Genomic DNA, 461,373 nt, shown 5'->3' on the forward strand with positions numbered 1-461,373 from the left:
AGACCAGGCCTTGTAACTGCAGAATCAATGTCAGCTTACTTAGCATATAAACCAAAGGTTGGAATGCCAGAGGCTAAGAGAACCGTTATATCAAATATTCATAGAGGTGGAACAACTGCCGTTGAAGCTGGAGCTCACATTGCAGAGTTAATAAAAACAATGTTAGATAAAAAAGCTTCAGGAATAGATCTTAAATTATAAGTTTGGAGGGAATTAAGCATGAAAAATGATTTAATACGTCCTAATGTTTTAAGCGTTAAGATAATATCAAATGTTAGTCCAGAAATGGCTAAAAAATTAGAATTAGGGCCACATCACAAGAGTTTAGGATTAATCACATCTGACTGTGATGATGTAACTTATACAGCTTTAGATGAGGCTACAAAGGCAGCAGAGGTTGATGTAGTTTATGCTAGATCAATGTATGCAGGAGCTGGAAATGCTTCAACAAAGTTAGCTGGAGAAGTAATTGGTATCCTTGCTGGACCAAGTCCTGCTGAGGTTAGAAGTGGATTAAATGCTGCTATAGATTTCATAGATAGCGGAGTTGGATTTATAAGTGCAAATGAAGATGATTCAATTTGTTATTATGCTCAATGTGTATCAAGAACTGGATCATATCTTTCAAAAACAGCCGGAATAAGAGAAGGGGAAGCATTAGCTTACCTAGTAGCTCCTCCATTAGAAGCAATGTATGCTTTAGATGCAGCATTAAAGGCTGCAGATGTTGAAATGTGTGAGTTCTTTGCACCTCCAACAGAAACAAACTTTGCAGGAGCCTTACTTACAGGGTCACAATCAGCATGTAAAGCAGCATGTGATGCCTTTGCAGAGGCAGTACAATCAGTAGCTAGTAACCCAATGGGATTCTAATAGGCTAAAAATATGGGAAAAGCTTTAGGATTAATAGAATTTATAGGATATGTACCAGCCTTATGTGCTGCAGATACAGCCTTAAAAGCTGCAAGTGTTGATTTGATTGGAATAGAGAAGGTTACTGGAGGAATCGTAACTGTAAAGATTACAGGAGATGTTGATGCTGTACAAGCTGCAGTGGAGTCTGCTGAAAACTATGCAAGTAGAATTGGATGTTTTAGAAGTGTTCATGTGATTCCAAGACTTGATGATGAGGTGGAGGCTCTTTTAATAAATAACAAGGATTTAGAAAAAGAGGAAATCGAAGAAGAAATTCAAGAAGAGATTCAAGAGGGCTATGAAGAAATAAAAGAAGATACGGTGAAATCTATTTTAGAAGATACAGAATCTGAAGAAGAAAGTCCACAAGAAGATGTTGTTGAATGTATTGAAAATGTTATAGAGGAAAATCAAGAAGAGAATATTTCTAAAATAGAAGAAATAGAAGCTTGTGAAATCTCTGAAAATGAAGAAACATCAAAGGAAGCTTCAGAGGAAGTTACTGAGACAGATGAAATTATAGAAGAAAAGGAAAATGCTTCAGAGAACAAGGCTATAGAGCCTTTAGATAAAGAAGTGAATTCCATAGATATAAAAGAAATATCTAAAATGAGTGTTAAGGAATTAAAAAAGAAAATAAAATCCTTAAATATTAACATAAGTTCTAACAAGCTTAAATCTCTAAAGAAAAAAGATTTAGTAGATATACTACTAAAATATGATGAAGAAGGTGAAAGTTAATGGAATTTTTAGATAAAGACTTAGTTTCCATTCAGGAAACTAGGGGACTTATAAGGAAGGCTAAGGAAGCACAAAGCAAGTTAGCACTTATGAGTCAGCAAGATATAGATAGAATTGTCAAAGCAATTTCAGAGGCTGCTTATGAGAATGCTGAAAAGCTTGCTAAAATGGCAAATGAAGAAACAGGCTTTGGAAAATGGCAAGACAAGGTGTTAAAAAATGTCTTCGCAGCAAAGAGTGTTTATGATTCAATAAAAGACATTAAAACAGTTGGAATAGTAGATGAAGATGTTGAGAAGAGAGTTTTCAAGGTAATGATACCAGTAGGAGTTGTTGGAGGTCTTATCCCATCAACAAACCCAACATCAACAGCTATCTACAAAGCTATGATATCAATAAAAGCTAGAAATGCAATTGTTTTATCACCGCATCCAAGTGCAAAGAAATGTATTATTGAGACAGCTAAGATAATAGCAGCTGCCGCTGAGAGAGCAGGATGCCCTGAAGGAGCTATAGGATGTATAACAGTACCTTCAATAGAGGGAACTAATGAATTAATGAAAAATAAAGATACTTCATTAATATTAGCAACTGGTGGAGAAGCAATGGTTAGAGCAGCTTATTCATCAGGAACACCAGCTATAGGTGTTGGACCAGGAAATGGACCAGCCTTCATAGATAAGAGTGCAGATGTTAAGTTAGCAGTTAAGAGAATATTAGATTCTAAGACTTTTGATAATGGAACAATATGTGCTTCAGAGCAATCAGTAATAGTTGAAAAAGCTATGGAAGCAGAAGTTGTTAGAGAATTAAAAGAACAAGGAGCTTACTTCTTAACTGATGAACAAGCAAAGCAACTTTCTAAATTTGTAATGAGAGCAAATGGAACTATGAACCCACAAATAGTTGGGAAAACTCCACAAGATATAGCTAAATTAGCTGGTCTAGAAGGAATTCCTTCATGGGCAAGAGTTTTAGTTCCAAGAGAGTGCCATGTTGGACACAAGTATCCATTCTCAAGAGAAAAGTTAACAACAATTTTAACTTTCTTTGTAGAAGAGGATGTAGATGCTGTATTAAATAAATGTAAAGAAATATTACTAAATGAGGGAGCTGGACATACATTCTGTATGCATGCAAATAATGAAGATCTTGTTAAAAGATTTGCATTAGAAATGCCAGTTTCAAGAATGGTAGTAAATTCACCAGCAGCTCTTGCTGGAATAGGAGCTACAAATAACCTAGTACCTGCCTTAACATTAGGATGCGGTGCAATTGGAGGAAGTTCTACATCAAATAACATAGGACCATTAGATTTAATGAATACAAGAAATGTAGCTTATGGAGTTAGAGAACTTGAAGATATTAGAGAGTTAGCTACTGATGCTACAAGAGAAGTTGCTACAAGCCTAGAATTAGGTGAGGAGAAGGAAGAATTAATAAACTACTTAGTTAAGAAGATTATTGAAGAGCTTAAGTAAGTTGATTTTAAGAGAAACTACAAGACTTACTTAATAAAAGTCAAATTAGTTTGATATGTTTTAGTTTTAACTTAGAAATTAAGTTTAAGACTAAGGCAATATTAAAAGTCTAGAGAAAAAATCTTTAGACTCATATATAAATGTAAAGTTAAAACAATTCAAGTCAAAAAATACAAAATACTAAAAATACTTGATCAAAAAAAGGTCAATGTGAAATTTTAACCAAAAAAGTTTAAAATTAAATTAAAAACAAAATTAAAAGAATTAAGAAGGATATTTTGAGGAGGAATTTATTATGGCAAACGGAAATGCATTAGGAATGATCGAAACTAAAGGATTAGTAGCAGCAATAGAGGCTGCTGACGCAATGGTTAAAGCTGCAAATGTTCAATTAGTAGGAAAAGAACAAGTTGGTGGAGGACTAGTAACTGTTATGGTTAGAGGAGACGTTGGAGCTGTTAAAGCTGCTACTGACGCTGGAGCTGCTGCTGCAGAAAGAGTTGGAGAATTACTTTCAGTACATGTAATCCCAAGACCACACTTCGAAGTTGATGCTATATTACCAAAAGCAGCAAGAGTTGAATAATAGAAAGTTGTAATTAGGGGTTACATAAATAAGACTTAATTCAGAGGGAGTAAAAGATCCCTCTGAATTTTAAAAAAATTTTTATGTAATCCCTTTTATACATCTAATAGGGGATGTGATAAAATGGCTGTTTTGACAGAAGGTGAGGTAAGAAAAAGATTAAGCAGAGAAGACCTGAAAGCCTTAAAGGAGTTTAAGGTTGTTAAGGGAGAGATAATAACTCCATCTGCCAAATCTTATTTAGCTGAACATAATATAAATTTAGTTTATGTTAATTCTGAAGAGGAAAAATTAAATAAAGAAACAGAACCTAAAGAGATAATTAGAGAAGTCGTTAAAGAAAAAGAATACAAATATGAAACTGTTTTTGGAGCAAAGTTAGATGAAAAGCCAGAGCATATGACACATCTAACTGGAAATCTTCTTGTATTTAAAGATCATAAGAGAATAATATTCAGAGGAAAGATAGATTCTCTTGAAGCAAGAATCATAGAAACTCAAGTTATTTGTCATAAGCAGGGAATGAATAAGCTTGTGGATGACCTTCAAGAAATATTAGCTTTTACAGGTAGAATATTAAGATGTGAGGTTTTAAGTGAACCTTTAGAAGGATTTTATCTTCAAGGAATGACAGAAAAGGAGCTTAGAGAAAAATCACATAACCCTAAGAAATACTTTGGTATAGGACATGAAATGCCAACTTATGAGATGGGTGAAGTAGTGGCTGAATTAAATGTTTTAAGAACCTTAACAAGAGAAACAGAGATTTCAGCTTATGAAGCTTTTAAGGGTCAATATGGACAAGTTGAAAGAGAAGATTTAATTAGAGCTTTAAATAGACTATCCTCAGTATTTTGGATTATGATCTTTAAAGTTAGAACAGGAAAGTACGAGAAATAGGAGGAAGCTATGGACAATCTATTACATGATATTATAGAAGAAGTAGTTAGAAGAGTTAAGGATGAGGCTTTTATAGAAGTTGAGGCTTCAGGTAGACATGTCCATTTAAAGCCAGAGCATGTAAAAATACTTTTTGGAGAGGGACATGAGTTAACTAAGGTAAAAGATTTATCTCAACCAGGTCAGTACGTTTGTAAAGAGAGAGTTACTATATCAGGACCGAGAGGAAATATAGAAAATGTTGTGGTTTTAGGACCACCTAGAGATGAAACACAAGTAGAGATCTCATTTACAGATGCTTTAAACTTAGGAGTTATACCTCCAGTCAAATTAAGTGGAGATTTAGAAGATACTGCAGGAATAACAATTTCAACAGATAGAGCTTCTATTGCTTTAAGTAAAGGATTAATGGTTGCTAAGAGACACATACATATGACACCAGAGGATGCAAAGAAATTTGGAGTTTATAACAATGAAATTGTTAGAGCCAAGGTTTTAGGAAAAAGACCTCTAATATTTGATGATGTTGTTGTAAGAGTTAGTGACAAGTATAGAACCTTTATGCATATTGACTATGATGAAGCTAATGCTTGTGGATTTTCAAAAGGAACTTACGCTTTAATAGTTGGAAAAGATGATAAATAATAAATATCTATAGAACTCACTAGAGTAGGTAGAGATTATTTAAAAATAAAGAGTTTATTTAAACTTAATAGATATTAAAACTATATGTAAGAAAAGTTAAATCAAACCTCTAAATGGAAGGGAGGTAAAAATTAATATGGATTATGAAAAGCTGATTGAATTTTTAGTGGATGAAATATACAAAAGAATTCAAGAGGAAAATAAGGAAGGCAATTCTTTAGAAAAGAAAAAGTCTATTGTGGTAATTGGAGAGAGCAATGTTGATTTTTATAGAAAGGCTTTAAGAGAATTTGATATCAATCCATTAACATCAGAATGCAAGGACTGTGATATTTTACTTATATCAAAGCTTTGTATTAAAGGTCTTAGCAATATTGCCCAAGGAACATGTACAACAAAGTCAGAAAATTTTGCTTTAGAAATGCTTTTAAAAGGTAAGAAAGTTTATATTCTTGAGGAGGGTATAGAGTACAGAAAGTACAAAAATACAGCTCCAAAAGTTTTATATAATAAATATATTAAGTTTGAAGAGGAACTTCTAGCCTATGGTATAGAAGTTATTGATGACTTAAACAAGATTTTAATAGGAAACAAAGAAGAAAGGCTTGCTTCTTGTAACGAGATCAAGTGTAAAATAAATGAAAATGTTTGCCTGTGTGAAGAAAAAAAGCAATTTGAAGGAGAAAAGAACTTAGAAACTTCTATTGTTGAAGATAAGTTCACAATAAATCTTTCAAATAAAAGGTTAGTATCAGAAAGTGATCTAAGAAAGCCTCACATAAGTGGAGTAAGAACTTTAATAGTTAGTAAAAAGGCTATAATTACTCCGTTAGCAAAGGACTATATACGCATAAATAATTTGAACGTTGTGCTTTCTTAGAGTAACTTAAGTTTTTTAAATATGGATGACTTTTAGGATCATAAAGGGAAAGTATCTAATAGAAGATTAACCTATAAATAATGAATATATGCCAACACTTAAAACTGTAGGATTAAAATTATGTCCATTTTTTTATTTTATATAAACAGAGATAGAGACATAAGTAAGATTTTTCATAGAAGGCTTTCTTAAAGGGTTTTTAGAGTTATCCATATTTGAAAATAAAGAAACTTACTACGCACTATGTTTGTAGGAGTACACGTTGTGTAACTTCAAATTGCCAAATCCAAGATTTGGAGTTTCACTTAGGAAAGTATCAATAGAAGAATTAGGAGTGAGAGTATTATGGAACTAGGAAAAGTAGTAGGAAATGTGTGGGCAACTAGAAAAGACGAAAAACTAAATGGACAAAAGTTTTTAATAGTTAAAATCCTTATAAGTAAACATAAGGAGAAGGAAGGCTTATTTGTAGCCGTTGATAATGTTGGTGCTGGTACCGGAGACACTGTTCTTATAACTAAGGGTGGTGCTGCAAGACAATCAATTGGAAATAGAGAAGTTCCTATAGATGCTGCAATAGTTGGTATTGTTGATTCTATAGACCTAGAAGATTAATAGACTTTTAAGCAAGTTTTAGCTTGGTGTTGATTTTTAGATAAATTTTGGCATCTACTTAATTTAAAGTTCTATTTAAAAGTTTAGGATCTGGAACTTACATATTAGGGAAAAGCAAAAGGGTGCTTAAGTTTGGAGGGTTTCATATGAATAAAAGCATTGGAGCTTTAGAGTTTAGAAGTATCAGCAAGGGCATTGAGGTCTCAAATGAAGTTGTTAAAAAGTCTTTTGTAGAGGTCTCTTACCTTAAGAGCATATGTCCAGGAAAATTCTTTTTGATTGTTAATGGAGATGCTGGAGAGGTTAAGGAGGCCATAGAGTTTGGAGAAAGTCTTGGAGAAAAATATCTAGTTGGGAGTTTTATTATAAACTCTATTCATGATGATATAATAAAGGCCCTTAAGGGAAAATATTCTCAAAAAAATATAGAAGATAAATCAATTGGAATAATGGAAACAGGAAAAGTTTCATCAGGTATATTAGCTTTAGATAAGACCTTAAAAAGCAGTGATGTTAACTTAGTTAAACTTCAGTTAGCTTTTGGGATTGGAGGAAAGCTTGTATATATAGTTTCAGGAGATTTAAGCAGTGTAGAAAATGGAATGAGGGAAGGACAAGCTATTTTACAGGATAAGGATATTATAAATGTTTCAATAATTCCTTTTGTACATAGTGAAATAGCAAAGAACTTAATTAAATAAATTAAAATAATTTAAATATTATTGAGTAGACTCAATTTATTTATGATTAATCACTTGAGATGTATGAACTTGGACTTAAAGTGAAAGACATAAAATAATTTTGAGAATAAGGGGGAAGAGAAATGAGTAGTATTAACCAAGTTATAATCTATATAATGGTTATTTGTATGGCTTTAGGAGCTATAGACAAATGTTTTGGAAACAAGTTTGGAATAGGTGAAAAGTTTGAAGAAGGTATTATGGCTATGGGAGCACTAGCTTTAGCCATGGTTGGAGTTATCTGTTTAGCACCAGTACTTGCTAATGTTCTAGGGCCAATAGTAACACCAGCATTTAATGCTTTAGGAGCAGACCCAGCAATGTTTGCAGGTTCAATTCTTGCAAATGATATGGGAGGAGCACCTCTTGCAGCAAGCTTAGCACAAGACCCACAAGCAGGTATGTTCAGTGGATTAATCGTAGGAGCTATGATGGGAGCCACTGTAGTATTTACAATACCAGTATCATTAGGAATCATAGAAAAGAAAGATCATAAATTCTTAGCAACAGGAATTTTAGCTGGGATAATAACTATACCAATAGGAGCTTTCGTTGGAGGTTTAGTTGCAGGTTTCCCAGTAATGATGGTTCTTAAAAACTTAGTTCCAATCATAATATTTGCAATTCTAATAGCTATAGGATTAATGAAAGCTGAAAAGGCTATGATTAAAGGATTTACTTACTTTGGAAAAGGAGTTGTTATAATCATAACTTTAGCTTTAGCAGCTGCTATTATAGAAGCTTTAACAGGAATAGTAATAATTCCAGGAATGAATCCAATAAGCGAAGGTATAGGAATAGTTGGAGACATTGCTATAGTTTTAGCTGGAGCATTCCCACTAGTTTATATAATAACTAAAGTATTCAAGAAACCTTTAATGGCTCTTGGAAAAGTATTAGGAATGAATGAAATAGCTGCAGCAGGTATGGTTGCCAGCTTAGCAAACAATATTCCAATGTTTGGTATGTTAAAAGACATGGATGACAGAGGAAAGATTATAAACATTGCTTTTGCAGTATCAGCTTCTTTCGTATTTGGTGATCACTTAGGATTTACAGCTGGATTTAATGCAGATATGATATTCCCTATGATAGTTGCTAAATTAGTTGGTGGTATCACAGCAGTTATCCTTGCAATGTTTATAGCAAACAAAACTTTAGGAAAAGTAAAAGTAAAGGAGACTAAATAGTTATGGAAAACATAAGTAAAGATTTATTAGAAAAACTAGTAAGACAAATAATTGAAGAAAAGCTTGCTGGAGCTTGTAATAATGATTCAGTTGACTTTATAAGAAATAAAGATAAAAGTGGAATAATGTCAGTGAAGCTTCCAACAGTTAAGGTTGATGAGTCAAACAGAATGGATACAGGAAAATCAGGAGATGTAGTTTATACTAAAGACTTATTTACATTAGAAGAAAGCCCAAGATTAGGTGCTGGAATCATGGAAATGAAGGAAACTACTTTTGACTGGACTTTAAACTATGATGAAATTGACTATGTTATAGAAGGTCATCTAGACATAATAATAGATGGAAGAAAGGTTTCAGCAGATGCTGGAGAACTTATCTTAATTCCAAAAGGATCAAAGATTCAATTCTCAGTTCCAGATTATGCTAGATTTATATATGTAACTTACCCAGCAGATTGGGCAAGCCAAGCATAATAAGTTTTTAAGCAGGGACAAAATAAGAGGAAAATTATATAGATGTTTTAAAGCTACAATAATGAGAGAAACTAATTTTAGAAGTTTAAATCTATAACAGGCGAGAAGATTTAAAAATAAATAGATTGAAGTAAAAAATATAGAGCTTACTTTTAATAAAAGTAGGTTCTATTTTTGTATTAGATTAGTTAGAATTTTTAAAATAGCATGTAATTCAATTTAAAAAGGTGTAGAGACTACCTTTTTATTAAAGTAGTCTCAAATTAGGTTAGGTAAATATTAAGATTTTATTTGATGTAGAGTTTGGCAAATATGTTGTGAGAAGTTTTTTTTGCATAATTCATGAAGAAACAGACAAATTAGTACATTATCAAAAAACTCCCCTACTATGATATTTATATGCTTGAATTCTTAAGTGTATTACTAAAATTTGTAAATTTTATTGAGTTTTTATAAAAAAGTATTTTAGAATAAAGTACTATCGTACTTTTGCTAATATGGTATAAAGATTATTATGGGAACCAGGCAGTCTTTTATAGAATTCTTTACTTTTTTAGAGGATATATATACTTTGGAGAGAATATATTTATAATATTATTAGTTATAGTTATATTTATATTTAGAATATAGCTTGAAAGTGAGACTGTTAAATATTTTTAAGGGGAGGATTTTAGATTTGAATGAGGAGAGAGGATTAAATAAGAGAAATGGAGTAGTGGTATTTTTTCCAGCCCTAATTATGTTTCTTCTATCTGCTTTCTTATCACTGGATTTAGCCCAATTAGGCACATTAGATTTAAAGGGACTTTTAATAGCAAGCTTAATAATCATCTTTCCAATATTATTTTTCCTTCAAGGGATTATGATAAGTAAGAAACATATGGGAATAGTTTTTCCATACATAGTTTCAGCTGTTAGTTTTATAGTTGTTGCTTTAATATTTTTTAATTCTTCAGCCATAGGGTATATTGTTTTTTATACCATATGTGAGGCTTTAGGGTATTTTTCAAACAAGATTATTAGATGGATTAAGAGTTAGGCTATAGAAATAACTAATTAATATTATTTTTTATTTCAGTAAACGTATTATCTAAATAATCACAGAAACAACTATGGTTTAATATGGAAATGAAAGCTATTATTCAATGAAGGTCTATTACAGAACGTGACAGAACATGACAGAAGATGAATTTCATATATATAATAAAAAAAGATGTTTATTTAGAGTTAGGAGGGAGATAACTCTAAATAAGATTTTATAAATATAATTTAATAGAATAAGCAAAGGAGAAACAGATGAAGAAGGTTTTTATTGGAATTTTAGTTGTTTTGATGATATTCTTCGCAGGATTTCTACTTTTTGGTAGGGAAGAAAAAAGCTTAACAGCTGATGTTGCTAGAACAATTGATTATGGACTTTTGGTCAATTATGAAAATGAACTTATTCTTGTAAACACTTCTGGAGCTGATATATTTGATAGGAGTGGAAAGAAAAATACAGTAGATTGTATTAAAGAAGGAGACAAGATAGAGGTTATTTATGACGGGGATATTGAAGAAGGCTGGCCTGCTAAAATTAATAAGGTTTATAAAGTTAAACTTTTAGAAACGCATTAAGAGTTTAGAAAAGTTTTTATAAAGAAATAATATCAATTAAAGGTAAAAAGTTAAGTATAATTTTATGTAATAAGGTAGTCCTTAAGAAAGAATACTGAAATTAAGAAAACTTTATAAAGAAAATTTTCTTAATTAGAGTAAATAAGCTTAGATTGACTACCTTTTTATTATTAATAGTTTTCATTATTTAACTCTAAGCAAAATAGAGCTGAGGAGCTTATTTCATTAAAACCATTCTTAAGATAAAATTTACATGAAGGAAACCCTTTAACTGTATTTAATAAAATAGAATCTATATCATAAGTTAGTAATTTCTCAGAGGTTAGCTTTAAAAATTCACTTCCATTACCTAGATTTTGTTTATCTGGAGATATGCATAAATCCTCAATTCTAAAATAATCACCATCTATTGCAGGAATTATGCTTCCTAAAATTATTCCAATAGCAATGTTATCTTCATAGAGTAACCATCCAAAATTCATGTTTCCTAAAAGAAATCTTTTTATGTAACTGCATATTGAATCTATTTCACGATTTTCATTCCAAGGTTCTTTAGAGTAGGCTTCAATATATATTTTTGCACCTACCATGACAGTATTATTTGATATATCAACTATAGTTTTCATAATTATCACCAGCCACAATTAAATTCTCCTTTCATTATATACCAATAAAAGTAAAAAATACAAAATTTATTATATAGATTTACTCTATTTTTTTATATTAAAAATAAGTACTGTTTTAAGTTTGTGTTTCTAGCTAGACTTACTGTTATATCTAAAAAGCAACAATAGTTTAAAACATGATCAAAAAGTTAAATTTTCAAATAAGCTTTAAAATGAAAATGCTAGATAGTTTTAAACTATCTAGCATTTTTCAAGTTCATTCAAATAGGTATTGCCAAGGTAAATGCATTTTAATACACCTTTATCAACCTTGAGAAAATATTTGACTTTATAACCCGCTTATTAATATATTCAAATTCAAAAATAATATTCATAAGAGAAATAAAGTTAACAAATTAATTATATAAAATCCAAATTATAAATGGACAATACATAAATAGTAGGGCAAGTCTTTGCCATAAGCCTTCTAAGGATAAAAATGTGTTTTGAAACTTAGGTTTTTCTCCTAGAGCAAAGAATGCAAAGGAGATTAAGCTTAGCATAAAGAATATAATACTGGAAATTCCTAAAAGTGTTTCCTTAGATTCAAACTGCAAAAGAGCAAGAACTAAGGGGGCAAATTGAAGTGATATAAATCCTAAGGCAGAACCTATACCGTGAATATTAGAAGAAAGAGTTATCTCTTCCTTATTTTCATTTAAGGTGAAAAGACCTGATATAATTTCATCTCCAATACCATATAGAAAAAATAAAAATAAAAGAGCAAGGGCTAGGGAGTGTTCAAGGGAGTTGTAGTATGAAAATAATACGTACCCAAAGTAGATCATTACAAAACCTGATATAACCATCCAGAGGTTATAAAGCCAACCTAAGGGGTTTTTTTTAGTGCCTAGCATGCTCATTACTGCCTTTTTATGACTATATCTCTTATAGGGAATAGCTATTATAAATGGAAATAATAAATCCATAAGTAACACAATAAATATTAAAGTCATATAAGAATCACCTCTTAATGTAAATCATGAAAAATCATGTAAATTATGTACCCTTTCATTGTAACATTAATATTAAGAAATGGAAGAAGAGCGGAAAATTTATTTTCAATGGTGTATAATTTAAGTAAACTTTTTCATAGTAATTTAAATTAAGAGGTGTATATGATAGAAGGATATAAAATACTTTCAGTTGAAGAAAATCTTCACTTAAAGGATAGGGTTTTAAAATATGTAGAGAATTGTGGATGGGGAGTTAAACCATTTTTTCAGGAACAATTAGAGCTTGGAATTTCATTAAAGGGAAAAGTACCACAGAGTTTTGTAATGCTTAAGGGTGAAGAGATAATTGGTTTTTATCAATTTATTAAGAATGAACCAATTAGGAATATTGAGCTTACTCCTTGGATTGCAACTTTGTTTATTGATGAGAAGCATAGGGGACAGAGATTAAGTGAAAAGTTAATAAGTCATGGAAGAAGATATGCTCATAAATTGGGTTATAATAAGGTTTATATAAGTACAGATCATATTCAGCTTTATGAAAAAATGGGATTTCGTGAAATTGGACTTGATATAGATAAGTGGGGAAGTCCTACAAAGCTTTATGAAATTGAGTCTTTAGAGAGTTAGTATTAATATAGATAAAATGATTAGGTGAATAAAAAAGACAATTAAAAATTGATATTGGTTATATAGAAATTTACTGAAATAGATTAAAAAGAGATTTAAGAAACTCTCAGATTAAGATAAATTAATTTAATAAAAAGTATTAGAGAACAAATAAGATTTAAATAACTATTTAGGATGAAATTAAGAGGAGAGAGAAAGATGATATTAAAGGAATTAAGCAAAAATGTATATTATATGCAAAATGATTCTCATAGTGATAGACCCACTTTAGGATATGTTAAAGGGGATAAGTTTTCAATTATGATTGATACTGGAAACTCACCTGCTCATTTAGAGCTTTTCTATGAAGGATTAAAGGAAAGAGGACTTGAAAAGCCAGAGATTGCAGTAATAACTCATTGGCATTGGGATCATACATATGCTATTTGTGCTTTTGATGGACAAGTGATAGCTAATAAACTAACTAATAAAAAGCTAGAGAATATGAAAGCTTGGGAATGGACAGAAGAGGCTATGAAGGAACGTCTTGAAAGTGGAGAGGAAATAGAGTTTTGTGATGAACATATTCGTATAGAGTATCCAGATAGAAGTAAGATAAAGGTGGAAACTGCTGATATTATATATGATAAGAAATTAAGCCTAGATTTAGGAAATATTAATTGTGACATGGAGCTAGTTGGAGGGCCTCATGAAGAGGATTCATCTATAGTTTATATAAAAGAAGATAAGGTTCTTTTTGTGGGAGATGCAGACTGCATAGACTTCTATGGAAAGAAGGAAAAGTATGATAAGGATAAATTAGAAGCTTACATAAATAAGGTTAAGGAAATTGACTTTGAAACATATGTACATGGTCATTGTGCACCTATGGGAAGAGAGGAAGCCATAAACTGGTTAGAAGACTTCCTTAACGAGTAATTTAAGTTTATTTATACCTAATATTGATTTTAGGAGTGGATATATGGTTATTAGGGAGTATAGAGGTGAAGATGAGAAGGGATGGGTATGTTGTAGAATGCTTTCTTTTTTGAACACTTCATATTTTGATGATATAAGAAGAGAAAAAGAGCTTTATAAAAATTCATCTCTTTCTATAGTAGCTGAGAAGGATGGAAAGATAATAGGAATTCTTGACATTGAATATGAGAGAAAAGAAGGAGAGCTTTGTTATCTAAAAGGTGAATTAGGTGGAGTAATTTGGAACATAGCTGTTTTGCCAGAGTATAGAAATCTTTCTGTTGCAACTAAAATGCTTGATTATGCAAAGATGAGATTGATGGAACTTGGAATAAGGCGATTTGAAGCATGGACACAAGAGGATGAAGAAGCAAATAATTGGTATATAAAGCAAGGGTTCGAGAGAAAGTTAGAATATTTAAATGCTTTTGTAAAAGGAAATAGTACAGATAAGATTATTAAGAAGTTTATAAATCTTAATGATTGTGGAGAGATATTTGGAATTAGAGCTTTTAATTTTGAAGCACCTATAGAAAGAAAGGAAGAATTAAAAGAGCTTTGCTATAGGTTACATGAAGTAAGACTATATGAATTGAAATTAACTTAGTATAAGTAGAAGGGCAGGATTCAATCTTGCCCTCTTTTTTTGAGAATTACAGAATTATTAGGGGACAATTTAATTAACTTATTAAAAATAGTTATTTTAAATTAGTATTAATTTTTAGATAGAAATGTAAGTTAGATTTGAAAAGATAGATGAAATCAATAATCAACTAAAATATAGGCCATTAAGAGTTTAGTTAAAGAAAAATAAAGAATTCTTGCCTTTAAGTTAACTCAAAGGTTTATAATTTTATTAAAAGAAGATTTAGGAATAAAAATTAATAAGAATTAATAAGTAAAAACCAAAATATAATAAAGTGGTTTAAAAATAAGGAGGTACAAAAATGAAAGTATTATTAGTTAATGGAAGTCCAAATAGGAAAGGATGCACTTATACAGCATTGCAAGAGGTTAGTAAAACTTTAGAGGAGAATGGGATAGATACTGAGATATTTCAATTAGGAAATAAACCTATAGGTGGATGTATAGGCTGTGGTGTATGTAAAAAAACAGGAGAATGCTTTATGAAGGATATTGTAAATGACTTTGTGGAAAAGGCTAAGGATGCAGATGGATTTGTATTTGGTTCTCCAGTTTATTATGCATCAGCATCAGGTTCAATAACTTCTTTTTTAGATAGAGTATTTTATAGTGGAGGTAAACATCTAGCATTTAAACCAGGAGCAGTTGTATGTAGTGCTAGACGTGCTGGAACAACCTCAACTTTAGATCAATTAAGCAAGTATCTTACAATATCTAATATGCCAGTTGTAAGTTCTCAATATTGGAATATGGTCCATGGATATACCCCAGAGGATGTAAGGAATGACCTAGAAGGTATGCAAACAATGAGAGTCTTAGGTAGAAATATGGCATGGTTAATGAAGTGCATAGAATTAGGTAAGGATAATAACATTCTTAAACCAGAATTAGAAGAGAGAGTACTTACTAATTTTATTAGGTAATAGATGAAGTAATAAGGTTTTATGGGAAGTGACTTAAACACAAAGTTTAGTAAAGGGTATTAAATTAGCAGGTGCTATATTTGATTATAATTATCCTAAGGAAAATGGACAATTATATTTATTCTTTCCAATCAGAAGATTGTAATATTAAGAAAGTTAGTAGAAAATAGCTTAAATAAAAAAGGTCTATATGTATGTTTTTAGCATATAGGCTTTTGTGTATTATAAGGAAAAACTTCATAAAATTACCTACCTCTTAATTATAACATAAAAGAAAATTTGTTAACAGTCTGTTTATCTATGATTTGAGGTGTTATAATATTATTAATAAATAAATAATTTAGTTATTTATTTATTATTAAAAGGAGGTTTTTGTTATGAAATTATTAAATTTATATTATTTATTTTCTTTATCAATTTTTATTGTTCCTATTTTAATAGGAGTTGCTTATTATATTCTGACAAAAGATCTTCCTGAAAATGATTTTGGCATAAATTACGATGAATTTTAGACATAAATTTTAAATTCTAGATGTTAAAGAGCTGTATCATTAAAAACTTAGAATAAAGCTTATAAGGGTATTATTTTCATCTCAATTTGTAAGTTTTATTATTTTAAGTTTGATACAGTTCTTTATTTTTTGCTATATATACAAAATGATACAAATAGTTCAATCTTAGTTAATTTTATAATGTGATTTAGGTGTGATAAAATATAAATATGCAAAGTAAATGATTACACTTATAAACTTTTAAGAGTATTATATAAGAGGGACACAGGATAAAAAGTATTTAAGAAAATTTTTCTTGAGTATTAGAAAGTTACAAGAAATGAGGGAGAATCTATGAGTTATGAAATAATCAGTGGGAAATATGAAACAGGAACAGTGGAAGAACAAATGGGTTTTGCTCAGCTTTTTGGAGAAGAAAGTGTGCAAAAGAAGTTTGATTTGTATTTTCATTGGTATAATATTATTCATGAAATTGGACATGTATTAGTTGATATTAATAATGTAGACATGGATGGTGTTAATGAGGAGCTTTTTGCTAATTCCTTTGCTGTTGCATATTGGAAAAAAGTTGATAAAAAAAATAACTTAAATAGGGTAAAAGAGATGATATACCACATAATTAAGGATATACCAAGTCCATTGACTAAGGAAAGTAACTTTAAGGAGTTCTTCAATAAAATATGGGGAACTGAAATAATGAATAGTGTCATGATGTATGGTTATTTTCAATTATGTTGTGTTTTGGAAGCCTTTAATTTAGATAAAAACTTAAGTGAGGTACTTCAGGAGGTAGGATATAAAGAGGTCTCTTTAAGTAAGATGAAGCCATATTCTTATGATGTTAATTCTGAAAATACTGAAAAAGTATTAGAGAATTGTTTGGATAACCTAAAAGCTTGTGGAGTTACTAATCTTTCAAAGATAACTCTAAAACTTGTGGACAATCCAGAAATGCAGTGTTGTAATGTAGTATAATAGAATAAATAAAACTTCAAAGTTGGACTAGAAAGTGAGGAGTTTAAAATGGAATCAAAGGAAATGAGATTAGCTAAAAAAGCAAAGAAACTTATAGATGATTTTGAAAAGATGGAGTCAGTTCTTTTAGATGGAGAATTGCCAGAACAAGAAATAGAAATTAGAGATGATGGAGCTACATTAGTTCTTAAAAATATAATGCCTGGATATAGTGGAGAAGCAATATTTAAGTTAACACATATATCTGATGTTTTAAAGGCATATATTGATGATATGGATAATGAGGACAAGGAAATGGTTAAAGGCTATGAACTTGAAAACTCAAATTGGTGTGATAATGATCTTGGAGATATTTATAGAGAGGCAGCAATAGAGCATTTAGAGAAACTTAATGTTGTACAAGATAGGGTTCAGCACGCATATAAGGAATTAAAGAAGATAGAAGAGAAAGCTAGAGAGCTTGAAGGACTATAGGATCATTAAATTTGAGTAAGGTTATTATTGATAAAAGAAGGTTGTCTAAATATGCAACCTTCTTTTATTTTAAATAATAAAGGAATATGTTTAATATAAATAGGATATTAGAAGGGGATGAGAAACTTGAAAGGATTAGTTCTAGAAAGAGGAGAAGAATATTATACAGATTTAGAGAAGGTATTTTTAGCTATTAATAATATTCATACTGAGTTTAATTGGCTTATTACAGACTGCTGTGCTTATCCAAAGGATGAAAGGATTAATGAGCTGTTATCAAGAGAATATTGTTTTTTATCAGGAAGTGAGTTGGATGAGATAGTTAAGTCAGAAGATTTTCAACTTATTTGGGGTGTATTAAGTGGATTTAAGAAAGGGATATCCTTAAAAGAGGTTATGAAATATGATCTTCCTTATGCAGAGGGTAATGGGGAGCTTTGGAAAAATCCAGTTAGTATTCAACATCCACTTGCAGAGGTGGAAATAATATCTTGGGATGGAGAGAAGACACTTATAATAAGTAGGAATGAGAAAATAGTAAGTGATTTTAGAAAGAGCTTTTTATTAAGTGAGGATTTAAAAAATTATAATGAAAGACTAGAAAAGAATACTTAAAATGGAGTTGGACTTTTAGAAAAATTAATACTTTAAATTTTTAATGAAGGGAGAATATTATGATTACTTTACTTAATCCAGCTAGCTTAATTCTTGGTTTAATTGCTTGGATAATTCCTGTTATTAGCATTATACAACATAAAAAGCATAATAATAGAAATTGGGGCTTACTATCTATTATGAGCATGATTGCATGTGCTACCTCATTATTTTTTCAAATTTTCTATGTAAATTATTTGGTGAAAATTGAAGACTGGACTGCTATTATGGATACAATTGGTGCCGTGGTATTTGCAGGAGGAACTCTTTTAGTGATTACTATAGTATTAAATGTAATTACAATATTTATATATGGTAATAGACCAGTAAAGTAGGAAATAGCTTTTTACTTTATAGGTTAGACTAATTAATTTAAAACTACAAAACATTTAAATTACTTTTTAATATTATATAAATAAATGTCAGCAAGTTTTTGCTGACATTTTAATTTCTATAATCTCTAAAACAAGTTGGAATTTAACTAATTCTCATAAAATTAAGGATTACTTCTTTTTTGCTACATAAAAAACTTTGTATGTTCTATCTTCTATAGGAAACATTCTAAAGTTCTTATATCTGCCAATTATTTTAAATCCAGCATTCACAAGATATTCATCCATTTTTTCTACTGAATATGCTCTTTGAACATGTTTTTCTAAATCATCATTACCAAAATCAAAAAGTGTTGTACCTATTTGAGTTGTTCTATCATATTCTAATATTTGTTCAAAATGAATACCATCAAACTCTCTCTTAATTACTCCAAAGTGCTTATCTTCATATAAATAAGGTGTATTGATATCAAAGATGAAAAAGCCATTCGAATTTAGGTGATAATAAATATTATTCATAGTGTCTTTCATATCTTCATCAGCAATTACATAATTAATAGCATCAAAGGTACATGTAATCATATCAAATTTCTTATTTAAATTAAAATTCCTCATATCTGATACTGCAAATTCAATTCCTGCTGTTGTTTCATTTGCTACATTAATCATATCCTCTGAAATATCGATTCCACTAACTTCAAAGTTCATATTTTTTAACTCCTTTGCAAGGATTCCTGTACCGCAACCAACATCTAATATAGAACTTACATTTAAATTGAATGTGCTAATTACATTTATAATTAAATCTACATATCTAATACTATCCTTACCCCAATCTTTTTTATAAAATTTATATAACTTCTCATATGCTTTCATTTAAAATCCCCCTTTTATTTCACATTATAATAAACTTGTTATAAACCTCATTTGTAAATTTCTATTTATATATTAATCAAATAAAAAATGATACAAAATTCAATATAATTGTTTATTAATGTATATTTTATTATACATAATTTATGGGTAATAATTCCAAATGACATAGAAATTTTATTATATCCAAAGAAATATAGTCTGTCTTATCTTAAAATCTTTAACCATAATATAGTTGTAAGATACATTACTTTGTAATATTAAATTGATATAGCATAGATAGTCTAAAGATGGAACCCAATTAAGCTAATGATTTTTTTTGTATGAAATTACAAAAATAAAGTTTTTTTAGATTTTTATAGCTGAAAGTCAAAGTTAAAAGTATTTATATAGTGAAGAGAAGTTTAATGTATAAATTTTTTAGGTGTTATTTTGGGAGGGGAAATTATGCAGTTTACTTATTTAGGATTTAATCCAAAAAAGGCTTTAGAAATGGGATTAGATTCAATTGATTTAGGAATACTAAGATATTTTGTAAATTTTATAAGGACAGGAGTTATGCTTGAAAGAGAAATTGAGGGTGACTTTGTTTATTGAGTAAAGTATGAAAAATGTTTAGAAAGTGTACCAATCTTAGGGATTAAAATTAAGGATGTTTTGAGAAGAAGGCTAAAGAAATTAGTAGATGCTGATGTGTTAATTTTTTAGTTGCTTAAAAGTGGAGGAACCTATACCTTTTATGGCATAGGAAAGAGATATGAGGAACTTAGTGTTGAAAATAAACAGATGAAAGAAAAGAATTAAGCAACACATAGGGAGTATTATGGAAAAAAGCAGCCTACTGAAAAGTAAAGAGGAGTCGGCTCATATAAATAACCCTGTCCTACTGAAAAGCTGAACCAAAAGATTAATCTATTAAAAAATAATAATATATATACTTTTGTAATTGAGTACTTAAATAAGAAAACAGGCAAGAACTTTAAACGTGATAGGGAAAAAACAGAGAACTTAATGTGAACTCTGAATTTTAGTCCGAATTTTTATACTTAGATTTTAGTAGATTAATAGAAGAGAAAAAGAGGATAATGCTATTTAAATTAATGGAAGAGAATTAAAGTATAGTGAAAGTGAGTTTAAGAAGCTAAATAAGGTATTCCATTTATTTTAGCCAAAATAGATAGAATACCTTACTTTCATAGGTTTATGTTTATAATAGACGCTATAATAATATTGAAAGTATAGATGATGCTAAAATCAATATTGAGAATACTATTGAGATATTCTTCCCTGCTTTAGCGAATTTGTCATCAATGTTTTTAGAGGCAATAAAGTAGGCTATGCCAAATAAAATTAAAGATGTAAGCGCATAAGGAAAGACGATTCCTAAGGAATTAAAGATATGTTCTCCTAAATATTTTCCATTAAAGTAGGTAAATGAAAACATAACTGAAAATAGGGAGATTAATAAAGTAAGACTTCCTATTCCCAATTTTTTTGTATGTATTACATTTTTCATAGTTTATCCCTCCAATCAAAAACATCTTATTATAAATAATTTTAACTCTACTGGAATATAATTTCAATATATTACAAAATTATGAATTGATTATATAAAAAGGGGTTGAGAATATAATGAGTTTATCTATGAAACGAAACCTCTGGATAATTGGTGGGGTTTTATTAATCTTTTTTATTCAAATAACAATAATAGTTCCATATGTAAATATCCTATTGGCAGTACTTTGTTTTATTAAGGCTTATAAGGTTAATGAGGAAATTAAAGAGAGTGAAGAGGAAATATAAGAGGTGTAAATTAATGTTTTATTTGTTTAGTCGGTAATAGGTACAATTTGCTTAGGTAGAAAGAAGATATATGAAAAACAATATTAATTTAAAATATAGCTAAAAATTAAAGCAATGCAGTAAGGAGAGCTGAAATTAATATTAAGGAAATTACTACTTGGGATAAAATTTTTCCTGCTTTTGCAAACTTGTCCTCACTATATTTAGAACTAAGAATAATAGCTATAACTAATAGTATTAAAGATGTAAGTTCATAAGGAAAAGATATTTCTAAGGTGTTAAATATATATTGTCCTAGGTATTTACCATTTATATAGGTAAAGGAAAACATAATTGCAAATATAGAAATTAGAAATGAAAAACTTCCTAATCCCCATTTCTTTGTATTTAGAGTATCTTTCATTATTTCCTCCAATAAATAATATATTATTATATATGAATTATATATTTCTTAGTTAATAATATTAGTGATTGTAAAAAAAATACATAAAATCATGTAAAATTTGTTTGATTTTAGGAGGGGAAATATTAAATTGAGGGATAAATTTAAAAAATTATATAAAAAATTTTTGTTTTTTTAGAATCAAGGAAAAGACTAGTTTCTCTTATGATTCTGAGTAATTTAGGATAATTTTGGTTAAAATTTTTTAGAAAAGTTGTGAGTTGGGAGAAACTTAGATTGCATGAGAGATTAGAGGTGTTTCCAAAAAAAACAAATAACTAATTGATTATGACTATATAGGTATATGAGTATTTATTATAACATTTTGGACTGATGTATAATGTCAGTATAAAACAAGAGGGATATGAAAAAAGGATGTGAAAAATATGTTATCTAGTAAGAAAATAGTAGATGATTATATTAAAAAAATAGATTGGAGAGTCAATGAAAACTCCAATTCACCATACAGCTTTGGAAGTCTTAATAAGCACATAATAGCTGAAGTTTCTAAGGATTATTGGCTTAATGAGGTTTATAAAGAGAAGAGAATAATAGATGCTTATAGAAATGGAGATATGCATATTCATGATTTAGGAGGATTAACTCTTTACTGCTGCGGATATTCATTAAGAAATATAATACTTATGGGAGTACAAGGAATCCCTAATATTCCAACTAGTAGCCCAGCAAAACATTTTGATGCCATATTAAACCAAATAGCAAACCTAGTTACAATATATCAAAATGAGATTATGGGAGCAGTTGCCTTTAACTCCTTTGATACATTACTAGCACCGTATATAAAAAGTGATAATTTAACTTATGAAGAAGTTAAGCAAAATCTACAAAACTTCATATTTAGTATAAATAGTAATAGTAGAGCAGGAGCAGAACCAGCTTTCACTAATATAACATTTGACCTTTTCCCACCAAAGGATTTAGAAAATGATCCTGCTTTAATTGGAGGGGAAATTCAAGAGTTCACATATAAGGAATGTCAAAAGGAAATGGACATGTTAAATAGAGCCTTCTATGAACTTATGAATGAAGGGGATTATGATGGAAGACCATTTTCTTATCCAATACCAACTTACAATATAAACAGTAACTTTGACTTTGATAATCCAAATAATGATATGTTATTTGAGATGACAGGAAAGTTTGGTTATCCTTACTTTGCAAACTTTGTGAATTCAGATATGGATCAAAGTGATGTAAGATCAATGTGTTGTAGATTAAACCTTGATTTAAGAGAGCTTAGAAAAAGAAACGGTGGTCTTTTTGGAAGTGGAGATAGCACAGGAAGTATAGGTGTTGTTACAATAAACTTACCAAGAGTAGCATACAAGCATAAAAATAATGAGAAAGAGTTTTTCAGTGCTTTAAGAGAAATCTTAGTTATAGCAAAGGATAGCTTAGAGAAGAAGAGAAAATGGCTTAATGAGAATATCATAAATAAAGATATGTTACCAGCTTTCTCAACTTATGTAGGAACACTTAAAAATCACTTTAGTACTATAGGAATAGTTGGATTAAATGAGATGTGTGAAAACTTTAATGGAAAGAACATATTAACTGAAGAGGGAATGGAATTCTCAATGAAGGTTTGTAACTTCATAAGAGAAGAGTTAATAAACTTCCAAGAGGAAACAGGAAATCTTTATAACTTTGAGGCTACTCCAGCAGAATCAACATGTTACAGGTTAGCTAAGAAGGATGTAGAGGATTTTGAGGACATTATAGTTAGAGGAGGAAGAGAGTACCCATACTATACAAACTCATGTCATATGCCACCTAGTGAGGTTAAAAACTTAAAGCAATTATTTGATCATCAAGATAAGCTTCAAGTATTATTCACAGGAGGAACTGTTGTCCATATTTACTGTGATGGAGCCATAAGTGGAGAGAAGGCAAAACACATAGTAAAGACAGTTTGTAAGCAATATAGAACACCTTATGTAAGCATTTCTCCTTTAAATAGATATTGTGAAGAGCATGGATACGTAAAGGAAAAAGTAGAAGAATGCCCTATATGTGGCAAAAAATTAGATTTATATCAAAGAATAACAGGCTACTTAAGAAAAGTTGAATTCTTCAATGATGGTAAAAAATCAGAGTTTAAGGATAGAAATCAGTTAAGCCTATGATTATAAAAACAAAGGGCATCGTTCATGAGAGAGTGGAGGATGCTCCCTTTATAGGCGCACTAATAAGTGCGGTAGATTGTAATTTAAACTGCAAAGGGTGCTTTAATCAGCATCTAAAGGAATTACCAAACATAGAGAAGGATTCAGAAGAAATATTGGATGAAGTAACAAAGGACCCTTTTAATGAAGGAATCATACTTGCAGGTCTTGAATGGTCACTTCAACCTAAGGAACTAAGAGCCATGGTTAATTCAGCAAGAAAGAGAAAGCTTAAGGTTATAGTTTATTCTGGACTTAGTGAAGAGAAGTTTAAAGAAAAGTTTCCAGATATATATAATCTAAAGGGAGATATGTACTTTAAGTTTGGAAGGTATGATGAAAAGTTAAAGGTAAGTAACAATATCCAATATGATGTTAAGCTAGCCACTTCAAACCAAAAGATAATAAGAAGATAGAGTATGAAAAAGAGTCTATATACATGAATTAAGTATATAGGCTTTTTTATTTGTAATAATATTGTAATTTATCATATTATAATACTGAAAAAAGTAAGAAATAAGTGTAGATTACTTTGACTAAAAGGAGGCAAAGAAGTGAGAAAATATTTCATAATATTTATAGTGGTTGTGCTCTGTATTATTATAATAGGGTGCAATGGCAAGAAGGTAAGAGAAGTATCTTATGAGGGAGAAAATTTACATTGGGAGTCCATAATGAAATTTGATGAAGATGATAAGTTTATGGTAAATATCAAGTATATAGGTGAGGAAGAATTACCTTTAGAGGTTACTTTTAATATTGAATATTTATCTGGTAATACTAGTGGAGGAGTTTTAGAATATGGTGAGTTATCTGAAAAATTAGGAGGTTTTACTTTAGAAGATGATTATGATAAGAACTTATATGGAGATATATCAAAATATAAAAATAAAGATAAGTTAAATGTGATTATGAAATGGAATAACCAAGAAGAAATTATTGAATTAAGTAAAAGAGAATAAAATATGTATGATTAAAAACAAATTAAATGTAAATAATTACAAAAAGTATTATTTGAATACTTTAAGTGAGATATACTGTATATAACAATTTAAAATAGAAACAAGCTAAAAGGTATTTGGTTGGAGGTGTTAAAATGGAGGGGAAAAATCCTGGGGGAATTAAATTTATTGGTTGGTTTCAAATATTTGGTGCTTTGGCAGTGCTACTTACATTAAATGTTGAGCAAGATGTTGCATTTAATGTGAGATTTGCAGTACCTTTTATGTCAGAAAGATTAGTGCAAATATTATTAATTGTAATTTCCGCAGTAATAGCTTATGGATATTTAAAGCAAAGAAAATGGGGATATTGGAGTATGTTAGTCTATTCTATAGCCTTTTTCTTTATAAGTTTATTTCAAGCAATTAATTATGTCAGTCAACCATTTATAGGAAACACAATTTATTCTGCTTTTGTTGCTATGTACACATTCTTGAATTCAAAACATTTCAATAATTCAGTACTATTAAAAAGCAATCAATAAATTAAAAAAATAGAGGTTAATATTTATAGAGAAATTTGCATGTGGTTGTGGGGGGAGAAGTTTTATGCTTGAGTTTTCATTATATTTTGGACCTGGGTACTTTGTAGCTTATTTCTTAGTAATGAAGTTATGCAAGAGTTGTTCTTTTCTTGATTATATTAATGAAAAACCTATAAGAGCGTATATAAATATAGCTATTATTTTTACTGTATTCATATTAACCAGTGGGACTTTAGATACTTTAATTAAATCTAACAATATTGAAAATTTATTTTCAGGATTAAGAATTGGAGCTTTAATTGCTCTATTAAAAGGAATAAAAATTACTAAACTAGCTTGAAAAAAATTAGAGTTATTTGATGTGAAATTTTAAAACGATATAGAGAATAGAATATGTATGGATAAATATAATAACTTTAAATTAATATATTTATTCATACATTATTTTTATATTGATTATAAGTTTCTTTAATTCTTTAGCGTTTAGATTTTTTACTTACCTTACTTTTAGAACTATTATTTGTCTTATTATCAGTTGGCTTTTTAAATAAATTAAAAAGAGAGGTAATAAAAGCTGCTAAAAAACATAGTATTGATAATATGTTAAGTATCTTAGTGTGTGATGAAGTAGTATATAACGTACTAAAAATGCTTAATATGAAGCATACAAATATCAAAGTACATGTAAATATCTTTTTTTTCCTAAATTCAAATATGTATGATAATCTTTCCTTCATAAGTGCCTCCTAATTATTCTTTAAATCTTTCAAATAATAGCAAAGAGAATATATTGAGCCTGCTAAAAATAAAACTCCAGATAAAAAGCTTAATATTTTTGAAAATGTAAGTCTATAGTTAAACACTTTTATAAAGCTAGTTATAGAGCATACAAAGCTAAATATAACAAAATACATTCCTACTTTTTTATATTTGAATAAGTATTTAATTTTTTTCATAAGTATCTCCTAAATGTTTTTGGGTAAATTTTCATAATATTATATTAACATAAATTAATGATCTATTCTTAATTTTTCTTTTTTTAAATAACAATTATATATGTAAAACTTCTTATATTTTTTATAGAACTAATGGGTAAAGTTTAGAAGTTTTTATTACTAATAAGAAGTGTGACATTACTTAAAAACTATCTTTCAAATATGTAATCTAAGTGTAATCTACTTAAATATGAGATTTAAGTTTAAGAATATATAATTAAATCAAGGGTTGAGGGAAAACAACCAAAAGAGAAATAAAGAGATACAAAAGGAGAGATTAGTTATGAAAAAAGCAATGGATTTAGTGAGAGTTTTAGCTAAGGTAACATTTTTAGGATATGATGAAAAAGAAGATTTAAAGTAAGAAAAAAGATAATGAGTTATAAAATAGAATTAGAAAAGGTAAATATTATGTATATGTTAGAATGAAAAGATTTAAAGCAGAGTAAGCTTTAAATCTTTTTTTATTATTAATTATGGAAAAATATGCTATTATGAGTGTAATATAAAATTAAAAGAACTTTTAATGATAAAGTAAGCAAGTATTTTTATGTAAAAACAGTATTTATTATTTTTTAAGCTTTAAGGGGGAATGAGAAAGATGAATTTTAAGATCGTTGGAAGTGGAGGATGTGTTTCACTGCCTAAGCCATTATGCAATTGTGAGGTTTGTAAAGAGGCAAGGAGTAAGGGAAAGCCTTATTCAAGATGTGGGTGTAGTTTGTTTTTAGAAGATATAAACCTTTTGGTTGATACACCAGAAGATATTGCTTATGGAATAAATTATTGTGGCATAAATGAGATTGAGAGAGTTTTATTTAGTCATGTTGATCCAGATCATACTTTAGGAATGAGGGTTTTTGAACACCTTAGACTTAATTGGCTAGATATATCTTGTGGTAAGAATTGTGAAAATCCAATAGAAGTTTTTGCATTAGACAATGTTATGAAAAGTATAAATTCAATAGGCTTTGAGTATGGTTCGTATTTAGACTACTATGAGAATGTGAGAAATCTTATTAATAGGAAAAGTGTAAATGATAAAGTGTTTATTCATGGGGTAGAGATAAGTTTTCTAAAAGTAAATCATGCAACAGTATTTGTTTTTGAAAAAGAAAGAAAGAAACTAATATATGCACCTTGTGATGTTAAGCCATTTCCAGAAAGTAAATTGTTTCTTGATGCAGATTGTTTAGTCATAGGTAACACAATAGTAGGAGATGTATTAAAAGATGGTTTCTTATTAAAAGAAGATAATCCTTTAAGGGATGAGTTATTTACCATGAATGAAATTGAGGATTTAAAAAGTAAATATAATATTAAAAGAGTAATCATAACTCATCTAGAAGAGGATTGGGGTAAATCTTATGATGACTATGTTCAACTTGAAAAAGAGCTAGATGGCATAGAGTTTGCATATGATGGAATGAAAATAGAAGTGTAATAATTCTATTAAGTAATAAAATGGGTATTTGTAGAGTGAGAAAGTATGAGTGAAAAAATAAAGATAATTAATGAATTTTGGGAAGATTTTTTATTGAAAACAAATAGAAGTAAAGATACTAAATATATAGAGTACTTTCATTTTGAATTAACTGAAAAATGGGCAAATGAATTACTTAGATTAGTACTTATAGGACAAAAAAAAGCAACATCTAGTAGCTTGTTGGCGTATCAAATTGAAGGAGAAAGAATACCGCAGGTCGGTGATTTAAGCGTTGTTACAGATTGGGAAGGTATTCCTAAATGTGTGATAGAGACTACAAATGTGATGATTATTCCTTTTAAAGATATTACTTTTGATATATGCAAAAGAGAAGGAGAAGATAAAAATTTAGAGTCATGGATCGAAGGGCATACTAAAATCTTTTCTAGCGAAGGAAGTATGTTAGGTTATAACTTTACAGAGGACATGCCAGTTGTATTTGAAGATTTTAAAATGGTGTTTAGTAAGTAAAATTTATGGACAAACTTATATTTATTATTGCTTTCTGCATAACATTGTTTGTATTGAGTGACGTTTTTATGATGAAGATATTATTTAATATTGGAATTACAGTACTTATAGTCTCAATAATCTTTGTAATAATATATACCAACGCAGGAAATCGTTTTGAAAGAAAAGAATGAACTGTGTGAATTTGAAAAGGAGATTAGAATGGTTTTACTAGTAATTGATACACAAAAATTAATAACAAATGAGGAACTATATGAATTTGATACCTTTGTATATAATGTTAAAAAAATAATAAGTAATGCTAGGAAAAATAATATTGAAGTAATATATGTACGTCATGATGATGGAGAGGGAAGTGAGTTAACAGAAGGAACTGACGGATTTGAAATATATGAAGAGTTTAAACCAATTAATGGAGAAAAAGTATTTGATAAGAAGGTTAATAGTGCCTTTAAAGGTACAGGATTGTTAGAATACTTAAGAGATAAAGGTGAAAAGAAAATAATCATTGTAGGACTTCAAACTGACTATTGTATTGATGCTACTATAAAATGCGGGTTTGAACATGGATTTAATATTATAGTGCCAGCATATGCGAATACAACAGTTAATAGTAAATTTATGACAGCGGAAAAAAGTTATAAATATTATAATAAATTTATGTGGAATGGTAGATATGCAGAGTGTATTTCGGTGGATGAAACAATTAGAAAAATGTATTAGTTAAAATTCAAGAACTAGTGGAAAAAGTATGAATTTTTTACTTGGATTTTAAGTGGCGAAGAAGTTTACTTTGCTATGATATAGAAAACCAAGAATAAATACAAATAGGAGAGGGTTTTATGATACGATATGCAACTAGAGAAGAACTAGAAAGAGTTAATGAACTTAGAAAAATTGTAAATGAAGTACATTGTAATGGGCGTCCAGATATTTTTAAAGATGGATTTTGCAAAGAGTTACAAGATTTTATTTATACTTTATGGGAAAGTGATAATTCAGATGTGATTGTAGCTCTTAGAGATAATTAAATATGTGGATTTGCATGTGTAGACTATGTTGAAAAATCAGAATCACCATATAATTTAGCAAGGAGATTTTATCATATAAATGAATTTGGTGTAGATGAAAAGTATAGACGACAAGGAGTAGCAACTGAGTTGTTTGACTTTATTAAGAAAGAAGCTACTGCTAAAAAGTTTGATAAAATAGAATTAGATATGTGGGAATTTAATGATGATGCATTAAAGTTTTATGAGTCAGTTGGCTTAGTAACATATAGAAGGTTTATGGAGTTTAAAAATAAGTAGCAATTGTATTGAAGTTAAGGCCAGTTATGAACACTATAAATATATTATTAGGTGAATTGATAAATGAGTTTCAGGTGATGAAGCTCTTTTTTATAAGAGTATATTGGTTTTATATTACATTAATTTAATTATATGGTACAATGGGTGAAATGGTATTTTTTATTCAAAAAGGGAAATAGGAATCTTTAAATTTGTTACATAGATAAGGATATAGATAATCAGTATTAATACGTTTATGGTAACAAGGGGAGGAGAGAGTATGAATTACAATAAGCTTAATAAAGAACATTGGGATGCTGCAGCTATAATACATAATGAGTCGCCTAAAGGATATTATGACATTAACGGATTTATTAAAGGAAAATCATCTCTAAAAAAAATTCATATTGATGAAATTGGTGATGTTAGAGGAAAAAAGATCTTACATTTATTATGTCATATAGGATTAGATACACTTTCATTAGCTAGATTAGGTGCTGAGGTTGTTGGGGTGGATATTTCATCAAAATCAATAGAGGTTGCAAATCAGATTGCTAAGGAAAGTAATTTATCTGCGACTTTTATTTGTAGCGATGTTTATAATATTAGAGAAATATTAGATGAAAAATTTGATATGGTCTTTGCTTCACATGGAGTTATTTGTTGGCTATATGATATAGATAAATTTATGAAAATAGTAGAAGGGTATTTAAAACCCAATGGTATTTTTTATTTGATGGATGGGCATCCAGTTAGTATGATGATGACAGATGAATTGGATGGAAAGACTCTAAGTGTGGCTAAATCATATTTTAGAGAGGGTAATGAACCAGTATATTGTGAACCTAGTGAAGACTATGCAAATAAAGATGTGATAGTAGAGGTTCCAAGTTATGAATGGCAATATACATTAAGTGATATAATCAATGCAGTGTGTTCAACAAATCTAAAATTAGAGTATCTTCATGAATTTCCATTTTGTGATGATCAGTATTTTATGAATATGAAACAAGATAGTGAAGGTTGGTGGAGATTTTCTGAAGGGGATACTATACCATTGATATTTTCTTTAAAAGCTACAAATCTTGAATAAATTTTATGTATAGATTTTTTATTAAAAGTAAGATTATTCATTAAACTAATTGATAAATAGGAATTTGTAGGGGAAAAGATATGAAAAATAAAAATATAAGTTATGTAGGATTAGGGCTATGCTTAGGTGTTGCTTTTAGTTTAGTGTTTGATAATTTAGCTATTGGAGTAGGATTAGATAGTGGAAAAAATAAAAATAAATAAAAGTAAATTCCAATTTATATTAACAGGTTAAATTAAAATAGAGCAAAGATATGTACTTTGCTCTATTTTTGATTGAATTTAGGTTAAGATTTTCAATGTGACTTTATGCAAAATAGACTACTTTGCATCTTAAATAATAATACATGGCATAGACATCTCTTTTTTATGTTTTGAATAAGATAAATATGGTTCATTTATATTAATTTGGTGTGTTTAGTAAGCTCTTAATTAAATCTTTAGAGTGTAGTATATCTGAATCTTTATTTACGACCTCTAATATTATTTTTCCATTATATTCAGGCAATAAATTGCTAAATATGTATTGAAAATCTATATCTCCTTGTCCTAGGGGTAAGTGCTCATGAACTACATCAAAATGTCTGTCTGAAATGTGAAGAATTTTGGGTGTTTTGACATTAATCATTTCTTGTAGATGATTCATATTATCTATATGAGCAATATCCAATAAGAACTCTAAATCATTATTTTGGATAAATATTTCTTTAATTTCATCAGTAGTTGTAAAGATTGGATCTAGCTTGCTATTGTTTTCTAAGAATAGAGTAATCCCACTTGGAGTAAGTATATTTAAAGCATACTTAATATTTTTATCTAACTTGTCTAATGTTTCTTCGTTTATTTCTTCATTTTCACATATTGGATGAACTATTAACTCCTTATGATTTAGTTTATTTAGAATATCTAATAATTTAGGTATGTGTTCTTTAAATTCATTTATGTTTAAAACTGCATGAATAATTGTGGTAAAGTTATGCTTGTTTATAGTATCAATAAAGTCCTTATCATCTTCATGCAAACACATACCTCTATTGTCATACCATAGTTGCATGAAGTCAAAGTTACTTTCTTTTGCAAACTTAACTTCATCTTCATATCTATTAAAAAAGCGTGCTAAGCAACCTAACTGTATCATGATTAACATCTCCAATCTCATTTTTGTCTATATATTATAACTTTTTCTTCATAAGGATAGCCCATAAAAAGTTTTGCTATATACTTTAGGATCATTAGATTCTTTCATTTTTCTAAATTTTATTATTTGAAATAGGACAATATGAATACTGGCTATTTTAGAGTTTATAATATTATTTTCTATTTAATAAGAAAATTCCCTTTATTTATGTGGTGGATTTTTAGTTAATTGTTTATTTGATAGTCAAGAATTAAATACATAGAAAAATAGACTTTTAAATTGGGTTAGTACCATTATTTAATAATTATAAAGTGAAATGCAAAAAATACACTGAGGTGATTTGGGTGTTTAAAAATAAAGGGGCTTTTATACTTTTCATAGGTTTTATAATGATTTCAATTTTGATGAATACCTATGTTAGTGGGAAAACTATTTATAAATCCAATTATAGGAGTAATTCAGATCCTCCAGTAGTATTAGCAGCAATACCTAAAGAGTATATATACTTATATGCTTTAGATTCTGATGAAGGAAAAGGCGTATATCAGGAGATACTTCTTGATGTTAAAGGAAAACAGAAGATTTTCAATTGGATTGTTGACTCTGGTTTGTCTTTTAGACCTGAATTAATATTAAGTGACATTAATAATGATAATAAAAAAGAGTTAATAGTTATAACAACTAAATGGACAGGAACAGGGGTTCATGTTGAAGAAGTACACATATTTAATAGTGATACTTTAGAAGAGATTAAGGTTCAAAATCCTCTTGATATTATAGCTAAAAATGTTAAAACAAAAGTAAATAAAGCTAAGGATAGGGTTGATATTAGTATTAACATCAATGGTAAAGAGACTAATATTGGTGGTAAACATATTAATATGCTTTATAATGAATCTTTATTTAAAAAGCATTGGGGTAATGATCTTTATTTTGGTAATAACATAAGTTATGAACTTACTAATGGAAAGCTAAAAGCTACTATAGGTGGTCAGGTTTCTTTCATATCATATGTTGGAGAAGTAAAAGTAGAGTATAAATTTGAAAATAATATGTTAGTAGCTGATAAAATAGACTTTGAAATATATGATGAATTTAAAAATTAAGTTAGGTTTGAAGGTATGTGAAGCAGTTTCAATTTTTTAATTTTATTAATCATCTAATTTTATATTTCATTAAAAGATATTTAATTATGAAAAAAGTAATGGATTTAATGAAAGTATTAGTCAAGGTAACATTTTAGGATATGATAAGAAGAAGATTTAAAATAAGACAAAAGATGATGAGGTATAAAAAATAGAATTAGAAAAGGTAAATGTTATGTATATGTTAGAGTGAAAAAGATTTAAAGCAGAGTAGGCTTTAAATCTTTTTTTCTTTGAAATTGAGAATTGGTTATGCTTAGTTTTTGATTCAAGAAAACTTTAATTTATTAAAATATGAAATAGATATTACTTTTTACTTATTAAACCATTCAGTTGGGGATTGATTAAAGTAATGAGCATTAAATTCTACAAATTTATAATCTTGTATCCCGTAAAGCTTAAAAGGTTCATTTGATAAATAAGCTTCTAATTTTTCTATAGACTCTGATTTAATAACAAAGATACCTCCACTCATATCTGACTTAAGACCAGACATTAATATCATTCCTTCATCCATTGCTTTTTGAGTATAAGCCATATGTTTTTTCATAATATTTTCATTAATCTTCTCTGAATTTTTTAGTATACCTTCAACAATAAAATATTTCATTTGTTATCCTCCTAAACTAAATATCATAACTATATTATAAACCAATAATGAATAATAGATAGTATTTAATAATATTTACTATATTTACTATATTGTTTAATAGGTGCTTACTAAAATATTTCTTATATATTTCTATCATAATAATTTATGGATAGTTAATTTAGATGACATAAAAGAAATATTACCTTTCAAATATGTAATTTTGTTGTAATCAACTTAAATATGAGATTTTTACTTATGAATATATAATTAAATCAAGGGTTGAGGGAAACAACCAAAAAGAGAAATTAAGAGATAAAAAAGGAGAGATTTGATTATGAAAAAAGCAATGGATTTAGTAAGAGTATTAGTTAAAGTAGCATTTTTAGGATATGACGAAAAGGAAGATTTAAGATAATAAAAAACTGGACAAGCTTATAAAAGAGTTGAAATTTAAGTAGATAAATAAGAGAGTTAAATTTAAAGAATTAAGAAGGAGATAGTAAGTTATGAAAAAGGTAATGGATTTAATGAGAGTATTAGTTAAGGTAACATTCTTAGGATATGACGAAAAAGAAGATTTAAGATAATAGAAAAAATAAGTGGACAAGCTAATAAAAAGTTAGAATTTAAGTGGATAAATAAATAAGAAAGTTGAAATTAAAGAGTTAATAAGGAGAGAAGTTATTATGAAAAAAGCAATTGATTTAGTGAGAGTTTTAGCTAAGGTAGCATTTTTAGGATATGATGAAAAAGAGGATTTAAAATAATAAAAACAAATAGACAATATAAATAGGATTAGAAAAGAGAATTATTATGTATATGTTAGAATGAAAAAGGTTTAGAGCAGAGTAAGCTTTAAATCTTTTTTATATTTTATCATAAATGAGGATGATTTATATTAGTGAAAAGATAGTTAACTTAATAGCTTCAATAATATTTACAATAATATATGCCAATACAGGGAATCGCTTTGAAAGAAAAAATTAAAATTACTTCTAGAAAAATTAGAAATATTTTTAGTAATAGATAAGACTAGAGAAGGATTTGTTTTATAAATTCTCCTCTAGTCTTAAATTTTGTTGCGTCTTATTAATTAGTGTGATTTTTTTAGTATAGTGTGATATTTTATTATTATTTATTAATTAGTAAGTAATAAGGTGTTAAGTCTTGATATTCTATATTTCCGTTAGCTTCATAAACAATGCTTAAATGTCCATTTTTAAATGATAGACAAGAATATCCACCACCTAATTTGTTACCATCTTTAGGATAAGGAATACATATTTCCTGAACTCCTTTAGATAAATCATCAAAATCAATCATATAAACAGCAATATTGTCTCTTATATATTCACCTTTAGTGTTTTTAGGTGCTGAAATTAAGCCGATTCTATGGCCATTTGAGGTAGTAGCCTTAATAAATGAACCTTGGCATCCAGATCCCTTACCAGTTAAAATTTTACCATTTAAAGGTTCGTATATTTCCCAAGTGTTTCCTAAATCATGAGAGATGTATGCTGCTCTATAACCAGAGTAATCATATCTTGTACTCATAATTAAAGCTCCATCTAATTCTATAACCATATTTTCAGAAGTATTTGAATTAGGAACTTTGTTTCCCATTGTCCATGTTTCACCATTATCCTTTGAATAGATAATTAATGAATAATAGTTATTTTCATTATTTTCTCTTAATGAAATTTGTGCTGGCATAACTATTGTTCCATCAGCCATTACAACACCTGAGCCAACACCTCCTAGCCATCCAATTGTATTACTTGGTTGATTTTTTACTTTTGAGGAGTTAGTAGTTAAATCTATTTTATTAGACCAAGTTAATCCATTATCATCAGAATAAATCATTTGAACAGACCAATCACTTCTTAGGGAAGTAGTAGTCATTGCCCAGTTTCCATTTGTATTCCATGAACCTGCAATTAATATTATTCTACCTGTATTTGTAATAACTGTTGTGGAGTCCATTACACGAGAGTAGGTAGAGTTAATACGATTATTTTTCATTGCTATTTGATAACTCCATGTCTTCCCAAAATCAGTACTACGTGCAGAAGCTATGTCTATATAAGCATGGTCATCAGGACCATTATAACGAATATCTGAAAAGGTTAAAATTGTACCATCATTTAATAATTGTATATTGGGAATTCTAAAATACTTTGAATCCCATATGTTATTATTCTTGTCAAATAGCTTTATTGGTTCTGGCTTATGGCTTATATCTAGATTCTTTTCAAATGTATTATTTTTGTTACACATAAATATAATCTCCTCCATAAAATTCAAATTTACCCATTCATTTAAAAGTTATTTTTGATATAAATAGGCATGGAAACCTAATTATTAAAAACTTCTCTATTTTGAAAAATATAGAATTTTTTCAAATAAATTATAACAGTATTTGGATTTCTTTACTATGCAATAATGTAAATATAATTATTTTTAGAGTTTTTCATAAAAATAATAGCTTTTGAGAGGAGAAATCAAGAGTTTAGAAAGAGTATAAAATAGGAAATATTTTTAAATATGTGGTATTAAACAAAGGACTTATATTTTTTGATATAATTAAAAGGTAAGACTTAGAATTAGTATAAACTGTGAGGAAGAAAATGAAAGTAAGAGTACCGATTTATTTTAATGATTTTAAATGTATAGCGTCAGAGTGTGAAGATACTTGTTGTGCTGGATGGGGAATTGTTATTGATGATGAAACCCATGACTATTATGAGAATGTTGAGGGTGAATTTGGAGAAATCTTAAGAAGTAAGATAGTTAAAGATGATGATGGAGATAATGTTTTTCTTCTGAATAATGGAAATTGTTCTTTCTTAAATAAGGACAAGATGTGTGATATTTATATTAATCTTGGAGAAGAGCATCTTTGTCACACTTGTAAGCAATTTCCAAGATATACTGAAGAGTTTTTGGACTTAAGAGAAATAGGCATATCTCTATCCTGTCCAGAGGCTGCAAGAATTATTTTAAGAAAGCCTGAAAATAATACTTTTCAGTTAAGCGAAGAGGAGATTTGTGAGGATAATAGAGAAGAGAATGATTTTAATGAGGGCGAAAATTACTTTGACGAAGGTATTGATGAAGAGGTTCTTTCAGACTTTTTAGGGTGTAGGGATGTTGTATTTAACATTATGGAACATGCTGATTTAGATTTAGGAACAAAAGCAGCACTAACACTTAAATTTGTTAAAGAAGTTCAAAATAAAATAGATTTAGGTAACATGGATGAAATAGAAGATGTTATTGAAGAATATAAAGAAGAGAAGTTCTTAAATAAACTTATAAAGGATTTAGATAATTACAAAAGAAAAGAAAGTGCAAAATACACTAACCTATATGAATATTTTAATGTATATAAAAGCATAAAGCATATAAATTCTAATGATCCACTGGGATTAGATAATGGATTAAAGTATTTAGAGGGAAGAGAAGAGTTCTATGTTGAGAAACATAGAGAGTTTAATGAGTATTATAAAGAGAACTTATACAAGTTTAAGAACATATTAGTTTATTTCATATTTAGATACTTCATGAAAGCTATCTTTGACTATGATATGTCTGCAAAAATAAAGTTAGCTATAATCAGTACATTAATGATTAAGGAGCTATCTGTAATAAGATTTATAGATAAAGGTGAGTTTACTGAAGAGGATATGGTTGAAGTTAGCCGTATTTATTCTAAGGATATAGAGCATTCAGATGAGAATATAGAAGATCTACAAGAAATATTTGAAACTAAGGATATCTTTGAAGTTGATGAAATAATAACTATATTAATGAATGACTTTTAAAATAACCAAAAAATAAATAGTTTAAATTAAAAAGCTCCATTGAATAATATAAAATTTCAAATGGAGTTTTTTTAGTTTTAGATTTAGGTTCTGTTTCAAATAAGTGTTCATATTTAGTTATGTAGAACAATTGAAGTATATTATAGTGTAATCTATAATGTTAATATTACCATTTATTGTGATTTGGAGATGAAAAAATGAATAATATAAATCTTAATTTGGAAAGATTAATGAACAGTGCAATTGAATACCTTTCTATTGCATTAAATACTACAGGACATAATAATAAGTCTGTTCTTCTTCATAGTATTAGAGTTGGTTTCTATTTATATGAGTTAGGGTATAGTGAAGATATTGTTTTAGCAGGTTTATTACATGACATTTTAGAGGACACTGAAACTTCAGAAAGTGATTTACAGGATAACTTTGGGACAAAGATAACCAATATAGTATCTTCAAACTCCTTTAATACTTTAATTGATGATAAAACCGAACAATTTAAGGATATGTTTAATAGGTGTGCGACTTATGGAAAAGAAGCATTAATTGTAAAAGCGGTGGATATTCTTGATAATAGTAATTATATTCAATTTGTAAGCAATATAGAGACAAGAGAGTGGCTCTTATTTAAGATGAAGAGTTTTATAAATATATCAAAAGACTTAATAGAGAAAGAATATATATGGAATAAATTAAATGAAAAATATAATAGCCTATTAGCTGAAGTAAGTTAACAATTTTTTCAACATATAAATGAATATATTTTGGGGAAGTAAATATAAAATAATTTATATTTATTAATAATTACTATTTTAAAATAAGATTTTAAGGTCTATAATAGAGATAGAGAGAATTTATTTTACAAGGAGGGAAAATTATGGACATTAAAGAAAAAGTATTAGAAGTATTAACTAACTCCGAAGAACCATTAAAAGGTGGAGAAATTGCTGAAAAAGCAGGAATAGACAAAAAAGATGTGGATAAAGCAATAAAAGATTTAAAGAAAGAAGAAAAAATAAGCTCACCAAAGAGATGTTTTTATTCAGTTAATAAATAATAGGCTTTCTTTTAAGTGTATTTTGATTTCTAGTTAGCAGTATATATCTGCCCAATGTATACAAATTATTACTCGACAAGTAAATTAAAAGCTATCTAAAAATCAAAGTTCTACAGTAAAAATTAAAGAACCTTTTTTAAGCAGTTATAAGACAAAATTTTAGTTTTGTTTTGTAACTGCTTTATTTTTAGTTTATTTTAAATAAAGAGTATTTAGAAGAAATAAATTTGTTTTATATTTTTTTGAGATTATTTGTTATTTGCCTTCATTTTGTAATTTTTCATTAGTAAAATATTTTGTATAAGGAAGATTAATTGAGTATTTAAAGTAATATTTTTTAGTTAGGAAGAATTTCGAGGAAAATTATGCCTAGAGAAAGTGACCAAGACATAAAAATTACTTATGACAGATTAATAGATTGAACATTAGAGAGGTACGGAAGAGAGAACTTTAATGCTTAGAAAAATACATAGCTTGTATAGAAAAGACTTAAAGAACAATTAGAAAAAAATAGAGGGTAATATGGAGGTGATAATATGAATTCTGTTAGAGAAGAAATATTTCAATTAGAAAATGATTTATTAAAGGCTGATGTGAGAAAATCAGCAGAAAAAATAAATGAAATAGTAGCAGATGATTTTGTTGAATTCTGTAGCTCGGGAAGTGAATATCACTATAAAAATGGAGATATATTTCAAGCTGAGGATGATTATAAAAACTTAGATTGGGAGATTTTCAACTTTGAAGTAAGAGAATTATCAGAAGATTGCGTGTTAGCCACTTATAAGGTAGTAAAACATGATGAAATTGATGAAAGAAAGAGATATTTTCTTCGTAGCTCCATATGGAAAGAAGAGAATGGAAAATGGAAGATATTTTTTAATCAGGGAACTTTACTGCCTAATGAGAGAATAAGGAACTAGATTTAGAGATAAAAGTATAAGGTAAAGAATGAGGAGTTTTAGTTAGAGAAAGGATTAGGGCACGTTCTTTAATTAAGAAGTAACATATGGATGATAATAATAAGAACAAGAAGATGACACCCTTTGGTTTCATAATTTGTGTTATATTTCTTATGAGTTTTATACTAAGTGGATTATATGGTGCAATGCATGGAGAAGCTCATTATAGTATTAAAACTCATTCCATGATTGATTCAGCCACAGCTAGAGCCGGTGGTGTTATAGGAATAATATTTGGAGCATTAGGGTTTATAGTAGTGACAATTTTGTTTATACATAGTAGAAAAAGATAATTAAATAAAATAAGGTTTAATTATGGACAAGGGTCTGTATCAAAACTTAAATAATAAAACTTATAAATATTACTAGCTTAAATTCTAAAGAGAAGCTAGAAGAGTTTCTTCATACTATTTATAAGTTTTATTTTAAGTGGTCTTGATATATACCCTTGTTTTGTGTTTTTTAAGATTTCATTTTAACTGAGTTATTTTTAAATAAGCTAACTAATCCAAAGATAAGAAGTGCTAAGGATAAAAACATTATTAAAAGTGCATTTTTAAAAAGTAGCAGAGAGAAAAGTATAAAGATGGCACATAGAGTTTCAAAGCTTTTATTTATATTTCTTTTCATAAAATCTCCTTTATTACATATTATTAAGAGTATTGGTTATGTTTTAAATCAGTGTTGGTTTAAGAAAAAAATGTTCCTTATAAAATTTATGTCAAATTAATTGAAAATATAGTAAATTTATAAAATAAATGGTAATATGTACGTATCAGCTCTTAGATGAATCAGGATGGTTATTGAATTTAATAAGTTACTTAATTTATCTTTTTTATCTGAGAGTATTATAAGACCTTGTAAAGAAATAATAGGGAGAGAGAATTAAGGGGGAATTATGAAACATAAAAAGGAAGTATTTATAGCAGCGCTTATAATAGTGTTTTTAATTGCTATAGGGCCAAGTGTTAAGCGGCAGGTAGGAATTATTATAAGTAAAGGAAATATTGAGAAAAGTTATTCTGAGGACTCATTATATGATATCTATATAACAGATAGTAATGGATTAATGCTTCTTCAAATTGAGGATATTGAGAAAGATAATATTCAATACTCAAAGATAGATAATATCAATGTAAAGTATGCTTCGGCTAATCTTTTCTTTATTGAGAAGGATTCAGAGGGGAAAATATATGTTCCTTATTCAAGGGATATAGAAAATTATGAAAGAGCAAATAGACTTTTAATTTTTAATAAGGGTAAGCTAGAGGATGAAATAGAGTTTGATGATATAAGAGATCCACAGACCATAATAAGTGATGGTGAAAATAATAGGATTTTTCTTGAGCAGAATGTTACTATTCAACCAGAGGATTCTCCAGGGTTAAAGCTTAAAGTAATTGATAGTAATAGTAAAGAGACAATTAATGAACTTTATTTAAAGGGATATATTAGGGATTATTATGTTGGAGAGGAAGAGATAATTCTAAGCTTAGAAGGTGCTAATAAGTTAGGATTTAAAGATGCACAAGACAGAAGTTTATATGCCATAAATAGAAAGACATTAGAGGGAAGAGTAGTTAGTAAAGAGGCCATAGGTAATGTGGTTAATGCCCTATGTCAGGATTCTAAGGGGAACAATGTAATCTTTAGTAATTTAACCTTTAAAGAAAATGGAGATTTAGATAAAAATGAAGTTATTCTTATGGATAATCAAGGAGAAATCAAAGAGAGAAAAGAGGTCCCTTATGACATGAATAGCAACTTCTATGGAAATGAGAAGTATGAGTATATATTAAATGGAAAAGTTCATAATGAAAATAATGGATTCCTTCTTTTTAATAAGGAGACACTTGAGTTTGAAAAGTTAGTTGATGATGTAAAGAATATAAGCTATATAGAAAATCTTGATGGCTATGTGTTTGTGTTAACTAAGGATTCAAAGTTATTTATATATGATGAAAATACCCTAGAGCAAAAGGGAAGCATAGAGTTAGGCAGTGAGGCTTCACATAGAATGAAGGTTGTTAAAAGAAAGTAAGGGGAGGATCTATTATGGAGAAGGTAGTAAGGGAAAAATCTAATATTGAAATAAACATGGATAGAGTAATATTCATGGGATTAATAATAGAGTTTATTTGTACAGCATTTATATTCTTTAATTTCACAACACTATATGAGAATTTAAATTTAATAATAGATTGCTTAATGATTTTAAATTTAATTATATTCATACTCAGCATTATTTACTTTAAATATAATAAGAAGTTGGCTTTAAGATACACCATATTAAGTTTGATATTCTTTTTCTTCTCTGATAAGGCAAGATATAGCTTAATATTAGTTCTTATTTTAATAATGCGAGGGAAAGGAATGTATTAAAATTAAAGAAAAAATTCTATGGGAATATATTTATTGGATGGTTTTGAATTTTTTGAACTTTAATGTTACTAATTACTTTAGGAGTTGATCAAATTTTAATTATTAACATTAAGGTTTGTATTCTCTTTATGCCAGAGTTAGTGGTCAAAATTTTAGTAACTTTGTTTTCAATAATAATATTAGATGATTATTTAAATAAAATCAAAAGTGGGTACTGGATTATATCTATTTACTTAATTTTATTTTGTATGGTAAGCCTTTATGAGATAAAAAATTATTAAATAGTAGTTATTTTAAGAATAATATTCTATGTAAGGAAAGAAGTTAAGAGGAATTTTTATAATATATTGGTCAAGATACAGCTTGATATTAGTTAGTTAGGAAAATTTGATGTATTAAAGAAAGAATATATGCTTAAGTAACATATATTCTTTTTTGATATAACTAAAATTAATGTTAAAATTCTTTATAAATTTAAAAAATATACAATATATTATATAATTAGCTATAGGTTTGCTCGTTATTTTTTAATTTATTATAAGAGGTGAATAGTTTTGAAAGAAAAATTTAAAAGATGTTTAAGTGAATTTTTTGATGATGATAAAAGTGAAAAAGTAATTTTTATAGGATCTGGATTTTCTAAAAATTTAGGGTTACCAACTTGGGAAGAATTTGCATATATGCATTTAGATATTTTAAAAGATAATAATAAGATTAATTTCGAAACTTACGAATTATTAAAAAAAGAAAATTTTAGAACAGTAATATCTATGGCTAAACATAATATAAATAAGGATAATAATCTAAAGGAAAGAGCAAACAAAATGTATGAAGAGATTTTTAAAATTTCTTATAATGAAAATGAGTTTGATGCTATTGCTAATATTGATAAACTTTCAGAGGCATCTAATAAAGATTTTAAATCAATTGTTAATTTTAGGGAAAAAGTAAACAGAATAAAACGAATAAAAGCTGAAAATGAAATTTTTAAGCAGATTTATGATTTAAATATGATAAATGTAACAACAAATTATGATGACATATTGGATATTTTAGCTGAAGATAATAATGAGATTATTAGTAGTGATTCTAAAAGAAGTGTAAATAAAGTTTTTTATAGTGAAAAAGATTTTAAGTTAGTAGATAGTAATCCAAGTATAATAAAATCAGGACAAGTATTTCATATTCATGGAAGTATAAATGAAATTAGTACCATGATAGTTTCTAATGAAGATTATATTGTAAGATATTGGAGTGGAGAAAATGTATATAAAAATTTCTTAAAAAAAATATTTGAAGAATATAATGTTATTTTTTTAGGTTATAGTTTACAGGAGTTAGAAATTCTCAATTATTTATTTGAAGGTGAGAAAAATAAGTTAGATAAAACAGATAAACAGAGGATACTTATTCTTGATTCCTTTGATTATGAAATTGAGAAATTGGACTTTTTAAGCAGATATTATGAAGATAATTATTGTATTAAGCTTTGTACATATAGTAAATCGAAGATGGGATATAATGAAATTACTAATACTGTTAGATTGATTAAGGAAATAAAAAATGATATCGAAGAAAAAAAGGAAGGATATAAAAGATGTCTAGAACTGATAAAAATGATAAATTAAAAGCAAGTGACTTAACAGAATTATTAAAAAAGTTAACATTTTATAAGGATTTACAATCAGATTTTTTCAAAAAAATAAATGGAAATTTTGAATATTATGAGGATATATCAAAAAGCAATTATTTTAATTCTGAAAGTACCAATATACTTGCAATATTAAGGTATACAAATAGTATTTACAACAAGATAAATGAAATAAAAGATGAAGATATAGAAAATTTATATAATTTAAGCTTAGAAAGTAGCATGAATAATGTATCAATATATGAGTTTATTATATTTATAGCTAAATATAATAAGAAAATAAATAATTTTAGTCTTAAAGTCTTATTAGAAAAAACAAAAAACACTAGATTTATTGAGGTTTTAGTAGATACTTTTTTAAGAAGCTTTGAAGAATTTTCTATATTTAACTTTTTTAAAGAGAACGATAAAATAATATTGAAGTTAATAGTTAAGCAGATGTTTAAGGATAGATTTACTGAGTGTAGAGTTTTATACAATGATAGACTAATGAGATATTTATTAGAAACTAATAATTTAGAATTTATAGATAATTTTATTGAAGAATATGAAACTATTTATATAAAGAATGAAGGTGAAAATGAGAAATTTAAAATAAGTTTAAAAAATAAGGAGTTATTTATTAAATCTAAAATTAATGAAAGTACAAATTTTGTAATAAAATTTGTAGGTTTAAAAAATATATATGATCAGATAGATGATATAAAAGATATAATAGAGCCTACTGATAAAGATGATCTTAAAAAAATAGTTTCAAGTTTATTAAATTATTATTCATATTCATCAGTTTTTGATGATGATTACTTAATGAATGATAAAAAAATAGAAATTTTGTTTAATATTTCGAAATCACATAATATTGGCAATTATTTAATAGATAAATTATTTGAAAATGAAGTATATTTCCTTAAAAAGTTATCATTATACTTTTTGGTGAAAAATAATATGTTTGAATATTTAATTAGAAAAGTTAATGAGAAAAGCTTTGATTTAGAATATATGATTAGAAATAGTGAATTTTCAGGAGAGATAAAAGAGGTTTTTAGATTATTAAATAGTTATAACAATCTTGAGGAAATTAAAGAAGGAAATTTACTAGGTATGATAAACAAGGGAAAATATTTTGTTTATATTGATGAAGAAAAAGATGAAGAATATATAAAAGAATGGAGATATAAGAGATTTAAAGAATTAAGTAATTTTAAAACTATAAAAAAAGAGCTTGAAAGTTTAAAAATCAAAATGAAACATGATTATGAATTGACACCAATAATAGGAAAGTGTGAAGGGGGATGGGTAAAAAAGATAGCTTCAATTAACAGTGATGAATCTAAATCTATGAATTTAAATGATTGGGTTAGATATATGAATGAATATAAGGAGAAGAAGCATAAAGATTTTTTGATTGAATATGATTTGGAAGAGGATGTTAAATTATTTATTGAGTGTTTAAAAAGAAATGTAGATTTATTTATGAGTAATATAAATTTACTTAATAATATTAAAAATTATGAATGGATGTATTATATTTTTAATAATTTAAATAAAATAATTGAAAAGAATAGTAATGATTTTTCACTTTATTATGAGAATATTTTAATACTAATAGATAATTATTTAGAAAATTTAGATAATATATATGAAGAACCGAATAAACATTCTATAAGTAAAAAACACTTAGTAGGGAAAATATGTTCAGTGTTAACAACTATTTTAAATAAAATAGACATCAATAAGAAAGAAATTAAGCTTATATATAAAAGAATTATAGATAAATTAGAGATTAAAATTTCTAATGTAGATGATTTTAGAAAGATATTGGCTGGAAAAAATGATAATTTTACAAGCTTTATAAATTCAATCCATAGAGGTATTTTAGAGCTAGAAATAGTATTTTCATTTAAATTAAAGGATTTTAGTGAAGAAAAAGAATATATAGAGGAATTAATACTAAATAGAAAAGAGAAATCTCCGAAAGAGTTTTATATATTTTTAGGTGAAAAGTTGTATAGCTTTATAGCAATCGATAAAGATTTTACTGAAAATATTATAACAAATATGGAGAAAGATATTGATAAAGAGATGTTTTTAAGTGGTTTTGCATATTGCAGAGTTATTGATGAAGAAAGATATAATTTGTTGAAATCAACTATTTTACATGTTTTTGATAATGAAATTAATGATGAAAGTATGAGATCTAACATAATAGAATATTATATTTTAGCATTCTTATTAGGATATAGTGAATCAGATTTAGATATTATAAATAATAAATACAATTTAGATAGAAATACCATAGTTAGAATATTTAATCTTAAAAATTCGTGCAAAAAGTTAGATTCTAGTTATAATGAGAAAATTTATGAAGAAAAAATAATTGAGATTTGGGATAAATTATTGAGCCATAGATGGGAAGAGACAGAATTTCATTTAATAGAAGATACTATAATAGTTTTGATTAATTTTGATTCTATAAATGAAATAATAGTAAAAAATCTTAAAAAAGTTATTAAAAACATTCCAGCAAATTCAAGTCTTTCATATAGCGTCTGTAGATATTTAGAAAGAATCATTAGTTTGGATAATATAAAAGACATAATAGAAGTAATTAAATGTTATAAGTCTGATGGATGGGATAACTATATTATTGAATTATGTGAAAAAATTAAAAAAATATCAGAAGAATGTTTTAATGAGTTTAAAGAGGAGTGGATTATAATCAATAAAGAAGAATCACCGTTTAGGGATTATTTATTAGAAATAAAATAATTTCTATAATTGAATAGTATATATAAAGAGAGTTGGAGTGCATTAGTAATATTATAGATTAACTTAATAACTTTAAGTTAATGTTTTATAAAAATGTAATTCTGAAGGTTTTTTGAAATATAATAATATTCTTTGTTGGTTTAGGTTTTAAATAATACCTAAAATTCAAAGATGTTCAATAAAATTATTGTGAGATTATGGATAATAAAAAAACAGGAAGCTATATTACTTCCTGTTTTTTTCTATCCACTTAATTGCATAGTTAACCAAATCCCTTTGTTTCATGAATTTAATTGTTGCATTTCCAATTTTTATGGTGTTAACTTTATTGGTCTTTTCAAAGTCTTCACCTATTTTTTCAAAATCCTCACCATCTACATATAGGGTTCTGTATGTTACCCATTCTCTTTTACCATTTACCATCATTGCACTGCTGTTGGTTTCATAGTGCTTTGATGGGTATTCTGCTAGGGCATCTGCTAAATGGAGCGAGGTGTTTTTATCATATCCAACACCAATTAATAAGATATATCCATCTAAATCATATAGTTTATCTAGAGGAGAATCCTTACCAAATATGTTTTCTAAGTCATGGTTTTTTGTTAGATAGACAGCATTTTCTCCTAAGGCTGCTACAGATCTAACAGGGTGATTACTTCTTTCTGCATTAGGCCATTTTCTAAACATTTCGGCTACTTTTCCCATAGTGTTTGTTGGAGTTATATTTTTATCATAGGCAGGCCAATTATCTCTTATAGCTTGGTACCATTCTTCATCTTCTTCCCAATGAACTCCATAAGAAGGATCTAGGTTTTTCCAAGTTTGAGTTGGCATCATTAAGGTTCCATTGGCACCAACAGCCTCAATTAAGGATTCAATTACGATTTGTTCTCCACCACAAACAAAGCCTAAGCTACCAAGGGATGCATGAACCATTATGTTTTGACCTTCTTTTAGTCCTAATTTTTTAAAACCTTCAATTAAATCTTCCTTTAAAACAAGTTCTCTTTTAACATCTGTTTTCATAATATTTACCCCATTTTTATTATTTAATATAGCCAGTCTTATCATTTTCTGTGATTTCTCTAATTACTCTGCATGGATTACCAGCAGCTACCACATTAGGAGGGATATCTGATAGAACAACGCTTCCAGCTCCAATTACGCTATTGTCTCCAATGTTTACTCCTTGAACTATATGAACACCAGCACCTATCCATACATTATTGCCTATATTAACTGCTTTGGAATAGCATCCACCATTTTGTCTTTCTATTGGATCTATGGCATGGTTTGCACAATAGATTCCTACTCTTGGTCCGAATAAGACATTATTTCCTATATTTACAGGAGCACAATCTAATATAATACAATCAAAGTTTGCAAAGAAATTATCTCCAATTGAAATATTAAAACCATACTCACATCTAAAATTTGGTTCAAAATGAGAGTTTTTTCCACACTTGTTTAGAAGATTATTTAATATATTGTTTCTCTCTTCTTGATCAGTGCTTTCATTATATTTTTTAGTTAGTTTAGTTGCATAATCTCTTGCTTTAACACAATCTTCTGAGAGATCATTATACATCTCACCAGAATTTAAAATATCTTTTAATTCCATATTTTTTTCCTCCTAAAGTTACTCAATAAAATCTTTTATAAACCCATAGTAATAAAATTTTCTTTAGTACAATTATAGCATTAATGTGATTATAAACCAGAAGCATTCAGCTTAATAGATAACTAATTAGAGGAATAGGAACATAAATAAGCTTATTATTAGGTGATTTTTATAGAATATTGACTTTAGTCTCTTTTTTAGAAATAGAGATACTTTGTAATAGAGAACACTGGATATAAATATTATTTTTCAGGATATTTATTAATATTTTAATTATATATTAATAAAGTATGATTTTATTCAAAGAAAATTCAAAAAAAGTATTTATTTAACAGTAAAAATATGTTATTATTATAAAAAAGAACTAAGGAGGATTAAAATGAATAAAAAAAAAATAGCTAAAGTTATGTTAGGAATAATGTTACTAACAGGAGTTTTTTCTAAGAGTACTTTACCACAAGCAAAATCATTTTTAATGGCATTAGCTCCACATAGTAATTGGAGAGCTAAGGATGCAGCAGATTTAAAGGATGTTAAAGAGTGGTCAAATACTTGGTATGGATATGTTAAACTGGATAAAATTCAAGATTTAGATTCATATACAATGTCAGCGAGAGCAGTGGCAAATCCTAATGGCGATTTAGAATCTGCTGATAATGCGTATTCAGAACCTGTTACTGTAAGACAGGGAGCACCTGCAGCGGATGTTTATGAATATTATTGGAATAAAAGAATGCAAGTAGGTTCTACATATTACTTAGCTTTAAAAAATTTAAATTACACTCAGAATTATAGAAATGCAGTTGGAAGCTTTGGATGGTATTAATATAAAATACTTTATAATAGCTAAAAGTAGTTACTTTTAGCTATTATATTTTAAGATAGGAGAAATTAAATGATAGTAGATGACTTAATTAAAGTTTTTAAAAGTAAAAAGATATGGTTATTTATTTTATTTATGATTTTAATTAGTTTGTATGGAATATATTTATGGTTACCTAATTTAAATCCTTTTAAATTAAGTGATTTGAATATCAATGAACTAACAAGAAGTGGTGTTTTAAATCAATTTGCAATTTTTTCAGGAGCTACAATTTTGGTATATTCAAAAATTATTCCTATTGTAGCTCCTTTTGTTTATGGAGCAACTTTTTTAAGAGAGAGAAAAAGTGGATTTGATATATTTATTGACTGTAGAATGTCTGATTTAAAGTATAGAGTTTCTAGATTTCTTATAAATGGAATTGTAGGAGGGCTTTCTATAATTTTACCAATAGCAATAGTATTTTATTTTACTAATATTTTTATTGGTGGAAATATTAATGATACTAATCTTGCTCTTGGTGGAATAACTTATGACTTTATGATAAAGAATCCTTATGGGTATGTAGCTTTAGTAATATTAATTGAATTTTGTGTAGGCTTTGCATATTCAACTATAGCATTAGGAGTTTCTACATTAATTGATAATGAGATTATTGTATTATTATTCCCAGGAATTTTTTATTTTGTAAGTAGTTATATAACAGAGATTTTAAACTTTCCATTACCTCTAAAAACTAAGGTTGCTACAGATTTTGGGCTATTAGTAGATGGGGTAACTGTAGGACAAGTATTTTTACAACTTTTTGTTATAATATTGATATTTTCAATTGTATTCTTTTATTTTTCAAGAAAGGAATATAGGTATGAAAGATAATTCAATGATAGCTTTAATAAAATATAATTTAATCAAGTGTTATAAAAAGAATGTGATTATCCTAACATTTTTAGCAATTTTAATAGTTTGCAGAGTATATATGGATAGTGTTTCAGAGTATTTTGTTTTATCAGGAAAGGGAATAAATCAATGGGACTATTTCTTTAGAATATTTTCTAATGGATTTTTACTTACATGGTTAATTCTACCTATTATGTTTTTAGTAACAGCACCAATAGCTAATTTTCAAGAGAGTAATAAGTATCTTTTTGTTAGATGCAAAAGTAAGTTTAAAATTTTTATAGGAAATCAAATAACTAACTTATTAATTATAACTTTATACATAACAGCTATAGGAGCATGTGTGTTTGTATTAGGAATATATTATAGCAATTTTGGCAGTGAATGGAGTCAAGCTATATTAAATGAAAAAAATGTAGATGTTTTAAGTAAATATTTGTATTTTGCTAACTTCATAAAGGAATACACTCCAATTAAAGCTATGGCTATATCTATTTTTGAGTTTATAATAGCTAGTTATTTTCTGGTTTTAGTACGAGATGTTTTACTATACATATTTAAGAAAAGTATAATAGTTACTTCTATATGCTTTATTTACATAATAATCAATGCAAGAAGTATAGTGTTTTTGAAATTGATTTCTACAGGATATTTAGGCACTATTTGGTGTCATAAATTTACTTATAGCAATAATTTATCTTTAAATATATTAGATGGTATGAAGTTATTAACTGTTGGTCAAGAAAATATAGTGGCTATAAGTATAATATGTTTATTGTTTCTAATTGGCATTATTGCTTTTAGGAGGTGTGATGTTGAAAAAGTATAATATGTTTTTCCTAAATATAAAATATGAGAATTTAAGATTAATAACTTATTTTCTTTTTTTTTCAATTTTACTAGCTTTTTATGGAGCAACTTTCTTTCAAAGAAATTCAGAATATATAGCTTATTCTACTGGAGATTTATTTTTATTTTTAACAGGTGGAACAAAAGAGGGAAAAAACTTCTTTAGTTATATTAATTGGTTTGGACTAATTTTAATTGTTTACCTTCCTATGATATATGTACTTTCTAAGCAGTTTCAGGATAAGAAAATTTTTGTTTTTTATAGAGTAAACGAATATAAGAATTGGTATTACTCTAATGTTATATGGACATTTTTTAATGTATTAATATTTTTGATAACTATTTATACTATAACTTTTTTAGTATCTTTAATTTTTAAAGGTGCGAGTTACTGGACAAGTCCTAATGAATTTAATTCATTAGTCAAAGGTGTGAGTTTGAAGAGTATAATTTTAAAAACTTTTGTGCTTAATTTTTTATTTTTTAATGGATTAATATTACTAGCAAGTAATTTATCATTTTTAACAAGAAAGTTTAATGCATCTATTTTGGGAGTTCTTGTCCTATCATACGTAACTAGCTTAGGTAATAGTAAATATTTAATTGGAAATGCAGCTATGCTTATGAAGGAAGATATATTTATTAGTGGAAACAATTGCTTAACTTTTAATTTTGCTTTAATATATTTAAGCATATTTTTGGTTTTAAACTTAATAGGTGGACATTTTTTATATAGAAGAAATATAGAATTTTAAGATTGGGTGTGGATATTATGGAAAATTATATTATAGATTTTGAAAACTATAGAAAAGAAATAAAAGGGATGAATATTTTAGATAATATAAATCTTAAGATTAAAGAAGGGAAGATATATGGATTCATAGGAAGAAATGGATCAGGAAAATCAATGTTGTTTAAGGCTATATGTGGACTTATAAAACCTACAGCAGGATTTGTTAAGGTTAATGGAAAGGTAATAGGCAAAGATCAGGATTTTCCTGAAAATATTGGGATTTTAATTGAAAATCCAGGGTTTCTAGAACATATAAGTGGTTTTGATAATTTAAAATATTTAGCTAGTATTCAAAATAAAATCAATGATGAAGATATAAAGAGGGCTTTAGAGATAGTTGATTTAGATCCAAAGGATAAGAGAGCTATTAAAAAGTATTCATTAGGCATGAAGCAACGTCTTGGTATAGCACAAGCTATTATGGAAAAGCCAAGTCTAATAATATTAGATGAACCTATGAATGGGCTTGATAAACAAGGAGTTTCTGATATAAGAAATCTTATATTTGATTTGAAGAAAAAGGGTTCAACTATACTTTTAGCTAGTCATAATTCAGAGGATATAAAGCTTTTATGTGATAAGGTTTATGAGATTGATAGGGGAAGAATAGAATCAGAATTAATTGGTGGAGTTGAATAAATATGAAATTGAAAAATATTATTATAACAATGGTAGTTATTATTTTAATTATTCTTCCTAAGTTTTTAATAAAACCTATTAATACTGGAGTAGTTAAAAAGGAAGTAGATGTTGTTGCTAGTAAATCTGGAAGTCAATGGTTAGAAGAGATGAAAAGTAAGTTTTCTCCTATAGAGAAGATTTTTGAAAAGAATAATATTCATTTTCAAGTTAACAGTATTGAAACAGCAGTAGGTATAGTTTCTAGTGAAGTTAATGAGCCTTTAAGAGGGTTTAAATTTGGATTGTACTTTAATGTTGGTCTTAAAGATACAAAATTAGAAGATGATAAATCAGAACTGGCGAGAATAAATTTTGCTTTAAAAAAGGGAGAACAATTTAATATAAGCAAAACACCACTTTTAACTGATTTAATGAATGCAGTTTATGGGGTAGCTAGCTATGATTATTCATCTTTAGATAAGGAGTTAAATGAAGCTATTCCTAATATGGCGGTTATCAATGAGTATAAAACTTTCGAGAAGAAAGTTGGGGAATATAATGAGAAAATACAAATATTTAAAGATGAAAAAGATGAAATTCACTTTGAATGGACTGCTGAAAGACAATATGGAAATATTCCAGAAGAGGAAAAGTAATAATTCTTAGTATAGAGATGAATTGAAGGGAGTTTTAAATGGATATTGCTATTTGGATTGCAATAGGTGTTGCTATTTTTTGCAGTATTATAGCTACAAGCAGTAAAAATAAAAAGAGATAGGCTTAGATTTATTTAGAGGAAAGCTTAGAGATTTAAATATAAAAAGACTACATTTAAGCAAAAAGAACTTTAAGGATAAATAAGTATTTTATATTACTTATAACTTAAGGTAATATCAAGCTTTTATGAAGTCTTTTTATTTGGCTATGTTTTAATATAGTGTTGAAAGATAGTCTTATAAAAATTATAGGTGTGATTGTTCACATCTATAACGTTAAATATTCCAATATTATAAAGTAATAATCATAATATTGTAGTTTTATATAGACTATTAATTAATTATGTTAATATAACGCCTTTTTCTATTTTATTTCCTTTTAAAAATTCTTTTACCTCAAGAGGTTTTCCCCCTGGAAACTGTAATATTTCTATAACCAGAATACCGTTATTGGTGGCGACTGCAATTCCGTCATTATTTGCTTCTATAATATAACCAGGTGGTTTAATAATATTTGACTCTAATGACTTGGATTTGAATATTTTAATTGGAATATCTTTACAATAAGTATGAGCAGTTGGCCATGAGTTTATATTTTTATATGGCCAAGAACTTAATCCTCTTATTAAATTATGTATGTTAATACTACTATCATTCCAATTAATCTTTGCCATTTGCTTGTTTAACATCTGTACATAAGAACTTCCATCACTTGGTTGCTTTACTCCAGAAATTTTACCTGAGGCAATTCCATCTATTGTTTCCTCTAAGAGTTCAGCACCATTTGTTTTTAATAAATTGTATAATTCTCCTGCTGTCATAGATTCAGGTATGTCAAACTCACTTTTCATAAGCATATCACCTGTATCTATACCAGTATCCATTAGTATAGTTGTATTTCCAGTTCTTATTTCCCCATTTATTAAACTCCAATTTATTGGTGATGATCCTCTATACATTGGAAGTAGAGACGCATGTAGACAAATACATCCCAGTCTTGGTATATCAAGTATTTCCTTAGTTATAATTTGACCATATGCTACAACAATGATAAAATCAGGTTTTATTTCTTTTAATTTCTCAATAACTATAGAGTCTGTTCTTATTTTTTTAGGTTGAAAAATTGGAATTTGATTCAATAGTCCCACCTCTTTAACTGGTGAGATTGTTATCTTTTTTCCTCTTCCACTTGGTTTATCAGGTTGTGTTACAATCGCACTTACATTATATTTCTCTATCATTTTATTCAATGATGGAACTGCAAAATCAGGAGTTCCCATAAAAACTATTTTCATTATTCATACCTCCCTTTGATACTACAAAATATATTTTGTAGTCATTCATTAGTTACCCAATAATTTACCATTGTTCATTAGATTATAGTTTTTAGTAACACTTATTATAACATAATTAACAAAATATAACATACCATATGCATAGATTGGATTTCTATTTTTCAAATCTTTTATTGTGATATATAAATGGCTTATATTGTTTTGACCAATAAGATTCTTAGCCTTTAGTATCTCTTTGTTTTTATGGAATATTTGAAGTCATTTGAACCACTTAATAATATAATTACTTATATATTTTGTTGTAACACCATTAAAGCTATTCATCCATTTCTTTAAAGTGGTATGGATAACATTAATAGGTTGAATAGGATAAGATCCTTATTTATGTTTTCCTCTTTTTATAAGTTCATGTTTTAATGATAAATCTTTTGAAAGTACAATATAAGTTTTATGAATATTAGCACAAAGTACAGGGCCATTTACCATATGTCTAAAAGGATATAATCAGTTATCATGTGTCTATCAGATGTAAGTCTCATTTAAATACTAATTCTATAATTAAATTATTTTGTCCATCAATAACAGTAGTAATGCAAACTTGTTCTTTGTAGGTACCCCTTTTGTTAATATTACTTTAAAATAGAGATTTATTTAGGAATAGAGTTTTTTTCATAATAGATTCCTACGAATATTAGTGCAATGCCTAAAGATACACAGAAGCCTTTTATAAATTCAGGAAGTAAGTTGGTGCAGTTACCTAATAAGAAGATACAATTAAATAATAAGCCTAAGCTTATATAATTATTAAGTTTTTTCATAGTAAATTATCACTCCAAACATTTTAGTATATATTATACAAAGGGCTTCTATAATATGACATTCAGTGGTGGATTTATAGAGTATATTGAATTAATGGAGTATAATGGAATTAAAATAGGAGGTGTGAAATGGGATTTTGGATTTTTATGATGATTATGGACTTGCTAATTCCAATTACAATGATTGGGTTTGGGAAATATTTTAGTGAAAAAGCACCTAGAGAGATTAATAATACTTTTGGATATAGAACATCAATGTCTATGAAAAACAAGGATACTTGGGACTTTGCACATCATTATTTTGGTAAGTTGTGGGTTAAAATGGGGTATGTAGTATTAATTATTTCTATAATAGGTATGTTATTTTTACTTAAAAAGGATGAAAACACCATAGGGCTTTGGGGTGGTGTACTTTGTGCAGTACAGCTTGTCTTTATGATTTTGCCAATAATTTTTACAGAGAAAGCATTAAAGAAAAACTTTGATAAGTATGGAAATAAAGTATTGTAATTATCAATACACTTTAAAGGAGATAGGTTATGAAAAAGAAATATTGTTTAATTAGTTTGGCTACTGTATTAATTAGTTTAGGAACTTTAATTGGATGTGGAGATAAGACAACTCCTACAGATGAAAGTACTACTACAAGCAGCACAGAAAATAAGGAAGCTACTAATGCAGAAAGTAATAATAAGGAAGATAACAGTGCTTCTAAGGAAAATAATATTGAAAATAAAGATAGCTTAAATAAGGAGAATTCAGAAGATAAGGCAAATACTGCTAACAATGATAAAGACAGCAATTCATCAAAGAGTGATAAAGATAGCAAGGCAACAGAAAACTCTAATGAAAGTAAGAATACTAAGAGTAATGAGAATAAAGGAACTGATTCTAAAAAAGAAAAGTCAGCATTACCTAAAACAAAATCTGAGTATTTTAGTAAGATGCAAGAGGTGGACAATAAAGCAGATGAAATAGGTGAAAAGTGCAATAATAATCCTAATGTTACGCAAGCAGAGATGAATTCTGTAAGCTATGAACAATCTAAACTTTATGATGATGAACTAAATAAAATTTATAAATTCTTAAAGCAAAATCTAAGTACTGAAAAGTTTAAAGAGCTTGAAAAAAGTGAAGTGGAATGGATTAATCAAAAAGAGAAGAGAGTAGAGTCAATAAAGAAAGAATTTGAGGGTGGTTCAATGTTACCACTTCAAGTGAATTCTGCAGTTGCAGAGGAAAGCAAAAATAGATGTTATTATTTAATAAATAACTATATGGAATAGAAAAATACGCCTAGTTTTAAGTGCTTCCTAGTATTTATCATTTAATTTAGAGAACGTAGATGAGGTGGGGAAAATTGAATAAATCAAGAGTAGAAAAAATAAATTTTTATAGTGAGATATTATGCAAGGAAATGGCAGTTAATGTGTATTTACCTGAATGTTATAGTGAGGGCAAGGCGGTACCTGTATTGTATTTTTTTCATGGGAGAAGTGGAAATGAGGATATAATATTTCACATTAATATGAATGAAGTAGCTGATTCAATGATTGAATCTAAAGAAATAAATCCTATGATAATTGTATGTCCAAGAATTGAAAATAGTAGGGGATTAAATTCATCTTTAAAATATAAGGAAGTATTTGATTCTAAAGAGAAAAATAGAGTTATAAACTTAGGTATGTATGAAGATTATTTTATAAAAGAAGTTATACCTTTAATAGATAAGAACTTTAATACTATACAGGATAAAGAGGGAAAATACATAGGAGGAGCATCAGCCGGTGGATATATAGCTCTTCATAATGCTTTTAGACATAAAAATATGTTTTCAAAGGTGGGAGGACATATGCCAGCATTAGAATTAAAGCTTGAAGAGGAAGATAAGGCTTATTTTGAGAGTATGGATATATGGGAAAAATATGATCCAATATATATTGTAAAAAATAACGAGGTTTCTCCTAATATTAAAGTTTATCTTGATGCTGGACATAAGGATGAAGGAAGATTTTATGAAGGATGTTTAGCTTTATATGAAGTATTAAAAGAAAAAGGAATAGATGCTGAAAATCATGTATTTCCTGGAAATCATAGTGTTGAATATATAAAATCAAATATTGAAAAGTACTTAAAGTTTTATGGGGCTTAGTCAAGCAAATAATACTTTTATGGTAAGATTTTAAATAAATAAGTGAAAAATTATTGGGGTGTGAATTTATGAAAGACTTTATTTTAGTGGCTTTACCTTTAGTTGTTCTCTCAGTCGCTATTGCAATAGCTGTAAATGTTTCTAGTAAGAAGCATGCAAAGCTTAGCAAAGGGGACGATGGGACTGATGGTGGTAGTACAAGCTCTGTGGAAAAGAAAGAAACTGTAGAAGATAATAACATGGCAAATGGAATGAGCCTTGGAATGTGCTTTGGAGTAGCAATAGGTTCAATATTCATAAATAAATTTGGGTCAATAGCCATTGCATATGGAATATGTTTTGGTATGTTAGGTGGAATGATTGTAGGCCTAAATAAGAAGAAATAGAGTTTAAGTGAAAGTCAAAATTTTTAATTTGGTATCTTGAACTTATGCAATGGAACTTTAGTGAGATTGTATTCCTTTGATACAATACTAACTGCTCATTAAGAGGGGCTTACAGTTCTATTTTAGTATTAATAAAACTGATTAAAATAAGAATTAAGTCAGAATTTATTTTCTTAGGGATAAATTCATTCTTAAAGGAAATTGTAATACTGAATATGGATTTTATCCTTTCAATACTTTACTTGATAAAAGTGTTGAAGGGATTTTTTATGATTATAGACAGTTTAACTTTATGAGAATAAATAGGTTGTTTAGTAGAATATTTTATAGTTTTATATTAGAATTATAAAAAATAAGAAATGTTAAGGAGTTTAGAATATGCCAGGGAAACAACAAAATACAATTTTAATTGCAGATGATGATAATGATATTAGACAAATACTTGAAATATTATTCTCTGGAGAGGGGTATAATGTAATTGCTGCTAAAGATGGTGATGAAGCACTTGAAAAATTAGATGATACTGTAGATATTGTTATATTAGATGTAGATATGCCAGGAAAGTCTGGGTTTATCATAAGTACTGAGATTAGAAAAAAGTCATTTGTACCTATTTTATTTTTAACAGCTTATTCTCAAGACTCTGATAAGACAATAGGATATTCAGCTGGTGCAGATGATTATGTAACAAAGCCATTTTCTCATTCTGAATTGTTGCTTAAAGTAAAAGCATTACTTAGACGCTATCAAGTATATCAACCTCAAGTTAACATTAAATCATCTAAAATAGAGATTAAAGATTTGAGTGTTGATACAGAGACAGAGACTGTTATATGTGAGGGAAGGAATATATCTCTTACTCATACTGAATATAAAATTTTAGAATTATTGATTACTAATCGTAAAAAAATATTTTCAATTGATCACATTTATAACAGCATATGGCAAGAAGAAGTAGTTGGAGATAGTGCTGTCATGGTTCATATTAAGAATTTAAGAAAAAAGATAGAAAGTGATACAAGAAATCCAAAATATATTAAAACAGCTTGGGGAAAGGGATATTATATTGATTAATAGATATAAAATACCTAAATTGGGGTTAGAACTTATAGGTTACTTACTTACATCTGTTGTTATAGCAAGCTTTAGCTTTGCTTTTCTTTATTATACTGCTACTTCTTTTGCAGAAAAGTTAGTTGAAAATGGGTATTATAGTGCATACTCTATATCAGATCCAGGGTTTTTGAGTTGGTTAAAGCTAATTTGTATTTTAGCTACATTAATAATATTTTTCGTATTTTTTTTATTTTTTTTAGGTGAAAAAATATCTTACATTTTATATATAACTAAATCTATACAGATTTTAAAAAGTGGAAACTTAAACTTTAGAATAAATAGTGTAGGAGATAATGAACTTTCAGAGTTAGCTAATAATATTAATAGTTTTTCTGTTGCATTACAAAACCATATGGAAAATGAAGAGAAGCTAAAAAAAGAAAAAGAAGAGTTGATTAGATCCTTATCTCATGATATTAGAACACCGCTTACAGCTATTATATCTTATTCAGATTTTATAAAAAATAAAAATTATGATAGTAATGAGAAGCTTGAAAATTATATTGAAATAATACAAAACAAAGCCTATCAAATACAAGAGTTAACAAATTTACTTTTAAACACAGACACTGAAAATAATAATTCTCTTGAATCTTCTATTCTTGAAGGAAAGTTAATGTTTGAACAATTTATTAGTGAGTTTACTGATGCTTTAGAGGATAATGATTTTTGTGTGGAAATAGATAATCTTGGACTAATTAATTTTGAAATTAGAGTTAATGCTCAGGATATAGCTAGGATTTTTGATAATCTTTACTCAAATATTATAAAATATGCAAATAATAATGAAAAAGTAGATATTAAGATATTTGTTACAAATAATATTCTTACATTTATTCAAACAAATATTATTAAGGACAAAATAAATAAAAATGTTGAGAGTCATGGAATAGGACTTAAGAACATTAAAAAAATTGTAGAAGGCTATAATGGGAAAGTGGACTATAGTATAACAAATAAAATATATAAAATAGAGATAAAACTTCCTATATAATCTTTAGAATTCTTTAGAATTATATAACTAAAAAATACAGAAATTTTGGTTATTATAAAGATATAGAAAAACACATTATAAAGGAGGGGGAATTATGGCTCTTGGATATTTATTAATATTATTTATTGTCATGATGGTAGTAAGTATAGTAGGAATTTCTTTACTTTATCTTTTAAAAAATAAAAAGGCGAAAAATATAATATTTTATTGTTTAGCTGCATGGTCAATGTGTATTGCTTATCTTAACGCAACTAGCTTGCCAATAAACTTTTTAACTGAACAGCTAGTTGCATGGTCTTTTGGATTTTTATCAATAGTTGCAATTATTTTTAATATTAAAAAGCCTGAAAAGTCAAATATTGCATATATAATAGTAGTAGTTTCAATATTATTAGGACTATATACATTATTCTTTTCTTAGAATTTTTATTTATAATATACTTAAAACTTTAAAACCATATAGTAAGTTTAAAATTGATACTTTAAGATTTAATATTTTAAAGTATATTAATATTAAATATAAAGGTCAGGTATTTTAGGTATATATTAGTAATACTCAGCTTTATAAAGGCTATAAAAAAAGGATTGGTTTTCCAATCCTTTTTTTATTCAAATTTATTTAGCTTAAACGGGTTATTTATTAAATTAATTAATATCTTTAGGAAAAGTAGAGAAAACTATTGAACAAATGGGAAAAATGTATTTAATTATAAAGTAAGTAATGAAAAATAATACAGATAAAAGATGAATTAAGTTATTGAAAATAGAACTTAAGTGATACTTAAGAGTGATGTATATAAATATGCAATAAATGCAATTAAGTAAGAAGTAATTAATTTCGAGGACATATGATACAAAGATATATAGAATAATACTTGATTATAAATATAGAAAGCTCATATAAATAAGTTTCATATTAGAGTTATACATAAAAAAAGATAACATATAAGTTGGATATTAAATTTATATATAAGTTTTGATACATCCCTAATTATGCTTTAAAAGTAGAGAGAAATTTTCAAATGACTAATGGTAATAAAGGTATATAATAGAAGTAGGTATGAAGAAGAGTGTAAACGGAATATTATGAAAATAAATTTTGAAGGTGATAGATACTAAGGAAGAAAGGAGAGGGGAAAATGGACTGGCTTATTTCAAAGGATATGAGTAATTTAAGTAAGGAAGATTATTTAAGCATATTAGAGTTTTTGAAGAAGTATGCAGGAGAAGAATATAAGAATCCAGAAAATGAAGAGAGTGTTGAAGATAGGAATAAGTATATTAATTTAAGAGAAGAGGCAAAGAAAGCTTTAAATAAATTTAAGAGTATTGCAGAGTCCTTTGGAGTTTATGGCTTGGACTATGAAAAGGCAGGAGCATCAAAGTGGCTAGTAGTTTCAAGAGTAACAAGAGTTAGAAATTATCTTTGGATTGAGCTTAAAAATGCAGAAAAGTTGAATTTATCTACAAGTATATCCTTATTTGCAGATAAAATTGATGAGGGAAATAAGCTTAGATTTAGAATAATTCTAGAAACTAAGGATTTAAAAAGTGATGAAGTTGATTATATTAGACATTTTAGATTTCTAGATAAATTAGATGAGGATAATGGTGATCTTGAGTACTGGGATAATTATAGCCCTTATAGTTATTTGGAGCGAGGAAAAACAGAGGATATAAGCGCTTTAATACATGATGTAAAAGAGAGAAAAGAGTTAAAACTTCAAGTTGGAAAAAGCTTATATTATGAAGATGCTCAAAAAATGAGTAAAGAGGAAATAAGAGACTTCTTTGAAAATACAGTTAGGAAACTTAAGCCTTACTATGACTTAGCTGTTGAAGGAGAGTATTCTTTATCTTATGAAGAGGAAATGAGAGTTAGTGAGGGTAAAAGAGAGGATTATTTAGAGGAAAAGCCTTATATTCTTAAAGTTAAAAATCAAATTCTATATGGTCCTCCTGGAACAGGAAAAACCTTTAATACTATTAATAGAGCTCTAGAAATCATTGACTTTAAAAAGTATAAGAATCTAATAAATGATGAGCATAGAAGGGATGAAGCGGTTAAAATATTTAACAAGCTTTTAGAGTATGGACAAATAGAGTTTTGTACATTCCATCAATCCTATGGGTATGAGGACTTTGTGGAGGGCTTACGTAGTAATGAGAGTGGAACAGGGTTTGTTCCTAAAGATGGTATCTTTAAAAAACTTTGCAAAAGGGCATTAAATAGCAATAAGAATTACATACTTATTATAGATGAGATTAATAGAGGAAATATATCTAAAATCTTTGGGGAACTTATAACATTAATAGAGGATGATAAGAGACTTGGAGAGAAAAATGAGCTTAAGGTTACTCTTCCATATTCCAATGAGAGATTTGGAATACCAAAGAATTTGTACATATTAGGAACTATGAATACAGCAGATAGATCCATAGCTTTACTTGATACTGCCTTAAGAAGAAGATTTCAGTTCTTTGAATATATGCCTAAGGAAGAGCTTTTACCAGAGGATGTTGAAGGAATCAATGTGAGAGAGTTTTTAAGAGTTATTAATGAAAGAATTGAATATTTATTTGATAGAGAACATACTATTGGACATTCTTATTTTTTAAAGGAGAATCTTGATTTTGAAGAGTTAGTTTACATAATGAAAAATAAGGTTATTCCTTTAATACAAGAGTATTTCTATGGAGATTGGGAAAAGGTAGAATTAGTTCTTGGAGGAGCGTGTAAAGCAGGTAAATCTAACAGGTTTATAGAAAAGAAAAGCATTGATGTAAGGAAACTATTTAAGGGAATGAGAGTAGAGTCTTATGGAGAAGAGTATAAGTATTCTATAGTGGAGAATCCAGAAAAGGAATCCTTCTTTAATATTTATAAAGATGAGGAATAGAGATATGAGACATATAGTTGTTCAGGAGTGCTATGAATCACTTAGGATTGTAGATGATTTTATAAATATAAGAAGTAAGAAAGAAGATTTAAAGAGAACAAAAGAGTTTAAAGAAGAGGTAGAAGCAAGAGACTTAGGAGAAAAAGTTTCTAATAACTTTGATGTTTATTTAAAAGAGGATTTTCAGGAAGAGCCTTTAAAAGGTGAAGATGATTTTAGTAAGAGAAAAGAGTTTTTTCAAAAGGAAAAGGATTTAGAAGAGGATATTAAGGAAGAGATTAAAGAGGAGACTGTCTTGTATGAAGAGAGCTTTGAGAAGGAAAATGGCTTTCATGAATATGAAGAAGGAACTTTTTATGATGAGTATAACTATGAGAAGGTAATAAGTAAAAAAGAGTCTGATGAGCTTTATAACTATGTTCTTTCTGAAAAGCTAAATAAGGATAACATAATTTGGGGCAAGGATACCATAAGGTTTATAAACTATGTAGGATATATAAGACTTTCAACGGTTTCTATAGAAATACTACCCAAGATAAGTATAAATAAAAATAACCCTGATTTTGAAAGAAAATCCTTACTAAATATGCTTTCTAAATGTGGCATTTTGAAGATTAATTATTCAGAAATAAGTTCCTTAAGATTATATAAGCAAAGTTTAAATGAGATTTTGGCTTATTTATTTAGCAAAAAACTACAGAGAGAATTAAGCAAGGGTATTTATTTAGAGTATGTGAATATTGAAGAAAATAGAAATTCTTTAAAGGGAAGTCTTTTATTTAATGAACAGATTAAAAATATGGCTTCTTGTACACCAAAGGCTTTCTGTAAGTATGAGGAGTTTTCTAAGGATAATAAGTTAAATAGAATATTTAGCTATTTCATTAAAAGTCTTATTAGGGAGATAAAAAACAAGGAGACCTTAAAGCTTCTTAAATTTTCTCAAAGTATTTTAGGGGATGTGGATGAAAGAAACATTACTTTAAATGATGTGAAGAACTATAGATTCAACAGGCTTAATGAAAGGTTTGAAGAAGCTTTTACATTAGGTAAAATGCTGGTTTTAGGGGAATCATCTCTTGGAACTTTGGGAGATAGTAAGGCATATTCAATTCTATTTAAGATGAATGAAGTCTTTGAACTTTATATAGGAAAGCTTTTAGGAAAGTTAATTCAAGAGGAAACTCTTCATATGCAGCATTCAAAATATAAGCTTTTAATAAATGAGGAAACCAATAAAGGTGTATTTAAATTGATACCTGATATTGTTATTGAAAAGAATGGAGAGGAAAGCATAATCTTAGATACTAAGTGGAAGAGAATATCAAGCAGTTACAATAGGCATGGAGTTAAAAGAGAGGATCTTTACCAAATGTATGCTTATCTAACCAGATACAAAAATGTAAGCACAGTAATATTGCTTTATCCTTATAATGAGAAAATAGAGGGTGAAGAGGGGGAGTATTTGGAGTCTTGGTATTTAGATGAGGAAAAAAATAAGAAGGTTAGGGTTTATGCAGTGAACTTGGAAAGTGAGATGGACACTTTAGAGTCATTAGATAAAATAGTTAAAAAGTATATTTTAAAATAAAGTTTTAGGAGCTTTAAAATAACTTAGAACCTTTGCAAATAGAGTTTGTTTGCAGGTTTCATAGTAAGTTATTTTAAAGCTCTTTTTTAGGTAAGTGTTAATTTTTACTTTACCTCTATAGAGACTTTAATTACATAGTTATTTATATCTTTGATGGAAACTTCATCTATTAAGGTTTGTTCGTAGGCATTACCTACAATAGTTAGGTTATTTTTCTTTATGTATTCTATTAAGCGAGGGTACATATCAATGATTTTGTCATAGTATCCGTGAGAATATCCAACAACATATAGTCCTTTAGGTTTAACTAATCCTTTTTTGTCGTTGGGAGGTAATTTATCAACCTTGATGAAATAGTAACTGTACTCATTAAAAATATTGTTTTGAAGATTTTCCTTGCTCATAAGACTTCCTACAGGATATCCAGCATCTAGGCTATTTTCATTGCAGTACTTAATTATTTCACTATAATTTTCAAGATCATAGTCAAGAAGCTCTGTGCTTATATTAATTTCATCGCTTAAAATAAGATATTCTTCTGGTTGTTCTTCCATAAAGATTTCATCAGTATGCTTTTTACCTTCATTTATGATATTAATTTTATTTGATATTATGTTATTTATTCTATTTAAACGACTTATTTCATTAAGAATTTTTTGTGATTCTAACTCTAGAAATTCTATACTGTTAGTAATGTTTCTCTTATCAATAAACTCCTTTATATCTAAAAGCGGTACTCCTATATCTTTTAAAATACATATTACATTTAATAGCTCAAGCTGGTAGTGAGAGTAGTATCTATATCCATTAGGAAGAACCTTTTCAGGTTTAAATAATCCTATCTTATCATAGTGAAATAATGTTTTTTTGCTTATATCATATAGCTTTGCGATTTCTCCAGTTGTGAAATACATTTTATTTTCTTTATCCATAATAAAAACTCCTTGTTGACTATGCCCTTAGGTAATACTTTAGAATATTCTATGTCAAAAGAAATAAAAATTCAAGGAGTATTATATGAAAAACTATTTAGATAAAAAGATTAATTTTTTTACACTTATGAAATTGACCTTACCAACAGTTGTAATGATGATTTTTTTCTCATTATACACAATTATAGATGGAGTGTTTGTATCTAACTTTGTTGGAGCTAATGCATTATCTTCTTTAAATATAGTAATACCAATAGTATTATTTTTTTCAGGGGTTAGTGTTATGTTTGCTACAGGAGGAAGTGCTATTGTAGCTAAATATATGGGAGAAAAGAATATAAAAGAGGCTAGAGAAACTTTTTCACTTTTAATTGTTACTCTTTTGATAATTGGAACTGTTATAGCAATAGTATCTTTTATATTTATAAATGACATTATAAGAATATTAGGAGGAACTGATTTATTATTTAAGGACTGTTATGCATACTTAGCTATAATGCTATTATTCTCACCATTTGTAATGTTAAAAATGTATTTTGATTACTTCTTAGTAACAGCTGGAGTGCCTATGTTAGCTTTAGTATCTTCTATAATAGGAGGAATATTAAATATAATATTTGATTATATTTTTATAGCTGAATTAGGTATGGGAATATCAGGTGCAGCCATTGCAACAGGAATAGGATATGTTGTACCAGCTATTATAGGAATTTTCTACTTCTATAAAAAGAAGAATATACTTCATTTTGTAAAACCTAAGTTAGATTTTTCTCTAATAAAAGATAGCTGTATAAATGGATTATCAGAAATGGTTACTCAGTTAGCAGCAGCAGTAGCAACATTCTTATTTAATATAGTTATGATTAAGTTTTTAGGAGAGGATGGAGTAGCATCAATAACAATAGTTTTATATGCAGAGCTACTATTAAATTCAGCATATATAGGATTTACATCTGGAGTAGCTCCACGTATAAGTTATAGCTATGGAAGTAAAGATCAGGAGCAGTTAAAGAAGATAGTAAGATATAGTTATATAACCATAGGAATATTTGCAGTATTATCCTTTGTTATATCAAATCTTATTTCAGAAAATCTAATAGCTGCCTTTTCACCAAAGGGAAGCAGTATTTTTAATATAACTTTAGAAGGATTTACTATATTCTCAGTAGGATTTTTGATTAGTGGATTCAACATATTTACATCAGGTATGTTCACAGCATATTCTAATGGAAAGATATCTGCTATGTTATCATTTTTAAGAACATTGGTACTATTTATAGTAGGAATTATAGTTCTGCCATATATATTTGGAGTAACTGGAGTGTGGTTAGTAATTCCATTTGCTGAAGCAATAACATCTATATTTGGATTAATATGTGTACTGAAATATAGAACTGAGTATATGTATGGAAGTTCATCTTCAACAAATGAAAGACCCTTAAAGAGGATTACTTCATCAATTGAGGAGTAGTAAAAAATTCAACTATATATAAGGATTGATAAGGCTCTGTTTTAGAGGCGTTTTGATTTTTAACTAAAACTTCAGACCTAACTTAATTTTAAGTGAAAATCAAATATTATGAAATTTAATGAGTTTAACTAAGAATTTATAGCAATTACTATGAGAAATTTGCCAAGATAAAGAAGGACTGATAGTCAAAGAAATCTCTTTATTAAGGCAAATTTTTCTGCGTAATTGCTTAATTTTTAAAGTTTTTTAGGTGGGCTCTATATTATTAATAAGTTTTATTAATAATACATTACTATATATTAAATCCAAGTATTCATAAGAAAAAATGATAACTTCATTTCTAAGCTTTTCATTGGTGGTGAGTGGGCTGAGTAGCTACTTTATGATTTTAAAATCATCCTTGTCATATCTAATCTATCTAAGTTTATAGTATAAATAGCATTCAACTAAAACAGAGCTAAATAAAAAATAAGTGAAAAATATTTAAATATAAAGCAAAATATTTGATTAAATTATGACATTATATATAAAAAATAAGAAAAAAATTCTCCTTTTTTATATTTTTACCTTAATTTTTAAAAATATGAAATATAGGGTATAAGTTGTTTAGAGAGGGATAATGATATAATAATATCAATAAAGTGTTAATAATGTTTGAAAATAGACAAGGATAATTGGGGGTTGAGGGGGGAAGCTTTTTGAAAATAGAAAGATCATTGAAGACTTTTTTTGGTTTAATTTTGGCATTGATAATTTCTTTGACTATATTAGATTTTTTATGGTCTAGAAATATTGTAAGAAATATAACTGAGCAAGTATGTATAAACAATAGTGAGCAAACAGAGAGTTTAACAGAGAATACTTTTAAGGGACTTGAAGTGTTAGTACAGGATTTTGCAAGTGATCCTAAGATAATAGAATTGATAGAAGCCGATAATAACTACAGTGAGAAAGAAGAAGAAATTAAAAAAAGCATTAGACATGCTCAAGGATTACTAACAGCTACAAGTTTTGTAGAATCCATAGATGTTGTAGATAGTAGGGCGGATGAACTTTATAGTAGTAAGGGGGATTATGCTAAATTTAATATGGAAAGTAGACCCTGGTTTAAGGAGGCATATGAGGAGACTCTTAAGGGAAAGAATGTAATTATTACATCTATACATAAAGATTTATATAACAATAGAGAAACTGTATCTATAATATCATTTATAAAAAATGAAAAGGGGGATATTATAGGATGTGTTTTAGTAAATGCATATATGGATGCATTTACTGAATATATGGAAAAGCTTTATGAACAAAATGGAGGAGTAACAATATATGTTGAACTTCCAGATGGAGAGTATTATAACCATAAAGAGGGGATAAGAACTTTTGAAGAAATAAATGAAAATAATGAAGAGATTGTTGTTAAAAGAAAAAATTTAGTGTTTGATTTTGATAAGAAAAATACGCTTATTTATAAGGTGATGAATGATGTAAATAGATCTAATGAATTAATGCTTTTAATATTCATTTTATTTACTATTTTTTCCTTCGAAATAATTAAAAGAAAGGCTTTAAATCCTCTTTTAAATAATATCTCAAAGTTAAAAAAACTTTTAAAACAATTAAATGAATATGATGAAAAAGAGTTTGAAGATAAAAAGGGATTTAATCAGTTAGACTTTATTGTAAATGCCTTTGATTCAGCTATTAATGAGAAGGCAAGGGAATATATACTTTTTGATCCACTTACAAAGATTCCAAATAGAAAGGGATTAGAGGAGATTTTTCATAAAGAAGTTGAAAGAGAAAAAAGCTTTGCATTAATATTTATAGATTTAAATAAATTTAAAAATATTAATGATGTTTATGGACATTGGGTAGGAGATAGTTTTTTAAAGGTATTTGCGGAAAAGCTATCAAAGGCTATTGGTAAGAGGGGAACTTTGGCAAGAATATCAGGGGATGAATTTATAATTCTATATAAAAACTTTTTAAATAATAAAGAATTAGAAGGTTTTTATGAAAAAAATATATTAGGAACTTTTAAGGATAAGAAATTTCTTAATTACAATTTAGAAGTTTCCTTTTCTGCTGGAGTAGCTATTTATCCAAGGGATGGAAAAGACTTTAAAACTTTGATGAAAAAAAGTGATTATATGATGTACACAAACAAGAAAAAAGGAGTTTTTGATAAATTAGCATTCTTTGATTATAAAGTGTACAAGGAGATAGAAAGAAAAGATACTATATCTATGGAATTGAGTAAAGCTATAGATGAAAATGAGTTCTTTATGGTTTATCAACCTATTGTTGATAAAAATAAAAAGGTTAGAAAGTTAGAAGCTTTAATAAGGTGGAATAGCAAGAATCTTGGATTTGTACCACCTATGGAATTTATAAGTGTTGCAGAAAATAACAGAGATATAATAAAATTGGGGGATTGGATATTTAATACTGTATGTTTTGAGGTAAAAGAGCTTATTAAAAAGAATAAGGACCTTGTTGTAAATATTAACGTTTCATCAATTCAACTATTAGAAAAAGATTTTGCATACAAGGTTAAGGAAATAGTAGAAAAGAATGGTATAAGATGTGAAAATATATGTATAGAAATAACAGAATCTGTAATGATAGAGGAGGAAGAAGCCTCAATAAGAAATCTTAATTTACTAAAACTTTTAGGATTTAAATTGTCTTTAGATGATTTTGGTACAGGATATACTTCATTTTCATATTTAAAAAAATTTAAAGGTGGTTCATTAAAAATAGATAAGAGTATATTAGATGATGCCGATCAAAATGAATATGGGATTATTAATAGTATAAAGGACATAGGACATGAACTTAATTTTAAAATAGTTGTTGAGGGGGTTGAAACAAAAGAGCAGTTTGAATCTTTAGTTGAAATAGGTTGTGACTTATTTCAAGGATATTATTTTTCAAAACCTATTAGTTTAGATGAAGTGAAGAATTTTATTGGAGATAAAATAAATTGAATTTAGAAAAAAATTAGACAAACCTATATTTTATAAGCTTTAGATAAGGGACAGTAGATAGTTTTGTGGAAAAACAAGACTACCTACTGTTTTTTATATGAAAATAGTTGGTGGTTAACATTTAGTTAAATATTGTAAGTGTGTTTTAAGAGGGGTATATTTAACATATAGGTTAATTTAATAAATAAAATATTATGTAAAGTTAAGTGGTAAGGAGTGGTTATATGAATTTACAAGAGCTTATAAATGATGTGGATACTTTTGAGTTGAAGAGAGATTATTTTACTAAGTTAAAAGAGGGGAAAGAATGGTTTAAAGAAGAGTTTAAGTTAGATGATTTGGATAAGATGGATATAAAGAGATATATTGTACAGAAGGATAATTATCCAGAAACCTATGATAAGGCTTTCGTTTATGAATTAGAGAGAGGAAAAAAAGTTGGAGGAGGAATAGGCGGAGGAAATGCAAGTAAGTCTTATATTTATATGGATAGTACAGGGAAATATTGTATAGGTGCTGGAAAGAAGAAGAGATATGTAGAGGGTATTGAACTTGATAATGAATATAAGAAATTGATGAGCAATATTAAGAAGGCAATAGAGCTTGCTAAAGAGGATAAGTTTGATGAAATTGAAGAACTTAATATTCCAATTTTTAAGACTATGCTTTTAAAAATACTAGCTATATATATTCCAGATAAATTTTTAGATATATATTCTAAGGATAAACTTGTGGAACTTGGAAAGATAATTGGAGTCAAAGGAAATATAGATAATGTTTTTGAGTTAAATGCTATTATAACTAAAAGCTTAAAGAAGATTCCAGAGTTTAAGGATTTTGATAATGTAGAGCTTACAGGATATTTATATTCAAAAATTCCAGATCCAAATAAAAAACCTACTTATTGGTCTTTAGGACATAGTTATAGTGGACAAGATGTTTTAGAAAAGTTTAAGGAAAAATCAAAAGTCTGCATAGGATATATTAAGGAGAACTTAGAGGATGTTATTGGTGATAGCAAAGCTTTAGATGAATATTTATCCTCAATAGGGGCTAATGATAATGAAAGAAGGTCTTTAAAAAAGTTTAGCAATATAAAAACAGGAGATATTATATTTTTAAAATCTTCATTTACAAGAGGAGAAAAGGGTAAGACAACAGTTTACAGAGTTGACGCTGTAGCTAAGGTTTTAGAAGATGTAAGAGAAGGATATGATTTTGATGAAGAACTTGGTCATTGTATAAATGTTGAGTTTTTAGATTATAAACCTGTAGAAATTGAGGGAATAAACTATCTTAGACCTATAGAAAAAGTAGCCGACAAGAAACTTCTAGAAATGATTAATAGAGCTTTAAATGGAGAAAAAACTGAAGGTGATGCAGGAGAAGAAATAGAATACATAGGTTCTGATAAAAATGAAAGTTTAGATGAATCAACTAAGAACTTCATACTATATGGGCCTCCAGGAACAGGAAAAACTTATAATGTTATAAACAAGGCTCTTGAGATTATAGATAAGGATTTCTATAGTGAGATAAGTGATTCTAGAGAAAAGATATTAAATAGATATAAGCAGTTAGTTGAAAGTGGACAAATAGAGTTTTGTACTTTTCACCAAAGCTATGGATATGAGGAATTTGTTGAAGGTCTTAAGTCTGATGGAAATGGAAACTTTATAACTGAGGATGGAGTTTTGAAAAAAATAGCCTTAAGAGCTTCTTATGATGCTTTAAAGAGAGATTTAAAGAAGGAATCTCAAGGTGGAGAAGAGCTAGACTATGAAGAGAAAAAGAAGGTTGTTCTAGATAATATAAATAGGGAAGATGCTTTTAGAGATAATAAAAAATATGTTCTTATTATAGATGAGATAAATAGAGGAAACATATCTAAAGTCTTTGGAGAACTTATAACTCTTTTAGAAGAGGATAAGAGAATTGGAACAACAAATCATGTAACTGTAAGTCTTCCATATACTAAGGAACAGTTTGCCCTTCCAAGTAATCTTTATATAATTGGAACAATGAATACTTCAGATAAATCTATTGCTCAAATAGATGTTGCATTAAGAAGAAGGTTTAGCTTTGAAGAGATGATGCCTTCTTATGAAGATTTAGAAGAGATTGATGAAATAGACATTAGTAAACTTTTAGAGGAAATAAATAAGAGAGTTGAATTTTTACTTGATAGAGATCATTTAATAGGACATGCTTACTTTGTTAGAATAAATACTTTAGAAGAACTTATTGATACTATGACAAAGAAGATAATACCACTTCTTCAAGAGTATTTCTATGGAGATAATGAAAAAGTTGGTATGGTTCTAGGTGGAATTGATGATAAGGAAAACAATAAATGCATAGTTTATAAGGAAAGCATTAAAGCTGATGATTTATTCAAAGGGTTTAATAATATCTCTGATTTAGGAACAAAGGAAAACTTTGTTGTTAATAAAGAAATCACCAAGGATATGATTAAAAATATTTATGAGTAAAAAGTATATAACCTTAAGAGAGGGCTTTAATTACCTTTATATTGGAGAAGAAGAAAACAATGTAACAGAAAGAGAGTTTCAAAGTTTATCAAAATATATAGAAGAGAATTTAAGCACTCAATTAGTGGTCTTTGGATATAGAAAGTTAAAATTTATAAACTATGTAGGGATTATAGCCTTAGATAACTTAGTAATAGAAATATTGCCTAAAATATCTCTTTCAGGAGATTATTCTCAGGATAGAAGTATGCTTATATTTATGCTAAGTAAATGCAAAAAGCTTAACATAAGAGCTGAGGAGTTTATGGAAAGCAATAGTATAAACAAAACTCTTATAGATATTATAGGGGAGATATTTTATAGGGAGCTTTCAAAAGAACTTCAAAAAGGAACTTATAATGAATATGTTTCTGTGGAGAATTCCATAGGAAACATAAAGGGAAAGCTTTTAGTAACTAAACATTCTAAGGTGAACAGATTTAATAAAAGTAAAGCCTATTGTGCTTATGATGAATTTACAGAGGATAATTTCTTTAATAGGATTCTTAAAAGAGCTTTATATTTTCTTTTAAGAGAAATTAAAAATGAAAGATTAAAAAGTAACTTAAGGATTTTAGAGAGAAGTTTTGAAGATGTAAGTGATGAATTTATAGAGAAGCATAATCTTAATAGATATAAATTAAATAGAAGAAACGAAAGATTTAAAAATTCCTTTGAACTTGCCAAGATGATACTAAATGGAAGTATTGGAGACAACTCAAAAGGAAAAGACTTTGGATTTACATTATTATTTGAAATGAACTACCTTTATGAAGAATATATAGGTGTGGTTTTAAAAGAGATAATGTGTGAAGAGAAAGATGTAATTGTAAGTACTCAAGAAAAATCAAAACATCTTTTATATAATCAGAAAAGAAATAAAGAAGAAATATCCTTAAAGCCAGATATAGTTATATATAAGGAAGGAGTTCCTAAGATTATAATAGATACAAAGTGGAAAAGAGGAACAAGGAACGGAAAGGAAAATTATAGCCAAGCTGATGTGTATCAGATGTATGCATACATAACTAGCTATAAGGAATGTGAGAAGTGCGTGTTGCTTTATCCTAGGGAAGAAGAGAATAGTGATGTTCTTTGGAATATTAAGGGATATGATAATAAAGATATTTTAATGAGAAGTGTTGATTTGAGTAGTTATGAAAAGACTAAAGAAGGATTATTAAACTTTTAGAAATGGAAGACAGAAGTAAATGAATAAAAGAACTATGTAAAAGCTTATTATGATAATAATAGGGTTAAAGAGAAGAGTGTTAAAGCTTATGAAAACACAGAAAGAAGCTAGAAGAAAAAAGGCGCAAAATTTAATTTCCTATTTTGGTATTAATGAAAAATAGGATAGATATAAGGGGAAGGGTAAAATGGAGAATTTATGTATAAGAAGGTTTAAAAATGAAGATGCAGCAAAGGTATCAGAATTAGTAAGAAGAAACTCTTTAGAATTTAACATAAAGACTATTCTAAAGAGGAGATGGAGGAACTAGCAAAAACTTATAATGAAGATAAAGTTTTGTTTGTTAGTGGATATGCACATATGTATGTTGTTTGTGTAGAAGAAGAAGTTGTTGGAGTAGGTGCAATATCAAGCTTCTGGGGTAAAGAAGATGAGAGTATTCTATTAACTATATTTGTTAAACCAGAATTACATGGAAAAGGTATAGGTAGAAAAATAATAGAAACATTAGAAAATGATGAGTACTTTTTGAGAGCAAGAAGGATTGAGATACCTGCATCAATTACAGCATGTGAGTTCTATAGAAAGATGGGATATGAATATAAGGATGGAATTAGTGAATTAGATGAAGAGGGAAATTTGAGGTTAGAGAAATTTAGGTAAGATAAATTTAGAATGAGTTGATAAGTTAAATTAGAGCTTAACTCATTCTTTTTTTATAGTAATTTTGAATTTGTAAATATTAGTTAGATAGCTTTAGTAGAATATATGGAATTCAATACATTTTTAATCAATATATGTTAATATAACAAGGTAAGTAATTTAAGATTAAGGAGGTAAATAGTCTTTAAATTTTATATTTGAAGATTCATATATTAAATGAGAGTTTTTTTTAAGCGTTTAAAATTGAATTTTATAGAAAAAGAAAAGGAGAACAATATCAAGGTATTATCTCCTAATGATGATTTGCCTAAGGATGATATTTATATAAGGACTTTGTTAGAAGCTATAAAAAATAAAAAAGCGTTAAACATAGCATTATCAGGACCTTATGGTGCTGGTAAGAGTAGTGTGATTGAAAGCTTTAAGAAACACTACGAAGAATTTAAATGTATAAATATATCTTTAGCGAATTTCTTAGAGAAACAAAATAATGAGAGTATAGGAGCTGAAAAGGATAGTAAAAAAGATAAAATTGATAGTCTACAAGATCAATTGGAGAGAAGTATATTAAAACAACTATTTTATAAAGTAAATTATAGTAAGATACCTAATTCTAGATTTAAAAGAATCAATGAATTTACAATATTAAAAGTTTCTAAAATTTTATTGATAGCTATAATAGCAATGATTCCAATTATTTTATTTAATGTTAAATGGCTAAGTGAAAAATATGTTGAATGCAAAGAAATAATTTTAACATTTTTACAAAATCAATTTTCTATTAATCCTACTGAGATTCAATTTATTTTTATAATTGGTGGAGTATGTCTAATAAGTTTAATTTTCTTAGTTTTTTTAATTAAGTTTATTTTAAATAGTTTTAGTATAAAAAGTATAAAAGCTAGTAAAAGTGTTGAGTTAAATTTAGAAGCTCAAAGTGATATAAAGTCATTTGATAAATATATAGATGAAATAATGTATTTCTTTAAAAAAAATAAATACAATGTAGTATTCTTTGAAGACTTAGATAGATTCAATAATATAGAAATATTCACTAGGTTGAGGGAGCTAAATAATATAATTAATGAATCAGAAGAGATAAACACAAATAAGCTAATGATAAAAAGAAAAATTAAATTTGTTTATGCTATAAAAGATGATATATTTTCATGTTGTAATGAAAAAGATAAAAAAAATCAAAATGAGGATTTTAACTGTTGTAAAAATAGAACGAAATTTTTTGATTACATAATACCAGTAATACCTAAGATTGATTCTAATAACTCATTTGGGGAGTTAAAGAAGTTAATAGATGAATATAATGAGGATAAAATTGATGAAGATAAAATAAAAATAAGTAAGCAATTTATAAATGATGTATCAATATTTATAGATGATATGAGATTGTTAACCAATACTTTTAATGAGTTTTTAATCTATTATGAAAAAATAAAAATTGCAAAGACAGAAGAAATGTTTCAAAAATTATTTGCAATAATTCTTTATAAAAACTTATATCCTTCGGATTTTGCTAAACTTAAAAATAATGAAAGTTATATCAACAATGTTATTAATAAGAAAAGGGATATTATAGAAGAACGCTTGAATTCAATAGATAAATCAATAGAAAGAAAAAAGAAAGAAAAAATAAATACTGAAAAGGAATGTTTAAATTCTTTTGATGAATTAATAGAGGTTTATTCTAATGCTTGGAATAATAAAAAAATAATTAGTGTTGCATATAATAATAGTGATATAAATTTGGAAGATTTGACAATGGAACAAATAGAAAATATTGAAAAAATTGAAAAAATAGAAATTATTGAAGATGGGTATAGATATAATACTAGGAAGACAATAAATAATGAGGATTTTGCTACTGTATATGGAAGTAAGAGGAATTTTTTTGAAAGATTTAACACTATTAAAAATATTAATGGATTATCTTGTAAAGAGAGAATTGAAAATTTAGAAAATGAAATTAAAGAATTAAGTTATAAAAAAAATAGATTAAATTTAATGCCATTAAAATATTTATTAGAGGACAAGTTATTTTTAGAAAATTTTAAAATTGAATTATATAAAGATAATTTCGAAGGAAATGATATATTACTTTTATTTTTTAGAAGAGCTTATATAGATGAAAAATATAATGATTTAATATCTATTTTTATAGAAGGTAAAATAACAAAAGAAGAAAAATATTTTTTAAAAGAAGTTACATGTGATAAAAAATTAGATTTAGATTATTCTTTAAAGAATATAAAAGAAGTTATTGATGAAATAAGTTTAGATGATTTTAGAAATGAATGTGTTTTAAATTTGGATATATTAAAGTTCATTTTTGAAAATTTTGAAGACTATAAGATAAATGCTAGAAATATATTAGAACAGTTTAAAGAGTTAGATGATTTTAAGTTAAAGGTCCTGTACGCTTTAAGGGATCGTGATTTAAAAAGTTTTAATATATTTATTTTAAGATGTATTGAGTTAAATCCAAAAATATTTTATGAGTTATGTTTTAATGAAAAAATTGATGAAATAAGCAGAGAAAGAAATTTTAATAGTATATTAAAAGGCGTATGTGAAGAAACTCTTTTAGAAAATATTGCTTCAGATATAAAAAAATATTTACTTAGAAGAGTAGACTTTATAAATATGGATATAGTTAATGAAATACCTGAGAAAATAATTAATATAATTAATGCTTTAAATATAAAATTTGAAAGGTTAGAAAATTCTAAAAGTGAAAATGATAGAAGTAGTAAAGTCGTTGAGCATATCTATACTAAGAATTTATATTGTATAAATAAAAATATGTTAAGATTTTTATTCAATGAAAAATTTTATAATGATTTTAATGAAGAAATTTATAGAGGGAGTAACAACGAAAATAATTTAATTAGCTATTCAAATATAATGAATTCAGGGATGAAAAATATAATTGAATATATTAATAAAAATATTAATATATATTTAGAAAATGTTCTTTTGAGTGAAAATAATGTTTCTGAAGAAGGCGATAAGATAATTAGTTTAATAAATGCTTCGAGTGCAAAAGAGGAAAATATAATAAAATTAATAAAAAAAAGGAATTTTAAAATACAGTATATAGATAATGTGAATAATACTATATATTGGAAATATTTGATGGAAAACAGAGTTGTTGAATTTAATTGGAGAAATATAGTTAGTTATTATGGAAAATTAGATGATAAAAATTTAGATGATATTTTAATAGGTTTTCTTGATAATAAAAAAGTTGTTAAAAAATTATCTGAAGAAAAACTAGGTTACGAAGAAGATGAAACAAAGGGCGAAGAGTTAGTGACTGCTATAATTTTAAATATGAAGTTATCTGAAAATAGTTTATCATCTTTAGTTAAATCATTTGAAAGGCCTTTTATTGATTTAGATTTAGAAAGCATACCGGAAAATAGAATATCATTTTTAATAGATAAAAAAATGATTGGTCTATCAGAATCTATATATAATCAAATTAATAGAAAAAATGCAATTAAATTAATACTTAATTGTATAGATGATTATATAAAAGATGTAAATCTTTATGAGTTAGAAGAAGGAGAAATTGGTATAATATTAACATCAGATAAAATAACTACAGATAATAAAGTATCTATAATAAAAGAATTGGGCTTTGAAAATTTAGAACTTAATAAAAATTATAATATAATAGAAGAATTAATTTCTGATGTAGATGATGATGAATTTTTCAGATTAAAAGAATCAATAAAATTAGAAAAGATAAAGAAACTTATTAAGGATATGGACAACTTAGAAGTAAGTGAAATAAAAAATAAACTAAAAGATATAGATGATAAATATAAAGAGTTTTTAGGCTTTAATGGTTATTTTGAATTGGAATTAGATGATGTTATTATTGAATTTTTAGATGATTTGGAATCTAAGGGGGTAGTGTCATCTCATAAAGAAGTTAATGAGAAAATAAGAGTTTATAGAAAGAAAAAATAGTTTTAAAAGACAATAATAAAAAAGATAGAAGGTATAGACTTTCTATCTTTTTTATTAGTTTGTATTAATTATTTTCAACAAGAATTAACACGGAGCTCTCATCAGTTTTAAAATCTTTTAATAAATGTCTAATAGTTCTTATTATAGCATTTGCACTAAAATTAACTTCAGCATATAGACCTACTTTTTCTAATAAATGTGCTTTAAATACATCACTTTTATTTTTGCTAAAGTACATTCTTTTTTTGCCTCTTACTTTTTCAGCGGCGGAAATAAAAAGGTTTGGATCTAAGTCGATTAAGTAGTTACAAGTCTGTATATATAAATCCTTCCAATTGTTTACTTGAAATTTAGTATCTCCTATACATAGTTCAATTGGAGATTGGCCAGTAAAGATGTTATCTAAACCTAAATAGGTATTTTTTATGGTTGTGTTATTAGAGTTATCAATATCAGCATAACTATTATTATTAATTGGTGATATGGCAGTTTCAATTATTTCTTTTAAACCAGATTTAGGTAAAACAGTATCGAACTTATCAGCGACAGGATGATTAATCTTTATGCTATCTAGTACAGCTTGTACAAAATCTCTAAAGTCATTATTAATAGTGAAAAGTCTATTCATTGTTTCGCCTTCTAGTTCAGATTTTCTTTTAGCGGGAAATAATATTTCACTTTCTTCACAGTTATTTAAGTTTAGCTTTATAACACCTATGCCAAAGGCACTTGATAATCGGTTTATTTCTTGTATTAGTTCTAAATTTTTAACATCAATATCTACACCTACCAAGTATCCTTCATTAGCCCAACTTGAATTTGATACTGCTTGGAAGAACTGTTCTCTTAATGATTCTAAAGTAATAGTCTTTTTTAGTTCAAAAGAATACACTGTTGCTCTATTTATTGAAAAATTGCCACATAACTCTAAAACTTTCTCACTCAAATTTTCAACAGGAAGATTAAATCCAACTACATCTGGATGCAACCATTCATTTTTACCTTTATTACCTTTAGTCGATGATTCATGATATATTGTTTTGGAGTATACATTTAATTTTTTTGCTAAGTACCTTACAAGAAAAGGATGTATATCTCTTTCATTTAAATTCTTTAAACATATATTTTTAAAATCCATAGTCAAAACCTCACCTATATATTGTCTATATATAATTTTATCCTATATAAATAAAGAAGAAAATGGGAACATTACAAAAAGTATTATTTGGATAGTTATAAAAATCTTAGAGATTAAATTAAAAAGAGATAAAATTAGAGAATTTATTAGTTATAAAATAGTTTAATAATTACTAACTATTAAATGGAAATAAAATTGTTTTAATGCTAAAATAAAACAGTAAATACAAATATAGAAAGTGTTTATTGAGGTAAGTTTTTATTAGAATAATTGATATTTACTAGGTTAAATATATTTATATATTATTAAATTAGGAGCATTAGAATGAGCGTATTACAGGATATAAAGGAAAAAGTTATACATAATGAAATAGAAGCAGATGAAATAAATTATAAAGGCATCAATGAAGATAAATATCTTATTAAGAACAGACTTATTGTTAATTCACAAAGAGGAAATCTTTTAGCGGAACTTAAGCAAAGTCTAAGTGAGTGTAAGAGTTTTTATTTTAGTGTTGCCTTTATTAATTTTAGTGGGCTTCAACTTCTTTTAGATTCTTTTAAGGATTTAGAGGAAAGAGGAGTTAAAGGAAAGATAATAACTTCTACATATTTAAACTTTACTGAGCCAAAGGCTTTAGATAAGGTAAGAAGTTTTGAGAATATAGATTTAAAGATTTTTATTGCTGATAGTGAGAAGGGGTTTCACACTAAGGCGTACATATTTGAAAATGAGGATAATTTTAAGATTATAATTGGTTCATCTAACATAACTCAAAGGGCTTTAAAGAGCAATGTTGAGTGGAATGTTATGATTATTTCTAAGAAGGATACTGATTTTGTTAAGGAAGTACTAGAAGAATATGATGGCATATGGAATTCAACTGGATATGTTGATGATGAGTTTTTAGAGAAATACAATGAGTTTATTAAAAGCCTTAAAGTGAAACAGAGAGAAATAGCTGTTGATTTTAGTGAGTATCAAGTTATAAAGCCTAATTTCATGCAAAAAGAAGCTATGGAAAACCTTGAAAGATTAAGAAATACTGGAGAGGATAAGGCTTTAGTCATTGCAGCAACTGGAACAGGAAAGACTTATATGTCAGCCTTTGATGTTATGGCATTTAATCCTAAAAGGTTATTATTCTTAGTTCATAGGGAAGATATTTTAAGAAGTGCTGAGAGAACTTATAAAAGTTTATGTAAGAACAAAAATATAACCATGGGATTTTACACAGGGAATGCAAAGGAACAGGAAGCTGATTATTTATTTTCTACTATTCAAACTATGTCTAGAAATTTAGAAGAGTTTAAGAGGGATGATTTTGACTACATAGTTATAGATGAGGCGCATCATAGTACAAGCCCTACATATGAGAGAATATTAAATCATTTTACTACTAAGTTTTTACTTGGTATAACTGCAACTCCTGAGAGATGTGATACTGGAGATATTTTTCAGGTCTTTGATAACAATGTAGCTTTAGAGATTAGATTAAATGAGGCTTTGGAGCATGAACTTATTGTTCCATTTCATTACTTTGGAATAACTGATATAGATTCAGTTGACTATAGCAATGTTGATTTAGACAATATTTCAGAGATTTCTAAGAGGTTAATGATTAACTCAAGAGTTGATTTTATTATAGACAAGATGAATTTCTATGGCTTTGATGGAAGCAAGCAAAAAACAGTGGGATTTTGTATAACTAAGGAACATGCTTACTACATGGCAGAGAAGTTTAATGAAGCTGGAATTCCTAGTATAGCTTTAACTGGAGATCATTCCATAGATAAGAGAACAGAAGAGATAAAAAATCTTGAAAATGAGGAACATGAATTAAAGGTTATATTTACAGTTGATATATTTAATGAAGGTGTTGATATTCCTTCAATTAATCAGGTGCTAATGCTTAGACCTACTAATTCACCAATCATATTTATACAACAGCTTGGAAGAGGATTAAGAAAGCATAAAAGCAAAGAATTTTTAACTGTTTTAGATTTTATAGGAAATCATAACAAGGCCTTTTTAATAGCCTTAGCCTTAAAGGGTGGTAGATATTATGATAAGGATAGTTTAAAGGTTTCAGTTGCTACAGACTTTTCTGATATTCCAGGATGTTCAAATATTCAGATGGATAGAATTGCACAGGAGAGAATATTACAGCAGCTTAATACAGAGAATTTCAATAGCTTAAAGTATTTAAATGAAGAATATAATGAGTTTAAATCTTTACTAGGTGGAAAAATTCCATATCAGTTAATGGATTATGTTAAGTTTGATGGAGCTCCAGATCCACTTAAGTTTATTAACTATGGAAAGACTTATCAAGGATTTCTTAAGAAGGTAGAAAAAGCTTATGAAACTCCAGAGCTTTTAGATGAAAATTTTGCTAAAGTGTTAAAGGAATTATCAGATAAATTACCTTTAAAAAGACCTCATGAATTTGCAATAATAAAGGAATTAATAAATAAAAGTGAGTTAAGTGTGGATGAGGCTTCAAAGGGAATAAGAAAGTATATTCAATATGTAGATGAAGAGACAGTTAAACATGCTTTTAGAACATTAAACCAAGATTATTATGATTCAAGAGAAAAGAACAATTATATTAAGTTATTTGATCTAATTGGAGAGAAATTAATAAAACTATTAAGTTTTGAAAAGATATTGGCAGATAAAAAGTATAAGGAAATAATAGTGGATTTATTAAATTATGGACTTATAACTTATGAGAAGAGATTTGGTAGTGAAAACTTTGGAGTACCATTCTTTAAACTATATGAGCAATATCAAATGGTAGATGCTGCAATTCTATCTAATTATGAGAAAAAACATAGTTCCTTTAGAGGAAGTGGATTAATGGCAAATGGAAAAGAGTACTTCCTTTTTGTAGACTTGCATAAGGATGAAGATATAAAGGATAGCATTAACTATAAGGATGAATTCCTAAGTAGAACCTTGTTCCAATGGGAAACACCAAATAGTACAGCACAAACATCTGAAAGAGGAAAAAACATAATATTCAATAAGGAAAGAGGAATTAACCTACATCTTTTCGTTAGAAAGTATAAGGAGATAGATAGAAAGGTACAGCCTTATATCTATATAGGAAAAGGTGATGTAGTTAAGTATGAAGGGGAGAAACCAATAACAGTTGAGATAGAACTTCATAATAAGGTTCCAGAGAATTTATATGTGGAATTTACTAAGAAGATTTAATTAAATAAAAGTTAAGTTGATATTAACCTTTATTTAATGAGATTAGAACAAGCTTATTAATAAACATATAAATATACTATAAAAAGTTTATTTTTAATAAATATTATATAAATGTAGATTTTAGTTTGAAAGGAATGGAAATATGGACAATGTTATAAATTATATAATAGAGCAAAAGGAGTGGATATTTTCTGGAATAGGACTTACAGTTATAGGCGTTACTTATAAGATAATAAAGTATCTATTTATACATAAGAAAGAAAAAAATATAGATAATTTACAGAACAATGAGGGGATTTATAATGGTAAGATAAGTGGAAGAAATAATACTATAAATAATACTATAAATTTTACTTCTCCAATTAATGAGGTTAATAATTCTGTTGATATATTAAAAGAGGCAAATGGTCTTTACGAAAAAAAAAATTATAAGGAAGCGTTAAATCAATATAAAAATGTCTTGAAAAAAATTTCGAGTGAATCTGATCCAGATATTTATACATATACCAAAAATAGTATTGGTTGCACTTACATCAGACTATCAGAGGCAACTGATAAAGAAGAAAATCTTAATAAAGCCGAGCAAGCATTAATCGATGCGATAACAGTATATTCAGATAAAAATAATAAAAAATTTATTTCTGCTTTAAATAATCTTGGATTAACATATCTTAGGCTATCTGAAATAAGAGAAAAAGAAGAAAATTTACTAAAAGCATTAAGTATGTATTCTGATGCAATGAGTGTAGATATGACAGATATAACTTTATCTGAACATATTGCAAATAGTCACTCATTAGGGCTTGTATATTTAGGACTTTCCAAACTAGAGAACACTGAAGTTTATTTAAATAAAGCTATAGAGTGTTTTAAAACTAGTTTAGACTACTATACTATTACTAAATATCCAATTGAATATGCAGCAACATGTCATAATTTGGGTGTAGCATATTTGAGTTTGTCAGAAGTCAAAGATACTATAATAAATATAAGTAAATCTAAAAAATATCTTGAAAAGGCTTTGGAGTATTATACAATTGAAAGATGTCCTATTGAATTTTGTTCCACTAAAAATAATCTTGGAATTGCTTATCAAATAGCTTATGATATTGATGGCAAAGAATTTAATATATATATAGCTATAAATTCGTATTTAGAAGCATTAAAAATTATAACTATAGATAATGATCCAGTTAAGTATGGCTCAATACAAAATAATCTTGGAATAGCTTATGAAAAACTTTCTAGGTTGATAGATAAAGATAAAAATTTAAATAATGCTAAAGTTGCATATAACGAATCATTAAGAGTTAGAAGTATTATAAAGTATCCTTTAGATTATGCAATTTGTAATATAAACTTAGGTACATTATATCTAAGATTATATGAAGGTGATGATAAATATGAATATCTATTAGAATCAATAAATTCTAGCAAGGAAGCATTAAAAGTTTTTACAATAGATAAGTATTCTATTAGTTATGCACAAGCTAAACACAATCAAGGAGTGGCATATATGGAGTTATCTAAGTATGTAGCTGATAAAGAGTCTTGTTTAGAAGAATCTATTAAATGTTTAAATGAAGCTTTAAAAGTAAGAAGTATTAAACTATATCCATTAGATTTTGCTTCAACCCAAAATAGTATTGGAAATGCATATAATTATTTATCTAAGATTAAAGATTCAAGTACAAATATTAATAAAGCGATTGAAGCTCTTAAATTAGCTTTAAAAATTAGAACTATTGATGAAACACCTATTGATTATGCAACAACTGAAGCTAATCTTGGTGCAGCTTATTTTCAGTTGTCAGAAAGTAAGGATAAGAAAAATAATGTTTTGAAAGCTATTGAGTCATTTAATAATGCATTAAAAATACGTACTAAAGAAGGTTTGCCTATAGATTATGCTATTACTAAGCTAAACTTAGGTGCTGCATATTTTTCACTTTCTGAGGTTGATAACAGTAGTGAGAGTATAGAAAAGTCAAAAAAATGTTATATAGAGGCCTTAGAGATATTTAAATTATATAACTTTAAACATTATGAAAAACAAGTAACATATAATTTGAATCTTTGCATTAAACTAGAAAAAAAGATACATGTAGCAGTTGCTAAATAATTAATACATACTTAAGGAATGAGTATATAAAGTTACTTTGTTAAATATATTAACTGTTTTTTAATATATAATTACTAAGAGATAATAAGATTAGAATAATTCTGTTTTTTATATCTTAGTAATTTTTTTATTATAAACATTATTAATTATATAATAAAGATTTTGAATATATTTAAATGAAAGTTATATATTAACTTATAATTTAGCATTACATGATGATAGATTAATACAGTGAAAAATAAAAAAATACATTTTCCATAAACAAACATTATTGTTATAATATAATTATACAAATAGATACTAAATACTTTAAAGTTTGCTTAGATTTTAAAGTAATGGTAAATAAAAAGAAATGTAAGTTTAAATAGATTACAGGGGAGAGAGTTTTTTAATAATGACTTATCAAAGCGAACATGAATTAGAAGAATTATTAATTAATCAATTAGTTGAGCAAGGCTACACAAGAGTTACTATACCTGATGAATCAGCTTTAGAGGCAAACTTTAGGGATGTTTTATATGAGTTCAACAAAGATAAATTAGCAGGTGTAGCTTTTACAGATAAAGAATTTGAGAGAATACTTATTCATTTAAAGAAGAAGAGTATTTTTAATAGTGCTAAGCTTTTTAGGGACAAGTTCATTCTTGAGAGAGAGGATGGAACTAAGGTTTACATAGAGTTTTTTGATAGTAAGAATTGGCACAACAACATATTCCAAGTTACTAATCAGGTAACTATGGAAAGTAAGTATGTTAATAGATATGATGTTACCATACTTATTAATGGATTACCTATGGTTCAGATTGAGTTAAAGAGAAGGGGTAAGGACTTTAAGGAGGCCTTTAATCAAATAGAAAGATATAGAAGACATTCTTTTAAGGGTTTATATAGATATATCCAATGTTTCGTTATTAGTAATGGTATTGATACTAAGTACTATTCTAATAGTGATAAGGATATTAAGTTTGATTTTACTTTTTTCTGGAGTGATGAAAAGAATAAGAGAATAACTAACCTTAGAGAATTTGCTGAATCATTCTTAGATAGACATATGTTAAATAAGGTTATAGCTAAGTATATGATTATTAATGAGAGCGAAAAAAATCTTATGGTTATGAGACCTTATCAGATATATGCTGTTGAAGCTTTAATGAATAGAGCTAAGGAAACTAATAACAACGGATATATTTGGCATACTACAGGATCAGGAAAGACTTTAACTTCTTTTAAGGCAAGTCAGCTTTTAGCAGATGAAAAGAATGTTAAAAAGGTATTTTTCCTAATAGATAGAAAAGACTTAGATAGCCAAACTGTTGAGGAATTTAACAAGTTTGAAAAGGATTGTGTTGATACAACTGACAATGTTGGAACTTTAATAAAACAGATAGAGGATATAAACACAAGACTTATTGTAACGACAATACAAAAGTTAGCTAGACTTTTAAAATCAGAAAAATATGCACATAGAATGGATAAGTATAGAGATGAGAAAGTTGTATTCATAATAGATGAGTGCCATAGATCTCAATTTGGAGAGATGCATACAGCTATAAACAAGCATTTTACTAAAGCTCAATACTTTGGATTCACAGGAACACCAAGACTTCCAGAAAATAAGAGCCAAGATGGAAGAACTACAGCAGATATTTTTGATAAATGCTTACATCATTATTTAATTAAAGATGCCATTAATGATGGTAACGTGCTTGGATTTTCTGTTGAATATATAAAAACATTTGATGGACAGGTTAATGAGTATGATGATGAATTTATAAAGGCTATAGATAAAGAAGAAGTCTTTATGAATGATGAGCGTATAGAGAAAATTACTGCACACATAATAGAGAATCATGATAAAAAGACAGCAGGAAGAAAGTTCTGTTCACTTTTAACAGTTCAGAGCATTCCAATGCTTATAAAATATTATGATGCTTTTAAAGCTTTAGACCATGATTTAAAAATAGCAGCAGTTTATACATTCCAAGATAATGAGGATTTAAGTGGAAAAGATGAACATTCAAGGGATAGCCTTGAGAGAATCATAAGTGATTATAACAATATGTTTAAAGCGGAAGGATCAAACTTCTCAACTGATACTTTCCAAGAATATTTTAAGAACCTATCAACAAAGCTTAAAAATTCAGAGTTAGATATAGTTATAGTCGTAAATATGTTTTTAACAGGATTTGATAGTAAACCACTTAACACTCTTTATGTAGATAGAAACTTAAACTATCATGGACTTGTACAAGCATATTCAAGAACTAACAGAATATTAGATGCTACAAAACCTTATGGTAATGTAGTTTGTTATAGAAATTTAAAAAAGGAAACAGATGATGCTATATGCTTATTCTCACAAACTGATAGTACAGATGTAGTATTAATGGAAAGCTTTGACCATTATTTAAATCTGTTCCAAGAAAAGCTTAATAGATTATATGAGGTGGCACCAACAATAGATTCTATTGATTACATGCAAGATGAAGTTGAAAAGAAAGAGTTTGTAGAAGCTTTTAGAGAACTAACTAAACAATTAACTAAGCTTAAGACCTTCGTTGAATTTGAGTTTGATGAAGGAAAATTAGGAATATCATCTCAAAAATATGAAGACTATAAGAGTAAATACTTTACTATATATGAAGGAGTCAAAGGTAAACCTAAAACTTCTATATTAGTAGATATAGACTTTGGCATAGAGCTTATGCAAACAGATAAGATAAATGTTAACTATATACTAAACTTAATAAGAACTATAGATTTTGATACAAAAGAGAAAACTAAGAAGGATATAGAAAAAATCAAGAGATTATTAGATAATGCTGATAATGAGAACCTAAGACTTAAATCAGAATTAATTAGAGAATTCTTAGATAAAGTCGTACCAAGTGCAACAAAGGATGATTCTATAGATGAAATGTTTAATGATTTTGTAGAGTCAAAAAGAGTAGATGAAATAGAATATTTCTCAAATGAAGTTGAGTTAGATAAGCTTAAAGTTAAAGAATATGTTTCAGAATATGAATATTCAGGAAGAATTGATAGTTCTGAAATAAAGGATAACTTAAGTGGAGGTCTTTTAAAGAAGAAGAAACTTGCAGAAAAGATAAAAATGTTTATAGTTAATCATGTAAAGAAATTTAATTTTTAATATAGATATGTTTTAATTAGGTATGATTTTAGAGAGAGTCATACCTAATTAATTTTTCAAAGAGTAGTTTATATTAGCTATTGTAAATAATGAAGATATAGGTGTTAACTAAGATTGAATTATCCTTTTATATGAAACAAAAACTAATTTAAAATATAGTATTTATTAAGTATAATAGTATAAGAAAAAGTTATATGGAAAGCAGGGAAGACAGAATGAGTACATCAGAAATACAAAAGGAACAGCAAAGTAATTTGCAAAGTAATTTATTGAATATAGCAAATGATTTAAGAGGAAACATGGATGCTAGTGAGTTTAAAAACTACATACTAGGTCTTATATTCTATAGATATCTTTCAGAGAATGCAGAAAGTAGAGCCAACAAGCTTTTAGAAGAAGATGGCATGAAATATGAAGAAGCTTGGGAAGATGAAGAATACAGAGAAGCACTTCAAGAAGAGTTAATAAATGATGTAGGATACTTCATTGAGCCTAAGTTCTTATTTGGTAAACTTTTAGCAAAGATAGAAACTGGTGATTTTGATATAGAAATGCTAGAGGAAGCTATAAATAACATAACTGAATCTACATTAGGACAAGAAAGTGAAGAGGACTTTGACCATCTTTTTGATGATATGGATTTAAAATCAACTAAGCTTGGTAAAGATGTTAAGAGTAGGAGTGAGCTAATAGCTAAGGTTATGGGAAAAATAGCTCAAATAGATTTTAAATTTGATAATAGTGAAATAGATATACTTGGAGATGCTTATGAGTATCTTATAGGACAGTTTGCAGCTAATGCAGGTAAGAAAGCAGGAGAGTTCTATACACCTCAGCAGGTTTCTAAGATATTAGCTAAGATAGTTACAATGGGAAAAACTGACCTTAAAAATGTATATGACCCAACATGTGGATCAGGTTCACTACTACTTCGTGTTGCAAGAGAAGCAAAGGTTAGAATGTTCTATGGACAAGAGAAAACTTCAACAACATACAACCTAGCAAGAATGAACATGCTTCTTCATGGAGTTAAATATAGTGATTTCAATATTAAGAATGATGATACCCTAGAAAATCCACAACATGAAGATTTAAAATTTGAAGCAATAGTTGCTAACCCTCCATACTCAGCAAACTGGAGTGCAGATGCTAAGTTTTTAGATGATGAAAGATTTTCAGCTTATGGAAAACTAGCTCCAAAATCTAAGGCTGACTTTGCATTCATACAACATATGATACATCATTTAGATGATAATGGAACAATGGCAGTTGTACTTCCTCATGGAGTATTATTCAGAGGAGCAGCAGAGGGAGTTATAAGAAAATATCTTATAGAACAAAGAAATGTTTTAGATGCAGTAATTGGATTACCAGCAAACATATTCTTTGGAACATCAATCCCAACAGTAATACTTGTATTCAAAAAGAATAGAAAAAATACTGAAGATATAATGTTCATAGATGCATCAAATGAATTTGAAAAAGGTAAAAACCAAAATGTATTAAGAGATAGTGATGTAGAAAAGATAGTAGAAACATACAAAAATAGAGAAAATGTAGATAAATATGCGTATGTAGCTACTATGGAAGAAATAAAAGAAAATGACTATAACTTAAACATTCCAAGATATGTAGATACCTTTGAGGAAGAAGAAGAAATAGATATAATAGAAGTTCAAAATAATATAAAAGAACTTGATAAAGAAATAGAAGAACTAAAGAAAAGTCTAGAAGCAGACTTAAAAGAATTAGGTCTTTAGGGGGTACAGGGATGAGTAAGAATGTACCAAAGTTAAGATTTAAAGGGTTTGAAGATGAATGGAAAAAATATAAAGCTGATGATTTATTTATAAATATATCAGATAAAAAACATAATGGAGAATTAAATGTATTATCTGTAACGCAAGATAAAGGTGTATTATTAAGAGAAGAGTTGGAAATAGACATTAAGTTTGATGTTGAAAGTGTAAAAAATTATAAGAGAGTTAAAGCAGGAGATTTTATAATTAGCTTGAGATCTTTTCAAGGGGGATTTGAAATATCAAATCAAGAAGGCTTAATAAGTCCAGCATATACAGTTTTTAACTTTAAAGACTCAGAAAAATTTAATTCTAAATATTTTTCATATATTTTTAAGAGTAGCCGTTTTATAAAAAAATTAGCTGGGTTAATATATGGGGTAAGAGATGGAAAAGCTATTAGTTTTACAGATTTTAAAACAATGACATTTTTTTGCCCATCATTAGAAGAACAAGAAAAAATAGCAAATTTCTTAAGTAAAGTAGATAGTATAATAGAAAAACAAGAAAAGAAAGTAGAATATTGGAACTCTTATAAAAAAGGAATGATGCAGAAAATATTCTCACAAAAGATAAGATTTAAAGATGAGAACGGGAGAGATTATCCTGAGTGGGAAGAGAAAAAACTCGGAAGTGTATGTTCAATGTTTTCAGGTGGTACTCCTGCATCTAAAAATAAAATGTACTATGATGGAGATATTCCTTTTATAAGATCGGCTGAGATAAATTTATGTACAACTGAATTAAAACTATCAGAGCTTGGTTTGAAAAATTCATCTGCTAAAATGGTGGATAAGGGAGACTTATTATATGCTTTATATGGTGCTACTAGTGGTGAGGTTGGTATAGCTAGAATGAAAGGAGCAATAAATCAGGCTATTTTATGTATTAAAAGCAAAGAAATAATAAATTGCTATTTATTAAATTTATTACGATATAATAAAGAAAAAATAATAGAAACATATATTCAAGGAGGGCAGGGAAATTTATCAGCAGCTATTATTAAAGAGCTAAGTTTTAATTTTCCTTGTTTGGTTGAACAAAATAGAATTGCTAAGTTTTTATCTAATATAGATAATATAATAGAAAAAGAAAATCAAAAATTAGAAGAATTAAGAAAATGGAAAAAAGGATTATTACAACAGATGTTTGTGTAAATTTTCTTTTAATATAATCTCTTTGCTTATAAAATTATAGGTAGAGAGATTTTTATTTATCAATTAAAACTTATTAATAAAATTTAGGAGAGGTTATGAGTAAGATAAATGCAATTGAACAAGCTATTATGGGTTTAGGTGGTGGAGACTATCAAAAACTTATGGATAGTTATCTATATAAGAAATATAAATATGAAAATATAACAACATTAGGATCTCAGACGGGAACCAATAAGCCTACAAAAGGTATTCCAGATTCCTATGTTAAGCTTGAGAATGGTAAGTATATTTTTATAATGTATGGAACAGTTGAAAGTACTTCATATGAAAAGCTTAAAAAGGATATACTGTCATGTGTTGATAAAAATAAAGTAAATATTGAAATAGATAAAATAGAAGAAATTATATGTTGCCATACATCAACTAATATACATGTTGAACAAAAAGAAACATTAGAAAATTTAATACCAGAAGTAAAAATAACTTTAATTGATATTAGTACGGTTTCACATGATTTATTAGAAAGATTTCCTATAATAGCAAAGGATCATTTATCTATAGAAATTGATTCAGGACAATTTTTTGAGATAGATGATTTTATAGAAAAATATGATAAAAGTGACATAAATGCGTCTATAGGAATGGACTTAATAGGAAGAGTTGAAGAGTTAAATGATTTAGTTAGTAAAATTCAAAATAATAATATTATGCTTGTTATTGGAAAATCTGGTATAGGAAAAACAAGATTAGTTATAGAGGCTTGTAGGAAATATAGTGAAATTACTAATACAAAGGTATATTGTATTAAAAATAATAGTAATATGCTTTATGAAGACTTAAAGTACTATATTTCAGGTTCTGGTGAATATTTAATATTTGTAGATGATGCTAATCAAACTACAGAATTACAACATATAATAGATAAAGTCATAGATCCTCCAGTAAATTGTAAAGTTAAAGTTATAATGACCGTTAGGGAGTATGCTATAGATAGAGTAAGAGAAATTACTTCAAAAAAGGCAAGGTTAGAAGAGTTTAAAATAGATATTTTAAGTGATGAAGTTATAAAAGAAATACTTAAAAAAAATCTTGGAATTAAAAATGAAAAATATCTTGAACAAATTATAAAGATAGCAAAAGGAAATGCTAGATTAGCTATATTATCTGGAAAAATAGCTAAAGAAAAAGATATATATTCAATATATGATTCTGTTGATATATTTGAAAATTATTATGGAGACATAATAAAAAAAGAGTTTGGTGAAAAAAATAAGATAATTTCAGCTTTTATTATTGCATCATTTGGACCAATTAAATATAAAGAAAATACTGTTGCAACAAAACTATTGGAAGAATGTGATATATCAGAAAGTGAATTCAATTTAATATGCGAAGAATTACATGATAAAGAACTTATTGATATATATATGGATAAAGCAACGAAAATAAATGACCAAAATATAAGGGACTATTTATTTTATTATGTTCTAATAGAAAAGAAATATATTACTCTAGAGAAAATTATAGAATATGCTTTCTTTAGATATAAAAGAAAGATTGTTTATATGATTAATACGATTCTTCAACTTTTTAATGGAGATGGTGTTTTAGAATATTTTAAAGATGAAGTGACGAAAGCATGGAACAGAGTTAATGATGATAGAGAAAATTTAGAATATGCTAAAACATTTTATTGGTTTAATGAAGAAAAAACATTAATGTATATTCAAGAGAAAATTGATAATATGGAAAATGAAGATTTTTCATTAAAAGATTTTAATTTTGAAGATAAAAATAATAATAAAATAGACTCAGAAATAATAGAGCTTTTAGGTGCTTTTAAGCATTGTGAGAACTTTGAGGATGCACTATATTTAAGTTTAGAGTTATTCAATAAAAAGCCTAAAAATGTAATGGATTTTTATTTCTTATTTTCAGATAGGTTATGTTATGATAAACAATCTTTTAGCTTAAATTATGAGAAAGAATTAGAGATTATTAAATGTTTATGGGAAGCATCAGGAGAAGGTGAAAATATCAATTTAACTTTATTACTTTTAAATATAATTCCTACATATTTAAAATTTGATTTTACTAGACTTGAAGGAGTTAACCAAAGAACATTTAATCAAATAAGCATGAATTTAATTGCTTGTGATGGGTTAGAAAAATTAAGAGGAGAAATATGGATCATACTAGGAACTTTATATTTAAATCAAGATTATCAAAAAAATATAAATGAAATTTTATTAAAATATAAACCTTATTCTAATTTTGAAGATGAGATTGAAAATATATTTAAATTAGATTTTAAATATATAAAAGATTTTATATTTAGTAAGTTTATTAATTTAACTTTTAAACAAGCTAAAATATTAAAGTGTTTTGAAAAGCAAATAATTAGATTTAATCTTAAAGAAAACAAGGATTTATTTAATTACAATGAATGTAGAGAGTTTGTTATATATAATACATTAACAGGAAATAATTATGAAGATTATGAAACTATGATAAAAAATAGAAGTAATGAAATTTATAATTTAGTTAAAAATTATAATGAAGATGGTTTTATAGAGTTTTTTAGAAATTTAAGTAATCTTTCAATTAAAAATAGTCATGAAAGTTTCAAGCTAGGTGAAGGAATTAAAATATTATTTCAAAAAATTGAAGATAAAAAAGAATTAAGTATATTTGCTATAAAGGCCTATTTTAAATTTAAAGTAAAAAATTTATATTGTATAGATAACATAATAGCTATAGCATTTAAATATATGAAGTTAGAAGAAATAGAAGCATTGATAAATAGTTATAATTATGAAAATAAAGGATCTTTATTTTACAAGTATCTTATTAATATTCCAGAGAGATTAATAGAAGAAAGACATTGTAATTCTATAAAAAGTGTATGTTTAGAGTTTATAAGAAAAGAAAATTTTTTTATGCCTAATATAAGAGAGTTAAAAGTATTTTTAAAAATTGATTCTAACTTGATTACAGATATTTCAAGAATACTACTTGATAATAAGGTAAATAGAATTGATGTAGCTTATTTCTTAAAAAGTTATTTTGATCTTAATGATCAAGAAGAAATTGTAGAAATGTTCAATGGTAATCTTGATTTGTTAGAAAAATTATATATTTATGGATTTGGAAATGAATTTGATTATGAAGGGAATTTATTTATTTTCTTAATAAATAATGGTAGTAAGAACTTTTTAGAGGAGTTAATAATTAATATATTAGAATCTGATTGTGTTAATTATTATGGGGAAATATTTAAAAGGTTATGGAGCGAAAAGAGTTATAACGAGTTAGTAACTATAGCATTTAAAATAATAGTAGAATCTGAAAAGGAACATTATTATTGTGGTGTTGAACATACCTGGTTAGGAAATCTTTTTATAGATGATGATAATGAGGAAAGAAAAATAGATTGGATTAAAAATTATATTAATAATTTTTATGAAGATAAAGAAAAAATAAGATTAATTTTTAAGATTATTGTAGAAATATTTAGTAATAATTGTATAGAATTTATATTATATTTCCTTGAAAGAAATAAAGATATAGAAGATTTTAAAAATATAGAACTATTTTCTAGTTCGTATTCATGGTCTGGAAGTGAAGTTCCTTTAATAGAGAAGAAAATTGACTTTTTAAAAGAATTAAAAGGTTCTTTAAAAGTCGGCGTTATTAAGCATAAACATTATTTAAAGAAATTAATTGATGAAAAAGAAGAATATAAAAAAGATATATTGTTAAGAGAATATATTGAGTATAGTGATTTTTAACAATTAAATGATAAACATTAAAAGCTAAGAGTAAACTTATGGTTATTCTTAGCTTTTTTATTATGTATAATTTGATTTATTAGGTAATTTATGTATAATTAAAATGTGATTAATTTGATATAATGGAAGTATTTCTTAATTAAAAATAGGTTATTCAACTTATTTAAGGTTAGAAAATGGAGGAACATATGAAAAATTGTGATGTGAATAGAAATAAAGAAAATAATGTTGATATAGAAAAAAATTTACCTAACAATAAAAGTGGATTTTGTTTAGTTGAAGATATTTTTAAAAAAGGAAATGAATATTATGATAAAGAAGAATATGATGATGCAATAAAGAAGTATGAGGAAGTATTAAAACTAAAATGTGAAGATGAGTTAAAAGTGAAAATTTATGAAAATTTAGGTAACTTGTATTATAATAAAGGAGAATATGATGAGGCAATAAAAAAGTATGAAAAAGTATTAAATCTAGAAGGTAAAGAAGAAAAAAAATCAGAAATTTATAATAAAATAGGTAACTCATATTATTATAAAAAAGAATATGAAGAAGCAATAAAAAAGTATGAAGAAGCATTAAAGCTAAAATGTACAGGTGAGTTAAGAGCAATTATTTATAATAATAAAGGTAACTCATATTATTATAAAGGAAAATATGAAGAAGCAACAAAAGAATATGAAGAAGCGTTAAGGTTGGAAGATAATGAGGAAAAGAAAGCAGAAATTTATAATAATAAAGGTAACTCATATTATTATAAAGGAAAATATGAAGAAGCAATAAGAGAATATGAAGAAGCATTAAAGCTAAAATGTACAGATGAGTTAAAAGCAATTGTTTATAATAATAAAGGTAACTCATATTATTATAAAGGAGAATATGAGGAAGCAGTAGCAGAATATAAAGAGGCATTAAAGTTAGAAGATAAAGAGGAAAAGAGAGCTGAAATTTATAATTATATAAGTGATGCATACTTTAGTAAAGGAAAATATGAAGAAGCAATAAAAGAATATGAAGAAGCATTAAAGTTAAAATGTACAGATGAATTAAGAGTAGAAATTTATAATAAAATTGGTAACTCATATTACAGTAAAGGAGAATATGAGGAAGCAATAAAAAAATATGAAGAAGCATTAAATCTAAAATGTACAGATGAGTTAAGAGCAACGATTTATAATAATATTGGGAATTCATATCATAATAAGGGAGAATATGAAGAAGCAATAAAAGAATATGAAGAAGCATTAAAGTTAAAATGTACAGATGAATTAAGAGTAGAAATTTATAATAAAATTGGTAACTCATATTACAGTAAAGGAGAATATGAGGAAGCAATAAAAAAATATGAAGAAGCATTAAATCTAAAATGTACAGATGAGTTAAGAGCAACGATTTATAATAATATTGGGAATTCATATCATAATAAGGGAGAATATGAAGAAGCAATAAAAGAATATGAAGAAGCATTAAATCTAAAATGTACAGATGAGTTAAGAGCAACGATTTATAATAATATTGGTAGCTCATTTTATTATAAAGGAGAATACGAAGAGGCAATAAAAAAATATGAAGAAGCATTAAATCTAAAATGTACATATGATTTAAGAATAACAATTTATGAAAATATTGGCAATTCATATTATGAAAAAGGAGAATATGAAGAAGCAATAAAAGAATATAAAGAAGTATTAAAGCTAGAATGTAATGATAAGGTGATGACAGAAATTTACAATAAAATAGGTAACTCATATAATAATAAAGGAGAATACGAAGAGGCAATAAAAGAATATAAAGAAGCATTAAAATTAGAATGTACAGATCAATTAAAAACAATAATTTATAATAATATAGGTAATTCATACTTTAATAATGAAGACTTTAAAGAAGCAATAAGAGAATATAAAGAAGCATTAAAATTAGAACTTACAGATCAATTAAAAGCAACAATTTATAATAGTATAGGTAATTCATACTTTCTTAAAGGCCAATATAAAGAAGCAATAGACGAATACCAAAAAGTATTAAAGTTAGAAAATAAAGAAGAAAAAAGAGTAGAAATTTATAATAATATAGGTAATTCATATTTCAACAATGGAGAGTATAAAGAAGCAATAAACGAATATAAAGAAGCTTTAAAGTTAAAGTGTAATGACGAGTTGAGAGCAGAAGTTTATAATAATATAGGTAATTCATACTTTCTTAAAGGAAAACATAAAGAAGCAATAGAGGTATATGAGAAATCAATAGAAATTTTTAAAAAAATATTAAAATCACAAAGTTTAGATAATAATCAAGTAGTTTATTTTAATTTAAGCCAAATATATAATTTAATATATAATATTAGAACTGATGATAAATATTTAAACGAAGCTAATAAGTATTTAGTTAAGGCTAATGATAATAAGTTTTATGAATATATAGAAAAAATGAATTTTAAAAGTGATATAAAATTAAAGATATATAAACTCTTTAATAAAGTAATAGGTTTGAGAGATAGTATGATTTATAAAGAAGATAAGGATGTTGGTCATTATACTAAAATTGGTACATTAAAACATTTAGTAAAGCCCAATATAGAAAATTCGGATATAAATGAAGCAAAGCTAAGATTAAACAATGTTGCCTATATGAATGATCCTACAGAGGGAGAGGTTTTTATTGAATTACTTTTAACAAAAGTTAGGGAAGATGAAAAGTTAAAATATGCTAAAGAATTTATAAAAAATTTATATATTACTAAAAGTGATACTAATAGAGAGATATTAAATCGTAAGAGTAGTGTCTTTTTAACAAGTTTTTCAGAGGCTATTGATACTTCACTTCCTATGTGGGTCCAGTATAGTGATGATGGACAAGGCTGTTGTATTACTATAAAGTCAAGTTTTTTTGACAAAGAAGAAAAATCTTCACTTAGTGACTCGTTTAAAGTTACTAAGATTAAAAAGTCAGAAAAATTAGTTTATACTATTAGTAAGAGTGATATAGGTGATATCAGTGGTTTAGCTAAATATTACTCTAGTAATAATTTGAAACTTTTAACAGACTTTTCTGATACGCCTTATTATGAAAAGAGTAAAGAAGATGAGTGTTATTGTTTATATAAGATACAATATCTAGAATATAATAACGATGGATATTATATAGCTGAAGATAAAGAGGAAAGGTTTAAAGATTTAGTAGAATCTTTATGTGACTTAAGAGAGGATATAGATTTCAATCCTGACCTAAAACCAATTATTCAAAATATTTTAGATCAAATAAGGTTTTTGTTTAAAGATAAAAATTATGAGCATGAAAAAGAGTTAAGATTAATTAAATTTGAGAATAATGGTAAAGTTCAATATACTGGTGAAAATGAAGGTTTTGTAGTACCACATGTTTATATTGAAATGGATAAAGAATTAGAAGTAGAAGAGGTTATTTTAGGACCTAAAGCTAAAAATCCTACGGAAATATCTACATATTTATATTATACAGATAAAGTTAAACAAGTATCAAAATCAAAAATTAAATATAAATAAAATTATTTAAAAACTCCTTGTCTTAAAATTAGTTAGTATTTTTAGGACAAGGAATTTTTAATTATTAAAGGGAATTTAAGAATCTAACATAACCTCAACCAACTCCAAAGGTGGCTCCAAGAGATTAGCCATTTTCTAAGCAATTTTCTTATTATACTTTTATACTATCTAATCTGATATAAGTAAGTGCGCTGCAAAGATTCTAGCATATTTTTCAAAGTCATCCTTTGGTTCCAATAAAGCATCAGTTACAACATGTATCTCTTCCTTCGGATGAATCAAAAGATAGCCTAGTTCATGGGCGCAGACAAGCCTTTTTGTTTTTAGCGAACAACTCTTATTTAGGTGTATAAACCTTTGTCTTTTATAGGTATGAGAATACCCATATATATCACCTAGATCTTCTTCTAGGAGCACGATTCCCATTGCTAATGTTATTTCTAATGGATCCCTTAATCCATACTTTTCTACTAATTGGTTTGCTAATTTTTTTATATTCATATATAGTGGATTGCACCAACTAAACTCCTGATTAAATTTTATGAGTTTTGATGCAAGCCATTCACCTACCTTTCAATATTTTAATGATGAAAGGATAGTGGTGTAATAGGCTTAATTGATTTTTTTATTAGCTACTTGGTTTAGAAGAAAATTTGTTTTTGGCAATTAGCTTTGCCATTTTCATTGAATGTTCTAAGCTTTCTTTAAAAGCTTTTCTTGTTTCAGCATCTAAAATTACCCCTTCAAAGGCTATGTCCTTTTCAAGATTCTCTAGGTTGTTTAGGGTTTTCTCTAAATCTGTTTTTATGTTTAGAGTTTCCTTTTTTGAAAGAGAACCAGTTGCATAAGGAACATTTGAATCATTATGAATTATATGTTTTTCAACAATTACATTTTCAGAAAGCTCTTCAATTTCTTCAAAGCTTTCTTCTTCTAATTCTTCCTTAAGAGGTTTTAGATAATAATCTTCTTCTAGTAGGGTATCATCAAAAAATGACTTTAAATCAAGCTTTAGAGAGGATGCTAATGCCTCAATAGTATCAAAGCTTGGGTTATACCTGTTATGCTCTATGTCTGAGAGATATGAGCGAGATATACCTGTCATTTCAGCCAATGCCTTTTGAGTCAATTTTCTCTTCTTTCGTAGTTTTTGTAGCCTATAACCAATAAACATAAGCCAATTCCCTCTTTTATATTAAGTTTTTATCTGATTAAGATTATCTTGATTTTGGATAGAGATACAGGACCATAAATAAGGGCTTAAGATATCTTTAAATCAAGATAAGTTAAAACAGAGATTTATTTTAAAGTTTTATTATGGTTTAACTAAATTTTGAACTTAGAATATTTAAAGCTATGAAGACTTTATTCCAAGTTTATATATTCTATTTTGGAATTTTGAAAATATTAAAATTTATGTAGCGTAATAATAGTATTTTAGAATAATTTTATGAGGTATTTTAATATAATTATGGTTTTTGGGCGGAGTTTGGCCATACTTTGGTCGTACTGGACGGACTTTTCCTATTTATATAGTATAGGAAAAAATATAAATTACAATATAGATAAAAATAATTTTTATATGTATACAATTATATAAAATAGGAAAAAGTCGGACCTTTTTAAGAAAAGTCTGCCTAAAGTGAGTTATATCAAGCTTTGAAGAGGTGGACAGATATTAAAAAGTCCGTCCAAATTATTAAAAAATCCGTCCATAATATAAAAATATAAAGTTTAGGGGATAGAGTTTATGAATAAAGAAATGGTTGATCTTTTATTAATATATAGTAAAAAAGGAAATAAAGAAGCGATGGAAAAGCTTTTTGAGATTCACAAAGGATTGATATATAAGTATTCAACTAAGTATTTCATAAAGGGTTATGACAGGAAAGATTTAGAGCAGATAGCATGGATTGAATTCATAAATGGAGTGAAAAAGTATGATGGAAAGTTTGAAATAGATTTTGTGGCATTTATAACTATACTCTTAAGAAATAAATATGGAAGTATGCTAAAGAAAAAAGAGTCCATTTTAAATTTTTCTAGTCTAGATACACCTATCGGAGAAGATATTACAATAAAAGATACCTTAGAAGATGATTTTTCAATGGGAATTCATTTTGAGAATAGAGAAGAGCATGAAGCATTAATTAATGCTATGAGCTCCTTAAGTGAAGAAGAAAGAGCCTTTATCTTATACATTAATGAGGAGAGAGGAAACATGCAAAAGTATTATGAGAAACATAAGGATAAAATGAGCTTTAATGCTGTTAGATATAAGAAGAAAAAGATTATGGACAAGCTCCAAAAGGGATTTAAGGATAGAGGAATAAAAATAATTTAGCATAGATATTTACCGTATTTAGAAAATCAAAACTATATAATAAGAAAGTCCTTGTTTATTAGCAAATGCTTATAGACAAGGACTTTTTATATTTGGCAAATGATGATTTAAAGAAAACTTACAAATAGTATGAAGAGTATGTTTAGAAATTCTTTGAGTATATTTGTAAGTTTTTATTACTTTATATATTTTTATAAGGTAACATTTTATAATAGCTTTCTAATAACCTGAATCATCAATTTTCCAATTACTTGTTTTATCTTTTCTTATTAATACCCATTGAAAATCTGTATATGTTGTATCAGGAACTAAAGTTGGATTATCACCTGAATCATCAACATAGAAGTTTGAAAATAGAACAATAACATTTTCTGCTTTAGCACCATTTACTGAACCACGTCCATATTCTAAGTAATCATTAACCCAACTATTAGATTTTTTCTCATCATACCATATTTTTTCAAGTGTACAAGCTGGAAAATCAAAACCTTTTTTCACACGATTTATAGCAGAATCTATTTCTTCTTTAGAAAATTTAGTGGACTCACTAACTTCAATTGAAAGATCCTTAGATATTTTGCTCATATTACAGGCAACTAAGGAACCAATTAACAAGACACAACAGAAACACATAATAAGTTTTTTCATATATAAATACCCCTTTATTCTATAAGTTCTAAATAATAAAAACTAGTTACTGTTATTATACTGTATGAAGTTATCCCATACTCAATAGGTTAACAATATTATAATTATATTTTAACGAATTATGATAAAATATCATTAAGATACTTAATTTTATAAAAGGATTTATAGAAATATCTTTGTTTTAAAATAGTGTTGATTTTTAGAGAAAACTTATTATTAAGTTAGGTTTTAAGGAACAGTAAAAATTAATCTTACTTAAATAAAATAACTAGGGGGAAAGTAGATTGGTAAAAAATTTTTTTGTGTAGTTACAGTATGTTTTTTTATGGAATTTTTATTTGATTCAATAGATCAAATTATGATAAATAGCGAATTTTTTAGGAATATGAATTTATACTATATTAGTACATTTTTTAATGTTTTTTTAGTTGTAATCCTTATAGGGTATTATTCATATCTTTATAAAAAATATGAAAAGTAATTATAATATTGAAAATCAATGAAATATATTAAAATAAATTTTGGTAGTAGTTTTTAAACAGGTGGGTTCAAATTCATGAATCCACCTTTTTTATATGTGTCATATATATTTGACACATATAAAGATAAATGGTATTATTTTCTTGCAGTCACATATATATGACATGAATTGGGGGGAAGAGATGAATAATATAAAAAAATATAGGCTTTTAGCTGGTATGTCTCAATTAGAACTTTCAAAAAAGGTTGGAGTTGCAAGACAAACTATAAATTTAATTGAAAACCAAAAATATAATCCATCTCTAGATTTATGTATTAAAATTGCCAAAACTTTAGGAACTGATTTAAATACATTATTTTGGGTTAATGAGGAGGAAAAAGAGGATGAGTAAATTAGCAAAAACACTTCAAAAACATTACATAGGATATACAGGTGAAAGAGATGAATATCAACAGAGAGTTATTTCTGAAATCTTAGCAACAGCAAACATATATTTATCATATCTTCTTATAATTGCTTTGGTAGGAAGTTTAATATTTGATGGAATTAATCATAGTTTATCCTTTGGAACAGTAGCCTTAACATTATTGCAGGTTATAAATTCATGTTATATTTCAGAAAAAATTAGAAAGAGTGGCGTTGATGAAACTGAATTTTATGATGATAAAAGCTATAGTATGCAAATAAAAAAATTAAAAGGACAGTGTATTATAGGATCAATTCAGTGGGGAATTTTTGTTTTTTCTGTAAGTTGTTATATTTGGCCTTGGATTTTAGGGGAAGCCATTAATATAGATTTATCTAAGGTTATCATTTGGACTGTTACTTCAATTATTTTTGGAACCGGATTATACAGTATGGGAAAATCAAAGATAAAAAGAGTTTATTAGTTTAGGGATTATTAAGTGAAGAGTTAAAGGTAATTAAATATATAGTAAGAAAAAGTACTTGTTTATTGGCAAAAGCTGATTGCAAGTACTTTTATTATTTTCAGAAAGTATATATTAATTCAGAAAGTTATACTATAAAACTTCCAAGCAGATATCCATCAACCTCTCTTTTAGTCTTGAAAAAAGATAAAATTTATACTATAGAACTTTCAAACACTATAAGAGCATCTTGTTAATTAGTAGAATTTTAATGAAGTTTAAAAGTAGTATCTACTTAAAAGAAAGTTAATAATGGGACAGAGATTTTAATTTGAATATTACCCTACATGATGTAAAATATAATCATATATACAATTTATTGTTATAGGGATTTGTGATGAGCGAAAAAATAAAAGGAGATAGCTCTGCTGCTATATTAAGAAAACTCAAACTATCAATTCTTATAATATTCATTTCAGCATTCTTTGCATTTATTACACCATTTTCTCAAACAAGTACTGCAACTGGATTTTATATGACAGGGACAGTATTAATAGGAAGCAAAGTTGGAGTGTTTATAGTGGGAATATTATTTATGGTTTCATTATATAGAGCATTAAAATTTATACTGACATCAATAGATATATTACTAGAAAAGAAAAATGACTAGTAAGTTTAGTTAATTAAAGATATTTCAAAGTAGAAAATTTTACAAAGTAATTTTATTAAAGGAGAGAGTAGATAGCATGTTTAAAAAAGGCTTTTTAATTGAATTAGACAGTATTCCTAAAACTGATGATGAGATTTGTTTAGAGGTTGCAAAATATTGTGGGAAAAATAATTTACCCTTTGAATTTATTAAAAGGACTTCACCTATAGTTGCTATGATTGAAGAGGACAAGTAAGAAATTACAAAAAAATATCAAACTTCTAGAGTGAATTGTTGGGTTTTAAGCTGTAGAGAAGTTGAGTAGATAAAGGGGATTTATCTAGGCTTAATTAAGGGGAATAGAAGTCAATAGTAGCTTAAATATACCAATATATGATGAAACTTTAGTGCTAATTAAGAGGGTATATAAGCTCTATTTAGAAATTAATCATGGTTTAAAACAGATTTAGGTATAAAAAAACTATTAAGCAAGAAGTAAGCAATATAGCAGTTTATAGCAGTGTAAAAAACTTTTGACATGGCTAAAACAGCCAATATCAAAGGCTTTTGATGGTAGGATTTCATTTCAGGTTATACACTGATTATGCAGGAGGACATTTTATGGAGATTGGAAAACAGATAAAAAAATATAGAACAGAGATGAAGCTTTCACAGGATGAATTAGCTAGAGAAATATTTGTATCTCGGCAGACTATTTCAAACTGGGAGAACAATAAAAACTATCCAGATGTGAAAAGCTTATTATTACTAAGCTCTCTTTTTGATGTATCTCTTGACATACTTATTAAAGGAGATTTTGAAGAAATGAAAGAGAAAATTAAATCAGAAGATATTGATAAGTTTAACCATGATGGTAATATTTTTGTTGTATTATTAATATGTACTATGGTATTAGTTGTTCCACTTACAGTATTCATGGGGTATATTGGATTTGGAATTTGGGGAGTTATTGCTATAGCAGCAAATTATTATGGGTTTAAGGTTGATAAGCAGAAAAAGAATTTTGATATTCAGACTTATAAAGAAATTCTTGCCTTTTCAGAGGGAAGAAGTATGGACGAGATTCAAAAGAATCAAGAGTATGGAAAAAGACCATATCAGAAAGTTTTCATAGTAACAGCTGTAGCAGTGATCACTATAGCAATATCAGCTATTATGATGTATATACTATCATAAAATTAAAGAATAAATTTAGTCGAAATCTGTTCTATATAAAAAAGATCCTTGTATATTAGTAATTTCTAGTACACAAGGACTTTTTAAGTTAATAAATATGGACTTTATAAAATAAGATAATCATAAGGTTATAAGAAAAGCTACTATTTTAAGAACTTTTATAAAACTATGAATTAAAATTTACTCATTCTCTCTAATAAATCTACAAGGATTTCCGTAGGCAATAGTGTTGCTTGGAATATCCTTTGTTACAACGCTTCCTGCGCCAATAACAACATTATCTCCAATGATGACACCTGGCATAATTATTGCTCCGCCACCAATCCATGCATTGTCTCCAATTATTACAGGAGCTGTTTGAGTCTTACAAAACTCAAATGAGCCATCTGCCTTTGGTTTACCAAATCTATCAATAGCATTTGTTGGGTGGAAAGCAGTATATATTTGTACATTAGGAGCAATTAAGGCATTATCTCCAATAACAATTTTATTATCATCTAAAAAAGTACAATTCATATTAACTTCACAGTTATTTCCAAAGTAAATATTGTTTCCATAGTCAGCATGAAAAGGTGCAGTAATCCATAAGTTTTTTCCACGCCCACCAAGTAATTCACTTAAAATGCGTTCCTTTTCCTCTAAGTTTGCAGAATCTGTATTGTTATAATCTCTCACTAAATCTTTTGCTTTATGCCATTGAGTTAATAATTCTTCATCACCACAATCATAAAGCTCGTCTGCTAGCATTTTCTCTCTTTCAGTCATATTTAAAACCCCCATATCCCAATTTATTACTTATATACGCCCACATTATACCATCCCTTTATAACCACTACAACCTAAAGGATAAAAGTTAAAAATTTCTTATTATTAATCAATACCCATAATAAAGGCTTTTTATATTCTTAAGAAAATAATCTCATAGTAAGGTGAACTTATGTAATTAATAGAATCTTTAATTTATATATAAATTTATATTTTATTAACAGTCTTTTTAAGTTGAAATAGATAATATTTACCAAATTTATGATAAAATCTATTATGTTAAAAAAATATATTAAATAAGGGGAGAGAAAGTGAAAAAGAATGGGAAAAAAGGTTATATGATAAATTATAAGGGAAAAAAGTATATATAGAGAGCAGTGAAGATGTGGATATAGATTCTCTTAAGAGATCAATGAATTTTAGCTTTACTATTAAATTAATGGTGATTACTCCAATAGTATTCTTTATATTCAACTTAATTGTACTTAACATAATATATTCTGAAATACTAAAGGAAAGTGTTTTTGGACAGAAAAACATGATATATCATGTAGTATTTGTGTTTATGATTTTATGGGCAATATATTTAGCAATAGATTTTCAAGAAAATCCAAATAGAATATATTTATTTTCAGGTGTATTTTGCTTAATTGAATCAATATTCTTTCTTGCTAATGGTGTTCATATACTTTATTTTTTACTTGGAAAAAGTGGTATAGTATATATTGCTATAGGAATAGGTGTATATTTAGCTAACTTTATATTTAATGCATTTCTTGCATATCTCTTTATAAAGAAGAAGTATTCAGAAGAGGACAAGAAGATTACTAGGGTAAGAGTCTTTAGTATTATATTGATATTTGCTAGTGCAATTATATTTAATATTAGTATAAATTCAGAATTTCATAATATCAATTTATTGTATCCTAATTTAGTGGATCCTACAGTCTTAACATATAGTACTTTAAACTTTGCATTAAGTCATTTAATTGTTATAGGTACCATAAATATATACAAATACATTAGTATAAAAAAATAAAATTTATACAATAGCTGATCTTAAAAATGGTCAGCTATTTTTTGTTAAGAGCAGAGATAAAAATAATATATAAAAATTGGAAAAAAATGTTTTTTAATAATTAAATTTAATATATAATAAAGTTATAGAAATAATTTTATTAAGGGGAGATTAGATATTATGTTCAAAAAAGGCTTTTTAATTGACTTAAATGATATGCCTAAAACAGATGATGATATTTGCTTAGAAGTAGCAAAGTATTGTGGAGAAAATAATTTGCCATTTGATTTTATTAAAAAAACTTCACCTGTAATTGCTAAGATTAAAGACAGCAAATATGAAGTTAAAAAGAAATACCAAAATGGTAGATTCATGAATTACTGGGTTTTAAGCTGTACAGCAGTAAATTAAATAGGATAAATATTTAGGGGGATTTAAGACATGTACATGTTTTAAATTTAAGTAGTAGATCAGAAAATTAAACTTTTATAGAACTAAGTAAACTTTAAAATTTATAGAGAAACTAAATCTACTTTTGTAGCGATGACAGAAATTATAAATAAACTTAATGAAAAGTTTTTGAAAGAGAAATCAATATAAATGTTTTGTATGCCATGATAAAACATTATTATTTATATAAAAGGTGAGCTTCTTTAGAGAGGCTCATTTTTAGTTTAGGCTTTGTTTGAAGTGAATGCTTAAAACAGAGTTTTTAAATTAATAAATCAAGATAGTAAAGATACTTTTACAATATGTTTATGGATAAAAATGGGATTAAGTATATAATAAAATAAAGATAAGTTTATTAAAGGGGAGTAGAGGATATGTTTAAAAAAGGATTTTTAATTGATTTAGATAGTAATCCTAAAACAGATGATGACATTTGCTTAGAAGTAGCAAAATATTGTGGAAAAAATAACTTGCCATTTTAATTTATTAAGAGGACTTCACCTGTAACTGCTATGATTGAAGGAAGTAAGTATGAAATCACAAAGAAATATCAAAGGGTTAGATTGTTTAATTGTTGGGTTTTGCATTGTAAAGAAGTAGACTAAAACTATAAAAACTAATAGACTTATGCGAGGATGCAATAATTATTAGAATAATATTAAAAATAAGGATGTTTTATATAAAAATAATGAGTTTAAAAGTTAAACTTAAATAATAAAATTATAGAAATTTAATACTAAAAGAGCAACAAATTTTTGTTGCTCTTCTAATAGTTAAGACTCTTTATTCTTAAAATTAATGCGTATCAATTTTAAGGCTGCAAATATAAAAATTATAGCACCTATAAAAGATAAAATTTTGCTTAAGAAGATTATTATTTCACCTAAATATGGAATTGGAATCTGGGCTGCAAACCATAAAGTATTATTAAATACATTAGACTGCAATAAAACAAGCATAAGTGATCCTAAAGCTAAATACATTAAATTAGTATTTTTGATTTTCATCTATATACCTCCATAATTATATTTAAATTAATAACCAAACTTCTTTTATAAAGTATTTATTTAATTTATATTGCAATTACTTACATAGAATTACTTTAATAACCTAATCTTTATTAAAGTTTGTATTTAAAGTTATAATCATAACCAAGCCTTTTATATTGAAAATTCATTAAAATATAGAGTTTTCAGTATGTTTTATCTTAAAAGATTAACCTTGCTTTTTAAATTTTAACAAGTTTTATGGTATCATTAAAACATACTAAATTTTAACAAAAATAATATAAGAAATAATAATTTAGGAGGGGCAAAAATGATAAGATTGGGGATTGCGGGAATTGGATGCATTGCTGAAGAGTATATAAAATTGATTGTTAGCAATAAAATTAAGGGGTGCCATATTTGCGCTTTATCAAGTAGAAATTTTGAACGTATGGAAAGTATTTGTTCTCAATATGATTTGAAAGATGTTTCATTGTTTACAAGTTATGAAGATATGCTTGAGTCTGGAAAGATAGATATGGTGATGATTTGCACACCACATTTTAACCATCCGTCAATGGCAATTAAGGCTATTGAATCAGGTATTCACCCATTAATTGAAAAACCAGTTGGTGTATTTTCAGATGAGGTAGAAGAACTTATGAAATGCATAGAAAGACACCCTAATATTTTAAGTGGTGTACTGTATTGTAGAAGAACTAGTCAAGCTTTTAATAAAGTAAAAGATATTATTTCTTCTGGAAAAATAGGAGAGTTAAAGAGAGCTAACTGGATAATTACAAACCTGTATCGTACTCAGGCATATCATAATGCACAATCATGGAAAGGTACATATAAGGGCGAAGGCGGTGGACTATTAATGACACAAGCTTCACACCAATTAGATTTATTAATCTGGCTTTGTGGTATGCCTAAAAATATTAATGCCTTTTGCTATTGTGGTGCTGAGCGTGAGATAGAAGTAGAAAATGATGTAATGCTGCATATGCAATATGAGAATGGTGCAACTGCTCAGTTTATAGCATCTTCAAGAGAGTTTCCAGGAAGTAACCGTTTAGAGATAATAGGAAGTAAAGGACAGATAATTCTATGTGATGATCAAAACTTGATATTCCGTGAATTAGAGCAGGATGAAAAACTTTATGCAAATACAACAAATGAACTCTATGGGAAAATTCCATTCAAGGAACAAGAATTTACATTTAATGATGCAGATAATTCAATACAACAGGCTGCTATTGTAAACAATTTTATAAGTTCTATTGAAGGTAATACAATGGTGTTGTGTCCTGTAAAAGAAGCCATAAATTCTTTATATATAATCAATGGAGCTTATTTATCATCATGGAACAATGAGGTAGTTACTTTCCCAATGGACACTAAGGAATTTAGAGTAAAATTAGAAGAAAGATTTTAAACTGATTTTAGAAAAGACAATAGATTTATAGAAGCTTGTAATGGTAATAAATATATATATTTAAAGATAGGGAAAAGGGTTATAAAAAAGAAAGCGAGTGATTGCTTATGAACAAAAAGTTGTTTGGAATGAGTATAATCCTTATAGTAGTGGTATTTTCTTGTTTTTATAATATAAGCAGAAATTTAAAGAATAATCCTTCAGTAGAGAAGCCAATACATAATCTTTTAAATGGATTTTTTAAAATTGAATATGGAAAGGATTCTTTAAATTATTCAGATTTTGTGAATAATCCAGACCTTGTGGAGATGTTAACTTTAAATAAGAAACGTTTTAAAAGTACTACCAATAAGGACTTTAAGATTAAAATAACCAGCATTCATAAAAAAGAAAATGAGAGTTATATCGTTAAGTTTAAGACTTTACAGGGACAAAAGATGGATACTTTAACTGAATACACCTGTTTAATTGAAAAAGAAAATAATAAATACTATATAAATAGATTTATTAATAATATAGCCTTAAAAGATAAAGATCCAGTTAAATTTATAGAAGATGATAATTTATATGGCAACTATATTAAAGATTTAATTATTTCTTTTAGTAAACAGAATCAAAGCACAAATAATTAAAACAGAAATAATAAGGGAGAACATTATGGGGAAAGAGTATTTAAAAGCAAATGAAAATGATTATGAGGAGTTAATTGATTTTATAAATTATGTGTTTAGTCATTCTGGTGGAAGTACTGATTTTCTAAAATTATTACCTAAATTATATAGGAATAATAATAAAATAAAGTACCATCATATAATAAAGGTGGATAATAAGATAAAAGGGGTAGTAGGTGCATTCCCACTAACTTTAAGTGTATTAGATGAAAAAATAAATGTTGTAGGAATAGGCAGTGTATCAGCTCATCCTTATTCAAAGGGAAAGGGATACATGAAAAAGCTTATGAATGAATCCATTGAAGAGATGAAAAGGGACAAGGTAGATATTAGTGTTCTTAGTGGATATAGACAAAGGTATGAATACTTTGGATATGAGCCTTGTGGTCAACAAATAACCTTTAATATCTTAGATGTAAACATAAATTATAAGTGTAATGAAGTGATTGATGAGAGAATAAGCCTTAAATTATTAGATGAAAATGATAATACTATGGTAGAAAAAGCATATGAACTTCATTCTAAGAAAAGTGTAAAAATAGTAAGAGAAAAAGGTGAGTTCTTAGATATATTAAAATCATGGAATTGCAGCATTTATTCTGTTTTTAAAAGTGAAAAATTTATTGGATATATTGCAGCAAATAATGGATTTATAGATGAAATAGTTTTAGAAAACAACAGTGATTTAAATCTTGCCATAGCTTCATACATAAAAACTTTCAAACAAAATGAAGTAAACTTAAGGCTTCCAGTCTATGAAATAGAGAAAATATCAGAACTTATGAAGATATGTGAAAATTACTCAATTACAAAAAACAATAACTTTAGAATATTTAACTATGAAAAAGTAGTTAGGATAATGCTAAAACTAAAAGCTACTTACTCAAAGTTAGAAGATGGAGAATATAACATAAGCATAATAAATTATGGAGTTTTAAAGATCAAAGTTCATAAAAATAATGTTGAAGTTAAGAAGGTTCAAGAGGAACCTAATATTGAACTAAATGAGCTAGAAGCAATTAAGTTTTTATTTTCTCCAATAAAGCCATACTTTAACTTCAATAATGAAGTTCCAAACTTTTTAAATAGCTGGCTACCATTACCTTTATATATAGAAGGTTTGGACTGTGTATAGCTAATAAATTAATACCTAGAAAACAGTGAAACTGTAAGAAAAATTAGGATTTATCAAAGTGAAAAAGAAATGACTAAGGTTATTATGAATGCTATAATATAAAAAATAAAAAGAGGTGAGAGAAGATGTGTGGTGGTATTATTGCCCAAAAGATTGCATAAACCCATGTAAATAAGAATAGTATTAACTTTTTATATATTTGCATGGGAGGAATTTAAAATGAAAGAAAATAAATATGATAAGGAAGAATTCTTTTTAAAGTATGGAGAAATGGCACGTTCTAAAAATGGTTTGCAAGGAGCTGGTGAGTGGTCTGAATTGCAAAAGATATTACCAGACTTTAATCATAAGAAAGTTTTAGACTTAGGATGTGGATATGGGTGGCATTGTAAATATGCTATAGATAATGGAGCAAGCTATGTACTTGGAACCGATATATCACATAAGATGCTTGAAGTAGCTAAAGAGAAGAATAATCATAAGAATATAGAATATCAATGTGCAGCTATGGAGGATTTGAATTTTCTAGAGGAAACATTTGATATAGTAATTAGTTCCTTAGCTTTTCATTATGTAAGAGATTTTGAGCCTTTAATATCTAAAATATCAAAATGGATAAAAAAAGGGGGAGAATTTGTTTTCTCCGTTGAACACCCTGTTTTTACATCTTATGGATCTCAAGACTGGTACTACGATGAAGATGGGAATATACTTCATTTTCCTGTAGATAATTATTATTATGAAGGCAAACGTGAAGCTGTATTTTTAGGAGAAAAAGTTACAAAATATCATAGGACACTTACAACTTATCTCAACATTTTACTTCAAAATGGATTTGAGTTTCAACATATTATTGAACCAAATCCACCAGAGGAAATGATGGATATAGAGGGCATGAAGGATGAAATGCGTCGTCCTATGATGCTACTTATTTCAGTAAAAAAGAAATAGCATATTAAAATTTTAGTCAGTAAATCATATTGAGCAAAAGCCATTATGATTTACTGCTTTTTGCATTTGAAAAAGAAGTGGTAACATGACAATAATAAGCCAAGAATTGTTATGGCAACTTGAGTAATCATTAGAGCATAATAATACTTTTCATTTAAAAATACACTAATTATTGCAATAAGTATTACCCCTAAACCTGTATAGAATATATCACTTCCAACAAATCTAGACACTGCATTCTTATCATGTTTTTCTTCATCATAGAAGTTAAGAATATCTCCTGCATTAAAAAACTTTACTATTCCTCCAATGAAAGTTAGTATTCCACCTCCTAAAAGGGCAAAGATTAATATTCCTGTTAAATCTGGTTTCATAAAAGACTCCTCCCCATATGATTCTAAAGTATTACTTATTAAATAGATTTTATTTTAAGCTAGTGATTATTTAAGATAATTCTTCAACTCTATTTAATTTCTCAAAGAATTCCTATTATCTAAAATATTATGATAAAATATAATAAAATTCAATATTTTACATATAAATGAAATAAATAATAGAAGGGTCGTAATCAAATGAATAAAAAATATTGTGAATTAATTGATGAGATACAAAAGACATTAGATGATAAAGAGGTTAAAAGCAGTGAAGAATTAACCAAGCTTTTAAGTGGATATAAAAAGGCTTTAGAGAATGGAGAAGAGTATAATTTGGCTTGTACAAAATTAACTAATGATATAACGAGTTATGTAAGATATCACAATTTTAAAGCTCCAGAAGCAGTTTTAAACCTATATAATCACTTAGCAAATGTTGCAAGCAAATATAGAGGTATACCTTCATTTATTACATGGTTTTAATTGATGATGTTGATGCAGCACAAGTTAGAAGAACAAAACGCCTTTATTTATTACAGGGTTCTAAGTATTTGAAAGTAGTATAAAATTAAAGTTGAGATTCTTAATAGAAAAAGTGTAAACAATAAAGTTTTTAATCCTATAACTACAAGTTAAATAAAGCGTTTGCTTTGCAATAGGGAGGGTAAACAATAAAGTTTTCAATCCTATAACTTGATTTTAAAAGCTTACATAGAGTAGAGTGTATTTAACTAATTAAGAAAGAAATTTTACCTAAGTTATTAAAATCCTTAACTTTTAATAGTTTAGGTAATTTAATATACATATATTAAAAATAAAATCTAACTTTAAGAAAGAATTTGATTTTTGTAAGGTGATAGTTATGAAGATAAGAAATGAATTTACATGTCCATTAGAACTTATTACAGATATGATTAAGGGTAAGTGGAAAACTATAATAATATGGAGACTTAGAATAGGTGAAACATCACTATCTAAGCTTAGAAAAGATATAAATGGAATAACAGAGAAGATGCTACTTGAAAACTTAAAAAATCTAATAGATGTTGGGATTGTTGGTAAGAATGAATATAGCGGATATCCTTTAAGAGTTGAATATTATTTAACTAAAAGAGGGAAAGACATACTAAAATCTCTAGAAATACTGCAACAAGTTGGCATTGAGTATATGATTGAACATGGAAGAGAAAGTGAACTTGCTGAAATAGGGTTAATTGATTAATACCTACAAAAAAAGTTAAGGCACGCTAACGCTCTTATCTGTGATATCACTTTGTTAATTGATTAATACTTACAAAAAAGTGGGTAATTGTCTATGTTTTATATTAAAGGTATCATAAAGTCATAAAAGAAATGAGGTAATATTGAGCTTAATTTTATACTTGTTTTGAATTATATTTTAAATTCAGTATTGATTTTAAAAGAGGTCTTTGTTTTTAGTTTGGCATTAATCCTAGCTAAGACTTAGGACTATATAATTTAAAAAAATATACTTTTTAGGAGGATGACTTTATGAGAGTAAGCAGTAAAGGAATAATTGATGGAATAATACATGATAAATATGGTAAAAGAGGAGAAGTGGATAAGCATGGAATACCAACTTGTTCATTACCTTTAAAAATAGAGAATGCACCAGAAGGAACTAAATCATTTGCTGTAGTAATTGAAGACAAGGATGCTATCCCTGTAAGTGGAGGATTTTCATGGATACATTGGGTGGCTGCCAATATAACTAAAGATGAGTTAGAAGAGAATGAAAGCAGAACAAACAATGAAATTATTCAAGGATTAAATAGCTGGATTAGCATTCAAGGAGGAGAAGTAGCAAAAGAATTTTGTATGTATTATGGTGGAATGACTCCTCCAAATGAAGCTCATATTTATGAAATACATGTTTATGCACTAGATTGTTTAATAGACTTAAAAAACGGATTTTATCTAAACGAATTACATAAAAAGATGCATGGACATATATTAGAACAAGTTACTCTAAAAGGAGAATATGATAGCTAATTAGTAAAATCTAATAAGTTAGTAAAATAACTTATTAGATTTTTATTTATAATATCTTTTATTTATCCAGTATATTTATCGCATCCTTTTACATGTTCACTGCCATATACGCATCCTGCTTTACATACAACATCACCTACTTGTAATGTTTTTTCTTGCATATTTTTTGTGTTTTTTTCAGGTAAAGCATTTTTATTATCTTTCATATTATTTTGAGTATCTTTACCTTGCTTTAAATCTTCATTATTTTTAGGCTGGTCTTTTTGTTCATTTTCATTTGGTAATGTATCATCAATGTTTTTCTCTTTTTGATCCTCTGTAGCTACTTCATTTAACTTGTTATCTTCTGTAATTGCTACTGAGTTATTATGAGTACTATCATTTATCCAATTATATGTTATTTCTACTGTTTTTACTCCTATAAATATAATACCTAATAAAATTACTATTTTCTTTGCTTTAATCATTAATCCTCCTTATACCCTAAAACTTTTTTCAATTAATTATTATTAAAATTTATATTTAGTAAAGGGCTAAATATTTATCTACATTGTATATGTAATTAAATACAATTTGAAGATACAAATTAAAAACAAAGTGTGATAAATTTCCAAACTAAATTTATGTCAACACATCGAATACAAAAATTCGAACTTATTTAGCATGATAAAAATGAAGTAACCTCTGTTAATGAAGGAATATTTGTTAATAGCAAAGAATTTGAACCAGGGAAGGTAAGAGTAGTAGTAGCTTCATTAGGAACTGAAATAGAAAAAACTTCAGACTTAGTAAATATTGTTAATATAATACTTAAACTATATACTTAGATAGATAAGGTGATGGTATATTAAAAATAAATTAGTATTGTAATGTTCAGGTATTTAATGCGTAGTTAAGTAGAGATATTATACTAAAGTAGCAGAAACTATTACACAATAACTTTATATTAGAAATTGCAACTTTAAGTTGCTAAAAATTATATAAAAGAAATCAAAGGTTGGTGTAAGGATAGGGCTACTTTCCTTTATAATAAATTTATCAGAATATAAAGGGGAAGATATAACATGAGTTTTGGACAAAATATTCAATTTTTAAGAAAAATGCATAAGGGTATGACTCAAGAAGAGTTGGCAGAGAAGATGGGAGTTTCTCGCCAAACTATTTCCAAGTGGGAACTTGATAATACATATCCTGAGATGGATAAAGTAATAGAACTATGTAAACTTTTTTCGTGCTCTATGGACAAATTAGTTAGGGAAGATATAAATATGATTAATGAAGCTTATTCCAATATTAGAATAGAAAAGGTACCCTCATTTACTTTTGTCAAATATGCAGTAATAAGTGAAGATCCGGAAGATGATGCTATGAAACACATAAAACATTGGGCTAATAGTAATGGGATTAATGAGCCAGAAATAATAGGATGGGATTTTCCAAATGTATCACAGGAACAAATTAATGTGTATAATATGCATGGCTATGAAGCAGCATGTATTTTACCTTTAAATTTTGAAATAGAGAATAATAAACTAGAAGTTATAGTTCAAAAAGAGCAATCTTATGCCATTATTACAATTAAGGAACCTTTTAGTGAACCATTTTCTCTTATTCCAAATGCATATAAGACACTTATGATGTATATGGAAGTAAACTGTTATAAACATAAGAATAGTAAAGACGTTATACATTGTTTTGAAAAGGTATATGAGAAGGATGGTATAAGTTATATGGATGTTTATATAGCTATTGAAGATTAGTTTTATAGTATCTTAAGAGAGTAAAGTGTAAAAATTATTTAGAGTATTTACAGATAACTGTATCATAAGTAAGTGATGTTATTCATATTAAGTATTAATATTACTAGGACTTATAGGGAAGATGTAGAAATATTAAAGATATTAATTCTTCTTTTATGCTGAGAAATATTAAGTTAAATACATTGTAATCAGGAAAAAACTGTATGTTTTTTTAATTATTTAAAAAAATAAATAAAAAAGGTTGCAAGTAGTTAAATACCATGTTATACTAAACTAGTAGCAAAGTAGCTAACAAAAAAGTTTCATTTAGATAAATAGTTCTCGAAATTAGAGATTATATATCCATTTAGAATCTTTAATTTTAGGAGGAATGTTTATGTCAGATAAAACATTAAAATGCAGAGATTGCGGAAGTGAATTCATATTTTCAGTAGGAGAGCAAGAATTCTACAAAGAAAAAGGATTTGAAAATGAGCCAACAAGATGTGTATCTTGTAGAAGAGCTAAAAAAGAACAAAATAGAAGATAATTTTAGATTGTTAAAGGTTGTAGTTTAAACTGCAACCTTTTTTTATTATAATAAAATAGATATTAAAATATAAATACATATAGTCATTAGATGGGGGACGAGAAGTATGCAGAAGTATAATGAAAATAATCCAATGCTTGTTAACTCTATGGTGTGTACTATAGATATGCTTGGTTTTTCTCAGATGATAATAGAGTCATGTAACAATAAATACGGAAATGATTTACTTAAAGAAATCAATTTCCTTATAAATAAGAATAAACAATGTATAATTAAAAATAAGTATAGCCAAGGGAAAATAAAAATATATACTGATAATATGATTGTGGGATATCCTATAAAAGATGATGGGGAAGAAGCCTTAAATGAAATATTAGATAATGTTTCAGAATATCAGTTTAATTTAGCTCTAGAAGGTTTTTTTGTTAGAGGTGGAGTTAGTGTAGGTGATTTTTATATTAATGAAGATATAGTTTTTGGTCCTGCTCTTTTAGATGCACATTATATTGAAAGTAATTTAGCATGTTATCCAAGGATTGTACTAGATGATAAAGCAGTAAGTAGACTTAGAAAATACATAAGTAATTATGATATAGCACCGCAGCGAAATAAAATATTAATAGATAGCGATGGACAATGGTTTTTAAATTATCTAAATACAATATTTAAATATTATACTGAATGTAATAATAAGTATGAATTTGAAAAAATGCAGATAGAGTTACTTTATAAACATAAGGTTAAAGTAGAGGAAATGTTAGAGTTAAACAAAGAAAACATAAGGGTTTGGGATAAATTTGTATGGGTAGCTAATTACCATAATTATTTTTGTAATATAAATTTTGAAAATGAAAAAGATCTAAGAATAGATAAGAATAAATTGCTTTCATGGCCAAGAGGTCTTTCAAGTAGAGATACTTAATATTTTTAGATTACTATATATCTTTGAATTGTTATAGGTTGTGGTTTAAGCTACAACCTTTTTTATGTGAAAAATTATTATAAAAATATCACTTAGCAATGATATAGAGAATTAGATCATAATATAATTTATTTAATAGATTTTGTTTTAAATTAGTGTTGATTTTTAAATAAAATTATAGCGGTAAGACGTTTTTTTTATTTAAGGAATACAATATAACTAGAATTACATTGTATAAGTTCAAAATACAAAATTTTAAATTTTGCTTTTTACTTAAAATTATGAAGAACTATTTAAAAATCAACACTCACCTAAAACATAACTTTTTATTTAGACAAACCCTTAGAAAGTAGTGTAGCTATATAATCTATTTCTTTTTCATCATCCCAAGGTTTATTTGGGAACAATGTGTACTTTGATATGCCATATGAGGCTATATTGGTCATTATAAATCTTATTATTACCTCATTAGGCCAATTTACTAACAATCCTTTTTCCTTAAAGTTATCTAAAACTTTATAAAAATTAACTTTAATTTCAGAAGGAATTAGTGTTATAAGTTTATTTCTGATATCCTCACTATACAGAATTTCATTTATGAATATTTTGCCTATCTTATGATTTTCATTTAAAAAATTAATTCTATCACTTATTATTATTTTAAAAAATGATTTTAAATCTGTATGTTCAATCTCTAAGGCAGTCTTTGAAAATTGCTTTGCAACTTCAGGAAATATATCATCTATTAAAAATGGTATTATTGTTGCTATTAAAAGATTTTCTTTGCTTCCAAAGTGTTTAAATATTGTTCCTTCAGCAGCTCCAGATAACTTAGAAATTTCACTTGTAGAAGTATTGGCAAAGCCTTTTTCTGCAAATAAATTTATACTAGCATCTAAAATTGCCTTTTGTTTAGTTGTCATTTTATCATTATCTAAAATTTTGTTTTTAAATAGAGTAACAATAGAATCTTCCATGTTCTCCTCCTAAATAGTGTATTCTATTTCTATCTTATTATATCTTACGATATCTTTTCAATCCTATAATATTTAAGAATATAAATATCACTGCAAATAATAGTAGAATTAGTAAGTCAAAGCTTATTTGTTCAAAGGACTCTCCCTTTATCATTATTCCTTGAAGGGCATCACCTACATAATACATAGGAATAAATTTCGCAATATTTTGAAGTACAGTAGACATATTGCTTATTGGTATAATTCCTGAGAAGAATATTTGAGGTATTACAACAACTGGTATGAATTGCATCATTTGAAACTCTGAGTTAGCAAAGGTTGAAAGCAATGTTCCAAAGGATAAGGCAACAAAGGCAGTTATTATATTAGTTAAGATTACTAATGGAAGACTTCCTAAAATGTTTATGTTTAAAACATATATGGAGTAAAGGACAATTACAAAGGTTTGAATTATTGCAAAAATTCCATATCCTATTAAGTAACCAAAAACTATTTCACTTCTTCTAATTGGAGAAGATAAAAGCTTGTCTAAAGTTCCGCTACTTCTTTCTTTAAGCAATGATATTCCTGAAATTAAAAACACGAAGAAGAATACAAAAAATCCTATAAGAACAGGAGTAAAGGTATCAAATAAATCTGTATTTTCATTTCCATAAATATAATTAGAAGTTATTTTGAAGCCTTCTTTAGAGGAATTATCCTTAGGTAGATTTTCATTAGCATTTTCCTTATTTATGCTATTTGGAAGTTTAGAGAGCATTTCTTGTTGCTTCAATATTATTTCCTTTTCTTCTTTAGCAACCTCTGTTAGTTTATCAATTTCAACCTTAGAAAGAGTACCTTTAAGTAAGGAGTTAACAGCCATGCTTTTACTTGGATCACTGTTTTCATAAGTTATATCTAAATTATTATCAGATAAGCTAATAAATGCAGCTAAGTTATCATCTGTTATTTTATTTTTTATACTAGAATCATCATTGTAGGTTACAACATCTACATCATTTTCTTTTAAGGTCTTTACTATTTCAGAATCTAAGTTATATGTTCCAATCTTTAATGAGGTATCATTTCCATTTTCAAATAAAAAGTTCATAAGTGTTAAAATAACTAAGGGTGCCACCATCATTAAGGCTAGAGTTCTTTTATCATGGATTATTTGGACTATTATTCTTTTTACTAAGGCTATTATTCTCATTATTTATCCCTCCTAGCTTTTAAGAAAACTTCTTCTATGCTAGAAGCATTGTATTTTTCTTTTAAATTAACAGGGCTTCCTTCTTCTATAATCTTTCCATCTCTTAAAAAAACAACCCTATCACATCTTTCAGCTTCATCCATTACATGAGTAGTAACTATTATGGCTTTATTATTTTTCTTAAGCTTGTGTAGTTCTTCCCATATACTTAATCTTAATTCAGGATCTATACCAACAGTTGGCTCATCTAAAATCAATATTTCAGGGTCTTGTATCAAGGCACTTGCTAAAGAAAGTCTTCTTTTCATACCACCTGAAAAGTTTTTAACTCTCTTTTTCTTATGATCTGTTAAATTAACAAGATCTAGAAGATAATTGATGTTCTTTTCTCTAACTTCTTTAGAAAGAGAGTAGAGAGAAGAGAAAAAAGTTAGGTTATCTAAGGCAGATAAATCTTCATAAAGAGCATCTGACTGAGCCATATAGCCTATTTTTTGTAACACCTTTCTATTAGGCATTTTCTCATCCAAAACTTTAATAGAGCCAGAATTAACTTTTTCCATACCTATTATTGATTTTACTAAAGTTGTTTTACCCGCTCCAGAAGGTCCAACAAGGCATAAAATTTCTCCTTTTTCTATTTTTATAGAAATCTTATTTAGTATATTGATATTTCCAAAGTTTTTTGTAACACCTTCAACTATTATTGCTGACATTAATATACCTCCTTATTTATATAATTCACTTAAAGTGAGTAATCACTCACTAATAATATCATATTTAAAAATGAATGTAAATTTATTAGGTGCAATTATAATTACTTTTAATATTTATAAATACTTTAACTAATAAGGTTTTACAGTTATATTATTTATATATAGTTGAAAAAATAGGGGGAGTTATGAAGAAAATTCTTTTAATTAATTCAAGCAATAGAAAGAAGAACACATATAAATTATTAACTTCAATTGAGGATATATTGAAAAACAATGGGTATGAAACAGAGCTTATAAGTTTATCCGATTATAAAATAGAGTTTTGCAAAGGCTGTGAAGTCTGTATATTAAAAGGGGAGTGTTTTCTTAAAGACGAATCTAAGGTTATAATGGAAAAAATAATTGAATGTGACGGACTTGTAATAGGTACTCCTGTTTACTTAAATAATATGAGTGGAATATTAAAATCTTTTATAGATAGAACATGTAGCTGGTTCCATAGAAGTGAGGTGGCACAAAAACCAACTTTACTTTTAGCTAATACACAGGGATCAGGATTAAAAAACACAATAAACTCCATAGAAGAGGCAATGATTCAGTGGGGAGTATCTTTAGGTGGAGCTATTACAAGAAACGGTAGAAGTTTCAATAAGCCCATAGAAGAAAAGGAAGTGGCAGACTTTATTAAGCTAGTAGAATCATCTGGAAGGTCATATTCACCTAGCTTCAAGGAAGTTTACACTTATAATATCCAAAGAACCCTAGCAACTAATGTTTTTCCAGTAGATAAAGAATACTGGATTAATAAAGGATGGATTAATAGTGCCTATTTTCCAGGAACTAAGATTAATCCAATCAAAAAGCTTTATGGAAATGGATTATATAAGTTACTAACCAAAGTAATAAAGCCAATTGAACAAGAATAATAAATTTTAAAATATAAAAATAAGGGCTTCAGAAGTTACTTTTAAGTTTTAAAGCCCTTATTAATATTTAATATTTAGCATATTTTCCATAGAATTTATTCAATTTAGCTCTAGTGAAATTGAAACAAGAAGCTTAAACTCAAAATATCTTAAGAATATTATCTTTACATAGCTAATTAACTTTACATAGCTAATTAACCTCTAATTGTTTATTAAGACAGCCCTATATTTATATCTAGAAATAAAAACTAACCTAGAATAGTACCAAGTACTGCCAAGCCACGACCTAAATTCTCTTCAAAAAATCCAGTAGTGGAAATATCCATATAAAGTTTACCAACTTCTTTGCTAAGTGTTTCTTTATTATTAAATTTCTTAAGAGATAATTGACGTAAAGATTCTGCTAATCTCATTACTTGCTTTTCAAAATCTTTTCCTTTTTCAACTGCATTCTTAAATTCAATTAATATAGAACGCTCATCATCAGGTGTTTCTACATTTAAAATTAAATCATAAACTCTTCCTAATAAATCATTTTCAGCTTCTAATCTTTTTTCTTTTTTACTCAAATTAATTACCTACTTTCTACCCTAATATTAACCTATGTAGATAGGAAATTTATATCTTTTAAAGATTCTGCTTTAAATAGTGTTGACTTTAAGGTAGGTCTTAAGGAATATCTTAAAATCAACATCTTTTTTATCAATATAAATAATTATCTACATATAATTTAAAAAGTTTATTTCCTGAATTTAGAATATTGATTTATTAGAATATAAAACTTTTAGGTTAATAATTCAAATTACTTTGATTATTATATTGATAATTAAGATTTAGTTTTAAAATATAACTTCAAGTAAGCTTCATAGTTGAGTAATTTTTTATTAAAAGTTAAATATTTGAAATGGAAAATTCATAATAAATCATAGCTTTTTAAAGAGGAAAGTAATTTATGCACATTTTTATATATAAAACCTTTCATCAACTGTAAGTTTTATGTTGCAGGGTTATTTTGTATAATTAACACAGATGAAATTAAAAAACAGTTTTTCATAAAGGGGAAGAATAGAGATGGTAGAAAAAATATTAGAAGTGCAATCATTATGCAAATGTTATGGGAAAAAAGGTAACCTTACAAAGGCTATAGATGGAATTAGTTTTCAAGTTGTAGATGGAGAGTTTGTTGGAATTATGGGAAGTAGTGGTTCTGGAAAGACAACATTACTTAATTGTATTGCAACAACTACTAGTCCAACTGAGGGAAAGATTCTTTTAAAGGGTGAGGATATAGGAAGTTTCAAGGGTAAGAAGTTAGCAAATTATAGAGGAAATCGTATAGGATATTTATTTCAAAACTTTGAGCTTATTGATAATTTAAACGGTAGAGAAAACATAATGCTACCAATTGCAATCCACAATATGCTGGGAAAAGAGGATGAAAAAAGAATTGATGAAATCATAAAGTATCTAGAGATTGAAGAAGTCATTGGCAAGTTTCCTTCTGAGATGTCTGGTGGTCAAAAACAAAGAGTAGCAGCTGCTAGAGCCTTAGTTTTAAATCCAGAAATAATACTTGCAGATGAGCCAACTGGTGCCTTAGATTCAAAAAATGCAAAGCTATTAATGGAGAAGTTTTTAGGGTTAAATGAAGAACAAAAAGCAACAATTTTAATGGTAACACATGATCCAAATGCAGCTAGTTATTGCTCAAGAATTTTGTTTATTCAAGATGGAGTTATTTTTCATGAACTTAGAAAGAGAGTTCCAGAGGAGTCACAACAGGATTTTTATAAGAGAATCATTGCAGTAATGGCTCAGTTAGGTGGAGGAAGTGCAAATGTTCTTTGATTTAGTTAAGAAAAACAGTAAGCAAAACAGAAAAGAGAATGGAATTTTCTTTGTCTCCTTAATTGTGTCAATAATAGCATTTTATATTATATTGTCCTTGAAAAATCAAGATGTAATACTATTTTTAAAAACAATGGAAAGTGATGCTATAAGCAGATTATTATTAATAACTCCAGCTTTATATGGCGCTTCACTATTTATTCTATTCTTCCTGGTGTACTTTGCAGGAAAGTATCAGCTAGAGAGAAGAAGTCATGAACTTGGAATGTATTTAATGCTAGGAATGCGTCGTAGCAAATTATTTTCAATGCTTTTATTAGAAGAACTATGGAATAGCATTATATCACTTATTATTGGGATTCCTATAGCTATTTTCCTATCAGAAATGATCAGTATGATTACTGCAAAAGTGGTTGGACTTGGAGTTATAGGACATAAATTTTCATTTTCAATTGAAGCAATATTATTAACAATAGTTGGGTATTTTCTTATTAGATTAGCAGCATTATTAATATTAAGTGGAAGTATTGCAAGAAAGGATATAACAGAGTTATTATCACCTTCTCAAGAGGAAAAACACAAGGTTTATAGTAGAATTTTTATAATAGTAAAGTTATTACTAGGAGCTTTAATATTAGTTACCGCTTATGGATTAGCAATTGAAGGCTATGCATGGGAATCACTTAAGAACATGGGAATAACCATTGCTTTAGGAATCATAGGAACATTCCTTTTCTTTAATGGAGTTGGAATCTTATTTGAAATTATTCTTAAAAAGAGAAAAAATAAAAATGGTTTAGAATTATTTACATTTAGACAGTTACAAGAAAATGTATTTTTAAAATCAAACTCTCTTGCAATCTCATCTTTACTGGTTTTATTAGCACTTTGTTGTTTTGGTTATGGGGTTTCTGTAAGTTTCAATTCAAGTTCAAAAAATCAGCATGTACTAGATTATACTTTTAAGGGAAATGGAGAAGAAATAAAAAAGGAACTAGGTAAAGAGCCAATAAAAGATTATATTAATAAGATCTGGGATGTTAAATTAGGAATGATAAAGGAAGATGGGGAGTTTTCTGCAAAGAATTTAATAAAAGCAGTAGAAAATCAAAAGGATTCTGAGGGAAAAGATGTATTATTAAACAATCTTCAGTACTTTGAATATCCATATTTAATTTCCTTATCAGGATATAATGAGATCTTAAAGACTGCAGGCAAGGAGCCAATTAAACTTGAAAAAAATCAAGTAGCTTTATTTAATGGATTAGGATTTTCTTATGGAAATACTGCAGAAATTTTAAGAAGTGTTCTTAAGGAAAATTTAAATGTAGAGATAAAAGGAGAAGAATATGAACTTGTAGGAAATCTATATCAGGATAATATAGTTACAGATAAATCTATAAACATAAGTTATGGATTGATTGTTTCAGATGAAGATTTTAATAAGCTTATAGATGGAGATTACAGCTCTTATTGGAATGCAACTTTAAATAATAATATTATAGAAGAAGAGGGCTTAATGCAAGCAATTTTAAAAGTGAATAAATTAATTGATAAAACAGGATTAGAATATGAAAGTTATCTACAAAATATGGGAAGACAGCTATTTTATAAGGTGGCAGCTAGCTATACAACAATTTATCTAGCTTTAATTTTCTTGATTATTGCTAATACAGTTATAGGAATTCAATTCTTAATGCAGCAGCAAAAGACAGGAAGACGTTATCAAACCTTAGTGCGCATTGGAGGAAGTTATAAAGAACTATGTAAATCAGCTAGAAAGCAAATAAAGTGGTATTTTTGTCTTCCAATAATAGTTTCAGCAATTGGAAGTATATTTGGTATAAGAGCATTATTCTCAGGAGTTGCTACAGCAGAGATGAAAAGTCAAATCATCTCACTAATGACAATTGCATTACCTACAATTATTATCCTTTGTATAGTAGAGTTTACTTATATTATTGCAGTAATGAGAATAAGCGACAAACAAATATCAAAGCTTATGGATACTAAAAGAGAAGATAATTAAGGTTGAGGCATCAAAACTTAGATATAAAACTTATAAATATATTCGAAGAATTACTGGATTTCACTAAGAATTTATAGCAATTACTTCGAATATTTTACTAAAGCGAAAAACTTCCTTCGGTTAAGTGAAAGTCAAAATTTTTAATTTTGCTTTTTGAACTTATACCTTTGAGCGAAGGGAAAAGGTGCTTCCTAATAATTTTTAACGTAAAATATTCTTCGTAATAGCTTAAATTCTAAAGTTCATCCAGATATTCTTTTTATATTATTTATAAGTTTTATTAATTAGTTATTTTAAGGTGCGCCCCGTTAAGTAGACACGGTATAAAAGACTGTGTCTACTTAACGGGGCGATTTTTTATTAGAAATAGTTAGGTTTACATTATATTAATTAAAGTATATTTTAAAATTATATGAGTAAATTAAATATATATAAATTAATCAGGAGGCAAAATATGAAATATAGGGATTTATCCGCTCCGGAAAAATGGATATTAAAAGGTATCCCAACCTTATTTGTTATAGGCACAATAATGCATTTTGCATATGACTTATCTAAAAATAATCCTATAGTGGGACTATTTGCTGCTGTAAATGAAAGTATATGGGAGCATTCGAAAATGGTGTTAATACCTGTAATTTTATGGTGGGTGCTTTATTACTATTTTAAAGGTAAGCAGTACTCTATTAACAAAAACAAATGGTTTCAAAGTGCACTGGTAACTCTTATTATTTCATTGATAACAATACCTATGCTTTATTATTTTTATACCCAAGCATTTGGAGTAGAGCTTTTAGTAGTAGATATTATAATTCTATTACTTGCAATTATATTTGGTCAATTACTTGGTTTGCACATTTATAAGCATGGTAAAGGTGTTAATTCAAGCATTATTATAATAGTTTTTATAGTGTTAATTGTTATGTTTATGATATTTACTTTTTATCCTCCTCATATACCATTATTCCAAGATGGTATTTCAGGTGGTTATGGTATAAATAAAATGTAAAACTTATATATATAAATTAGAGTTTGTTGAATTTTTGTTATTTAGATTAACAAGTAAAAATGTAACTTTTTTATAAACAATAATAAAAAAATATAAAGAATAATAAAGAAATGATATTATTTTAGATAAAGTAATATCATTTTTTTATATTTAAAAACATTATTTAGGGGGAGAAAATTTATGAATGAACGCGATAAAATGTTAAATGGTAAAATATATGATCCATTTACAGAAGGATTACCAGAAGAACGTGCAAAAGCACATAAACTTTGTAAGTTATACAATGATACATTTGAAACAGAAACTGAAAAACGTAAGGAAATTATCAATGAATTGATGCCTGAATGCCATGAAAGTGTTTATTTACAGGGACCAATTTACTTTGATTTTGGAAGTAATACAGTTATAGGAAAAAATAGTTATGCTAACTTTAACTTTACAGTGCTTGATATTTGTAAAGTTACAATTGGAGAATGCGTTTTTATTGGACCAAATGTTTCTTTATTGACTCCTAAGCACCCACTTTGTTATCAAGATAGAAACCCATATTATAATGAAAAAACTGGAAAAGTCACAGATATGGAATATGGTGCGCCAATAACAATTGAGGATAATTGCTGGATTGGTGGAGATGTAACTATTTGTGCTGGAGTAACTATAGGAGAAGGCTGTGTTATTGGAGCGGGATCTGTAGTAACAAGAGATATTCCAGCGGGTAGTCTTGCATTTGGAAATCCATGTCGTGTGAGTCGTGCAATTACAGAGGAAGACCGTCTTTCTGCTCATCCAGAGCTTTTTATATAATAACTATGATTTGAAATTAAAATAATAATATAAACTATAGCATAGATAAACAAAGAGAAATAGAGTAATAGATGAAAAGTAATAATCTATTTTATGTTCAAAAAACATATGTTAATTTTTATATTCTATTAAGTAATAATTAAAGTGAAGAAGATATAATATCATAAAAGATTAAAAAATATAACTTTTTAAAATATAGTTAAAATAAGACCTTAAGTTATAGAAGGTGCTAAATATGCTAGTAAACCTTTATAGGAATACATAATTTTAGGATTAAAAAGTTATTTATGAATTGAAAGAGGTTCAGTTAATGAATCTCTTTTTTTATAAGAAATAGTTGGGTTTATATTACATTAATTAAAGTATATGTTAAAATAAATAGAGTTATATTTTTATAGTACTGATTTATAAATAAGAATTTGTAGTGCAGATTTTTTATGGGTGGATAAGATATGATATGAAGATTCTGATTTTTGGAATTGTAGCAAGTGGAAAGACGACATTAGCAAAAAAAATTTCTAAAGAATTAAGTATTCCATATTTTGAAGGTGATTGTATTGCATGGGGTTTTTCAGATGGAAAGAGATACAAACATTCTGATGAGGAACAAAAAAGCATTATTGAAAAAATAGATAAAAATGAATCGTGGATAATAGAAGGAACATATCGTAAAAGTCAACAGCTGATTTATGATTTAGCAGATAAAATAATTTTCTTAGATACGCCTTTATATAAAAGAAAATTTAGAATAATAACTCGATTTATAAAGCAAAAAATTGGAGTTGAAAAAAGTAATTATAAGCCAACTTTTGAAATGCTAAAATACATGTTCAAATGGACCAATGATTTTGAGAAGAATAGACAAACATATGAAAGTAGACTTTTGAATTATGAAGTAAATTAATTTGGGTTAAGTCATCAAAAGAAGTAGACAATATATTATTACAAAAGTGATAATTTGAACGAATAGTAATGTTATACTTTAAAATATTTATATGGTAGATAAATTAAATTATCAGTAGTAACTGGAGGAATCAATGAAGTTTATAAAATTAGAATTAAAGTATATAGATGAGGCAGTTGAATTGGCAATTGAAGAATATAAAAATGAATGTGCTAGCAATAATCAATTGTTAGTGAAAAATTACAGGGAAAAATTAAAGGAATCGTTAATTGGTATTTTTAATAGCAAGTATGGATTGATGGCAATAGAGGATGAAAAGCTTGTTGGATATTTAGTATTTGTGGGTGGATTTGAAGGACAGTTTGGAGATGTAAAAGGTTCATTTTCACCATTGTTTGGAAGTGCATTTGCAAGTGAAAATAGAAAAAGAATAGCGTCGATGTTATTTGAAAATTTATCTAAATTGATGATTAAAGATGGTATATTTAGTTTTGCAATTTGTAAATATGCACATGATAAAGAAATAGCAGAATCATTGATATTCAATGGTTTTGGTATACGTTGTAGTGATGCAATCTTAAATTTGACATATATAGATGAGGTGAAGATAGATAGTGGATTTAGATATGAAGAAATTGGCTATCAAAAAGCCAGTATATTATTAGAGCTGAAAAATAGATTTTCTAATCATATGAGAGAAAGTCCTATATACATGCCGAGAGCACACTTAACAGGTGATGAGTTTGCAGCAATTTGTGAGAAAAGGAAAAGTAGGTTTTTTGTTGCATATGATGGTAACAAAGCTGTGGGATATATTGAAGTCTGTAAAGAAGCTGAAACTTTCATTTCAGAAGACCCAGAAGTACTAAATATCTGTGGAGCTTATGTTCATGAACAATATAGAAATGGATTAGTAGCAAGAGAACTTTTAATATATACTATGAAGATATTGGCAGATGAAGGTTTGAAGTATTTAGGTGTTGATTTTGAAACATTAAATCCTACTGCAATTCAATTTTGGACAAAATACTTTGAATGTTATACTTATAGTTTTGTTAGACGAGTTGATGAAAGAATTGCAGATTATTGCAAAAATGAGAGTTTTCACGAATAGCCGAAAATAAAATAGATAAGATTATAGTTAAAATAAGAGTAGTTTTAAAAAATTAATGAAAGATTGGGATGAAATTATGGAGGTTAAAGTAGTTTTAGCTACTGAAGAAAATGCAAATATTATAAAAAATATTTATCCGTTATATTTGTATGATTTATCAGAGGTTTATGGAAATGTACCTAATGAATATGGCATTTATGAAGAGGAACCTATAAAAACATTATCAGAACAATATGATGTTCAAAATATCTGGTTTCAAAAACCAGATAAATTATTTCCATTCATAATAATGGTAGATGGTAAGCCAGCTGGATTCGATTTAATAGCAACAGGTGAATTTGCTCCTAAAGAAATGGATTATTACGTTTATGAATTCTTTTTATTAAGACCATATAGAGGTAAAAATATTGCAACCATTGCAGCAAAAAAGGTGTTTGATATATTTTCAGGAAAATGGGGATTATACGTGGCACCATATGGTATGAATCCTAGAGCAGAAAAGTTTTGGAGAAAAACTATTAGTGAATATACCAAGGATAACTTCAATGAAAAAAGTGGATCAACATTTGATGGAGATAAAATAATATTCTCATTCGATAATGTATAAAAGTAGTTAAAATAATAAAAAGGCGGTGTCTAATTTGGACAAATTAAAAGTAGGAAATATACCTTTTATATATCCAATTCCAGCAATACTTGCAGGTACAATAGTTGATGGAAAAGTTAATTATACAACTCTTGGTAACTGTGGAATAATGAGCGTCAATCCAGCTGTAATATATATTTCTTCAGAAAAAACTCATTATTTAAATATTGGAATCAAAAATAATGGTTTTTTTAGTGTAAATATACCTTCAACTAATTTGGTGCAAAAAACTGATTTTTGTGGATTGTTATCAGGAAATAAAGGTGATAAATCTGAAGTTTTTGAAACATTTTATGGTGAAGTGAAGGATGTTCCTTTGATAAAAGAATGTCCAGTAAATTTGGTTTGTAAGGTTATTAATAATATAAATATTCATCAAATGGAAGTATTTGTTGGAGAAGTAGTAGAAGTTTTCATAGACAAGGACTGCTTTACAGATGGTGAGCCTGATACAGAAAAAATTGATCCATTAATATATACAATGGATAATAATTATTGGCGCATTGGAAGTAAAGTAGGAAATGCATTTTTTGATGGCAACAATTATAAAAAATTATATTAATTATGTGCAGGATAGAAAAATATTTTTATACTAATAGCACTTTTGAGGTGCAAAATTATAAACTATCATAAGGAATCACTAAAGTTCTAAATCATGTATTTGGTTTAGAACTTTTTATTATGTATATTTTAATGCTATGGGAATTTGTGGAATATAATTTGAGTTTATGTTATTATGACACTAATGGATAGGCAGAAATTTGACACTTACTTAGATAGTCACTATTTATATCATAAGATATATAATGAGGTGAGATGTATGGAAAGAGACTTACAAGAAAATATAGTTGGCTCGTACAGAGGTATAAGAAGATTGTTAGGTAAACGGTTTAAAGATAACTTTGTATTATCTAATAAACTTATAAAATACAATAATTTAGAAGAAGCTCTATTAGACTTCACTAAATATGAGAAATTATTAGATGGAAAAGATAATAATGAGTATATACTTAAAAAAGTTATTGCAACAAAATATTATCTTATGTCGTTACTAAATTATGATATTCCATATGAAGAATATGTGAAAAATACAATTGGAGTTACTGTTAAGACTACATCACAAAATATAATAGATGATATAGTGAAGGAAGTTAAAACCAAGTTAGAACAACTAAAAATAAGATATACCAAAAAAGAAATATATGAAAAATTTTATAGCTTTTCAATGAATAGAGAAGATTTAAAAGAATATTTAACAAATGAATTAAAAAGGCAAAAATCTATAGTAGAGAGCTATTTAGAATTAGAATTTAATGATGAATGTATTATAGAGTTTGTAGATGAAAAAGTTCCTTATGGATATTACTTAAATATTGGTGAAGATAATTATATATTAAAAGTCAATCTAAATATGGACAATAGTAGGTTTAATAAGGCAAATTTAAGATACGCTGTAGCACATGAGATTTTTGGACATGCAATGCAACTTTCATATTGGAATAAATGTATTAGAGAAAAAATAATCAATGAAATTTGCGGTTGTGAAGAAGACTATGGGCCTGAAATAATACAGTTAGAGGGCGTAGGAGAATCTATAGTATATTTTGTTTTTAAAGATGAAATAGATTTAGAAATGGAAGTTGAGCTTTTATTAGATAAATTACATCACCTAGTACAGAATAATTCATATGTTATGTTTAACTCTGGATATCCTTTAGAAGAATGTGTTGATTATTACTGTGATAATTACATTCTTAGTGATAGAGAGTCTGTAAGAAAACGAATATTGTTGTCAAAAGAAGATTCATTTTATAGAGCAAATTTATATTCATATGGAAGTTCATTGCTTACTTTTATAAAAATTAGTGAGGAATTAGACTTAAATAAGAGAAAAGAATTTTTTAGACAAATGTACCTACAGCCAATGACATATGATGAAATATTGAAATACTCTAAAAAGTTAAAACTAGAGATAACTTTTTAGCATGAAATAACTAGTTTTATGTTAGGAGATGGTGTTAATGAATTTTATAGATACATATGATGAGATTTTAGCTTGCTTTTCATCAAATGAATTTAATATAGAGCTTTGGGAAACTTATTCAAATATTATTTCAAGGGAATTAGCTAATAAAGTTAAAATTGATATTAAAGATTATAATTATACAAAAGATATACTTCCTGTAATTGAAAAAACTCTGACAAGTAGGGGAAAATTAAAGCAAGTCCATGAATCATTTATAGCAGTTTCAGGTAATATTAGATATAAATTTAATGAAATATTTCAAGAGGATTTTGATGTAGATATTATTTTATACTTAGGGTTATGTAGTGGAGCAGGTTGGGCAACATCACTTGATAATAGAAATGTTATTCTTCTTGGAATTGAAAAGATTATTGAACTTGATTGGTGTGATGAAGACAGTATGTTTGCTTTAATAGCTCATGAAATAGGTCATGTTTGGCATAGAACTAAGGGTGGATGTTTTGGAAAGCAAAACAATATTAGTGAAAAAGCACTTTTTCAACTTTATAGTGAGGGAGTAGCTATGTTATTTGAGCAATTACTATGTAGAGATGAAAATTACTATCATCAAAATCAAAATGGATGGATAGAGTGGTGTGAAAAAAATTTAGTTGAACTAAAGAGAGAATACTTAATAAGAATTACTAATTCTGAAAGTGTAAAAGACTTCTTTGGAGATTGGAATAGTTACAAAGGGTATTCAGATGTAGGATATTTTCTTGGGTGTAAATTTGTTAGGTTTCTTTTAGAAAAATATTCACTTACAGAAATGCTTAGTATGGAAATGGATTTAATGTTAAAGGAATATATTGATTTTTCAAAGTAAGGAAGGGGATTAAGATGAAGAGAATAGTTGTAGTTGAAGATGAATTATTTATGAGGGAAGAGCTTGTTTATATTTTGCAAAAGGCAGGATATGAGGCTTCCTGTATAAGTGATTTTTCAAATGTAGCAGAGGAAATACTTAAGGAATCTCCTGAACTTGTATTACTTGATCTTAATTTGCCAGGAATAACTGGTTTTGAGATATGCAAAGAAATTAAGATGAATAGTACAATCCCTATATTAATTTTAACTAGCAGAGATCAGTTGAAGGATGAACTTCATGCATTAGGTTTAGGTGCTGATGAGTATCTTACAAAACCATGCAATAAGGATAGATTACTAGCTAGAATTTCTAACTTGCTTCGTAGAAATGAAGATAGGAATTATTTTGTTGAGATAAGAGGAGTAAAACTTGATTTGCAGACATATACAATGTATTTTAATGAAAAATCAATTGTGTTAAGTGAGAATCAAGGAAAGATAATGGAGCTTCTTTTATCTAATCCAAATGATATTGTTACAAAAGATATGCTCTTTGAAAAGATATGGGGAACTAAGGATTATATTGATGAAAATGCATTACAAGTTAATATGACAAGATTAAAAAAGACAATTAAGAATTTAAATATGGACTATGAAATCATGACTATACGTGGGAAAGGTTATAAGCTTGTAGCTATTGAGGAAAAGAAAGATGATTAGAAAATTGATTAATATATTACTAAAATACAGGGTTTGGTTTATTGTTACTATTATTTTAAATGTTATGTTTGGAATATTTATTTGGTTAATTAATCCTGAGAGCTTTATCCATATTTTCCCAACCATGCTTATTGGCTCTATTTTAATATATAGCTTAATTGGTTTTATTCTTTACAATAAAGAGAAAAGACAATTAGAAAGAATCATGGAGTTTATAGAAAATCCAGATTTAAGTGAAGAGGAAGCTTGTCTTGAGTTTTTCTATGGTGAGGAAAAAGAGGTTATTAAGTTAATAGGTTCAAGGCTTAGAGAAAAGGAAGAGAAGATTAAAAATCAGGACTTAAACTTAAAAGAGTATGAAGAATACATAGAAACATGGGCTCATGAGATAAAAACTCCATTATCTTTAATGACCTTTATCCTTGATAATAGGAAGGAAGAACTTTCTTTTCCAATATACCAAAGGCTAGAATATTCAAGAAGTAAAATGCAAGAGGATATTGAGAAAATGCTGTATTATTCAAGGGTTAAGGCAGATCATTTAGACTATATATTCAGTGAAATATCACTTAAGGAAATTTGTAATGATGTTTTAGAGGAATATAAAAACTTAATAGAAGAGGAAAAAATTATTATTAACAATGAAGTAGGAGATAGTAAGGCAGTTTCTGATAAAAAGGGATTATCCTTTGTTTTAAGACAGATATTAAGCAATTCAATAAAATATACTGATAAAGAAAAAGGACAAGCTTTCATAACACTTTCTACCAATGTTAATAAAAATAATGGAACTATAGAACTCATAATTAGAGATAATGGGATTGGAGCTAATTCTTATGATTTACCTTTTTTATTTGATAAAGGATTTACAGGAGACACTGGCCAGGAAAGAAAAAAATCAACTGGAATGGGGCTTTATTTAGCAAATCAAGTTGCTAATAGTTTGAACTTTAAAATGGAAGTTTCAGAAGATTATAAAGAAGGCTTTGAAATATCTTTGATATTTCCCATAGTAGAATATTAGTTCAAACTTACTTGAAAAAGTAGGAAGTCTATTTGTTCTTAAGGCGATTATAAGAGCTAAACAGTTTATAATTGAAAATTAATTAAATTATTACAATAAATATAAAAGGTATAAATATATAAGAGATATAAGAGGTGAAATCAATGAGTGAATTATTAGCTACATTAACAGCTATAGGTGCTACATTATTCTTCATAGGCTTTTTTGATAAAGATAAGAAGAATAAGAAGAAGTAATAGTTTAAAATTATTCACACATAAAAGATTATGCTTAACTAATAAAAACTTACTTAAAAAGCAATATATTAAGTTAAGCATTTCTTTTCATAAAATTTATAATTCTATAAATAATAAAAAGGCTTATTATTTGTACATTATTTTATGAACTCAAAAGTAAATAAATAGGAAGACAATTTGTACAGGCAATCACATGTGAAATTACAAGAAATTCATATGTGATTTTTTTATGTTTTAGGTGAACCTTAATTTTGAGTTATCCTTTTGGAATTAACTTTATCTAAAGTGAAAATCAAAATTTTATATTGTGTACTTATCTATTTGAGTAAATGGAAAATATGTATCCTATAAGTGAAATCATCTGATTCAGACTCAAGAAATTCATTAGAATTAAATAATAAGTAGATTAATATAATAAATAAATGATGCATATTGGCTAAAAGGTATGCTAAATTAGAAATTTAAAAGGGGGGGTAACTTTAGTGGTAGTTTTGCATTTACATGTAACATATCACTAAAGGCACAATGAAAAGAAATAATAAAATAATATTAGGATTTATAGTTATTTGCTTAGCAGTAATATTATCTATTTCCATTAGAATGTATTATAAGAATAATGGAGTAGGGAGAAATTTAGGTACATTTAAAAAGGTAATATTAAATGAAAAATATAAAGATACACAGTTTTTCAGCCTAGAAGCTATGGGCATAATAGAAGAAACTGCAGAAACAGGGATATACACAAATATAAAAGGTGATACCATAAATAAAGTTATGGATATATTAAGTGATATAAAGCTTAAGGAATACGAGGGAGTAAAATACAATCAGCAAAATTTTTTGAATCTTAAATTTATTGGAGCTGATGAGGCTTATTTAGAGGTGGTAATAGTCGATAATAAAGTTATGTTAATTCAAACAAATGCCTCTAGTGATGAAAGATTTTCAGAGGGATATGAGATTGTAAATAATAATAATGATGTTATTAGAAAACTAGAAGAGATATTGAATGATTATATAAAGTTATATAAAAATAGTGATACGTAAATTAAAATTTAATATTCAATAAGAGTAGAGGAACGTAAAATCACGTTCCTTTGTTTTGTTGGATTTATGTTTTTATTATTTTAGTGAATTTGTGTTTTGATTTTATATGTGAAAGTAGTTATGATTTATAATATGAATTTAAGGATTTGCACTTCAAAAGGAAATCTGTTGTCAAAAAGGAGTTACAAAGGAATTATATTTAAGGCTCTGTTTTAAACCAATGGTGATATATGGGTATAATAAAAGTAGATAAGTTAAATTAACTTGTCCAATTTTATTATAGTTCGTAATAGTTTAATACTACGAATTTAATTTTTCTTTAAATCCTACAAAAAGCAAGCCTATCCAACCTAAAATCAAGCAAAAAATTGTTATGATTAGAAATGTAAAAGCAGTAATAATTAAATTAGGGTCCTCAAAAAAATAATATCTTATTAATAAATTTATGATAACGGAAGCAATACATGCTATAGCAATCGGTAGTTTGTTCTTACTGACAATCCTCTTTCCACAATGTTTACAAATAAAATGTCGTGCAAATAGATTTTTAGGTTTATGTTTACAAGAGTTTTCCACTATAATCACCTCATACAATTTTTTTAATTTAGTATAAAATATAAATAATCTGTTATTCGCCATAATATACAATTGTTTATTAATCATACTTTTATTATACATAACTTATGGTTTATAATTTCAGTGATAAATGCTAATTAAACAAATATTGGTTGCCTATTTTTAAAGTCCTTTATTATCGTATAATTATTAGTATAACTATAATACTTTATTTATATGGACATATCCAGTTATCAACACTCATTTAAAACAGAGCCATATTTCTTTAAATTTATATAAATAGCTTATGAACATTTAGTCCAGCAGTTTTTATATAAGTTGAGAACTTTTCTTAGTAGATTTAAATAAAACAGGTATTGCTAATCCTATAAGAATAACACCCATAAAAGCAGGAGCAGAATGTCCAAGTGATACATAGACTTGTCCTCCAATAATAGGGCCGATTATTCTTGCTAAAGATTGAAGAGCTTGGCTACCTCCTTGAATCCTTCCTTGCTCGCTGGAATCTCCAGATTTAGAAAGCATTCCATTAAATGAAGGGCCAAAAATTGAATCTCCAAAACCAAATACAAACATCCCAACTATGAAAAAAGGATAGAAGGTGAAAATAGCTGATGCTGCAATAAGAGCATAGCCTATGATTTCAGAGGCCATTCCTAGAATTGCTATCTTTGTATCACTAAGTTTCATTAAGAGTTTTGGCATTATTAAACCTTGTGAAATAATATCCTGTATTCCCATAATAGAGAACATAAGTCCTATTAATGTAGGAGACCAATTAAAAGTATCCATTGTAAATAGTGAAAAGATTGATTGTAAAGATCCGTTAGGTATCCAAATTAAGAAGGCTGAAATAAGTAACCTTTTTAATGTCTTCATTGAAAGTACACTCATAAGTTGGGTAAATGGATTAAGTCTTACAAGAGTGATTTTCTTTAGTCTATTATTTTCATGAAGACTTTCAGGCATATATAACATTCCATAAACAAAATTCAGTAAGGTGATTATTGCTCCAAAATACATTGGTACAGCATATCCAAACTTTGCTAGTAAACCGCCTAGAGTAGGGCCAATAGCTGCTCCTATACCTGCAATTGCGCTTATCCATCCAAAGTATTTAGTTCTTTGTTCCTTAGGAGTTATATCTGCAAAATATGCAAAGATGGTACTTATATTTCCACCTGTTATCCCATCTATTATGCGTCCAATAAATAGCATCCATAGAGAGCCACCTATACCAAAGATTAAGTATCCAATTGAGGAACCTAAAAGGCATATTAAAAGTAAAGGACGACGGCCATATCTATCACTTAAAGCTCCAAGTCCAGGAGCTACAAAAAATACACAAACTGCATAAATAGAGGTTAGTAGAGTAACAAAGAAGGCTTGTTCACTAGCATTGCTCACATAAGGTTCTACTAAAAATGGAACAACAGGAGCTATTATACTAAATCCCATTCCACAAAGAAAAACAGACATAAGACCAAATGTTAAAGCCTTTTTATCTACTATTTCTCCATTCTTTTCTTCATTATATGATTTAGATTTAAACATTTAAATTCTCCTTTCAAAACGTTTATTGTTTCCTTGTCAACAATAATCATAAATCAATTTTGTTTCCTTGTCAACAAAATAATGAAAATAAAAAATGCAGCCCATTCTAAATAGAACTCTGGACTGCTCATGTTATTATATAAATTTATTCAGGTTTAACATCTAAACCAACCTTCTTTATTTCTTTATCTAAATGACTTCTATATTTTTCTACGAAGCTAATCATATCATTAAATTGTTCCTCAGTTACATCTTCAAAGACAGCTTTATCACGCTCTTGAAACTCATTATGAAGATCATCATGAATTTTATTAATTGCTTTTCCTTGTTCAGTAAGTTTAAAGTAGATTTCCTTTTTGTTATCCTGCTTTTGATAGCTCTCAATAAGGCCTTTTTCTATAAGTTTCTTAGTTAATTTACTTATAGCACCCCTAGTCATGTAAAATGACTCTGCAAGTTTCGTTACGTTACAATCTACATTTTTTGCAATATATTCAATGCAATGCACTTCAGAAGGCTTATAACCTTTAAGATGGTCTTCCATCTTAGACTTATTAAGCCAAGCCATCTTGTTAAATAAGTCTCTAAAACCACTTATGACCTGCTCCTCTTTGTTCATGGTTTATCCTCCCATCTCTTCATTCATTAAGAATATTATATTAAACTTTTGTTTCTCTTTCAACAATCTTATTTATATATAAGTGTTGTGGGATTTTATGTAAAAATAAGACTATTCATGGTAATATAATATTAAACTAAACAATAAAAAATATTATTAAAGGCTAAATCATTTTGTTTATATTAAAGGGGGAGAAGGTTTATGAATTCTTTAAAAATAAAAATATTTAAGTATATAATTTGATGTAAATCAATAAATAGTTTTTATTAGTAAATCGAGTTGAATAGAGGTGATAAAATGAAAAAATTAAAGTATATTTCTGTAGTAATATGTGTGGCTTTTATCTTTTCATTTGGTTATAATATCTATCAATATAGTAGGATAAAAGAGACCAAAAAGGGGTTAGCATTTAATGTTACTAAAAATTTGCAAGAATTCGCAGGTAAATGTGGTAACACAGAAAATGAAATGATTTTTACTGAACAATATGGAAATATTGTTGCAGCTCACGAATCTTATTGTATATTAAGTGAAAATAATGGGATTCTTTCTGAGGAATGGGCTTATAGTTTACCTGGATTACTTCTTGCAATAAAAGATGTTATGATTAATGATAAAGAGAAATTTAAAGAAGTATTTGAAGGAACAGATACTCCAAATCTAATGTTCAAAATATCAAATAATTTTGAGGATAGAGAATCAATAAATAGGCTTTATAACCTATTAAAAAACTAAAAATAGTTAATAGGTTATTAATGAAAAATGTGATAGTGTAATAGGAAATAAGTATAGTTATTGAGTAGAATCATTTAATAGCTATACTTATTTTATTATAGTCAGTGAATTGCTGCCTTTTAACAATAACTTAGATAAACATATTGAAAGAACTTATCTTAGCACACTTGAATAAATTGAAAGATTTACTTAGATATTCCTATATAAAATGTATTAAATGGCAAATTTATGATAATATTTTAATGAGATAATGACTAAGAGGTGAGATGTTTGAAGAAAATATTGTTGGTTGAAGATGACTTAGATGTTGGAAGAGAGTTAGCTTTATCCTTAAGAAAATGGGCTTTTGAAGTGGAATTAATAGAGAACTTTGATAATATAGTAAAGGAATTTGTAGAGAAAAAACCAAGTCTTATATTAATGGATGTGAATTTACCTTTTTATGATGGATTTTATTGGTGCGAAAAAATAAGAGAGATTTCAAAAGTGCCAATAATATTCTTATCATCAAGAGATTCAAATATGGATATTATTATGGGAATGAATAATGGTGGAGATGATTATATTACCAAACCTTTTTCTGTGGAAGTATTAATATCAAAAATTAATGCATTACTTCGTAGAAGCTATGATTATACTAATTCAGATTCTTTAATTTATTATAATGATGCGGTTTTAGATGTTGAAAGATGTATTTTTAGATATAAGGACAATGAAATAGAGCTCACTAAAAATGAAATTAAAATACTATCAGCACTTATAAAAAATAAGGGGAAGGTAGTATCAAGAGAAAAGCTTATGATGAGCTTATGGAATGATGATGAGTTTGTTAGTGACAACACATTAACCGTAAATATTACAAGGCTTAGAGCTAAGATAAAGGAATTAGGATTATATGATGTCATTAAAACTAAAAAAGGAATAGGGTATTTAATACAATGAATTTAAAAAGGTTTATTAAAGAAAATATAAAAACTATTTTATTTAATTGCAGCATATTACTGACCATTAATATTTATTTCTTTGTATCAAACTTATTAAAAGGCAACATGGGAGAAATATATTATTTAGATGTAATATTGATAATCTTTTATGGGGTTAGTTTTTTCATTAAATATAAAAGCTGGAAAGAAAGATTCAGTACTTTATATGAAATTATGGAAGATGACAATGATATTAATATAAATGATGTTCAGGGAGAATCGCTAGAAGAAGAAATAATTACTTATATCATAAATAAAAAAGAAAAAAAGTATTTGGATTTAATAGAAAGCAAAGAACAACAAATTAAAGACATGGAAGAATATATCTCTAAGTGGGTTCATGAAATAAAGCTTCCTATAAGCGCTACATCTATTATTTTAGAGCGTATGGAGGATGAGGAAGCTAGTACTGATATTAAAAATGAAATTGAAAAGATCAACTTTCTAGTTAATTCAGTAATGTATGGAAGTAGAGCAACAGCAGCTGCAGAGGATATATTTATTTCAGAAGAAAAATTGCAAGATATAGTAAGACAAGCAATAAAAAATAATGCCTTTATGTTGATAAAAAATAATATAGAAATAAAATTGCACAATCTTGATTACTACATTTACAGTGATAAAAAGTGGGTTTTATATGTTTTAGATCAGCTCATTAATAATTCAATAAAGTATTCAAAGGGAAATGGAAGAATTGAATTTTATGGGGAAGAAACAGAGAAATATATATGCTTAAACATAAAAGATAATGGAGTTGGAATAGCAGAGGAGGATTTAGAAAGAGTATTTAATAAAGGCTTTACAGGTACTAATGGCAGAAATACTACATGTAAATCAACTGGAATGGGACTTTATTTTAGTAAAAAGATTTTAGATAAATTAGGGAGTCTTATTGAGGTTAATTCTGTAAAGGATGAATATACTCTATTTAAAATAAGGTTTAATAAAATATCTGATTATACTACCATTACAAAAATGTAACATTGAAAGTCTAAATGTAAGGTTAAGTGAAGGATTAATTATTAAAAAACCACTAAAATTAACTTATAAGCTGATTAATAGTTCAGCTAAATAAGAAATTTGATTTTGGAGGAAAAAGAATGAGCGAAATATTAAAATTAAGCAACTTATCAAAGGATTATGGCATAAAGGGCTTTAAGACTAGGGTTTTAAATAATATATCTCTATCTGTTGAAGAAGGAGAGTTTTTATCTATAATGGGGCCATCAGGAGCAGGTAAAACTACACTCTTAAATTTATTATCGACATTGGACAAACCTACTAAAGGAGAAATACTTTTAGATGGAATAGATGTTACAAAGGTAAAAAATAAGGAGTTATCCAATATTAGAAAAGAAAAAATAGGCTTTATATTTCAAGATTACAGTCTTTTAGATAACATGACATTAATGGATAACATAGCACTTCCATTAGCATTAGGAAGAAAGAAAACTAAGGAAATTGAAGAAAAAGTTATTAAAATGGCAGAGGTTTTTGGGCTAAAAGAGCACCTTAAGAAATATCCTTATGAACTGTCAGGAGGGCAAAAACAAAGAGGAGCTGCAGCTAGGGCCTTAATCACAGAGCCAAGGGTTATATTTGCTGATGAACCAACAGGAGCTTTAGATTCTAAATCTTCTATTGATTTATTAGAATGCTTAAAGAAAGTTAATGAAGAAAATAAAGCTACTATAATAATGGTTACACATGATGCCTTTTGTGCAAGTTATTCTAAAAAAGTTTATATGTTAAGTGATGGAGAATTTAAGTGCCAATTAAATAGAGGGCAGGATAGAAAAGAATTTTATGGAAAGATAATTGATTTATTAGCAACTTTAGGAGGTGCTAAATAATGAGTATATTTTCCATTGCCTTTAATAACTTTAAAAATAATATAAAGACATACAGTATGTTTTTTATATCAATGATATTTTCAGTAATTATTTTAAATAATTTTATAATACTTATAGATGGAGAGGCATTAAATATTTTAGGTGAATTTAATGCTTCCTATACAAAAATGATATTAAGAATGATAAGTTTAGTTTTAGGAATTTTTATGTTTTTCTTTATATGGTACACATCAAATGTATTTTTAAGAAATAGAAAAAAGGAAATAGGGCTATTTACTTTTATGGGAGTTGACTTAAGGACCATCGGCAAAATATATTTTACAGAAATGATGCTAATTGGACTATCTTCATGTGCAATTGGAATAGGGGCTGGGGTATTATTTTCTAAGTTTTTTCAAATGATAGTTTTTGCAGTTGCTAACTTTAATGTGGATGTTAAGTTTGAAGTTACAGTCAATTCAATAGTGGTTACATTTTTAATATTCATGTCTATATTTTTGTTAATGAGCATTAAGGGATTCGTTAATATTGCAAGTAGTAAGGTAATTGATCTTTTAAATGATAGCAAAAAGACAGAAAAAATGCCTAAAATAACTGTGTTTACTTATATTATTGCTATTGTATCCATAGGATTGATTACATATGGATATCACTTGATCTTTAGCTCTAAAATGAATGCTTTAAAAACATTGATTTTAGTTTGTATAGGTACTTATGGATTATTTTATGCTGCTATTCCAATAGTTCTTAATTCTTTAATTAACAATAAAAATATATTATATAAAGGGGAAAATATAATAACTATTAATAACTTAGCTTATAGAATAAAGAAGAATTGTACTACTTATGCTACTATAGTTATTTTAACAGCATGTACAATTACTGTCCTAGGTACATCAGTATCCATGAGAAAGCTTTATTCAATGAGCGAAGAAAATGATCAATTGTTTTCAATGTCTTTTTCTTCTTCAAATGCAATGAATAATGAAAAAATATCAGAGGAAGTTACAAAGGTTTTAGGAGAAAAGAAATTTGACTTAAACACTGATGTATTAATGGTTAAAGATAATATTCAAAATGGGGAACAAAAGTATATAGTATTACCTTATGATAAATTCACCAGTATATTAAAGAGTAATGGATATGAAAAAGACTTAGAAAAGGTTAATAAAGAAATGGTGCAAGGAGATAAGGTAATATATATTCAGCGCCCAGGAACATTATTAAGTTTAGTTAAGAAAAATAATGTTACTGTTGGTGATAAAACTTTTGAAGTAAGTGAAAGTGATATAAGATTTAAGGTTTTAGGATCATTAATTAACTATCCTGCAGTGGTTGTTAACAATAGCCAATATGAAAAGCTGAAAAATAGTGGTGAAATGATAAATTTTTATGGCATTAAAGTAAAAGATGACAAAGAATTATTAGATAAAGATATATTAAATAAATTAGGCGCTGGATTAAAGCCTTATTTAACAGATGATGTCAACTTTCAGGTAGGTATATATGAGACTGAAAATGTAGCATGGTTAAAGCTTGTCTATGCAATTGGAGCATTTCTATTTTTAGTATTTATACTTGCAGAGGCTAGTATAATTTACATTAAGATATATAGTGATGCAAATGATGATAAAGAGAAATATAAAATCCTAAAAAATATAGGAGTGTCAAAGAAGGACTTAGGAAGAGCAATCAGAAAGGAAGTTTCATTGTTTTATATACTTCCACTATCAATAGGGCTTCTTCATAGTTTCTTTGCAATACAAGCTTTAGGAAAATTCTTATCAGAAAACTTAAATCTAACATTTATTATAAGCGTATTAGTATCAATATGCATATTCTTTATAAGTGCAATTATATCTAATAAAAGCTTTAAGAGTATTGTTAAGGTATAAATTGAATATAGAAAATAATATGTAGAATATAGAGTTTCTTAACAGTAAGTTTTAATGCAGTTAAGGAACTCTTTTTTATATTTTAACTGTGATAATGTGACATCATATAAACTTGCTGAAAAATGTGGCTTTGAACTATTTGAGAAAAGAACTCCAATTAGTCATAAGCAACCTAATATGGAAGGTGAGAGTTATTTTTACTATCGTAAGTATAGATATAAATTAACTCGTATTTTTTTAGAATTTATAAAGATTATTATATATAGTTAATTATGATAGTTTATTGCTATATATATTCAATATATATTTAATATATAATTAAAAAGTTTATTTGAGAAAAACTGATTAACTAAATTATAATTGCGAATATTAGTAAAATTTATTTAGGATATGATAAAATTTTAATGTTATAGGTTATAAAGGTGTTTTTATAAAAATATTAATTGTTTTGTTAAAAAAATCTATATAATAAATTAATATTTTGAAAGGGTGATTTTATGGGAAGAGGAAAGAAAAAAAGAAAAGCTAAACTTAGAGAAAAAAGAAGTTTAAAAAGAAAAAAAGGATTAAATACTCCACTCAATTTATTTAATAATATATTAAGACCACTTAGAAGCAACTTTTATTATGATGGAACTATTCATAATAAAAGTTCATCAGAAAGTTCTTTTTACAATATACGGTTTAAAAAAGTAAATATTACTTATTGTAAGTTTAAAAAAGTAAAATTTAAGGGCATTGATTTTATTTTTTCTAACCTTAAACATAGCAGCTTTGTAAATTGTTCATTTGAGGATACTGTATTTTTTGCTACAAATATAAAATATGTTAAATTTAAAAACTGTACTTTTAAAAACGTTTATTTTTTTAATATAGATATAGCTAAATTTAGTAGTATAGATTATTTAAACTCAGAAATATCAGTAATAAATGAATATCCTAATTTGACATTAAGTCCATTATTAATTAGTTCATTAAAAAAATTTATCACAGAATGAAAGAATTTTTAAAAATAGAGTGGTTCATGTTACGAGAAATAAGCCTAATTATTGGATTATAAGTATTTTGTTAAAAGACTTTTCTCAATATGAATTGGCTAAGGGATTTAATAAACTTTCACAGAATAATAATCATAACAGCAATAAGGACTTTTTTACATACTCAAGTTTTAAAAATTTTCTTTATAAATACTTGAATAAATGTTAAGAATTTCATATAATTATAATTGTCCTGCCTCGGAATCAGGAAACTGATGAAACACTAATGGAAGTTACGGGGACTAGTAAACATATTAGTTAGTATTCAAGGAGGGATGTCTATGATAGGAAATATTTGTACTGTTTTAGGATGTTTATCATTAATTATTGGTAGTGCCGTTATTCCTTATTTTTTAAATAGTTGTCCTCCTCGATTACTCGAGGTTTAAGTTTGGTAGAGTTAATATAAGAATAATACAATATTTAATGTTTTGCTTTGAAATTATCATTAAAATCAATAAAAATAAGGAACTATATGAAAATAAATATTCATATAGTTCCTTTTAAATTTACTCTGAAAACTATAATAGTTATCCAATAATATTAAAAGATATAGATAATACAAATTACATATTCTGAAAGATTAATTAAAATAAAAGAAAGTTTTTACTGAAAATAGATTTTAATAAATAACGTATAATATGTTATTTTCCAATTTACTCATAGTACTAGTTATATATTTATATAATTTACTGTAAGAGTATTTATATGAGAAAGGTTACATTACTTATATGTATACATAAATTAAGTAGGTGTGCAGGTAGGTAAAGAAGAAGGGTAAGGAGGATAGTGTTATGGTAGAAAGAAAATGTCCAGTCACAGGAAGAACAAGTAAAGCAATGGCAGGTGGTGGAACAACTAATGAATATTGGTGGCCAAATCAGCTTAGGCTTAATGTTCTTCGTCAAAACTCAGAGCTAAGCAATCCTATGTCTAAAGATTTTAACTACGCTGAAGAATTTAAAAAGTTAGATTATTATGAACTAAAGAATGATTTATATAAATTGATGACAGATTCTAAGGAATGGTGGCCTGCTGATTATGGTCACTATGGACCATTTTTTATACGTATGGCTTGGCATAGTGCTGGAACTTATAGAATTGGTGATGGCAGAGGAGGCGGAGGTCAAGGATTGCAACGCTTTCCACCACTTAATAGCTGGCCAGATAATGTGAATTTAGACAAAGCACGTCGTTTACTTTGGCCAATTAAAAAGAAATATGGGAATAAAATATCTTGGGCTGACCTCATAATATTGACAGGTAACTGTGCATTCGAATCTATGGGATTAAAAACAATTGGTTTTGGTGGTGGCAGAGTGGATGTTTGGGAACCACAGGAGGATATTTACTGGGGTAGTGAGAAAGTATGGCTTGGAAATGAGCGTAATAAAGATGACAAAGAGGATAAAGAACTTGAAAATCCTCTTGCTGCTGTACAAATGGGCTTAATTTATGTAAATCCAGAGGGACCAAATGGAAAACCTGATCCTACGGCATCAGTTAATGATGTAAGAGAAACATTCTCTCGTATGGCAATGAATGATGAGGAAACTGTTGTTCTTATAGCAGGTGGACATACTTTTGGTAAATGTCATGGTGCTGCATCACCTTCATATGTTGGACCAGAGCCAGAAGCTGCGCCTATTGAACAGCAAGGATTGGGGTGGCAAAATAGTTATAAAACTGGTAAGGGGCCAGATACAATAGGTAGTGGAATTGAAGGTGCATGGAAAGCAGAGCCTATAAAGTGGACAATGGGTTACTTAAAAACATTATTTAAATATGAGTGGGAATTAGTTAAAAGTCCTGCAGGGGCATACCAATGGCTAGCTATAGATGTAGATGAAGAGGATATGGTAGTTGATGCCCATGATCCATTTAAAAAGCATAGACCTATGATGACTACTGCAGATTTAGCACTTATTAATGATCCTATGTATAAAGCAATAGCAAGGAATTACCTAGATAATCCAAAAAAATTTGCTGAGGATTTTGCCAAGGCTTGGTTTAAGCTAACACATAGAGATATGGGACCAATATCAAGATATCTTGGACCAGAAGTTCCAAAAGAAAGATTTATTTGGCAAGACCCAGTACCACAAGTTAACTATAGATTGATTAATAAAAAGAATATTTCAGAACTTAAGAAAAATATTTTAGATTCAGGATTGGGAATATCAGAACTTGTTACAACAGCTTGGAAATCTGCATCAACATTTCGTGGTTCAGATAAGCGTGGAGGAGCAAATGGGGCAAGAATATGCTTAAAACCACAATGCCAATGGCAAGTTAATGAGCCAGAAAGACTTAAGAAGGTTTTAAATACCTTAGAAAGAATTCAAATGCATTTTAATATGTCACATTCAAAGGGAAAGAAAGTTTCTTTAGCTGATATTATTGTATTAGGCGGATGCGTTGGTATTGAAGAAGCTGCAAAAAATGCAGGGCATAATATTACTGTTCCTTTTACTCCAGGACGAAATGATGCAATACAAGAGGAAACAGACATAAATTCATTTAGTGTTCTTGAACCTAAGGCAGATGGATTTAGAAACTATGTAAAAGATGAATATGCAGCAACATCAGATGAAATGTTAATAGATAAAGCTCAGTTATTAAACTTAACTATTCCAGAAATGACAGTGTTAATTGGTGGTATGCGCGTGCTAAACACTAATTATAAACAATCAAAGGATGGGGTGTTTACAAAGAGGGAAGAATGTCTTACAAATGATTTTTTTGTAAATCTTCTTGATATGGATACAATGTGGAAAGCCATGCCTGAAAGTAAAGAAAGATTTATAGGCTTTGATAGAGAAACAGGTAAGGAAAAATGGACAGCAACAAGAGTAGACCTTATCTTTGGCTCAAATTCACAACTTCGCGCAGTTGCTGAGGTATATGCATCTAATTGTAATGAGAAAAAGTTCATAGAAGACTTCGTAGCTGCATGGAATAAAGTAATGAATGCAGATCGCTTTGATGTTGAAGAAGAACAGTGAATTTAACTTTACTATATATTATAAAAAAATAAAAATAACTCATTTACAGTTGTGTCAGAGAACCGTACTATAAATAAATGAGGGTTATAATAATATTAACCATTGATAGTACTTGCTTAAGGCTATCTTTATAGGTTAAAATACCGTATCATAAGTAATTGAGATTTTTATTAAGCTTGGATAATTGAATATATGTAGAATATAGAGTTACTTAACAGCAAGGTTTAATGAAGTTAAGTAACTCTTCTTTATATTATTTACTGAGAATTACAGTAATATCTATAATAGTATAATTTGTTTGAATAATTTTATAGTTTAAGAAAATTATTAAAGTATTTTGTACTATCATAAAATCTAGAATTTTTTATGATTTTTTTAGTTATACATTATAAATGACAAGTTATGCATTTTGTATTGTAATTAATTTCTTATAATGTAAAATATAATCAAAAGAATATATAACTTATTGTTAGGGGGATTTAGAGTGAGTGAAAAAATAATTGGGAAGAATTCTACTACTATATTAAATAAACTTAAAACATCAATTATTATATTTTTCATTTCAGTATGTTGCATGCTTGGTGGATCATTTTCTCAAACTACATCTGAAATTGGATTCTATATATCTTGGTTAGTATTAATATTAGGAGTTATTGGCTTGTTTATAAGTAGCATATTATTTATGGTTTCTATATATAAAGCTTTAAAATTTATTTTAACTTCACTAGATATATTATTAGAAAATAAAAAATAACTAGGAAGCAAGAGGCTAGTAAAATAGCGGTTTGTAGAAGTGTAACATACTTTTGACATTCCTAAATTAGGCAATAGTTAAAACTATTTTATATTAAAAAAACAGGAGGAGACTCCTGTTTTTTAGTTTTCACTTATTAATTGTTTTACAGCAGGAATATCTGCAGGAGCCCATGAAAGAGTCTCTAAATAATCTACTGGAAGCCACATAAGTTTCGCATGCTCACTAGCCTTTGGTATTCCATTCACAAGTTTACATCTTAATGTAATTAAGTTAACTATAACTTTTTCATATTCATGAGTATTATCATTAAATGTAGATATGTATTCTATGTCACAATCTAATTCTTCTTTGATTTCTCTAACTATAGCTTGGCCTAAAGTTTCTCCTTCTTCAATCTTTCCACCTGGGAATTCCCAAAACTTAGGCATAGACATATCTTTTGATCTTAAGGCACAAAGAATTTCTTTATTTTCATTTTCAATTATAGCGCCAACTACTTTTACTATTTTCTTCATAATCTTCACCTCGAAGTTTATTTTATCATAGTTACAAATTAGATCAAATTTTATATAAATATATTTTACGTATTATTTTTAGTATTTAATACTCTTTAATAGAAGAGGTCCAGTTATACTTAAAAAGTAACCAGTTATACATAGATTATTGAAATAACTTAAATGAAGTTGTTATACTTTTGTTATCTTAGAGACATTAGCATTAGGAGTATTTACCCTAATAGTAAATGTAAAAGAAATAATAAAGAATGAATTTAAAATTGAAAAGTTAAAGAAACATTACAATAATTCTAAGGGGTAGATAAAAATGGATGGAAATCTATATGTTGATATAAATTATATGAGGGTTTTTTCAATAATTTTAAATGTGTTTTTATGGATAATAATAATTTATTTTATTACTAAATTTATTAAATCTAAAAAAGATAAGAAATAACAAGACTATTAATATCTAAGAGAGAAAGTAGTATTTACAAAGAGTTTGTTGGTTATATTTGGATAGGTAATGTAATATTAGATTATCTGAATATAAAGGGGAGAGGTTTATGTTTGCAATATTAGGGGCAAGCTTATTTTTAGTTATAGCTGTACTTTCTGTTTTAGTGGCTTTAGGTTTACCACTAGGTGAGTTTACAATGGGGGGACAACACAGAATACTGCCTAAAAAGTATAGGGTTATGGCAATAATTTCAGTGGTGATTCAGCTTTTTGCTAGTATTATTATTTTACAAGCAGGTGGCTTAATTCCACTATGGTTTTCTATTAAGGTAACGAAGTATATTTGTTTATTTTTTGCTTTTTATTTATCTTTAAACACTATTATGAATTTAATATCTAGAAGCAAAAAAGAAAAATATGTAATGACTCCATTATCCTTTGTCGCAGCAATATGTTTTTTTGTAACTGCATTTAAACTTTAGTTTTTTTAGTATAATTTTTTACTTAAGGCTTAGGATACTAATACATGTCCTAAGCCTTAAATAAATAATATTAGAGTTTGATTTCCTATTAGTAGAAATACTAAGAGTAAAGAGTTTTCTTAATTAAGTATTTTTAAACTACTAAATAAATTAAAAATTTGAATAAATTTAATTGGTTTAAAGTGTTAGATAAAATTAAGAAGGACTAAAGTGTTAGATAAAATCAACAATTATCTGAAACAAAGCCTCAGAACTTATTTTCTAGCCAAATAGAGTTCTATAGTATCATATATCTTTAATGAATTATTGTTTTCTAAAATAGCTTGCCTAATCTCTTTTTCAAATTGTTCTTTTATCTTTGGATTCATGATTCTATGATCTGAGTAGGTATTTAATAGAGATATATAATCATAGGAATTAAAGATTCTAGTTTGGTGATATAGTTTAAGTTTAACATCCTTAAATCCATATTTTTTTAGCCTTTTTAAAAGTTCTTTATAATGATTTTCATCATTTTCTATAGGTTTAGTATTTGAAGGCTTATACTTTTCATATATGTCTTGAATTCTTTGGTGCAATAAATCATCTTTACGTCCTATGAATGGCTTATTCCAAAATAATGCTAAAGTTCCATTAGGCTTTAATAGGTTAAAAGCTTTTGGATAACCTACGCTTTCATCAATCCAATGAAAAGCAGTAGCAGAATATATAAGGTCAAAGGTGTTAGAATTACACTTAAAGTCTTCAAAGGAAATATTTTTGATATTAAAGTTTTTATAGTCTTTAAATTTATTTTTTGAAAACTCTGCAAGATTTTCACCAAGTTCAATAGCTGTTAAATCACATTCAGTACTAAGAAAGGGAAGAGTAGCTTGACCAGTACCAATCCCAATTTCTAAAGTCCTTTTATTCTTATCTAGTTTTGAATAGTCAATAACATCACTAAACAACTCTTTGCAATAGGTAGGTCTCCATTTATCATAATTACTAGCATCCTCATTAAATGTAAAACGCTTATCCATAACACACCTCCTAAATTTTATATTTGTTTTATTTAATTTTATTATATTATTCCTTTATTTGAAATTAATTTAAGACAAATAAATTTCTCTAAGTTAAGTATATAAACTAAAAATACAATAAGAAAATATAGGATTATTACTTTATTAACAGTTTTACTATATAATGTTAATAAGGAGTTAAACATTTATAATAGAGATTAAGTTAGGTTTGAATGGCTATCTAAAAACTAACATTCACATAAAAGATAGCCTAAATTTAATATTTGATATACTTAGAGCATTTATAAAGGTTTAAACATAAATAGAGGAGGACGAGTTATAGTGTCAACTGCAGGTGAAAATTTAAAAAATAAGTTACATAATGATAGCACTATTCCAGATACCGTTGAGAGATTAAAGGTTTTATCAATGGGGAGTGTTTATCCATACGCACCAGAATTAAGCAAACTTATAAGAGAAGAAGAGGACAAGGAAACAGAGTGGTTAATGGTTATAAAGGCTTATTTAAGTTTAGATTCATCCATAAGGTTTACTGAAAGATATAAGAAGAGAAAACTCTTCAAAAGTGCATTAAAAAATTCTTGGGGAATAAATGATAAACATGAATTAATAGATCAGATGAATTATTTGCTTGACGGTACTAATTCTCAGTACGCCAACATCCAATTAAGTATTTATTGTGAATTAATACATAAAAATCTAGAAATTACTTCAAAAAATATAAAGAAAACAGAAACATTTAATAAGATTTATGGGTATGAGGGCAAAAGTGAAGATGGCTACGAACAAATAGTAAATTATTTAATGGGAGCATTAGAGATTATTGATTTAAATAGCCACAATCTTTTAACTAAAAGCTGGGTAAGGGGCTTTGACTTATCTAGAGTGGTTCATCTTGTAAAAATGGGATATGGTACAGGCTTAATATCTGAAAATGAAGCTTGGACAATCATTGATAACCTTTATGAGGAATTTCAAAATTTTGATACTTATTATGAATTCTTTGCAAGCAATGAATTAGGAAACCTACTATTTGAGTATGATAGAGAATTAGATTCTAGAAGGAATCTAGAAAATAGAATTAATGCCTTAGTGCCTATTTTACTAGATATACATACCCCATTTAGATATTTACAGATTTCAGAAGATAATCCAGAAGCACCAGCAATTATATACAGAAAGATTTTTAATATAGAAGAGATAAAAAAAGTTTAATATATAAACAATAATTTATTATAAAAAATTAAGGAGGAATAACCAATGCATAATTTAAAGTGGCTAAATTGGACTGTTTATATGAATATAATTATTTTAATTATGTTGGCTATCTTAGCTATTTCACTTGATAATATAAGCATTGTATTAATCTTGAACTTTATTCTTATAGGAAGTTTAAATTTTGTAATTTTGAAAAAATGTACTTTTATAATAGGGTTGAGTTAGGAATAAAATTAATTATTAAGAATTAGGGGGGATATACATGGATATTAACAGTATATGGATAATTTTTGGAGTGGGTATGCTAATGATTTTAGTTAGTGTTATTACTCAATTAAGAAGTGATCTTATGCGTATAAGGTCAACTTTAGATAGAATTGCTGAAAAGATAGGAGTACCTGATATAGTAACTAAAGAAGAAAAAGAGGAATTAATGAGACTTATTTTAGAAGATAAAAAGGTTGAAGCAATAAAAAAATATAGAATTATTACAGGGCTTGGCTTAAAGGAAGCAAAAGAATATATTGATCAGCTTAGTGATATGGAGAAAATGGAATAATTTAAGTAGACTTAAACTGTAGTAATGGATTAAATGATGAGGTGGCTAAAGAGATAGTTGATTATGTAAAAGGAATTTAAGCTTTTTTATTTAGTATAGTTGAGGAGAGAGGGTTGCGGAGTTAATAAAGGTTAATTGTAAAGAAAGGCTTGGTTAAATGCATAAAAAAGAGAAATTAAATAATTTGTTTATGGGTTTCTTATCCCTTATTGTAGCTTTGCTTTTATTTGTTGAAGCAAAGCCAGGAATATCAAAAAATACTTTAATAGCTATTTCAATTGTTAACAATATTATTTGGGCAATATTTTGTGTTGATTATTTTAAAAGACTAATCCGTAGTAAGAACAAAAAGTATTTTATATTGCATAATAAAATTGATTTAATATCTATAATCCCAATTGAGGGAGCTACTATACTTAGAATAAATAGATTCTTTAGATTACTAGGGATTCCTAAGAGAGTTAAGAAAAATTTCAATAAGTTTATAAAGACAAATAATTTACACTATATGATATATTTAGTTATAATAGTCGTTTTGGGAGGAGCTATTTCTTTATCTGTAGCAGAAAATATAAATATAGGTGACGCTATTTGGTGGAGTATAGAAACTGTAACAACGGTAGGATATGGTGATATTATTCCAAAAACCATATTAGGTAGAACAATAGCATCTATTGTAATGATGGTAGGAATCGGCTTTATAAGTATGTTTACCAGTACCATAGCAACATATTACATAAAGAAAGAGAAAGAGAAAGGTAAGAAAACTTATAAAGATTCAGTTTTAAATGATGTAAAAAACAAACTAGATCATTTTGAAAAATTATCTAAGGATGATATTAAAAATATCTATGTAGTTTTGAATGCTCTAAAGGATGAAGAGAATGGAAGTAAAGATAAAGAAACTAAAGATGAAGGAACCAAAGTGTAAATTTTAATAATGGATTAAATGATGAAATAGCTAAAGAGATAGTTGACTATATAAAAGGAATTTAAGCTTTTTTATTTAGTATAGTTGAGGAGAGAAGGTTGTGGAGCTAATAAAGGTTAATAATAATGAATTATATTTTGGGAACTTTATACGTTTGTAGCAGTTACATATATTAAAATTGTGATAGATTAAGTATAGAATTAAAAGCTAGAGTAGAAAAGTAGTTTATAGAGCTACAAAACTATTCTAGCTTTTTATAATATTTAAGAATATTTATTTTAAAGTATTTTTAGATTTTTACCTTAAAAAAACTTTATTAGTTAATCTTGAATGGGTAAGTTAATTTCTCTATAAAAACTTAGGATAAGTATGATAATTGCTTAATTCATTTACCTGAATCAAATACATAATTCATTTAAAGTAATGTTTCTTATTAAGGAAATATAAATAAATTTAAAAGTATTTTGGAATAAATAACAATAATATCCCAAAATATTGAATTTGAAAATGTATCATGGTATTATATAGTAAATAATACCGCATAATTATGTAAAATATACTGAATTATATGATTAATTTTATTGTGTTTGAGGGCGGAGGGATGTTATGAAAGAAGTTTATTTATTAACTACGTATCTATTTAAATCCTTTTTAAAAGATACTTTTAAGGAGGAGAAGAGTTTTTGGAATACAATTTTAAAAGTAATTACAGGAGCAATAATATTAATCTTATTTTTATTTTTTACAGTGAAATTGTATTTTATATTATCCACAGGGAATATTGAATACTTATTGATACCATTAATTCTAACCTTAGCATCAATTAGTTTTATGATAATAGGTATATATCTAATATTGTCTAACTTTTCTTTTGCTGATGATAATGAATTTTTGCTAAGTCTTCCATTGAGTAAAAGAACACTTTTTATATCAAAATTTTTATTTGTTGAAATTAATTTAGTGCCTATTTCAATTTGGGTGGTAATTTCACTTTTTACATATGGAATATTATCTAAAGCATCAATTATATTCTATATTTATAGTTTAATAGCATCATTACTAATATCAGTCACACCAATAGTTTATGGTATTTTTATAACCTTAATATTGAGTAGGTTATCGATAAAAAGCAAGAGTAAAGAATCAATTCAACGTATATTTACTATAGTAGCAATAATTCTGAGTATTGGAATGGTGTATTTTGCAATAAAATCTTTTATGTCTCCAGAGAGTGTACTAGCTTTAATAAGTAAAAATAATATTGAAACAAGTAATTTTATAAATATTATATTCCCATTGCAGGGATATCTTACTAAAGCTTTGACCTTTAGTAACTTACCAATAGGATTAAATTCAATAGTACTTTCAATTATATTAGGTGCATTTTTCATTACATTAAGTATTTTCATAGGCAAGAAATTGTATTATAAAATATTGCTGAATAGTTCTCATAGTAGTAACTCCAGTGATTCAAAAAAAGATAATTTTTATAAGGAAAATAAATCTATATTAAGCACATTAATAAAAAGAGATTTTTTAGCATTATTAAGAAGTAGCCAATTCTTTTTATATACAATTGGTATATTTCCAATATTTATACTGATTGTTTGTACCTTTATTCCTATACTTGAATCTTTTTTAAGCATCAATGGATTGAAAGAAAATTATATACTTGCATATATTTACCTTATGTACTTATCATCATTTTTTGCCAGTTTTAATGTTACAGCATCTACTAGCTTTTCAAGAGAGGGAAGATATTTACCACTTTTACTACAGATGCCTATTAACATAAAAACAATATTGTTTTCTAAAATAATCATTGCATTATCATTAAGTGGACCAATGATAATAGTAAACCTAGTTATGTTAGCTTTCTTGAATTTGCCTATACTAGTTTATATATTTATGGGTGCTTCAATGTTTGTATTTACACTATTTATTGTGATGATTTCAATATTAAATGATGTTAATAAGCCAAATATAAAGTGGTGTTATGAGAAAGACTTAGTAAAAGATAATATGAGCTTATATAAGTCATGTATATATCCTATTGTTTACGTTCCTTGTGTGCTTGTAATACATTTAGTGCTTAATAAAACAGCATTATCATATACAAATCAGTTTTATTTGTTAGCTACAACAATTATTGTTGGTGGAATAATACTTACTATAAAAGCTTATAAGAAAATATTTTTAAAAATCAATACTTTGTATAATCTTTAAAATGGGGTAGGGAGGATATCTATGATAACTTTTAAGAATGTTTCAAAATCATATCGTAAATTTTCAAAGGCTGTTAATAACCTTAACTTAGAAATTCCAGAGGGAAAAGTCATAGGATTACTTGGACATAATGGTGCAGGGAAAACTACTACAATTAAAATGATTGTTGGAATCTATGAACCTTCTGAAGGGGAGATTCTTATAAATGGGGAAAATATATTAAAGAATCCTATTGGGGTAAAAAAACAAATTGGCTTTGTTCCCGATAATGGATTTTTAAATAAAAACTTTACTGGATATGAACATTTAAATTTTATAGCTAATATATATGGTGTTTCTAAAGAAGATGGAGCAAAAAGAATTGAAGAATTAGGAGAGAGATTTGGCTTACTAGAGTTTTTAAATAATAAGATAAAAACTTATTCAAAGGGAATGCAACAAAAACTTGTTGTTATAGCATCTCTTCTTAATAACCCTAAAGTATGGATTTTAGATGAACCTTTAAATGGCTTAGATTCACAATCTGCTTATTTACTAAAAGATTTTATAAGAGAGTATGCAGCTAAAGGTAATACTGTTGTATTTTCAACACATGTATTAGAGGTAGCTGAGAAGTTATGTGATGAATTAATAATTTTAAAAAAATCAGAATTAATATTTAAAGGCACAATGGAGGAATTAAGAAATCAATACTCATCTGAGTCTGACTTAGAGGAGATTTTCTTAAACTCAATAAATCTTTAAAAATCTATCTATAAGGGTTAATCTAATATTTTACCTATAATAATTACTTAGTAAAGTTATACTTTAAATAGAAGTATATTCTATAAAGCATGTATAATAAAAATGGGAAGTAAGGATTAGTTATGCTAAATAGTAAAGATAATAATTACAAAAAAAGGGTGTTGAAGAAATGAATATAGAAAGTATTACTAAAAGAATTGGTTATTGTGGATTAATCTGTCCATTATGTCATGAAGCTGATAAATGCTCTGGATGTAAGTCAGAAAATAATTGTTGTGGGAGACATTTGAGCAGTGAGGGTTGTTTTCAATTCAATTGTTGTATAAAAGAAGGTATAAATGGTTGTTGGGAATGTGAAGAGGCTCCATGTGATAAAGATATGTTTAGTGAAGAACATGATATTAAAAATAGAACCTTTGTAAAAGTAGCAAAAAATGAAGGAATCGAAAAATTGGCACAATACGTTGCTGAAAATCAAAGTAAGGGAATTATCTATGGTTGGAATAAAGATTATGATAATTTAGGAAGTGAAGAGGCTATTGTTGATTTATTACATAATGGTATTAATATTAAAGTAAAAAAATAAGATTTTGTGTATGATTTTAAGATATGTATTAGTTATTTATATATTTATGAAAAGATAAGAGAGTTACTATTGATTTCAGATGGAGAAAAACTAGGGACAGTGGATAGTTTTGTGTAAAAATAAAACTATCCATTATTTTTTGCATTAATAGCTAGAAATTAATAAAGTAGACGAATTATATTTTTTTATTGTAATAGTATGAATAAATTATAGTAAGTAGAAATTTAAGAATAACAATAGCTGAAATAATTAATAAGCATGTGAAATTTTTAAAAATGCTACCGGTTATAAACAGTAAAGCAACCAGTAACCAATTCATAACTTTTGAAACTGAGTGTGAAACCTTTTCATTAATTGTTATGAATCTTTCGTCATTCAGTAATATTTTCTGTTCTTTTACTGAATTAGAGAATAAAGTTTTAGCATTATTATCTTTCAAAATTATTCCTCCTCATAAATAAAAATTTCTTCGATAGACATATTAAAGTATTTAGCAATTTTAAATGCTAAAATTATAGAGGGATTATATCTACCGTTTTCTAATGACCCAATAGTTTGCCTTGATACATTTAATGCATTTGCCAGCTCTTCTTGTTTTATTCCTTTGTTTTTTCTGATTTTTTCTAAATTATTTTTCAAAATTAACCTCCGTATTACCTAGGGAAAGTTTGCTTTACATTATTGTATAATATTTGAAATTTGATGTCAAGTTTACTTTCCATACTAATTAAAATATTTTCCGATTTTTAATTTTGGGGTAGCAAAGGTTTCTTTAAAAGAAAGAGTTATAATGAGTAATATTTAAAAATGACCTCTTAAAATTTATATGGCAACTGCTGTCTATAAAAATTATAAGAAGTCATTTTTTTTTCAGTTTTATTTTAGGATATACTTTAGATAAATATTGATTTTAGCTTGTTCTTCAGACTTATATTAATATTCATAAGTTACTATATGTTCAATTTCATTTTTAAGGTTGGTTAATTTCTCTCTGAAAAATGTAGGATAAGCAAGATAATTACTCAATTGGTTTATTGGTAACCAATGCATAGTTTCTTTAACTCCACCACTATAACTATTACTATTTAACTTACGTGTTCCTCTAGGTTTCATTAAAAAGTAAAAGCATATTTCATGACACTTTTTACCTTCCAAACTTCCATCACCCATAAAGAAGTTTTCATGTATAAAGGCTAATCTATCAACTTCATATTCTACGCCTGTCTCTTCAAGAACCTCACGCTTTACAGCTTCCTCAGCTGATTCTCCCATATGTACGCCACCACCAATAGAGTAGTAGTAATTCTCCTTTTCATTACCAGCAAAAAGAACAGCTCCATCCTCAATAATAATTGCTGCAGCACGGTAACGAAACCAGTTATTTTCTTTTGTAAAACCACAATCGTATTCCATAGTATTCAAACCCCCTCATAATATATTAATCTCATATTAGGTAACTTTTAAAAATAATTTATATAATTAAATCTTAGCAATTACCCTACATGGAAGCCCTGACATTTCAGCATAGTTCATTGGATATGTATATGCAATAAATTCACTACCATTTTCAAGTACTTTAGAAAGATTACATAAATTTTCAATTATAAAAACACCCTTATCTGCACAATACTGATCCTTTGGTGTATGTTCCTTTCCTCTGCGAACACCTGCAAAATCTATACCAATGATAGATATGTTTTTATCTAATAATGCATCTATTAATTTATCAGATAATTAAGGATGTTCCTTGAAATAGGTTTTTCCACCATAACCATGATTCTCAATAAATCCAGTATAGAATGCAACAGACATATCTTTATCTACTTTATCAATATCAATATCTCGGTCTTTTATATTCTTAACATTGAAGATAATTCCTTTTCTTTCTGTATAGTCTAAGGGAAATTCTTTATTCATTACATCAAAATGAGTTCCCAAATGGCCAACTAATGCCTTTTTTTCATTTCTTTGTGCGTCAGTGATCATTTTAGGTGTAATTTTTAAAGTAATATCAATTAACATATTTATTTTCCTCCTAATTCTTTTATCTGCCTTTCTAAAATATTTAAACCTATCTAAATTCATCTTTATTATACACAATAACTGGAATTATAATCCATAAAATATGTATAATAAGAATATAAACTATGCAACAATTGTAGCATATTGTTCATTATTTATTAAAGGAGAGGAGTGTAATATGACCTTAAAAAAGCGAAATAAAATATGGGTTTTTATATTTAGTTTATTAGGAATATTATTAGTTTTTTATCTTTTTAGTGCTTTTATTTTTATGGGAATGAAAGGTTAATCTTTAATTAAAGAACAATCTTAAAGTATTGTGATTTAAGAGTAAAGTGGACAAATTAATTTGTCCACTTTTGTACGTTCTATTATCAATATTGGTTTAAAACAGAGACTATATTTAAAATAAAAGAACATGAGTGAACTTGGGTAGTTTTTAACTTAGAAAGCTACTTTTAACTAAGATATAGCTTTTAGAGAAAGGCCAGTATATAAATAGATTTCAAAATAATTCCAAGTGCAATAGGGAACAATTTATAGATAATAGGGTGATTTGGTTAAATAAAATACAATTAAGTACAACAAAATACAATAAAGTTCAATAAAATGCGTTGACAATAAGAGTGAGATTCCATATAATGAGTTTATAAATCAAAGAGAAAGGAATTGATTAGGATGGAAGAGAAGTTTTATACAGTTGAGCAAATTGCAGAGATACTAGGTATGCATCATAAAACCATAAGAAAATTTATAAGAGAAGGTAAACTTAAGGCAAATAAGCTTGGAAAGCAATGGAGAATATCAGGACATGATTTAAGCAGTTTTATGGAAAACAATAACTTTAAAACTAGCAAAAAATCAGAAGAAGAAGGCGAAAAAATTGAATTTTCTACTAGTAATGTAGAGGGTAATAACGTAGATAGGAAAATAAGTGTGTCTACTGTTGTAGATATTAATGAGGTTTCTAGTGAGGAATATAAAAGAATATCAAATATGCTTTTAGCAGTAATGAATAGCAAGGATTCTAAAATGAGTAACTCAACTCTTAATATGAAGTATTATGAAAAAGAGGAGAACTTAAAATTAATGCTATGGGGAGATACAGAATTTGTTAAGGAGATGTTAGATTTTATATCTATACTTACACAAAAGAATGATATTTAAATAAAAGGCTCTGTTTTAGAGGAATATTGACTTTACCTAGTAGTATAGTTCTATATAAAATCAACATTAGTTTAAAGCATAGCTAAATAAAGAAGTAGGTGATGAAATGAATTATAAAATAGTTGAAAAGGGAAATATAAAATATATTGAAATAAATGAAGCAATTAATTGTGAAGCTGATGTACTAGATATCATTGGTATTTGTATTTCAAATGATATTAAATTACTAATGCTTGGAGAAGAAGTCTTTACTGAAAATTTTATTAATCTTAGAAGTGGACTTGCAGGTATAGTTCTACAAAAATTTATCAATTATCATATAAAAGCTGTTGCTACAGTGGAGGATAAAGATAAGATTCAAGGTAGATTTAAAGAACTAGTTAATGAGTTAAACAGAGGAAGAGATTTTAAAGTGTTTCATAATAATAAAGATGCTGAAAAGTGGATTTTAAACACTAAGGATGTGTGAATATGAGCAAGAAAAATAAAAATATGAAAGTAGCATTTAAATCAGAAGAGGGAAGACATAAAGTTATAAAATATTATGAATCTTTAGTTGAAGGGTGGAACTTTCTTCATGAAGAGTTTTATGTACATACAAATTACGGAAAAACCTTTATTATAGCCAGTGGAGAAAAAGACTTACCACCCCTTATATTACTTCACGGCAGTGGAATGAACTCGGTTATGTGGATACATGAGATGGAGAAGTATTCAAAGAATTATAGAGTATATGCAGTAGATATGCCTGGAGAACCAGGAAAAAGCAATGAAAATAAAATACCACTTCAGGGTGATGATTTTCCCATTTGGCTTAATGAAGTATTCAACGCTCTATCAATAGAAAAAGCTAATATTGTTGGACTTTCATTAGGTGGATGGTTAGGAACAAAGTTTTCTATGAAATATCCACAAAAGGTAGAAAAGCTAGTTTTACTTTGTCCAGCAGGTATAGGTCCTCAAAAGAAATCATTCATTTTTAAATCCTTATTTTATATGCTATTAGGAGATAAGGGAATAGATAAGTTATATTATAAAATTAACGGTGATAAACTTATACCACAGGTAATGTTAACCTACCAAAAGTTAATCGCCAAGCATTTTAACTTCAGAAAAGAAATTATTCCAATGTTTTCAGATGGTGAATTAAGGTGTTTAGAAATGCCTCTAGCTTTATTTGTAGGTGGGAAAGATATTATGATACATTCTGAAATATCAGCAAAGCGATTAGGATCTTTAGTAAAGCATGCTAATATAAACTTTCTTCCCGAGGAGGGACACACTCTTATTAACCAAGGAGATGAGATAAGAGAATTTTTAAATAAAAGTATATAATATAAAGGACCATATGAAGTTTTTATCATATAGTCCTTTTATTTTAAGCAAAAACATGTTTTAAATCAACATTCACCTAAAATAGAGCCTAAGCAAATAATCTCCATATTTGAGTTGTAACAAAACAGACAACTATACCTGCAATTGTTGGTATTAAAAAGCTTAAGGTAGTCAGTTTAAGACTCTTAGTTTCTTTTTTGATTGTCCAAAGTGTGGTTCCACAAGGGTAGTGCATTAAGCATAGTATCATAACATTAATTGCAGTTAATAGTGTCCACCCATTAGATATTAATAATTCCTTAAGCTCAACTAAGCTATCTAACTCTATCATTGTTGTAGCTCTTAAATAACTCATTATTATTATAGGCATTACGATTTCATTTGCTGGTAATCCTAATATAAATGCCATTAATATATATCCATCTACGCCTATTGCATTGGCAAATGGATTCAAAAAGTTAGCACATATTGACAGTATAGAAGAGTCTCCAATCATTATATTAGAAAATAGCCATATAACAACTCCTGCTGGAGCTGCAATAGCAATGGCTCTACCTAAAACATAAAGAGTTCTATCTAATATTGATCTTACTATGACTTTACCTATTTGAGGTTTTCTATATGGAGGTAGCTCTAGTATAAAGTTTGAAGGAACTCCCTTTAATATGGTTTTTGATAATATCTTAGAAACTAGCAATGTCATGAAAACTCCTAAAATAATAACCATAGTTACTGTAATAGCTGATATAAAACTGCCTTTTAGCCCAACAGCTATTCCGCCTATAAATATAGAGGATATGGAAATAAGCATAGGAAATCTACCATTACAAGGCATAAAGACATTAGTTAATATAGCTATTAGTCGCTCTCTAGGAGAATTGATTATTCTACATCCTATTATTCCTGCAGCATTACAGCCAAGACCCATACACATAGTAAGGGCTTGTTTACCACAGGTACAGCATTTCTTAAAGCATTTATCTAAATTAAAGGCTATTCTTGGCAGATACCCTAAGTCCTCTAAGAGAGTAAACATAGGAAAGAAAATTGCCATAGGAGGTAACATTACTGAAATTACCCAAGCTAAAGTGACATAAATACCATCAATTAATATTCCTGGTATCCAAGAGGGAAGAGACAATCCTGCAAAGAATTCTCTAAGGTAATGCTCTCCATACCCAAACATATTAGCAAGCATTTCTGATGGGTAATTTGCTAAGATTATAGTTATCCATAAAATAAATAGTAGGGTAGATATCATAATAGGTATTCCCGTTGCTTTAGATACTAGTATTTTATCTATTTTTCTTTGGGTATTATTATATTCTCCTTCAGTTGTAACAACCTTATTTCCAACTCTTTCAGCTTCTTTTATTATAGATTTTATTATTATATCTTCTATTGATTTATCTTTAAAATTTTTAATAAGACCTTTTCTTATTTTATATATTTCTTCTATATATTCTTCTTGGATATTATATTTTTTGTATAGGGAGTTCAAAATATTTTCATTTCCCTCTAAGATTCTAATAGCTATCCATCTGCTTTTTCTTTTATCTACTTCAACGGCTTGATTTATTATAACTTCTATTTCTTCTACTGCTTTTTCTATATGAAGACCATAATTTATTGCATTTTCTTTCTTCTTTGGTAGCTTAACTTCTTTAAATATAGCTTCTTTTAATTCTTCTATGCCAATTCCATTTCTAGCAGAGGCTGAAACAATAGTTGAATTTAATTCCTTTGATAGTGATTCTAAATCTATTCTTATGTTTTTTTTCTTCGCTTCATCAATTAAGTTTACACATAATATTACTTTATCTGTTATTTCAGATATTTGTATAAATAAGTTTAAGTTTCTTTCTAATGAAGTAGCATCAGCCACAATAACTACTATATCGGGCTCATTAAAACATATATAATCTCTTGCTATCTCTTCTTCTTCCGAATTTGATAACAATGAATATGTTCCAGGTAGATCTACCACCTTTATTATAGAATCTTTAAATTCATAATATCCTTCTGCATTAGCTACTGTTTTACCTGGCCAATTCCCTGTATGCTGGTTTAATCCAGTAAGAGCATTAAATACAGTACTCTTACCTACATTGGGGTTGCCAGCTAAAGCTACAACATAATCTTCTTTAATGTTTCCCTTTGTTTTATCTGATGATAATAATCTAATCCCAGTAGAATTTTTAGTTAAGCCCATGTAATGCCTCCCTACTAATTTATTACTTCTATACTTTCACTCTCCTCTTTCCTTATTGCGATTACAGCACCTCGTATTAAATATGCCTTTGGGTCCCAAAAAGGCCCATCATATAAAACCTTTATATTTGTTCCTTCTATTATTCCTAAGTCAAAAAATCTTCTTCTTAGTTCTCCTTCTGCTTTTATATCAACCACTTTAACAGTTGATAATAGCTTCGCCTCATGTAATTTCATATTTTATTCCTCCTAAAGTTTAATTCTCAGATTATTTGTCTGAGTTTTATCCAAAAAAAATTTAAAATTTAATCTATTAATGGTGCATTCTATTATAATAAGCTATGATAAAAAACGACTTAATGTGATTAGTAAATTTTAAAATTTATGGCGTAAAAAAAGAAGTAAGTTTAAGAGGATTTTGATAATAATATAAACTTTATTGCAGTAAATGATGTTGTAGATAGCAAAAAAGAAGAGAATGGCTTTACTACTTTTATGAATATAATAAATGAATGGTATGCAAAAGATAATAGTAAAAAGGCTAATAGATTAGGATCAACTGAAATATCAAAAATATTAACTATAACATACTAAAAGAGCAATTTTTTGTGGGGTTAAGGAAATAAATTATTAGAAATATTTTTAAGTTAATGATTTATTAAGCTTAATAAAGTAGAATAATTATAGAAAGTTTTAAAGAGGAGCTTTGTTTTAAATTTTAAGTTTTATGTAAAAATTAATAATAGTTTAAAACGGAGTCTAAACTTAAGAGATAGAAAACATGACTGTGAGGTGAAAAAATGGATGTTAGAATATACAAAATTGATACAGGATTAACGGGAAAGAACTTTAGTAGTGATAAAAGAACTAATTTTCCTATAGGAGGAAAGACTAATTCCTTCTATTCAGTTGGAAATTTAATGAGAGGATTAGAAGATTATTTCTTACAGGGAAATCTTTATTTTATAGATAATGAAGAGGAATTAGAGAAGTTTGAAAATCCTTTAGGGGATAGATGGATTGCTAAAAAGCAATACTACATAAATCACCCTAAGAAATTTAGAGAGAACTGGCTTATAGAATCAAACAAATTCCACGAATACATATTTAGAGAGCAGCTAGAAGAAATGGCAAATTACTTACATTCTGAGTTAAATATAAATTCTTTAAAAATAGAAGTAGAAGAGGGAAATGATTTTTCAGCATATACAAACTTATCTATTGAAGAGATGAAACTTAATGGTGAAGGAAAAGGAGTATTAAAAGATAATAAAACTTTGGAGATTAATTGGAGTGGAAATGTTGCAGAGAATGATCCAACTACTCAAGTAACTGAGAGTAATGTTAACTTAAATACTGAAGTTAAAGGGAATAAGGTTTTTGATGGTAAGTTAAATGAGTACCTTTGGATAGAGGATTTTAAAGAATTAACTCAAAAGGTTAATGAGGAGAAAGCTTCTAATAAGGAAGATTTTTCACACAACTTAAAAGTAGATAATTCTTTTGAAATGAGTGAAAAAATAGCAAAGAAGATAGGAGTTAATCCTACTTGGCTTAAGAAATGTTGCTTTAAATTAACATATTAGTATTTTCAAAACATAATGAATTAGAAAAGACTAGTTAGCTATAGCTAATTAGTCTTTTTATATTTTTCAAATGCCTTTGTTGGGCTAAGGTGAACATCTTTAAAGAAAACAATTAGCCAAATAATAAAGGCTAGGATTGCACAATACACACTTATAAAATAAGAGAAAAGTGCACCTATAAATAGTATCATTGCCCAGATAAAAAAAGAGTTTCTCATATCTATACTCATTTTCTTTTTATTATACTTTTCTCTTTCTTCTTTAGAAAATGAATTGAATCCACTAATAATTATGGCACCTTTTTCCTTTAAAAAAGCAAAGCAAAGAGAAAAGGCTAAAAAAAGTATTGAGAGTACTAAACATGCTGCTACCCCTATATTCATAATATTTACATCTCCCTAAAAGAAAAATTTAATAAGAATATTCTTTTCTTATACTCTTATTATATTCTTAACTTATTAACAGTTTTGCTATATAATGTTAATAAGTTATTAAATTAAAGGGTAACTTAAGAACAAATATCAAAGGTATTAATAGAAAAACAATTTTAACTAGTACTTTTAGTTAGATTTTGTACAAGCAATCAAGAGTGTTTAAATAAGCAAAGTTAATTCTACTATTAGTGATGTTTTAAGCTATGAAATAGTAGAATTTTTAAAATATTTTATAGAGGGTGATTGAAAATGAATAAACTTTATGATGAGGCAATTAAAAAACTTATTGATGATGAAAGACCATTAGGTTACTTACAATGTTCTATTTTAACTTTTGAATACAGAGAGGTGCATAGACCAGGAGTATTAATAGCAACAAATAAGAGAGTATTTTTCTATGGAGTAAATTCAGGATTAGAGTACACTGAAAGTTTCTTATATAAGGATATTTCATCTATTGAAGAGGAAGAGGGAATATTTAAAGAACACCTAGTTATGTGTGTAGATGGAAAGAGTATTAAGATATCTAATATACTTTCTGGTAATGTTGATGAGTTCATAAGCATTGTAAGAAATAATATTAACATAAAAAAGGACTAGAAAAACTTTGAAAGACTCAAACTAAAGGATTCTAATGAGGAGAAGGTTCTTCTAAAATTATATAAAATAGACTTGCTTGTATTTTAATTCAATAAATAGTAAGTCCATTAATAAAATATACTTGTTAGGTGTTAACCACTGAAATAACAAGAAATAAAAGGGACTATATCAAATTGATATAGTCCCTAGTTAGTTTGTTAGAATTTGTTAAACTTATAAGATTATATTACTTTTTTTCAAATCTAAGTGCTGTTAGAGTATTAGGTCCGTCTGAGATTAATCCAGCTGCATTTGATGATGCAAAAACTGTATATCTAACATCAAAAAGATCAGCATTATTAACATCTACATGTGAAAACGGTATTGCACTTATATCAGCAGCGGAAGTGACATCAATTTGAACACGTAAAGTGTAGATAGTAATAGGATTCATATTAGGTGAATCTTTAACAATACGAATGAATAGGTCTCTTACTGCTTCAACAGTATTATCAATTTGAATTACACCACTTAGCCATACTCTATCTCTTCTTTCTACTTCATCAAAGGTTACTGAAAGTAATTCTACACCTGGAACAGTAGTAGGGATAGGAAGAGCTACTGGATCTCTTTCATCAAATTCGAATTCAACCCTAGTTTCTTCTTTACAAGGTTTGTGATCCTTATCATGGCATTTATCACGGTCCTTATCATGACATTTATCACGGTCCTTATCACGGCAAGGATCACATTTAGCATTACAACAATGGTTAGGCTTTCTATTACAACTCATATCTGACATAACAAATACCTCCTAATTTATCATTTGTTACTATTCACTAATATTATATTAAATATATTAAAAAATGTTGCACGATGTTAAGAATATAAATTATTTTATTATGTCGTATAGTAAAGCATATTTTTTTATTATTTCATCCAATTAACATAATTATATGATTTCTAGAACTTATAATAATGAAATGTCAGTATATAGTTTCAAAAGTAATTTTATACAATTATTATCAGTTAATAAAATAATATTTATAAAAAATATTATTTTTTAATGAATTTCTTTGATAATTACATTTGGTGACAGAAATCACATAGTTTTCTTTTGAAAAGGTCTAACATTAAGAACATAAATTAAGTTGAATTAAAGGAGGATTGCTTTATGTGTGATTTAGCAAAAAAATTTCAAGGAGAAAAAAAATTAGAAATTCTAGAAAAACAAACAATTGAATATATTAAGGAAAGATTAGTAAGTTTAATTGGTGTTAGTAAAATTCAAAAAATAGAAGCTAATGAGCTTTTTAAGGATACTTTACATAATAGTGATGCATTTGAAGACAGAGGAGAAATTGAAGAAGTAGATGAGGAATTACCATTAGCTTATAAAAAAGAAAATCTTATTGAGCTTTTAAAAAATTTAAATGATACTACTGATTATAAAGAATCAATAAATTTAGTAAAACCTTTATTTGAAGGTATAGGAAATAATTCTATAGATTATCTTGGAATAAACAAGTTAAAAAGTAGCTTAACTAATGAATTAAAGGATTGTTGTGATAAAGATGCATTAGTGAATGAATGGATAAAATATTTATGTGAATAAATCATAAAAGATTATATAAATTTATATTTAAAGTTAGTGTTTATTAATATTTTTGCATGCTTATTCTTTTAGTTATGGAAAAATATTAGTAAATATAATTAAGTTTTAAAATAAAATGTACTCTATAAAGTAGATGGTATAAGATAAGGCTACTTTATAGAGTTTTTTTGTTTATAGTATGATTAAAATGTAACACCATTTTGGTTATTGACATAGTATATTAATATAAAAAAACAAAGGAAGGATATAATATGTCTCACTGTATGGATAAAACTATTAATTTAGAGTATGCACGTGCATATGTATTGCCTCAAAAGTATGAAAATTTATATTCGGTCTGTAAGGGATTCTGGAAAGGAACAATATTTAAAGATTTATATAGACCTTATAAAGAAAAAAGAAATGATGATGAGGTGAGTTTATGAAAGCACTTGAATTATTAGATGAAATACGAAAGTTTCAATTTTATGCAATAGAATTAAATCTTTATCTTGATAATTTCCCAGAGAATAAGGAAGCTACAGAGGATTTTAGACAAATTTCTTCAAAATTGGGTGAATTATTTGCGCAGTTTGAATCTGAATATGGACCTATAAGAAATTTTGGACAGGCTTATGTAGAAAATCCAGAGTGTTGGGTAAATCAACCTTGGCCTTGGGAAATTAAACGTTAGGAGGATTTAATTATGTGGTATTATGTAAAAACCTTAGAATATCCAATAAACTTAAAGTGTAATGATCTTAAAATGGCAAAGTTTTTAATATCTCAATATGGTGGTCCTGATGGTGAATTAAGTGCAGCACTTAGATATCTAAACCAAAGATATACAATGCCAACAAATAAATCAAAAGCTTTATTAACTGATATAGGAACAGAAGAGATGGCTCATGTAGAAATGATTGGAACTATGATTTATCAGTTAATGGAAAATGCGTCCGTTGAAGAGATAAAGAAAGCAGGACTAGGTGAGCGTTACACAGACCATGGGAAAGCATTATTTTATTCTGATGCTCAAGGAAATCCATGGACAGCAAGCTACATTCAAGCAAAAGGAGATGTTGTAGCCGATTTACATGAAGATATGGCAGCGGAGGAAAAAGCTAGAGCAACTTACCAATGGCTTATAAACTTAACCGATGATCAAGATATAAAGGAAATCTTACGTTTCTTAAGACAAAGAGAAATTGTTCACTTCCAAAGATTCGGTGAAGCATTAATGGATGTTCAAGATAAGTTAAAATGTAAAAAGTAAATAGAAGTAAAAGAATCTTATTTTGGACTGAGTCCAATTAAATATGCGTTATTAAAAAAGGTTCTTAATTTCTAATAAGCCGCACACTTAAATTCGATTGGTGTGCGGTTATTTAGTTTAGTTATTTTAGTATTTTCTAATCCCTCTAAATACATTTCTAAAGCTTTTAATTTTATTTCAATTGGATAATTCACAATTTTCCTATACATAAAAACACTTCCTTTACTACTAGAGCACCAAGATAAATCCTAAATTATCTTCATGAGGAATAAGATTATGGGTCTTCTCTAAAACGGTCAATGATAATACAATTATATTAACCGATTCGGTAAATGGGAGGAGGATAGAATTGAATCAAAAGTTTTTCAATTTAACTAAGGAAAAGCAAAAAGCCATTATTGATGCAGGATACAGAGTTTTTTCAGAGAATAAATATAATAAATCACCTATGTCAGAAATAGCAGCAGAAGCAGGTATATCTAAGTCCTTATTGTTTCATTATTTTACTAACAAAAAGGAGTTTTATTTATACTTATATGATTATGGAACAAACTTAATTTTAGAAGTTGCTAATAAAGAGAGTGTGTTTAATGAAACAGACCTTTTCAAATTATATTTACAAGGGGCAAAATGTAAGTTAGGAGTATTTAAAGAGCATCCTGATCTTTTTAATTTCATGCTACGTGCTTACTATGAAGAGGATATGCAAGTAGCTAAGGATATAGCAGAGAGAAATAGTTCTATGATGCAGTTTAGAGATAATAATTATTTTAAAAACATAGATACAAGTAAATTTAAGGATGATATAGATATTCAGGAGTTATTTAATATGATAACTTGGTGTGCAGAGGGCTACATGAAGAATAAGTGTAAGAATCAACCTCTAGATTTAAATGAACTTGAAGAAGGATATATTAAGATGTTAAATTTCTTTAAAAGAAATAGTTATAAGGAGGAGTATTTAAAGTGAATGTAATTGAGATAAAAAACCTTACAAAAGATTATGGGAATAACAAAGGTATTTTTAATGTTAATCTTTCAGTAAAAAAGGGAGAGGTCTTTGGATTTCTAGGGCCTAATGGAGCAGGGAAAACTACAACAATAAGAAACTTAATGGGATTTATTCATCCTGACAAAGGGGCATGTTCAATAAATGAAATAGATTGTAGCAAGGAAAGTTATAAGATTCAGGACAATCTAGGATATCTTCCAGGAGAGATTGCTTTTATGGATGATATGACAGGAATTGAATTTATTCGCTTTATAGCTGACATGAAAGGTTTAAAGGATTTTAGTAGAGCTAATGAGTTAATTAAGGAATTCGAGTTAGATACAAAGGGGAAGATTAAGAAGATGTCCAAAGGGATGAAGCAAAAAATAGGCATAGTATGTGCCTTTATGAGTAATCCTGACATATTAATTCTTGATGAGCCAACAAGTGGATTAGACCCACTTATGCAAAATAAATTTGTAGATCTTATTTTATCAGAAAAGGAAAAGGGAAAAACAATATTTATGTCCTCACATATTTTTGATGAAGTAGAAAAAACTTGTGATAGAACAGCCATAATTAAGGATGGCCATGTTGTGGCAGTGGAAAATATGAAGACCTTATCCAATTCAAAACATAAGTCTTATGTGATTACCTTCTTAAATGATGAAGGAGCTAAGGAATTTTCTAAGGAAAATTTTAAAATAAAAGAGGTTATAGGAAATGTTGTAACTGTGGAAGTAAAGGGTGATATAAATCCTTTCATAAAAACTTTAAGCAAATACTCAATAAAGAACCTTGATGTGAAAACTCAAAGCTTAGAGGAATTATTTATGCATTTTTATGGAGGTGAAAACAATGCTTAGTTTAACCTTATTTAAGAGAGATATAAAATCAAATTATAAACTTATAATTATATTTTTAGCAATATTAACTTTGTACTCTGTAAGCATTGTTTACATGTATGATCCTAAAACAACTAGTGCCTTTGAGGAAATGGCAAAGAGCATGCCAGAAATTATGAAAGCCTTTGGTATGGCATCAGTGGGAGCTAACCTTACTGAATATATAGCAAATTATTTATATGGATTTATAATTCTTATGTTCCCAATAATTTTTATAATAATCTTAGGAAATAAGCTAATAATATCTTATGTAGATAGAGGTTCTATGGCATATTTATTAGCCACACCAAACAAGAGAGTTAAAATAGCTCTAACTCAAGCACTATTTATGTGGGTAGCAAGTGCTATTTTACTTATATACACAACAGGACTAATAATATTTTTCTCTAATAGTCTTCATGGTGGAGAGTTAGATATTAAAACTTTTATTCTTATAAATGTAGTTTTATATTTCATCCAAATTGCAGTAAGTGGTATATGTTTCTTTGCATCATGTATAAGCAATGACACCAAGCTTTACTTCACAATTGGAGCTGGAGTACCAATACTATTTTACCTACTACAAGCCCTAGCTAATGTGGGAGATAAACTTGAAAACCTAAAGTATTTCACTCTGTTTACCTTATTTAACACAGGAGATATTATTGCTGGAAAAAGCATAGCAATGCCAATAGGAGCCTCATTACTTATAGCTTTAGCTTTCTACGGAGCAGGCATATATATTTTCTCAAAAAGAGATTTATATTTATAAAATAAAGAGTAGAGATTTATATCATTTCAAAATTAAGGGGCTGTATCAAAACTCAGATATAAAACTTATAAATATACTCAGAGAATTACTGAATTTTAAGTGAAAGTCCAAATTTTAATTTGGATTCTTGAACTTATCCAATGGAACTTTAGTTACATTGGAGTCATTATTTATAAAAATTACTCCGAAGATTTTATTAAAGCGAAAAACTCCCTTCGGTCAAACAGTTTCGCTTCTTAACGTAAAATCTTCTACGTAATAGCTTAAATTCTAAAGTTCATCCAGATATTCTCTTCATATTATTTATAAGTTTTATTAATGAGTTATTCTGATACAGCTCCTCTTTTATAATTTGATATGTAGCACTTAAATTAAACACTACTTAAGTAACTTAGATTTTTAAGTAAAATATTGAAATTAGAACAGAATAACTTGCAATATCCTATTATTGAAATGATATCCATAATATTGTAAAATGTAGAGGTCATGAATTGAAATATATTCTACATAATAGTGGTAGAGATAGTATGGTATAGGGAGATTAGAATGCAAAAGAAGTTATTAAGTCAAAGAGGACCAATATTTTATTTTTTAGCCGTCTGGTATAGACGTATACTTAGATACAAGCAGTGGTATTTTAGTTCTATTAAGTTTGCAAAGGAAAGAGATTTTAATAAACTACCATATAGAGTTAAAAAGCATCAATCAGTTTTAATCAGAAAATTAGGAGATAGTGATATACAATTACAGCTTAATAAGGTTGAGAACTTAAAGATAGCTATAAAAAAGATAGATGGAATTATAATCAGACCAGGAGAAGTTTTTTCATTTTGTAAAATAGTAGGACTTCCAACAAAAGCTAAAGGATATCTTCCAGGAATGGAGCTTTGTTTTGGTGAGGCAAGACCAGGTATTGGAGGAGGATTGTGTCAAATTGCAAATCTTTTAAATTGGCTTACAATACATAGTCCTCTCACTGTAATAGAAAGGCACCATCACAGTTTTGACCCATTTCCAGATGACGGAAGGGTACTTCCTTTTGGTAGTGGTGCTACTATATTTTATAACTATGGAGATTTTCAGGTGAAAAATAATACAAGCCATACTTTTCAAATAAATCTTTGGATGAGTGAAAAATGTTTAGAAGGGGAACTTAGGATAGATGAAGAGCTTGACTTTGGATATCATGTGTTTGAAAAGAATCATAAATTTTTAAAAATTGAAGATAATTATTATAGAAAAAATGAAATCTGGAGAAATAAGATAGCTAAGTTTGAAGGTGGTAGGATTTTAGATACTGAACTTATTACTAAAAACTGTGCTTTAGTAAAGTATATTCCAAAGGAATTCGAAGAGGAAGAGTATTCATAATATGGATACTCTTTTATTTTAGGCTCTGTTTTAGGAAAATGTTGATTTTTAGTTTTATTTCAAAATCAAAAAAATCTCAAATGTAATAATGTCTATTAATTTTAATGAGAATAAAATATTTAAAATTACTAAATATATATATATATGAAATTTATTAGAGTAGATTTAGATGTAATTACAAAGGAGTTAGAAAAACTATGGGAAGAAAAACAAAGCGTTTAGTAATTTTTTTTATGCTTATAATGATGGCAACAACTAATGTAGCATATGCACAGACTAACATATCATATGAACAAGAAAAAACAAGCACAGTGCAACCTTATGGACCTAAAGTAGAAGATTTAAAGAGTAAAGATGTTATTGTTAAAAATTTGCAAAACATAAAGAGAATAAGAGGGAACTTAACTTCTGTTAATATAACTGAGAATTCCACACCTGAAAATTTAAAAGATACCTATAAGTATTTAGATTATTATATCCAAGAGTTCAATGAAATTAAAAAAAGCTTAGAGACTAATATAACCACATATAGAGATTCTTTTTCAGATGTATTTTTCTCTGAACAAGTTTTATTTATAGCTGAAAGTTATATTATAAGTTTAAGGCAGCAGCAAAACTTAATAAATTCATTACAAGAGCAAAAAATAGATGCTAAAAAACTATTTTATTCAAGTTATCTAATACCTGTATATTATTATCTTAATTTAGGAGATCAGATGACAGCATATATTGATACTTATTTTGTAGTATCATAAGTGAATTAAGAAAGGCTTATAAAATTTAGTTTGAATTTGTAATAAATATTTAAAACTAGATGAATCACGAGGATACCTAATTTTATTTTATAATGAATTATAGTGAAGAATTTTTATGGAGAAATAAAATTAAAAGAAGTTTGAAAAATATTAAAATAAGCTAATGATATGTGTTGATATCATTAGCTTATTTTAATATTACTAAGGAAATATAAATTAATTAAAAAATAAAGATCTAATATTGACAATTAAAATAGAAACTGTTTAAATTAAATTATTAAAACACTTTTTAAAACTGTTTTAAAAAGTTTGGAGGACTTAAAATAAATGGCAAATTCAGTGACTATAAAAAGTTTAAATATTAAAACCATCTATGAAGTATTAAAAGAAAATGAATCTATGAGCAAAACAGATATAGCTAAATATACAGGATTAAGCTTTCCAACTGTTAGTACAATCATAGAACACTTAATTGAAAAAGAAGAAGTAATTGAGGTTGGATTAAAAAGCTCATTAGGTGGAAGATGTGCAAAAAAATATAGTCTTAATCCAATGTATGCAGTTTCTTTATTATTATATTTAGAAGGTAATAAAATAAATTGGATATTAAATGATTTCTGCAGAAATAAAATAGATTCTGAAACTGTAGTATTAAAAAATAGTATAGTTGAACAAATCGATGGTATAGTATCTTTAACAAAATCTAAGTATTCTCAGTTAGCAAGTATAGTAATTGGTATTGCAAGTAATGTTGTTAATGGGAAAGTAGAATCATACTTAGAATATGAAGAGCTAAAAGAGGTAGATATAATTAAATATTTTAAAGAAAAATACAATATACCTATAGAAATAGAAAATGATATGAATGTTGCAATTAATGGATACTGGGAAAGACATAATAATAAAGACAAAGAAGTAATTGTTAACATATATATGGGTGATAATGGAGTAGGTGCAGGAATGATCTTTGGCGGCAAGGTGTGGAAAGGTGCAACTAGCTTTGCTGGAGAGATACATTATCTTCCTATAGATGATAATAATTTAAGTTATTGTAAAAAGGGCTTTCATGGAATTGATATTGTTGAGTATTATGGCAAAATAATTCAATCATATATAGCCTTGGTGAATCCTAATTTAATAGTAATATACAATAATTTATTTATATCAGATAAATTAGAAGAAATAATAGATTATTGTAAGCTTAGGGTTCCGCAAGAAGTAATGCCAGAGCTTATTTTATCTGATGAATTCATAAGTGACTATGAGTATGGATTAGGCAAAATTGCAATTAACTTAATTGATAGTAAAAATTAAATTGGGGGAGATTATATGAGATATTCACATGTAGTATTTGATATTGATGGCACTTTAATAGATTCAGAGAGTGCTATTCTAAAATCATTGCAAAAAATTGTATTAGAAGAGAAAGGCATAAGAAAGAATTTAGATGATTTAAGATTTTCACTAGGTATTCCAGGCAAATATGCTTTAGAAAAGTTAGAAATTGAAGACTTTGAAGGGGTAGAGGAAAGGTGGAATAACTACTTTAATGATTATTCTGATGAAGTAGACCTTTTTGTTCAGGTAAGACAGATAGTACAAGCCTTGAAGTCAAATGGTATAAAGCTAGGAATTATAACATCTAAGACTAAAAAGGAATATGAAGATGACTTTTTAAGATTTGGGATACATCCATATTTTGATGCAGTAATTTGTGCTGATGATACTATGAAGCATAAACCAGATGGAGAGCCAATGGAAAAGTATTTAGAAATAACTAATGCTAAAAAAAGCGATGTAATTTACATTGGTGATTCAATTTATGATATGCAGTGTGCTAAAAATGCAGGTGTTGACTCTGCATTAGCATTATGGGGAGCAAATGATGCAGAAAAAATAGAAGCAACTTATAGGTTAAAAGAGCCCAAAGAAATTCTAGATATTTTAATTGAAAAATATAAAGCAAATAAAGATTGGCTAGATTGGGCTATAGAGTTACAGTACTTAGCACAAGTTGGACTAACATACTCAAAGGATTCCTTTGACTTAGAAAGATTTCAAAGGATTCGTGAGATATCATGCGAAATTGTTGCTGCAAAGACAGCATTAAACTTTGAAAAAGTAAATGATTTATTTTGCAATGAAACTGGCTTCCAAACACCTAAGTTAGACACAAGAGCAGCAATCTTTAAAGACAATAAAATATTACTAGTAAAAGAATCAAGCACAAACACTTGGTCTTTACCAGGAGGATGGGTTGACGTTAATCAATCTATTTATTCAAATACAATTAAAGAAGTAAAAGAAGAAGCAGGACTTGATGTTATTCCAAGCAAAATAATAGCTGTCCAAGATAGAAACAAACATAATATACCAAGATATGCATATGGAATATGTAAGGTCTTTGTACTTTGTAAGTTAGTAGGTGGAGAATTTAAGCTCAACATTGAAACCTCTGAAAGTAAGTTTTTTGCACTAGATGAATTACCTAATTTAGCCTTAGAGAAAAACAATGAATCTCAAATTCAAATGTGCTTTTTAGCATCCAAAGATCATAATTGGGAAACTGTGTTTGACTAAGGTATAGAAGAGAAATAAGAATGTTTTTACTTAATATAAGATAAAATATATCACAAATAGTAGAGCATTTTACTAAAATTGGACAATTGAATATATAAAATAATATGTATAATATAAAGTTCCTCAACAACAAGCTTTAATGTAGTTAAGGAACTTTTTCTTATAGTATTTGTTAAATAATTATAAAAAGATAAAATTATAATACATAAATTAATATAAGTGAAAATTAATTTATGATAAAGATAATAGTTAAATAGACATTTTTAATATAAAAGGAGTTTTAATCAATATTAAAGTACCTATTAAATCTACGAACTCTAGAAAATGAGACTCGTGGATTTATCTTTATGTTATTTAATAAATTTCATTGTTAGATACTTCTTTATTTGAGATACCTAAAACAATTGAAGTTGATTTATATCCAATTCCCATACGATCAATTCCCATATCAATTAATCTAAAAAAGTGTTCTTGTGTTCTTATTGCACCAGACCCCTTTACTTTACAACGACCTTTTGCAGTATCCATCATTACTTGGATTATTTCTGGTGTCGCTCCATTTGATTCAAAACCAGTTAGGAATCCAGTCGATGTTTTAATAAAGTCAGCACCTGCTGAAATTGCTGCTTCTGTAGCCTTTTTAACCTGCTCAACGTTTAATGCATCTGTTTCAAAAATAACCTTAACAATAACACTATATTTGTGGCATACATCTACAACTGCTTTAATATCTGATGTAACTTTATCCCAAAGTCCACTTCTAATCCATCCATAATTAGCAACTATGTCTAATTCTTCGATTCCATAAGAACAGCAATCTTCAGCTTGTCTCACTTTTGATTTTGTAGTTGATGTACCAAATGGGAAATCGCAAACTACACATATACCTGTTTTTGTTCCTTTGGTTAATTCCTTTGCTATTTCAATTGATGATGGATTTATACAAACTGTTTTACACTTGTAATCTATTCCTTCTTGAATATATTTTCTTATTTCTTCTTGAGTAAACTCAGGTTTTAAAACGGATTGATCAATATAAGCACCTAATTCTTCCATTGTCATTTCAATAGCTTTTTTTGTTGGTTTCATATCTTCTTACAGTGCTTAATTTTATACTTAGTATTCATAAAATTTTTAAATACTATTTAAGCACCCTCCTTTGATTAAAGTTTATTGTAGTTTTACTACTTTGTCAATAATAATTTGTAGTAAAACTATTTAAAAAGTGAAATAGCTACTATACAATAACAGTGACAAGGGACAAAATATTTAAGACGGATTTTTATGTTAGGAAATATTCTTATTGTTTTGCTATAGAAAATAAATTTTGTTAGATTTATATAAAAATAATAATATCAATAATTTTAGTAGTTTTACTACTGCGTTATAAGATATAATTAATAAAACTACTAAAATTGAGGATGTGTATAAATTGGAAAATAATGAATCATATGAGCAAAAAATAAAGAGTTTATATAATACCTTAAGTTCTTCAGAGAAAAAAGTTGCAGATTTTGTTTTGTCAAATGGTTATGCTATATCAACAATGTCATTAAATAAATTATCTACAGAAATAGGTGTAAGTGAACCTACTATTATTAGATTTGTGAAAAAAATAGGATGCACTGGATATAGTGAATTTAAAATGAATTTAATGAAAGATTGGGGTAGAAAATCTGTATCTGAAAAAAGTGAACCTAATTTACTGGTAGACTTACACATTAATAAAGATGAAAAATTAGAAGATATACCACAGAAAATGATAGGAATTACAATAAAAGCCTTAGAAGATACATTGAAATTAATTGATTTTGAAAAATATAGGAAGGCAATTGAGCTAATATGTAATGCTAATATTATAGATGTTTATGGTGTAGGTAACTCTGGGAGCATCGCAAGTGACATCATGAATAAATTAATTCGTATAGGACTAAATTGCAGATCATATCCAGATAATCATGTGCAACAAATTTATGCAAGTCACTTAACTGATAAAGATGTTGCTATTGCCATATCTCATTCTGGTAACACAATAGATACAGTAAATGTATTAAAAATTGCAAAAGAAGCTGGAGCTAAGACAATTGCATTAACAAACTTTAGGGCATCAGCTATTTCTGATTATGCAGATATTGTTTTTTATACTGGTGATGTAGAAACAACATTTTATAGTGAAACAATGGTTTCACGTATATCACAATTAGCAATTGTAGATATGCTTTATATGGGAATATTGTTAGAGAATTTTGAGTCATCTACAAAAAAACTAGAAAAAATAAATATGTTAGTAAAAGAAAAAAATTATCAATAGATTAGATTATATAAAAATTAAAATTAGAAAACTATATTCAACTAATATAAGTTAATATTATTATAAATTAATATATAAGACAGCTGTAACTATTGAAATTAAATAGTTAAGAAAAGTAAATAAAATTATAAATTATGATTTATTAGATTATATAAATAAAGGAGACAGAATATCTGTAAAATATACTAATTTATTATATTTAAAACTAAGAATGAAAATAAGTTGTTTTAACATAGTAATTGTATATAGTATATAGCTAAAAAATAGTTATAAATTTTTAGTAATGAGGAGAATTTATAATATGAAAAGATTTATTGCTTTTGTAGTTTGTGGAACTATAGCATTATCTATTACTTCTTGTGGAAATGGTCTAAAAAAAATCAGAAGAAAAAAGTACAAAAAGAGCTATTAGTGAAAATGTCACAGAAAACTCTAATACTCTTAAAGAGTGTAAAACACTTAAGGATGCAGAAAAAATAGTAGGGTTTAAAGCTACAATACGTAAGATTATTCCTGAGGGATATGTTCAAAATGCCATTTATACTATAGATGATAAGTGTATGGGAATAATTTATTTAAATGAAGAAAGCAAAATATTTTTCCGTCAGGCTGAAGGGAAAGATGATATTAGTGGTGACTATAATAAATATAATGAAATTAATACTATGACGATTAATGGATTAGAGGTTAGTACAAAAGGTAATAACGACAAAGTCAATGTTGCTAAATGGACAAATAAAGATTTCACATTTGCTATTAGTACTAATTCTTCGGAAGATGGTATTGAAAAAGATATAATTACTGATATGATAAATAGCATTAAATAAAGAAGTTTAAGTTTTATTACTAGTATAATGATTTTCTTAATCCAAAAAAACTGGGCAAATAATTTTAAAACTTATATAATTAAAAATATAAACTGTCTTTAATAGAAAATATAACTAAGTTTTTTTAGATTATATATTATTAAAGGCAGTTTTTATTATAGCAAAAATGGAACTGTATTAAAGGTAAATAGATTTTATAATATAATTACTAGCTGGGAATCAAGAGGAGAATAAAAATGAAACATTCAGAATGCATATTTTCATGTGTTAAATATATTGAAGATCATATTACAGAGTCTTTAACATCAGATGAAATAGCAAAAGTAATGGGATATTCCACATATCATTTTTCAAGGATATTTAAAGAGGAAATGGGAGTATCTATTATGGAATACCTTAAAGATAGAAGACTTTTAAAGGCTGTAGAAGATATTATTTTAGGAGAAAGGATACTTGATGTTGCAATAAAATACGGATATGAAACAAATAATGGCTTTACAAAAGCTTTTCGTAAAAAGTATGGATTTTCTCCAGCAGGTATTAAATTATTTGATATAAAAAAAGTTCAAATAGAGAATGGAGGAGAGTATTATATGGATAAAATTTATGAGAATGCAAATATGTTTTTAAAACATACAGAGTATTATAAAGAGCCTGAAGAACTATATAATCAGTTAGTTAAAAGTGTTGAAGAAAATAAATTGTTTAATGATTTTACTAGGTTAGAGAAAGCATACCACTTAGCTTGTCTTGCTCATAAAAATCAAAAAAGAAAATCAGATGAAGACTATGTTACTCACTCTATTAATGTAGCTATTATATTAGCTGAAATGGAAACTGATGAGGAAACAATAATAGCAGGATTATTACATGATATTATGGAGGAAAAAACTCCAGTTACATTAAAAATGGTAGAGGAGACTTTTTCACCATCATTAGCAAAAATCATAGAGAATACAACAAAAGCTTATGATCCATCTTTGGAAATAAAAGAGGAAGATGATTTTTATGATAGTGTTAGTTTAATTAGATTAGCAGATCGCCTTCATAATATGAGAACAATTCAATTTACTGAACCTGAAAAATGGAGAGAGAAAGCCAAAGAAGCAATAGAGATGTTTTCACCAATAGCAGCAAAGCTTAATAAATCAAAATTAAAAGCAGAACTAGATAATTTAGCATTGAAGTATGTTAATTAGGAATAATTGAGTCTACCCCTTAACAACTTAACTTATAGTTAAGTTATTTAATTTTAAATTAACTATTATTCAATTGTAGAGGAGTATCTCCCTTGATAAAATAGTAATATCAAAAGCTTTTGTTATTATTATCCAAACAAGGAGTAGATATTATAATGAGAATAAATCAGGTTATAAAAGAAAAGAGAAATGCTCAAGGGTTAACTCAAGAGCAAGTTGCTATGTATCTTGGAGTATCAACTCCAGCAGTGAATAAATGGGAGAAGGGGACTTGCTATCCTGATATAACCATATTACCAGCTTTAGCAAGACTTCTAAGAGTTGATTTAAATACATTACTTTCATTTAAGGAAGATTTATCGGAACAAGAAATATGTATTTTTGTAAATGAGCTAGTAAAAATAGCAAGTAATGATGGATTTGATATAGCTTTTGAAAAAGCCATAGATAAAATCTATGAGTATCCTACTTGTGATAAATTAATTTTGACAGTTGCTACAGTTTTGCAGGGAAGTATGTACATGTTTGGTACTGAGAATAGAGAAAAATACGAAAAGCAAATAGAAGAGTTTTATGTTAAGGTTACAAAAAGTGATGATATAGAGATTAGAAATCAAGCAGTTTCTATGCTTATAAATATATATTTAGGAAGAAAAGAGTATGAAAAAGCACAAGAGTGCATTGATAAATTGCCTGATATTACTTATGATAAGAAGCAATTACAAGGAAATATTTATAGTAAATCTGGTGAATTTCAAAAGGCTGCTGAGCTTTTTGAACATAAGTTACTTTCAGCTACAACTGATATATTCACTAGTTTAATGGCTATGATGGAAATAGCATTAAAAGAAGGGCGCAATGAGGATGCTAAGCACTTTGCAGAAATTTCAGAAAAGACAACAAAGTTATATGATCTATGGGAATACAATTCACATATTGGTTATTTTGAATTATATAAGTCAGAAAAAGATGTAGATAACTTTTTACCTATATTAAAGAAAACATTAGATTCAATGAGCAAGAAGTGGGATCCATCAAAATCTAAATTATATAAGCACATAAAGACTAAGGAAAATGAGGATGGATTTAATGAACAACTTCTTTCAAACTTTATAAGCATGCTAAAAAATGATAAGAGTGATGAATTAGATTTTTTAAAGGATAATGATGAATTCCATAAATTATTAAATAACGCTTTAAAGTAAAATTTTTAGGATATAGCAAAGATTCAGAGATAAAAAATTATTATATAGGGTATTTACTATAGTTAAAATTTATTAGAAACTATTGATTATATTCACAAGGTATTAGATACCTAAATGTAGGTAATAAAAAATAGTAGCCTTTCGATTACAAGATTGGGCTACTATTTTTTTATTTTTAAAAATTTTTATATAGTGATTAAGTAAAATAACAGGAAAGATTCTATATATAGTTATTGTAAAAATATATTTTCAAAATTTAATGGTAAACAAATTCTTTACCAATAAACATAAAAAAATAACTATCTGCTATAATGGTTTAAATAAATAAACCAAAGGGAGATGGATATATTATGAAAGAAGAACATATAATTGAAGTTAATAAAAATCTTTGTATTGGATGTGGTCTTTGTAAAAAGGATTGTCCAGCAAATAATATAATTATTAAAGAAAAAAAGGCAGTAATAAAAGACCAACTTTGTATAAAATGTGGTCATTGTGAAGCAATATGTCCAAAAGCAGCTATCACATTAACTGGATTTAAGGAAAAACCAATGGAATTTACGGAACAAACTACTTTAAATCCAAATGAATTGTTAATGGCTCTTAAAACAAGAAGAACAATTCGTCACTTTAAAAATAAAGAAGTTCCTTCAGAAATTGTAGAGAAAATTATTGAAGCGGGTAGATTAACACCTAGTGCTAAAAATGCACAGGATATATCATACATTGTTTTAGGTAAAGATAAAGGAAAGTATGAGGAAGTTGCAGTACAATTTTTTAAAAGAATACAACCAATTGCAAGCTTTTTTATGAAAAGTGCAAAAGAGGTTACAATTGATGATAACTTCTTTTTCAAGAAAGCTCCTATAGTAATAATGGTAGTAACAAAGGATAAAATAAGTGGTTCACTTGCAGCAGCAAACATGGCTTTAATGGCTGAGTCTTGTGGCTTGGGTGTATTATATAGTGGATTTTTTACAACTGTAGTAAAATACTCACCAAAGCTACGTAGACTTTTAAATCTAAAACATAAGGATAATGTGGTGACAACTTTAGTGCTTGGATATCCAGATGTGAAATATATACGTACTGCACCAAAAGAGGAAGCTGCGGTTAGATATTTATAAATGTTAGGAGAAGTTTATGGAAAAAGAATGTCAGGAAAGATTAAATGAAATAACATCAAAATTTAAAATATGTCGTAAAGCTATTTCTGCTATAGGCGATGAAACTAGACAATTGATTTTGCTTACACTTTTAGAGAGCGACTTTAATGGGATTAGAGTTGGAGAGATTACAGAGAAAACACATCTTTCTCGACCTGCTGTATCTCATCATCTTAAAATACTGAAAGAAGCAGAAATTGTGAATGTACGTAGAGAAGGAACAAAAAACTATTATTATCTAGATTCAAATGAATCACAGTGGACAACACTAACTGAGCTAATAAACCTTATATACATTGGAATACAACATATTGGTAAAGATGATGAAAGAAAAGAGGAGTAAACTAAGAGGATTAAAGCTTAATTTATGAAAAGTTTATGATATATAAAGAAATTTATAGTATAGTTAACTAATGTAATAAAATAAGTAGTTTCAGGAGGGGAGTCCTATGGAAAAATACACAAGAGAAGAATTGAAGGATGCACTACAAGTTGTATCTTCCACTATTAGTAGATGTGAAAAAATGCAGCCTAAGTTTGCAGAGGGTACATCACAACACACATTACTTAAGAATAGATTAAAGGCTCTATACATTTCAAAAGCATTAATAACAAATGAGGATATTATGGGCAAATATACAAAGGAAGATTTAACAAAAGCACGTCCACCTATATCTTCGATTATTAATAAATGTGAAAAAGCACAATCGAAATTTGAAGAGGGCACTTCTAATTACAATAGATTTAATAAACTAATAAAAGCCATGTATATATCAAAATCATTAATAACAGATGAAATTAATAAATTAAGTTAATTTTTAATCTAATTTTAATCTTTCTTATATTTTAGATTAATTTTCTAAAAGTATTATATAACCAAGATGAATAATGAATAAATTCGTGGAGGTAATATAGATGGAAAGAAATGAAATGATTAATACTTTAGTCAGAAAGGCTAATATAAGTCCAGAAGAGGCACAAGAAGTGCTAGAAAAATGTAATTGGGATCTTTTAGACGCTATTGTTTACTTAGAGAGAAGAGGAAAAGTAGAAAATAATGAAGTTACAGCCATCACTGTAGTGGAAGTAATGGAAGGGAAGCAAGAGGAAAAAGAAGATAAGAAAAAGCAGGATGAGAAATATGGTGGTATTGGAGAAATTGTTGGAAGAATGTTTAAATTTATAGGTAAGGTTATAAGAAAAGGAACTAAAAATTTCCTTGAGATTAGAAAAGAGGATCAAAAGCCAATAAGAATATCTTTAACAATATCAATACTTTTCTTAATATTCTTATCAGTACCAACTATAGTATTATTAATCATAGGTTTATTCTGTGGATATAAATACTCAATTTCAGGCCCTAACTTTAATTATGAGGGAGTAAACAACATTTTTGAAGAAGTATCAAAATCAGCAGATCATATCAAAAAAGATTTCAAAGAAGGATATGAAAAATAGTTTTTAGATAGTACTATTAAAGGAGCTACATCAAAACTTTTATATAAAACTTTATAAATATATTCCGAGAATTACTGAATTTTAAGTGAAAGTCTAAATTTTAATTTAGATTCTTGAACTTATACAATGGAACTTTAGTTACATTGTAGTCATTAATTATAGCCATTACTTCGAATAATTTGCTAAAGCTCAGAACTTAAGTGAAAATCCAAATTTTAATTTGGCAATTTGAACTTATGCAATGGAATATAAGTGACATTGTATTCCTATTAATACGATGCTTCGCTTCTTAACGCAAATTATTCTACGTAATAGCTTAAATTCTAAAGTTCATTCAGATATTCTCTTCATATTATTTATAAAGTTTTATTAACAAGTTATTTTGATATAGCTCCTTTATTTTTGTGGTGTGGAAATATTAAGGGGATGGTATAATTTAATTATTATGAAGAGAATTAAAATGAGGTTTTAAAGTTTGGCTACCAATATAGGAGTAGTGCGCTTCAGTAAATATGGAGGATCATTTATGGAAAAGCTTAAACTTGTAGATAAATTAAGAGATAAAGCTAATATAAGTTATGAAGAGGCAAAAAAGGCTTTAGAAAACAGTAATTGGGATATGCTAGAGGCTATGCTATATTTAGAAAAGCATGGAAAAGTGAAAAAGCCTTCAGTTAGCATATTTTATACCAATGAATCTAAAGAAAGTTACACTGAACATGGAGAAGTAGTTAATCTTAAAGAAGATAAAAAGAAGAATAATTCTGAAAGTAAAAATAATTTTGAAGGGATTTTTGAAGCCATATGTAAAGCAATAGATACCTGCAATAATATCTTCATTGAAATAATAAAAAGTAATAAGGTGCTTTTAAAGATTCCATTTACTGTATTAATTCTACTTTTATTTTTTGCATTCTGGATGATTATACCTCTAATGATTGTTGGACTATTCTTTGATGTAGAATTCTTGGTATCTTCTAAAAAGGTTAATGTAGATAAAATAAACAAAGTATTTAATGAAATATCAAAAGTAGTTAAAGACATAAAAAGAAAATTTACTGACCATACACACCATAAACATTCATAAGAGTTAAAGTATTTAATTTAGAGTTATGAACTTAAAATATTGAATTAATACCTATTTAAAATTAAAAGAGGAAACTCACTATTCACATGCGTTCATAGGAGTGCACGTTGTGTAACTTCAATTAATAAAGTAGTAAATTTAAAATTTTACTTAGTCTATATTTTGAAAGGATGTTAATTTAAAATAGAACTGTAATTAGGTTTGAAGTGCTATTTAAAATCAACACGGACCTAAAAAGAGTTTTCGCTTAAGGGGGTTAATTAATGGTTAAGATTTTAATTGTTGAAGATGAAGAAAAAATAGCAAGATTCATAGAATTAGAGCTAATTCATGAAGGATACAAAGTAATAAAAGCAAACAATGGTAGAACAGGTCTTGAAATTGCAGAAAGAGGAGAAGCTGACTTAGTTATTCTTGATGTTATGCTTCCTGAAATCAATGGACTTGAGGTATTAAGAAGAATCAGAAGAGTTTCTGAGGTTCCTATTATAATGCTTACTGCAAGGGATGCTGTAATGGATAAGGTTTCAGGCCTTGATGCTGGAGCAGATGATTATATAACAAAGCCCTTTGCCATAGAAGAATTACTTGCAAGAATAAGAACAGCTCTTAAAAAGAGAGTAGTTACAGTGAAAAAAGATGAAGATGTAATAAGCTGTGGTTTATTAACCTTAGATAAAATGAGACATAAGGTAATGTATGATGGCACAGAAATAGAATTAACTAATAGAGAGTTTACTTTGCTGCAAATATTAATGGAAAACAAAAATATAGTATTAACTAGAGACGTGCTTATAGAGAAAGTATGTGGTTATAACTATGTTGGAGAAACAAATGTAATAGATGTTTACGTAAGATATTTAAGAACAAAGATTGATGATGTCTTCAAAGTTAAAATAATAACTACAGTACGTGGTGTAGGATACGTAATAAAAGATGAGTAATAAGAATAAACCTAAAAATGTTACCTCTATTGCAATAAAGATTAATGCTATTTCTGTTAGAGATTTATTCTTTAGATTTCTTGCAATTGATATATGTTTAATGATTATTTTAGTTGGTCTTTGGTGTATTCAATCTGAAAAAGATTTCTATGGGAAATTAGTAGAAAATGCACAAAGGTCATTTAACTTTTTCCCTATAGAAACTTCAAACTATACAGTTGTTTGGAATGATGGAAAGACCATGGTTAAAGAAGCTAGCACTTTTTTATATACTCTTAGAAAAATAATAATAATTTTAGGCATAGTAGAAGGAATATTTTTATTAGAAGAAATAATATTTGGCACAGCGAAGATTAGAAAGGTCTTAAAACCACTTAATGAAATAGCAGAAACAGCAAGTAGACTTAGTAATATGGACTTTGATGAGGAAAAATTCCAAAGTCTTGAAGATGCCATATCAAAAATAAGTCCTGTAACATCTGATGAAAGAATACACATGGGTGATAGTGAGCTTCAGGGGTTAGAGGATGCAATAAACAAGCTTTTAGATAGAATGAGGGATTCCTATAGGCAGCAGGCAAGGTTTGTTTCAGATGCATCCCATGAACTTAGAACACCTATTTCTGTAATTCAAGGATATGCAAATATGCTAGATCGTTGGGGAAAAAATGATGAGAGTGTCTTGGAGGAATCTATTGCAGCAATAAAAACTGAATCTGAAAATATGAAAAATCTAGTGGAGCAGTTATTATTCTTAGCTAGAGGTATTAATGGAAAAACTCAGCTTACCATAAAGGAATTTTCACTTAATGATATGATGGATGAAGTTTTTGAAGAGTCTAAGATGATAGATAAAAACCATGTATATAACTACATTAAATCAGAGAATATAACCGTTCAGGGTGATATGACTCTCCTTAAGCAGACTGCAAGAATACTAGTTGAAAATGCAGCTAAATACACAGAAAAGGGAGAAGCAATAACACTTAGGGTAGGAAAAAATTCTAAAGGAGAAGCTTATTTTTCTATTCAGGATAATGGAATAGGTATGGATGAGAGTGATATACCACACATATTTGAACGTTTTTTTAGAGCTGATACAGCAAGAGTTAGAAAAAATGGAGGAACAGGTCTTGGACTTTCTATAGCAAAATGGATAATTGATAACCACAAAGGGTACTTTAGTGTTTTAAGCAGAAAAGGAATAGGCACAAGAATAGTTGTGTACTTACCACAAAATATGAAGTAGAAAATATAGCTATATTTTAGAGAATAATAAAAAATCAGTAGTAAAATAATACTACTGTTTTTTTGCTTTCCTTACAGCCATTAAAAAATATAATCCAAAAATAATAAATATAATAGTAATAGGTATTAGTATATTAGGATAAAGATAAAGAGAAAAAAGTACTTCAATTAAAATTAACAATGAAGCTATTAAAGGCAATTTATAAGCAATTAATACCTTTATAAATAAGCCTTTATCTAAATTTTTAACTAAAAAATTCTTTTTTACTATATCAGTTACTTTTAAAAGATTACCTATAGCTATATTCACAAACATTAATTCTACTAAGAATGGTATTAGAAAAGCTTTAAAGATAATGCAATATAGATTTAAAAGTAATAGAAAAAAAGACATCATTGAAAATATATAAGTTTTTTTCTTTATTAAAACATAGAGATTATCATTATTTCTAAAAAAATGATAATATTGAATTCCTTTTAATATTAGAATAGCAATAATTAAACTGATAATCTCAATTATAAATATTACATTATTTGGAATATAATCACCTTCTTTTCATAAATTCTATTGTATATAATTTTATCATAGAATAATTCTTGAAATTTTAACTGTATATAAACTTTATTGAAAGAAATATATTAAATAAGTTTTATATTGAAGTTTTGACACAGCTCCCTTTTATTATCAAACATTTGATTCTAAAGAGATAAATCCATTAATATTTCATCATAATAAACACCATCAATGTTAAAATAATTCTCATGAACACCTATTTTCTTAAAGCCATATTTCTCATATAGTTTAATGGCATTATTGTTAGATTCTCTAACACCAAGGCTAATAGTCTTAATTGATTTCTTATCTTTAGCAAATCTTATAAGTTCCTCCATAACAGCACTTCCAACTCCAATATTCCAATAGTCTTTTCTAACTGATATTGCTATTTCACTATTATGGCATATTCTTTTTCTATTAGAGGTACTTATTTGAGATATACTTACTATTTCATCATTAATAGTTCCTAGTAACATAAGAGAATTAGAACTTTGATTTATTTCTTCAATATAAGCTTTTTCCTGTTCCACTGTAAAATGAAACTCCCCCTTACCAAAAAGTAGATTATTACTTTCTCCACCTACAGTATTAAGATACTTAATTATGTTTTCAGCATCATCTTCTAATGGTTTTCTCAATATTAAATTTTTACCATCTTTTAAGTTTACAATGTTAAGAATATTATTATTATTTTCAATACCCATAGAAAGTCTCCTTTTTATATATAATTTTAAGTTAAAAGATAAAATCTTCTGTATAAGAATTTATTAATTCTAAAGTTATTAAAATATTTATTCATGTTATTTATAAGTATTGTGTTAGAGCTTAGATAATTCCCTACTAATCCATATACTTATACTAAAATTTTACCATAAAGATACTTTTTGAAATTTCAACTTCATGTAAACTTTATTAAAAGTATTTATTCCAAGTAAGTTTTACCTTGTGTTAATTGTTTCCAATATGCTTTTTTGATATGATTAATTAAAAGGATATAGTATTAGGAAAGTAGTGATTTATACTTAATAAAAGTAGAACTTAGATATAGAGTCTGAATAGGACAACTTTAAATAAATTTGGGAGAGTAGTAAATGAAAAATATAATAACTATCCAACATACACAGTCTATACATCACACTAATGGAATGGTTGGATCTTGGACTGATTGGGATTTATCAGAGCTAGGAATACAACAAGCAAATAATATTGGAAGAAATCTATCAAAAGAGTTAGCAAATAAAAAGTATGTAATATATTCTTCTGATTTATTAAGAGCTAAGAATACAGCAAAAATTATAGGCAAGCATTTAGAGGTTGAACCGATTTTTGTTACTGAGTTAAGAGAAAGAAATCTTGGAAAATGTGTTGGGAAATCAGTACAGTGGTTGAAAGAAAATATTGAAACACAAGAAAAATCTATTGATGATAAAATGTTTTCCGATGCAGAAAGTAGAAGAGATGAGTGGAATAGGTTATTACCTTTTTTTAATAAGTTAATGACAAATGAACATGAGAATATAATTATCGTTTCCCATGGAGATCTACTTAGCGTATTTAATACAATGTGGTTAGGAATGAATATTGAAATGCTTAATAGAAGTGAAATATTTGGGTTAGCTGGTGGAGTTACTTTTATGCAAGAAACAGTTGATGGAAAAAGATTTATTAAGCGAATGAGCGACATGTCATATATAAAGTGATAATAAGTTTAGAAGTTAGATAAATTAAAATAATATAGAATAAACTAAAAAATAAGAATTTACCAGTAATGTTATTTTACTATTTAAAGTGTTCACAAAAACATCTGTTTTAGTGGACATTTAGTTTTAGAATTTAATTTATGATATTATAATATAATTAATAAAGAAGGTAAGTGTTATCTTTTCAAATTTTATTTAATATATAATATTAAGGAGAATACTTACTTAGGAGGAATTGTTAAGTGATAAAAATTGAAGATTTAAACAGTATTAATAATAAGGATATGGAATAAATACTAGATACATGGGAATCATCAGTAAGAGCAACACATGACTTTTTAAGTAAAGAAGATATAATCTCAATAAAACCTCAAGTTATAGAAGGTGCTAAATATGTTAGTAGACTTTTATGTGTAAGAGACAAAAATGGTATTATAAAAGCTTTTATGGGGATATATGATTTTAAAATTGAAATGTTATTTGTAAGTAATGAAAGTAGAGGAAACGGAGTTGGAAAAAGACTTGTAGAATATGCAATAAAAGAGTTAAATGTAAATTATGTAGATGTAAATGAGCAAAATCCACAAGCAGTAGGCTTTTATAAATATATGAGGTTTAAAGTCTTTAAAAAATCTGAGTTAGACGAACAGGGAAATCCATTCTCTATACTGCATATGAAATTAAAATAATAATATTATAGTGTAACTAAATAAATATAAATAGAGTAATAATATTGAAATTTATTACTCTATTTTCATTCATTTGTCCACTTTTATTATATTTATATATCAATATTCATTTAAGAAATAGTCATTAAATTATTTTTCACCTAACAACTCCAAGGCTTCATTGGCCATAGTTAAAATATTCGCTTGTATGTTAGTTGAATTATTTAGCTCTTCTTTATTGTACCATTTAAGTATTTTAGATTCTTCAATTTCAGGGCATGTTTTAAAAGAGTTGGTAGTTGCATAATAAACAAAGTCTATATGTGAATGATTAGTATTTACATCACCAAAAATTGTGTGCATAGGATTTATTAGTAGCTTTTCTCCTGATAAGTCACATGATTTTTTTAGTGCTATATCTATGGGATTATACAAATTTATTTTTAATCCTGCTTCTTCTTTTGATTCACGAATACATGCCTCTTCTGGAAGCTCATTCAACTCTATATGTCCACCTAAAGGAAGTATTTTTTTAGCTTTTTTATGTAAATGTAACAACACCTTATCTTTACATACTATAAATACTGAAACTGTAAAATGTCTATCTATCATTATTTTATCTCCTTAAAAATTATTTTGTAGGAATAATTAGTTGTTGAATTATTACCTAATTATACAACAATTTCAAATTATTATAAAAACTGAATAGAAACAAGACTTCAAAGAGCAGTATATAGGTATAAATATACAGAAGTTATTAGATAAGTTAAAAGCGATTATACTTTTCTTTTATAGATTTATCATGTGAAGAGTTATTGAAAGGACATAGAGTTCATATTAATGCTAAAAATCTATTTATTACAAATGATAATCACTTTATATTGAAATTGTTTATTATTTATAGAATTGTATGATATAATTCTTTAGGTGATATACATTTTCAATTAGAAAGAGGTGAATATGATAGAAGAGGTAAATAAGTTTCAAAGTCTTGTTATTTTTGCCATGGTTTTATTAGGAATTTTACTAGGGCAAATAAATGTGGTACAAACTTATTCAGAATATTTAATAATGCCATCATTAACAATAATGCTATTTTTAGTATTTATACAAATTCCTTTAAAAGAGATAGGGAGTTCCTTTAAGAATATAAAATTTACATCAACTGCAGTTCTTATAAATTTTGTATGGACTCCAATAATAATATTTATTTTAGGTAGATTATTTTTAAGTAATTACCCAGAACTTTTAATAGGATTTATTATGCTTATGGTGACTCCTTGTACAGATTGGTACTTAATCTTTACTGGAATTGCTAAGGGGAATGTTCCTTTAGGATCTTCTATTCTTCCTTTAAACATAATATTACAATTGCTTTTATTACCAGTATACATATTATTAATAGGGGGAACTAGCGTGGAGATAGATGCTCTAAGCTTAGGCAAAGGAGTAATCTTTAGCTTAATGCTTCCATTATTATTCTCAATTGTGGCTAGAAAATTTATTATAAAAAAAGTAGGTAATGATAACTTTGAGAACAAAGTAGTTTCAAAGGCTTGTGATTATCAAGGATACTTTCTAAACATAGCTATTATAGGAATGTTTGCTTCACAAGGAAAAGTATTACTTGAAAACTATCAGATATTATTAATATTATTGGTACCAGTATTATTGTTCTTTATAATTAACTTTTTATTTGGAAGATTAGTAGAAAGAGCTATTAAACTTAACTACCAAGATAGTGTTTCTTTAAGTTTAACTATTCTTGCTAGGAACTCTCCAGTAGCATTATCAATTGCTGTTGCAGCATTTCCAGATAAACCTTTAATATCCTTGGCTCTCATAATAGGTCCATTGATAGAATTACCAGTGTTATTTTTAGTTTCTAAAATATTATTATCAATAAAAGTAAGAGAAGAATCTTCATATCAGTACAATTAATACTTTTAAAAAGATATAGTACATAAATATCTTTGATAAAGAGATATTATAGAGGTTTTATTTTCCATAAATTTGCAATAAACTTTAAGATATGGTATAATCTAATAAATTAATTTAATATGGTTATTATTCGCCACCGGGTGAATGTTAAGGTATCAAAGTATTCCAGTAGGTCTGAGAAGGAATACTCTGATACCTTTTTATTTTTAGGAGGTAATTATGAAGGAATTAAAGTTAAAGTTTATGAAGTATGTAAGCTTAAATGTTATGGGAATGATAGGGCTTTCCTGTTATATTTTAGCTGATACATTTTTCGTTGCAGAAGCTCTTGGAACTGTTGGTATTGCTGCACTGAATTTTTCAATTTCAATATTTTCTATTTTACAGGGTGTAGGACTTATGATAGGAATTGGTGGTGCAACTGATTTTTCAATTAGCAAACAAGAGAAGAGTAATTCAAATAATAAATCTTTTACACATGCTATTGTTATGGGAGCAGTGGCATCACTTATATTTGTTGTAGTGGCTATATTTTTTACTAAACAATTAGGAATATTGCTTGGAGCTGATGAAACAACCTTACCGCTTACTCAGGTCTACTTAACTACACTTTTAAGTTTTTCACCTTTTTTCATTTTGAATAATATTTTGCTTGCTTTTATTCGTAATGATAAAAATCCTAAACTATCAATGATTGCAATGCTTGTAAGCAGTTTTTCTAATATTATTTTAGATTATATATTTATGTTTCCACTTTCTATGGGGATTTTTGGAGCAGCTCTTGCAACAGGACTTTCTCCTATTATAAGTTTATGTATTTTATCTTCACATTTTATTTCTAAAAAGCAAAGTTTTCATCTCGTAAAATGTAAAATTCATTTTTCAAGAGTATTAAGAATAATTTCCTTAGGTTTTTCTTCATTTGTTGGAGAGCTTGCATCTGCAATAGCTTTAATTACATTTAATCTAATCATATTGAAGATAGAAGGAAATGTTGGTGTGGCAGCATATGGAATAGTAGCTAATGTAGCACTTATTGCTACAGCAATTTTTGTGGGAATATCTCAGGGAATGCAACCATTAGCGAGTAAATATTATAGTAAAAAAGATATGCTATCTGTGAATTTGATTCTAAAATATACAGTTATTACTTCCATAATTGCTTCAGTTCTTATTTATATAGTCATATTTTTTAATAAAAATATAATTATATCTATGTTTAACAGTGAAAATAATGATCAACTTGCTATTTTAGCATCAGTAGGAATGCAAATATATTTCATAGGTTATATATTTGCAGGTATAAATATTATTTCAGCAGCTTTTTTTAGTGCCACATCAAATGCAAAAGAAGCAATGATTGTATCTATTTTAAGAAGTTGTTTACTTCTTGTACCAATTGTTTTTATACTTAGTAGCATATTTAAGATGAATGGAGTATGGTTTTCATTTGTAATAACTGAATTTATAGTATGTATTATGACTATAATCTTTTTTTACTCTTTAAAAGGTAAGGACAAGAAAATTTAATATTGAACTTTTTATGTTAGCATATTAATATTTATTTAAAATAAATATTATTAAAAAGAGGGTATTTATGTCAGATTAAAACATAACCCAAATTAAAAAATAAGAGGATTTATATTTTTTCATACTTATAATTAGACAATTTAAAACAAGGAAGTTTTTAGATATAAAGATTTTTTTTGATATAGTTCAATATTTTAGATTTAATTCCAGTTTTGCATGAAAAATGACCAGTTATACAAAATATATTAAATTTTTATAAATAAATGTATATAATAAAGTGAAATTAATGTTAATAGGGGGACAATATGAAAAAGAAAAAAATTATTTGTAGTATTTTAACTATTTGTTTTTTAACTTCTTTATCTTCTCAAGGTGTAGTAGTACTAGCAAGTGAGAATAACAGTGAAATAACTAGTGTGCAAGCACAGGAAAAAAATAATGAGAATTATATATTCTTATCAGATTTAGAGTATATAAAAAATATGTCTAATACTTCATGGGGAAGTATAAAAATGAACCAAAACATTGATGGTGGTAAAATAACATTAAATGTTGATAGTGAAGCTCTTCAATTTGACAAGGGGATAGGAGCACATGCAACTTCAAATCTTGTATATGATATTTCTAAGTATTCTAATGATTATTCTAGATTTACTACATATGTAGGTATTGATAGAGCTCAATGGGATAGAGGAAATGGAATAAAAGTTACAGTTTCTGTTTCTAATGACGGTAAAGAGTGGAAGGATTTAAGTACAACAGAGGTTCTCAAAGGAAATAAAAATGCAGCATTTATTGATGTTAATATTAAAGGATTTAAATATTTAAAACTTTATGCAAATGATAATGGAACTAATGGTAATGATCATGCGGTTTATGGATCACCAAGAATTATGAAAGAAAATTATGATGTTAGTAGTGAATATCTAGCTGGAATTAAAAAGGTTGAACAATATGATGAGATTATTAAAAGTAAATATGAAATCAATTCACCTATTACGGGAGAATATGAAAACGTATTACTTCAAAGAACTTTTGTAAATAGAGTTGGGTTTAATACTCTTCAATCTGTTGCAAAATTAGGCAAAAAATATGAAGATACAATTAGTTGGATTATAAATAATAAAATAGCTATTAAAATGTATGTTACTGGAGGAGAGATTGAAGGGGGAGGAAGTTATACCAATTCAATTAAAGCCTTAGCAGATATTTATGAAAAACATAAGGATGATTTTAATGATTCTACAAATGGAAATTTATATTTAAAGATGGCTATTTCTACATCAATTAGCCATGCAAAAGATATAAGACTTTGGACAGGTAATGCTGAGGTTTCAGATCCATGTACAAGATATGAAATATATAAAGATCTTTATAACAATGGGTTAATGGCTCAAGGTGGAAATGTTGAATTGTTTAAAAATTTACCGGTTGAGCTTATGAGATGGGTAATGGATAACAAAATTGATGATGAAGAAATAAATTGGTTAGTAAACCATGCATTAACTAAAAAGAATCAAGGGAAAAATTATTTAGATGCTTATACATATATAAGATATACATCAGGGTTTAATTATAGTAGAGATAAATATTATGATCAATCTAAATTTGATGAATGGAATAATAAGTATAACATAGATGGATTAACTGGCTATGGAACAAAAGGTATCAATAAATTATGGATGGTATTTGAAGAAGGATCAGTATGTGGAGGTTTAGCTAAGACTTATGCAAATCTTTCTCAAGTTTTTGGAATGCCAGCAGCTGTTTTAGGACAACCTGGTCATGCAGCTACTTTAACTTATAGCCAAAATTCTCAAGGACAAGGAATATGGAGTATAAAGAATGATATTTCAGGATGGGTACAATCTGAGAAAGGTGAAAGATTACCTTTAGGATGGGGTTCAAAAGACTGGGATTCATATTATTCAGTAAGCTATATACTTTTAGCTCAGAAGGCTCTTGATGATTATGATAATTTAATACAAGCTTCATATTATAATTATCTTGCTGATGTATATAAAAATAGTCCGGAGAAACAGATAGAGATTTATAACAAAGCTCTTGAAGTTCAAAATTATAATCTTGATTCTCTTGTGGGGCTTATCAATGCATACAAAGTTTCAGGAAATAAAACAAGTAGTGACTATTTAAAACTTTCTCAAAGAGTGGCAGATGGACTTGCGTTTCATCCGTTACCATTTGTAGATGTTATGAAACTTATAGAAAACAATGTAACTGATGATTCAGATAAAGTTATTTTTGATATGCTTAAGACAAAAACACTTAAGAAAGCTACATTGGCTACAGAAAGTGATACTGTTCAACCTAATGCATGTAAAACCATGGCAAACCATCTTTTAGGACAAAATAAAATAGATCTTGCAACATTTTCATTTGATGGAGAAAATGCAGGTAAAATAAAAATTAATGATGTGTATTCAAATTCAACAATAAGATGGGAATACAGCTTAGATAGCTGGAAAACTAAAAAGGAAACTGATGCAAAGGAAGTAACTTTAGGCGAAGAAGAACTTCAAAAATTAAATAAAGAGCAAGACATTCAAATTTCACTTGTTGGAACTTCAGAAATTTATACAATTGACATAACTCAATATGAAGCACCTAAGAAGTTATATGTTAATGACCTTGAAAATCAATTTAGAGGGTTCAATGGTAATTTAGAATATAGTGAAGATGGTGGTAACACATGGAATAACTATGATATTGAAAATACTAGAATACTTGGAAATAAGAAAGTTCTTGTAAGATATATTGCTTCAGGAACAAAGATGCAAAGTGAGCCAGTAGAGTATAGCTTTACTGAGGATAACCAACCAGACACAAGAAAGTATGTTCAACTTAAAAATGTATCACTTTACAAGTATTCATCTCAACAAAATAATGGAGATGCTGCTGCTTCAAATATTATAGATGGAAACTTAAATACTGGATGGCATAATACATGGGCTGGAGAGAAAGATAAGTATTATTCAGTAGAGTTTGATAAAGCAAGATATATTACTTCTATAGAGTATAAACCAAGTGGCACTAATGGAATATTAAAAAATGTAGATATTTATACAAGTATGGATGGAGTACAATGGAAAAAATCAGGTGAAGTAAGGAACTTAAAAAACGACTATAATCTTAAGGTGTTGGATTTAAACCAACCAACAGAAGCTAAATTTGTTAAACTTCAAGCTGTTAATACCTATGGATATCCAAATGATGTTTTCTTTACAGGAAGAATGCTTAATTTCTTTGAAGATATTACTATGACAAACAGCCAGCAATAGATAGAGATAATAAATAAAAGTTTAAAATATAGATTAAAATTTTAAATAGTAATATATATGAAGAAGATGGAACTATAAAATACTTTCTAGTATAATAGTTCCATTTTTATTATATCTATTTTAAATTAAGAGCTATTGTAGAAAAATCTCCTTAAAATATATTTAGAATTGCTTTAGAGGACTTGTTTTCTAGGAGTAGCATATTTAACCCATTTTTTCTAAATATAGTTTTTTAGGGATGTTTTCAAATAAATTGTAAAATATAAAATGATTTGTTAAAATAGTTGCTAGGCATTGGAGGAAAATTTTATGAAAAAAAGAAAGAGTTTTATATTAGTAGTTATCTTAGTTTTTCTTATGGTGTTTGTTTTTTACAATATGCCAATATCAAAAAAAGAAGATAATAAAAGGATGATAAAAATAGGATTTTATGATTATTATCCATATTTTTATATTAACAAGGATTCAAAGGTATGTGGGGAGTATAATGATTTGGTCAAATCACTTTCTGAAAAATTAGATTTTAACTTTGAATATGTTAATTGTAGTATTTCAGAGTCACTAAAACAGCTAGAAAATAGAGAAATTGATTTAGTTTTTGGAATAAATAAAACACCAGAAAGAGAGAAGCTTTATGAATTTTCAGATGATTGTATAGATGAGGAACGGTACGTTATATATACAAATAAAAACATAAAGTATGGAAATATTAAAGCCTTAAATGGTTTAAAAATGGGTTATATAGAGGGTGAAACAAATAATGAGTGGGTTTTAAAATACTTAAAGAACAAAAACATAAATGTTGAATTAGTTAACATTTCATCTTATAAGGCAGCAGAATCTCTGTTAATTGAAAATAAAGTAGATTTTATCGTAGGAAATTCAGAGAGCGACATAAAAGATATGGGAAAAAATATTAGGAGTATTTTTGGATTTTCAGCTGGACCAACATATATTGTAGCTAAAAAGAATGATAAAGAATTAATAAGTGAAATCAATAAAGTTCTTAAAACAACAGATTACAAATCAAACAGAAATAATAATATATATTATAAATATTTTAGTGACTTTTTTAATAATACTAAAAATATATTAATTAGCATATCTATTTTACTTATACTTATAATTTCCGTTAAAAAAATGGGTCAGAAAATAATAATAATAACTAAACAAAAAAAGATTACGAATGATTTGAAAAAAGATAATTATACTCTTTATTATCAACCTATAGTGGATTTTAAATCTGAAAAGGTCAGGGGATTTGAAGCTTTATTACGGTTAATAAAAAATGGAGAAGTATTAACTCCATATCATTTTCTGAAAGATATTGAAGAAAGCAATATGATGCAAGAGGTAACATTGTGGATACTTAAAAGGGTAATTTCAGATTATGATATTATAAAAAAATACGATTTTGTTGATAAAGAAAACTTTTATATCTCACTAAATGTATCATTTAAAGAAATAGAAGATTTGGACTTTTTAAATGAAATAATAAAAATAGTTAAGGAAAAGAAAGTAAAAGAAAACACTATTTGTTTAGAAATTGTAGAAAAGTTTGGAGTAGAGGAAATAGAGAAAATAGAGAAAATACAAGAAAATATGAAGTTTTTAAAAGAAAATGGTATTCTTATTGCCATTGATGATTTTGGGGTGGAATATTCTAATTTAGATTTATTAAAGAAAATAGATTCCAACATTATTAAATTGGACAAGTTCTTTGTTGATGGCTTGAATGACTCCATAATCAGCATTAAAGTAATTGATTTTATATTAGAGATTTGTAAATTATCAAATAAATCTATTGTAATTGAAGGAGTAGAGGAGAAATATCAGGTTGACATAATAAAGACATTTCTTTATGAAAAAATTTATATTCAGGGATATTATTTTTCAAAACCATTAGATATTACAAGTTTAAGAAACTTAAATATAATAACTTAAAACCGTAATTTCTAAAAGTATTATATTTCAAATCTAAGCTTATAAATAAATAGTAAAATATAAGAGTATTCGCTTAAATATTAGGCGTTTTTTATTTGGTGAAAATAATTAAAAATCCAGATTTGATAATACTTAATGAGCTAATTAATTCTTTAAAAACCAAAAGTGTAGATATGGTAAGAAAGATTTTATTATTATATTAAATACATAGATTTTGAAGTAATAATATTAAATATGCAAGAAGTATATTAAGTAAAAATAACATAGTTAATATATTATTAATAAAATAGAAATAATTTATTCATAAAAATATTTTTTTCAACTTTTCTTTTATTTGGAATTTTATATTTCTTAAAATATTAAATAAAAAAATATAAAATTCAAAATATTGCTAATTTGAGAGCTAAAATAGATAAGCGTATACTTAAATGCAATAAGTTAAAAATAGAAGGGAAGTTTTAGTATGGATAAGTTTAGAACAATAGAAAAAGCTTTTAGAGGTCCTGATTTTCATATGGTTGGAGATGGCTTTAGAGTAACTCAATATTTTCCACAAGGAGAAAATTTACTTATAAGATTTTCACCATTCATATTATTAGATTATAACCCACCTTATTATTTTGAACCTTCAAAAGTTAGGTTAGGAGTAGGAGCTCACCCACATAGAGGCTTTGAAACTGTAACAATAGCATATGCAGGAAAAGTTGAACACCATGACAATAAAGGAAATCATGGAATCATAGGGCCAGGAGATGTTCAATGGATGACTGCAGGTTCAGGTGTATTACATAAAGAATATCATGAAGATGAGTTCTCAAAAACAGGTGGAGTATTACATATGGTTCAACTTTGGGTTAATCTACCAAAAAAAGATAAGATGACTCATGCGAAGTATCAATCAATAATAAAAGATGATATGGGAATATATAAGATTCCTGATGACTTTGGAGAAATAAAAATCATAGCAGGTGAAGTTAAAGGTGTTAAAGGACCAGCTAGTACTTTCTCTCCAATAAATCTATATAATGTTGATTTAAAGAACTTTGGAACAGTAACACTATCAGAACCTAGCAACTTTAATACTGGTATGTTAGTTATTGGTGGCAAAGTAAGGATTAATGATAATAAAACATTTGAAGAAAATGATTTTATTCTTTTTGATAATGTAGATGGAGATATAAAGATAGAATCAATAACTGAAACTTCTTTATGCTTAGTGTTAAGTGGAGAACCTTTAAATGAACCAGTTGTATCTTATGGACCTTTTGTAATGAATACTGAGGAAGAAATAGATAAAGCATATAATGACTTTGAAAGCGGAAAGTTTGGAACATTTGATTTCTAATTTTATTTAATAACGATAGGTTTGATATCTAAAAAGGTATCAAACCTATTTTTTTGTTTGAATTTAAAAACTTCATTAAGGCTCTGCTTTAAGTGAGTGTTGATTTCAGAGAGCCTTTCAGACCTACTTAATTTCGAAGAGAATTTTTATTGAATACTCTAACTAGCTTATTAAGATGGTCTTACAGTTCTATCTAAAATTAACATTGGTTTAAAGCAGAGACTTAATTTTAAGGTTTAGTTAAGGTTGAGGTTATTAATAGATAAGGTTAGCCCCTTAGTATATAAATTGTCAGTTTGATTAAGAAGATTAAATTTAAATAAAAGGAGAATTTAGATGAGCAAGTTAGAGATAATTAAGCTTAGAAAGGTTTATAAAGAAAAAGTTGCAAATGAGGATATAAACTTAGTACTTAATTGTGGGGTATATGGTTTGTTAGGAGCCAATGGTGCTGGAAAGACAACATTGATGAAACAGATAGTTACTCTTACAAAGCCTACAAGTGGCGAAATTTTATATAATGGCAAGAATATAGAGTCATTAGGGGATGAGTATAGAGACTTAATAGGATACTTACCACAAGATTTTGATGCCTATGAAAATTTTAAGATAATTGAGTTCATGGAGTATATAGCAGCCTTAAAGGATGTTAAGGATAGCAAAATAAAGATTAAGGAGCTATTAAATTTAGTCGGGTTATATGAAGTTAAAAATAGAAAGATGTCCAAACTATCAGGTGGTATGAAGAGAAGAGTTGGAATAGCACAGGCTTTGCTTAATGATCCTAAGATATTGGTTTTAGATGAACCAACTGCTGGCTTAGATCCACAGGAGAGAAATAGGTTTAGAAATTTAATATCTAACCTAGGAAAAGAAGCCATAGTAATATTATCAACTCACATAATTTCAGATATAGAGCAGATTTCAAAAGAGATAATAATGATAAAAAATGGGAAGGTACGTTTAAAGGCAACTAGTGAAGAATTGTTAGAAAAGATGAGAGGAAATGTATTTAGTAAGAAATTAAAGGATGAAGAGGAGATAAAAATAATTCAGAAGAAATACAAGGTGGTTAATATACAAAGGGGAGTAAACTATATAAAAGTTAGGTTTATAAGCCATTTCAAACCAGATATAGAGGGTTTAATAGAGGAAGAGCCTACTTTTGAAGATGTGTATATTGAATATTTTGAGTTAGAGGATGCCAAATAGAGTGATTTACTAGTAGATATAAAAGTTATAAGGAGATGATATTTTGAAGAATTCTAAGGTGGCAATTATTTTAGTAGTTTTACTAGCTATGTTAGTATGTGGAACATTAAGTTTATTCATTTCATTTGTATAGTAGATGGATAGTAGAATACATATCACATTAAGCTTAGTTTTAATTAAATATTAAAATTAGGTCTAAAGGTATAGATAGAAATCAATAATCATTTAAAACAGAGCCTAATAAAAAGCACATGAAATTTATGATTGAAAGTTAAAGTGGAGGAAAAAATGGGGAAAATTTTAAGTTTAGAGTTAAAGAAAATAATAACAAAGAAGCGATTATTAATAATGTGGGCAGCAACATTGTTTTTGGTGTACCAAGTTACAGGCGGAGTTACTGTAAGTGATAATTATTCAAGTATATTTCAAAAAATATATTTAATGGCTCCATTAATAGGAATATTAATGTTTATGGTATTTTCAGAAAGCTACATTATGGAATATAGGTTTAATATAGATTCAGTGATCAAAACAACAAAGAGTTATAAAAAAGTAGTATTAGCAAAGAGCATAGCTAACACCATAATTGCAAGTTTAATAAGTATTTCTATATTGCTAACTATGACTATAAAAGCTCTTATTTTAGTAGGTTTTCAAGGGATAAATATGCCTATAAAGGAGATTTGGTACTTTGGAAATAGTGGTTCTAATATAACTGTATTAGGAATGGTAATGATAATGTGTTTAACATTTATACTAGGAAGTTTTTTATTTGCTCAAATTGGTTTGTTTTTATCTAGCATAAGTAAGTCTGCTGTAAAACCTTTTTTATTAGGTGGGTTAATAATGGGTATTCCTTTCTTAGGTAACATATATGGTATATCTCAATTTTTCTCACAAAAAATGATATTATTTACTCCTTTATATGGAATGTTCAGTTGTCAACTTATAAGATATGGGGCACCAATAAGTGCAGATATATTTTTCATCCTTGTTTCATTAGCTTTTGGAATTCTATTTTATAGATTGACCCTTAGAAGTTTTACAAAGAGTAGAAACTAGCTTAAAGAGAAAATATAATTACATATAAGAGAGGAAACATATGTTAAAGTGGGAATTTAAAAAAATTTATAAGGATAGATCATTTTTGGCTATCTTAGCAATATTAATTTTCAATGTTGTAGCAATGACTTTTTTGAATCCTCATGTTAATTATGAGGAAGAGAAAAAAAGTCATTATATGAATGTTAAAAGCCTAAGTGGAATTAGTATTTTAAAAGATAATGATGATTTAGATAAGGATACTAAGGATTTATCTGAAATGGCTTATGATAAATTACAAAAGGACAGTGGAGAGGAATATAAAGATCTTGAGTTTTATAGGATGTTTTATTTTAGAATTTCTAATGCGTTATTAAACATTTCAATGTGTATTATAATTTTCATAATATTTTCAAAGATATATGTTGAGGAGAGAGAGTCAAATGTAGATAGTATATTATTATCCTCTAAAAAAAGATACAATGCACTATATTCAAAATTGGGGTTATCATTAATAATTCCAACCTTTATATACGTTACATATATAGTGGTTATTGGGGTAATAACAGCTATGCAGTATGGATTTTCTAATATGGGATATCTACAAGCTTATAGAATAGCAGATAATCCACTTTTATTAAAAGGTAGTTTCACGATAAATCAATATTTAGCTCTTACTGTGATGACAATATTAGGATTGTATATAATATTAGCTTTATTTACTAGTATGTGTTCTTTTCTTAGTAAGAATTCAGTTAGTTCAATAGCTGGTGCAACAGTAGTCTTAATACTATTTAAAGTATTATCAGAACTTAGGTTTTTACCAGAGGGAATATTAAATATTCTAAAAAATATTAATTTTATAGATTTATTTAGAAGTCCACAAATGTTTATAGGCACCTATAAAGGTAATATAATATTATTAAGTAATAATTTAGACATACTTAATTTATGTTACTTAATTCTATTCTTGTTAATTGTATTAGGGATTATGATAAACATATATATTTTTAAAAAATTGCTTTAAAAGAATATTGATTTTTAGCTAGTTATATGCAAATTTATCTAAAAATTAGTTATGGCTTAGAACATAGCTTCTTTTAGTTTTAGTAGTATAGTTTTAAATATACAAGTATACATAAGAAAAAGGAGAGGATGGTTTGAATATTTTAAAATCAAAAGGAAAAATCATAATTATTTCACTGGTGATTTTACTATTATGTATTGTTTCAGGAAATATTTTAATTAATAAATTCTATAATACAAACTATAATAATTTTAATTCAGTAGATAAGGAAATGTTTAATAAACTATCAGATATATACAAAGAATTTCATAAGAATGGAGATCAATTATGGCCTGATTATGATTTTGAGAAAATGCCATTAATTCTAATAAGAACCTATAAAGATAAGGGGATTCTTAGAAAGTATGCCTATGCTATTAATGTAGAGGGAATGAAAGAGGGGATTTTTTCTAAAGAAGTTACAATGCCAAAAGACTTAGATTTACCTAAGATTTATAGAATAAGTAGCTTAAATCCACAATTATTTAAATCTTTTATGCCAGGTAACTTTGGAGAAATAGATATAAAAGGGCAAAAAGTATTTTATTTTAAATACAATCCAAAAATGATTGAGAATCCTGATTTATACTTTGACTTTTCTTCATTTTTATTACATGAATCATTCCATACTTACAAACAAGAGAATTGGGAGTATGATAAAAATGATGGGGAATACATAGAAAATTATCCTAATAATAAGGGAAATTACGCTTTAATTGGTGTTGAGTTCTCATTGTTAGATAAAGCTTTAGAAACAAATAATAAAGAAGATATAGAAAAATATTTAAAAGATTGGACAATAATACGTACATATAGATATGAAAAATGGCCTCAATTAAAGAATGAAACTAATACTGAAGCTATAGAGGGTACTGCTAGGTATATGGAATATGAGTATAGTAAATTAACTGGTGGAAAATTGACTGTGCTTGCAAATAAAGAAGCACCATATCATGTTTCATTTATTCATGCTTTTAATTATATAGCAAATGGAGAGGCAGAATCACCAGAGTTCTTAAAGAGGCCTATGAGGTATGAGGTAGGCGCAGCTCTTGGTCTTCTAATGGATGAGTTAAATATAAACTGGAAGAGTCAGATAGAAGATAGTAAGGATAATCCAGGAGAAACTCAATACGAAATATTAAAAAAATATTTTAATATAACTGACAAGGATGTAAATGAAAAAACTATTAAGAGCATAGAAGATGAAAATAACTATAATGAGTTATTAAAACAAGGAGAAAAAATAGTTAATTTAACAAAAAACTAAACTTATATTTATATTAAATTTCTAGAAAGAAGGAATTTTTAATGGAGACATTAATAAAGGAGAAGAGAATATTAATAATAGATGATGAGGAAGAAATATTAAATATTTTAAAAACAGTTTTAAAAAAGGAAGGTTTTAAAAATATATACACAGCTCTAGATGGAGAAAGTGGTCTTAGATTATTTAACGATTTAAGACCAGATATAGTAATACTAGATATAATGTTGCCTGATAAGGAAGGATATGAAGTATGTAGGGAAATAAGACAAAAGTCTAATATACCGATTCTTTTCTTATCAGCTAAAACTGAGGAAATAGATAGAGTACTAGGCTTATCCATTGGAGCAGATGATTATATAACAAAGCCCTTCAGTCCAAAAGAGGTTGCTTTAAGAGTTAAAATAAACTTAAAGAAAAACATAATCATGGATAAAGTAAAGAAAGAAGACCCTATATTAGAGTTTGGACCATTTAAGATAGATCAACAAAAGGTTGAGGTCATGAAAAATGGAAAGGTAATTGATCTTAAACCTAAAGAGTATAAAATGTTTTTATATATGGCTAAAAACTTAAACCATATAATAAGCAAAGAACAGTTTTGCGATAAAGTGTGGGGAGAAGATTTTGTAGGTTTTGATAATACCATAATGGTACATATAAGAAAGCTAAGAGAAAAGTTAGAAGACAATCCTTCAAAACCTAAATATATTATAAATGTAAAGGGCTTAGGATATAAATTAAGCGTTAGGGATGAGTAATTATGAAATCTAATATAACCATTCAATATAGCATTATGACCATACTTATAGTTTTAATAGTAACCATAATAAATGTTGTTGGTATTTTCTTAATATTAATGCAATCAAACTTAGACTATGCATTGCTAGAAGTGTTAATAGGTATGCCTATTTTAGAATTTATTGTTGCAATTTCTTTTGGAGTTAGGTTCTCAAAAAAGGTTACAGAGCCAATGAAGGAAGTAATAAAGGGAGTAGAGAATCTTGAAGATGGCAAGTATGAAATTCTATATGAAGAGGATGGACTTTATAAAGATGTTAAAGTAAAACTCAATAACCTAGCTAACAAATTAAAACAGAATGAAGTTGAAAGAAAAAAGATTGAAGTCATGAGAAATGAGTGGATATCAAACATAACTCATGATATAAAAACACCTTTATCTTCTATTAAGGGATATGCAGAACTTTTAGAGAGCTATTCTGATTTTACTGAGGATGAGATAAAGCAATATGGATTTGTAATAAATCAAAAGTCAGAATACATAAAACAGCTTGTAGATGATTTGAATCTAACTGTTTATTTAAAAGATGATAAAAGAATACTAAATATGCAGAAAGCTAATTTAGTAACAGAAATAAAGAAATCGATAATAAGTATATTGAATGACTCCATATATTCAGAGAGAGAAATAACCTTTGAAAGTAATAAAGACGTCATAGATGAAACTTTTGATATAAAACTTTTAAAGAGACTAATAAACAACATTATATACAATGCGCTTATTCATAATGATGAAGATGTTAAGATAGATGTAGAAGTATTAAAGGCAGAGAAAACACACATCATCATAAAAGATAATGGTAAGGGAATAAGTGAAGAGGATTTAGAAAACATATTTAACAAATATTATAGAGGAACCAATACATCTTACTTACATAAAGGCTCAGGCCTAGGAATGGCCATAGTTTACAATGTAGTAAAGGCTCATGGCTGGGATATAACCATAGAAAGCAAGTTAGGTAAGGGAACTAGAATAGAGATAATTATTTAAACCTAAATATAAATTAAAGAGTCTTATATTATTAAAATCTTACCATAGAATAATTTTTAAAACTTCAACTGAATGTAACTTTATTGAAAGTAATATATTTAAGTAAGTTTTATAGAATGTAAATTGTTTCCAAAGGGCGGTTTTGTTATAATTAATTTAAATTTAGGGGTTAGAGATAATATATAAAAAGGGGGAAAAAGATCTGTGAAAAATATATGGAAATTTGGAATTGGTGCTTTAGTATTATTAGTTTTGTCATTAGGAATTATAGGTTTTAAGAAGATAGCAGAACTAGAGAAAGAAGTGAGTTTTTATTGTAAGATAGCCGCTATAAAGGAGAGTAGTCTTATAGTGAAAGGAATTCCAGAGAATGATATTAATCACAGAGGAAGCTTCCACTTTAAGGTAGATAGTAACACTAAAATATTGAATTCAAATAATGAAAAACTAAACTTTGAGGATTTACAATTATGGCAAGAAGTTGAAGTTACTTATGATGGGCAAGTCTTAGAAACTGAACCAGCTCAATTAGAGAAGGTTTATAAGATTAAAATTATTGAATAGGTGGCTCATTTTTGTTTATGAATTAAGTATCAGGTTGTCTTTAAAAATGGGGTGATGTTATTATTGATGGGTAGCGAGAATGACTTTGATTTATGTAAACAGTATATTATGTCATTACACTATACACCTAAAGATTTTAAGGTTAAATATTTTGAAGAAATGAGCATTGTTAATAGAAAGACTTATAAAAGGGATAAGGAGAAAGGGTTTTATGAAAATAAGAAAAGTTTTGCAGAGTGAAATAGAAAGTTTTTATGAGCTTATTGGTGAGGTTGAATATTCTCTTTTCAGCACAGAAAATGAAGAGCATATGAATTGGTTGAAAAAGAAGATAGATAGATTTTATTATAGTGGAGCTGAGTTTTTTGGAGCATTTAATGATAATAATGAGATTTTAGGCATTATTACTATATTAATAGATAAACCCCCACAAGGAATAAATAATGGATATAATAGTTGTGAAGTTATAGAAATGGGTATAAATAAAGAAGTTAGAAATAAAGGATATGGTTCAAAGTTATTAAATTATGCTGAAAATTATGCTAAGGAGCAAAATATTTATTGTATGTATATGCATACATATGCAGGAGATCATGATGTGATTGCCTTCTATGGTAAAAATGGATTTGTTCCAGTAGGGATAATACCAGATATATATGGACCTAAAAATGAAGGTATGTTATATATGAGAAAAGTTATAAGATAATTTTAGGTGATGAAACTATAGCAGTTAAAACTGGATTAGGCATAGAAAAAGTAAAAGTTTTAAGAGAATGAAAATAGATAGGCTAATTGGTCTATCTATTCTTAATTGACGACTTTTTTTATTTAATGAGCTTTTAAAGACTACTAGCTATTATTCTGGAATATATGATAGCAATACTTTGAGAAATTAAGTCAGGTCTGAAGAGCTAGCTAAAAATCAACATTCACCTAAAACAGAGTCAAATTATAAAATATAGAAAAATGCAATATATAAGTAACATTCAGTAATATTTATCATACTATATATCATATATATATAATATAAGGAGGATATATATGAAAAATAAAAGAATGAAAATAGCCCGTATTGAATGTGACATGAAGCAAGAAGATTTAGCAAAAGCAGTTGGTGTAACAAGACAAACCATAGGACTAATAGAGGCAGGAAATTATAATCCATCTTTAAATCTGTGCGTTGCAATATGCAGGGTATTAGGAAAAACATTAAATGATTTATTTTGGGAGGAAATGTAATGAAAAGTTTAGAGAATCTAGATGAAAGGGTTTTAATGCAAAAGAGAAAAGTACAAAGTGATACATTTCAATTATTAATTTATTTTTTATTGATATCCCTGTTAGTGCAAAAATTCTTTTTTAATGCTCCGCTTTCTCAAATTATAGTTGAACTTATAGGTGTTGTAGGTTCAGCATTTTATGTTGAAATTCGCAATTTGTTCTTAGGAAACAATGCTTATTCTTCAAATAATATAACTAAGAAAAAAATCATCAAGGACAGTGTTATTTCAAGCCTTATTTCTACTGTACTTCTTGTTGTATTAGCTGGTATTACTGATATACAAATTCTTTTGATTTTATTTTTAGCTTGTATAATTTTTTTTGGTAGTGCCTCATTTCTTTTATACTATTTAAATATTAAAAAACAGAAGAAAATTGAAGAAGAACTAAATAAGGACGAATATGATATTGAATAAGCTAAATAAATTAAACACTATATCTTTTATTGGAGATGTAGTGTTTTTAGTTTTTAGAAATTATATCTTACTTAATAAGCTAATTTACAGTATATAGGAAAGTTTATGTGATATTAGTAATTGTAGCTTTTATTTTAAGATTGGCTATGTTTTAGGTGAGTTTTGCTTTATGGTTGTTTGAAAAATTATGGGATTAAAATAATAAATTAGGTTGTATTTAAAAACTTAAGATTTTGTAAGCTTTTTTTATAAGTATCGTAAAGTTTGCTTTTTAAAATAAGAATATATTATTTTAAGGAGTAGATGAAATGGGACGAGTAATAAAAGGAATATCAATAATAATGTTAATAATTTGTGGTTTTCTATATTTTATAAAAAATAATGACTTAGATAGTATAGAAAATAAAAAAGTGAAGAGTTATAAAAATAAGGATATAATTTTAGTTAATGAGGATTATGGAATTGGAAACTATAAACCAGAACAACTAACTATACCTGATATAGAATTTACTAAGGATTCTGATCGTGAGGAAAAACAGGTTGCCTATGAAATTGTACAACCTTTAGAAAATATGGTTAATGATGCAAAAGAAGAGGGTATAGAGCTTATAGGAAATTCAGCATATAGATCTTATAAATCACAAAAAGAAGTTTATAATAATAGGATAAGAGCTGTTGGGAGAAAAAAAGCAGAAGAATATGTAGCAAAGCCTGGATTTAGTGAGCATCAAACAGGATTATGTATTGACATAACAAATAGAAGTAAATATTTTGTGAAAGGAACAGATGAAGCTGATTGGCTTGCCAAAAATTGCTATAAATACGGCTTCATAATTAGATATCCGCATGGTAAAGAAGATATAACAGGAATAGCATATGAACCTTGGCATGTTAGATATGTAGGAAAGGAAGTAGCTAAGGAAATATATTATAAAGGAATAACTCTAGAAGAATATTTGGGAGTTAAGTAATAAAAATAAGGCTCTATTTTTGTTGGATGTTGATTTTAATATATTCCCTCTTATTAAGAGGGTCTTATGGTTATATCTAAAAATAAACACTAGTTTAAAATATAGTGTAGAATAAAGAAAAAAACATATAAAAAGATTTTAGAATGGTGGAGAGAAGGATGAAAAATAATATTTTAGTAGTAGACGATGAAAAAGAAATAAGGGACTTGTTAGAAATAAACTTAAAGGTTGAGGGATATAATGTTTTTAAGGCAGAGAATGGTGAGGAAGCATTAAAAATTTTAGAGGATACAAAAATTCACTTAATAGTCTTAGATGTGATGATGCCTAAAATGGATGGGTTAGAGTTTTGTAGAAGAGTAAGAGAAAACTATAATATGCCAATATTAATGTTAAGTGCTAAAGTTGAGGATATGGATAGAATTCAGGGGATAATGACTGGAGCAGATGATTATCTTTGCAAGCCTTTTAATCATTTAGAATTAACTGTTAGAATTAGAGCTTTGATGAGAAGGGCATATTATTTAAACGAAAAAATAGATAACTCTGAAAGTGTCATAACAATTGAATCTTTAGTAATAGATAAAAAGAAGCATAGAGTAACAGTGGAAGACAAGGAAGTTAATTTAACAGCTAGAGAATTTGAAATATTATATTTATTGGCTACAAATAGAGGAAGAGTTTTTAGTGGTGAAGAAATATTTGAGAAAGTTTGGAAGGAAAAATATTATCAATCCAATAACACTGTGATGGTTCATATGAGTAGATTGAGAGATAAATTAGATAAGAGTATGGAAGGAAATAAAATAATTCATACTGTATGGGGAGTTGGATATAAAATTGAGAAATAAAAATATTAATAAATACTGGTTTTTATCTGTATTAGATATAGCTATTTCATCATTGTTGACATATATTACGATTGTAGTAATTAAAAAGACATTAATGCTTTTATACGATTATGCCTCTATAGGAATTGTTAATCTTATTTGGAGACTTTGGAATGTAATCAGATATGAAAGCTTAGGAACAATAAGTTATTTATTTATAATAATACCTTTATTTTTAATGTATTATTGGATTTTAACTCATAGAAAAATGAGCGATCTAGGTATAGTAATAGAAGAAACAAAAATAATGGCTAGTGGTGATTTGGAGCATGTTATAGATATTAAGCCAAATAACTACACAAAGAACTTAGCTGATAATATAAACAGTATTTCTAGTCAACTTAAGGAAAGAACAATTGAAGAGAAGAGAGCTCAACAAACAAAGAATGATTTAATAACTAATGTTTCACATGATTTAAGAACACCTCTTACCTCTATAATTGGATATTTGGAAGTGATGGAATCAGGTAAATATAGAGATGAAGTTGAACTTATGTATTATATAGACATAGTATATGAAAAAGCAAAAAGATTAAACTTACTTATAAATGATTTATTTGAACTTACAAAGATGAAAAATAGTAACATAGATATAAAAAAATCAAAAATAAATTTAGGAGAACTAATAGGACAGGTAACAGCTTATTTAAATTATCAGTTTGAGAAGGCTAATATGGAACCAAGGCTATATTTCTATGATGAAAATATAATAGTAAATGCTGATTCAGAAAAACTGGTTAGGGTATTTGAAAACTTGCTAACAAATGCAATTAAATATGGTAAAGATGGTCACTATGTTGACATAACTTCTAAAATAGAAGGAAACATGGCTGTTATTAAAGTAATAAATTATGGACAGTCAATTTCAGATATGGATTTACCATATATATTTGATAGATTCTATAGAGTAGAGAAGTCTAGAAATAGTAAAGTATCAGGATCAGGATTAGGGCTTGCAATAACAAAGAGTATTATAGAATTACATAATGGTAAGATAAGTGCATATAGTAGTGAGGAAAAAACAGTATTTGAAATAAAATTACCAATTGATGAATAAAAAGAATCTTATTTTAACAGCTGGTTTTGTTTTCAGTTGCGAATGTATTAAATTTCATACAAAGTCACATAGCAAATCATAATATAATTAATAACAAAAAAATGGAGAATCTAAAATTTTTAGATTCTCCATTTCTGTATCTTTGTAATATTTTAAAATTATTCTTATAAAGTCTATTTAATTTATTCTAAAAATTAGAATTTATCTATTTAATCTGTAAGAGCCATATTTAATCATATCAATTTCTTTTAGTTTTTTAACTTTGAGATTTCAATTGCCTTTTCTAAAAGCTCATCCTTTCCATCTCTTATTCCTTGAATAGTTGGTTTTACATATATATCAGGTTTAATCCCAATTCTTTGAGTTTCAAGACCTTCTGGTGTATATACTCCTATTCCTGTTATTGTGGTTATTATTCCGCCAGGTAAAGTTATGTTTGCTACATCTCCATCTGCACCTATGGAGTTTTCTCCAATTACAACAGCCTTAGGAGATTTTCTAAGAGCCATTGCAGTAAATTCAGCCTGACTTTGAGTACACTCATTAATTATTACTACAATTTTTCCTTTATAATAATCTTCATTATTTTTTCCCACTGATATATCTCCAGGAAATATAAATTCACCAGGTATTGATTTGTTAGCTATTGTGAGTTTTGAAAATACAGTTTCTTCTGATAAAAGATAATCAGACATTGTATGTGTTATTATATCTGATGGGTAGTATCTTAAATCAACAATTATTCTATCAGTATCTTTAAATTTATCCATAATACTATCTATTTCATCTTTGGCTAAAGCTCCTGGATTTATATAACCTATATTATCAGATAAAAGCTCATGGGATTCTCCATTTACTTCATCAAGATTAACTTCTCTAGCATTATAACATTTAACTTCTTCAATTAATTCTTTTCCATCTCTTTCTATTTTAAGAGATAAACTATCATCTGAAGTTCTAAATAAATAATATTTTAAACTATTTACTATAGCTTCATCACGAGAAAATGAAATATACTTAGATTTTTCCTTTATTATTTCAAATATATCTTTATTATTAATCTCTAATATCACATCTCCAACTTTTAAATTACAGGCATTTTCATATTTATTAATTATATTTGTAACAACAATTTTATTTTCAACTAAAAGAAATTTAATAGGTGCAAGATTAGTTCCCCAATAGTTATACAAAGTACCAGCAATATCATTAATCGATGCATGAGAATCATGTATTTTTGAAGTCAATTCTGATAAGGTTAGTTTATATGATAAATCATTATCACTATCTATGATTTTTGGAATAAACTCATTTAATACTTCATTCCAATCCTCACCTATAACGGTTCTATATGGATAGTAATACTCAATTATATTCCAATATCTAAATAAGCTAAGAAGCTTATACCCATCATCCTTATAGTCAAAACTGTATTGTCGTTCATTATCAAAATTTGAATAGACTGGATTATCTTTAAAATTTACATAAGCTCTATCTCTATCAGATATATAAGACTTTGACATTTTAACCAATAGGTTGCTAAGATTTTTACTTAAATATTCTTCATCACTTATCCAATTAGTATCTGCCTCTACCATAACTTCAGTATTTTCACTATATGAGTTCTCTTTAAATTTTCCAAGCTTATTAAGCCAATCGTATAAAATATTATTTACTTCATCTTGGTTTTTAGCTTCTAGAATCATTGGCATAACTCTGAATAATTCAAAATCCCAGTTCTTTGAACCATCTACTATTTTAGGATGATAATACTTAGCAAACCCCCAAACTTTACATAGCTTATTTAAGCTTTCAATTTCATTGTTATCTAAATCATCAATAGTAATATTTGAACCAACATTAAACTCAGTATCAAAATAACTCCTATTATAATAAAAGAAAATTCCCGACATGATTATAACGAGGGGGATAGTAATTAAGACTAATTTTTTTAGTGAATCAAATTCTCCCTTTTTACTATTCATTTTGACATTTTCCTCTCATATTAATATAATATACTTCTTATTAATTAAGTATTTTAAAAAGTTACTGCAAATTCTCTTATCTAGTTTGCAATAATTAGAATAAAAAATCTTATGTGAATAATAAAATAATTTTACATTAGAGTTTAACTTATACCAAAAAGATTAGGTTTGATCCCTTCATTTACCTTAGGGATAATCACAATATTTTTCATAACTTTCACCTCTATAAATATAGTGTTTTTAGAAAGATATCTTACTAAATAATCTTTATTCTTATTATACACAAATAATTGATGAAAATGAAATAAATTCCAATTGATTAATATATAACTTTTATAATTTAAAGTTATAGTTTTAAATTATGATTTAATTGAGTAATGATTTTTAGTCATTCTTTTAGATTTAGCTTAATTTTAAATGAAAATCAGAATTTATAATTTTATATTTTGAACTTATAACTTTGAATGAAATGAAAAGATGCTTTCTGATATTTGATCAAAAAAAGTTATAAATATATCATAAAACCATTTACTATTATTTGTAAATGGTATATATTTATAACATGGGAGTTAGAAATATATAACTTTAAAGGAGAGGTTAGTGTGTCAGAAACCAAGTTAAGTATTAAAAATCAACTATATTTAGGAACTGTACCATGGTTATTTGTATTTTTAATAAAAGTATTGCAAGATTCCAACTTTTTTAGTAGAGAAACAAGTAGCTTCTTAGGACTAGTGTCGTGGATTATTATAATTATTACTTTAGGGTATGAAACAAAGGAAAAGGAAAAAAATGATGAATATGCTAACAAAATTTTTGGAAAAGTAGATGGTATATGCATTAAAGCCTTGCTTTGGATTGTGGTAGCAATTATTGTTTTTATAGATTTTCCTACAAATATTTCTAGTGAGTTTATTTTGAAATTATTCAAGAATATATTGTGTTTAATTGTAATTGGAATAATGTTTTTAAGAGCTATCCTATTTAGTTACTATGAGAGAAAGGGGATTTAAATAAATTGCCTATATTAAAAACAAAAATAAAAGAATATAGAGAAAATGCACTAATGAAACAAAATGAGCTTGCAGAGTTAGTTGGTGTAAGACGGGAAACTATTGTTCATTTAGAAAGTGGTAAATACAATCCTTCTTTAAAACTAGCTATGGATATAGCAAAAATTTTTGAGGTTCCAGTTGAAGAGTTATTTAGATTTGAAGATGAATAGATAAGAAATAGGAAGTCAATTTATTAAACAGACTTCCTATTTTTGCTTTCTAGTAAATCAGAATATTATTTAATATATAGAATTTTAAAGGAATGTTTACTTAATGTATATAATATGTAAATAATATACATGTTATAATTAAAATGAAAATAAAGTTAAAATATGTATTTTTATCTTATAAATGTTAGTTGAAATATTAAGTCTAAATAAAAATTTAAACTATATTTTAATAAGTAAATACATATATAATAAACAATTAAATAAAATACATACAACTATTATAAGTGGTTTGGTGTATGAAGTTAGCTGTTTATTAAATCAAAGTTTTATTACATAGTTTTTAGGGAGGTGTATAAAAGAGATTTTTATGAGGGCTATCAAATTAATTATTAATAGTGAATTTGAATAGCGAAAGAAAACGTTTTTAAAAGCAATTATAAGCGAATGTAATTATTAAATTGTCAATCTGTTACTTTACTATGAAAATTAGTTAGCCTTTTAAGAAATAAGGGATTCTTAATTGGTTTGTTTAACAGAACGTGGACTTTATAAGGGGGAAAATTTAATATGATGAAATATTTTCAGAGATTAGGTAAATCTTTAATGCTACCAGTTGCTGCACTTCCAGTAGCAGGTATATTAATGGGAATTGGATACTGGATAGATCCAACAGGTTGGGGAGCAAATAGTGTTATATCAGCCTTCTTATTAAAATCTGGTGGAGCTATTATAGATAACATGGCAATTCTATTTGCTATTGGGGTAGCAGTTGGTATGTCAGATGATAATGATGGAGCTGCAGGCTTAGCAGGTTTAGTATCATGGCTTATGATAACTACATTATTATCTACTTCTGTTGTTGCTATGCTACAAGGTGTAGACGTTGAAGCTGTTAACCCAGCCTTCGGAAAAATACAGAACCAATTCATAGGTATTTTAGCCGGTTTAATAGGTGCTGGTTGTTATAATAGATTTAAAAATACTAAGTTACCAGATTTCTTAGGATTCTTTAGTGGAAGAAGATGTGTAGCTATAGTAACTGCACTTGCTTCAATAGTAGCTGCTTTAGTTTTATTCTTTGTATATCCTATAATCTATAGTGGATTAGTTTCATTTGGTGAATCTATGATATCTATGGGACCAATAGGAGCTGGGATATATGGATTTTTTAATAGATTATTAATACCACTTGGTTTACACCATGCTTTAAACTCAGTATTCTGGTTTGATGTTGCTGGTATAAATGATATAGCAAACTTCTGGTCAGCAACAAATGGTACTTTAGGACAAACTGGTATGTATATGTCAGGTTTCTTCCCAGTAATGATGTTTGGTTTACCTGCAGCTGCTTTTGCTATGTATACTTGTGCTAAAAAGAATAAAAAGAAAGCTGCTGCTGGTATATTATTAGCTGCTGCCTTATCTTCATTCTTCACAGGTGTTACTGAGCCATTAGAATTCGCATTCATGTTCTTAGCACCAGGATTATATGTAGTTCATGCATTATTAACAGGAATATCCATGGCTGTTGTTGCGGCTTTACCGGTAAGAGCAGGATTTAACTTCAGTGCTGGTTTCGTAGACTGGATATTAAGCTTTAAATCACCAATGGCTTTAAATCCATTATACTTAATTGCTATAGGTTTAGTAGCGGCAGTTATATACTATGTAGTATTCGTAGTTATTATAAAGAAATTTAACTTAAAGACTCCAGGTAGAGAAGATGATGATGAAGATGATTCAAATGCAGTTTTAGCAAACAATGATTACACTAATGTTGCAAAAGTTATCTTAGAGGGACTAGGAGGCGCAGGTAATATCACATCCATTGATAACTGTATAACTAGACTAAGATTAGAAGTAAAAGATCCTACATTAGTTAATGAGAAGAAGATAAAGTCTTCAGGTGTATCAGGTGTTATAAGACCTGGAAAAACAAGTGTTCAAGTTATTGTTGGAACACAAGTACAATTCGTAGCTGACGAATTCAAGAAACTTTGTAAGTCTAAAAGCTATGTATAAAATTTAGATTGATTAAAGAGGTAAAAGTCTAATTCATTAAGAGTTTAATGAAAAATATGACTTTAAAACTAAAAAATAAGTCCAGTAGAATAATTAAAGTTTCTACTGGACTTTTATTTTGGGCTTAAGTAAGTATTAATTTAAAAGTCTAAATTTAATTAGTTAATATTTTCTTTAAATTAAAGGCTTTGTTTTAAATTAGTGTTGATTTTTAGTTAGGTCTGAATGGCTAGCTAAAAATCAACACTCACCTAAAACATAACCAAATTAAAAAATAAATTTTTAAAAGTGTTAATTTTTTAGAGGTTTTACTGTATAATTAACAATATATGTATTATATGGGAGGGGTTTTATGTTTAAACTAAATTTAAATGAAGAAGAAATTCTAATGAAAATTACAGTTATGAAATCTGTAAGTAATAAAGATGTGGCTATGAATTTTATTGGAAATCTAATAACTAGAGCAGGAGGAGATGTTGCATATAAGATACATTTAATCTTAACTAGGGATTCGCTTTACTTAGAACACATAGGACATGTATCTTTAGGATATGCTGAAGAGACAAGAAACATTGACCAAATACCTTTTAAAGACTTAAAAGAGTTTTCAGTAACTACTAAGGGTGAGGAAGAAGAAGTAAAAATAATAACTACAAATAAAGAGTTTAATTTTTTTAGAGATAATTCAAAGGGTGATGATTTAGCTTTAACTATGGCTAAAGTAGTAGAGGATCTTAAATAATTATACTTTTAGGTAATCTTAAAAAATCATTAGATACAAACTTTAGTTGAGAAAAATTAATATTTACATTTAGAAATAAAGAAGATTGAAAAATGCAATCTTCTTAAAAAGCCAATAAAGGGAAGTCTTTTGACTTCCCTTTTAATTTATATTTTTAACAATGTTTTAAAATATAACATAATTATCAATAAGTAAATCAAGTGATTATAAAGAAGAAATAAATTTAATATAACATTTATTTTAAGACATAGGAAATAATCCTATAGATTATATTGAAATAGACAAGTTGAAGAGTAGATTAACTAATAATTTGCTTTTTAATTATATTATGTATTTCAATAGGATTCCAAAAGAGGTAAGTATCAAATTTTTTTAATTAAGGAGCAATAAATTTGAGAAAAAATAAAGTGGTATTTGGAGTTATAGGTTTATTATTAATCTTTATTTTTAGCACTGTTGGCTTTAGGTTTATATCAAAGTCAAAAGAGAAAGTGAATTTTTACTGTAATATAGTTGAAGTGAGAGATAATAGTATTATGGTCAAAGGAATTGCAGAAAATGATGTTAATCATAGAGGAAACTTTATACTTCATATAGATTATAATACAAAAATAATAAACTTAGATGGGGAGAGCGTGAGTCTTAAGGAATTAAAGTTAGGGGACTTAATTGAAGTTACTTATGATGGACAAGTTGCTGAATCAGAGCCTGCTCAAATATTTAATGTATATAAAATATCTATATTAAGTTAATTTGTATGTTAAGGTAAGTAGCATGGGCGTTAATGTATGAGGAAATAGATATTGAAAGAATCAATCACAATATGAACTATTATGAGTTTACAAAGGATGTTTTAGATAGATTAGACTGGGGCATTGTGACAGTACAGTTTCTACTTATTATAAATATTAAAATAAGGCTAGAAGGTAATTAATCTAACTAGCCTTTTTATTTTAAAATTAAACTATTTTAAAGGTCTTAATATATACTGTTGAAGAAATACTATGCCTAATATTACTATAAGTAAAGAAGAAACAGTATTAGCTTTAAAATATACTGTAAATAGACATAAAATTAGAATAATGAAATTTAAAAAGGTTGAAAAGAGTATCTTTTTGTATTTTTCTTCATTTAAGTTTTTATATAAAACACCATTAAATCTTATGTGAGTATCTCTAGCTAAAAATGCACAAAGTGGATGAACAATACCAGTCATCAATATAATTAAAAGTATTATTAAAGATATACAATAATATATAACCATAAATTCAATCCTTTCTAAAATTAATATTTTAATTAATAAACAACTAAAATTAAGTTATTCATTTTGAGATATATTTTAATTAAAGTCTAAAAACATTTCCAAACATCTTTATATGTAAATTCTTTTTTGCAAAATAGAGTGTAGATGAAGAAAATGGATGTAGATAGTCCAAAAACAATATCACCAAAATCTTGAGATTTGTCTAAAGGAAAATAAAATGCTAACTGTATTATTATCAAAAATAAAAATATGACCAAAAAGTAATCCGGATCTTCTTTTAGCTTTTCAATGTTAAACCACAAAAATCTTTTCATAATTTTCTCTCCTTTGCTTTAGAATTTTATTCAAGTTAAATTATACTTTTATATAAAAAAATCACAACACATTTTGCATAACTGGTCAGAAAATTTACAAAATTGGTGTGAAAGTAATAAGATATATCAACAAAAGATTTATAAAGCGTGAATTTAAGAAATGAAATGTATAAAAATTTTTAATAAATTAATTTTAATATTAAAATTAATTATTTTAAAAATTATAATATAAATTCTACCAATTTTATATTATAATAAAATAAATTAACAAATTATACATATTATTAAAATGTTATAAACATATTTAGGAGGAAATTTATGAGAAAAAAGTCAATAAGCTTATTAATAATATCAGCAATAGCATTTACGTCTTTTACATCACAGATAAGTTATGCTGATACTGTAGATAAGACACAGACAGGGGATAAGGCAGTAGTTGAGAGTAACTTAGATACTACTACAAATACTAATGTGGAGGCTAGTGAGCCAGAGAAGAAAGTGTTCGATAACTCATATATAAACTTTAAGAATATATGGGGAGGAAATTCATTAAAAATCTTATTTAACCAAAATACTATGAAGATAGAGGCAATAAGTGAGTCGGGTAATTTTGGAAACTCAGACAATAACTTTACCTTCAAATTAATCACTAAGAAAAGTGGACAAGCAGTTTTAGATGCAACTGCAAACAGCAAATATGTTAAGGACTTTGTATCTAAGATTAATGATGCATCATTCAATTATGGAGATGTTGTAGCATTAAATATAAATAAATCTTCAGGATTATCTAATCCTACTTTATACAGCAGTGGAACTTCAACAAGAACAGATTGTATTGAGAAAACTCAATATTTTGAGATAACTAAGGAAGGTCTTGTGAACTATACTCCAAGTATTGATGTTAAACCTTTGAATATTTTAGGCGAGGGAACAATAGTATCAGCTAATGTTTTAGGAACTACAGAGCCAGGTAATAAGGTTTGTGTTTCTGTAGATGACAATAAGTTCTATGGAAATGCTGATTCAAAAGGAAATTTTTCTATAACCATAACTGATGATAAGGGACTAAATGCTAATACTCCAATTTATGTTAGTATTGGTGAGTTTAATGTTTCAATATATCCTCAATTATTAAATAAGGAAAATATGAAGCAGGAGACAGTTACAGGATATAAATATATTTTAAATGCAGATTTAAATGAATTAACTAAACCTTTTGATTCAGAAGTATATTATGCCAGAACATTATTAAGTGAAGATGGACAAAGGGCTTGGGACTTAGCTTATAAAACTTTACTTAATTATGATAATAGTGATGATAAATATCCAAGAGATTCACAGGGAAATACTATAGTTTCTATAGATTATGCTTCTCAAGGAATAAACATAAATACCGATGATTCTCAAAAAATACAAAAGTATTTAGTTAGAAATTGTCCAAGGATGTTCTTATTAAAGGACTGGGGAGCATCACCTATCAACAAGGATGGAAAGGTTGTTGGACAAAAGTTTTATATAGGTAACGGGGCTCAAAATGGAGATGATTACCATAAACAACTTTTAGAAACAGAAAAATCAGTTTCAGAAATTTTAAGCAAAATTCAACCTAACATGAGTGTATATCAGATAATACAATCACTACAGTTTAATTATGAAAGTATGGTGAAGTATGCAAATACAGGGGCTTGTGGAGATATGAGAGGTTCATTTATAGATCACAAAGCTATTTGTGGAGGATATTCAAAGGGATATGAGTATTTACTTCAAAGACTTGGATTAGAAGGAATATGGGTAAATGGATATGCAGGAGGACCTCATGCTTGGAACTTTGTTAACTTATATGGAAACTGGTACTTAAGTGATACAACTTGGGGTGGTGAAAACTGGTACTTAAATGGTTGGGATAGTGATTTCACTAGAAATCATAAGGTTTATGATACATATGATGTTATGCCAGAATTAGCGAAGGATAGTATTCCTTGGAATATAGGAAATATTAATCAAAACATAGCTAACTTAACTGGAGTAGTAAGCTATAAAAATAATAGTGATGGAACAATAATAGTAACATATGATGATAGCCAAAACATAAATAAAAATGTTCAAATAAACACTAACTTAAATAACTGGAAACCAGTTAATATGAAGAATGATGGAAATGGAGTATGGAGTGTAACTCTTTCTAATGCTGGAGAAAATGAAAATATCAACTTCTTCTTTAACATAAATGATCAATATTCAACTACAGGAAATATTAAAGCAAATAACTTAAAAACAGAATTACTTCCTAATGGAATGAATAACGTTGTATTAAGCAAGTAAGAGTTTATAATGACTCCTTTCTTTTAGATGTTAAGAAAGGAGGTTTTTTATATTTAATAGATAAGCTAAAATTATGAAATACTAAGATCTATTCAATTCATCTATATTAATTGAGTTGTTTTTAGACAATAAGATAGCTTTTAATGAGAAGGATCAAATTATTGTTACTGATGCAAGATTAACTGGAATTCAATATGTTGATGAGGTTTTAAAGACTATTCATGAGTCCAAGAACTTAAAGAAACTAGATGGGTGGATAGAGCATTTTTATATACACTCTAAGTTTTGTAGCAAGGTATATAACTCTATTGTAAAAGAGATTATTGATAATGGAATTTTAGAAAAGGAAAATGGAGAAAAGTTAGTGGATTTCTCTAAAGGAACCTTTAAGGATAGCAAGGATATAGGAGAGCATATCATTCAAAAATTAAGAGCTGAATTATTGGAAGAGAGATCTATTGATGAAAATACTATGTATCTTTCACTTCTTTTAGATTCAAATAAAATGCTAATGGCTTATTTTTCAGAGTATGAGTATAAAATAATAAAAGAGAGAATAGAAGAAGTAGCTAAAAGTAATGAAACTAGAATTTTTAAATTAATTAAGAAAGAAATTACTAAGATTGAAAATTATTCAGCACTTAACTTAGTTTCAGATATAATTGCAGGATTGGTGTAGATAATGTCAATACCAAGAAGTATTAAGAGAATACAAAATTCTGATTTTGTTACAATAAGCGAATTAGTTAAGTTAACTGGCATGAGATACAGTACATTAAAATACTATACGGAGGAGGGGCTATTACCATTTGAACAGATTGATAATAGGCTCGTTAGAAGGTTTCCAAGAGAAGAGGTAATTAAGCGTATTGAAGAAATAAAAGAATTAAAAGCTAATGGGTTAACAATAGAAGGAATTAAAAAAATATTATTAGGTATTTAGAAGTTTTAAGTGATTTAGTTATGTGCTAGAAGCTAAATCACTTTTTTACGTATAGTCAAGGTGAAAACCCCTTAGCACAATATATATCCTTATTTAACTACATATAAGCTATAGAATAATTTGTTATGAAATATTTTTCCCTATATAATATTAATTGATTTTATTATTACAGTTTATGAGGTGAAAGTATGAAGAAATACAAAGTAATTGTTATGGATGTTGATGGAACATTAACAAACAATGAAAAGAAAATAAGTGAAAAAACTAAAGAAGCTTTATTAAAAGCTCAAGAAGATGGAATGATTTTAGTTATTGCATCAGGAAGACCAACATCAGGATTAATGTACTTAGCTAAAGAATTAAAAATGGACGAGCATCATGGGCTTTTAGTTTCATTTAATGGTTCAAAGGTAATTGATTGTGAGACTAATGAAGTTTTATTTAATGAAACTATGAGTGTAGAAGATGGACAAGCTGTTCTTGAGCATATGAAAAAATTTGAGGTTAAACCTATGATTTGTAAAGGTGAATACATGTATGTTAAGGATGTGTATGATAATAAGATAAATTATAAAGGAGAGCCTTTCAACATAATTAAATATGAAGCTCGTAATTGTAGATTTAAATTATGTGAAAAGGATGATTTAGTAGCTTTTGCAGATTATCCATTAAATAAGATATTAACTGCTGGTGATCCAGAATATTTACAAGCACATTACAAAGAAATGATGGAGCCATTTAAAGATACTTTAAGTTGTATGTTCACAGCAGATTTCTTCTTTGAATTCACTGCTAAAGGAATTGATAAAGCAAAGGCTTTAGATACTGTGTTCGCTCACTTAGGGATTAGTAAAGATGAGGCTATTGCCTTTGGTGATGGTCATAATGATGCATCAATGGTTAAATACGTTGGCCTAGGTGTCGCTATGGATAATGCAGTACAAGAATTAAAGGATATCTCTGATTTTGTTACTTTATCAAATGATGAAGATGGAATTGCTTATGCACTAAATAAATTCCTTAAGGAAGAAGTAAAGGAAGAAGTATTAGTTTAAAAATTTTTAGATTTTACTTTCACACAAAACAGGATGTTTTAATAGAATATCTTGTGGGGGAGTAGTTTGCACGAGAATGTGTTACAAATGCCAACATACTGACTATTTATAGTCTGGCTTTGTATTAAATAATGAGACTCACGTATAGTTTTTATGCTATGCGTGTGTCTCTTTTTGTTTTAGAGATAAAACTCATGTATGGTTTAAAAACTGTACATGAGTTTTTATTTTATATAGATGAAAATGGAGGTAGAGGATTATATGAATGCTTTTATGAAGGAAAAACAAGAAGTTATTGACTTTTTCAACTCAAATGAAAGGGAAGGGTTAAGTGAACTACAGGTAAAAGAAAATCAGAGGAAATTTGGTGAGAATAAGCTTAAGAAATATGAATCAGAATCCCTTATTAAACAAGTGATTAATGCAGCTACAGAACATATGATTCTAATGTTAATCTCAGCAGGAATAATTGCCTTAGGTGTTAATGTCATAAGAGCTTTAAATGGTGGTAATGCTGATTTTCTTGAATGTTTAGGGATATTTATAGCAATTTCTTTATCAGTTATAATCACAGTTTTTATGGAGCAAAAGAGTGCCAAAGCTTTTGAAGCCTTAAGTAAAATCAATGAAAATACCTTGGTAAAAGTTATTAGAAACAATGAAGTTCAGGTAATACCACAAAAGAATATAGTTAGTGGGGATATTGTTTTAGTTGAAACAGGAGATAAACTTCCTGTAGATGGGAGATTATTAGAGGCTGACTCCCTTATGGTGGATGAATCTGCTTTAACAGGTGAGAGTATGCCTGTAAATAAGGATTCAGAGATAATATTTCATGAGAAAAGCATCCCAGTGGCAGAACGTACGAATATGCTTTATTCAGGAAGCTTCGTTACAGAAGGAAAGGGAAAAATGATTGTAACCAATGTAGGAGAAAGTACTGAGTTTGGTAAGATAGCCAATGAGTTATCATCAACTCAAAAATCAAATACTCCATTACAGGAAAAGCTAGCTAGGTTAGGAAAGCTTATAACTGTGCTTGGAGTCATGGCTGCCTTTATAGTATTTTCAGTACAGATTATAATATTTTTCTTGAGTGGAACTATTTCTCTTGATACAGTATCTGAAGCATTTATAACAAGTATAGTACTAATAGTAGCAGCTGTGCCAGAGGGATTACCAACTATTGTTGCCGTGTCTCTATCCATAAATATTATAAAGATGTCAAAACAAAATGCCCTAGTTAAGAAGATGATTGCTTGTGAAACAATTGGATGTATAAATATGATTTGCTCAGATAAGACAGGTACTCTCACAGAGAATAAGATGAAGGTAATAGATATATATGTAGATTCTCATATAGTAAAACCTAGTGAGTTAAATAATAAGGACATAATAGAAAATTTCTGTATAAATAGTACGGCAGACTTAGAATTAAAAGATAAGGAAATTAAATTCATTGGAAGCCCTACAGAATGTGCTTTATTAGTAGCTGTTAAGGAAGCAAAGAAAGATTATAAAGAAATACGTAATTTTAATAATATGCTCTATGTATTTCCTTTTTCTTCAGATACTAAGAATATGACTACAATAGTAGGAAAAGAAGAGGAGGCATACGCTTACACAAAAGGTAGTCCAGAAAAAATTATATCTATGTGCAAAATAAATGAGGAAAATAAAAAAGAGATAGAGAAGGAAATTGAGAAATATCAAAATAAGGCTTATAGAGTAATAGCTTTTGCTCATAAAAATTTAGGGCGTATTAATAATTATGAATGGATTCGAGAGTTAGTAGAAAGTGAAATGATATTTGATGGGTTTGTTGCAATATCAGATCCACTTAGAGAGGATGTGTTTGTCTCAATCAATAAGTGTCTTAGTTCAGGAATAGATGTGAAGATACTTACAGGAGACAATTTAATAACAGCAAAGGCCATATCAAAGGAGTTAGATTTACTTCATAACAACCATATAGCGGTAGAGGCAAAGGAAATAGAAAACTTAAGTGATGAAGAATTAGAGGAGCTATTACCTAAAATCAGAGTAATAGCACGAAGCACGCCATCAATAAAGATGAGAGTTGTGAAAATCCTTAAGAGATTAGGAAACATTGTAGCAGTTACAGGTGATGGGATAAACGATGCTCCTGCAATAAAAAGTGCTGATGTGGGAATATCCATGGGTATATCAGGAACTGAGGTTTCAAAAGAGGCAAGTGATATAGTCTTATTAAATGATTCTTTTTCTACAATTATAAAAGCAGTTCAATGGGGACGTGGCATATATGAGAACTTTCAAAGATTTATACAGTTTCAGCTTACAGTTAATTTATCATCCGTAATAGTTGTACTTTTCACCATATTATTAGGTTTTAAATCTCCTTTTACAGCCTTACAATTATTATGGATAAATCTAATAATGGATGGTCCACCAGCCTTAACTTTAGGTCTTGAACCTATAAGAGAGGATTTAATGGGAAGAGAACCAACAAAGAGGAATGCTAATATTGTAACTAAAGGAATGTTAAGAAGAATAGTAATAAATGGAGTCTTTATATCCTTAGTATTTATAGGACAGAATATTTTTAATTTTATGGGTGCTACTAAAGAACAAATGCCAACAATATTATTTACAATGTTTGTTGTATTCCAATTATTCAATGCATTTAATAGCAGGGAGTTAACCAATACTAGTATTTTTAAGAATATTTCTAATAATAAGGTGATGCTAGTAGTTTTCCTAGTGACATTTACTCTACAAGTTGTTATAACTCAATTTGGTGGAGTATTCTTCAACACTATAGCTTTACCAATTAGTATGTGGATTAAAATAATCTTAGTTGGATTTTTAGTAATACTAATTTCTGAAATCAGCAAGCTAATTCAAAGAAGACTTTCTAAATAACAGCATTCAAAAGAAAATATTTAATATAAGAGTTAAAAGCTTATATCCTTAATGAATAGGGATATAAGCTTTATTTATATAATAAAAACATTTTAAGTCTTTAATGTTTATATTTTTAAAATTATTCAATATCAATTTTAACTCCACGTATATTAGCTGATTACTTAGTTAATCCTTTTCTTTTAACTAGGTCATTTAATAGTTTAAATGATTCTTCAGCTTGATCTAATAAACCAAGTTCTTTATAAGATTTTGCACGGTAATAGTGATATAAGAATAGATTGTTTTTCACATAGAAACTAGTTATATCTACTAAATCAAGAGACTCTAAGACCACATCAGATTTCTTCATTTATTATCTGTTAAATAAATTTAAAAATATTCTTAAGGTAATATCTTGGCAATATTTAAATGATAAACTTATGGAAGAGGAGGGGATAAAATGAACTTTTTAAATAAGCTTAGAAGTATAAATGAAACATTAAAACTTGTGATTATTTATATTTTTCTATATGCTTCATCTTTGGTAGTAGGCTTTAAGGTTGATAATAAATACACTCCAATGACAGAAAATGCTCATGTCATACTAATCATAAATACTATTTTGTTTATTGGTTTAGTAAAAATATTTAGTGTGAAATTTAAAAAGGTTAGAAACTTTATTATTGGATTAATGGCTTTCTTTATTGTTTTTATAATTGACAAGGACTATTTTTTATCTTGGTTTTATCAATCAACACCAAATGATAGTATCCTTTCATTTATTACCTACCCATTAAACATAATTTTATTACCTTTTGTAGGAATGTTTGAGGTTTTATATAACTTTGGATTATTTGATTTTTCTTTTATAATTGTGCCAATGTACTTCCTTTTTCTTATCTTTGTTATGAAGAAAATCTGTAAAGATTGATATTTATAATATAAGTAAGTTTTAATAATTCTAAGAGTAATTTATAATTAAGATGAGAAGAGAGTTATGAGTTCAAATATTAAGGAGAAAATTTATGGAGGATAAAGGGATTACTAAAAATTCAAAAAATAAGAGATCCAAGATTATATGGGGAGTAGTTATCTTTGTTTGTATAATCTTCTTAGGAGTATCTGTTTTTAAAATATCATCAGCAGTAAACGATATTACTGTATATTTTAAACCAAGTGAGGAACTTTTAGGAGAAACAGTATCTAGTGATGGAAAATACAAAGTTCAGGCTTATCTTGTTAACGGAGGATCAACAACAGATTGGGCAGTAAGATGCTATTTGAAAGAGGGTAATAGCAAAAAGGAAAAACTAATATATAATGATTACCATATAGAAGAGGTAGATATGACTTGGGTTGATGCTGATACTATTTCTATAAATGGACATGATATAGACTTGCCTAATGGAAAATATGACTTTAGAGATGAGTAATTAAAAGCTCATTTAACTTATTACAAAGGAGAAGATAAATTATGAAAGTTAATATATTAGATGTTCCTTTTGATAACATAAGTAGTATAGAAGCATTAGAGAGATTATTGAGTTTTTTAAAATCAGATAAAAATCATTTATTAATAACACCTAATCCAGAGATTGTAATGGAGGCTCAAAGCAATAAATTGCTTTTTAATATTATAAATGAAGCTGATTTGGTTATTCCTGATGGTATTGGAATAGTATTAGCCTCAAAATTATTAAAGGATGAAATAAAGGAAAGAGTAGCAGGATGTGATTTAATATTTGAACTTTTTGATGCTATTAAGGAAACTGATGAAACCATTTATTTATTAGGTGCTAAACCTGGTGTTGCTAAGAAGGCTCAAGTTTTAATGGAAGAGAAATATAAAAATCTAAAAATTGTTGGAGTTCATGATGGATACTTTGACAAAGAAGAGGAGCAGTTAATAATAGAAGAAATTCAGCGTTTAAAGCCAAGTGTATTATTAGTTGAATTAGGTTGTCCAAGACAAGAGGAATGGATTTATAGAAATAAAGATATATTGCCAGTTAAAATAAGTGCAGGAATTGGTGGAAGTATTGATATAATGGCTGGAACTGTAAAGAGAGCACCAATAATTTTTAGAAAGCTTAATTTAGAATGGCTTCACCGCATAATATTAGAACCTAGTCGTATATTTAGGATAAAAAAGATACCAATATTTTTAATAAGAGTTATTAGGTTTAAAGAGAAGAATACAGAACATAAGTAAGATGTCTAGAGATTAATCATAATAAAGACTTTTACAGACTTGTTTGGATACAATAAAAAGCTCTATGTTTATAGCATAGAGCTTTTCTATATTATTTATATACCATTTCACAAGTTTTTTTATTTAAATAATAAGTATTACTATCCTTATCCCAAGCTGTTATAACTTTATTGTCTTTTGTAGTGGAAGTAGCATAAGCTATAAGATTTAATTCTTCAAAAAGTATATTTAAATAAAGAAAAAATATTTATTATGTAATTTAAAACACCGTTTTTAAAATTTTTTATATAATCTTATACAAATTGAAGATTTAATCTCAAAAAGAGTAGATATTAAAGTGAGTGTTAAAAAATATATAAATTATTTAAAAAAAGTTAAATAATAAATAAAAAAACAGTGAATGTATTTAAATACATTAATTGAAAAAATATGTATTAGGGTTTAATATCACATATGTAGTTATAAAATAAAATTTAAAAATTAACAGGAGGAGAACTAAATGAGTAAGCATTTATCTACAGATATTCGTGTAGCCATTGAAAAGGACAACCCATCAATTTGTAGGGATGAAGATAAATGTATAAAGTGTGGTACGTGTAAAAATATATGTACAGATTACATAGGTGTAAATGGTCATTATTCATTAGAAAAAACTCATGATGTTGCTGTTTGTATTAATTGTGGTCAATGTGCAAATGTTTGTCCTACATCTAGTATTACAGAAGTCTTTGACTATGGTAAGGTCCAAGATGCAGTAAAGGATAAAGATAAGATAGTTATAGTTTCTACCTCTCCAGCTATTAGGGTATCTTTAGGTGAAGAATTCAACATGAAAGATGGTAGTTTTGTTGAAGGGAAAATGGTTGCCTTACTTCGTAAATTAGGAGTTGATTATGTACTTGATACTAATTTTGCTGCTGATTTAACAATAGTTGAGGAGGCAAGTGAATTAGTAGAGCGTATAGAAAAGAAAAGTAAACCTTTACCTCAATTTACTAGCTGTTGTCCTGCCTGGGTAAAATATGCAGAAACATTTCATCCAGAAATTTTAGAGCATATTTCAACTTCAAAGAGTCCTATTGGTATGCAGGGACCTACAATAAAAACTTATTTTGCAAAAAAGATGGGAATTGATCCATCTAAAATTGTGAATGTAGCATTAACTCCATGTACAGCTAAAAAGTTTGAAATCAAAAGAGAAGAAATGAATGCATCTGGTAAATACTATGGTATAGGTGACATGAGAGACATGGATTATGTTATAACAACTAGGGAAGTAGCTATTTGGGCTAAAGAAAAAGAAATAGATTTTAATTCTTTAGAAGATAGCAGCTTTGATAAATTAATGGGAGAGGCTTCGGGTGCAGGTGTCATATTTGCAAACACAGGAGGTGTTATGGAGGCTGCTCTTAGAACAGCATATAAATATATAACAAAAGAAAATCCACCAAAATTATTTTATAACTTAGAAACTGTAAGAGGTATGGAGGGAGTTCGTGAAGCAAGCTTTAAAATCAATGGATTAGATATAAATATAGCTGTTATTTATGGAACCAAAACCGCCTCAGAATTTATTTCAAAAATGAAAAATGGAAATAAAAAATATCACTTTATTGAGGTTATGACTTGTCCAGGAGGATGTATTGGCGGAGGTGGTCAGCCAAAAGATGCTGAGTTTAAAGGTGATGAGCTTATGGAAAAACGTATCAATGGACTATATAAAAGAGATTCAAGTATGAAAGTTAGATTAAGTCATGAAAATGAGGAAATCAAAAAGCTATATGAAGACTTTTATGGAAAACCTTTAAGTAATATTGCAGAGGAAATGTTGCATACAATTTATATTGATAGAAGTAAAGATTTAGGAGGAGAAAAAATGAGTACATCAGTAAAATATCGTTGTTCAGTTTGTGGATATATCCAAGAAGGAGAATTACCAGAGGGATTTACATGTCCAGTTTGTAAAAGTCCAGCTTCAGCATTTGTAAAGGTTGAAGAAAAATCAGAATCATCTAGTGAAAGTGCTAACAAATATAAAGGAACAAAAACAGAAAAGAACTTAATGGATGCATTAGCAGGAGAATCAATAGCTAGAAATAAATATACATTCTTTGCAGATGTAGCTAAAAATGAAGGATATGAACAAATCTATCAACTATTCTTAAAAACAGCTGGAAATGAAAGAGAACATTCTAAATTATGGTTTAAAGAATTAGGATACTTAGGAGATAATAAGGAAAACTTATTACATGCAGCTGAAGGAGAACACTACGAATGGTCAGACATGTATGCTAGATTTGCAAAGGATGCAGAAGAAGAAGGATTCTTTGATTTAGCAGAAAAGTTCATAGAAGTTGCTAAAATAGAAAAATCTCATGAAGATAGATATAGAAAACTTTTAAACAATATAGAAATGCAAAAAGTATTTGAAAAATCAGAAGAAACTATGTGGGAATGCTTAAATTGTGGACATCTTGTTATGGGTAAAAAAGCTCCTGAAGTTTGTCCAGTATGTAATTACGCTCAAGGATTCTTTGAAGTAAGAGCTGAAAATTATTAAATAGAATATAGGTATTAATAAGTTTAAAAAGTATAAGTAACTATATTTTATTTAAAAAGTAAAAGGTTCATTAAGTTTTATCTTAATGAACCTTTTTTAGCATAATTTATGTTCTAATAAATCTTATAGTTTAGCAATTTTACTATTTCACTAGTACACTTTTAATAATGCAAGCAATTATAATAACCTTTGTATTATTAAAAGTACTATTTAAGTAGTTGTTCTTCTGTACTTCCTAAGAATACAGTCTTTTGACTTGGTCTGAATTCTCCGGTGTTTTCATCTCTGCCTTGTAAGTAATATCTAGCATCTGGTTTGCCTATAGTATCAGCAGCTTCCTTTGAAAGTTTACCAAGTTCACCACCTTTACATCTGTTAACGATTAAACTAAATTTAGTATCTTTAAAATCAGATAACATAGCAACGTCTCCAGAACTATCTCCACCAACGATTAATGGACCTTGTCCACCATGTTTCTCAACTAAAAATCTTTCTATAGTTTTAGTTTTACCTTTGCTTTGAGTTTGATCGTAGCCTTTTTTAAATTCAGGCTTAATTACACCATTATCATCTCTTTCAAGTTCCATAGCAAATACGTTTTCTTTTGGGAGTTCATACCAATACTTAGGATTAGTAGCAAATGTTTTAACAACATCTATGAATGATGCTGAGCATATATAAACATCTATTCCATTAGCCATTAAAGTTTTATAAAGGTTTTGTTGCTCTTCTATTGTTCTTAAACCAGTGTGGAATTTAACTGAAACAACACCAGCTTTACCTGGTAATTCCTCTGGACTAGTCCAAGTTTCTTCACCAAGTTCATGACTTAACCAATAATCATTTGATTTTTCAGTTAATTCAGCAACTTCATTTTCAGTCATTCCTGCAAATAGGTAAGTTACCCATGGATAACTTACATCAGCGCTAAAAGATTCACCGATTGAATTATAAAGGTATCTAGTTTTAGCTATAAAATCTTTATATTCAGGAGTAGTTTTAATCTCATCTAAAGATTTAGTTCCTTTGAAACCGTTGTAATTTTCGTATAAGAATTTGTAGTCTGAATCAATATCAGCACCAACTAATTCAATGTTAACAGGTTTTCCTTCATTATTATTACAATCCTCTTTAAAGTTGTCCTTTGGAATATTTATTCTAATAGTCTTGCTAAATTCTTCAGGAGTCATTTTAAATTCAAGATTTTCTAATTGATATGCAAGTAATGCTTCTTCAACATCATTAATTATTGATGTGTTGTCCCAGTCAAATACAGCATAAGGTTTTTTATTTTTATCATAATCCTTGCTGTTTTTACCATATGTATCTATAAGATCTGTTAAAGCATTATAATTTTCAGGAGCCCAGTTACCTTCTTCAAGTTTAACTTCCTGTTTATTATCAGTTTGTTCTACATCTATCTGTTCTACACCAGTTTTTTCTACATTAGTTTGTTCTGTTTTAGTAGAATTGCCACATGCAACTAAAGTAAAAGACATAATGCATGCTAATGCTAATCCAAGAATTTTTCTTTTTAAATTACTCATAAATTATTTCTCTCCCCATTTATAATCTGTAAATTTAATTTTTAAGGGAAATAGTATAGATTGCTAAATAAAGATTATTTGTTAAGAAATATTAACTAATGTTAACATATCCTTACAGTTAATTTATAACGAGTACTGAAAAATGTCAATACAAAATTTATTTTATATTTTTAAATTAAATTTAATATGAAATTATAATTAAAGAAATCGATCAGTATCTTTAGAATTTAAATTATATAAAAGAGTGATATAATTGGGTTTTTAAGTTTTTTTATTTAAGGAGTATAAAGGTTATTTTGTTTAGTCAAAAACTTTATACTTAAATTCTAAGTTCAATTTGTAAAAATAATGTATAATTAGTATATAAACTAATAGATAGTTGTAAATTATTGAGAATTAATTTTCTTATTTAACTGGTATAAAAACAGGAATTTATTATGAGAAATGGAGGAGAGGGAATGTCTTATTTTACATATAAAGGTCATTCTTGCTATTATGAGGAGATTGGAAATGGTAAGCAATTATTATTGCTACATGGAAATACGGCTTCCTCAAAAATGTTTTCACTTATCGTTGAAAAGTATTCATCAGATTATAAAGTGATTTTAATTGATTTTTTAGGGCATGGTCAATCAGATAGGCTTCATAAGTTTCCAATAGATTTATGGTACGATGAAGCAGAGCAAGTTATTGAATTTTTAAAGCAGAAAAATTATAAGAATGTATATATTATTGGAAGTAGTGGTGGTGCTTTGGCAGCAATCAATGTGGCTTTAGAAGCTCCAGAATTAGTTGATAAAGTAATTGCAGACAGTTTTGAAGGAGAGGTACCTTTAAAAACATATACCCAAAATATAGCTAAAGATAGAGAAGGTTCTAAGAATGATGAAAATGCAAAAATGTTTTATCAATACATGCATGGCGATGATTGGGAAATCATAGTGGATAATGATACTAATGTAATCATAGAACATGATAAAATAATTGGGAAATTCTTTCACAACCCTTTAAATGATTTAAAAGCAAAAATTCTTATGACAGGAAGTAAGGAAGCTGAATTTATAAGCATCCTTGATAAAGATTATTTTGATTATATATATGGAAATATGATTAAAAAAATAGGTCATGGGAAATATTATCTGTTTGATAAAGGTGGACATCCTGCAATGCTTTCAAATCATGAAAAGTTTATTGAGATAAGTAAGCAATTTTTTAATGAGTAAATTTCTCTAAGTGAAAACTATATCGTGAGTTAAAAGGTAATTAATCTTTTAGCTGTTGTTAAGGGTAGAATGTATAGTTTATGAGTAGTTAGGTAATACTTATATATAATAAGACATAATCCTAATAATACACAAAAGCTCTATGATATTTATAAACATAGAGCTTTTGTGTTTTTTAATTATATTAAATTATAAAAAAATATTCAGCTATATATAATATATTTTTTACTTACAATGTTTAGGGGATAACTCAGTAGTTATATTAATACCAATACCTGCGACTATTCCAGTAAATATGCAATAGGCTAAATCAGACATTGGAATTATATATATACCTAAAAGCCCTACTAAAAGTAAAATCAAAAGTGTATATGCTATAAAAAGAGCAGCTTTATATTCATGGCTTACAGGAATAAATGGTGCTATTTTACTAGATATATTAAATTTCTTATTTATTGGTATAAAAATAATTGTAGTTAAAGCTAAAGCTAATATCATTGGAATTAAGTTGTTTAAAGATTTCATCATATGTACTCCTCCTTTGTTAAATCAGTTTGTCCTAAAATTTTATAAATTAATATCTTGTGAAATAAACTCCAATATTTTTTTCACTATCTCAATAGAGTTAAGAGATGCCATTTCGCAGTTATTCTCAAAAACTTCTATGCCACTTTCATTCTCAGTATCAGTTATTGATCTTATAGCTAGGAATGGAATCTTATTTACATAACATACATGAGCAATGCTTCCAGTTTCCATATCTACGCAAATGGGATTAAAGTTATGAATTATTTCTTCCCTTATATCATTATTTATGAAAGTTTCACCAGTAACAATTTTTCCAAAGTAGATTTTTTGAGCAAAAGTATTTTCATCTAATAATTTCTTGCATATTTCAAGAAGAGACTTGTCTCCTTTAAAGTAAACACTTCTCATCCACGGATGATATTCAGTTAGAATTCCTTCTTCAACATCGTGGTAGGCAACTTCTATTGAAATAACTGTATCTCCTATATTTAATCTTTTATCAATTCCTCCAGCCACACCAGTTACAATAATGTGGGTAACATTGAATTTGTCTATTAAAAGTTGAGCAGCAATTGCAGCATTCACCTTGCAAACTCCACAGTATAAGGATACAACATCAACACCCTTAAAATTTCCACTATAAAAATTTAACATTGCAAAGGTGCTTGTTTTTTTAGCAGAAATATTTTCAATGAATGGCATTATTTCTTCCTCAGAAGGCCCTATAATTCCTATTCTCATAATAGTCACCTCATATTTTATATTTCTTAGTAGAGATCTTATTCCTTTTTATTTTAGTTTTCACAATCAATAAGTTGAACATAGTTATAAAGAAATATCTTTAATTCTTGTAATAATTGTAAAACTATAAAAAAGTATAGTCAAATATTTTCAAAGAATATGTAATTAAAGTAGCGTAAAACTAGCCTTTATGGACAAAAAATTATTAAGGTTCACTAGGTATACTAGAATTAAAAAAGGAAATAAAGAACCAGTTAGTATACATTGCTAACTGGTTCTTTATTTAAAGGGTATATAACTAGAAATAATATTTAAATATATTGTATATGAATTTTTAAATATATATAGAAAATTATCATTTAAATAAAATCTTAATTACTATTGCTACTTTCTAGTTGATCAATAGATTCATTAGTTTTCTTTAATGAATTATTTAAATCATTTAACTGTTTTTCTAAGTCTTCTTTTTGAGCCTTAGCTTTAGAAATTTCTTCATTGGTTTTAGTTAGAGTCTTTTTAGAACTACTAATATCACTGATTAATTCAGAATGAGGAGTCGTTAAGCTTGGATCAATTTTTGGTGCTGCACCAATAAAAGAAGCTATAGAAAACACGCATATTCCTAAAAAGAATTTTAATGAACCTTTTAGCACTTTTTTTAGCTTGTTTTTCATAAGTCATAGTCCTTTCTTCTTTATATTAATAACATTTTGAACAAGGTGTATATCCTCTAGATTGAGCTTCTGATAGTGAAATACAACTTGTGTTAGCGGGATTGGTTTTACCACAATTATTAATACGATGATACTTCTTGCCAGTTGCAGTTATGTACACCATGTCACCAACTGGTTTAGAAGGTTGTTGATTATTAGAAGAGGAACTATGTGATGTGCTTGAATTACTACTACTATTATTATTATTATTAACATTATTATTGCTAGCATAGCTTTCATTAGAATTGCTTTGAGAGCTTTGATTATTATTTTCAGCCTCCTTATTAGCTAATCTATCAGCCTCTTCTTTGGCTTTAGCTTCGGCTTCTTCTTTTTTCTGTTGTTCTATCTTAGCTGTGGTATCTTTTAAAACTTCCTCACGGTTTTGTTTTTCAGTAGTGAGCTTACTAAACTCATCTTGCAAACTACTTACATCTTCATTTAGAGTAGAGAGTTCTTTTTGAGAGTTATCTACTTTTGTTAACATTGTAGCTTTTTCTACTTTTAATTTATCAATTTCTTCTGGTGTTGGATTTTTATAAAAAATAAAACCTGCAATAATACCAATTATAGCTACTATAATAAAGCCTTTCCTTTTCTTTAGAAATGATGTTAATCTGTTCATTTTGTCCTCCTTACTTTTAATATCCGTTAACTAATATAACATAAATTTAGAATATTATGTATATAATATTACTAATTTTTTAACAGTTAAGGATAATTTGTAAATAATATTTAATTTAAATTGGTTAGTAATAGCATTTTTTATAGAAAGTATATGTGAAAGAATATTTCTAATAATGGTCAAATTTTAAAAAAATATTAATCTAAGTAATATTAATATCATAAAGATACTAAGTTTAATTATATTAATGGAGTTTATTGGAGGAAATAGAGTGAGGGAATTTGATGTGAATTTTAGGAAAATGAGTAATAATGAATTTGAAAAATTTATTGAATTAAGTGTTTCAGATTATGCGCAAGATTTAATAAAGTCAGGGATGTGTAATGAAGAAGATGGATTTAAAAGTTCGAAAGAACAATTTGATGAGATTCTTCCACAAGGGAAATACACAGAAAATAATTTCTTTTATATGATTTCAAATATTAAAAATGAAGATATAGGAACTATATGGTACAGCAAATTTAATCAAGAGGTAGCATTTATTAACAACATATTAGTATATGAGAGTTTTCGCATGCAAGGCTATGGAAAACAAACTTTGCTTTTGATTGAAAATGAAGCGAAAGAAAAAGGACTTAATAAAATACTTCTTCATGTATTTAAATTTAATCATATAGCATTTGCACTATATAAAGATTTAGGATATAAAGTAGTTGAAGAGAATTCTGGTAAAATGCATATGGTAAAAAGTATTTGAGTAAAGAGATGTAATATAGTATTTTAGTAATTAAAATGTAATTTATAATAGGTTTAATTGTAATTATTAGAATATTATAGTAAGATACAATAATTATAATAAGATTAATTATTGTATGATTTAAAGAGGGGAATAAAATGAGAAGTAGGAGTCTAGGTGAGGTTTCAAAGAAAGTAGTACTAATGATGATACTTTTGATATGCACAGTATCATTTATTGGATGCGGTAGAAATAGTGAGGATAATTTAAAAATTACTGAGGCAGATAATGGTATAATTAGAGAATACATTGATAATAAGACTGGTAATAAAATTGTAGTTAATGAAGGACATGTTTATAGTGCTTTTAAAGTTTTGGGAACAGATAAAAATGAAATATATCTTTGGGTTTTAAAGGAAAACAGTGTTGGAAGTGGAGGATCTATGCCTGTACTTCTTAAAGCGAGTAGAGTAAATGGTGAATTAAGTATAACAGACTTTAAAATTCCTCGTGATGGAGAAGAATATGTAGAAGATATAAAAGAAATGTTTCCTAGATATGTTAGAAAACAAATATATGCAGATGTTAATACTTATAATGCTATGATTTATGAACTTCAAGAGCAAATAAATGAATTAAAAAAGAAAGGGTAATTTTTTTAGGTTGTCCTTTTTTATTTATTTAAGAGGTATGTTTTAGTTGAGTGGTGCTTTTTAGATATTCCATTTAAAAATATGCTTAAATAGAAAAAGATATGAAGTGTAGAGAAAATACTTCATATCTTTTTTAATTATTGCTTTAATAATTCTATTGATTCATTAGTTTTATTTAAATTCTCTTGAAGCTTAGTTATTTCCTTTTCTAAGTTTTCCTTCTGAGACTTTATATCAAATATATCTGAATTTACTTTACTTAAATTTTTTTTGTGAGTATTAATAGATGTATTTAGAGTTTCTTGACTCTTTAATAGATTTGAGTCCATTTTAATACTTTGACCAAATCCAAAACTAATAAAAAATATAAATATTCCTAGAAAAACTTTTAATACTCTTTTTAATATCTTATTATTGCTATTCATAAACTATGCTCTCCTTATAATGTTAATAACAGTTTTTACAAGCTGTAAGTCCTCTTGATTGAGCATCAGATAATGGTACAGCATTTGTTGTTGCTGGATTAGAATTACCACATTTTTGTTTGCTATGATATTTCTTACCGGTTGCTGTCACATAGACCATGTTGCTAACAGGCTTAGTTACTTCCTTACTACCTGAAGAATTACTAGATGAACCTGAAGTAGAACTATTAGAATTATTATTACTATTATTAGATGAAACTTGTCTAACCTTTTTAGCTTCCTCTTTAGCTAATCTATCAGTTTCCTCTTGTTTCTTTCTTTCGGCTTCTTCCTTTGCAAGTCTTTCAGCTTCTTCCTGATTTTGCTTTTCTATCTTAGCAGTAGTTTCTTTTAAGATTTGTTCCTTTTCTAGATTTTCATTCTTTAGGAATTCAACTTCTGTTTGAAGTTTAGAAATATCTTCGTTTAATAAGGAAAATTCTTCTTTTGAACTTTCTAGATTGCTCAGAACTGTTGTTTCTTCGACTTTTAAGCTGTTGATTACTTCAGGTGCCGGATTTGAGAAAGAACTATAACCTAAAGCAACGCTTAAGGCAGCTATGATGATAAAGCCTTTTTGTTTCTTTAAAAATGATTTGAAATTTTCCATTGTAGCCTCCTATTTCATTAGTGTCCTGAAATAATATATCATCTAAATTGGAAATTTTACATAATGTTTTCTAAAGTTAAAAAATAATGCTGTTTATTTACGAAAGAGTTAAAAAATTCAATTTAAATTCAAATAAATATAGGGGACTATATAACAATATTTATAATATTGGTTAGAGTATTATTGGATTAAAAAAGCCGAAATTATAAAGTTTATTATTAACTTTCCTTGATTAAAACACTTAAATGTATTTATTTCTATGATTATCATATAATCTGAAAATTTATATTTATTACCATATTCTAGTTTGAAAATTCTAACTATATCTGGTGTCATAGACGCTTCTTCAAAGACATAAATAGACAATACATTAAGATATGGAATCTAGACAACTTATATTGTAATAAGTGAAGTTTTACAATAGGGGTATTTATATATGTTCTATAAAAATATATTATTATTTTATTAATTACTTTTTACTCCATTTAATTTCAAAATCACCGGAATGATTTATTCCTATGGCTGTGAAACGATAATAACCATTCTGCGGAATTTCTATATTAGTTGTATCTTTTAAATCAGCAACTATGTTATCATTCTTATCCAATAATAACAAGAGAAGTTCACCTTTATTAGTAGTGCTACTAACAGTACATTCTAGAAAATCACCCTTATTGAACTTTATTTTTTTATAATACTTTCCAGTAAATTTTTCATAACTCCCATTCATTGATGTCTTAGTGGAATTTATATCACCATTCACAAGCAAGCCATTTTGTACCCTACATGAGACAAATAGAGTAAAACTAAAAATTAGAAAAACTAATATAGAAAGCCTTTTCCTCATGGTACACCTCCTAAAAGTATAATTAGGTATTAAAATTCTTTCCATTAATAAATAATAATTTAACCATATTTTTAGATTTTAATGCTTCAAGTATTATAGGTTCTCTCATAACATATCTTAATATGTACTTTTATTTTCTATAATTATCTAAAGTTAGAATTCTTTTTAAAACCATAATTACTGTATAATAAAATTTCTATATTGGAATAGGTCAAAAAAATAAGGGCAAATTAGTAATATTAAATACATTAGATTTTTTGAAGAATATTAAGCTTATAAAGGAGAAGGATAGATATGAAAGTAAAGTTAGTATGCCAAAGAGATTATGAAACGAAAGAAGTAGAGTTACCTATGGATGAAAAAGCATTATTAAAAATTCAAGGGAGGGTCCTTGATAGAGATACCTTAGGATATATAGCAGGAGCAGATGTAAAATATTATGATGAGCAGGGAAATGAAATAGAAAATGTATTTCTTCTAAATAGGAAGCTTCAAAAGGGTATCAAAAGTTACTAACTAACTTATTTTGATACCCTTTTATTATATTGTTAAATAACTAATTTTCACAAAGAGGTTTAAAGAAGATATCCTTAGAACTATTGATTCTAAGGATATCTTTTAGTTTTTATTGAATGTGAAAGTACTAAAAGAGTAATAAGGTATCTTTACATAAATATGCAAAACATGATGGAATTTTCTACTATATCAAAGGCGAAGGTTTTGGCGTGCTGGAGGATAGAGAGGTAGAATTAATAGTAGGCAAAGTTTTTATTGTTCCTTCAGGGAAAATGCATGATTTACGTTCAGATAGCAATTTATATGTTAGCTCTTTTTTTATTCCTGTTGTTGAAGAATAAAAATATATAGGGCTATCAATACTTATATATTATTTGTACAAAATAATAATAAGTTTTAAAATAGAAAGTTAAGTAGGAACTTTTTAAAAATCTTCTTTATTAGCAGTAAAAAGCTATTTGGACTTTTGCATCCTATGTCTTTGATGTCAGAAAAATAATATAATAATGAAAAATATTATGAAAAAATTTTATGAAAATTTACAATAAAAGAAGGGTTTTGTAACAAAAAACTCAAAATTATTATACAACTTTTTACTTTAAAATAATTTTACATATATTTCTAGCCTAAAGAATTTTCATGTGATAATATTTAAGATATAGACAGATACTAGTTGTTATTAGAATTTTATTTTGTTGGGGTATCTAGGGGGAGTAAAATGTTAATTAACATAGCATTTTCCTTTGAATTTTATATTGTGCAAAATAGATATAAAGAGATTTAAAAAGAAATCTATATAAAAATTATGTTTAGGGTTAATAGGGTATTTATTTTAAGAATTTATTTGTAATAAGAATTTTTAGAGCTAAGTTACTGTGTCTTTTCTTAAGGTAAAGTCACTATGGATATTGGGGGGAGCGAAGTGGATATAACTAAGTGTCCATTATGTGGATGTACAGATATAAGAGAAGGAGAACTTGAAAAGTATAAAGAGCTAATTAGTTCAAATATTATATTTCCAAAGTCAGTACCAGTCATAGTGAATGTATGTACAGAATGTGGTTATATACTGAGAATGAGAGTGGTTGAACTAAGTAAAGTTTAAAATGATGATATAACAGAAAGTTCTTAGAGGAATTAGAGAAAGTAAGTCAAACTTTGAAAATTTTATAGAAATGTAGTGAAAAGAGAGGGAAACTATGATAAACATTAAAGTATTTCCTCTCTTTTATTATTAATTATTATAAATTTAGCTTTCTCTAAGTGCTTGATTATATTTTCATAATACTTCATGCTATTTTGATTTAATGGGCTTCCCGTCCATGAATTCCTTATTATATTCTACTTCATTATCTTTATTAAGCCTTATCCATGTACCATGTTTCTTATTGTTCTTAAAATTTCCTATTTGACATAGGTGGGCAGATTTCTTATAAAACTTCCATTCACCTTCCATCTGATCATTTTCGAAAGGGCCTTCAGCTTTTATTTTTCCACTTTTATAATAGTAGGTAAGTATATTTTTAGAATAGGTATAAATATCTTGACCATTTGCGTACTTCTTTTTTTCTAACATATTTATTCTCCTTATTTCACAAAGTTAATATTAAAAATTTTAAAGCATTTTACACTTATATTTCTTTTAATTTTATAGTATTACCTTCTATTACACAATATTTTACAAGTACGTATTAAATTATAATTTCTTTATATGTTAATTATAATATGTTGCATATTCTAGCTATAAAGTTACAACACGAGATATTATAGCTAGAAATATTGACTATCTATTAACTATTACATTTTATATTATATTTTGTAAGTAAATAGTGTAAAATAGACTTAAAGCAAATAGCTAATAAATGTTTCAAAAGAAGAGGAGAATTAATATGAATAAAGGACAAGAAAATTTTTTCAATTTCATAATAGAAAGAGTAGATATAGAAAATCAAGATAAAGCTAAGGAATTATTAGCTGAAAGTTTTGGAAAACAAGCTGATGGTACATTTAATCAAGAGTACATGATGGCTTTCATTCCTAGAATGTTAGAGTTAATAAAGCCAGAGTGTGTTGAAGAAGTTAAAAACATAATGAGTAATCATAGAGCATAAAAGCTTTTAAATAAATTAGTTTAGAAATTTTATTAGAGAATTTAAAGAGTTTATAACCCTTATTTGTAATATATTTAAAGTTACAATAAGGGTTATTTTTATTTACTAACTAAATGAGCATTTCTATTTGAATAACTTTCTTTAAAATATTTACTAAGATGTTTTTTTCAAAGCTGTTAAAACTATTTTGTAAATGCTAGTGATAAATAATAAAATACTACCTGTAATTAAAAAGATATTCCTACCTGTTTTAAGCTCACTCATAAAAAATATTAGTGCAACTAAAAAACTTAATAAAGATAGTGCATAACTTATAATTGAAATATTATCATTTTTATCTATGATTCTCTCCTGGTTATTGTAATAATACCCATTTATTCATATAATTAATAAATATTGTAGAAATAAATTAAATATTAATAGATGAAAATAAAAATAGGGCGCTAAATACTAGTATCCTGTTTTTAGGTGGATTAAAAGCCAGCAATCTCTTCATCATATACAACATTATAATCACTATCTAAGCCTTTTATATAGCTCGCTTCTTTTTTTTCAGTATTTTTATACCAAGCAAAAATAAACATTTTATTTTCATCTAATTCATAACTTGAAATAGTTTCTTTATTCTTATCTTCTAATACTATAGTTTTTATTTTATGATCATTTACATAACCATATACTTTAGTTATAGGTTCAGAGTTTTCTGTAGACCTTGAAGTATAAGCATTAAAAGTTAATTGCTTAGAGTAATCTATTGGATGTCCAGCTGGATAATTAACTGGATACCATTTAATTATTTTTCTTCTAACAGTACTTTCTGAAAACCAATCCTTATATTTACATAGATAAATTTTTTCTCTACCTAAGTCCACAGTTTTAATTACATCAGAAGGTCCATAATATACTGATTTTTCTGATTGTTCATGAGTTTTTAAAGGAGTGAAGCTTCCAGGAAAGAATATTTTAGAGCAAACTAGTATAAGCAGTATTGCTAAAGACCATTCTATAATTGCACTATATTTTTTATAAGTTCTCATTAGCTTCACCTTCTTTACTAAGTGGAATTTTCATTTCACTTTTTCTATCATACCAGTCAATTTTAATAGTTAAATATTTTACATCTTCTCCTATCTTTTTATCAAGTTGCATTAACCCTTCTTCTCCCCAAAAATTTGTAGAGGCACCTCCAGCTACTTTGATATATTCTTCTCCTTTATCATCAAATATTCTAAATATACTTTTTGAGAAAGACTAACCTTGGGTAGTTCTAATTTGTCTATATCTAACATATGATTTATCTTCAGTGTTAATAATTCTTTTTATGATTAAATCATCATTATCTATTTTCATCTTTTGATTTAATTCAATTACTTCTGCTTTGCCTTCATTAACAAGTGATTTTATGCTTTCATTATAATATTTGCCTTTAGGTAAGCAGGCAAATCCTATAACACAAAGTATAAGTAAACAAATTACTATTATTGATCTTCTTAATCCCTTAATCTTATTCCCCTCCCTATAAAAATATCAATTATTATTAGCATTTATAATAAAGATAATATACCATAAAATAAATAATATGGAAATAAAACGGTTTTGAAGAAGCGTAATATTTTGAAAATATATAACTTAAAATGAGTAGGTAAAATAGAAAATAAGAAATTTATCTATGAAAAGAAAAGGGGAGACTTATGATGGTGTTAAAAAAGAAAATGAATTTTTAAAAGGAATTAAGCAAGGGTTTAGTATATTTACAAAAGGAACTATTTCAAATATTAATTTTATTTAGTTATTTTTGTATAATGTTACAAAAATACTAAAAGTATTGAAAACGTTATTATGAAAGTGTTAATATTAAAATGTATCATTAAAAATTAAATACGAAAGGGGTTTGTTATAGTGAGTAGGAGGAAAAAGATTAAGTCTATTTCTATGCTAGTTTTATTCACATTCTTATTTAGTTTTCTGCCTCATATGCCAGTAATGGCTGAAGTGGAGAACAATAATACTAAAGAAGTGGAAAAAACTTTAGTTCAGAATGAGAGTGAAGCTTTTGCTGTAGTTGTGGGAGATTTTTTAGAACAAAATGGTAACGGTTCCGATTGGGATCCCACAAATATGAAAGGAGTGCTGAAAAAGTATAAAGATGGTTTATATGAGGGTACTTTAAAGCTAAAGAGAGGCAATTATAATTACAAAATTGCCATGAATGGAACTTGGAATGAGAGCTACGGTAATAATGGAGAAAACATAGCGTTAAATTTACCAAAGGATTCAGAAGTAACATTTAGATTGGATTATAAAAATAAAAAGGTATATGATTCAATAAACAATCCAGATCAATTTAAAACTAAAGCAATCTTAACAGGTAATATAAAAAATATAATTGAAGGGGCTTCTGATTGGAATCCTGGTAACGATACCGAAAAACTTGATTATATAGGTGGAGGCATGTATAAAAAGACTTTTCCTATAAAAGAGAGTGCTCAAGGAGAAGATTTTAACCTAGAGTATAAGGTTTCCTATAATGGTGATTGGAATAATGGAGAAGTAGCAGACAATGCTAAAGTAGTAATTCCAAAGGGAACAAAAAACATAACTATTTTAAGCAATTACTTAGGGAATTATGTTACAGATTCAATTCAGAATCCAAGTCTTTCTAATACATTTTCTTTAATAGGAACAGTTAGAGAAGGAAATGGAGATTGGGATGTAGCTAATAAAGATTTTGAAATGCACAATATCGATAGAAACAAGGTTTTATATTCAAAGGTCATGAAAAAAGGAGCTTATGAGTATAAAGGACTTATAAATCATTCTTGGGATAATGGAGGAATACCAGCTCAAGGAAATGTTACTTTAAATGTGCCAGAGGACAGAAATGTTATCTTTGTAGCAGATTTAAAAGCAGATAAAATATACGATTCAATAAACAATCCTAAAGAAATAAATGAAGCACTAGGAATAAAAGATGATGGAAATACAGATGGAGATAATAATGGTGGCAATACAGGAGATGGTGAAAATAAGCCAGATGAAGTAAAGAGCCCTGTAATAAATGATGATGGAACAGTAACTTTTAATGCTAAATTTAATGGGGATAGTTTATATCTTATAGGTTCAATGGTATCTTGGGACACAAGCAAACAAGTTGAAATGAAAAAAGGTGAAGATGGTGTATTTAAAGTAACAATGCCTTTATCAGGAGGAGTTTACGAATATAAGTTTAAACCTAATAAAGATAATTGGGATAACTCTTTCACTGACCCAGCAAATAAAGCTATGGCTAATGGAAACTCAGTATTAAATATGCCAGGCTTAGAGATTGGTGGAGAATCAAGTGTAGAAGTGGGTAAGGATATGAATTTACTTGCATACATCTATGACACTGAAGGAAATAAAAAAGAAGCTAATGTTACTTGGTCTTTAGAAGAACCTGTAAGTGGAGTATCAATAGAAGGAAATACTTTAAAGGTTTCTAAGGAAGCAGATTCAAGTAAAAAAATAAAGATTAAAGCAACTGATGGAAAGTATGTAGTTATTAAAGAACTTTCTATTTTATCTCAAATGTATACCTATACAATAAATTACTATAGATTTGATGGTAACTATGATAATTGGAATTTATGGTTATGGGAAACTGGTGGAGAAGGAAAAGGATATGACTTCAATAAAAAAGATGAGGCTGAAAAAGGCTTTACAAGAGCAGTTTATAAATTCCCATCTGATAAATTGAATTTCATGGTTAGAAAAGGAAATTGGGAAGATAAAGATGTTGCACATGATAGAACAATAGAAGTTAAGAATGGAAATAACGTAGAGGTATGGTTAATACAAGGAGATGAAAACGTCTATTATGATAAGAATGATGTGGACACTTCGCCTAAATTAATATCTGCTTTAATGGATAGCAAAACAGATCTTTTAGTTACTTCAGCTGGAAAAATAGAGGATTCAGAATTAGATTCCTTTAAGCTAGTTGATAAAACTGATAATAAAGAGCTTAAAATAAGTGCAGTTAAAGTAGCTGATAATAAGGTTAAATTAACTTTAGAAAAAGGATTTTTCAGAACTCCAGAAATAGATCCAAGCCATTCTTATGAAGTAAGCAGTGATAACTTTAGAGCGACTAAGGTTACTATGAGAAAAATTTTAGATGATCCAGAGTATTTCTATAATGGAGATGACTTAGGATTAACTTATTCAAAGGATTCTTCAGCATTTAAATTATGGGCTCCAACAGCTAAGGATGTTAGCGTGGTATTATATGATAATGCAGGAACTTATGATGAAAATGGTAAGGTAACAGATAATACTGGTGGAAGAGAAATTCCTATGACTAAGGAAGATAAGGGAGTTTGGAGCTTAAAAGTTAATGAAAACTTAGATGGTAAGTACTATATGTATAAAGTAAGCTTTGCTGATGGAAAAACTAATTATGCTATAGATCCATATGCAAAGGCTGTTTCAGCTAATGGACAAAGAGGAGCTATAATTGATTTTTCAGCTACAAACCTAGAAGGATGGGGAAGCGTTAAGAAACCACCTATGTTAAATCCTACAGACTCAATTTTATATGAAATGCATGTTAGAGATTTTTCAATATCTCAAGATTCAGGCATGAAAAATAAAGGAAAGTTTGAAGGAATGGCAGAGGAAGGAACAAAGGTACCAGGAACTGATGTGAAAACAGGAGTAGATCACTTAAAAGAGTTAGGAATAACAACAGTTCACTTATTACCATCCTTTGATTATTCTTCAGTAAATGAAGTAAGTAATAAACCTCAATTTAACTGGGGATATGATCCACAAAATTACAATGCTTTAGAAGGATCATACTCAACAAACCCAGAAAATCCAACATCAAGAGTAAAAGAATTTAAAGACATGGTACAAACTCTTCACAAAAATGACATAAGAGTTGTTATGGATGTAGTCTATAACCATACTTCTGGAACAGGACAAAATTCAGCTTTTGACCCAGTTGTGCCAGGATATTTCTATAGAACTGATGATGAGGGTAAATACACTAATGGTTCAGGTTGTGGTAACGAGGTTGCAACTGAAAGACCTATGGTTAGAAAATATATAAAAGATTCTGTTAAGCATTTAGCTAAAGAATATGATGTAGATGGATTCAGATTTGACTTAATGGGATTAATAGATACAAAAACTATGAGTGAACTAACAACTGAGTTAAGAAATGAAGTTGATCCAAGTTTAATAATATATGGTGAACCATGGCAAGCAGGAGGAAGTGCTCTTCCACAAGACCAACAAACTTTAAAAGGAAGCCAAAAAGGTAAAGGGTTTGCTGTATTTAATGATAATTTTAGAGGAGCTATAAAAGGCGATAGTGATGGAGCTGGACAAGGTTTTGCTACAGGAGCTACAGGTAAAGAAGGAGATATAGTAGCAGGTGTTAAAGGAGCCGTTGACGACTTTACTGATAGTCCAAGTGAAACAATCAACTATGTAACAGCTCATGATAATTTAAATCTTTGGGATAAGATAATAAAGGCAGCAGGCAAAGAAAGTGAAGCTGGTTTCTTAGAAATGAGAGATGGAGCTTTAATAGGAGAAGATGCTAATAATTATTCTTCAGTTCAAGAAGCTGTTGAAAAGAAAGCTAAACCATATAGTGTAATAACAGAGGCTAATCCTTTAGACAATGAATATGTAAGAAGAAGTGTATTAACAACTGCTATTACAATGACTTCACAAGGAATTCCATTCTTCCAAGCAGGAGATGAATTCTTAAGAAGTAAATATGGAGATCATAATAGTTATAAGAGTCCAGATGCTATAAATCAAATAAACTGGCAAAACAAAGAGAAGTTTAGTGGAGTATTTGATTACTATCAAGGATTAATAGCTTTAAGAAAATCACATCCAGCATTTAGAATGGATACAAAGGCTGCAGTTGAAAGCAACTTAGTAGTAAGTAAGGCTAACGATAATGTAGTTGTATTCCAACTTAAAAACTTTGCTAATGGAGATTCATGGAAGAATATAGTAGTAGTTTATAATGGAAATAATGCTGAGAAGGAAGTTGGACTTCCACATCAAGGTGACTGGAATGTAGTAGTAAATGAACACAAGGCTGGAACAGAGGTATTAGAAACTCTTAAGGGAGCAAACTCAGTAAAAGTTGCACCTTTATCAGCTAAGGTTCTTTATGATGAAAGCGTAGATGGAGAAGCACAAACACCAACTTCAATAGATGTTAACCCTTCAAGCTTAAAACTAGATATAGGAGCTTCAAGTTTCTTAAAGGCAGTAGTTAAAGACCAAAATGGAAGAATAATTCCTAACTCAGAAATCAAATGGACCGTTTCAGATGACTCAGTAATAAAGGTTGATTCAAATAATGGAAAAGTAACTGCTTTAAAAGAAGGAAAAGCAATTATAACTCTAAGTTCTGGAAGTTTAACTAAGGAAGTAGATGTGGAAGTAGTTCACCTTGTTCCAACTTCTTTAGAATTAGATGGACCAAATCAAGTTTATACAGGTAAGGATATTCAAATTAACCCTACTGTTAAAGATCAATTTGGTCAAGTGATGACAGGAGCTAATATAGAGTGGACATCATCTGATGAAAGCATAGCTAAGGTATCAACTCTTGGAGTAGTTCAAGGAATAAACCAAGGTAAGGTTAAGATAACAGCTAAGAGTGGAGCTGCAAAGGCGACTAAAGAAATAGAAGTTAAAAAATACACTAAGAAATATATTGAATTCACTTATGTTAGAGATGATAAAGACTATGATGGATGGAACATTTGGACTTGGCAGACAGGAGTAAATGATGGACAACAAAACTTCACTGAGATTAAAGATGGGAAGGCAGTAGCTAAGTTTGAAATAGCGCCAGATGTAACACAGGTTGGATTTACTTTAAGAAAAGGAACTGGTTGGGATGAAAAAGACCCATATGATTCAGACAGATATATAAAAATAGATCCATCAATGAATGTAACAAAGGTGACTATTAAGAGTGGAGTGGGAGAATTCTTCCAAGTTTCAGCAATAAAGAATGCTGAAATAAAAGAAGGAAACATTGACTTTAAATATAGAGATGAAGCTTTATATGAAGAAAATAATCAATCTTCAATAGATAAGGTTCAAGTTAGGGTTACTTCTCCAGGATTATTATTTAAGGATACAAAGACTTATGGTATGACTTATGATTCACAAAATGAGTTCTTTGGTTATTCATTAAAAGATATAAAACCTGGCACTTATGAATATAGCTTTCTAGTTACAAAGGATGGAAAGACAACAGAAACTGAAAAGCAAACAATAGAATATTCTCCATTGAAGATAAATGGAGAGGTTACTTTCGCAAATAATGAGGTTAACTATGATGAAAATGCTCTTGTAAATCTTAAATTAAGCGGAAGTGATGCTAAAAAAGAAAATATAAAAGAAATTTATATGGATCTTACTAATGTAGGTGGACCTAATAAAGTTTTAATGGATTTAGATTTATTAAAGGATGGTTCACTAAGTCAAAGTATTGGAATAAATGATAGTGTACCAACTGGAGAAAAGGAAATACCAGTTATAATAGTTGATAAGAATGGAGAAAGTCATAAAGCTTCAGGAAAGTTAACTGTTAAATCAAAGGTTGGAGTTGGTCCTTTAGACTTTGGATTTGATGAGTCAAGAGTTTACTTCACAGTAACAGATAGATTCTTCAATGGAGATAAGAGTAATGATGATCCTCATGGAAATAATTATGATAAGAACAATCCATATACTTATCATGGAGGAGATTTAAAAGGATTAATAGATAAAGTTCAATACTTAAAAGAACTTGGAATAAATACAATTTGGATAACTCCTATTGTTGAGAACACTGACTTTAATCAAATGTTCTCTCAAGGAAAAACTCAATATTCATATCATGGTTACTGGGCTAAGGATTTTGAAACATTAGATCCACACTTAGGAACTATGGATGACTTAAAAACATTAATAGATACAGCTCATGATAATGGAATAAAAATAATGGTTGACGTTGTTTTAAATCATACTGGTTATGGAATGAAGAATATAGATGCTAATAGTGGAGCTAATAACTATCCAACAGATGGAGATAGAGCTAAGTTTAATGATATGCTTAGAGAAAATCCAGGAAATGACTTCATAACTCAAGAGTCAGCAGGACTTCCAGATTTCAAAACAGAGGATCCAGAGGTAAGAGAAAAGATAATAGATTGGCAAACAGGATGGATTGAAAGATCTAAGACCGAAAAAGGAAATACTATTGATTACTTCAGAGTTGATACAGTTAAGCATGTTGATAACACTACATGGAAGGCATTTAAAAATAAATTAACAGAAATAGATCCAAGCTTTAAAACTATTGGTGAATATTTTGGTGCTGATATAAATAATGATGGAGGACAACTTCAAAGTGGACAAATGGATGCTTTATTAGACTTTGGTTATAAAGGTAAAGCAAGAGATTTTGTAAATGGAAATATTGAAGGTGCTTCAGCTTATTTAGATGATAGAGCAAGCAAAATAAGTAACACTAACTTAATGGGACAATTCTTAAGTAGCCATGATGAAGATGGATTCTTAAAAACTGTAGGAGATGATCTAGGAAAGCAAATGCTTGCAGCATCTCTTCAAATAACAGATAAGGGTATTCCTGTTATATACTATGGAGAAGAACTTGGAATGTCAGGATGGAATGGCTTTGAACAAGGAGATCAAAATAGATATGATATGGACTTTAAAAGATTAAATGATCCTAAGTACAAGAAGGTTCATGACCATTATGAAAAACTTCTTAATATAAGAAAAGAATATTCTAAGGTATTTTCAAAAGGTGATAGAAAAACTATTGCTGGAAGTAATGAAGAGGGATATTCAGTTATTCTAAGAAGCTATAATGGAGGAGAAGTTACTCCTATGCGTTTAAATGCTACTAATGAAGTAACTAATATTCCAAATGGACAAAACCTATTTGTTGTATTAAACACTAAGAATGAAGGTAAAGATGTAAGCTTTAAAACAAACTTCAAAGAAGGAGATAAGGTTAAAGACTTATACAGTGGAAATGAATATTCAGTAGGTGAGGAGGGAAATGTAAACGTAAAGGCACCTTCAAAAGAAGATGGAGGAACTGCTATCTTAGCTCTTAAAGAGGATAGTGTACCACCAGCAGTTATAAATAATGCTCCAGAAATAAATGCTAAAGATGTTACTTTAACAGTTGGAGATAGCTTTGACCCAATGAAGGGAGTAACAGCAGAAGATAAGGAAGATGGAGATTTAACAAAGGATATTAAGGTTGTAGAGAATACGGTTAATACAGAAAAAGCTGGAGATTATAAAGTAGTTTACAAAGTAACTGATAGCCAAGGAGCTTCAAGCACTAAGGAAATCAATGTTAAAGTAAGTGAAAAGGAAGTTCCTCCAGTAGAAGAAAATACAGCTCCAACAATCAATGCTAAAGATGTTACATTAACAGTTGGTGATAACTTTGATCCGATGAAAGACGTAACAGCAGAGGACAAGGAAGATGGAGATTTAACAAAGGATATTAAGGTTGTAGAAAACACAGTTAATACAGAAAAGCCAGGAGACTACAAAATAGTTTACAAAGTAACAGATAGCCAAGGTGCATCAAGCACTAAGGAAATCAATGTTAAGGTAAATGAAAAGGAAGTTTCTCCTTCAGAAGCGGTTAAGGTAACTGGAGTTAAGCTAAACAAAAAGCATTTAAACCTTAAAAAAGGTGAAAGTTATACTCTAAAAGCTAAAATAAGTCCAAAGGATGCAACTAACCAAGAAGTTACTTGGTCATCAAGTAATTCTAAGGTAGTATCCGTTGATGAGAATGGAAATATAGAAGCAAAATCATCAGGGGAAGCTGAAATAACAGTAACAACTAAGGATGGTGGATTCAAAGCTACATGTAAGGTAAAAGTTAAACACTCAGGATTTTTACCTAATACAGGATCAGTAGGTGGAAGGATAGTAATTGTAATAATTGGAGTTGCAGCTATTGGTTTAGGAGTGGCTATGCTTCTATGGAAAATAAAAGGTGTTAAAAAATAATAAAAACTAGAGTTATAACTATATAAAAATAATTAAGCAGTAAAAAGTCACTTGCTTTCAAAGAGTCAAGAGTACTTTTAGAATTTTAATAAAACCTCCTTTAGCTAAATGGAAATTGGTAAAAACTTATTTCCAAAGCTAAAGGAGGTTTTTTATTATATATATCAACAATTATAATTTATTAAATCAAAGAATTTATTATATCTTGGGTAGATACTTGTAAGGCTTTAGGTAGATCTTTATTAGAGCCTAATGTAGCCCTGCAAGAATCATCTCCATATTGAACTTCATTAAATTTAACGTTGCTATAACCTAATTTATTTGTCAAATTCCTTATAAAATCAAAGTGGTTGACTTCATCAATACTACCTAAGTGAAATATTCCCTTTGAATGGCTTTGTAAAATATAATGTATTTGTTTAGCAAGTATTTCATCAGTATTATTATTTAAAAACATATTTGTAATAATCTCAATAGGCTCATTATTGTTTAAATTTTCTTTAAGCTTATTTAATCGTGGAGAATTTTTACCCCAAATCATAGGTAGTCTAAATATAACACATCTACTTTCTATGTTATTTAATAAGAAATTTTCTGCTTGTATCTTAAATTTTCCATAGTCTGTATCAGATGACATTTTATCATTTTCATAATATATTTTCTTAGGATATGCATCAAATACATTCCAAGTAGATACAAAATATACAATGGAATTATATGCTTTTGAATAATTAACTATTTCTTTTATTACATCAAATTGTTTTTCATAATCACCAGTTAAAGAAATTACTATTTTATCAGGTTGATACTTACTAAGTATATCAAGTATTAAATGAAGATTTTCTATTTCAAACTTTATCATTTCTACATGATCAATATAAACTTTATTCTTGTTATATGTACCATAAACTTTGTAGAAATCTTTTAATTCATTACATAAAGCCTTACCAACTAAGCCACTTGCCCCTAATATTAGAATCTTTTCCAAAAAAACTCCCCCTTTATGTGAATAATATAATTTATTTATTACTTTTATTTAAGTATATACAAATAAGATATAACATAAAACAATATTTACCAATTGAGTATAAATAGTACTTATTAAAAGTATAGATAAAAATTAAATTTATCGTTAATATTGTTAATTTCCAGAGGTGAAATTTATTTTTATGGTATTATATGGACATAATATTGGGTATTGTATAGAAATTATTATGGCAATTTAAATATTTAGAAATTGGAGAGGGTATTATGCTAAAAGTGAATTTTTACGAATTAAATAAGGTGGAAGAGAGTAGACCTTTATTTGCTGTTATTGTGGCGCGCTATAAACAAAAATGTTTATTTATAAAGCATAAAGAGAAAAAGACTTGGGAAATACCAGGTGGTCATAGAGAAAAAGATGAGGATATTAATACCACTGCATTAAGAGAGTTGGTTGAAGGAACAGGAGCAAAGGATTTTAAAATTACGCCAGTATGTATATATTCAGTAGATGATAAAGAAGCTAAATCTTTTGGCCAGCTATTTTATGCAGAAATAGATAAACTTGACGAATTACCTGATTCTGAAATTAGGGAGGTTAAATTATTTGATACAATACCTGTAAATTTAACACATCCCTTAATTCAGCCGTATTTATTTAATGAAGTTATTAGGCGTATATACAATTAATAGAAGTAGCAAGAGTACATGATTACATTTATTCTTAGAATATTAAAATTAATAAAGTCAGAATATGTTGAAGAAGTTAAAACATAATTCTTAATCATAAAGCCTAAATTTATTTTATATAGAATATTAAATTTTGATAGAAATTAAGATAAGTACTCTACATTGTAATAATTTAAAAGTTACAATGTAGTTTTTTTATTTATATTTCACTAAAAGGATAAATATATAATCTATCAATAAAAAACAAGCTATTTACTTAATATGTAAGTTATGATAATATTCCACTTGGAATTTTTAAACAAGAATTTAGATGAGTTTAAATTCTTGTTTAAAATTATGTAGATATTATTATAAGTATAATTAAATTTAATAGAAAGGATTATAAAGGGTGTATTGTATGAGAAAGAAAAAAGTCTTTTTTATAAGTATAGTGATTTTTTTCGTTGTTTTTACAAGTCTAATTATATATGGATTTTCTAAGAGTACAGTTAATGAAAATCACCAAAAAATAAAGGTAGGATTTTATGAGAGTTATCCATATTATTATCTTAATAAAAATTTAAAACCTACTGGATATTATAATGATTTAATGAAGTCAATTTCTAAAAGATTAAATATTGATTTTGAGTATGTTGATTGCGATGTTTCTGATGCCTTAGAAAAGCTTAAAGATGGAGAAATAGATTTACTATTTGGTGTTAATAAAACACAAAATAGAAAAAAGATATATGAGTATACAAATCATTATATTAATAATGAAAATTATGGTATATATACTGATAGGAATATTGAAAATGGTGATATAAAAGCATTAAATGGTTTAAAGATGGGATATATAAATGATGAAGTAAATAATAAATGGATTTTAAATTTTCTTAAAAGTAAGGATATTAATGTTGATTTAGTTTATGCTTCATCCTATGATGATGTAGTGCAACTTTTAAAAGAAAAAAAAGTTGATTTTATAGTACTTAACAACGATAATAATGCATTTTCAAAAAGTGATGATGTTAAATGTATATTTGATTTTTCCTCTGGACCAGCATATATAGTATCTAGAAAGGAAGACTCAGAGATTATTGATAAAATAGATAAAGTTTTAGGAGATATGGAGAATTCTAACAATTCTAGCTATAAAAAATTATATCCTAAATATTTTAATAAATATACAAAAAAAATGCAAATTACCAGTTTATTAATTATTATTTTCATGATACCTTTAAGTATAATTATTATAAGAAAAATCAAAGCAAATATAAAATTAAGAAAAAATAAAAGAAGAATTATAGAAAATTTAAATAATAATAATTTTCTTCTTTATTATCAACCAATTGTAAATGCTAGAAATAGTCAAGTGGTAGGATTTGAAGCTCTTTCAAGATTAAAATATAATGATAAGATTTTATCACCATATTATTTTATAAAAGAAGTAGAAGATAATAATATGATGCTTGAATTATCCCTATGGAACCTAAAAAAAGTAATATTAGATTATGAAATTATAAAAGATTATGATGTTGTTAAAAATAATAACTTTTATATTTCATTAAACGTATCTTTTAAAGAGATGGAAAATCAAAAATTTTTAAACTCTGCAATTAAAATAGCAAATGATTATAATATGAGAAGTAAAACCATATGTCTAGAAATTGTTGAAAAATTTGCAGTTAAAGATATAGAAAAGATACAAAGTGCTATAAAAATATTAAAAAGACATGGTTTCTTAATAGCTATTGATGATTTTGGAGTTGAGTATTCTAATTTAGATTTATTAAATAAGATAGATTCGAATATAGTAAAATTAGATAAATATTTTATTGATAATATAAATTCTACTATAAATATGAAAATAATAGATTTTATATCAGAAGTATGCAAAATTTCAGATAGAACAATTGTATTTGAAGGGGTTGAAGAAGCGTATCAAGTTGACATAATTAACTCTTTTTCTTATGAAAAGATGTATATTCAAGGGTATTTTTTCTCAAAACCATTAGATATTCAAGATTTAGAGAATTTAAAGATAAAAAGTATTTATTCTAAATAGGACATGCTATGAACTTTACATATGATTTTAATTGTTTTAGCTACAATATTTAACAGGATATCATGCTTTACAAATAAAAGAGGATTTTCTTTAACAACTGGATGTTATATTTAGTAGCAGGAGTTATAAATCAAAATAAAAAGAGATATCAAGTATTTGATATCTCTTTTTTACTTTAAATCATTAATATATTTTATTAGAGTTAGCAATTATTCTAAAATCCACTCATAGATACACTTTTGCATTTCACCATTTTTATACATGTCATTGTATGGTGGTAAGTCAACTATATCTTTAAGTTTAAGCCCTGTCTTTTCACAGGTCCTCCTTGATGGAAAATTATCTGGATTACAGGTTATTATAAGTTTATTCATTCCATGTGCTATAGCTACATTTTTTATAATTTTACAAGCTTTAGAAGCGTAGCTATTTCCTCTATAAGCTTCTTCAATCATATAGCCAATATTACCACCGTAATAAGTTCCCTCATTATGACCTATTCTAACATCAATAGCTCCTATGATGTTATTTGAGTCATGAAGAGTAATTTTATATTTATATGCAGGTACGTACCCCTTTTCTGGATCAGATGGTATTTTTTCTTCAATCTTTAAATCTATTTCTTCATCTGTTAAGTAATTAAAAGCTTTAAACTTAAACATAAATATTCCCCTTTTTTAAAAGATTTTAATTAGAAAGTTAATAAGTTTAAAAATAAGTTGTTGATTTTATACAGGTTTATTTAAATTTTTTATATATTCTTCAAAATAAGAACCACATTTCTTAAGTTCTCCAAGAACTCTATTTATTCCGTAGTCAGATTTATGCCAGTTATCCTTAGAAATCCCTTGAGTTTCTACTGGAACAACATAAAACTTAGTATTTGGATATGCCAAGGAATAAGTCATTAAAGCTCTTCTAGAATGAAAGGATTGGCAACATAAAATTGCACTTTTAACTTCTAAATCTAAATCATCTGTAACTTTCCTTGAGAAAAAGGCATTTTCATATGTATTAGTTGATTTTTCTTCACGTAAAATAGCCTCTAAGGGAACAGTATTCCTATTTAAAACTTCAGAACAAAACTGCCAATCTGATTCATAATTACCAGCATATTTTTCATTTTTTATCTTTTCATTAGGAAATCTCTCTAGCTTACAAGAAAACTTACCTGATGGTAAAATATATTTAGCGAAACCTTGCTTATACAATAAGCTGGCTTTCTCACTTAGTTCATGTTTAGAGGAACCTGGTATGAATATTAAGTCACACGGTTTTGGTTCATCTTCAACAAAAATAAACTTTGTTATATCATCTAATATTCTCATTTGGCATCTCCTTTAAATAACTTTCTATTGCTTTCATAATTTTATCTAAATCTATATGAAATTTTGACGCAAAGAATAAATTTCATAAGTTTAATTTTAATATAAGGTTTTATTTGAAAATCAATAATGTTTTAAAATAAATCCTTATATATAATTTACTTAGAAGTATTATTATCACATTTTTTCTTATTTGAACTATAAATTGCAAGGTTAGAACAAAGTATAGTGGTCATAGCAGCAAGTAATGTATATGAATTTCTTAGTGGATGACCTTTAATTATTGAATAAATTATACTTAGTAGAATTACAATCATACCAAACAAAGAAACATAGATACCAAATTTGGATATTTTTAAAGAATCTTTCATTTTCATAACCTCCGTAAATTTAGTTGTTTTCATAATTTCATATATTTCTTACTATCATTACTTTCTTTAAATCTTACCATGAATGGAGTCATAGGAATAATGATAATTAGGTATAGAATACAATATGAGAAATTAAAGGATTTAATGTAACCTTCTATAAGAAAAGGGAATACTATCAATAATGAAATGATTACTCTAGATAATGGAATAACCTTATATTCAGTGTTACAATTACTACATTTAATATAGCCATATCCAGAAAATCCCCATAATGCAACTAGTAGGTCTATATATGAAAACTTTTCTTTGCATTTAACACATTTTCGCATAATATTACCTCCTAAAATAGTTTTAAACTATCTATCAAAATCAACACTAATTGTAATTAGTTTAATTAATAAAAAATAATAAATATCATAATGGATTATATATACATTATACACTGTTTTAACCAAATGGATTATATTATCAAGAAACTTAAGATTTTAAGGTTTTTGAGAAAAAAGTAAAGAAATAAGTTCTCTAATAATTCATATAGATAATCTATATAAATAGCCCAAAAGATTTTATAGAAGAAAATATAAATATGTCTTAACTAAATATTTTAAAGAGGAAGAGATAGTTTAAAGATTATCTCTATTTTTATTTGTAGAAAAAAGTTAATATATGACTTGTAGAATTTTTTTTATAAATTTTTCTAAAAAAGTAAAACTATTTTTTTCTCTTTTACGAATAAATAGGTGTAAGAAACTTTTAAGTGAAAATCAAAACTTTTAATTTTGCACTTTGAACTTACACATTTGAGCGAAGTGAAAAGGTGTTTCTTATTAAGATAGTCTTAAAGATCTATTTGAAATTTAACGCTAAATAAGAAAATAGCCTAATATTTAGAATAAAGTTTATTAGAAATGGCAGGTGAGAGGAATTAATGAAAAGAAATTAATAACCCTTGTAAAAAAGAAAAATGATAAAAGGGCAGCTGGAGAACTTGTTAAATCTTATTATAAGGAAATCTTTGCCTATGTTTTTAGGCAAACATCAAATGAGGAGCTATCTAAGGATTTAACTCAGGAAATATTTATTTCTATGCTTAAGTCTATAGAGAGTTTCGATGAAAGAAAGGCCTCTTTTAGGACATGGCTTTATAAAATAGCTAGTAATAAGATAATTGATAATTACAGGTCTACATATTATAAATACGTTACTATTGTGGATGAAATTGATGAAGGATTAATAGGATATGAAAATGAATTAGAGGAGTCATTTCAGCTTAAGGAGGATGTTAATGAGATTTTAGAAGTGCTTAATACCTTAAATACAGATCTTCAACAAATTCTTAGATTAAAGATTTTTGGAGATATGACCTTTGGGGAAATTGCATCTTTGACTGAGATATCAGAGTCCACTGTTAAGACTAGGTATTATGCCACTATTAGAAAAATAAAGAAAGTATTGGAGGTGAAAATTGTTGAGTAGAGAAAAAGAGGATTTTAATATTCCAGACATGGACTTTGAAATAGAAGTTCCAGAATTAGATTTAGGAGAGTTAGATGAAATACTTAAGGAAGGGGTTAAACCTAAGATATCATTTTTTAGTTACTTAAAGAATGCCTTTAAAGAATTAGGTTTTAGAAATATATTTCATGATAAAAGTGAGTTAGGAGTTATATTCCTATCAGGAGCTTTCATATCATTTTTTTCCATGATGAATTTAAGCAATGGTGACATAGAAAATTTATATAAGTTTATTTTCATAGTTTCTCCAATACTTTACCTAAGTGTTGTTTTATTTTCCTTCTACAACTCAAAGGCAAGGGGAGTTTTCCAACTGGAGATGACTTGTAAATATAATCTATATCAAATTTCAGCTTTAAGAATGTTCATATTTAGTGTGGGAAGTATCCTTCTAAATACAGTGGTCATACTTTTCATGAGTATGATAAACAAAGAAGTGAATGCCTCAAGGATGATCATACTATCAATTACAGGTTTATTCTTATTTTCAATTGTGTTTTTATATTCACTAATAAAATTTAAGAGTATGTTTTCAAAAGTATTTATTATATTTGGATGGATTCTTGGAAACTTACTTCTAAGTAGTGGTAATGAGACTTATTATTTAAAGTTTTTAATGGAAGTTCCAATGTATATTCATATAATTATTTCACTTGTATGCATAGTGCTGTATGTGAAGAGTTTAAAGGAATTAATAAATTATAGGTATAAGAAAAGGAGAGAAATTTTATGTTAGTTGTTAATAATGTAAGTAAGAAATATGGAAGTTTTTGTGCTCTTAAGGAGATAAATTTAGAGTTTAGTAATGGGGTGTATGCACTTTTGGCACCTAATGGAGCTGGAAAGACAACCTTAATTAAGCTTTTAACCACATTAATTTTTCCAACTAGTGGAGAGATTCTTTATAAGGGTACAGATATTGTGTCATTAGATAGTGAGTATAGAGATATTATAGGATATTTACCTCAGGATTTTGGCTACTATAGAAACTATACACCAACAAAGTTTTTATTATACTTAGCAGCATTAAAGGGAATAAAGAGGGAAGATGCTGTAGAGAGAGTGAAAGAGCTATTAAAGATTGTATCTTTAGAAGAGGTTTCAAATAAAAAGATGAAGGGTTTTTCAGGAGGAATGATTCAAAGGGTTGGAATAGCTCAAGCCTTATTAAATGATCCAAAGATACTTATATTAGATGAACCAACAGCAGGATTAGATCCTAAGGAGAGAGTTAGATTTAGAAATCTTCTAAGTGATTTATCAAGAGAGAGAATTGTAATAATTTCAACTCACATAGTTTCAGATATTGAGTTTATTTCAAATGAGGTAATTATGATTAAGGATCATAAGGTTTTATACAAAGATTCTATCGAGAGTATATGTAGCACCTTAGATGGAATGGTTTACGAGACTTCAATGACTTTTGAGGAAAGTAAAGAGTTTAGAAAGGAATATATTCTATTATCAGAAAAACAAGATGGTGGGATGATGAAGGCTAGATTTATAAGTGATAGTCATGATGATGAAAAATGGCTTGAGGTTAATCCTAATATAGAGGATGTATTCCTTTATCAATATAGAGATGAAGAAGTGGAAGGGTAAGTTATGGGAATTAAAAGAGGTGAATGGGAAAAGCTTTTTAGAAATCCAATATTCATATTTCTTACAGGGATTTTCTTAATCTATAATATGCTCTTAATTTATAATAATTCTAATATTAAAGAGGATTTAGAGAGAACTAATGAATTAATAAGTGAATTTGGATACAAAGTTGATGAGGATATGCTTAAGGGATTAGAAAATAAGTATGATGAGAAAATGAAGCAATTAAATGAAATGACAGAAAGAAAGCTTCATAAGACTTTTTCAACTATGGATGAATTTTTAATAAGTGAAGATTACGAAAAGGGAATTTTTTCAGAGGATGATAAGGAACTAATAAGTGAATTAGGCATAATTAATCTATATAAAAATGCAACTCCAGTTTTTATTTCAGAAATTGAAAAGTTAAATGCTTCAGATTTGGCTGAGGGAACTATAAGTATGTATGGACTTAAAGGAGATGCTGCAGATTTAGTTAGAAAAAATTATGAAGAGCTTGGGCAAAGACTTCAAGAGTTAAAGAATAATGGTGAACATAAGAACTTATTCTTCTTTGGAAAAAGTTATGAAACTCAGAATTTATTATATAAGAAGGTCATTGGAGCATGTCTTATTGAAATAATGATACTTGTGGTTTTAGGAGTATCTTTCTTAGTAAATTATGAAAGCGAAAATAAAATTCTAGGATTAGTTTCTACCACAAAAAGAGGACGTAAGTTGATTTTGGATAAGCTTTCCGTTGGACTTATGTATTCGCTTTTAGTTGCAGCCATTATTTTAGGAGTTACATTAATTATATATTTCACTGTATTTGATTATAGCAAGCTTTGGAATGTGCCAATTAGTAGTGCCTTAAATTGGGAATCAGGACCGCATATATCTTGGTTGAATCTTACTGTTTTACAAAACTTAATCCTCTCTATAGGAGTAGTATTCATAATAGCTCTTATTTCAGGAGGAATAAGCTTTTGCCTATGCCTCTTCTTAAAGAGTAGCTATAAAGCATTTTTCGCTTTCTTTATACTATTTGGAGCCTTATTTATGATGACAGGATTATTCAGTATGAGTTCACCTTTAGTTATATGGTCAAACTATAACGTATTTGTACTAGCGCTAAATCCACAATTTTGGTTTGCTGAAGCAGGAGCATTTATGACTTCAAAACATTATGTCACTAGTACTTTATTAAGTAATGTAGTTATTGTGGCCATACTTAGCTTTTTCCTAATAAAAAGGTTTAAGAAAACAGATATAGTTTAATAGAAATATAAGTGGTAGTTTTAGAAGGTACATTTATATTCTTAATGAAAGTAGGATTATATAGAACCATAGCAGTTTGGTAGCCTAAATGTCTACTACATATAGGCTAAGGAATATTTATTATAATTGCCATAGTATTTTTAGCTATGGCAATTATAAAGGAGAGTAAGAGAGAAATATTAAATTAAGTGAAGAGGTAAAATATGAGAATAATAATTAATGAGATAAAAAAGCTTTTTAGCATAAAAAGCTTAATAATTTTAGGGTTAATAGTTTTTATAATATGTAATTTATTTGTGAGCTTTTGGATAGAGTATTTTCCAAATGGTTCAGAAACACCAGACTTTAATCTAACTGTAGAAATGCTTAAGGATTATGGAACTACAATGGATGAAAAGGAATTTGAGAATTTTAAAGAGAAGTCAGCCTTAAGAGAAAGAGAGGCAGATGAATATTTAAAGCAGGATGAGGATGCAAAAGAACTTGGAATTACATCATATAGAGAATTTAGAGATAGTTTAGGAAAAGGAAATTATGGTGGAAAAATTGATGAACTTCATTCAAAAGTATATTTTAATGAGAATATATATCTATTTTGGGAATTGCAATCTAGAGAGAGTTTAATAGCAAGTTATGGAAGAACTTTAGATAAAGAGTATGGACCTAATGGGATTTCACCAGATAGGCAGGAAAGATTAGAGGAGCTTGAAAAAAGTGATCAGCCACAATCAGTCTTAAGTCGTGTTACTTTTGATAATTATAATAATTTAATAACGAACTTTTCAATAATTATTGTTGTAACTGTAGCCTTTATAATATCACCAATATTTTTAAGAGATGAAAAAAATAAGGTGAATCTTCTTCAATACTCTTCTAAGACGGGAAGAAAGATAGGGAAGAAAAAAGTGATTTCAGCAATGATAACCTCATTTGGTATTGCAACCTTAGAGCTAATATTCTTATTTGCTATGTATATTCCAAATAATACTTTGCAGTTTTGGAATTGCAGCATAAATTCTAGATTTAATTACATTACATTATGGTTTGACTTAACCTTTGGGCAATATATAATGCTATCAGTTTTTCTTATATACGTAGTGACTTTTGTGGTAACTAGCATATCCTTATTTGTAAGTAGCAAGGTTAAAAATTATGTAGCTTTAATAGGAGTACAAGTACCTATTTTAGGAATGTTAATAGCTTTTCTAAAGAATATAGGATTAAATAATATGACAGTACTTGGATTTCCTAAGTATACATTGCACACTGTCTATGGAGCTCTTATTGTAATTTCTATAGTATTAATAGTAATGCTACTAAAAAAAGAAAAGAATAGAGATGTTTTAAATTAAGTAGGTGTAAAAGAAGATTTAAAATCAATTTTCACCTAAGATATGTTTAAATTAAAGACTATGTTCTAAATCAACATTGACCTAAAACATAGCCAAAGCAAAAACTTAAATATCTGATTAAAAAACATTTGTTGAATAGTATTTATTAGTAAATAACCCTTATTGTAATTTTGAATAAATTTCAATAAGGGTTAATTTTTTGAGAATAATATGTTTAAAGTTTTTAATTATAATATTTCAAGTGATAAAATAAATCTATATTGAATTTAAGCAAATTTTTATATTTAAAAGATTGGACAAGTCTTGCTTACTAAAGATATTTAATAATAAAAATTATAATATACAAGTGATAAAAGTATATTTTTTATAAATTGTTTTAGGATGGACGGAAGTGGAAAATTTATAGGAGCTTTAAGAATGAGTTCATAAAAAATATTAACCTAGTGAATAAATTCTTTAGTGGATTTAATCATGAATTAATTAAGAAAGGGGATAGAGATGAAAAAGTTACTTTCTATTATGGCAGATAGTTTATTTTTTTGTACTATTCTTATAGGATGTACAGGATCTAAAGGGTGTTTTTCACAGTATAAGTGTACAGAAGGTTTAAAGAATAATTCATGGAAGGTATCTTATGAAAAATTTGATGGTTCCAAGTATATAAATATAAAATTGAAAGAAGAGGAAGTGAAGTCTTTCAAGGTTGACGTTGAGTCTGAAAGTGGAGAGTTAGATTTAATTATTAGAGATGGAAAGAACACAGTTGTTTTTGAAGAATTCAACATTTCTACATCAAGCTTTGAGATTCCAATTGAAGAGAGTGGTAAATATACAATAAAATTTAATGGTCATGATCACAAAGGAAGCTTTAATGTTATTTGCAAATAAATTTAATTTGATTTGGCTAAAATAAAAACTCTATTTTAATTAAGTATGGAAAAAAGCAAGCATTAAGTATTCCAGTAGGTAAAGATAATGTATAAGGGGCTTTAGAGATTTTAAATAACAATAAAAATAATATTGAAAAGATAAAGGATAACAAGGATAATATTGAAAAATAATAGCTTAATTATGCTAAGAAAAATATGAGATATATGAGGAAACAAAATATAATAGGGATGGAGGTTTATGGTTTAAGGTAATATAATATTATTTTTAAACTAAAAAATTATGATTAAAATTGAAAGACTACAAAAAGAGGATATTCCACAACTTTTAGAGCTTTACAAAGAGATTGTACCATTTGAAAATAAAGTTGGGGATGCAACAAAATTATATGAAGAAATGCTTCAAGACGACAACTACTATCTTATTGCAGCTAAAAAAGGAGAGGAGCTCTTAGGTTCAATCCTTGGAGTTTGTTGTAAATCTTTAGCTTCTATGGGAGAACCATTTTTAGTTATAGAGGATGTTGTTGTTAAGGAAAACACAAGAGGCATGGGAATCGGAAAAAAACTTATGGGTGAAGCAGATAAGTTTGCCAAAGAGAAAAACTGTAATTATGCCATCATAGTTTCATCAGACTACAGAAAATCTGCTCATAAATTCTATGAGAAGGTTGGCTTTGTAGATGGGGTATTAGGCTTTAGAAAATTATATTAATAAAAATAATTAAAACAGACAAGGAATACTTGTCTGTTTTTTATAATTCTTATAAATTTAAGATTAGGATTATTTTGAGTTTCTACAAGTTAAAATATATCTATGTTGAAAACTCTCTATATAACCCTTAACATTTAATTCTTCATTTAATTTGCATAATTCTTTAAAGCAGTTATCTACAGAGAAGTTTGGAAATTCCCATTCTATTATTTTAGCGTAATATACAATTGCTCCAATATCATTAAATCTTAAATATGGAAAGTATTCATTACTATATACAATCTCAAAGGTGTTTTCAGAGAGTTCTTTTAATACATTTGCTAAAGAGTTTTCTGGAAAATTTGCTTTGAAGTCTTTTATTAGTGATTTTGATAATATTCTATTATTTTTAGAACCAACCTGTTGAGTAATAAATAGTCCATTAGGTTTTAATATTCTTTTTACCTCTTTAATATTAAAGGATGCTTGTCTATTGATAACCATATCAAAAGTGTTATCTTCAAAAGGCAATTCATTATCATCAAATACTTGTTTTACTTCAATTCCAAGTGGTTCTAAACGCTCTTTACATAACTTCACATTAGGTTCCCATTTTTCTGTAACTGCTGTATTATTATATGGGTGATTTAGTGATAACAAAAATTCTCCACCACCAGTACCCATATCAAGCAACTTGTAATCTTTATTTAAATATTTCTTCAATATATCTTTATAATTCCAAGGTAAATCTTCACTTTTCCATCTATTTCCTAGATAAGAAAAATCCCATCCCTTAAAATTTATTTTTTCTTCTTTTTGCCATAATTCTTTTAATTCACTATAATTCATAACTGTTCCTCTTTTCTTTAATTTTTTAATTATAAGAAAATTAGTGCAGTTACCTGATAGTAATATAAATTAATCTTGGTACAATCTACTATCAGTTCTTATAACTGCACCAAGTAATTAATTCGATTTTTTCCCATTTTGAGAATTCACCTGCTTTCATATTTACTTTGTACAAAATTCCATAAATAGTAGGAATATAAATTAGTAATATGTTCATTATAACATTTATGGAAATAAATCCGATAGTGTTACGGGAAATTATCTAAAGTATTTTATAGCTAACGTTTACTTTGGATATAATATTTAAAATATATGTCCAGTAAGTTTTTTATGAGAAACAAGTAGAATAGTAAGACCAATTAATAAACTTAATCCAATAAATACTTGAGTAATAATTAATTCTAAGACTCCTAAATATCCAAATGTAGAAAGAAGCAAAAAGGCAATACCTATAAAAAACACACATCTACCCATACAATTACAGTATTCATCAATATCTTTAACACTTTTTATATGATAATAATGAATAAAATCTATTCTCTTCTTAATCCAAACCAAGTAACTTAGGGTGCAAAATAGCATACCTATAGGAAATTCTATGATGAAATAAAACACATTCAATCCCTCCTACATGCTAAATACATTTAAGATACCCAATAATTTCATAATATATATTAATTATACAATATTTATGAAGAAAATAGGAATATTAATATATATTAAATAGTAAAAACTGTGTTTTCAACCTCAGGATTTCCTATATAAAGTCTCATAGCTACAAGAGGAATATAGAGTATGAATACCTGAGCCATGGAGGTTACCCCTATATATAGTGGAAGATTAAAGGTTGTATTCACGGTACTGAAAGAGTAGATTACTGATGCAGTTAAAATAACTCCCATGGAAGTTATACATAGAAAAGTAAAGTGTCTTAAGGTTTCTTTATTTCTCATAGTTTTATTTGTGTATAGTGTAACCATAAGCACGCTTAGAATTATCACTACATATAAATAAGACCATCTAAAATAAGAATCAAAGTGATAAAGTGCCCAGTTTATAACGGCATCATCAATATAATTGACTTCTTTAGCCATTACTAGTTTAACTAAGAGTACACTTTTTATTAAAATTGTAGTGATTATTCCAGTTAATATTAAGGATACAGAGGAAGCTATAAATAATTTCTGTTTTCTAAGACTTTTTCCTCTACCTAAGGAGATACTTGTTGCAATTATAATTAAAAAAGCTATAAATATAATAATAATAAACACCTCAATTCTTTGTAAATATATACTAATTATAACTTATTTTACAAAATATTACAAATAGTTAAACGATAGATCCAAAGGAGATATGAAAAAATAAACACTCACCTAAAACATAAGCTTTTCTAAAAAGGGTATAAATAAAATAGAGGAATCTTTAAGGTAAAAAGATATTAAATCACACATAGAATTACAATAAATTCATAGAAAAAAGGAGGTGTATCAAACTTTATTAAGTTATTTTGATACACATCCCTTGCTTTGATAAATAGAGTATGAAGATTATTCTGTAGAGCTATTATGTTTTTTTAGCTTTTCTTTTAAAAACAGTAATATAGTAATAAACAAATATATAAGTACAATATTTGAAAAAAGACCACCAATATTGGTTGATGTAGAAAATAGAAGTGTATTGCTATCTTGGGGGAAATCATATGTTGTAAAATATTTAAAGGGAAATCCCCAGGTTTTAAAACCACCAGAATTTAATTCAAAAGGGGTTATAAAGGTTAAGATTATAGTTATCCAAGCAGCTAAATTTAAAATTTTCAAGTTGATTTTTTCTTTCACAAATATTCTCCTTTTATATCAATTTTACTAATAATATACTAAAATATTGAAGGAAAATAGTTTCTAAGAAGTAAATTTTTTAAGAGAATCCTTTAAACTATTAGGATTTTTAAGGAAAAACATTGATAAATAGAGAATTTATTTATATAATATAAATAAGTAGATAAATACAAAATCTATTTTTGAAATAGGTGCAGAAATGTTTAATAGGGAATTTAGTGTGAAACTAAAGCTGCCCCCAGCAACTGTAAATGACTTCGACTTGGTAATATGCCACTGTGAGGATTCATGGGAAGGATCTAAGGAGATATAGTCATGAGCCAGGAGACCTGCCTAATTCAACCGTAATAGTTTATCTTTCTGGGGAAAGAGACAAGTAATTGGATTTTTATCATACTGGAAGGGTATTAACACCAAACTTAAGTAAATAAGTTTACTGAAAAGTAATGGTCTTAACTTGGTAAACATATTTAAAAGTGAGAAGTGAAGCTACAAAGAGGTGGCTTAGAGATAAGTATGATTAAAATATAGATTTATCAATTAACTTGTAGAGATTTTCCTAGATAGGTATTCAAAGAGAGTATCTATCTTTTATTTTTGAGTAACTTAAGCTAGGGTTTCTTAAAAATAATAGCAAAAAACAAATCTAAAACAGGTAAAAACTCAATGGTGAGTATGGCTCAACGGGGAGCCAAGATTCAATGGCGAATCTAAAAAAATAGATCTAAGTTGTTTTTAAAGCTAATATTAATCTAAAGTAGTTACTAACAATGGGGTTAGTGAGTAGAGAATATTCCTATAAATTTTAAACAACTTAGAAAATTTTTAAGAGTTATGTGAAATAAGCACTTAAGAAGCTTTAAAGCCTATTAGAATAAGAGGGCTAATAGCTACTTCCTAAGAGCTTTTCTATTTCATATAACTCTTTTTTAGTTATTAAGTATAGTTTAGTATTTTCATGAGTTTTTTTTAATGTAAATTTTTAAGGCTTTTATAAGCAGAATAAGAGCATAAATTCCTAAAATTAAAAGTGATACAATTAAAATTAGATAAATTATTGAGAAGATACTCATTAGTGCCAAAAAAAATTCCTCCTTACATATTAATGTATAAGTTTTAAATTTTTTATTTCTTTAACCATTTCTTATTAATAGAGACTTATTGCAGTATGGATAAATCCTTTCAAAGTTTATTCCTTATTTAATGATATATAACCAAATTTTAATGCAATTTTTTCTAAGATGTATAAGCAGATTAAATTACATAATGCGCATAATGCTGAATATAAGCCAAGGTGATTAATATTATTTAAAGATAGAATCAAAATTAGGAAAAAAATTAAAAGACTAAAGGCTAATTGCATTTCATAATATTCTGTATTTATAACCTTAAATTTATTTTTCATTGAAGTGTTTTTCTTTTGTTTAAAAGCTTTTATATTCCAAAGAATCTTTATAAATGCCAAGGAAAGAAATAAAATTTCTATTATTCTCATAAAGATTAGCTCCTTTAAAATGATTTTACTTAAATTTCTTAATATTTTCAATACTATATAAAATATGTAAATTGAGATGGGGATTATATTCCTATACTGAGCATATAATTACCATTAAATCAAAAAACTGTTTATCAATAAGAGGTATTTGATTTAAAAGAACTAAAAAATAGTAAAGCATAGTTTTTGCTATTTTAATTTTGGCTATGTTTTAAACTAGTGTTGATTTTTAGTTTGGTCTAAAGAGTGGATTAAAATTTAATTCGTATAATTTCAAGTATATGAACTAATCAAATATTTATGCTTTTACTTGAGTATGCCTAAAGTAAATTCACAAATATCTTTTATTTGTATTTTCTAATTTGAAAAAATCCAGTTAGAGGTGTCATTTACATAGGTTTTTGATATTTTGAGCGAAAAAAATCTAGAGTTACTCACTCTAGAAAAAGGTAAATAAAATTGGAGTAGGAAATATTAAGCTTTATTCTTATACTAAAGCTCAATAAGTCCATTTTTATGTCAAAACTTAAATGCATAGATTATTTATGTGTGTGAGATTTTGTCAAAACTCAAATGTTTACTGATGCCAATGCTTTTTGGAACTTGTAACTATTAAGGCTATACCACCTATAATAATTGCTACCAGGATAGCATAATTAAGATAAATGACAATATTACTTAACATATCTCTCACTCTCCTAAATCTATATTTTATTTTAAGTATTAACGATTTCATTATAAATCTGTTTGTAAACAATATCAAACTGGAAATCCTGTGGATAAAGTACAAAGTTAATTATTTTCATTCTTATTTTAAGCTGATTTTTAAAAAAAGTTAGTTTTTACTATTAATTAATGAGTTTAATGTTATTAGTTTTTAAAATATTATAATATTTAACATATTAAATTGTCCCTTGCTGGTATTAGATTTTTAACCAAATGTAAGTTTTAAAGTTCAGGTTCTATAATATCAACATAATTTCCTTTTATAGAAACTGTTTTTAATAAGTATGGAAAGGCTATTGTTATAGGGAAAATACAAATTATTGTATATAAACTAAGGCTTCCAATTAATTTAAAAAGTAAACTAAAAATTATAATACATATTGATGGTATAAGTCCTAAAATCAATTGGATTTTAAAATATTCTTTAGTTTTTACTATAACTTTATAGGGGGTATTCAGAGTAATAGACTTTCTTTTGTAGCATCTTATGTCATATAAGATATTAATAAATGACAAAATTATAAATATTATTGGCAAATAACTCAAACTAAAACCTCCTTAATTATTGAAAAATCCAGTCTTTAAAGAACTGAAAAGGATATCTTCCTATGCAAATATCTTTAAAGATACAATAGAAAATATTTCTTAAGTAGCTTTAAAAGGATAAAATCATTCAATAAAGCTTATCCCAAAAGGTTTTTTATTATACAAATAATCTTCTTCTTGGGGTTATTAAAAATATTATCTAGAAGATTATACCATATTGGTAAGTTAAGGAGGTAACATTTTTATATTAACTCGAAACTAGAAAAAACTCTGAGTAAATAATTATAAGATTTTATGTAAAAGTAGAGGATTTAAGGAATAAAAGAGAAACACTAAAGGAAAAATAATTTCTATGAGAATAAAAGATTTAAGGAAAGGATTGAGAAAATGAGAGAGTTTAGGCCAGTAAGGGTTTATTATGAACCAGGAATAATAGCATATGCTCAAGGGAGGGAGCTTCTTCAAAGATATAGAGCTTTAGGAGTTCCAATCATAGAGATAGAGTCTCATCATAGAATCAATGAGCTTAGATTTCAGCCTCATAGTGAGTTTAATAAACTTAAGAAGTACTTAGTTTTAGGTACAAGAAAGACTTTAAAGCTTACGGAAAATGACAAAAGTGCAGATTTCATAGTACCCTTTACCTCTAGTGGATGTGCTGCAAGTTGTCTTTATTGCTATTTAGTTTGCAATTTTGGAGTTACTTCTTATTTAAGAGTTTTTGTAAATAGAGATGAAATAATGAATGAAGTAAAGAAAAATATAAGGAAGATAGGGAAGATGGCAACTTATGAGTTAGGATGTAACTCAGATTTGGTTTTGGAAAATACCATAACAGGAAATTTAAGATGGGCAATTGAGGAATTTGGAAAGCTTGAAAATGCAAAAGCTACCTTTGCTACAAAGTTTCACATGATTAATGATCTCTTAGATGCTAAGCATAATGGAAATACTCAAATGAGAATTTCAGTTAATCCTGAGGAGATAATAAGGAAGGTAGAAATAGGAACAAGTTCCTTAGAGGAGAGAATAGCAGCAGCCAATAAGATGTATAAGGCAGGATATAGAATAGGATTAAATATAGCTCCAGTTATTTTAGTAGAGGGATGGGAAAATCTTTATAGAAAGATGTTTAAAACTCTAGGGGAAAAATTAAATGAAGGGTTAAAAGACCAAATTTTTATAGAGGTTATATTCATGACTTATGGTATTTCAAATGACATGATAAATAGAGCTAGTATGTTACATGCAGTCGATATTTTTCATAGAACTAAAATGAAACCAAAAGGAAGAGGAAAATATCAATACAAAAGTGAGGAAAGAGAACCAGCAGAAAAATTAATATTAGAACTGATAAAGGAATATTTCCCTAAGGGAACCTTAAGTTATATGGTTTAATAGGTGGACTATATTTTGATTAAATATTGATTTTTAGCTAGTAATAAGCATAAACCTTACTAGAGGGATTTTATGATTAATTTAAAAAGCAATAATAAGTTAAAATATATGAAAAAAAGTGAAAAATTATTCCAATTTTTTTTGTTTTTATAGCTTAAAAATATTTTATAAAAATACCTACTTTTTTGATAAATTTTAAGTTAAGAGGAGATTAAAATAGGCGATTATAAGGTGGTACGACCAATTTCAGTTATCGAAATCGAAGTAGATAATAGATAGCATAAGTAAAGTGAATATTTTAACGAAATTAAAAGTTAGGTTAGAATAATGTGATAAAATAATTTGTTACTGTAATATATGTAAGTTTTTGTTCATTTTGAGAAGTTGTTAAATACTAAAGTTAGTGATAATATTTAAGACATCAGAAAGTATTAATTTATATTGTATATGTTTATGTGCGTATATGAAAAGCTATTCAGTGGGAGGAATAGCTTTTCTTTTTTACCTTAAGCTTTGTTTTATGTGAATGTTGATTTTAAGCTAGTTCTTCAGAACTAGCTTAAAATATGTCTTACTTTAAATTATAATAAATTTAATTTTTAAAATATTACCTGAAAGTATTTATTTAGAAGAATTTTTGTTGTGGCATGCTTCTTCCTTAATTTCATCAATCATAGAATCTAGTGCTTGTTCTCTTCTTTCGTTCTTTGCTTTTAGTTCAGCTCTAGTATTAGAATTATCTGTTGAGTTAATCATAGTTTCAGCTTCATGAATATTTTTAACTGTGTTATCAATATTGTTTTGAATCTTATCTACATTATCTCTTCTATCATCTGGATTTGGTTTCATAAAGTGGTTTCCTCCTTAGTAAAAATAAATTGCTTATAGATCTAAGGTCTCTTTGAAGAGAGGCATTCTCTTTAATTAAACGAAGTGACAACAATCTTGAGAGAGTTAAAGTTGATTGACTAAATCTATTTATTACACTTTTTAATAATTGTAAGAGATAGGCTATTAAGTCTTAGACCTATAAGCTTTTAAAAAGTAAGTAGTTTTGAAAGAAGGTATTAAAAAAACCCTCTTCATAACTTAGTATTTGCTTAATTAAATTTTATATGCAAAGTTTTCATTAAGTTTTTATATTTTGAAGAGTATTGCTTTAAAGAGAAGGAATTTATAAAAAAATAGCATAGGTAAATGAATTTAAGCTTATTTGGTGAATGAATTTGGTAGAAATTAGTGGTAATATTAAATATGTATGATTTGGAAAAATATGAAATTATAGTTGGATATAAGGTAGCTTTATTCTATTAAGGAAAGGAGTAAATATTTTTGGTTATAATTTTTATGGGAACAGTTATATTTGTTGTAGGCCTTATATGTAAGAAACTACATGATGACTACAAGGAATACCCAAATCTTTTTGTAGGATATAAACGTAAGTATGCAATGAAGGATAGAGAAACTTGGGAAGAGGCAAATAATTATATCTATAAACCTTCTTTAGTATCTTTTATACTTTCTGTGATTTTTACTTTAATACTAGAGAAGTTTAGTTTAGAAATTTCTAATTTAGGATATATTTTAGTAATAGTATTGGTTTTACTTGGCCCTATAATTTGTACAGAAATCCATATAAGAAGGTTTAATAAGAAAAGGGAAAGTACGCAATTAGATTTCAAAATATAATATTTTAATAATAATGTTCATTATCAAGAATACTGCGTAGTTAAAATATAATTTTAATATTGTAGAGTACTTTAGATTACAAAACGGCTAGAAACTTAAAATAAGCACTATATATAGTGCTTATTTTTTTTATTACAATTTTATGTTTTTATTTCATCAATTTTTCCTTAGGCTTTAATATTTAAAAAATTAAGGCTTTATTTTAATTAATTATCTTTATGACATTTTACAAAGTTTATTTAATTCAATATAAATAGAATTTTCACATAGGATTTTAGAGAGTTATGTTGAAGTATATAGATAGAGAGAATTGTTAATTCATTCTATTTAAAGGAGTTGAGAAAATGAGAATATTAATGCTAGATTTAGACACCTTGAGAGCTGACCATTTAGGTTGCTATGGGTATAGTAGAAATACATCTCCAAATATAGATAGCGTATCAAAAGATGGTATAATCTTTGAAAACTATTATTGCTCAGATGCACCTTGTCTTCCTTCAAGAGCAGCACTTATGTCAGGAAGATTTGGAATACATACAGGAGTTGTTAACCATGGAGGAGTTTGTGCTGATTTTAGAATTGATGGTGAGAAGAGAGATTTTAATGATAGCATGGGCTTTAATAGTTTACCGATGTTCTTAAGAAGTGAGGGTTTTTACACAGCATCCATAAGTACCTTTGCTGAGAGACATAGTGCTTGGTGGTTTAATGCAGGGTTTAATGAACTTCATAATGTTGGAGGGTGTGGTGCAGAGTCAGCAGAGGAAGTAACTCCAACTGTTTTAAGGTGGATAGAAGATAATGGGAACAAGGATAACTGGTTTCTTCATGTAAACTATTGGGATGCACATACTCCTTATAGAACTCCAGAAGAGTATGAAAATCCTTTTGAGGGAGATGGTTTTAAGAGATGGATAAGTGAAGAGAGATTCAATGATCATCGCAAAAACAAGATTGGTCCTCATGGAGCAAGAGAAATAGGAATGTACAATAGTGATACATCTCCAAGATTTCCAAAACATATAGGTGAGATTAAAAGTTACCATGAACTTATACAGTTCTTTGATGGATATGATTCAGGTATAAACTATATGGATTCTCATATTGGACAAATACTTAAGGCTTTAAAGGATAAAGGGCTATATGATGACCTTGCCATAATAATAACTTCAGACCATGGAGAGGCAATGGGTGAGTTTGGAATTTATGCAGAGCATGGAACTGCAGATTACGCAACAACTAGGATTCCAATGATAATAAAATGGCCAGGAGCTATGAAGGAATATAGAGATAGTGGATTCCACTACAACTTAGATTTAGCGCCAACATTAGCTGAGCTATTCAGTAAGGAGAAAAAAGCTTATTGGGATGGGCAAAGTTATGCCAAAAGCATTTTAACTGGAGAAGATGCAGGAAGAGATTACTTGGTTTTAGGACAATGTGCTCATGTATGCCAAAGAGCTGTTAGGTTTAAGGATTATATCTATATAAGAACTTATCATGATGGATATCATTTATTCCCAAAAGAAATGCTTTTCAATGTGGTGGATGATCCTCATGAAATAAGAAACTTAGCAGAGGTAAGAAGAGAGTTATGCATGGAAGGAGCATACCTTCTTCAAGAATGGCATGATGAAATGATGATGACTAGTGAAAGTGATGTTGACCCACTTTGGACTGTAATAAGAGAAGGAGGTCCTTATCACGCTAAGGGTCATTTAAAAGCATATTGTGAAAGATTAGAACAAACAGGAAGAGGATGGGCAGTTCCGGAACTTAAGAGAAGATATCCAGAGGAATTTAAATAGGAGTTTATTAAAAAGCAAACAAAGGAACTTATAAATAGTTTTGATGATTAAATGAAATTATAGAGTTTTTGCTTAGTAGTTTGAATTTATATAATTAAAGCTATTAATTTGTATATTATTATTTGAATAGTATGATTTTAGCTAAAAATTTTCATATAATGTTTTAAAAATTGAAATTCATTTAAATGTGCTCTTTAACTATTTATAAGTTCTATTGTTTTAAATTTATATAAATATTTTCTTATATTAAATGTTAGATAAGTATATTATTTAATATTTAATATTAGTCAAATATTAACTTGTCCATTTTTAGTATATTAAAAGTATAAGGTCTATTTATTCCTATATGTTAATAAATTTTATAAGCTAAAATTAAGCTTTAACTTTATCTTTAAAATACTTTCTTATGCGTAGGAAATAATATGCAAAGAATATGATGCTATATAATAGTATTTCAAAAAGCTTATTGGTATACTTTGGGATGTATAAAAGCATTATATGTATATATATTAGACCATAAAATAAATAGGCTGATCTTTGAATTCTTTTCCAAGTTTTATAAGGCAATCTTTTTCTTACACATTGAAATGAAGTAATCATTAAAGGGAGCATTAAACATATCATGATTAAGCTCAATAATGTTGCAAAAAGCTTATAATAGGTTAAAGAGTGTGGGTTAGTAAAGAAAGTAGGGAAATAATATATTCCGTATAAAATATTGTGTCCTAAGGTTAAAATGCAGGCTATTATTGAAAGCTCACCTCTTATAGCCATTAGGTTTTTCTTGTATTTAAAGGAATTACTTAAAGTTCCCGTGTACATTACTATAGTAAATAAGGCTAGTGAAAAAGTACTCTTAGAGAATATGCTTATTGTATATTTACTTATGTATTTCGGTACATAGTTATGTAAATCAGTTTTCATAAATACTATGAAAAATATAGCTATTAGAGTAGCTATTACGTAGAGTATTGAAGAATATTTTTTTATTTGTTTGTAATAGACAATACTCAAGAATGTTGTTATTAATATTGAAATTATAAGTAGCATTAGTCTACCTCCTTTGTTGTTATTGATAATCAATTTCAATTAGATTATATATTCAAGTTAACTTTTAGTCAATAAAAAATTCATTTTTTATAAAAAAGAATTTTTATTTATCATAAAATAAATTTTTAAGTAGGATATTTGAGTTTTATGTGGAAGTATATAAGAAACAGATCTTAAAAATTATTTTAGGAAAAGAGAAAATTAAATAAAAACTTATTAGAGTATATGTAATTGTTTATTTGTATAAGTATATAAGTGAGAATAGGGAGAATTTATGGGATTAGATGTTATGAGATGGGGTAAACAAATAAAGGCTGTATATGGTGTTAGTTTTTGGGTACTTACAATGTTGATAGTTTTAAGTGAGTATATAAAAGACCATATTAGATGGGTTATATTTATCCCATTAGGTGTTTTTGCGGTTGCATCAATATTAAATAGTTATTTAAGGGTTAAAGAGAATAATAGTAAGTCAGATATGACTACATTAATCTTAAATATGTTAGTAATTACATTTATATTCAGTGTTTTTATAATTATATAAAAATACGGATGGAAATTATACTATGGTTTAGATGAAAGCTGATTTTTAGCAGATCTTTTAGAAATAACTTAATTTTGTAAAGCATTTCTAATAGTCAGTTTAGATTAAAAAAGTGTCACATATTTATTAAGATATAAATTTTTGTTTTGAAGTAATTTGTACTTTAAAACATAAGTTTAAATTTATATAATTTCTAGATTAGTATGAGAGGAGAATAAAGATGAGAATTAAATTAGTTGGGTTAAATGAGGAAATGTCTGAGGCTGTTAGGGGATTAGAAGGGCTAATTGATTTTCAGCTTTATAATGAGAAAGAAAATGAGGAAGTAAGTCTAGTAAACTTAGAAAAGATAGATGTTTTAAAGCTTCCTGAGAGTTCAGAAAATGTCATAGAAGTGGTTAGAGGAGTAGTTAATGAAATAAGATATAAGGAGAAGCATCACTTTTTTAGGGCTTTAAGTTTATATCTTCAATTTGCTAAAAATGGAGAAGAGAGTTTTTCAAAAAGTGAAAAAACTTGTATTTACTCAGTCGGAGCAATGATAGATGCTTCAAGAAATGCTGTTTATCGAGTTTCAGAGGTTAAAAAAATCTTAGGGTACATGGCTTTAATGGGTCACAATAGATGTATGCTTTACACTGAGGATACTTATGAGGTTGATGGATATCCATACTTTGGATATATGAGAGGAAGATATACTAAGGATGAATTAAAAGAGATTGATGATTATGGATATTCCCTAGGTATAGAGGTTGTACCATGCATACAAACTCTAGCTCATTTAAAACAAACTTTAAGATGGTCTTATGGTGAAGGTATAAAGGATACTCATGATGTGCTTTTAGTAGGAGAAGAAAAGACTTACAAGTTTATAGAGGCAATGATTTCATCCTTAAGAGAATGCTTTAGAAGTAAGAATATTCATATAGGAATGGATGAAGCTTTTGATTTAGGAAGAGGTCATTATTTAACTAAACATGGACATGTTCCTCATCAGGAACTTATGGTAGAACATTTAAATAATGTTAATGAAATAGCTAAGAAATATAACTTTAAGCCAATGATGTGGGATGATATGTTCTTAAGATGTGGAGCACCAGATGGAGGATACTATGATACTGACATAGTAATAACTCCTGAAATAGCTAATAATATTCCAGAAGAGGTTTCATTAGTTTACTGGGATTACTATAATTCTGATGAAGAAAAATACAAAAAGCTTTTAGATATTAGGGATGCATTTAAAAATAATATTATCTTTGCAGGTGGATGTTGGAGATGGAGTGGCTTTGCACCAAACTATTCAAAGACTTTTACTACAACAAATGCTGCCTTAAATCAATGTAAGGCAAAAGGAATAAAAGAGGTCTTTGCTACTGCTTGGGGAGATGATGGATCAGAAACTCCAATATACTCAATAATTGTAGGGCTTATACTTTTTGGAGAGCATGGTTACTATGAGAATGTAGATGAAGAGTGGATAGATGAAAGATGTAAGGCTTTAACAGGTTTAAGTATGAGAGACTTTACTTCTTTAGAGGAACTAGATCTTGTTCCTTCAGTTAAAACTCCAAATATGGAAGTTTGTAATCCTTCAAAATATATAGCATATCAAGATATACTTTTAGGAGCTTTTGATAAGCATTTAGAGGAATTACCTTTAGAGGATTACTATAGGAATCTTTCTAAAAAATATGAAGAAATAGGGGAGAGAAGTGGTGATTTTAAGTCAATGTTTAAGATGTACTCTAAGTTTGCTGCTTATCTTTCAGTTAAGAGTGAGATTGGATTAGAAATAAGAAAGGCTTATTTAGAAAAGGATATAGACGCCTTAAGACTTATTGCCTATAACTTCATTCCAGAAATACAAGAGAAGTTAAAGAACTTCCACAAGAGCTTTAGAGAGCTATGGTACAAGGAATGCAAGGGTCAAGGCTTTGAGGTCATAGATATAAGACTTGGAGGAGTTATGGCAAGATGTGATTCTGCTATGTACAGAATTAAAGCTTATCTTAAAGGTGATATAGAGAAATTAGAGGAGCTTGAAGAGGAAAGACTTTATTTCTCAGAACACTTTGGAGGAGAGGATTGTAAGCTTATATGTTGCAATGAGTATCAAAAAATAGCAACTCAAAGCACTTTAAGCTGGTAAATATAGAAAAATATAGCTCTAAGACTTTAGATAAATATTCTAGAGACTTAGAGCTATTAATTTATAAGGTCTATGTTTAAAGTGAGTTTTAAAACAGAATAGTTAAATATTTTTATTGGGGTGATAAAATGGATAACAAGAGAGTAAATTTATATTTCTTTGGAGAAATAGGTATTTATGATAAATATAGTCCAGAATATGTGTGTAATAAAGAATTTGCACGAGAAATTTTATATATAATAGCAAAGAATAATCCTTATACAATATCTAGAGATGAAATTATCAATACTTTAGGAATAAAGGAGAAGCTATTTGATGAATTAATAACCTCTTTTAAAGAGGTAAATTTTATTGAAAGTAAAGATAATAGATATAAGATAAATTTCCCAGTATTTTTAGAAGAAGATTTAAAAGAATTAGATAAGTACTTATGTAATATTGGTAATCAAATAGGTGATATAATAATTGAAAATAAGGCTATAATTTATAATAAAATAGAGAATTTATCAAGCTTTTCAAATTTTAGTAAAGAAAGGCTTTTATATCACATAATATGTGATGATATCTTTGATGGAACAGCTATAGATTTCTTCGGAGATAAGGATATTTTCTGTACCTCAAAAAATCAACCTGATAATAGAGATTATTTAGTTATTGGTTATGAAGAAGGAGAAGAAATCGAATCTCATAGTAATAGGTTATTATGCAGTAGTAACAATTTTAGAAGTAAGAGCTTTAATTTTAATAGTTTTGGTGATGCCAATGGAAATAGAAAAGATATGTATAGATTTTTTAGGAAAAGCCAAAAAAAGCTTGAAGATGCTACTGACTTTAAAGAGTTAAACTTAGCATATATAAAGATTATTGAGAATAAAAATAGAGAAATAGCTGAAGAGTGTGGAAATTTAATTTTAAAAATACTAAATTCTAAGGTACAGTACTTAGAGTTAGATAAAAAAGAAAAGGATTTAGTAGATTTTCTTAAAGAAATAAATTATGTTAGTTTAGATAGTAAAAATGGGATTATTAAGTGTGAAGTTCCTATTTTTACAGAAGATGATAGGGTTATAATTAAGGAAATATCATCATTAGTTCTTAATGAAACCTTAGAACTTATTAAAAATTTCTTTATTGATTTTGAAAAAGGCAATAAAAATTTAATGGCATTAAAACATAAAGTGGATATTAAGGAAGTTGCTAATGAACTTTGGCATCAAATTTTTGGTCTTACTAATGAATACCTTGTGGAAACTGGGATCGTGGAAAAACCAATAGATATAAAAGAAGAGGGAAGATATTTAAGGAGTTTAAGTTTTTCTAACCAGTAGCTATATTTTAAACTATTATTGGCTTTAGGGTTAAATAAGGAGGAATTTAAATTGGAAAGCTTTAGCGAATTGTATGGTATATTAGAGCCATTTATAATGACTATTTTATTAGTGATTTTCTTAGTTTTTGTAAATAAATATTTCAAATGGAAAATAGGGAAATAAGTAAGGTGAAAATATAGGGGGAAATTTATTGTATGGACAGTAAAAACACTAAATTGCTTTTAGTAGGTTTAGGATCTTTTATGCTTGTACTACTTCAAGTGAAAGTGTTTCAGGATTCTATAGGGTTCTTAAATTTTGTTGGTATAACTTTAGTAGGGGATATATTCTTTTATTTAAGTGGACTTTTATCCTTTGTAGGAGTAGTTGTTTTCGTAATTACAGCTTTTAAGCTTATAAGATATAATGTTAAATGAAAATAAGGAGGCTATACCCAACGTTTCTCAGAAGGGGGAAATATAAAGGTATAGCCGTCTTCAATTTAAAAAGGCATATAGAAAATTTGAGAAATTAAGACTTTTAGGAGGTGATGAACATCAATCACAAAAATGGAGTCTTAACTTCTATAAGGATACACAGTTAGGTTTCCCTTAAAGGAATCTTTTATACTACATATTTGAAAGCTTACTTATGAATTCAAGAAAAGATTTTACCAAAGAGTATTTATTCAGTTTATATGAAATTTTAATTTAATTAATTTTAGTAGTAAACTTATATATAAGAAAGGGAAAACTTTCTTATATTTTAAGAGAATATTAATTTAGGCTTTGCTTTAAACTAGTGTTGATTTTTAGCTAGATTTTCAGGGATAGATTAATTTAAATATAGTCTAAAAATAAAAATACTTACTTTAGGAGGTGAACGTTGAGGTAATATGTATCTTTAAGTACACTTTAGAAGAGTTATTTTACGTAATTATTAATTGTACTGTTGAGATTAGTAATAAGTTTAAAGGCTTATTATTTATTTGGGAGTTATATGTTTAGTATAAGAGAATTATGATTACTTAAAATAGATTTGTAGATAAAGGATACTAAAAGAAAATATACATATTATTTACAACAAATTAGATATGAGTAAAGATAGAAAAGTAATATTATATATTGCACAAAGTTTGGATGGATATATTGCAAAGGAAAATGGAGATGTTAATTGGCTTGTAGGAGAAGGAAAAGAAGAGAATATAGACCATGGATATGAAGAATTCTTAAGTGGAATAGATACTGTAATCATGGGAAGAAAAACTTATGAGCAAATAGTTAATGAATTAAGTCCAGAAGTTTGGCCATATGAAGGCAAAAAAAGCTATATATTCACAAAAAATAAAATAGATGAGGAAGCTTTACTTGAAGAGAGTTTAAGAGATAAAAGCAATGATATAATCTTTGTTAATGAGGATTTTGGAAAGCTTTATAGTAAAACAAAAACTTACAATGATGATATTAAATTTATAAATGAGGATTCAAATGAGTTTATTGAGAAGATTAAAAGTGAAGAGGGTAAAGATATTTGGATTGTAGGAGGATGTGAGTTCATCGATACTTTAATGAAGAGGAATCTAATTGATAAATACATAATAACTACAATACCAGTTGTCCTAGGAAAAGGAATTCCTCTATTTAAGGAGGGTAACCCTGAAATCAAGTTAAAACTTGATAATGTGAAAACTTTTGATGGAATGATTATGAGTGAATACTCTAGAAGAGGATAGAATTAAATAAGGCTATTAACCATATTAGAAATCTTCTGTGATTAATAGCCTAGAAAAAGAAAAGGAGTACTTTAGTATATAAAAAATATACTTTAAGTGTTCCTTTTTTAGTTTATTAGGATTGCTTAAAGCTATTATAAGTAAGCTAAAAATTTTTATTTGACAATAATAATTATTGAGAGTAAAATAGTTTGCATAAGAACAAAGAGTTCTCATGCGAACCATTTTTGAAGGTTTAGCATTTAATAGATTAAGATGATTTTAGAGGAGATGACACCTATGGAAGGAATTAAAAAATTTACTCCAAGAGTTAGTAAGAAGGTTCTACTTTTTATAGCAGGATTAGTTTGGGGATTTGCAGGATTTAGAGTATTTACTTTAGGATTTGGAGATGTTATATCCCATCACGGTAACTTGATTTTTACAACTATTTTCGCTGCTATTGTATTCTTTGTATTTTTCAAATTTATATTTAGTAAGATGTTTAAAAAACATACAACAAGAATTGTAAATAGTGAACTTGATAAACATTGTGTATTTTCATTTTTTGATTTTAAAAGTTATATCATAATGGGATTTATGATTTTCTTTGGAATTACAGTTAGAAACTTAGGAATATTTAATCCAATTTACTTAGGAACTTTCTATATTGGATTAGGAGCAGCATTATTTATGGCTGGTGTATATTTCTTCGTAGGATTTTTCACATTTAACAATTTAAAAGTTAAATATAAAATAAGCTAATATTTAGTATTAAAAAAGATGATGGTGCATAGAGTTTAATAAACTCCATGTACCATTAATTTTATAAGGTTAAGAATTTAGAATATTTTTTAAACTTATAATTTAGTTTAAAGTGATTTTAATATCTATTTAGAATTTAGGATATACATAAAAATCAAAAGTGGTTTAAAATACGTTTTAAAGATTCAATAAAAATAAATTATGAGACACAAGGTGTTTTTAAGAAAAGAGGGATTTGTATGAATTATGATTCATTTGAAATAGCTATGCTTATAAAGGAAATTTACTCAAGCACTGTGGAGAAGGTTAGTGAGGGGCTTAAGGAAAGTGGACTTACTCACCAACAAATAACAGTTATTAAACTTATCGCTCACAAAGGAAAAGTTACAGTTAAGGAGCTTTGTGATGAAATGTCTCTTTCTAAAGGTACAGTTTCTGGTATTGTTTCAAGACTTGAAAATATGGGATATATTGAAAAATTTAAGGATGAAAAAGATAAGAGAAATACTTATATAATCTTTTCTAAAAAAGGAATAGACTTTGCAAGAACTTTCAAATATGATATAAACAATAGTTTTGATAGCATATTTGAAAATTTTACTCATGAGGAGGTTAAAGAAATAAGAGATGCTCTTTTAAAATTAAGAGATAAAATAAAATAACTAGTATAACTTAATAGATATGAAAAGGTAGGGATTTCATTTTAAGAAGCTCTACCTTTTTTATTATGATTTAAACATTATTTTGCATCTAATCTTTATAATATTATATTCTCTAAAGAATATGTTAATTTTAGGATTATTTTTATTAAAAATAAAATATTTATGATAAAATATGATAGTGATAATCTATTTCAATTAATAAAGGAGAAATAATATGTGGTTTATTTACGCTATGTTATCAGCTATATTTGCAGCATTAACTTCTATTTTAGCCAAGATAGGAATTGAGAATGTAAATTCAAATTTAGCTACAGCTATTAGAACAGTAGTTGTATTAGTATTAGCTTGGGGTATTGTTTTTGTTACAGGCAGTTTTAAGGGAATAAAAAATATTTCTAATACATCAATGTTATTCCTAATACTTTCAGGATTAGCCACTGGTCTTTCTTGGCTTTTCTACTATAAAGCTATTCAGGTTGGTCAAGTAACTAAGGTTATAGCTATAGACAAGCTTAGTATCATAATAACAGTAGTAATGGCATTCTTTATTTTAAATGAGGAAGTAACCATAAAAACAATTGGAGGAGGAATATTAATTTTCATAGGGACATTACTTATGGCATTATAGTTTTATTAAATTTTTTAGATTCTTTAAATGTGCTAATTAAGTCAGTATGTGTTTAATTTTGTTCTAAAACATATACCGACTTAATTTTATAATATTTATATATTACTTATCATAAATAGAGTATTTATTTTAAAAGAGATTAGTAAGAAATAAATATTAAGGTATATATTACTATATAAAAGCAAAATAGAATATTAATTGGAATATTCTGTTTTTTTAGCACCTCTCCCCTTTTTATAGCTTTTTAGAATTATAAAATGGTTAAAATATGGTTTGTAACTATAAGTTTGTTGATATATAATAATTGAAGGTTATTTTTAAATGGAGGAGACGACTTAAGGAATGGAAAATGAATTTGATATTGAGTTTAAAAGGTATTTATATCAGGTTTTAGGAAAGGACAACCTTCAAGAGTTAGAATACAGAGAAGAAGATGAAGATTGTTATTTAGAGGTTGGCAGTAAACTTTCCATAGACCTTTCAGAGGATATGGTTAGCCTTTTGACGGACAAGGATAGTCTCCTAGTTATTCTAAGGTTTCCAAGTGAAGCGAAGAAAAGTTTTAGAGGCGTTAGTAAAGGAAAAGTTGATTTTGGATTTCAGCTTTTTAAGAAGGAAGAATTTAATATGCACTATGATTTTGTAGGTTTTACTTTATCTATTAAGGATGCTGTAGATTATAGTGACATGAGGCTAGATTTTAATTTTACTCCTGAGGATTTTGAATTTTCAGAGAGGATGAACTATGCTTTAAATATAGTAGCTATAGATGAAAAGCATACTGTAAGAGCTATGAGACACATTAGACTTCCAAGGGAACTTTGTAAGATTATTAGAGAGTACTATGTGAAGATCACAAATGAAGAATATGATAGGGAGCTTGCTTTAGATGATATTGAGAATCTTGATTCAATACTTTTTGATGGAATAACTTCAAAGCAAGTGGAGGAGAGTTTTAGTCTTTATAGCTTTACAGATGAGCCAGAAAAGTCTACTTTGGATAAGTATATAGAAGACTAAAAAATAAATAATAATTTATTGGATAAGTAAATATTAAGTTTATGGTTTTACAGAAGACTGTATTAAAATGGGTTTAATTAAGTAACCATTTTGATACAGTCTATTTAATTCTCTGTACCAATAGGACGTTTTGGTATATAATGGTTTAAAATATTATTGTAATAAATGGGGAGGTTTTTATGATGGATGAGAAGCTTAGTGATGTCAAAGATTTCGTCAGAGAACTTATTAAAACGGAAGAATTCGAAGAGGAGTTTTTCTTAAGTAACCTTGATGAGGCTAAGGAAGAGCTTAAAAAGAATTCAGAGTTAGATGAGACTTATGATGATGAGGGGGTTATTGTTGGTATAGGAGATAAGACTTATATGGATATTAAAGGAGATAGTGCAATGATTCTTCAGAGTAAGGATGAATTTAACCTTTTACTTAGATGGGATAATTCAACATTAGAAGATCAGTTTGCTATTAACTTTGGAAAGATAGAACTTGGGTTTCAAATATATCCTAAAGAAGACTTTGAGCTTTTACGAGATTTTGTGGGCTTTACTCTTACTGTAGATGGAGTATTGGAATGTAGTGCATTTCCAGTTGATTTAAATTTTGCTTCTAATGATTTTTATCTTTCAGAGGATTTAGATTATACTTTTGAAGTTCTTTTAATTGAAGGAGAAGAAGGTATAGTAAGAGCTATGAGAGAAATAAAAATGCCAAGGGAACTTTGTAAAGTTATCAGACAGTGCTATCTAAAAATAAAAAGTGATGATTATGAGGATGTAGAAGGCGTAGAGGATAGAGTGAATATTCAATGGCATGTTAGAAAGCTTGGAGGAAAAGCTGTTGAGCACAAGTATGGAGTTTATAAGATGAAAAATGAAATTCAGCTCTCTAAGTTAAATAGTTACATAAAGCTTATATAAATTTGTATAAACTCACAAAAATAAGAAAAATAAATTTTACATATATAAGGGATAATTTAGTGGTATCTAGATTATCCCTTTGGTTTAGTACTTTTAGAGGAAGTGGTATTTTGTTTTAAAATTTTTACCAATTTATTCATTAATATTTTCTTAAGTTAAGAATATTTACTTATTATTCAAAATATGCTACTATTTTACTGAGATGGAAATAGGAGTGAAAAAATTATAGAAATGCATGTTAAATTATAGAGGGTGATTTTATAAGGGGAAAAAAGTATATTATTTTTTTGTGTTACAGAGGAGTAGAATTATAGGGGAAATAAATAAAAATTGCTTTATTTATAAGGTTAAAAGTAAAGAGATATCTGTTAAATAACAGTAGAAACTTCAAAGTTGATTATGATTTTACTTGATTTACTTTGCTAGATTAAATTAAAACAATTTAGGGCAGTGAACAGGAGGTTAATTAAGTGAAAAAAAGTATTAAGTTTTTGATTTCAGGAGTATTTATTATAGCTTTAGCAGGAGGTTTTATGGGATGTAATAGTTCAGATAAAGCAGTAGCTAAAGGGAAAAAACTTATTGATGAAAAACAATATGAAAAGGCAGTTGTTTCTTTAGAATTAGCCTTAGATGATAATCCTAAGAATCAAGAAGTGAAAGAATTAAGAGATATGATAGAGAATTATTTAGAGGCAGAGAAGGCTTTTGAAAATGGAGATATTAGTAAAGCAGAAATTAAAATTGAAGCTATAGGAAATAAAGACGAAGCTTATGCAAGTTTCAAACAAAGCGTAGATAATCTTACTAAAAATATAGAGGGAAAAGATAAATATGATAAAGAAATAGATAGTGATATGAGCAAGTTAAATGAGTTTATAGATAATGGAAGCTATGCAGATGCTTTATTACTTGAAAAAAGCTTAGAGGGAAGACAAATGTCTGAAGCTCAGAGAGAAAGTTTTGATAAATTAAAAATAAAATTAACTTCAAAAGCTTATATAGAAAGCACAAGTAAGTAAATAGAGTTTGTTGATGATTATATTATAAGAGAGTATATCTTAGGATATGCTCTCTTATTTTGTATATTTAATTGGAATTTTATAGGGATAACAGAGAAGGCTAAAAGTTCATGGATTAAATTATTGTTAGTTTATGAAAAATTCCTAATATGTTGATTGTTGGATATAAAATAATATACAATAAAGTTACATAATTACAGAAGTATAAAAGAGGTGAAATTTTGGTGCATACTGATTTAGGACAGATAGTTTTTGGGATGTTTAAGGATAGAGTAAGTAGAGCATCTAAAAATGGAGAATTTAAACCTTGTTTTTATAGATTTATTGGAGTTTTTAATCGAGATAACTATGATAACATCTTAAAAACCCTTCAAGTTAAGTGTGAAGAGAATAAAGATATATCAATTATTTTTGATGGAAAAATTCCTTTAAGTGGAGAAATGGAGCTTATCCAGTATATTCTTAATGAGCTAAATAGAATGGATGTACAAAATCTTAAAAATGAGGAAATAAATATTTTTAATAATAGAGAAGTTAATTCAGTATTCCTAAGAGCTTTAGACTATGTGGTTTCAATTGCTCTTTCAAAGGAAAGCTTTTTTAATGATAATCTAAGAAATAACTTTATTACAAAACTAATTGTGTGGTCATACACTTATTTAAGAGAAATAGACTTCTACGGAGAGGTTAACCCTAAGTGTGTCTACTATGGAAATATTGAAAAGCATGAAATTTACTTTTTAATACTTCTTCATTTAATGAGTTTTGATGTGCTTTATATAAATCCTTTAAAAGAGGAATATTTCAATGAATTAGATAGGGATAAGCTGAGCCAAGAGATTCTTAGTAAAAGTATTTTACCAGTAGAAAGTTTTAAGGAGCGAGCAGCTAGAGGAAAGGTAATAGAGGATAATGAGACTATTACTAAGAAAATTCAAAGAGAGGTTGAAGAGGAACTATTTTCTAATACAGGCATGTTTAAGCCTTGGCAATTTAGAGATGGAAATACAGAAGTTATCTTATTAGACACAATTTTAGAAGATATATATATTTATTGGAATGAACCTTCAAAGCTTAGACATAACTTTGGAGTTAAAGGGAAAACAGTTAGAGTACCTTGTATTTTTATGAAGATAGATGGTGAGTATGAAGATACATATGAATATGTAAAACTTCTTAAACACTGTAAAAATTCACCTAATACCTTGTTCTTTAATACTGGAGAAATATCAGGAGATGGGACTGTTACAGAGGACATGTATCAACTTATGTTTTATCAACTAAGTGATGGAACATTTGATATTGAAAAAATAAAGGAGTTACCAGTTTACAGCTTTGGTAAGTATAGTGAAGAGGTTCAAAACCTACTTTTAAGTAAATTTAATGAAACATTATTAGATAAGGATCTTTTTGTAAAGAATTTTGATAGGGAAAGAAGCTTAAAGCTCTTAGTTTTAATCCTGTCCTTAAGTAAAGACATAATAAGACTGGTAGATAGCTTTGATTTCACATCTAATATCCCAAAGATAGTTATTGCCTTAAATGGAGAAGAGGAGATTTCAGAGGATGTGACAATGCTTCTTGGGTATTTACACAAGGTTGGTTTTGATATAGTTATCTTCAATCCATCAGGGCTTTTCAACATAAATAATGTAATTAAAACAGGAAAGGTTAATGTTATAAGATTAAATAGAATGAATTATAACTTAAACTTTAGGAAGCTTTTATCTTATAAGGGAAAGGAAACTAAGAAAAGCTTATTTTCTAAGCTTTTAGACTTTTAAGAAGATTTATAAAGTCATCTATTTAGGAAGTTTTATTTTAGTTAGATATTGTTAGTTAGGAATTTAGGTGTTCTTGGTGAAAGTTTAAAAGATAAAATCTAGCTTTAAAGGTAGTTAGATTAAGGGAAAAATACAGGGGATAAGCAAGAGTATGAGAGGAGAATTTTTATGATAAATATTAATAATAACATGGATTTGCAAAATAACAATATGGAGGCTTCAGAGGTGAATGCCATGGAACTTTTTGAAGAAACTAATGCCTATAAGGAGGCTTTAAGACAACTTCCAGAGGTTCAAAATTTAACTGGAGAAATAGAGGTTCAAAATCCTAACTCCATAATTAAGTTTGGGCAAAAGGCTAGTGAAGGGATTTCAAGAGTTTCAGATGAACTTTTAAATTCAATGAAGTCAGTTAAGGCTGAAGAAGCCAGTGAGATGCTTGTTCACTTAACTAAAATTATGGACAAGTTTGATATTAAAGAACTCGAAGGAAATGATAAGGATAAATCCTTCTTATCAAAGATATTTAAAGGAGCACAAACTACCATAGCTAAGCTTTTCCAAAAGTACGATACTATGGGATATGAGGTTGAGAAGGTGTATGTACTTTTAAAAAAATATGAAAGTGAAATTAGAGATTCAAACACTAAGCTTAAAAAGCTTTTTGACACAAACATGGAGTTTTATAAACTTCTTGAAAAATACATTGTTGCTGGTGAATTAGCTATAGAGGAAGTAGATTCTTATATAGAACAATTCTCTATGAACACTCAAATGAATATGGATGAAAGAAATATGATGATCCAAAAGTTAGAGCTTAGTAAGGAAATGCTATCACAACGTGTTTATGACTTGAGAGTGGCTGAAAATGTGGCTATTCAAGCAGCACCTATGATTCAAACAATTCAAATGTCAAACTTTAACCTTATGAGAAAGATAAACTCATCTTTCATAATAACTCTTCCAATATTTAAACAATGCTTAGCACAAGCTGTTATTTTAAAGAGACAGGATATTCAGGCTAAGTCAATGAAGCAGTTAGATGATAAGACAAATGAGCTTATTATGAGAAATGCATCAAATACTTCTAGACAGTCAGTTGAAATAGCTAAAATGGCTTCAGGAAGTTCAATTGCTGTGGAAAGCTTAGAGAAATCATATCAAACAATAATGAAAGGTATCGAGGATACTAAGGAAATTCAAAGAAAAAATAAGCAAGAAAGAGATGAGAACACTAAGAAGCTTGAAGCTATTAAGGCTGATGTTAAGAAAAATATATATAGTGTATAGTAAGTAAAAGGTTTTATGCTATGGAAATATTGATTTGTATTATCTTATAGTTTTAAAACAAATATTGAAAAAATTGCTTATTATAGATTTTTGAGGTAAAATAAATCTAATATTAAATGTATTTATAATAACATAATTTAATAGTGTTAAATAAATTAAAGAGAGAAATTGGAGGTTTTAATATGGCAATAAATTTAGGCGGAATGTTTGGTGGAAATAATGACTCATCAAATAACTCAAATCCTTTTAATAATGGAGTAAGTCCATTAAACTTACAAAAAAATGATATATTAGACTTAACTAAGAAAAATCCAGGACTTCAACAAGTTATATTAGGAGCTGGATGGGATGTAGCAGTAAGTGGACAAGACTTCGATTTAGATATAGCTGCATTTTTATTAAATGGAAATGGTAAAGTTGCTAACGTACCAGCTGATGTTATTTTCTTCAATAACCCACAAGGACAAGGTATTGCTTTAAGTAGTGATAATAGAAGTGGTGCTGGAAATGGCGATGATGAGAGAATAAATATAGATTTATCACAAATAAGAAGTGATGTACAAAAAATAGTTTTCTGTGTAACTATTCATAATGCACAAGAAAGAAGACAAACTTTTGGAATGGTTGATAACTCATATGTTAGAATACTGGACGCTAAAAATAATGAAAAAGAAGTTTGTAGATTTAACTTAAAAGAAGATGGTTCAACTGTAACATCAATAATATTTGCTGAATTATATAGAGACGGTTTTGACTGGCAGTTCAAAGCTCTTGGAGAAGGAAAAATAGCTGATTTAAACGGTCTTTTAGCTTTATATATGTAATAATTTAGATTAATGAAATAGTAAGAGAATATTAAGTAGAACATTATGATTTAAAGATAAGTTTGATTTTAGGATGAGGGTGATTTTTCTAGCCCTTTAGACAATTAAAGTTAAGTGGAAATTAAGTTGTAATTTAACTTTAAGATGAATAAAAAAAGTAGGTTGTTCCTTATTAGGGACAACCTATTGCATATAAAGGTAAATAAAAGGTATAAAGAGCTTATATAAGTAATTTATAAAATAATTTTTACATACAAAAGCAAAATATTTATGAAAATTTAAATGAATTTAAGAGGGTAAGGAGAATTGATATGTTAAATTTACAAAAGAATGATATATTAGATTTAACAAAAAAGAATCCAGGTCTTAATAATGTTATGTTAGGTGCTGGATGGGATGTTGCTAAGAAAAAAGGATTATTCGGCTTTGGTGGAGGGAAAGACTTTGATTTAGATCTTGTGGCTTTTCTTTTAGGCAAAGATGGGAAGTTAATAAAGGACAGCACAACCAATATAGTTTATTTTGGATGTAAAAAAGGTAAAGGAATTAATCTTCATGGAGATAACTTAACAGGTGCTGGTTCTGGAGATGATGAAAAAATTTCTGTTACATTAAACAATATCCCAATAGAGTGTGAAAAAATAGTATTTGCCATATGTATATATGATGGAAAAGAAAGAGGACAAACTTTCTCTCAAGTTAAAAATGCATATGTAAGATTACTTGATGTAGATAAAGGATACAGTGAAATCTGTAGATACAACTTAAGTGAAGATGGAACAAATGCAAGATCACTTATATTCTCAGAACTTATAAGAAATAATGGTGATTGGCAATTTAAAGCTGTTGGAGAATTAGTAGACGGTGCAATAGTAGACCTAAGAGCAAGATATAGATAAGTTCATAATTAAGTTTTTAAGTTATTAGATTTTAATAATAACTTAAGGTATATGATAAAAGACAGTGGGGAAGTGGTTTTTATAAACTACTTCCCTACGTTTATTAGTACACTATGAATACCTAAAGAATTATATTATATAAATATAATATCAAAGGGATATTATAGGGAGAGATTTTATGAAAAAAGTTAAGTTTTATAGAAAGTTATTATTTTTCCTAGGAATAAAAGAATTAACAGAAGATATTGATTTAGATTTTAATCCAAAGACAAGAATATCCTTTAGTATGACTTACCTAATAATACTTTATATACTAAATCAATATTTTTTAGAAATATTTATAAAAAATGTAAATATAGTTTTAAGGGTAATTATATTATTAGCTTCGTTAAGTGTATTTGTTGAATCTCTGTATATGATAACTATGAAACAGTATAATAGTAAGTAGATGTGTAAGATATTTTCTTAGATAAAAAAGTTATTAAAAATAATTAAAGCAAAAAATAAAGAGGATAAAATAAATATTTACCCTCTTAATCCTTTATAAATAATAAGTTGTTAATTTTATTTAAGAACTTAGTGAAAATTCTAGCTACTTTATCTCTAGAAAGAATAAAAGTAACTATTAAAGAGCCTAGTATCAAAGCAAAAAGCTTTCCGGAGTTACTAGACATTAAAGTTGTTAATCCTAAAATGCTACCTATAAAGTAAGTATGTAGGAAATATACTGCAAGAGTATTTTTACCTATTTTTGATAAGAATGTTGCCCTTTCAGACATTAAGTTTATGAAAACATAGACGAAAGCAAATCCTATAATATAAACTGAAATATAAAGCAGTACGGCAGTAATTAGATTCATATTAAAACTATGATATGATCTATCCGCCCAGAAAAACTCATCAGGAATATTTGTAAACCTAACAAATACAAAAGCTATTAGAATTCCCACGGCTACAATAAGCAGTGCAGGCACCTTATTTAAAAATCTAAATTTTATAAATCTCTTAAGCTTTTTTAGTCTTTCCTCACTAGAGTAATATCCAGCTAAGAAAAAAGGTGCAAAGGTAATAGTTCTAGAAAGAGCCATATAAGCTCCAAACTCACCAGATAGTTTTACAACTATACCAACAATAATACTAAGAATAAATACATTTTTAAATTTCAAAAGGTCTGGCAAGAAAATCTTCCATAAAAACATAGCGAATATATACCATAATGCCCATCCAGGAGTAAAAAAAGAAAATGCCTGTGCATTAGGAGGTTCAATAAATCTACCATGCAAAAATAATGAACCAATTAACTCAAGTATATTCCATATTATATTAAAGAGTAAAAATGGTATAAGAAAGTTCCTAACAGCATTCTTACGTCCTTTTTCCACATTCTTAGAAAGATAGCCTGAAATAAAAACAAATACAGGCATATGAAACTCATATATAAAAACATATAAAAATCTTGCTAGCTCATAATCCTTTCTAATAAATTCTAAGCTGTGTCCCAAAACAACCAAAAATATTAGAAGTCCTTTACTATTGTCAATTAAGTAATTTCTAGTCCGTGTTTCCAAGTAATCCACTTCCTTAAATAAGAATTTGAATACCTTTACTATAATATTTTAGTATAGTGAGAAGTATAAATTTTATAACAGATTAATTATATCATTAAATACTTTATATGAATTAAAAATATTCTTATAAAAGTATTAAATTTGTAGTGATAATATATCAAAAAATATAAGAGATATATTTTTATAGTATTAAATAGAAAAATACATGCAAATATAGAAATAGCCTTTAGTTAATATTAATGTAGGCTGATATAATTAATTAAAATTCACAAATTAAGCAAGGGATCATGTTAGATCAAACATGATCCCTTGCTTAATTTGTGAATAAAAATGATAATATTTTAAATGTTTTAGAGTTAAGAAAGCTTTTAGCTAATAGAGGAAGGTTTAAAGTATCTAAAAATCTAAATTATAATGGAGATAATGATGGGAATTTAGAAGAGTTAAGAACATACTTTTTAAAGAATTTATTTTATCTTCAATTTAAGGAGGTTCAAGCTTTAAATCAGAAGAGTCAGAAGAATATAGCTTAATAAGACTTGTACCAAAGGGATATGATGTTAAAAAGTCAGCCTTAGTACATATAGATTAAATGGGTGAATTCATTGAAGATAAGTAAGAGTCAGAAAACTGGAAAAATAATATATTTAAGTAGAGAAATTTTAGAGAAAACACCTATTAAACGTATTGCAAAGAATTGTAATATATAAACAAAAATGTTATAAAATATGCTATTATATATTTATAATAAACATTTCATAGAAAGGTATTTAAAATGAAGAAAACTATAGTAGCCATAGTGGTGTTATTAGTAACATTACTTGGATTTTTAGGAACAAAGTTTTCTACAAAGGATGATCTTCACTCTGATGTTTCATTAAAAGAAGCATCTATATATTCAGAGGAATCAGAAGTAATATATTCAGTTGAGGGTGACTATAAAGAGGGAAGAAGTTATGCACTAGAGCTATCTCTTAATATTCCTTTAGGAGATGGTACATATACGAAAAGAGTGTTTAAAAGAGATGAACTTAAAGCTACTAAAGATACAAAAATACTTTCAGATAGAGTATCAATTGAAGAAATAGAAGATGTTCTTTCAAGTAGTGAAATTTATAAGGGTCTTAAGGATTCAATTGGAGATTGGGGAGAGCTAGAATATACCATTGCTGTATACAATAGTGAGAATCGTGTGTTAGGAAGTAAATCAGAAATTAATAAAAAGCTTAACTAATTAAAATAAAACACAAGAATATTTCTTGTGTTTTATTTATGTATGATTTAACCTAGTATTGATTTTTAGATAAATTCTTAAGTTAGGTTTTAATGCTAGTAAAATTAACATTTATATAAAATATAACCTATTTTACAAGTTTCTAACCTTTCTATGACCACAAGCAGGGCATTTGAAAACAAGTTTATTTTCTTCATCATAGTCATAAGCAAACTTATTTTCTTCCATTTCTTCACCACAGATTTCACAAAAATCTTTTTCTATTTTTATATTAGCTTTATTTAAATCTTTTCTATTCATAATAAATTCTCCTTTAGTTTCAAATCAAGTGATTATTTCAATATAAGATTTCTTTAGTGATATAATTAACATCTTCTAAAATTTAATGATCTATTATATATATTAAAACAGTATTTTAATATTATTTCTACTTAAATTGTAAATTTTTTATAGTATCTATTTTAAATAATATATAATAAAATATATATGGTAAAATAAGGGATATATATAATTTTAACTATATATAAATCTTTCTAATAGGGGGATAGGTATTTGATTAAAGAAGAGGTAAATTTAAAACTAAAGAATCAGAGAATTATGTATATATTATTATTGATAATTGCTATATTTGTAATTTTTTATCAGAAAAATGAGATTAATAGTTATAAGAAATCTCTAACTATATCTTTAGAAGAAAATATGGATGTAATTATAAGAGAATCACTTAATTTAAGAGATGACGAGGTCTACAATAAGGTGCAAGGACATATTAAAGCAGCTGTAGTAGCTAGTAAGGGATTAGAAAAGAGTGAGTGGTTATATGGAGATGGATATGAATGGAGTTTAAGGGGCTTATTTTATGAATTTGAACATATGATGAATGATAGCAAAGAAAGAGCCTGTATATTCTTTGAGAAGGAAGAGGTACAAGAACTATTAAGTAAAATATCATGTAACTTGGAAGATAGAACTTCTATTAATAAACTTATTAAGTTAGTAGGGTATTAGTATATTTAAAAATATATTGTTTGAAAGTGTTATTAATCTAGTAAAGAATATAAGTTTATTTACTTAATAAATATGATGGAATAATAGAAAAAACAATAATATTTATTAATATTAGAAACTTTATAATGATATAATATATATATAGAATGAAATCTGTTTTTAGTTCATTTTTATTTAATTGATAGTAGGACTTGTGTAATTACCATTTCATAGGGTCAATTTATAGAGAGAGTAGCCATTTAAATAAAGTAGACTAAACTTAGAATGTTCTTTTGGTTAAGTAAATATTAAGGACTAGCTAAAAGTTAAAATTAGCTTAATTACAATAATATTTAGGAATAAATTTTATTAAAAAATTATTCAATAAATAGAGAACTTTAGTATAAAATAAATATTTAAAAGTTATAAGAACGTAGTGTTATAAAGAACTGGTAGCCTTTTACTATTTATGCTATTATATAAAATGTGATAACAAAATGTTAACAATTATTTATATAGAGAAGTATTTTTGTTATTGCATTTAAGTTTTAGATTAGATTCTTAAGTTTTTTGCTTTTGCAGAGTTCTAAATTCATATTTAAATTCGAAGCTTAACTTAAAAATTAGCCAAATTTTAATACAGTTTTTTAATATTGTGTTTATAAGCTTAAATAAGCTAGTACAAATTAATTTATAACTAAAGTTTTAATAGATTAAAAATAATAATATTTCTAGATGAAGGAGAACAGGAATGGGAGTTACTACATATAAGACAAAGAACGGAAATTTTGTAATTGATTCTAAGAAACTTAATGAGAAGGTTACTGAGGTTTATAAAACTTATGGATTTGATCTTAATTTATATGAGTTTGAAGATGAAGTGGACAAGGTTTTTTATCTTAGATATGCGGTTATGAAGTTGAAAGAAGAGTTAGTAGGAAAAAGAAAGAAATCCGAAAAGGAAAAGTTGGCTGAAAACTGGTATGATGTAATGTGTGAAAAATTTGGAGTTGATTGGGATAAGGAAAATGCTTGGTGTAAGTATATTTCTGAGAAATATATAATAGCAGAGATTACTCCAGAGGGAAAAGAGATTCCGGAAGCTTGTTATGATACAAAGGTTGAGGCAATTATGGAGTTTCTTAAAATGGGAGCTTGTGATAATCTTAAGGTTTTTAGAGGAACTACAGTGTGCAAAGATATTTGTGGAGAAGAGGTTTTAATTGCACTTAAGAGAAAAGATGATTATGTATTTCCACCTTTTCGTGAAGGCTTTTAATATATTTAAATAGTTGAGAAGTAATAAAGCTTATAAATATGTCATAGAAGAATTCTCTTTTTGTAATATTTATAAGTTTTTTATTTTGTTTTGAAAATTTAATTATTAATAGCTTAAAAAATAGAAATTTTATACTTAAAAAATTAAAAGTAGAGAAAGTGCTTTACTTTTTCTAGACGAAAAAATAATTAAGCAATATATGAAATAAAGTAAGGTAATACTTAAATATATAAAGAAAATAATTTCTAAATATAGGATTATTTTTATATTTAAGTAATATTAAGTTATTGAATTTAATATATTTACATGGGAGTAATTTTTAAGGATAGAAAAATGAATTGGATTAAAATTAAGTCTTTAGATGAGTTAAAGGAGCTTGGAACTTTTAAGACGGTTAAAAATAAAATACAAGAAGATGCTGGTCCTTTAGTTAATATGAAATGTAGAGGATGGAATGATCTTTATAATAAAGTTGTTAGTTATAAAGATGTTTTAGAGAAGGCTAAGGAACTTTTACCAAAGCCAGAACCAGAGGTTCATGAAATATCAGAAATTCCTACAACATATTTCTCAAGTTTAAGCAATGAGTATATTTTTTATCTTTTAGAACTTGATGGAGATATAAGATCTAAAAAGCTAGGAATTACTAAGGCTCATTATAGTAATAAGACTAGAGCTAGAAATTGGATGAATAAGATTGCTAAATGTATTCATCCAGATCAATGTAATCATCCAAAGGCAGATAAAGCTATGGCAAAACTAAATGCCATTTATAAGAATATGGTGAAGAATGGCTAATAAAAGCGAAAGTGATTGTAAAGCTCTAGAAATTTTTAAGTATAGTGGTAATGACTTTGATTTTAAAGAGCCTGAAAGAAATGAGGAGCTTTCTTCCAAGGTACACAAGGAAATTGATAATGCCTGGAAGGGCTCTTCTTTTTTAGATAATAAGGGATGGGTTTGGATTAGAGAGGATAGATTACATTCAATCTTAAGGACAACAAAGGGAAATGCAGCATATCTTTTAGATAAGATATATGATAAATATAAAATGAATATTGGAAATACAACCTACGTTAGAGGTTTTGAAATAGTTAAACTTATATATAAAAGAATTGAGGAGAGTGGAGCAGGAAAAACTGAGAAATATCTTGCTCTTTCTCAGAAGTATTATGATGCCATAACAAATAGTGATAAGGCTAGAATATTAAGGCTTGAATATGGAAGAGATATGGTTGAAATTAGAAAAGCCTTAAAGAAAAAAAGAAAGAATAAATATAAAATAGATGCTGATGAATTAACTCTAGAGCCTTTAAAATTTAAAACAGCTGAATTTTCACATATAAGAAGTGTTTCTTTATATCCTGAAAGTGCAGGAAACTTTGAAAATGGACTTTTAGTAAATAAGGAAACTCATAAATTAATAACTGAAAAATCCATAAATGATGAGGACGAACTTTTTGAATTATGTGAAAAAATGAAATGGAGCGTAGCATGGTATGACCCTTATAAAGAGCAATTTAATTAGACTATGATAGAATAACGGTTAAAATTTAATTTTAGGACTTTATTTTAAGTTAAAGTTGATTTTTATATGAGAAAATAGAAAGAATTATTCTTATATAAAAAATTAAAAAGAACTTAAAATATGGTCCTATTTTTTTGACATTATTTAAGTTAATTTACATAAAATTGTTTATAAAAAATTCATAGAAAATGTTTACATAATAAGGCGGTAGTAGTATAATAAAGGTGGCAAGAAAAGAGAGATTACTAGAAAAAACAAGGCTTAAGCCTTTAGTTATATAAACTTAAAAGTGGTTTATTTTTTGTGATTTTTGTAAGTGTTTCTTGATAGCCTAAAAGTTTTAGTTTTGCTTTTCCCATAGTAAACTCTTTTCTTGTTAAAGTATACTATGGTGGTATAGAATTGTGGAAACTTTATTTATTTTAAAGACTTTGTATTTTAACATGATTCACTTTGTAAGGAATTTATGATTATTATAAGGGGTGTTGCATTATGTTATACAAAAGTAATGAAAGAATAAAAATAACTTTAAATGAAGACTTTCTAAGTAGAGTTGATTTTATGAGAGCGGTTGTTAGATATTTGACTAGACATAATAAAGAGTGTAAAATTTTAGATCTTTATTATTTAAGTATTAATAATAGAAAGTATTATTTAAGAGATCAAAACCTAACACCAGAAGGTGCAAAATTTATTCGAAACGCAATTTTAATTCCTGTAGAGGAATAGAAAAGTGATTTTGTAGGTATAGTAGATATATTTGAAAGATTAAGAGTCTTCTTTTCTTAGGAGAGTCTTAATCTTTTTTTGATGTAGAAATTTAGTCGAAGTTTATATAAAAATCAAATGATAGCTTATTTAAAAAGATAATAAAAAGTGAGGAATGAATCCTCACTTTTTAATGGTGACATAATGTAAATTAAAAAGTAAGTTTTGAAATGAGGTTACTAAAATAGTCATATAGGCTAATACATAATTTAACTAAAGGAAAATTAAAGTTTAAGTAAGCTTTTTCTGTATGGAATTAAAAAACAAAGTAGACATTAATAGCTAAAACAAAAAAGTGTTTAGAAAAAACATACAATAGCAAAACAAGGAGGTGTTTATGTATAAGCCTATATAATTATTAATATGATAATTTACAATTTTGGTGAATAGATTAAAGACTTATTATTTTAATAACTTTATATTATGAAAGTGTTTTCTGTGTTAAAAGGCTTTAATTAGAAATTAAAGCCTTTTAGTGGTTTATAGAGAAAATTTAAGTTTTAAAAATTAAAAAATAAGTATAGTGTATTGGTATAAAAGGTTTTATTAAAATTTAATAGAATATTCCTGTAAACTTGAATTAAGTTTGACTTTATTTCGCATAATAATAAATAAATAAATAAATAAAGTTTTCAATTTTTATTTTAAAGATATAAAAATTATAAGTATATAGGAAAGATTTATATTAAGATTTTTTAAAGTTAATTTTTAAAATTTATCTATTTTACTGTTTTTAATAATTTATGGTTTAACTTAGATTGTTAAGGAGATAAGTATTAATTAGATTAAGGCAAATATTATTTTAAGGAGGAATTATTTTGAAAGATTCATTAATGTTTTGTTATCAGTGTGAACAAACAATGGGAGGAAAAGGGTGTACTAAGATGGGGGTCTGCGGCAAAACTCCTGAAATAGCTAATCTTCAAGATTTGATTATTTATCAACTAAAAGGTATATCTTGCTATGCAAAGGCTCTTCTTGATAAGGGAGAAGATATTGATGAAGAGGTAGTTAAATTGGTTGAAAATGGTCTTTTCACAACTCTTACTAACGTAAACTTCGATCCAGAAGCTCATGTTAAACTTCTCTTAGAATCTCAAAGAATAAAAGAAGAACTTAGAGAGAAGGCACCAGAAGGTGATTATCCAGACCATGCTACATATAATTTAAGTGAAACGAAGGAAGAAATGTTAAATGATGCTGTTAAAGCAGGAATAATGTATGATGATAGTTTAGATCAAGATATAAGATCCTTAAGATCAACAATTTTATATGGATTAAAAGGAATATCAGCTTATGGACATCAAGCTAGATTTATAAATTTTCGTGATAAAGAGGTGGATAACTTTTATTTCATAGCTTTAGAAGCCACAACTAATGATAAATTAACTGTAGATGATTTAATAGCATTAACTATGAAAACTGGAAATGCAGCAATTGCAGTTGTGAAGCTATTAGATGATGCAAATACAAGTAAATATAATCATCCAACACCTCATAAGGTAAACATAACTCTTAAAAAAGGACCTTTTATCATAATTTCAGGTCATGATTTGAGAGATTTAGAAATGTTATTAGAACAAAGTGAAGGTATGGGAGTTAATATATATACTCATGGAGAGATGCTGCCAGCTCATGGGTATGAAGGTCTTAAAAAATATAAGCATTTAGCAGGAAACTTTGGTTCAGCTTGGCAAAATCAACAAAAAGAGTTTGATAATATTCCAGGATGTATTTTAATGACAACAAACTGTTTAATGCAACCTAGAGAAAGTTATAAGGATAGAATATATAGTACCAGCGTAGTAGGATGGGAAGGAATAAAATACATAGAAGCTGATGAAGATGGATATAAAGATTTTTCAGAAATAATAAATCAAGCTATTGAACTTGGAGGGTATGATGAGGATGAAGAATGTAAAGAAATTCTAGTTGGCTTTGGCCATAAGGCAACATTAAGTCATGCCGAAGAAATCATTTCAGCTGTTAATGATGGAAAGATAAAGCATTTCTTTGTAATAGGTGGATGTGATGGAGCAAGACCAGGAAGGAATTATTATACAGACTTTGCTAAAGAGGTTCCTAAGGATTGTATAATTCTAACTCTTGCCTGTGGAAAATATAGGTTTAATAAGTTGGAATTTGGAGAAGTAGCAGGACTTCCTAGATTACTTGATATAGGTCAATGTAATGATGTATATTCAGCAGTTAAAATAGCAATAGCTTTGGCTGATGCTTTTGATACTAATGTTAATGCCTTACCTCTTAGTATAATTCTTTCATGGTATGAACAAAAGGCAGTAGCGGATTTATTAGCATTGTTAGCACTTGGAATAAAGGGAATTTATTTAGGACCATCCTTGCCAGCCTTTTTGTCACCAAATGTGCTTCAGTATTTAGTTGATAACTTTGATATTAAACCAATAAGCACTCCAGAAGATGATCTTAAAAACTGTTTGCAACAAAGAGTATAATAATAAAGATATATTTTTTCTAAGGTAAGATATACAAAAGAGAAGAGGTTTAGGCTTCTTCTTATTTTTTTAGACAAAAAATAAGAGAAAGAGGGTACTTTCTCTTATTTTAATCTTAATTTATAAAGCAAGACCTAAGTTAAATATGTAGGTTTATGCTCTATTTCTTCTTTTGATTAAGATTTAGATTAGTTTAAAGGAGATTTTAGGGTTAATCTATAGGAGTCTTTTGTTTATTATGTTTTTACCTTAGTAATTCATTTTAAAAGTAAAATAGGCTTTATTATGTACTGATTAATAAAAGGAGTATTTTACTTATAAAAGATATAATCGTTAGTTTTTTATCTTATTTAATTTGCTTATGCTATCATAAACCTTATGTAATTATGTAAAATGGATAAAATCCATGTTTTTAGCTTTTTAAGGTAGTGTGTAGCCATTTGTATAATGAAAGCATTTAGAGAGGAGAGCATCATTGTTATTTTAGCTACACACTTATTTATATTTGGTATATAAACTATTTAAATCTTGGTTCTATAATATATTTGCATATTATTAATGCAAATAAAAATATAAAACCTGAATTATTAGAGTCTTTGAAAATCATAGTAGAATTTTCAAAGACATTAAAAATACCTAAAAAATTAAGGACATATGAAATTAAGAATCCTAAGTATAAGAATAAACAAATATATTTAGTTATTAAAAACTTATACTCTTTTTGACTCATAATAGATTCCTTTTCATAGATTTCTTTAGAGTCTTTAGTAAATATGTTTTTTTGAAAGGTGATAATTTCTTTTAATTCTCTAAAAAACAGATATATAAAGATGCAAAATAATAATATTAATAGTAAATATAGTATTAGTTCTTTAATCATAACAACAACCTACCTAACTTAAAATAATACTAATATATTCTTTTTTGACACCCTTAGTAAAGATTATAGACACAGTTAAGAATTCTTATACAATTTAAATAAAAAATATATTTATTATTTAGATATTTTAGGTATTTAGTATTGGAGTTAACTCTTTTTTCAATAGACGCCTTCCATCTTCGTAGAAAATCGTACTATCTGAGAAACCATTAATTTTCCAAAAGGCCTCATTTCTCTTGTTCGTAGGAGTAAGTTCAATAGTTTTAGCACCTTCTTTTACCATTATTTCTTGAAGTTTAGTATAGGATAGTCTACCTAAGCCTTTTTTTCTAAACTCTTTATTTATACAATATTCCAAAATAATAGATTTGCCACACTGATCAACGTGAATAATATAAGTTGCAAAACCTAGTATTTTTTCTTCATCTTTAAAAAATACGATTCTTAATGGATTAAAATCTCTTTCAGAAAGCTTTATAAGGGCATCTTTATATTCTTCAGAGAGAAAATATTCAAAAGCCTTTTTGAAGTTTGGAGTTATTTCAAAAATATGATTTATATAATCATGAAACATATTCCAAAATAGATCTAAGTCCTTAAAGCTTTCAATAGGATAAATTTTAATACTCATAATACATATGTGGAGCTTGAAATAATTTTAAGCTCTCACCACATCCCCCTTTCTTATTATCAAACCAAAATTAAATATGTTAAGGAATAAATTTATTAAAAATAGGGTTCTCTTAAAAAGAAGGAGATTTTATAGGTGAGAACCCTTAAAAGAGTATGAGTTTTAATGATTATATTTATATATATGTTTTGAGTTTAGTAGATAGTAGTAAATAAGGAAAATTAAAAAATTTTAATCTATATCTAATTTTATATTCATGATGATAATAAGAATCTATTATATTATTAATTCAAGAGAAATGAGGGAGGAATTTAGAAATGAAAAATGTTTTATTAAAAGTAAATGAGATATTAAGAAAATATAGGAAGAAGATAATAATAGCAGGAACAGTAGTGGCTTTAGGAGGAGTTGGTGTTTCAGCTGCTGGTGGAGCTTTCCTTTATAATAGAATGCAATCAAATATTAAATATACACAAGGACAATGTGAAGAGGTTGCTTTAAAACAAATTCCTGGAGAAATTGTTAAGGTTAAAAAGGATATGGACTTAGAAGATGGAACTTTTGAATATGATTTTCAAATAAAAGACAAGGACAATATGCTTAAAAAAATAACCGTTGACGCAGCTTCAGGTGCTATAGTAGACATTGATCATGAAGATGATGACTTTCGTGACCATCATGATAAAAATGGCCATAGAAAAGAACATTATAATAACATAGATAGAAATAACAATGAAAATAGCATAAATAATAATTCAAATGAAGGAAATGGAGTAGTAGAAAATAATAATGAACCGTCACAAGATACACAATCACAAAGTAATTAAGTGTGAGTTATGTTCTAACTAAAATCTTAATGTTGTTTAGAGCACAGTTGAAAATAAAAATATTTGCTATTAAAACAGTTAAACTTGGTAGCTTTAATGTAAAATGATAAAATTATAGTGAGTTATATACTCACTATTTTTTTACATTAAAGTTTAAAGGTCTGTTTTAGATGAATGTTGATTTTTACATAGAACTGTAGGATTATCCTAATGAGCAATGCTTTGGGAATTAAAGTTGATATGAGGAGCTAGCTAAAAATCAATACTGGTTTAAAACATAGCTAAGTTTAAACTTATATGATAGGAGGTATAAAGTTTAAATAAGGCAATAAGTAGTAATAAAATAATAAGGATTTTACTAAAAAACCTTTTAAGATGAAAAGGAGTTAAAGTATATGAAGAAAATTTTAATGGTTGAAGATGAAGAAAATATATCAGATTTTGTTAAGATGGAACTTGAGTATGAAGGGTATGAGGTGACTGTAGAAAGTGATGGTAGAGAAGGTCTTAATAAAGCTTTAGAAAATAATTATGACTTAGTAATTTTAGATATAATGCTTCCTAATATGAATGGTTTTGAGATCTGTAGAAGATTAAAAAGAGAGAAGGATACACCAATAATAATGCTAAGTGCAAAAGACTCTGTTATGGACAAGGTTAATGGACTTCAAATAGGGGCTGAAGACTATTTGGCTAAACCTTTTGCTATAGAGGAGCTTCTAGCAAGAATAGAAGTAATATTTAGAAGAGAAAAAAGGAAAGAATCCATGATAGTAAGTTTTAAGGACCTTGTTATAAATAAGGAATCTAGAACTGTAACTAAAGAGGGAGAAGATATTCTACTTACTAATAAAGAGTATGAGCTTTTGATGTTACTTATTTCAAATAAGGATAAGGTAGTTTCAAGAGATGAAATACTAAATGAAATATGGGGTTATGATTATGAGCCTGAAACTAATGTAACAGATGTGTATATTAGATATTTAAGAACAAAACTAGACCCTAAGGATAAGGAGAAATACATAAAAACTGTGCGTTCAGTTGGATATATAATGAAGTCTTAAGGGCTTCGTATTAATTATATTAATTAAGAAGGTGGAATTTATGAAAAAAAGATTACCTATTTTTCAAGAACTTACCTTAGGATCATTAGCAATAATAATGGTGATTTTGATTGTTTATACTGGAGTGCAATTAATTAGCTTTGCTTTTTTTAGTAGAGATTATGAAAAAGACTTATTAAAAAATGAGTATAAGAATATAGTAGCTTTAGCTGAAGATGAGGAAATAAATATTTCAGAGGAGAGTTTAACAAATTATTTAGATAAAATATCTTCTCATAAAGATCATAATTCTTTAATAAGAATTTATGATTCAGAGGAAAATAAAAAATATACAAGAGATTCAGTTAAAGGAATTGATTTACATAGAGAGGATAATGAGTTTGAAATAAAAACAGAGTTTAGAGATTTTAAGCTATATGATGTTTTAAGTGGTCCTATAACTATTAAAGGGAAGACATATACAATACAAATAGTTAAGAACATAAATATTTTTAAAGACTTTATTGAAAGCTATTTTTATAGTTTTATTGGTATTGTAATTTTAGCCATAATACTTAGTGTATTAGGTGCTGTCTATGTGTCTAGGATATTCTTGAAAAGATTAAATAGGCTTACAGATACTATGGTGGAAATAAAGAAAAACGGAATTAGAGAAAGAGCTTATGTTTCAGATAAAAATGATGAATTCGATAGGGCTAATAAGGTTTTTAACTCTATGATGGATGAAGTTGAAGAGAACTTTGAGGAACAAAGGAGATTTGTTTCAGATGCTTCTCACGAGTTGAAAACACCTTTAACAGCCTTGCAGGGACATTTAAATATGCTTAAAAGATGGGGAAAAAATGATAAGGAAAGATTAGATAAATCACTAGATGTTTGTTTAAGTGAGGTTAATAGATTAAAGAAAATAGTAAATGATATGCTTGTTTTATCTAGAGTTGAAAAGGAACAAATGGACTTATCAACTTTAAAACCATATAACCCAGAAGTATTAATAAGTGAAACCTTAGAAAACTATAAAATTTTAAATGAGAGGCTTATTTACACTTTAAATATAGAAGAAGGTGCAGAAGTTAAGATTTTAGAAGAACATTTAAAACAACTTTTAATAATATTTATTGATAATGCCATAAAATATAATGATAAGGAAGAGATTAAGGTTCAGGTTACCTTATATAATAAAAATGGTAAAAACTGTATTTTAATAAGAGATAATGGTATGGGAATTCCTAAAGAAGATATAGAAAATGTTATGAATAGATTTTATAAAGTTGATAAATCAAGAGTAAATAATAATTCCTTTGGCTTAGGTTTATCAATAGCCAATAGAATAGTTAAACTTTATGGAGGAAAAATTATTATATCTAGCGAACTAGAAGTATTTACTGATATTAAAGTTAAATTGTAAGTGAAAGTCCAAATTTTAATTTGGATACTTGAACTTATGTAATGAGATTGTATTTCTTTAAAAAGAAGGCTTTGCTTCTTTTTATCATTAGGTAGAATTGTTGAAAAAGTTCTAAAATAGGGCTTTTTTAAGTGTTTTAATATTGAGAAAACTATTTAAATTATGTATTAATTCCGGTAAAATCAATTGGTATGAATTACCACAATAAAAATTCATAGCTTTATGGTATAATAAGGTTAATAGGGAATTAATTACTTTAAAAACCTTATATTATATATAAGGTTTTATTTATATGCCAACAATTTCATCATAAAAAATTATTTACAATACAAAGTAGTGATCGATCTTTAAAGGTATTAGATTGTATTTTAATTTTAATATGGGTGTACTTTGAATTTAAATGAGTATTAAAAGAAAGTTTAATAAAAAAAGTAAAGATATAAATTAAGAGCTTTAATACAATTGAGTAAATAAATTTAGTTTGTATAATTTAGAAGGGAAAATTATACTTTAGCTAGTATAGTTAAAATAAAAGGGGAGGTGAAAGTCACTAATATATTAAGCTTTTAGTTATCTTACATTTAATGTATTTTAAGAAATGCTAGGGTATGTTGTAAGGATAATTTGCTTAATTTATGATTTAATTTTTAAAGTTTTATCAAATTAGTGATTAAGTTTTTTGAAATTAATTTGGAAAGGGAAGTTTAAAGGCTTAGAAAATCTTCCAATAGGTGATTTACCTGAGAATGCTATAAGATTTGAAGAGCCAGAATCAGCTGAGGAATTAGCTAAGGAAACCAGAAGGTTTTTAATACCGGTTGTAATATTTTTACTAATAGTTATTTTTCTTAGAATAAGAGTCAGTGGATTCTTTAGACTAAGAGATGTAATAAATCCTTTTGGTATTATTTTAATACCATTTAGTATATTACCACATGAATTTTTACATGCTATTTTTTTCCCAAAGGATGCACAGGTTGAGATGTGGTATTCAATTAAACAAATGATAGCTTTAGTTACATCAACTGCTGCCATAACGAAGAAAAGATTTATATTTTTAAGTCTTTTCCCAAATATAGTATTTGGGTTTTTCCCCCTTATATTATGGATTTTTATACCAAATAACATGAGCTTTATATCTGGAATTCTGTTTACCTTTGGTTTTATAAGTTTAACTATGGGGGTAGGAGATTTCATGAATGTCTATAATACCATAAAACAGGTTCCAAAGGGTGCTATGACTCAGATTTCAGGATTTAACTCTTATTGGTTTTTTAAAGAAGATTAAAGTTTAAATATATGAAATAAATTTAGGCATATATAAATTAGACAAATTTTAAGGTGAAAAAGGCAAGTAAAATTACTTGCTTTTTTTATGCTTTTTTAGAGAAAAAATAATATGAAAGATGATATAATGTAAATGGAGAAAAATAGAGTAGATAAGCTTAAGCATTTATCTTATAGCAAAAAACTTTAAAACTCTATGGTTTATAAGGAGTTAGTTCTAGAAATAATAGATTACTAGACAACTTAGACAGGAATTTAGAGGGTAACAAAAATTTTACTAAATTAATGGATAAAAATTTAGAATTAGGAGGATTTAAAGATGAATTTTTTCAACAAAAATGAAGAAGAAAAAAGTGCTATAGAAGTTGCTGTAAATGAAGAGGGCAATTTAGAAAACGTTACTTTTGATGAAAGTGATGCTGTAGCCTTTGGAATGAAAGATGATGAGGAAGAAGTAGAAAATGAAGAAAACAAGGAAGTGGATGAGCAAGGAGAGCTTTTAAATCCAATACCAACGCCAATTAAACAAGAAGAAAATATGTTAGATTATGTTGTTACTCTTTCAGATGAGCAAAAAATTAAACTTAATGAACTTATACAAGCTAATGATTTTTCAGGAGTAAGTAGATTGCTTTCAGAACATAAAAGAATAATTTCAACTCCTAAGGAGCTTTTCAATGTAATATTAAATTTTGATGATAATAAAATAATTCCTTTTAAATCTGCCATGGTACTAGGTTTAGATGAGTTAGATGCTTTCAATGTTTTAGCTAGAAAATATCCAATAATTAAAGAAGTTGAAAGAAGCAAGATTTCAATAAAAAGAATCAATAGAGTTCAACAATCACAAATTATTCTTGTAGATGGGGAAATGAAGTTATCTTAATTAAATTAGATAGTTAAATACTTTAAGGTGATTTTTAGTAAGGTTTTAGACAAGCTATTAAAAGAACTCTTTAAATTTTAAGGATGTTTATTCTTACTAAGGTTTATTTAATATTTTTCATACATAAGGAAAAAAAGAGATTTTATGACTAATTCTAAAGTTATAAAATCTCTTTTTTATTGAAATTTATATTATATAAAGTTTGTTGAATCCTCTTATATGTTCAAATATGCTCTTTCTTTTGTATTAAAAAAACAAGTTTAAAAATTGAGGCTATTATAATAAAGCCCAAAAATATACTTAATACGCTTAAGGTATAAATATGGGTAGAAAGTAAAAAATCAAAGAATACACTCATAGATAAACCAAAGATTACGTAGGCTAGGACAAAAATTATACACTTTTTAGATTCAAAGATTTTCATAAAACAACACCTCTTATAATAAATTTAGTTAGCTTTTAATTAACTAGATAAAGCACAAATTAAAATTTATGTTTTGCTATTTATTAATGCGTATAAATATTTATAAGTGTTTAAAGTATTGTTGTATTTATTATTTTGATACTTACTAAAATTTTTTAGTACAAATAATTTGCATAATCTTTTATTATATTTTCTTCTTAAAATAAAAAATTTATTGTTCTTTATATTTTTATTATACAACAATATATACAATAATAGGATATATTTAGGGGATAGAATTAAATATATGAATATTTAAATTTCTTTTCTTTTAAATGAATATAAAAGTATTAAAGGGAGAGAAATTTTAATAGTTTTATAAAATAAAAAGCAATTCATTAAAAATAATAAATCTATTGCTTTTTATGTTATAGTTGGACTATAATTAATATAATAAAATTATGGATACAAAATGGAAAAAGATAATTTTAATAAAGAGGCATGGAGGGGTCAAGAATGCTAAGTGTTAAAAATTTTTCTAAGGCATATAAGGAAGGTAAAAAGGTTGTTGATAATATATCCTTTGTTGTTAATAGAGGTGATATTTTTGGTTTTATTGGTCATAACGGTGCAGGAAAAACGACCACAATAAAATCAATAGTTGGTATATTAGAATTTAGTGAAGGAGAAATAACTTTGGATGGATTATCAATTAAAGAAAATCCTATTGAATATAAAAAAGAAATAGCGTATATACCAGATAATCCTGATCTTTATGAGTCACTAACTGGAATACAATATTTAAGTTTTATTGCAGATATTTATGGAGTTGGAAAAGACGAAAGAGAGAAAATGATTAAAAAGTATGGAGATGCTTTTGACCTTACAAAAAGTTTAGGCGGGTTAATAAGCTCTTATTCTCATGGAATGAAGCAAAAGCTAGCAGTTATTTCTGCATTAATCCATAAACCAAAGCTTTTAATACTTGATGAACCTTTTGTTGGACTAGATCCGAAGGCGTCACATACTTTAAAGGAAATAATGAAGGAGTTATGTAATGAAGGACATGCTATTTTCTTTTCAACTCATGTATTAGAAGTGGCAGAAAAACTTTGTACTAAAATCTCTATTATAAAAGAAGGAAAGATAGTTGCAGAAGGTAAAACAGAAGAGGTAATAGGGAATAGTTCTCTAGAGGATATATTTATGGGACTTATTGAATAATAAAATTGAAAGGAATTTACTTATAAGGGTGATTTCAATGAATAACTTATTTAAACTTTTAAGGATTAATTTTATAAATAATTTTGGACTAAATGCCTTTTTTATAAGAGATGATAAAAATGAGAAAAGGAAGGCATTAAGTAAGTTAGGGATAGTTTTATTAGTTCCTATAGTGTTTTTATATATTTCATCTGTATATTCTATACTCTTAGCAGATATGCTTAAAAGTATAGGAGCTATGGAGCTTTTACTTCTTTTAGGAGTTATAGGAAGTGCTTTAGCTGTACTTTTCACCTCAGTATATAAGGCTCAAGGAACTTTGTTTTCAGCCAATGATTTTGATATGTTAATGGCTTTACCAATAAGCAATAAAGTAATTTTTACAAGTAAGCTTATAGATTTATTATCTTTAAATTGGATATTTACAGCTTGTGTAATTATACCACCTTCAATTATATATTTCATTAATATGGGGGGAAATCCTGTAATTTTCTTTTTAATGATAGTTATTTCTATATTCTTATTACCATTAATTCCTATAATAATAGGAGCAATTGGAGCATTTATAATATCCTACTTTGCATCAAAATTTAAATATAAGAATTTAATTAGCATTTTAGGAAGTACTTTAATATTTTTAGTTGTTTTCCTATTTTCTTTTAAAATGCAAGACTTATTTAAATCATTAGCAGAAAATAGTAACAATATAATGGATAGCTTAGGAGTGGCTTATCCTCCTTCAATATATTTAACTAGAGGACTTGTAAATGGAGATTTACTTGAGTTCTTAAAATTTGTAGGTATATCAGTAATACCTTTTATAATATTTGTGCTTTTATTTAGTAAACAATTTAATAAAATAAATTCAAGACTTGGAGAAAGCTTTAAGAAGGAAGAAAACTTTAAAGTTTCTAAATTAAAGAGTAACAGTCAACTTAAAGCTCTTTATTTAAAAGAACTAAGAGGGTATTTTTCTACTCCTATTTATGTATTAAACACAGCCTTTGGAATGATTCTTCTGATTATAGGAGCAGTTGCTATTTTCTTTGTTGATAAAAATACAATAGCTACACTTATAGGATTCCCAGGAATGAGCAGTAGAATAGGACTTTTAATATTGGGACTTATGATGTTTTTCATTGGTCTTTCTTCAACTACACCATCATCAATATCATTAGAAGGTAAAAATTTATGGATTGCAAAATCTTTGCCAATAGGAGAAAATAGCATATTTCTAAGTAAGATTTTGCTTTGTTTAACTATAACGGTGCCAGCAGTTATATTAGCTAATATATTATTTGCTATAGGACTTAAGTTTTCAATTATTGATATACTTTGGAATCTAGTTATATCAGTATTATATTGTTTCCTTTCAGCAACTATGGGAATAATCATAAATTTATATTTCCCTAAGTTTGAATGGTCATCACCAACTGCTGTTGTTAAACAAAGTGCTAGTGTATTTATAAATATAATATTTACTTTTATAAGTATAGGAATTCCTGTGGTAATATTTATGGTATTATCTGATATTGGAATAAATACATTTTTAGGAATTAATTTAGGGATCATCATTTTAGTAATTATAGGAGAGTTAATACTACTTAAAAGTAAAGGAAATGAGTTGTTCTCTAAGCTTTAAATAATATGTTTTCATAGTAAAATTGAATTGGTAAATAGACATTATGAGTAATTTACTTTTAATGTCTATTATTATATTAAGCTTTTTTAAATTTAAAATAAAAACTAAAAATGTAGTATTTTTGAATAATAAAATATTGTTCACTAATATATATTAAGGTATTATTTAAGTAAAGGGTAACTATTTATAAAAGGAAATTAAAATAGTAATAGAGTTAACTCTATAGTCAATTTAAAATAATAAATATAAAAATGATACTAAGAAAGAGTGAAGTAAACTTCTTTGAGCTTGGCAATAGATTTACTAAATAAGTTCATAGAGAACTTGTAGGAGGAATAAAGTATGGTTGAAATCAGTAATGGCAAGATCAATTTGCTTATTGATAACAGTGAGATTTTAGATAATGTAAGTGGAATTGGTTTCGGAACAAATATTTTTAAAAAATGCAATGCTTTAAATCTTACAATTAAAAATAAAAATGCAGATAGAGAGAGGATTGAAGAAGCCATTAGAATAATAAAGAAAAATACTTCTTTATTTTCAAATTTTAGAGGAAATAATTTAATTACTACTTCTGTAAACGTTTCTCAAGAACCTGATATGGAAGGTGCATTAGAAGATATAATGGTTATTTACAAGGAGTTAAAGGAAGTATTTTTTAGTAATGAATATTTAATATTAGCAGCACAGATAATATATTCTGCTAGGGAAAGAATTAAGATTAGTGAAGCTATTATAAATACTAGGGCTGCCTATGATTATATGAAAAAAAGTCATAGATTTTTAACAGGATATGAAGATATATGTTCAGCTGCTGTAATAGCAACAACTTCAAATAATTTAGAAAAAACTTTTGAGGATGTGGAGGAGTGCTATACTACTTTAAGTAAGTTAGGATTTTCAAAGGGAAATTATCTTCAAGGATTATGCAACATGCTTGCAGTTATAAATCTTCCAGTTAAAGAGAAGTGTGAGAAGGCTTATAAGATGAGAAAAAGTCTTAAAGAAAAAGGGGTTAATTTAAAAGGACATGCATTCCCTATTTTAGGAGTCATACCTTTTGTTTGTGATGACTATGATGATTTTGGAGAAGAAGCAAGTATAGTTTCTGAAAAAATAAGAAATGCCAAAGGCTTTGGAAATTTTAGTCTTGGAAGTCACTTAAGAAATATGATAGCAGTTTCTCTTGTTGCCTCTGAACATTCAGAATATTTAGGAGAGAAATTAAAAGAAAATATTAAAAATTTAACCAACAATGCTTCGCTTAGCATTGTAATAGCAATGCAAGTAGCGGCGGCTTCAGCGGCAGCAGCAAGTGCAGCAGCGGCTTCCTCAGCATCATCGGGAAGCTAAATTTTTAAAAAATATATATTAAAAATAAACCTCTTCAATTATTTATTTTATATTTTGAAGGGGTTTATAATAGGGCAAATATGAACAAACTTTAAATAGGTATTGAACTTTTTGTGGATAAGAGTATAATTTGTATTAATATCAGTTTGAAAGTTAATTTTTGTAATATCATACATAAGTTTATATAAGTTTAGTTATATTACAGTAGTTAATTTTCATTGATTTATAATTATTTTTTATCAAAGAAGGGAATGATTATTATGATCAACGAAAAAGTAGATTTATTAATTAAAAATGGTGAAATTTTAGATGATGTTGAGGGTACTTCAGAAAGAAATATTAATAGAAAGTATAGTGCTTTAGATCTAACATTAAAAAATGAACTTGCTAATTTAGATAAAATAGAAGATGCTATTAAACTTATAAAAGGAGAAACAGCTTTTTATTCAGAATATAGAAGAAAAAATTTATTAAATTTAGCCGTTAATTTATCTTTAGAAGATGACACATATAAGGCTTTGATGGAAATAAAAGATATATATACTAACCTTAGAGGTGAATTTTCAGCAAGTAGATATTTAATGCTAGCAGCTGAATGCATATATCTTGCAAGAAACTTTATTGATGTTGAAAAAGTTATTAAAGATACTAAAGTTGCTTATGAATGTATGAAGAAGAGTCATAGATTTGAAACTAAGAGAGAAGATATATTATCAGCAGCAGTAATTGCAATGACTTCACTAAATGTTGCAGAAACATTTCAAGAGATTAACGAATGTTATGAAGTATTACTTGAATGTGAATTTCCAGGAAGTAATAATATAGAATTATTAAGTAATGTATTAGCACTTATAAACTTACCCGTTGATGAAAAATGTGCAACAGTTAGAGATTTAGCAACAATTTTAAAAGAAAATAAAGTTGAACTTAAAAAATCAGCTCTTCCAATACTAGGAGTAACAGCTTTTGTAACTGATGATTATAATAAATTAAGTAAAGAAATCCTAGATGTTGCAGAAACACTAAAAGAAAATGAAGGCTTTAAATCAGCTACAGTAAGTGAAAAAGCTAGAAATATGATGGCATTAATATTATTAACTAAAGATTATTTACAAGGAATAGAAAAAGAAGTTAAACGTAAACTTACTAAGTATGATTCAGATAGAACTTTAGATACAATCTTTGAAATAGCTTCAGATGGTAGAGTCATCATTGGTGAAATGGAAGTAGAAGTTTAATTATATTTTAAAATAAGTACAAGCCTACTAAGTTTATTTTTTAGTAGGCTTGTACTTATTTAATCAGATTTTTTAACTTATAAAAGAAGTTAATTTTTGATGAATTCTTCTAGTAATTCTAGTTTCTTTGTATTATTTATTTTTTCAAAAATCTTCATATCTATAAATTCACATAAAATTTTATGATCTTTAGTTATTTTTTATTAGATCTTTTGAATGTCTATCTAAGTTTACAAAAATATTTTTAAGCAAGATATTATTTTATATAGGTTATTTTAAGACTTTATTTATAAATAAAAGTCCAAAGAAAAGAGTACATCCTAAACTAATTAAAGTGCTTAAAAAAGCCAAAAAGCTTATACCTATTTTTTTCTTTAAACTTTGAGGTTCTTTCCAAACAACAAAGAGTTCATAGAAAAAAGTAAATATTTCTATTAAAAGAGAGATTCCTAATAGAGTATATGCGATTTTAAGTAACATAAAAGACTCCTTTTACTTAATATAATTTTATGCTTTATATATAACTATATTTTAAAGTAGTTATTGTACTTTATATAGCACTTTAATGTGATTTTAATTTATAATTAAGAAATTGTATTAATTCATAAAGAAGAAGTTTATATAATTTACTTTATTTTAATTATATTTTTACAATAAATGGTATAATTATATTGAAGTTTATAAAAAAGATTTTTCATAATAGAAAGTCTTTTAATTTTTAGGGTTTATAAGGAGGAGAATATGTATAGATATGAGTATGTAGAAGCACAGGCTGAGGGATTAGTTTTTAGTTCAGCTAATCATAGAGAAATTATTGATGAGTATGCAGAGAGAGAGTTTAGATTTGTTACTGCAATACCTACTAGTTTTAGTGGACATGGTAATCCTAAAACCTTTGATTTGGTTTTTGAAATTAAGGTAGATTAATAATATTTAGACAGAGTTATTAAAGATATTTATGTAAATTTATAAGTCCTTCACTTTAAATAAGTGAAGGATTTTTTTACTTAGAATAAAGAAGAATTTTATTATGAATAAATTGGAAATTATTAATTGAAGTGATTGAAAATTTATGGAAAAAGAATATACTAATAATAAGATATTTAACTAATTAGCTAAATATTTAATAATTGTTCTAAAGGAGGGAGGTTGTTTTAACAACGAAAGTCATGAATAAGGTTTTTAAGGCATTAAGTGATGAAACAAGAAGAGAAATACTTAAGTTACTAAATAAAAGAGACATGAGTGCGGGAGAAATAGCAGAGAATTTTCATATGTCTAAGCCATCTATATCTAAGCACCTAGATATTTTAAGAGAGGCAAAGCTAATAACGTCAGAGAAAAAAGGACAATTTGTTATTTATTCTTTAAACACTTCAATTATTCAAGAGGTTTTAAGTGGATTTCTTGATATTTTTCAGAATAAGGATTAGAGGTTTAATTTATTAATCAGGAGGGTTATTTAATGAGAAAGTTTGATTTTATTAGAGTATTCTTTTTGGTAATTTCGCTTTTAATAATATTATTAGGTATTTCTATGAAAGAAGGAAATGGATCTGTATCTATTATTGGAGGATTAATAGTGATTGCCTTAGTTGTTTTAGATAGAAATTTACCTAGAGTAACAAAGCTATCAAAAGAAAATCCAAAGGTTAAGACCATGGAGAAAATAAATAGGGTAAGTATAGGTATTATTGTTTTACTTACAATTTATTTAACTTTGAGTCCTACGGGGTTAGAGAGTAATAGTAAAAATGTTATTTTAATTGGTTTAATATCAATATTTATGATAGGATTTGGAAATATAGCGCCTAAAATTCCTTTTAATAGATATATGGGATTGAGACTTCCTTGGACAATAAGAGATGAGGAAACTTGGAGAATTGCTCATAAGATTGTTGGTTATACAGCATTTCCTATTGCCATATTAATGTTTATATCATCATTCTATTTTGATGCAAACAAAGTAGGGGCTACAGGAGTGTTGTTATGGGTATTAATACCAGGATTATATTCTATGTGTTTTTATTATAAGAAAATGAGTTTTTTTAAAAATTAAAATAATAGAGATAACATAGAGTATCAAAATAGTTTATTAAATAAAAAAGTTGTATTAAAGCTTTATTAAAGTTACTTTTGATACAACTCTTTTTATTAAATGTAACATTCCTATCTAAAAATAAAGAGGCAAATTTAAAACTACATCCAAGTTATTTTAGCTTCTTTTCTTGGAACAGTTCTTTTATATTTAACTCTAGGATATCCAATCACCATACAGTTTACTAAAGATTCATTTTCTTTTAATCCCAAGAATTCATTTATTTTAGGATTAACGTCAGATGCCCTTTTTAAGAATCCACTAAAATAAGTTCCAAGACCTAGAGCATTAGTCATAAGTTCCATGTTTGATGCAGCAAGAGAAGCATTTACAGCAGATTCTGACTTAACAATTATAAGTGCAGGTGCTTTAAAGAATAATTTGTCTTCTCCATTTGGATCTTCTAAGAAATCATTATACATTTTAATCCACATATAACAATATCTTTTTATAGTTGCTGGAGTAGTCTCTTTGCTTATTAAATTTTCTCCTAAAGAATTCAATGTTTCTAAAACCATTTTTCTAAGTTCTTGAAGTTTATCTTTTACAACTACATAAGAAACATTTTGCATATTACTTCCTGTTTGAGTAAATCTTCCAACTTCTATTATTTTTTCAAGCTTTTCATCTTCAACATCTTTATTTTGGAAAAGTCTTGTGCTTCTTCTAAACTTAATAAAATTTAAAAGTCTATCTGAGTCAATATCAAAGTTTTCTTTGTTATATTCTTGAATTTTACTCATATCATAATTTACATCTGAAACTGCTTCCTTAGGGCAAATAGCAATACAGTGTCCACATTCTATGCAACTTTCATTCTTTATATGTGCTTTACCATCTACCATTTCAATATCACTAACTATACAATCTTGCATACAAAGAGTGCAACCTATACATTTACTAGTGTCTACTTTCATCATAATAAATCAACCTACCTATCTAATAAATATCATTTGAAATTTCTGTACGTCTAATTAGAATTATAGTAATCATTAAATCTTAAAACAAGTACGCAAAATTTGTTTAGTTACTTACAAAAAGTTAAGTGTTGAATTTATTTTTTTATCATTAATTTCAAAAATTAAGTAGAAAAAGCTCTATAAAATTTTTATATAGATTAATTTTTTATATTAATTATCTTATTTAAATTAAAGAGTTAAATGAATTATAATTAATGTGTTAAATAGAAATATTAAAGATTAGAAGTAATTTCAGAGATTATGAATTTAAATTATTATATGATATCATTACTTAATAAAGTAAGTTTTAGGATTGGTGCTATATGAAAAAGTATAATAAGAGAAAAATTAATGAAAGATATATAGAGCACGCTTTGAAAGTTTTAAGTGGAAAGTGGAAGTTGAAAGTTTTATGGGAAGTTTCTAGTTATGATAGTATAAGATTTAATCAGCTTCAAAAAAATATTGAGGGAATATCAAGTCTTATGCTAACAAGAGTTTTAAAAGATCTTATAGATAATAAACTTATATTAAGAACTCAGTTTAATGAAATTCCACCACATGTTGAATACTCTATAACTGATCTTGGGAAAAGTTTATGTCCAATAATAAAGCTTTTAGAAGATTTTGGAGAAAGTATCTTGGAGTAGGAATACAGAGTTTAATATTAAATAAAGCTTAAATATATTTAAGAATTAAGAATATTTAAAAGTTTTGTGGTAATATAATTAAAATAGCAATGATATTAATTTAATTCTAAATTACATAGTATATTCCTTACAAATTTGAAATGAAAAAGTAAGAAACGTAAATATTAAAAATTGAATCTATGGCATATACTTAATTTATAAATTAAATAAGAAAATTTCTAAGGGAAAGAAAAGGAGTTTTTATATATGGAAAAGAGAAAATTTATTTGTCCAAAATGTCAATGTGAGGAATTCGTAAGTGATCAAATACAAGCCACTGGTGGAACTATGGCTAAACTTTTTGATGTTCAAAATAAGAAGTTTATAACTATAAGCTGTAAGCAATGTGGATTCACTGAGTTCTATAAAGCTAAAACATCAACAGGAATGAATATATTGGACTTCCTAACTTCATAATTTAAAACTAACTTGTATTAATAAAAAATATTAGATTTTAAGTTTAAAAATAAAAGTTCTAAGGTTCATATATTAATTATGAACTTTAGGACTTTTTGTTTTGCTCTATTTTAAGTGAAAATCAAAATTTTAATTTGTCTACTTGAATTTATGCAATTGAACATAGTGAAATTATGTTCTTTGAAAGAAATAAGACTTAAGAGAGGATTTGAGCATTCTTAATTTAGTTGAATTTATTTGGGAGTATAGAAACTCTACATGACAGCTTAGATAGGAAGGGATTTTATTAAGAAGTATTTAGGTAAGTTAGTGTTTTCTTACAAAATTGAAATGAAAAAGTAAGATACTTAAATACCTAGATTTTAATTTAGAATTTATAATAAAATTGTCAGGTGAGAAGAAATGACTAAGACAAAAATGTATATGTAAATTTAGGAGGAAACAAAATGATAAAAAAAGTAACAAGTGGAGTATTAATAGCATTAGCAGTAACTATAGGAGCTGGATTTGTAGCAAGGGAAACTGTGTTTCCAATGAAAGATAGAGATATAATAGAGAAATATGCTAAGGAATATAATGTTAAACCAGAAAGAGTTGCAGCATTTATAAACTTTGAAACAGGATTTGATAAGGTTGAATATAAGGAACATAAAGCTTCAGGCTTAATGAAATTAACAGACGATACTGGAGCTGAAATAGCAAAAGAAATTGGTGATACAAACTTTAAGTCAGAACAAATAGCAGATGATGATAAAAATATACAGTATGGAACATATTATTTATCAAAGAGTAATGGAAAATCTTTAGAAGATACGGTTGGCGAGTGGTCTATAAGAAATGGTGAAGAAAAGAATGAAAAAATAGATATGAAGGAATATGCTAAGGAATATTATACAGATAAAATCAAGAAAAGAGAGGCCATTTATAAAATGTTATATTTTCAGTTCTAAAATTTAAATCTGTTTTAGATTGATATTGATTTTTAGCTAGTCCTTCAAACCTAGCTAAAAATCAAACACTAGTTAAAAAATTAGCTTAAAATTAAAATCTAAATGTAATGTTTAATTATTCAATTTAGAAGTATAGAATATTAAGTTTAAGCTACGAAATGAAGATGGGAGGAATTAAGTATGGGCTTAGCCATCAGAAATATAAAGAAGAATAAGATGGATTATATTATCTATGGAACAACTTTAATATTAAGTGTTTCAATACTATATACCTTCAGTTCTATAATGTTTTCTAAAGAAGTTGGTTCCATAATAGATACTTATAATAAATTAGATGGAATATTCTATATGGCAATAATAATGGTTATGTTAGTCTTATCAACTTTTGTATGGTATGCAAATAAATTTTTTATAAGAAAAAGAAAAAAAGAATTGGGTATTTTTTCATTGGTGGGTATGGAGAATAATAAAATATCTAATATGATTCTTAAAGAGCTTATGTTAGTTGGCTTAGGAGCAGCAGGAGTAGGAACACTACTAGGAGCTGTTTTATCAAAAATTACTTTTAGTATTTATACAAGTATTTTAGGACAAGCTTTTACAGGAACAATACCATTTATAAATACAAAAGCTATACTAATAACTAATGGATTATTTTTATTCTTTTTTTATTTAGTGGCTTTAAATAGTGCTAGCGTAATAGATAAATTTAAGTTAATAGATTTATTTGGTGGCGATAAAAAAAGAGAAGAGGGATTCAAAAAGCCATTAATTAAAGGAATACCAGCAGTAGTAATAATTATAATAGGATATATTACTTATCCATGGTCTTTTGCAACCTTAGGATTAACTATAATCGTGACAACTGTAATAGTTATAAAAGGTACATATAAACTTTTTTCAACTAGAATAATGAAAAATCTTATTATTAGAAAAGAAAAGTTAAATCTTGAAAATGGTATAGAAAATATAGCTTTAGCAAATGTATTATTCAGATTAAAAAGTAATTCAAGAATGCTTTCATCAATTTCTGTGTTAATTGCTTCTAATATTACTGTTATAGGAGTATGTGCTACTCTATATTTTTCAGATGAATCTATGGATGCTATGATAGGAAATATATTTTTTATTGGTATATGTATAAGTCTAGTTTTTGCTTTCTGTACCTTATCAATATTGTTGTTTAAATTAATAAGAGAAGCTTTTGATGAGAAAGAAAGATTTAAGATATTATATAAAATAGGCTTTGATCATTATGAAATTAAAAAAATAATAACTACTGAATTAAAATTTTATTTTGGAACTCCTATCAAAATAGGAATGGTACATGCATTAGTAGCACTTAGTGTAACTATTTTGGGGTTAGCAGAAAAATTTTTATTAGTTATAGGTGGAGTAATGCTTGTTTATTCAGTAATTTATTTAATTTACTTTTTAATTACTAGAGAATTATACATGAAGATAATTGAAGATGGAATTAAGTAATATGATTAAATTTTAAAATGTTAGGAGTATAAGTTATATGAAAAATGTATTGGAAATAACAAATTTAAAAAAGGTCTATGGTAAAAATGAAAATAAAACAGTAGCTTTAGATAATATAAATTTACATATTAAAGAAGGTGAGTTTATTGGTGTTATGGGACCTTCAGGATCAGGAAAGACAACCCTTTTAAATATAATAGCAACTATTGATGAAGCTAGTGAAGGCCAGGTTATTATTGATGGTAAAAACTTATGTAAGGTTTCTAAAAAGAATCTAGCAAAGTTTAGAAGAGAAAGGTTAGGATTCATATTTCAAGACTTTAATTTATTAGATACTTTAACAGTAAAAGAAAATATAGTACTTCCACTAACATTATCAAAGGAAAAAGGTAAGGATATAGAAAAAAAGGTTGAAGAAATCTCTAAAAGACTAGGAATTTATGATTTATTAAATAAATATCCATGTGAGATTTCTGGAGGGCAAAAACAAAGAACAGCAGCTTGTAGAGCTATTATAGCCAATCCTTCAATAATTTTAGCAGATGAACCAACGGGAGCTTTAGACTCAAAGAGTGCAAAGAATTTATTAGAAACATTACAAGGATTTAATGAGAAAGATAAAGCAACTATAATGATGGTAACTCATGATTCTATTAGTGCTAGTTATTGTTCAAGAGTTATATTTATAAAGGACGGTAAATTATATAGGGAGCTTTTAAAAACTAGTTCGAGGGAAGAATTTTATGATGAAATAGTTGAGGCTGTTTATAATATGGAAAGAGATTCTATATAGGTGATTAGAATTTATAAGTTATGTTTATATGTAAGCAAATGAAAAAGCTTATTTCTACATTGGTGGAAATAAGCTTTTTTTTATAAATTTTATTTTAATTTAATAAATATAATATATCATCAATTTCTGAATTAGATTTTAATCATATTTATAATTAGAATTTTATTTACATTAATTAAATCGATAATTATTTATAGATAAAATATGAACAAATTGTAACTAAATGTGGTACAATCTTTATATTAGAATATTTAAAGATTGAATTTTGAAAGAAGGAAAAAATATGGACTTAAAATCTTTAAAGAGAATTTTAAAAACAGCGTTACCGCCAACGATTTTATCAATGTTGTTACTTATCATAAATTTAAAATTCTTTGGATCTAGTAATATAATTATTGCTACTTATATGACATTAACTTTTATTAGGATGAGAACATATTTAATTATTGAAAAGAATGTGTTTAAACCGTTATTTATACACTTAGCTATTGGTGTATTTGCATCTATAGCAAGTATGGGAGGAGTAGGTGAAGTAATAATTAACTTCTTTGGAATAATTCTATTGGTTTATATTTTAACAGATGATTATAACCCTAATAGTTATTTCCCATATTTAATGGCATTTGTACTTCTTCAAATGTTTCCAGTAACTTTTAAAGAAATTCCTATTAGACTTTGTGGAATTTTTGTATCATATATAATTGTTTATTTAGCTTTGATTATTGTATCACCTAAAGGAGAGGATACAAAGATTCAGGACTTAATAAAGAATGGATTTAATAATCTCTACTTACAATTTAAGGATCTTTATAATGAAAATATAGTTGGAGTTAAAACTGGACAAGTTGAGCTTTTTGATATTTGTAGAGAGCTTAATAGGTTTGTTTATTCAGGAGAAAGAAGAAAATATTATCAAATTATGGTTGCTTTTCAACATATAAATAATTTAATTCATGATTTAGAAAGTTCAGAGGAAATGATTCGTGAGAATAAGAAGGAGTTTAAAAAATTCTATAAACTGTTTAAGTATCTTAGAGATAATTTTAAGAATTATGAATTGTGTCATAGAAAATTAGATGAATTTGAGAGGGAATTTAAGTTTCACAATAAAAATCTTACTTTCTATACGGACCTAGTTTTAAAATATTTATCAGAAGCTATAGAACATTTAAATCTTCATAGATTTAATTTAAAAAAATTCTTAGATTTTAAAGAGAATAAAGAGTATTTTCAAGTTTACAGTAAATATAACTTTAAACTTAATGAATTTAAATTTAGATTTGGCATAAGGATGGCTATAATAGTAACATTATCATTCTTTGTTGTTAGAGTATTCTCTCTTCCAAAGGGATATTGGTTGCCTATGACAGTATTTCTTTTAGCACTTCCTTTTTATGAAGATAGTAAAGCAAGGGTTTATGATAGATTCAGAGGAACTGTTTTAGGGGTTATATTAGCGTTTATATTATTTTCTATTTTCAAAGGTCATGAAATGCATTTTGTTATAATCTTAATCTCAACATTCTTTATGTATGCATTTAAGGATTATGCAACTATGAGCATTTATATAACTTGTTATGCTTTAGCCATAACTACTATTTCTATGAGAGATGGAGAGGCTGTTACATTAAGACTAGCTTATACTGTAATTGCAGCCTTAATAGTATTATTTGCTAATAAATTTATTTTACCTAATAAAAATCGTGTAGAGCTTATAAACATGATAAAAAGACTTTTTACTTTAGATCAAATAATGATTAGTAAGGTTAAAGAAGCATTAAAAGATGATTTTAATGAAATGGAGCTAAGAAGGATTATTTATTCATCTTATCTAATTAGTGGAAGAATACAGATGCATAATGATTCTAATAATAAAAGAGAATGTGAAGAACTTAAGAAGTTTATGTTAGCTAATAGTGAATTCACAACATCCATAATAAATTACGCTGTTGTTTTACATAATTCAAGAAAAGATTCGTTGGATTATGATTACATAAATGAAGGTATAAGAATTATGGAAGAACAATTATCAAGTTTTAATGAGGACTTTCTAGAGAATCATGATATAGTAGGCGAGTCATGCAGTAATATTCAATTAATAAAACATGAGAATAATTATAAGAATTATTGTTTAATAAAATGTGTAGATAGGGTTTATGGAATTGAAAATAGATTAAACACTCTAAAACCTTTAATAAATAATTAAAGGTTTTAAAGTGTTTAATATAATAGTTTTTCATATAATTGGGCAATTAAATATAGGATATTATTTATAAGTCTTATGAATGTAATTTAGAACTTATGGTTATATAAAATGCTAACCATAAGTTCTACTTATTACTTTAAAAAACTTTTACTTATATCCTTTTGTTTTGGTGATTTTAAAGAAAATCTATTAATTAAAATATTTAAAAAGAATACTAGTATTTTATATGAAGTAAATCTTCAGCTTTAGATCCACCTACCTCCCCTAGATAAGATGCATATAGTTCTTTTACATCTTTATTTTCATGAGAGTATCTTACTGGTGAGTTTTTATCAATATTTTCAAGAACCTCTCTGCGTAAATCAATATAGCTCTTTTCTAATTTTGTATTGGTACTTTTATCATAATAATCCATTGAGATGGCATTACTTCTACAAATATTACTGCAAAGAGTACAATGAACACATTTATCTCTAGATACAGAAGCAACATTCTTCGTGTTAAAATCCAAAGCGCCTACAGGACAGTTTTCTATGCAGGTTCCACAGGATATACATAGTTTTTCATTTATATTAACTTCTTTTTTTACTTTAGGAGTACCACCTCCATTTACACATCCTCCTGGACAAGTCATAACCTCAATAAATTCATAATCTTTCCATAGTCCACTATCTAAGAACTTAATAAGGTTTGAGATTCCACTAACAGCAGCAGTTTTTAGTGTTAAATTTTTTGTCTTATAATTGATCACTTTAATTCCAGGGAATTCTTCTAAATCAGTTAATTTAATATTTGACATTTTTTCTATTTCTTCAGGTGTTTCTTTTAAATAATATGATAGAGTTCTTAAGGCACTTCTCAAAAGTCCACCACTACTTCCAAAGATGGCGCCTCCTGATGTAGTTGTATCTAAAAAGTCATCCGGTTCAGTTGATGGAATATTATCTATATTAATTCCTTTTTCTTTTAGAAAGTTTGCATACTCTCTAACAGTAAACACAGCATTTATATCTGAATAATTACTTCTTCCCATGCCACTTCTTGTAGCTTCAAATTTTTTAGCGATACAAGGTTTTATTGATGTAACAAATATATTTTCTGGAGAGAGATTATTTTTTTCAGCAAAATAAGTTTTTATGGTAGTGCCTATCATTTGTTGAGGAGATTTACATGTGGATATGTGTGGTAATAAATCAGGTCTAAATCTTTCAGCCCATTTTATCCAAGCAGGGCAACATGAAGTAAACATAGGAAGAATTCCTTTATTTTTAATTCTTTCTAAGAGTTCATGCGATTCTTCAACTATGGTTAAATCTGCACCAAAGTCAGTTTCAAAAACTTTATTGAATCCAGATAATCTAGCTGAAGTTGCAAGTTTTGATGATACGTCAGTTCCAATTGGTAAATTAAATTCTTCTCCTAGAGTTGCTCTAACTGAAGGAGCAAAAATTGAAATCATATATTTATTTGCCTCTTTTGCAGCAAGAATTTTTTCTTCAGGATTATCTGAATCAATAGCACCAGTTGGACAAAATAGGGTACATTGTCCACAATAAATACAGTTACTCTTATCGAAAGTATCTTGCTTAGGAACTATAACTTTTTTATCAGGACGTGATAATCTTAGTACAGATATTTTAGTTGATTTAGCACAGGTTAAGGCACAAGCTGTACATGCTATACATCGTCTAGGCCTTATATATACAACTTCGTTATTTTGTCTCATATGTCTTTTAATTTTTTTATGTCTTTTACTCAAAACAAGGTTCCTCCTAAAAATATGTTCTTTATAAATATATAGAAAAAAACTTAGTAAAATACTTATTGATGCTAAAGAAAAGGTAATATATTTTATTAAAATAGAGAATATGTTAAAAAAGAGATTAACTTTTTTACTAAATTTAACATATTTAATCTTTTGAAAGCATATATAAATAATAGTTGCTTAAATTTTACATTTTGGCAAGGAAAAGGAGGAGTAGAGGTGAAAGAAATATTAAAGTATGATTGCACAATGACTAGATATGATTTGGATGTTGATATAAAACAAAAGAGCATAAAAAATCAATATATAGATACATTTTGCTTTAACTGTGAAAAAGGATTTAGTGTTAATGATGGGGGTTACTTCATAGTAGATGAACCGTATTGTTCTTTGGAGTGTGTTGTAGAAGCAATAATAAAAGAGATAAATAGTGAGCTAAGAATTAAAAAGTTAGATAGGGAAAGTATTAACTTAAATTATTTATATGAAAGTTCAGCTAAGAAAAGTTTACTTCATTTAAAGAATCATTATAATTTAGACTCTACTCAAAAGGAAAGAATGATAGAATTTGCTAAGGAAAAAGATGCAGAATATTTAATCGACCTTTTAGAAAAAATTTTATACAGTAATGAATCCTAAAAACAAGGAACTTATTTGTCATAACTAAACTAAATATTATTGAGAATAAATAAGATATGAAGACTAAGATTATATTAAACAAAATAAGTTGTTAGCAAAATTAATAGATTTTAATGTAAATTATGATTTAAGCTATAAAAGGAGTATCTTTTAAGGGTACTCCTTTTTCATAATCTAATTCTATATTTGGATAAAATTTTCTATAATAATTATTTAATATAATATACAACTTTTGATTACATTATAGCTATATTTTTTATTTATAATAAATCCAAAAGGGATAAAAATTACTTAGGTGAAAAATATAATTAATATAAATTTTAAGTGAAAAAATTAAGAGGTTAAGGGGATAAGAAATTAGATATGTTTAATATTTTTTCAATTCTAACAAGTATCTTTATGTTGATTAGTAGTACATTAGTGACTATCAATGAGGATGCTTATGAGTCTTTAGAAATGTTTGTAGAAGCATATGAAAGACAATTTGAAGATTTCATATACTTTGCAGATAAGGAGGAAGATGAAAATATATATAATGATTTTATTATTGAAAATAAAGTAGAAAATGAACATGAATTTCCTAAAGAAAATATAAAAAAATTTAAATCACATTATCCAGAAACTGAAGACGAAGGGTATAAAGTATCTTTAGAGGAAGAGGGATTGAAAATAGGTGAAAAGAATACAATAGTAAGAATGTCTTTACCAGATAATATGAATGAAACAATGCATCCTTTATTAGATGTAGAATTTATAACTGATTATGAGGTAGCAAAGGATTTGGAAGATGCTTATTGTTTTTTAATAGGTAAGGATCCTTTAGAAGTGGGAGATATTAATGGAGAATGGCATTTTAATACTATGGTTCTACCAGGTTTTATAGTAAGATATCCAAACTTTTTAAAAATATCAAAGGGAGACTTTAAAGCAGATGTGGCAACTATGTCTTTACTAAGTGACGATGGAGAAAGTCACATAACAATTAGCAGGTATCCATCTGCAAGCAGTATAGAAGAAATATATAATGGATATTCTAAGCAAAGCGATATATCAGAGTTAGGGGAGAATTGGGTTTTTACTTATAGTGAGGATCTATTGAATAATAGATTTAACTATACTGTTTTAGATAGAGGCATGTCAAAGGATTTCTTTGGAGCCTTTCCTAGGGAATATAAAGCTGTCTTTGATGAAGTTATTGAAGAAGGGCGAAATAGTTTAAAGGTTTGCGAAGAATTCCCAAGTTTAGTTAAATAAAATAACATATATCACATATTTTTATTTATTATCTAAGAGAGAAATACAAGAGACACTTAATTTATATTTTTATTATAAATTAAGTGTTTTTATTTTAAGAAATACTATTGTGTTACTAATTTTAAATCGTATATTTGATTAATAAAAAAAATTTTATAAATATCTAATTAAGCTTACGTAAAGAAATGAATGATATAATAAATACGATTCTTAAAGTATTAAATTTATTTGCATAAAAAGCTTTAAAACAATTAAGAATTATTTATTAGAAAAATATAATTAGAGGGAGAAATTATGATAAAAGTATTGCTTGTTGAAGATAATATAAAGATTAGTGAAAATATAGTTGAATATTTTAAAAATGATGTAGAAATAGAATGTGTTTATGATGGTTTAGATGCTATAGAATATTTAAATACATATTATTACGATATAGTTATATTAGATTTGATGCTACCAGGAGCAGGAGGAATGGAGGTATTAAACTTTATTTCAAAGAAGAGATTAAATACCGGTGTTATAGTTTTAACTGCAAGAGAAGAGCTTGGAGATAAACTTAGAGCATTTAATTTAGGAGCAAATGATTATTTAACTAAGCCATTTTATATGGAGGAGTTAAAGGCGAGAGTAAATGTTATATTGAAGAGTTTAGGAAAAATAAAGGATTCTAACATACTTCAGTTTAAAGATATGGAAATAAACATGAAGACAAAGAAAGTTTTTATAAATGACAAAGAATTAGAATTAAATGAGAAGCTATTTAATTTATTAGAATATTTAGTGATAAATAAAGGAGTTGTGCTTTTTAAAGAGCAGCTTTTTGATAATATATGTGGGTATAATAGTGATGCATCTACAGAGATTATAGAAGTTTATATGAGTAGACTCAGAAAACAGTTAAGTCCCTTTGGATATGATAAATATATAGTTACTAAAAGAGGAATGGGATATTTAATAGATGAAAGCGTAGAGGATTAGATAATGAAAAGAAAAGATATATTTTTTAAAACAAAGAGAAGTGTAACATTTATTAGTGCAGGTATAGTTTTTTTCTGCCTTTTAATCTTTGCCATTATAACAATAACTTTATATACATCAAGAGTATTTACTCATGTTGATAATAGTTTGCTTCAAGAAAAAGAAAAGGTGCAAAAAATACTAAATCTTAATCCATATGAGAAACAATTTTTTGAAAGTGGCAAAAATAAGTTGCTTCCTATTCCACCCAATATTATAGTTGTTCAATATAGAGGAGATAGGGTTTATTCAATAAATCCAAATCCTTATTTTGATGAGTATAATCTACCGAATTTGGGAAAAGAATCCTTAAATAAAGTAGAACAAATAACATCAAATGGATATAAATTTAGAGGAGTTACTATAGTAAATAGAGATATTAAAATACAGTTACTTATAAATATTGATTCGGAGGTTCAATCAATAAATCAATTAATTAAAACCATAATAATTGCCTTGATAATATTAATTGGAATTGCTTTAGTTTTATCTCATATTCTCTCCTCAAAGGTTATAAAGCCAATAAAAGAGGCTTATGATAAACAGGTTTTCTTTGTTCAAGATGCATCACATGAGATGAAAACACCTTTGGCTGTTATTAAAGGAAAGTTAGAGCTTTTAGCAAATTCTTGGGATGATACAATAGAAGAGCATTTTGAACACATATCTAAGATGATGAGTGAAGTTAGAGCTCTCGAAAAATTAAATAGTGATTTATTACTTCTATCAAAAGAAGATATAGATAACAGCATAAATGTTACATCCTTTGAATTAGAGGAATTTATAGAAGATTTAAGTGAATTTTATATAGATTTAGCAGAAATTCAAGATAAGGTTTTCCAGGTTAATAGACCTTTAGAGCCTGTAATGGTAAAGTGGGATTATAGTAAGGTAAAAAGAATGATTATTATACTTATTGAAAATGCTTTTAAATACACAGAGAGTGGAGGAAGAGTAACTTTAAGTTTTCAAGAGATAAATAAAAATATTAAAATAACAGTTGAGGACAATGGTATAGGAATAAAAGAAGAGGATAAAGGGCGTATTTTTGATCGATTCTTTAGAAGTGCAGATGTTAGAGGGAAAAATATAAATGGTAGTGGAATTGGATTAAGTTTATTAAAGTCAATTGGTAAAACATTAGGTGTTGATATAAAGTTATATTCCAAGTATGGAGTTGGAACAAAATTTGAGATTATAATACCTAAGATAGTAAATTAGAGCTTAAGTGAAAAGAATGTTTTTAGAGTTTTAATAAGGTTGTATAGTTAAACAGTTTTTGTTTAACCTATATAACCTTATTTTTATTTAATTAAAGTTTAGAAGTAAAGGAATTAATCTTGAACTTATTATTTTAAAAAAATTTGTATTTTAATAAGTTACTAAATATCACTGAAAGGTGGATAGTAGAGGAATTTATAGATAACCTTAATAATTTTCTATTTGCGTTAAGGAACTATTAAGGTTAACTCTATAAAATAGATTTTGATGAGAGATTGGAGGTGATATTAGTGGAAGAAAAAAAGTTTAGACATGAAATTAAGCATTATATAAATCATTCAGATTATATGGCTATTAAAAATAGATTGGTGCATGTTATGAAAATCGATAAAAATGCTAGCGAGAATAATGAGTATAAAATAAGAAGTCTTTATTTTGATAATTTAAAGGATAAGGTTCTTATGGAAAAAATCAATGGAATAAATCGTAGAGAAAAGTTCCGTATAAGATTTTATAATGATGATCATTCTTTTATTAAGCTTGAAAAAAAATCTAAAATAAATGGACTATGTTCAAAGGACAGTGAATTAATAACTAAGGAAGAATGTGAAAAAATTCTTAAAGGAGATATTGAGTTCTTAAGATATAGTAATAAGGCTTTATTTGTTGAATTTTATTCAAAGATTAAAGGTGATTTATTAAAACCTAAAAGTATAGTTGATTATAAAAGAGAGGCTTATATATATAGATTAGGAAATGTGCGTATAACCTTCGATAAAAACATAAGAACAGGAATATGTAGTACGAAGATATTTGATAATAACTTACCTACAATAGAAGCAATAGATAATAACATAGTTGTATTAGAAGTAAAGTTTGATGAATTCTTACCAGAATTAATACAGGATATTATCCAAACTAATGAACGTAGAGCATCAGCTATTTCTAAGTATGCAGCTTCAAGAATATATGGGTAAGCTTTTAAATTAGGAGGAGAAAATAAATGAATAATCAAGCAATTAATTTCAGCGATATATTTAAATCAAGTTTTATGGATAAAATGACATCTATATCATTTTTAGACATGTTTATAGCAATGGCACTTTCTTTTGTAGTAGGGCTATTTATAATGCAGGTTTATAAAAAAACATTTAAGGGAGTTATGTATTCATCAACCTTTGCTATGTCTCTACTTGCCCTTACTTTAATAACTACATTAATTATACTTGGAGTTACATCTAATGTGGTTCTTTCACTTGGTATGGTTGGTGCACTTTCTATAGTACGTTTTAGAAGTGCTATAAAGGAACCTATGGATATTGCATTCTTATTTTGGTCAATAAGTGAAGGGATAGTTTTAGGTGCTGGTCTTATTCCTTTAGCTATTTTAGGTGCTGTTTTTATAGGAATAGTAATGGTTCTATTTGCTAATAAGAAAATAACTGATAATCCATATATATTAGTAGTTAACTGTGAAAATGATCTTAGTGAAAATAGTGTACTTAACATATTATCAAAAAACGTGAATAAATATTGTGTTAAATCAAAAACTGTTTCACTTTCAAATGGAATTGAAATGACAATAGAGGTTAAATTAAAGAACGTTACTACATCATTTGTTAATGAAGTATCTAAGATAAAAGGAGTTTCAAATGCTGTTTTAGTTAGTTATAACGGAGATTATATGGCTTAAAACATAGGCAAAAGATAAATAGAAATAGGAGAGGGTAAGGATATTCTCTCCTATTTTTAAGTAATAATAAAGCTAACTTTGATTAGGAGGGTGAGTTTAATTGATAAATGAAAAGGTAAGCAAATATATTTCTCTAATAAGTATTTCTTTAGTTGTAATATTTATATTTGTATCAGTGTTTACTATAAAATCGATGAATTACACAGAGGCAGCCTCTACTAAGGAGCAATCTTCTAATATTCAGGATGTTTTGGATAAGAATACTGTAACTGACATAAATATAAAAATAAAAGAGAGTGATTGGAAATGGCTTATTGAAAATGCTACAGATGAGGAATATAGAAGTGCAGATATAACTATAAATGGAGAGACTTTTTATAATGTTGGGGTTAGACCTAAGGGTAATTCAAGTTTATCCTCTGTAGCAAATGATAGTACAACAGATAGATATAGCTTGAAAATTGATTTTGGACAATATGTTGATAGACAAACTTATCATGGCATAAGGAAATTAGCATTAAATAATAATATATCTGATGCAACTTATATGAAAGAAGCAATATCTTATGATATATATAATCTTTTAGGAGTACCCACTCCAGAATATTCTTATTCCAATATAAAGATTAATGGAGAGGAGTGGGGATTATATTTAGCATTAGAAGTAATTGATGAAAGATTTGTTGAAAAGAACTATGGTAAATTAGATGGAAATTTATATAAACCTGAAACTATGGGAGTAGGAGCTAAAAAAGGTGATGGTAACGATAAAAATGCCATGCCAGATATGAAAAATAATCAAGGAAAAGAAGGTGGAATGATGAACCCACCAAATATGCCTAATAATGCTGGAAATAATAATGAGGGAAATAATCCGATGAATATTCCTAATGAAAATCAAATGGCAGAGGGCGATAAAAATGAAGAGAAGGTAGGAATGGGACAAATGCCTTCTATGATGGGTGGAAAAAATAATGAAGGTGCTGATTTAAAATATATAGATGATAATGTAAGCAGTTATTCTACTTTAAGAGATAGTGCAGTATTTAAGAGTACAAAGGATAAAGACTTTGAAAATGTGATTGAAATGATGAAAAGTTTAGAGAATGGAACAGATATAGAAAGTCATTTAAATGTTGATGAAGTTCTTAAATATTTTGCTGTTAATACATTTCTAGTTAATTTAGATAGTTATTCTGGAGGAATGTATCATAATTATTACCTTTATGAAAACAATGGAGTTTGTGAAATAATTCCATGGGATTTAAATATGTCTTTTGGAGGGTTTTCTGTAAATAGTGGAAGTAGGGCAATTAATTTTCCTATTGATTCTCCTGTCACAGGTAATTTAGAAGATGCTCCTCTTATAGGAAAACTTTTAGAAAATAATGAATATAAAGAGAAGTATCATGATTATTTAGAAAAAATAGCAAATGAATATTTTAAAAGTGGAATTTTTAATACCACTGTTACAAAGAATGATAAATTAATAGGAGATTACGTAAAGAGTGATCCTACAGCATTTTATAATTACGAGGAATATAAAAATGCTATTAAAGAATTGTTGGTATTTGGAAATGATAGGACAAAGAGTGTAGAAGCTCAATTAAATGGAGAACAGGTTTCAACTGAATATGGAACCATTACTACATCATTAAATTTACAGGCATTAGGAGAGCAAAATATGGGTAGAAAAATGCCTAATGATAAGATGAATGGAGAAAATTTAGGAAATAATAATGAGAAAAATGATAATGGACAAGACATTCCGCAAGGTGGAGCAGCTTTTAATGAAGGCAATAAAGGAGAAGTCCCTGATAATATAGATAATCCTAATGGTGCTCCTAATAATGAAATTCCTAATATGGCAAAAATGCCTTCACAAGAAAATATACAAAAAGCTATGAATATATTGAATAATAGAGAGTACTCAAGTTTAAGTGAAGAGGAAAAAAATCAATTAACTGAACTTGGAATAAGCGAAGAAAACATAAATATGTTTAAGAACATGCCAAGACAGAATGAAAAAGAAGTTTATCAAACACCATTTAATAAAATTTATTTCATACTATTAGGAGTGCTTTCTTTTATATTATTAATTAGTATATTATTTGTAAGTAAGTATAAAAGAAGAAAATACTAATTTATATTGAAAGAATAACTTTTATAGGTTTTACTAATATATAGTAATATATATTTAGAGTTAAACTACACATTTATGTGTAGTTTTTTATTTTATAAAAACAATAACATATTAAAAATAAAATGCATAGTATGTTATTATAGATATTTTTAAGAAATCTTACGGTTTTAAGTTATCAATTGAAAATAACTATTTAAAAAATCAAGATTATTACTATAAAATATATTAATAGTTAATATCAATTGATAATGAAAGGAGATAATATGGAATCAAGATATACTGAAGCTAATAAAGTAACCGTATTAGCTATAATATGGAATATAATCTTAACTATTATTAAAGTAATTGCAGGTATAATAGGTAAATCTAATGCTATGATAGCAGATGGAGCACACTCAGCATCAGATATTATAACCTCTATAGGAGTACTAATAGGCAATAAGGTAGCTAGTATTCCTAAAGACAAGGGGCATAATTATGGACACGAAAAAGCTGAAACTTTAGTGTCATTTTTATTAGCTATTTTGCTGGTAATTGTGTCATTAACAATAGGATATGAGGGGGTACAATCACTTCTTCATTTAAATGAAGTTCAAGTTCCAACCATTTTCCCTTTAGTTGTTTCAGTTATATCTATTATAATAAAAGAATATCAATATAGAATTACTATAAAAGTAGCTAGAAAAATTAATTCTCCCTCACTTAAAGCTGATGCTTGGCATCATAGATCAGATGCCCTATCTTCTGTTGCGGCTTTCATAGGAATAGGTGGAGCTATATTAGGATTTAAGGCATTAGATCCAATAGCTTCAATAATGGTTGCTGTATTTATAGCTAAGGTTGGAATTGAGATTTTAATAGGAGCAACTAATGAGCTTATGGATACTTCTATTGATGAGGAAAAAGAGGCTGAAATAAAATCTATAGTTGATCAAGTTGAGGGTATTAAATCTTTAAGTGGAGTTAGAACAAGAAAATATGGCCCTATGGCTTATGTTGATTTAGAAATATGTGTTGACAAAGATTTATCTGTGTTTGAAGGACATAAAATTGCTAGTAATTTAGAAACTCTTATACTTAAGAAAATGAAATTTGTTAAAGGGGTCACAGTTCATATTGAGCCTTATATGTAAGTCATAAAAATTAAATGATGAATTAAAGTTTAAAAGGGATAGATCTTTTCTATCCTTTTTTTATTTACTTATAAGAGAGGTAACTAAAAAGTAACTAATTGTTTGAAAAAATATGAATTGATATACTTAAATCAAGTTAAGAAATATTTTTAAAAAAGCTAATTAAAAAATAATATTTAAGTGCATAAATAAGATATGAATCAATACTTATAGTTTGGAGGAATTAATATGAATAAATATGAATACATTATAATTGGATTTGGAAAAGGTGGAAAAACACTTGCTGGATATTTAGGTAAAATGGGAAAAAAGGTAGCAGTAATAGAGAAGTCAGATAAGATGCATGGTGGAACATGCATAAATATAGGATGTATTCCAACAAAAACTTTAGTACATAAAGCAAAGGTTGCCTTATATAAAGAGTTAAATACATTTGAAGAAAAAGCAAGAGAATATAGAAAAGCAATAGAAGATAAAAATGTCTTAATAGAAGCTTTAAGAAATAAAAATTACGGTATGTTAAATAACAATGAAAATATAGACATATACACTGGAACAGCTTCTTTCATATCAAACACAGAAATACTTGTTAAGAGTGAAAAAGAAGAGATAGTTTTAGAAGGAGAAAATATTTTCATAAATACAGGAGCTACTACTATAATACCCAATATACCAGGAATAAAAGATAGTTCTAAAATATATAACAGTACTACAATAATGGAATTGAAAGAACTTCCAAAAGATTTAGTTATAGTTGGTGGAGGATACATTGGTTTAGAGTTTGCATCAATTTATGCAAGTTTTGGATCAAAGGTAACAGTAATAGAGGCATTTGATAGAATCGCTGGTAGAGAAGATGAAGATATATCTGACAGTATAAAAGAAATATTAGAGAAAAAAGGAATTGAATTTTTACTAGGTTCAAAGGTTAAATCTTTTGAAGAAATAGATGAAGAGGTTGAAATTTCTTATGAAAACAACTCAGGTGATTTAAATAAAATCAAAGGAGATGCAGTTTTAATTGCTATAGGTAGAAAACCAAATACTGAAGAATTAAATTTACAAGCTGCAGGAGTTAAATTAACAGATAGAGGAGCAGTATCAGTTGATAATAGATTAAAAACAAATGTTTCTAATATTTGGGCTATTGGAGATGTTAATGGGGGACCTCAATTTACTTACATCTCTTTAGATGACTTTAGAATTATAAAGGATAACTTATTTGGAGAAGGAAAAAGAACTACTGATGACAGAGGAGCTATTCCATATTCAGTATTTATTGAACCAAACTTATCTAGAGTTGGATTAAGTGAAAAAGAAGCTTTAGAAAAAGGATTTGAAATAAAAACAGTTAAATTAGAGGCTAATGCTATTCCAAGAGCAAAAGTTATTGGAGAAACTCAAGGAATGATGAAGGCTATAGTAGATATAAATACTGATGAGATATTAGGTTGTACATTATTATGTGCAGAGTCAGCTGAAATAATAAATACAGTTAGTTTAGCTATGAAGGCTGATGAAGATTATACTTTCTTAAGAGATAATATATTTACTCATCCTACTATGAGTGAAGCTTTAAATGATTTATTTTCATTAGTATAGGATTGTAGTCTATTTTGATAAATATATTATATAAGTAGTCAATAAAATAATTTTTATATAGATTGATGCAAATAAAATCAACAAACCCAAAATGTGTTAAAATTTCTTTTATAAAGCATATAAAGAGCCAATATTTAATAAAATATTGGCTCTTTATAATTATTTTTATATTAACTTAAAGATGTTCTACCTACAGAAGTATTGTCAGACTTTCTATCTCTTAAATCTTCAATAGGATTTTCACAAGTTTCAAATCTATAATCTTGATTATTTTTTGATATGAATTCTGTTATAACCTTATGACTTGGAACACTCGCAACATCAGCATTAACTTTACTTTGGAATTCATGGAATGATGAATCAGATTTTAGTGTGCTTACATCCACATAATCATCTTTTATAGTTGTATTGTTAACAGTGTTTTTTAATATATCTCTAACATAATCTATATTTTCACCTAAAGTTAATAATTCTGGAAAATCTCCATTTGGAATAACTTCTTGCCATTCTTTTTTCTCATATTTTTTAAGAAGTTCAGCTGCGTGATGTAATTGAGAAATCTCTTGAACAAAACCTTGTTCCCATAAACCTTTTATATATGGATCAACTTCAGAATTATAACAAGAATAATATAAATATGCTTCAGTATATTTGTGCATAAGTAAGCTTTCAAGCCATGTACAATTAGGGTCTATAAGACTTCCATAGTGAGAAACATGTTGTTCTTCTATTAATCCGATTTCTTGATAGAGGCTTCTTCCAATATCACTAGTATAAAATCCAGCTATATTCATGTAATAATTCATAGTTTGTTGTTCAGCAGCTGTTATTATTGATATGTTTAATTTAGTAAGAATATCAGCTGTTTTAAAATCAACAAAATTTCTTATGTTATCAGTAGGGCATCTATGTTCAGCGATTGTTGGTCTAGCTGGCATTATTTCTGTGTAATGACCTACTAGTTTTTCGGCCTTAACTCCTTCTTCCATGAAGAGTAAATCTGAATATCTGTATAAATGGTCAAAATCTTCAAGTAGTGCAAAATCTAGTGCTTGTTTTACTTGTTTATTAGACTCTCTTTTAGCAAGCTTTGCAGTTAAATCTACTGCAAGTTGTTCATAACTTATAGTAGTTTCTAGAATAGTCTCATGTGCAGGTCTTAATGAGCCTATTAGCATTTGTTGCTGCTTATCTAACCTTCTAGAAAGTGCAATTTCTCTTCTAAGTTCATTATTTGAGCAATGTCTAGAAAATTGATGAGAAAACCAGTTTGACTCAAATTCAGCTCCGTTCATTAAAATTATTCTAGTTTTGGTGTATGGATCAACTTCACTTTTATTATAAGGCTTTGCAGCGATATTTTTCCAATCTGTAAAATGTGATTGAATTTTTGAACTTTTTTCTAAAAATGGATTCATAATAAATAGTCACTACCTTTCAAATTATAAATACCTTTTTAGTATTTGGAAATTAATACTTGATTATTCATTAAGATCTATAAGTTTTAAAGGTTAAAGTTTAAAATTGAAAATAAATATATTAATTATATTTAAAAAAATTTTTTTCTATAAATTACTTTGTTTTATGTTGAACTGTATTAATAGATAAAAATTAATACAATTTAATTACTATAATATGTTACAATAATGTTAATAAAAAGAAAGTTAGAAATTAAATGGTTTATTCAAGGGGGAGACTAGTTGAGAACAATTATAATTTTAACAAGTATAATTACACTATTTAGTAGTTTAGGTAATTTAATGTTTGGTGGAGATGACGTAAGTTTTATAACTTTTGAAAAAAGTTTAGAAGAGAATGGAGCTTATGATTATAAAAGTCTAACTAAGTTTATTTATGATAAGAATAGGGAAGTTATGGAAAACTCAAATAATATTTCTGAAGATAGTGGTAAAATTAAAAATGATTTTAAAAATTGGATGATAAATAAAGATAATAATAGTAATACTGAGTCCAAAGAAGATAAAGAAAAGATAAGTAAAGACTCAGTAGATAAAAATAATGAGAAGATATTAAGAATCATCACAGAAGAAAATCCTAAAAGATGGAATGATAAATTACGTTTAGAAGAATGGGACTATAAAGAGATAAGAGATTATGATAATACGTATGGATATTTGATGGGGAAAAATCCTACAAGTATAGGAAATTTACATGGTGAGTATGAATATGAAACTGTTATGATTTCAAGTGCTTCAGTTCAGTATCCTAATATATTTATTTTAGATAAAAGTTATGGATTAGAAGATAAGTCTGCACTTTCTTTTAGAACTGAGGATGAACTTATTAGATTTGTTTTAAATAGTAAAGAAAATATAAATGGGTGGACAGCTGAGAGCCTTTACAATGAAGAAACAAAAGGTAGAGAAGTAGTTGAGTCTAAAATAGAAGATAATAAATTTGAGTATTATATGAGATTGGGGAAAGATGGATATTATAAAGTTGCTATTCTAGAGGATGGCATGGTCACATATTTTCTATATGAATTTCCAGATGAGTATAAAAAAGCTCTTAATCCAATGATAGAACAAAGTAAAAAAAGCTTTAAAGTATTTAATGGATATCCATCAGAGATAAAATAGAGATTTATTATTAAAAATAATTAAATTATAAAATACATGATGTAATAGATAATTTAAAGATAAATAAGTTGTGAAATATATTAAATTAATAGTGAATTTTTATTATGATTCAGTAAAATTTAAAGATAGATAACATAATGATATGTTACAATAATGTCAATTAAAAGAAAAAAGTTTATTGGCTATAATTTGGAGGAGAATTTTAGTGTGGGTAATTTCAATTATAACAAGTATAGTTACGTTAATTAGTAGTATTGGGACAAGTTTAATAGGCGGAGGCAATAAGGGTATAACATATGAGTCAATTGAAACCGAGTTAAGAGAAAATGGCATAGAAAATTATAGAGACCTTAATGAGTTTATTAGTAAGAGAATAAATGAAATTATGGAAGAAGAGAATATGCCAGAAATAACTTATGACTTTGAAAATGGTATTTATAAAGATATAAATCCAGCAGAAAAAAGCGAAGATAACAATGGAAAGAAAGAAGAAAATACTGAAGAAATACCAAAGGAAAATAAGTTTAAAAATAATGAAGTTATAGAAAATGAAGAATATGGGGCCTATATAAAAGATGAACATATGAATATTGGTCCTAATAATAAGGTTTTAAGAGTAGTAATGGATGAAAAGCAATCTGGCGGAGCAAGTTTAAGTTTAGAGGTGAATGATTATAATAATTTAAAGGATAATGATAATACCTATGGATACTTAATTGGACCACAACCTATTAGTTTAGGAGATATATATGGAAATTATGAGTATGAAACGGCAATGATAAATGGGACTATGGCTCAGTATCCTAATATATTTACTTTAGATCAAAGCTATTGTTTAGAAGATAAAAGCACTCTTTCTTTTAAAAGTAAAGATAAACTTATGGAATTTTCTTTAAGTAATCGTGAAAATAGTGGAGGTTTTGATGTAAAGAGTTTATATAATAAAGAAACGGGAAATGGAGATGTAACTGAATCAGAATGTGGAGATAATTGGTTTTATATATACTTAGAAAGAAGCGGAGTTGGAAATTATAGTTTTACTGTTTTTGATGGAGATAGAATTAAGAGCTTCGCATATTCATTCCCAGTTCAGTACAAAAAAATGTTTGATCCATTTATAGAACAGAGTAGGAAAAGTTTTTATGTATTTGATGGCTTTCCAGAACTAAAATCTTAATTAAATTTTTAAACTAAGTAAAAGTGTTATGTGGGTTCATAAGTTTTAACCTTACATAGCACTTTATTTCGTTATAAGTAAGTTTTAATAAGCTATCTATTAAATTTTAATTATTGGCTAAAAATCAACATTCCTCTAAAACATAGCCTAATTATTAAAAAATAATTTGCAACCTTTTTAGGAGGAAGTTTATCTAATAAGTGAAAGAGGTCTTAAGGAAATAAATTTTAAAAGATTATTAAGGGGGAATAGCTAAAAATGCAAGAGCTTATAGAAAGGGCTTTAGGTGGAGAACAGGAAGCTTTTATAGAGATTATAAACAAATCTACAGAACAGATGTATAGAATAGGTAAATCTATATTAAAAAATGATGAAGATGTTGGGGATGCAATGCAAGAAACCATAATGATAGCTTATGAAAGGTTAAATACTTTAAAGGAGCCGAAGTTTTTTAATACATGGTTAATTAGGATTTTAATAAATCGATGTAACTATATTTTAAATAGGAACAAGAAAATTATTTCTATAGATGATATTAATGCTGTTAGTTATAAAGAAAAGGGAATAAGAAATTTAGAACTTAACGAAGCCATAAATCAGTTAAAAGAGGATTATAGAATTGTCATAACACTTTATTATATTATGGGATTTAGTGTGAAGGAGATTTCAGATATTTTAGATGATAAGGAAGGAACCATAAAGTCAAGGTTATGTAGGGCAAGAAACGACTTAAGAGATTTTTATGGAGTTAATAAGGGGGTAAAGTAGATGGATAACTTAGAAAAGAAATTATTAAATTTAAAAAATGAAAATATAGAAGTTCCAAAAGTTGTTTTAGATAAGGTTAACCTAGCTTTAAATGATATAAGAGAAAAAAATAGTGAAAAAGACCAAAGTAAGTTATCAAGTGAATATATATTTAGTAAAAAAGATAAATTAGAAAAATTAGAGTTAGACATAAAAGATAATAAAGGTTTAAATGAAGAGTGTAATATGAGTTCTGATGAAACTCATAAGAACATAATATATATGAAAAGCAAAGAGAGAAAAGGTAAATCAAATAAAAGAAAATATATAGCTGTAGCAGCAGGATTAACTCTTACTACTTTAATAGGATTATCAAGTCCAGTTAGAGCAACCATTAATAAGTTATTTTTCAATAATCCTGGAATTGAAAGTGCAATAAACAACAATTATATTCAAGAAATATCAAATGAAGGGATAGTTACTGATGATTTTAATATGAAGTTAAATAATGTTTTAGTTGATAGTAGTCATATAATTTTAGAATTTGAGTTAGATGTAAAAAATGCTAAGAATCTTTTAAAACTAGACAGTGAAAAGATTGATGTTTATAATGATATATCCTTATACACTGGAGATGGAGAAATAATTTCTGAAGATGGACAGAAGGGTGCAATTGGAAGTATTGATTATACCTTTGATAATAGTAAAGCAAGTGAAGGAAAGCTTTACTTAAGAACTTTATTTGAGTCAACAGAAGGAAAAATTCCTAAAATGGATGAGCTTAAAATAAAGTTTAATAATATAAACTTTAGAAACTTAACTACAGATAATCTCATTTATAGTTCAGAATTAAATTGGAATTTAACTGTTAATTTAGATGATAAATTTACTCAAGTTAATGAGATACAATATTCATTTGAAAATGAATTACCTAATATAGTTATTCATGAGGCTAAGGCTATACCAACAGGATTATTTTTAAATTTCGATTATTTAGCACCAGGTCATGATGAAAATATATTGTGGGCTATGAAAGTTATAGATGAAAATGGGAAAGAGTATAGGATGAATGGAGCTAATATGGAATCTCTAGAAAATGGAGGAGATAGGTTAAGTGGAACTTTTGATGGAATAAGCTCCTTTGATAATGTGGAGAAATTCACATTGGAGATTAAAAATCCAGATGGAAAGACCATAGATAAGGTTAGGTTTTTCAAAGAAAAATAAATAAATGATTTCAATTGTTTTATAATACTTATAATTAAAAATTAAGTTTAGAAAAGTATGTGTATTTAAAGAGAGAATAAAAGAAACCCAAAGGCAAGTTACTTTTTCACCTTTGGGTTTTTTGGTCTATGATTGAACTCTTTATAAGCTTTATAAAAGAAAGCATAGAAAAAAGCAAATGAATAGGAAAATATTAAAAGTATAATTGCTTTTATAAATAGTTTAAAGCTTAAGAAATAGGTTAAGTGGAGAGGAATCTATAAGTATGATAGAATAATTCTATAAAAGTTGAGGAGGGGAATGCCTTTGAATTTAGAAATTTTAATGAAAAACTTAGTAAGGCGAACTTCCAGTTTTACTAGAGAACAAGGAAAAAAATTAATTAAGGAAGCATACATAAAAGATGTTAAGGGAAAAAGCATAGATGGAGTTTATCATATTTATGGAAGAGTATTAAATGACGATAAAACCTGGGATTATGATACTCACTTAAAAATAAATATGAAAAGCAATGAGATTATTGGAGTTAACTGTAGCTGTGAAACCTTTAAGGAGAATAGTAAACAGGTAAAAAATTATGTGTGTAAACATATATCAGCAACTGGAGATGCTTTTTATTCTTTAGCTAAGAAGAAGATTAAAAGTGAAAATCCAATAGATAAGAAGGAAAACAAATTGACTAAAGAGGAAGATAAAAGTAAGGAACAACAAGAAAAGAGATTTCTTTCTTTAGATATAAGTATTAAGCACATGGTAAAAGAGGGAATTCAATTGTTTAATTGCGAGTTTAGAATAGGAGTAGCAACCTCTAACTTAATATTAGATTTAAAAGATTTCTTATATAAAAATAGCTTAAAAAAGCCTTTGAAATTTAATGAAGGTTTTACCTATGATCCTCTGAAGGATGACTTTTTGGAAAATGATAAAAGGATAATTCAGTTTATTGTGGACAACGGTAACATGATAAATGGAAGATATTTAAGGCTTAGACAAAATAACTTAAAGGACTTTCTTAAGTTAATTGATGAAAAAAAGAAAATAAATTTTAATTTTAATTCAATTAACTATGAGATTAAGGTTAAAAAGGAAAATGTTCCAGTAGCCTTAACTTTAAAAGAGGGAAAGGAAGGATTTATATTAAGTCATCATAAGAAGTTTCCTGTGATTTTAAATAATACAGGAGATGTAATGTTTTTTGATAGGAATTTATATCTTCCGAGAAAAAGACAGTTAGAACACTATATCCCAATATATAAGTTGTTTTTAAAGAATAATACAATTACATATAAGAAAACTTTAGAAAACTTAAAAAATCTTTTAGAAGAATTAAAAAATATAAGTAAGAATATAGTTCTTGATGAAAATGTTAAAAACTTTAAGGAAAAGCTTATGAAAACAACCTTTTACTTTTACAAAGATAAGGAAAAGATTTATTGTAATGTAAAGATCGACTATTGTGGCTATATAATTGATTTGATAAGAGATGAAAAGGATAAGAGTTTCTTAAGAGATTTAAAAAATGAAAAATATATAGAATTTCAACTTGAAAGATTTAAATTTATAAAGAGAGAAGAGGATTTCTATTTTATTGGTGATGAAGAGGGAATATATGAGCTTTTCTCAAAAGGATTTAAGAAATTAGGAGAGCTAGGAGAGGTCATATTATCTAAAGAACTACAGGAGTTTAAAGTGCTAGATTCATCTTTTATATCATCAGAGATTTCAGAGTTTTCAAATTTCTATAAGCTAAAATTTGATTTTGGAGATTTTGATATACAAGAATTTAGAGCAAGTATAGATGCTATGAAAAATGGTGAGAGATTTTATAAGACTAAGAAGACTTACTTAGACTTAGAAGAACCAGGTATAGTACATTTCTTAAATATCTTAGAGGATTTAGGATTAGAAAATATAAGTAATAATGAAATTAATATTGATAAAAGTAAGGTTTTATATATACAAGAAAAACTAAAAGATAGAAATCTATCTTTTATAAAAGGTGGAAATGTTCTTCAAGAAATAGTAGGTAAGCTCTTAAATAAAGAGTTTAAGAGAAAACTTGTTCCAAAAGCTTTAAATGCAGAACTTAGAACTTATCAAAAGGAAGGATTTAAGTGGATTAATGAAATTACTGATTTAGGATTTGGAGGAGTTTTAGCAGATGATATGGGGCTGGGTAAAACACTTCAAATAATAGCATTTTTATTATCTCAAAAGAAAAGTAAAAGCATAGTAGTTGTTCCAACTGCAGTTATATATAATTGGATGGACGAATTTGAAAAGTTTGCACCTAGTTTAAAGATTGGATTAGTTCATGGAAGCAAGGCAAGAAGAGATAAGGTTTTAAATGACTTTAAAAGAAGTCTTGGTATTAAATTAGATAACATGGATTTTTCATCAAAGTCTTATGAAAGATATGATGTTTTATTAACTACATATGGAACTTTAAAAAATGATGAAGAGGCTTATGAGAATTTAAGTTTCGATTACTGTATAATAGATGAGGCTCAGAATATAAAAAATCCAACAGCGCAGGCTACCGTATCTGTGAAGAAGATAAAATCAAGATGTAATATTGCCTTAACAGGAACACCAATAGAAAATAATTTAATGGAGCTTTGGTCAATATTTGATTTTGCTATGCCTGGATATTTATTTACTAAAGAAAGGTTTAGAGAGCGTTTTATCTTAGATGAAAATAATTTAGATGAATTAAAATCATTAATAACTCCATTTATACTAAGAAGACTTAAAGAAGATGTTTTAAGTGAACTTCCAGAAAAATTTGAAAAGAAATACTTAGTAGAAATGAAAGGTAAACAAAAGCAAATATATAATTCATATGTAAAAGCAATAAAAACTCAATTAAATGAAAGTAAAATAAACGGAAAGAGTGCACAAGGGAACATAAATCTATTTGGCTATTTAATAAAGTTAAGAGAAATTTGCTTGGATCCTTCAATAGTTATTCCAGAGTACACTGGAGGAAGTGGAAAACTAACTGTAGTAAAAGAAGTTGTTAAGGATGCCAGTGAGGCTGGTAAGAAAATTTTATTATTTTCTCAGTTTACTTCAGTATTAAAGAAAATAGAGGATGATTTTAAAAGAGAAGGTATCTCTTATTTATATTTAGATGGAGGAACATCGGCTAAAGAAAGGGTTGAAAGAGTAAAGAAATTTAATGAAGATGAGAATATAAAAGTATTTCTAATATCTCTAAAAGCAGGAGGGGTAGGACTAAATCTAACTTCTGCAAGTGTAGTTATACATTTTGACCCATGGTGGAATCCAGCGGTGGAAGATCAAGCTACAGATAGAGCTCATAGATTTGGACAAGAAAATAGAGTAGAAGTAATAAAGTTAGTAGCAAAGGATACTATCGAAGAAAAGATAGTATTAATGCAAGAGGATAAAAAAGAGCTTATTCAAAGTTTAATGGATGGTAAAGCGATGGATGGCAAAGGATTAAAACGTCTTACTGAAGAAGAAATAGCTAAATTATTTGAATAGAGTTTAAAATAAGAAAAAAGCTAAGGTAATTTAAATTACCTTAGCTTTTTTCTCTAATCGTACTGATTATCTGTAGTTGGTGGCAAACCAAGTTAGAGAGTTTAAAGAAATAAGTTTAAAGTATAAAATTTAAGCTTATTTATCCATAAAAATCATCCAAGTTATTTTTAAAGCAAAGAAGGTTGTTTACTCTAAAAATACAATATAAAAACAGGCTAACAGAAAATCCGAAAAATATTTTATAGTATAACCATACGTTCCTAAAGTATGTTATTAAGTTTTAAATATACTATACTTACATTATAAACTAATATTCCTAATATATAAACTATTTTTTAAATTTTGGTTAAAGTAAATATTTTTACTATTGAAAAAAAGGAGAATTTTGATAAAGAAAATATATAAGTTCCTATGATAATGAATTCTTTAGGAGAAGAGTTAGACATAATAGGTTTAAATGTTGAGGTGAATTATCAGAAATAGTTTTTAAGTAAAATTATCTTTAAAAGTTTAATTTTAAAGATATTTAATTGGTTAAAAATATTAATTGCTTCTGCTATAATTAATCAGATGAACTAAAAACATAAAGTACATAATAAATTGAATTTTGGAAAGGATGTTTATAATTAATAATGAGAATAAACAAGCTTTTTAGCAATTTTGGAATATGCTCTAGAAAAGAAACTAATAGAATTATTAAAGAAGGCAGAGTAATTGTAAATGGAAAGCCTTGTATTGAAGGACAATGGGTTGAACTAAGTGATGAAATACTTTTAGATGGGAAACCATTAGTTCCAAGAGAAAAAATTTATCTAGCACTTAATAAGCCTGTAGGCGTTGTATGCACAGCGGCAGAAGAAGTTAAGAATAATATAATAGATTATTTAGGAATAGATGATTATGTCTTTCCAATAGGAAGGCTTGATAAGGACTCACAAGGACTTATTATTTTGACTAATGATGGAGATTTGGCAAATCAAGTCTTAGCAGCGGAGAATAATCATGAAAAAGAGTACATGGTAACATTAGACCAACCTTTTTATGATGATTTTATAGAAAAGATGGAAAATGGCGTTGAAATATTAGGACAAGTAACAAAACCTTGTAAAGTTAAAAGAATAAATGAAAATACCTATTCTATAATATTAACTCAAGGATTAAATAGACAAATAAGAAGAATGAGTAAGGTTTTTGGCTTTAATGTAGTTAAGTTAGAGAGAGTTAGAATTGTTAATATAACTCTTGAGGACATAGAATATGGAAAGTGGAGATATATAAGCAAAGAAGAAATTGAAGAGCTAGAAAAGCTTATAAAGTAGTTAAGGAGACAAATATCATAGCAGATGGTATTAATAATGATTTATAAAAATAAGTTTTAGGAGTTGACATTTTAATTTTTATTGCATAGAATGAAACTAACAACGGAATATAAATCGGTAGGTGAGGTTACCACCGGGATACGGATTGCTGCCGCGGAGTAGTGGAGACACTATGAGAAGGTTAGCAGGCTATGTCGAGAAAATAAGGCATAATCTAATGCAATTTCATTGCCCGGTGAAGCTAAAGCTTGAACGATATCGTGCTTAAGCGCTTTTATTGTGCTTATGACTTTGTTTTTGCGTGAATTTAATCCTTACCTGATTTTAGGTAAGGATTTTTTATGTTTAAAACAAATCTATTTAAATTTATTTAAGAAAGAAGAGGTGGTAGTAATGGACACGGGAAGTAGTGGAGGCATAAAACCTGACGGGCGAAGTATTTTTTATGAAAAATGTTTTAAGAATATTCCTGTGGTTATTCTTACTACCATTTTTCGAGAACTTAATATAATTGAATAGAGTAAAAGGATACTTTTGTCCTGTTTAATGTCTTTACTTCCTAAAAAATTTCTTCAAAAGAATTAGGAGGTAAGAATTATGAAGAAGAGAACAGAACAAAAAGTTATAAATGAAGTTTTAATGAATGAAAGATTAATAAGAGCAAGCAAAATGAGCTCAGAAAATCTATTAAAAGAAATGGGAACCTCTCTAAGTGGTTATAGTGATAAAGAGGTTGAAAGAAGAATTGATAAGTATGGTGAAAATGTAATTTCACATGAAAAAGGTGATTCAGTATTTAAAAGACTTTTTGAATCCTTTGTTAATCCTTTTACAGTTGTACTTTTTATTCTTGCAATAATATCAACATTTACAGATATAATTTTACCAGCACCAAGTGATAGATCTTATAGTACAGTAGTAATAATAGTTACAATGGTTACTATTAGCGGGATGTTGAAATTTGTGCAAGAAAGTAGATCAAATAATTCTGCTGAGAAGTTAAAAGAAATGGTAAAAACAACAGCTACAGTTGAAAGAGTAGGTAGAAAAGAAGTTGAGCTTTCAGAAATTGTACCAGGAGATATAGTATATTTATCAGCCGGAGATATGATTCCTGCTGATGTAAGAATAATTTCATCTAAGGATTTATTTGTTAGCCAAGCTTCATTAACTGGTGAAAGTGAACCAGTTGAGAAATATGGAGAAGGAGTAACTTCTGATTTAACTAATCCCTTAGAAAGTACAAACTTAGGATTTATGGGAAGTAACGTAGTAAGTGGCTCAGCAATTTGTATTGTTTTAGCAACTGGAGATTATACTTACTTTGGATCTATGGCAAAGACAATTACAGAAAAGAAGGTTGTTACTAGTTTTGAAAAAGGAGTAAATTCAGTATCTTGGCTATTAATTAAATTCATGATGTGTATGGTGCCAGTTGTATTCTTTGCAAATGGATTAACTAAGGGAGACTGGGGTGAATCATTCTTATTTGCATTATCAGTTGCGGTAGGATTAACTCCAGAAATGTTACCTATGATTGTGACAACAAACCTTGCAAAAGGTGCTGTTAAGATGGCAAAGAAAAAGACTGTTGTGAAAAGTTTGAATTCAATACAAAACTTTGGAGCCATGGATGTACTTTGTACAGACAAGACAGGAACTTTAACTCAAGATAAAGTTGTATTAGAATACCATCTTGATATTCATGGAAATGAGGATGAAAGAGTTCTTAGACATGCATTTTTAAATAGCTTTTTCCAAACCGGACTAAAAAACCTTATGGATATAGCTATATTAAATTATGCTAATAATGCAGAATTTAGTGATTTAGAGAAAAAGTACACTAAGGTTGATGAAATACCTTTTGACTTTAATAGAAGAAGAATGAGCGTTGTAATAAAGGATAAAGAAGGAAAAACTCAGCTAATTACTAAAGGAGCAGTTGAAGAAATGTTAAAAATATCTTCACATGTAGAATATAAAGGAAAAGTTGAAGTTTTAACAGATGAAATAAGAAAAGAGATACTAGCTACAGTTGATAGATTAAATAATGAAGGAATGCGTGTAATTGCGGTTTCACAAAAAAATAATCCTTCTGTAGAAGGTGTTTTCTCTGTAAAGGATGAATCTAACATGGTTCTTATGGGATATCTTGCCTTCTTAGATCCACCAAAGGAGTCTACATTATCTGCAATTAAAGCTCTTAATGAAAATGGAGTATCAGTAAAAGTTTTAACAGGAGATAATGATGGAGTTACAAAGTGTATTTGTAGACAAGTTGGAATGGAAGTTGAAAATATTCTTCTTGGTTCTCAAATAAGTGAAATGAGTGATGAACAATTAAAGGTTGAAGTAGAAAAAACTAATGTTTTTGCAAAGCTTAGTCCACAACAAAAGGCTAGAATAGTTAGAGTGCTTCGTGAAAATGGACATACTGTTGGCTTTATGGGAGATGGAATTAATGATGCCGCAGCAATGCATGAATCAGATGTAGGGATCTCAGTTGATACAGCAGTTGATATTGCAAAGGAATCTGCAGATATAATTCTTTTAGAAAAAGACCTTATGGTATTAGAAAAAGGAGTTATTGAAGGAAGAAGAACTTTTGGAAATATAATTAAATATATTAAAATGACAGCAAGCTCTAATTTCGGAAATATGTTTTCAGTGGTTATAGCAAGTGTATTCTTACCATTTTTACCAATGCTACCTATTCAAATTTTAGCTTTAAATTTGATCTATGATATATCTTGTATTTCAATTCCATGGGATAACATGGATGAAGAGTATTTAAGAAAACCTAGAAAATGGGATGCCTCTTCAATTGGTAAGTTTATGGTTTGGATAGGACCTACAAGTTCAGTTTTTGATATAGCAACTTTTATTATTATGTTCTTCATAATTTGTCCAAGCATTGCTGGAGGATATTATGGTGAACCAGGAGTAAATAATATATTATTTATTTCAGTATTTAATGCAGGATGGTTTGTCGAAAGCTTATGGTCTCAAACACTTGTTATACACATGATACGTACACCAAAGCTTCCATTTATACAAAGTAGAGCATCACTTCCAGTGTTAGCTATTACAACTTTAGCTATTATCGTTGGAACAGTAATTCCGTATACTTTTTTAGGAACATCATTAGGGATGACTGCGTTACCATATACTTATTTCCCTTGGTTATTAGGAATAGTAATATGTTATATGGTTCTTGCAACAATAATGAAAAATGTCTTTAGAAAACATTATGGTGAATTACTTTAATTTATAATTAAACAATTAGAGCAAAAAAATATTAAAACCATATAAACTTTTTAAGTTTTATATGGTTTTTTATTATGTAAAAAAATATAATTTAAAGAGAAGGGGGTAAAAGTCAATGAGAGTAGAATTTAGACAAGAAAAAGGAAATAAAGGACTTTGGAATATTATATTTATTTGTTTTGTTATATGGTCTTTAAGTTCAGGGATTGGAAGAATATTTTATATAGAGCTTATAGGAAAAAGTAATATAGGAGAAATAGTATCTATTGATCAGAGAACGGCAAGATCAAAAGGGAGAAGTTATGAAGTTTTTACTCCAGTCGTTAGAGTAAATGATGATGGAGAATTATTTGATGTTGTAGCAGTATTCAATAGTACAAGTGGAGATTTACTTGATCCAATTGGGACAAAAGTAAAGGTTAAATATTTAGAAGACGATAAAGCAATTTTTATAATAAATGAACCAGAATATTTAATTAAAGAGGTTTTACCGGTGTTAAATTTTATTTGTTTTGCCAGTTTTGCTTATATGCTTAATTTATTAAGTTTTGATTCTACATGGAAGAAAAGACTTAATTTTAATATAAGTAAGGAGAATAAAATAAAAGTTATATTACTTGGGATACCAATTTTACTAGGAATAGTATTAAATCTATATTATCAATTTGTAGTTAAGAATTTTTCAATAATAAATTTTAATAGTGTATCATTTATTCTAAATATAATATTTTTAGTTTTTTACTTATTTGTTATTTTCAAATTTATAAGATTAAATAAATAAAATAAAAAGAGTTATGAAAGATTTAGTATTTCATAGCTCTTTTTTATTAAAAAATATATAAGTTTTATATATTTTAAGGCATTAAATGAGTAATTTTAAAATAATATATGTAAGATATCTATTAAGTTAAGTAAATAATAAAGAAAAAATATAAAGTTTTATATTATAGTCAGAATAATCTATAGTTCTATTGTATTATTATATAAATAAGATACGATTATTAAAAGCGTATATGGAGTGTATTGAAGTAATATATATTTAAGAGGTGATTCGTTATGGATATGTTATCAAGAAGTATAAATAATAAAGTAGTTATTGTAACTGGAGGAACTAGAGGAATAGGCTTTGCTACTGTTAAAAAATTTCTTGCTCATGGAGCCAAGGTTGCTTTATGTGGTTCTAAAAAGGAAACTGTTGATAAAGCTTTAAAAGAAATAAATGAAATTAATCCTAACTATGAAGTTATGGGCTTTTATCCTAATTTATTAGAAATAAGTGAAATACATGACATGGCAAATATAATTTTAGAAAAATGGGGAAGAATAGATATTCTTATAAATAATGCTGGTGTAAGTGATAATAGACCAATATATGGTCAAAGTGATGAGGATTTTTCTAAAATTATGGATATCAATGTTCAAGCTGTATTCAACTGTACAAACGTTGTAGCAAAAACAATGAAAACTCAAAAAGAAGGAGTTATTTTAAATACAAGTTCAGTAGTGAGTTTATATGGTCAAAGAACAGGAGTTGGATATCCAACTTCAAAATTCGCAGTAAATGGATTAACTAAATCTTTAGCAAGAGAGCTTGGAAAAGATGGTATAAGAGTAAATGCAGTAGCTCCTGGAATAATCGCTACAGATATGGTAGCTGCTTTAGATAAGAAGTTAATAGAAGAAATAGCTAAGAATATTCCATTAGGAAGGGTTGGAGAGTCTGAAGATATAGCAAATGCTTTTTTATTTCTAGCATCTGATATGGCTAGTTATATAAGTGGAGAGATATTATCAGTAGATGGAGCTGTGGTACTTTAATATGTATTTATAAGCTTTCTATATAAAATAAGATTTAATGTTGAATGTTATAAAACAATTAAGAGTGTTAAAGTAAAGAAATAGATACAATATAAAAAATAAAATTAAGGATGCTTGCTTTAGAGCAAGTATCCTTAATTTTTATAATCACTTAACTAAAACAAAATTTAATCTAAAGATACTAATGAATCCATTATAAACTTTTCAGTTGTTATCTTCCATTCTTCTACCATTTCTAAATTAATCTTTTTAGCTATTTTGGCAAATTCTTTAATGTTTAAAAGCTGTTCCTCTAGAGTTCCATATTTTAAAACTATACCAGCATAGTATAATGGTAGTCTTGCTTCTTGAACTCTTAAGAATAAGGTTTCATTATATTTTGTTTTTTCATATGCTTTATCAAAAAGATCATTATATTTTTTATATAAATCAAAGGAAAGATAGGTATCTTTAGCGTTTTTAGGACCATTAAATATATCTAACCTTTCATTAAATTTTTCTTGAGCATCATGAAGGAGTTTTATATATTCTAGGATAGAAGGTGACGCTTCTTTATAATATTTATCACAAAAATCCTTCATATGATAAAACTCGTCACAATTGGGATTCCAAGCAAGTTTAGCTAGCATGTATCCACGAAGTTTTGAGAATTCTCCTCCAATCTCTCTATTACACTGGCTAAATAAAAGTTTAAGATTATTTTTAACGAAGTATCGCATATTAGGTCCTAAAGTTCCTAAATTTGGAAAAGGACTAACTAAATTAGCAAATTGTATATTATAATCCCAAAGAGAGATGTTAGGGCAGATTTTTGACCAAGCTAAAAGCTCTTCTCTAACTTCTTTATTAGAGGGATCACTTTCTATAGGGAGACCTCTATTTGCTTCAATGTTACAAAGCATTATGTGAACATTAGAAGCTGGACGAGTATGCTTTGGAGGTTTTCTAGAATACCAATAGGCTAATGTTGAAATAATCTTATTAGGAAATTCATTAGCAACCTCATTTACAAAGTCTAATATTGATCCCATCTGACTTTCATCATAACCATCTTTTGCAGCACATTCTGGACAACGACAATATAGGTTATCATCATTTTGGCTCACAGACCAATACTTACATTCAGGTCTTTCCTCTATAAATCTTTTTAAATTTTTCTTTATTATTCTTCGTACATTAGGGTTGCTTAAACAGGGCTCTCCCTTAGGGGTTCTTTTACCATCTATTAATGCAAAATATTCTGGGTGTTTATCGAATAAATCATAAGGCAATAGTAACTGAAATGAATGACACCAAAAGCCCCAGCTTTCATGCATTTTACTTGTATTCATCTTCAATTTTTCTGCGAAAGTAGGGTTTTCAAAATCCTTGTAATAAACTTCACGATAGTCTATTGGAGGATTAAATGAATAGGGAGCAAAATTAATATCTAAGGTTTCTATTTTAGGTATAAATTCATAATCACAACTATAAAAACCACAACCTACTATTTGTTCTAAAAAATCATAAACGGAATATACAAAAGCTTGTTCATTTTTAGCTTTAAAATAAAGTGTGCTTTCTTCAATATTATATGAAAAGCCATTTTCATCATTTGAGTTATCTAATATAAATAAAATTTTAGGTTTACTACCACTAAAAATATCCTTTGGAATTTCTTCTAGATCAGAATTTATAGTGTATAAAGGTAATTTAACTTCTGTAATAAGCTCTAGGTAATTATTTAATATTTGTGAGGCTCGGTTACTTTCTCTTATTGAAAAAATTGATGCTAAAGGTTTTGAATTCTTAACAATTATCATAATAATCTTCTCCTAAATAAAGATGTTTTACTAATTTTACTATTAAAATTAGAGAGAGTAAATTGTGATTTCCTATCAATTTTTCATTTAATAATTTTCTAACTTAAATCTAAATTTTAATTTTGTAATATTAACTTGTAGATAGAATATGAGAGAGAACTTTCTAAAGTAATAGAAAAATATATACATCAATATTAATTAGAAGCATAAATGATGAGGAAATTAAAACATTTATAAATATTAAAAAGATATATATGTATTTATCTTTTTAATAATCTTTAAAATAAGTTTACCTCCATAAATTGGTTTATGAAATCCTAATATTATTTTGACATATAAATTCAAATTATTTTTAGATAAGTAATTTGAATCTTACATAGTATTGAGAGTTTAAGGGAATAAAAAATAAATGAAAGAATTTAAAAGGAGACTAGTGTAATGAAAAAATCAAGGTTAAATTTTACTTATGTTATGTTAACTATAGCTGTTTTACTTGCGGGATATTTGTTTTTCCCTGAAACAAAAGAAGCTATAAAGATGATAGAAGTACAAAATGTTGAAAATACTATTATTCCTAAACCTCTAAGTTATGAGAAAAAAGAAGGTGCATTCAAGATAGAGAATGGGCTACCTATTTATGTTAAAGGAAAGAATAGTGATGAGACCGAGGAACTTTATAAGATAGCTGAAGGATTTGCTAATCTTTTAAAAGGAATAAGTGGATTTGATATTAAAGTTTTGGAAGGTGAACCTACTAATGAAAAAGCTATTTTTTTCACTACTGTAGGTAATAACGAAGATTTAGGAGATGAAGGGTATAAAATAAATTCATCTGAGAATAAAGTCGAAATAATTGCTAATAAGCCTCAAGGAGTTTTTTGGGGAGTTCAAACCTTAAAACAAATGTTACCTTCTGAAATTACAAAAAAATCAATGGTAACTGGTGTGGAATGGAATATACCGGCATCTACTATAACAGATAAGCCAGAATACGGTTATAGAGGACTTATGATAGATGTAGCAAGACATTTTTTTACTATTGATGATTTAAAGCGTCAAATAGATTTAGCATCTCAATATAAAATAAACAAACTTCATCTTCATCTAACTGATGATCAAGGATGGAGAATAGAAATAAAGAAGTGGCCTAACTTAACTAAGATAGGAGGATCAACTCAAGTTGGTGGAGGAAAGGGAGGATATTACACTCAGGAAGAATTTAAGGATTTAATAAATTATGCATCAGATAGATACATAGAAATAATTCCTGAGTTTGATATGCCGGGGCATGTAAATGCAGCCTTAGCTTCTTATGGATTTTTAAATCCTGATGGAAAGAAAAAACCACTGTATACAGGAACTTCAGTAGGCTTTAGCACATTTATGACACATGATGAAAAAACTTATGAATTTATTGAAGATGTAATAAGAGAATTAGCTGCTATCTCACCTTCTAAATACCTACATATAGGAGGAGATGAAGCTGATGCTACTAAGAAAGAAGATTATGATTATTTTGTAGGAAGGGTTTCAAAAATAGCTCAAAAATATGATAAAACTCCAATAGGATGGGATCCAATAGATACTTCACCTAATATAGACTCTAATACAGTTCTTCAAAATTGGAAGGATTCTAATGAAGCTGCTAGGAAGAAAAATATGAACATGATTATTTCTATTGCTAAAAAAGCTTATTTAGATATGAAGTATAATAAAGATACTCCTTATGGGTCAGATTGGGCTGGATATATTTCAGTTGAAGATGCATATAATTGGGATCCTACAGAATTTGCTCCTAAGAATTTAATTTTAGGTATAGAAGCACCTTTATGGACAGAGAGAATTTCAACTGCGGAACAAATGGATTATATGATATACCCAAGATTAATAGGATATTCAGAGATAGGATGGACACCAAAAGAATCTAGAAATTGGGATGAATATAAGAAAAGGTTAAAAGCTCAAGAGCCTAGACTTAAGAACCTAGGAGTAAATTATTTTAATGATCCTACTATTTTTGAAAACAAGTAATTAATATGACAATTAATATATAGTTTTGCTGAGAGTTTTCAATTTAAATTAAAAAGATTATTTATAATGAACTATGGAATTTTTACTAATTCCATAGTTTTTTATTATATATACAATTGAATTAGTTAAAAAGTAAAAATAAGTTATTAAAATGAACAAATTGTTAACAGATTTTATTGGAAAAGACAATAATTTTATAATATATATTTAATATTAAAACATATGAAGTTTGATTTATATATCTAATAGTTTTAAACTTATTATAAAATAATATAAGTTTTTACAAAAGAGGAGTTCTTGGTAGAAATCTTAATCTTTATAATACAAATATACTTAAGTTTACTTTGTAATCTAGTATAAAATGAAAGGTTGGATTTAAAATGGATATTTCGCAGATAGGAGTTAGGATACTGCTATCTATAATCATAGGTGGTTTTATTGGTTACAATAGAGAATATGAAAATAGGCCAGCTGGGTTTAGAACTCATGTTTTAGTGTGTTTAGGAGCTACTATTGCAGCACTTATTCAAGTTCAATTAATTTATTTTGCCAGTGATGAACTTGCAAAAAATCCAGCATTATCTGGTATATTAAAAGTAAATGTAGGTAGGGTTATATGCCAGGTTATATCGGGAGTTGGTTTTTTAGGAGCTGGTGCAATAATACAAACCAAATGGGCTGTTAAGGGACTAACTACAGCAGCCTCTATGTGGGCTGTTGCCTGTGTTGGACTTGCTATAGGAATGGGATTTTATAAAATTAGCATTCTAAGTGGAGTTAGTATATTAATAGTTCTTACTTGCTTAAAAAAATTTGAGGATAAATTCATAGATAAAACAAAGATTGTAAATTTTAAGATTAAATGTTTAAATGACAAGGCAATAGAGGAAATAAATAGTTATTTTGAAGATTATCAAATTAAGATTGATGATGTTGAATCTAAGTGTGATGGAGAATATATCTATACTTTAGAAGTTCCACACTTTATAACTTCAAATGAGATTATAAGTGGATTAATAGGTAATAAGAATATAAATAGAATAAGAGAAATTAAAAATAAGTAAAAAAAGTATAAGGAGTGTATTATAGATGAAAAGACTAAATGGATATGTAGAAAGAGTTGACAATAATAAGATATTAATAAAATTAAATAGAGTTTGTAAAAATATTAAGGTATTTTATAGAGATGCTTTAGACAAAAAAGAAAATTTTCTTATGGACTTTAATAATACAGATAGTTTAGAATTTGAAGATCCAAAACCACTTAATAGAACTTTTTATAGAGTTGAAGCCGAGGGGGAGGAAATTATAGTTGCTGAAAGGGTTTTACCTCTTAAAAATTTCTCTAATTTCAGAGATTTAGGAGGGTATGAAACTCAGGATGGAAGAAATGTTAAATGGGGATTATTCTATAGATCAGAAGATTTATCAGATTTAAAAGGAGACGATTTAAAGTATTTTGAATCTCTAGGAATAAAATATGTTCTAGATTATAGATCAAAAGAAGAGATTGCAAATGCGCCAGATGTTCAGGTGAATTCAGTTAAAAACATAAACATATCTGGAATGAATTTAAAAGGAAATGATAATTTAGATATGACAGTATATGTTAAAAAACTATTAAGTGGAGAAAAAATGACTATTAGTCCAGAGGATTTATTAAAAAAAGGCTATGAGATGATGCCATTAGATAATCCTGCATATAAGGAATTATTCACATTGTTTAAAGATCCAAAAAATACGGCAATATTACAACATTGTACAGCAGGAAAAGATAGAACTGGTGTTGGATCAGCATTAGTTTTGCTTGCTCTTAATGTTCCAGAAGAAATAGTTATACAGGATTACTTAGAAAGTAATAATACTAGAAAAGCATTTAATGACAAAGTTATGGGAGCTATTAAAGGTTATATTAAGGATGAAAATTTAAAGTTAAATATAGAAGGAATTCTAGGAGTAAATAAATCTCTTATAAATGCAAGTTTAAATTCTATAAAAAATAAATATGTTACTTATGAAAAATATTTTGAAGAAGAATATGGATTAGATAGCAATAAACTAAAAGAATTAAGAGATGCTTATCTATATTAATATAAAAAAATTCGGCAAGCTAGTGTTTGCTGAATTTTTTATTATATCCCCTTAAATAAGATATTTTTTATTTGGAACAATATATAATATGAAAATTAATATATTTATAAAATTAGAGAGGTGTATGTTATGAAATACTTTTTAATGCCACACCCTCCTATAATTATTCCAGAGATAGGAAAAGGGAGAGAAGAGGAAGTTATAAAAACAGTTAATTCATGTAAAGAGGTAGGAGACATAATAGAGGAGTCAGAGGTAGAAACAATAATAATTATATCTCCTCATGGAACAGTCTTTAGAGATGCAATTTCATTAATTAAGACAGATTATATTTATGGTGATTTAGGCGATTTTGGAGCTCCAGAGGTTAAGTTTAATTATTATATAGATTTGGAGTTAACAGATGAGATAATTAATCTATCAGTAAATGAAGAAATACCAGTGGTATCTTTAGATGAAAAATCAAGTATAAGATACAGAGTACCTTTAGAGTTAGACCATGGAGCTATGGTTCCTCTATATTATGCTGATAAAAATAAAAAACATAAATTGGTACATATAAATTATGGATTACTAACACCAATTGAGCTTTTTAAATTTGGATTGGTAATTAAGCAAGCAGTTAATAATACAGGAAGAAAAGCTGTAATAATAGCTTCAGGAGATTTATCTCATAGATTAATAGAAAATGGACCATATCCATATACTCCTGTAGGTAAAGAGTTTGATGATGAATTAGTAAAAATACTATCATTAGGAGAGGTTGAAAAGATTTTTAAAATTGATAGAGATCTTATAAAATCTGCTGGAGAATGTGGATTACGTTCAATTTATATATTATTAGGGACTATAAATTCCTCAAAGACTAACTCCAAGCTATTTAGTTATGGAGGATCTTTAGGGGTAGGCTATGCTGTTTTTCAGTTTGAAGAGGGCAGTGGAAATCTCTATGAAGATCTTATGAATGAAAAAGAAAAAGAACACAAGAGAAAATTAGAGGAAGAAAATCCATATACAAGATTAGCAAGAAAAAATTTAGATACCTATTTTAATTCTGGTAGATTATTAACTAGAGAAGAAATTGAAGATGAGAAACTCTTAGGAGATAAAAAGGGAGTTTTTGTGTCATTAAAAATGAATGGAGAACTTAGAGGGTGTATAGGAACTATTAAACCAACAACAGATTCTGTTGGAGAAGAAATAATTAGGAATTCTTTAAGTGCTGCCTTAAATGATCCAAGATTTGCTCCTTTAAAGAAAGAAGAATTAATGGAAATAGATATATCTGTTGATTTATTATATCCACCTGAAGAGGCTGTTTTTGAAGATTTAGACCCATATAACTATGGAGTTATAGTGACCTCTGGAAATAAAAAAGGCTTACTTCTTCCAAATTTAGAGGAAGTATATAACAAAGAGGAACAGCTTGAAATAGCTATGAATAAAGGAGGAATAAGTCATTCTGATAAATATACCTTAGAGCGCTTTAAAGTAGAAAGATTTAAGGAAGTTTAATTTGGGTGATTAACTATGAAAAAAGAAGCTTTATATTATAAACATGAGGGAGAACATATAAGATGTTATTTATGTCCACATAACTGCTTAATAGGTGAGGGAAAAAGAGGAATATGCAATGTTAGAGAGGTTAGTAGAGATGAAGAGAGAACTTTAAGGCTTTATTCAATAAACTATGGAGAGATAACATCTATTTCTTTAGATCCAATAGAAAAGAAGCCATTATATCACTTTTTACCTGGAAATAATATATTATCTATTGGCTCTTTTGGATGTAATTTTAAGTGTTCCTTTTGTCAAAATTACAGCATATCTCAGTATGAAGCTAATAGTAGGTTTGTGTCTCCAGAGGATATGGCAGAAACCTCTCTTAGTATGAATCAGAGTATAGGTTTAGCCTTTACTTATAATGAGCCCTCAATATGGTATGAATATGTACTTGATGTTTCTAAAAAAATTAAGGAATTAAATCCTGCACATAAAATAGTTTTAGTTACTAATGGTTATATAAGTGAAGAGCCTTTAAAAGACTTATTACCTTATGTAGATGCCTTGAATATAGATTTAAAAGGCAATGATGAGTATTATAAAAGATTATGTTTTGGTTCTTTAGATGAAGTGGAGCGAATTATTATGATAGCTAATGAGATGGGAAAACATGTTGAGGTTACTACTCTTTTAGTAAGTGGTTCTAATACGGATAATGAAACATTAAAGCATATAGGAAAATTCTTAAATAGCATAGATAAATCAATACCTATTCATATATCAAGATATTTTCCAAGGTACAAAATGAAAGAAGAGGCTACATCTTTAGAAGAAATGAAGAATGCATATAAGTTTTTAAGTAGATATTTAGACAATATTCATTTAGGAAACTTAAGTAAAGATGAACTAGAATATTGTTTAGAAAAATAACAAAAATAAAAGAGGGTATCAAAGAGTAACTTAGTGAGAAGTTATTATTTTAAACTTTGATATCCTCTTTTCTTATAATATAAAACTATACTATTAATATAAATATAAGTGGTATGAATATAACAAGATAAATTATATTATAAACAGTAAAATTTTTTAGGTATTTAAAGTTAAGAGACGGATTCTCTTTAATAAAAAGTTTATAGGATATAACACTAGCTAATGAGGCTATCAAGGTACCTGCACCTCCTATATTAACTCCAAGAAGTAATGAATTGTTAAAAGTTGTGAATGGAGAAAGTAATATAGTTGCTGGTACATTACTTATAAATTGGCTAGCAATTATTGAAGTGAAATAGGTTGTACTATTATCACTTAGAAGAGTATTCATTAAAGTTTTAACTTTATCTAAATTTGAGATATTTCCTATGAATATAAAGAATGCTATAAAAGTTAAAAGTAATGAATAATCTATTTTTTTAAACAAGCTTTTATCAATTATAAATGTTATTAGAACAATACATATAAAAGCTAATTTATAATTTATAACTTTAAAAATTGATAATAATATTATAATAAACAAAATGCTCCAGATAATTATATGACTAGTATTTTCTAATTTAACTTTTGAAAGTTCAACATTTAGTTTCTTTCTTTTTAATATGAATAGCGTTATTATTAAGAAGAAAGCAGACAAAATAGTAAGAGGAAATGTTATTTTAAAAAATTCCATAGATGACATATTAAAATATGAATATATAAATAAATTCTGAGGATTTCCCATAGGGGTTAAAGCACTTCCTACATTGGCTGCCAAAGTTTGAAAAACAATTAAATTTAAAGTATTTAAATTTGCTTTCTTACCTAAAATTAAGCTTAAGGGAATAAAGGTTATTAAAGCCACATCATTTGTCACTAGCATAGAAGAAAAAAAGGTTAAAAATACTAAGGTAAATGAAAGTGATATGGTGGTTTTACATTTAGATAGTAAATATGTAGCAATACTATCTAAAACCTTAAGTTTTTTTAATGCTGCAACTACAATCATTAAATTAAAAAGCAAAATTAATACTTTAAAATCTATGTATTCTATTTTAGGAGAAGAAAATAATGAACTAATTAAAGCTAGGGTAGTAGCTATAACTAGAACAACCTCCTTCTTAAAAAAATCTATAATTTTTTCTCTTTTCGAAACTGGTAGTGATAAAAACAAAATTACTAAAGACTCCTTTCTGTTCTAAATTAATTCAATATGTATAATTAAATTAAAAGTTAATCTTAAAGATCTTAGATTAATTATCAATTTCTAATATGTTTTTAAATACTTTATTATGTTCTATATCCTTACTTAAGGCTTGAATTATATGTATTATTTCATATTTTGAAATTTCTTTTTTTGATGAAGTATATAAAAGTATTAAATAGCCTTTTATTAGTCTATAGGTATTTATAAGAACTTTAATACTTTTCTTTAAATTTTCTCCTTTATTAAATGGTATTATATCTTTAAATATTTGGTTTACTAAGTAATTCTCAAATATATATGAATGGTTTGTGAGAGTAATATCTAACCTTTCTAACTTGTCATCATTAAGAGATTCAGATATTAGATTTTTCTCTCTTTTTAAAGAGGTTAAAAAAGCTTTTAGCCTATCACCAATAACTTTATTTGAAAGATCTTCATTTAAAATAAGGTTAAAAAAGTTTCTATTAAAATTAAATGGAGTATAGTCTATATCTTTAATAATAGAGCTTATATTTGAAGGATCTTCATTAATTTCTTCAAGCAGTTCTTCAATTGCATAAAAGTTATCTTCTTTTTTCAAATATTCAAGCTTTTCATAGAAAGACTTTAGTATAAGCAATCTTTCTTCAATAGAATAATTTCTATTTTGCATAATATTTATGGAGCTAACCCTTATATCCCAGAAATATTGAATTAAGCTATCTGAATCAATAAAAGCATCAGTATCTATAACTCTACGTATTTCTATAGTTTCCTCATCAAGTTCTTCTTCAGCTTCTATAAATTCCATTTTCTCTTTATTTAAAAAAGCTTTATAGCAAACTTCTTCGCAGGAAGGAATACCACTTTTTTCGTATACATCATCTATAATATTAAAAACTCTAGGATATCTTTTGCATGTTATAGAAAGATTTTCTTCACCACATTTTCCGTGGATTTCACAAAGTAGGTCATTTTTTAAAAAAGGACACTTTTTATCTTGGGTTATAACCATAAAACCATAATTAAAGGAATCATCTAAGTTCTCACTTTTTATATATTTTCCTTTTACTATTTCTTTTAATTTACCATTACTATTTTCATATTTTTTTAATGTAACTTCATCTATGTTAATATCCCATCCAGCACAGCAAGTATCAGTACATTCGGGACCTATACATTTAAATATAGACATATATTTTGGCATGAAAAAATTTGCTTTCAAAAAAACACCATCTTTCGTATATAAAAATTTATTTGAGTTTAGACTCGCTTTAATATTTTATCACTTAATTCTATAAATAGTTAGAAATTTTTTTATAATAAATGAAAATAACAATTATGCATATATAGAAAGATAAAGATATTGGATACGCTCTTAAGCATAAAATCTTAATATACAAAAGAGAGTAGAAAGATTAAATATTGATTTAGCTTCATTTTTTCAATTAAATTATAACAATTGTATATCCAAATATTTGATTATCAAAATAAATGGTGCTATAATAGGATTTACCAATTTTTTTATGCAAGGAGAATAGATGAATAAAGTAGATATACAGAAAAGAGAGAAAGTTAAAAAAAAGTGGAGTAAGGTTAAAAAATGGATATGTGGAATTCTAGTTGGAATTATGATTTTAATCATTGGAGCTTTATGCTTTGGTGGAAATTACTTATATAATTTAGCCATAAATCCAGACACTCCTAAAGATATGATTTTTGCATCAACTGAGAAGAGTGAAGATGTAGTTACAGTAAATAGTACAAGTGGACCAGTAAGTATTTCTAGTGAAAACTGGCTTTTAAATCAAAGTGGTTATGAAGATTTATATATGACTTCAAGAGATGGTTTAAAGCTTCATAATTATCTTATAAAAAAGCCAAACTCTAATAAATGGGTTATTACAGTGCATGGATACACTTCTCAAGGAAAGTTAACAGCTTCTTATGCTAAGAACTTTTCTGATATGGGATATAACGTTATTATTCCAGATTTAAGAGGTCATGGCACTAGTGAAGGTGACTATATTGGTATGGGATGGGACGAGCGTTTAGATATAATAGATTTAGTAAACTATATAATAAAGGAAAATCCAAAGGCTGAAATTGTTCTATATGGCATATCAATGGGAGCTGCAACAGTTATGAATGCATCAGGTGAAGAGCTTCCAAATAACGTTAAAGCAGTAATTGCTGATTGTGGATATACGAATGTATGGGACGAGTTTTCTTATCAGTTAAATGAATTGTTTGGACTACCACAATTTCCAATGATGTATATAGCTAATATAATAACTAAAATCAGAGCAGGTTATTGGCTAAATGAAGATTCCCCAATAGATCAAGTAGCTAAATCAAAAACGCCAACTCTATTTATTCAAGGGGATAAAGACACTTTTGTTCCTGCATTTATGGTAGACGAGCTTTATAAGTCCTCTTCAGCAGAAAAGGAAAAGTTAGTAGTTGAAGGTGCAGGGCATGCTAAATCAAGTAAGGTTAACCCAAAACTTTATTGGGAGACTATAGATAATTTTTTAAATAAATATGTTAGTTAAGGATTTTAATTAGAATTATAAGAAAGAAAAAAGACTAGTTGTTAAATTTAACAGCTAGTCTTTTTCTAGTAAGAAGACTTAATAATATTATTGAATACTATGAGTTTCTTACAAAAATGAAATCTAAAAGAAAGGGAATTAAATACTAAATATATATTAGATTATTTATAATTAGCTTATAAAAAGAAAAGATCAAATAAAATATTTTATAAATTTAAATTATTTTATTTTAAAAAAATGAAATTTTATAAATAAACAGGGGGAGTAATAGTGCAAAAAATAATGAAAAATAAATCTAAATTTATAATAATGTTTTTAATAATATTTACACTTCCGATGGTTTTATTAGGATGTACTGATTTTAAAGTTAGAACTGATAGTGAAATATTAAATCAAAAGATAAATGAATTAAAGAAAAAACCTAATTATGTAAAAATAGATAATATAGATCAAAGCTTTTTAGATGCAATAGTTGCTACAGAAGATAGAAGATTTTATAAACATGGCGCTTTAGATTTTAAGGCTGTTGCCAGAGCTACAGTAAACAATATAAAAGCAGGAAAATGCATAGAAGGTGGAAGCACAATAATACAACAGACTGCGAAGAATCTTTGTTTAACTAATGAAAGAAGTTTTGAAAGAAAGTTTAAGGAGATATTTTTTAGTTTAGCTTTAGAAAAAAAGTATTCTAAAAGAGAAATATTAGAAATATATGTGAATTCAATTTATTTTGGAAATGGATATAAAGGAATAAAAGAAGCTACAAGAGGATATTTTGGCAAAAATCCTAAGAATTTGACTTACAATGAAGCAACATTACTTGCTGGAGTACCTCAGGCACCAAGCAATTATGCTCTAAATACAAAGAAAGGTTTAGAGTCAGCAAAAAAAAGACAAAAGACTGTTGAAGCTGCTTTAAAAAAGTTTAAAAATTAGCCAATATTTTAAGTGAAGATTGATTTTTAGCTAGCTCTTAATACCTATCTATAATAAACAATAGTTTAAAAGATAGTCAAAAATTAAAGTAATAAAAGACAGCATAGTTTTGCTGTCTTTTATTTTGTATATTTACTATAAAATATATTAATAAAAAGAAAATTTTGATTAGAGTACATTGACCTGACTGTTCACATTACTAAGTTTTATGGAATAGCAATAATTATAATGGGGATAAACATAGTTGCATCTATGTATTATACATCAATAAATGAACCATTGGTTTCTATAATTATAGCCTCTTCAAGAAGTCTAATAGTATTAGGTCTCTTACTTTACCACTTATATTTGGTGATAATGGATTATGGCTTTCTCTAATATTTGCATAAGTAGTTACTTTATGTATTGTAGTTTATTATTCTAAAAAGAAGCCCTATTAATATTAATTATATTTCTAGTTAAATAATAAAATTAAGGAGAAGATTTTGTAATATATATTCTTCACTATAATTTTATGGTTAAGCAAAAACCTTATCAATATCATCTAAAATCTCATCATCTAATAGGTTAGAAGAAGCCATATGTTTAAGTATTAAAATAGCTTTATTATGACTCATCCCATCTTTATAAGGTCTTTTTTCAGTTAATGCTTGGTATATATCTAAGCAAGCAAATAGTCTTTCGAATTTACCAAGTTCTGAAGCTGTCTTACCAAAGGGATAACCACTACCATCTAGTTTTTCATGGTGACAATAAGCCCAAGAAGCAACATCTTCAAGACCTTCTATATCTTTTAGTATAGTATATGTATAATAAACATGAGTTTGTATATGTTTATATTCTTCACTTGTTAATTTCCCGGGTTTCTCTAACACATCAACATCAACCGCTAATTTACCAATATCATGAACAGCTCCAGCAAAATACATTTTTGCTTTAGTATCAACACTTAGTCCATAGTATTCTCCGACCTTCACAGCTTTATTAGCAAGGCCTAAAGAATGTTTTTGTGTAAATTCAGATTTATAATCAATTATTTTAGCAAAAATTTTTGAAAAATTAATAAGGTCATTACTTGAATAGTTAAAGTTAATTTTAGGTAATGATTTGCTAAGTGAGTTATTTATATGTTCATTTCTTAAGTTAAGCAGTTTATCAAAAGTAAAAGTATTTAGAAACCATTCAATAACTTGAGAATCAAATAGTATATCTTTATTAATACTAAGGTAATATTTTATTTCCTTAAATTTTTCAAAGCTTACAAAAGTTAAGTCGAATTTAGTATCAAGAGTGTCAGCTAAATGTATTAAACGAGCATATAAAGGTACTTCATTTGACTTTTTGCCAAATGGTCCAGAACCGTTAGCATTTTCATGATGGTATAAAATACTTCCTGCTATATTATTATAAAATGGAATACTCATAACGTTCTTTTCACCTAAAATACAATGTTCATTAGGTGAGAAGTTATATTTATTATAAATTCTACTATATTCTTTATATTCAAAATAAATATATTCTGTTAATGCATTATCGTGAAGAATTGCACAAGCAGAGATATCAAATAAATTTTCATTGGTAAGACCAATTTCTTTGCATATTTCAACACAAATATAAGCTACTCTCTTTGAGTGATTTGTTTTTACACCTAATAGGTCTCTTTCAACGCAATCTAAAGCAAAAGAAAGTGCAAATAATATTTTAGTTAGATCAAATTTCATAAGATTTCCTTTCGTTTTGTATAGTATTTGCTTAAAAATATACAAATAATCTTTAATAACTAATGAACTAATAGTAAAGATTATTTATAGAGATATTAACATATATCCCTATAAATAACAATGAATTTATACAAAAAAAGATAAAGATATTGTTTGTTAATAAGGTTAAAGGTTTAATACTAGTTTTCTATAGGATTATAATATATGGTTAGATTTTTAAACTAAAATTTATGTAATAAGTATTTATAAAAAAGGAGCTATTTATATAGGTTATTTTTTGTACCTTAAATATTAGAGAAGAATTATAAATATCAATGGGAATAAAAAAGCTGACTTCGGTGCAATACCGAAATCAGCTTTTAACTTCCGATGTTCTTTTTTTATGTCCTTGAATAGATCGGCAGTTTAATTGCATTGACTTACTTATAGATTATACAGCTACTTTAGATGAGAATCTAGATTTAAGTAAACCTATTATGGCTGGTAAAATAGAAACTACTATTATTCCCATAATAACTATAGAGAAGTTGTCAGCAACAATTTTTATATTACCAAAGAAATAACCTAGGGATGATACAAGTAAAACCCATACAAATCCACCAATAGCATTATAAGTTAAAAAATTCTTATACTTCATTGTTCCTATTCCAGCAACAAAAGGAGCAAAAGTACGAATTATAGGCATAAATCTAGCTATTATTAAAGTTTTACCGCCATATTTATCATAATATGCATTAGTTTTTTCTATATATTCCTTCTTTATTATTTTAGAATTTTTTAGCAGTTTCCCTCCTAAAAATTTACCAATACTATAATTTAAAGTATCTCCAGCTATTGCTGCCACTAAAAGTAATGGTACTAATATATAAATATTAAGTAATCCTAAAGCACAAAATGTAGCTGATGCAAAAATTACTGAGTCACCTGGTAAAAATGGAGTTACCACTAATCCAGTTTCAGCAAGAATTATTAGAAATAAGACTAAGTAGGTTAAAGTACCATAATTGGTGATGAAGGCACCTAAATACTTGTCTAAGTGTAATATTAAATTTAAAAAATTACTTATTAAGTTCATATAAAATCTCCTAACTAAAAGTATTAAGTAATGTTGTTTTTTATTATAATACTAATTTTAAGATTATTCATTAAAAAAATTTAATAAACTAATAATTTTATTAATAATCATATAATTATTTTTATTAAAAATTCATATTGCATATAAGAAAATAGCTATGATTAATCTAAATAAAAACTATATTTCTTATTACTATTAAAATACTATAATAAAGATAATGGTAGTTGTTTTTAATTATATATGGTTTAAGGAGAGTAAGAATGAATAAGTTAACAGTAGAAGAAAAGCAATGTTTAAAAGAACAGGGAATATTAAATCAAAAACAAGAAGAGTTTTATGCCATAAGATATTTAAGTAAAGTTGGATATTTTAAAGCAGAAGAAATGAGAGACTTAGCAGATATTGCTAAAGATTATGGAAATGGAGAATTAAGTTTAACTAGCAGATTAACTATAGAAATACCTTATATAAAAGAAGAGGATATAAAAAAAGTAATAGAAGCTTCAAAAGAAAAAGGTCTTAGAATTTGGGGAGCAGGAAAAACTGTTAGAGCTGTAGTCACATGTAAGGGAACTGTTTGTAAGCATGGTCTTATTGATACAAGAAGAATAGGAGAAGTTTTTGAGGAAAAGTTTCTAGGAGAGAATGTTCCAGCTAAATTTAAAATAGGTGTTTTTGGATGTATAAATAGTTATGGAAAGGCTCAGAGCAATGATTTTGCAGTTATACCAACTGTAAACATAAATAGTAAGGAGACAGAATTCTTAGTTTTTATAGGAGGAAGAGCTGGAAGAAAATCTAGAAAAGCAGAGCCTATGAAGAGAAAGTTTAAAGAAAATGAATTAACAAAACTTTTAAAATGTACTATAGACTATTACAATGAAGCTGCTAATGGGAAAGAAAGATTAGCAGAAGTTATTGAAAGAATTGGAACTATAAATTTTGAGAGAAATTTAATATATAGATTTAATAGAATATAATTTATTGATATTAAGGTGGTTTTAAAGTTCTATCTAAAAACAAACACTGGTTTAAAATGGAGGCTATTTTATAAATATTTTGAAAAGAGATGAGTAAATATGGTAGAAAAGAAAATAATCATTGATGACAATGTTTATTTAAAAAAATTTTTTGAACACAATAAAAAGTATGAAGAAGATATAAGAAGTAGAATATATAACAAGACTTTAGATTTAATAAATAATAATCCTCATAAGATTAAAACTGTAAGAGGTTATAAGTATAATAATAAGACTATATATGAATATAAAATTCCTTTGGAGCCAGAGTTAGATTGTAGAGTAGCATATATTTTTCATGGAGAAGAGATAATAGTATTCTTTATATCAAATATAATAAGAAAAAATGAATTTACAAGGCTAGTATCAAAGCTAAAGGATGTAAAAAAAGTATAGTATAAAGAGGAGATGTGTAAAATGGTAAGCATAACAGATTTTTTGAATGTTGCTTTACACACATTAAAGAGAATAGAAATTAGGGATAAAGTTAATTTTAAAACCTTTAAAAAAGATAGACAAGTTGAAATAGAAAAATTAGAGCAAGGACTTTTTAATGTGAAAGAAGATGGATTTGAAAGAAAAATCTTTAGAAATCTTGATGAAAAAGAATTAAAAAGAGTTTTAAAATATCTTCAAAAGAAGGAGTTTCCCAAAAGTAATAAGCTTTGGTATAAAATAATAAGAACCAAAAAATAAAAATATAATTAGTTTTAAATTAGAAAATTATGTATTATAAATTAAGGCTATTTTGGGAAAAAGCAACTGATTAGCCTTAGTATCTAGAGTATTTTAATATGAAAAAAGTAAAAAATATTAATGTAAGAATTAAAATGTTCTTATAAATAGAAAGAATAAAGAGGTGTCTAATATGGTATCTCATCTAATTTTAGCTTTTGTAAAGAGTGTTGGAACGACATCAATAAGTGCTATTGAAAGAAATATAATGCCACATGGCTTTACAAAAGAAGAGGTACATTCAGGAATAAGGTGCTTATATTTGTTAGATTTAATAGATATAGTAGAAATTGCAAACTTGGATGGAAGACCTCAATATATTTTTTCTTAAAAAGTTTCTTTAATAGTTATAAGAATTAAGAGAATAGTTACTATAATCAATATTATAAAATTTTTGGCTTAATTCAGTTTTAAGACTATATGCTGAATTAAGTCTATTTTTATTTTTACCAAAAGATTAAAGAATATTCCAGTTTAAAATTAGTATTACTTAAAAATATTCTATTTAAAAATTATTAAATAGAATTTATAAAGATATATATAAATAATATAATAAGAATATATCAATTTAAAGAGTAAATAGATTAAACTTTTTACCTTTTTTAAAATACAATATATTGTAATTAATAATAGAAGGAAGAGTATGTATGCCTAACTCAAATAATAAAATAATTTTAGATGTTAAAGTTGGCAATATTATAAATGAATATAGTAAAGATAAAGTTGTCTTAGTTGGAACATATGATCAAAAAGGAGGAGATTTTACTAAAAATATACAAATAGTTATAATTCCAGAAGGAGGAGGAAGAGAGATAACTACCAATGTTGATTATACTGGATATGGTTTAGAGTTATTTCTAGGAGATTTTAATAATGACAGATTAGATGAAATAATGTTAAGAGGAGACTATGGAGGATCAGGCGGATATGAGATAGCTAGTATTTATCAATATAAAGATGAGAATCTAAAAGAAATTTTTAGTTCAGAAATGTTCTCTAAGAAATATAACTTCTTAGGGAAATATTTACCAGGAAATATAGTGAAAGTAAGTTCACCATCTTTAAAAGAAAATTTTATATTTTATATAGGTAGTAAGCCAAAAGTTTATTTAGATATGATATATGATAAGGATGGGAATGTAAAAGAGAATATAACTCCAACTATATCAGATATAAATAATGCCTTTCCAATAAAGAGTGTGTATATTGACACTCCATATCTTTTTATAAGACAAAGAGTAATAGGAGAATCTAATGCAGATACAATTGGGTACATTGATAGTTTTGTTAATTTAGCTGATAATAATATAATGATTTTCAATATTGGTGCATTTAGTTTTGGAGAAAAAGAAAATAAAGAAATTGAGAAGAAAATTTTGGGAAAAAGAATAAATAATTATAGGGATGAGGAAGAGGAAGAGTATAGAGACATAAGCTATTATGCTTTTAAGGAAGAAACGAAGGCATTTAATGAAGAATTAAAAGAAGATAATCTAACTAATATAAGGTGCATAAAGACTATGGATTCTATATTTATAGATTTTTATAGTCCTTATGTAAATAAGAGTTACCTAGATGACACTGAAGAATTTAAATTAAGAGTGGATTCTAATAAGGAAGAAAATATTAAAGAAGACAGCATGGAAAAAACTGATGAGTATAACAAAGAAATGGTAGATTATTATGAAAAACTTATAGAAAATAATGTGAATTCAGGGGTTAACTCATATTTTTTAGCTTTAGCCTATGAAAGAGTAGGAGAATATAAAAAGGCACTTGATGTGATTGATAAAGCTTTAGAACAAGAATCTCCATATCCATCAGTGGAAAGATTAAAGCAAATAAGAGAAAGATTACAAAAAGAAATTGTAGATTATTATGAAAAACTTATAGAAAACAATGTAAATCCAGGGATTAACTCATATCTTTTAGCTTTAGCCTATGAAAGAGTAAGAGAATATAAAAAGGCACTTGATGTAATTGATAAAGCTCTGGAACAGAAATCTCCATACCCATCAGTGGAAAGGTTAAAGGAAATAAGAGAAAGATTACAAAAAGAAATGGTAGATTACTATGAAAAACTTATAGAAAATAATGTAAATCCAGGGGTTAACTCATATCTTTTAGCTTTAGCTTATGAAAGAGTAGGAGAATATAAAAAGGCACTTGATGTGATTGATAAAGCTTTAGAACAAGAATCTCCATATCCATCAGTGGAAAGGTTAAAGGAAATAAGAGAAAGATTACAAAAAGAAATGGTAGATTATTATGAAAAACTTATAGAAAATAATGTAAATCCAGGGATTAACTCATATCTTTTAGCTTTAGCTTATGAAAGAGTAGGAGAATATAAAAAGGCACTTGATGTAATTAATAAAGCTCTGGAACAGAAATCTCCATATCCATCAGTAGAAAGATTAAATGAATTAAGAGAAAAATTACAAAAGCTAGTTAAGTAATTTATAGTAAATAAGTATTTAAGTGTATTAACTTTTTATAAGTTAATACACTTTTTATTTTATCTAAAAATAAATCTAGACTATTTAAATTTTATATAAAATTAGCAAATACATAAATTTAAAAAATATTGCTTATTATAATTTTGTATATTTTAAATGATTAATTAAATAAAAACTTTACAAAGGAGGAAATTATAAATGGATAAGTTTAAATCCATAAAAAATTATGCTTCATTTTCTAGAAATGTTCAAATAATAGTTATAAGTGAATTGATTTTAGCTGGAGCCTTTGGAATATATGGTTTTTTACAAATTTTATATCTAAATGAAATAAAAATACCTCCAGATAAAATAGGAATACTTTTCTCTATAGGAGCATTATCATCTATGGTTGGATTTTTTGTAGGACCATTTATTAATATCTTAGGAAGAAAAACTGTATTGGCAGCTGGATGTCTTTTAAGTGCATTAGGAATGGGGTTTTATGTTGTTTTTATAAGTTACTTTATGTTATTAATAGCTCAAATTTTAGTTAATATTGGCTTATGCTTTATTCAGGTTACAGAGTTACAGTTATTATATTCATATACAACACCAGATAAAGAATGTTGCGCTTATAGTTATAAATCATCAGTGAATTTTATTGCATCAACCTTGGGAGGGCTGTTAGCAGGAAATATAAATAAAATTCCGATATTTATTAATGTTGGCTATAAAACTCTTTTTTTATTAGCTACCATGATGACAATAGGAGCTTTTATAATACGATTATTCTTACTTCCAAAAGACAAGAGAATTAAGAGTGATAGTAAAGTAGTAAATAAAGCTTTAAAAAATGCATTAACATTATTTAAAACTCATAAGAGGATAAGAGTTTTTGCTATGTTTTTATTTATATTATCTATAGGAGGGAGTGCAATTTGGCCATATAATAATTTAATACTTAAGAATCAGTTTAATTTAAGCAATACAATTATTTCTATAATTAACTTTATAATAACTTCTCTAAATATGATAAGCATAACGCTAATGCCAATGGTTATAGAGAAGCTTGGTATACGTAAATTTGAACTTTTAGCTATGCTTGGAATAGTACTAAGTACATTTTGTCTTTCTTTAGGTCTTCCTACAGTTGTTTTTATTGTAGCTTTAATATGTAGAGCAGCAAGTGCATGCCTAGTAGGTTCTTCTTTAGATAGTTCTATGATGAGTCATATAGAGTTAGAGAATAGAGATATCTTTGCAGGAGTTAAATTATTAGTTAACGGATTGTCCAGTTCGATAGGGAATTTTATGGGAGGTCTTATAATAGATAAATTGAATTATAGGGGAATATATGTATATGGATTTGTTTTAATGGTTATTACAACATTAGTATTTTATTTAAAGGTAACTAAGTATTTTGATGAGGAGATACATATAAAGATGTTGAAAGAGAGACATTGTAAGTGTCACATGAGATATATTTATGTACAAAGAAAAATTTAAAATAGCTTTTAGTAAATAAAAAGTTCAGATTAACTATTATATCTTACAAAAATGTAATATTAACGAAAGATAAATCAATATAACAAATTAAAATAAAAAATTATAATTAAAACATAAAATTTTATATTTTATTTAAATGGAGGGTTTATATTGAAAATATTATCAAAAATTATTTTAGTAGCTACATTATGTTTTGTTGCAGTAGGTATTACTGGATGTGGAAGTTTAAAAGACATTGGTTCAGATAAATATTATCTACAAGTGTCAGTTGACGGAAAGAAAAAGTTTGCATTTAAAGATGGTGAGGAAGATGTTTACAGATATGAATATAGAGATATTAAAGCTTATGATGAATCTGGAAATGAAATAAAAGTAGTATTTACAGCAGATAAGAATCTAAGAAAAGGTGCCTTCTTAGAAGTACGTGTTAGAGATCCAAAAAGTAATGAATTAAATGCTATTCTTTCTTACAAAGAAGTTCAAGCAGATGAATTACCGAGTTTAGCTAAAGAAAAATTAAATGTGAAATAATAAAATATAGAAGAGCTCTACTAATTTAATTAGTAGAGCTTTTTTTAAATCCAATTTACTTCAACTTTTTTTCTAGGAGCTGTTCTTTTATATGTAATTGCTGGATAGCCTATAACCATACATGAAGCTATTTTTTTATTTTCAACTCCAAGTAGAGTTAGAATTTTTTCATTTCCTTCAGCAGCAAGTTGTAGGAAGCCACTAAAGAAGGTTCCAAGTCCTAATGCATTAGTCATAAGTTCCATATTTGAAGAGGCTAATTCGCCATCTAAGTCATGATGAGAAAAGGCAACTATAATTACTGGAGCATTAAAAAATAATCTATCATTTTTTATTGGATCAGCTTTATATGCTTTATACATTTTAGTCCATATTAAGGCGTATCTTCTTAAATGCTTATTTTCATCATTTAAATTATTAAGTATATACTCACCTTTTTCTTTTAAACTTTCATAAGCTAAATCTCTTAGTTCAGCTATTTTTTCAGTGATGACAACATAAGAAACATCTTGGCTATTAACTGCTGTTTGAGTGAATCTACCAGCTTCAAGAATTTTTTCTAGCTTTTCTTTTTCTACATCTTTATCCTTAAATCTTCTAACGCTTCTTCTAAATTTTATGAAATTTAATAAGTTTTCAGATTCTATATCAAAGGTTTCCTTATCATATTCTTTAACTTCTTCCATATTATAATCATCTGTTGAAACAGCTTTAGTTGGACAAACTGCAATACAATGGCCACATTTTATACAGTTTCTATTTTTAATATTAGCTTTTTCATCTACAAGTGATATATCATTTACAGGACAATCCTTTATACATTGAGTACATGCAATGCACTTCTCTTTATTAACTTTAAACATAAAATCTCTCCTTAATAATAAAAACATCTTAAAATAAGATGGTTTATTCTTTAGTATTTATAAAATATTTCACCAAAAACTTTAAGTGAATTTATTTGCTTATTATATCACCTATAAAGTAAGAATGTCTAATCATTAAGTATATATTTTAAAAAGTAAAAATACTAGCATTAATATTTTAAAAGCTTCTTTAAAAAATGAACTTTCTTTATATGAAATTCCAAGAATAATTGTAGTTGAAGAACTACCCATAAATAACAGTGGTAAGATAGATATTAAGAGATTAATAAATTTATTTTAGAGTGTATTATAAATTATAACATAGAAAATATTGGTAGAGAGTATGAAGGAATTAAGAGCGGAATAGGAATTAAATATACACATAATCTTTTAATAAATGATAAAATAAGTTTGTTGAATATAATTTTAGAGGAGAATATGTATGAATTTTTTTGAATTATTAAATAAAAGAGAGAGTGTAAGAGGATATTTAGATAAAGAGGTTGAAAGAGAAAAAATATTGAAAATAATTGAAGCGGCTAGGTTAGCACCATCAGCTTGTAATGCTCAACCTTGGAAATTTGTTGTGGTTGATGATAGAGAAATGGCAAAAGAAATTGCAGATAACCTATATGATCCATTAATAGGAATTAATAAATTTGTCTTAACTTCTCTAGTATTTATTGTAGTCGTTGGTGAAAAACGTAATTTTACATCTAAGATGGGAGAACTTATAAAGAAAAAGGATTATACATCAATAGATATTGGGATTGCATCAGAACATTTATGCTTAGCTGCTACAGAATTAGGACTTGGCACTTGTATGATGGGATGGTTCAAAGAAAAAAATATAAAAAATCTTCTTAAAATACCAAGTAGTAAAGAAATTCATTTAGTAATATCTTTAGGATATTATGATAATAAGAATACAAGAAAGAAAGTTAGGAAAAATATAGAGGAGATATATTCATTTAATGAGTATAAGTAAAAAAAATATATGATTACTTTAGAAAGTTTTAGTGAAAAAATAAAAACAAACTAGATTTAATAATCTAGTTTGTTTTTATCTTTGAGAAAACTTCAATTCTATTTTTACCATTGTTTTTAGCTAAATATAATGCCTCATCTGATTTTTGAATCATATCATAAATATTTTCTTTTACTCCCTTTGCCTTTGTATATATTCCTACACTTATAGTTACATATTGATCGGCTAAAGAGAATTTGTGTTCAATTGACTTTAGTCTTAAATCTGCTTGAATCTTAAATGAAATTTTTTTTGCTTCTAATTCAGATCTTTTTGGAAGTATAATTAATAATTCTTCACCACCATATCGTATAGCAAAATCCTCCTTATCAATATTAGTTAAAATAGATTGAGAAACAGACTTTATAACTTCATCTCCTTTTATATGACCATAATTATCATTGTAATTTTTAAAATAATCAATATCTATAAGTAGTATTGAAATTTCATTAAGCTCAAGAAATTTCTTGTTTTTACTAGCATATGAAGCTAAAAACTTTCTATTTAAAAGATTTGTCATTCCATCAGTACAATTAGATTTTTTTAATAACTTTATTAATCTCATCCTTGTGAAAATAATTATTAGTAAAAAACTAACAATAGTTATTAATATAATCATATAGAGTTGTTCTCTATTCTTTTGTTCTTTAAGTAATTCATTTTCATAAGCTTTTATAGCATAATCGATATAATCGTTATCTATTTCATTTTGAAATTTATCTTTTTCTTCAATTAGTTTTTTACTAAAATTTAAAGCTTTCTCAGTATCACCAAGGGCTTCATAAGTTTTCACTAATCCCTCATAGATAGGTATATTTAATATTGCACCTCTTTTATTGGATTCTTTCAAATCTTCATTATATTCAGTTAAAGCATTATAATAATCTCCTTTTTCCAACAAAAGATTTGCATATGTTAATTTAAAGGTAATATCTTTGTTAGAATATATAGAAATATTATCATTTTTTAAAAGTTCAAATCCTTTATTTATATAATCTTCGGCTTCTTTAAAGTTTTTTCTTTTTATAGCTAATAGAGCTAAACTATTTAGGTATAATATCTCAGCATCATCCTTATAAGAGGAAGATAATTTGGTAAGTAAAGGTGGTACTTTCTTGGCAGCGTCTTCAGCACTTGAAAAATAATTTAAATTAGTATATGAATCAATTATATTTATGTAAGCCTCAACTTTTGATTTAGCATCAATTTTATCATTTTTAACAGGCGTTTTAACAGCTAATTGGTAGAAATCAATAGCTGTACTAAAGTTTTTTAATTGAAGATTTATATTTCCTAAAGAAGTATATGCTTTTATTTTATAGATTTCTCCACCATTTATATTTTTTTCAGTATTTATACTATTTATAATATCTAGATAAATATAAGTGGCATTAGCATAATTAAAGTTTAATAAATAAAAATTAGCAAGATAATAATTTAAAGCTATTTTAGATTCTTCTGTAAGTCCACCTGTCTTGTCAATATAGTTATTTAGTATATTTATTGCAGCATTTCTAGTATAAGATACACTAGTAAGAGTTTTTAAGACATCATTAATTATGTAAGTATCATTCTTTAAAGAGCTATCTCCTTTTATATATTTTATTGCATCCTGTGCATTTTCAACTAATCCTGAATATCTTCCAAAACTATTATTTTCTTCGATTAAACATCTATTTAAAAAAATATAAGTATATATTCTTACAAAATCAGAAGAAGCATCATTAATAGCATTTTTGGCATTAATAAAATTTTTAATAGCACTACTATAATCCTTTGATACATAATCAAAATAACCTAGAGAAAAATAAATGTCACAATTTTTAGGTTTTGAATTTAAATATTTTCTAGCTTTATTTATGTATGAAGGAGTAATTTTAGCTTCTTTATAAGTATTTTCTATATTGTCCAATATTATTTTTTCGGTTAAATAGTTTTTATTGGGATTGTCTGAAGGCTTTCCATATACACTATATTCTTTAAATATACTAGAAAATAAGAATATAAGCATAAGAAAAACTAAGATAATGCTATATTTCTTTTTCAAAATATTCTCTCCTTATTTCTACGTCTATTAATGAGAATATCATAGTTACATAAATTTTACAATAATACTAATAGTAATGAATATTATCGACATTATAGCGCTTTTATATTTATGTAAATGTGTACAAAAAGTTAAGGGGGTGATATAATTAAATTGTAATTATTTGGCTTTGATTTTACTTTTATTCTTGATAATTAGGGGTGAGGATATGGTTTTTACAATTAATGCTTATAAAATACCTTTAGATTCAGTTTATAGACTTAAAAATAACTATGATTGGGAACCTCAAGAAAATTTTTTAAAGATTGATTTTAAAAATGATATGATATTTAATACTCATGAAGAGGCTGAAAAGTGGCTTGTTAATAATAATATTCTTCTTATAAACGGAGAAAAGGTCAATGTTGGAGGCTTTCAAATAAGTTGTTTTGGGGTTGATAATTTTAATATTGAGATAGTAGTACATAGAAAAACAAAGCCTAATATTTTTACGATTGATGATATAAGAAGAGTTCTAAAAGAAGGAGATGATAGATATAATAACTCTCTAATAATAGATTTTGAGGGAAATTTAAAGTTAATACAGAGCAATCCAGAAGATATAATATATCATTCTAATTATGCTGTTAGTAATGAGGTATATAATAGTGGGAATGGATTTGTTGGAAGAGAGTTTAATGATTTATATATAAAGTATATTTATCTAAATATGCTAGATAATTGGTTTTTACATTTAGAGTCGGGAAGAAGTATTTATGTAGCCTGTTATGAAGATAATATCGATGAGAAAAATACAATTTATAAAATCAATAAATTGTTAATGAACATGAAGTTATTATAACAAAGGAGATGTAAATAAGATGGAAAAATCAAATATATTTTCAAACAATGAAACATTAAAATGTGTTGTATGTGGTAAAGATTTAATGGATAATATAAAAATGTCTATGGTTCAAATAATAACTGATGAAAATGATCAAATAGTAAGGGTTCTTCCATGCTGTAAGGGAGAATGCGATCATAGACTACAAGACGAGATTAAAGATTATGAAGGTGATGGATTTAGAGATTTGAGTACTTTTATAAATCCATATTTGTATATAAAAAATCTTATGCAAATAATGGATAGGATGTTTGAAGGAAAAGGTTTTGCAAATCAGGAAGCTTTTGATACTTATTCAGATTTAATTTTAAATTGCTATGAATATGTTTCAAGAAATTTAAATGAAGAAGAGAAGGAAGCTGCTAAGAAAATAACCTTATTACCATTATAATTTTTTGAAGGCTTTATTATTTATGAAAAATATAATAAAGCTTTTTATATCAATATTAATAAATTGTTTTATAAGTAATCTTATAAAACAAGGTAATATTTTACATAAATAATATAAATATAGCATATCTTATTTAAGAAATAAGTGTGTTAATTATTAGGTGCTTTAAGTTTGGATTTACCTAAAAGTATTGTTTGTTTAGTGGTGATTTAGGCACTGATGTTGAAAAAGTGTTTTGTTTTTTATTAGGTATAATAATTTTATTAATATTAATAAGTACAATTTTTAAAATTAAGAATATTTAAATAAGGGTATTTTATGTATAAATTTCCAAACTATATTTAATATAAAAGAGAACTGAGAGGAGCGAGTAATTTGGTAATAACAACCTTAGTAGAAAATACAAAGTTAGCAAGTGAATATAACAACAAGCATGGGTTATCATTTCATATAAAAACAGAAAACCAAAGTATACTTTTTGATTTAGGGCCAAAGGATGTTTTTATAGAAAATGCAAAAAAATTAAATATCGATTTAGCTGATGTTGATACTGTTATAATATCTCATGGACATAGTGACCATGGTGGAGGGTTAGAATACTTCTTAAAAATAAACAATAAAGCTAAGATATATATACACAAGGATGCTTTTAATGAACACTATAGTGTGGTTGGATTGTTTAAAAAATATATAGGTTTAAACAAAGACTTAAAATTAAATCCAAGAATAATATTAACTGATGGTGATATGAAAATTGATAGCGAACTGTACTTATTTTCAACAGTTGAAAATAATCATAAGAGTTCAGGGTTTAATGGAGCATTATATAAGAGAGTGAATGGAATCTATTTAGAAGATGATTTTACTCATGAACAAAACCTTATAATAAAAGAGGGAGAAAAGTATATTTTATTTGGTGGCTGTGCTCATAATGATATAAGAAACATTCTTGATAAGGCAGAAGTAATTGTAGGAAAAGACTTAGACTATGTTATAAGTGGTTTCCATATATTTAATCCAGCAACAGGAAGAAGTGAAAGTGATACTTTTATAAATACATTAGGAGATAATCTGATTGAAAGAGACACTAATTTTTACACTTGCCACTGTACCGGTATGAAAGCTTTTAAAATGTTAGAACAGAGACTTGGAGATAAGATTAATTATATAGCTACAGGTCAAGTTTTAAGCATATAAAAATATAGGTCGTATTTATTATACGACCTATATTTTTTATTTATTTTGTAAGTTCTTTAACTTTTAATATAAAATCTTTAATTGCCTCTTCTTTGGTTGCCCAAGAGGTTATAAGTCTTATAGAAGATTTATTTTCATCGACTTTAGTCCATCTATAGAATCTATAATCTTTTTCAAGCTCTTCAATTATATTATTAGGAAGGATTGGGAAAATTTGATTAGTAGGAGATTCTATTAGAAGCTCATAACCACATTCCTTTAAACCTTCGCTTAAAAGTTTACCCATTTTATTTGAGTGAGATGCTAATTCAAAGTATAAGCCATCTCTAAATAATTCTTCAAACTGTATCCCTAAAAGTCTTCCTTTAGCTAATAGAGCACCTTTTTGCTTAATATTATGTCTGAAATTAGGTTTTAAAAGTTCATTACTTATAACTAAAGCTTCTCCTAGGAGAGCACCATTTTTTGTTCCTCCAATCGAAAATGCATCAGTATATTTACACATATCAGCTAGAGAAAGACTAGCTTCTTCAAGAGATAAGGCTGAACCAAGTCTTGCTCCATCTACATATAAAAGAAGGTTATTATTCTTACAACAATCATAAAGTGCTTTCATTTCATTTTTATCATAAACTGTACCAAGTTCTGTTGGATTAGATATGTAAACTAATTTTGGTATTAAAACATGTTCAGAATCATATTCAATTAATAAGTTTTCGATTAAATCTGGATTTAGTTTTCCTTCATTACAATCAATAGTTATGACTTTGTGACCAGTATATTCAATAGCACCACATTCATTAACAGCGATATGCCCTGTATTAGGTGATATACATGCTTCATATGGTCTTAAAAAACCATCTATTGCTATAAGGTTAGTTTGAGTTCCTCCAGAAATAAAATGGACATCTATATTTTCATTTTGAGAAAGTTCTCTTATTTTTGAAATTGCATTTTGAGTATGACTATCATAGCCATAACCTTCTTCTTGAGAAAAGTTTGATTCCATTAAAGCTTCTAATATTCTAGGATGAGCTCCTTCACTATAATCATTTTTTAAGCTATACATATTAGTATCCTCCCCAGTAAAAAATATTATATTTGCTTAAGTTTTTATCTGTAAAATATAAATTATGAATAAATATAAAATTAAAAATAAATTAAAATCCAATTAAAAATAACTATATATCAAATATAATATGGATGTCAAATGTCTTCTTAATATGCATAAATACAAGAGTTCGTCGTATAAAAACATATTGGATTAAAATATGATGGGATAATGTTTACATTTTTTTATGGCTATAAAAATATCAAAAAATCATGAAAATTTTAAATAAATTTTTCATAAAAATTAAGAAAATATACAAAAAGAATATTTGTAAATAAGTATAGAGAATTTACAAAAAAATTTGAAAGAACTGAAGCTATAAATTACAATATTAATATATTGAAAGGGGAAGATAAAATGGAATTAGATTTTTTAAGGATAATTTTTACTTTATTCAACATAGGATTAATAGTTTTAATTGTGTATTTAGTTATTAAAGCAATAAAAATGATAGTAAGTTTAATGAATAGATTAAATAGAATAGAAGACAAGTTAAATGAAATTTCAGAGGGTTTGAAAGAAAATAATAAAGAATCCTAAAATGTTGAAATTTTAACTAATTTAAAAGATTTACATGGATAAATTTGCTCTAAATGGAATGTTTTTTTAGTCAAATTAATAAATATATTAAAAATAAAAAGAAATTTTAATTATAAGCTTGACTATTTTTTAACATGTGTATTATATTATAAGTGTTGTTAAAGAAATATTAAAGTTTTATTAAAGAATATTGTATTTGTGCCATAAGTATAGAGGAGTATATTTTATGGCAACATTATTAGCGGAATTAATAGGAACGATGCTACTTATAATATTAGGTGATGGCGTTGTTGCTAACGTAGTTTTAAGGAAGACAAAGGGAAATAGCTCAGGGTGGATAGTTATAACTACTGGATGGGCATTAGCTGTAGTTATACCAGCAGCACTTTTTACTAGTGTAAGTGGAGCATTATTTAATCCAGCATTAACAATAGCTTTAGCTATTGTTGGACAATTTTCATGGGCTCAAGTTATTCCTTATATAATTGCACAACTTTTAGGAGCTTTCTTAGGAGCTGTTGTAGTTTACATAACTTACTATAATCATTTTGAAGAGACAGAAGATCAAAATTCAAAATTAGGTGTATTTTGTACTATTCCAGAAATAGAAGATCATAAGATAAACTTTTTAACAGAGTTTGTTGGAACTTTTGTTTTAGCTTTTGCTGTATTAGGAATTGGTGCTCAAAACATAGATTATGGTGTAAAAGTAATTATAATAGGATGTCTAATATGGGCTATTGGATTAAGTTTAGGTGGTCCTACAGGATATGCAATAAATCCAGCTAGAGATTTTGGTCCAAGATTAGCACATTTCTTACTGCCTATTCCAAGAAAAGGTGGTTCTAAATGGGAGTATGCTTGGATTCCAGTTGTTGCACCTATACTAGGGGCAATATGTGGAGCCTTAGTTTATGTAAATATATTTTAATAAGCTAAGTTAAAGGGATTAAAAATTATTATCTATACCTAAATATAGATAATAATTTTTTTTTGCAAATATAAAATATCAAGAATTAGTATTGTTTTTTAGAAATATTATTTTTACTATAGCACAGTATAACGTATATATTATAAAGTTCTTAAAGGAGGACATATGGCAGGCTTATTAGATATTAGGGAGATTTTAGACGTTAATTCTTTTCAAAAAATACAGGATGACATATCTAGAGCAACGGAGTTTGCAATAATTACAGTGGATTACAAAGGAATACCTGTTACAAAGCATAGTAGATGTAGTGAATTTTGTAGACTTATAAGAGAGAAAAAAGAGTTTGCTAAATTATGTGAAAAATGTGATTCAAGAGGTGGATTAGAAGCTGCTAGAGAAGGAAGTTTTTACATATATAAATGCCATAGAGGTCTTGTTGATGTTGCAGTTCCTATAATAATCGATGGTCAATACTTAGGTGCTGTTATGGTTGGACAGGTTCTTTTAGAGAATGCAGAGGATTATAACCTTGAGGAGGTTCTTACGAAAGAATTAGAATATGATTCTATGGAAAAAGAAAAAATACTTGAAGCATATGAGAAAATTCCAGTGTTAAGCTTTGATAAAATACAAGCTGTTTCTGAAATGATGTCTCATGTAAGCAATTACATTGTTGAAGAGGCGCTTTTAAAGAGAACTCAAAATGAGATTTACAAAAAAAACATAGAAATTGCAAGAGCGGAAAGAAGTAAGTTAGAACTTGAAGAAGAATATAAAGCTTGTCAGTTAAAGGCCCTTCAATCTCAAATAAATCCTCATTTTTTATTCAATGTATTAAATAGTATAGCCTCTTTAGCTATTATAGAAGATGCTCCTAAAACCCAAGAGGTAATCTATAATTTATCATATATTTTAAGATATACATTGAAAAAAGCTAATAAAATTGTAAGACTTGATGAAGAGATAAATCATGTTAAAGCTTACTTAGAGATTCAAAAGGTACGCTTTGGAGAAAGAATAAAATATAATATAGATTTTAATGAAGATGATTCTAATGTTCAAATTCCATTTATGGCTCTTCAAGTTTTTGTAGAGAATGCAGTGTTACATGGAATTGAGGAAAAAGAGCAAGGTGGAACAATTAATTTATCAATTACTAATAAAGAAGAAAGTATGCTTATTACAATAATTGATGATGGAGTTGGAATACCAGTTGAAAAACTTTGTGAAATTAGAAATGAAATAAAAAGTAGAGATAAAGTTGGATTTGATAAAGTCGGAATAAATAATGTTAATAAAAGAATGTATCATTATTATGGTGATGAGTACATTATAAATATAGAGAGTAAAGTTAAAAAAGGTACTAAAGTTGAAATTACAATACCTAAAAAACTTTAATAGAGGGAGTGCGTTTTAGTGGTTAGCATAATGGTTGCTGATGATGAGCAATTAGAAAGAAGTGTTTTAATTGCCATATTAAAGAAGAATTTAAGAGTGAAAGAAATTATTGAGGCTAAAAATGGAAAGGAAGCTTTGGAGTTAAATAGAGAGTATAACCCAGATGTAATAATCATGGATATAAAAATGCCAGGAATTAATGGTATTAAAGCTCTGGAGCTTATAAAAAAAGAAAATCCTAATAAGGAAATAATAATGCTAACTGCATATGATGATTTTGAATTTATACATAAGGTTTTAGTGCTAGGTGGATCAGATTATATACTAAAGCCAATAAAGCCAGATAAGATAACAGAAATTGTTGATGGGATTATAGATAAGGTAGAAAACAATAATGTTTTAGTAGAAAATACAAATCATAATTTTGAAAAAAAATCAGAAGGTTGTTTTGATGAAAAGGAAAATCTTGTAGGTAAGGTTTCTAAGTATATAGATGATAATATGGATAAAATGCTTAAGCTTGAAGAATTAGCATCTATTTGTAACTTAAGTCCAGGATACTTTAGTAGAATCTTTAAAAAAGAAACTGGCAAGACAGTAATTACTTATATAAATGAAAAAAAAGTAGATAAGGCAAAAAAATTACTAAAAGAGAGTAAAGAACCTATAATCAATATATCATTAGATTTAGGCTTTGATGATTGTGGTTATTTTATAAGGGTATTTAAAAAGATAACAGGATTGACGCCTAAGGCTTTTAGAGAAGAATAAATTAATTATTAAATTAACAATCCTTTTATTTTCGTGAGGATTGTTACATATGAAATTACGGCAATAAGATGAGAAATTGTTATAAAAAAATCAAGATTGATAGGAAAATATCACCTTATAGAGGTAAAAGTATTAAAAAAATGATATTTAGATAGGATTATTTTAATTTTCATATATGTGAAGTTAAAATAATCCTATTTTTTTATATAAAATACGACAAAAATTTAACATAATAGATGAGGATTTTTCGATGGAATTTAATTAAAATTATATTAAAATCTAGACATGGATAAAAAATTAACAAATGAATTTGAAAGCGAGGAGACGTTAAAGTGAAATCTAAAAGATTCCAAGTATTATCAGAACGTCCTGTAAATCAAGATGGACTTATAGGAGAGTGGGCTGATGAAGGCTTAATAGCTTTAGATAGTCCAAATGATCCAAAATCATCAATAAAAATAGAAAATGGAAAAATTACTGAATTAGATGGTAAAACAAGAGATGAATTCGATATGATAGATAAATTTATAGCTGATTATGCTATAAATATAGAAAATGCAGAAGAATCAATGGCTCTTTCATCTAAAGAGATAGCAAGAAGATTAGTTGATATAAATGTAAGTAGAGATGAAATAGTTAAAATAACAACATCAATAACTCCTATGAAATCAGTAGAAGTTATTCAAGAGATGAACGTTGTTGAAATGATGATGGCTCTTCAAAAAATGAGAGCAAGAAGAACACCAGCGAACCAATGTCATGTTACTAACGTAAAAGACAACCCGGTTCAAATAGCTGCAGATGCTGCAGAGGCTGCTTTAAGAGGATTTGCAGAGCAAGAGACTACAGTAGGTATAGTAAGATATGCACCTTTCAATGCATTAGCTATCTTAGTAGGTTCACAGGTAGGAAGAGGAGGAGTTTTAACTCAATGTGCAGTTGAGGAAGCTACTGAACTTGACCTAGGAATGAGAGGACTTACAAGTTATGCAGAAACAGTTTCAGTTTATGGAACAGAGGCAGTATTTACAGATGGAGATGATACTCCATGGTCAAAAGCGTTCTTAGCATCAGCTTATGCTTCAAGAGGACTTAAGATGAGATTTACATCAGGTTCGGGTTCAGAAGCATTAATGGGATACTCAGAAGGAAAATCAATGCTTTACTTAGAGTCAAGATGTATATACATAACTAAGGGAGCAGGGGTTCAAGGATTACAAAATGGTGCAGTTAGTTGTATAGGTATGACAGGAGCTGTTCCATCAGGAATCAGAGCTGTACTTGGAGAAAACCTAATAGCTGCAATGCTTGATATAGAGGTTGCATCAGCAAATGACCAAACATTCTCTCATTCAGATATAAGAAGAACAGCTAGAATGTTAATGCAAATGCTTCCAGGAACAGACTTTATATTCTCAGGATATAGTGCAGTTCCAAACTATGATAACATGTTTGCTGGTTCAAACTTCGATGCAGAGGACTTTGATGATTACAACATACTTCAAAGAGACTTAAAGGTTGATGGTGGAGTAAGACCAGTTACAGAAGAAGAAACTATAAAGGTTAGAAATAAAGCTGCTAAATGCATACAAATAATCTTTAGAGAATTAGGATTCCCAGAAGTAACTGATGAAGAAGTTGAAGCAGCTACTTACTGTCATGGAAGTAAAGAAATGCCAGATAGAAATATAGTTGAAGACTTAAAAGCTGCAGAGGAAATGTTAGAAAGAAGAATAACAGGACTAGATATAATAAAAGCTTTAAGTAAAAATGGCATGGAAGATATAGCAAACAATTTATTAAATATGCTTAAGCAAAGAGTTACTGGAGATTATCTTCAAACTTCAGCAATATTAGATAAAAACTTCAATGTTATAAGTGCTGTTAATGATGTAAATGACTATATGGGACCTGGAACAGGATATAGACTAGATGGCGAAAGATGGGAAGAAATTAAAAATGTTCCTACAGTAATGAAGCCAGAGGATATAAAGTAGGGGGAGAATGACAATGGAAGAAAGAACTTTTATACCAGAAATAGCAGTTGAAGAGGTTGGAGAAGCCAAAGTTGGTTTAAGATCAGATGAAGTTGTTATAGGATTAGCACCTGCCTTCTTAAAATATCAAAACAAAACAATAGTTGATGTTCCTCATAGTGAGGCATTAATAGAAATCATAGCTGGAATCGAAGAAGAAGGATTAAATGCAAGAGTAGTTAGAGTGTTAAGAACATCTGATGTATCTTTTATATCTCATGATGCAGCTTGTTTAAGTGGATCAGGAATAGGTATAGGAATACAATCAAAAGGAACAACAGTAATACATCAAAAAGATTTATTACCATTAAATAACTTAGAGTTATTTTCACAGGCTCCACTTTTAACTCCAGAAACATACAGATTAATCGGAAAAAATGCAGCTAAATATGCTAAAGGTGAGTCACCAACACCAGTACCAGTAAAAAATGATCAAATGGTTAGACCTAAATTTATGGCTAAGGCAGCTTTATTACATATAAAAGAAACTAAACATGTTGAACCAGGTAAAAAACCAGTTCAATTAGAAGTTAAGTTTTAATTTAGAAAGGATTGAAATCATGGAAAACAAGAGAATGACTGCGGCAGATTATCCTTTAACTTCTAAGAGAAAAGGAGAAATAAAAACTCCAACAGGAAAAGGCTTAGAAGATATAACTTTAGAAAAAGTTTTAAGTGGAGAAATCAATGCAGATGATATAAGAATTTCACCAGAAACTTTAGAAATGCAAGCTCAAATAGCTGAAAGTATGAATAGAGATGCTATAGCTAGAAACTTTAGAAGAGCTGCAGAGCTTATAAGAGTTCCAGACGATAGAATATTAGAGATGTATAACGCTTTAAGACCATATCGTTCAACAAAAGAGGATTTATTTAAAATAGCTGATGAACTTGAAACAAAATATGATGCTAAGGTTAATGCTGATTTTGTTAGAGAAGCGGCTGAAGTATATGAAACTAGAAATAAATTAAGAACAGAAGAGTAAAATTCAAGAGGTGAAGGCATGAAAATCATAGCAGGAATTGATATAGGAAACTCTTCTACAGAAACTGCTTTAGGGAAGGTTTATGAAAATAATGTTGAATTTCTGTCAAGTGGGATAATTCCCACTACAGGAATCAAAGGTACGGAAGAAAATATAAGTGGAGTAATAGCTTCTTTAAATCAAGCATTAAAAAAAGCTAATTTAACTCTAGATGATTTAGATTTAGTTAGAATAAACGAAGCAGCACCAGTTATAGGGGATGTTGCTATGGAGACAATTACAGAAACCATAATAACTGAATCAACAATGATAGGACATAACCCTTCAACTCCAGGAGGACTAGGATTAGGAATTGGTAAGACTATAAGTTTAGAAGCTTTAGAAACTTTAGATATTACTAATATTAAAGATGAAGAAAATGCATTTATTCCATTAATCTTAGGAAATATAAGCTTTTTAGAGGCTGTATTTAGAATAAATCAAGCAACTAGAAAAGGTATTAATATAACTGCTGCCATAGTTCAAAAGGATGATGGAGTATTAATTAACAATAGATTAGATAAAAAAATACCTATAGTTGATGAGGTTTCTTTACTAGAAAAGGTTCCTGTAGATATGAAGGCAGCTGTTGAAGTAGCACCCCAAGGATCTGTGATAAGACAATTATCAAATCCATATGGAATAGCTACCGTTTTCGATTTGAGTCCAGAGGAAACAAAAATGATTGTTCCTGTATCAAGAGCTTTAATAGGAAATAGATCAGCTGTTGTAATAAAAACTCCTCAAGGAGATGTTAAAGAGAAAAAAATACCAGCTGGAAAAATAAATATAACTGGTATAAGAAGAAAAGAATCTGTAGATGTTGAAGATGGTGCTGAAAAAATAATGGAAGCTGTTAGTCTTTGTTCTCCAATAGAGGATTTAAGAGGAGATGCAGGTTCTAATGTGGGAGGAATGCTTGAAAAAGTTAGACAGGTTATGGCTGACTTAACTAATCAAAGTATTTCGGATATAAAAATTCAGGACTTATTAGCAGTTGATACTTTTATACCTCAAAAGGTTAAAGGAGGACTTGCAAAAGAGTTTTCAATGGAGAATGCTGTTGGAATTGCAGCTATGGTTAAAGCTCATAAGCTTCAAATGCAAATAATAGCTAATAAACTTGAAGAAAAATTGGGTGTACCTGTGGAAGTTGGTGGAGTAGAAGCAGATATGGCTATAAGAGGAGCATTAACAACTCCAGGTACAAACACTCCATTAGCTATTCTTGATATGGGAGCTGGATCTACAGATGCTTCTATTATAAATAAAGAAGGAAATATAACATCAATACATTTAGCTGGTGCTGGTAACATGGTAACTATGCTTATTAAATCAGAATTGGGTATAGAGGACTTTGGTCTTGCAGAAGATATAAAGAAATATCCATTGGCTAAAGTTGAAAGTTTATTCCATATAAGACATGAAGACGGAACAGTAGAGTTTTTTGAGAAGCCTTTAGATTCTTCAGTTTTTGCTAAGATTGTAATTATTAAAGAAGGAATGCTTATTCCTATAGATGGACAAAATTCTTTAGAAAAGATTAAAAATGTTAGAAAAACTGCTAAAGAAAGAGTTTTTGTAACTAACTGTTTAAGAGCATTAAGAAGTGTTTCTCCTACAGGAAATATAAGAGATATAGAGTTCGTTGTTTTAGTTGGAGGTTCATCATTAGATTTTGAGGTGCCAGAATTAGTAACAGATGCATTATCTCATTATGGAGTAGTTGCAGGAAGAGGAAACATAAGAGGATGCGAAGGTCCAAGAAATGCAGTTGCAACTGGTCTAGTATTAGCCTTTGACAGAAAGGGTGTCAAAGAAAATGATTAAGGATTATAATCATCCAAGTATATTTGTATATTGTTCTTTAGGAATAAATGAAATGGACATAGAAGAAATTCTATGGGGAATAGAAGAAGAAGGAATTCCCTTTATATTAAAAAATAAAGATTTAAATGATGCTAAAGAACTTGCTAATTTAGCAGCTAATGATTCTAAACTTTCAGTTGGAATAGGAATTAATAATCAAGGTGACATAAGTTTAACTATTGATAAATTAAAAGAAGAAGATCCTTTATTCTTTATAAATTTAGAACAAGGATGCAAAAGTTTAAGAAGCTTAGGTGCAAATGGTGCAAGGTTAGTTAAGGGAATGCCTTTAAAAAATATTTAAATTGAAGAGGTGTTTAACATGAATATTTACACTAAAACTGGTGATAAAGGAACAACTTCTCTTTTCGGAGGAAGTAGAGTAGATAAATGTGATTTAAGAGTAGATGCTTATGGAACAATAGATGAATTAATATCTTTCATAGGACTTGCTTATGCTGAACTATCTAATGAGGAAGAGAAGAATATACTTAATAAAATACAAAAAGAATTGTTCATGTTAGGAGCCGAGCTTGCTAGTGATGAAAAAGGACTTGAGCTTTTAAAGGATAAAATTGAATTAAAACATATAGAGTATTTAGAAAAATTAATAGATAAATATATGGAAATAGCTGGTTCATTAACAGCCTTTGTTATACCAGGTAAAAATAGATCTTCAGCAACTCTTCATGTAGCTAGAACTGTAGCTAGAAGAGGAGAGAGAATAATGACTGCTTTAAATGAAGTACAGCCATTAAGAGAAGAGATTAAAAAATACATAAACAGATTATCAGATGCTTTATTTGCATTAGCAAGATATGAAGAAATAGATAAATAAAATAGCTTAAGAGGAGGGGAAAAATATGAAAAAATTAAATGATGTAAAAGAATTAAGCTTAGAGATAGTTAAGGAAATGGCTAAAGCTTCAGAAGCTAAAGCTAAAGAAATGAATGTTCCAGTTATATTTGCAGCAGTTGATGCTGGTGCTAATTTAATACTTATGCATAGAATGGAAGATGCATTTTTAACAAGTATAGACATAGCTATAAACAAAGCTTATACAGCAGCTTGTTTGAAACAAGGAAGTCATGAAATCGCAGAGTGTGTTCAACCAGGAGAAAGTCTTTATGGTCTTCAATTAACAAATAATTGTAGAATAGTACCATTTGGTGGTGGATTCCCAATTATAGTTGATGGAAAAGTTGTAGGAGCTGTTGGTGTAAGTGGTGGAACTGTTGAAGAAGACATGGCTATAGCACAAGCTGCAGTAGATTGTTTTAACAATAAATAGTAAAAAGCTAATATTATTTAATCATTATAGATTAAATATTTAAAAATATATTTAGATTTCATAATATAAATTTTTCAAGGAAAATGGAGGAAATAGAAATGAGAATGTACGATTATTTAGTACCAAGTGTAAACTTTATGGGAGCTAACTCAATATCAGTAGTTGGTGAAAGATGTAAAATATTAGGTGGAAAAAAAGCTTTAATAGTTACAGATAAATTTTTAAGAAGCTTAAAAGGTGGAGCAGTTGAATTAACTGAAAAATACCTGAAAGAAGCAGGAATAGAAGTTGCTTACTATGATGGAGTAGAACCAAATCCAAAAGATACAAACGTTAGAGATGGATTAAAAATATTCCAAGATGAAAACTGTGATATGATAGTTACAGTTGGTGGAGGAAGTTCACATGACTGTGGTAAAGGTATAGGTATAGCTGCAACTCACGAAGGAGATCTTTATGACTATGCTGGAATAGAAACATTAACAAATGCACTTCCTCCAATAGTAGCAGTAAACACTACAGCTGGAACTGCAAGTGAAGTAACAAGACACTGTGTTATAACAAACACTAAAACTAAAGTTAAATTCGTTATAGTAAGCTGGAGAAACCTACCTTTAGTTTCAATCAATGACCCACTATTAATGGTTGGAAAACCAGCAGGATTAACAGCTGCAACAGGAATGGATGCTTTAACTCACGCTGTAGAAGCATACGTATCAAAAGATGCTAACCCTGTAACAGATGCTGCTGCAATACAAGCTATAAAATTAATATCAAATAACTTAAGACAAGCTGTTGCTTTAGGAGAAAACTTAGTAGCAAGAGAAAATATGGCTTATGGTTCATTATTAGCTGGTATGGCATTCAACAATGCTAACTTAGGATATGTACATGCTATGGCTCACCAATTAGGTGGATTATATGACATGCCTCATGGAGTAGCTAATGCTATGTTATTACCACACGTATGTAAATATAACTTAATAGCTAACCCACAAAAATTCGCTGATATAGCTGAATTCATGGGAGAAAACATAGAAGGATTATCAGTAATGGATGCTGCTCAAAAAGCTATAGATGCAATGTTCAGATTATCAACTGATATAGGAATACCAGCAAGATTAAGAGATAAAGGTATAAAAGAAGAAGATTTCGAATACATGGCAGAAATGGCTCTTAAAGATGGTAATGCATTCAGTAACCCAAGAAAAGGTAATGAAAGAGACATCGTTGAAATATTTAAAGCTGCATTCTAATAAATTTTATAATTAATTTAAAAGATATAATCATAAGACTAGCTCTATTGCTAGAGCTAGTCAAAATAAAAAAATAAAAGGCATGAATACAATAGACTTTTATATAGACTTTAATAAACAAACAACACTAAAAATTAATATATGTAAAACGGATAAATGATCATACAATGAATTCAAGTTATAAATACCCAATAACTTGAATAAAATTTGTTTTGAATAGTTTCATAAGATACCCAGTGAGATTATTTTAAAATAAAAGTTATAATAGAATTTTTCATAATATATTTAAAAGACTCTTTTAATGATGGAAGAGTCTTTTATCTATTTAATTAATATGATTTACTATTTACCTAAAACAAAATATATAATAAGATCTAAAGAAAAATAATAAATTTAAAAAAATTATAAAAAGGTTATAAACATAATTAATAACTATTAATTATGTTTATAACCTTTTTTGTTGAAAAGAAATTATGCAATATATTGAATAAAATTTGCATATATAAAACATGTAAAAACTTTAAATTAGTATAATAATAGAGGTTAAGTCTTTTAAAATATCGATTACATAGATAAAAATACAAAAAATGAGAATAAATATTCATAAGAACGTGTTGTATATTTATTATTGAGGTGGTATAATTTTTACAGATAAATGAACAAATGATTAACAAAATATTAAATGTATTTAAAAGTACAAAAGAAGGGGAGTTTATAATGGGAAAGGATAAAAAGATAAAGCTTTGGGCTTTAGTAATGCTTATTTTTGTACCAACATTTGGGTTTACTAATATAGCAAGTAATGCGGTTTATTTAGGACCATCAGCGATTCCATCATGGGTAATAGTATCTATTTTCTATTTCTTACCTTTATGTGGAATAATAGCAGAAATGGCTTCTGCAAATCAGGATAAAGAAGGTGGAATATATTCATGGATAAATAAAGCTCTGGGAGAAAAATGGGCTTTTATAGGAACTTGGACATATTTTATAGGAATATTATTTTATCTACAAATGGTGTTTTCAAGAATACCAGTAGCGGCATCATGGGCAATACTTGGTAGAAATGTATTTACTGATTCTAATGCATATTTATTACCTATTTTATCAATAGTAATATGTATAGCTATGACATATATAGCAACTATAGGAGTAAGTAAGTTCTCAAAACTTGCTGATTTTGGTGGACAATTTACTTTAGCTGCAACAGTAATTTTTATATTAATGGCAGTGGTTGGATACTTTATAGGAACTCCATCTGCCACTGAATTTACAACTCAAAATGTAATACCTGATTTTAATGTAAGTTATTTTTCTACTTTTTCATGGTTATTATTTGCAGTGTCAGGCTCAGAGGTGGCGGGTACTTACATAATGCAAACAGAAAATCCTAAAAAAACATTTCCAAAGGCAATGATAATAGCAACAGCTTTAATAGCATTTTCATATATTTTAGGTTCAGTGGCTATACAACTTATAGCTTCACCAGAAGTTTTAGAAAAAGCTGGAATTCAAGATGCTGGTTATGTTGTATATTACATTTTAGCTAATAACTTTGGAATAAATGGTAAGGTGGTAGTTCAAATATATGCTGCAATTAATTTAATAACATCAATAGCAGCTTATATAATTTGGATGGAGTCACCTATAAGAGCCATGTTTGGAGAAGTTCCGAAGGGAACATTCCCAAGCTTTTTAACTAAAAAGAGAAAGGATGGTACTTTAGTTAATGCTCTTTGGACACAATGTGCAATTTTAGTAGTGTTAATATCAATACCTTTATTAGGAATAGGATCAATAGATGACTTCTTTAAGTTATTAACAGATCTATCATCATTAGCAGTTGTGGTACCTTATGTAGTATTAATATGTGCATTTATATCCTTTAGAAAGAATAATAAAGAATTAGAATTTAAATTCTTTAAATCAGATGCATTAGCATATACAGTAGCTGGTATAGCTCTAGTGCTTTCTTGTGCAGGCTTTTTCGGAGCAGGGCTTCAAGATATTGTTGGAAGTTCAGGTAAAGAAGCAGTTCTTCTAATAATAAAAACTTATGGAGGTCCATTAATACTTATGGCTTTAGGTTTAGTTTTAAGATCTATATCTGAAAAATCTTATAAAAATAAGATTGAACTTAATGAAGAGAATACTGTTGGATTTGATGAAGAGACTATATGTGATTATAGTGAGTAATAAGTTGATTAAGAAAAATTTATAGGAATCTTTGGAGCAATAGAAGGTAAGAGGATAAAAATTCTCTTACCTTCTTTATTTATTAAATGAATAATAAGTATATTATAAGGATAAAATGTTTCAAATATTACTAGATTTTTAATTGACTTTTAACAAGTTGTATAGTATTATCTAAATGAAAATGATTGTCAATAATAATTGAAGGGAGAAATCAATGGACTATTTAATTTATTCACTAATAGCAGTAATAATTTTATCATTAGGATTAAATAACATTTTAAAGAAGCAAACAAAGTATTTTTATCTTTTAGCTTCTTTAATAACAATCATAGTTACTACATATGAGTTTTTTAAAATATGGACAGGCTTAAAATTAGATGGAATTGTCTATATTTTAGAAAGAAGTTTTATGAAGGGGTATGTATCAACAGCATTATTTATATTAATAATGTTTGTAGGAGCATTAAGTAAAAAATGGGGAGTTACTAAAAAGCTTTTAAGAGTTAGAGCTGAAATGGCTATTTTAGCATCTATATTAATATTGCCTCATTTTATAGTATATACATATAAATTCTTAATAAATTTGTTTAATGGAAAGACTTTAAGTGTATCCTATTTAGTATTTGTAATAGTAGGAATTTTAGCATTTGTAATAATGATTCCTTTATTTATAACTTCCTTTAAAAAAGTGAGAATTAACATGTCACCAAGCAAATGGAAAAAGCTTCAAAGATGGGCGTATCCTTTTTACTTCTTAATATATGCTCATATAATGATTATTTTATTAAACAAAAAGCAAATTAATTGGAATACAGTAGGAACTTATACAGTAATATTTTTAGGATATTTTGTTTTAAAAGTGGTTAATAGTAAAAAAGTTGCTAAATAATATTTTATAAGCTAACAGATTTTTCTGTTAGCTTTTTAGTTTTGTTCTTTTATATCGAAAAATTAGAGGAAAATAATAGAGAATAGTTATAGGATGATATTTAAATCTATAATGTAATAATATATATCCTGATTAATATTAATTATTTTTATATAGACAAATTAAATGTTTTAATATAAAATATCATTCAAACTTAGTAGATAGGGGGAAGGAATTTGGAATTTAGAAGAGCAAAAATTTCTGATTTAGAACAAATAGTAGATATAATAGAAGAGGCTAAGAAATATCTTAAAGAAGCTAAAGTTGATCAATGGCAAAATGGCTATCCAGAAAAGAATGATTTAAGAAAAGATATAGAGGGTGGAAATAGTTATGTGCTAGTTAACGGAAATGATGTTTTGGCAACAACCGTAATATCATTAAAGGGGGAAAGTACTTATAATTCTATATTTCATGGACAATGGGTTACTGAAGAAGAGTATATGGTTATGCATAGAGTTGCAGTACATAGCAATTATAAGGGAAAAGGGCTTTTTAAAGAGTTAATCAAAGAAGTAGCAAAGATAGCTTTAAGCAATAATATCTTTAGTATAAAGATAGATACCCATAAAGATAATGTTTCAATGCAAAAGGCATTATGTAAGAATAATTTTAAAAAATGTGGATTAATATATTTAGAGGATGGAAGTGAGAGAATAGCTTTTGAGCTAGTGTTAAGTATATAATTAAAGCCAATATGAATAATTAAAACCAAAAATAAAGATTGACTAAATAGTCAATCTTTATTTTAAATAGTTAAGCCAATAAATTAATAGTGTTTCTTTTCATCACACATTTCTAATTTTTTCACTTGAAGTTGGAATATATCTATATTTAGTTTTATTGCTAATTTTTCAACAATAGTATCAAATAGATTTTCATCAGTACATTCATTCTTAGTTTTATTTATAACAGCTTCAGATATATCATATTTTTCTAATTCACAAGTAAATGGCTCTTGTAATCTAACTGATTGAGAATGTAATCTTTCGCAATCGGATTCACTAATTGTTCCTTTATCACAAGGTTTCATGCAGTCTTTTAGTATAGCAAATTCATCGTCGTCTACTTCTCCTACTAATTCAGCATTTTCAAGTCTTATAGGAACTGAGAAATTAAAGTTTATCTTAGCAGTGATGTCTTTATAATCATTTCTCATTACTAGACAGTCGTCTTCAGCTTCATCTTGACCACAACTTGGAGTAGCATATTGTATATTTTTTAGAATAAAGCCTTCTACAAATAAATGAGCATTACATTTATCTTTGTCATAGTAATCGTAATATTTAACCTTCATTTCATCAGGAACAACATAGCATTGAGTTAAGACAACTCTTCTAGCTATTTTTTTTATGCTGAAGAAACCTTCAGGTATGAATATTGTATCAGTTAAAGGTTGAGTTACTTCTACCTCAGCTACTTTAGCAAGAACTTTTGCTTTTATACAATCTTTCTCTTTATATTTATCACATTCAGGTTTTTTATCCTTCATACAATCATCTTTATCAAAATTTTTTGATTTCATACAGTCTTTATCTTTATCATAGTCATGTTTTTTCTTCTTATTACAGTCTTCTTTAGTAGTTGCAGTGAAATTTTTAACAGTTACATCGATATCATCAGCACATACTGGAAAGTTTTTTTCGCACTTTGAATTCATTTGTTTCACCTCATAATATAAATCTTTAATAATATCTTATGTTATATATTATTCCTTTTTAAAAAAAATGTTCTAAATTTCTACATTTTTTTTTAAAAATGATTGATTTTTATTATAGGAAATCATAGAGTTCTATTATATAGTTAGCAATTATTGATAGCCTAACAGTTTTATATAAGTAAATATAATTTTCTAAAATTTTTTCATCATTAAATTTTATGTCGGTAGTAAATTTACTTTCTTTTAAGGATATGTTTAGGTCATTGAAATAGAGAGTATCTCCTATAATAGGTGATTTAAATTTTACATGAATAGAACTATCAAAAGGCACCCTAATAATATAGCTATGGAATTTAGAGACAAGAGGCGTTATTTCATTTTCTGGCAAAGAATATAATACATCTATTTCTAAATGACCGCTTAGAAACAAAAAGCCTGAAGTTCTACTTTGAGCATCTAGCATAAGTGAGCTTGAACAAAACTTGAGAGTGTTTTGTATTGAGTCTATGAAAGTAATATGTTTGGGAAAGTTTATATCACCTGTAAAAGTTTCAACTATAGAAAATTCATTTAGATAAATAGGTAATTTTGAAAATTTATAATTATCTTTTAGTAATTGAATATTATAGTTGGGAGTAACAAAGTTGTTATCAATATCCTTAAAATGGGTTGAATCTTTTAGGTGGATAATTGAATTAGTTATTTTTAATGAGGAAAAGAAATTTTTATTATGATTAAAAGTTTCTTTTCCTAAATTATCAGTTATAGACCTTGAGCTTGATATGTTGTTATTGACAATTGGCTCATGTAGTATAGTTTCAATAAGTATAGGCTTTGACTTTTTCATATTCTTACTAAGATTTGGCTGGTATGGTATAGCTTTTTTAAGTATAGATTTTGGCCTTTTTATATTTTTATTAAGGGTTGGCTTATATGGTACAGCTTCATTAGATGTAGGCTTCGGCTCTTCTATATTCTTAGTAAGAGTTGGCTGATGTAGTACAGCTTTATTAAATATATGCTTTGGCCTTTTTATATATTTATTAAGGATTGGCTTATATGGTACAGTTTCATTAGAGTTAGGCTTTGGCTCTTTTATATTTTTAGTAAGAGTTAACTGATGCAGTACAGCTTTATTAAATATAGGTTTTGGTCTTTTTATATATTTATTAAGGGTTGGCTTATATGGTACAGCCTCATTAGATGTAGGCTTCGGCATTTTTATGTTCTCAGTAAGAATTGGTTGATATGGTACATATTTATTAAGTATAGACTTTGTCTTTTTTATATTAAAATTTTTATTAGATTGTGGTGGTGAAGTAATTAAAATAATAATTTGACAAAATAAAAAACAAAATAATACTTTTCTAAATTTAGTCGAAAGTAAATCCTTACAATATAAAACAAATAAAGAAAAAACATATTTCAAATTCATTTAATTTTACCTCAAAAGCTTATTTACTTAATAGATATTAATAATTATTTAAAAATATTATATTTGTACGTAATTTATATGTATTTTAACCATATATAAAAAGAAAACTCATTGAGAGTTTTCTTTTTAGAATTTTATTTAGTTTTATTTAGCTTAAGTTCTTTCTTTAAGAAATAAGAAATTACAGTTCTAAGAGCAACTGTAGATCCTAAAAGTAGTATATCATATAAGGTTGGTTTTAAAATTGATAATATAATACCTGAACAGACTAATATTTCTAAACATAATAATATATATTTGCCTAAAGAGTTTTTAGCTATAGTTAATTTTTTGGCTTTTGATATTTTATCCTCTCTTGAAAACTCTGTTTTAAAGAATTTAAAGGTAGTTAAGATAACACCATAAACAACAATCATAACAGCTATTCCTTGTAAAACAAGAATTACTCCCTCTAAAATTCTATTCACCAAAGCAATCACTTCCTTTATAGTAATTTAGAATTTAATTTGCAAGATGTTCTTTGTTAGATTCAATTTCTTTATTAAGGAAGTAAGAAATTACAGTTCTTATGACTACGATAGAGGCTAGAACTATGATATCGTGAAATGTAGGATTTAATATAGATTCAATGATATCTGCACAGATTAGAAGCTCTAGTCCAAGTAATATATAAGTTCCTAAGCAATTTTTCACAATAGTTAATTTTTTTACTGCATCAATTCTGTCTTTAGATTTTATTTCAGATATAAGAAAATCCTTTGCAGTTAAAACAACTCCCCACAAAAGAACTATTATTGATATTGTATTTATAATCCAAATTGCTCCTTCTAAAATATGTTTAAACATATAGTATTCACTCCTTATCTTTAAATTTAAAAAAGCATAGTTTTTATTTAATTTTATATAAATAGTATATCATAAAATTTTATACAGTTTATTATTGTATACTTTAGATAATTTGAAATTATTAATTTATAAATACTTTCTTTAATTTTTTTAAATTAAAGAAATTTTGAAGGTAAGTAGTATAGTAGAGTAAATAATATTAATATAAAATAAATAATTGACAATTTATTTCTTATATATTAATATGTTAATATATAACATATTAATATATAAGAGGTGTTTTATGAGTGAGGTAGTATCTAAATAGATAATTTAATATTTAAATAAGTCTTTTAAATCAAGGTATTAATTACCTTTATTTGTTGTGGATTTATTTAGATTATTCTATGAAGATACAATCTAGCTATATACCTTTTAAGTAATAAGTTAAAAATTATTACTATTCATTAATTTAAGTATAAATACTTAAATTTTACAGGTGTAATTTAAAGCTGTGGAGTATCCATGGCTTTTTTTATTTGTAAAATTAAGGACTAATTGACAAAAGTATATTTTAAAGAATTTTCTTTGAAATATTTAAAGGTAAAATATATAGATTATGTATCTTCATGGAAGAAAATAAGATTTTGCTAATTTATTAAAGTTTCTGAAATGAGGAGAATATTATGAATAAGAATACATTTGAAAAATTACAATACAATGAGCTTAAGGATATTATAAAGTCATATTGTGTTAGTGGCTTAGGAAAAGAATTAATTGATAAATTAGAGCCAAGTTCTAATTTAAAGGTAGTAAAGAAAAGATTAGATGAAACAAGTGAAGGAAGAAATATATTAAGTATTTCTAGTTACATCCCTTTAGATGGGATATCAAATATAAAGAGTTTGATTAATAATCTTGAAAAAGGACTTATACTAGAGCCTCAAGAGCTTGTGGCTGTAGGGGATTTTTTAAGAGGGTGTAGAAAAATAAAAAGTTTTATGGAAAAGAAGAGTGATTATGCAAAAACACTTAGTGAATATAGTAATTTAATAACGATTTTACCTAATATTGAAGAAGAAATAGAAAATAGCATAAAGGGATCTTTAGTAGAGTCAAATGCAAGTAAAGAGTTAAAAAGAATAAGAAGACATATGGAAAATTGTGAGGAGAAAATAAATCAAAAATTAGAGAAATTTTTAAAAAGTAGTGCTAATAAAAAGTATATACAAGAGTTTTTTATTAGTAAGAGAAATGATAGATTTACTATTCCAATAAAAGCTTCTTATAAAAATCAAGTTGAAGGAACTGTTGTTGAAGTTTCATCAAAAGGATCAACTGTATTTATAGAGCCAGCTAGTATTTCAAAACACACTTTAGAATTAGCTGTGTTAAAGTCAGAGGAATCTATTGAAGAATATAGAATACTTTCAGAGCTTACTAACTTAGTTTTTGAAAAGGTAAAAGAAATAAAAATAAACATAGATGTTATTGCAGAGTATGATATGATTTTTGCAAAGGCCAAATATAGCAAATCTATAGAGGGGATAAAGCCTAAACTTAATAATCATGGATATATAAAGATAAATAATGGAAAGCACCCATTGTTAAAAGGAAATGTAGTACCTTTAGATTTTGAGATAGGAAAAAATTATAGATCTTTAATAATAACAGGTCCTAATGCAGGAGGAAAAACAGTAGTTTTAAAGAACGTAGGATTAATTTCTTTAGCTGTTCAAAGTGGATTTCATATAAATGCTAAAGAAGGAAGTGAAATTTCAATTTTTGAAAAAATATTTGTTGATATAGGTGACAATCAAAGTATTGAAAATTCTCTTAGTACATTTTCATCTCATATGAAAAACTTATCTGAAATAATTAATAGTTGTAATAAATCAACTCTTATATTATGTGATGAAATTGGAAGTGGAACAGAACCTAATGAAGGAGCAGGTCTTGCAATAGCGATTTTAGAAGAATTTTATAAAAGAGGTTGCATAACAGTAGCAACAACTCATTATGGAGAGATAAAGAACTTTTCGGAAAATCATGAAGACTTTGAAAACTCGGCTATGCAATTTGAAAGTGATACACTAGAACCCTTATACAAATTACTTATAGGGAAAACAGGAGAAAGTAATGCTCTTTGGATATCTAGAAAGATGGGGATAAATGAAAAAATACTAGAAAGAGCTAGGGGATATATTGAAAATAGGAATTATAATTTTGAGAAATTAAATGAGAATAAGGTTAGAAAGAGTCAACTTGAATGTGAAGAGATAAAAATAGAAACAATTGATTTTAATATTGGGGATAGAGTTAGACTGTTAGATTTTAATGAAGTTGGAATAGTGTATAAGCCTAAAGACAAATATAATATATTAACTATTCTTTATAAAAATGAATTTATAGAGGTTTCAGCAAGGAGAGTTCTTTTAGAGATTAAGGCGGAAGAGTTATATCCTAAGGACTATGATATGGATTCATTATTTATAGATTTTAAGGAAAGAAAACTTGAGAAAGATATTAAAAGAGGCTCAAAAAAAGCCTTGAAAAATATTCAAAAGGAAATAAGAAAAAATAAAGCTTAATTTATTAAAAGACAGTATCAAAATAATTTTGATACTGTCTTTATTTTATAATAATCCTTCAGTTTTAAATTTTTCAATTGCTTTATTTATGTAACTTAGTGTACAGAAATCTCTATCTATTCTTTCAGCAGAAAGCTTAAGTCCTTTTATAAGAGTACTTTCTTTATGGTCTTCAAGAAGTCTCATTAAACTTATTGGGTTTATATCACCTTCTTTTGTATCTAGAACTCTAGATTTTTTTATGTATTTATTCTTCATAGCTTCTAAAACAGATGATTTAAGTTCTTCACTTATATCAAGGGAAGGCATAGATTCGAAAATTTTAACTTCATCTTCAGTAAATTTCATTCCAACTGTTTTACTTATATCTGTATCTAGAAATATAACATTTTCAAAAGTAGCACCTGAAAAATCAGCTCCATCTAGATTTACTCCTTCAAATATTACATTTTCAAATTTTGCCTTCTTAAACTTACTTTTTTTAAGATTACTTCCTATGAATTCTGATGAATCAAATTTGCATTCAAAGAAATCACAAGATTTAAAATGTGCACCTCTAAAGCTTGCATAGCTAAAATTAGAATTTGAAAAATCACAGTTGTAGCAGTTTGCTCTTCTAAAGTCCATGTACATAAAGTTTTTGTTTCTTTTTTCTGCCTTATTGTATTTAAAAATTTGAGTGTTTTTTGTAGTTGTTGTCATAATGTGACCGTTACTAATTTGCTTTATAACAAATATATGATTATTATCAGGTAGTAACGGATTTCACCACCTTTCTTAATTTTAATATCCAACTAATGAATAGAAATTATTACTTTAGAGAGTAATAATTTTTTAAGATTAAAATACTTATACATTATATAATAATTAACTTAACTTTTCTTTTCACATCTTTACATTGTATCACAGAATATTGGTATTAGAGAATATCTTTTAGAGTATATTGCAAATAGTTAAAAAGAAGAAGATATTAAAAGATAGAAAAAATAAATAAGTAAGATGTATTAAATAAAATAAAAAGGCAGCTTGAAATAAAATTCAAGTGCCTTTTTATTTAAAGTTTAAGATCTTCTTCTATCTTTCTTCTTACTTCCTCATCATAGTCATATATTCTAAGATATGATTCACTTATAGAGCTCATAAAATCTTTATATTCATCTATGCTCATAAAAGAATATTTAGAAAGTTTAAATGGTATTACTTTACTTTCAGCGATATATTCCTTTACATTTACAATCAATATTATAACTGTAAGAACATCGCTAGTACTTGCATAATCTAATAGTCTTAAAGGAATATCTTCAAAATATAATGCTTCAGAGGCGATTAATCCTAATAGATTTCTAACTTCATCTTTAAATTCTAGAGGTTTTAAATCTAGTTTTTCAAGATAGTTTTTTATATCATCTGATTTCTCATAAATTTTATCTAGGAAATTTTCAACGATTGCTTTAGTGAATGTTTCTGAAGATGGAGTTTTTTTCTTTATGCAACAATTATAAGAGGAAAGAAAAAGTAGAGATGATATAAAATTAAGTAAGTTTAAATTATATTTTAAAGTAAGCTGATAATAAGAAGATTTAAAATCTTTATAATAATCTTTACTTAAAGTTGAATTTTTAAATATAGAGCAATGTTTAAAATAGGCATAAGGATTGTTATTAAACCAATTTCTGAATTCATCTGCATTCTCAAGTATAAATTCTAAAATTAATTCACCTTCATTTAATAATCTTTTAAAAAGAGTTAATTGTTGAAGTTGAAAGGAACAGCCACTTAAGGTTGTAGATGCTACTCCAGAATAATCAGAATTCAAGGCTCCCGTTAGCATGTTACGTTCACCAATTTTTTCATAAAAAAAATCTGAAAAAGTACTGTTTGATAATCTATATAGAATATCATCTAAAGCCTCATTGTTAAACAGATTCTTTTCCATATAATTTTCAATAAGAGCATATAATCATAGGAGAATATCCACCTATTGATTAAACCTCCCTTCTTAAAGTAATAAAAATATTTATATATTATATGCATATATTTTCTAATTTGTTTATAGGATAAATTGTAGAAATTGTGAATAAATAGAAATGTATCGAATATATTTAGTAGCTCTTATTTTTATAAATGAATTTTAATCTACATAAAGAAGTAGAGCTTGGCATCCGGCGAAGGACAAACCAAGCTCTACAAATAATTAGCACTATACGTACCAACTGCTTAATAATAATATCATTTTATTTATAAAGTTGTCAATAGATAAAAACAAAAAAAGATAAATATGATGACAATTAATTGCATTAATATCTAAATATTGACATAAAATTCTAGCTTTGAGATAATATTTATATCCAAATTGGGTGAGGAGATGATTAAAATTAAAAGAAAAGTTAAATATTTTTTAATCATATCATTAGTTTTAATCACATTTTTCATATTATATTATTTTAACTGTAGAAGAATTCCTAATGTGATAAGTAGAATAGAGTATTCATATTTAGAAGGAAAATATACAAATGATTATGTTATAAGTGAGGCTGAAAAAAAAGTTTCTAATGACAAGGAAAAGAATTCAGATGATTATTTTATTTTAGGATATTATAACTTGAAAATTAGTGGAGATAAGGAATTAGCTAAAGGGTACTTTGAAAAGACAATTGAGAACAAGAACAAAAAAACATCAAAATTTGCTATTTTATATTCCTCTAGCTATTTGTGTGAAAATTCTTTAGATAATAGAGATGTTAATAAAGCTATCCAATATGATAAAGAAGGTTTTGAAAGTTTAAGTCCAGATGATTATAATAAATACCAAAAAATAATATGGGATACCTCAAGAAGGCTTCTAGATACAGAGGATGGAATACATGAAGTTTTAGGTATATATAATACAATGAATGACTATAGTTATAAGCTTAATAATAAAAATAAGTTATATGTTTATGAAAGATTAGCAATAATAAATACTATTTTAAATAAGTATGCATCTGCAATTGAAGATAATTTAAATGTTATAGATTATGCAATTAAAACTAAAAATAACGAAAGTAGATATAAAGCCATAATAGGTCTAGGGATTATAGCTAAGAAAATGGGTCAATATGATGAGGCACTTAAGACATTAAATGATATAAAGAATATAGATATAAACAACAAGGCAGTTAAGTCTGAATTAAATATATATAAATTAATAAATATGAGTGAAATAGAGGCCATGTTGGGAAATTATGATAAGTCATTATCATATATAGATGAAATTGATAAATATAATGATGATATCAATGAAAACAAATATAATTATGTTAAAATTTTAGAGAATATAATAAAAGCTGAATGTCTAAGTGGTGAAGGAAAACTTTCAGAGGCTTCAAGTCTTTTGGATACAGCAAAGGAAAATATAGCTAAGGATAAAGTTACATTTCTTTCTGATAAAGATATTATGTATTATGATGTATTGGCCAATTTATATTTTAAAGAAAAAAATTATAATGAATCCATAAAAGCATATGAAAAATTAATGGATTTATCAAAAGAAAGCTATAATTTAGAATATCTAGAAAGAGCTTTAGAAGGATTAATTAAATCTTCTAGTAGTATTGGAAATTATGAGCAAAAGGATAAATATATTGATGACTTATTATATTTAGAAAACTTTAAAAATAAAAATTTTGCAGAGAATTACTATAAAAATTCAATAAATGAATATGAAAATAATATAACTAAAAAAGAGAATAATTTAATAAAAAATATTAATTTAATTTTTAAGTTTTTAATAATTATATTGTTTTTAGTAGTTTTAAAATTAAATATTTATCCAGTTTTAAATAAGTTAATAATTAAGAAGAAAATCAAAAGATATATAAGGGAAGATAGCTATTTACTGAATTATCAACCTATAGTAGATCCTAAAAAAGAGAAGATTGTTGGTTTCGAAGCACTTTTAAGGCTAAAATTAAAAGATAAGATAATTATGCCTAACATAATAATAAATGATATAGAAAAGGCTGATATGATGAGTGCAGTATCAATATGGATACTGAATAGAATAATAATTGATTATGAAGAATTAAGCAAAATAAAGAGCTTATCAGATAAGTTTTATGTCTCTATGAATATATCATTAAAAGAAATTGAAAATACAGATTTTGTAGAAAATTTAATAATTATACTACATAATTCAGGATTGAGTGATCAAAGAGTTGGTATAGAAATCACTGAAAACAATAAATGTAAAAATCAAGAAAATGCTAAGAATAATATTGAATATCTTAGAGAAAATGGATTTTTTATTGCTTTAGATGACTTTGGAGTAGAATATTCTAATCTTTCAATGTTAGAAAAGTTCAATTTTGATGTTATAAAATTGGATAAGTGTTTTATAGACAATATTGAAGAGTCAGATGTGAATAAATCTATTATAGAAACTTCAGATTATTTATCTTGTACAAGAAATAAGACAATAATTGTTGAAGGGGTAGAATCGAAAAATCAAGTTGATTTTATAAAAGATACAAAATCAAATAAAATTTATATTCAAGGATATTTTTACAGCAAACCTTTGTGTTTAGCTGATTTGAAGAAACTCAATTTGTTTAATAGAAAGTAATCTATATAAAATTATTTATTAAAATTTTAATTATTTTAAAAAAAATGTTGACTTTAAAAAACAAATAATATATTATTTAAAACAAGAAAAATATTCTTTCAAATGCGTTGAAGAGGGAAAGTAAATATTATAAGTTACTACAGAGAAAGGTTAGTTTGCTGAGATAACCTGTAATAAGTATTATTGAAGTGCCCCTTGGAGCTGAAATGCCGAATTAAGTAGGTGTTTATGGGAACTCCCATTATAGAGTTAGGGTATGTATGTACCTAAATAGAGATGGATATATTTTATATCTAATCAGAGTGGAACCGTGGAAGTATAGCCTTCTGCCTCTGTAATTTACAGGGGTAGAGGGCTTTTTTTATTATATATTTTGCTGGCCAGCATATAGAGATAAAATTATACTTTTTACTTATATGATTAAAACTTAATTTTAAAGATTTAATCTAAAACTTTGTTTTAAAGTAAAAACATATTGAAACAGAGTTAAATAAAAAAATAATTTTACAAAGGGAGAATTTAATATGATTAATATTCAATTAGTATTAGCAATTGTATTTTCAATATTAGCAACTTATGCTATATACAAAATAAGAAAAATAACAAATAAATTTTCATTTGCTACGCTGACAGCATTAACTTTAGGAGTAGTACTTGGAATTATATTTAAGGAAAATATACTATTTTTAGATACAGTAGGAAAGGCATATATGTCTTTAATTAAGATGATAGTAGTGCCTTTAGTAGTGACATCTTTAATAACTAGTATTGTTAGATTAGAAAATTTAAATACATTAAAATCAATAGGAATAAAGACATTTACTGTTTTATTAGGAACTACAGGGGCTGCAGCTATTATAGGTATAATAGTAGCAAGTGCTTTAAGACTTGGACAAGGATTAAGTCTTGTAGGAGCTGAAAACTTTAAACCAAGGGAAATACCAGAGTTTTCAAAGGTATTTATAGATATGTTACCATCAAATCCTTTAGCAGCAATTGTAGATAATAAGATAATACCAATCGTTATTTTCTCAATGTTTGTAGCTATTGCCTTAGTTATTGAGGATAATACAAACAAGGAGAAGGCAAAACCTTTTAAAGATTTTGTTTTATCTGCTTATGATGTGGTTTTAAGAATTACTAAAATGGTATTAAGAATAATACCTTATGGAGTTTTTGCCTTAATTGCTACGGCTGCAGCAAAAAATGGAGTTGATACTTTAATGTCATTAATATGGGTTATTGCCGCTGTTTATATAGCTGCTTTACTTCAATTTTTATTTGTATATACTCCATTAGTAAGCTTTGTTGGTAAAATGAATCCACTAAAATTCTTTAAAGGAATTTTCCCTGCACAGGTTGTAGCATTTACAAGTCAAAGTAGTTATGGAACTTTACCTGTTACAATAAAATCCCTAGTAGAGGGTGTTGGGGTATCAGAAAATATAGCAAGTTTTGTTGCACCCCTTGGATCAACAATTGGATTAAATGGATGTGGTGGATTTTACCCAGCAATAGTTGCTATATTTGCAGCAAATATGTTTAATATGGAGCTTACTATGTACTCATATATACTTATTGTACTTACAGCAGTAATATCTTCTATTGGTATAGCTGGGGTACCAGGTTCAGCTACTATGTCAACAACTGTAATGTTAGCAGCTTTGGGTTTACCAATAGAAGCTTTAGCAATGGTAATAGCTGTTGACTCAATAATTGATATGATAAGAACTGCTACTAATGTTACTGGAGCTTCAGTAGCGGCATTGGTAGTTGATCAAACAGAGAAAAGAAAAGAATATGAGGTTAACAGTATAGCGCAAGAAGCATAAAATTTTAAAAATTTTTAGAATGATTAATAAAAAAAACTACTTTATTTGAATTTATATGTATTAACATATAGTCAAATTTCATATAAAGTAGTTTTTTTTTAGGTTATTTTATTAAAATATTCAAAAAAATATTAATTATGTTATAATGTAGACGTTATCAAATGTAAATACAAATAGAAAATATTTATGAAAATGGGGGCAGAGCCATGGGAGAGTTTAAATTAAAGAAAAAGTGGGAAGTTTTATTAATTCATCATTCTCACACAGACATCGGATATACACAAAGTCAGGAAACTATCGAACATTATCATGTTAATTTTATTAAGCAAGCTATTGAAATCGCAGAGGAGCTTAGAAAAGATGAGAGAGAAAGTGAATTCATTTGGACTTGTGAATCTTTTTGGGGTGTTGAATGTTTTCTAAAAGCAGCATCAGAAGATTGGAAAAAACGTTTTGAAACTTGTGTATTAAATGGAAGTATTGAAATTACAGGCAATTATTTAAACTTAAATGAAACAATTGATTATTATGTATTAAAAAATCATATTTCAGAGGCTGTTAATTATTGTGATAACTTAGGGAAAAAAGTAAATTCTTCAATGACAGCAGATATTAATGGATATGCATGGGGATATGCAGATGCCTTATATGAAAGTGGAATAGAAAATTTATATTCATGTGTCCATTCTCATCATGGTATGTATCCTTTATTTAAAAAACAAACTCCTTTTTATTGGGAATCTCAAAAAGGAAATAAGATCCTTGTTTGGAATGGGGAGCACTATCATTTTGGAAATGAATTTGGAATAGTAAAAACTGCAACAGGTTCATATATAAATAGAGATGAATTAACCTCCTCATTTACAGAGGATAAAAGATTTGAATATGGAAAAATAAGAATGTTTAGATATTTAAAAGGATTAGAAAATCAAGATTATGAGTATGATTTTGTTCCGATAACAGTACATGGTCTTCCAACAGATAATGGTTCACCTAATATTGAAGTTGTTGAATTTATAAATTGGTGGAACAATAATTTTGGAGAAGAAGTAGAAATGAAGATGATTTCTTTAGATTCATTCTTTAAAAAAATTAAAGACTCAAAGGTTGAAATTCCGACTTATAAGGGAGATTGGCCAGATTGGTGGTCTTTTGGAGTAGGATCAACACCTCAAGTTTTAAAAATATACAAAGAGGCTCAAAGACTTTTAAATACAACTAAGCTTATAGATGAGGATTTTAGTCTTAGTAATAAAGAGTGGATTAAAGAGTGTGAGAATCAGTTAATGCTTTATTCAGAGCATACATGGGGACATTCATCTTCACTTACTAATCCTTGGAATAGTTTTGTGAATCTATTAGATTATAAAAAATCAGGTTATGCCATAAGAGCTCATGAAATGGCAATAAGAAATTATAATAAGGTTTTAGAAGAAAAAGGAATGACTACATTAAAGCCAAATAGAAAGCTTAAGTTTAAAATTGTTAATCCACACAATAAGAGGATTACAGAATGTATTAAGCTTTCTCTAGATTATTGGGAAATTTCAAACTTAAGAGAGACTATAGTAGATAACTTAGGAAATGAATTTAAGACTCAAAGCGAACCACATCCACGTGGAGTTTATATAAACTTTGTAATAACTTTAGAGCCTAAAGAAGAGAGAAATATTTGGGTTAAGAGACATGAAGATGATATTAATTTCATAAAAATTGCTAATGAAAGCCACTGCTGTCAAGGGATTGATGATATATTCCTATATGAAGACAATAGAGAAATAATAAAGTATGAAAATGCTTTTGAAAATAATAATGTTAGAATTAAGTGGAACAAAGAAAAGGGAATAATAAGTTGGTTTGATAAGATTAATCAGGTTGAATTATATGATGAAAATTCTAAAGTTGGTGCATTTATGCCTGTTTATGAATTGACTGAAGTAGTTGAACAAACTTCTGATGCTCAATATAAAGTTCGTCAGGTTTTAGGACGTAATATGAGGGGAATTAATGCTAAAGTTTTTTATCCAGAAATAAAGAGTATAAGGGTAAGCGAACTAGGAGAAGTCTTTGGAAAGATAAATTTAGAGTTAGACTTAAAAGGTACAGGCTTAATAAATGTGGTAGTAAAAATATACAATGAAATAAATAAATCTGAAATAAATGTTGTTATGAATAAGGAAAGTGTTTGGGATCCAGAGAGTATGTATATAGCATTACCATTTGCTTATAACAATAATAAAATGGATTTATTCTGTGAAAAGACTGGTTGTGTAGTTCAGGTCAAAAAAGAACAACTTCCAGGAACAAATTGTGACTTTAATTTAGTTCAAGAGGGAGTTGTACTTAAAGAGGGGGACTATGGTATAAGTATAGCTATGCCAGATTCATCTTTAATCTATACATCTCAGCTTAAGTATGAAAATTCGAAGAAATTATTCCATGAAAAATATATAGATTCAAAAGATTACGAGCTATATTCTTGGGTAATGAACAATATTTGGGAAACTAATTTTAAAGCTTCACTAGGTGGATTCATAGAATTTAACTACTCAATAACTTGGGGAAATAACGGTGAAAATCAGTTTGAACTAGCAGAGCGTAATAAAGAGATGAATTTAGGATTCTTAAACTATAGAATAGATTAAGAAATATTTTTTATAAAAGAACGAGAAGTTTTTATGAAGGATGTGAAGTCTTTCAACTAGAAGATATAAAAGAAATATATGATGAAAAAACCTATGCTTAATAATGATTAAAAGCATAGAAATCTAATAAAGAGAGAGTATATTAAATTATTATTTTTTATAAATATATAATTTAATTACTCTCTTTTAAGTTATTTAAAATATAATTAGAGGCTAATCTAATAAATAGAAATAAAAATTAAGTAAAATTTAAACAAAATATCATGTAATAATATGGTATTATTTTTGTGAAAGAAATATTATGTTTAGTTATAAAGGAGTTAGTACTGTTAAAGTTATTGTTATTATAATATAAACTTTAAGAGTGTTTAAATAGGTGGATAATTATGAGTGAAAATAAATTAGGAAATATTTTGATTGTAGAGGATGATATAGATATAAACGGCTTGTTAAGTAAAATTCTTACTAAGGAAGGTTATAATGTTAGACAAGCGTTTTCTGGCTCAGAGGGGAAAATGTGTTTGGAATTTTTTGAGTTTGATATTGTATTACTTGATCTCATGTTGCCAGGAATAACTGGTGAAGAATTTATTGAGGAGATTAGAAAGATTAAGAATACTCCTATAATGGTTATATCAGCTAAAACAACAGTAGAGGATAAAATAAATGTTTTAAGGTTAGGCGCAGATGATTTTGTAACAAAGCCTTTTGATGTTCAGGAGGTTTTAGCTAGAGTTGAGGCTCACTTAAGAAGAAATAAAATAATAAGCAATAAAAAAGAGGAAAACACAACATTGAAATACAAAAAGTTAATTCTAGAACCTAAAAGTAGAGAAGTAAGAGTTAATGGAGAAGGACTTCAACTTACTTCAAAGGAATTTAAAATATTGGAATTACTAGTAAGCAATCCTAAAAGAGTTTTTACAAAAGGAAATTTATTTGAAACTGTATGGGAAGAAGAGTTTTTTGGTGATGACAACACTATAAATGTTCACATAAGTAATCTTAGAAATAAAATAGGAGCTTTAGATAGTGAAAATGATTATATAAAAACTATATGGGGTGTTGGCTTTAAAATGGAGTAATTTACACTTAAAATAGAGCCATTTAAAAAAGAGTTAATAAAAAACTTAAGACTTTCTTAAGGGTTTCTTTAAGGTATTTTGAGACTTAGGGTTTATTATATAAACATAGAGAGAAATACAGAGAAAAACTTATTAGGAGGTAAGGAACTTTGGAAAATATAATTTCTGTAAGGAATTTAAACAAAAGATATGGCAAGAAGATTGTTCTTGATAACTTAAACATGAATTTAAAAAAAGGTGATATATATGGATTGGTCGGAAAGAATGGTGCAGGTAAGACAACCTTAATAAGGATGATTTTATCTCTAGCAAATATTGATTCTGGGGAAATAGAGCTTTTTGGAAAAATAGATGAGAAGGAAAAACTTTTAGAGCATAAAAAAATAGGAAATATAATAGAAACTCCAGCATTTTATTCATTTTTTACGGCTAAGCAAAATCTTGAATATTATAGAATTCAAAGAGGAATAGTAGGAGAAAAATCTATTGATGAAGTATTAGAAATGGTTGGACTTGGTGATGTAGGAAATAAGAAATTTAAAAAGTTTTCTTTAGGTATGAAACAAAGGCTTGGATTAGCTCTTGCACTTTTAGGAGAACCTGAACTTCTTATCTTAGATGAGCCAACTAATGGAATGGATCCTATGGGAATTAGAGAAGTACGTGAAGTACTTTTAAAATTAAATAAATTAAATGGAGTTACAATTTTAGTATCAAGTCACATATTGGGAGAATTATCACAACTTGCAAATTGCTACGGATTTTTAAAAGATGGAAAAATAGTAGAGGAAATTTCAGAGGAAGAACTTAATGAAAAATGTAGACACCATTTACTTATTAAGGTTGATGACTGTAAGAGAGCCTCTATAATATTAGAACAAGCATTAAAGAATAATTCATACGAGATTTTACCAGATGGATTTATAAAAGTTTATAGAGAGTTAGATAATCCACAGAGAATAAATAGAGCTTTAGTAGAAGGTGGAGTAGATGTTTATTCTCTAGAAAGAGTTGGAGTTAATTTAGAAGATTATTTTATAAATCTTATTGGAGGTGAAAATAATGCTTAATCTAATAAAAGCAGAACTTTATAAGACATCAAGAAGGCCATTTTTATATATTACAATTTCTTTAGGTTTTAATTTACTTATAGTGGTAGCTGGAGTGGCTATTAGTAATATGATGAGAGCAACCTCTACTGTGATGGATTTCTCACCATTAGCTTTTACAGCAATTAATTTTATAGGTGCAATTTCTTTTATGATGCTTGCATTTATGGATGTACCTATGGAAGAATATAAGGAAAATACTCTTAAAAACTTAGTTTCTTCAACTTTATCAAGAGAAAAAATATATTTAGGTAAATATATAGCACAAGTAATAATATTTTTAATTATGGAAATAGCAGCAGTAATAACTATGATAGTAACATCATATATTTTTGGATTAGTTGGACCAAATGGTTTTTCTGACTTTTTAGATGTAATATATAGATTATTAGTAGCATTTCCAATATATTTAAGTGCATTAGCCTTATATGATTTAATAACTATAATCATTAAAAAAGAAACATTAGCTGTGGTGATAATTTTAGGAATAGTTTCAGGAGTACCAATAGTATTTTCTATATTAGATAGCCTTTATGGAGGAGTTTTCACTTTGATTTATCCTTACTTATTATTTAATCCTTTAAAAGAATTAGTTAGTATTGGATTAACTGATAGTATTATAGGAACAAATATAATAGTAGGAATAGTGAATACAATAGTATTTTTAATTTTAGGACTTTTAGTTATGAAAAAACAAGAAGTTAAATAAGGAGGAAGTATATTGGACCTTTTTATAATAGGATTGCTTTCCGCAATCCTTATTATTGTTGTTATAAATTTGATTTTTAAAAAAAGAGAAATAAATAAAATAACTTTAGATTTAAAAAGACTAAATAGAGAGGGAAAGACTGAGAAGTTAAGATTAGGAGTTCCAAATAAAAATATTGAAAATTTAATAATAGAAATAAATAAACTAATTGATGATAAAAAAGAAAAAGAAGCGATTTATAAAGAAAAGGATATGGAGCTAAGAGATGCCATAGCCAATATGTCACATGATTTAAGAACCCCTTTAACATCAATAATGGGATATGTTTACTTATTAAATGATGAGAATCTAAAGGAAGATGAAAAAAGAGAGTATTTAAAAATAATAGAAAAAAGAGCTTCAGTTTTAAATGGATTAATAACTAACTTTTATGGCTTATCTAGAATTCAAGCAGATCAATATGAAATTACCCTTGAACCTATTAAACTAGAAATAGTTTTAGGAGAAATTATTGCAGCTTTTTATGAAACTTTATATGAGAAGTTTGGAGAACCGGAAATTGAAATTGAAGAAGGATTAAATATAGTATTAGGTGATAAAGAATCCCTAAACAGGATATTTACAAACTTAACTGAAAATATAATAAAGCATGGAGAAGGGGAGGTTAAAATATCCTTAAGAAAAGAAAAAAATAATATAATAATAGAGTTTTCTAATAAAGCTGAAGCACTGGAAGCTAAAGATATAAATAGAATTTTTGAAAAGTTTTTTACTAGAGATAGAATGAGAACTGGACAAAATACTGGCTTAGGCTTGGCAATAGTTAAATTATTAGTAGAGAAACAAGGACAAAAGATAGAAGCTAAAAAAGTTGGAAATAGACTTGTTATAAATATAATATGGAGTTTATCCAAGTAAAAAGAGCACTAACTTATTAAAGTACAGAGTTACTTTATTGAAAGTTAGTGTTTTTTTATTTTGTTTTTAAGAATATGGTCTTAGGGTACTATCTAAAAAGCAATACTAATTTAAACCATGAACTTATTTTGAAAAGTTTGTATTATTTATAATTTTATTTTTGGTCATTATTTTTTTTAGTATCCATTAGGAAATTTAGAGATTTATACAATATAAAAAATAAGCAATATATGAGAAGAAGTAAGCAATTAATGACAAGTATTTTGGGAATGGATGGTATAGAATGGAGTTGTAAATAAGAGGGAGAAATCCTTGGAAAGAGTCAATTCGTTAATTTAAATTTAAGATAAAAAATATGAGGGGAGTGAGAAAGCTTATTTATTTTAAAGCAATATTCAAATAAATAAGTGAATTTTATGAGTAGAATAGTTAAAGTTGGAATAATAGGTTGTGGTGGGATTGCTAATGGTAAGCATCTACCAGGATTATCAAAGATTAAGGAAGTTGAATTAATAGGATTTTGCGACTTAGAAATAGAGAAGGCAGAAAAAGCTGCCAAAGAATATGGTATAGAGAATGCAAAGGTTTATTCTGATTATAAAGAACTTTTAAAAGATGAAGAAATTGAAGTTATACATGTTTGTACACCAAATAGATCTCATAGCTTTATAACTATAGATGCTTTAGAAGCTGGTAAGCATGTAATGTGTGAAAAACCAATGGCTAAGACATCAGAAGAAGCAAGAAAAATGCTTGAAGCAGCAAAGATAACAGGTAAAAAACTAACAATAGGATATCAAAATCGTTTTAGATTGGATTCAGATTATCTTCATAAGGTTTGTGAGGCTGGAGAATTAGGAGAGATATACTTTGCAAAAGCTCATGCAATAAGAAGAAGAGCAGTTCCAACTTGGGGAGTTTTCTTAAATGAGTTTGAACAAGGCGGAGGTCCTTTAATAGATATAGGAACTCATGCATTAGATTTAACTTTATGGATGATGAATAATCATAAGCCAAAATACGTTGTAGGAAATGTTTATCATAAATTAGGTAATAAGGAAAATGCAGCTAATGCATGGGGACCATGGGATCCGGAAAAGTTTACTGTTGAGGATTCAGCTTTTGGATTTATAACAATGGAAAATGGAGCAACAATAGTTTTAGAGTCAAGTTGGGCCTTAAATTCACTTGAAGTTGATGAAGCAAAGACAACTCTTTGTGGAACTGAAGGTGGAGCTGATATGAAAAATGGATTAACTTTAAATGGAGAAAAGTACAGTAGACTTTATGAGAAGAAAATAGATTTACAAGCTGGAGGAGTCGACTTCTATGAAGGAGAGTCAGAAGAACCAGGAGATTTAGAAGCTAAGTCTTGGATAAATTGTGTAATAAACGATTTAGAGCCAGTGGTAAAACCTGAGGAAGCCTTAGTAGTAACAGAAATACTTGAAGCAATATATGAGTCTTCAAAAACAGGACAACCAGTATATTTAAATGGTTCTGTCTAGAGGAGCATTGATTTTTAGCTAGTCATTTAATAAATAGGTTTTATTTAAGGTTATATAAAGGTGGTGAGGTAGGATGAAAATAGGACTTCAGCTTTGGAGTGTAAAGGAAGAGTGTGAGAAAGACTTTATTGGAACTTTAAAAAAAATAGCTAACATGGGGTATGATGGTGTCGAATTTGCTGGCTATGGAAATCTAAGTAGTGCAGAATTAAAAAGAGTTTTAGGGGAGCTAAATTTAAGTTCTTGTGGTAGTCATGTACCTTTAAATGATTTAAGAGATAATTTAGATGAAGTTATAAAATTAAATTTAGATATAGGAAATAAGTATATTATTTGTCCGTATGCTTCTTTTAATAATGAAAATGATGTAAAGGAAGTTTCAGATATATTAAATAAGGCCTCATATATATGCAGTAAAAATGGATTGGTTTTAGGATATCACAATCATAATCATGAGTTTAATAAGTTTAATGAAAAGTCAGTATTAAATTTATTATTTGAAAGATTTAATAAAGAAATAATAAGTGAATTAGATACTTATTGGATTGAATATGCAGGAATAAATGCTGTTTCTTATATGGAGGAACATAGGGATAGAATAAAACTTATTCATATTAAAGATATGATTGTGGCTAATAAAGAAAAGAATTCAACGGAAATAGGAAATGGAATATTAGATATAGAGTCTATTGTAAAAAAGGCTAAAGAAAATAATTTAGAATGGATTATAGTTGAGCAAGAGTTTTTTACAAAGTCTCCAATTGAAAGTGTACAAGAAGGATTAGAATACCTTAAAACAATAGTATAAAATGAAAAGTTTAAGTTAAATCAAGAATTTAAAGATTTTAAATGTATGGGAGGATTTATTATGTATTTAGGATATTTAACAGGATGTCTTGGCAATATGCCATTGAAGGAAAAGGCAAAGTTAGCTAAGGAGTATGGATTTGAGGCTTTAGAAATTTCATGTTGGCCAAGAACAAATGATAGAGATTATTCTGGAAGTGATATAGATGTTGCTAATCTTACTGAGGAAGAGGCAGAGGGAATAAAGGAATACTTTGAAGATTTAGGATTGAAGATATCCTCTTTAGCTTACTATGATAACAACTTAGATAAAGATTTAGAAAGAAGAGCTTTTATCAACAATCATTTTAAGAAATGTGTAGATGCCGCAGTAATGCTTGGAGTACCAGCAGTGGGGACATTTGTAGGAAGAAATGCAGATAAAACTTTTGAAGAAAATTTTGATGAATTTGAAGTAGTTTTTAAAGAGCTAGTTCAATATGCAGAGGATAGAGGAATTAAGGTTATAATTGAAAACTGTGATATGAATGGATGGCAAACTCAAGGGTATCCAGGAACAATTTCTTTTACTCCAGAGCTTTGGAGAGAAATGTTTAAAAGAGTTCCAAACAAGAATTTTGGACTAAACTATGATCCATCACACTTAAAGCACTTATTAATAGATTATATTGAACCAATAGAGGAATTTAAGGATAGAATTTTCCACACACATGCTAAGGATACTGAAATATTTGAAGATAAGTTAAGCAAATATGGAAAGTGGAATAAGATTCTTTCAACAACTGAAGATTTTGGATATTGGAGGTATAGAATGCCAGGCCTTGGAGACATTGATTGGAAAGCATTTATAGATAAATTAAAAGAAGTAGGATATGACGGAGTTTTAAGCATAGAGCATGAGGATCCTGTATATGAAGGTTCTGAGGAAAAAGTAAAAGAAGGATTAAAACTTGGAGTAGAATATTTAGGTAAGTTAATATAGAGCGTTTTAATTAGGTTTTAAATGAAAGTTGATTTTTAGCTAGTCCTTAAGACTTAATTATCAATTAAGGAAGTCTTGTATTTCTAGCTAAAAATCAACACTAGTTTAAATCCTAGCTAAGTTTATTTTGAATAAGTATTAATTTTAAGAAGTGTTAAAATTTTAGATGTAATATTTATCTACTATATAAAAGGTGAGTTTATGGAGGAGGTTATTATGAAAAAACTTAGAGTTGGAATAGTTGGTTGTGGAAATATTTTTCCTATGCATGCTCAATCAATAAAAGGAATTGAAAATACAGAGATAGTAGCTGTTTGCGATATAAAAGAAGAAAGAGCTAAAAATAAAGGAAATGAGTATAATTGTAATTATTATTTAGATTATAAAGAGATGTTTGAAAAAGAAAATTTAGATGTGGTACATATATGTCTTCCACATTATCTTCATCCAGAGGTTTCTATATATGCTTCTAATTTAGGGATAAATGTTTTAACAGAAAAACCTATGTCTATAAGTTTAGAAGATGGAGAAAAAATGGTTAAGGCAGCTAAGGATAATAAGACAGTTTTAGGAGTTATTTTTCAAAATAGATATAACCCAGGTTCTAAACTAATAAAAGAAACCTTAGAATCAGGTGATTTAGGCAAGATTAAAGCTGGTAAGTTAGAGGTTACTTGGGATCGTTCAGATGAATATTACACTAATAGTGATTGGAAAGGAACTTGGGATAAAGAAGGTGGAGGTGTAATAATAGACCAAGCTATCCATACAATGGATTTAATGAGATGGTTTATTAATGATGATATTGATTATATAGATGCTAACATAAGTAACAGAGCACATGAAATAATAGAAGTTGAAGATAGTGCAGAGGGTGTTATAAAGTATAAAAATGGAGTCCTTACGGCTTTTCATGCAGTAAATTATTATTCCTATGATGCACCAGTTGAGATTGAATTACATTGTGAAAATGGAATAGTAAAAATGATAGCAGATAGAGCCCATATAAAATTTAATGATGGGAGAGAATTGATTGCTGATAATGATCCGAATGAAACTTTTGACTATGGAAATGGAGTTAAAGGATATTGGGGAACAAGTCATAAAAAGCAGATAAAGAATTTCTATGAGGCATTAAAAAATGGAATTGAACCAGAGATAACAGGAGAAGAGGCACTAAAAACTCAAAAGATGATATGTAATATTTACAAATCAGGTAAAGAAGGCGTAAGAATAAAGTTTTAGAGTTTATAATATGTAAGCCTATATTTATTTTAATTAAGATAAATTAAAGAATAAGAGTTGTGTAAATTAGCAAATATTTTATACAACTCTTATTTCATTAAGTAGAATATAAACAATAAAACAATATATTTACAAATTATTTCTTTACATAATATATAATAAAATTAAGTATAAGGGAGGAAGTATAATATGCCTAATTTTAATGTTTTAAAAGGGAAATGGATATATGAAGGGATATTTTGAAAAAACAGTATTAGAAGCTGATTTTCCCATGAGATTTTTCTTTAATGATGGAAATATAAGCACACCACATCATTGGCATGAAGATATTGAAATAATATATATAGTGAATGGGAAATTAAAGGCTGGAGTAAACAAAGAATGTTACAACCTAAATAAAGGAGATATTCTTATAATTGGACCAGGAGAAGTTCATTATTTTCTAAAGGAAAATAATTTAAGCATTAGAGCTGTTATCCAGTTTAGAATGTCAATATATGATAGCTTTAATTCTGGAACTAAGGATAGATTAACATTAAAGCCTATGTTTTCTAATTGTAAGTTGCTTAGTAAAGAAGATGAAATTCACGAAGTGTTAGAAAAACAAATTAAGGATATTATAAGAGAACATGAAGAGGCAAAGGAAGGATATAAACTTTTTTTAAAAGCTAGACTTTATGATTTAGCAGGGATACTTTTGAGATCTCTTCCTAAAGATACTGGCAAAAGTGAAAATATTGAAAAACAAAAAGAGCGATTAGAAAAGTTAGATAGTGTAATGCAGTATGTGGAAAAGAATTATGATAAGAGTATAACTTTAGATGAAATATCAAAGGTAGCGGGTTTTAGTAAATTTTATTTCACAAGATTTTTTAAAGAAAATACAGGAATGACTTTTATAGATTATTTAAATAATTTCAGAATAGCAAAATCTGAATGGCTATTATTAAATGAGGAAAATAGTATAACAGATGTTGCTTTTAAAGCAGGCTTTAATAGTGTTAAAACTTTTAATAGAGTTTTTAAAAATTTAAAGGGATGTAGTCCTATGGAATACAAGAAAAATTTAAATCTATAGAATAGAAATTAGAAATAAGCAATTTAATTTTAAATTGCTTATTTTTTATTTATTATCAAATGAATTTTATTCTAAAGTTTTTTATAAACTTGATGACCTTCTCTGATTTCATTTAGTGCTTTGATTCTTAAATCATTTTTTTTATTTATATATTTAAGAAATGCAGATTCTAAGGTTCTCTTTTCTGTCAGTGATAGCTTATCCCAAATTATTTTAGGGAAAAGATCTTTTACTATGAAAGTTTCACCAGAATGTATAAAACTTAAGAGATTAACTGCTTGTGGCAATAGTGAATTCATAAGAAAACCTCCTTTATAAAGTTTGAAATACTACTGGCTATAATATATGTTTCAATATTGATTTTAAGAACTTAAATAATAAATTTATGTGAAAAATTTATCATTATGCCAAATTTCTACAAAAAAAGTTTCTTTCTTATAGTATTATGTTTTGGTGACATACAAATTGCTTGAAGAATTATTTGTATTAAGGGTTAAGTAAAATACAGGAGAGGAAATAAATGGATAGTTTTCAATCACAGTATTTCTTTTTAATAATATACTTTTTCTTAGGATTTTTATTTATTAAAGCAGAAAAGATTAAAAATAAGTCTATTGCACTTTTAATTTATATTGCACCAGGATTAATTATTACAATAATTATGTTTTTACTTTTTGAAGCTATGATTGAAATATTTAAAATATAATATGATTTATAGAGTAATTATTATTAAGACTTTAATATAAAGGTTTGATTTACATTGTGAATCAAACCTTTTTTATAAAATTTTTTAAATATTGAAATAGTTCTAAAGTTTATTACGAATATATTATTGAAACTATGAAAGTACTTTCAGTTTTAGTAGGAGGAAATTTAAATGATAAATAAGGGGAACTTCCTTAGGCAATTAAAAAAGAGGGATATAACGGCTTTAGATTACGTTATAGATAATTATTCTAATGTTATTTTTAAAGTTGCTTATGGAGTTTTAAATAATAGACAACTAAGTGAGGAATGTGTAAATGATGTTCTCTTAAAAATATGGGATAATATACATCATTTTAATAAGGAGGAGGAAAAGTTTTATCCTTGGGTTTTAGCTATTTCAAGATATACAGCAATAGATATATTAAGAAAAGAAGTAAGACATTCAAAAACTTTAGATATTTCAGATGTTAATGTATCAGAAGAGGTTTGCTTAGCTAGTCAATGTCATAGTAAAAATCAATTGGACATGGTAACTAAAGAGATAAATTCTATGAAGGATATTGATAGGGAAATATTTTTAAGAAAATTTTATTTAGAGGAAACTAGTGAAGAGATAAGCAAGAAAATGGGATTAACTAATAAGTTTATAAATCTTAGAATTTTTAGAGCAAGAAATAAGTTGAAGGCTAAGTTTAAGGGGAGGAATGTATAAGATGAATCCAAAGGATATTTTAGATAAAATAGATGAGATTAATATTGATGAAATAGAAATAGCAAAGGTAGATTTAGGCGAAATAGGAAAAGAGAGAGTAAGAAAAAAAATTAAAAATACTATAAAAGATAGAAAAAATAAAAAGTTTAAGAAATCAGCTATTGCAGCTACTCTAGCTTTAGGAATACTCACAGCAGGAGTTATAAGTAAGCCAGTAATAGCTGCTAATATTCCAATTATAGGTGATATATACAGAGAACTTGGCTTCTTTAAAGGGTTTGAAGATTACACAAATTATATAGGGGAAACAAAAGAAGTTGATGGATACAAGTTTACAATAGATAATATAGTAGGAACTCCAACTGACTTGCTTGTAGGAGTTAAGGTTGAAAGTCCTGTAGCTTTAAAAGGATTAGTACAAGAAGATAACTTTAGAGTTGATATTAATATGAATAAGTTTGGAGTACATTCTTGGGGTTCTGGAACTGATGTAACTTATTTAGATGATTATACAGCAATATTAACTGCTGAGATAAATACAACAGATAAAAAGTTGAGAGAAATTGGAGAGTTAAATTTAGTTGCAACAAAGGTTCAAGAAAATGATACTTATATAAGTGCTGATTTTAATGTTAAAGTAGATTTTAGTTCAAGTTTTAGGGATATAGAAAAAGTACGAGTTAATGAAAGAGTAGATAAAAATATAAAAATAAATTCCATTGAAGGAAATATTGTTGAATCTAAACTTTGGTTTGATGGACTTGGAGCATTTGAAGATAATTCAATATTTTATTTAATGGTTGATGGAAAAGCATATGGATGGTGGGATGGTACAGTAATGGAAGATACATCATTAATTATTCCTAGAACTGTATCAGTACTTAATTTTCCGAATATTAAATATGAAGATATAAAAAATGCTGAAGATATAAAAGTTATTTATGCAAGGATAGATGAAGAGTATAAAGAAGAATTAGATATTAAGTTAGAAGAGAAGGATGGAATAAAATATCCTGTGGAGATGAACTATGGAGAAGATTTAAAGGGAGGATTTTATGAGGTTAAAAGGGAAGATGGTAAAATAAAATTCTACTTTAAGAGTAACTATAATCCTTTAACTCTATTTAGGGATATTATGTTAAGAGAAGTAAAAGATGAGGATGAGTATGGACAAAGAATTTTAGGAGGATTTTATGAAAATCCAGAAAGAGAAGGAGAGTATATTTTAGAGTTTGAAGATATAGATATAGATAATCATTTAGAGCTTGTTTATTGGCATAGAACAAGTAATCTAAGTGATATAAAAGATTATAAAGTAATTGATGTCAAATAAAAAATAAATTTTAACTTTAAGGTGAGTGAAATTATTATATAGTTTTACTCCCCTTTTTTAGTGTATAATACATATATAATTTTCATATATTAAGTTTTTTGAAAGTAGAAAAAAGTTTTAATAGATAAAATATATTGAATAAAAATTAAAAGTATATAATATTTAGAAGTTAAAAATTTGGAGGAAACAAATGAGCAAGAAAAAGGTAATAGTAGTTGGGGGAGGCCCTGCTGGTATAATGGCAGCCTTAACAGCATCAGCTAATGATGAAGTTATACTAATAGAGAGAAATAATGAAATTGGTAAGAAGTTAAGGCTTACTGGTGGAGGAAGATGTAACATAACAAACAATAGAGATATAGAGGAATTCTTTGATAAGATAGTTACAAATAATAAATTCATGTATAGTGCATTGTACACTTTTTCAAACTATCAACTTTTAGATTACTTAAGCAAGAAAGGCTTAGAATATAAGGTTGAATTAGATCAGAAAGTATACACTAAAAGTGATACTGCAGAAGAGGTAATAAGCATATTTAAAAATGAATTAAATGAGTGCAATATAAAGGTTTTATATAATACTAAGGTTTGTGATTTAGTAATAGAAGACAGTGAAATAAAGGGAGTAATTACTGACAATGGCAAAATGATTTTAGGCGATAAAATCATAATAACCACTGGAGGAAAGAGTTTCCCTAACACAGGTTCAGATGGAGAAATGTACAGTATATTAGAAAAGTATGGCCATACAATAACTCCAATTCATGCAGCATTAATTCCTATTGTTACTAAGGAAGATTTTGTGAAAAATCTTCAAGGAGTAGCTATGAAGGATGTAGTTGTTTCAGCTAAGGTCAAAAAGAAGAAATATGAGAAATTTGGAGATATGATATTTACTCACTTTGGAGTATCTGGCCCAGCAGTTTTAAAGTTATCTTCTTATATAACTAAAGCTTTAGATCAAGGAGAAGTTGAACTAACTTTAGATTTTTTAAGAGATAAATCTAAAGAGGAATTATCTCAAATAATAAGAAGTAATCCTAATAAGACTGTATTAAATAACTTAAAGGGAATATTACCTCAAAACTTTTTAAAGCAAATATTTGAAATGCTAGGATTAACAGAGATTAAAGCTAGTGATTTAAAGAAGGAAGATGAAAATAAAATCATAGCTTATATGAAAGAAATGAAGCTTACTGCAAGAGAAACCTTAACAATAAAGGCTGCTCAGGTAACATCAGGAGGAGTTAAGGTTAAGGAGATAAATGCTTCTACTATGGAATCAAAACTTATAAGAAATCTTTATTTTGCAGGAGAAGTTATAGATATAGATGCTGAAACAGGGGGATATAATCTTCAAATGGCATTTTCAACAGGCTATTTAGCAGGAAGTAATTTTTAATAAATCTTAAGTAATCAAATAGAAATAAAAATCTACTAATAAATATTATTTGTTAGTAGATTTTTTTGTTGACATTGAAACTTTATAATCATATAATTAATAATAAATATTTAATAAAATTAATTTTTAATTAATTAAAAATGACATAACGGTAAAGAAAATAATTTCATAGATTAAATACAAGTTTTAATGGAATAGAAAAAACATATTTTTAAAATTTATAATTAGATTAAAATTTTTCAAATAGGATAAATTAAATTTGGGAAACAAGATGATTTAAAAGGAGAGATTAACATGTTATATGATTTTAAAGTTAAAGATGTTGAAGGAAATGAAGTTTCTCTAGGTGATTATAAGGGAAAAGTACTTTTAATAGTTAATACTGCAACTGGTTGTGGATTTACTCCTCAATATGAAGGATTACAAAAGCTTTATGACAAGTATAAAGATAAAGGATTTGAGATATTAGATTTTCCATGTAATCAGTTCTTTGATCAAGCACCAGGGAGTAATGAAGAGATTTCAGGCTTCTGCAAACTAAATTATGGTACAACATTTAAAACTTTTGCCAAAATAGACGTAAATGGAGAGAATGCCAATGAGTTATATAAGTTTTTAAAGAAAGAAGCTCCAATGGCAAAAGAAGATGAATCATCCTTAGGTTTTTATGATAAATTAAAGGGGTTAGGATTTACTACAGAAGGTGATGAGATAAAATGGAATTTCACTAAGTTCTTAATTGACAAAGAGGGTGAGGTTATAGCTAGATTTGCACCTACAGTTGAACCTGAAAAATTAGAAGAACTTATAGAAGAGTTAATAGAAGAATAAATATTTTAAAATCAGAAAAGTATAGAAAGCTTATAATTAGTTTTAAACTAATTATAAGCTTTTTACATTTTATTTTATTTTTATTTACTTAATATTCATGGTACAGTAATTAATTTGTTATTAAGTTTAAATTCAATAAAGATATACTTAATTGTGAGAATTTGTAAAAATATATTGTTTAAAGGGAAAGTCTGTAATCTTTTGAAAAGGGGGAAATCATGGTAATTCAATGTAAAGATATAAAGAAAACCTTTAAAGTTGGAAATACCTCCGTTGAAATATTAAAAGGTATAAGTTTAACCATAAATAAAGGCGAATTTACTGCTATTATAGGTGAATCTGGATCAGGTAAATCAACTTTTTTGAATATCTTAGGGGGAATAATGCCTTGTGATGAGGGAGAAATAGTTATAAATGATTATCATATTGAAGGATTAAATGAGAATGAACTTGCTTTATTTAGAAGAGGAAATATGGGGTTTATATTTCAAAGTTACAATCTAATGCCTCAACTAACAGCTTTGGAAAATGTAGAAATGCCATTAATTTTTTCTGGAGTTCCTAAAAAAGAAAGAATAGAAAGAGCAAAATCAATGCTTGAAAGAGTTGGATTAGCTGATAGGATGGATCATAAACCCTCTGAATTATCAGGAGGACAACAACAAAGAGTATCTATAGCTAGAGCTTTAGTAAATAATCCAAGTGTAATTTTAGCTGATGAACCAACTGGAAATTTAGATAGTAAAACTACTATAGAAATATTAGATTTATTAAAAGATTTAAATAAAAAATTTAATACAACCTTTATTGTAGTAACTCATTCTCAAGTAGTTTATGAATATGCAGATAAAGTAATAAAGATGGAAGATGGTCTTCTTTGTAAAAGTTAATAAACAAAAATTAGTGTTTATATAAATTGGGAAATTTAGGGGGTAAAATATGAAAAAAAGAAATTTAAGTTTAGTTTTAGCTTTAGCTACTATACTGACAACAGTATCAGTTCCACAAAAGACTTTTGCTTTTACAGATAAGGTTTCTAATGCCTTATCTGAAATGGGAAATGAAAATGGTAATGGAGAAAATAATGGTAATAATTTAAATGGGGGAGAGCAAGTATCACCTCAAGCTAGTAACATTCAGTCAAAAGATTTAATAATAAGTTCAGTAACAACAGATGAGGATGTAGTGGAACCAGGAATGCCATTTACATTAACCTTTAAGGTTGAAAATATAAGTGGAAATAGTCTTTATGGAGTATCACTTAAAATCGTAAATGTAGAGGGAAAAGGCACTTTAGATGGCTTTATGCCTGTGGGAACAACAAATGAAATATATGTTGGGAGTATAGCACGAAATGATGTTAAGTATATAAGCATAACCTTAGCAAGTGATCCTAATATAAAGGCTGGGGTACACAATTTCGTTACTAGTGTTATGTTCAATGAAAAAGGTAAAGAACAAGAAGAAATAACTAAAATAGTTGGAATAATGGTTCAAAATACTCCAAGCTTAAGTATAAGTGGAGTTACACCTAGTGAAGGTGCCATTAGTGCCGCTTTAAGAAATGATAGTAAAACTAAAGTTAAGAATGTAAAGGCCAAGGTTACTATAGATACAGAAGTTATAGAACAAAATATAGGGGGAATAGATGTTGAAGGTGAAGAGTATATGGATATAGCAATAACACCATCTGAACAAGAAAGAGATGCCTCTATTGAAATAACCTATGAAGATACAACTGGAAAACAATACACAGAGACAACTTCATGTAAAGTTCCAGCCATGATGGTTGTAAATGAAGAACCACAAAAAAGAGGTAAATTAGGCTTAGTATCCTTTATAAAAAGTTTATTTAGATTTTAGGTGATTGCTTATGAGATTTACTGATTTATTATCCATAATATGGAGAAATATGTGGAAAAGGAAGACAAGAACAATTTTTACAATGATGGGTGTAATAATTGGCTGTCTTGCAATTTTTATAATAAGTTCTATAACAAACGGCTTTGAACGATACTTAACTTATGAAATGGAAAGTTTAATGGATACATCTGTAATAAATATATATCCTAATTGGGGTGGAGAAACAGATGGTAAAGATGAGGAGAGTTCTAAAAGTAAATTAACAGATAAAAATGTTGAAGAATTAAATAATTTAGGATATTTTTCTGAGGTAATGCCTAAAAGGTATGCTCATACTCAAATAAAGTATGGGAAAGTACAAACATATTCAAGGGTATTAGCTAATGATAAGGCAAATTTGATTCCAGAAAGTTCTATTTTAGTAGGAAAGACTCCTAGACCACGAAGCAAGGAATTATTACTTGGATATGATGTAGCAAAGGAACTATTAGGGTATACTTGGGAAGAAAAGGTTAAAGACGATTCTGAATTTCAACAGCTTATTGGAAAAAGAGTAAAATTAGGTGGAGAAGATTTTGGAGTAGATGAAAATGGAAATCCAATAAAGAGCAAGCAAGTAACTTGTAATATTGTTGGGGTTTTAACAAGTGGAAATGGCCAGAGCAACTATGAAATTCAGGGTTCACGTAAACTTGTTGACGATATGATAAAAAGTGCTCCATTTGTGGATGAGCAATATTTGAAAGAACAGCTTACAACCTATGAAAGAATAGATGTTAGAGTTGATGATAAAGAAATGTTAGAGTCTTATGAAGGTATATTAAGAGACATGGGATATCAAACAAATTCCTTTAAGGAATTTGAAAAACAAACAAGATCCATGCTATTAGGTGTAAGTATAATACTTGGATCATTAGCAGGAATCTCTCTTTTAGTAGCTGCTTTAGGTATAACCAATACTATGGATATGGCTATATATGAAAGAAATAGAGAAATTGGAGTGATTAAAGTAATTGGTGGAAGCATAAAAGATGTTATAAAAATCTTTGTCGGAGAAGCTTGTGCAATATCAATTACTGGAGGATTTATCTCCATAATATTAGGTGGCTTAGCAACATGGGGTATAAATTCGGCAGCAAGATCAATAACACAAAATATGATGGGACAAGCTATAGAAAAAATAGCAGTTCCAAGTGTTTCATTAATTTTAGGTATTCTTGCTTTTTGTTTAATAATTGGGTTTGTTGCTGGAATACTTCCAGCTAGAAAGGCTGCTAAGACAGATGTTATAACAGCTATAAGATAAAAATAAAAGACCATACTAGTGTATGGTCTTTTATTTTTTTATTAATCAGCAACTCTAACTATTTGAACCCATGAACCTATTCCAGTGTTTATACCAGTAGATTCTCCTAAAATGGCTGGAGTTACAGCAATTGGTACTGATACTATTTGGCCTAAAACATTTCTTGTAGAATTATTGACTAATGTAAATACATCACCAGCATTAGCATTTACAGCAATACTTCCATTAACAACTCCTATTTGCCCAGGTTCAACCCTAGGAGTTCCAGATAAAAATACTCTAGAATTACCTTTAAATAAAGAAACCAATGCACTAGCAGTAGAAGGATTTATATTGTCTAAATTAAATGACCACATAAATAGGTATCTTCCAGCCTCATTTATTGTAAATGTTCCATTTGTTATATTAGCTGTTATTGCTGTGAATGTTGAGCCATTAGGATTTTGAACATTATAAGTGAAAATACCATTGGCATTAATATTTTGACTTGCTGTAGCTGAATAACTAACTAATAGTGTATCATTAAAGTTTCTTCCAGGTTCACCTTGAAGTCCTTGAAGGCCAATAGGACCTTGAGAACCAGCAGGACCTTGAGGACCAGTAGGGCCAGCAGGGCCAGTAAGACCTTGAGGACCTTGAGGACCAGTAGGACCAGTAGGACCTTGAGGACCTTGAGGGCCAATAGGGCCAATAGGACCAACAAAACCTTGAATACCCTGAGGACCAGTAGGACCAGCAGGACCTTGAACACCAGGAGGGCCTTGAGGACCAGTAGGACCGATGTCACCATCAGGACCTTGAGTACCTTGAGGACCAACAGGACCTTGATCACCTTGAGGACCTTGAAGGCCAGCAGGGCCAGGATCACCTTGAGGTCCAGTAGGGCCAGGGTCGCCTTGAGGACCAGTAGAACCAGTAAGACCTTGAGGGCCTTGAGGACCAGTAAGACCTTGAGGACCTTGAGGCCCTATAGGACCCATAGGGCCAGTACAACCTCTATCACCTTTAGGGCCCATAGGGCCTCTTGGACCAGGTTTACAACAACCACACTTTATTTCGAAAGAACATTTATCATCATGACATTTATCATCACGACATTTATCATCGCAACATTTATCATTATAACCGTTATCATCATAACAGCTATCTTGGTAATTGTTATTATATCTATCGTAATAATCAGATTCGTCATTATTATAATAATTATTATATTCATTTGGATTATAATTTCTTCTTACCATAACTAAAACTCCTTACATAATATTGAAAAAGCAATTTCACAATATTAGTTTATGAAATTATTATTATGTTGTTCCAAATATTAAATATAAAAAATTAAAAACACTCAATATAAAAATAATATAGAGTGTTTTTTTATTAGTTAACAATAGTTCTTAATAAATTAATTCCTAAAATATTATATGAAATTAAGTATATGTTATAGCCGATAAGAAAAATATTAACGATTTTAAGTAATTTGTTAATCATTTTTTCAAGTTTTGATCCAGTTTTGATTTTTGCTATTTTTAAGTTAGCTTTCCAAGGAAAGAATAACTCAATTCCTTCTGAGGTAAAAAAGTCTAAAATCAGATGAGATACATAACCGCAAATAAATCCCATAGAAATTACTAAAAATATTATGTTAAAGTTACTAACATGTACAATTGTATAAAGAATTAATATTATTATCGATAAACATAAGAGGCTATGGGTAAAACCTCTATGTCTACATCTGCTTCCTAGATATTTAGAAAGAAATGGATACATTTGACTGATTGAAGATTTTCTGTGATCTATGTCTGGAAATAAAGATCCTATATAAGAAAAATGAAAAAATAAAGCTATTAATAAAATCTTATAAGCTATATCATAGGGTATTAAAAATAGAGTTATAAGTGAGTTGAGCATTATAAGAGAAATGCATATACCACCTGTTGAATGTGTTTCTTTTGTCATATATTCTCCTTCAAAATAATTATCATTAGTTTTATATTAAAAATATTATCATAATATTACTTTATTATAAAGCTAAAATAGAAAGAGAAAGTTTAACAAAAAATCCTAGGAATAGAGTGGACAGTTCTATTCCTAGGATGATAGTTATGGTGGTAATTTTATGTAAGGTTTCTTACCAAATTTAAAGTAATATACTTAAATTACTGAGTAATATTATTTGTTTTTATTTATAAGTACAGAATATGCAATTAATAATATTCCTAATAAAGCAAGGATTGAATTTATAACACTTGAAAGAGCTTCCATAGATGTAAAGCAAAATACTCTTTGTTCTAGATATAAAGCTATGTTATTTAAAAATATATTTTCAAGTATTAAGGGAGAAAAAAGAGTTGTTAATATAACTGCGATTACGGCTATTAAAGCTTTTTGCGTGTTTTTCAAAATAAATCAACTCCTTACTTATTAAAATAAATATTACAAACTTCATTTAAGAGATATTACAAATGTATTCTAACAAGATTTTAAATTATATGGAATAGTTTGTGCATAACTGGGTAAAAAACATGTAAAAGTGGGCATTATATGTAAAATGTAATCTTTAATCTAATAAAAATATACTATAATTAATAAAAAGATTTTTAATTAAAATGTGAGGTTATAATATGGAAAAATGGTTAAGGTGGGCTACAGAAATAGATTCCATTGCACAGGCAGGTTTAGCTTCTTCAAAGGATGTATATGATATAGAAAGATTTAAGCAACTTAAAAATATAGCCTCTGAAATAATTAGTGAAAGTGCAAATCTGGAATTACATAAAGTAAAAAAATGTTTTGCTTTGAATCTTATAATAATCCTAACTTTAAGACTAAATTCGATTAATAATTATAAGAAACTAATAAGTTTATATGAATATACTAAAGGTCATAACTTATGAAACTATTAGATACTAAACTTTCATAAATTATGACCTTTAATTTTTGACTAGCTAAAATCAACATTTACTTAAAACAGAGCCTTTTAATTAAGTGGTTATTAACTGCTTAGAAGCCTCTTTTCTTTGCTTCTATTCCACTTTCATTAAGTGCAGGCTCTTCTATAGTTGTGTTAAGATGATTCTTAGACCATTGGTTTTGAGTTTTATTACCATTAGCTAAATACTTTTCTTTTGTATATACTTTTTTATTTATACTTTTCATGAAATCAACTCCTTAAACTTTTATATTAATAGTATGTAAAATTTTAAGAAAAATATATTGTAAATTGAGACCATATTTGTATAAAATAATTTGTATAGGAGGAAATTTGTTATGAGATTAAAGGTTATAAAACATATGTATGCAAGTAAATTAAAGAATTATAGAGATATATTAGTATATCTTCCAGAAGATTATGATAAAAATGAAAAAAGATATAATGTTATATATTTTCATGATGGTATGGAGTGTTTTTTTGAGGAATGGTCTTTATCAGGTAAATCATGGCATGTAGATAAGGTTATAGAAAATCTTATTGATGATAATTTATTAGAGGAATGTATAATTGTAGGAATTTCAAATAATTTTGATAGGATTAGAGAATTAGCTCATTTTAACTTTATAAATAAAGGAGAAGAAATTTATTTAGTAGAAGGAAAAGGTGAACTTTACGAGGATTTCTTAATAAAAGAGCTTAAACCATACATAGATAAGAATTTTAGGACAAAGCCAGAAAGAGAATTTAATGCTCTCATAGGATCTTCTATGGGTGGAATGGTTACTTTTAATATAGGTATGAGAAACCCAGAAGTCTTTTCAAAGTTAGGAGTGCTTTCTCCGGCCTTTTGGATGGCATATGAAAATGGGTTTGAAAAGATTAAAAATTATGGACATCATGATTTAAAACTATGGATGGATTATGGAACAGGAGAAGGAAGACTTATAACAGAGCCTGTTAAAAGTGTAAGTAAAATGCTTTTAGATAATGGGTATAAATATAAGGATGAATTTGTTCTTTATGAAGACTTAGATGCACCGCATAATGAAGGAGCATGGAATGCAAGGCTTAGAGATGTAATATTATATTTATTTAATGGAGATATGACAAATAATTATAAGCTTATTTCAGAAGAGAATTTAAAAAATCACAAAATGAATTTTGAAGAGCTTAAGTTTACTAATTATAAAAAAGATTAAGATTAACTATTAACTTTAAAAATTGTGTATTAAGTAAATTTTATTATTACAGGATTTTTTATGAATAGAAATTTAGGAGAAGATATGGATAAAAATAAAATAAATTCTTTAAATAGTATAGGACAATTTTTAGCTAAAAGAGATTTTAGTCAACTTACTAAGGAGTCTTTAAAGAAGAATTTTGGCATTGAAAAAGTAGATGTTTTAATATTATTAGGAAGTGCTATAACTTATAATATTAAGGTTGCTATAGAAGCTTATGAAAATAGGCTTTGTAATAAAATTTTAATATGCGGAGGAATTGGCCATTCAACTGATCTTCTTAGGGAAACAGTTAGAAAACATAAAAATTATAGTGATATAAAAACTTATGATAAAGCTGAAGCAGATATTATATATGAAATAATATTAAAATATTTTAACGTGCCAAAGGAAGATATAATTATAGAGAATAAATCAACTAATTGTGGTGATAATGCAATAAAAGCCATAGAAATTTTAGATAGATTAGATATTAACTATGATTCATTATTACTTATACAAGATCCTACAATGCAACTTAGAACATATTTAGGATTTTTAAAAGTTTTAAAAAATAAAGATAACGTTAAAGTCTTAAATTATGCTCCATTTATACCAATATTAAATGAAAATTTGGAGTTTGATAATAGTGAAGTTGATGGAATATGGAGTTTAGATAGGTATGAAGAACTTATTCTTGGAGAAATACCAAGACTTAGAGATGATGAAAATGGATATGGACCTAAAGGAGCAAATTATATAGAACATATTGATATACCAAAGGAAATAGAAGAGCATTACTTGATTTTAAGTAATATTTTAGGAAAAGAAACTAGATAAAAAAAAGAAGTAATATGGTTCATATTACTTCTTTTTTATTTTATTAACTAATTATCAATAGTTATATAAGGAATTAAGTAATAAAAACTTATTAAGTGAGAATAAATACTTTAATCTATTGGATTTAAAATAAAAGAATTTATCAAAAGGTTACATTGAACAAGGAATAGATATAATTTTAAATGACTCTAAATATGATTTTCTTAAAGAAAATCATAGATATAAGGATTTATTAAAGAATAAAGCTAATTAGAAAGATATTTATAAACTTCTAAATTTAAGTTGTATGTGTAATACTTAATATAGATGAACAAATTATATAGAAATTTTATTTTAGGAGACATAAGTATGAAAGTTTTTAAAATGCAATTACCTAAGATTCCTTTAGAATTAAATAAAATAGAAGATATAACTAGAGAAATTTTAAGTGAAGAAAAATTAGAAGAAGTTATAATAGAAAATGCAATAATAGAGAATATAGAACAAACTTCAGTAAAGTTCGATTCATGTATATTTAGAAATGTTATGTTCATAAATTGTAGCTTTACAAGAATAGATATGACAGATGTAAGATTTGAAAGATGTGATTTGTCTAACTGTGAGTTTTTTGAGGGGGGACTTTATAGAGTTGAGTTTAAAGGATGTAAAATAATAGGGAGTAGATTTGATGAATCATCTTTAAACAACATTTCTTTTAAAGATTGTTTAGGAAGATATTCTAACTTTTCTTTTAGTACTTTAAAAGAGGTAGAATTCAAGGAATGTGATTTAACAGGAGCTGTATTTCAAGAAGCTAAACTAAAGAAGGTAAATCTAGAAAATATAGATTTTAAAGAAGCAATATTTAGAGGAACAAATATTAAAGATATTGATTTTAGAAGTTGCAATATAAATGATATAGATATAAATATGGAAGACTTAAAAGGTGGAGTAGTTACAGCGTACCAAGCTTTGGAATTAAGTAGATTCTTAGGAATAATAATAAAATAAGATTAAGATAGGTGGATAATAATTTATTATCTACCTATCTTAATCTTTCATCATCCTCTTCTACATATTCTAAAATATCTCCTGGTTGACATTTTAATATTTCACATAAAGAATTTAAGGTTGAAAATCTAACAGCTTTAGCCTTATTATTTTTTAAAATAGAAAGATTAGCCATTGTTATTCCCATCTTTTCTGATAGTTCTGTAGAACTGATTTTTCTTTTAGCCATCATTACATCTAAATTCACAAGAATTGGCATGTTTTAATCCTCCTAAATCGTTTTATCATTTTCTTCTTTAATCTCAATAAATCTTTCAAATAATCTAGCAAGAACCATACATAATAAACCTATGGTAACACATATAAAAGATATTATTAATATAGGAGGTGCTATTATAGTTTTTTCAAAGAAATCTATTGAATATTTTAAATAAATAGAAGTTAAAGAAAATGTTATTATTTCAGAAAAAGAGCAAATACAAATAATTTGTAGTGATTTAACTATCTTAAATGAAAAAGGATTTTCTTTCTTTATCAAATGACATATTGTTTTTACTTTAAATAAAGCTAATATATAAGGAATAGCACAAATATAAATACATATAGTCACAGTCCATATTAAAGGAGAGTCTACCATAGAAAAATGGCTCTTAAAAAGTGCAGTTAACAATAAAGGTGTTCCTATAAGAACTAATATAGTTAAAATAATTCCCAGTGCTACTACATAGTCTAATATTTTTGAAGTAATATTACTTTTCAATTTTAGTACCCCATTTCAATTTTATATTATGAAGAAATTATAAACATTTTCTTATCGAATGTCAATAAATACTTATTAATAAAGTGCATGTAGTTCATAGGCTCATATATTAATAAGAACATAAAAAGTAATATATTAATTCTATAAACTTTCTATACTATGTAGTGAATTTTATTCTGTAATTAAAATGAGGATCTTGAAAAAGCATAGACATAAAAGAAAGTAAATATTAAGAGTCTTTAAATTAAATTCTTAAAGGCTCTTTTTTATTTTCAATAAAATCTTATAAAAATTAATCTTTATACAATCTTAATACTAACAAATAAAACTCTAACGCCATCTTAATATGTTTTTAAATATAATAAATTAAGGAAAGGGGGAAAGAAAGATGAAATTCATTTTAATCATTATGGGATTAGCATCCTTAATATTATTTATTTATCTTTGGTATATATTGCTTAGGGGGGATAGAAATGAGTAATGCAATTTTACAATATTCGTTATACTTAATAATCTTAGTTTTATTAGCGATTCCATTAGGAAAATATATTGGAAAAGTCATGAATGGAGAAAAGGTATTTTTATCAAAATTAATATTACCTTGTGAAAACTTTATATATAAGGTACTAGGAATTAATGAAGAGGAGATGGACTGGAAGAAATATTCAATGTCAGTTTTAGCATTCAGTGCTATAGGCTTTATATTCTTGTTTATTTTGAATTTGTTCCAAGGAGTATTGCCATTAAATCCTGAAGGAATAGAAGGAACTTCATGGGATTTAAGTTTTAATACAACAGCTAGTTTTATTACAAATACAAATTGGCAGGCTTATTCTGGTGAAAGTCAATTAAGTTATTTAACTCAGATGCTTGGCTTGACAGTTCAAAACTTTTTATCAGCAGGAACTGGAATTGCTGTTTTATTTGCTTTAATAAGAGGATTTACAAGAGTAAATAAAAATGAATTAGGGAATTTTTGGAGAGATTTAACGAAGAGTGTTCTTTATTTATTAGTTCCTTTTTCAATAGTTCTTTCAATATTATTAGTTTCACAGGGAACAGTACAAAATTTTAAATCTTATGAAGAGGTAGCTCTTTTAGAAGAAATTGTTTTAGATGATGGGAGTATAGTTACTAGTCAAATAGTTCCTCAAGGACCAGCAGCCAGTCAGGTAGCTATAAAACAGTTAGGAACTAATGGTGGGGGATTCTTTGGAGTAAACTCAGCACATCCTTTAGAAAATCCAACAGCCTTTTCAAATTTATTAGAAATGTTATCTATACTTTTAATACCTGCGTCTCTTTGCTTTACTTTTGGTAGAAATGTAAAGGATAAAAGACAAGGAAAAGCCATATTTATAGCTATGTTTACCTTACTTGTTGTTGCACTATGCATAATTGGAATAAGTGAAGCTAGTGGAACACCACAATTAGCTCAGGATGGAGCCGTAAATCTAGGCTATATAGATCAAGGTGGGGGGAATATGGAAGGTAAAGAAAGTAGGTTTGGAGTAGTTGGCTCTAGTACGTGGGCAGCGTTTACTACAGCGGCATCTAATGGTTCTGTAAATTCTATGCATGATAGTTTTACTCCAATAGGAGGAATGATTACAATGCTTTTAATGCAACTTGGAGAAGTTGTGTTTGGTGGTGTTGGATGTGGACTTTACGGAATGATAGCATTTGCAATAATAACTGTATTTATAGCAGGGCTTATGGTTGGAAGGACACCAGAATATTTAGGTAAAAAAATAGAACCTTATGAGATGAAGATGGCTATGCTTATATGTTTAGCAACTCCTATTGCTATTCTTATAGGAAGTGCATTAGCAGCTATTAATCCAGAAGTAATAAATAGCTTAACTAATTCAGGTACACATGGCTTTTCAGAAATTTTATATGCCTATTCTTCTGCAGGAGGAAATAATGGATCAGCCTTTGCTGGACTAAGTGCTAACACGGTATTTATAAATGTAACTATAGGATTAATAATGCTATTTGTTAGGTTTGTTCCTATGATTGCTACACTTGCTATTGCAGGTTCTTTAGTTAAAAAGAAAAAAGTTGCAACTAGTATCGGAACATTACCAACTCATAATTTATTATTTATAGGTTTATTAATTTTTGTAGTTCTATTAGTAGGTGCTTTAAGCTTTTTCCCAGCGCTTGCTTTAGGCCCAATAGCTGAGTTTTTGCAAATGATTGCTTAAGGAGGAGAAAAATATGAAGGAGAAAGAAAATTCTTTATTTAATAGAAAAATGATTAAAAGAGCTATAAAAGATTCTTTTATAAAATTAAATCCAAAGATTCAATTACAAAATCCAGTAATGTTTATAGTATATATAGCTTCTATATTAACAACCGGTTTATATATATTTTCATTATTCGGAATAAAAGATAACTCGCCATCTTTTATATTAGGAATTTCGATTTTACTTTGGTTTACTGTTTTATTTGCTAATTTTGCTGAAGCTATTGCAGAAGGTAGAGGAAAGGCACAAGCTGATGCTTTACGTTCTGCTAAAAAAGATATTTCAGCTAATAGAATAGATTCTATAGAAACAAAGGAAAGAGTTAGTAAGGTTAATTCAACTGAGTTAAGAAAAGGAGACTTAATAATAGTAAAAGCTGGAGAGCAAATACCAGCTGACGGAGATGTAATTTATGGAGCAGCATCAGTGGATGAGAGTGCAATAACAGGCGAATCAGCCCCTGTTATAAGAGAAAGTGGTGGAGATAGGAGTGCTGTAACTGGTGGAACTCAAGTTATATCAGACTATATAGTGATTAAGGTAAGTAATAATCCTGGAGAAAGTTTTATGGACAAAATGATAGCTATGGTAGAGGGAGCATCTAGAAAGAAAACTCCAAATGAAATAGCACTTCAAATATTATTAGTTTCTCTTACAATAATATTTTTAGTTGTTACAGTATCATTATATGCTTATTCGGAATTTGCTTCAAATCAGAGTGGAGTTATAAATAGTACTTCAGTAACTTCATTACTAGCTTTACTAGTTTGCCTTGCACCTACGACAATAGGAGCTTTACTTTCTGCTATTGGAATAGCTGGAATGAGTAGATTAAATCAAGCTAATGTACTAGCTATGAGTGGAAGAGCTATCGAAGCTGCAGGGGATGTTGATATTTTAATGCTAGATAAGACTGGTACAATTACTTTAGGAAATAGACAAGCTAGTGAGTTTTTACCTGTAGATGGAGTTGATATAGAAGAACTTGCAGATGCTGCTCAGTTATCATCTTTAGCAGATGAAACTCCAGAAGGAAGAAGTATAGTTATCTTAGCAAAGGAACAGTTCGGAATTAGAGGAAGAAATTTAAGTTCTTCAAATGCTAATTTTATTGAATTCACTGCTAAAACAAGAATGAGTGGAGTTGATTTTAATGGAGATGAAATAAGAAAAGGATCAGCAGATTCCATAAAAAAATATATAACTGAAAATGGCGGAGTTTTTTCTGAGGAATGTGAAAAAAAGGTTGAAGAGATTGCTAAAAAGGGGGGGACACCCTTAGTAGTGGCTAAAAATTATAAAATTCTAGGAATAATATATCTAAAAGACATAGTAAAAAGAGGGGTTAAAGAAAAATTTTCTGATTTAAGAAAAATGGGAATAAAGACAATAATGATAACTGGAGATAATCCACTTACTGCGGCGGCAATTGCAGCAGAGGCTGGGGTAGATGATTTTTTAGCAGAAGCTACTCCAGAAGGTAAGTTAAATATGATAAGAGACTTTCAAAAGAAGGGACATTTAGTAGCTATGACTGGAGATGGAACTAATGATGCACCAGCCTTAGCACAGGCAGACGTGGCGGTAGCTATGAATACAGGAACACAAGCAGCTAAAGAAGCTGGGAATATGGTTGATTTAGATTCATCACCAACTAAATTAATAGATATAGTAAGAATTGGAAAACAACTTCTTATGACTAGAGGAGCACTTACAACTTTTAGTATAGCAAATGATATAGCAAAATATTTTGCTATAATTCCTCCACTTTTTATAGGACTATTTCCTGAGCTTTCAAAGTTGAATATTATGGGATTAAGTAGTCCAGAAAGTGCAATACTATCTGCTGTTATATATAATGCTTTTATCATAATCGCTTTAATTCCATTAGCGCTTAAGGGTGTTAAATATAGAGAAGTTTCAGCTAATAATCTATTATCAAGGAACTTGTTTGTATATGGTCTAGGAGGTATTATAGCTCCATTTATAGCTATAAAAGTTATAGATATATTAATAACAATGTTAGGTATAGTTTAAAGAGGAGGATTAATATGAAGATTATTAAAAAGTCTATTTTAGCTCTTTTAATTTTCACAATATTATGTGGAATAATTTATCCGGTTTCAACAACAGTATTAGCGCAGGTTTTCTTTAAGGAAGAGGCTAATGGAAGCATTATAGAAATAGATGGGAAAAAATATGGAAGTGAATTATTAGGTCAACAATTCACAGATGATAAATATTTGTGGGGAAGGATTATGAATATAAATGTAGAAATATTTAAGGATGATAATGGAGATCCGTTAATGTATTCATCTCCATCAAACTTAAGTCCAGCAAGTGACGAGTATGAAAAATTAGTTGAAGAGAGAATAGAGAAGATTAAAAAATCAAATCCTGATATGAGAGAAGAAGCAATTCCAGTAGATTTAGTTACTTCTTCAGGAAGTGGATTAGATCCTCATATTTCCGTGGCAGCAGCTAAATATCAATCAAAAAGAATTGCTGAAACAAGGAATTTAAGTGTAGGGGAAGTAAATAGCATTATAGATAAATATACAACAGGAAGATTTTTAGGCGTCTTTGGAGAGAAGGTAGTCAATGTTTTACAAGTTAATCTTGCTTTGGATGGAATATTAAAAGAATAGGGGGATTATAAATGAGGGAAACTCGTCCTAATCCAGAGAAAATATTGAAAGAGATAAATAAGAATGAAAGAGATAGTAAAAAAGGAAAACTTAAAATTTTTTTTGGATATGCTGCTGGAGTTGGAAAAACATATGCAATGTTAGAAGCAGCTCATTCAGCAAAAGATATGGGGTTAGATGTTGTTGTTGGATATGTTGAACCACATACAAGGCCGGAGACAATAGCACTTTTAGAGGGACTAGAATTGCTACCTAATTTAGAAATATCATATAGAGAAATGATATTAAAGGAATTTAATTTAGATATGGCTTTAGAGAGAAAACCTGATTTAATAATCGTAGACGAGTTAGCTCATACAAATGTTAAAGGTCTTAGGCATGAAAAGAGATATATCGATATAGAGGAATTGCTAGATGCTGGAATAGATGTTTATACAACTCTTAATGTCCAACATATAGAGAGTTTAAATGATGTAGTGGCATCTATAACTAATATAGTTGTTAAAGAGAGAATACCTGATAGAATATTTAAAAATGCTTTTCAAATTGAATTAATAGATGTAGACCCATCAGTTCTAATGGAAAGATTAAATGAGGGGAAAATATATGTTAAGAAGCAGGCTAAAAAAGCATTAAAAAACTTTTTTATAAGAGAAAATTTGGTTGCTTTAAGGGAGTTAGCATTAAGAGAAACTGCCAATAGTGTAAATAAAGAGGTTATGATAAATAAAAGTGAGAATGCTTATCATACTAATGAGCACATATTGGTATGTTTAAGTTCTTCTCCTTCAAATAGTAAGGTAATTAGAACAGCGGCAAGGATGGCAGAAGCTTTTCATGGAAAGTTTACAGCCTTATTTGTTGAAACAACTTCATCAAAGGAATTGAAAGAGGGGAATATTGGAAGGTTAAGAGAGCATGTTAAATTAGCAAAAGACTTAGGTGCTAAAATAGAAACAGTTTATGGAGATGATGTTGCATATCAAGTTTCAGAGTTTTCTAAAATAAGTTCAGTTTCAAAGGTCATAATAGGAAGGACTAAGAAAAAAAGACACCCTTGGTCAAGACTAGGTATTGTAGATAGATTAATAGAGTTAGCACCAGAACTAGATGTTTATATAATACCTGACGAAGAAGAAACTACAGAATATATAAATAAAATTGTCTTAAATAAAGAAAAAATAACAACTAAAGATTCTTTTAAGACTTTAGGAATTTTAATTATGGCAATTGTTGTAAGTATATTCTTTGAAAACTTAGGTTTTAGTGAAGCTAATATAATAATAGTATTCATTTTAGGTGTCTTAATAATAGCAAAGGAAACCTATGGAAGAATATATGGAGTTTTATCTTCTTTATTTAGTGTTTTACTATTTAATTTTTTCTTCACAGAACCTAAATTTACTCTTGATGCATATGATACAAGCTATATAGTTACATTTTTAATAATGCTTATATCAGCTTTAATAACTAGTACACTTACAAATAAAGTGAAAGTACAAGCTAACAAATCAGCAATAACAGCTTATAGAACTAATATTTTATTAGAATCTAGTAGTGAACTTGGAAGATGTTCAGATTTGGAGGAGATTATTTTAAAGTCTCAAGAACAAATAAATAGATTAGTAAAAAAACCAGTAGTGATTTATAAATTGAAAAATGGACAAATTGAAAGCATATATAATTATAAATTTAAAAATGGAAGCGAGTTAAGTGATAAATATATAAATTTAGATGAATATGGAGTAGTTATTTGGTCTATTAATAATAAAAAATATGCAGGAAAGGGTACAGATACATTACCAGGAGCTAAAGCTATGTATATTCCTATATTAAGTCATGAGGATATAGGTATAGTAATAGGAGTAATTTTAGAAGAAGGAGAAGAATTAGAAGAAGGAGAAAAATCTTTATTAATAGCAATGATAAATCAGATATCTTTTGTAATTGATAATTATATTTTAGAAGAAGCCAAAAAAAGAGCATTAATGCAGGCTGAGAATGAAAAATTTAGAGCGAATTTATTAAGAGCTGTTTCTCATGATTTAAGAACGCCTTTAACTAGCATATCCGGAAGTGCAAGTTCGCTTTTAAACAATAATTTTGATGAAGAAACTAAAAGGAAATTGACATTAGACATATATGATGATTCGGTTTGGTTAATAAACTTAGTTGAAAATTTACTTTCAGTTTCAAGAATAGATAATGGAAATATAAATTTAAATAAAGAAGCTCAATTAGTAGAAGAAATTATTTCAGAGGCTTTACAACATGTAAATAGAAATGTATGTGATTATGACATAGAGGTTGATTTAGAAGATGAATTGTTAATGATTAATGCAGATGTAAGACTTATAATACAGGTGATTATAAATATTGTAGATAATGCAATAAAGTACACAGAAAAAGGATCAAAGATAAAAATAAGTGCTTTTCCTAAAGGAGATAATGTAATAATTGAAATAGCTGATAATGGTAAAGGAATTAGTAAGAAAGATAAGGAGCATATATTTGACATGTTCTTTACTTCTAAGGAAAATAGTAGTGATAGTAGAAGAGGATTAGGATTAGGACTAGCTTTATGCAAGTCAATTATAAATGTACATCAAGGAGAGATATATGTTAAAAATAATAAGCCTAGAGGAACTATAATTGGCTTTAGTTTACAGAGATTTGAGGTGAATGAGGATGAAGTCATCAATTTTAGTTATTGAAGATGAAAAAGCTATAAGAAATTTTATAACAGCTACTTTGGAGATAAATTCATATGAGTGTTATACAGCTGTTAATGGCTCACAAGGAATAATTTTAGCAATATCAAAAAGACCAGATATTATAATACTAGATTTGGGATTACCAGATATGGATGGTATAGAAATTATTAAAAAAGTAAGAGAATGGTCAAACTGTCCAATAATTGTAGTAAGTGCAAGAAGTGAAGATAGAGATAAAATTGAAGCATTAGATCTAGGGGCTGATGACTATTTAACTAAACCATTTAGTGTAGAGGAGCTACTTGCTAGAATACGGGTTGCTATAAGAAAAATGAATTATGATAGAAGTAACACTCAAGAAATACAAGAATTTATAAACGGAGATTTGCGGATAGATTATACTTCAAGATGTGTATTTTTAAATGAAGAAGAGGTACACTTGACTCCAATTGAATATAAGTTATTGTGTTTGCTTTCTAAAAATGTTGGAAAAGTTCTTACTCATAATTATATATTAAGAGAAATTTGGTCTAGCACTTGTGAAAGTGATATTCCATCATTAAGAGTTTTTATGGCAACATTAAGAAAAAAATTAAATAAAAAGTCTATTGATACAAATTATATTCAAACACATATAGGTGTCGGATATAGATTACTTAGAATTCAAGATAAGGATAGTGAAGTTTAATATGAGTATTATAATTTCAAAATGTTTAATAGATGATTTAATAGAACAAATTGAATCTATAAGAAAAAAGATATTAAGTATGAAGGAAAATGTGTATATAAAAGAATGTATAGATAAAGCGAAAAAATATATTGTTACTAAAGAATATGATGAAGCTGAGGTGTTACTAAGAAGTGCTTTAATACTTAATAGTAATTCAGCAGAAATAGAAAACTTACTTGGAGTAATTGAAGAAAAAAAAGGAAATGTTTTATTAGCTCAAAGATATTATAGAGCAGCATTAGCCTTTGAACCATGCTATTTGCCAGCAGATAATAATTTAAGAAGAACTGTTTTATATAATAGTGGGATTTCAAATTTTGATATGGGATAGAATAAACACAGAAATAACCTATATATTAAATTGTTTATTTAATATATAGGTTATTAATTATTTGAAATATGTTAACAACATATATATTAAATTAAGAAATGATTAAGAAAATAGTTGTTTTTTTAGTAATTTAAAAATTGAAAATGTTTAAATGTGAAATTGAAAATATTGTTTTATTTTTAACAATTTTAATTAGTGTGATAAAATAAGTTTGAAATTTTAAACAAAGGATGTATTATTATGAGATACAAAAGATATTTTATAGCACTTATGCTTATATTAGCTATGGTAGTTATTGCAGAATATACAGGAGAAAGAGAAGTTATATTCCCAGAAGTAGCTGCACTTGTTGTAGGAACTTGGGTATTAGAAAAACAACCATGGAAGGTTAGTAAAATAGGACTAGTTTCACTTATGACTTTATGTTCTATAACTGGTGTACTTGTAGTCAGATATGTGCACTTAGGATTAACATTACAAGTACTTATTGGTTTAGTTTTTACAGGTTTATTATTAAAGATTACCAAAACAACACTTGCTCCAATTATATCTGCTTGTATTTTACCAATTTTACTTAGAACTGAAACTTGGATATATCCAATATCTGTATTTATACTTACTATGGCCATAGTATTAATTCAATATATTATGGAGAATAATAGTTGTAGTAAAATAGAAGATGTAAAGGAAGAACTAAAAGAAGAAATTGAGAGTCTTGAAAAAGATCCATCTTTAAGAAAAAAAGAATTTATAAAAATGGTTAAGATATTTTTTATAGTTGGAATATTAACATATTTTTCAGTAAGATTTAAAGAAACTTTATTAATAGCACCTCCTTTAATAGTTGCTTTTGTTGAACTTACTAATTGTCATTGTAAATTTAGGAAGCGTGCAAAAAGTTTATTTTTACTTTTTATAATAGTTGCTTTATTAGGAACATTTTTTAGAGTAGGATTAAATGAATACTTAGGAGTACCTCTATGGATTTGTACGATTTTAGTTGTACTTAGTGTATTTGTTTTCTTTGAAGTTTTTAATATTCATTTTCCGCCAGTAGCAGCAATTGCATTATTACCTATGCTTTTAGATAAAAATCAGTTGCCATTTTATCCGCTAGAAATAGGAGTTGGATGCGCACTTTTTATTCTAATTGCTCTTTTATTATTCAAAGAGGAAAAAACATGTAATATGGAATATAAGATAGAAAAAGTTATTCATTAAAAAAATGAGTATAGAATTATAAAAATTCTATACTCATTTTTATTACTTACCTTTATCATTTGCCTCAGTTACAGAAGCAGCTTTATGAACTTTTGAATGGCCATCATTAGGATTTTCTAAATCTATTAGACCTATTTCATCATTAGTAATATCTTCTTCTGCCATTTCAATTTTTTCAAGTCTATCGTCAACTTTATTATTTATATTTGAAATCTTTGATTTTAAAACATTATTCTCATATCTTCTATATATTAACCAAGCTAATATCCCAAATATGATTGGACCTGAAATTTGGAAAACCACAGCAGTATAATCTTTTTCTGGCAAAGTAAGAGGTTGTATTATTGTAAAAAAGTTAGCGAAACCAACTGTCAATGTTACAATAATTGACCAAACTAAGGCACTTTTATAGGTTTTAAAAACTTCAAAAGGTTTTTCTATTTCCTTTTTCTTTTTAAAGAATGGAAAAGCAAATGATAAGAGCATATACGGTAATGTCATGGCTACATTTCCCATAAGGATTAAATAATTAAAGAACTTAGAAGAATCTTGTCCGCCTATTGAACAGCATAATACAAATATTATTACAGTTATACATTGAATCCACATAGCAGTAGCTGGCATTTTTTCTTTATTTAATCTTGTCCATTTTTCAGGCCAAATATCTTTAGGAGTACCCTCTATTAATTGTTTTAAAGGAGAATACGTTATTGCGAAGAAAGCTCCTGTAAGAGCTAAAAACATTGAAAGTCCTATAAATCTAGCTAGCAAGTCACCTAAGAATATACAAGCGTTAAGACTTAATCCAATCGCTTGACCTATATAAAAACCAAGGTAATTTACTATAATGTAAGCTATATTAGCCATATTTACATCTGGACCAGTTAAATCTCTATTCCAATTAACAAAAAATCCAATACAAAGTATTCCAATTGCATATCCTACAACAATTATAAATGCTGAAATTTTTATTCCCTTAGGGAAGTTCTTCTTAGGATTTTCAGTTTGGTCAACTAATCCACCAACAACTTCTATCCCACCATAAGCAAATATTGCAAAAACAACAAATCCTAATACACCTAAAGGAGATTGGTAGGCTGGATTCGGAGAGTGAATAAATTCTTGAATGTTAAACCCTTGAGCAGTAGTAAACCCATTACTTACTAACACAAATATACCACCAAGAATTAAAACTACATTGGCTAAAGCTACAACTGTTCCACCTATAGATGTAATTTTTGAGATTTTATTCAGTCCTTTAGATGAAATAAAAGTTATTGTTAGGAGTAATATTGTAGCTAATAAGGCCATTGCATGAGGTCCTTTTAGCCCTAATATAGTCCAAGATGCAGTTGTATCTTTTCCGAAGAATACATTAGACAGTGGAATCCATATAGATGAAGAGACAGATACCATCCATATTAGGTTTGAAGAAAACCACATAAATGTTACTATAAAAGCAAATTTAGGATTTACGGATTTTGCCATCCAAGAATATATACCCCCTTTTTCCTTTCTAAAAGCGGAGCCATATTCGGCCATCATAAAAGCATAAGGAATAAAAAATAGAACGGCTGAAATTATATACCATATAATACCACTATAACCCATTAAGTAGAAGGTTCTTGGCATATTAGTAAAGCCATAAACCGATGTGAATATCATAAGTATAAAAGCGGTTAGGGTTAGTTTGTTTTTTTCTTTTGATTCCATAAAATCACCTCTCAAATATACTTTTAAAACCCTATTTTTTATAATTATACAAATAATAACAGTTAAATTAAAGTATATTATGTTAATAAATTCATTATTTGTTAACTTGAAGGAGGTTAAAAGTTATGTAAACAAATTCATATTTTATGAAAATGAGCAAAGATTTTATAGTTTTAATGGTAAAGTAATAAACTTAATACAATAATACAAAATAATTAATTAAATATGATACTAGTAAAATTTGTTTCGATTTGGTAATTTGATGAAGAGAAAGGAATATAATTAAGTATCAATTGTTAGCAAGAGGTTTTAGATGAGTGATTTTTTTAATGTTGAAAAAATGAAATTTATAGATAAGTTTTTTGATTATATAGATTATAAAGAAATATGTGAAAAAGACGAGTACTTAATTTTAGATTTAAGAACTTATAAAGAATTTAATTATAAACACCTAGAAAATAGTGTTCATTTCCCTTTGCTAGATGACAAGAAGTCATTAAAATTAGAAGGGATGTTTGAGAATAAAACTTATTTTTCTACAATGACAAAGTCAATAATTTATATATTACCTAAGTTATATACAATAATTAAGAAAATAAAAATATATGAAAAAAATAAAATTGTTGTTTTAGCTTGTAGACACGCCAGAATAAGGAGTAGAGGAATTTCCATGATTGCCAATATATTAGGTTCAAAAACATTGGTACTTAAGTATGGAGTAAATTCCATATTAAATATAAATAAAAAAGATGTATTATAATTATAGGGGCAGCATAAAGAAGAGAATCATATAATTTATAATAGAAAGTTTTTAGGTGATTTTATGTCCTTAAAAAATCAGAGAGTCTTATGGATAATAGGCATAATTTATTTTTTTATAGGAGCCATAATTTTTTTCTTTGAAGGCTCTTATTTAGGGTGGATAAGTACAATCATATCTTTTCTACTAGGAGTTAATATACTTAAGGTAAATAAAGAATTTAAAAATACATAAGTATTTTTAATGAGTTTATAATAAATCAAATAGATAGCATAGTAAAGATATGGGAGGAATAAAGAATGAGAATTTACACAACATATAATTGAGGTGATATTAATGACTAAAAAAAATAATAATAAAAAGCACATAAATCATAATCCTCAAAGTGAGAGTGTAAAAGCTGTTTTTGGAGAACCAAAGGCAAAAAGTGATGAATTTATTCCAAAAACTTTTAAGTAAGTTACAAACCCTCCTAAAAATATAGTAGCTGTCATTAAAATGGTAAAGGCAATTCTGTTAGAATTGCCTTTACCATTTTATTTACTAATACTTTGAAATATTTATGTTAATAAAATATTCCCTTTTAATATGCATTTAATCTGTTTGTAAATTGTAAAGAATAATATTAACTTATTTTACTTGTTTTTTCTTTATTATTTAACTTGAATTTATAAGATTTTAATAGATATAAAAGTAGAGTCACGATTAAATTTGATAAAAATTTTAAATTAACATAATTAAGTTAATTAACAGAAATGTCTTTAAAAGTTAAACTATTAGTAAAATGTTAATGTTTACATAACTTATCCCTTATAGTAAAATATTACTGTAAATTACATAAAATGTTAATGATTACAAAAAAAGGAATAATCATTAGTAGAATTACTGATTTTTGAAATTTATATAAGTTTAAATAATTTTTTGCATAGCAAAGGAGATTATTAATTTAATTAGGCTGATTATCAAATCTAAACTTATATATTTTATTTCAATGATAGTAATGGTATTTTACATTAGTTTTATTAATTGCTTTTTTCTTTTTTGATGAGATAAATGTTTTTCAACAAATTCCTTATATTTTGAAAATTTGAAAAGAGTAATGTTCATTTAACTCAACAGATCCAATTATTTTAAGGGGGAGAATATTATGATGAACAAAAAAACAATTGCTAAAATTTTAACTGTTGCTTTAAGTTCTGGTATGCTGTTAAATAATTTTAGCGGTGAATGGGTTTTTGCTAAAATGAAAGGCGTAGAAATTGAGAAAGGTGCTTTTTGGGCTAGCAATCCTGAAAAATTTGAGGATAATAGAGAGGAAGCACATTCTACATTAATGCCTTTTAATAGTATAGAGGATGCGCTTAATAATCCTAAGTATTCAAATTATTCTAATTCTGAGAATTACATGTCTTTAAATGGAGACTGGAAATTTAATATGGTGGAAACCTATAATAAGGATATAAAAGATTTTTATAAGACTGACTTTGATTCAAGTTCATGGGATACTATACCAGTTCCATCAAGCTGGCAGTTACATGGATATGATCAACCAAGATATAATGATACTGCTTATCCTTGGGAGTATCAAGACAATATACCTGAGCCACCAGATGTTCCTACTGACTATAATCCAATTGGTTATTATAAAAGAACTTTTACTGTTCCTGAAGGTTGGGATGGAAGAGAAGTTTTCGTATCTTTTCAAGGGGTTGAATCTGCATATTATTTATATGTGAATGGTGAATATGTAGGATATAGTGAGGATTCATTTACAGGACATGATTTTAATATAGGAAAATTCCTTAAAGAAGGAGACAATGAAATTTCAGTTAAGGTTCATAGATGGAGCGATGGTAGTTGGTTAGAATCTCAAGATATGATTAAGTTAAGTGGAATATTTAGAGATGTATTTTTATATTCAACTCCTAAAGCTCATATGAGAGATTATACATTAGTTACAGATTTAGATGAGAATTATATAGATTCAGATTTAAATGTGGAAGTTAATGTTTCAAACTATGGAATTGAGGTTGGACAATATAAGATAAGAGGCCTTTTATATAATGAGAATAAAGAATTAGTAAAAGAAGATTTTAAAGAGTTTGAATTAAATAATGAAGAGGATGCAATAATCAATATTAATACAAAGATTGAAAATCCTAAAAAATGGACAGCAGAAACACCTAATTTATATACTTATGTAATTGCTTTAGAAAATAGTGAAGGAGAAGTAATTGAAACAATAAGTAATAGAGTTGGTTTTAGAGAGATTGAGGTAATAAATAATCAGGTATGCATAAATGGACAACCAATCTCTTTTAAAGGGGTAAATAGACATGAGTTTTTACCAGACACTGGTAGAACTTTAACTGAAGAAAGCATGATTAAAGATATTGAACTTATGAAACAATATAATATAAATTCAGTTAGATCATCTCACTATCCTAATGATCCAAGATGGTATGACTTAACTGAAGAGTATGGATTATATGTTATGGATGAGGCTAATTTAGAGACTCATGGTAGATTAGATGACATACCACAAAGTAGACCGGAATGGACAGCAGCAGTTATAGATAGACAAAAATCAATGTTAGAAAGATCAAAGAATGAGCCAAGTATAATAATGTGGTCTTTAGGAAATGAATCAAGCGGAGGAAAGAACTTCGAGATAGCTGCAGACTGGATAAGAGAAAATGACCCAACAAGATTAGTACATTACGAGGCAGAGAGAAATGTAGGTGATGTATACAGTAGAATGTACAGAACTATAGAAGAAATGGAATCTTATGCTAATGATCCTGATAATACAAAGCCCTATATACAATGTGAGTATGCACATGGAATGGGAAATAGTATAGGAAATCTTCAAAAGTATTGGGATGTTTTTGATAAATACGACATAATGCAAGGTGGATTTATATGGGATTGGGTTGATCAATCCATAAGAATGAAAGATGAAGAAACTGGAGAAGAGTACTTTAGTTATGGTGGAGATTGGGGAGATGAAGATTTTACAGATGGAAACTTCTGTGCTAATGGTTTAGTTTCAGCTGATAGAACAGTTCAACCTGAGCTTCAAGAAGTTAAAAAAGTTTATCAAGAGATTGAAATAAAAGATGTTGATATTCTTAATGGAAAGGTTAATATAATAAATGAACATTTGTTTACTAATGTAAATAAATATAAGGGGAAATGGGAATTAAGAGCGGATGATAAGGTTGTTCAAAGTGGAGACTTAGATTTATCAGTTGATCCTTTAAGTTCAAAAGAAGTTACTGTTCCATTTACAAAGCCCGAGGTTAAACTAGGAGTTGAGTATTGGTTAAATTTAAGCTTTGAATTAAAGGAAGATGAATCTTGGGCTGAAAAAGGACATGTAGTATCAAAACAACAATTTAAGCTTCCATTTGATAATGAGGCTGAAAAAGGAATTGATTTAAGTTCAATGAGTTCAATAAAACTTAAAGATGAAGAGAATAAGGTAAATGTTAATGGAGAAGGATTTAAAGTTTCTTTCGATAAAGCAACAGGTGCTTTAGAATCATATAAAATAGACAAAAATGGAAGTGAGACTGAACTTATAGAAGAAGCTATAAGACCTAATTACTGGAGAGCATCTAATGATAATGATAAGGGGTTTGGTTTTGAAGGAGTATTTGAAACTTGGAGACATGCAGGAGTAAATGCTAAGGTTGAAAATCTAGAAATTACAGAAGTTGGAGATAAAGCTGTAAAAATAAATGTAGATTTTACATTACCAACAAGTGTAGAATCTAAGCTTAATGTTGAATACATTGTTTATGGAAATGGAGAGGTTGTTGTAAGTAACACTCTTAATGCTCCAGAAGAGCTTTCTGAAATACCTGAGATAGGAATGATGCTTCAACTTCCTAAAGAGTTTGATAATGTTACTTGGTATGGAAGAGGACCAGAAGAGAACTATATTGACAGAAATACTGGATATGATGTTGGTGTTTATAATAAAAAAGTAGAAGATTTCTTCTTTCCATATATAGAACCATCTGAAACAGGAAATAGAACAGATACTAGATGGGTAACATTAACTAACAATAGTGGAGTAGGATTAATGGCATCTGGAATACCTAGTATAGAATTTAATGCTTTAAATTACACTCCTGAAGAACTTTCATCAGGTAAACGTCACCCATATGAACTAGAAAAAGAGGACAGTGTTGTTTTAAGACTTAATTATAGACAAATGGGTGTTGGTGGAGATAACAGTTGGGGTGCAAAACCACACAGAGAATTTATGAATGAAAGTGGAAAAACATACAACTATTCTTTTAAACTTAAAGGAATAGATGATAGTGTTTCTCCAATGGAAATAAGTAAAAAGAATTTAAAGGAAGATTTAGTTGAAGATATTAAAGTTGATGGAGTTAGCGTAAAAGACTTTAATGAAAATATTACAGAGTATAATGTAGATTATTTAGAAAAAACATTAGAAAAGCCTCCAGTAATAGAAGTTGTAAAAGCTAATGATAATATAGATGTAGAGATAGAAAATGTAGATACAATCCCAGGAAAAGCTACTGTTAAGGTTACTCATAAAGATGATCTTTTAAATGAAATTTATAGCAAAGAATATGTTATAAATTTTGGAACGCACAATGTTGAGTATATTTCAGATATAGAGTGGGAAAGCGCAACTTCTGGAATGTATGAACCTGTAAGAGATAAGTCAGTAGTAAATAATCCATTAGTATTAAAAGTTGATGGTATGACAAAAACTTTTGATAAAGGTGTAGGAGTAAATTCAAACTCAGAAATAGTAGTTGACTTAAAAGGAAAGGGATATGAAAAATTTGAAGCTTATGTTGGAATGGATAGAGGCGTAAGCGGATATGGACCATCTGTAGTAGCTAGAGTTGAGGTTGATGGAAAAGAAGTATTCAATAGTGATAGAATATACAGCACTTGGAATGGACATAAAGTTGAAGTAGATTTAAAAAATGCTAAGAAATTAGCCTTATATATTGAAGATTATGATGGAAATATTAAATATGATCATGGAAACTGGGCGGATGCTAAATTTATAAAATCTGAAGCAAATAAAGATACATCTTTAAAATCCTTAAAAGTAAATGGAGAAAAGATAAAGGAGTTCAAGCCTGATGTTTTTGAATATGATGTGGAGTTACCAAAGGATTATACAGGAACACCTGAAATAGAAGCAGTGGTAAATAGCAAAGAAGCAAAAGCATTTATTGAAAATACTCCATCTATTCCTGGTACAAGTTATATTAAGGTAATATCAGAAGGAAGTGCTATGAATACCTATAAAATAAACTTTACAATAAAAGATGATCCTTCAGAAAAACCAGAGAAACCAGAGAAGCCTGAGAAACCAGAGAAGCCAGATAATTTACCAAATACAGGACAAGATGTTGCGAACTTTGCCGTTGTTGGTTTAATAGCATCTTTGGCAGGAGTAAGATTATTAAAAAAGAAAAATAACAAGTAATATTAAAAGCATCTTCTTTACTAGTTAAAGAAGGTGCTTTTTTTTGTGTGACAAAGTCACAGAAGAAGTACATATATTTTTTTATAATTATATTGTAAATTAGATAGATGATTATGAGTCTCAAAGTTAAAAAAATCACAAAATAAATCAATAAGAAACAATGTTATTTAAAGGAGAACTTATTATTATGAATAAAAGAATTGTTATAGTTGGTGGAGTTGCAGGGGGAGCTTCTACTGCAGCAAGACTTAGAAGATTAGATGAAAATGCTGAAATAGTAATGTTTGAGAAAGGTGAATATATATCTTTTGCAAACTGTGGATTACCTTACTATATAGGAGAAACAATTGAGAATAGAAGTAATTTAATAGTTCAAACTGTAGAACAAATGTCAGATAAATTTAAATTAGATATAAGAAACTTAAGTGAAGTTATTTCAATAGATAAAGAAAATAAAAAAGTAAAAGTAAAAAATCATAAAAATGGTGAGGAATATGAAGAGAGCTATGATATTTTAGTTTTATCACCAGGGGCTAAGCCTTTAAAACCAGGAATTAATGGCATAGATAAATGCGATAATTTATTTACTCTTAGAAATATTCCAGATACAGATAAGATAAAAGCTTATGTAGATGATATTAAGCCTAAGCATGCTACTGTAATTGGTGGTGGATTTATAGGTCTTGAGATGGCTGAAAATCTTCATGAAAGAGGGATTAAGGTAACTTTAGTTGAGGCTTCAAATCAAGTTATGGCACCCATAGATATTGAGATGGCTAGTATTATTCATGAGCATTTAATAGATAAAGGAGTAGAGCTTATCCTAGAAGATGGCGTTTCTTCTTTTGAGGAGGGCGGGAAAAAGGTTTTATTAAGCAGTGGAAGAGAAATAAGTACTGATATGATAATTCTTTCAATAGGTGTTAGACCAGAAACTAAAGTAGCTCAAGAGGCCGGTTTAAATTTAAATGAAAGAGGAGCAATAATTATTGATAAAACAATGAAAACTTCAGATGAAAACATTTATGCTTTAGGTGACGCTGTAGAAATCATGGATTTTGTTAATAAGAAACCTACAATGATTCCTTTAGCGTGGCCTGCAAATAGACAGGGAAGATTGGTTGCTGATAATATATGTGGAAAACATGTTGAATATAAAGGAACTTTAGGCTCTTCGGTAGCTAAAGTTTTTGACTATACTGTTGCTTCAACTGGAAATAATGAAAAGACTTTAAAAAGATTAGGATTACAATATAAGGCTATTCATATTCATCCTTCTTCTCATGCGGGATATTTTCCAGGTGCTTTCCCAGTTGCATTTAAAATGCTATTTAATCCTAAAACAGGAGAAATATATGGAGCACAGGGGGTTGGAATGGAAGGTGTTGAGAAGAGAATAGATGTCTTAGCAACAGCTATTAAGGCGGGATTGAAGGTAGAAGATTTACAGGATATAGAACCTTGTTATGCACCTCCTTATAATTCAGCAAAAGATCCAGTAAATATGCTTGGATACTATGCTTCTAATATAATTGAAGGTAATGTGAAAACAATTCAATGGCATGAAGTTGATTTGCTAGATAAAAATAATTCTTTAATTGTGGATGTTAGAGAAGTATTTGAGCTTATGACAGGTAAAATAGAAAACGCTGTAAATATTCCACTTGGACAGCTAAGGGAAAGAATAAATGAGATTCCAAAAGATAAAAAGATATATGTAACTTGTCAGGTAGGATTAAGAGGATATGTAGGGTGTAGAATATTAGAGCAAAAAGGATATGATGTAACTAATATAGATGGAGGAATTAAGACATATCTAGCTATAAAAAAAGTAGATAGTGCTCTGAGAAATCAAGAAATTTTAAAAAAAGAAAGTTTAGCTAATATTGAGGAGAAGAATATGAATTCGAAGGAAGTTGATTTAAATAATATAAAAGTAGATGTTAATTTAAATGCATGTGGTCTTCAATGTCCAGGACCTATAAAAAGAGTTTTTGAAGAGACTAATAAAATGAAGGATGAAGAAATTTTAAAGGTTTCTGCAAGTGATCCAGGTTTTGTAAAAGACATAAAGAGTTGGTGTGAAAAAACAGGAAATACTCTTTTAAGAGCGGTAATGAATGATAAAAAAATTGTTGAGGCTTATATTCAAAAGGGAACTTCAGAATCTGCATGTGTAAGAAAATATTCAGGTAATCTTACTAAAGATGGAGCTACTTTAGTAGTGTTTAGTGGAGATTTAGATAAAGCTATAGCATCCTTTATAATAGCGACAGGAGCTGCTTCCATGGGTAAAAAAGTTACTATGTTCTTTACTTTCTGGGGACTTAGTATATTAAAGAGGAAAGACAAACCAAAAGTTGAAAAGAAAACAATTGAAAAGATGTTTGATGCTATGCTTCCAGGAAATTCAGAAAAACTTCCTTTATCCCAAATGAATATGATGGGAATGGGACCAGCTATGATAAAGAAAATAATGAAAGACAATAATGTTGAAAATTTAGAAACATTAATAAAAAATGCTATTGATATGGGGGTAAATGTAGTTGCCTGTGCTATGAGTATGGATTTAATGGGAATAAAGAAAGAAGAGTTTATAGATGGAGTTGAAATTGGAGGAGTTGCATCATATTTAGGAGCAGCTGAAGATTCAGGATTAAACTTATTCATATAAAATTTAATTTACAAATAATTTAATCATTAAGTAATAAAGAGTTAACCTTAATTTTGAAGTAAGAAATTATTAATTGGTTAACTCTTTTGTATTTTGATTAACTTTTTTTCGCAATATAAATAAAAATTTAAGTTTAATAATTAATTTAAAGGAAAAATTTAGAATTTAAATATTGGTATATTTTTAATAAATTTAATGAATAATAAAGATGAAAATGTTTAAAATAAAAGCTAATAGTGAATTTGAATATTGACTTGGAATATTGAGATTTATATAATCAAATACGTTCTTAAAAAAATATATAGGTAAGGTGATTAGATGTCGAAAAAATTCAAAGGAATAATTGTTGTATTAGTTACTTTAATAGTACTTGGAGGAGCAAGTAAAATTTGCTTTAATAAATATGCTAGTGAAGAAGTTTATAATATAGGTGATACAGTTAAAATTAATAATCAAAGCTTCATAGTAAATAGCATCAAAACAAGTATGGGAACAGATAGTGATAAACCTAAGGATGGTAATGAATTTGTAGTTCTTAATGTAACACTTAAGAATAATGGAAATTCAGATATGAATTATAATCCATATAGCTTCCAAGTTGAAAATAGTAAGGGGGAAATAAAAGATAGAACTTTTACAGCTATTGACGGCAAAGAAGCTTTAAATAAAGGAATTTTATCTCCAGGAGAAGAAGTAACAGGAACTATTGTAGTTCAAGAACCTATAGGAGCTAAAGATTTAAAACTAAATTATATACCTAATATATTTAAAAATGATGTAGCAACAGTTAGATTATAAAATTCGGCATTATATACAGTAAAATTCGTAGTAATAGTTATATTTAAATTATAGAAATACATTTAGAAATAAAAAGAGTAATGTTTGTAAACATATTACTCTTTTTATTTACAAAATTTTAAATTTATGTTGACTAAGGATAAAATTCACATTATAATAAAATTAATTCTTAGGAAAACACTAAGGATTAATTTTTAGATAAAGTAAAGGCTATGATTAGAAAAGTAGAATTAATTTCTTTATACAGAGAGAGTCTTCTAGGTTGGAAAAGACTTTAAAGAATTTTTTCATGAGTGCCTCTATGAGCTCATTTCCAGAAATAATTTTAGGTTAAAGTAGGGGAATGCGGGAATGCCCGTTATAGCAGAGTGGTATGTTTGTACCTAAAGAGATTTTGTAATTTAACTTTTATTAATATTTTATTACATAAAATCAGAGTGGAACCGCGGAATTTATACTTCTGCCTCTGTATAGAGGCGGAAGTTTTTTTATTTTATTATGCTTTATAAATAATTCTTTACATAGAAAATACAAAATAAAGGGGGTTAAATTGTGAAGAAATTATTTAATAATCTTATTTTTAAACTTATTTTAGGTGTCATATTAGGAATAATAATAGGTACATATTCTTCAGAGGGGCTAATGTCAACAATTGTGACTATTAAATATGTATTAGGACAAATTATATTTTTCTCTGTTCCTCTTATTATTTTAGGATTTATAGCACCATCTATTGCTAAATTAAAGGAGAATGCAAGTAAATTGTTAGGATATGCTGTTTTAATAGCTTATTTATCTTCAGTTTTTGCTGCTACTCTTTCAATGATTGCTGGATATGTTTTAATTCCTAAATTATCTATAGTATCCAATATATCATCATTGAAGGAATTACCAGAACTTATATTTAAATTAGATATACCACCAGTGATGAGTGTAATGAGTGCTTTAGCATTAGCTTTACTTTTAGGACTAGCTGTTGGATGGACAAAGGCTGATTTAGTAGAAAAGCTTTTAGATCAATTTCAAGATATAGTACTTAGTATTGTAAATAAAATAATAATACCTATATTACCATTTTTCATAGCTACTAATTTTGCAGTTTTAGCTTATGAAGGTGGTTTAAGTACTCAGCTTCCTGTATTCTTTAAAGTTATATTAATTGTATTATTTGGTCATTTTATATGGTTAACAGTTTTGTACTTAATAGGTGGATTGATATCAAAAGAAAATCCATGGGAAGTTGTAAAATACTATGGACCAGCATATCTTACTGCCGTAGGAACAATGTCAAGTGCTGCCACATTACCAGTAGCTTTAGAATCAGCTAAGAAATCAAAGGCCTTAAGAGAGGACATAGTAGATTTTGCAATACCATTATGCTCAAACATCCACTTATGTGGTTCAGTTCTTACAGAAGTATTCTTTGTAATGACAGTATCACAAATTTTATATGGTAAAATTCCTAGTTTGCCAACCATGATATTATTTATATTATTATTAGGTGTGTTTGCTATAGGAGCACCGGGAGTTCCAGGTGGAACTGTAATGGCATCTTTAGGGTTAATAATTAGCGTATTAGCTTTTGACGAAGCTGGGACAGCACTTATGCTAACAATATTTGCTCTTCAAGATAGTTTTGGAACAGCATGTAATGTTACTGGGGATGGAGCTATAGCACTTATGCTAACAGGTATAGCTAAAAAAAGAAATTTATAATAGTTGAAAGGTATGTTATTAAGACATACCTTTTTTTATTTTAATAAAAGGAATATATATGAAATTGTAGAACTAATAATAAAATGCAATATTAATTATGAAGGTAGGGATTATAATGAAAAAAGTAAGCATAGCTGTTATTGGAGCTGGGGCAAGAGGAAGATTTGCTTATTCTTCATATGCCTTGAAAAATAAAGAAGATGTTGAAATTGTTGCAATTGCAGAGCCTAATGAAGAGAGAAGAAATTTATTTGTTGAGGAGCATGGTATAAAGAATGAGCTTGTTTTTAATACTTGGGAGAATATGTTAAAGGAAGATAAATTAGCAGATGGTATTATAATAGCAAACAATGATGAAGGACATTTTAAGCCAACAAAAATAGCACTGGAAAAGGGATATAATGTTTTGTTAGAAAAACCGATGTCAAATTCCTTAGGTGAAGTTATAAGGCTAGGGGAACTAGCAAAAAAATATAATGATAGAGTATTTATGGTATGTCATGTTTTAAGATATACTCCTTTCTTTGAGGCTTTAAAAAATATAGTAGATAGTGGGAGGCTTGGAAGACTTATTAATATTCAACATAATGAAAATATAGGTTACTGGCATTTTGCTCATAGTTTTACAAGAGGAAATTGGAGAAATTCTAATGAAACATCACCATTAATTTTGGCTAAAAGTTGTCATGACATGGATATATTATTATGGCTAACTGGAGCTAAGTGTAAAAAAATAGCTTCTTTTGGTCATCTGACTTATTTTAAGGAAGAGAATTTTAAAAAGGATATGGGAAATAGGTGTTTAGAGTGTCAATGTGAGGAGGATTGTCCTTATTCTGCAAAAAAGTTATATTTAGGAGAAAAACCTGTGTTTACTTCAGTTGTACATCCTAATCCGACTTCAGAAAACTTAGAAAAATCCTTAAGAGAAGGACCATATGGAAGATGTGTTTATAAATGTGATAATAATGTTGTAGATCATATGGTCACAATACTTGATTTTGATAATGAAGTAACTGCAACATTTAATTTGTCAGCTTTTACAAAGGATATCCATAGAACTATAAAATTAATGTTTACAGAAGGTGAAGTCGGTGGAAATGATATAAAAAATATTATTGAAATTAAAAAGTTTGGAAGTGATGAAGTAGAAATTATAATACCAAAAGAAGTTGAAGGAGGACATCTTGGAGGAGATATTGGAATTATGAAGGATTTCATAAAATCTATAAGAGAAGGAGTTAGTGAAACAAGAACATCAGCCTTAAGAAGTATAGAAAGTCATATTATGGCTTTTGCGGCTGAAGAATCTAGATTAAATAATAGTATAATTAATATAGATGAGTTTTGGAATTCAAAAATATGATTAAAGAGTTTAAAAAAGTCAGCTAAGACTTAAGCTGACTTTTTTTATTATAAAACGCATAGAAAATCTTGATAAAAATCACAAAAATGTAGAATTTTGATAATATGAATAGTATAAGGGAGTATAAATAAGTTTAGATTTTCATTGCTATAAAGATGGGATAGAGCATTGAAATTTAAGCTAAAAATAAAAATATTTATATTATTTTAAATTTATGAAAGGAGGCAATTATCAAGTTTTAAGGAGCTTGATAAAAACTTATGCGAAGCAGAGTTGATAAGGTAAGTAATCGTAT

Annotated in this window: 438 protein-coding genes, 1 pseudogene, 2 riboswitches and 1 other annotated feature (2 of these 442 running past the window's edge); of the genes and pseudogenes, 341 read left to right on the plus strand and 98 right to left on the minus strand. The window is 27.3% G+C overall.

The genetic code is table 11. The annotated features are described in order from the left end of the window. From eutC to AC2A4K_RS05805, 14 genes are all read left to right on the plus strand, one after another. Positions 1-201: the final stretch of an ethanolamine ammonia-lyase subunit EutC gene (gene eutC / locus AC2A4K_RS05740; protein WP_322503924.1), read on the plus strand. The gene continues 693 nt to the left of window position 1, outside the view; the window shows 201 of its 894 coding nt (coding positions 694-894); its start codon lies beyond the left edge, outside the window; its stop codon occupies positions 199-201. A gap of 18 nt (positions 202-219) precedes the next feature. Further along, a complete protein-coding gene (gene eutL, locus AC2A4K_RS05745) occupies positions 220-873 on the plus strand; it encodes an ethanolamine utilization microcompartment protein EutL (RefSeq protein ID WP_322503923.1) in 654 nt (217 codons plus the stop codon). Between the two features lie 12 nt (positions 874-885). Continuing rightward, positions 886-1,656 (plus strand): BMC domain-containing protein, encoded by a 771-nt coding sequence (locus AC2A4K_RS05750; RefSeq protein ID WP_322503922.1) that lies wholly within the window; start codon positions 886-888, stop codon positions 1,654-1,656. Further along, positions 1,656-3,137 (plus strand): acetaldehyde dehydrogenase (acetylating), encoded by a 1,482-nt coding sequence (locus tag AC2A4K_RS05755; RefSeq protein ID WP_322503921.1) that lies wholly within the window; start codon positions 1,656-1,658, stop codon positions 3,135-3,137. The genes AC2A4K_RS05750 and AC2A4K_RS05755 overlap by 1 nt, the downstream gene beginning before the upstream one ends. A gap of 295 nt (positions 3,138-3,432) precedes the next feature. Beyond that, positions 3,433-3,723: an ethanolamine utilization microcompartment protein EutM gene (gene eutM / locus AC2A4K_RS05760; RefSeq protein WP_322503920.1), complete on the plus strand. Its 291-nt coding sequence runs from the start codon at positions 3,433-3,435 to the stop codon at positions 3,721-3,723. 123 nt (positions 3,724-3,846) lie between these two features. Further along, on the plus strand, positions 3,847-4,623 hold the full coding sequence (locus tag AC2A4K_RS05765; RefSeq protein ID WP_322503919.1) for a cobalamin adenosyltransferase: 777 nt from the start codon (positions 3,847-3,849) through the stop codon (positions 4,621-4,623). 9 nt (positions 4,624-4,632) lie between these two features. Beyond that, positions 4,633-5,268 (plus strand): ethanolamine utilization phosphate acetyltransferase EutD, encoded by a 636-nt coding sequence (gene eutD, locus AC2A4K_RS05770; protein WP_322503918.1) that lies wholly within the window; start codon positions 4,633-4,635, stop codon positions 5,266-5,268. A gap of 136 nt (positions 5,269-5,404) precedes the next feature. Then, positions 5,405-6,148 carry a TIGR02536 family ethanolamine utilization protein gene (locus AC2A4K_RS05775; protein ID WP_322503917.1) on the plus strand — a complete coding sequence of 248 codons (744 nt, stop codon included), beginning with the start codon at positions 5,405-5,407 and terminating at the stop codon, positions 6,146-6,148. 345 nt (positions 6,149-6,493) lie between these two features. Further along, positions 6,494-6,763: a EutN/CcmL family microcompartment protein gene (locus AC2A4K_RS05780; protein WP_322503916.1), complete on the plus strand. Its 270-nt coding sequence runs from the start codon at positions 6,494-6,496 to the stop codon at positions 6,761-6,763. 146 nt (positions 6,764-6,909) lie between these two features. Further along, positions 6,910-7,464 carry an ethanolamine utilization microcompartment shell protein gene (locus tag AC2A4K_RS05785; RefSeq protein WP_322503915.1) on the plus strand — a complete coding sequence of 185 codons (555 nt, stop codon included), beginning with the start codon at positions 6,910-6,912 and terminating at the stop codon, positions 7,462-7,464. 122 nt (positions 7,465-7,586) lie between these two features. After that, positions 7,587-8,693 (plus strand): ethanolamine utilization protein EutH, encoded by a 1,107-nt coding sequence (gene eutH, locus AC2A4K_RS05790; protein WP_322503914.1) that lies wholly within the window; start codon positions 7,587-7,589, stop codon positions 8,691-8,693. Between the two features lie 2 nt (positions 8,694-8,695). After that, on the plus strand, positions 8,696-9,169 hold the full coding sequence (locus tag AC2A4K_RS05795; protein ID WP_322503913.1) for a cupin domain-containing protein: 474 nt from the start codon (positions 8,696-8,698) through the stop codon (positions 9,167-9,169). Between the two features lie 676 nt (positions 9,170-9,845). Then, positions 9,846-10,208 carry a hypothetical protein gene (locus AC2A4K_RS05800; RefSeq protein ID WP_322503912.1) on the plus strand — a complete coding sequence of 121 codons (363 nt, stop codon included), beginning with the start codon at positions 9,846-9,848 and terminating at the stop codon, positions 10,206-10,208. Between the two features lie 257 nt (positions 10,209-10,465). After that, positions 10,466-10,786: a hypothetical protein gene (locus tag AC2A4K_RS05805; RefSeq protein WP_322503911.1), complete on the plus strand. Its 321-nt coding sequence runs from the start codon at positions 10,466-10,468 to the stop codon at positions 10,784-10,786. Between the two features lie 170 nt (positions 10,787-10,956). On the opposite strand, the gene AC2A4K_RS05810 is transcribed toward AC2A4K_RS05805, so the two are convergent. Together AC2A4K_RS05810 and AC2A4K_RS05815 are read right to left on the minus strand one after the other, a co-directional pair. Continuing rightward, a complete protein-coding gene (locus AC2A4K_RS05810) occupies positions 10,957-11,412 on the minus strand; it encodes a GNAT family N-acetyltransferase (protein WP_322503910.1) in 456 nt (151 codons plus the stop codon). 395 nt (positions 11,413-11,807) lie between these two features. Next, on the minus strand, positions 11,808-12,407 hold the full coding sequence (locus tag AC2A4K_RS05815; protein WP_322503909.1) for a DUF998 domain-containing protein: 600 nt from the start codon (positions 12,405-12,407) through the stop codon (positions 11,808-11,810). Positions 12,408-12,569: 162 nt separating this feature from the next. On the opposite strand from AC2A4K_RS05815, the gene AC2A4K_RS05820 reads away from it, so the two are divergent. The 9 genes from AC2A4K_RS05820 (at position 12,570) to AC2A4K_RS05860 (ending at position 18,512) form a co-directional block, all read left to right on the plus strand. After that, positions 12,570-13,037 carry a GNAT family N-acetyltransferase gene (locus AC2A4K_RS05820; RefSeq protein WP_322503908.1) on the plus strand — a complete coding sequence of 156 codons (468 nt, stop codon included), beginning with the start codon at positions 12,570-12,572 and terminating at the stop codon, positions 13,035-13,037. 198 nt (positions 13,038-13,235) lie between these two features. After that, on the plus strand, positions 13,236-13,955 hold the full coding sequence (locus AC2A4K_RS05825; RefSeq protein ID WP_322503907.1) for an MBL fold metallo-hydrolase: 720 nt from the start codon (positions 13,236-13,238) through the stop codon (positions 13,953-13,955). A 43-nt stretch (positions 13,956-13,998) separates the two neighbouring features. Then, positions 13,999-14,601, plus strand: coding sequence for a GNAT family N-acetyltransferase (locus AC2A4K_RS05830; RefSeq protein ID WP_322503906.1), 603 nt, complete (start codon positions 13,999-14,001; stop codon positions 14,599-14,601). Between the two features lie 340 nt (positions 14,602-14,941). Beyond that, positions 14,942-15,562, plus strand: a complete 621-nt coding sequence (locus AC2A4K_RS05835) for a flavodoxin family protein (RefSeq protein WP_322503905.1) — start codon at positions 14,942-14,944, stop codon at positions 15,560-15,562. A 377-nt stretch (positions 15,563-15,939) separates the two neighbouring features. After that, complete coding sequence (locus tag AC2A4K_RS05840; RefSeq protein ID WP_322503904.1) at positions 15,940-16,074, plus strand: hypothetical protein; 135 nt, start codon at positions 15,940-15,942, stop codon at positions 16,072-16,074. 333 nt (positions 16,075-16,407) lie between these two features. After that, the gene (locus AC2A4K_RS05845) at positions 16,408-17,049 is read left to right on the plus strand and encodes a hypothetical protein (protein ID WP_322503903.1); all 642 of its coding nucleotides are present in this window, start codon (positions 16,408-16,410) and stop codon (positions 17,047-17,049) included. Between the two features lie 48 nt (positions 17,050-17,097). Next, positions 17,098-17,523 (plus strand): hypothetical protein, encoded by a 426-nt coding sequence (locus tag AC2A4K_RS05850; protein WP_322503902.1) that lies wholly within the window; start codon positions 17,098-17,100, stop codon positions 17,521-17,523. Between the two features lie 126 nt (positions 17,524-17,649). After that, the gene (locus tag AC2A4K_RS05855) at positions 17,650-18,138 is read left to right on the plus strand and encodes a DUF2691 family protein (protein WP_322503901.1); all 489 of its coding nucleotides are present in this window, start codon (positions 17,650-17,652) and stop codon (positions 18,136-18,138) included. Positions 18,139-18,197: 59 nt separating this feature from the next. Further along, on the plus strand, positions 18,198-18,512 hold the full coding sequence (locus tag AC2A4K_RS05860) for a hypothetical protein (RefSeq protein WP_322503900.1): 315 nt from the start codon (positions 18,198-18,200) through the stop codon (positions 18,510-18,512). 168 nt (positions 18,513-18,680) lie between these two features. On the opposite strand, the gene AC2A4K_RS05865 is transcribed toward AC2A4K_RS05860, so the two are convergent. After that, positions 18,681-19,385, minus strand: coding sequence for a class I SAM-dependent DNA methyltransferase (locus AC2A4K_RS05865; RefSeq protein WP_322503899.1), 705 nt, complete (start codon positions 19,383-19,385; stop codon positions 18,681-18,683). A 444-nt stretch (positions 19,386-19,829) separates the two neighbouring features. On the opposite strand from AC2A4K_RS05865, the gene AC2A4K_RS05870 reads away from it, so the two are divergent. After that, a complete protein-coding gene (locus tag AC2A4K_RS05870) occupies positions 19,830-19,979 on the plus strand; it encodes a hypothetical protein (RefSeq protein WP_322503898.1) in 150 nt (49 codons plus the stop codon). 622 nt (positions 19,980-20,601) lie between these two features. Here the strand turns inward: AC2A4K_RS05870 and AC2A4K_RS05875 are convergent. Then, the gene (locus tag AC2A4K_RS05875; RefSeq protein WP_322503897.1) at positions 20,602-20,898 is read right to left on the minus strand and encodes a hypothetical protein; all 297 of its coding nucleotides are present in this window, start codon (positions 20,896-20,898) and stop codon (positions 20,602-20,604) included. Between the two features lie 116 nt (positions 20,899-21,014). On the opposite strand from AC2A4K_RS05875, the gene AC2A4K_RS05880 reads away from it, so the two are divergent. Further along, complete coding sequence (locus tag AC2A4K_RS05880) at positions 21,015-21,185, plus strand: hypothetical protein (protein ID WP_322503896.1); 171 nt, start codon at positions 21,015-21,017, stop codon at positions 21,183-21,185. Between the two features lie 106 nt (positions 21,186-21,291). Here AC2A4K_RS05880 and AC2A4K_RS05885 read toward each other — a convergent pair whose 3' ends face one another. Further along, a complete protein-coding gene (locus tag AC2A4K_RS05885) occupies positions 21,292-21,588 on the minus strand; it encodes a hypothetical protein (protein ID WP_322503895.1) in 297 nt (98 codons plus the stop codon). A gap of 425 nt (positions 21,589-22,013) precedes the next feature. Between AC2A4K_RS05885 and AC2A4K_RS05890 the strand changes: the two genes are divergently transcribed. The 5 genes from AC2A4K_RS05890 (at position 22,014) to AC2A4K_RS05910 (ending at position 25,639) form a co-directional block, all read left to right on the plus strand. Then, entirely contained in the window at positions 22,014-23,774 is a 1,761-nt protein-coding gene (locus tag AC2A4K_RS05890) for a ribonucleoside triphosphate reductase (protein ID WP_322503894.1), read from the plus strand. Then, a complete protein-coding gene (locus AC2A4K_RS05895) occupies positions 23,771-24,229 on the plus strand; it encodes a 4Fe-4S cluster-binding domain-containing protein (protein WP_322503893.1) in 459 nt (152 codons plus the stop codon). The genes AC2A4K_RS05890 and AC2A4K_RS05895 overlap by 4 nt, the downstream gene beginning before the upstream one ends. A 138-nt stretch (positions 24,230-24,367) precedes the next feature. Next, positions 24,368-24,775, plus strand: coding sequence for a hypothetical protein (locus tag AC2A4K_RS05900; protein WP_322503892.1), 408 nt, complete (start codon positions 24,368-24,370; stop codon positions 24,773-24,775). A gap of 134 nt (positions 24,776-24,909) precedes the next feature. Continuing rightward, positions 24,910-25,299: a hypothetical protein gene (locus AC2A4K_RS05905; protein WP_322503891.1), complete on the plus strand. Its 390-nt coding sequence runs from the start codon at positions 24,910-24,912 to the stop codon at positions 25,297-25,299. A 64-nt stretch (positions 25,300-25,363) separates the two neighbouring features. After that, positions 25,364-25,639, plus strand: coding sequence for a hypothetical protein (locus AC2A4K_RS05910; protein WP_322503890.1), 276 nt, complete (start codon positions 25,364-25,366; stop codon positions 25,637-25,639). A gap of 136 nt (positions 25,640-25,775) precedes the next feature. Here AC2A4K_RS05910 and AC2A4K_RS05915 read toward each other — a convergent pair whose 3' ends face one another. Next, on the minus strand, positions 25,776-26,036 hold the full coding sequence (locus tag AC2A4K_RS05915; RefSeq protein WP_322503889.1) for a hypothetical protein: 261 nt from the start codon (positions 26,034-26,036) through the stop codon (positions 25,776-25,778). 9 nt (positions 26,037-26,045) lie between these two features. Continuing rightward, positions 26,046-26,255: a hypothetical protein gene (locus AC2A4K_RS05920; RefSeq protein WP_322503888.1), complete on the minus strand. Its 210-nt coding sequence runs from the start codon at positions 26,253-26,255 to the stop codon at positions 26,046-26,048. 268 nt (positions 26,256-26,523) lie between these two features. On the opposite strand from AC2A4K_RS05920, the gene AC2A4K_RS05925 reads away from it, so the two are divergent. The 8 genes from AC2A4K_RS05925 to AC2A4K_RS05960 all read left to right on the plus strand — a co-directional run bounded on the left by AC2A4K_RS05925 (position 26,524) and on the right by AC2A4K_RS05960 (position 30,836). Next, on the plus strand, positions 26,524-26,658 hold the full coding sequence (locus AC2A4K_RS05925; protein WP_322503887.1) for a hypothetical protein: 135 nt from the start codon (positions 26,524-26,526) through the stop codon (positions 26,656-26,658). Between the two features lie 237 nt (positions 26,659-26,895). After that, a complete protein-coding gene (locus tag AC2A4K_RS05930) occupies positions 26,896-27,738 on the plus strand; it encodes an MBL fold metallo-hydrolase (RefSeq protein WP_322503886.1) in 843 nt (280 codons plus the stop codon). 45 nt (positions 27,739-27,783) lie between these two features. Continuing rightward, complete coding sequence (locus AC2A4K_RS05935) at positions 27,784-28,251, plus strand: ASCH domain-containing protein (RefSeq protein WP_322503885.1); 468 nt, start codon at positions 27,784-27,786, stop codon at positions 28,249-28,251. A gap of 201 nt (positions 28,252-28,452) precedes the next feature. Continuing rightward, positions 28,453-28,974 carry a cysteine hydrolase family protein gene (locus AC2A4K_RS05940; protein ID WP_322504314.1) on the plus strand — a complete coding sequence of 174 codons (522 nt, stop codon included), beginning with the start codon at positions 28,453-28,455 and terminating at the stop codon, positions 28,972-28,974. Positions 28,975-29,093: 119 nt separating this feature from the next. Next, positions 29,094-29,282 carry a hypothetical protein gene (locus AC2A4K_RS05945; protein WP_322503884.1) on the plus strand — a complete coding sequence of 63 codons (189 nt, stop codon included), beginning with the start codon at positions 29,094-29,096 and terminating at the stop codon, positions 29,280-29,282. Continuing rightward, positions 29,283-29,561 carry a GNAT family N-acetyltransferase gene (locus AC2A4K_RS05950; RefSeq protein WP_322504313.1) on the plus strand — a complete coding sequence of 93 codons (279 nt, stop codon included), beginning with the start codon at positions 29,283-29,285 and terminating at the stop codon, positions 29,559-29,561. Between the two features lie 259 nt (positions 29,562-29,820). Further along, a complete protein-coding gene (locus AC2A4K_RS05955; protein ID WP_322503883.1) occupies positions 29,821-30,633 on the plus strand; it encodes a class I SAM-dependent methyltransferase in 813 nt (270 codons plus the stop codon). Positions 30,634-30,713: 80 nt separating this feature from the next. Beyond that, positions 30,714-30,836, plus strand: a complete 123-nt coding sequence (locus AC2A4K_RS05960; RefSeq protein ID WP_322503882.1) for a glycine zipper domain-containing protein — start codon at positions 30,714-30,716, stop codon at positions 30,834-30,836. 199 nt (positions 30,837-31,035) lie between these two features. Here the strand turns inward: AC2A4K_RS05960 and AC2A4K_RS05965 are convergent, their stop codons facing one another. Next, positions 31,036-31,770: a TIM barrel protein gene (locus AC2A4K_RS05965; protein ID WP_322503881.1), complete on the minus strand. Its 735-nt coding sequence runs from the start codon at positions 31,768-31,770 to the stop codon at positions 31,036-31,038. Positions 31,771-32,114: 344 nt separating this feature from the next. On the opposite strand from AC2A4K_RS05965, the gene AC2A4K_RS05970 reads away from it, so the two are divergent. Beyond that, positions 32,115-32,876: a hypothetical protein gene (locus tag AC2A4K_RS05970; RefSeq protein WP_322503880.1), complete on the plus strand. Its 762-nt coding sequence runs from the start codon at positions 32,115-32,117 to the stop codon at positions 32,874-32,876. Positions 32,877-33,228: 352 nt separating this feature from the next. Here AC2A4K_RS05970 and AC2A4K_RS05975 read toward each other — a convergent pair whose 3' ends face one another. Further along, positions 33,229-33,525 (minus strand): YciI family protein, encoded by a 297-nt coding sequence (locus AC2A4K_RS05975; RefSeq protein ID WP_322503879.1) that lies wholly within the window; start codon positions 33,523-33,525, stop codon positions 33,229-33,231. A gap of 1,113 nt (positions 33,526-34,638) precedes the next feature. Beyond that, a complete protein-coding gene (gene nanH / locus AC2A4K_RS05980) occupies positions 34,639-35,784 on the minus strand; it encodes an exo-alpha-sialidase NanH (RefSeq protein ID WP_322503878.1) in 1,146 nt (381 codons plus the stop codon). A 350-nt stretch (positions 35,785-36,134) separates the two neighbouring features. Between nanH and fliB (AC2A4K_RS05985) the strand changes: the two genes are divergently transcribed. The 5 genes from fliB (AC2A4K_RS05985) (at position 36,135) to AC2A4K_RS06005 (ending at position 39,643) form a co-directional block, all read left to right on the plus strand. Continuing rightward, the gene (gene fliB, locus AC2A4K_RS05985; protein WP_322503877.1) at positions 36,135-37,331 is read left to right on the plus strand and encodes a flagellin lysine-N-methylase; all 1,197 of its coding nucleotides are present in this window, start codon (positions 36,135-36,137) and stop codon (positions 37,329-37,331) included. 197 nt (positions 37,332-37,528) lie between these two features. Beyond that, the gene (locus AC2A4K_RS05990) at positions 37,529-38,065 is read left to right on the plus strand and encodes an HD domain-containing protein (protein ID WP_322503876.1); all 537 of its coding nucleotides are present in this window, start codon (positions 37,529-37,531) and stop codon (positions 38,063-38,065) included. 143 nt (positions 38,066-38,208) lie between these two features. Then, positions 38,209-38,388: an HTH domain-containing protein gene (locus AC2A4K_RS05995; RefSeq protein ID WP_322503875.1), complete on the plus strand. Its 180-nt coding sequence runs from the start codon at positions 38,209-38,211 to the stop codon at positions 38,386-38,388. Positions 38,389-38,924: 536 nt separating this feature from the next. Then, the gene (locus AC2A4K_RS06000; protein WP_322503874.1) at positions 38,925-39,311 is read left to right on the plus strand and encodes a nuclear transport factor 2 family protein; all 387 of its coding nucleotides are present in this window, start codon (positions 38,925-38,927) and stop codon (positions 39,309-39,311) included. 86 nt (positions 39,312-39,397) lie between these two features. Then, positions 39,398-39,643, plus strand: coding sequence for a hypothetical protein (locus tag AC2A4K_RS06005; RefSeq protein ID WP_322503873.1), 246 nt, complete (start codon positions 39,398-39,400; stop codon positions 39,641-39,643). Positions 39,644-39,812: 169 nt separating this feature from the next. On the opposite strand, the gene AC2A4K_RS06010 is transcribed toward AC2A4K_RS06005, so the two are convergent. Next, complete coding sequence (locus tag AC2A4K_RS06010; protein WP_322503872.1) at positions 39,813-39,980, minus strand: hypothetical protein; 168 nt, start codon at positions 39,978-39,980, stop codon at positions 39,813-39,815. A gap of 268 nt (positions 39,981-40,248) precedes the next feature. Between AC2A4K_RS06010 and AC2A4K_RS06015 the strand changes: the two genes are divergently transcribed. From AC2A4K_RS06015 to AC2A4K_RS06030, 4 genes are all read left to right on the plus strand, one after another. Beyond that, entirely contained in the window at positions 40,249-41,391 is a 1,143-nt protein-coding gene (locus AC2A4K_RS06015; protein ID WP_322503871.1) for a hypothetical protein, read from the plus strand. Between the two features lie 14 nt (positions 41,392-41,405). Next, a complete protein-coding gene (locus tag AC2A4K_RS06020; protein WP_322503870.1) occupies positions 41,406-41,732 on the plus strand; it encodes a hypothetical protein in 327 nt (108 codons plus the stop codon). 554 nt (positions 41,733-42,286) lie between these two features. Beyond that, positions 42,287-43,360, plus strand: coding sequence for an SIR2 family protein (locus tag AC2A4K_RS06025; RefSeq protein WP_322503869.1), 1,074 nt, complete (start codon positions 42,287-42,289; stop codon positions 43,358-43,360). Continuing rightward, positions 43,330-46,152 (plus strand): hypothetical protein, encoded by a 2,823-nt coding sequence (locus AC2A4K_RS06030; protein ID WP_322503868.1) that lies wholly within the window; start codon positions 43,330-43,332, stop codon positions 46,150-46,152. The genes AC2A4K_RS06025 and AC2A4K_RS06030 overlap by 31 nt, the downstream gene beginning before the upstream one ends. 225 nt (positions 46,153-46,377) lie before the next feature. On the opposite strand, the gene AC2A4K_RS06035 is transcribed toward AC2A4K_RS06030, so the two are convergent. Further along, positions 46,378-47,178: an AAC(3) family N-acetyltransferase gene (locus tag AC2A4K_RS06035; RefSeq protein ID WP_322503867.1), complete on the minus strand. Its 801-nt coding sequence runs from the start codon at positions 47,176-47,178 to the stop codon at positions 46,378-46,380. A 19-nt stretch (positions 47,179-47,197) separates the two neighbouring features. Continuing rightward, positions 47,198-47,773 carry a sugar O-acetyltransferase gene (locus AC2A4K_RS06040; protein ID WP_322503866.1) on the minus strand — a complete coding sequence of 192 codons (576 nt, stop codon included), beginning with the start codon at positions 47,771-47,773 and terminating at the stop codon, positions 47,198-47,200. Between the two features lie 379 nt (positions 47,774-48,152). Here AC2A4K_RS06040 and AC2A4K_RS06045 point away from each other — a divergent pair, with 379 nt between their 5' ends. The 6 genes from AC2A4K_RS06045 (at position 48,153) to AC2A4K_RS06070 (ending at position 52,412) form a co-directional block, all read left to right on the plus strand. Then, on the plus strand, positions 48,153-48,599 hold the full coding sequence (locus AC2A4K_RS06045) for a hypothetical protein (RefSeq protein WP_322503865.1): 447 nt from the start codon (positions 48,153-48,155) through the stop codon (positions 48,597-48,599). A gap of 69 nt (positions 48,600-48,668) precedes the next feature. Further along, a complete protein-coding gene (locus AC2A4K_RS06050; protein ID WP_322503864.1) occupies positions 48,669-49,472 on the plus strand; it encodes a hypothetical protein in 804 nt (267 codons plus the stop codon). After that, a complete protein-coding gene (locus tag AC2A4K_RS06055) occupies positions 49,462-50,322 on the plus strand; it encodes a hypothetical protein (protein ID WP_322503863.1) in 861 nt (286 codons plus the stop codon). Before AC2A4K_RS06050 ends, AC2A4K_RS06055 begins: the two co-directional genes overlap by 11 nt. Then, a complete protein-coding gene (locus AC2A4K_RS06060) occupies positions 50,309-51,097 on the plus strand; it encodes a hypothetical protein (protein ID WP_322503862.1) in 789 nt (262 codons plus the stop codon). The genes AC2A4K_RS06055 and AC2A4K_RS06060 overlap by 14 nt, the downstream gene beginning before the upstream one ends. 17 nt (positions 51,098-51,114) lie before the next feature. Then, positions 51,115-51,774: an ATP-binding cassette domain-containing protein gene (locus AC2A4K_RS06065; RefSeq protein WP_322503861.1), complete on the plus strand. Its 660-nt coding sequence runs from the start codon at positions 51,115-51,117 to the stop codon at positions 51,772-51,774. Positions 51,775-51,776: 2 nt separating this feature from the next. Next, entirely contained in the window at positions 51,777-52,412 is a 636-nt protein-coding gene (locus tag AC2A4K_RS06070; protein ID WP_322503860.1) for a hypothetical protein, read from the plus strand. Positions 52,413-52,813: 401 nt separating this feature from the next. Here AC2A4K_RS06070 and fmt read toward each other — a convergent pair whose 3' ends face one another. Together fmt and AC2A4K_RS06080 are read right to left on the minus strand one after the other, a co-directional pair. Then, a complete protein-coding gene (gene fmt, locus AC2A4K_RS06075) occupies positions 52,814-53,767 on the minus strand; it encodes a methionyl-tRNA formyltransferase (protein WP_322503859.1) in 954 nt (317 codons plus the stop codon). A gap of 141 nt (positions 53,768-53,908) precedes the next feature. After that, a pseudogene (locus AC2A4K_RS06080) lies at positions 53,909-54,395 on the minus strand (IS1595 family transposase); the annotation flags it as partial. Positions 54,396-54,714: 319 nt separating this feature from the next. Between AC2A4K_RS06080 and AC2A4K_RS06085 the strand changes: the two are divergent. The 9 genes from AC2A4K_RS06085 to AC2A4K_RS06125 all read left to right on the plus strand — a co-directional run bounded on the left by AC2A4K_RS06085 (position 54,715) and on the right by AC2A4K_RS06125 (position 63,724). Then, positions 54,715-55,095, plus strand: a complete 381-nt coding sequence (locus AC2A4K_RS06085; RefSeq protein ID WP_322503858.1) for an SdpI family protein — start codon at positions 54,715-54,717, stop codon at positions 55,093-55,095. Positions 55,096-55,124: 29 nt separating this feature from the next. Next, complete coding sequence (locus AC2A4K_RS06090) at positions 55,125-55,871, plus strand: lysozyme inhibitor LprI family protein (RefSeq protein ID WP_322503857.1); 747 nt, start codon at positions 55,125-55,127, stop codon at positions 55,869-55,871. A gap of 74 nt (positions 55,872-55,945) precedes the next feature. Next, a complete protein-coding gene (locus AC2A4K_RS06095) occupies positions 55,946-56,737 on the plus strand; it encodes an alpha/beta hydrolase (RefSeq protein ID WP_322503856.1) in 792 nt (263 codons plus the stop codon). 68 nt (positions 56,738-56,805) lie between these two features. Then, positions 56,806-57,123 carry a hypothetical protein gene (locus AC2A4K_RS06100; protein ID WP_322503855.1) on the plus strand — a complete coding sequence of 106 codons (318 nt, stop codon included), beginning with the start codon at positions 56,806-56,808 and terminating at the stop codon, positions 57,121-57,123. Positions 57,124-57,501: 378 nt separating this feature from the next. Further along, entirely contained in the window at positions 57,502-58,197 is a 696-nt protein-coding gene (locus tag AC2A4K_RS06105; RefSeq protein WP_322503854.1) for a response regulator transcription factor, read from the plus strand. Continuing rightward, entirely contained in the window at positions 58,190-59,233 is a 1,044-nt protein-coding gene (locus tag AC2A4K_RS06110; protein WP_322503853.1) for a HAMP domain-containing sensor histidine kinase, read from the plus strand. Before AC2A4K_RS06105 ends, AC2A4K_RS06110 begins: the two co-directional genes overlap by 8 nt. A gap of 94 nt (positions 59,234-59,327) precedes the next feature. Then, positions 59,328-59,654: a hypothetical protein gene (locus AC2A4K_RS06115; protein WP_322503852.1), complete on the plus strand. Its 327-nt coding sequence runs from the start codon at positions 59,328-59,330 to the stop codon at positions 59,652-59,654. Between the two features lie 718 nt (positions 59,655-60,372). Continuing rightward, positions 60,373-62,133: an McrB family protein gene (locus tag AC2A4K_RS06120; RefSeq protein ID WP_322503851.1), complete on the plus strand. Its 1,761-nt coding sequence runs from the start codon at positions 60,373-60,375 to the stop codon at positions 62,131-62,133. A gap of 4 nt (positions 62,134-62,137) precedes the next feature. Next, positions 62,138-63,724 carry an McrC family protein gene (locus AC2A4K_RS06125; protein ID WP_322503850.1) on the plus strand — a complete coding sequence of 529 codons (1,587 nt, stop codon included), beginning with the start codon at positions 62,138-62,140 and terminating at the stop codon, positions 63,722-63,724. A gap of 104 nt (positions 63,725-63,828) precedes the next feature. Here the strand turns inward: AC2A4K_RS06125 and AC2A4K_RS06130 are convergent, their stop codons facing one another. Further along, positions 63,829-64,656 (minus strand): MerR family transcriptional regulator, encoded by an 828-nt coding sequence (locus AC2A4K_RS06130; RefSeq protein ID WP_322503849.1) that lies wholly within the window; start codon positions 64,654-64,656, stop codon positions 63,829-63,831. Positions 64,657-64,741: 85 nt separating this feature from the next. Between AC2A4K_RS06130 and AC2A4K_RS06135 the strand changes: the two genes are divergently transcribed. The 7 genes from AC2A4K_RS06135 to AC2A4K_RS06165 all read left to right on the plus strand — a co-directional run bounded on the left by AC2A4K_RS06135 (position 64,742) and on the right by AC2A4K_RS06165 (position 77,493). Next, positions 64,742-66,127 (plus strand): MATE family efflux transporter, encoded by a 1,386-nt coding sequence (locus AC2A4K_RS06135; RefSeq protein WP_322503848.1) that lies wholly within the window; start codon positions 64,742-64,744, stop codon positions 66,125-66,127. A gap of 698 nt (positions 66,128-66,825) precedes the next feature. Beyond that, entirely contained in the window at positions 66,826-69,114 is a 2,289-nt protein-coding gene (locus AC2A4K_RS06140; protein WP_322503847.1) for a bifunctional diguanylate cyclase/phosphodiesterase, read from the plus strand. 224 nt (positions 69,115-69,338) lie between these two features. Then, complete coding sequence (locus AC2A4K_RS06145; protein ID WP_322503846.1) at positions 69,339-71,606, plus strand: McrB family protein; 2,268 nt, start codon at positions 69,339-69,341, stop codon at positions 71,604-71,606. Beyond that, positions 71,599-72,837: an McrC family protein gene (locus AC2A4K_RS06150; RefSeq protein WP_322503845.1), complete on the plus strand. Its 1,239-nt coding sequence runs from the start codon at positions 71,599-71,601 to the stop codon at positions 72,835-72,837. The genes AC2A4K_RS06145 and AC2A4K_RS06150 overlap by 8 nt, the downstream gene beginning before the upstream one ends. A gap of 187 nt (positions 72,838-73,024) precedes the next feature. Beyond that, complete coding sequence (locus AC2A4K_RS06155; RefSeq protein ID WP_322503844.1) at positions 73,025-73,147, plus strand: hypothetical protein; 123 nt, start codon at positions 73,025-73,027, stop codon at positions 73,145-73,147. Continuing rightward, positions 73,135-73,500, plus strand: coding sequence for a GNAT family N-acetyltransferase (locus AC2A4K_RS06160; protein ID WP_322503843.1), 366 nt, complete (start codon positions 73,135-73,137; stop codon positions 73,498-73,500). The genes AC2A4K_RS06155 and AC2A4K_RS06160 overlap by 13 nt, the downstream gene beginning before the upstream one ends. A gap of 243 nt (positions 73,501-73,743) precedes the next feature. Next, complete coding sequence (locus AC2A4K_RS06165; RefSeq protein ID WP_322503842.1) at positions 73,744-77,493, plus strand: YobI family P-loop NTPase; 3,750 nt, start codon at positions 73,744-73,746, stop codon at positions 77,491-77,493. 64 nt (positions 77,494-77,557) lie between these two features. Here AC2A4K_RS06165 and AC2A4K_RS06170 read toward each other — a convergent pair whose 3' ends face one another. Continuing rightward, positions 77,558-78,631 carry a hypothetical protein gene (locus tag AC2A4K_RS06170; protein ID WP_322503841.1) on the minus strand — a complete coding sequence of 358 codons (1,074 nt, stop codon included), beginning with the start codon at positions 78,629-78,631 and terminating at the stop codon, positions 77,558-77,560. A gap of 324 nt (positions 78,632-78,955) precedes the next feature. Here AC2A4K_RS06170 and AC2A4K_RS06175 point away from each other — a divergent pair, with 324 nt between their 5' ends. The 7 genes from AC2A4K_RS06175 (at position 78,956) to AC2A4K_RS06205 (ending at position 97,394) form a co-directional block, all read left to right on the plus strand. Beyond that, on the plus strand, positions 78,956-81,853 hold the full coding sequence (locus AC2A4K_RS06175) for a DEAD/DEAH box helicase (RefSeq protein ID WP_322503840.1): 2,898 nt from the start codon (positions 78,956-78,958) through the stop codon (positions 81,851-81,853). 142 nt (positions 81,854-81,995) lie between these two features. Then, complete coding sequence (locus AC2A4K_RS06180; protein ID WP_322503839.1) at positions 81,996-83,975, plus strand: tetratricopeptide repeat protein; 1,980 nt, start codon at positions 81,996-81,998, stop codon at positions 83,973-83,975. Between the two features lie 394 nt (positions 83,976-84,369). Then, the gene (locus AC2A4K_RS06185; protein WP_322503838.1) at positions 84,370-87,126 is read left to right on the plus strand and encodes a type I restriction endonuclease subunit R; all 2,757 of its coding nucleotides are present in this window, start codon (positions 84,370-84,372) and stop codon (positions 87,124-87,126) included. A gap of 215 nt (positions 87,127-87,341) precedes the next feature. Then, complete coding sequence (locus AC2A4K_RS06190; RefSeq protein ID WP_322503837.1) at positions 87,342-88,886, plus strand: type I restriction-modification system subunit M; 1,545 nt, start codon at positions 87,342-87,344, stop codon at positions 88,884-88,886. An 11-nt stretch (positions 88,887-88,897) separates the two neighbouring features. Beyond that, on the plus strand, positions 88,898-90,082 hold the full coding sequence (locus AC2A4K_RS06195; RefSeq protein ID WP_322503836.1) for a restriction endonuclease subunit S: 1,185 nt from the start codon (positions 88,898-88,900) through the stop codon (positions 90,080-90,082). Positions 90,083-90,177: 95 nt separating this feature from the next. Then, the gene (locus AC2A4K_RS06200) at positions 90,178-93,873 is read left to right on the plus strand and encodes an nSTAND3 domain-containing NTPase (protein WP_322503835.1); all 3,696 of its coding nucleotides are present in this window, start codon (positions 90,178-90,180) and stop codon (positions 93,871-93,873) included. A gap of 188 nt (positions 93,874-94,061) precedes the next feature. Next, the gene (locus AC2A4K_RS06205; RefSeq protein WP_488458845.1) at positions 94,062-97,394 is read left to right on the plus strand and encodes a tetratricopeptide repeat protein; all 3,333 of its coding nucleotides are present in this window, start codon (positions 94,062-94,064) and stop codon (positions 97,392-97,394) included. A gap of 168 nt (positions 97,395-97,562) precedes the next feature. On the opposite strand, the gene AC2A4K_RS06210 is transcribed toward AC2A4K_RS06205, so the two are convergent. Beyond that, complete coding sequence (locus AC2A4K_RS06210) at positions 97,563-97,895, minus strand: ImmA/IrrE family metallo-endopeptidase (RefSeq protein WP_322503820.1); 333 nt, start codon at positions 97,893-97,895, stop codon at positions 97,563-97,565. Positions 97,896-98,022: 127 nt separating this feature from the next. Further along, positions 98,023-98,523, minus strand: a complete 501-nt coding sequence (locus tag AC2A4K_RS06215) for a helix-turn-helix domain-containing protein (RefSeq protein ID WP_488458846.1) — start codon at positions 98,521-98,523, stop codon at positions 98,023-98,025. 621 nt (positions 98,524-99,144) lie between these two features. On the opposite strand from AC2A4K_RS06215, the gene AC2A4K_RS06220 reads away from it, so the two are divergent. Then, complete coding sequence (locus AC2A4K_RS06220; protein ID WP_322503818.1) at positions 99,145-99,738, plus strand: sigma-70 family RNA polymerase sigma factor; 594 nt, start codon at positions 99,145-99,147, stop codon at positions 99,736-99,738. A 219-nt stretch (positions 99,739-99,957) separates the two neighbouring features. Here AC2A4K_RS06220 and AC2A4K_RS06225 read toward each other — a convergent pair whose 3' ends face one another. Beyond that, on the minus strand, positions 99,958-100,386 hold the full coding sequence (locus tag AC2A4K_RS06225; RefSeq protein WP_322503817.1) for a DUF4829 domain-containing protein: 429 nt from the start codon (positions 100,384-100,386) through the stop codon (positions 99,958-99,960). Between the two features lie 662 nt (positions 100,387-101,048). On the opposite strand from AC2A4K_RS06225, the gene AC2A4K_RS06230 reads away from it, so the two are divergent. From AC2A4K_RS06230 to AC2A4K_RS06250, 5 genes are all read left to right on the plus strand, one after another. Then, positions 101,049-101,258 carry a helix-turn-helix transcriptional regulator gene (locus AC2A4K_RS06230; protein ID WP_322503816.1) on the plus strand — a complete coding sequence of 70 codons (210 nt, stop codon included), beginning with the start codon at positions 101,049-101,051 and terminating at the stop codon, positions 101,256-101,258. Further along, on the plus strand, positions 101,251-101,757 hold the full coding sequence (locus tag AC2A4K_RS06235) for a DUF3278 domain-containing protein (RefSeq protein WP_322503815.1): 507 nt from the start codon (positions 101,251-101,253) through the stop codon (positions 101,755-101,757). The genes AC2A4K_RS06230 and AC2A4K_RS06235 overlap by 8 nt, the downstream gene beginning before the upstream one ends. Positions 101,758-102,133: 376 nt before the next feature. Beyond that, positions 102,134-102,406 (plus strand): hypothetical protein, encoded by a 273-nt coding sequence (locus AC2A4K_RS06240; RefSeq protein WP_322503814.1) that lies wholly within the window; start codon positions 102,134-102,136, stop codon positions 102,404-102,406. A 76-nt stretch (positions 102,407-102,482) separates the two neighbouring features. After that, a complete protein-coding gene (locus AC2A4K_RS06245) occupies positions 102,483-102,641 on the plus strand; it encodes a DUF4318 domain-containing protein (protein WP_322503813.1) in 159 nt (52 codons plus the stop codon). Positions 102,642-103,006: 365 nt separating this feature from the next. Next, the gene (locus tag AC2A4K_RS06250; RefSeq protein ID WP_322503812.1) at positions 103,007-103,582 is read left to right on the plus strand and encodes a helix-turn-helix domain-containing protein; all 576 of its coding nucleotides are present in this window, start codon (positions 103,007-103,009) and stop codon (positions 103,580-103,582) included. Between the two features lie 180 nt (positions 103,583-103,762). Here AC2A4K_RS06250 and AC2A4K_RS06255 read toward each other — a convergent pair whose 3' ends face one another. Beyond that, positions 103,763-104,347 carry a sugar O-acetyltransferase gene (locus AC2A4K_RS06255; protein WP_322503811.1) on the minus strand — a complete coding sequence of 195 codons (585 nt, stop codon included), beginning with the start codon at positions 104,345-104,347 and terminating at the stop codon, positions 103,763-103,765. 385 nt (positions 104,348-104,732) lie between these two features. Here AC2A4K_RS06255 and AC2A4K_RS06260 point away from each other — a divergent pair, with 385 nt between their 5' ends. From AC2A4K_RS06260 to AC2A4K_RS06270, 3 genes are all read left to right on the plus strand, one after another. Then, positions 104,733-105,386: a hypothetical protein gene (locus AC2A4K_RS06260; protein ID WP_322503810.1), complete on the plus strand. Its 654-nt coding sequence runs from the start codon at positions 104,733-104,735 to the stop codon at positions 105,384-105,386. A 159-nt stretch (positions 105,387-105,545) separates the two neighbouring features. After that, on the plus strand, positions 105,546-105,776 hold the full coding sequence (locus tag AC2A4K_RS06265) for a DUF4318 domain-containing protein (protein WP_322503809.1): 231 nt from the start codon (positions 105,546-105,548) through the stop codon (positions 105,774-105,776). 413 nt (positions 105,777-106,189) lie between these two features. Continuing rightward, complete coding sequence (locus AC2A4K_RS06270) at positions 106,190-106,297, plus strand: DUF4318 domain-containing protein (protein ID WP_416173354.1); 108 nt, start codon at positions 106,190-106,192, stop codon at positions 106,295-106,297. Between the two features lie 291 nt (positions 106,298-106,588). Here AC2A4K_RS06270 and AC2A4K_RS06275 read toward each other — a convergent pair whose 3' ends face one another. Next, entirely contained in the window at positions 106,589-106,822 is a 234-nt protein-coding gene (locus AC2A4K_RS06275; protein WP_322503808.1) for a hypothetical protein, read from the minus strand. Positions 106,823-107,132: 310 nt separating this feature from the next. Between AC2A4K_RS06275 and AC2A4K_RS06280 the strand changes: the two genes are divergently transcribed. The 4 genes from AC2A4K_RS06280 to AC2A4K_RS06295 all read left to right on the plus strand — a co-directional run bounded on the left by AC2A4K_RS06280 (position 107,133) and on the right by AC2A4K_RS06295 (position 110,996). Continuing rightward, positions 107,133-108,239 (plus strand): Gfo/Idh/MocA family protein, encoded by a 1,107-nt coding sequence (locus AC2A4K_RS06280; protein ID WP_322503807.1) that lies wholly within the window; start codon positions 107,133-107,135, stop codon positions 108,237-108,239. 107 nt (positions 108,240-108,346) lie between these two features. Beyond that, a complete protein-coding gene (locus tag AC2A4K_RS06285; protein ID WP_322503806.1) occupies positions 108,347-108,871 on the plus strand; it encodes a hypothetical protein in 525 nt (174 codons plus the stop codon). Between the two features lie 25 nt (positions 108,872-108,896). Next, positions 108,897-110,045 carry a GNAT family N-acetyltransferase gene (locus AC2A4K_RS06290; RefSeq protein WP_322503805.1) on the plus strand — a complete coding sequence of 383 codons (1,149 nt, stop codon included), beginning with the start codon at positions 108,897-108,899 and terminating at the stop codon, positions 110,043-110,045. Between the two features lie 219 nt (positions 110,046-110,264). Continuing rightward, positions 110,265-110,996: a class I SAM-dependent methyltransferase gene (locus AC2A4K_RS06295; protein WP_322503804.1), complete on the plus strand. Its 732-nt coding sequence runs from the start codon at positions 110,265-110,267 to the stop codon at positions 110,994-110,996. A gap of 50 nt (positions 110,997-111,046) precedes the next feature. Here the strand turns inward: AC2A4K_RS06295 and AC2A4K_RS06300 are convergent, their stop codons facing one another. Next, on the minus strand, positions 111,047-111,370 hold the full coding sequence (locus AC2A4K_RS06300) for a DUF3784 domain-containing protein (RefSeq protein ID WP_322503803.1): 324 nt from the start codon (positions 111,368-111,370) through the stop codon (positions 111,047-111,049). A 198-nt stretch (positions 111,371-111,568) separates the two neighbouring features. Between AC2A4K_RS06300 and AC2A4K_RS06305 the strand changes: the two genes are divergently transcribed. From AC2A4K_RS06305 to AC2A4K_RS06315, 3 genes are all read left to right on the plus strand, one after another. Continuing rightward, entirely contained in the window at positions 111,569-111,853 is a 285-nt protein-coding gene (locus AC2A4K_RS06305; protein WP_322503802.1) for a bacteriocin immunity protein, read from the plus strand. 379 nt (positions 111,854-112,232) lie between these two features. Further along, positions 112,233-112,592, plus strand: coding sequence for a winged helix-turn-helix transcriptional regulator (locus tag AC2A4K_RS06310; RefSeq protein ID WP_322503801.1), 360 nt, complete (start codon positions 112,233-112,235; stop codon positions 112,590-112,592). Positions 112,593-112,882: 290 nt separating this feature from the next. Beyond that, on the plus strand, positions 112,883-113,383 hold the full coding sequence (locus AC2A4K_RS06315) for a YbhB/YbcL family Raf kinase inhibitor-like protein (RefSeq protein ID WP_322503800.1): 501 nt from the start codon (positions 112,883-112,885) through the stop codon (positions 113,381-113,383). Positions 113,384-113,445: 62 nt separating this feature from the next. Here AC2A4K_RS06315 and AC2A4K_RS06320 read toward each other — a convergent pair whose 3' ends face one another. Next, the gene (locus tag AC2A4K_RS06320) at positions 113,446-113,850 is read right to left on the minus strand and encodes a hypothetical protein (protein ID WP_322503799.1); all 405 of its coding nucleotides are present in this window, start codon (positions 113,848-113,850) and stop codon (positions 113,446-113,448) included. Positions 113,851-114,447: 597 nt separating this feature from the next. Here AC2A4K_RS06320 and AC2A4K_RS06325 point away from each other — a divergent pair. The 3 genes from AC2A4K_RS06325 (at position 114,448) to AC2A4K_RS06335 (ending at position 116,594) form a co-directional block, all read left to right on the plus strand. Further along, a complete protein-coding gene (locus AC2A4K_RS06325) occupies positions 114,448-115,143 on the plus strand; it encodes a helix-turn-helix domain-containing protein (protein ID WP_322503798.1) in 696 nt (231 codons plus the stop codon). Between the two features lie 376 nt (positions 115,144-115,519). Further along, positions 115,520-115,672 (plus strand): zinc-ribbon domain-containing protein, encoded by a 153-nt coding sequence (locus AC2A4K_RS06330; protein ID WP_257916321.1) that lies wholly within the window; start codon positions 115,520-115,522, stop codon positions 115,670-115,672. Between the two features lie 106 nt (positions 115,673-115,778). Continuing rightward, positions 115,779-116,594 carry a hypothetical protein gene (locus AC2A4K_RS06335; RefSeq protein ID WP_322503797.1) on the plus strand — a complete coding sequence of 272 codons (816 nt, stop codon included), beginning with the start codon at positions 115,779-115,781 and terminating at the stop codon, positions 116,592-116,594. Between the two features lie 326 nt (positions 116,595-116,920). On the opposite strand, the gene AC2A4K_RS06340 is transcribed toward AC2A4K_RS06335, so the two are convergent. From AC2A4K_RS06340 to AC2A4K_RS06350, 3 genes are read right to left on the minus strand one after another with little or no spacing between them, the layout of a single operon-like run. Continuing rightward, positions 116,921-117,571, minus strand: coding sequence for a TetR/AcrR family transcriptional regulator (locus AC2A4K_RS06340; protein ID WP_322503796.1), 651 nt, complete (start codon positions 117,569-117,571; stop codon positions 116,921-116,923). A gap of 37 nt (positions 117,572-117,608) precedes the next feature. Continuing rightward, a complete protein-coding gene (locus tag AC2A4K_RS06345; protein ID WP_322503795.1) occupies positions 117,609-118,766 on the minus strand; it encodes an ABC transporter permease in 1,158 nt (385 codons plus the stop codon). Then, positions 118,766-119,482, minus strand: a complete 717-nt coding sequence (locus tag AC2A4K_RS06350; RefSeq protein ID WP_322503794.1) for an ABC transporter ATP-binding protein — start codon at positions 119,480-119,482, stop codon at positions 118,766-118,768. Before AC2A4K_RS06350 ends, AC2A4K_RS06345 begins: the two co-directional genes overlap by 1 nt. 185 nt (positions 119,483-119,667) lie before the next feature. Between AC2A4K_RS06350 and AC2A4K_RS06355 the strand changes: the two genes are divergently transcribed. Next, a complete protein-coding gene (locus AC2A4K_RS06355; protein WP_322503793.1) occupies positions 119,668-120,408 on the plus strand; it encodes a flavodoxin family protein in 741 nt (246 codons plus the stop codon). Between the two features lie 248 nt (positions 120,409-120,656). On the opposite strand, the gene AC2A4K_RS06360 is transcribed toward AC2A4K_RS06355, so the two are convergent. Continuing rightward, positions 120,657-120,977, minus strand: a complete 321-nt coding sequence (locus AC2A4K_RS06360; RefSeq protein ID WP_322503792.1) for a bacteriocin immunity family protein — start codon at positions 120,975-120,977, stop codon at positions 120,657-120,659. Between the two features lie 502 nt (positions 120,978-121,479). On the opposite strand from AC2A4K_RS06360, the gene AC2A4K_RS06365 reads away from it, so the two are divergent. From AC2A4K_RS06365 to AC2A4K_RS06425, 13 genes are all read left to right on the plus strand, one after another. Further along, entirely contained in the window at positions 121,480-122,256 is a 777-nt protein-coding gene (locus tag AC2A4K_RS06365) for an ABC transporter ATP-binding protein (RefSeq protein ID WP_322503791.1), read from the plus strand. Beyond that, positions 122,246-124,285 carry an FtsX-like permease family protein gene (locus tag AC2A4K_RS06370; RefSeq protein WP_322503790.1) on the plus strand — a complete coding sequence of 680 codons (2,040 nt, stop codon included), beginning with the start codon at positions 122,246-122,248 and terminating at the stop codon, positions 124,283-124,285. Before AC2A4K_RS06365 ends, AC2A4K_RS06370 begins: the two co-directional genes overlap by 11 nt. A 454-nt stretch (positions 124,286-124,739) precedes the next feature. Next, positions 124,740-125,294, plus strand: a complete 555-nt coding sequence (locus AC2A4K_RS06375) for a DUF6512 family protein (protein WP_322503789.1) — start codon at positions 124,740-124,742, stop codon at positions 125,292-125,294. Positions 125,295-125,492: 198 nt separating this feature from the next. Further along, positions 125,493-126,098 (plus strand): sugar O-acetyltransferase, encoded by a 606-nt coding sequence (locus tag AC2A4K_RS06380; RefSeq protein ID WP_488458853.1) that lies wholly within the window; start codon positions 125,493-125,495, stop codon positions 126,096-126,098. Positions 126,099-126,555: 457 nt separating this feature from the next. Then, positions 126,556-127,002 (plus strand): P-loop NTPase family protein, encoded by a 447-nt coding sequence (locus tag AC2A4K_RS06385; protein ID WP_322503787.1) that lies wholly within the window; start codon positions 126,556-126,558, stop codon positions 127,000-127,002. Positions 127,003-127,135: 133 nt separating this feature from the next. Then, positions 127,136-128,116: a GNAT family N-acetyltransferase gene (locus tag AC2A4K_RS06390; protein WP_488458847.1), complete on the plus strand. Its 981-nt coding sequence runs from the start codon at positions 127,136-127,138 to the stop codon at positions 128,114-128,116. Positions 128,117-128,192: 76 nt separating this feature from the next. Continuing rightward, positions 128,193-128,723, plus strand: a complete 531-nt coding sequence (locus AC2A4K_RS06395; protein ID WP_322503785.1) for a GNAT family N-acetyltransferase — start codon at positions 128,193-128,195, stop codon at positions 128,721-128,723. 34 nt (positions 128,724-128,757) lie between these two features. Then, positions 128,758-129,324, plus strand: coding sequence for a flavin reductase family protein (locus AC2A4K_RS06400; protein ID WP_322503784.1), 567 nt, complete (start codon positions 128,758-128,760; stop codon positions 129,322-129,324). 258 nt (positions 129,325-129,582) lie between these two features. Then, a complete protein-coding gene (locus tag AC2A4K_RS06405; protein WP_322503783.1) occupies positions 129,583-130,746 on the plus strand; it encodes a hypothetical protein in 1,164 nt (387 codons plus the stop codon). 37 nt (positions 130,747-130,783) lie between these two features. Next, positions 130,784-131,614: a DUF2268 domain-containing putative Zn-dependent protease gene (locus AC2A4K_RS06410; protein WP_322503782.1), complete on the plus strand. Its 831-nt coding sequence runs from the start codon at positions 130,784-130,786 to the stop codon at positions 131,612-131,614. 14 nt (positions 131,615-131,628) lie between these two features. Next, the gene (locus tag AC2A4K_RS06415; RefSeq protein ID WP_322503781.1) at positions 131,629-132,315 is read left to right on the plus strand and encodes a response regulator transcription factor; all 687 of its coding nucleotides are present in this window, start codon (positions 131,629-131,631) and stop codon (positions 132,313-132,315) included. Next, positions 132,308-133,339, plus strand: coding sequence for a sensor histidine kinase (locus AC2A4K_RS06420; protein ID WP_322503780.1), 1,032 nt, complete (start codon positions 132,308-132,310; stop codon positions 133,337-133,339). The genes AC2A4K_RS06415 and AC2A4K_RS06420 overlap by 8 nt, the downstream gene beginning before the upstream one ends. 761 nt (positions 133,340-134,100) lie before the next feature. Continuing rightward, a complete protein-coding gene (locus tag AC2A4K_RS06425) occupies positions 134,101-134,622 on the plus strand; it encodes a hypothetical protein (RefSeq protein ID WP_322503779.1) in 522 nt (173 codons plus the stop codon). 885 nt (positions 134,623-135,507) lie between these two features. On the opposite strand, the gene AC2A4K_RS06430 is transcribed toward AC2A4K_RS06425, so the two are convergent. After that, positions 135,508-136,752: an MFS transporter gene (locus AC2A4K_RS06430; RefSeq protein ID WP_322503778.1), complete on the minus strand. Its 1,245-nt coding sequence runs from the start codon at positions 136,750-136,752 to the stop codon at positions 135,508-135,510. A gap of 145 nt (positions 136,753-136,897) precedes the next feature. Further along, on the minus strand, positions 136,898-137,371 hold the full coding sequence (locus AC2A4K_RS06435) for a MarR family transcriptional regulator (RefSeq protein WP_322503777.1): 474 nt from the start codon (positions 137,369-137,371) through the stop codon (positions 136,898-136,900). Positions 137,372-137,668: 297 nt separating this feature from the next. Here AC2A4K_RS06435 and AC2A4K_RS06440 point away from each other — a divergent pair, with 297 nt between their 5' ends. From AC2A4K_RS06440 to AC2A4K_RS06475, 8 genes are all read left to right on the plus strand, one after another. Continuing rightward, positions 137,669-138,106 (plus strand): hypothetical protein, encoded by a 438-nt coding sequence (locus AC2A4K_RS06440; RefSeq protein WP_322503776.1) that lies wholly within the window; start codon positions 137,669-137,671, stop codon positions 138,104-138,106. A gap of 270 nt (positions 138,107-138,376) precedes the next feature. Beyond that, positions 138,377-139,048 (plus strand): response regulator transcription factor, encoded by a 672-nt coding sequence (locus AC2A4K_RS06445; RefSeq protein WP_322503775.1) that lies wholly within the window; start codon positions 138,377-138,379, stop codon positions 139,046-139,048. Between the two features lie 107 nt (positions 139,049-139,155). Then, positions 139,156-140,070: an ATP-binding protein gene (locus AC2A4K_RS06450; protein WP_488458848.1), complete on the plus strand. Its 915-nt coding sequence runs from the start codon at positions 139,156-139,158 to the stop codon at positions 140,068-140,070. Positions 140,071-140,189: 119 nt separating this feature from the next. Beyond that, a complete protein-coding gene (locus AC2A4K_RS06455) occupies positions 140,190-140,942 on the plus strand; it encodes an ABC transporter ATP-binding protein (protein WP_322503773.1) in 753 nt (250 codons plus the stop codon). Next, positions 140,942-142,837, plus strand: a complete 1,896-nt coding sequence (locus AC2A4K_RS06460; protein ID WP_322503772.1) for an ABC transporter permease — start codon at positions 140,942-140,944, stop codon at positions 142,835-142,837. Before AC2A4K_RS06455 ends, AC2A4K_RS06460 begins: the two co-directional genes overlap by 1 nt. 497 nt (positions 142,838-143,334) lie before the next feature. Then, positions 143,335-143,835 (plus strand): pentapeptide repeat-containing protein, encoded by a 501-nt coding sequence (locus AC2A4K_RS06465; RefSeq protein WP_322503771.1) that lies wholly within the window; start codon positions 143,335-143,337, stop codon positions 143,833-143,835. A gap of 833 nt (positions 143,836-144,668) precedes the next feature. After that, positions 144,669-146,879 (plus strand): catalase/peroxidase HPI, encoded by a 2,211-nt coding sequence (gene katG / locus AC2A4K_RS06470; protein ID WP_322503770.1) that lies wholly within the window; start codon positions 144,669-144,671, stop codon positions 146,877-146,879. Between the two features lie 484 nt (positions 146,880-147,363). After that, positions 147,364-147,633 (plus strand): hypothetical protein, encoded by a 270-nt coding sequence (locus AC2A4K_RS06475; protein WP_322503769.1) that lies wholly within the window; start codon positions 147,364-147,366, stop codon positions 147,631-147,633. Positions 147,634-147,755: 122 nt separating this feature from the next. On the opposite strand, the gene AC2A4K_RS06480 is transcribed toward AC2A4K_RS06475, so the two are convergent. Then, on the minus strand, positions 147,756-148,151 hold the full coding sequence (locus AC2A4K_RS06480; RefSeq protein WP_322503768.1) for a (deoxy)nucleoside triphosphate pyrophosphohydrolase: 396 nt from the start codon (positions 148,149-148,151) through the stop codon (positions 147,756-147,758). A 545-nt stretch (positions 148,152-148,696) separates the two neighbouring features. On the opposite strand from AC2A4K_RS06480, the gene AC2A4K_RS06485 reads away from it, so the two are divergent. Continuing rightward, complete coding sequence (locus tag AC2A4K_RS06485; RefSeq protein ID WP_322503767.1) at positions 148,697-149,071, plus strand: hypothetical protein; 375 nt, start codon at positions 148,697-148,699, stop codon at positions 149,069-149,071. A 254-nt stretch (positions 149,072-149,325) separates the two neighbouring features. Here the strand turns inward: AC2A4K_RS06485 and AC2A4K_RS06490 are convergent, their stop codons facing one another. After that, on the minus strand, positions 149,326-150,093 hold the full coding sequence (locus AC2A4K_RS06490) for a class I SAM-dependent methyltransferase (protein ID WP_322503766.1): 768 nt from the start codon (positions 150,091-150,093) through the stop codon (positions 149,326-149,328). A 321-nt stretch (positions 150,094-150,414) separates the two neighbouring features. On the opposite strand from AC2A4K_RS06490, the gene AC2A4K_RS06495 reads away from it, so the two are divergent. From AC2A4K_RS06495 to AC2A4K_RS06520, 6 genes are all read left to right on the plus strand, one after another. Then, entirely contained in the window at positions 150,415-151,308 is an 894-nt protein-coding gene (locus tag AC2A4K_RS06495) for a DUF1266 domain-containing protein (RefSeq protein WP_322503765.1), read from the plus strand. Between the two features lie 259 nt (positions 151,309-151,567). Beyond that, positions 151,568-151,870: a ribosomal protein L7/L12 gene (locus AC2A4K_RS06500; RefSeq protein ID WP_322503833.1), complete on the plus strand. Its 303-nt coding sequence runs from the start codon at positions 151,568-151,570 to the stop codon at positions 151,868-151,870. Positions 151,871-152,027: 157 nt separating this feature from the next. Then, entirely contained in the window at positions 152,028-152,801 is a 774-nt protein-coding gene (locus AC2A4K_RS06505) for a potassium channel family protein (protein WP_322503764.1), read from the plus strand. A gap of 606 nt (positions 152,802-153,407) precedes the next feature. Continuing rightward, positions 153,408-155,027 carry a putative ABC transporter permease subunit gene (locus AC2A4K_RS06510; protein ID WP_322503763.1) on the plus strand — a complete coding sequence of 540 codons (1,620 nt, stop codon included), beginning with the start codon at positions 153,408-153,410 and terminating at the stop codon, positions 155,025-155,027. A gap of 21 nt (positions 155,028-155,048) precedes the next feature. Then, complete coding sequence (locus AC2A4K_RS06515) at positions 155,049-155,771, plus strand: ABC transporter ATP-binding protein (RefSeq protein ID WP_322503762.1); 723 nt, start codon at positions 155,049-155,051, stop codon at positions 155,769-155,771. Between the two features lie 169 nt (positions 155,772-155,940). Next, on the plus strand, positions 155,941-156,357 hold the full coding sequence (locus tag AC2A4K_RS06520; RefSeq protein ID WP_322503761.1) for a DUF3795 domain-containing protein: 417 nt from the start codon (positions 155,941-155,943) through the stop codon (positions 156,355-156,357). Between the two features lie 175 nt (positions 156,358-156,532). On the opposite strand, the gene AC2A4K_RS06525 is transcribed toward AC2A4K_RS06520, so the two are convergent. The 4 genes from AC2A4K_RS06525 to AC2A4K_RS06540 all read right to left on the minus strand — a co-directional run bounded on the left by AC2A4K_RS06525 (position 156,533) and on the right by AC2A4K_RS06540 (position 158,379). After that, entirely contained in the window at positions 156,533-156,796 is a 264-nt protein-coding gene (locus tag AC2A4K_RS06525; RefSeq protein ID WP_322503760.1) for a hypothetical protein, read from the minus strand. A 2-nt stretch (positions 156,797-156,798) separates the two neighbouring features. Beyond that, on the minus strand, positions 156,799-156,996 hold the full coding sequence (locus tag AC2A4K_RS06530; RefSeq protein WP_322503759.1) for a helix-turn-helix transcriptional regulator: 198 nt from the start codon (positions 156,994-156,996) through the stop codon (positions 156,799-156,801). Between the two features lie 294 nt (positions 156,997-157,290). Next, positions 157,291-157,770, minus strand: coding sequence for an NUDIX hydrolase (locus AC2A4K_RS06535; protein WP_322503758.1), 480 nt, complete (start codon positions 157,768-157,770; stop codon positions 157,291-157,293). A gap of 321 nt (positions 157,771-158,091) precedes the next feature. Then, positions 158,092-158,379 carry a hypothetical protein gene (locus AC2A4K_RS06540; protein WP_322503757.1) on the minus strand — a complete coding sequence of 96 codons (288 nt, stop codon included), beginning with the start codon at positions 158,377-158,379 and terminating at the stop codon, positions 158,092-158,094. 678 nt (positions 158,380-159,057) lie between these two features. On the opposite strand from AC2A4K_RS06540, the gene AC2A4K_RS06545 reads away from it, so the two are divergent. From AC2A4K_RS06545 to AC2A4K_RS06555, 3 genes are all read left to right on the plus strand, one after another. Beyond that, positions 159,058-159,546 (plus strand): helix-turn-helix domain-containing protein, encoded by a 489-nt coding sequence (locus tag AC2A4K_RS06545; protein WP_322503756.1) that lies wholly within the window; start codon positions 159,058-159,060, stop codon positions 159,544-159,546. 106 nt (positions 159,547-159,652) lie between these two features. Then, positions 159,653-160,015 carry a DUF4180 domain-containing protein gene (locus AC2A4K_RS06550; RefSeq protein ID WP_322503755.1) on the plus strand — a complete coding sequence of 121 codons (363 nt, stop codon included), beginning with the start codon at positions 159,653-159,655 and terminating at the stop codon, positions 160,013-160,015. Positions 160,016-160,017: 2 nt separating this feature from the next. Beyond that, the gene (locus tag AC2A4K_RS06555; protein ID WP_322503754.1) at positions 160,018-160,881 is read left to right on the plus strand and encodes an alpha/beta fold hydrolase; all 864 of its coding nucleotides are present in this window, start codon (positions 160,018-160,020) and stop codon (positions 160,879-160,881) included. Between the two features lie 88 nt (positions 160,882-160,969). Here AC2A4K_RS06555 and feoB read toward each other — a convergent pair whose 3' ends face one another. Both feoB and AC2A4K_RS06565 read right to left on the minus strand, forming a co-directional pair. Further along, complete coding sequence (gene feoB / locus AC2A4K_RS06560) at positions 160,970-163,093, minus strand: ferrous iron transport protein B (protein ID WP_322503753.1); 2,124 nt, start codon at positions 163,091-163,093, stop codon at positions 160,970-160,972. Between the two features lie 14 nt (positions 163,094-163,107). Then, positions 163,108-163,329: a FeoA family protein gene (locus tag AC2A4K_RS06565; RefSeq protein WP_322503752.1), complete on the minus strand. Its 222-nt coding sequence runs from the start codon at positions 163,327-163,329 to the stop codon at positions 163,108-163,110. 563 nt (positions 163,330-163,892) lie between these two features. Here AC2A4K_RS06565 and AC2A4K_RS06570 point away from each other — a divergent pair. Beyond that, on the plus strand, positions 163,893-164,678 hold the full coding sequence (locus AC2A4K_RS06570; RefSeq protein ID WP_322503751.1) for a hypothetical protein: 786 nt from the start codon (positions 163,893-163,895) through the stop codon (positions 164,676-164,678). 44 nt (positions 164,679-164,722) lie between these two features. Here AC2A4K_RS06570 and AC2A4K_RS06575 read toward each other — a convergent pair whose 3' ends face one another. Further along, positions 164,723-165,061 carry a DUF3784 domain-containing protein gene (locus tag AC2A4K_RS06575; RefSeq protein WP_322503750.1) on the minus strand — a complete coding sequence of 113 codons (339 nt, stop codon included), beginning with the start codon at positions 165,059-165,061 and terminating at the stop codon, positions 164,723-164,725. A 300-nt stretch (positions 165,062-165,361) separates the two neighbouring features. On the opposite strand from AC2A4K_RS06575, the gene AC2A4K_RS06580 reads away from it, so the two are divergent. Then, positions 165,362-165,712: a PH domain-containing protein gene (locus AC2A4K_RS06580; RefSeq protein ID WP_322503749.1), complete on the plus strand. Its 351-nt coding sequence runs from the start codon at positions 165,362-165,364 to the stop codon at positions 165,710-165,712. Between the two features lie 226 nt (positions 165,713-165,938). On the opposite strand, the gene AC2A4K_RS06585 is transcribed toward AC2A4K_RS06580, so the two are convergent. Further along, a complete protein-coding gene (locus AC2A4K_RS06585) occupies positions 165,939-166,493 on the minus strand; it encodes a hypothetical protein (RefSeq protein WP_322503748.1) in 555 nt (184 codons plus the stop codon). 372 nt (positions 166,494-166,865) lie between these two features. Between AC2A4K_RS06585 and AC2A4K_RS06590 the strand changes: the two genes are divergently transcribed. The 11 genes from AC2A4K_RS06590 (at position 166,866) to AC2A4K_RS06640 (ending at position 175,911) form a co-directional block, all read left to right on the plus strand. Then, a complete protein-coding gene (locus tag AC2A4K_RS06590; protein ID WP_322503747.1) occupies positions 166,866-167,306 on the plus strand; it encodes a hypothetical protein in 441 nt (146 codons plus the stop codon). A 263-nt stretch (positions 167,307-167,569) separates the two neighbouring features. Continuing rightward, positions 167,570-167,731 (plus strand): spore coat associated protein CotJA, encoded by a 162-nt coding sequence (locus AC2A4K_RS06595; RefSeq protein WP_488458854.1) that lies wholly within the window; start codon positions 167,570-167,572, stop codon positions 167,729-167,731. After that, positions 167,728-167,979, plus strand: a complete 252-nt coding sequence (locus tag AC2A4K_RS06600; RefSeq protein ID WP_322503745.1) for a spore coat protein CotJB — start codon at positions 167,728-167,730, stop codon at positions 167,977-167,979. The genes AC2A4K_RS06595 and AC2A4K_RS06600 overlap by 4 nt, the downstream gene beginning before the upstream one ends. A gap of 12 nt (positions 167,980-167,991) precedes the next feature. Next, positions 167,992-168,558 carry a manganese catalase family protein gene (locus AC2A4K_RS06605; RefSeq protein ID WP_322503744.1) on the plus strand — a complete coding sequence of 189 codons (567 nt, stop codon included), beginning with the start codon at positions 167,992-167,994 and terminating at the stop codon, positions 168,556-168,558. Positions 168,559-168,907: 349 nt separating this feature from the next. After that, on the plus strand, positions 168,908-169,528 hold the full coding sequence (locus tag AC2A4K_RS06610) for a TetR/AcrR family transcriptional regulator (protein ID WP_322503742.1): 621 nt from the start codon (positions 168,908-168,910) through the stop codon (positions 169,526-169,528). Continuing rightward, positions 169,525-170,415, plus strand: coding sequence for an ABC transporter ATP-binding protein (locus AC2A4K_RS06615; RefSeq protein WP_322503741.1), 891 nt, complete (start codon positions 169,525-169,527; stop codon positions 170,413-170,415). Before AC2A4K_RS06610 ends, AC2A4K_RS06615 begins: the two co-directional genes overlap by 4 nt. Next, a complete protein-coding gene (locus AC2A4K_RS06620; protein WP_322503740.1) occupies positions 170,408-171,205 on the plus strand; it encodes an ABC transporter permease subunit in 798 nt (265 codons plus the stop codon). Before AC2A4K_RS06615 ends, AC2A4K_RS06620 begins: the two co-directional genes overlap by 8 nt. Before the next feature lie 546 nt (positions 171,206-171,751). Beyond that, positions 171,752-172,576: a VanW family protein gene (locus AC2A4K_RS06625; protein ID WP_322503739.1), complete on the plus strand. Its 825-nt coding sequence runs from the start codon at positions 171,752-171,754 to the stop codon at positions 172,574-172,576. Positions 172,577-172,773: 197 nt separating this feature from the next. After that, a complete protein-coding gene (locus tag AC2A4K_RS06630; protein WP_322503738.1) occupies positions 172,774-173,331 on the plus strand; it encodes a hypothetical protein in 558 nt (185 codons plus the stop codon). Positions 173,332-173,658: 327 nt separating this feature from the next. Then, positions 173,659-174,645, plus strand: a complete 987-nt coding sequence (locus AC2A4K_RS06635) for an ROK family transcriptional regulator (protein ID WP_322503737.1) — start codon at positions 173,659-173,661, stop codon at positions 174,643-174,645. 15 nt (positions 174,646-174,660) lie between these two features. Continuing rightward, positions 174,661-175,911, plus strand: a complete 1,251-nt coding sequence (locus AC2A4K_RS06640) for an NUDIX hydrolase (RefSeq protein WP_322503736.1) — start codon at positions 174,661-174,663, stop codon at positions 175,909-175,911. 354 nt (positions 175,912-176,265) lie between these two features. On the opposite strand, the gene deoC is transcribed toward AC2A4K_RS06640, so the two are convergent. Beyond that, positions 176,266-177,000 (minus strand): deoxyribose-phosphate aldolase, encoded by a 735-nt coding sequence (deoC, locus tag AC2A4K_RS06645; RefSeq protein ID WP_322503735.1) that lies wholly within the window; start codon positions 176,998-177,000, stop codon positions 176,266-176,268. Positions 177,001-177,343: 343 nt separating this feature from the next. On the opposite strand from deoC, the gene AC2A4K_RS06650 reads away from it, so the two are divergent. The 11 genes from AC2A4K_RS06650 (at position 177,344) to AC2A4K_RS06700 (ending at position 187,357) form a co-directional block, all read left to right on the plus strand. Continuing rightward, complete coding sequence (locus AC2A4K_RS06650) at positions 177,344-178,222, plus strand: MurR/RpiR family transcriptional regulator (RefSeq protein WP_322503734.1); 879 nt, start codon at positions 177,344-177,346, stop codon at positions 178,220-178,222. Positions 178,223-178,782: 560 nt separating this feature from the next. Beyond that, positions 178,783-179,049: a hypothetical protein gene (locus AC2A4K_RS06655; protein ID WP_322503733.1), complete on the plus strand. Its 267-nt coding sequence runs from the start codon at positions 178,783-178,785 to the stop codon at positions 179,047-179,049. Positions 179,050-179,285: 236 nt separating this feature from the next. Beyond that, the gene (locus AC2A4K_RS06660) at positions 179,286-180,248 is read left to right on the plus strand and encodes an HD domain-containing protein (RefSeq protein ID WP_322503732.1); all 963 of its coding nucleotides are present in this window, start codon (positions 179,286-179,288) and stop codon (positions 180,246-180,248) included. Positions 180,249-180,403: 155 nt separating this feature from the next. Continuing rightward, positions 180,404-181,453 (plus strand): helix-turn-helix domain-containing protein, encoded by a 1,050-nt coding sequence (locus AC2A4K_RS06665; RefSeq protein ID WP_322503731.1) that lies wholly within the window; start codon positions 180,404-180,406, stop codon positions 181,451-181,453. Positions 181,454-181,803: 350 nt separating this feature from the next. Further along, positions 181,804-182,580, plus strand: coding sequence for a nitroreductase family protein (locus AC2A4K_RS06670; RefSeq protein WP_322503730.1), 777 nt, complete (start codon positions 181,804-181,806; stop codon positions 182,578-182,580). 16 nt (positions 182,581-182,596) lie between these two features. Continuing rightward, positions 182,597-182,962, plus strand: a complete 366-nt coding sequence (locus AC2A4K_RS06675) for an ArsR/SmtB family transcription factor (RefSeq protein WP_322503729.1) — start codon at positions 182,597-182,599, stop codon at positions 182,960-182,962. Positions 182,963-183,068: 106 nt separating this feature from the next. After that, the gene (locus tag AC2A4K_RS06680; protein ID WP_322503728.1) at positions 183,069-183,434 is read left to right on the plus strand and encodes a hypothetical protein; all 366 of its coding nucleotides are present in this window, start codon (positions 183,069-183,071) and stop codon (positions 183,432-183,434) included. Positions 183,435-183,534: 100 nt separating this feature from the next. After that, positions 183,535-184,077: a UBA domain-containing protein gene (locus AC2A4K_RS06685; protein ID WP_322503727.1), complete on the plus strand. Its 543-nt coding sequence runs from the start codon at positions 183,535-183,537 to the stop codon at positions 184,075-184,077. A gap of 526 nt (positions 184,078-184,603) precedes the next feature. Beyond that, entirely contained in the window at positions 184,604-185,164 is a 561-nt protein-coding gene (locus tag AC2A4K_RS06690; protein ID WP_322503726.1) for a UBA domain-containing protein, read from the plus strand. A 263-nt stretch (positions 185,165-185,427) separates the two neighbouring features. After that, positions 185,428-186,108 carry a response regulator transcription factor gene (locus tag AC2A4K_RS06695; protein WP_322503725.1) on the plus strand — a complete coding sequence of 227 codons (681 nt, stop codon included), beginning with the start codon at positions 185,428-185,430 and terminating at the stop codon, positions 186,106-186,108. Then, positions 186,101-187,357 carry a sensor histidine kinase gene (locus tag AC2A4K_RS06700; protein WP_322503724.1) on the plus strand — a complete coding sequence of 419 codons (1,257 nt, stop codon included), beginning with the start codon at positions 186,101-186,103 and terminating at the stop codon, positions 187,355-187,357. The genes AC2A4K_RS06695 and AC2A4K_RS06700 overlap by 8 nt, the downstream gene beginning before the upstream one ends. Before the next feature lie 698 nt (positions 187,358-188,055). On the opposite strand, the gene AC2A4K_RS06705 is transcribed toward AC2A4K_RS06700, so the two are convergent. Then, positions 188,056-188,616 (minus strand): GNAT family N-acetyltransferase, encoded by a 561-nt coding sequence (locus tag AC2A4K_RS06705; protein ID WP_322503723.1) that lies wholly within the window; start codon positions 188,614-188,616, stop codon positions 188,056-188,058. Positions 188,617-189,003: 387 nt separating this feature from the next. Here AC2A4K_RS06705 and AC2A4K_RS06710 point away from each other — a divergent pair, with 387 nt between their 5' ends. Continuing rightward, on the plus strand, positions 189,004-189,612 hold the full coding sequence (locus tag AC2A4K_RS06710) for a histidine phosphatase family protein (RefSeq protein ID WP_322503722.1): 609 nt from the start codon (positions 189,004-189,006) through the stop codon (positions 189,610-189,612). A gap of 293 nt (positions 189,613-189,905) precedes the next feature. Beyond that, positions 189,906-190,301, plus strand: a complete 396-nt coding sequence (locus AC2A4K_RS06715; protein WP_322503832.1) for a GNAT family N-acetyltransferase — start codon at positions 189,906-189,908, stop codon at positions 190,299-190,301. Positions 190,302-190,430: 129 nt separating this feature from the next. On the opposite strand, the gene AC2A4K_RS06720 is transcribed toward AC2A4K_RS06715, so the two are convergent. Beyond that, positions 190,431-190,892, minus strand: coding sequence for an NUDIX hydrolase (locus AC2A4K_RS06720; protein ID WP_322503721.1), 462 nt, complete (start codon positions 190,890-190,892; stop codon positions 190,431-190,433). A 348-nt stretch (positions 190,893-191,240) separates the two neighbouring features. Here AC2A4K_RS06720 and AC2A4K_RS06725 point away from each other — a divergent pair, with 348 nt between their 5' ends. From AC2A4K_RS06725 to AC2A4K_RS06815, 19 genes are all read left to right on the plus strand, one after another. Continuing rightward, the gene (locus AC2A4K_RS06725; RefSeq protein WP_322503720.1) at positions 191,241-192,221 is read left to right on the plus strand and encodes an arsenic resistance protein; all 981 of its coding nucleotides are present in this window, start codon (positions 191,241-191,243) and stop codon (positions 192,219-192,221) included. Positions 192,222-192,440: 219 nt separating this feature from the next. Next, entirely contained in the window at positions 192,441-193,751 is a 1,311-nt protein-coding gene (locus tag AC2A4K_RS06730; RefSeq protein WP_322503719.1) for an MATE family efflux transporter, read from the plus strand. Between the two features lie 305 nt (positions 193,752-194,056). Beyond that, positions 194,057-197,050, plus strand: coding sequence for an NPCBM/NEW2 domain-containing protein (locus AC2A4K_RS06735; RefSeq protein WP_322503718.1), 2,994 nt, complete (start codon positions 194,057-194,059; stop codon positions 197,048-197,050). 309 nt (positions 197,051-197,359) lie between these two features. After that, positions 197,360-198,994, plus strand: coding sequence for an EAL domain-containing protein (locus AC2A4K_RS06740; protein ID WP_322503717.1), 1,635 nt, complete (start codon positions 197,360-197,362; stop codon positions 198,992-198,994). A 463-nt stretch (positions 198,995-199,457) separates the two neighbouring features. Then, complete coding sequence (locus AC2A4K_RS06745; RefSeq protein ID WP_322503716.1) at positions 199,458-200,339, plus strand: pirin family protein; 882 nt, start codon at positions 199,458-199,460, stop codon at positions 200,337-200,339. Positions 200,340-200,675: 336 nt separating this feature from the next. Further along, a complete protein-coding gene (locus tag AC2A4K_RS06750) occupies positions 200,676-201,551 on the plus strand; it encodes an ABC transporter ATP-binding protein (RefSeq protein WP_322503715.1) in 876 nt (291 codons plus the stop codon). A 288-nt stretch (positions 201,552-201,839) separates the two neighbouring features. After that, entirely contained in the window at positions 201,840-202,613 is a 774-nt protein-coding gene (locus tag AC2A4K_RS06755; RefSeq protein ID WP_322503714.1) for a hypothetical protein, read from the plus strand. A 40-nt stretch (positions 202,614-202,653) separates the two neighbouring features. Further along, a complete protein-coding gene (locus AC2A4K_RS06760; protein ID WP_322503713.1) occupies positions 202,654-203,619 on the plus strand; it encodes a hypothetical protein in 966 nt (321 codons plus the stop codon). Positions 203,620-203,752: 133 nt separating this feature from the next. Further along, complete coding sequence (locus tag AC2A4K_RS06765; RefSeq protein ID WP_322503712.1) at positions 203,753-204,928, plus strand: hypothetical protein; 1,176 nt, start codon at positions 203,753-203,755, stop codon at positions 204,926-204,928. A 41-nt stretch (positions 204,929-204,969) separates the two neighbouring features. Further along, a complete protein-coding gene (locus AC2A4K_RS06770) occupies positions 204,970-205,686 on the plus strand; it encodes a response regulator transcription factor (RefSeq protein WP_322503711.1) in 717 nt (238 codons plus the stop codon). A 2-nt stretch (positions 205,687-205,688) separates the two neighbouring features. Continuing rightward, on the plus strand, positions 205,689-206,717 hold the full coding sequence (locus tag AC2A4K_RS06775; protein ID WP_322503710.1) for a sensor histidine kinase: 1,029 nt from the start codon (positions 205,689-205,691) through the stop codon (positions 206,715-206,717). A gap of 204 nt (positions 206,718-206,921) precedes the next feature. Next, complete coding sequence (locus AC2A4K_RS06780) at positions 206,922-207,281, plus strand: hypothetical protein (protein ID WP_322503709.1); 360 nt, start codon at positions 206,922-206,924, stop codon at positions 207,279-207,281. A gap of 63 nt (positions 207,282-207,344) precedes the next feature. Then, entirely contained in the window at positions 207,345-207,521 is a 177-nt protein-coding gene (locus tag AC2A4K_RS06785) for a hypothetical protein (RefSeq protein WP_322503708.1), read from the plus strand. Beyond that, positions 207,493-207,987, plus strand: a complete 495-nt coding sequence (locus AC2A4K_RS06790) for a GNAT family N-acetyltransferase (protein WP_322503707.1) — start codon at positions 207,493-207,495, stop codon at positions 207,985-207,987. Before AC2A4K_RS06785 ends, AC2A4K_RS06790 begins: the two co-directional genes overlap by 29 nt. A 335-nt stretch (positions 207,988-208,322) precedes the next feature. Beyond that, the gene (locus AC2A4K_RS06795; protein ID WP_322503706.1) at positions 208,323-208,520 is read left to right on the plus strand and encodes a helix-turn-helix transcriptional regulator; all 198 of its coding nucleotides are present in this window, start codon (positions 208,323-208,325) and stop codon (positions 208,518-208,520) included. After that, complete coding sequence (locus tag AC2A4K_RS06800) at positions 208,520-208,978, plus strand: DUF6773 family protein (protein ID WP_322503705.1); 459 nt, start codon at positions 208,520-208,522, stop codon at positions 208,976-208,978. Before AC2A4K_RS06795 ends, AC2A4K_RS06800 begins: the two co-directional genes overlap by 1 nt. Before the next feature lie 308 nt (positions 208,979-209,286). Next, positions 209,287-209,949: a M15 family metallopeptidase gene (locus tag AC2A4K_RS06805; protein ID WP_322503704.1), complete on the plus strand. Its 663-nt coding sequence runs from the start codon at positions 209,287-209,289 to the stop codon at positions 209,947-209,949. 158 nt (positions 209,950-210,107) lie between these two features. Next, positions 210,108-210,800, plus strand: a complete 693-nt coding sequence (locus AC2A4K_RS06810) for a response regulator transcription factor (RefSeq protein ID WP_322503703.1) — start codon at positions 210,108-210,110, stop codon at positions 210,798-210,800. After that, entirely contained in the window at positions 210,790-211,896 is a 1,107-nt protein-coding gene (locus AC2A4K_RS06815; RefSeq protein WP_322503702.1) for a sensor histidine kinase, read from the plus strand. Before AC2A4K_RS06810 ends, AC2A4K_RS06815 begins: the two co-directional genes overlap by 11 nt. Before the next feature lie 248 nt (positions 211,897-212,144). Here AC2A4K_RS06815 and AC2A4K_RS06820 read toward each other — a convergent pair whose 3' ends face one another. Further along, on the minus strand, positions 212,145-213,881 hold the full coding sequence (locus AC2A4K_RS06820; RefSeq protein WP_322503701.1) for a S41 family peptidase: 1,737 nt from the start codon (positions 213,879-213,881) through the stop codon (positions 212,145-212,147). Positions 213,882-214,483: 602 nt separating this feature from the next. Here AC2A4K_RS06820 and AC2A4K_RS06825 point away from each other — a divergent pair. From AC2A4K_RS06825 to AC2A4K_RS06850, 6 genes are all read left to right on the plus strand, one after another. Beyond that, positions 214,484-214,894 (plus strand): hypothetical protein, encoded by a 411-nt coding sequence (locus AC2A4K_RS06825; protein WP_322503700.1) that lies wholly within the window; start codon positions 214,484-214,486, stop codon positions 214,892-214,894. Between the two features lie 5 nt (positions 214,895-214,899). Continuing rightward, complete coding sequence (locus tag AC2A4K_RS06830; RefSeq protein ID WP_322503699.1) at positions 214,900-215,106, plus strand: helix-turn-helix transcriptional regulator; 207 nt, start codon at positions 214,900-214,902, stop codon at positions 215,104-215,106. Between the two features lie 567 nt (positions 215,107-215,673). Then, positions 215,674-217,128 (plus strand): N-acetylglucosamine-specific PTS transporter subunit IIBC, encoded by a 1,455-nt coding sequence (gene nagE, locus AC2A4K_RS06835; protein ID WP_322503698.1) that lies wholly within the window; start codon positions 215,674-215,676, stop codon positions 217,126-217,128. 352 nt (positions 217,129-217,480) lie between these two features. Next, positions 217,481-217,870 carry a hypothetical protein gene (locus tag AC2A4K_RS06840; RefSeq protein ID WP_322503697.1) on the plus strand — a complete coding sequence of 130 codons (390 nt, stop codon included), beginning with the start codon at positions 217,481-217,483 and terminating at the stop codon, positions 217,868-217,870. 392 nt (positions 217,871-218,262) lie between these two features. After that, on the plus strand, positions 218,263-218,622 hold the full coding sequence (locus AC2A4K_RS06845) for a DUF3221 domain-containing protein (protein ID WP_322503696.1): 360 nt from the start codon (positions 218,263-218,265) through the stop codon (positions 218,620-218,622). Between the two features lie 32 nt (positions 218,623-218,654). Further along, entirely contained in the window at positions 218,655-218,804 is a 150-nt protein-coding gene (locus AC2A4K_RS06850; protein ID WP_322503695.1) for a hypothetical protein, read from the plus strand. A gap of 30 nt (positions 218,805-218,834) precedes the next feature. Here AC2A4K_RS06850 and AC2A4K_RS06855 read toward each other — a convergent pair whose 3' ends face one another. Both AC2A4K_RS06855 and AC2A4K_RS06860 read right to left on the minus strand, forming a co-directional pair. Beyond that, positions 218,835-219,134: a hypothetical protein gene (locus AC2A4K_RS06855; RefSeq protein WP_322503694.1), complete on the minus strand. Its 300-nt coding sequence runs from the start codon at positions 219,132-219,134 to the stop codon at positions 218,835-218,837. Between the two features lie 86 nt (positions 219,135-219,220). Continuing rightward, entirely contained in the window at positions 219,221-219,448 is a 228-nt protein-coding gene (locus tag AC2A4K_RS06860) for a hypothetical protein (protein WP_322503693.1), read from the minus strand. Between the two features lie 318 nt (positions 219,449-219,766). Between AC2A4K_RS06860 and AC2A4K_RS06865 the strand changes: the two genes are divergently transcribed. From AC2A4K_RS06865 to AC2A4K_RS06885, 5 genes are all read left to right on the plus strand, one after another. Beyond that, the gene (locus tag AC2A4K_RS06865; protein ID WP_322503692.1) at positions 219,767-221,770 is read left to right on the plus strand and encodes a hypothetical protein; all 2,004 of its coding nucleotides are present in this window, start codon (positions 219,767-219,769) and stop codon (positions 221,768-221,770) included. 109 nt (positions 221,771-221,879) lie between these two features. Further along, positions 221,880-222,449 (plus strand): GOLPH3/VPS74 family protein, encoded by a 570-nt coding sequence (locus AC2A4K_RS06870; protein ID WP_488458855.1) that lies wholly within the window; start codon positions 221,880-221,882, stop codon positions 222,447-222,449. Between the two features lie 3 nt (positions 222,450-222,452). Continuing rightward, positions 222,453-222,713 (plus strand): helix-turn-helix domain-containing protein, encoded by a 261-nt coding sequence (locus AC2A4K_RS06875; RefSeq protein WP_322503691.1) that lies wholly within the window; start codon positions 222,453-222,455, stop codon positions 222,711-222,713. 188 nt (positions 222,714-222,901) lie between these two features. Beyond that, entirely contained in the window at positions 222,902-223,768 is an 867-nt protein-coding gene (locus AC2A4K_RS06880) for a Cof-type HAD-IIB family hydrolase (RefSeq protein WP_322503690.1), read from the plus strand. A 261-nt stretch (positions 223,769-224,029) separates the two neighbouring features. Next, complete coding sequence (locus tag AC2A4K_RS06885) at positions 224,030-226,672, plus strand: calcium-translocating P-type ATPase, PMCA-type (RefSeq protein WP_322503689.1); 2,643 nt, start codon at positions 224,030-224,032, stop codon at positions 226,670-226,672. 160 nt (positions 226,673-226,832) lie between these two features. On the opposite strand, the gene AC2A4K_RS06890 is transcribed toward AC2A4K_RS06885, so the two are convergent. Next, complete coding sequence (locus AC2A4K_RS06890; RefSeq protein WP_322503688.1) at positions 226,833-227,024, minus strand: hypothetical protein; 192 nt, start codon at positions 227,022-227,024, stop codon at positions 226,833-226,835. Between the two features lie 90 nt (positions 227,025-227,114). On the opposite strand from AC2A4K_RS06890, the gene AC2A4K_RS06895 reads away from it, so the two are divergent. From AC2A4K_RS06895 to rbr, 4 genes are all read left to right on the plus strand, one after another. Next, positions 227,115-227,585, plus strand: a complete 471-nt coding sequence (locus AC2A4K_RS06895; RefSeq protein WP_322503687.1) for a hypothetical protein — start codon at positions 227,115-227,117, stop codon at positions 227,583-227,585. A 94-nt stretch (positions 227,586-227,679) separates the two neighbouring features. Beyond that, a complete protein-coding gene (locus AC2A4K_RS06900) occupies positions 227,680-228,087 on the plus strand; it encodes a DUF5412 family protein (RefSeq protein WP_322503686.1) in 408 nt (135 codons plus the stop codon). Positions 228,088-228,128: 41 nt separating this feature from the next. Then, the gene (locus AC2A4K_RS06905) at positions 228,129-228,866 is read left to right on the plus strand and encodes a WecB/TagA/CpsF family glycosyltransferase (protein WP_322503685.1); all 738 of its coding nucleotides are present in this window, start codon (positions 228,129-228,131) and stop codon (positions 228,864-228,866) included. A gap of 499 nt (positions 228,867-229,365) precedes the next feature. Then, positions 229,366-231,426, plus strand: coding sequence for a rubrerythrin (gene rbr / locus AC2A4K_RS06910; protein ID WP_322503684.1), 2,061 nt, complete (start codon positions 229,366-229,368; stop codon positions 231,424-231,426). 206 nt (positions 231,427-231,632) lie between these two features. Here the strand turns inward: rbr and AC2A4K_RS06915 are convergent, their stop codons facing one another. Beyond that, a complete protein-coding gene (locus tag AC2A4K_RS06915) occupies positions 231,633-232,973 on the minus strand; it encodes an HAD family hydrolase (protein ID WP_322503683.1) in 1,341 nt (446 codons plus the stop codon). Between the two features lie 458 nt (positions 232,974-233,431). Between AC2A4K_RS06915 and AC2A4K_RS06920 the strand changes: the two genes are divergently transcribed. Continuing rightward, a complete protein-coding gene (locus AC2A4K_RS06920; RefSeq protein WP_322503682.1) occupies positions 233,432-234,196 on the plus strand; it encodes an alpha/beta fold hydrolase in 765 nt (254 codons plus the stop codon). 225 nt (positions 234,197-234,421) lie between these two features. On the opposite strand, the gene AC2A4K_RS06925 is transcribed toward AC2A4K_RS06920, so the two are convergent. The 4 genes from AC2A4K_RS06925 to AC2A4K_RS06940 all read right to left on the minus strand — a co-directional run bounded on the left by AC2A4K_RS06925 (position 234,422) and on the right by AC2A4K_RS06940 (position 236,803). Further along, positions 234,422-234,724, minus strand: a complete 303-nt coding sequence (locus AC2A4K_RS06925; protein ID WP_322503681.1) for a hypothetical protein — start codon at positions 234,722-234,724, stop codon at positions 234,422-234,424. A gap of 39 nt (positions 234,725-234,763) precedes the next feature. Next, positions 234,764-235,465 carry a 5'-methylthioadenosine/adenosylhomocysteine nucleosidase gene (locus tag AC2A4K_RS06930; protein WP_322503680.1) on the minus strand — a complete coding sequence of 234 codons (702 nt, stop codon included), beginning with the start codon at positions 235,463-235,465 and terminating at the stop codon, positions 234,764-234,766. A gap of 371 nt (positions 235,466-235,836) precedes the next feature. Further along, positions 235,837-236,139, minus strand: a complete 303-nt coding sequence (locus AC2A4K_RS06935; protein ID WP_322503679.1) for a coiled-coil domain-containing protein — start codon at positions 236,137-236,139, stop codon at positions 235,837-235,839. Positions 236,140-236,164: 25 nt separating this feature from the next. After that, complete coding sequence (locus AC2A4K_RS06940) at positions 236,165-236,803, minus strand: hypothetical protein (RefSeq protein WP_322503678.1); 639 nt, start codon at positions 236,801-236,803, stop codon at positions 236,165-236,167. A 271-nt stretch (positions 236,804-237,074) separates the two neighbouring features. On the opposite strand from AC2A4K_RS06940, the gene AC2A4K_RS06945 reads away from it, so the two are divergent. Then, positions 237,075-237,560, plus strand: a complete 486-nt coding sequence (locus tag AC2A4K_RS06945; protein ID WP_322503677.1) for a GNAT family N-acetyltransferase — start codon at positions 237,075-237,077, stop codon at positions 237,558-237,560. Positions 237,561-237,697: 137 nt separating this feature from the next. Continuing rightward, a complete protein-coding gene (locus AC2A4K_RS06950; protein WP_322503676.1) occupies positions 237,698-238,192 on the plus strand; it encodes a hypothetical protein in 495 nt (164 codons plus the stop codon). A gap of 137 nt (positions 238,193-238,329) precedes the next feature. On the opposite strand, the gene AC2A4K_RS06955 is transcribed toward AC2A4K_RS06950, so the two are convergent. From AC2A4K_RS06955 to AC2A4K_RS06965, 3 genes are all read right to left on the minus strand, one after another. Further along, complete coding sequence (locus AC2A4K_RS06955; RefSeq protein WP_322503675.1) at positions 238,330-238,617, minus strand: hypothetical protein; 288 nt, start codon at positions 238,615-238,617, stop codon at positions 238,330-238,332. A gap of 22 nt (positions 238,618-238,639) precedes the next feature. Continuing rightward, positions 238,640-239,266, minus strand: a complete 627-nt coding sequence (locus tag AC2A4K_RS06960) for a hypothetical protein (protein WP_322503674.1) — start codon at positions 239,264-239,266, stop codon at positions 238,640-238,642. A 469-nt stretch (positions 239,267-239,735) separates the two neighbouring features. Then, positions 239,736-240,113 (minus strand): hypothetical protein, encoded by a 378-nt coding sequence (locus tag AC2A4K_RS06965; protein WP_322503673.1) that lies wholly within the window; start codon positions 240,111-240,113, stop codon positions 239,736-239,738. A 294-nt stretch (positions 240,114-240,407) separates the two neighbouring features. Between AC2A4K_RS06965 and AC2A4K_RS06970 the strand changes: the two genes are divergently transcribed. From AC2A4K_RS06970 to AC2A4K_RS06980, 3 genes are all read left to right on the plus strand, one after another. Beyond that, entirely contained in the window at positions 240,408-240,629 is a 222-nt protein-coding gene (locus tag AC2A4K_RS06970) for a hypothetical protein (RefSeq protein WP_322503672.1), read from the plus strand. 209 nt (positions 240,630-240,838) lie between these two features. Beyond that, the gene (locus AC2A4K_RS06975; protein WP_322503671.1) at positions 240,839-240,970 is read left to right on the plus strand and encodes a hypothetical protein; all 132 of its coding nucleotides are present in this window, start codon (positions 240,839-240,841) and stop codon (positions 240,968-240,970) included. A 581-nt stretch (positions 240,971-241,551) separates the two neighbouring features. Then, positions 241,552-241,734 carry a transcription initiation factor TFIIIB gene (locus tag AC2A4K_RS06980; protein ID WP_322503670.1) on the plus strand — a complete coding sequence of 61 codons (183 nt, stop codon included), beginning with the start codon at positions 241,552-241,554 and terminating at the stop codon, positions 241,732-241,734. A gap of 189 nt (positions 241,735-241,923) precedes the next feature. On the opposite strand, the gene AC2A4K_RS06985 is transcribed toward AC2A4K_RS06980, so the two are convergent. Continuing rightward, positions 241,924-242,205, minus strand: coding sequence for a toxin-antitoxin system YwqK family antitoxin (locus tag AC2A4K_RS06985; RefSeq protein ID WP_322503669.1), 282 nt, complete (start codon positions 242,203-242,205; stop codon positions 241,924-241,926). Between the two features lie 313 nt (positions 242,206-242,518). Here AC2A4K_RS06985 and AC2A4K_RS06990 point away from each other — a divergent pair, with 313 nt between their 5' ends. Further along, positions 242,519-242,740 carry a hypothetical protein gene (locus AC2A4K_RS06990; protein ID WP_322503668.1) on the plus strand — a complete coding sequence of 74 codons (222 nt, stop codon included), beginning with the start codon at positions 242,519-242,521 and terminating at the stop codon, positions 242,738-242,740. A gap of 473 nt (positions 242,741-243,213) precedes the next feature. Here the strand turns inward: AC2A4K_RS06990 and AC2A4K_RS06995 are convergent, their stop codons facing one another. Together AC2A4K_RS06995 and AC2A4K_RS07000 are read right to left on the minus strand one after the other, a co-directional pair. Then, positions 243,214-243,777 carry a hypothetical protein gene (locus AC2A4K_RS06995; protein ID WP_322503667.1) on the minus strand — a complete coding sequence of 188 codons (564 nt, stop codon included), beginning with the start codon at positions 243,775-243,777 and terminating at the stop codon, positions 243,214-243,216. Continuing rightward, positions 243,764-243,889 (minus strand): hypothetical protein, encoded by a 126-nt coding sequence (locus AC2A4K_RS07000; RefSeq protein ID WP_322503666.1) that lies wholly within the window; start codon positions 243,887-243,889, stop codon positions 243,764-243,766. Before AC2A4K_RS07000 ends, AC2A4K_RS06995 begins: the two co-directional genes overlap by 14 nt. A 750-nt stretch (positions 243,890-244,639) precedes the next feature. Between AC2A4K_RS07000 and pulA the strand changes: the two genes are divergently transcribed. Continuing rightward, the gene (gene pulA / locus AC2A4K_RS07005; RefSeq protein WP_322503665.1) at positions 244,640-252,814 is read left to right on the plus strand and encodes a type I pullulanase; all 8,175 of its coding nucleotides are present in this window, start codon (positions 244,640-244,642) and stop codon (positions 252,812-252,814) included. Between the two features lie 181 nt (positions 252,815-252,995). On the opposite strand, the gene AC2A4K_RS07010 is transcribed toward pulA, so the two are convergent. Continuing rightward, positions 252,996-253,802 carry a sugar nucleotide-binding protein gene (locus AC2A4K_RS07010; protein ID WP_322503664.1) on the minus strand — a complete coding sequence of 269 codons (807 nt, stop codon included), beginning with the start codon at positions 253,800-253,802 and terminating at the stop codon, positions 252,996-252,998. Between the two features lie 263 nt (positions 253,803-254,065). Between AC2A4K_RS07010 and AC2A4K_RS07015 the strand changes: the two genes are divergently transcribed. Beyond that, positions 254,066-254,488: an NUDIX hydrolase gene (locus AC2A4K_RS07015; RefSeq protein ID WP_322503663.1), complete on the plus strand. Its 423-nt coding sequence runs from the start codon at positions 254,066-254,068 to the stop codon at positions 254,486-254,488. A 397-nt stretch (positions 254,489-254,885) separates the two neighbouring features. Then, the gene (locus AC2A4K_RS07020) at positions 254,886-256,535 is read left to right on the plus strand and encodes an EAL domain-containing protein (RefSeq protein WP_322503662.1); all 1,650 of its coding nucleotides are present in this window, start codon (positions 254,886-254,888) and stop codon (positions 256,533-256,535) included. 209 nt (positions 256,536-256,744) lie between these two features. On the opposite strand, the gene AC2A4K_RS07025 is transcribed toward AC2A4K_RS07020, so the two are convergent. From AC2A4K_RS07025 to AC2A4K_RS07040, 4 genes are all read right to left on the minus strand, one after another. Further along, entirely contained in the window at positions 256,745-257,197 is a 453-nt protein-coding gene (locus tag AC2A4K_RS07025) for a GNAT family N-acetyltransferase (protein ID WP_322503661.1), read from the minus strand. 66 nt (positions 257,198-257,263) lie between these two features. Next, positions 257,264-257,863, minus strand: a complete 600-nt coding sequence (locus AC2A4K_RS07030) for a YdcF family protein (protein WP_416173353.1) — start codon at positions 257,861-257,863, stop codon at positions 257,264-257,266. A 155-nt stretch (positions 257,864-258,018) separates the two neighbouring features. Further along, positions 258,019-258,231 carry a hypothetical protein gene (locus tag AC2A4K_RS07035; RefSeq protein ID WP_322503660.1) on the minus strand — a complete coding sequence of 71 codons (213 nt, stop codon included), beginning with the start codon at positions 258,229-258,231 and terminating at the stop codon, positions 258,019-258,021. Between the two features lie 29 nt (positions 258,232-258,260). Further along, on the minus strand, positions 258,261-258,560 hold the full coding sequence (locus AC2A4K_RS07040) for a TIGR04104 family putative zinc finger protein (RefSeq protein WP_322503659.1): 300 nt from the start codon (positions 258,558-258,560) through the stop codon (positions 258,261-258,263). 586 nt (positions 258,561-259,146) lie between these two features. Here AC2A4K_RS07040 and AC2A4K_RS07045 point away from each other — a divergent pair. The 7 genes from AC2A4K_RS07045 (at position 259,147) to AC2A4K_RS07075 (ending at position 265,562) form a co-directional block, all read left to right on the plus strand. Further along, positions 259,147-259,707 carry an RNA polymerase sigma factor gene (locus AC2A4K_RS07045; protein WP_322503658.1) on the plus strand — a complete coding sequence of 187 codons (561 nt, stop codon included), beginning with the start codon at positions 259,147-259,149 and terminating at the stop codon, positions 259,705-259,707. Then, positions 259,700-260,482 carry a hypothetical protein gene (locus tag AC2A4K_RS07050; protein WP_322503657.1) on the plus strand — a complete coding sequence of 261 codons (783 nt, stop codon included), beginning with the start codon at positions 259,700-259,702 and terminating at the stop codon, positions 260,480-260,482. Before AC2A4K_RS07045 ends, AC2A4K_RS07050 begins: the two co-directional genes overlap by 8 nt. Further along, entirely contained in the window at positions 260,476-261,348 is an 873-nt protein-coding gene (locus AC2A4K_RS07055; RefSeq protein WP_322503656.1) for an ATP-binding cassette domain-containing protein, read from the plus strand. The genes AC2A4K_RS07050 and AC2A4K_RS07055 overlap by 7 nt, the downstream gene beginning before the upstream one ends. 3 nt (positions 261,349-261,351) lie before the next feature. Beyond that, positions 261,352-262,608, plus strand: a complete 1,257-nt coding sequence (locus tag AC2A4K_RS07060; protein WP_322503655.1) for a hypothetical protein — start codon at positions 261,352-261,354, stop codon at positions 262,606-262,608. A gap of 203 nt (positions 262,609-262,811) precedes the next feature. Next, positions 262,812-263,960 carry a hypothetical protein gene (locus tag AC2A4K_RS07065; protein ID WP_322503654.1) on the plus strand — a complete coding sequence of 383 codons (1,149 nt, stop codon included), beginning with the start codon at positions 262,812-262,814 and terminating at the stop codon, positions 263,958-263,960. Positions 263,961-264,458: 498 nt separating this feature from the next. Continuing rightward, positions 264,459-264,848 (plus strand): hypothetical protein, encoded by a 390-nt coding sequence (locus tag AC2A4K_RS07070; protein ID WP_322503653.1) that lies wholly within the window; start codon positions 264,459-264,461, stop codon positions 264,846-264,848. A 282-nt stretch (positions 264,849-265,130) separates the two neighbouring features. Beyond that, positions 265,131-265,562 carry a GNAT family N-acetyltransferase gene (locus AC2A4K_RS07075; protein ID WP_322503652.1) on the plus strand — a complete coding sequence of 144 codons (432 nt, stop codon included), beginning with the start codon at positions 265,131-265,133 and terminating at the stop codon, positions 265,560-265,562. 69 nt (positions 265,563-265,631) lie between these two features. Here the strand turns inward: AC2A4K_RS07075 and AC2A4K_RS07080 are convergent, their stop codons facing one another. From AC2A4K_RS07080 to AC2A4K_RS07100, 5 genes are all read right to left on the minus strand, one after another. Continuing rightward, positions 265,632-266,390 carry a class I SAM-dependent methyltransferase gene (locus AC2A4K_RS07080; RefSeq protein ID WP_322503651.1) on the minus strand — a complete coding sequence of 253 codons (759 nt, stop codon included), beginning with the start codon at positions 266,388-266,390 and terminating at the stop codon, positions 265,632-265,634. Positions 266,391-266,693: 303 nt separating this feature from the next. Continuing rightward, positions 266,694-267,005: a DUF3784 domain-containing protein gene (locus AC2A4K_RS07085; RefSeq protein ID WP_322503650.1), complete on the minus strand. Its 312-nt coding sequence runs from the start codon at positions 267,003-267,005 to the stop codon at positions 266,694-266,696. A gap of 104 nt (positions 267,006-267,109) precedes the next feature. Then, on the minus strand, positions 267,110-267,661 hold the full coding sequence (locus AC2A4K_RS07090) for a hypothetical protein (protein WP_322503649.1): 552 nt from the start codon (positions 267,659-267,661) through the stop codon (positions 267,110-267,112). A 276-nt stretch (positions 267,662-267,937) separates the two neighbouring features. Further along, positions 267,938-268,225 (minus strand): hypothetical protein, encoded by a 288-nt coding sequence (locus tag AC2A4K_RS07095; RefSeq protein WP_322503648.1) that lies wholly within the window; start codon positions 268,223-268,225, stop codon positions 267,938-267,940. A 172-nt stretch (positions 268,226-268,397) separates the two neighbouring features. Then, positions 268,398-268,576: riboswitch (cobalamin riboswitch) on the plus strand. Between the two features lie 838 nt (positions 268,577-269,414). Then, a complete protein-coding gene (locus AC2A4K_RS07100) occupies positions 269,415-269,720 on the minus strand; it encodes a hypothetical protein (protein ID WP_322503647.1) in 306 nt (101 codons plus the stop codon). Between the two features lie 1,659 nt (positions 269,721-271,379). Here AC2A4K_RS07100 and AC2A4K_RS07105 point away from each other — a divergent pair. Further along, the gene (locus AC2A4K_RS07105) at positions 271,380-272,390 is read left to right on the plus strand and encodes an SPL family radical SAM protein (protein ID WP_322503646.1); all 1,011 of its coding nucleotides are present in this window, start codon (positions 271,380-271,382) and stop codon (positions 272,388-272,390) included. Positions 272,391-273,011: 621 nt separating this feature from the next. On the opposite strand, the gene tlp is transcribed toward AC2A4K_RS07105, so the two are convergent. Then, positions 273,012-273,239: a small acid-soluble spore protein Tlp gene (gene tlp / locus AC2A4K_RS07110; RefSeq protein WP_322503645.1), complete on the minus strand. Its 228-nt coding sequence runs from the start codon at positions 273,237-273,239 to the stop codon at positions 273,012-273,014. 483 nt (positions 273,240-273,722) lie between these two features. Here tlp and AC2A4K_RS07115 point away from each other — a divergent pair, with 483 nt between their 5' ends. The 18 genes from AC2A4K_RS07115 to AC2A4K_RS07200 all read left to right on the plus strand — a co-directional run bounded on the left by AC2A4K_RS07115 (position 273,723) and on the right by AC2A4K_RS07200 (position 292,913). Next, positions 273,723-274,079 carry an SdpI family protein gene (locus AC2A4K_RS07115; RefSeq protein WP_322503644.1) on the plus strand — a complete coding sequence of 119 codons (357 nt, stop codon included), beginning with the start codon at positions 273,723-273,725 and terminating at the stop codon, positions 274,077-274,079. A gap of 344 nt (positions 274,080-274,423) precedes the next feature. Next, on the plus strand, positions 274,424-275,887 hold the full coding sequence (locus AC2A4K_RS07120) for a sulfatase (protein WP_322503643.1): 1,464 nt from the start codon (positions 274,424-274,426) through the stop codon (positions 275,885-275,887). Between the two features lie 1,324 nt (positions 275,888-277,211). Next, positions 277,212-277,481, plus strand: coding sequence for a hypothetical protein (locus tag AC2A4K_RS07125; RefSeq protein WP_322503641.1), 270 nt, complete (start codon positions 277,212-277,214; stop codon positions 277,479-277,481). A 220-nt stretch (positions 277,482-277,701) separates the two neighbouring features. Next, entirely contained in the window at positions 277,702-279,633 is a 1,932-nt protein-coding gene (locus tag AC2A4K_RS07130) for a beta-N-acetylhexosaminidase (RefSeq protein ID WP_322503640.1), read from the plus strand. A gap of 128 nt (positions 279,634-279,761) precedes the next feature. Beyond that, positions 279,762-280,961: a hypothetical protein gene (locus AC2A4K_RS07135; RefSeq protein ID WP_322503639.1), complete on the plus strand. Its 1,200-nt coding sequence runs from the start codon at positions 279,762-279,764 to the stop codon at positions 280,959-280,961. Between the two features lie 197 nt (positions 280,962-281,158). Beyond that, a complete protein-coding gene (locus AC2A4K_RS07140; protein ID WP_322503638.1) occupies positions 281,159-281,380 on the plus strand; it encodes a hypothetical protein in 222 nt (73 codons plus the stop codon). A gap of 656 nt (positions 281,381-282,036) precedes the next feature. Next, positions 282,037-282,675 (plus strand): dihydrofolate reductase family protein, encoded by a 639-nt coding sequence (locus AC2A4K_RS07145; RefSeq protein WP_322503637.1) that lies wholly within the window; start codon positions 282,037-282,039, stop codon positions 282,673-282,675. Positions 282,676-282,954: 279 nt separating this feature from the next. Continuing rightward, positions 282,955-283,419, plus strand: coding sequence for a hypothetical protein (locus AC2A4K_RS07150; protein WP_322503636.1), 465 nt, complete (start codon positions 282,955-282,957; stop codon positions 283,417-283,419). Positions 283,420-283,658: 239 nt separating this feature from the next. Continuing rightward, complete coding sequence (locus tag AC2A4K_RS07155) at positions 283,659-284,081, plus strand: MarR family winged helix-turn-helix transcriptional regulator (protein ID WP_322503635.1); 423 nt, start codon at positions 283,659-283,661, stop codon at positions 284,079-284,081. Between the two features lie 214 nt (positions 284,082-284,295). After that, positions 284,296-284,709: an EamA family transporter gene (locus AC2A4K_RS07160; protein ID WP_322503634.1), complete on the plus strand. Its 414-nt coding sequence runs from the start codon at positions 284,296-284,298 to the stop codon at positions 284,707-284,709. A 342-nt stretch (positions 284,710-285,051) separates the two neighbouring features. Beyond that, positions 285,052-285,729: a hypothetical protein gene (locus tag AC2A4K_RS07165; protein WP_322503633.1), complete on the plus strand. Its 678-nt coding sequence runs from the start codon at positions 285,052-285,054 to the stop codon at positions 285,727-285,729. 179 nt (positions 285,730-285,908) lie between these two features. Then, positions 285,909-286,646: a hypothetical protein gene (locus AC2A4K_RS07170; RefSeq protein WP_322503632.1), complete on the plus strand. Its 738-nt coding sequence runs from the start codon at positions 285,909-285,911 to the stop codon at positions 286,644-286,646. Positions 286,647-287,116: 470 nt separating this feature from the next. Then, the gene (locus tag AC2A4K_RS07175; RefSeq protein WP_322503631.1) at positions 287,117-287,668 is read left to right on the plus strand and encodes a hypothetical protein; all 552 of its coding nucleotides are present in this window, start codon (positions 287,117-287,119) and stop codon (positions 287,666-287,668) included. 224 nt (positions 287,669-287,892) lie between these two features. After that, entirely contained in the window at positions 287,893-289,452 is a 1,560-nt protein-coding gene (locus AC2A4K_RS07180) for a YceG family protein (RefSeq protein WP_322503830.1), read from the plus strand. A gap of 168 nt (positions 289,453-289,620) precedes the next feature. After that, positions 289,621-290,742, plus strand: coding sequence for a toxic anion resistance protein (locus AC2A4K_RS07185; RefSeq protein WP_322503630.1), 1,122 nt, complete (start codon positions 289,621-289,623; stop codon positions 290,740-290,742). A gap of 182 nt (positions 290,743-290,924) precedes the next feature. Continuing rightward, the gene (locus AC2A4K_RS07190; protein WP_322503629.1) at positions 290,925-291,566 is read left to right on the plus strand and encodes a TerD family protein; all 642 of its coding nucleotides are present in this window, start codon (positions 290,925-290,927) and stop codon (positions 291,564-291,566) included. Between the two features lie 311 nt (positions 291,567-291,877). Beyond that, a complete protein-coding gene (locus tag AC2A4K_RS07195; protein ID WP_322503628.1) occupies positions 291,878-292,465 on the plus strand; it encodes a TerD family protein in 588 nt (195 codons plus the stop codon). A 178-nt stretch (positions 292,466-292,643) separates the two neighbouring features. Further along, positions 292,644-292,913: a hypothetical protein gene (locus AC2A4K_RS07200; protein WP_322503627.1), complete on the plus strand. Its 270-nt coding sequence runs from the start codon at positions 292,644-292,646 to the stop codon at positions 292,911-292,913. A gap of 85 nt (positions 292,914-292,998) precedes the next feature. On the opposite strand, the gene AC2A4K_RS07205 is transcribed toward AC2A4K_RS07200, so the two are convergent. Then, positions 292,999-294,033, minus strand: coding sequence for an acyltransferase family protein (locus tag AC2A4K_RS07205; RefSeq protein ID WP_322503626.1), 1,035 nt, complete (start codon positions 294,031-294,033; stop codon positions 292,999-293,001). A gap of 320 nt (positions 294,034-294,353) precedes the next feature. Between AC2A4K_RS07205 and AC2A4K_RS07210 the strand changes: the two genes are divergently transcribed. Next, complete coding sequence (locus AC2A4K_RS07210) at positions 294,354-294,566, plus strand: hypothetical protein (protein ID WP_322503625.1); 213 nt, start codon at positions 294,354-294,356, stop codon at positions 294,564-294,566. A 242-nt stretch (positions 294,567-294,808) separates the two neighbouring features. After that, positions 294,809-295,267 (plus strand): hypothetical protein, encoded by a 459-nt coding sequence (locus AC2A4K_RS07215; RefSeq protein WP_322503624.1) that lies wholly within the window; start codon positions 294,809-294,811, stop codon positions 295,265-295,267. Between the two features lie 132 nt (positions 295,268-295,399). Here the strand turns inward: AC2A4K_RS07215 and AC2A4K_RS07220 are convergent, their stop codons facing one another. Beyond that, positions 295,400-295,567 (minus strand): hypothetical protein, encoded by a 168-nt coding sequence (locus AC2A4K_RS07220; protein ID WP_322503623.1) that lies wholly within the window; start codon positions 295,565-295,567, stop codon positions 295,400-295,402. Between the two features lie 252 nt (positions 295,568-295,819). Here AC2A4K_RS07220 and AC2A4K_RS07225 point away from each other — a divergent pair, with 252 nt between their 5' ends. The 6 genes from AC2A4K_RS07225 (at position 295,820) to hcp (ending at position 302,303) form a co-directional block, all read left to right on the plus strand. Beyond that, complete coding sequence (locus AC2A4K_RS07225) at positions 295,820-296,275, plus strand: hypothetical protein (RefSeq protein ID WP_322503622.1); 456 nt, start codon at positions 295,820-295,822, stop codon at positions 296,273-296,275. A gap of 730 nt (positions 296,276-297,005) precedes the next feature. Further along, the gene (locus tag AC2A4K_RS07230) at positions 297,006-297,533 is read left to right on the plus strand and encodes a hypothetical protein (RefSeq protein WP_322503621.1); all 528 of its coding nucleotides are present in this window, start codon (positions 297,006-297,008) and stop codon (positions 297,531-297,533) included. Between the two features lie 333 nt (positions 297,534-297,866). Then, a complete protein-coding gene (locus AC2A4K_RS07235; protein ID WP_322503620.1) occupies positions 297,867-298,331 on the plus strand; it encodes a hypothetical protein in 465 nt (154 codons plus the stop codon). Beyond that, complete coding sequence (locus AC2A4K_RS07240; RefSeq protein ID WP_322503619.1) at positions 298,324-299,061, plus strand: hypothetical protein; 738 nt, start codon at positions 298,324-298,326, stop codon at positions 299,059-299,061. Before AC2A4K_RS07235 ends, AC2A4K_RS07240 begins: the two co-directional genes overlap by 8 nt. A gap of 492 nt (positions 299,062-299,553) precedes the next feature. After that, positions 299,554-299,790: a branched-chain amino acid ABC transporter substrate-binding protein gene (locus AC2A4K_RS07245; protein WP_322503618.1), complete on the plus strand. Its 237-nt coding sequence runs from the start codon at positions 299,554-299,556 to the stop codon at positions 299,788-299,790. Positions 299,791-300,662: 872 nt separating this feature from the next. Next, positions 300,663-302,303 (plus strand): hydroxylamine reductase, encoded by a 1,641-nt coding sequence (hcp, locus tag AC2A4K_RS07250; RefSeq protein WP_322503829.1) that lies wholly within the window; start codon positions 300,663-300,665, stop codon positions 302,301-302,303. Positions 302,304-303,310: 1,007 nt separating this feature from the next. Here the strand turns inward: hcp and AC2A4K_RS07255 are convergent. Then, a complete protein-coding gene (locus AC2A4K_RS07255) occupies positions 303,311-303,814 on the minus strand; it encodes a GNAT family N-acetyltransferase (RefSeq protein WP_322503617.1) in 504 nt (167 codons plus the stop codon). A gap of 317 nt (positions 303,815-304,131) precedes the next feature. Between AC2A4K_RS07255 and AC2A4K_RS07260 the strand changes: the two genes are divergently transcribed. From AC2A4K_RS07260 to AC2A4K_RS07300, 9 genes are all read left to right on the plus strand, one after another. Next, positions 304,132-304,641, plus strand: coding sequence for a PepSY domain-containing protein (locus tag AC2A4K_RS07260; protein WP_322503616.1), 510 nt, complete (start codon positions 304,132-304,134; stop codon positions 304,639-304,641). 395 nt (positions 304,642-305,036) lie between these two features. Continuing rightward, a complete protein-coding gene (locus AC2A4K_RS07265; RefSeq protein WP_322503615.1) occupies positions 305,037-305,705 on the plus strand; it encodes a response regulator transcription factor in 669 nt (222 codons plus the stop codon). 40 nt (positions 305,706-305,745) lie between these two features. Then, a complete protein-coding gene (locus AC2A4K_RS07270; RefSeq protein WP_322503614.1) occupies positions 305,746-307,113 on the plus strand; it encodes a sensor histidine kinase in 1,368 nt (455 codons plus the stop codon). Between the two features lie 679 nt (positions 307,114-307,792). Beyond that, positions 307,793-308,401, plus strand: a complete 609-nt coding sequence (locus tag AC2A4K_RS07275) for a DUF3267 domain-containing protein (RefSeq protein WP_322503613.1) — start codon at positions 307,793-307,795, stop codon at positions 308,399-308,401. Positions 308,402-308,719: 318 nt separating this feature from the next. Beyond that, positions 308,720-309,286, plus strand: a complete 567-nt coding sequence (locus tag AC2A4K_RS07280) for a hypothetical protein (protein WP_322503612.1) — start codon at positions 308,720-308,722, stop codon at positions 309,284-309,286. Between the two features lie 919 nt (positions 309,287-310,205). Next, positions 310,206-310,913 carry an ABC transporter ATP-binding protein gene (locus AC2A4K_RS07285; protein WP_322503611.1) on the plus strand — a complete coding sequence of 236 codons (708 nt, stop codon included), beginning with the start codon at positions 310,206-310,208 and terminating at the stop codon, positions 310,911-310,913. 37 nt (positions 310,914-310,950) lie between these two features. Then, a complete protein-coding gene (locus AC2A4K_RS07290) occupies positions 310,951-312,555 on the plus strand; it encodes a putative ABC transporter permease subunit (RefSeq protein ID WP_322503610.1) in 1,605 nt (534 codons plus the stop codon). Positions 312,556-312,897: 342 nt separating this feature from the next. Further along, positions 312,898-313,908 carry a DUF4003 family protein gene (locus tag AC2A4K_RS07295; RefSeq protein WP_322503609.1) on the plus strand — a complete coding sequence of 337 codons (1,011 nt, stop codon included), beginning with the start codon at positions 312,898-312,900 and terminating at the stop codon, positions 313,906-313,908. A 260-nt stretch (positions 313,909-314,168) separates the two neighbouring features. Continuing rightward, complete coding sequence (locus tag AC2A4K_RS07300) at positions 314,169-315,146, plus strand: DUF4003 family protein (protein WP_322503608.1); 978 nt, start codon at positions 314,169-314,171, stop codon at positions 315,144-315,146. 270 nt (positions 315,147-315,416) lie between these two features. Here the strand turns inward: AC2A4K_RS07300 and AC2A4K_RS07305 are convergent, their stop codons facing one another. Then, the gene (locus AC2A4K_RS07305; protein ID WP_322503607.1) at positions 315,417-315,626 is read right to left on the minus strand and encodes a hypothetical protein; all 210 of its coding nucleotides are present in this window, start codon (positions 315,624-315,626) and stop codon (positions 315,417-315,419) included. Between the two features lie 261 nt (positions 315,627-315,887). Here AC2A4K_RS07305 and AC2A4K_RS07310 point away from each other — a divergent pair, with 261 nt between their 5' ends. The 3 genes from AC2A4K_RS07310 to AC2A4K_RS07320 all read left to right on the plus strand — a co-directional run bounded on the left by AC2A4K_RS07310 (position 315,888) and on the right by AC2A4K_RS07320 (position 317,205). After that, positions 315,888-316,073 (plus strand): DUF4177 domain-containing protein, encoded by a 186-nt coding sequence (locus AC2A4K_RS07310; protein WP_322503606.1) that lies wholly within the window; start codon positions 315,888-315,890, stop codon positions 316,071-316,073. A 242-nt stretch (positions 316,074-316,315) separates the two neighbouring features. Continuing rightward, the gene (locus AC2A4K_RS07315; protein ID WP_322503605.1) at positions 316,316-316,579 is read left to right on the plus strand and encodes an autorepressor SdpR family transcription factor; all 264 of its coding nucleotides are present in this window, start codon (positions 316,316-316,318) and stop codon (positions 316,577-316,579) included. A gap of 32 nt (positions 316,580-316,611) precedes the next feature. Beyond that, complete coding sequence (locus AC2A4K_RS07320) at positions 316,612-317,205, plus strand: SdpI family protein (protein ID WP_322503604.1); 594 nt, start codon at positions 316,612-316,614, stop codon at positions 317,203-317,205. A 140-nt stretch (positions 317,206-317,345) separates the two neighbouring features. Here AC2A4K_RS07320 and AC2A4K_RS07325 read toward each other — a convergent pair whose 3' ends face one another. After that, positions 317,346-318,164, minus strand: a complete 819-nt coding sequence (locus AC2A4K_RS07325) for a nitroreductase family protein (protein ID WP_322503603.1) — start codon at positions 318,162-318,164, stop codon at positions 317,346-317,348. A gap of 362 nt (positions 318,165-318,526) precedes the next feature. On the opposite strand from AC2A4K_RS07325, the gene AC2A4K_RS07330 reads away from it, so the two are divergent. The 6 genes from AC2A4K_RS07330 to AC2A4K_RS07355 all read left to right on the plus strand — a co-directional run bounded on the left by AC2A4K_RS07330 (position 318,527) and on the right by AC2A4K_RS07355 (position 324,743). Next, positions 318,527-318,853 (plus strand): winged helix-turn-helix transcriptional regulator, encoded by a 327-nt coding sequence (locus tag AC2A4K_RS07330; protein WP_322503602.1) that lies wholly within the window; start codon positions 318,527-318,529, stop codon positions 318,851-318,853. A 246-nt stretch (positions 318,854-319,099) separates the two neighbouring features. Then, positions 319,100-319,309, plus strand: a complete 210-nt coding sequence (locus AC2A4K_RS07335; RefSeq protein WP_322503601.1) for a zinc ribbon domain-containing protein — start codon at positions 319,100-319,102, stop codon at positions 319,307-319,309. A 446-nt stretch (positions 319,310-319,755) separates the two neighbouring features. Continuing rightward, positions 319,756-320,259 carry a transglycosylase SLT domain-containing protein gene (locus AC2A4K_RS07340; protein ID WP_322503600.1) on the plus strand — a complete coding sequence of 168 codons (504 nt, stop codon included), beginning with the start codon at positions 319,756-319,758 and terminating at the stop codon, positions 320,257-320,259. 180 nt (positions 320,260-320,439) lie between these two features. Beyond that, entirely contained in the window at positions 320,440-321,744 is a 1,305-nt protein-coding gene (locus AC2A4K_RS07345) for an FtsX-like permease family protein (RefSeq protein WP_322503599.1), read from the plus strand. A 37-nt stretch (positions 321,745-321,781) separates the two neighbouring features. Then, positions 321,782-322,537, plus strand: coding sequence for an ABC transporter ATP-binding protein (locus AC2A4K_RS07350; protein WP_322503598.1), 756 nt, complete (start codon positions 321,782-321,784; stop codon positions 322,535-322,537). A 283-nt stretch (positions 322,538-322,820) separates the two neighbouring features. Beyond that, positions 322,821-324,743: an FUSC family protein gene (locus AC2A4K_RS07355; protein ID WP_322503597.1), complete on the plus strand. Its 1,923-nt coding sequence runs from the start codon at positions 322,821-322,823 to the stop codon at positions 324,741-324,743. Positions 324,744-324,957: 214 nt separating this feature from the next. Here AC2A4K_RS07355 and AC2A4K_RS07360 read toward each other — a convergent pair whose 3' ends face one another. Beyond that, complete coding sequence (locus AC2A4K_RS07360; RefSeq protein ID WP_322503596.1) at positions 324,958-326,502, minus strand: [FeFe] hydrogenase, group A; 1,545 nt, start codon at positions 326,500-326,502, stop codon at positions 324,958-324,960. Positions 326,503-326,727: 225 nt separating this feature from the next. On the opposite strand from AC2A4K_RS07360, the gene AC2A4K_RS07365 reads away from it, so the two are divergent. From AC2A4K_RS07365 to AC2A4K_RS07405, 9 genes are all read left to right on the plus strand, one after another. Next, entirely contained in the window at positions 326,728-327,147 is a 420-nt protein-coding gene (locus AC2A4K_RS07365; protein WP_322503595.1) for a hypothetical protein, read from the plus strand. Positions 327,148-327,510: 363 nt separating this feature from the next. Next, a complete protein-coding gene (locus AC2A4K_RS07370) occupies positions 327,511-328,401 on the plus strand; it encodes a hypothetical protein (protein ID WP_322503594.1) in 891 nt (296 codons plus the stop codon). Positions 328,402-328,695: 294 nt separating this feature from the next. Further along, complete coding sequence (locus AC2A4K_RS07375; RefSeq protein ID WP_322503593.1) at positions 328,696-329,379, plus strand: response regulator transcription factor; 684 nt, start codon at positions 328,696-328,698, stop codon at positions 329,377-329,379. A 3-nt stretch (positions 329,380-329,382) separates the two neighbouring features. Then, a complete protein-coding gene (locus AC2A4K_RS07380) occupies positions 329,383-330,639 on the plus strand; it encodes a sensor histidine kinase (RefSeq protein WP_322503592.1) in 1,257 nt (418 codons plus the stop codon). A gap of 290 nt (positions 330,640-330,929) precedes the next feature. Further along, entirely contained in the window at positions 330,930-331,616 is a 687-nt protein-coding gene (locus tag AC2A4K_RS07385) for a polyphosphate polymerase domain-containing protein (RefSeq protein WP_322503591.1), read from the plus strand. A gap of 26 nt (positions 331,617-331,642) precedes the next feature. Next, the gene (locus tag AC2A4K_RS07390; RefSeq protein ID WP_322503590.1) at positions 331,643-332,332 is read left to right on the plus strand and encodes a DUF4956 domain-containing protein; all 690 of its coding nucleotides are present in this window, start codon (positions 331,643-331,645) and stop codon (positions 332,330-332,332) included. Positions 332,333-332,432: 100 nt separating this feature from the next. Further along, entirely contained in the window at positions 332,433-334,475 is a 2,043-nt protein-coding gene (locus AC2A4K_RS07395) for a CotH kinase family protein (protein WP_322503589.1), read from the plus strand. A 263-nt stretch (positions 334,476-334,738) separates the two neighbouring features. Then, complete coding sequence (locus AC2A4K_RS07400; RefSeq protein ID WP_322503588.1) at positions 334,739-335,608, plus strand: cation diffusion facilitator family transporter; 870 nt, start codon at positions 334,739-334,741, stop codon at positions 335,606-335,608. A 228-nt stretch (positions 335,609-335,836) separates the two neighbouring features. Then, the gene (locus tag AC2A4K_RS07405; protein ID WP_322503587.1) at positions 335,837-337,210 is read left to right on the plus strand and encodes an FAD-dependent oxidoreductase; all 1,374 of its coding nucleotides are present in this window, start codon (positions 335,837-335,839) and stop codon (positions 337,208-337,210) included. 170 nt (positions 337,211-337,380) lie between these two features. Here AC2A4K_RS07405 and AC2A4K_RS07410 read toward each other — a convergent pair whose 3' ends face one another. Beyond that, positions 337,381-338,628, minus strand: coding sequence for a hypothetical protein (locus AC2A4K_RS07410; RefSeq protein WP_322503586.1), 1,248 nt, complete (start codon positions 338,626-338,628; stop codon positions 337,381-337,383). 282 nt (positions 338,629-338,910) lie between these two features. On the opposite strand from AC2A4K_RS07410, the gene AC2A4K_RS07415 reads away from it, so the two are divergent. The 9 genes from AC2A4K_RS07415 to AC2A4K_RS07455 all read left to right on the plus strand — a co-directional run bounded on the left by AC2A4K_RS07415 (position 338,911) and on the right by AC2A4K_RS07455 (position 352,875). Continuing rightward, positions 338,911-339,810, plus strand: coding sequence for a hypothetical protein (locus tag AC2A4K_RS07415; protein ID WP_322503585.1), 900 nt, complete (start codon positions 338,911-338,913; stop codon positions 339,808-339,810). 205 nt (positions 339,811-340,015) lie between these two features. Continuing rightward, positions 340,016-340,987: a hypothetical protein gene (locus AC2A4K_RS07420; RefSeq protein WP_322503584.1), complete on the plus strand. Its 972-nt coding sequence runs from the start codon at positions 340,016-340,018 to the stop codon at positions 340,985-340,987. Positions 340,988-341,245: 258 nt separating this feature from the next. Then, positions 341,246-341,755 (plus strand): RNA polymerase sigma factor, encoded by a 510-nt coding sequence (locus AC2A4K_RS07425; RefSeq protein WP_322503583.1) that lies wholly within the window; start codon positions 341,246-341,248, stop codon positions 341,753-341,755. Next, entirely contained in the window at positions 341,756-342,961 is a 1,206-nt protein-coding gene (locus AC2A4K_RS07430; protein WP_322503582.1) for a hypothetical protein, read from the plus strand. It begins immediately after the preceding gene. Positions 342,962-343,267: 306 nt separating this feature from the next. After that, positions 343,268-346,471, plus strand: a complete 3,204-nt coding sequence (locus AC2A4K_RS07435; protein WP_322503581.1) for a DEAD/DEAH box helicase — start codon at positions 343,268-343,270, stop codon at positions 346,469-346,471. 632 nt (positions 346,472-347,103) lie between these two features. Next, on the plus strand, positions 347,104-347,790 hold the full coding sequence (locus AC2A4K_RS07440) for a pseudouridine synthase (RefSeq protein WP_322503580.1): 687 nt from the start codon (positions 347,104-347,106) through the stop codon (positions 347,788-347,790). A gap of 106 nt (positions 347,791-347,896) precedes the next feature. Then, a riboswitch (M-box (ykoK) riboswitch) is annotated at positions 347,897-348,054 on the plus strand. Positions 348,055-348,387: 333 nt separating this feature from the next. Next, on the plus strand, positions 348,388-351,057 hold the full coding sequence (gene mgtA, locus AC2A4K_RS07445) for a magnesium-translocating P-type ATPase (protein ID WP_322503579.1): 2,670 nt from the start codon (positions 348,388-348,390) through the stop codon (positions 351,055-351,057). A gap of 115 nt (positions 351,058-351,172) precedes the next feature. After that, positions 351,173-351,838: a hypothetical protein gene (locus tag AC2A4K_RS07450; protein ID WP_322503578.1), complete on the plus strand. Its 666-nt coding sequence runs from the start codon at positions 351,173-351,175 to the stop codon at positions 351,836-351,838. A 275-nt stretch (positions 351,839-352,113) separates the two neighbouring features. Next, positions 352,114-352,875, plus strand: coding sequence for an SDR family NAD(P)-dependent oxidoreductase (locus AC2A4K_RS07455; RefSeq protein ID WP_322503577.1), 762 nt, complete (start codon positions 352,114-352,116; stop codon positions 352,873-352,875). Between the two features lie 167 nt (positions 352,876-353,042). On the opposite strand, the gene AC2A4K_RS07460 is transcribed toward AC2A4K_RS07455, so the two are convergent. Continuing rightward, positions 353,043-354,677: a glycoside hydrolase family 20 protein gene (locus AC2A4K_RS07460; RefSeq protein ID WP_322503576.1), complete on the minus strand. Its 1,635-nt coding sequence runs from the start codon at positions 354,675-354,677 to the stop codon at positions 353,043-353,045. Between the two features lie 438 nt (positions 354,678-355,115). Between AC2A4K_RS07460 and AC2A4K_RS07465 the strand changes: the two genes are divergently transcribed. From AC2A4K_RS07465 to amrS, 5 genes are all read left to right on the plus strand, one after another. Further along, entirely contained in the window at positions 355,116-356,708 is a 1,593-nt protein-coding gene (locus AC2A4K_RS07465) for a beta-N-acetylhexosaminidase (protein WP_322503575.1), read from the plus strand. A 380-nt stretch (positions 356,709-357,088) separates the two neighbouring features. Further along, positions 357,089-357,772, plus strand: a complete 684-nt coding sequence (locus AC2A4K_RS07470) for an MgtC/SapB family protein (RefSeq protein WP_322503574.1) — start codon at positions 357,089-357,091, stop codon at positions 357,770-357,772. Positions 357,773-357,797: 25 nt separating this feature from the next. After that, the gene (locus AC2A4K_RS07475; protein ID WP_322503573.1) at positions 357,798-358,799 is read left to right on the plus strand and encodes a tyrosine-protein phosphatase; all 1,002 of its coding nucleotides are present in this window, start codon (positions 357,798-357,800) and stop codon (positions 358,797-358,799) included. A 129-nt stretch (positions 358,800-358,928) separates the two neighbouring features. Continuing rightward, positions 358,929-360,314 carry an AmmeMemoRadiSam system protein A gene (gene amrA / locus AC2A4K_RS07480; protein ID WP_322503572.1) on the plus strand — a complete coding sequence of 462 codons (1,386 nt, stop codon included), beginning with the start codon at positions 358,929-358,931 and terminating at the stop codon, positions 360,312-360,314. A 15-nt stretch (positions 360,315-360,329) separates the two neighbouring features. Next, positions 360,330-361,232 (plus strand): AmmeMemoRadiSam system radical SAM enzyme, encoded by a 903-nt coding sequence (gene amrS, locus AC2A4K_RS07485; protein WP_322503571.1) that lies wholly within the window; start codon positions 360,330-360,332, stop codon positions 361,230-361,232. 85 nt (positions 361,233-361,317) lie between these two features. On the opposite strand, the gene AC2A4K_RS07490 is transcribed toward amrS, so the two are convergent. Beyond that, positions 361,318-362,445, minus strand: coding sequence for an SLC13 family permease (locus AC2A4K_RS07490; RefSeq protein WP_322503570.1), 1,128 nt, complete (start codon positions 362,443-362,445; stop codon positions 361,318-361,320). A 79-nt stretch (positions 362,446-362,524) separates the two neighbouring features. Next, positions 362,525-363,682 (minus strand): flagellin lysine-N-methylase, encoded by a 1,158-nt coding sequence (gene fliB / locus AC2A4K_RS07495; RefSeq protein WP_322503569.1) that lies wholly within the window; start codon positions 363,680-363,682, stop codon positions 362,525-362,527. A gap of 316 nt (positions 363,683-363,998) precedes the next feature. On the opposite strand from fliB (AC2A4K_RS07495), the gene AC2A4K_RS07500 reads away from it, so the two are divergent. Together AC2A4K_RS07500 and AC2A4K_RS07505 are read left to right on the plus strand one after the other, a co-directional pair. Continuing rightward, a complete protein-coding gene (locus tag AC2A4K_RS07500) occupies positions 363,999-365,012 on the plus strand; it encodes an alpha/beta hydrolase (RefSeq protein ID WP_322503568.1) in 1,014 nt (337 codons plus the stop codon). A 270-nt stretch (positions 365,013-365,282) separates the two neighbouring features. Then, complete coding sequence (locus AC2A4K_RS07505; protein WP_322503567.1) at positions 365,283-365,948, plus strand: biosynthetic peptidoglycan transglycosylase; 666 nt, start codon at positions 365,283-365,285, stop codon at positions 365,946-365,948. Positions 365,949-366,466: 518 nt separating this feature from the next. Here the strand turns inward: AC2A4K_RS07505 and AC2A4K_RS07510 are convergent. Then, entirely contained in the window at positions 366,467-367,669 is a 1,203-nt protein-coding gene (locus AC2A4K_RS07510; RefSeq protein WP_322503566.1) for an HD-GYP domain-containing protein, read from the minus strand. A 430-nt stretch (positions 367,670-368,099) separates the two neighbouring features. Next, positions 368,100-368,744, minus strand: a complete 645-nt coding sequence (locus AC2A4K_RS07515) for a DedA family protein (RefSeq protein ID WP_322503565.1) — start codon at positions 368,742-368,744, stop codon at positions 368,100-368,102. Positions 368,745-369,004: 260 nt separating this feature from the next. Between AC2A4K_RS07515 and AC2A4K_RS07520 the strand changes: the two genes are divergently transcribed. The 7 genes from AC2A4K_RS07520 to AC2A4K_RS07550 all read left to right on the plus strand — a co-directional run bounded on the left by AC2A4K_RS07520 (position 369,005) and on the right by AC2A4K_RS07550 (position 374,976). Then, positions 369,005-369,724, plus strand: a complete 720-nt coding sequence (locus AC2A4K_RS07520; RefSeq protein ID WP_322503564.1) for a nitrite reductase — start codon at positions 369,005-369,007, stop codon at positions 369,722-369,724. Positions 369,725-369,823: 99 nt separating this feature from the next. Next, positions 369,824-370,159 carry a hypothetical protein gene (locus AC2A4K_RS07525; protein ID WP_322503563.1) on the plus strand — a complete coding sequence of 112 codons (336 nt, stop codon included), beginning with the start codon at positions 369,824-369,826 and terminating at the stop codon, positions 370,157-370,159. A 21-nt stretch (positions 370,160-370,180) separates the two neighbouring features. Next, entirely contained in the window at positions 370,181-370,459 is a 279-nt protein-coding gene (locus tag AC2A4K_RS07530) for a hypothetical protein (protein ID WP_322503562.1), read from the plus strand. Positions 370,460-370,631: 172 nt separating this feature from the next. Then, a complete protein-coding gene (locus tag AC2A4K_RS07535; RefSeq protein WP_322503561.1) occupies positions 370,632-370,829 on the plus strand; it encodes a hypothetical protein in 198 nt (65 codons plus the stop codon). Between the two features lie 316 nt (positions 370,830-371,145). Next, positions 371,146-372,957: a hypothetical protein gene (locus AC2A4K_RS07540; protein WP_322503560.1), complete on the plus strand. Its 1,812-nt coding sequence runs from the start codon at positions 371,146-371,148 to the stop codon at positions 372,955-372,957. 198 nt (positions 372,958-373,155) lie between these two features. Beyond that, positions 373,156-374,445 (plus strand): MFS transporter, encoded by a 1,290-nt coding sequence (locus AC2A4K_RS07545; RefSeq protein WP_322503559.1) that lies wholly within the window; start codon positions 373,156-373,158, stop codon positions 374,443-374,445. A gap of 150 nt (positions 374,446-374,595) precedes the next feature. After that, positions 374,596-374,976, plus strand: coding sequence for a YxeA family protein (locus AC2A4K_RS07550; protein ID WP_322503558.1), 381 nt, complete (start codon positions 374,596-374,598; stop codon positions 374,974-374,976). Positions 374,977-375,020: 44 nt separating this feature from the next. On the opposite strand, the gene AC2A4K_RS07555 is transcribed toward AC2A4K_RS07550, so the two are convergent. Further along, positions 375,021-375,839: a nitroreductase family protein gene (locus tag AC2A4K_RS07555; protein WP_322503557.1), complete on the minus strand. Its 819-nt coding sequence runs from the start codon at positions 375,837-375,839 to the stop codon at positions 375,021-375,023. Positions 375,840-376,281: 442 nt separating this feature from the next. Between AC2A4K_RS07555 and AC2A4K_RS07560 the strand changes: the two genes are divergently transcribed. Then, positions 376,282-376,827 carry a nitroreductase family protein gene (locus tag AC2A4K_RS07560; protein ID WP_322503556.1) on the plus strand — a complete coding sequence of 182 codons (546 nt, stop codon included), beginning with the start codon at positions 376,282-376,284 and terminating at the stop codon, positions 376,825-376,827. Between the two features lie 64 nt (positions 376,828-376,891). Here AC2A4K_RS07560 and AC2A4K_RS07565 read toward each other — a convergent pair whose 3' ends face one another. Then, complete coding sequence (locus AC2A4K_RS07565; RefSeq protein WP_322503555.1) at positions 376,892-378,913, minus strand: tetratricopeptide repeat-containing diguanylate cyclase; 2,022 nt, start codon at positions 378,911-378,913, stop codon at positions 376,892-376,894. Between the two features lie 208 nt (positions 378,914-379,121). Between AC2A4K_RS07565 and AC2A4K_RS07570 the strand changes: the two genes are divergently transcribed. The 3 genes from AC2A4K_RS07570 (at position 379,122) to AC2A4K_RS07580 (ending at position 381,384) form a co-directional block, all read left to right on the plus strand. Next, positions 379,122-379,754 carry a hypothetical protein gene (locus AC2A4K_RS07570; RefSeq protein WP_322503554.1) on the plus strand — a complete coding sequence of 211 codons (633 nt, stop codon included), beginning with the start codon at positions 379,122-379,124 and terminating at the stop codon, positions 379,752-379,754. Between the two features lie 19 nt (positions 379,755-379,773). Next, positions 379,774-380,187 (plus strand): hypothetical protein, encoded by a 414-nt coding sequence (locus AC2A4K_RS07575; RefSeq protein ID WP_322503553.1) that lies wholly within the window; start codon positions 379,774-379,776, stop codon positions 380,185-380,187. Positions 380,188-380,562: 375 nt separating this feature from the next. Continuing rightward, positions 380,563-381,384: an MBL fold metallo-hydrolase gene (locus tag AC2A4K_RS07580; protein WP_322503552.1), complete on the plus strand. Its 822-nt coding sequence runs from the start codon at positions 380,563-380,565 to the stop codon at positions 381,382-381,384. Between the two features lie 40 nt (positions 381,385-381,424). On the opposite strand, the gene AC2A4K_RS07585 is transcribed toward AC2A4K_RS07580, so the two are convergent. After that, positions 381,425-382,453, minus strand: a complete 1,029-nt coding sequence (locus tag AC2A4K_RS07585) for a threonine aldolase family protein (RefSeq protein WP_322503551.1) — start codon at positions 382,451-382,453, stop codon at positions 381,425-381,427. Positions 382,454-382,852: 399 nt separating this feature from the next. Between AC2A4K_RS07585 and AC2A4K_RS07590 the strand changes: the two genes are divergently transcribed. From AC2A4K_RS07590 to AC2A4K_RS07660, 15 genes are all read left to right on the plus strand, one after another. Further along, on the plus strand, positions 382,853-383,035 hold the full coding sequence (locus AC2A4K_RS07590; RefSeq protein ID WP_322503550.1) for a hypothetical protein: 183 nt from the start codon (positions 382,853-382,855) through the stop codon (positions 383,033-383,035). A 226-nt stretch (positions 383,036-383,261) separates the two neighbouring features. Next, positions 383,262-383,966, plus strand: a complete 705-nt coding sequence (locus tag AC2A4K_RS07595; RefSeq protein WP_322503549.1) for an MIP/aquaporin family protein — start codon at positions 383,262-383,264, stop codon at positions 383,964-383,966. Positions 383,967-384,131: 165 nt separating this feature from the next. Beyond that, positions 384,132-385,364, plus strand: coding sequence for a sensor histidine kinase (locus AC2A4K_RS07600; RefSeq protein WP_322503548.1), 1,233 nt, complete (start codon positions 384,132-384,134; stop codon positions 385,362-385,364). 18 nt (positions 385,365-385,382) lie between these two features. Continuing rightward, entirely contained in the window at positions 385,383-386,135 is a 753-nt protein-coding gene (locus tag AC2A4K_RS07605; protein ID WP_322503547.1) for a response regulator transcription factor, read from the plus strand. Between the two features lie 332 nt (positions 386,136-386,467). Further along, on the plus strand, positions 386,468-388,132 hold the full coding sequence (locus tag AC2A4K_RS07610; RefSeq protein ID WP_322503546.1) for a propanediol/glycerol family dehydratase large subunit: 1,665 nt from the start codon (positions 386,468-386,470) through the stop codon (positions 388,130-388,132). A 13-nt stretch (positions 388,133-388,145) separates the two neighbouring features. After that, a complete protein-coding gene (locus tag AC2A4K_RS07615) occupies positions 388,146-388,712 on the plus strand; it encodes a propanediol/glycerol family dehydratase medium subunit (RefSeq protein ID WP_322503545.1) in 567 nt (188 codons plus the stop codon). A 19-nt stretch (positions 388,713-388,731) separates the two neighbouring features. Further along, positions 388,732-389,157, plus strand: coding sequence for a diol dehydratase small subunit (locus AC2A4K_RS07620; RefSeq protein ID WP_322503544.1), 426 nt, complete (start codon positions 388,732-388,734; stop codon positions 389,155-389,157). 18 nt (positions 389,158-389,175) lie between these two features. Beyond that, positions 389,176-391,026, plus strand: coding sequence for a diol dehydratase reactivase subunit alpha (locus AC2A4K_RS07625; RefSeq protein ID WP_322503543.1), 1,851 nt, complete (start codon positions 389,176-389,178; stop codon positions 391,024-391,026). Further along, complete coding sequence (locus AC2A4K_RS07630) at positions 391,019-391,369, plus strand: glycerol dehydratase reactivase beta/small subunit family protein (RefSeq protein ID WP_322503542.1); 351 nt, start codon at positions 391,019-391,021, stop codon at positions 391,367-391,369. The genes AC2A4K_RS07625 and AC2A4K_RS07630 overlap by 8 nt, the downstream gene beginning before the upstream one ends. Positions 391,370-391,387: 18 nt before the next feature. Continuing rightward, complete coding sequence (locus AC2A4K_RS07635) at positions 391,388-391,903, plus strand: cob(I)yrinic acid a,c-diamide adenosyltransferase (RefSeq protein ID WP_322503541.1); 516 nt, start codon at positions 391,388-391,390, stop codon at positions 391,901-391,903. Positions 391,904-391,928: 25 nt separating this feature from the next. Beyond that, a complete protein-coding gene (locus tag AC2A4K_RS07640; RefSeq protein WP_322503540.1) occupies positions 391,929-392,357 on the plus strand; it encodes a GlcG/HbpS family heme-binding protein in 429 nt (142 codons plus the stop codon). Between the two features lie 92 nt (positions 392,358-392,449). After that, positions 392,450-393,613 (plus strand): 1,3-propanediol dehydrogenase, encoded by a 1,164-nt coding sequence (gene dhaT, locus AC2A4K_RS07645; protein WP_322503828.1) that lies wholly within the window; start codon positions 392,450-392,452, stop codon positions 393,611-393,613. A gap of 717 nt (positions 393,614-394,330) precedes the next feature. Next, positions 394,331-395,809: an amino acid permease gene (locus AC2A4K_RS07650; protein WP_322503539.1), complete on the plus strand. Its 1,479-nt coding sequence runs from the start codon at positions 394,331-394,333 to the stop codon at positions 395,807-395,809. A gap of 214 nt (positions 395,810-396,023) precedes the next feature. Then, the gene (locus AC2A4K_RS07655; protein ID WP_322503538.1) at positions 396,024-396,698 is read left to right on the plus strand and encodes a ferric reductase-like transmembrane domain-containing protein; all 675 of its coding nucleotides are present in this window, start codon (positions 396,024-396,026) and stop codon (positions 396,696-396,698) included. A 215-nt stretch (positions 396,699-396,913) separates the two neighbouring features. Then, a complete protein-coding gene (locus tag AC2A4K_RS07660; RefSeq protein WP_322503537.1) occupies positions 396,914-397,423 on the plus strand; it encodes a GNAT family N-acetyltransferase in 510 nt (169 codons plus the stop codon). 83 nt (positions 397,424-397,506) lie between these two features. On the opposite strand, the gene AC2A4K_RS07665 is transcribed toward AC2A4K_RS07660, so the two are convergent. From AC2A4K_RS07665 to AC2A4K_RS07680, 4 genes are all read right to left on the minus strand, one after another. Continuing rightward, on the minus strand, positions 397,507-398,397 hold the full coding sequence (locus AC2A4K_RS07665; protein WP_322503536.1) for a DUF7852 domain-containing protein: 891 nt from the start codon (positions 398,395-398,397) through the stop codon (positions 397,507-397,509). 112 nt (positions 398,398-398,509) lie between these two features. After that, on the minus strand, positions 398,510-399,832 hold the full coding sequence (locus AC2A4K_RS07670; protein WP_322503535.1) for a hypothetical protein: 1,323 nt from the start codon (positions 399,830-399,832) through the stop codon (positions 398,510-398,512). Positions 399,833-399,966: 134 nt separating this feature from the next. Next, complete coding sequence (locus AC2A4K_RS07675) at positions 399,967-400,302, minus strand: DUF1622 domain-containing protein (protein ID WP_322503534.1); 336 nt, start codon at positions 400,300-400,302, stop codon at positions 399,967-399,969. A 31-nt stretch (positions 400,303-400,333) separates the two neighbouring features. Next, entirely contained in the window at positions 400,334-400,678 is a 345-nt protein-coding gene (locus AC2A4K_RS07680; RefSeq protein ID WP_322503533.1) for a DUF1622 domain-containing protein, read from the minus strand. A gap of 665 nt (positions 400,679-401,343) precedes the next feature. Here AC2A4K_RS07680 and AC2A4K_RS07685 point away from each other — a divergent pair. Continuing rightward, positions 401,344-403,248: an endonuclease MutS2 gene (locus AC2A4K_RS07685; RefSeq protein ID WP_322503532.1), complete on the plus strand. Its 1,905-nt coding sequence runs from the start codon at positions 401,344-401,346 to the stop codon at positions 403,246-403,248. Between the two features lie 45 nt (positions 403,249-403,293). On the opposite strand, the gene AC2A4K_RS07690 is transcribed toward AC2A4K_RS07685, so the two are convergent. Then, the gene (locus AC2A4K_RS07690) at positions 403,294-403,950 is read right to left on the minus strand and encodes a pentapeptide repeat-containing protein (RefSeq protein ID WP_322503531.1); all 657 of its coding nucleotides are present in this window, start codon (positions 403,948-403,950) and stop codon (positions 403,294-403,296) included. Between the two features lie 352 nt (positions 403,951-404,302). Then, positions 404,303-405,184, minus strand: coding sequence for a hypothetical protein (locus AC2A4K_RS07695; protein WP_322503530.1), 882 nt, complete (start codon positions 405,182-405,184; stop codon positions 404,303-404,305). Positions 405,185-405,613: 429 nt separating this feature from the next. Between AC2A4K_RS07695 and AC2A4K_RS07700 the strand changes: the two genes are divergently transcribed. The 12 genes from AC2A4K_RS07700 to AC2A4K_RS07755 all read left to right on the plus strand — a co-directional run bounded on the left by AC2A4K_RS07700 (position 405,614) and on the right by AC2A4K_RS07755 (position 421,769). After that, positions 405,614-407,851: an EAL domain-containing protein gene (locus AC2A4K_RS07700; RefSeq protein WP_322503529.1), complete on the plus strand. Its 2,238-nt coding sequence runs from the start codon at positions 405,614-405,616 to the stop codon at positions 407,849-407,851. A 98-nt stretch (positions 407,852-407,949) separates the two neighbouring features. After that, positions 407,950-408,188, plus strand: a binding site (T-box leader). Positions 408,189-408,375: 187 nt separating this feature from the next. Further along, positions 408,376-409,683 (plus strand): dicarboxylate/amino acid:cation symporter, encoded by a 1,308-nt coding sequence (locus AC2A4K_RS07705; protein ID WP_322503528.1) that lies wholly within the window; start codon positions 408,376-408,378, stop codon positions 409,681-409,683. 206 nt (positions 409,684-409,889) lie between these two features. After that, on the plus strand, positions 409,890-412,328 hold the full coding sequence (locus AC2A4K_RS07710; protein WP_322503527.1) for a glycoside hydrolase family 38 N-terminal domain-containing protein: 2,439 nt from the start codon (positions 409,890-409,892) through the stop codon (positions 412,326-412,328). Between the two features lie 386 nt (positions 412,329-412,714). After that, positions 412,715-413,413, plus strand: coding sequence for a response regulator transcription factor (locus AC2A4K_RS07715; protein WP_322503526.1), 699 nt, complete (start codon positions 412,715-412,717; stop codon positions 413,411-413,413). A 149-nt stretch (positions 413,414-413,562) separates the two neighbouring features. Further along, positions 413,563-414,483 carry an ATP-binding cassette domain-containing protein gene (locus AC2A4K_RS07720; protein ID WP_322503525.1) on the plus strand — a complete coding sequence of 307 codons (921 nt, stop codon included), beginning with the start codon at positions 413,563-413,565 and terminating at the stop codon, positions 414,481-414,483. Continuing rightward, positions 414,476-415,231 carry an ABC transporter permease gene (locus tag AC2A4K_RS07725; RefSeq protein WP_322503524.1) on the plus strand — a complete coding sequence of 252 codons (756 nt, stop codon included), beginning with the start codon at positions 414,476-414,478 and terminating at the stop codon, positions 415,229-415,231. Before AC2A4K_RS07720 ends, AC2A4K_RS07725 begins: the two co-directional genes overlap by 8 nt. 12 nt (positions 415,232-415,243) lie before the next feature. Next, positions 415,244-416,149, plus strand: a complete 906-nt coding sequence (locus AC2A4K_RS07730) for a sensor histidine kinase (protein ID WP_322503523.1) — start codon at positions 415,244-415,246, stop codon at positions 416,147-416,149. Positions 416,150-416,565: 416 nt separating this feature from the next. After that, complete coding sequence (locus AC2A4K_RS07735; RefSeq protein WP_322503522.1) at positions 416,566-417,657, plus strand: Gfo/Idh/MocA family protein; 1,092 nt, start codon at positions 416,566-416,568, stop codon at positions 417,655-417,657. A gap of 73 nt (positions 417,658-417,730) precedes the next feature. After that, entirely contained in the window at positions 417,731-418,465 is a 735-nt protein-coding gene (locus AC2A4K_RS07740; protein ID WP_322503521.1) for a sugar phosphate isomerase/epimerase family protein, read from the plus strand. A gap of 60 nt (positions 418,466-418,525) precedes the next feature. Beyond that, positions 418,526-419,446, plus strand: coding sequence for a sugar phosphate isomerase/epimerase family protein (locus tag AC2A4K_RS07745; RefSeq protein ID WP_322503520.1), 921 nt, complete (start codon positions 418,526-418,528; stop codon positions 419,444-419,446). Positions 419,447-419,662: 216 nt separating this feature from the next. Continuing rightward, on the plus strand, positions 419,663-420,691 hold the full coding sequence (locus AC2A4K_RS07750; RefSeq protein ID WP_322503519.1) for a Gfo/Idh/MocA family protein: 1,029 nt from the start codon (positions 419,663-419,665) through the stop codon (positions 420,689-420,691). 226 nt (positions 420,692-420,917) lie between these two features. Beyond that, entirely contained in the window at positions 420,918-421,769 is an 852-nt protein-coding gene (locus tag AC2A4K_RS07755; RefSeq protein ID WP_322503518.1) for an AraC family transcriptional regulator, read from the plus strand. 71 nt (positions 421,770-421,840) lie between these two features. On the opposite strand, the gene AC2A4K_RS07760 is transcribed toward AC2A4K_RS07755, so the two are convergent. Then, positions 421,841-422,068: a single-stranded DNA-binding protein gene (locus tag AC2A4K_RS07760; RefSeq protein WP_322503517.1), complete on the minus strand. Its 228-nt coding sequence runs from the start codon at positions 422,066-422,068 to the stop codon at positions 421,841-421,843. Between the two features lie 221 nt (positions 422,069-422,289). Between AC2A4K_RS07760 and AC2A4K_RS07765 the strand changes: the two genes are divergently transcribed. From AC2A4K_RS07765 to AC2A4K_RS07800, 8 genes are all read left to right on the plus strand, one after another. Next, positions 422,290-422,475, plus strand: coding sequence for a hypothetical protein (locus AC2A4K_RS07765; RefSeq protein ID WP_322503516.1), 186 nt, complete (start codon positions 422,290-422,292; stop codon positions 422,473-422,475). Between the two features lie 171 nt (positions 422,476-422,646). Then, positions 422,647-423,189, plus strand: a complete 543-nt coding sequence (locus tag AC2A4K_RS07770; protein ID WP_322503515.1) for a sigma-70 family RNA polymerase sigma factor — start codon at positions 422,647-422,649, stop codon at positions 423,187-423,189. Between the two features lies 1 nt (position 423,190). Further along, positions 423,191-424,522, plus strand: coding sequence for a DUF4179 domain-containing protein (locus AC2A4K_RS07775; RefSeq protein WP_322503514.1), 1,332 nt, complete (start codon positions 423,191-423,193; stop codon positions 424,520-424,522). A 190-nt stretch (positions 424,523-424,712) separates the two neighbouring features. Beyond that, entirely contained in the window at positions 424,713-425,924 is a 1,212-nt protein-coding gene (locus AC2A4K_RS07780; protein ID WP_322503513.1) for a BaiN/RdsA family NAD(P)/FAD-dependent oxidoreductase, read from the plus strand. Between the two features lie 294 nt (positions 425,925-426,218). Further along, complete coding sequence (locus AC2A4K_RS07785) at positions 426,219-426,755, plus strand: glutathione peroxidase (RefSeq protein WP_322503512.1); 537 nt, start codon at positions 426,219-426,221, stop codon at positions 426,753-426,755. 218 nt (positions 426,756-426,973) lie between these two features. Then, positions 426,974-427,645: an ABC transporter ATP-binding protein gene (locus AC2A4K_RS07790; RefSeq protein WP_322503511.1), complete on the plus strand. Its 672-nt coding sequence runs from the start codon at positions 426,974-426,976 to the stop codon at positions 427,643-427,645. A gap of 49 nt (positions 427,646-427,694) precedes the next feature. Continuing rightward, the gene (locus AC2A4K_RS07795) at positions 427,695-428,618 is read left to right on the plus strand and encodes a COG1361 family protein (RefSeq protein ID WP_322503510.1); all 924 of its coding nucleotides are present in this window, start codon (positions 427,695-427,697) and stop codon (positions 428,616-428,618) included. A 10-nt stretch (positions 428,619-428,628) separates the two neighbouring features. Next, positions 428,629-429,924 carry an ABC transporter permease gene (locus AC2A4K_RS07800; RefSeq protein ID WP_322503509.1) on the plus strand — a complete coding sequence of 432 codons (1,296 nt, stop codon included), beginning with the start codon at positions 428,629-428,631 and terminating at the stop codon, positions 429,922-429,924. A gap of 41 nt (positions 429,925-429,965) precedes the next feature. Here the strand turns inward: AC2A4K_RS07800 and AC2A4K_RS07805 are convergent, their stop codons facing one another. The 3 genes from AC2A4K_RS07805 to AC2A4K_RS07815 form a co-directional block, all read right to left on the minus strand. Next, positions 429,966-431,165, minus strand: a complete 1,200-nt coding sequence (locus tag AC2A4K_RS07805; RefSeq protein ID WP_322503508.1) for a collagen-like protein — start codon at positions 431,163-431,165, stop codon at positions 429,966-429,968. 136 nt (positions 431,166-431,301) lie between these two features. Continuing rightward, a complete protein-coding gene (locus AC2A4K_RS07810; RefSeq protein ID WP_322503507.1) occupies positions 431,302-431,880 on the minus strand; it encodes a metal-dependent hydrolase in 579 nt (192 codons plus the stop codon). Positions 431,881-432,093: 213 nt separating this feature from the next. Next, positions 432,094-432,324: a hypothetical protein gene (locus AC2A4K_RS07815; protein ID WP_322503506.1), complete on the minus strand. Its 231-nt coding sequence runs from the start codon at positions 432,322-432,324 to the stop codon at positions 432,094-432,096. A gap of 221 nt (positions 432,325-432,545) precedes the next feature. On the opposite strand from AC2A4K_RS07815, the gene AC2A4K_RS07820 reads away from it, so the two are divergent. Next, positions 432,546-432,818, plus strand: a complete 273-nt coding sequence (locus AC2A4K_RS07820; RefSeq protein ID WP_322503505.1) for an NUDIX hydrolase N-terminal domain-containing protein — start codon at positions 432,546-432,548, stop codon at positions 432,816-432,818. Positions 432,819-432,924: 106 nt separating this feature from the next. Here AC2A4K_RS07820 and AC2A4K_RS07825 read toward each other — a convergent pair whose 3' ends face one another. Beyond that, on the minus strand, positions 432,925-433,080 hold the full coding sequence (locus AC2A4K_RS07825; RefSeq protein WP_322503504.1) for a hypothetical protein: 156 nt from the start codon (positions 433,078-433,080) through the stop codon (positions 432,925-432,927). Positions 433,081-433,191: 111 nt separating this feature from the next. Between AC2A4K_RS07825 and AC2A4K_RS07830 the strand changes: the two genes are divergently transcribed. The 3 genes from AC2A4K_RS07830 (at position 433,192) to AC2A4K_RS07840 (ending at position 435,906) form a co-directional block, all read left to right on the plus strand. After that, complete coding sequence (locus AC2A4K_RS07830; protein ID WP_322503503.1) at positions 433,192-434,055, plus strand: alpha/beta hydrolase; 864 nt, start codon at positions 433,192-433,194, stop codon at positions 434,053-434,055. Positions 434,056-434,115: 60 nt separating this feature from the next. After that, on the plus strand, positions 434,116-434,916 hold the full coding sequence (locus tag AC2A4K_RS07835; RefSeq protein WP_322503502.1) for a YdcF family protein: 801 nt from the start codon (positions 434,116-434,118) through the stop codon (positions 434,914-434,916). 348 nt (positions 434,917-435,264) lie between these two features. Beyond that, entirely contained in the window at positions 435,265-435,906 is a 642-nt protein-coding gene (locus AC2A4K_RS07840) for a pentapeptide repeat-containing protein (RefSeq protein WP_322503501.1), read from the plus strand. Between the two features lie 34 nt (positions 435,907-435,940). Here the strand turns inward: AC2A4K_RS07840 and AC2A4K_RS07845 are convergent, their stop codons facing one another. Continuing rightward, complete coding sequence (locus AC2A4K_RS07845) at positions 435,941-436,165, minus strand: helix-turn-helix domain-containing protein (protein ID WP_322503500.1); 225 nt, start codon at positions 436,163-436,165, stop codon at positions 435,941-435,943. A gap of 12 nt (positions 436,166-436,177) precedes the next feature. Then, the gene (locus AC2A4K_RS07850; RefSeq protein WP_322503499.1) at positions 436,178-436,666 is read right to left on the minus strand and encodes a DUF2975 domain-containing protein; all 489 of its coding nucleotides are present in this window, start codon (positions 436,664-436,666) and stop codon (positions 436,178-436,180) included. 473 nt (positions 436,667-437,139) lie between these two features. Here AC2A4K_RS07850 and kdpA point away from each other — a divergent pair, with 473 nt between their 5' ends. From kdpA to AC2A4K_RS07885, 7 genes are all read left to right on the plus strand, one after another. Then, complete coding sequence (kdpA, locus tag AC2A4K_RS07855; RefSeq protein ID WP_322503498.1) at positions 437,140-438,876, plus strand: potassium-transporting ATPase subunit KdpA; 1,737 nt, start codon at positions 437,140-437,142, stop codon at positions 438,874-438,876. A gap of 13 nt (positions 438,877-438,889) precedes the next feature. Beyond that, on the plus strand, positions 438,890-440,956 hold the full coding sequence (gene kdpB / locus AC2A4K_RS07860; protein WP_322503497.1) for a potassium-transporting ATPase subunit KdpB: 2,067 nt from the start codon (positions 438,890-438,892) through the stop codon (positions 440,954-440,956). A 14-nt stretch (positions 440,957-440,970) separates the two neighbouring features. Beyond that, entirely contained in the window at positions 440,971-441,567 is a 597-nt protein-coding gene (gene kdpC, locus AC2A4K_RS07865) for a potassium-transporting ATPase subunit KdpC (RefSeq protein WP_322503496.1), read from the plus strand. A gap of 11 nt (positions 441,568-441,578) precedes the next feature. Then, the gene (locus tag AC2A4K_RS07870; protein WP_322503495.1) at positions 441,579-444,281 is read left to right on the plus strand and encodes a sensor histidine kinase KdpD; all 2,703 of its coding nucleotides are present in this window, start codon (positions 441,579-441,581) and stop codon (positions 444,279-444,281) included. Next, the gene (locus AC2A4K_RS07875; protein ID WP_322503494.1) at positions 444,256-444,969 is read left to right on the plus strand and encodes a response regulator transcription factor; all 714 of its coding nucleotides are present in this window, start codon (positions 444,256-444,258) and stop codon (positions 444,967-444,969) included. The genes AC2A4K_RS07870 and AC2A4K_RS07875 overlap by 26 nt, the downstream gene beginning before the upstream one ends. A 1-nt stretch (position 444,970) precedes the next feature. Then, a complete protein-coding gene (locus AC2A4K_RS07880; RefSeq protein WP_322503493.1) occupies positions 444,971-445,342 on the plus strand; it encodes a hypothetical protein in 372 nt (123 codons plus the stop codon). A gap of 240 nt (positions 445,343-445,582) precedes the next feature. Then, positions 445,583-446,563 carry a hypothetical protein gene (locus AC2A4K_RS07885; RefSeq protein ID WP_322503492.1) on the plus strand — a complete coding sequence of 327 codons (981 nt, stop codon included), beginning with the start codon at positions 445,583-445,585 and terminating at the stop codon, positions 446,561-446,563. Positions 446,564-446,605: 42 nt separating this feature from the next. Here the strand turns inward: AC2A4K_RS07885 and yjeM are convergent, their stop codons facing one another. After that, entirely contained in the window at positions 446,606-448,276 is a 1,671-nt protein-coding gene (gene yjeM / locus AC2A4K_RS07890) for a glutamate/gamma-aminobutyrate family transporter YjeM (protein ID WP_322503491.1), read from the minus strand. 313 nt (positions 448,277-448,589) lie between these two features. Between yjeM and AC2A4K_RS07895 the strand changes: the two genes are divergently transcribed. From AC2A4K_RS07895 to AC2A4K_RS07930, 8 genes are all read left to right on the plus strand, one after another. Beyond that, entirely contained in the window at positions 448,590-449,036 is a 447-nt protein-coding gene (locus AC2A4K_RS07895) for a rhodanese-like domain-containing protein (RefSeq protein ID WP_322503490.1), read from the plus strand. 336 nt (positions 449,037-449,372) lie between these two features. Beyond that, on the plus strand, positions 449,373-449,495 hold the full coding sequence (locus AC2A4K_RS07900; RefSeq protein ID WP_322503489.1) for a CPC_1213 family protein: 123 nt from the start codon (positions 449,373-449,375) through the stop codon (positions 449,493-449,495). A gap of 688 nt (positions 449,496-450,183) precedes the next feature. Next, positions 450,184-454,524 (plus strand): beta-galactosidase, LacZ type, encoded by a 4,341-nt coding sequence (gene lacZ / locus AC2A4K_RS07905; RefSeq protein ID WP_322503488.1) that lies wholly within the window; start codon positions 450,184-450,186, stop codon positions 454,522-454,524. Between the two features lie 187 nt (positions 454,525-454,711). After that, positions 454,712-457,198: a CoA-disulfide reductase gene (locus AC2A4K_RS07910; RefSeq protein ID WP_322503487.1), complete on the plus strand. Its 2,487-nt coding sequence runs from the start codon at positions 454,712-454,714 to the stop codon at positions 457,196-457,198. Between the two features lie 318 nt (positions 457,199-457,516). Continuing rightward, positions 457,517-457,996: a DUF4352 domain-containing protein gene (locus AC2A4K_RS07915; RefSeq protein ID WP_322503486.1), complete on the plus strand. Its 480-nt coding sequence runs from the start codon at positions 457,517-457,519 to the stop codon at positions 457,994-457,996. 552 nt (positions 457,997-458,548) lie between these two features. After that, the gene (locus AC2A4K_RS07920) at positions 458,549-459,712 is read left to right on the plus strand and encodes a dicarboxylate/amino acid:cation symporter (protein WP_322503485.1); all 1,164 of its coding nucleotides are present in this window, start codon (positions 458,549-458,551) and stop codon (positions 459,710-459,712) included. Between the two features lie 115 nt (positions 459,713-459,827). Continuing rightward, positions 459,828-461,078: a Gfo/Idh/MocA family protein gene (locus AC2A4K_RS07925; protein WP_322503484.1), complete on the plus strand. Its 1,251-nt coding sequence runs from the start codon at positions 459,828-459,830 to the stop codon at positions 461,076-461,078. 260 nt (positions 461,079-461,338) lie between these two features. Then, positions 461,339-461,373: the beginning of a hypothetical protein gene (locus AC2A4K_RS07930; RefSeq protein WP_322503483.1), read on the plus strand. It continues 961 nt past the right edge of the window; the window shows 35 of its 996 coding nt (coding positions 1-35); the start codon lies at positions 461,339-461,341; its stop codon lies beyond the right edge, outside the window.

It is taken from the genome of Clostridium sp. LIBA-8841 (assembly GCF_057782475.1).

What these genes read in the sequence shown, in the direction of transcription:
- AC2A4K_RS06185 (WP_322503838.1), top strand. Translation starts at nt 84,370, where the DNA reads ATGACTTATCAAAGCGAACATGAATTAGAAGAATTATTAATTAATCAA.
- AC2A4K_RS07195 (WP_322503628.1), top strand. Translation starts at nt 291,878, where the DNA reads ATGTTAAATTTACAAAAGAATGATATATTAGATTTAACAAAAAAGAAT.
- AC2A4K_RS07185 (WP_322503630.1), top strand. Translation starts at nt 289,621, where the DNA reads ATGATAAATATTAATAATAACATGGATTTGCAAAATAACAATATGGAG.
- AC2A4K_RS07555 (WP_322503557.1), bottom strand. Translation starts at nt 375,839, where the DNA reads ATGTTTAAAGTTAATAAAGAGAAGTGCATTGCATGTACTCAATGTATA.
- AC2A4K_RS06450 (WP_488458848.1), top strand. Translation starts at nt 139,156, where the DNA reads ATGGGAGAAATATATTATTTAGATGTAATATTGATAATCTTTTATGGG.
- AC2A4K_RS07630 (WP_322503542.1), top strand. Translation starts at nt 391,019, where the DNA reads ATGATTAAGGATTATAATCATCCAAGTATATTTGTATATTGTTCTTTA.
- AC2A4K_RS05750 (WP_322503922.1), top strand. Translation starts at nt 886, where the DNA reads ATGGGAAAAGCTTTAGGATTAATAGAATTTATAGGATATGTACCAGCC.
- AC2A4K_RS06155 (WP_322503844.1), top strand. Translation starts at nt 73,025, where the DNA reads ATGGAGAATTTATGTATAAGAAGGTTTAAAAATGAAGATGCAGCAAAG.
- mgtA (WP_322503579.1), top strand. Translation starts at nt 348,388, where the DNA reads ATGAAGAAGAGAACAGAACAAAAAGTTATAAATGAAGTTTTAATGAAT.
- nagE (WP_322503698.1), top strand. Translation starts at nt 215,674, where the DNA reads ATGATGAAATATTTTCAGAGATTAGGTAAATCTTTAATGCTACCAGTT.
- AC2A4K_RS06930 (WP_322503680.1), bottom strand. Translation starts at nt 235,465, where the DNA reads ATGAGAATAGGAATTATAGGGCCTTCTGAGGAAGAAATAATGCCATTC.
- AC2A4K_RS06435 (WP_322503777.1), bottom strand. Translation starts at nt 137,371, where the DNA reads ATGAACAAAGAGGAGCAGGTCATAAGTGGTTTTAGAGACTTATTTAAC.
- AC2A4K_RS05815 (WP_322503909.1), bottom strand. Translation starts at nt 12,407, where the DNA reads ATGACTTTAATATTTATTGTGTTACTTATGGATTTATTATTTCCATTT.
- AC2A4K_RS07340 (WP_322503600.1), top strand. Translation starts at nt 319,756, where the DNA reads ATGATAAAAAAAGTAACAAGTGGAGTATTAATAGCATTAGCAGTAACT.
- AC2A4K_RS07615 (WP_322503545.1), top strand. Translation starts at nt 388,146, where the DNA reads ATGGAAGAAAGAACTTTTATACCAGAAATAGCAGTTGAAGAGGTTGGA.
- AC2A4K_RS06180 (WP_322503839.1), top strand. Translation starts at nt 81,996, where the DNA reads ATGGACAATGTTATAAATTATATAATAGAGCAAAAGGAGTGGATATTT.
- AC2A4K_RS06555 (WP_322503754.1), top strand. Translation starts at nt 160,018, where the DNA reads ATGAGCAAGAAAAATAAAAATATGAAAGTAGCATTTAAATCAGAAGAG.
- AC2A4K_RS07170 (WP_322503632.1), top strand. Translation starts at nt 285,909, where the DNA reads ATGATGGATGAGAAGCTTAGTGATGTCAAAGATTTCGTCAGAGAACTT.
- AC2A4K_RS06635 (WP_322503737.1), top strand. Translation starts at nt 173,659, where the DNA reads ATGGCAAATTCAGTGACTATAAAAAGTTTAAATATTAAAACCATCTAT.
- AC2A4K_RS07560 (WP_322503556.1), top strand. Translation starts at nt 376,282, where the DNA reads ATGAATTTTTTTGAATTATTAAATAAAAGAGAGAGTGTAAGAGGATAT.
- AC2A4K_RS07470 (WP_322503574.1), top strand. Translation starts at nt 357,089, where the DNA reads ATGGATATTTCGCAGATAGGAGTTAGGATACTGCTATCTATAATCATA.
- AC2A4K_RS06585 (WP_322503748.1), bottom strand. Translation starts at nt 166,493, where the DNA reads ATGTCAGATATGAGTTGTAATAGAAAGCCTAACCATTGTTGTAATGCT.
- AC2A4K_RS06655 (WP_322503733.1), top strand. Translation starts at nt 178,783, where the DNA reads ATGGGAATAATTTATTTAAATGAAGAAAGCAAAATATTTTTCCGTCAG.
- AC2A4K_RS06620 (WP_322503740.1), top strand. Translation starts at nt 170,408, where the DNA reads ATGCTTAGTTTAACCTTATTTAAGAGAGATATAAAATCAAATTATAAA.
- AC2A4K_RS05885 (WP_322503895.1), bottom strand. Translation starts at nt 21,588, where the DNA reads ATGAAAGATACTCTAAATACAAAGAAATGGGGATTAGGAAGTTTTTCA.
- yjeM (WP_322503491.1), bottom strand. Translation starts at nt 448,276, where the DNA reads ATGGAATCAAAAGAAAAAAACAAACTAACCCTAACCGCTTTTATACTT.
- AC2A4K_RS05935 (WP_322503885.1), top strand. Translation starts at nt 27,784, where the DNA reads ATGAGTGAAAAAATAAAGATAATTAATGAATTTTGGGAAGATTTTTTA.
- AC2A4K_RS07825 (WP_322503504.1), bottom strand. Translation starts at nt 433,080, where the DNA reads ATGAAAAGTATAAATAAAAAAGTATATACAAAAGAAAAGTATTTAGCT.
- rbr (WP_322503684.1), top strand. Translation starts at nt 229,366, where the DNA reads ATGAGTAAGCATTTATCTACAGATATTCGTGTAGCCATTGAAAAGGAC.
- AC2A4K_RS07810 (WP_322503507.1), bottom strand. Translation starts at nt 431,880, where the DNA reads ATGACAAAAGAAACACATTCAACAGGTGGTATATGCATTTCTCTTATA.
- AC2A4K_RS05775 (WP_322503917.1), top strand. Translation starts at nt 5,405, where the DNA reads ATGGATTATGAAAAGCTGATTGAATTTTTAGTGGATGAAATATACAAA.
- AC2A4K_RS06515 (WP_322503762.1), top strand. Translation starts at nt 155,049, where the DNA reads ATGATAACTTTTAAGAATGTTTCAAAATCATATCGTAAATTTTCAAAG.
- AC2A4K_RS06365 (WP_322503791.1), top strand. Translation starts at nt 121,480, where the DNA reads ATGGTAGAAAAAATATTAGAAGTGCAATCATTATGCAAATGTTATGGG.
- AC2A4K_RS07735 (WP_322503522.1), top strand. Translation starts at nt 416,566, where the DNA reads ATGAGTAGAATAGTTAAAGTTGGAATAATAGGTTGTGGTGGGATTGCT.
- AC2A4K_RS06905 (WP_322503685.1), top strand. Translation starts at nt 228,129, where the DNA reads ATGAAAGTTAATATATTAGATGTTCCTTTTGATAACATAAGTAGTATA.
- AC2A4K_RS07870 (WP_322503495.1), top strand. Translation starts at nt 441,579, where the DNA reads ATGAGGGAAACTCGTCCTAATCCAGAGAAAATATTGAAAGAGATAAAT.
- hcp (WP_322503829.1), top strand. Translation starts at nt 300,663, where the DNA reads ATGTTTTGTTATCAGTGTGAACAAACAATGGGAGGAAAAGGGTGTACT.
- AC2A4K_RS06915 (WP_322503683.1), bottom strand. Translation starts at nt 232,973, where the DNA reads ATGAGTAATTTAAAAAGAAAAATTCTTGGATTAGCATTAGCATGCATT.
- AC2A4K_RS06580 (WP_322503749.1), top strand. Translation starts at nt 165,362, where the DNA reads ATGAATAAACTTTATGATGAGGCAATTAAAAAACTTATTGATGATGAA.
- AC2A4K_RS06490 (WP_322503766.1), bottom strand. Translation starts at nt 150,093, where the DNA reads ATGGATAAGCGTTTTACATTTAATGAGGATGCTAGTAATTATGATAAA.
- AC2A4K_RS07790 (WP_322503511.1), top strand. Translation starts at nt 426,974, where the DNA reads ATGGTAATTCAATGTAAAGATATAAAGAAAACCTTTAAAGTTGGAAAT.
- AC2A4K_RS05755 (WP_322503921.1), top strand. Translation starts at nt 1,656, where the DNA reads ATGGAATTTTTAGATAAAGACTTAGTTTCCATTCAGGAAACTAGGGGA.
- AC2A4K_RS06280 (WP_322503807.1), top strand. Translation starts at nt 107,133, where the DNA reads ATGATAAGATTGGGGATTGCGGGAATTGGATGCATTGCTGAAGAGTAT.
- AC2A4K_RS07200 (WP_322503627.1), top strand. Translation starts at nt 292,644, where the DNA reads ATGAAAAAAGTTAAGTTTTATAGAAAGTTATTATTTTTCCTAGGAATA.
- kdpB (WP_322503497.1), top strand. Translation starts at nt 438,890, where the DNA reads ATGAAGGAGAAAGAAAATTCTTTATTTAATAGAAAAATGATTAAAAGA.
- AC2A4K_RS07845 (WP_322503500.1), bottom strand. Translation starts at nt 436,165, where the DNA reads ATGCCAATTCTTGTGAATTTAGATGTAATGATGGCTAAAAGAAAAATC.
- AC2A4K_RS06325 (WP_322503798.1), top strand. Translation starts at nt 114,448, where the DNA reads ATGAGTTTTGGACAAAATATTCAATTTTTAAGAAAAATGCATAAGGGT.
- AC2A4K_RS07335 (WP_322503601.1), top strand. Translation starts at nt 319,100, where the DNA reads ATGGAAAAGAGAAAATTTATTTGTCCAAAATGTCAATGTGAGGAATTC.
- AC2A4K_RS06175 (WP_322503840.1), top strand. Translation starts at nt 78,956, where the DNA reads ATGAGCGTATTACAGGATATAAAGGAAAAAGTTATACATAATGAAATA.
- eutH (WP_322503914.1), top strand. Translation starts at nt 7,587, where the DNA reads ATGAGTAGTATTAACCAAGTTATAATCTATATAATGGTTATTTGTATG.
- AC2A4K_RS05915 (WP_322503889.1), bottom strand. Translation starts at nt 26,036, where the DNA reads ATGAAGGAAAGATTATCATACATATTTGAATTTAGGAAAAAAAAGATA.
- AC2A4K_RS06150 (WP_322503845.1), top strand. Translation starts at nt 71,599, where the DNA reads ATGAGTAAAAAGTATATAACCTTAAGAGAGGGCTTTAATTACCTTTAT.
- AC2A4K_RS06395 (WP_322503785.1), top strand. Translation starts at nt 128,193, where the DNA reads ATGGAGGTTAAAGTAGTTTTAGCTACTGAAGAAAATGCAAATATTATA.
- AC2A4K_RS06255 (WP_322503811.1), bottom strand. Translation starts at nt 104,347, where the DNA reads ATGACTGAAAGAGAGAAAATGCTAGCAGACGAGCTTTATGATTGTGGT.
- AC2A4K_RS07290 (WP_322503610.1), top strand. Translation starts at nt 310,951, where the DNA reads ATGAATAACTTATTTAAACTTTTAAGGATTAATTTTATAAATAATTTT.
- AC2A4K_RS06695 (WP_322503725.1), top strand. Translation starts at nt 185,428, where the DNA reads ATGGTTAAGATTTTAATTGTTGAAGATGAAGAAAAAATAGCAAGATTC.
- AC2A4K_RS07875 (WP_322503494.1), top strand. Translation starts at nt 444,256, where the DNA reads ATGAAGTCATCAATTTTAGTTATTGAAGATGAAAAAGCTATAAGAAAT.
- AC2A4K_RS06700 (WP_322503724.1), top strand. Translation starts at nt 186,101, where the DNA reads ATGAGTAATAAGAATAAACCTAAAAATGTTACCTCTATTGCAATAAAG.
- AC2A4K_RS07820 (WP_322503505.1), top strand. Translation starts at nt 432,546, where the DNA reads ATGGAAAAATGGTTAAGGTGGGCTACAGAAATAGATTCCATTGCACAG.
- AC2A4K_RS05940 (WP_322504314.1), top strand. Translation starts at nt 28,453, where the DNA reads ATGGTTTTACTAGTAATTGATACACAAAAATTAATAACAAATGAGGAA.
- AC2A4K_RS06670 (WP_322503730.1), top strand. Translation starts at nt 181,804, where the DNA reads ATGAAAGAAGAACATATAATTGAAGTTAATAAAAATCTTTGTATTGGA.
- AC2A4K_RS06300 (WP_322503803.1), bottom strand. Translation starts at nt 111,370, where the DNA reads ATGAAACCAGATTTAACAGGAATATTAATCTTTGCCCTTTTAGGAGGT.
- AC2A4K_RS06565 (WP_322503752.1), bottom strand. Translation starts at nt 163,329, where the DNA reads ATGAAATTACATGAGGCGAAGCTATTATCAACTGTTAAAGTGGTTGAT.
- AC2A4K_RS06135 (WP_322503848.1), top strand. Translation starts at nt 64,742, where the DNA reads ATGAAAAACTATTTAGATAAAAAGATTAATTTTTTTACACTTATGAAA.
- AC2A4K_RS06665 (WP_322503731.1), top strand. Translation starts at nt 180,404, where the DNA reads ATGAGAATAAATCAGGTTATAAAAGAAAAGAGAAATGCTCAAGGGTTA.
- AC2A4K_RS06795 (WP_322503706.1), top strand. Translation starts at nt 208,323, where the DNA reads ATGAAAAATAAAAGAATGAAAATAGCCCGTATTGAATGTGACATGAAG.
- AC2A4K_RS07370 (WP_322503594.1), top strand. Translation starts at nt 327,511, where the DNA reads ATGTTTAATATTTTTTCAATTCTAACAAGTATCTTTATGTTGATTAGT.
- AC2A4K_RS07535 (WP_322503561.1), top strand. Translation starts at nt 370,632, where the DNA reads ATGGTATCTCATCTAATTTTAGCTTTTGTAAAGAGTGTTGGAACGACA.
- AC2A4K_RS05820 (WP_322503908.1), top strand. Translation starts at nt 12,570, where the DNA reads ATGATAGAAGGATATAAAATACTTTCAGTTGAAGAAAATCTTCACTTA.
- AC2A4K_RS06355 (WP_322503793.1), top strand. Translation starts at nt 119,668, where the DNA reads ATGAAGAAAATTCTTTTAATTAATTCAAGCAATAGAAAGAAGAACACA.
- AC2A4K_RS06920 (WP_322503682.1), top strand. Translation starts at nt 233,432, where the DNA reads ATGTCTTATTTTACATATAAAGGTCATTCTTGCTATTATGAGGAGATT.
- AC2A4K_RS06045 (WP_322503865.1), top strand. Translation starts at nt 48,153, where the DNA reads ATGAATAAAAAAAAAATAGCTAAAGTTATGTTAGGAATAATGTTACTA.
- AC2A4K_RS07310 (WP_322503606.1), top strand. Translation starts at nt 315,888, where the DNA reads ATGTATAGATATGAGTATGTAGAAGCACAGGCTGAGGGATTAGTTTTT.
- AC2A4K_RS07155 (WP_322503635.1), top strand. Translation starts at nt 283,659, where the DNA reads ATGAATTATGATTCATTTGAAATAGCTATGCTTATAAAGGAAATTTAC.
- AC2A4K_RS07465 (WP_322503575.1), top strand. Translation starts at nt 355,116, where the DNA reads ATGAAAAAATCAAGGTTAAATTTTACTTATGTTATGTTAACTATAGCT.
- AC2A4K_RS05835 (WP_322503905.1), top strand. Translation starts at nt 14,942, where the DNA reads ATGAAAGTATTATTAGTTAATGGAAGTCCAAATAGGAAAGGATGCACT.
- AC2A4K_RS06545 (WP_322503756.1), top strand. Translation starts at nt 159,058, where the DNA reads ATGGAAGAGAAGTTTTATACAGTTGAGCAAATTGCAGAGATACTAGGT.
- AC2A4K_RS07925 (WP_322503484.1), top strand. Translation starts at nt 459,828, where the DNA reads ATGAAAAAAGTAAGCATAGCTGTTATTGGAGCTGGGGCAAGAGGAAGA.
- AC2A4K_RS07375 (WP_322503593.1), top strand. Translation starts at nt 328,696, where the DNA reads ATGATAAAAGTATTGCTTGTTGAAGATAATATAAAGATTAGTGAAAAT.
- eutM (WP_322503920.1), top strand. Translation starts at nt 3,433, where the DNA reads ATGGCAAACGGAAATGCATTAGGAATGATCGAAACTAAAGGATTAGTA.
- AC2A4K_RS06760 (WP_322503713.1), top strand. Translation starts at nt 202,654, where the DNA reads ATGTTAAAGTGGGAATTTAAAAAAATTTATAAGGATAGATCATTTTTG.
- kdpC (WP_322503496.1), top strand. Translation starts at nt 440,971, where the DNA reads ATGAAGATTATTAAAAAGTCTATTTTAGCTCTTTTAATTTTCACAATA.
- AC2A4K_RS07740 (WP_322503521.1), top strand. Translation starts at nt 417,731, where the DNA reads ATGAAAATAGGACTTCAGCTTTGGAGTGTAAAGGAAGAGTGTGAGAAA.
- AC2A4K_RS06890 (WP_322503688.1), bottom strand. Translation starts at nt 227,024, where the DNA reads ATGAAGAAATCTGATGTGGTCTTAGAGTCTCTTGATTTAGTAGATATA.
- AC2A4K_RS07760 (WP_322503517.1), bottom strand. Translation starts at nt 422,068, where the DNA reads ATGAATTCACTATTGCCACAAGCAGTTAATCTCTTAAGTTTTATACAT.
- AC2A4K_RS05965 (WP_322503881.1), bottom strand. Translation starts at nt 31,770, where the DNA reads ATGATACAGTTAGGTTGCTTAGCACGCTTTTTTAATAGATATGAAGAT.
- AC2A4K_RS06970 (WP_322503672.1), top strand. Translation starts at nt 240,408, where the DNA reads ATGAAAGTAAAGTTAGTATGCCAAAGAGATTATGAAACGAAAGAAGTA.
- AC2A4K_RS07130 (WP_322503640.1), top strand. Translation starts at nt 277,702, where the DNA reads ATGAGAATTAAATTAGTTGGGTTAAATGAGGAAATGTCTGAGGCTGTT.
- AC2A4K_RS06735 (WP_322503718.1), top strand. Translation starts at nt 194,057, where the DNA reads ATGAAAAAGAAAAAAATTATTTGTAGTATTTTAACTATTTGTTTTTTA.
- AC2A4K_RS06850 (WP_322503695.1), top strand. Translation starts at nt 218,655, where the DNA reads ATGTATGAGGAAATAGATATTGAAAGAATCAATCACAATATGAACTAT.
- AC2A4K_RS06040 (WP_322503866.1), bottom strand. Translation starts at nt 47,773, where the DNA reads ATGGAATTAAAAGATATTTTAAATTCTGGTGAGATGTATAATGATCTC.
- AC2A4K_RS07355 (WP_322503597.1), top strand. Translation starts at nt 322,821, where the DNA reads ATGGACTTAAAATCTTTAAAGAGAATTTTAAAAACAGCGTTACCGCCA.
- AC2A4K_RS07055 (WP_322503656.1), top strand. Translation starts at nt 260,476, where the DNA reads ATGTTAGTTGTTAATAATGTAAGTAAGAAATATGGAAGTTTTTGTGCT.
- AC2A4K_RS05840 (WP_322503904.1), top strand. Translation starts at nt 15,940, where the DNA reads ATGAAATTATTAAATTTATATTATTTATTTTCTTTATCAATTTTTATT.
- AC2A4K_RS07680 (WP_322503533.1), bottom strand. Translation starts at nt 400,678, where the DNA reads ATGTTTAAACATATTTTAGAAGGAGCAATTTGGATTATAAATACAATA.
- AC2A4K_RS07060 (WP_322503655.1), top strand. Translation starts at nt 261,352, where the DNA reads ATGGGAATTAAAAGAGGTGAATGGGAAAAGCTTTTTAGAAATCCAATA.
- AC2A4K_RS07190 (WP_322503629.1), top strand. Translation starts at nt 290,925, where the DNA reads ATGGCAATAAATTTAGGCGGAATGTTTGGTGGAAATAATGACTCATCA.
- AC2A4K_RS06105 (WP_322503854.1), top strand. Translation starts at nt 57,502, where the DNA reads ATGCCAGGGAAACAACAAAATACAATTTTAATTGCAGATGATGATAAT.
- AC2A4K_RS06855 (WP_322503694.1), bottom strand. Translation starts at nt 219,134, where the DNA reads ATGGTTATATATTATTGTATATCTTTAATAATACTTTTAATTATATTG.
- AC2A4K_RS05805 (WP_322503911.1), top strand. Translation starts at nt 10,466, where the DNA reads ATGAAGAAGGTTTTTATTGGAATTTTAGTTGTTTTGATGATATTCTTC.
- AC2A4K_RS07520 (WP_322503564.1), top strand. Translation starts at nt 369,005, where the DNA reads ATGAATAAGTTAACAGTAGAAGAAAAGCAATGTTTAAAAGAACAGGGA.
- AC2A4K_RS07625 (WP_322503543.1), top strand. Translation starts at nt 389,176, where the DNA reads ATGAAAATCATAGCAGGAATTGATATAGGAAACTCTTCTACAGAAACT.
- AC2A4K_RS07280 (WP_322503612.1), top strand. Translation starts at nt 308,720, where the DNA reads ATGAATTTTTTCAACAAAAATGAAGAAGAAAAAAGTGCTATAGAAGTT.
- AC2A4K_RS07715 (WP_322503526.1), top strand. Translation starts at nt 412,715, where the DNA reads ATGAGTGAAAATAAATTAGGAAATATTTTGATTGTAGAGGATGATATA.
- AC2A4K_RS05780 (WP_322503916.1), top strand. Translation starts at nt 6,494, where the DNA reads ATGGAACTAGGAAAAGTAGTAGGAAATGTGTGGGCAACTAGAAAAGAC.
- fmt (WP_322503859.1), bottom strand. Translation starts at nt 53,767, where the DNA reads ATGAAAATAGTTTTTATGGGAACTCCTGATTTTGCAGTTCCATCATTG.
- AC2A4K_RS06805 (WP_322503704.1), top strand. Translation starts at nt 209,287, where the DNA reads ATGGGACGAGTAATAAAAGGAATATCAATAATAATGTTAATAATTTGT.
- AC2A4K_RS06310 (WP_322503801.1), top strand. Translation starts at nt 112,233, where the DNA reads ATGAAGATAAGAAATGAATTTACATGTCCATTAGAACTTATTACAGAT.
- AC2A4K_RS06295 (WP_322503804.1), top strand. Translation starts at nt 110,265, where the DNA reads ATGAAAGAAAATAAATATGATAAGGAAGAATTCTTTTTAAAGTATGGA.
- AC2A4K_RS07700 (WP_322503529.1), top strand. Translation starts at nt 405,614, where the DNA reads ATGATTAAAATTAAAAGAAAAGTTAAATATTTTTTAATCATATCATTA.
- AC2A4K_RS06200 (WP_322503835.1), top strand. Translation starts at nt 90,178, where the DNA reads ATGAGTAAGATAAATGCAATTGAACAAGCTATTATGGGTTTAGGTGGT.
- AC2A4K_RS06380 (WP_488458853.1), top strand. Translation starts at nt 125,493, where the DNA reads ATGTTAAATGGTAAAATATATGATCCATTTACAGAAGGATTACCAGAA.
- AC2A4K_RS06680 (WP_322503728.1), top strand. Translation starts at nt 183,069, where the DNA reads ATGGAAAAATACACAAGAGAAGAATTGAAGGATGCACTACAAGTTGTA.
- AC2A4K_RS05910 (WP_322503890.1), top strand. Translation starts at nt 25,364, where the DNA reads ATGCTTGAGTTTTCATTATATTTTGGACCTGGGTACTTTGTAGCTTAT.
- AC2A4K_RS06755 (WP_322503714.1), top strand. Translation starts at nt 201,840, where the DNA reads ATGGGGAAAATTTTAAGTTTAGAGTTAAAGAAAATAATAACAAAGAAG.
- AC2A4K_RS07475 (WP_322503573.1), top strand. Translation starts at nt 357,798, where the DNA reads ATGAAAAGACTAAATGGATATGTAGAAAGAGTTGACAATAATAAGATA.
- AC2A4K_RS07595 (WP_322503549.1), top strand. Translation starts at nt 383,262, where the DNA reads ATGGCAACATTATTAGCGGAATTAATAGGAACGATGCTACTTATAATA.
- AC2A4K_RS07125 (WP_322503641.1), top strand. Translation starts at nt 277,212, where the DNA reads ATGGGATTAGATGTTATGAGATGGGGTAAACAAATAAAGGCTGTATAT.
- AC2A4K_RS07450 (WP_322503578.1), top strand. Translation starts at nt 351,173, where the DNA reads ATGAGAGTAGAATTTAGACAAGAAAAAGGAAATAAAGGACTTTGGAAT.
- AC2A4K_RS07515 (WP_322503565.1), bottom strand. Translation starts at nt 368,744, where the DNA reads ATGAACTTAATAAGTAATTTTTTAAATTTAATATTACACTTAGACAAG.
- AC2A4K_RS06860 (WP_322503693.1), bottom strand. Translation starts at nt 219,448, where the DNA reads ATGAAAAGATTTTTGTGGTTTAACATTGAAAAGCTAAAAGAAGATCCG.
- AC2A4K_RS06745 (WP_322503716.1), top strand. Translation starts at nt 199,458, where the DNA reads ATGGATAAGTTTAGAACAATAGAAAAAGCTTTTAGAGGTCCTGATTTT.
- AC2A4K_RS07305 (WP_322503607.1), bottom strand. Translation starts at nt 315,626, where the DNA reads ATGTTACTTAAAATCGCATATACTCTATTAGGAATCTCTCTTTTAATA.
- AC2A4K_RS06350 (WP_322503794.1), bottom strand. Translation starts at nt 119,482, where the DNA reads ATGTCAGCAATAATAGTTGAAGGTGTTACAAAAAACTTTGGAAATATC.
- AC2A4K_RS07530 (WP_322503562.1), top strand. Translation starts at nt 370,181, where the DNA reads ATGGTAAGCATAACAGATTTTTTGAATGTTGCTTTACACACATTAAAG.
- AC2A4K_RS06640 (WP_322503736.1), top strand. Translation starts at nt 174,661, where the DNA reads ATGAGATATTCACATGTAGTATTTGATATTGATGGCACTTTAATAGAT.
- AC2A4K_RS07075 (WP_322503652.1), top strand. Translation starts at nt 265,131, where the DNA reads ATGATTAAAATTGAAAGACTACAAAAAGAGGATATTCCACAACTTTTA.
- AC2A4K_RS07755 (WP_322503518.1), top strand. Translation starts at nt 420,918, where the DNA reads ATGAAGGGATATTTTGAAAAAACAGTATTAGAAGCTGATTTTCCCATG.
- AC2A4K_RS06405 (WP_322503783.1), top strand. Translation starts at nt 129,583, where the DNA reads ATGGAAAGAGACTTACAAGAAAATATAGTTGGCTCGTACAGAGGTATA.
- AC2A4K_RS06595 (WP_488458854.1), top strand. Translation starts at nt 167,570, where the DNA reads ATGGATAAAACTATTAATTTAGAGTATGCACGTGCATATGTATTGCCT.
- AC2A4K_RS06660 (WP_322503732.1), top strand. Translation starts at nt 179,286, where the DNA reads ATGAAACATTCAGAATGCATATTTTCATGTGTTAAATATATTGAAGAT.
- AC2A4K_RS06900 (WP_322503686.1), top strand. Translation starts at nt 227,680, where the DNA reads ATGGAGGATAAAGGGATTACTAAAAATTCAAAAAATAAGAGATCCAAG.
- AC2A4K_RS07705 (WP_322503528.1), top strand. Translation starts at nt 408,376, where the DNA reads ATGATTAATATTCAATTAGTATTAGCAATTGTATTTTCAATATTAGCA.
- AC2A4K_RS07510 (WP_322503566.1), bottom strand. Translation starts at nt 367,669, where the DNA reads ATGAAATTTGATCTAACTAAAATATTATTTGCACTTTCTTTTGCTTTA.
- AC2A4K_RS05785 (WP_322503915.1), top strand. Translation starts at nt 6,910, where the DNA reads ATGAATAAAAGCATTGGAGCTTTAGAGTTTAGAAGTATCAGCAAGGGC.
- AC2A4K_RS07840 (WP_322503501.1), top strand. Translation starts at nt 435,265, where the DNA reads ATGAAAGTTTTTAAAATGCAATTACCTAAGATTCCTTTAGAATTAAAT.
- AC2A4K_RS06485 (WP_322503767.1), top strand. Translation starts at nt 148,697, where the DNA reads ATGTTTGCAATATTAGGGGCAAGCTTATTTTTAGTTATAGCTGTACTT.
- AC2A4K_RS05995 (WP_322503875.1), top strand. Translation starts at nt 38,209, where the DNA reads ATGGACATTAAAGAAAAAGTATTAGAAGTATTAACTAACTCCGAAGAA.
- AC2A4K_RS06460 (WP_322503772.1), top strand. Translation starts at nt 140,942, where the DNA reads ATGAGTATATTTTCCATTGCCTTTAATAACTTTAAAAATAATATAAAG.
- AC2A4K_RS07540 (WP_322503560.1), top strand. Translation starts at nt 371,146, where the DNA reads ATGCCTAACTCAAATAATAAAATAATTTTAGATGTTAAAGTTGGCAAT.
- AC2A4K_RS06590 (WP_322503747.1), top strand. Translation starts at nt 166,866, where the DNA reads ATGTGTGATTTAGCAAAAAAATTTCAAGGAGAAAAAAAATTAGAAATT.
- AC2A4K_RS06340 (WP_322503796.1), bottom strand. Translation starts at nt 117,571, where the DNA reads ATGGAAGATTCTATTGTTACTCTATTTAAAAACAAAATTTTAGATAAT.
- AC2A4K_RS06010 (WP_322503872.1), bottom strand. Translation starts at nt 39,980, where the DNA reads ATGAAAAGAAATATAAATAAAAGCTTTGAAACTCTATGTGCCATCTTT.
- AC2A4K_RS06730 (WP_322503719.1), top strand. Translation starts at nt 192,441, where the DNA reads ATGAAGGAATTAAAGTTAAAGTTTATGAAGTATGTAAGCTTAAATGTT.
- AC2A4K_RS06480 (WP_322503768.1), bottom strand. Translation starts at nt 148,151, where the DNA reads ATGAAGAAAATAGTAAAAGTAGTTGGCGCTATAATTGAAAATGAAAAT.
- AC2A4K_RS07240 (WP_322503619.1), top strand. Translation starts at nt 298,324, where the DNA reads ATGGCTAATAAAAGCGAAAGTGATTGTAAAGCTCTAGAAATTTTTAAG.
- AC2A4K_RS06205 (WP_488458845.1), top strand. Translation starts at nt 94,062, where the DNA reads ATGAAAAATTGTGATGTGAATAGAAATAAAGAAAATAATGTTGATATA.
- AC2A4K_RS06335 (WP_322503797.1), top strand. Translation starts at nt 115,779, where the DNA reads ATGCAGAAGTATAATGAAAATAATCCAATGCTTGTTAACTCTATGGTG.
- AC2A4K_RS07120 (WP_322503643.1), top strand. Translation starts at nt 274,424, where the DNA reads ATGAGAATATTAATGCTAGATTTAGACACCTTGAGAGCTGACCATTTA.
- AC2A4K_RS07300 (WP_322503608.1), top strand. Translation starts at nt 314,169, where the DNA reads ATGATCAACGAAAAAGTAGATTTATTAATTAAAAATGGTGAAATTTTA.
- AC2A4K_RS07685 (WP_322503532.1), top strand. Translation starts at nt 401,344, where the DNA reads ATGAATAAGAATACATTTGAAAAATTACAATACAATGAGCTTAAGGAT.
- AC2A4K_RS07805 (WP_322503508.1), bottom strand. Translation starts at nt 431,165, where the DNA reads ATGGTAAGAAGAAATTATAATCCAAATGAATATAATAATTATTATAAT.
- AC2A4K_RS07020 (WP_322503662.1), top strand. Translation starts at nt 254,886, where the DNA reads ATGAGAAAGAAAAAAGTCTTTTTTATAAGTATAGTGATTTTTTTCGTT.
- AC2A4K_RS07880 (WP_322503493.1), top strand. Translation starts at nt 444,971, where the DNA reads ATGAGTATTATAATTTCAAAATGTTTAATAGATGATTTAATAGAACAA.
- AC2A4K_RS06020 (WP_322503870.1), top strand. Translation starts at nt 41,406, where the DNA reads ATGGAGAAGGTAGTAAGGGAAAAATCTAATATTGAAATAAACATGGAT.
- AC2A4K_RS06550 (WP_322503755.1), top strand. Translation starts at nt 159,653, where the DNA reads ATGAATTATAAAATAGTTGAAAAGGGAAATATAAAATATATTGAAATA.
- AC2A4K_RS06050 (WP_322503864.1), top strand. Translation starts at nt 48,669, where the DNA reads ATGATAGTAGATGACTTAATTAAAGTTTTTAAAAGTAAAAAGATATGG.
- AC2A4K_RS05765 (WP_322503919.1), top strand. Translation starts at nt 3,847, where the DNA reads ATGGCTGTTTTGACAGAAGGTGAGGTAAGAAAAAGATTAAGCAGAGAA.
- AC2A4K_RS07410 (WP_322503586.1), bottom strand. Translation starts at nt 338,628, where the DNA reads ATGAATCCATTTTTAGAAAAAAGTTCAAAAATTCAATCACATTTTACA.
- AC2A4K_RS07750 (WP_322503519.1), top strand. Translation starts at nt 419,663, where the DNA reads ATGAAAAAACTTAGAGTTGGAATAGTTGGTTGTGGAAATATTTTTCCT.
- AC2A4K_RS07900 (WP_322503489.1), top strand. Translation starts at nt 449,373, where the DNA reads ATGACTAAAAAAAATAATAATAAAAAGCACATAAATCATAATCCTCAA.
- AC2A4K_RS07165 (WP_322503633.1), top strand. Translation starts at nt 285,052, where the DNA reads ATGGAAAATGAATTTGATATTGAGTTTAAAAGGTATTTATATCAGGTT.
- AC2A4K_RS06510 (WP_322503763.1), top strand. Translation starts at nt 153,408, where the DNA reads ATGAAAGAAGTTTATTTATTAACTACGTATCTATTTAAATCCTTTTTA.
- AC2A4K_RS05920 (WP_322503888.1), bottom strand. Translation starts at nt 26,255, where the DNA reads ATGAAAAAAATTAAATACTTATTCAAATATAAAAAAGTAGGAATGTAT.
- AC2A4K_RS06440 (WP_322503776.1), top strand. Translation starts at nt 137,669, where the DNA reads ATGAAAAAATTAAAGTATATTTCTGTAGTAATATGTGTGGCTTTTATC.
- AC2A4K_RS06575 (WP_322503750.1), bottom strand. Translation starts at nt 165,061, where the DNA reads ATGAATATAGGGGTAGCAGCATGTTTAGTACTCTCAATACTTTTTTTA.
- AC2A4K_RS06720 (WP_322503721.1), bottom strand. Translation starts at nt 190,892, where the DNA reads ATGATAGATAGACATTTTACAGTTTCAGTATTTATAGTATGTAAAGAT.
- AC2A4K_RS06880 (WP_322503690.1), top strand. Translation starts at nt 222,902, where the DNA reads ATGAAGAAATACAAAGTAATTGTTATGGATGTTGATGGAACATTAACA.
- AC2A4K_RS05945 (WP_322503884.1), top strand. Translation starts at nt 29,094, where the DNA reads ATGATACGATATGCAACTAGAGAAGAACTAGAAAGAGTTAATGAACTT.
- AC2A4K_RS06290 (WP_322503805.1), top strand. Translation starts at nt 108,897, where the DNA reads ATGGGGAAAGAGTATTTAAAAGCAAATGAAAATGATTATGAGGAGTTA.
- AC2A4K_RS06190 (WP_322503837.1), top strand. Translation starts at nt 87,342, where the DNA reads ATGAGTACATCAGAAATACAAAAGGAACAGCAAAGTAATTTGCAAAGT.
- AC2A4K_RS06995 (WP_322503667.1), bottom strand. Translation starts at nt 243,777, where the DNA reads ATGAGAACTTATAAAAAATATAGTGCAATTATAGAATGGTCTTTAGCA.
- AC2A4K_RS06315 (WP_322503800.1), top strand. Translation starts at nt 112,883, where the DNA reads ATGAGAGTAAGCAGTAAAGGAATAATTGATGGAATAATACATGATAAA.
- AC2A4K_RS06885 (WP_322503689.1), top strand. Translation starts at nt 224,030, where the DNA reads ATGAATGCTTTTATGAAGGAAAAACAAGAAGTTATTGACTTTTTCAAC.
- AC2A4K_RS05990 (WP_322503876.1), top strand. Translation starts at nt 37,529, where the DNA reads ATGAATAATATAAATCTTAATTTGGAAAGATTAATGAACAGTGCAATT.
- AC2A4K_RS07665 (WP_322503536.1), bottom strand. Translation starts at nt 398,397, where the DNA reads ATGAATTCAAAGTGCGAAAAAAACTTTCCAGTATGTGCTGATGATATC.
- AC2A4K_RS06005 (WP_322503873.1), top strand. Translation starts at nt 39,398, where the DNA reads ATGGATGATAATAATAAGAACAAGAAGATGACACCCTTTGGTTTCATA.
- AC2A4K_RS07910 (WP_322503487.1), top strand. Translation starts at nt 454,712, where the DNA reads ATGAATAAAAGAATTGTTATAGTTGGTGGAGTTGCAGGGGGAGCTTCT.
- AC2A4K_RS07315 (WP_322503605.1), top strand. Translation starts at nt 316,316, where the DNA reads ATGAATAAGGTTTTTAAGGCATTAAGTGATGAAACAAGAAGAGAAATA.
- AC2A4K_RS07670 (WP_322503535.1), bottom strand. Translation starts at nt 399,832, where the DNA reads ATGAATTTGAAATATGTTTTTTCTTTATTTGTTTTATATTGTAAGGAT.
- AC2A4K_RS07040 (WP_322503659.1), bottom strand. Translation starts at nt 258,560, where the DNA reads ATGCGAAAATGTGTTAAATGCAAAGAAAAGTTTTCATATATAGACCTA.
- AC2A4K_RS07035 (WP_322503660.1), bottom strand. Translation starts at nt 258,231, where the DNA reads ATGAAAGATTCTTTAAAAATATCCAAATTTGGTATCTATGTTTCTTTG.
- AC2A4K_RS06895 (WP_322503687.1), top strand. Translation starts at nt 227,115, where the DNA reads ATGAACTTTTTAAATAAGCTTAGAAGTATAAATGAAACATTAAAACTT.
- AC2A4K_RS06330 (WP_257916321.1), top strand. Translation starts at nt 115,520, where the DNA reads ATGTCAGATAAAACATTAAAATGCAGAGATTGCGGAAGTGAATTCATA.
- AC2A4K_RS07220 (WP_322503623.1), bottom strand. Translation starts at nt 295,567, where the DNA reads ATGAATAGAAAAGATTTAAATAAAGCTAATATAAAAATAGAAAAAGAT.
- AC2A4K_RS06225 (WP_322503817.1), bottom strand. Translation starts at nt 100,386, where the DNA reads ATGAAAAAACTTATTATGTGTTTCTGTTGTGTCTTGTTAATTGGTTCC.
- AC2A4K_RS06390 (WP_488458847.1), top strand. Translation starts at nt 127,136, where the DNA reads ATGAAGTTTATAAAATTAGAATTAAAGTATATAGATGAGGCAGTTGAA.
- AC2A4K_RS06410 (WP_322503782.1), top strand. Translation starts at nt 130,784, where the DNA reads ATGAATTTTATAGATACATATGATGAGATTTTAGCTTGCTTTTCATCA.
- AC2A4K_RS07350 (WP_322503598.1), top strand. Translation starts at nt 321,782, where the DNA reads ATGAAAAATGTATTGGAAATAACAAATTTAAAAAAGGTCTATGGTAAA.
- AC2A4K_RS06605 (WP_322503744.1), top strand. Translation starts at nt 167,992, where the DNA reads ATGTGGTATTATGTAAAAACCTTAGAATATCCAATAAACTTAAAGTGT.
- AC2A4K_RS06090 (WP_322503857.1), top strand. Translation starts at nt 55,125, where the DNA reads ATGAAAAAGAAATATTGTTTAATTAGTTTGGCTACTGTATTAATTAGT.
- AC2A4K_RS07325 (WP_322503603.1), bottom strand. Translation starts at nt 318,164, where the DNA reads ATGATGAAAGTAGACACTAGTAAATGTATAGGTTGCACTCTTTGTATG.
- kdpA (WP_322503498.1), top strand. Translation starts at nt 437,140, where the DNA reads ATGAGTAATGCAATTTTACAATATTCGTTATACTTAATAATCTTAGTT.
- AC2A4K_RS07460 (WP_322503576.1), bottom strand. Translation starts at nt 354,677, where the DNA reads ATGATAATTGTTAAGAATTCAAAACCTTTAGCATCAATTTTTTCAATA.
- AC2A4K_RS07140 (WP_322503638.1), top strand. Translation starts at nt 281,159, where the DNA reads ATGGACAGTAAAAACACTAAATTGCTTTTAGTAGGTTTAGGATCTTTT.
- AC2A4K_RS07345 (WP_322503599.1), top strand. Translation starts at nt 320,440, where the DNA reads ATGGGCTTAGCCATCAGAAATATAAAGAAGAATAAGATGGATTATATT.
- AC2A4K_RS06985 (WP_322503669.1), bottom strand. Translation starts at nt 242,205, where the DNA reads ATGTTAGAAAAAAAGAAGTACGCAAATGGTCAAGATATTTATACCTAT.
- AC2A4K_RS06800 (WP_322503705.1), top strand. Translation starts at nt 208,520, where the DNA reads ATGAAAAGTTTAGAGAATCTAGATGAAAGGGTTTTAATGCAAAAGAGA.
- AC2A4K_RS06725 (WP_322503720.1), top strand. Translation starts at nt 191,241, where the DNA reads ATGATAGAAGAGGTAAATAAGTTTCAAAGTCTTGTTATTTTTGCCATG.
- AC2A4K_RS07025 (WP_322503661.1), bottom strand. Translation starts at nt 257,197, where the DNA reads ATGTTTAAGTTTAAAGCTTTTAATTACTTAACAGATGAAGAAATAGAT.
- AC2A4K_RS06570 (WP_322503751.1), top strand. Translation starts at nt 163,893, where the DNA reads ATGGATGTTAGAATATACAAAATTGATACAGGATTAACGGGAAAGAAC.
- AC2A4K_RS06925 (WP_322503681.1), bottom strand. Translation starts at nt 234,724, where the DNA reads ATGATGAAATCTTTAAACAACTTAATTCCAATGATATTAGCTTTAGCT.
- AC2A4K_RS07080 (WP_322503651.1), bottom strand. Translation starts at nt 266,390, where the DNA reads ATGAATTATAGTGAATTAAAAGAATTATGGCAAAAAGAAGAAAAAATA.
- AC2A4K_RS06055 (WP_322503863.1), top strand. Translation starts at nt 49,462, where the DNA reads ATGAAAGATAATTCAATGATAGCTTTAATAAAATATAATTTAATCAAG.
- AC2A4K_RS06210 (WP_322503820.1), bottom strand. Translation starts at nt 97,895, where the DNA reads ATGAATATAAAAAAATTAGCAAACCAATTAGTAGAAAAGTATGGATTA.
- AC2A4K_RS07430 (WP_322503582.1), top strand. Translation starts at nt 341,756, where the DNA reads ATGGATAACTTAGAAAAGAAATTATTAAATTTAAAAAATGAAAATATA.
- AC2A4K_RS05845 (WP_322503903.1), top strand. Translation starts at nt 16,408, where the DNA reads ATGAGTTATGAAATAATCAGTGGGAAATATGAAACAGGAACAGTGGAA.
- nanH (WP_322503878.1), bottom strand. Translation starts at nt 35,784, where the DNA reads ATGTGTAACAAAAATAATACATTTGAAAAGAATCTAGATATAAGCCAT.
- AC2A4K_RS07230 (WP_322503621.1), top strand. Translation starts at nt 297,006, where the DNA reads ATGGGAGTTACTACATATAAGACAAAGAACGGAAATTTTGTAATTGAT.
- AC2A4K_RS05930 (WP_322503886.1), top strand. Translation starts at nt 26,896, where the DNA reads ATGAATTTTAAGATCGTTGGAAGTGGAGGATGTGTTTCACTGCCTAAG.
- AC2A4K_RS07725 (WP_322503524.1), top strand. Translation starts at nt 414,476, where the DNA reads ATGCTTAATCTAATAAAAGCAGAACTTTATAAGACATCAAGAAGGCCA.
- AC2A4K_RS07455 (WP_322503577.1), top strand. Translation starts at nt 352,114, where the DNA reads ATGGATATGTTATCAAGAAGTATAAATAATAAAGTAGTTATTGTAACT.
- AC2A4K_RS07895 (WP_322503490.1), top strand. Translation starts at nt 448,590, where the DNA reads ATGAGTGATTTTTTTAATGTTGAAAAAATGAAATTTATAGATAAGTTT.
- fliB (WP_322503877.1), top strand. Translation starts at nt 36,135, where the DNA reads ATGAAAGTAAGAGTACCGATTTATTTTAATGATTTTAAATGTATAGCG.
- AC2A4K_RS06950 (WP_322503676.1), top strand. Translation starts at nt 237,698, where the DNA reads ATGAGAAGTAGGAGTCTAGGTGAGGTTTCAAAGAAAGTAGTACTAATG.
- AC2A4K_RS06600 (WP_322503745.1), top strand. Translation starts at nt 167,728, where the DNA reads ATGAAAGCACTTGAATTATTAGATGAAATACGAAAGTTTCAATTTTAT.
- AC2A4K_RS06865 (WP_322503692.1), top strand. Translation starts at nt 219,767, where the DNA reads ATGAGAAAAAAGTCAATAAGCTTATTAATAATATCAGCAATAGCATTT.
- AC2A4K_RS05875 (WP_322503897.1), bottom strand. Translation starts at nt 20,898, where the DNA reads ATGAAAAATGTAATACATACAAAAAAATTGGGAATAGGAAGTCTTACT.
- lacZ (WP_322503488.1), top strand. Translation starts at nt 450,184, where the DNA reads ATGATGAACAAAAAAACAATTGCTAAAATTTTAACTGTTGCTTTAAGT.
- AC2A4K_RS06385 (WP_322503787.1), top strand. Translation starts at nt 126,556, where the DNA reads ATGAAGATTCTGATTTTTGGAATTGTAGCAAGTGGAAAGACGACATTA.
- AC2A4K_RS07145 (WP_322503637.1), top strand. Translation starts at nt 282,037, where the DNA reads ATGAGTAAAGATAGAAAAGTAATATTATATATTGCACAAAGTTTGGAT.
- AC2A4K_RS05830 (WP_322503906.1), top strand. Translation starts at nt 13,999, where the DNA reads ATGGTTATTAGGGAGTATAGAGGTGAAGATGAGAAGGGATGGGTATGT.
- AC2A4K_RS07440 (WP_322503580.1), top strand. Translation starts at nt 347,104, where the DNA reads ATGAGAATAAACAAGCTTTTTAGCAATTTTGGAATATGCTCTAGAAAA.
- AC2A4K_RS07270 (WP_322503614.1), top strand. Translation starts at nt 305,746, where the DNA reads ATGAAAAAAAGATTACCTATTTTTCAAGAACTTACCTTAGGATCATTA.
- eutL (WP_322503923.1), top strand. Translation starts at nt 220, where the DNA reads ATGAAAAATGATTTAATACGTCCTAATGTTTTAAGCGTTAAGATAATA.
- AC2A4K_RS07425 (WP_322503583.1), top strand. Translation starts at nt 341,246, where the DNA reads ATGCAAGAGCTTATAGAAAGGGCTTTAGGTGGAGAACAGGAAGCTTTT.
- AC2A4K_RS06345 (WP_322503795.1), bottom strand. Translation starts at nt 118,766, where the DNA reads ATGAGAATAATAGCCTTAGTAAAAAGAATAATAGTCCAAATAATCCAT.
- AC2A4K_RS07265 (WP_322503615.1), top strand. Translation starts at nt 305,037, where the DNA reads ATGAAGAAAATTTTAATGGTTGAAGATGAAGAAAATATATCAGATTTT.
- AC2A4K_RS06265 (WP_322503809.1), top strand. Translation starts at nt 105,546, where the DNA reads ATGTTCAAAAAAGGCTTTTTAATTGACTTAAATGATATGCCTAAAACA.
- AC2A4K_RS06625 (WP_322503739.1), top strand. Translation starts at nt 171,752, where the DNA reads ATGCAAAAGAAGTTATTAAGTCAAAGAGGACCAATATTTTATTTTTTA.
- AC2A4K_RS06235 (WP_322503815.1), top strand. Translation starts at nt 101,251, where the DNA reads ATGAGTAAATTAGCAAAAACACTTCAAAAACATTACATAGGATATACA.
- AC2A4K_RS07770 (WP_322503515.1), top strand. Translation starts at nt 422,647, where the DNA reads ATGATAAATAAGGGGAACTTCCTTAGGCAATTAAAAAAGAGGGATATA.
- AC2A4K_RS07030 (WP_416173353.1), bottom strand. Translation starts at nt 257,863, where the DNA reads ATGAGAATATTAGATGATATAACAAAGTTTATTTTTGTTGAAGATGAA.
- AC2A4K_RS07640 (WP_322503540.1), top strand. Translation starts at nt 391,929, where the DNA reads ATGAAAAAATTAAATGATGTAAAAGAATTAAGCTTAGAGATAGTTAAG.
- AC2A4K_RS06160 (WP_322503843.1), top strand. Translation starts at nt 73,135, where the DNA reads ATGGAGGAACTAGCAAAAACTTATAATGAAGATAAAGTTTTGTTTGTT.
- AC2A4K_RS07835 (WP_322503502.1), top strand. Translation starts at nt 434,116, where the DNA reads ATGAATAGAAATTTAGGAGAAGATATGGATAAAAATAAAATAAATTCT.
- AC2A4K_RS06130 (WP_322503849.1), bottom strand. Translation starts at nt 64,656, where the DNA reads ATGGATAAAGAAAATAAAATGTATTTCACAACTGGAGAAATCGCAAAG.
- AC2A4K_RS07100 (WP_322503647.1), bottom strand. Translation starts at nt 269,720, where the DNA reads ATGAGAATAATAGAAATTTTATTTCTTTCCTTGGCATTTATAAAGATT.
- deoC (WP_322503735.1), bottom strand. Translation starts at nt 177,000, where the DNA reads ATGAAACCAACAAAAAAAGCTATTGAAATGACAATGGAAGAATTAGGT.
- AC2A4K_RS07795 (WP_322503510.1), top strand. Translation starts at nt 427,695, where the DNA reads ATGAAAAAAAGAAATTTAAGTTTAGTTTTAGCTTTAGCTACTATACTG.
- AC2A4K_RS07785 (WP_322503512.1), top strand. Translation starts at nt 426,219, where the DNA reads ATGTTATATGATTTTAAAGTTAAAGATGTTGAAGGAAATGAAGTTTCT.
- AC2A4K_RS06820 (WP_322503701.1), bottom strand. Translation starts at nt 213,881, where the DNA reads ATGAATAGTAAAAAGGGAGAATTTGATTCACTAAAAAAATTAGTCTTA.
- AC2A4K_RS05860 (WP_322503900.1), top strand. Translation starts at nt 18,198, where the DNA reads ATGATTACTTTACTTAATCCAGCTAGCTTAATTCTTGGTTTAATTGCT.
- AC2A4K_RS07400 (WP_322503588.1), top strand. Translation starts at nt 334,739, where the DNA reads ATGGAATCAAGATATACTGAAGCTAATAAAGTAACCGTATTAGCTATA.
- AC2A4K_RS06690 (WP_322503726.1), top strand. Translation starts at nt 184,604, where the DNA reads ATGGAAAAGCTTAAACTTGTAGATAAATTAAGAGATAAAGCTAATATA.
- AC2A4K_RS07885 (WP_322503492.1), top strand. Translation starts at nt 445,583, where the DNA reads ATGAGATACAAAAGATATTTTATAGCACTTATGCTTATATTAGCTATG.
- AC2A4K_RS05960 (WP_322503882.1), top strand. Translation starts at nt 30,714, where the DNA reads ATGAAAAATAAAAATATAAGTTATGTAGGATTAGGGCTATGCTTAGGT.
- AC2A4K_RS07285 (WP_322503611.1), top strand. Translation starts at nt 310,206, where the DNA reads ATGCTAAGTGTTAAAAATTTTTCTAAGGCATATAAGGAAGGTAAAAAG.
- AC2A4K_RS05870 (WP_322503898.1), top strand. Translation starts at nt 19,830, where the DNA reads ATGCAGTTTACTTATTTAGGATTTAATCCAAAAAAGGCTTTAGAAATG.
- AC2A4K_RS07570 (WP_322503554.1), top strand. Translation starts at nt 379,122, where the DNA reads ATGGTTTTTACAATTAATGCTTATAAAATACCTTTAGATTCAGTTTAT.
- AC2A4K_RS06250 (WP_322503812.1), top strand. Translation starts at nt 103,007, where the DNA reads ATGGAGATTGGAAAACAGATAAAAAAATATAGAACAGAGATGAAGCTT.
- AC2A4K_RS07260 (WP_322503616.1), top strand. Translation starts at nt 304,132, where the DNA reads ATGAAAAATGTTTTATTAAAAGTAAATGAGATATTAAGAAAATATAGG.
- AC2A4K_RS07390 (WP_322503590.1), top strand. Translation starts at nt 331,643, where the DNA reads ATGAATAATCAAGCAATTAATTTCAGCGATATATTTAAATCAAGTTTT.
- AC2A4K_RS05810 (WP_322503910.1), bottom strand. Translation starts at nt 11,412, where the DNA reads ATGAAAACTATAGTTGATATATCAAATAATACTGTCATGGTAGGTGCA.
- AC2A4K_RS06535 (WP_322503758.1), bottom strand. Translation starts at nt 157,770, where the DNA reads ATGGAATACGATTGTGGTTTTACAAAAGAAAATAACTGGTTTCGTTAC.
- AC2A4K_RS07780 (WP_322503513.1), top strand. Translation starts at nt 424,713, where the DNA reads ATGAGCAAGAAAAAGGTAATAGTAGTTGGGGGAGGCCCTGCTGGTATA.
- AC2A4K_RS05895 (WP_322503893.1), top strand. Translation starts at nt 23,771, where the DNA reads ATGATTATAAAAACAAAGGGCATCGTTCATGAGAGAGTGGAGGATGCT.
- AC2A4K_RS06960 (WP_322503674.1), bottom strand. Translation starts at nt 239,266, where the DNA reads ATGGAAAATTTCAAATCATTTTTAAAGAAACAAAAAGGCTTTATCATC.
- AC2A4K_RS07775 (WP_322503514.1), top strand. Translation starts at nt 423,191, where the DNA reads ATGAATCCAAAGGATATTTTAGATAAAATAGATGAGATTAATATTGAT.
- AC2A4K_RS06740 (WP_322503717.1), top strand. Translation starts at nt 197,360, where the DNA reads ATGAAAAAAAGAAAGAGTTTTATATTAGTAGTTATCTTAGTTTTTCTT.
- AC2A4K_RS06685 (WP_322503727.1), top strand. Translation starts at nt 183,535, where the DNA reads ATGGAAAGAAATGAAATGATTAATACTTTAGTCAGAAAGGCTAATATA.
- AC2A4K_RS06100 (WP_322503855.1), top strand. Translation starts at nt 56,806, where the DNA reads ATGAAAGACTTTATTTTAGTGGCTTTACCTTTAGTTGTTCTCTCAGTC.
- AC2A4K_RS07150 (WP_322503636.1), top strand. Translation starts at nt 282,955, where the DNA reads ATGGAAGGAATTAAAAAATTTACTCCAAGAGTTAGTAAGAAGGTTCTA.
- AC2A4K_RS06085 (WP_322503858.1), top strand. Translation starts at nt 54,715, where the DNA reads ATGGGATTTTGGATTTTTATGATGATTATGGACTTGCTAATTCCAATT.
- AC2A4K_RS06770 (WP_322503711.1), top strand. Translation starts at nt 204,970, where the DNA reads ATGGAGACATTAATAAAGGAGAAGAGAATATTAATAATAGATGATGAG.
- AC2A4K_RS05880 (WP_322503896.1), top strand. Translation starts at nt 21,015, where the DNA reads ATGAGTTTATCTATGAAACGAAACCTCTGGATAATTGGTGGGGTTTTA.
- AC2A4K_RS06015 (WP_322503871.1), top strand. Translation starts at nt 40,249, where the DNA reads ATGAAACATAAAAAGGAAGTATTTATAGCAGCGCTTATAATAGTGTTT.
- AC2A4K_RS06875 (WP_322503691.1), top strand. Translation starts at nt 222,453, where the DNA reads ATGTCAATACCAAGAAGTATTAAGAGAATACAAAATTCTGATTTTGTT.
- AC2A4K_RS06245 (WP_322503813.1), top strand. Translation starts at nt 102,483, where the DNA reads ATGTTTAAAAAAGGCTTTTTAATTGAATTAGACAGTATTCCTAAAACT.
- tlp (WP_322503645.1), bottom strand. Translation starts at nt 273,239, where the DNA reads ATGAAACCAAATCCAGATGATAGAAGAGATAATGTAGATAAGATTCAA.
- AC2A4K_RS06425 (WP_322503779.1), top strand. Translation starts at nt 134,101, where the DNA reads ATGAAAAGAAATAATAAAATAATATTAGGATTTATAGTTATTTGCTTA.
- AC2A4K_RS06115 (WP_322503852.1), top strand. Translation starts at nt 59,328, where the DNA reads ATGGCTCTTGGATATTTATTAATATTATTTATTGTCATGATGGTAGTA.
- AC2A4K_RS06675 (WP_322503729.1), top strand. Translation starts at nt 182,597, where the DNA reads ATGGAAAAAGAATGTCAGGAAAGATTAAATGAAATAACATCAAAATTT.
- AC2A4K_RS05905 (WP_322503891.1), top strand. Translation starts at nt 24,910, where the DNA reads ATGGAGGGGAAAAATCCTGGGGGAATTAAATTTATTGGTTGGTTTCAA.
- AC2A4K_RS07695 (WP_322503530.1), bottom strand. Translation starts at nt 405,184, where the DNA reads ATGGAAAAGAATCTGTTTAACAATGAGGCTTTAGATGATATTCTATAT.
- AC2A4K_RS07255 (WP_322503617.1), bottom strand. Translation starts at nt 303,814, where the DNA reads ATGAGTATTAAAATTTATCCTATTGAAAGCTTTAAGGACTTAGATCTA.
- AC2A4K_RS07525 (WP_322503563.1), top strand. Translation starts at nt 369,824, where the DNA reads ATGGTAGAAAAGAAAATAATCATTGATGACAATGTTTATTTAAAAAAA.
- AC2A4K_RS06810 (WP_322503703.1), top strand. Translation starts at nt 210,108, where the DNA reads ATGAAAAATAATATTTTAGTAGTAGACGATGAAAAAGAAATAAGGGAC.
- AC2A4K_RS06030 (WP_322503868.1), top strand. Translation starts at nt 43,330, where the DNA reads ATGTCTAGAACTGATAAAAATGATAAATTAAAAGCAAGTGACTTAACA.
- AC2A4K_RS07765 (WP_322503516.1), top strand. Translation starts at nt 422,290, where the DNA reads ATGGATAGTTTTCAATCACAGTATTTCTTTTTAATAATATACTTTTTC.
- AC2A4K_RS07635 (WP_322503541.1), top strand. Translation starts at nt 391,388, where the DNA reads ATGAATATTTACACTAAAACTGGTGATAAAGGAACAACTTCTCTTTTC.
- AC2A4K_RS07585 (WP_322503551.1), bottom strand. Translation starts at nt 382,453, where the DNA reads ATGTATAGCTTAAAAAATGATTATAGTGAAGGAGCTCATCCTAGAATA.
- AC2A4K_RS07330 (WP_322503602.1), top strand. Translation starts at nt 318,527, where the DNA reads ATGAAAAAGTATAATAAGAGAAAAATTAATGAAAGATATATAGAGCAC.
- AC2A4K_RS06230 (WP_322503816.1), top strand. Translation starts at nt 101,049, where the DNA reads ATGAATAATATAAAAAAATATAGGCTTTTAGCTGGTATGTCTCAATTA.
- AC2A4K_RS05825 (WP_322503907.1), top strand. Translation starts at nt 13,236, where the DNA reads ATGATATTAAAGGAATTAAGCAAAAATGTATATTATATGCAAAATGAT.
- AC2A4K_RS06375 (WP_322503789.1), top strand. Translation starts at nt 124,740, where the DNA reads ATGAAATATAGGGATTTATCCGCTCCGGAAAAATGGATATTAAAAGGT.
- AC2A4K_RS07915 (WP_322503486.1), top strand. Translation starts at nt 457,517, where the DNA reads ATGTCGAAAAAATTCAAAGGAATAATTGTTGTATTAGTTACTTTAATA.
- AC2A4K_RS07800 (WP_322503509.1), top strand. Translation starts at nt 428,629, where the DNA reads ATGAGATTTACTGATTTATTATCCATAATATGGAGAAATATGTGGAAA.
- AC2A4K_RS06710 (WP_322503722.1), top strand. Translation starts at nt 189,004, where the DNA reads ATGAAAAATATAATAACTATCCAACATACACAGTCTATACATCACACT.
- AC2A4K_RS06240 (WP_322503814.1), top strand. Translation starts at nt 102,134, where the DNA reads ATGAGCGAAAAAATAAAAGGAGATAGCTCTGCTGCTATATTAAGAAAA.
- AC2A4K_RS06750 (WP_322503715.1), top strand. Translation starts at nt 200,676, where the DNA reads ATGAGCAAGTTAGAGATAATTAAGCTTAGAAAGGTTTATAAAGAAAAA.
- AC2A4K_RS06305 (WP_322503802.1), top strand. Translation starts at nt 111,569, where the DNA reads ATGAATAAAAAATATTGTGAATTAATTGATGAGATACAAAAGACATTA.
- AC2A4K_RS07320 (WP_322503604.1), top strand. Translation starts at nt 316,612, where the DNA reads ATGAGAAAGTTTGATTTTATTAGAGTATTCTTTTTGGTAATTTCGCTT.
- AC2A4K_RS06065 (WP_322503861.1), top strand. Translation starts at nt 51,115, where the DNA reads ATGGAAAATTATATTATAGATTTTGAAAACTATAGAAAAGAAATAAAA.
- AC2A4K_RS07245 (WP_322503618.1), top strand. Translation starts at nt 299,554, where the DNA reads ATGTTATACAAAAGTAATGAAAGAATAAAAATAACTTTAAATGAAGAC.
- AC2A4K_RS05865 (WP_322503899.1), bottom strand. Translation starts at nt 19,385, where the DNA reads ATGAAAGCATATGAGAAGTTATATAAATTTTATAAAAAAGATTGGGGT.
- amrS (WP_322503571.1), top strand. Translation starts at nt 360,330, where the DNA reads ATGAAAAAAGAAGCTTTATATTATAAACATGAGGGAGAACATATAAGA.
- AC2A4K_RS06430 (WP_322503778.1), bottom strand. Translation starts at nt 136,752, where the DNA reads ATGTTTAAATCTAAATCATATAATGAAGAAAAGAATGGAGAAATAGTA.
- eutD (WP_322503918.1), top strand. Translation starts at nt 4,633, where the DNA reads ATGGACAATCTATTACATGATATTATAGAAGAAGTAGTTAGAAGAGTT.
- AC2A4K_RS07600 (WP_322503548.1), top strand. Translation starts at nt 384,132, where the DNA reads ATGGCAGGCTTATTAGATATTAGGGAGATTTTAGACGTTAATTCTTTT.
- AC2A4K_RS06955 (WP_322503675.1), bottom strand. Translation starts at nt 238,617, where the DNA reads ATGAATAGCAATAATAAGATATTAAAAAGAGTATTAAAAGTTTTTCTA.
- AC2A4K_RS06935 (WP_322503679.1), bottom strand. Translation starts at nt 236,139, where the DNA reads ATGAAAAACAAGCTAAAAAAAGTGCTAAAAGGTTCATTAAAATTCTTT.
- AC2A4K_RS07690 (WP_322503531.1), bottom strand. Translation starts at nt 403,950, where the DNA reads ATGACAACAACTACAAAAAACACTCAAATTTTTAAATACAATAAGGCA.
- AC2A4K_RS05890 (WP_322503894.1), top strand. Translation starts at nt 22,014, where the DNA reads ATGTTATCTAGTAAGAAAATAGTAGATGATTATATTAAAAAAATAGAT.
- AC2A4K_RS06370 (WP_322503790.1), top strand. Translation starts at nt 122,246, where the DNA reads ATGTTCTTTGATTTAGTTAAGAAAAACAGTAAGCAAAACAGAAAAGAG.
- AC2A4K_RS06270 (WP_416173354.1), top strand. Translation starts at nt 106,190, where the DNA reads ATGTTTAAAAAAGGATTTTTAATTGATTTAGATAGTAATCCTAAAACA.
- AC2A4K_RS06000 (WP_322503874.1), top strand. Translation starts at nt 38,925, where the DNA reads ATGAATTCTGTTAGAGAAGAAATATTTCAATTAGAAAATGATTTATTA.
- AC2A4K_RS07380 (WP_322503592.1), top strand. Translation starts at nt 329,383, where the DNA reads ATGAAAAGAAAAGATATATTTTTTAAAACAAAGAGAAGTGTAACATTT.
- AC2A4K_RS06195 (WP_322503836.1), top strand. Translation starts at nt 88,898, where the DNA reads ATGAGTAAGAATGTACCAAAGTTAAGATTTAAAGGGTTTGAAGATGAA.
- AC2A4K_RS06940 (WP_322503678.1), bottom strand. Translation starts at nt 236,803, where the DNA reads ATGAACAGATTAACATCATTTCTAAAGAAAAGGAAAGGCTTTATTATA.
- AC2A4K_RS06070 (WP_322503860.1), top strand. Translation starts at nt 51,777, where the DNA reads ATGAAATTGAAAAATATTATTATAACAATGGTAGTTATTATTTTAATT.
- AC2A4K_RS06630 (WP_322503738.1), top strand. Translation starts at nt 172,774, where the DNA reads ATGGGAAGAAAAACAAAGCGTTTAGTAATTTTTTTTATGCTTATAATG.
- katG (WP_322503770.1), top strand. Translation starts at nt 144,669, where the DNA reads ATGGTAGAAAGAAAATGTCCAGTCACAGGAAGAACAAGTAAAGCAATG.
- AC2A4K_RS06455 (WP_322503773.1), top strand. Translation starts at nt 140,190, where the DNA reads ATGAGCGAAATATTAAAATTAAGCAACTTATCAAAGGATTATGGCATA.
- AC2A4K_RS05975 (WP_322503879.1), bottom strand. Translation starts at nt 33,525, where the DNA reads ATGAAATATTTTATTGTTGAAGGTATACTAAAAAATTCAGAGAAGATT.
- AC2A4K_RS07830 (WP_322503503.1), top strand. Translation starts at nt 433,192, where the DNA reads ATGAGATTAAAGGTTATAAAACATATGTATGCAAGTAAATTAAAGAAT.
- AC2A4K_RS07135 (WP_322503639.1), top strand. Translation starts at nt 279,762, where the DNA reads ATGGATAACAAGAGAGTAAATTTATATTTCTTTGGAGAAATAGGTATT.
- AC2A4K_RS07065 (WP_322503654.1), top strand. Translation starts at nt 262,812, where the DNA reads ATGAGAATAATAATTAATGAGATAAAAAAGCTTTTTAGCATAAAAAGC.
- AC2A4K_RS07405 (WP_322503587.1), top strand. Translation starts at nt 335,837, where the DNA reads ATGAATAAATATGAATACATTATAATTGGATTTGGAAAAGGTGGAAAA.
- AC2A4K_RS06965 (WP_322503673.1), bottom strand. Translation starts at nt 240,113, where the DNA reads ATGAGGAAAAGGCTTTCTATATTAGTTTTTCTAATTTTTAGTTTTACT.
- AC2A4K_RS06520 (WP_322503761.1), top strand. Translation starts at nt 155,941, where the DNA reads ATGAATATAGAAAGTATTACTAAAAGAATTGGTTATTGTGGATTAATC.
- AC2A4K_RS05955 (WP_322503883.1), top strand. Translation starts at nt 29,821, where the DNA reads ATGAATTACAATAAGCTTAATAAAGAACATTGGGATGCTGCAGCTATA.
- AC2A4K_RS05795 (WP_322503913.1), top strand. Translation starts at nt 8,696, where the DNA reads ATGGAAAACATAAGTAAAGATTTATTAGAAAAACTAGTAAGACAAATA.
- AC2A4K_RS07235 (WP_322503620.1), top strand. Translation starts at nt 297,867, where the DNA reads ATGAATTGGATTAAAATTAAGTCTTTAGATGAGTTAAAGGAGCTTGGA.
- AC2A4K_RS06275 (WP_322503808.1), bottom strand. Translation starts at nt 106,822, where the DNA reads ATGAAAATCAAAAATACTAATTTAATGTATTTAGCTTTAGGATCACTT.
- feoB (WP_322503753.1), bottom strand. Translation starts at nt 163,093, where the DNA reads ATGGGCTTAACTAAAAATTCTACTGGGATTAGATTATTATCATCAGAT.
- AC2A4K_RS07160 (WP_322503634.1), top strand. Translation starts at nt 284,296, where the DNA reads ATGTGGTTTATTTACGCTATGTTATCAGCTATATTTGCAGCATTAACT.
- AC2A4K_RS06990 (WP_322503668.1), top strand. Translation starts at nt 242,519, where the DNA reads ATGAATAAAGGACAAGAAAATTTTTTCAATTTCATAATAGAAAGAGTA.
- AC2A4K_RS06775 (WP_322503710.1), top strand. Translation starts at nt 205,689, where the DNA reads ATGAAATCTAATATAACCATTCAATATAGCATTATGACCATACTTATA.
- AC2A4K_RS06120 (WP_322503851.1), top strand. Translation starts at nt 60,373, where the DNA reads ATGGACTGGCTTATTTCAAAGGATATGAGTAATTTAAGTAAGGAAGAT.
- AC2A4K_RS06220 (WP_322503818.1), top strand. Translation starts at nt 99,145, where the DNA reads ATGAATAAAGAAATGGTTGATCTTTTATTAATATATAGTAAAAAAGGA.
- AC2A4K_RS06125 (WP_322503850.1), top strand. Translation starts at nt 62,138, where the DNA reads ATGAGACATATAGTTGTTCAGGAGTGCTATGAATCACTTAGGATTGTA.
- AC2A4K_RS07655 (WP_322503538.1), top strand. Translation starts at nt 396,024, where the DNA reads ATGGACTATTTAATTTATTCACTAATAGCAGTAATAATTTTATCATTA.
- AC2A4K_RS06285 (WP_322503806.1), top strand. Translation starts at nt 108,347, where the DNA reads ATGAACAAAAAGTTGTTTGGAATGAGTATAATCCTTATAGTAGTGGTA.
- AC2A4K_RS06420 (WP_322503780.1), top strand. Translation starts at nt 132,308, where the DNA reads ATGATTAGAAAATTGATTAATATATTACTAAAATACAGGGTTTGGTTT.
- AC2A4K_RS06415 (WP_322503781.1), top strand. Translation starts at nt 131,629, where the DNA reads ATGAAGAGAATAGTTGTAGTTGAAGATGAATTATTTATGAGGGAAGAG.
- AC2A4K_RS06505 (WP_322503764.1), top strand. Translation starts at nt 152,028, where the DNA reads ATGCATAAAAAAGAGAAATTAAATAATTTGTTTATGGGTTTCTTATCC.
- AC2A4K_RS06790 (WP_322503707.1), top strand. Translation starts at nt 207,493, where the DNA reads ATGAAAATAAGAAAAGTTTTGCAGAGTGAAATAGAAAGTTTTTATGAG.
- AC2A4K_RS06465 (WP_322503771.1), top strand. Translation starts at nt 143,335, where the DNA reads ATGGGAAGAGGAAAGAAAAAAAGAAAAGCTAAACTTAGAGAAAAAAGA.
- AC2A4K_RS06170 (WP_322503841.1), bottom strand. Translation starts at nt 78,631, where the DNA reads ATGGATTTTAAAAATATATGTTTAAAGAATTTAAATGAAAGAGATATA.
- AC2A4K_RS07620 (WP_322503544.1), top strand. Translation starts at nt 388,732, where the DNA reads ATGGAAAACAAGAGAATGACTGCGGCAGATTATCCTTTAACTTCTAAG.
- AC2A4K_RS07295 (WP_322503609.1), top strand. Translation starts at nt 312,898, where the DNA reads ATGGTTGAAATCAGTAATGGCAAGATCAATTTGCTTATTGATAACAGT.
- AC2A4K_RS07000 (WP_322503666.1), bottom strand. Translation starts at nt 243,889, where the DNA reads ATGCAACTTGATAAAAAGATAGGAGAAGATGTAAAATATTTAACTATT.
- AC2A4K_RS07545 (WP_322503559.1), top strand. Translation starts at nt 373,156, where the DNA reads ATGGATAAGTTTAAATCCATAAAAAATTATGCTTCATTTTCTAGAAAT.
- AC2A4K_RS07590 (WP_322503550.1), top strand. Translation starts at nt 382,853, where the DNA reads ATGGAATTAGATTTTTTAAGGATAATTTTTACTTTATTCAACATAGGA.
- AC2A4K_RS06540 (WP_322503757.1), bottom strand. Translation starts at nt 158,379, where the DNA reads ATGTTAATTGATATTACTTTAAAAATTACACCTAAAATGATCACTGAC.
- AC2A4K_RS06840 (WP_322503697.1), top strand. Translation starts at nt 217,481, where the DNA reads ATGTTTAAACTAAATTTAAATGAAGAAGAAATTCTAATGAAAATTACA.
- AC2A4K_RS07745 (WP_322503520.1), top strand. Translation starts at nt 418,526, where the DNA reads ATGTATTTAGGATATTTAACAGGATGTCTTGGCAATATGCCATTGAAG.
- AC2A4K_RS06705 (WP_322503723.1), bottom strand. Translation starts at nt 188,616, where the DNA reads ATGGGTATTGAAAATAATAATAATATTCTTAACATTGTAAACTTAAAA.
- AC2A4K_RS07500 (WP_322503568.1), top strand. Translation starts at nt 363,999, where the DNA reads ATGAATAAAGTAGATATACAGAAAAGAGAGAAAGTTAAAAAAAAGTGG.
- AC2A4K_RS06320 (WP_322503799.1), bottom strand. Translation starts at nt 113,850, where the DNA reads ATGATTAAAGCAAAGAAAATAGTAATTTTATTAGGTATTATATTTATA.
- AC2A4K_RS07015 (WP_322503663.1), top strand. Translation starts at nt 254,066, where the DNA reads ATGCTAAAAGTGAATTTTTACGAATTAAATAAGGTGGAAGAGAGTAGA.
- AC2A4K_RS07215 (WP_322503624.1), top strand. Translation starts at nt 294,809, where the DNA reads ATGAAGAAAACTATAGTAGCCATAGTGGTGTTATTAGTAACATTACTT.
- AC2A4K_RS06145 (WP_322503846.1), top strand. Translation starts at nt 69,339, where the DNA reads ATGAATTTACAAGAGCTTATAAATGATGTGGATACTTTTGAGTTGAAG.
- AC2A4K_RS07710 (WP_322503527.1), top strand. Translation starts at nt 409,890, where the DNA reads ATGGGAGAGTTTAAATTAAAGAAAAAGTGGGAAGTTTTATTAATTCAT.
- AC2A4K_RS07650 (WP_322503539.1), top strand. Translation starts at nt 394,331, where the DNA reads ATGGGAAAGGATAAAAAGATAAAGCTTTGGGCTTTAGTAATGCTTATT.
- AC2A4K_RS07105 (WP_322503646.1), top strand. Translation starts at nt 271,380, where the DNA reads ATGAGAGAGTTTAGGCCAGTAAGGGTTTATTATGAACCAGGAATAATA.
- amrA (WP_322503572.1), top strand. Translation starts at nt 358,929, where the DNA reads ATGAAATACTTTTTAATGCCACACCCTCCTATAATTATTCCAGAGATA.
- AC2A4K_RS07070 (WP_322503653.1), top strand. Translation starts at nt 264,459, where the DNA reads ATGAAAAAGTTACTTTCTATTATGGCAGATAGTTTATTTTTTTGTACT.
- AC2A4K_RS06035 (WP_322503867.1), bottom strand. Translation starts at nt 47,178, where the DNA reads ATGAAAACAGATGTTAAAAGAGAACTTGTTTTAAAGGAAGATTTAATT.
- AC2A4K_RS07575 (WP_322503553.1), top strand. Translation starts at nt 379,774, where the DNA reads ATGGAAAAATCAAATATATTTTCAAACAATGAAACATTAAAATGTGTT.
- AC2A4K_RS05850 (WP_322503902.1), top strand. Translation starts at nt 17,098, where the DNA reads ATGGAATCAAAGGAAATGAGATTAGCTAAAAAAGCAAAGAAACTTATA.